The sequence below is a fragment of the Ramlibacter agri genome (assembly GCF_012927085.1).
In the GTDB taxonomy this organism is placed as follows: Bacteria; Pseudomonadota; Gammaproteobacteria; order Burkholderiales; family Burkholderiaceae_C; genus Ramlibacter; species Ramlibacter agri.
The window spans coordinates 603,317-1,064,689 of sequence record NZ_JABBFX010000003.1; the positions used below are offsets into that span (position 1 = coordinate 603,317).

The 461,373-nt window shown below is 69.0% G+C and carries 383 protein-coding genes, 1 tRNA gene and 1 pseudogene (2 of these 385 only partly in view); 263 read left to right on the plus strand and 122 right to left on the minus strand.

Annotation, left to right across the window (positions count from 1 at the left end; genetic code table 11):
• Positions 1-86, plus strand: the 3' portion of a protein-coding gene (locus HHL11_RS27385; protein ID WP_342593291.1) for an MFS transporter. 1,228 nt of this gene lie to the left of the window's left edge; only the last 86 of its 1,314 coding nucleotides appear in the window; the start codon falls outside the window, past its left edge; its stop codon occupies positions 84-86.
• A gap of 31 nt (positions 87-117) precedes the next feature.
• Here the strand turns inward: HHL11_RS27385 and HHL11_RS27390 are convergent, their stop codons facing one another.
• On the minus strand, positions 118-441 hold the full coding sequence (locus tag HHL11_RS27390) for a hypothetical protein (protein ID WP_169421777.1): 324 nt from the start codon (positions 439-441) through the stop codon (positions 118-120).
• Positions 442-565: 124 nt separating this feature from the next.
• Here HHL11_RS27390 and HHL11_RS27395 point away from each other — a divergent pair, with 124 nt between their 5' ends.
• Positions 566-907 carry a hypothetical protein gene (locus HHL11_RS27395; RefSeq protein ID WP_169421778.1) on the plus strand — a complete coding sequence of 114 codons (342 nt, stop codon included), beginning with the start codon at positions 566-568 and terminating at the stop codon, positions 905-907.
• Here the strand turns inward: HHL11_RS27395 and HHL11_RS27400 are convergent.
• Complete coding sequence (locus tag HHL11_RS27400; RefSeq protein ID WP_342593292.1) at positions 857-1,777, minus strand: sulfurtransferase; 921 nt, start codon at positions 1,775-1,777, stop codon at positions 857-859. The two genes, HHL11_RS27395 and HHL11_RS27400, sit on opposite strands and share 51 nt — an antisense overlap.
• Positions 1,756-2,697 carry a LysR substrate-binding domain-containing protein gene (locus HHL11_RS27405; RefSeq protein ID WP_169421779.1) on the minus strand — a complete coding sequence of 314 codons (942 nt, stop codon included), beginning with the start codon at positions 2,695-2,697 and terminating at the stop codon, positions 1,756-1,758. The genes HHL11_RS27400 and HHL11_RS27405 overlap by 22 nt, the downstream gene beginning before the upstream one ends.
• A gap of 93 nt (positions 2,698-2,790) precedes the next feature.
• Between HHL11_RS27405 and HHL11_RS27410 the strand changes: the two genes are divergently transcribed.
• From HHL11_RS27410 to HHL11_RS27450, 9 genes are all read left to right on the plus strand, one after another.
• Positions 2,791-3,972 carry an ABC transporter substrate-binding protein gene (locus HHL11_RS27410; RefSeq protein ID WP_169421780.1) on the plus strand — a complete coding sequence of 394 codons (1,182 nt, stop codon included), beginning with the start codon at positions 2,791-2,793 and terminating at the stop codon, positions 3,970-3,972.
• A gap of 10 nt (positions 3,973-3,982) precedes the next feature.
• Positions 3,983-5,053, plus strand: a complete 1,071-nt coding sequence (locus HHL11_RS27415; RefSeq protein ID WP_169421781.1) for an aromatic ring-hydroxylating dioxygenase subunit alpha — start codon at positions 3,983-3,985, stop codon at positions 5,051-5,053.
• Entirely contained in the window at positions 5,034-5,819 is a 786-nt protein-coding gene (locus HHL11_RS27420; RefSeq protein WP_169421782.1) for an alpha/beta fold hydrolase, read from the plus strand. Before HHL11_RS27415 ends, HHL11_RS27420 begins: the two co-directional genes overlap by 20 nt.
• Positions 5,820-5,914: 95 nt before the next feature.
• Complete coding sequence (locus HHL11_RS27425; protein WP_169421783.1) at positions 5,915-8,245, plus strand: glycoside hydrolase family 15 protein; 2,331 nt, start codon at positions 5,915-5,917, stop codon at positions 8,243-8,245.
• A 22-nt stretch (positions 8,246-8,267) separates the two neighbouring features.
• Complete coding sequence (locus HHL11_RS27430) at positions 8,268-8,855, plus strand: YdeI/OmpD-associated family protein (RefSeq protein ID WP_169421784.1); 588 nt, start codon at positions 8,268-8,270, stop codon at positions 8,853-8,855.
• Positions 8,856-8,866: 11 nt separating this feature from the next.
• Positions 8,867-10,027, plus strand: a complete 1,161-nt coding sequence (locus HHL11_RS27435; RefSeq protein WP_169421785.1) for a serine hydrolase domain-containing protein — start codon at positions 8,867-8,869, stop codon at positions 10,025-10,027.
• Positions 10,028-10,246: 219 nt separating this feature from the next.
• Positions 10,247-11,278: a methionine ABC transporter ATP-binding protein gene (locus HHL11_RS27440; RefSeq protein ID WP_169421786.1), complete on the plus strand. Its 1,032-nt coding sequence runs from the start codon at positions 10,247-10,249 to the stop codon at positions 11,276-11,278.
• Entirely contained in the window at positions 11,268-11,933 is a 666-nt protein-coding gene (locus tag HHL11_RS27445; protein WP_169421787.1) for a methionine ABC transporter permease, read from the plus strand. The genes HHL11_RS27440 and HHL11_RS27445 overlap by 11 nt, the downstream gene beginning before the upstream one ends.
• Before the next feature lie 31 nt (positions 11,934-11,964).
• Positions 11,965-12,759 carry a MetQ/NlpA family ABC transporter substrate-binding protein gene (locus HHL11_RS27450; RefSeq protein ID WP_169421788.1) on the plus strand — a complete coding sequence of 265 codons (795 nt, stop codon included), beginning with the start codon at positions 11,965-11,967 and terminating at the stop codon, positions 12,757-12,759.
• Here HHL11_RS27450 and HHL11_RS27455 read toward each other — a convergent pair.
• Positions 12,743-13,630, minus strand: coding sequence for a LysR family transcriptional regulator (locus HHL11_RS27455; RefSeq protein WP_169421789.1), 888 nt, complete (start codon positions 13,628-13,630; stop codon positions 12,743-12,745). The two genes, HHL11_RS27450 and HHL11_RS27455, sit on opposite strands and share 17 nt — an antisense overlap.
• Positions 13,631-13,709: 79 nt before the next feature.
• Here HHL11_RS27455 and HHL11_RS27460 point away from each other — a divergent pair, with 79 nt between their 5' ends.
• From HHL11_RS27460 to HHL11_RS27480, 5 genes are all read left to right on the plus strand, one after another.
• On the plus strand, positions 13,710-14,153 hold the full coding sequence (locus HHL11_RS27460; RefSeq protein WP_169422306.1) for a VOC family protein: 444 nt from the start codon (positions 13,710-13,712) through the stop codon (positions 14,151-14,153).
• Between the two features lie 142 nt (positions 14,154-14,295).
• Positions 14,296-15,255 carry a Bug family tripartite tricarboxylate transporter substrate binding protein gene (locus tag HHL11_RS27465; RefSeq protein ID WP_169421790.1) on the plus strand — a complete coding sequence of 320 codons (960 nt, stop codon included), beginning with the start codon at positions 14,296-14,298 and terminating at the stop codon, positions 15,253-15,255.
• Positions 15,256-15,275: 20 nt separating this feature from the next.
• The gene (locus tag HHL11_RS27470; RefSeq protein WP_169421791.1) at positions 15,276-15,953 is read left to right on the plus strand and encodes an RraA family protein; all 678 of its coding nucleotides are present in this window, start codon (positions 15,276-15,278) and stop codon (positions 15,951-15,953) included.
• A complete protein-coding gene (locus HHL11_RS27475; protein ID WP_169421792.1) occupies positions 15,950-16,882 on the plus strand; it encodes an NAD(P)-dependent oxidoreductase in 933 nt (310 codons plus the stop codon). Before HHL11_RS27470 ends, HHL11_RS27475 begins: the two co-directional genes overlap by 4 nt.
• Positions 16,883-16,892: 10 nt before the next feature.
• Positions 16,893-17,813, plus strand: coding sequence for an SMP-30/gluconolactonase/LRE family protein (locus tag HHL11_RS27480; protein WP_169421793.1), 921 nt, complete (start codon positions 16,893-16,895; stop codon positions 17,811-17,813).
• On the opposite strand, the gene HHL11_RS27485 is transcribed toward HHL11_RS27480, so the two are convergent.
• From HHL11_RS27485 to HHL11_RS27530, 10 genes are all read right to left on the minus strand, one after another.
• Complete coding sequence (locus HHL11_RS27485; protein WP_169421794.1) at positions 17,800-18,780, minus strand: Bug family tripartite tricarboxylate transporter substrate binding protein; 981 nt, start codon at positions 18,778-18,780, stop codon at positions 17,800-17,802. The genes HHL11_RS27480 and HHL11_RS27485 overlap by 14 nt on opposite strands.
• 107 nt (positions 18,781-18,887) lie before the next feature.
• Positions 18,888-20,612, minus strand: coding sequence for a protein kinase domain-containing protein (locus HHL11_RS27490; protein ID WP_169421795.1), 1,725 nt, complete (start codon positions 20,610-20,612; stop codon positions 18,888-18,890).
• 4 nt (positions 20,613-20,616) lie between these two features.
• Entirely contained in the window at positions 20,617-21,429 is an 813-nt protein-coding gene (locus HHL11_RS27495; RefSeq protein ID WP_169421796.1) for a formate/nitrite transporter family protein, read from the minus strand.
• Positions 21,430-21,451: 22 nt separating this feature from the next.
• Positions 21,452-21,778, minus strand: coding sequence for a nitrite reductase small subunit NirD (gene nirD / locus HHL11_RS27500; protein ID WP_169421797.1), 327 nt, complete (start codon positions 21,776-21,778; stop codon positions 21,452-21,454).
• A 12-nt stretch (positions 21,779-21,790) separates the two neighbouring features.
• Entirely contained in the window at positions 21,791-24,304 is a 2,514-nt protein-coding gene (gene nirB, locus HHL11_RS27505) for a nitrite reductase large subunit NirB (RefSeq protein ID WP_169421798.1), read from the minus strand.
• 273 nt (positions 24,305-24,577) lie between these two features.
• Entirely contained in the window at positions 24,578-25,570 is a 993-nt protein-coding gene (locus tag HHL11_RS27510; RefSeq protein ID WP_240980441.1) for a Cj0069 family protein, read from the minus strand.
• A 104-nt stretch (positions 25,571-25,674) separates the two neighbouring features.
• The gene (locus HHL11_RS27515) at positions 25,675-26,481 is read right to left on the minus strand and encodes a class I SAM-dependent methyltransferase (protein WP_205964666.1); all 807 of its coding nucleotides are present in this window, start codon (positions 26,479-26,481) and stop codon (positions 25,675-25,677) included.
• Between the two features lie 33 nt (positions 26,482-26,514).
• On the minus strand, positions 26,515-28,053 hold the full coding sequence (mctP, locus tag HHL11_RS27520) for a monocarboxylate uptake permease MctP (RefSeq protein WP_169421800.1): 1,539 nt from the start codon (positions 28,051-28,053) through the stop codon (positions 26,515-26,517).
• Complete coding sequence (locus tag HHL11_RS27525; protein ID WP_169421801.1) at positions 28,050-28,247, minus strand: DUF3311 domain-containing protein; 198 nt, start codon at positions 28,245-28,247, stop codon at positions 28,050-28,052. The genes mctP and HHL11_RS27525 overlap by 4 nt, the downstream gene beginning before the upstream one ends.
• Before the next feature lie 61 nt (positions 28,248-28,308).
• Positions 28,309-28,914: a hypothetical protein gene (locus HHL11_RS27530; RefSeq protein ID WP_169421802.1), complete on the minus strand. Its 606-nt coding sequence runs from the start codon at positions 28,912-28,914 to the stop codon at positions 28,309-28,311.
• Between the two features lie 73 nt (positions 28,915-28,987).
• On the opposite strand from HHL11_RS27530, the gene HHL11_RS27535 reads away from it, so the two are divergent.
• Positions 28,988-29,869 (plus strand): amino acid ABC transporter substrate-binding protein, encoded by an 882-nt coding sequence (locus tag HHL11_RS27535; RefSeq protein ID WP_240980442.1) that lies wholly within the window; start codon positions 28,988-28,990, stop codon positions 29,867-29,869.
• Positions 29,870-29,875: 6 nt separating this feature from the next.
• On the opposite strand, the gene HHL11_RS27540 is transcribed toward HHL11_RS27535, so the two are convergent.
• The gene (locus HHL11_RS27540; protein ID WP_169421804.1) at positions 29,876-31,042 is read right to left on the minus strand and encodes an MFS transporter; all 1,167 of its coding nucleotides are present in this window, start codon (positions 31,040-31,042) and stop codon (positions 29,876-29,878) included.
• Between the two features lie 103 nt (positions 31,043-31,145).
• Between HHL11_RS27540 and HHL11_RS27545 the strand changes: the two genes are divergently transcribed.
• The 20 genes from HHL11_RS27545 to HHL11_RS27635 all read left to right on the plus strand — a co-directional run bounded on the left by HHL11_RS27545 (position 31,146) and on the right by HHL11_RS27635 (position 54,449).
• Positions 31,146-32,474, plus strand: coding sequence for an MFS family transporter (locus HHL11_RS27545; RefSeq protein WP_169421805.1), 1,329 nt, complete (start codon positions 31,146-31,148; stop codon positions 32,472-32,474).
• 42 nt (positions 32,475-32,516) lie between these two features.
• Complete coding sequence (locus HHL11_RS27550; RefSeq protein WP_169421806.1) at positions 32,517-32,972, plus strand: DUF3237 domain-containing protein; 456 nt, start codon at positions 32,517-32,519, stop codon at positions 32,970-32,972.
• A 14-nt stretch (positions 32,973-32,986) separates the two neighbouring features.
• The gene (locus tag HHL11_RS34205; protein ID WP_205964667.1) at positions 32,987-34,210 is read left to right on the plus strand and encodes an FAD-dependent oxidoreductase; all 1,224 of its coding nucleotides are present in this window, start codon (positions 32,987-32,989) and stop codon (positions 34,208-34,210) included.
• A complete protein-coding gene (locus HHL11_RS27555) occupies positions 34,207-34,980 on the plus strand; it encodes a glucose 1-dehydrogenase (RefSeq protein WP_205964669.1) in 774 nt (257 codons plus the stop codon). The genes HHL11_RS34205 and HHL11_RS27555 overlap by 4 nt, the downstream gene beginning before the upstream one ends.
• A 4-nt stretch (positions 34,981-34,984) precedes the next feature.
• Positions 34,985-36,022 (plus strand): L-idonate 5-dehydrogenase, encoded by a 1,038-nt coding sequence (locus tag HHL11_RS27560; RefSeq protein WP_169421808.1) that lies wholly within the window; start codon positions 34,985-34,987, stop codon positions 36,020-36,022.
• 376 nt (positions 36,023-36,398) lie between these two features.
• Positions 36,399-37,139, plus strand: coding sequence for an MBL fold metallo-hydrolase (locus tag HHL11_RS27565; RefSeq protein ID WP_342593293.1), 741 nt, complete (start codon positions 36,399-36,401; stop codon positions 37,137-37,139).
• A 289-nt stretch (positions 37,140-37,428) separates the two neighbouring features.
• Positions 37,429-43,866 (plus strand): ESPR-type extended signal peptide-containing protein, encoded by a 6,438-nt coding sequence (locus HHL11_RS27570; RefSeq protein WP_169421809.1) that lies wholly within the window; start codon positions 37,429-37,431, stop codon positions 43,864-43,866.
• 166 nt (positions 43,867-44,032) lie between these two features.
• Entirely contained in the window at positions 44,033-44,548 is a 516-nt protein-coding gene (locus HHL11_RS27575) for a hypothetical protein (protein ID WP_169421810.1), read from the plus strand.
• A 2-nt stretch (positions 44,549-44,550) separates the two neighbouring features.
• Complete coding sequence (locus HHL11_RS27580; protein ID WP_169421811.1) at positions 44,551-45,903, plus strand: c-type cytochrome; 1,353 nt, start codon at positions 44,551-44,553, stop codon at positions 45,901-45,903.
• Positions 45,904-45,919: 16 nt separating this feature from the next.
• Positions 45,920-47,737: a cytochrome c oxidase subunit I gene (locus tag HHL11_RS27585; protein ID WP_169421812.1), complete on the plus strand. Its 1,818-nt coding sequence runs from the start codon at positions 45,920-45,922 to the stop codon at positions 47,735-47,737.
• Positions 47,734-48,423, plus strand: a complete 690-nt coding sequence (locus HHL11_RS27590) for a cytochrome c oxidase subunit 3 (protein WP_169421813.1) — start codon at positions 47,734-47,736, stop codon at positions 48,421-48,423. Before HHL11_RS27585 ends, HHL11_RS27590 begins: the two co-directional genes overlap by 4 nt.
• Positions 48,424-48,435: 12 nt before the next feature.
• Positions 48,436-49,143, plus strand: a complete 708-nt coding sequence (locus HHL11_RS27595) for a heme-copper oxidase subunit III family protein (protein WP_169421814.1) — start codon at positions 48,436-48,438, stop codon at positions 49,141-49,143.
• Positions 49,144-49,150: 7 nt separating this feature from the next.
• A complete protein-coding gene (locus tag HHL11_RS27600) occupies positions 49,151-49,552 on the plus strand; it encodes a cytochrome C oxidase subunit IV family protein (RefSeq protein ID WP_169421815.1) in 402 nt (133 codons plus the stop codon).
• 15 nt (positions 49,553-49,567) lie between these two features.
• Positions 49,568-50,083 carry a DUF1269 domain-containing protein gene (locus tag HHL11_RS27605; protein ID WP_169421816.1) on the plus strand — a complete coding sequence of 172 codons (516 nt, stop codon included), beginning with the start codon at positions 49,568-49,570 and terminating at the stop codon, positions 50,081-50,083.
• A gap of 120 nt (positions 50,084-50,203) precedes the next feature.
• Complete coding sequence (locus HHL11_RS27610) at positions 50,204-50,422, plus strand: hypothetical protein (protein ID WP_169421817.1); 219 nt, start codon at positions 50,204-50,206, stop codon at positions 50,420-50,422.
• 142 nt (positions 50,423-50,564) lie between these two features.
• Positions 50,565-51,260 carry a 2OG-Fe(II) oxygenase gene (locus tag HHL11_RS27615; RefSeq protein ID WP_169421818.1) on the plus strand — a complete coding sequence of 232 codons (696 nt, stop codon included), beginning with the start codon at positions 50,565-50,567 and terminating at the stop codon, positions 51,258-51,260.
• A 107-nt stretch (positions 51,261-51,367) separates the two neighbouring features.
• Positions 51,368-51,790, plus strand: a complete 423-nt coding sequence (locus tag HHL11_RS27620; RefSeq protein ID WP_342593294.1) for a tripartite tricarboxylate transporter TctB family protein — start codon at positions 51,368-51,370, stop codon at positions 51,788-51,790.
• Between the two features lie 7 nt (positions 51,791-51,797).
• On the plus strand, positions 51,798-53,327 hold the full coding sequence (locus HHL11_RS27625; protein WP_169421819.1) for a tripartite tricarboxylate transporter permease: 1,530 nt from the start codon (positions 51,798-51,800) through the stop codon (positions 53,325-53,327).
• A 148-nt stretch (positions 53,328-53,475) separates the two neighbouring features.
• Positions 53,476-54,123, plus strand: coding sequence for an AzlC family ABC transporter permease (locus tag HHL11_RS27630; protein ID WP_240980445.1), 648 nt, complete (start codon positions 53,476-53,478; stop codon positions 54,121-54,123).
• Positions 54,120-54,449: an AzlD domain-containing protein gene (locus tag HHL11_RS27635; protein WP_169421821.1), complete on the plus strand. Its 330-nt coding sequence runs from the start codon at positions 54,120-54,122 to the stop codon at positions 54,447-54,449. The genes HHL11_RS27630 and HHL11_RS27635 overlap by 4 nt, the downstream gene beginning before the upstream one ends.
• A gap of 3 nt (positions 54,450-54,452) precedes the next feature.
• Here HHL11_RS27635 and HHL11_RS27640 read toward each other — a convergent pair whose 3' ends face one another.
• The gene (locus HHL11_RS27640) at positions 54,453-55,448 is read right to left on the minus strand and encodes a tripartite tricarboxylate transporter substrate binding protein (protein WP_169421822.1); all 996 of its coding nucleotides are present in this window, start codon (positions 55,446-55,448) and stop codon (positions 54,453-54,455) included.
• 87 nt (positions 55,449-55,535) lie between these two features.
• Here HHL11_RS27640 and HHL11_RS27645 point away from each other — a divergent pair, with 87 nt between their 5' ends.
• From HHL11_RS27645 to HHL11_RS27660, 4 genes are read left to right on the plus strand one after another with little or no spacing between them, the layout of a single operon-like run.
• Complete coding sequence (locus tag HHL11_RS27645; protein ID WP_169421823.1) at positions 55,536-56,510, plus strand: Bug family tripartite tricarboxylate transporter substrate binding protein; 975 nt, start codon at positions 55,536-55,538, stop codon at positions 56,508-56,510.
• Positions 56,511-56,524: 14 nt separating this feature from the next.
• Positions 56,525-57,112 carry an amino acid synthesis family protein gene (locus HHL11_RS27650; RefSeq protein WP_169422309.1) on the plus strand — a complete coding sequence of 196 codons (588 nt, stop codon included), beginning with the start codon at positions 56,525-56,527 and terminating at the stop codon, positions 57,110-57,112.
• On the plus strand, positions 57,102-57,905 hold the full coding sequence (locus HHL11_RS27655; RefSeq protein WP_169421824.1) for an alpha/beta fold hydrolase: 804 nt from the start codon (positions 57,102-57,104) through the stop codon (positions 57,903-57,905). The genes HHL11_RS27650 and HHL11_RS27655 overlap by 11 nt, the downstream gene beginning before the upstream one ends.
• Before the next feature lie 10 nt (positions 57,906-57,915).
• Entirely contained in the window at positions 57,916-58,590 is a 675-nt protein-coding gene (locus HHL11_RS27660; RefSeq protein ID WP_169421825.1) for a GntR family transcriptional regulator, read from the plus strand.
• 4 nt (positions 58,591-58,594) lie between these two features.
• Here HHL11_RS27660 and HHL11_RS27665 read toward each other — a convergent pair whose 3' ends face one another.
• Entirely contained in the window at positions 58,595-59,275 is a 681-nt protein-coding gene (locus tag HHL11_RS27665; protein ID WP_169421826.1) for a FadR/GntR family transcriptional regulator, read from the minus strand.
• Between the two features lie 78 nt (positions 59,276-59,353).
• Between HHL11_RS27665 and HHL11_RS27670 the strand changes: the two genes are divergently transcribed.
• The 3 genes from HHL11_RS27670 to HHL11_RS27680 are packed head-to-tail and all read left to right on the plus strand — an operon-like array spanning position 59,354 to position 62,488.
• Positions 59,354-60,559, plus strand: a complete 1,206-nt coding sequence (locus HHL11_RS27670; protein WP_169421827.1) for a mandelate racemase/muconate lactonizing enzyme family protein — start codon at positions 59,354-59,356, stop codon at positions 60,557-60,559.
• Positions 60,556-61,497 carry a 2-hydroxyacid dehydrogenase gene (locus tag HHL11_RS27675; protein WP_169421828.1) on the plus strand — a complete coding sequence of 314 codons (942 nt, stop codon included), beginning with the start codon at positions 60,556-60,558 and terminating at the stop codon, positions 61,495-61,497. Before HHL11_RS27670 ends, HHL11_RS27675 begins: the two co-directional genes overlap by 4 nt.
• A gap of 19 nt (positions 61,498-61,516) precedes the next feature.
• Positions 61,517-62,488 (plus strand): Bug family tripartite tricarboxylate transporter substrate binding protein, encoded by a 972-nt coding sequence (locus HHL11_RS27680; RefSeq protein ID WP_169421829.1) that lies wholly within the window; start codon positions 61,517-61,519, stop codon positions 62,486-62,488.
• Between the two features lie 39 nt (positions 62,489-62,527).
• Here the strand turns inward: HHL11_RS27680 and HHL11_RS27685 are convergent, their stop codons facing one another.
• From HHL11_RS27685 to acnA, 7 genes are read right to left on the minus strand one after another with little or no spacing between them, the layout of a single operon-like run.
• The gene (locus tag HHL11_RS27685; protein WP_169421830.1) at positions 62,528-63,112 is read right to left on the minus strand and encodes a hydrolase; all 585 of its coding nucleotides are present in this window, start codon (positions 63,110-63,112) and stop codon (positions 62,528-62,530) included.
• 36 nt (positions 63,113-63,148) lie between these two features.
• A complete protein-coding gene (locus HHL11_RS27690; RefSeq protein WP_169421831.1) occupies positions 63,149-64,126 on the minus strand; it encodes a tripartite tricarboxylate transporter substrate binding protein in 978 nt (325 codons plus the stop codon).
• A 5-nt stretch (positions 64,127-64,131) separates the two neighbouring features.
• The gene (locus HHL11_RS27695) at positions 64,132-65,088 is read right to left on the minus strand and encodes a Bug family tripartite tricarboxylate transporter substrate binding protein (RefSeq protein WP_169421832.1); all 957 of its coding nucleotides are present in this window, start codon (positions 65,086-65,088) and stop codon (positions 64,132-64,134) included.
• Positions 65,085-65,666, minus strand: a complete 582-nt coding sequence (locus tag HHL11_RS27700; protein WP_169421833.1) for an SRPBCC domain-containing protein — start codon at positions 65,664-65,666, stop codon at positions 65,085-65,087. Before HHL11_RS27700 ends, HHL11_RS27695 begins: the two co-directional genes overlap by 4 nt.
• Positions 65,667-65,668: 2 nt before the next feature.
• Positions 65,669-67,348 carry a thiamine pyrophosphate-binding protein gene (locus HHL11_RS27705; protein ID WP_169421834.1) on the minus strand — a complete coding sequence of 560 codons (1,680 nt, stop codon included), beginning with the start codon at positions 67,346-67,348 and terminating at the stop codon, positions 65,669-65,671.
• Positions 67,345-68,325, minus strand: coding sequence for a D-2-hydroxyacid dehydrogenase family protein (locus HHL11_RS27710; protein WP_169421835.1), 981 nt, complete (start codon positions 68,323-68,325; stop codon positions 67,345-67,347). The genes HHL11_RS27705 and HHL11_RS27710 overlap by 4 nt, the downstream gene beginning before the upstream one ends.
• Positions 68,316-71,015, minus strand: coding sequence for an aconitate hydratase AcnA (gene acnA / locus HHL11_RS27715; protein WP_169421836.1), 2,700 nt, complete (start codon positions 71,013-71,015; stop codon positions 68,316-68,318). The genes HHL11_RS27710 and acnA overlap by 10 nt, the downstream gene beginning before the upstream one ends.
• A 134-nt stretch (positions 71,016-71,149) precedes the next feature.
• Between acnA and HHL11_RS27720 the strand changes: the two genes are divergently transcribed.
• The 17 genes from HHL11_RS27720 to HHL11_RS27800 are packed head-to-tail and all read left to right on the plus strand — an operon-like array spanning position 71,150 to position 86,963.
• Entirely contained in the window at positions 71,150-71,866 is a 717-nt protein-coding gene (locus HHL11_RS27720) for a GntR family transcriptional regulator (RefSeq protein ID WP_169421837.1), read from the plus strand.
• A 24-nt stretch (positions 71,867-71,890) separates the two neighbouring features.
• Positions 71,891-72,796, plus strand: a complete 906-nt coding sequence (locus HHL11_RS27725) for an isocitrate lyase/PEP mutase family protein (protein WP_169421838.1) — start codon at positions 71,891-71,893, stop codon at positions 72,794-72,796.
• Positions 72,797-72,798: 2 nt separating this feature from the next.
• Positions 72,799-73,566: an SDR family NAD(P)-dependent oxidoreductase gene (locus tag HHL11_RS27730; protein WP_169421839.1), complete on the plus strand. Its 768-nt coding sequence runs from the start codon at positions 72,799-72,801 to the stop codon at positions 73,564-73,566.
• 41 nt (positions 73,567-73,607) lie between these two features.
• Positions 73,608-75,062: an FAD-dependent tricarballylate dehydrogenase TcuA gene (tcuA, locus tag HHL11_RS27735; RefSeq protein ID WP_169421840.1), complete on the plus strand. Its 1,455-nt coding sequence runs from the start codon at positions 73,608-73,610 to the stop codon at positions 75,060-75,062.
• 14 nt (positions 75,063-75,076) lie between these two features.
• Entirely contained in the window at positions 75,077-76,045 is a 969-nt protein-coding gene (locus HHL11_RS27740) for a Bug family tripartite tricarboxylate transporter substrate binding protein (protein WP_169421841.1), read from the plus strand.
• Between the two features lie 11 nt (positions 76,046-76,056).
• Complete coding sequence (locus HHL11_RS27745; RefSeq protein WP_169422310.1) at positions 76,057-76,689, plus strand: flavin reductase family protein; 633 nt, start codon at positions 76,057-76,059, stop codon at positions 76,687-76,689.
• A gap of 12 nt (positions 76,690-76,701) precedes the next feature.
• Positions 76,702-77,679, plus strand: a complete 978-nt coding sequence (locus HHL11_RS27750; protein WP_169421842.1) for a Bug family tripartite tricarboxylate transporter substrate binding protein — start codon at positions 76,702-76,704, stop codon at positions 77,677-77,679.
• A gap of 2 nt (positions 77,680-77,681) precedes the next feature.
• A complete protein-coding gene (locus HHL11_RS27755) occupies positions 77,682-78,452 on the plus strand; it encodes an aspartate/glutamate racemase family protein (RefSeq protein WP_169421843.1) in 771 nt (256 codons plus the stop codon).
• A 9-nt stretch (positions 78,453-78,461) separates the two neighbouring features.
• On the plus strand, positions 78,462-79,424 hold the full coding sequence (locus HHL11_RS27760) for a Bug family tripartite tricarboxylate transporter substrate binding protein (RefSeq protein ID WP_169421844.1): 963 nt from the start codon (positions 78,462-78,464) through the stop codon (positions 79,422-79,424).
• A gap of 13 nt (positions 79,425-79,437) precedes the next feature.
• Positions 79,438-80,304, plus strand: a complete 867-nt coding sequence (locus HHL11_RS27765; RefSeq protein ID WP_169421845.1) for an amidohydrolase family protein — start codon at positions 79,438-79,440, stop codon at positions 80,302-80,304.
• Positions 80,301-81,350 carry a CapA family protein gene (locus HHL11_RS27770; RefSeq protein ID WP_169421846.1) on the plus strand — a complete coding sequence of 350 codons (1,050 nt, stop codon included), beginning with the start codon at positions 80,301-80,303 and terminating at the stop codon, positions 81,348-81,350. The genes HHL11_RS27765 and HHL11_RS27770 overlap by 4 nt, the downstream gene beginning before the upstream one ends.
• Before the next feature lie 15 nt (positions 81,351-81,365).
• Complete coding sequence (locus HHL11_RS27775) at positions 81,366-82,193, plus strand: aspartate/glutamate racemase family protein (RefSeq protein WP_169421847.1); 828 nt, start codon at positions 81,366-81,368, stop codon at positions 82,191-82,193.
• Positions 82,194-82,197: 4 nt separating this feature from the next.
• A complete protein-coding gene (locus HHL11_RS27780) occupies positions 82,198-83,154 on the plus strand; it encodes a Bug family tripartite tricarboxylate transporter substrate binding protein (protein ID WP_169421848.1) in 957 nt (318 codons plus the stop codon).
• Positions 83,155-83,176: 22 nt separating this feature from the next.
• A complete protein-coding gene (locus HHL11_RS27785; protein ID WP_169421849.1) occupies positions 83,177-84,586 on the plus strand; it encodes an MFS transporter in 1,410 nt (469 codons plus the stop codon).
• A 57-nt stretch (positions 84,587-84,643) separates the two neighbouring features.
• On the plus strand, positions 84,644-85,426 hold the full coding sequence (locus HHL11_RS27790; RefSeq protein WP_169421850.1) for an SDR family NAD(P)-dependent oxidoreductase: 783 nt from the start codon (positions 84,644-84,646) through the stop codon (positions 85,424-85,426).
• Positions 85,426-86,076 (plus strand): DUF4286 family protein, encoded by a 651-nt coding sequence (locus tag HHL11_RS27795; protein WP_169421851.1) that lies wholly within the window; start codon positions 85,426-85,428, stop codon positions 86,074-86,076. Before HHL11_RS27790 ends, HHL11_RS27795 begins: the two co-directional genes overlap by 1 nt.
• 26 nt (positions 86,077-86,102) lie before the next feature.
• Entirely contained in the window at positions 86,103-86,963 is an 861-nt protein-coding gene (locus tag HHL11_RS27800) for a LysR substrate-binding domain-containing protein (RefSeq protein WP_169421852.1), read from the plus strand.
• Between the two features lie 112 nt (positions 86,964-87,075).
• On the opposite strand, the gene HHL11_RS27805 is transcribed toward HHL11_RS27800, so the two are convergent.
• Positions 87,076-88,044, minus strand: coding sequence for a Bug family tripartite tricarboxylate transporter substrate binding protein (locus HHL11_RS27805; protein ID WP_169421853.1), 969 nt, complete (start codon positions 88,042-88,044; stop codon positions 87,076-87,078).
• Positions 88,045-88,238: 194 nt separating this feature from the next.
• Between HHL11_RS27805 and HHL11_RS27810 the strand changes: the two genes are divergently transcribed.
• From HHL11_RS27810 to prpF, 4 genes are read left to right on the plus strand one after another with little or no spacing between them, the layout of a single operon-like run.
• Entirely contained in the window at positions 88,239-89,210 is a 972-nt protein-coding gene (locus HHL11_RS27810; protein WP_169421854.1) for a Bug family tripartite tricarboxylate transporter substrate binding protein, read from the plus strand.
• Entirely contained in the window at positions 89,207-90,142 is a 936-nt protein-coding gene (locus tag HHL11_RS27815; protein WP_169421855.1) for a hydroxymethylglutaryl-CoA lyase, read from the plus strand. The genes HHL11_RS27810 and HHL11_RS27815 overlap by 4 nt, the downstream gene beginning before the upstream one ends.
• Complete coding sequence (locus tag HHL11_RS27820; protein WP_169421856.1) at positions 90,129-91,310, plus strand: CaiB/BaiF CoA transferase family protein; 1,182 nt, start codon at positions 90,129-90,131, stop codon at positions 91,308-91,310. The genes HHL11_RS27815 and HHL11_RS27820 overlap by 14 nt, the downstream gene beginning before the upstream one ends.
• Complete coding sequence (prpF, locus tag HHL11_RS27825; RefSeq protein ID WP_169421857.1) at positions 91,307-92,449, plus strand: 2-methylaconitate cis-trans isomerase PrpF; 1,143 nt, start codon at positions 91,307-91,309, stop codon at positions 92,447-92,449. Before HHL11_RS27820 ends, prpF begins: the two co-directional genes overlap by 4 nt.
• Positions 92,450-92,452: 3 nt before the next feature.
• Here the strand turns inward: prpF and HHL11_RS27830 are convergent, their stop codons facing one another.
• A complete protein-coding gene (locus HHL11_RS27830; RefSeq protein WP_169421858.1) occupies positions 92,453-93,349 on the minus strand; it encodes a LysR family transcriptional regulator in 897 nt (298 codons plus the stop codon).
• 96 nt (positions 93,350-93,445) lie between these two features.
• Here HHL11_RS27830 and HHL11_RS27835 point away from each other — a divergent pair, with 96 nt between their 5' ends.
• On the plus strand, positions 93,446-94,084 hold the full coding sequence (locus HHL11_RS27835) for an NAD(P)-dependent oxidoreductase (RefSeq protein ID WP_169421859.1): 639 nt from the start codon (positions 93,446-93,448) through the stop codon (positions 94,082-94,084).
• Here the strand turns inward: HHL11_RS27835 and HHL11_RS27840 are convergent.
• Positions 94,078-94,269 (minus strand): type 2 periplasmic-binding domain-containing protein, encoded by a 192-nt coding sequence (locus tag HHL11_RS27840; protein ID WP_169421860.1) that lies wholly within the window; start codon positions 94,267-94,269, stop codon positions 94,078-94,080. The genes HHL11_RS27835 and HHL11_RS27840 overlap by 7 nt on opposite strands.
• Positions 94,270-94,286: 17 nt before the next feature.
• Complete coding sequence (locus tag HHL11_RS27845) at positions 94,287-94,994, minus strand: LysR family transcriptional regulator (RefSeq protein WP_169421861.1); 708 nt, start codon at positions 94,992-94,994, stop codon at positions 94,287-94,289.
• A gap of 32 nt (positions 94,995-95,026) precedes the next feature.
• On the opposite strand from HHL11_RS27845, the gene HHL11_RS27850 reads away from it, so the two are divergent.
• The 10 genes from HHL11_RS27850 to HHL11_RS27895 all read left to right on the plus strand — a co-directional run bounded on the left by HHL11_RS27850 (position 95,027) and on the right by HHL11_RS27895 (position 104,135).
• Complete coding sequence (locus HHL11_RS27850; protein ID WP_169421862.1) at positions 95,027-95,941, plus strand: LysR family transcriptional regulator; 915 nt, start codon at positions 95,027-95,029, stop codon at positions 95,939-95,941.
• Between the two features lie 93 nt (positions 95,942-96,034).
• Positions 96,035-97,216, plus strand: a complete 1,182-nt coding sequence (locus HHL11_RS27855; protein WP_169421863.1) for a CaiB/BaiF CoA transferase family protein — start codon at positions 96,035-96,037, stop codon at positions 97,214-97,216.
• Positions 97,217-97,226: 10 nt separating this feature from the next.
• Positions 97,227-98,168 carry a hydroxymethylglutaryl-CoA lyase gene (locus tag HHL11_RS27860; RefSeq protein ID WP_169421864.1) on the plus strand — a complete coding sequence of 314 codons (942 nt, stop codon included), beginning with the start codon at positions 97,227-97,229 and terminating at the stop codon, positions 98,166-98,168.
• A 17-nt stretch (positions 98,169-98,185) separates the two neighbouring features.
• The gene (locus HHL11_RS27865) at positions 98,186-99,142 is read left to right on the plus strand and encodes a Bug family tripartite tricarboxylate transporter substrate binding protein (RefSeq protein WP_169421865.1); all 957 of its coding nucleotides are present in this window, start codon (positions 98,186-98,188) and stop codon (positions 99,140-99,142) included.
• Positions 99,143-99,215: 73 nt separating this feature from the next.
• Entirely contained in the window at positions 99,216-99,788 is a 573-nt protein-coding gene (locus HHL11_RS27870) for a carboxymuconolactone decarboxylase family protein (RefSeq protein ID WP_169421866.1), read from the plus strand.
• Positions 99,785-100,609, plus strand: coding sequence for an amidohydrolase family protein (locus HHL11_RS27875; protein ID WP_169421867.1), 825 nt, complete (start codon positions 99,785-99,787; stop codon positions 100,607-100,609). Before HHL11_RS27870 ends, HHL11_RS27875 begins: the two co-directional genes overlap by 4 nt.
• Before the next feature lie 9 nt (positions 100,610-100,618).
• The gene (locus HHL11_RS27880) at positions 100,619-101,587 is read left to right on the plus strand and encodes a phosphoglycerate dehydrogenase (protein WP_169421868.1); all 969 of its coding nucleotides are present in this window, start codon (positions 100,619-100,621) and stop codon (positions 101,585-101,587) included.
• Between the two features lie 88 nt (positions 101,588-101,675).
• Positions 101,676-102,644 (plus strand): Bug family tripartite tricarboxylate transporter substrate binding protein, encoded by a 969-nt coding sequence (locus HHL11_RS27885; RefSeq protein ID WP_169421869.1) that lies wholly within the window; start codon positions 101,676-101,678, stop codon positions 102,642-102,644.
• Between the two features lie 2 nt (positions 102,645-102,646).
• Positions 102,647-103,516, plus strand: a complete 870-nt coding sequence (locus HHL11_RS27890; RefSeq protein WP_169421870.1) for a fumarate hydratase — start codon at positions 102,647-102,649, stop codon at positions 103,514-103,516.
• Positions 103,517-103,520: 4 nt separating this feature from the next.
• Positions 103,521-104,135 carry a fumarate hydratase C-terminal domain-containing protein gene (locus HHL11_RS27895; protein ID WP_169421871.1) on the plus strand — a complete coding sequence of 205 codons (615 nt, stop codon included), beginning with the start codon at positions 103,521-103,523 and terminating at the stop codon, positions 104,133-104,135.
• A gap of 75 nt (positions 104,136-104,210) precedes the next feature.
• On the opposite strand, the gene HHL11_RS27900 is transcribed toward HHL11_RS27895, so the two are convergent.
• Genes HHL11_RS27900 through HHL11_RS27935 form a run of 8 tightly spaced genes read right to left on the minus strand, consistent with a single transcriptional unit; the run spans position 104,211 to position 111,498 of the window.
• The gene (locus HHL11_RS27900; RefSeq protein WP_240980446.1) at positions 104,211-104,828 is read right to left on the minus strand and encodes a glutathione S-transferase family protein; all 618 of its coding nucleotides are present in this window, start codon (positions 104,826-104,828) and stop codon (positions 104,211-104,213) included.
• Positions 104,828-106,057 carry a CaiB/BaiF CoA transferase family protein gene (locus tag HHL11_RS27905; RefSeq protein WP_169421872.1) on the minus strand — a complete coding sequence of 410 codons (1,230 nt, stop codon included), beginning with the start codon at positions 106,055-106,057 and terminating at the stop codon, positions 104,828-104,830. The genes HHL11_RS27900 and HHL11_RS27905 overlap by 1 nt, the downstream gene beginning before the upstream one ends.
• 2 nt (positions 106,058-106,059) lie before the next feature.
• A complete protein-coding gene (locus HHL11_RS27910; protein WP_169421873.1) occupies positions 106,060-107,043 on the minus strand; it encodes a Bug family tripartite tricarboxylate transporter substrate binding protein in 984 nt (327 codons plus the stop codon).
• Positions 107,040-107,702, minus strand: coding sequence for a flavin reductase family protein (locus tag HHL11_RS27915; RefSeq protein ID WP_169421874.1), 663 nt, complete (start codon positions 107,700-107,702; stop codon positions 107,040-107,042). The genes HHL11_RS27910 and HHL11_RS27915 overlap by 4 nt, the downstream gene beginning before the upstream one ends.
• Positions 107,702-108,478: an enoyl-CoA hydratase/isomerase family protein gene (locus tag HHL11_RS27920; RefSeq protein WP_169421875.1), complete on the minus strand. Its 777-nt coding sequence runs from the start codon at positions 108,476-108,478 to the stop codon at positions 107,702-107,704. The genes HHL11_RS27915 and HHL11_RS27920 overlap by 1 nt, the downstream gene beginning before the upstream one ends.
• Before the next feature lie 17 nt (positions 108,479-108,495).
• Positions 108,496-109,452, minus strand: a complete 957-nt coding sequence (locus HHL11_RS27925; protein ID WP_169421876.1) for a Bug family tripartite tricarboxylate transporter substrate binding protein — start codon at positions 109,450-109,452, stop codon at positions 108,496-108,498.
• Positions 109,453-109,454: 2 nt separating this feature from the next.
• Entirely contained in the window at positions 109,455-110,522 is a 1,068-nt protein-coding gene (locus HHL11_RS27930; protein WP_169421877.1) for a mandelate racemase/muconate lactonizing enzyme family protein, read from the minus strand.
• 1 nt (position 110,523) lies between these two features.
• A complete protein-coding gene (locus HHL11_RS27935) occupies positions 110,524-111,498 on the minus strand; it encodes a Bug family tripartite tricarboxylate transporter substrate binding protein (RefSeq protein ID WP_169421878.1) in 975 nt (324 codons plus the stop codon).
• A 178-nt stretch (positions 111,499-111,676) separates the two neighbouring features.
• Here HHL11_RS27935 and HHL11_RS27940 point away from each other — a divergent pair, with 178 nt between their 5' ends.
• The 8 genes from HHL11_RS27940 (at position 111,677) to HHL11_RS27975 (ending at position 119,109) form a co-directional block, all read left to right on the plus strand.
• The gene (locus tag HHL11_RS27940; RefSeq protein ID WP_240980447.1) at positions 111,677-112,657 is read left to right on the plus strand and encodes a Bug family tripartite tricarboxylate transporter substrate binding protein; all 981 of its coding nucleotides are present in this window, start codon (positions 111,677-111,679) and stop codon (positions 112,655-112,657) included.
• Entirely contained in the window at positions 112,654-113,439 is a 786-nt protein-coding gene (locus tag HHL11_RS27945) for an alpha/beta fold hydrolase (RefSeq protein ID WP_169421880.1), read from the plus strand. Before HHL11_RS27940 ends, HHL11_RS27945 begins: the two co-directional genes overlap by 4 nt.
• Positions 113,439-114,398, plus strand: coding sequence for a LysR substrate-binding domain-containing protein (locus tag HHL11_RS27950; protein ID WP_169421881.1), 960 nt, complete (start codon positions 113,439-113,441; stop codon positions 114,396-114,398). Before HHL11_RS27945 ends, HHL11_RS27950 begins: the two co-directional genes overlap by 1 nt.
• A gap of 12 nt (positions 114,399-114,410) precedes the next feature.
• Positions 114,411-116,078, plus strand: coding sequence for a tannase/feruloyl esterase family alpha/beta hydrolase (locus HHL11_RS27955; protein WP_169421882.1), 1,668 nt, complete (start codon positions 114,411-114,413; stop codon positions 116,076-116,078).
• A gap of 16 nt (positions 116,079-116,094) precedes the next feature.
• The gene (locus tag HHL11_RS27960) at positions 116,095-116,592 is read left to right on the plus strand and encodes a cupin domain-containing protein (RefSeq protein ID WP_169421883.1); all 498 of its coding nucleotides are present in this window, start codon (positions 116,095-116,097) and stop codon (positions 116,590-116,592) included.
• Between the two features lie 90 nt (positions 116,593-116,682).
• Positions 116,683-117,147, plus strand: a complete 465-nt coding sequence (locus HHL11_RS27965) for a Spy/CpxP family protein refolding chaperone (protein ID WP_169421884.1) — start codon at positions 116,683-116,685, stop codon at positions 117,145-117,147.
• Positions 117,148-117,167: 20 nt separating this feature from the next.
• Positions 117,168-117,860 (plus strand): response regulator transcription factor, encoded by a 693-nt coding sequence (locus tag HHL11_RS27970; RefSeq protein ID WP_169421885.1) that lies wholly within the window; start codon positions 117,168-117,170, stop codon positions 117,858-117,860.
• Positions 117,844-119,109: a sensor histidine kinase gene (locus HHL11_RS27975; protein ID WP_425355226.1), complete on the plus strand. Its 1,266-nt coding sequence runs from the start codon at positions 117,844-117,846 to the stop codon at positions 119,107-119,109. Before HHL11_RS27970 ends, HHL11_RS27975 begins: the two co-directional genes overlap by 17 nt.
• Before the next feature lie 3 nt (positions 119,110-119,112).
• On the opposite strand, the gene HHL11_RS27980 is transcribed toward HHL11_RS27975, so the two are convergent.
• Positions 119,113-119,652, minus strand: a complete 540-nt coding sequence (locus tag HHL11_RS27980) for a MarR family winged helix-turn-helix transcriptional regulator (RefSeq protein WP_169421887.1) — start codon at positions 119,650-119,652, stop codon at positions 119,113-119,115.
• A 156-nt stretch (positions 119,653-119,808) separates the two neighbouring features.
• Between HHL11_RS27980 and HHL11_RS27985 the strand changes: the two genes are divergently transcribed.
• From HHL11_RS27985 to HHL11_RS28005, 5 genes and pseudogenes are all read left to right on the plus strand, one after another.
• Positions 119,809-120,798, plus strand: coding sequence for a Bug family tripartite tricarboxylate transporter substrate binding protein (locus HHL11_RS27985; protein WP_169421888.1), 990 nt, complete (start codon positions 119,809-119,811; stop codon positions 120,796-120,798).
• 11 nt (positions 120,799-120,809) lie between these two features.
• Complete coding sequence (locus HHL11_RS27990) at positions 120,810-123,086, plus strand: xanthine dehydrogenase family protein molybdopterin-binding subunit (RefSeq protein WP_169421889.1); 2,277 nt, start codon at positions 120,810-120,812, stop codon at positions 123,084-123,086.
• Positions 123,079-123,948: an FAD binding domain-containing protein gene (locus tag HHL11_RS27995; RefSeq protein ID WP_169421890.1), complete on the plus strand. Its 870-nt coding sequence runs from the start codon at positions 123,079-123,081 to the stop codon at positions 123,946-123,948. Before HHL11_RS27990 ends, HHL11_RS27995 begins: the two co-directional genes overlap by 8 nt.
• Positions 123,945-124,421, plus strand: a complete 477-nt coding sequence (locus HHL11_RS28000; RefSeq protein ID WP_169421891.1) for a (2Fe-2S)-binding protein — start codon at positions 123,945-123,947, stop codon at positions 124,419-124,421. The genes HHL11_RS27995 and HHL11_RS28000 overlap by 4 nt, the downstream gene beginning before the upstream one ends.
• A pseudogene (locus HHL11_RS28005) lies at positions 124,411-124,938 on the plus strand (SRPBCC family protein); the annotation flags it as partial. The gene HHL11_RS28000 and the pseudogene HHL11_RS28005, both read left to right, overlap by 11 nt.
• A 217-nt stretch (positions 124,939-125,155) precedes the next feature.
• On the opposite strand, the gene HHL11_RS28010 reads toward HHL11_RS28005, so the two are convergent.
• Together HHL11_RS28010 and HHL11_RS28015 are read right to left on the minus strand one after the other, a co-directional pair.
• A complete protein-coding gene (locus tag HHL11_RS28010) occupies positions 125,156-125,428 on the minus strand; it encodes a YkvA family protein (protein WP_169421893.1) in 273 nt (90 codons plus the stop codon).
• 93 nt (positions 125,429-125,521) lie between these two features.
• Positions 125,522-127,672: an FUSC family protein gene (locus tag HHL11_RS28015; protein WP_169421894.1), complete on the minus strand. Its 2,151-nt coding sequence runs from the start codon at positions 127,670-127,672 to the stop codon at positions 125,522-125,524.
• A gap of 99 nt (positions 127,673-127,771) precedes the next feature.
• On the opposite strand from HHL11_RS28015, the gene HHL11_RS28020 reads away from it, so the two are divergent.
• Entirely contained in the window at positions 127,772-128,281 is a 510-nt protein-coding gene (locus HHL11_RS28020) for a hypothetical protein (protein WP_169421895.1), read from the plus strand.
• Positions 128,282-128,328: 47 nt separating this feature from the next.
• On the opposite strand, the gene HHL11_RS28025 is transcribed toward HHL11_RS28020, so the two are convergent.
• Genes HHL11_RS28025 through HHL11_RS28040 form a run of 4 tightly spaced genes read right to left on the minus strand, consistent with a single transcriptional unit; the run spans position 128,329 to position 132,537 of the window.
• Positions 128,329-128,931 carry a DUF2894 domain-containing protein gene (locus tag HHL11_RS28025; RefSeq protein WP_169421896.1) on the minus strand — a complete coding sequence of 201 codons (603 nt, stop codon included), beginning with the start codon at positions 128,929-128,931 and terminating at the stop codon, positions 128,329-128,331.
• The gene (locus HHL11_RS28030) at positions 128,928-129,575 is read right to left on the minus strand and encodes an OmpA family protein (RefSeq protein WP_169421897.1); all 648 of its coding nucleotides are present in this window, start codon (positions 129,573-129,575) and stop codon (positions 128,928-128,930) included. The genes HHL11_RS28025 and HHL11_RS28030 overlap by 4 nt, the downstream gene beginning before the upstream one ends.
• Entirely contained in the window at positions 129,575-131,902 is a 2,328-nt protein-coding gene (locus tag HHL11_RS28035; protein WP_169421898.1) for a hypothetical protein, read from the minus strand. The genes HHL11_RS28030 and HHL11_RS28035 overlap by 1 nt, the downstream gene beginning before the upstream one ends.
• Entirely contained in the window at positions 131,899-132,537 is a 639-nt protein-coding gene (locus tag HHL11_RS28040) for a DUF3348 family protein (protein WP_169421899.1), read from the minus strand. The genes HHL11_RS28035 and HHL11_RS28040 overlap by 4 nt, the downstream gene beginning before the upstream one ends.
• A gap of 282 nt (positions 132,538-132,819) precedes the next feature.
• On the opposite strand from HHL11_RS28040, the gene HHL11_RS28045 reads away from it, so the two are divergent.
• Positions 132,820-134,538 (plus strand): tannase/feruloyl esterase family alpha/beta hydrolase, encoded by a 1,719-nt coding sequence (locus tag HHL11_RS28045; protein WP_169421900.1) that lies wholly within the window; start codon positions 132,820-132,822, stop codon positions 134,536-134,538.
• 14 nt (positions 134,539-134,552) lie between these two features.
• Positions 134,553-135,101, plus strand: a complete 549-nt coding sequence (locus HHL11_RS28050; protein ID WP_169421901.1) for a DUF3237 domain-containing protein — start codon at positions 134,553-134,555, stop codon at positions 135,099-135,101.
• 6 nt (positions 135,102-135,107) lie between these two features.
• On the opposite strand, the gene HHL11_RS28055 is transcribed toward HHL11_RS28050, so the two are convergent.
• Complete coding sequence (locus tag HHL11_RS28055; protein WP_240980449.1) at positions 135,108-136,256, minus strand: patatin-like phospholipase family protein; 1,149 nt, start codon at positions 136,254-136,256, stop codon at positions 135,108-135,110.
• Positions 136,257-136,391: 135 nt separating this feature from the next.
• Between HHL11_RS28055 and HHL11_RS28060 the strand changes: the two genes are divergently transcribed.
• Positions 136,392-136,781, plus strand: a complete 390-nt coding sequence (locus HHL11_RS28060; RefSeq protein WP_169421903.1) for a hypothetical protein — start codon at positions 136,392-136,394, stop codon at positions 136,779-136,781.
• A gap of 49 nt (positions 136,782-136,830) precedes the next feature.
• Here HHL11_RS28060 and HHL11_RS28065 read toward each other — a convergent pair whose 3' ends face one another.
• On the minus strand, positions 136,831-137,787 hold the full coding sequence (locus HHL11_RS28065) for a tripartite tricarboxylate transporter substrate-binding protein (protein ID WP_169421904.1): 957 nt from the start codon (positions 137,785-137,787) through the stop codon (positions 136,831-136,833).
• 145 nt (positions 137,788-137,932) lie between these two features.
• On the opposite strand from HHL11_RS28065, the gene HHL11_RS28070 reads away from it, so the two are divergent.
• A complete protein-coding gene (locus tag HHL11_RS28070; protein WP_169421905.1) occupies positions 137,933-139,186 on the plus strand; it encodes a DUF1254 domain-containing protein in 1,254 nt (417 codons plus the stop codon).
• 2 nt (positions 139,187-139,188) lie between these two features.
• On the opposite strand, the gene HHL11_RS28075 is transcribed toward HHL11_RS28070, so the two are convergent.
• Together HHL11_RS28075 and HHL11_RS28080 are read right to left on the minus strand one after the other, a co-directional pair.
• Positions 139,189-140,406 (minus strand): CaiB/BaiF CoA transferase family protein, encoded by a 1,218-nt coding sequence (locus HHL11_RS28075; RefSeq protein ID WP_169421906.1) that lies wholly within the window; start codon positions 140,404-140,406, stop codon positions 139,189-139,191.
• Between the two features lie 70 nt (positions 140,407-140,476).
• On the minus strand, positions 140,477-141,391 hold the full coding sequence (locus tag HHL11_RS28080) for a LysR family transcriptional regulator (protein ID WP_169421907.1): 915 nt from the start codon (positions 141,389-141,391) through the stop codon (positions 140,477-140,479).
• A gap of 105 nt (positions 141,392-141,496) precedes the next feature.
• Between HHL11_RS28080 and HHL11_RS28085 the strand changes: the two genes are divergently transcribed.
• From HHL11_RS28085 to HHL11_RS28125, 9 genes are read left to right on the plus strand one after another with little or no spacing between them, the layout of a single operon-like run.
• Positions 141,497-142,588 carry an LLM class flavin-dependent oxidoreductase gene (locus tag HHL11_RS28085; RefSeq protein WP_169421908.1) on the plus strand — a complete coding sequence of 364 codons (1,092 nt, stop codon included), beginning with the start codon at positions 141,497-141,499 and terminating at the stop codon, positions 142,586-142,588.
• Positions 142,589-142,614: 26 nt separating this feature from the next.
• Positions 142,615-143,568, plus strand: a complete 954-nt coding sequence (locus HHL11_RS28090; protein WP_169421909.1) for a flavin reductase — start codon at positions 142,615-142,617, stop codon at positions 143,566-143,568.
• 22 nt (positions 143,569-143,590) lie between these two features.
• Positions 143,591-144,751: an acyl-CoA dehydrogenase family protein gene (locus tag HHL11_RS28095; RefSeq protein ID WP_169421910.1), complete on the plus strand. Its 1,161-nt coding sequence runs from the start codon at positions 143,591-143,593 to the stop codon at positions 144,749-144,751.
• A gap of 3 nt (positions 144,752-144,754) precedes the next feature.
• On the plus strand, positions 144,755-145,864 hold the full coding sequence (locus HHL11_RS28100) for an acyl-CoA dehydrogenase family protein (RefSeq protein WP_169421911.1): 1,110 nt from the start codon (positions 144,755-144,757) through the stop codon (positions 145,862-145,864).
• The gene (locus HHL11_RS28105) at positions 145,861-146,622 is read left to right on the plus strand and encodes an enoyl-CoA hydratase/isomerase family protein (protein ID WP_169421912.1); all 762 of its coding nucleotides are present in this window, start codon (positions 145,861-145,863) and stop codon (positions 146,620-146,622) included. Before HHL11_RS28100 ends, HHL11_RS28105 begins: the two co-directional genes overlap by 4 nt.
• Positions 146,623-146,624: 2 nt before the next feature.
• Entirely contained in the window at positions 146,625-148,760 is a 2,136-nt protein-coding gene (locus tag HHL11_RS28110; RefSeq protein ID WP_169421913.1) for an acetate--CoA ligase family protein, read from the plus strand.
• Positions 148,757-149,521, plus strand: coding sequence for an SDR family NAD(P)-dependent oxidoreductase (locus HHL11_RS28115; RefSeq protein ID WP_169421914.1), 765 nt, complete (start codon positions 148,757-148,759; stop codon positions 149,519-149,521). The genes HHL11_RS28110 and HHL11_RS28115 overlap by 4 nt, the downstream gene beginning before the upstream one ends.
• A 4-nt stretch (positions 149,522-149,525) precedes the next feature.
• On the plus strand, positions 149,526-149,870 hold the full coding sequence (locus HHL11_RS28120) for a VOC family protein (RefSeq protein WP_169421915.1): 345 nt from the start codon (positions 149,526-149,528) through the stop codon (positions 149,868-149,870).
• On the plus strand, positions 149,867-150,382 hold the full coding sequence (locus tag HHL11_RS28125) for a nuclear transport factor 2 family protein (RefSeq protein ID WP_169421916.1): 516 nt from the start codon (positions 149,867-149,869) through the stop codon (positions 150,380-150,382). The genes HHL11_RS28120 and HHL11_RS28125 overlap by 4 nt, the downstream gene beginning before the upstream one ends.
• Here HHL11_RS28125 and HHL11_RS28130 read toward each other — a convergent pair.
• Entirely contained in the window at positions 150,374-151,348 is a 975-nt protein-coding gene (locus HHL11_RS28130) for a tripartite tricarboxylate transporter substrate-binding protein (RefSeq protein ID WP_169421917.1), read from the minus strand. The two genes, HHL11_RS28125 and HHL11_RS28130, sit on opposite strands and share 9 nt — an antisense overlap.
• Before the next feature lie 123 nt (positions 151,349-151,471).
• Between HHL11_RS28130 and HHL11_RS28135 the strand changes: the two genes are divergently transcribed.
• Positions 151,472-152,629, plus strand: a complete 1,158-nt coding sequence (locus HHL11_RS28135; protein ID WP_169421918.1) for an acyl-CoA dehydrogenase family protein — start codon at positions 151,472-151,474, stop codon at positions 152,627-152,629.
• Between the two features lie 24 nt (positions 152,630-152,653).
• Here HHL11_RS28135 and HHL11_RS28140 read toward each other — a convergent pair whose 3' ends face one another.
• Both HHL11_RS28140 and HHL11_RS28145 read right to left on the minus strand, forming a co-directional pair.
• Positions 152,654-153,883, minus strand: a complete 1,230-nt coding sequence (locus HHL11_RS28140; RefSeq protein ID WP_169421919.1) for an acyl-CoA dehydrogenase family protein — start codon at positions 153,881-153,883, stop codon at positions 152,654-152,656.
• A gap of 54 nt (positions 153,884-153,937) precedes the next feature.
• Positions 153,938-154,870, minus strand: a complete 933-nt coding sequence (locus HHL11_RS28145; RefSeq protein ID WP_169421920.1) for a DedA family protein/thiosulfate sulfurtransferase GlpE — start codon at positions 154,868-154,870, stop codon at positions 153,938-153,940.
• Positions 154,871-155,107: 237 nt separating this feature from the next.
• Between HHL11_RS28145 and HHL11_RS28150 the strand changes: the two genes are divergently transcribed.
• Entirely contained in the window at positions 155,108-162,268 is a 7,161-nt protein-coding gene (locus HHL11_RS28150; protein WP_205964672.1) for a HAMP domain-containing protein, read from the plus strand.
• 11 nt (positions 162,269-162,279) lie between these two features.
• Positions 162,280-163,938 (plus strand): response regulator, encoded by a 1,659-nt coding sequence (locus HHL11_RS28155; protein WP_169421921.1) that lies wholly within the window; start codon positions 162,280-162,282, stop codon positions 163,936-163,938.
• Here the strand turns inward: HHL11_RS28155 and HHL11_RS28160 are convergent, their stop codons facing one another.
• Positions 163,939-164,130: a hypothetical protein gene (locus HHL11_RS28160; RefSeq protein WP_169421922.1), complete on the minus strand. Its 192-nt coding sequence runs from the start codon at positions 164,128-164,130 to the stop codon at positions 163,939-163,941. It lies immediately after the preceding gene.
• A gap of 62 nt (positions 164,131-164,192) precedes the next feature.
• Entirely contained in the window at positions 164,193-164,687 is a 495-nt protein-coding gene (locus HHL11_RS28165) for a DUF4142 domain-containing protein (RefSeq protein ID WP_169421923.1), read from the minus strand.
• A 182-nt stretch (positions 164,688-164,869) separates the two neighbouring features.
• On the opposite strand from HHL11_RS28165, the gene HHL11_RS34210 reads away from it, so the two are divergent.
• Positions 164,870-165,103: a hypothetical protein gene (locus HHL11_RS34210; protein ID WP_205964674.1), complete on the plus strand. Its 234-nt coding sequence runs from the start codon at positions 164,870-164,872 to the stop codon at positions 165,101-165,103.
• Positions 165,104-165,149: 46 nt separating this feature from the next.
• Positions 165,150-165,827 (plus strand): hypothetical protein, encoded by a 678-nt coding sequence (locus tag HHL11_RS28175; RefSeq protein ID WP_169421924.1) that lies wholly within the window; start codon positions 165,150-165,152, stop codon positions 165,825-165,827.
• Here the strand turns inward: HHL11_RS28175 and ligD are convergent.
• A complete protein-coding gene (gene ligD, locus HHL11_RS28180; protein WP_169421925.1) occupies positions 165,799-168,381 on the minus strand; it encodes a DNA ligase D in 2,583 nt (860 codons plus the stop codon). The genes HHL11_RS28175 and ligD overlap by 29 nt on opposite strands.
• A 51-nt stretch (positions 168,382-168,432) precedes the next feature.
• The gene (locus tag HHL11_RS28185; protein WP_169421926.1) at positions 168,433-169,452 is read right to left on the minus strand and encodes a ferritin-like domain-containing protein; all 1,020 of its coding nucleotides are present in this window, start codon (positions 169,450-169,452) and stop codon (positions 168,433-168,435) included.
• Between the two features lie 221 nt (positions 169,453-169,673).
• Between HHL11_RS28185 and HHL11_RS28190 the strand changes: the two genes are divergently transcribed.
• From HHL11_RS28190 to HHL11_RS28200, 3 genes are all read left to right on the plus strand, one after another.
• Positions 169,674-170,153 (plus strand): hypothetical protein, encoded by a 480-nt coding sequence (locus HHL11_RS28190; RefSeq protein ID WP_169421927.1) that lies wholly within the window; start codon positions 169,674-169,676, stop codon positions 170,151-170,153.
• Positions 170,150-171,013 (plus strand): hypothetical protein, encoded by an 864-nt coding sequence (locus tag HHL11_RS28195; RefSeq protein ID WP_169421928.1) that lies wholly within the window; start codon positions 170,150-170,152, stop codon positions 171,011-171,013. Before HHL11_RS28190 ends, HHL11_RS28195 begins: the two co-directional genes overlap by 4 nt.
• A gap of 140 nt (positions 171,014-171,153) precedes the next feature.
• Positions 171,154-171,618 (plus strand): GNAT family N-acetyltransferase, encoded by a 465-nt coding sequence (locus HHL11_RS28200; RefSeq protein WP_169421929.1) that lies wholly within the window; start codon positions 171,154-171,156, stop codon positions 171,616-171,618.
• A gap of 87 nt (positions 171,619-171,705) precedes the next feature.
• Here the strand turns inward: HHL11_RS28200 and metK are convergent, their stop codons facing one another.
• Positions 171,706-172,890 (minus strand): methionine adenosyltransferase, encoded by a 1,185-nt coding sequence (metK, locus tag HHL11_RS28205; RefSeq protein WP_169421930.1) that lies wholly within the window; start codon positions 172,888-172,890, stop codon positions 171,706-171,708.
• A 134-nt stretch (positions 172,891-173,024) separates the two neighbouring features.
• Between metK and HHL11_RS28210 the strand changes: the two genes are divergently transcribed.
• Positions 173,025-173,849, plus strand: coding sequence for a lysophospholipid acyltransferase family protein (locus tag HHL11_RS28210; protein ID WP_169421931.1), 825 nt, complete (start codon positions 173,025-173,027; stop codon positions 173,847-173,849).
• On the plus strand, positions 173,846-174,712 hold the full coding sequence (locus HHL11_RS28215) for an LpxL/LpxP family acyltransferase (RefSeq protein ID WP_169421932.1): 867 nt from the start codon (positions 173,846-173,848) through the stop codon (positions 174,710-174,712). Before HHL11_RS28210 ends, HHL11_RS28215 begins: the two co-directional genes overlap by 4 nt.
• Here HHL11_RS28215 and HHL11_RS28220 read toward each other — a convergent pair.
• A complete protein-coding gene (locus HHL11_RS28220) occupies positions 174,709-175,566 on the minus strand; it encodes an alpha/beta fold hydrolase (RefSeq protein ID WP_169422313.1) in 858 nt (285 codons plus the stop codon). The two genes, HHL11_RS28215 and HHL11_RS28220, sit on opposite strands and share 4 nt — an antisense overlap.
• The gene (gene yihA / locus HHL11_RS28225; RefSeq protein WP_169421933.1) at positions 175,563-176,252 is read right to left on the minus strand and encodes a ribosome biogenesis GTP-binding protein YihA/YsxC; all 690 of its coding nucleotides are present in this window, start codon (positions 176,250-176,252) and stop codon (positions 175,563-175,565) included. Before yihA ends, HHL11_RS28220 begins: the two co-directional genes overlap by 4 nt.
• A 71-nt stretch (positions 176,253-176,323) precedes the next feature.
• Here yihA and HHL11_RS28230 point away from each other — a divergent pair, with 71 nt between their 5' ends.
• The 5 genes from HHL11_RS28230 to HHL11_RS28250 all read left to right on the plus strand — a co-directional run bounded on the left by HHL11_RS28230 (position 176,324) and on the right by HHL11_RS28250 (position 182,299).
• Positions 176,324-177,049, plus strand: a complete 726-nt coding sequence (locus HHL11_RS28230) for a c-type cytochrome (protein WP_342593295.1) — start codon at positions 176,324-176,326, stop codon at positions 177,047-177,049.
• Between the two features lie 90 nt (positions 177,050-177,139).
• Positions 177,140-179,251: a cytochrome c biogenesis protein ResB gene (locus HHL11_RS28235; RefSeq protein WP_169421935.1), complete on the plus strand. Its 2,112-nt coding sequence runs from the start codon at positions 177,140-177,142 to the stop codon at positions 179,249-179,251.
• A complete protein-coding gene (gene ccsB / locus HHL11_RS28240) occupies positions 179,173-180,567 on the plus strand; it encodes a c-type cytochrome biogenesis protein CcsB (protein WP_425355227.1) in 1,395 nt (464 codons plus the stop codon). Before HHL11_RS28235 ends, ccsB begins: the two co-directional genes overlap by 79 nt.
• 69 nt (positions 180,568-180,636) lie before the next feature.
• Positions 180,637-181,632, plus strand: coding sequence for a protein-methionine-sulfoxide reductase catalytic subunit MsrP (gene msrP, locus HHL11_RS28245; protein ID WP_169421937.1), 996 nt, complete (start codon positions 180,637-180,639; stop codon positions 181,630-181,632).
• A 4-nt stretch (positions 181,633-181,636) separates the two neighbouring features.
• The gene (locus HHL11_RS28250; protein WP_169421938.1) at positions 181,637-182,299 is read left to right on the plus strand and encodes a ferric reductase-like transmembrane domain-containing protein; all 663 of its coding nucleotides are present in this window, start codon (positions 181,637-181,639) and stop codon (positions 182,297-182,299) included.
• Positions 182,300-182,328: 29 nt separating this feature from the next.
• Here HHL11_RS28250 and lysA read toward each other — a convergent pair whose 3' ends face one another.
• Positions 182,329-183,606: a diaminopimelate decarboxylase gene (gene lysA, locus HHL11_RS28255; RefSeq protein ID WP_169421939.1), complete on the minus strand. Its 1,278-nt coding sequence runs from the start codon at positions 183,604-183,606 to the stop codon at positions 182,329-182,331.
• The gene (gene lptM, locus HHL11_RS28260) at positions 183,603-183,782 is read right to left on the minus strand and encodes an LPS translocon maturation chaperone LptM (protein ID WP_240980451.1); all 180 of its coding nucleotides are present in this window, start codon (positions 183,780-183,782) and stop codon (positions 183,603-183,605) included. The genes lysA and lptM overlap by 4 nt, the downstream gene beginning before the upstream one ends.
• Positions 183,783-183,872: 90 nt before the next feature.
• On the opposite strand from lptM, the gene cyaY reads away from it, so the two are divergent.
• Entirely contained in the window at positions 183,873-184,202 is a 330-nt protein-coding gene (gene cyaY, locus HHL11_RS28265) for an iron donor protein CyaY (protein ID WP_169421941.1), read from the plus strand.
• Here the strand turns inward: cyaY and HHL11_RS28270 are convergent.
• The gene (locus HHL11_RS28270; protein WP_169421942.1) at positions 184,192-186,678 is read right to left on the minus strand and encodes a penicillin-binding protein 1A; all 2,487 of its coding nucleotides are present in this window, start codon (positions 186,676-186,678) and stop codon (positions 184,192-184,194) included. The genes cyaY and HHL11_RS28270 overlap by 11 nt on opposite strands.
• 265 nt (positions 186,679-186,943) lie before the next feature.
• Between HHL11_RS28270 and HHL11_RS28275 the strand changes: the two genes are divergently transcribed.
• The 45 genes from HHL11_RS28275 (at position 186,944) to tatC (ending at position 230,216) form a co-directional block, all read left to right on the plus strand.
• Entirely contained in the window at positions 186,944-188,023 is a 1,080-nt protein-coding gene (locus tag HHL11_RS28275; RefSeq protein ID WP_169421943.1) for a pilus assembly protein PilM, read from the plus strand.
• A complete protein-coding gene (locus tag HHL11_RS28280; RefSeq protein WP_169421944.1) occupies positions 188,020-188,721 on the plus strand; it encodes a PilN domain-containing protein in 702 nt (233 codons plus the stop codon). Before HHL11_RS28275 ends, HHL11_RS28280 begins: the two co-directional genes overlap by 4 nt.
• A 14-nt stretch (positions 188,722-188,735) precedes the next feature.
• Positions 188,736-189,401, plus strand: coding sequence for a type IV pilus inner membrane component PilO (locus HHL11_RS28285; RefSeq protein ID WP_169421945.1), 666 nt, complete (start codon positions 188,736-188,738; stop codon positions 189,399-189,401).
• Positions 189,398-189,940 carry a pilus assembly protein PilP gene (locus tag HHL11_RS28290; RefSeq protein ID WP_169421946.1) on the plus strand — a complete coding sequence of 181 codons (543 nt, stop codon included), beginning with the start codon at positions 189,398-189,400 and terminating at the stop codon, positions 189,938-189,940. Before HHL11_RS28285 ends, HHL11_RS28290 begins: the two co-directional genes overlap by 4 nt.
• The gene (locus tag HHL11_RS28295) at positions 189,937-192,063 is read left to right on the plus strand and encodes a type IV pilus secretin PilQ (RefSeq protein WP_169421947.1); all 2,127 of its coding nucleotides are present in this window, start codon (positions 189,937-189,939) and stop codon (positions 192,061-192,063) included. Before HHL11_RS28290 ends, HHL11_RS28295 begins: the two co-directional genes overlap by 4 nt.
• 31 nt (positions 192,064-192,094) lie before the next feature.
• Complete coding sequence (locus HHL11_RS28300; RefSeq protein ID WP_169421246.1) at positions 192,095-194,077, plus strand: Ig-like domain-containing protein; 1,983 nt, start codon at positions 192,095-192,097, stop codon at positions 194,075-194,077.
• A 17-nt stretch (positions 194,078-194,094) separates the two neighbouring features.
• Complete coding sequence (locus HHL11_RS28305; protein WP_425355228.1) at positions 194,095-194,601, plus strand: shikimate kinase; 507 nt, start codon at positions 194,095-194,097, stop codon at positions 194,599-194,601.
• A 9-nt stretch (positions 194,602-194,610) separates the two neighbouring features.
• A complete protein-coding gene (gene aroB / locus HHL11_RS28310; protein WP_169421949.1) occupies positions 194,611-195,699 on the plus strand; it encodes a 3-dehydroquinate synthase in 1,089 nt (362 codons plus the stop codon).
• Positions 195,700-195,709: 10 nt separating this feature from the next.
• The gene (locus HHL11_RS28315; RefSeq protein WP_169421950.1) at positions 195,710-196,843 is read left to right on the plus strand and encodes a deoxyguanosinetriphosphate triphosphohydrolase; all 1,134 of its coding nucleotides are present in this window, start codon (positions 195,710-195,712) and stop codon (positions 196,841-196,843) included.
• 2 nt (positions 196,844-196,845) lie between these two features.
• Positions 196,846-198,066 carry an MFS transporter gene (locus HHL11_RS28320; protein WP_169421951.1) on the plus strand — a complete coding sequence of 407 codons (1,221 nt, stop codon included), beginning with the start codon at positions 196,846-196,848 and terminating at the stop codon, positions 198,064-198,066.
• A 27-nt stretch (positions 198,067-198,093) separates the two neighbouring features.
• Complete coding sequence (locus HHL11_RS28325; protein ID WP_169421952.1) at positions 198,094-198,741, plus strand: hypothetical protein; 648 nt, start codon at positions 198,094-198,096, stop codon at positions 198,739-198,741.
• Positions 198,742-198,746: 5 nt separating this feature from the next.
• The gene (locus tag HHL11_RS28330; protein WP_169421953.1) at positions 198,747-199,289 is read left to right on the plus strand and encodes a DUF1415 domain-containing protein; all 543 of its coding nucleotides are present in this window, start codon (positions 198,747-198,749) and stop codon (positions 199,287-199,289) included.
• Complete coding sequence (locus HHL11_RS28335) at positions 199,286-200,137, plus strand: class I SAM-dependent methyltransferase (RefSeq protein ID WP_342593296.1); 852 nt, start codon at positions 199,286-199,288, stop codon at positions 200,135-200,137. The genes HHL11_RS28330 and HHL11_RS28335 overlap by 4 nt, the downstream gene beginning before the upstream one ends.
• Positions 200,138-200,169: 32 nt before the next feature.
• On the plus strand, positions 200,170-200,865 hold the full coding sequence (locus HHL11_RS28340; RefSeq protein ID WP_169421954.1) for an REP-associated tyrosine transposase: 696 nt from the start codon (positions 200,170-200,172) through the stop codon (positions 200,863-200,865).
• A 129-nt stretch (positions 200,866-200,994) separates the two neighbouring features.
• The gene (locus HHL11_RS28345; RefSeq protein ID WP_169421955.1) at positions 200,995-205,725 is read left to right on the plus strand and encodes a glutamate synthase-related protein; all 4,731 of its coding nucleotides are present in this window, start codon (positions 200,995-200,997) and stop codon (positions 205,723-205,725) included.
• A 17-nt stretch (positions 205,726-205,742) separates the two neighbouring features.
• Positions 205,743-207,209, plus strand: coding sequence for a glutamate synthase subunit beta (locus HHL11_RS28350; RefSeq protein WP_169421956.1), 1,467 nt, complete (start codon positions 205,743-205,745; stop codon positions 207,207-207,209).
• Between the two features lie 102 nt (positions 207,210-207,311).
• Positions 207,312-208,127, plus strand: coding sequence for an ABC transporter ATP-binding protein (locus tag HHL11_RS28355; protein ID WP_169421957.1), 816 nt, complete (start codon positions 207,312-207,314; stop codon positions 208,125-208,127).
• Entirely contained in the window at positions 208,124-208,906 is a 783-nt protein-coding gene (gene mlaE, locus HHL11_RS28360) for a lipid asymmetry maintenance ABC transporter permease subunit MlaE (RefSeq protein ID WP_169421958.1), read from the plus strand. The genes HHL11_RS28355 and mlaE overlap by 4 nt, the downstream gene beginning before the upstream one ends.
• Before the next feature lie 13 nt (positions 208,907-208,919).
• A complete protein-coding gene (gene mlaD, locus HHL11_RS28365) occupies positions 208,920-209,390 on the plus strand; it encodes an outer membrane lipid asymmetry maintenance protein MlaD (RefSeq protein WP_169421959.1) in 471 nt (156 codons plus the stop codon).
• Positions 209,387-210,172 carry an MlaA family lipoprotein gene (locus tag HHL11_RS28370; RefSeq protein WP_169421960.1) on the plus strand — a complete coding sequence of 262 codons (786 nt, stop codon included), beginning with the start codon at positions 209,387-209,389 and terminating at the stop codon, positions 210,170-210,172. Before mlaD ends, HHL11_RS28370 begins: the two co-directional genes overlap by 4 nt.
• A gap of 85 nt (positions 210,173-210,257) precedes the next feature.
• Entirely contained in the window at positions 210,258-210,896 is a 639-nt protein-coding gene (locus HHL11_RS28375) for an MlaC/ttg2D family ABC transporter substrate-binding protein (RefSeq protein ID WP_169421961.1), read from the plus strand.
• Between the two features lie 6 nt (positions 210,897-210,902).
• Positions 210,903-211,175: an STAS domain-containing protein gene (locus tag HHL11_RS28380; RefSeq protein ID WP_169421962.1), complete on the plus strand. Its 273-nt coding sequence runs from the start codon at positions 210,903-210,905 to the stop codon at positions 211,173-211,175.
• Between the two features lie 49 nt (positions 211,176-211,224).
• On the plus strand, positions 211,225-212,145 hold the full coding sequence (locus HHL11_RS28385; protein WP_169421963.1) for an ABC transporter ATP-binding protein: 921 nt from the start codon (positions 211,225-211,227) through the stop codon (positions 212,143-212,145).
• A complete protein-coding gene (locus HHL11_RS28390) occupies positions 212,142-212,897 on the plus strand; it encodes an ABC transporter permease (protein ID WP_169421964.1) in 756 nt (251 codons plus the stop codon). The genes HHL11_RS28385 and HHL11_RS28390 overlap by 4 nt, the downstream gene beginning before the upstream one ends.
• Positions 212,894-213,136 carry a BolA family protein gene (locus HHL11_RS28395; RefSeq protein ID WP_169421965.1) on the plus strand — a complete coding sequence of 81 codons (243 nt, stop codon included), beginning with the start codon at positions 212,894-212,896 and terminating at the stop codon, positions 213,134-213,136. Before HHL11_RS28390 ends, HHL11_RS28395 begins: the two co-directional genes overlap by 4 nt.
• A 4-nt stretch (positions 213,137-213,140) precedes the next feature.
• Positions 213,141-214,406, plus strand: a complete 1,266-nt coding sequence (murA, locus tag HHL11_RS28400; protein WP_169421966.1) for a UDP-N-acetylglucosamine 1-carboxyvinyltransferase — start codon at positions 213,141-213,143, stop codon at positions 214,404-214,406.
• Positions 214,403-215,080 carry an ATP phosphoribosyltransferase gene (gene hisG, locus HHL11_RS28405; RefSeq protein ID WP_169421967.1) on the plus strand — a complete coding sequence of 226 codons (678 nt, stop codon included), beginning with the start codon at positions 214,403-214,405 and terminating at the stop codon, positions 215,078-215,080. The genes murA and hisG overlap by 4 nt, the downstream gene beginning before the upstream one ends.
• Positions 215,077-216,396 carry a histidinol dehydrogenase gene (hisD, locus tag HHL11_RS28410; protein ID WP_169421968.1) on the plus strand — a complete coding sequence of 440 codons (1,320 nt, stop codon included), beginning with the start codon at positions 215,077-215,079 and terminating at the stop codon, positions 216,394-216,396. The genes hisG and hisD overlap by 4 nt, the downstream gene beginning before the upstream one ends.
• 150 nt (positions 216,397-216,546) lie before the next feature.
• Positions 216,547-217,626: a histidinol-phosphate transaminase gene (hisC, locus tag HHL11_RS28415; protein WP_169421969.1), complete on the plus strand. Its 1,080-nt coding sequence runs from the start codon at positions 216,547-216,549 to the stop codon at positions 217,624-217,626.
• Complete coding sequence (gene hisB / locus HHL11_RS28420) at positions 217,623-218,246, plus strand: imidazoleglycerol-phosphate dehydratase HisB (protein ID WP_169421970.1); 624 nt, start codon at positions 217,623-217,625, stop codon at positions 218,244-218,246. Before hisC ends, hisB begins: the two co-directional genes overlap by 4 nt.
• Entirely contained in the window at positions 218,243-218,893 is a 651-nt protein-coding gene (hisH, locus tag HHL11_RS28425) for an imidazole glycerol phosphate synthase subunit HisH (RefSeq protein WP_169421971.1), read from the plus strand. The genes hisB and hisH overlap by 4 nt, the downstream gene beginning before the upstream one ends.
• A gap of 51 nt (positions 218,894-218,944) precedes the next feature.
• Entirely contained in the window at positions 218,945-219,685 is a 741-nt protein-coding gene (gene hisA, locus HHL11_RS28430; protein WP_169421972.1) for a 1-(5-phosphoribosyl)-5-[(5-phosphoribosylamino)methylideneamino]imidazole-4-carboxamide isomerase, read from the plus strand.
• Positions 219,686-219,757: 72 nt separating this feature from the next.
• On the plus strand, positions 219,758-220,768 hold the full coding sequence (locus HHL11_RS28435) for an HlyD family secretion protein (protein ID WP_169421973.1): 1,011 nt from the start codon (positions 219,758-219,760) through the stop codon (positions 220,766-220,768).
• The gene (locus tag HHL11_RS28440) at positions 220,765-222,528 is read left to right on the plus strand and encodes an ATP-binding cassette domain-containing protein (RefSeq protein WP_169421974.1); all 1,764 of its coding nucleotides are present in this window, start codon (positions 220,765-220,767) and stop codon (positions 222,526-222,528) included. The genes HHL11_RS28435 and HHL11_RS28440 overlap by 4 nt, the downstream gene beginning before the upstream one ends.
• The gene (locus HHL11_RS28445; protein ID WP_169421975.1) at positions 222,528-223,652 is read left to right on the plus strand and encodes an ABC transporter permease; all 1,125 of its coding nucleotides are present in this window, start codon (positions 222,528-222,530) and stop codon (positions 223,650-223,652) included. The genes HHL11_RS28440 and HHL11_RS28445 overlap by 1 nt, the downstream gene beginning before the upstream one ends.
• A 4-nt stretch (positions 223,653-223,656) precedes the next feature.
• On the plus strand, positions 223,657-224,772 hold the full coding sequence (locus tag HHL11_RS28450; protein WP_169421976.1) for an ABC transporter permease: 1,116 nt from the start codon (positions 223,657-223,659) through the stop codon (positions 224,770-224,772).
• Positions 224,773-224,787: 15 nt separating this feature from the next.
• On the plus strand, positions 224,788-226,260 hold the full coding sequence (locus tag HHL11_RS28455) for an efflux transporter outer membrane subunit (protein ID WP_169421977.1): 1,473 nt from the start codon (positions 224,788-224,790) through the stop codon (positions 226,258-226,260).
• A 53-nt stretch (positions 226,261-226,313) separates the two neighbouring features.
• Positions 226,314-227,093 carry an imidazole glycerol phosphate synthase subunit HisF gene (gene hisF, locus HHL11_RS28460; RefSeq protein ID WP_169421978.1) on the plus strand — a complete coding sequence of 260 codons (780 nt, stop codon included), beginning with the start codon at positions 226,314-226,316 and terminating at the stop codon, positions 227,091-227,093.
• Positions 227,094-227,126: 33 nt separating this feature from the next.
• Positions 227,127-227,516, plus strand: coding sequence for a phosphoribosyl-AMP cyclohydrolase (gene hisI / locus HHL11_RS28465; RefSeq protein ID WP_169421979.1), 390 nt, complete (start codon positions 227,127-227,129; stop codon positions 227,514-227,516).
• 5 nt (positions 227,517-227,521) lie between these two features.
• Positions 227,522-227,890, plus strand: a complete 369-nt coding sequence (locus HHL11_RS28470) for a phosphoribosyl-ATP diphosphatase (protein WP_169421980.1) — start codon at positions 227,522-227,524, stop codon at positions 227,888-227,890.
• A 16-nt stretch (positions 227,891-227,906) separates the two neighbouring features.
• The gene (locus HHL11_RS28475) at positions 227,907-228,254 is read left to right on the plus strand and encodes a DUF4870 family protein (RefSeq protein WP_169421981.1); all 348 of its coding nucleotides are present in this window, start codon (positions 227,907-227,909) and stop codon (positions 228,252-228,254) included.
• Positions 228,251-228,610, plus strand: a complete 360-nt coding sequence (locus tag HHL11_RS28480; RefSeq protein WP_169421982.1) for a histidine triad nucleotide-binding protein — start codon at positions 228,251-228,253, stop codon at positions 228,608-228,610. Before HHL11_RS28475 ends, HHL11_RS28480 begins: the two co-directional genes overlap by 4 nt.
• 46 nt (positions 228,611-228,656) lie before the next feature.
• Complete coding sequence (tatA, locus tag HHL11_RS28485; RefSeq protein WP_169421983.1) at positions 228,657-228,905, plus strand: Sec-independent protein translocase subunit TatA; 249 nt, start codon at positions 228,657-228,659, stop codon at positions 228,903-228,905.
• 14 nt (positions 228,906-228,919) lie between these two features.
• Positions 228,920-229,378, plus strand: coding sequence for a Sec-independent protein translocase protein TatB (tatB, locus tag HHL11_RS28490; protein ID WP_169421984.1), 459 nt, complete (start codon positions 228,920-228,922; stop codon positions 229,376-229,378).
• 43 nt (positions 229,379-229,421) lie between these two features.
• The gene (gene tatC, locus HHL11_RS28495; protein WP_169421985.1) at positions 229,422-230,216 is read left to right on the plus strand and encodes a twin-arginine translocase subunit TatC; all 795 of its coding nucleotides are present in this window, start codon (positions 229,422-229,424) and stop codon (positions 230,214-230,216) included.
• Between the two features lie 3 nt (positions 230,217-230,219).
• Here tatC and HHL11_RS28500 read toward each other — a convergent pair whose 3' ends face one another.
• Together HHL11_RS28500 and HHL11_RS28505 are read right to left on the minus strand one after the other, a co-directional pair.
• Positions 230,220-231,398 carry a trypsin-like peptidase domain-containing protein gene (locus HHL11_RS28500; RefSeq protein WP_169421986.1) on the minus strand — a complete coding sequence of 393 codons (1,179 nt, stop codon included), beginning with the start codon at positions 231,396-231,398 and terminating at the stop codon, positions 230,220-230,222.
• Positions 231,399-231,504: 106 nt separating this feature from the next.
• Positions 231,505-232,776, minus strand: a complete 1,272-nt coding sequence (locus HHL11_RS28505; RefSeq protein WP_169421987.1) for a diguanylate cyclase domain-containing protein — start codon at positions 232,774-232,776, stop codon at positions 231,505-231,507.
• Between the two features lie 88 nt (positions 232,777-232,864).
• On the opposite strand from HHL11_RS28505, the gene HHL11_RS28510 reads away from it, so the two are divergent.
• Together HHL11_RS28510 and pdxA are read left to right on the plus strand one after the other, a co-directional pair.
• Positions 232,865-233,623, plus strand: coding sequence for a Nif3-like dinuclear metal center hexameric protein (locus HHL11_RS28510; protein ID WP_169421988.1), 759 nt, complete (start codon positions 232,865-232,867; stop codon positions 233,621-233,623).
• Positions 233,620-234,639 carry a 4-hydroxythreonine-4-phosphate dehydrogenase PdxA gene (pdxA, locus tag HHL11_RS28515; protein WP_169421989.1) on the plus strand — a complete coding sequence of 340 codons (1,020 nt, stop codon included), beginning with the start codon at positions 233,620-233,622 and terminating at the stop codon, positions 234,637-234,639. Before HHL11_RS28510 ends, pdxA begins: the two co-directional genes overlap by 4 nt.
• Here the strand turns inward: pdxA and mscL are convergent, their stop codons facing one another.
• Complete coding sequence (gene mscL / locus HHL11_RS28520; protein ID WP_169422315.1) at positions 234,640-235,080, minus strand: large conductance mechanosensitive channel protein MscL; 441 nt, start codon at positions 235,078-235,080, stop codon at positions 234,640-234,642.
• 141 nt (positions 235,081-235,221) lie between these two features.
• Here mscL and petA point away from each other — a divergent pair, with 141 nt between their 5' ends.
• From petA to HHL11_RS28550, 6 genes are all read left to right on the plus strand, one after another.
• Positions 235,222-235,818 (plus strand): ubiquinol-cytochrome c reductase iron-sulfur subunit, encoded by a 597-nt coding sequence (petA, locus tag HHL11_RS28525; protein ID WP_169421990.1) that lies wholly within the window; start codon positions 235,222-235,224, stop codon positions 235,816-235,818.
• Positions 235,819-235,829: 11 nt separating this feature from the next.
• On the plus strand, positions 235,830-237,239 hold the full coding sequence (locus HHL11_RS28530; protein ID WP_169421991.1) for a cytochrome b N-terminal domain-containing protein: 1,410 nt from the start codon (positions 235,830-235,832) through the stop codon (positions 237,237-237,239).
• Between the two features lie 20 nt (positions 237,240-237,259).
• Positions 237,260-238,018, plus strand: coding sequence for a cytochrome c1 (locus HHL11_RS28535; protein WP_169421992.1), 759 nt, complete (start codon positions 237,260-237,262; stop codon positions 238,016-238,018).
• 98 nt (positions 238,019-238,116) lie between these two features.
• Positions 238,117-238,728: a glutathione S-transferase N-terminal domain-containing protein gene (locus tag HHL11_RS28540; RefSeq protein ID WP_141509423.1), complete on the plus strand. Its 612-nt coding sequence runs from the start codon at positions 238,117-238,119 to the stop codon at positions 238,726-238,728.
• Between the two features lie 103 nt (positions 238,729-238,831).
• Positions 238,832-239,332: a ClpXP protease specificity-enhancing factor gene (locus tag HHL11_RS28545; RefSeq protein WP_169421993.1), complete on the plus strand. Its 501-nt coding sequence runs from the start codon at positions 238,832-238,834 to the stop codon at positions 239,330-239,332.
• A 94-nt stretch (positions 239,333-239,426) separates the two neighbouring features.
• Positions 239,427-239,502 (plus strand) — tRNA-Thr (locus HHL11_RS28550).
• Here HHL11_RS28550 and HHL11_RS28555 read toward each other — a convergent pair.
• Genes HHL11_RS28555 through HHL11_RS28565 form a run of 3 tightly spaced genes read right to left on the minus strand, consistent with a single transcriptional unit; the run spans position 239,503 to position 242,418 of the window.
• Positions 239,503-239,883, minus strand: a complete 381-nt coding sequence (locus tag HHL11_RS28555; RefSeq protein WP_169421994.1) for a universal stress protein — start codon at positions 239,881-239,883, stop codon at positions 239,503-239,505.
• Positions 239,880-241,502: a Na/Pi cotransporter family protein gene (locus tag HHL11_RS28560; protein ID WP_169421995.1), complete on the minus strand. Its 1,623-nt coding sequence runs from the start codon at positions 241,500-241,502 to the stop codon at positions 239,880-239,882. Before HHL11_RS28560 ends, HHL11_RS28555 begins: the two co-directional genes overlap by 4 nt.
• A gap of 28 nt (positions 241,503-241,530) precedes the next feature.
• Positions 241,531-242,418, minus strand: a complete 888-nt coding sequence (locus HHL11_RS28565; protein ID WP_169421996.1) for a universal stress protein — start codon at positions 242,416-242,418, stop codon at positions 241,531-241,533.
• 118 nt (positions 242,419-242,536) lie between these two features.
• On the opposite strand from HHL11_RS28565, the gene HHL11_RS28570 reads away from it, so the two are divergent.
• Both HHL11_RS28570 and HHL11_RS28575 read left to right on the plus strand, forming a co-directional pair.
• Complete coding sequence (locus HHL11_RS28570; RefSeq protein WP_169421997.1) at positions 242,537-243,556, plus strand: patatin-like phospholipase family protein; 1,020 nt, start codon at positions 242,537-242,539, stop codon at positions 243,554-243,556.
• Positions 243,557-243,562: 6 nt separating this feature from the next.
• Positions 243,563-245,014, plus strand: a complete 1,452-nt coding sequence (locus tag HHL11_RS28575) for a GntP family permease (protein ID WP_169421998.1) — start codon at positions 243,563-243,565, stop codon at positions 245,012-245,014.
• On the opposite strand, the gene HHL11_RS28580 is transcribed toward HHL11_RS28575, so the two are convergent.
• The 3 genes from HHL11_RS28580 to HHL11_RS28590 are packed head-to-tail and all read right to left on the minus strand — an operon-like array spanning position 245,011 to position 248,569.
• Positions 245,011-245,898, minus strand: coding sequence for a universal stress protein (locus HHL11_RS28580; RefSeq protein WP_169421999.1), 888 nt, complete (start codon positions 245,896-245,898; stop codon positions 245,011-245,013). The genes HHL11_RS28575 and HHL11_RS28580 overlap by 4 nt on opposite strands.
• A gap of 15 nt (positions 245,899-245,913) precedes the next feature.
• Positions 245,914-247,149: an arginine deiminase gene (locus HHL11_RS28585; RefSeq protein WP_169422000.1), complete on the minus strand. Its 1,236-nt coding sequence runs from the start codon at positions 247,147-247,149 to the stop codon at positions 245,914-245,916.
• A gap of 19 nt (positions 247,150-247,168) precedes the next feature.
• Positions 247,169-248,569: a basic amino acid/polyamine antiporter gene (locus tag HHL11_RS28590; protein ID WP_169422316.1), complete on the minus strand. Its 1,401-nt coding sequence runs from the start codon at positions 248,567-248,569 to the stop codon at positions 247,169-247,171.
• A 207-nt stretch (positions 248,570-248,776) separates the two neighbouring features.
• Here HHL11_RS28590 and HHL11_RS28595 point away from each other — a divergent pair, with 207 nt between their 5' ends.
• Complete coding sequence (locus HHL11_RS28595) at positions 248,777-249,184, plus strand: hypothetical protein (protein WP_169422001.1); 408 nt, start codon at positions 248,777-248,779, stop codon at positions 249,182-249,184.
• Between the two features lie 20 nt (positions 249,185-249,204).
• On the plus strand, positions 249,205-250,050 hold the full coding sequence (locus HHL11_RS28600; protein ID WP_169422002.1) for a YihY/virulence factor BrkB family protein: 846 nt from the start codon (positions 249,205-249,207) through the stop codon (positions 250,048-250,050).
• Here HHL11_RS28600 and HHL11_RS28605 read toward each other — a convergent pair.
• The 4 genes from HHL11_RS28605 to HHL11_RS28620 all read right to left on the minus strand — a co-directional run bounded on the left by HHL11_RS28605 (position 250,047) and on the right by HHL11_RS28620 (position 255,588).
• Positions 250,047-251,078: a lipoprotein N-acyltransferase Lnb domain-containing protein gene (locus HHL11_RS28605; protein ID WP_169422003.1), complete on the minus strand. Its 1,032-nt coding sequence runs from the start codon at positions 251,076-251,078 to the stop codon at positions 250,047-250,049. The genes HHL11_RS28600 and HHL11_RS28605 overlap by 4 nt on opposite strands.
• Positions 251,079-251,421: 343 nt before the next feature.
• Positions 251,422-253,095 carry an FAD-dependent oxidoreductase gene (locus tag HHL11_RS28610; RefSeq protein WP_169422004.1) on the minus strand — a complete coding sequence of 558 codons (1,674 nt, stop codon included), beginning with the start codon at positions 253,093-253,095 and terminating at the stop codon, positions 251,422-251,424.
• Positions 253,096-253,097: 2 nt separating this feature from the next.
• Positions 253,098-254,489: an FAD-containing oxidoreductase gene (locus tag HHL11_RS28615; protein ID WP_169422005.1), complete on the minus strand. Its 1,392-nt coding sequence runs from the start codon at positions 254,487-254,489 to the stop codon at positions 253,098-253,100.
• 64 nt (positions 254,490-254,553) lie between these two features.
• Positions 254,554-255,588 (minus strand): NAD(P)H-dependent flavin oxidoreductase, encoded by a 1,035-nt coding sequence (locus tag HHL11_RS28620; protein WP_169422006.1) that lies wholly within the window; start codon positions 255,586-255,588, stop codon positions 254,554-254,556.
• 93 nt (positions 255,589-255,681) lie between these two features.
• Between HHL11_RS28620 and HHL11_RS28625 the strand changes: the two genes are divergently transcribed.
• Positions 255,682-256,212: a DUF4124 domain-containing protein gene (locus tag HHL11_RS28625; RefSeq protein ID WP_169422007.1), complete on the plus strand. Its 531-nt coding sequence runs from the start codon at positions 255,682-255,684 to the stop codon at positions 256,210-256,212.
• 72 nt (positions 256,213-256,284) lie between these two features.
• Here the strand turns inward: HHL11_RS28625 and HHL11_RS28630 are convergent, their stop codons facing one another.
• Complete coding sequence (locus HHL11_RS28630; protein ID WP_169422008.1) at positions 256,285-256,593, minus strand: DciA family protein; 309 nt, start codon at positions 256,591-256,593, stop codon at positions 256,285-256,287.
• A gap of 24 nt (positions 256,594-256,617) precedes the next feature.
• Between HHL11_RS28630 and HHL11_RS28635 the strand changes: the two genes are divergently transcribed.
• From HHL11_RS28635 to cqsA, 3 genes are all read left to right on the plus strand, one after another.
• Positions 256,618-257,586: a M23 family metallopeptidase gene (locus HHL11_RS28635; protein WP_169422009.1), complete on the plus strand. Its 969-nt coding sequence runs from the start codon at positions 256,618-256,620 to the stop codon at positions 257,584-257,586.
• 189 nt (positions 257,587-257,775) lie between these two features.
• Entirely contained in the window at positions 257,776-260,529 is a 2,754-nt protein-coding gene (gene secA / locus HHL11_RS28640; protein ID WP_169422010.1) for a preprotein translocase subunit SecA, read from the plus strand.
• 153 nt (positions 260,530-260,682) lie between these two features.
• Positions 260,683-261,921, plus strand: a complete 1,239-nt coding sequence (gene cqsA, locus HHL11_RS28645; RefSeq protein WP_169422011.1) for an alpha-hydroxyketone-type quorum-sensing autoinducer synthase — start codon at positions 260,683-260,685, stop codon at positions 261,919-261,921.
• Between the two features lie 22 nt (positions 261,922-261,943).
• On the opposite strand, the gene HHL11_RS28650 is transcribed toward cqsA, so the two are convergent.
• On the minus strand, positions 261,944-262,924 hold the full coding sequence (locus HHL11_RS28650) for a DNA-binding transcriptional response regulator (protein ID WP_205964676.1): 981 nt from the start codon (positions 262,922-262,924) through the stop codon (positions 261,944-261,946).
• A 24-nt stretch (positions 262,925-262,948) separates the two neighbouring features.
• Positions 262,949-264,262, minus strand: coding sequence for a sensor histidine kinase (locus HHL11_RS28655; RefSeq protein ID WP_240980452.1), 1,314 nt, complete (start codon positions 264,260-264,262; stop codon positions 262,949-262,951).
• A 54-nt stretch (positions 264,263-264,316) separates the two neighbouring features.
• Between HHL11_RS28655 and HHL11_RS28660 the strand changes: the two genes are divergently transcribed.
• The 3 genes from HHL11_RS28660 to HHL11_RS28670 are packed head-to-tail and all read left to right on the plus strand — an operon-like array spanning position 264,317 to position 266,737.
• Entirely contained in the window at positions 264,317-264,985 is a 669-nt protein-coding gene (locus HHL11_RS28660) for a helix-turn-helix transcriptional regulator (protein ID WP_169422013.1), read from the plus strand.
• A gap of 38 nt (positions 264,986-265,023) precedes the next feature.
• Complete coding sequence (locus HHL11_RS28665; protein WP_169422014.1) at positions 265,024-265,953, plus strand: hypothetical protein; 930 nt, start codon at positions 265,024-265,026, stop codon at positions 265,951-265,953.
• 10 nt (positions 265,954-265,963) lie between these two features.
• Entirely contained in the window at positions 265,964-266,737 is a 774-nt protein-coding gene (locus tag HHL11_RS28670; protein WP_169422015.1) for a type III pantothenate kinase, read from the plus strand.
• Here HHL11_RS28670 and HHL11_RS28675 read toward each other — a convergent pair.
• Both HHL11_RS28675 and HHL11_RS28680 read right to left on the minus strand, forming a co-directional pair.
• Positions 266,734-267,834: a M14 family metallopeptidase gene (locus HHL11_RS28675; RefSeq protein WP_169422016.1), complete on the minus strand. Its 1,101-nt coding sequence runs from the start codon at positions 267,832-267,834 to the stop codon at positions 266,734-266,736. The two genes, HHL11_RS28670 and HHL11_RS28675, sit on opposite strands and share 4 nt — an antisense overlap.
• Entirely contained in the window at positions 267,831-269,027 is a 1,197-nt protein-coding gene (locus tag HHL11_RS28680; protein ID WP_169422017.1) for a M20 aminoacylase family protein, read from the minus strand. Before HHL11_RS28680 ends, HHL11_RS28675 begins: the two co-directional genes overlap by 4 nt.
• Before the next feature lie 94 nt (positions 269,028-269,121).
• Between HHL11_RS28680 and argE the strand changes: the two genes are divergently transcribed.
• Complete coding sequence (argE, locus tag HHL11_RS28685; RefSeq protein WP_169422018.1) at positions 269,122-270,291, plus strand: acetylornithine deacetylase; 1,170 nt, start codon at positions 269,122-269,124, stop codon at positions 270,289-270,291.
• Positions 270,292-270,427: 136 nt separating this feature from the next.
• On the opposite strand, the gene HHL11_RS28690 is transcribed toward argE, so the two are convergent.
• Positions 270,428-271,558 carry an ABC transporter substrate-binding protein gene (locus HHL11_RS28690; RefSeq protein WP_169422019.1) on the minus strand — a complete coding sequence of 377 codons (1,131 nt, stop codon included), beginning with the start codon at positions 271,556-271,558 and terminating at the stop codon, positions 270,428-270,430.
• Positions 271,559-271,705: 147 nt separating this feature from the next.
• On the opposite strand from HHL11_RS28690, the gene HHL11_RS28695 reads away from it, so the two are divergent.
• Entirely contained in the window at positions 271,706-273,760 is a 2,055-nt protein-coding gene (locus HHL11_RS28695) for a molybdopterin-containing oxidoreductase family protein (protein ID WP_169422020.1), read from the plus strand.
• Positions 273,761-273,777: 17 nt separating this feature from the next.
• Positions 273,778-274,860: an aminopeptidase gene (locus HHL11_RS28700; RefSeq protein ID WP_169422021.1), complete on the plus strand. Its 1,083-nt coding sequence runs from the start codon at positions 273,778-273,780 to the stop codon at positions 274,858-274,860.
• A gap of 1 nt (position 274,861) precedes the next feature.
• Here HHL11_RS28700 and HHL11_RS28705 read toward each other — a convergent pair whose 3' ends face one another.
• From HHL11_RS28705 to HHL11_RS28725, 5 genes are read right to left on the minus strand one after another with little or no spacing between them, the layout of a single operon-like run.
• Positions 274,862-275,116: an acyl-CoA-binding protein gene (locus HHL11_RS28705; RefSeq protein WP_169422022.1), complete on the minus strand. Its 255-nt coding sequence runs from the start codon at positions 275,114-275,116 to the stop codon at positions 274,862-274,864.
• Between the two features lie 44 nt (positions 275,117-275,160).
• Positions 275,161-275,628 (minus strand): hemerythrin domain-containing protein, encoded by a 468-nt coding sequence (locus HHL11_RS28710; protein ID WP_169422023.1) that lies wholly within the window; start codon positions 275,626-275,628, stop codon positions 275,161-275,163.
• A 56-nt stretch (positions 275,629-275,684) separates the two neighbouring features.
• The gene (locus HHL11_RS28715; RefSeq protein WP_169422024.1) at positions 275,685-276,458 is read right to left on the minus strand and encodes a hypothetical protein; all 774 of its coding nucleotides are present in this window, start codon (positions 276,456-276,458) and stop codon (positions 275,685-275,687) included.
• 29 nt (positions 276,459-276,487) lie between these two features.
• On the minus strand, positions 276,488-277,159 hold the full coding sequence (locus HHL11_RS28720; RefSeq protein WP_169422025.1) for a TetR/AcrR family transcriptional regulator: 672 nt from the start codon (positions 277,157-277,159) through the stop codon (positions 276,488-276,490).
• A gap of 1 nt (position 277,160) precedes the next feature.
• Positions 277,161-277,661 carry a phasin family protein gene (locus HHL11_RS28725; protein WP_169422026.1) on the minus strand — a complete coding sequence of 167 codons (501 nt, stop codon included), beginning with the start codon at positions 277,659-277,661 and terminating at the stop codon, positions 277,161-277,163.
• A gap of 114 nt (positions 277,662-277,775) precedes the next feature.
• On the opposite strand from HHL11_RS28725, the gene rfbB reads away from it, so the two are divergent.
• The 4 genes from rfbB to HHL11_RS28745 all read left to right on the plus strand — a co-directional run bounded on the left by rfbB (position 277,776) and on the right by HHL11_RS28745 (position 283,180).
• Positions 277,776-278,840 (plus strand): dTDP-glucose 4,6-dehydratase, encoded by a 1,065-nt coding sequence (gene rfbB, locus HHL11_RS28730; protein WP_169422027.1) that lies wholly within the window; start codon positions 277,776-277,778, stop codon positions 278,838-278,840.
• Between the two features lie 156 nt (positions 278,841-278,996).
• A complete protein-coding gene (locus HHL11_RS28735) occupies positions 278,997-280,988 on the plus strand; it encodes an FkbM family methyltransferase (protein WP_169422028.1) in 1,992 nt (663 codons plus the stop codon).
• Positions 280,989-281,028: 40 nt separating this feature from the next.
• Positions 281,029-281,799 carry an ABC transporter permease gene (locus HHL11_RS28740; RefSeq protein ID WP_169422029.1) on the plus strand — a complete coding sequence of 257 codons (771 nt, stop codon included), beginning with the start codon at positions 281,029-281,031 and terminating at the stop codon, positions 281,797-281,799.
• The gene (locus tag HHL11_RS28745; protein ID WP_169422030.1) at positions 281,789-283,180 is read left to right on the plus strand and encodes an ABC transporter ATP-binding protein; all 1,392 of its coding nucleotides are present in this window, start codon (positions 281,789-281,791) and stop codon (positions 283,178-283,180) included. Before HHL11_RS28740 ends, HHL11_RS28745 begins: the two co-directional genes overlap by 11 nt.
• On the opposite strand, the gene HHL11_RS28750 is transcribed toward HHL11_RS28745, so the two are convergent.
• Entirely contained in the window at positions 283,111-284,472 is a 1,362-nt protein-coding gene (locus HHL11_RS28750; protein ID WP_169422031.1) for a glycosyltransferase, read from the minus strand. The two genes, HHL11_RS28745 and HHL11_RS28750, sit on opposite strands and share 70 nt — an antisense overlap.
• Before the next feature lie 4 nt (positions 284,473-284,476).
• Positions 284,477-285,754 carry a glycosyltransferase family protein gene (locus HHL11_RS28755; RefSeq protein WP_169422032.1) on the minus strand — a complete coding sequence of 426 codons (1,278 nt, stop codon included), beginning with the start codon at positions 285,752-285,754 and terminating at the stop codon, positions 284,477-284,479.
• A gap of 482 nt (positions 285,755-286,236) precedes the next feature.
• Between HHL11_RS28755 and HHL11_RS28760 the strand changes: the two genes are divergently transcribed.
• From HHL11_RS28760 to HHL11_RS28770, 3 genes are read left to right on the plus strand one after another with little or no spacing between them, the layout of a single operon-like run.
• Complete coding sequence (locus HHL11_RS28760) at positions 286,237-287,130, plus strand: GumC domain-containing protein (RefSeq protein WP_169422033.1); 894 nt, start codon at positions 286,237-286,239, stop codon at positions 287,128-287,130.
• Positions 287,123-288,061, plus strand: coding sequence for a glycosyltransferase (locus HHL11_RS28765; protein WP_169422034.1), 939 nt, complete (start codon positions 287,123-287,125; stop codon positions 288,059-288,061). The genes HHL11_RS28760 and HHL11_RS28765 overlap by 8 nt, the downstream gene beginning before the upstream one ends.
• Entirely contained in the window at positions 288,058-289,422 is a 1,365-nt protein-coding gene (locus HHL11_RS28770) for a hypothetical protein (RefSeq protein WP_169422035.1), read from the plus strand. The genes HHL11_RS28765 and HHL11_RS28770 overlap by 4 nt, the downstream gene beginning before the upstream one ends.
• A 1-nt stretch (position 289,423) precedes the next feature.
• Here the strand turns inward: HHL11_RS28770 and HHL11_RS28775 are convergent, their stop codons facing one another.
• A complete protein-coding gene (locus HHL11_RS28775; RefSeq protein ID WP_342593297.1) occupies positions 289,424-290,548 on the minus strand; it encodes an acyltransferase in 1,125 nt (374 codons plus the stop codon).
• A gap of 25 nt (positions 290,549-290,573) precedes the next feature.
• Here HHL11_RS28775 and HHL11_RS28780 point away from each other — a divergent pair, with 25 nt between their 5' ends.
• From HHL11_RS28780 to HHL11_RS28795, 4 genes are all read left to right on the plus strand, one after another.
• Complete coding sequence (locus tag HHL11_RS28780; RefSeq protein ID WP_169422037.1) at positions 290,574-290,831, plus strand: hypothetical protein; 258 nt, start codon at positions 290,574-290,576, stop codon at positions 290,829-290,831.
• A gap of 57 nt (positions 290,832-290,888) precedes the next feature.
• The gene (locus tag HHL11_RS28785; protein WP_169422038.1) at positions 290,889-291,212 is read left to right on the plus strand and encodes a hypothetical protein; all 324 of its coding nucleotides are present in this window, start codon (positions 290,889-290,891) and stop codon (positions 291,210-291,212) included.
• A 6-nt stretch (positions 291,213-291,218) separates the two neighbouring features.
• Positions 291,219-291,464, plus strand: a complete 246-nt coding sequence (locus tag HHL11_RS28790; protein ID WP_169422039.1) for a hypothetical protein — start codon at positions 291,219-291,221, stop codon at positions 291,462-291,464.
• 167 nt (positions 291,465-291,631) lie between these two features.
• Positions 291,632-292,585: a sterol desaturase family protein gene (locus HHL11_RS28795; protein ID WP_169422040.1), complete on the plus strand. Its 954-nt coding sequence runs from the start codon at positions 291,632-291,634 to the stop codon at positions 292,583-292,585.
• A 7-nt stretch (positions 292,586-292,592) separates the two neighbouring features.
• On the opposite strand, the gene HHL11_RS28800 is transcribed toward HHL11_RS28795, so the two are convergent.
• The 11 genes from HHL11_RS28800 to HHL11_RS28850 are packed head-to-tail and all read right to left on the minus strand — an operon-like array spanning position 292,593 to position 301,724.
• Positions 292,593-294,236, minus strand: a complete 1,644-nt coding sequence (locus HHL11_RS28800) for a hypothetical protein (protein ID WP_169422041.1) — start codon at positions 294,234-294,236, stop codon at positions 292,593-292,595.
• Between the two features lie 5 nt (positions 294,237-294,241).
• A complete protein-coding gene (rffA, locus tag HHL11_RS28805; RefSeq protein ID WP_169422042.1) occupies positions 294,242-295,384 on the minus strand; it encodes a dTDP-4-amino-4,6-dideoxygalactose transaminase in 1,143 nt (380 codons plus the stop codon).
• 1 nt (position 295,385) lies between these two features.
• Positions 295,386-295,760: a DMT family transporter gene (locus HHL11_RS28810; RefSeq protein ID WP_205964678.1), complete on the minus strand. Its 375-nt coding sequence runs from the start codon at positions 295,758-295,760 to the stop codon at positions 295,386-295,388.
• 4 nt (positions 295,761-295,764) lie between these two features.
• Positions 295,765-296,667: a glycoside hydrolase family protein gene (locus HHL11_RS28815; protein ID WP_169422044.1), complete on the minus strand. Its 903-nt coding sequence runs from the start codon at positions 296,665-296,667 to the stop codon at positions 295,765-295,767.
• Positions 296,667-297,332, minus strand: coding sequence for a NeuD/PglB/VioB family sugar acetyltransferase (locus HHL11_RS28820; protein ID WP_169422045.1), 666 nt, complete (start codon positions 297,330-297,332; stop codon positions 296,667-296,669). The genes HHL11_RS28815 and HHL11_RS28820 overlap by 1 nt, the downstream gene beginning before the upstream one ends.
• Positions 297,329-297,964 (minus strand): class I SAM-dependent methyltransferase, encoded by a 636-nt coding sequence (locus HHL11_RS28825; RefSeq protein ID WP_169422046.1) that lies wholly within the window; start codon positions 297,962-297,964, stop codon positions 297,329-297,331. The genes HHL11_RS28820 and HHL11_RS28825 overlap by 4 nt, the downstream gene beginning before the upstream one ends.
• A complete protein-coding gene (locus HHL11_RS28830; RefSeq protein WP_169422047.1) occupies positions 297,945-298,874 on the minus strand; it encodes a glycosyltransferase family 2 protein in 930 nt (309 codons plus the stop codon). The genes HHL11_RS28825 and HHL11_RS28830 overlap by 20 nt, the downstream gene beginning before the upstream one ends.
• Complete coding sequence (locus HHL11_RS28835) at positions 298,871-299,563, minus strand: WbqC family protein (protein WP_169422048.1); 693 nt, start codon at positions 299,561-299,563, stop codon at positions 298,871-298,873. Before HHL11_RS28835 ends, HHL11_RS28830 begins: the two co-directional genes overlap by 4 nt.
• 26 nt (positions 299,564-299,589) lie before the next feature.
• Positions 299,590-300,597 (minus strand): acyltransferase, encoded by a 1,008-nt coding sequence (locus tag HHL11_RS28840; protein WP_169422049.1) that lies wholly within the window; start codon positions 300,595-300,597, stop codon positions 299,590-299,592.
• A gap of 26 nt (positions 300,598-300,623) precedes the next feature.
• Positions 300,624-301,349, minus strand: a complete 726-nt coding sequence (locus tag HHL11_RS28845; protein WP_169422050.1) for a hypothetical protein — start codon at positions 301,347-301,349, stop codon at positions 300,624-300,626.
• A 6-nt stretch (positions 301,350-301,355) separates the two neighbouring features.
• Complete coding sequence (locus HHL11_RS28850) at positions 301,356-301,724, minus strand: acyltransferase family protein (protein WP_169422051.1); 369 nt, start codon at positions 301,722-301,724, stop codon at positions 301,356-301,358.
• A 113-nt stretch (positions 301,725-301,837) separates the two neighbouring features.
• Between HHL11_RS28850 and HHL11_RS28855 the strand changes: the two genes are divergently transcribed.
• A complete protein-coding gene (locus HHL11_RS28855) occupies positions 301,838-303,190 on the plus strand; it encodes an MATE family efflux transporter (protein WP_169422052.1) in 1,353 nt (450 codons plus the stop codon).
• Here the strand turns inward: HHL11_RS28855 and HHL11_RS28860 are convergent.
• Complete coding sequence (locus tag HHL11_RS28860) at positions 303,159-304,892, minus strand: glycosyltransferase family 39 protein (protein ID WP_169422053.1); 1,734 nt, start codon at positions 304,890-304,892, stop codon at positions 303,159-303,161. The genes HHL11_RS28855 and HHL11_RS28860 overlap by 32 nt on opposite strands.
• Positions 304,893-304,904: 12 nt before the next feature.
• Here HHL11_RS28860 and HHL11_RS28865 point away from each other — a divergent pair, with 12 nt between their 5' ends.
• The 13 genes from HHL11_RS28865 (at position 304,905) to HHL11_RS28925 (ending at position 317,024) form a co-directional block, all read left to right on the plus strand.
• Positions 304,905-306,023, plus strand: a complete 1,119-nt coding sequence (locus HHL11_RS28865) for a glycosyltransferase (RefSeq protein ID WP_169422054.1) — start codon at positions 304,905-304,907, stop codon at positions 306,021-306,023.
• On the plus strand, positions 306,020-307,264 hold the full coding sequence (locus HHL11_RS28870) for a glycosyltransferase family 4 protein (RefSeq protein WP_169422055.1): 1,245 nt from the start codon (positions 306,020-306,022) through the stop codon (positions 307,262-307,264). Before HHL11_RS28865 ends, HHL11_RS28870 begins: the two co-directional genes overlap by 4 nt.
• Positions 307,261-308,133, plus strand: coding sequence for a dTDP-4-dehydrorhamnose reductase family protein (locus HHL11_RS28875; protein ID WP_169422056.1), 873 nt, complete (start codon positions 307,261-307,263; stop codon positions 308,131-308,133). The genes HHL11_RS28870 and HHL11_RS28875 overlap by 4 nt, the downstream gene beginning before the upstream one ends.
• 15 nt (positions 308,134-308,148) lie before the next feature.
• Positions 308,149-309,162, plus strand: a complete 1,014-nt coding sequence (locus HHL11_RS28880) for a polysaccharide biosynthesis protein (RefSeq protein WP_169422057.1) — start codon at positions 308,149-308,151, stop codon at positions 309,160-309,162.
• A complete protein-coding gene (gene wecB, locus HHL11_RS28885) occupies positions 309,146-310,282 on the plus strand; it encodes a non-hydrolyzing UDP-N-acetylglucosamine 2-epimerase (RefSeq protein WP_169422058.1) in 1,137 nt (378 codons plus the stop codon). Before HHL11_RS28880 ends, wecB begins: the two co-directional genes overlap by 17 nt.
• On the plus strand, positions 310,279-311,532 hold the full coding sequence (locus HHL11_RS28890; RefSeq protein ID WP_169422059.1) for a glycosyltransferase family 4 protein: 1,254 nt from the start codon (positions 310,279-310,281) through the stop codon (positions 311,530-311,532). Before wecB ends, HHL11_RS28890 begins: the two co-directional genes overlap by 4 nt.
• An 80-nt stretch (positions 311,533-311,612) precedes the next feature.
• The gene (argB, locus tag HHL11_RS28895) at positions 311,613-312,503 is read left to right on the plus strand and encodes an acetylglutamate kinase (protein WP_169422060.1); all 891 of its coding nucleotides are present in this window, start codon (positions 311,613-311,615) and stop codon (positions 312,501-312,503) included.
• 100 nt (positions 312,504-312,603) lie between these two features.
• Positions 312,604-313,305: a response regulator transcription factor gene (locus HHL11_RS28900; protein ID WP_169422061.1), complete on the plus strand. Its 702-nt coding sequence runs from the start codon at positions 312,604-312,606 to the stop codon at positions 313,303-313,305.
• Between the two features lie 47 nt (positions 313,306-313,352).
• On the plus strand, positions 313,353-314,711 hold the full coding sequence (locus HHL11_RS28905) for an ATP-binding protein (RefSeq protein ID WP_169422317.1): 1,359 nt from the start codon (positions 313,353-313,355) through the stop codon (positions 314,709-314,711).
• A 99-nt stretch (positions 314,712-314,810) separates the two neighbouring features.
• A complete protein-coding gene (gene slmA / locus HHL11_RS28910; RefSeq protein ID WP_169422062.1) occupies positions 314,811-315,452 on the plus strand; it encodes a nucleoid occlusion factor SlmA in 642 nt (213 codons plus the stop codon).
• A 33-nt stretch (positions 315,453-315,485) separates the two neighbouring features.
• Entirely contained in the window at positions 315,486-316,160 is a 675-nt protein-coding gene (gene pdeM / locus HHL11_RS28915; protein ID WP_169422063.1) for a ligase-associated DNA damage response endonuclease PdeM, read from the plus strand.
• A gap of 95 nt (positions 316,161-316,255) precedes the next feature.
• Positions 316,256-316,564: a hypothetical protein gene (locus tag HHL11_RS28920; RefSeq protein WP_169422064.1), complete on the plus strand. Its 309-nt coding sequence runs from the start codon at positions 316,256-316,258 to the stop codon at positions 316,562-316,564.
• Between the two features lie 130 nt (positions 316,565-316,694).
• Positions 316,695-317,024, plus strand: a complete 330-nt coding sequence (locus tag HHL11_RS28925) for a hypothetical protein (protein ID WP_169422065.1) — start codon at positions 316,695-316,697, stop codon at positions 317,022-317,024.
• Between the two features lies 1 nt (position 317,025).
• Here HHL11_RS28925 and HHL11_RS28930 read toward each other — a convergent pair whose 3' ends face one another.
• From HHL11_RS28930 to HHL11_RS28940, 3 genes are read right to left on the minus strand one after another with little or no spacing between them, the layout of a single operon-like run.
• On the minus strand, positions 317,026-318,084 hold the full coding sequence (locus HHL11_RS28930) for a malate/lactate/ureidoglycolate dehydrogenase (RefSeq protein ID WP_169422066.1): 1,059 nt from the start codon (positions 318,082-318,084) through the stop codon (positions 317,026-317,028).
• A gap of 11 nt (positions 318,085-318,095) precedes the next feature.
• A complete protein-coding gene (locus HHL11_RS28935) occupies positions 318,096-319,622 on the minus strand; it encodes a UxaA family hydrolase (RefSeq protein ID WP_169422067.1) in 1,527 nt (508 codons plus the stop codon).
• A 9-nt stretch (positions 319,623-319,631) separates the two neighbouring features.
• Positions 319,632-320,330 (minus strand): FadR/GntR family transcriptional regulator, encoded by a 699-nt coding sequence (locus HHL11_RS28940; RefSeq protein WP_169422068.1) that lies wholly within the window; start codon positions 320,328-320,330, stop codon positions 319,632-319,634.
• Between the two features lie 99 nt (positions 320,331-320,429).
• Between HHL11_RS28940 and HHL11_RS28945 the strand changes: the two genes are divergently transcribed.
• Genes HHL11_RS28945 through HHL11_RS28955 form a run of 3 tightly spaced genes read left to right on the plus strand, consistent with a single transcriptional unit; the run spans position 320,430 to position 322,793 of the window.
• Positions 320,430-321,176: an SDR family oxidoreductase gene (locus HHL11_RS28945; RefSeq protein ID WP_169422069.1), complete on the plus strand. Its 747-nt coding sequence runs from the start codon at positions 320,430-320,432 to the stop codon at positions 321,174-321,176.
• Positions 321,173-321,919, plus strand: coding sequence for an SDR family NAD(P)-dependent oxidoreductase (locus tag HHL11_RS28950; protein ID WP_169422070.1), 747 nt, complete (start codon positions 321,173-321,175; stop codon positions 321,917-321,919). The genes HHL11_RS28945 and HHL11_RS28950 overlap by 4 nt, the downstream gene beginning before the upstream one ends.
• Positions 321,920-321,944: 25 nt before the next feature.
• Positions 321,945-322,793 carry a fumarylacetoacetate hydrolase family protein gene (locus HHL11_RS28955; RefSeq protein WP_169422071.1) on the plus strand — a complete coding sequence of 283 codons (849 nt, stop codon included), beginning with the start codon at positions 321,945-321,947 and terminating at the stop codon, positions 322,791-322,793.
• Here the strand turns inward: HHL11_RS28955 and HHL11_RS28960 are convergent.
• Positions 322,790-323,593 carry an amidohydrolase family protein gene (locus tag HHL11_RS28960; protein WP_169422072.1) on the minus strand — a complete coding sequence of 268 codons (804 nt, stop codon included), beginning with the start codon at positions 323,591-323,593 and terminating at the stop codon, positions 322,790-322,792. The two genes, HHL11_RS28955 and HHL11_RS28960, sit on opposite strands and share 4 nt — an antisense overlap.
• Complete coding sequence (locus HHL11_RS28965; protein ID WP_169422073.1) at positions 323,593-324,579, minus strand: tripartite tricarboxylate transporter substrate binding protein; 987 nt, start codon at positions 324,577-324,579, stop codon at positions 323,593-323,595. Before HHL11_RS28965 ends, HHL11_RS28960 begins: the two co-directional genes overlap by 1 nt.
• Before the next feature lie 183 nt (positions 324,580-324,762).
• On the opposite strand from HHL11_RS28965, the gene HHL11_RS28970 reads away from it, so the two are divergent.
• The 21 genes from HHL11_RS28970 to HHL11_RS29070 all read left to right on the plus strand — a co-directional run bounded on the left by HHL11_RS28970 (position 324,763) and on the right by HHL11_RS29070 (position 348,708).
• Complete coding sequence (locus HHL11_RS28970; RefSeq protein ID WP_169422074.1) at positions 324,763-325,944, plus strand: ABC transporter substrate-binding protein; 1,182 nt, start codon at positions 324,763-324,765, stop codon at positions 325,942-325,944.
• Positions 325,945-326,083: 139 nt separating this feature from the next.
• Positions 326,084-326,776, plus strand: coding sequence for a TetR/AcrR family transcriptional regulator (locus HHL11_RS28975; protein WP_169422075.1), 693 nt, complete (start codon positions 326,084-326,086; stop codon positions 326,774-326,776).
• A gap of 6 nt (positions 326,777-326,782) precedes the next feature.
• Positions 326,783-328,579 carry an acyl-CoA dehydrogenase C-terminal domain-containing protein gene (locus HHL11_RS28980; RefSeq protein ID WP_169422076.1) on the plus strand — a complete coding sequence of 599 codons (1,797 nt, stop codon included), beginning with the start codon at positions 326,783-326,785 and terminating at the stop codon, positions 328,577-328,579.
• Positions 328,580-328,692: 113 nt separating this feature from the next.
• Entirely contained in the window at positions 328,693-329,082 is a 390-nt protein-coding gene (locus HHL11_RS28985; protein ID WP_342593298.1) for a DUF2147 domain-containing protein, read from the plus strand.
• Positions 329,083-329,097: 15 nt separating this feature from the next.
• Complete coding sequence (locus HHL11_RS28990; RefSeq protein WP_169422078.1) at positions 329,098-331,548, plus strand: 3-hydroxyacyl-CoA dehydrogenase/enoyl-CoA hydratase family protein; 2,451 nt, start codon at positions 329,098-329,100, stop codon at positions 331,546-331,548.
• Positions 331,549-331,559: 11 nt separating this feature from the next.
• Positions 331,560-332,768 carry an acetyl-CoA C-acyltransferase gene (locus HHL11_RS28995; RefSeq protein ID WP_169422079.1) on the plus strand — a complete coding sequence of 403 codons (1,209 nt, stop codon included), beginning with the start codon at positions 331,560-331,562 and terminating at the stop codon, positions 332,766-332,768.
• Between the two features lie 22 nt (positions 332,769-332,790).
• Entirely contained in the window at positions 332,791-333,654 is an 864-nt protein-coding gene (locus tag HHL11_RS29000) for an alpha/beta hydrolase family protein (RefSeq protein ID WP_169422080.1), read from the plus strand.
• Complete coding sequence (locus tag HHL11_RS29005) at positions 333,651-334,460, plus strand: acyl-CoA thioesterase (protein ID WP_169422081.1); 810 nt, start codon at positions 333,651-333,653, stop codon at positions 334,458-334,460. The genes HHL11_RS29000 and HHL11_RS29005 overlap by 4 nt, the downstream gene beginning before the upstream one ends.
• A gap of 4 nt (positions 334,461-334,464) precedes the next feature.
• Positions 334,465-335,196 carry an SDR family oxidoreductase gene (locus tag HHL11_RS29010; protein WP_169422082.1) on the plus strand — a complete coding sequence of 244 codons (732 nt, stop codon included), beginning with the start codon at positions 334,465-334,467 and terminating at the stop codon, positions 335,194-335,196.
• 2 nt (positions 335,197-335,198) lie between these two features.
• Positions 335,199-335,792: a 2-hydroxychromene-2-carboxylate isomerase gene (locus tag HHL11_RS29015; protein WP_169422083.1), complete on the plus strand. Its 594-nt coding sequence runs from the start codon at positions 335,199-335,201 to the stop codon at positions 335,790-335,792.
• Entirely contained in the window at positions 335,789-336,553 is a 765-nt protein-coding gene (locus HHL11_RS29020) for an enoyl-CoA hydratase (protein ID WP_169422084.1), read from the plus strand. The genes HHL11_RS29015 and HHL11_RS29020 overlap by 4 nt, the downstream gene beginning before the upstream one ends.
• Positions 336,554-336,563: 10 nt before the next feature.
• Positions 336,564-337,400, plus strand: coding sequence for an SDR family oxidoreductase (locus HHL11_RS29025; RefSeq protein ID WP_169422085.1), 837 nt, complete (start codon positions 336,564-336,566; stop codon positions 337,398-337,400).
• Between the two features lie 219 nt (positions 337,401-337,619).
• Positions 337,620-338,255 carry a response regulator transcription factor gene (locus tag HHL11_RS29030; protein ID WP_169422086.1) on the plus strand — a complete coding sequence of 212 codons (636 nt, stop codon included), beginning with the start codon at positions 337,620-337,622 and terminating at the stop codon, positions 338,253-338,255.
• Positions 338,252-339,811 (plus strand): sensor histidine kinase, encoded by a 1,560-nt coding sequence (locus HHL11_RS29035; protein WP_169422087.1) that lies wholly within the window; start codon positions 338,252-338,254, stop codon positions 339,809-339,811. The genes HHL11_RS29030 and HHL11_RS29035 overlap by 4 nt, the downstream gene beginning before the upstream one ends.
• 362 nt (positions 339,812-340,173) lie before the next feature.
• Positions 340,174-340,746: a hypothetical protein gene (locus HHL11_RS29040; RefSeq protein ID WP_169422088.1), complete on the plus strand. Its 573-nt coding sequence runs from the start codon at positions 340,174-340,176 to the stop codon at positions 340,744-340,746.
• A gap of 48 nt (positions 340,747-340,794) precedes the next feature.
• A complete protein-coding gene (locus HHL11_RS29045) occupies positions 340,795-342,096 on the plus strand; it encodes a CsgG/HfaB family protein (RefSeq protein WP_169422089.1) in 1,302 nt (433 codons plus the stop codon).
• Positions 342,097-342,140: 44 nt separating this feature from the next.
• Entirely contained in the window at positions 342,141-346,622 is a 4,482-nt protein-coding gene (locus HHL11_RS29050; RefSeq protein WP_169422090.1) for a beta strand repeat-containing protein, read from the plus strand.
• A 71-nt stretch (positions 346,623-346,693) separates the two neighbouring features.
• The gene (locus HHL11_RS29055; protein ID WP_169422091.1) at positions 346,694-347,209 is read left to right on the plus strand and encodes a hypothetical protein; all 516 of its coding nucleotides are present in this window, start codon (positions 346,694-346,696) and stop codon (positions 347,207-347,209) included.
• Between the two features lie 68 nt (positions 347,210-347,277).
• Positions 347,278-347,532 carry a hypothetical protein gene (locus HHL11_RS29060; protein WP_169422092.1) on the plus strand — a complete coding sequence of 85 codons (255 nt, stop codon included), beginning with the start codon at positions 347,278-347,280 and terminating at the stop codon, positions 347,530-347,532.
• Between the two features lie 158 nt (positions 347,533-347,690).
• Positions 347,691-348,332: a hypothetical protein gene (locus HHL11_RS29065; protein WP_169422093.1), complete on the plus strand. Its 642-nt coding sequence runs from the start codon at positions 347,691-347,693 to the stop codon at positions 348,330-348,332.
• A 22-nt stretch (positions 348,333-348,354) separates the two neighbouring features.
• Positions 348,355-348,708 (plus strand): YciI family protein, encoded by a 354-nt coding sequence (locus tag HHL11_RS29070; RefSeq protein ID WP_169422094.1) that lies wholly within the window; start codon positions 348,355-348,357, stop codon positions 348,706-348,708.
• A gap of 4 nt (positions 348,709-348,712) precedes the next feature.
• On the opposite strand, the gene HHL11_RS29075 is transcribed toward HHL11_RS29070, so the two are convergent.
• Complete coding sequence (locus tag HHL11_RS29075; protein WP_169422095.1) at positions 348,713-349,480, minus strand: tetratricopeptide repeat protein; 768 nt, start codon at positions 349,478-349,480, stop codon at positions 348,713-348,715.
• A gap of 122 nt (positions 349,481-349,602) precedes the next feature.
• Between HHL11_RS29075 and HHL11_RS29080 the strand changes: the two genes are divergently transcribed.
• The 3 genes from HHL11_RS29080 to HHL11_RS29090 are packed head-to-tail and all read left to right on the plus strand — an operon-like array spanning position 349,603 to position 351,738.
• Entirely contained in the window at positions 349,603-350,025 is a 423-nt protein-coding gene (locus HHL11_RS29080) for a YciI family protein (RefSeq protein WP_169422096.1), read from the plus strand.
• A gap of 20 nt (positions 350,026-350,045) precedes the next feature.
• Positions 350,046-350,456: a VOC family protein gene (locus tag HHL11_RS29085; protein WP_169422097.1), complete on the plus strand. Its 411-nt coding sequence runs from the start codon at positions 350,046-350,048 to the stop codon at positions 350,454-350,456.
• Positions 350,457-350,463: 7 nt separating this feature from the next.
• On the plus strand, positions 350,464-351,738 hold the full coding sequence (locus tag HHL11_RS29090; protein WP_169422098.1) for an RNA polymerase sigma factor: 1,275 nt from the start codon (positions 350,464-350,466) through the stop codon (positions 351,736-351,738).
• A 96-nt stretch (positions 351,739-351,834) separates the two neighbouring features.
• Here the strand turns inward: HHL11_RS29090 and HHL11_RS29095 are convergent, their stop codons facing one another.
• Both HHL11_RS29095 and HHL11_RS29100 read right to left on the minus strand, forming a co-directional pair.
• A complete protein-coding gene (locus HHL11_RS29095; RefSeq protein WP_169422099.1) occupies positions 351,835-353,007 on the minus strand; it encodes an MFS transporter in 1,173 nt (390 codons plus the stop codon).
• An 88-nt stretch (positions 353,008-353,095) separates the two neighbouring features.
• Positions 353,096-353,674: a DUF2889 domain-containing protein gene (locus tag HHL11_RS29100; RefSeq protein ID WP_169422100.1), complete on the minus strand. Its 579-nt coding sequence runs from the start codon at positions 353,672-353,674 to the stop codon at positions 353,096-353,098.
• Between the two features lie 86 nt (positions 353,675-353,760).
• Here HHL11_RS29100 and HHL11_RS29105 point away from each other — a divergent pair, with 86 nt between their 5' ends.
• From HHL11_RS29105 to HHL11_RS29135, 7 genes are all read left to right on the plus strand, one after another.
• On the plus strand, positions 353,761-356,319 hold the full coding sequence (locus HHL11_RS29105; RefSeq protein ID WP_169422101.1) for an excinuclease ABC subunit UvrA: 2,559 nt from the start codon (positions 353,761-353,763) through the stop codon (positions 356,317-356,319).
• A gap of 30 nt (positions 356,320-356,349) precedes the next feature.
• Positions 356,350-357,276 carry an adenylate/guanylate cyclase domain-containing protein gene (locus HHL11_RS29110; RefSeq protein WP_169422102.1) on the plus strand — a complete coding sequence of 309 codons (927 nt, stop codon included), beginning with the start codon at positions 356,350-356,352 and terminating at the stop codon, positions 357,274-357,276.
• Positions 357,277-357,390: 114 nt separating this feature from the next.
• Positions 357,391-359,007 (plus strand): acyl-CoA carboxylase subunit beta, encoded by a 1,617-nt coding sequence (locus tag HHL11_RS29115; RefSeq protein WP_169422103.1) that lies wholly within the window; start codon positions 357,391-357,393, stop codon positions 359,005-359,007.
• A gap of 15 nt (positions 359,008-359,022) precedes the next feature.
• Positions 359,023-360,204: an acyl-CoA dehydrogenase family protein gene (locus tag HHL11_RS29120; protein ID WP_169422104.1), complete on the plus strand. Its 1,182-nt coding sequence runs from the start codon at positions 359,023-359,025 to the stop codon at positions 360,202-360,204.
• A 2-nt stretch (positions 360,205-360,206) separates the two neighbouring features.
• Complete coding sequence (locus tag HHL11_RS29125) at positions 360,207-362,060, plus strand: ATP-binding protein (protein ID WP_169422318.1); 1,854 nt, start codon at positions 360,207-360,209, stop codon at positions 362,058-362,060.
• Positions 362,057-362,530, plus strand: a complete 474-nt coding sequence (locus HHL11_RS29130) for a thioesterase family protein (RefSeq protein ID WP_169422105.1) — start codon at positions 362,057-362,059, stop codon at positions 362,528-362,530. Before HHL11_RS29125 ends, HHL11_RS29130 begins: the two co-directional genes overlap by 4 nt.
• Positions 362,530-364,056 carry a carbamoyltransferase C-terminal domain-containing protein gene (locus HHL11_RS29135; protein ID WP_169422106.1) on the plus strand — a complete coding sequence of 509 codons (1,527 nt, stop codon included), beginning with the start codon at positions 362,530-362,532 and terminating at the stop codon, positions 364,054-364,056. Before HHL11_RS29130 ends, HHL11_RS29135 begins: the two co-directional genes overlap by 1 nt.
• Positions 364,057-364,066: 10 nt before the next feature.
• On the opposite strand, the gene HHL11_RS29140 is transcribed toward HHL11_RS29135, so the two are convergent.
• Positions 364,067-364,588, minus strand: coding sequence for a 2OG-Fe(II) oxygenase (locus tag HHL11_RS29140; RefSeq protein ID WP_169422107.1), 522 nt, complete (start codon positions 364,586-364,588; stop codon positions 364,067-364,069).
• Positions 364,589-364,942: 354 nt separating this feature from the next.
• On the opposite strand from HHL11_RS29140, the gene HHL11_RS29145 reads away from it, so the two are divergent.
• The 9 genes from HHL11_RS29145 to HHL11_RS29185 all read left to right on the plus strand — a co-directional run bounded on the left by HHL11_RS29145 (position 364,943) and on the right by HHL11_RS29185 (position 440,219).
• Positions 364,943-417,793 carry an LEPR-XLL domain-containing protein gene (locus tag HHL11_RS29145; protein WP_169422108.1) on the plus strand — a complete coding sequence of 17,617 codons (52,851 nt, stop codon included), beginning with the start codon at positions 364,943-364,945 and terminating at the stop codon, positions 417,791-417,793.
• Positions 417,794-417,830: 37 nt separating this feature from the next.
• Entirely contained in the window at positions 417,831-419,267 is a 1,437-nt protein-coding gene (locus HHL11_RS29150; RefSeq protein ID WP_169422109.1) for an Lcl C-terminal domain-containing protein, read from the plus strand.
• Between the two features lie 67 nt (positions 419,268-419,334).
• Complete coding sequence (locus tag HHL11_RS29155; protein WP_169422110.1) at positions 419,335-430,920, plus strand: LEPR-XLL domain-containing protein; 11,586 nt, start codon at positions 419,335-419,337, stop codon at positions 430,918-430,920.
• 111 nt (positions 430,921-431,031) lie between these two features.
• Positions 431,032-431,799: a SapC family protein gene (locus tag HHL11_RS29160; protein WP_169422111.1), complete on the plus strand. Its 768-nt coding sequence runs from the start codon at positions 431,032-431,034 to the stop codon at positions 431,797-431,799.
• A 2-nt stretch (positions 431,800-431,801) separates the two neighbouring features.
• Positions 431,802-433,373 (plus strand): TolC family protein, encoded by a 1,572-nt coding sequence (locus HHL11_RS29165; RefSeq protein WP_169422112.1) that lies wholly within the window; start codon positions 431,802-431,804, stop codon positions 433,371-433,373.
• Positions 433,373-434,209: an efflux RND transporter periplasmic adaptor subunit gene (locus tag HHL11_RS29170; RefSeq protein ID WP_169422113.1), complete on the plus strand. Its 837-nt coding sequence runs from the start codon at positions 433,373-433,375 to the stop codon at positions 434,207-434,209. Before HHL11_RS29165 ends, HHL11_RS29170 begins: the two co-directional genes overlap by 1 nt.
• The gene (locus tag HHL11_RS29175) at positions 434,206-436,077 is read left to right on the plus strand and encodes an efflux RND transporter periplasmic adaptor subunit (protein WP_169422114.1); all 1,872 of its coding nucleotides are present in this window, start codon (positions 434,206-434,208) and stop codon (positions 436,075-436,077) included. Before HHL11_RS29170 ends, HHL11_RS29175 begins: the two co-directional genes overlap by 4 nt.
• A gap of 1 nt (position 436,078) precedes the next feature.
• Positions 436,079-438,232 carry a site-2 protease family protein gene (locus HHL11_RS29180; RefSeq protein ID WP_169422115.1) on the plus strand — a complete coding sequence of 718 codons (2,154 nt, stop codon included), beginning with the start codon at positions 436,079-436,081 and terminating at the stop codon, positions 438,230-438,232.
• 4 nt (positions 438,233-438,236) lie between these two features.
• On the plus strand, positions 438,237-440,219 hold the full coding sequence (locus HHL11_RS29185) for a preprotein translocase subunit SecA (protein ID WP_169422116.1): 1,983 nt from the start codon (positions 438,237-438,239) through the stop codon (positions 440,217-440,219).
• Here HHL11_RS29185 and HHL11_RS29190 read toward each other — a convergent pair whose 3' ends face one another.
• Positions 440,220-440,912 carry a GntR family transcriptional regulator gene (locus tag HHL11_RS29190; RefSeq protein ID WP_169422117.1) on the minus strand — a complete coding sequence of 231 codons (693 nt, stop codon included), beginning with the start codon at positions 440,910-440,912 and terminating at the stop codon, positions 440,220-440,222.
• A gap of 50 nt (positions 440,913-440,962) precedes the next feature.
• The gene (locus HHL11_RS29195) at positions 440,963-442,177 is read right to left on the minus strand and encodes an NAD(P)/FAD-dependent oxidoreductase (protein ID WP_169422118.1); all 1,215 of its coding nucleotides are present in this window, start codon (positions 442,175-442,177) and stop codon (positions 440,963-440,965) included.
• A 70-nt stretch (positions 442,178-442,247) separates the two neighbouring features.
• Here HHL11_RS29195 and HHL11_RS29200 point away from each other — a divergent pair, with 70 nt between their 5' ends.
• Genes HHL11_RS29200 through HHL11_RS29225 form a run of 6 tightly spaced genes read left to right on the plus strand, consistent with a single transcriptional unit; the run spans position 442,248 to position 446,457 of the window.
• The gene (locus HHL11_RS29200; RefSeq protein ID WP_169422119.1) at positions 442,248-443,522 is read left to right on the plus strand and encodes a Rieske 2Fe-2S domain-containing protein; all 1,275 of its coding nucleotides are present in this window, start codon (positions 442,248-442,250) and stop codon (positions 443,520-443,522) included.
• Positions 443,519-443,989 (plus strand): aromatic-ring-hydroxylating dioxygenase subunit beta, encoded by a 471-nt coding sequence (locus HHL11_RS29205; protein ID WP_169422120.1) that lies wholly within the window; start codon positions 443,519-443,521, stop codon positions 443,987-443,989. Before HHL11_RS29200 ends, HHL11_RS29205 begins: the two co-directional genes overlap by 4 nt.
• A 14-nt stretch (positions 443,990-444,003) precedes the next feature.
• Positions 444,004-444,666, plus strand: coding sequence for an RraA family protein (locus HHL11_RS29210; RefSeq protein ID WP_169422121.1), 663 nt, complete (start codon positions 444,004-444,006; stop codon positions 444,664-444,666).
• A gap of 19 nt (positions 444,667-444,685) precedes the next feature.
• Positions 444,686-445,099: a RidA family protein gene (locus tag HHL11_RS29215; RefSeq protein WP_169422122.1), complete on the plus strand. Its 414-nt coding sequence runs from the start codon at positions 444,686-444,688 to the stop codon at positions 445,097-445,099.
• A gap of 24 nt (positions 445,100-445,123) precedes the next feature.
• Positions 445,124-446,131 carry a Bug family tripartite tricarboxylate transporter substrate binding protein gene (locus tag HHL11_RS29220; protein ID WP_169422123.1) on the plus strand — a complete coding sequence of 336 codons (1,008 nt, stop codon included), beginning with the start codon at positions 445,124-445,126 and terminating at the stop codon, positions 446,129-446,131.
• Positions 446,132-446,133: 2 nt separating this feature from the next.
• A complete protein-coding gene (locus HHL11_RS29225; RefSeq protein ID WP_169422124.1) occupies positions 446,134-446,457 on the plus strand; it encodes a Rieske (2Fe-2S) protein in 324 nt (107 codons plus the stop codon).
• 7 nt (positions 446,458-446,464) lie between these two features.
• Here the strand turns inward: HHL11_RS29225 and HHL11_RS29230 are convergent, their stop codons facing one another.
• Positions 446,465-447,178, minus strand: coding sequence for a GntR family transcriptional regulator (locus tag HHL11_RS29230; RefSeq protein WP_169422125.1), 714 nt, complete (start codon positions 447,176-447,178; stop codon positions 446,465-446,467).
• 209 nt (positions 447,179-447,387) lie between these two features.
• Here HHL11_RS29230 and HHL11_RS29235 point away from each other — a divergent pair, with 209 nt between their 5' ends.
• A complete protein-coding gene (locus HHL11_RS29235) occupies positions 447,388-448,923 on the plus strand; it encodes a hypothetical protein (RefSeq protein ID WP_169422126.1) in 1,536 nt (511 codons plus the stop codon).
• Positions 448,924-449,190, plus strand: a complete 267-nt coding sequence (locus HHL11_RS29240) for a hypothetical protein (RefSeq protein WP_169422127.1) — start codon at positions 448,924-448,926, stop codon at positions 449,188-449,190. It begins immediately after the preceding gene.
• Positions 449,191-449,440: 250 nt separating this feature from the next.
• Here the strand turns inward: HHL11_RS29240 and HHL11_RS29245 are convergent, their stop codons facing one another.
• Both HHL11_RS29245 and HHL11_RS29250 read right to left on the minus strand, forming a co-directional pair.
• Positions 449,441-449,788, minus strand: a complete 348-nt coding sequence (locus HHL11_RS29245; RefSeq protein WP_169422128.1) for a hypothetical protein — start codon at positions 449,786-449,788, stop codon at positions 449,441-449,443.
• On the minus strand, positions 449,785-451,359 hold the full coding sequence (locus HHL11_RS29250) for a hypothetical protein (protein ID WP_169422129.1): 1,575 nt from the start codon (positions 451,357-451,359) through the stop codon (positions 449,785-449,787). The genes HHL11_RS29245 and HHL11_RS29250 overlap by 4 nt, the downstream gene beginning before the upstream one ends.
• A gap of 70 nt (positions 451,360-451,429) precedes the next feature.
• Between HHL11_RS29250 and HHL11_RS34770 the strand changes: the two genes are divergently transcribed.
• Positions 451,430-452,506 (plus strand): tyrosine-type recombinase/integrase, encoded by a 1,077-nt coding sequence (locus HHL11_RS34770; RefSeq protein WP_169422130.1) that lies wholly within the window; start codon positions 451,430-451,432, stop codon positions 452,504-452,506.
• A 137-nt stretch (positions 452,507-452,643) separates the two neighbouring features.
• Here the strand turns inward: HHL11_RS34770 and HHL11_RS29260 are convergent, their stop codons facing one another.
• From HHL11_RS29260 to HHL11_RS29300, 9 genes are all read right to left on the minus strand, one after another.
• Entirely contained in the window at positions 452,644-454,065 is a 1,422-nt protein-coding gene (locus HHL11_RS29260) for an amidohydrolase family protein (protein ID WP_169422131.1), read from the minus strand.
• Positions 454,062-455,114: an aromatic ring-hydroxylating dioxygenase subunit alpha gene (locus HHL11_RS29265; RefSeq protein WP_169422132.1), complete on the minus strand. Its 1,053-nt coding sequence runs from the start codon at positions 455,112-455,114 to the stop codon at positions 454,062-454,064. The genes HHL11_RS29260 and HHL11_RS29265 overlap by 4 nt, the downstream gene beginning before the upstream one ends.
• A complete protein-coding gene (locus tag HHL11_RS29270; RefSeq protein WP_169422133.1) occupies positions 455,108-456,127 on the minus strand; it encodes an aromatic ring-hydroxylating dioxygenase subunit alpha in 1,020 nt (339 codons plus the stop codon). Before HHL11_RS29270 ends, HHL11_RS29265 begins: the two co-directional genes overlap by 7 nt.
• A complete protein-coding gene (locus HHL11_RS29275; RefSeq protein WP_169422134.1) occupies positions 456,127-457,077 on the minus strand; it encodes an ABC transporter substrate-binding protein in 951 nt (316 codons plus the stop codon). The genes HHL11_RS29270 and HHL11_RS29275 overlap by 1 nt, the downstream gene beginning before the upstream one ends.
• An 87-nt stretch (positions 457,078-457,164) precedes the next feature.
• Positions 457,165-457,620 carry a RidA family protein gene (locus tag HHL11_RS29280; RefSeq protein ID WP_169422135.1) on the minus strand — a complete coding sequence of 152 codons (456 nt, stop codon included), beginning with the start codon at positions 457,618-457,620 and terminating at the stop codon, positions 457,165-457,167.
• Entirely contained in the window at positions 457,617-458,969 is a 1,353-nt protein-coding gene (locus HHL11_RS29285) for an FAD-binding oxidoreductase (RefSeq protein WP_169422136.1), read from the minus strand. The genes HHL11_RS29280 and HHL11_RS29285 overlap by 4 nt, the downstream gene beginning before the upstream one ends.
• Before the next feature lie 115 nt (positions 458,970-459,084).
• On the minus strand, positions 459,085-459,867 hold the full coding sequence (locus tag HHL11_RS29290) for an ABC transporter permease (protein ID WP_169422137.1): 783 nt from the start codon (positions 459,865-459,867) through the stop codon (positions 459,085-459,087).
• Positions 459,864-460,682, minus strand: a complete 819-nt coding sequence (locus HHL11_RS29295; protein WP_169422138.1) for an ABC transporter ATP-binding protein — start codon at positions 460,680-460,682, stop codon at positions 459,864-459,866. The genes HHL11_RS29290 and HHL11_RS29295 overlap by 4 nt, the downstream gene beginning before the upstream one ends.
• Positions 460,682-461,373: the 3' portion of an ABC transporter substrate-binding protein gene (locus HHL11_RS29300; protein ID WP_169422139.1), read on the minus strand. Its footprint extends 289 nt past the window's final position; only the last 692 of its 981 coding nucleotides appear in the window; its start codon lies beyond the right edge, outside the window; its stop codon occupies positions 460,682-460,684. The genes HHL11_RS29295 and HHL11_RS29300 overlap by 1 nt, the downstream gene beginning before the upstream one ends.

The window sequence follows — 461,373 nt, forward strand, 5'->3', positions numbered from 1 at the left end:
GCGGCCTCGCGATCGCCGCAGCCGCGGCGATCGCCGGGAGCGTGGCAAGCCTGCTCAGGCATCGCGATGGGGCGGCGCAGGCGTGAGTGTCGGATACCCACGCCAGCGCCGTCGCCGTCAGCGGTGCGTCCGCTGCCAGCGGGCGTACGCGGCATCCATGCGCGCATCCCGGGCCGACGACATCCGGCTGTTGTCGGGGCCGGCCCCCATGGCCGTGGTCTGCGAATGCATGCGGCGCTGGTCCGCCGCCTGTTCCTGGCGGAACTTGTCGGCGCGCGCCATGCGATGCACGTCCTGCCGGAAGGACGAACCGATCTCGTGGGCGTCTTCCTTCACGGTGTTCCAGACGCCGTGCGTCTTGTGGGGCTGCTGCGCGTTGGTGGCGGCAAATGCGGAGCCGCAAAGCATGAAGGCCGCGGCGATGGCGAGGGTGGATTTCATCCAGGTCTCCTTGGGTCGATGAGCTTGATCAGATCGCGCGCGGCAGCGCCAGCGCGTAGGACGGCTTCGGCCTCGCTCGTCGGTCCTAAGCCGGGCTTAAGACAGGACTCTTATGGTCAGAGCGATGTCACCCATTCGCACAGCCGCCGACCGCGCCGACGACGAACGCGTCGCCCCCCATGGACTTTCGGCGCACATCCTGCCGACCTCGGCCACCATGGTCGGGGTCTGCATGACGGTGCTGTCCATCGGACACCTGTCGCCGCGTGGGGACTTGCGCGAGGTGCTCGACAAGCTGCTGGCGGCCGACGCGCTGGTGTTCCTCGTCAGCGCCTCGCTGTCCTTCCTGTCGATGCGCTCGCGCGAGTTCGGAGCCCGCTACGAGAGCCGGGCCGAAGCGGTCTTCCTCGGGGCGCTAGGAGTACTCGCGCTGGTGGCGGTCGTTCTCGCGTTCGCCATCACCTGACGCGACGCCGGCGTTGCCGGGATGCGAGCTCCATTCGAGCCAGCCGCCGTCGTAGACGCTGATGCGCTCCCAGTTCATGACCCACGCGTAGAAGAAGGCGAGCGAAGCGCGCCATCCCGTGCCGCAATAGAAGGTGACAGGCTGATCCGCGTGGATTCCGGCGGCGCTCCAGAACGCCTGGATTTCGGCTGCGGGCTTCATGGTGCCGTCAGGGCGGTGGAAGTCGCTCATGCTGTTCACGTCGCCGTCGCGTCCTGCGTGTCCCCAGCGCGCACCGGGAATCTCGCCCCTGGCGCTGATGTACTTGTAGCCCGAGATCTGTCCGGTGAATTCGCCCCTGCTGCGAATGCTCACCAAGACGCCTTCGTCGCCGTCCAGGATGCCGCGGACCCGGTCCATCCCCACCAGGTAGCCAGGCCGGGCCGGGAAATGGCTGCCGAAGTCCTTGGCACTCGGATAGCGACGCGGCGCTCCCATGGCCACCTGGAGTCCCGCACGCAACCAGGCCGCGAAGCCGCCATCGAGGAGCCGGACGTCCCGAACCCCCGCATAAAGCATCAGGTGCGCGACCCGTGCGGCGCACAACGGGTTACGGCCGTACAAAAGCACGGGCGTGTCGCAACGGATCCCATGTTCCAGCAGGACGCGCATCAGCGCCGCGTCGGGCACCTTGTTCCACAGCGGGCCGCTTTCGAAGTCGTGCGTGTCCAGGTACCCGGCGCCCGGGATGTGGCCTTGCGCAGCTTGCTGCCCGAAGTCGCTGGACACCTCGAACAAGCGCCAGTCGCGAGCGGGCGCGCCGTCGACGGCTTCGCCATCCAGCAGCGCGGCCAGCCACGGGGGCGTCATCAACTTGCGTGCGCTTTCCACTCATCGACCTCTTCGTTGAACAGACTGTAAACGAGCTCGCGCAGCCAGCGGCTTTGCGCGTCGTTGTTCACGCGCCGGTGCCAGTGCTGCTTCAGGTCGAACTTCGGGACGGGGTAGGGCGGCTTCGCCATGCGGACGCGCGCCGTCGATGCAAACCACACGCCGATCGCCAGCGGGACGGTCGCCACGAGGTCGGACGCGCTGATGATGGTGGGCAGGCTCATGAAGTGCGGCGTGTTCAGCACCACGCGCCGCCGGATGCCCTGCTTCTGCAGGTAGCGCTCGAAAACCTCCTGGCTTCGTCCCTCCGCGTTGACGACTGCGTGCCCGAGCGACATGAACTGTTTGGCCGTGAGCTTCGGCGCCTTGATCGGATGGCCCGTGCGCAGCAGGCAGACGAAGCCGTGCGAGAACAGGCGCTGCTGGAAGAAATTGTTGCCCTTCAGGTCCGGAAAGTAGCCGACGGCGAGGTCGATCTCGCCCAGCTCCAGCCCGCGCTCCAACTGCGACACGGGCAGCGTGACGCACCGCACCGTCATGCCCGGCGCTTTCGTTTGCAGGCTCGCCAGGATCTTGGGCAGGAAGACCATCTCGCCGATGTCGCTCAGCGCCAGGGTGATCTTGCGCTCGCTCGTCGAGGGATCGAAGCCCTGTGAAGCGAGGATTTCATGGTCGACGATGCCGAGCGCCGCGCGTGCGGGCGCCAGCATCGCCAGCGCGCGCGGCGTCGCCTCCATTCCACGCGCGGTGCGCACGAACAGCGGGTCGCCCAGGCTGGCCCGCAGCCGGGCCAGCGCGGAACTCACCGCAGGCTGGCTCATGCCCAGGTGACGCGCGGCGGCGCTCACGGTGCGGTGCTCCGAAAGGGCGATGACCACGGGCAGCAGGTTCAGGTCCAGCTTCGGGGCGGAGGCGGCCACTATTTGGATTCCCCATATTCAGTATCACCGGAATTCTATTTGCGGATGGACGCATGGCAAGCAGACTGCGCTCCACTACAAAGGAGACAAGGCATGAAGTTCATCACGCGACTCCGGTCGCTCGCGGCCGCTGCCGCCCTCGCCGCGGCAGGCGTCCATGCGCAGGAGGCACCGCTGAAGATCGGCATGGTCGTGCCGATGTCCGGTCCGTTCTCCAGCTATGGCAAGCAGGTCGAGAACGGCGTCAATGTCTTCCTGCGCGAGAACGGCGACTCCATCGCCGGGCGCAAGGTGCAGGTCATCTATCGCGACTGCGCGGGCCCGAACCCGGAGCTTGCACGGCGCCACGCGACCGACCTGGCGCTCAACGAGAAGGTCGACATCCTGGCCGGCATGACCTTCACGCCCGAGGCGTTTGCCGTGGCGCCGATCGCGACGCAGGCGAAGAAGCCGACCTTCATCCTGCTCGCTTCCACATCGGCGGTGTCGACGAAGTCGCCGTACTTCCTGCGCACGTCCTACACCATCCCGCAGACGGCCTACCCGATGGGCCAGTGGGCCGCGAAGAACAGGATCCGGAAGGCTTTCGTGCTCGTGGCCGACTATGCGCCCGGCCACGATGCCGAGGCGTTCTTCAAGAAGGGCTTCACCGAGAACGGCGGCCAGGTGGTCGGCGAGCTGCGGGTCGCGCCGAACAGCCGAGACTTCAGCGCCTACCTGCAACGCGTGAGCGATGCGAAGCCGGATGCAGTGTTCGTCTTCCTCCAGGCGGGCGACCCGGTCGTCGCCTTCATGAAAGGCTTCCGTGACCGGGGCCTGGACAAGAAGGGCATGAAGGTGCTGGCCACCGAAGGCTGGGCCGACGACGACACGCTGGCCGCGGTCGGCGATGCTGCGGTGGGTGCGATCTCGTCCGGCTTCTATTCGTCGGCCCATCCGAGCGCACAGAACCGCCAGTTCGTGGCGAACTACACGGAAGTGTCGGGCGGCCGCCTGCTGCCCAACTTCGTCGCCGTCGCCGCGTACGACGCGATGCGCGCCATCGCGTACGCCGTGCAGAAGCAGGGCGGCAAGGCCGACCCGGACGCCATCGTGGCGTCGCTGAAGGGTTACCGGTTCGACAGCCCACGCGGGCCGCTGGTCATCGACGCCGAGTCGCGCGACCCCGTGCACAACGTGTACATCCGGCGCGTCGAACAGGCCGGCGGCAAGCTGGTCAACACGGAGTTCGAGACCTTTCCCCTGTTCAAGGACCCGGGCAACGGCCCGCGGTGAGGAGCTGTCCATGTTCATTCGCAACAACTGGTACATCGCGGCGTGGGCCGACGAGCTGGTACAGGCACCGCTGCCACGCACCATCCTGGGCGAAGCGCTCGTCCTCTATCGCGACAAGTCCGGGGCGGTGGGCGCGCTCGAGGATCGCTGCTGCCACCGTGGCACGCCCCTGCGCTTCGGCGAAGTGGTCGACGGCGGCCTGCAATGCGGCTACCACGGCCTGGTGTTCGACTGCGCCGGCAGCTGCGTGAGCATCCCGGGGCAGGCGAAGATTCCCGCCAAGGCGCGCGTCCGCAGCTACCCGCTGGTGGAGAAGGACGGCTTCGTGTGGATCTGGATGGGCGATGCCGGCGAGGCCGATGCGTCGGCCATCCTCGACTACCCCTTCCACAACGACCGTGCGAAGTGGCCGCACAAGCACACGGTCTATCACATCGACGCCGGCTACAAGCTGATGATCGACAACCTGATGGACATGACGCACCTCGCCTATGTCCACAAGAGCACCATCGGCGGCAGCAACGCGAAGATCCACGTCGAGGCGCAGATGAAGGTCACGCCCAAGGAGACCGGCCTGCACTACCTGCGCTGGATGCTGGCTTGCGAGCCGCCGCCGACCTATCGCAAGGCGGTGCCGCAATTGCAGCAGGTAGACCGCTGGCAGGAGTTCGAGTTCATCGCGCCGAGCAGCATCGTGCAATGGAGCGGGGCGCTGAACGTCGGGATGGGCGCGCAGCAGAACCGGGACCAGCCGGGCGGCTTTTCGCTGCGCCTGTTCCACGGCCTGACGCCGGAGACCGAGAACAGCTGCCACTATTTCTGGTCCACCTGCAACGGCTATCGCCAGGACGAGCCCGAAGCCACCGAGCAGCTTTTCAACGAGATCGCGGCGGCCTTCAGCGAAGACAAGGCCATCGTGCAGGCCCAGCAGGCGATGCTGGATGCGACGGGTGAAGACCGGCTCGTCGACATCGTCTCCGACTCGGCCCGCATCCACATGCGCCGGACGCTGCACCGGCTGCAGGACCAAGAGCGCGCCATCGGCGCCGAAGCTTCCGACCATGCCACAGACCATCGTTGACGGCGCCAGGTTTCACTATCGCCTCGAAGGCGACCCTGCGCACGTACCCATCGTGCTTGTCCACCCGATCGGCGCGGACCAGGGCCTGTGGGACGCCGTGGTGCCCCTGTTGACCCCTTGGGCTTGCGTCCTGCGCTATGACCTGCGAGGCCATGGCGGCAGCGAAACGACCTCGGGCGAGTACTCGCTGCAGCTCATGTCCTCGGACCTTCTTGCGCTGACGAGCCGCGTCGGGTTCGAACGATTCTCGGCGGTCGGGGTTTCCTTGGGTGCCCTGGCGGTTCTCGACGCAGCGGCGTGCGCGCCGCACCGTGTGAGCGGCATGGCCCTGTGCAGCGCCGCCACCCGGATCGCCCCACCTCCGGGGGGCTGGGACGGGCGCGCGCACGCCGTCAGGGCGAAAGGCATGGAGCCGCTCGGGCAGCCGATGGTGGAGCGCATGTTCAGTGCGGGCTTTCGCGCGAGCCGCCATCCCGCGATCGAAACGACGCGATCGACCTTGCTGCGGACGGACCCCGAAGGCTATGCATCGGCTTGCGCCGTCCTGCGCGACGCGGATGTCGCCGCCATGCTGCCCGCCATCAGCCAGCCGGCATTGATTGTCTCTGGCGAGCAGGACGCGCTGACGCCGCCCTCCGCCGGCAAGGGCATGGCCAGCGCGATGCCGAACGCACGGCATGCCGTCTTGCCCGGTGGGCATTTCCCGCCGCTGGAATGTCCGAACGAGTTGGCAGGCTTGTTGCGGGAGGCGTTCGCGGACGCCTAGGACCAGTTGCGAGCGCGCCTGCGTGCTTGCGCCATGCACAAGCCTTCCTGATCTGCGATGCTCGCCTTATGCCAGCCACCGCTGAAGCCAAGGCCATGCAAGCCCCCGGCGCCCCCGGAATCGATCCGACCTGGACGAGCAGCGACAAGGATCTCGTCGGCTGCTCGCTCGGCTCCGGCCGCCTGTGGTTCACCACCGGCTTCGGCATCCTCAACGAGGTCTACTCTCCGCGCGTCGACCTGCCGCAGATCCGCGACCTCGGCTTCATCGTCGCCGACGGGCAGGGCTTCTGGGTCGAGGTCAAGCGGCTGGAGTCGTACCGCATCACCTTGCCGCGGCCCGGCGTGCCGGCGCTCGAGATCATCCATGCGCATCCGCGTTTCGAGCTGCGGCTGCGCATCGCGCCGGATCCCCAACGCGAGGTGCTGCTGATCGAAGTGTCCTTGCAGGGCGATGCCGGCCTGCGCCCCTATGCGCTGCTCGCGCCGCACCTGGGCGGCACGGGGCACGACAACGTCGCCGAGGTGGGCTGGCACCGGGGACGCCGCATGCTGTGGGCCGAGCAGGGCCCTTTCGGGCTGGCGCTGGCCGCAGTGGACAGCAGCCAGTGCGATGCGTGGGGGACGGCGAGCGCCGGCTACGTCGGCGCCAGCGACGGTTGGCAGGACTTCGACCGCCATGGCCGGCTCACTTGGGAATTCGACTCCGCGGGCCCCGGGAACGTGGCCTTGATCGGCGCGCTCCCGCGCTTGGCGACGCTCGCGCTCGGCTTCGCGGCCAGCCGCGAGTCCGCCGCCACGCTGGCGATTGCATCCTTGTGCCAGCCCTTCGATGCCGTCTGGGCCGCGCACGTCGGTGCCTGGCAGCAATGGCACCAGCAGGTGCAAGCGCCGCAGGGCCTGCCACCGGCGCTCGCCGATCAACTGGCGACTTCCGCGATGGTGCTGCGGGTGCACCAGGACAAGACGTTCGTGGGCGCGCTGGTCGCGAGCCTCAGCGTGCCCTGGGGCAACACCAACGACAGCCTGGGCGGCTACCACCTGGTGTGGCCGCGGGACCTGGTCGAAAGCGCCGGCGCCCTGCTGGCGCTCGGGGCCGAGCCGGAAGCCCGGGAAATCCTGCGCTACCTGGCGGCGACCCAGCTCGCCGAAGGCAACTGGTCGCAGAACCAGTGGCTGGGCGGCAAGGCGTACTGGCAGGGTTGCCAGCTCGATGAAACGGCGTTCCCGGTGCTGCTGGCCGCCGCGCTGGCCGAGCGCGATGCGCTGGACGGCATCGAGGTGGCGGCGATGATCCAGCGCGCACTGGGCTTCATCGCGCGCATCGGGCCGTCGTCCGAGCAGGACCGCTGGGAAGAGGACGCCGGGATCAACGCCTTTACCCTGGCGACGTGCATCAGCGCGCTGGTGTGCGGCGCGGCGTGGCTGGACGAGCCTGCCAGGGAGTGGGCGCTGCGGATCGCCGACGACTGGAACTCGCGCGTCGAGGAGTGGACGGCCGCGCAGGACACCGCGCTCGCGCGGGCGCATGGCGTCGCCGGCTACTACGTTCGCGTCGCACCGCCGCTGGACACCGAGGGCATGCGGCATCTCGAGCGCGTGCTGCCGATCAAGAACAAGCTGCGTGATCCCGGCTTGCCGGCCGAGGAACAAGTGGCCACCGACTTCCTGCACCTGGTTCGCATGGGTCTGCGCGACCCGGGCGATCCGCTCGTGCTCGACACCCTGAAGCTGGTCGACGCGCTGCTGCGCGTGGAGACGCCGGCCGGTCCCGCCTGGCACCGCTACGTCGGCGACGGCTATGGCGAACGCGACGACGGCAGCGCCTTCGATGGCACCGGCCGCGGGCGCGCCTGGCCGCTCCTGGGCGGGGAGCGCGGGCACTACGAACTCGCGGCGGGTCGCGACCCCCTGCCTTACCTCCAGGCCATGGCGTCCATGGTGGGACGCGGCGGGCTGATTCCCGAGCAGGTCTGGGACGAGCCGACCGCGCCGCGTCCCTGGCTGGCGCTCGGCCGGCCCACCGGTTCGGCGATGCCGCTCGTGTGGGCGCATGCGGAATTCGTCAAGCTCGCCGCGAGCCGCGCGCTGGGGCGGCCGTTCGACCGCCCCGATGCGGTCTGGCGGCGTTACGGTGGCCGCCGTCCCGCGCCGGCCGAGGCGCTGTGGTCACCGCGGGCTCCGATCGCGCAGATGCGCGCCGGCCAACGACTATGGCTGTGCCTGCCGCGGCCGGCGCGGGTCCACCAGGGCATCGACGGCTGGCAGGCGGCGAGCGAGCTCGACGCCACGGAGAACGGGCTCGGGCTGTACGTGGTCGCCCTGCCCACGAGCGGCCTGGCGGCCGGGACACGGATCGACTTCACCTTCCTCTGGCTGGATGACGGCACGTGGGAGGGGGTGGATCACCACGTCACGGTTCGCTAGCGGCGGCCACGTACACTGGGCCATGCCCATCGCAACGGCCTCGAAGCCGGAGCCGCTTCGCTTCGCGACCCAGCGCGGCTTCGAGGCTTGGCTGCGCAAGAACCACGCGGCGTCCGATGGCGTGTGGCTGCTGATTGCCAAGGCTGGCGCCGAAGAAGCGACGGTCACGTATCCGCAAGCCGTGGAGGTCGCGCTTTGCCACGGCTGGATCGACGGGCAGAAGAAAAGCCTGGACGAACAGCACTGGCTGCAGCGTTTCACGCCCAGGCGCGCGCGCAGCCTGTGGTCGAAGGCGAATCGCGAGAAGGCGGAGGCCTTGATCGAATCGGGCCGGATGCAGCCCGGTGGAATGGCGGAAATCGTCCGTGCCCAAGGCGACGGGCGCTGGGACGCGGCTTACGATGGCGCGCGGACGGCGGTCGTGCCGCCAGACCTGCAGGCGGCGCTCGACGCACGGCCCGAAGCACGGAGCTTCTTCTCGAAGCTCGATGGAGCGAACCGCTATGCCGTGCTGTGGCGGGTGCAGACGGCCAAGCGAGCGGAGACCCGTTCGAGGCGGATCGAAACGCTGGTGGAGATGCTCGCGCGGGGCGAGAAGATCCACGGCTGAAAGGGGCGGACATGCAACGGCGCCGGTTTGCTTCGATCCTTGGCGGGACTGCGATTGCATCGCTGGCCGGAGTCCCTGCGTATGCGGAGGAGGCAAACTGCGGGGTGCCAGAGGCGCGGGACGACGGCTGGCCGATCGCTTCCTCGGAAGACGCTTCCCTCATCGACCGGGCTGCCTTGTGCCGGATGGCCGACGGCCTGATGGCATCGGGCGCGAACATCCACTCGGTGCTGGTGGTACGAGCGGGCCAGCTGGTGTTCGAGCGGTATTTCACAGGCTTGGACGTAGTGCCTGGCTTCCTGTTCGGCCGGCGCGTCGCCAACATCGCCTTCGACGCCGCCACCTTGCACGACGTGATGTCGGTTTCCAAGAGCGTTGCCTCGCTCTCTATCGGCATCGCCGTCCAGCAGGGGCTTGTTCGCAGCATCGACGAACCGGTCTTCAGCTTCTTTCCCGAGTTGTCGGACTTGCGCACGCCGGAGAAAGATCGCATCTTGCTGCGGCATGCGCTCGACATGACCATGGGCCTCCAGTGGATCGAAGCCACTCCGGCCACTGGGGAGGACAACGACGAGTCCCGCATGCACGTGTCCGCCGACCAGTGCCGCTACGTGCTGGGCCTGCCCGTGGTCCAGCCAGCGGGGCAGGCATTCCACTACAACACCGGTGCGCTCGCGCTGGTGTCGGCGGTCGTTCGCAAGGCCACGGGGCGTCCCCTCGATGAATTCGCACGGGCCAACCTGTTCGAACCGCTAGTCATCTCGCCGACGCAGTGGAGGCGCGTTCGCGGAGACACGGATGCGGGCGGGGGCTTGCGCCTGCGGCCACGCGACATGGCCAAGATCGGACAACTCGTGCTCGCCGGCGGTCGCTGGAACGCGCGCCAGATCGTTTCGAGAGAGTGGGTCGAAGCCTCCACGTCCGCGAAGGTCAAGGCGAGCGACGACCAACTCTATGGATACCTGTGGTGGCTAGGCCGAGCCCGCGCGAACAAGCGTGTGGTCCCGTGGATCGGCGCACTGGGGCGCGGCGGGCAGTCCATCCGCATCGTGCCGGAGCTCGACCTGGTCGTGGTGGTGACGGCCGGCTATTACCAGGACTACAGCCCGAAGGCCTTCCAGGTGCAGTTCGGTGTTTTCCGGGACGTCCTGCGGGCAGTGCCGGACGCGTGACTTCCTCACGGCATAAGCATCCAATTTTTTATTCGTTCCCTTCCTGGCCCGGCGCTGGGACAATGCGGAGCATGAGCCCGAAGCCTTTCCCGATGCCCATGCGCCGCTGCGCGCGATGTGCCCCCTGAGCGCCCACGGCGCCCGGCTTCCCTCCCTCCATCCCTTGCGCATAGCGTCCCGCCACCGGCGGTGCGTGGCTGCGTTCGTACGAAAGAAAACATGATTCGCCTCGACGGCATCACCCAGGCCTACGGATCGCACGAGGCCTTGCGCGACGTGTCGCTGGACGTCGCCCAGGGCGAGATCTTCGGCATCATCGGCCGCAGCGGCGCCGGCAAGAGCTCGCTGGTGCGCACGATCAACCTGCTGAACCGGCCCAAGGCCGGCAAGGTCTTCGTTGGCGGCCGTGAACTCACGTCGCTCGGCGACGCCGAACTGCGCGCGGCCCGGCGCGAGATCGGCCTGGTGTTCCAGCACTTCAACCTGCTGTCCTCGCGCACGGTGGCCGGCAACGTGGCCTTGCCGCTGGAGCTGGCCGGCGTCGCGCCGGCGGAAATCCGCAGCCGCGTCGGCGAATTGCTGAACCTGGTCGGCCTGGCCGAACTGCGCGACCGCTACCCGGCGCAGATCAGCGGCGGCCAGAAGCAGCGCGTGGGCATCGCGCGTGCGCTGGCCAACCGGCCGAAGGTGCTGCTGTCCGACGAAGCGACGTCCGCACTCGACCCCGAAACCACGCGCTCCATCCTCGGCCTGTTGAAGCAGATCAACCGCGAGTTCGGCCTGACCATCGTCCTCATCACGCACCAGATGCAGGTGATCAAGCAGATCGCCGACCGTGTGGCCGTCATCGATGCCGGCCAGGTCGTGGAGCAGGGGCCCGTGCTCGATGTGTTCACCCGCCCGCAGCACGCCACCACCCGCAGCCTGATCGAGGAGATCGTGCCGCAAGCGTTGCCCGAGAGCGTGCTGGCGCGCATCCGCGCGCTGATGTCCGCGCGGCCCGCACAGGACAGCCAGCTGCTGCGCCTGGCCTTCGCCGGCACCGGCGCCGACCAGCCGCTGCTGTCGGACGTGATCCGGCAGCACGGCATCGACCTGAGCATCGTGCATGGCCAGGTCGACGAGGTGCAGGGCCAGCCTTTCGGTTCACTCGCCGTGCTCGCGCGCGGTGCCCGCCAGCAGCTCGATGCTGCGGCGGCGCAGTTGCGCGGCGCCGGCATCTTCGTCGAGGAGGTCGCCCATGTGGGATAACTTCACCCCCGCCATGCTGGAACTGTTTGCCACTTCGCTGTGGGAAACGCTGGTGATGGTGGGCATCGCCGGCCTCGCCGGTTCCGTCGTCGGCATTCCGCTGGGCGTGCTGCTGCGCCTGACGGACCGCGGCGGCGTGCTGCAGAACACCGCCGTCAACCGGGTGGTCGGCGGCATCGTCAACGCCGTGCGTTCCACGCCCTTCATCATCCTGCTGGTCGCGATCATCCCGTTCACGCGCCTCATCACGGGCTCGTCCATCGGCACGGCGGCGGCGGTCGTCCCGCTGACCTTGGCCGCGGCGCCCTTCATCGCGCGCCTGGTCGAGACCTCGCTGCGCGAAGTGGACCCTGGCCTCGTCGAAGCGGCGCAAGCCATGGGTGCGACCACCTGGCAGATCGTCTACAAGGTGCTGCTGCCCGAGGCGCTGCCCGGCATCGTCGCCGGCTTCACCATCACGCTCGTCAGCCTCACCGGCTATTCGGCGATGGCCGGCGCCATCGGCGGCGGCGGCCTGGGCGACCTGGGCATCCGCTATGGCTACCAGCGTTTCCTGCCCGAAATCATGCTGGCCGTCGTGGTGGTGCTGATCGCCTTCGTGCAGGCCGTGCAGAGCCTGGGCGACTGGGCGGTGCGCCGCCTCAGCCACCGTTGAACCTCTTTCTCTCCAAGCAAGGAAACACAAGATGAACAAGCGCACGCTTCTCCAGACCACCCTGGCCCTCGCCATTGCTGCGGCCAGCGGCGCCGTGCTGGCGCAGGACAAGCCGATCAAGATCGGCGTCACTGGCGGTCCGCACGCCCAGATCTTCGAGCAGGTGAAGAAGGTCGCCGAGCGCGAAGGCCTGAAGATCCAGCTGGTCGAATTCAGCGACTACGTGCAGCCGAACGCCGCGCTGGCCGCCGGCGACCTGGACGCCAACAGCTACCAGCACAAGCCCTACCTGGACCAGCAGGTCAAGGACCGTGGCTACAAGCTGGTGTCGGTGGGCTACAGCGTCAACTTCCCCATGGGCATCTACTCGAAGAAGGTCAAGAGCCTGAAGGAGCTGAAGGAGGGCGCCCGCGTCGGCGTGCCGAACGATCCCACCAACGGCGGCCGCGCGCTGCTGCTGCTGCAGGACGAGGGCCTGGTCAAGCTGAAGCCCGGCGCCGGCCTGAAGGCCACGCCGCTGGACATCGTCGAGAACCCGAAGAAGCTGAAGATCGTCGAACTCGATGCCGCGCAGCTGCCGCGCTCGCTGGACGACCTGGACGCGTCGGCCATCAACACCAACTTCGCCCTCTCGGCCGGCCTGAACCCGGGCAAGGACGCGATCGCCCACGAAAGCGCCAAGGGCCCTTACGTGAACATCATCGCGGTGCGCGAGCAGGACAAGGACAAGCCCTGGGTCGCCAAGCTGCTGAAGGCCTACCAGTCCGACGAGGTCCGCAAGTACATCCAGGCGGAGTTCAAGGGCTCGGTCATCCCCGGCTTCTGAGCGCCGGGGCATAGGCGGAGGCGATGACCTCCGCCAGGTCCCGCGCCGGCTTGCCCAGCGTGCGCTGCGGGCCGTGCACCAGGCCCACCTCGCGCAGGAAGGTGTGTTCGCCGAGATCGACCGCGCGCACGCCGGCCGGCCAGCGCGTCGAGCCGATGGTCTGCGGGACCAGCGAGACCCCGGCGCCTTCCGCCACCAGCGCGATCAGGGCGTCGAGCTCGTCGATCTCGCACAGGTCCTGCGCTTCGATGCGCTGCGCGCGCAGGAAGCGGTCGACCTGGCGGCCGCCGTACGAGGAGCGGTCGTAGCGCAGGAAGGGGTGCGCGGCCAGCAGGTCGCGCCAATTGCTTCCACGAACCCCTCGCGGCACCAGCAGCCGGTAGGGCTCCTTGGCCAGCGTGGTCCATTCCAGTTCGCGCTGCAGCGCGAAAGGCGGCCGGATCACCAGCGCCATCTCCACTTCGCGCGCGTCGACCGCGTCGATGAGGGCGGACGACACGCCCGGCACGATGCGCGTGCGCGTGTCCGGATGCTCGCGGTGGAAGCGCGCCAGCGCCTGCGGCAGCAGCGAGCGCTGCACGGATGCGATGGCGCCCACCGTCACGAGCGCCGCCGGCGCGGCGAGGCCGGCACGCGTGCCTATCGTGCCGTAGAGGCGGACCAGCTCCTGCGCCTGTTCCAGCACCTCGGCGCCGCGCGCGTTGAGCCGCGCGGACCGCCCGGTGCGGTCGAACAGCGCGAAGCCCAGCTCCGCTTCCAGCCGCTGCATCTGCGCGCTGACGGCAGCCTGCGTGAGGCCGATGCGGTCACCGGCCGCCGCGAAGGTGCCTTCGCGGGCGACGGCGATGAGGGTCTTCAGTTCGCGGATCATGGCTCAAACGGAATTGATGCTCACGGCAAAAAGATATTGATTTTCCTTGAGCCCGAGCGTAGCTACGATGGCGGCCATGATGCAAGCGCCGCAGACCAATCCCGCCCCTCTTTCCCCCTTCCACCTCGCCTTCCCGGTCCACGACCTCGCCGCCGCCCGCCAGTTCTACGGTGACACCCTCGGCTGCCCCGAAGGCCGCAGCTCGGACGAGTGGATCGACTTCAACTTCTACGGCCACCAGATCGTGGCGCACCTCGCCCCCAGCGAGATCCGCCCGGCGCAGCAGAACGCCGTCGACGGCCACGGCGTGCCGGTGCGCCACTTCGGCATCGTGCTGCCCCTGGCCGACTGGGAAGCGCTGGCCGAGCGGCTGAAGGCCGTGGGCACGCAATTCGTCATCGAGCCCTACGTCCGCTTCAAGGGCGAACCGGGCGAACAGGCCACCATGTTCTTCCTCGACCCCTCGGGCAACGCGATCGAGGTGAAGGCGTTCAGCGACATCAAGAGGCTGTTCGCCAAGTAGCCCTGTATCGCGCGGTGCGCAGCAGAGCTGCGCACCCTACGAGCCGGCCGTTGCACACGCCGCACCGCGGTGCACGCAGTGAAACGGCATTGTGCGGAGTGCAACGCGCATCTAAAGTCCTCCCATTCCTGGAGACAGACAGATGCAGCTTTCCCGTCGTGCGGTTCTCGCCATCGCGGCCGCCTCCCTCGCCACTTCGTCCTTTGCCGACAGCTGGCCCAGCAAGCCCATCCGCCTGATCGTGCCGTTCCCGGCCGGCGGCGGCACGGACGTCATCACGCGTGAAGTCGCCACCAAGACGGCCGGCTACAACTTCATCGTCGACAACAAGCCCGGCACCGGCGGCAACATCGGCGTCGACGCCGCCGCCAAGGCCGCGCCGGACGGCTACACGCTGGTGATGGGCCAGACCAGCAACCTGGCGATCAACCCCACGCTGTATCCGCGCCTGCCCTACGACCCGACGAAAGACCTGACGCCGGTTGCGCTGGTCGCCAGCTCGCCGCTGGTCATCGTTGCCAGCGCCAACTCGCCCTACAAGACCCTCGCCGACGTGGTGAAGGCGTCGAAGGAGCACCCGGGCAGCATCAACTTCGCCTCCGCCGGCAACGGCACCGTGGGACACCTCGCCGCCGAGTCCTTCCAGAAGGCCGCCGGCATCAAGCTCACGCACATCCCCTACAAGGGCGCCGCGCAGGGCGCGACGGACGTGATCAGCGGCCAGGTGCAGCTGTACTTCTCCACCATCCCCACGCTGATCGGCCACATCAAGAGCGGCAAGATGCGCCCGCTGGCCGTCACCGCCGCCAGGCGCGTAGACGACCTGCCGCAGGTGCCCACCGTCGCCGAGTCCGGCTACAAGGGCTTCGAGGCCGTCACGTGGTTCGGCATCGTCGGCCCGGCCAACCTGCCGAAGGACATGGTCGCCAAGCTCAACGCCGACATCAACAAGGCCCTGAAGGACCCGGAACTGAAGAAGGCGATGGACGCGCAGGGCGCGGACGTCATGGGCGGCACGCCCGAGCAGTTCTCCAGGCTGATCCGCAGCGACATCGCCCACTGGGGAACGATCGTCAAGGAATCCGGCGCCAAGATCGACTGAGCCCCCGAGGAAAGAACACCATGAGCGACATCAACCGCAATTTCGAACGCGTCTCCGCCGACCTGGTGCGCCAGGCTTCCGAGTTCCAGGCCGCCATCCTGGCCGACGTCAACGGCCGCCGCGGCGCGCTGCACGGCCGCATCGCGGCGCTGCGCCCGCGCATGAAGCTGTGCGGCCCCGCGCTGACCGTGGACGTGCGCCCCGGCGACAACCTGATGATCCACGCCGCCATCGCGCTGGCCAAGCCGGGCGACGTGCTGGTCATCGACGGCAAGTCCGACCAGACCGCCGCGCTGATGGGCACCATCATGATGACGGCCTGCAAGCAGCTGGGCCTGGCCGGTGTCGTGATCGACGGCGCCGTGCGCGACAGCCTGGAGATCGACGAGATGGACTACCCCGTCTTCGCCTTCGGCACCAACCCGAACGGCCCGACCAAGAACGTGCCGGGCCGCATCGGCCACCCGGTGTCCATCGGCGGCGTGACCGTGCGCTCCGGCGACCTGATCGTGGCCGATGCCGACGGCGTCGTCGCCCTCGAGCGCGAGCGCGTCGAAGCGCTGCTGCCGCTGGCGCGCAAGAAGGTGGAAGACGAGGCCGCCCGCATCGCCGCCATCAAGAAGGGCAACACCGCCGCTTCCTGGCTGGACGCCGCGCTGCGCACCGCCGGCGTGTTGAAGCAGGGCGAGTCGCTGTGAGCAAAGGCGCCATCGTCGTCACCGGCGCCGATCTCGCGCAGCAGGCGCTGGACCTGCTGGCGGACTTCGAAGTCTTCTACGCCGGCAAGGCGCCGACGGAAGCGGACCTGGTGGCGTTGTGCAAGCGGGTCGACCCGGTCGGCATCATCGTCCGCTATGGCCGCGTCGACGCGCCCGTGATGGACGCCGCGCCTTCGCTGCGCGTGATCTCCAAGCACGGCAGCGGCACGGACACCATAGACAAGGAAGCAGCGAAGGCGCGCGGCATCGAAGTGCGCGCGGCCGTGGGCGCCAACGCCGCGGCGGTCGCCGAGCAGGCGCTGGCGCTGCTGCTGGCCTGCGCCAAGTCCGTCGTGCAGCTGAACACGCGCATGCACGCCGGCCACTGGGACAAGCCCACGCACAAGAGCGTGGAACTGCACGGCCGCACCATCGGCCTGGTGGGCCTGGGCGCCATCGGCCAGCGCTTCGCGCGCATGTGCGACGCCATGGGCATGAAGGTGATCGGCTTCGACCCGTTCGCGCAGAGCCTGCCGGACTTCATCCGCCCGGTGGACCTGGCGACGATCTGGCGCGAGTCGGATGCGATCTCGCTGCATTGCCCGCTGGTGGCCGAGAACCGCAACATGGTGAACGCGCAGACGCTGGCCGCTTGCAAGCGCGGCGTGATGCTGGTGAACACCGCGCGCGGTGGGCTCATCGACGAAGCCGCGCTGCTGCAGGCCGTGCGCTCGGGGCAGGTCGCCGCCGCCGGCCTCGACAGCTTCGTGGTCGAGCCGATGACGGCGCCGCACGCCTTCCACGGCGAGCCCGACATCATCCTCAGCCCGCACATCGGCGGCGTGACGGGCGATGCCTACATCAACATGGGCCTGGGCGCGGCGCAGAACATCCTGGCCGTGCTTGAGGCCGCCAAGGCTGCCGTCTGACAATCGGGCCATGATCCTGCTGCAACAGCCCGAGATCCGCGAGCTGGAGCTGTTCACGTCCATGCCGGCGGAGTTCCGCCGCACGGGCGTGCGCAGCCACTGGGCCGACGTCAACCAGGGTGGCCGGCTGGCCGACTCCTTCCTCGAGGGGCCGGTGTTCGACCCGGCCGGCAACCTGTACGTGACCGACATTCCGTTCGGCCGCGTGTTCCGCATCACCCCGCAAGGCGCCTGGTCGCTGGTGGGCGAGTGGGACGGCGAACCGAACGGGATGAAGTTCCTGTCGGCGGGCGAACTGCTCGTCACCGACTACAAGAACGGCCTGGTCGTTCTCGACATGGCCAGCGGCCAGGTGCGGCCCTTCCTGGAGCGCCGCAACAGCGAGCGTTTCAAGGGCGTGAACGACCTCGTGTTCGACACGCGCGGCAACCTGTTCTTCACCGACCAGGGACAGACCGGGCTGCACGATCCCACCGGGCGCGTCTACCGGCTCGGGCCGGACGGCCGCCTGGACATGCTGCTCGCGAACGTTCCCAGCCCGAACGGCATCGTGCTGTCACCGGACGAGCGCTTCCTGTTCGTGGCCGCTACGCGCGGCAACTGCGTCTGGCGCATGCCGCTGCTGGCCGATGGCAGCGTGTCGAAGGCCGGCCAGTTCTTCACGTCCTACGGGCCCAGCGGCCCGGATGGCCTGGCCATGGACGAAGAAGGCCGCCTGCTGGTGGCCAACCCCGGCCTCGGCTACGTGTGGGTGCTGAACCGCTTCGCCGAGCCGGAGATCGTGCTGAAGGGCCCGCGCGGCGCTTCGGTCACGAACCTCGCGTTCGGCGGGCCGGATCGCAAGACGGTGTTCTGCACGGACTCGACGCACGGCAATGTGCTGATGGCCCGCGTCGGCGTCGCGGGCCAGCGTCTCGTCAGTCCAGCTTGATGTTCCCCTTGCGCACCACCTCGCCCCACTTCGCGTCTTCCTTCTTCAGGTAGTCCGCGAACTGGGCGGGCGTGGAGCCTACGGGCTGCGCGCCCATGTCGGTGAAGCGCTTCTTCACCTCTTCTTCCCGCATCACCTCGCCGACGGCCTTCTGCAGTTTCGCCGAGACGTCCGCCGGCGTGCCGGCCGGCAGGAACAGGCCGTTCCACTCGTACACCTCGTAGCCGGGAATCACCGTCTCCGCCACCGTAGGCACGCTGGGCAGGCGCGGCGAGCGCTTGGGCGAGGAGACGGCCAGCGCGCGCAACTTGCCGGCGTCGACGTGCGCCGAGGTGGCGGCCACCGTGCCGAACATGAAATCGACCTGGCCGCCCATCACGTCGGTGATGGCCGGGCCGCCGCTCTTGTAGGGCACATGCACCATGTCCAGGTTCAGCTTCTGCGCGAACAGTTCCGCCGCGAGGCGCTGCACCGTGCCGCTGCCGCCGGAAGCGAAGTTCACCTTGCCCGGCTGCGCCTTGGCCTTGGCGATCAGGTCCTTCACGTCCTTGAACGGGGAGTCACCCTTCACGACCAGCACGTTGGGCGCCAGGGAGACCAGAGACAGCGGCTGCAGCGCGTTGGCCGCGAAAGGCATGTGCGGGAACAGGTGCGGGTTGATCGAATACGGCGTGGCGTCGTACAGCATCGTGTAGCCGTCGGCGGGCGCCTTGGCCACGTAGGCCGCGCCTATGGTGCCGCTGGCGCCCGCGCGGTTGTCGACGATGACGGTGGCGCCGAGCCTGGCGCCGAGGCGCGCGGCCACCACGCGGGCCAGCGCGTCGGCCGCGCCGCCGGGCGCGTACGGCACGACGATGGTGACCGTGCGGTCCGGCCAGGCGGCGTGCGCCATCGAGGCCATGGCGAGCGCGCCCGCGGCGAGCAGCGCGCGGGTGAAGGCTTTCCGGGAAAGAGTGGGTGCGTTCATGCTTGTCTCCTGGCGATCTGGCCGGAGACTCTAGAACCTCGTTGCGATACGCACAATGGCGTTGCAATGGGCGCAACGCATTTCGCCGGCAGCAACGCGTGGCAGTCTCAGCGCGACGCCACCCGGAGGCCCAGCATCACCACCCAGCCCACGGCCAGCGCCAGCGACACCGCCTTCCAGAACGCCACCGGGTTGCGCTCCACCAGCGGCACGCGGCGGCGCGGCTGCAGGTCCGGGTCGGCCCGGTGCAGGGCATAGGCGAACTCGGCGACGTCCTGGTAGCGCTTGTGCGGCTGCGGCTGCAGCGCCTTCTGCAGCGCGGCGTCGATCCACGACGGCAGGTCCGGCCGCAGCGGCGCCAGCGGCTGGCAGCGCAGCGCCCGCTGGTCGGCGGCGCTGCGGGCCTGGGCGACGGCGGCGCCATAGGGCAGCCGGCCGCTGAGCATGTGGTAGGCGATGGCGGCCAGCGAGAACAGGTCGGACCGGGCGTCGCCGGGCCCGCCCAGGAAGTACTCGGGCGCCATGTACTGCACCGTCCCGGGCAGCGGATTCCCGTCCACCGCTTCCATTTCCGCGATGCCGGCCACGCGCACCGCGCCGAAGTCGATGATGCGCGCCGTGCCGGTGGCGTCGATCATCACGTTCTCCGGCCGCAGGTCCTGGTGCAGCATCTCCAGGCGGTGCAGCGCGCGCAGGCCGCGCGCGAGCTGGTCGACGATGGCGCGGACCGCGTCCAGGTCCGGCCGCGGATGGTCCACCATCCATTGCGCCAGCGTGCGGCCCTCCACGTATTCGAGGACGACGTACAGGAAATTGCGGCGGCGCGCGGGCGCCGGCGCCTTCAGCACGTGCGGGCTGTCCACGCGGCGCGCGGCCCATTCCTCCAGCAGGAAGCGCTCGCGGTAGGCGGGGTCGCCGCCCAGGTCGATGGAAGGCGTCTTCAGCACCACGGTCTCGCCGCTGTCCTCGTCCACCGCCAGGTAGACATGGCTGCGGTTGCTGGCGTGCAGCTCGCGCACGATGCGGAAGCCGTCGAACACCATGCGCGGCGCCAGCAGCGGCGGCAGCGGCAGCTCCGCCGCCATGCGAGCGACCTCGCTCATTTCCGGCGCCGGCAGGGCGTCGACGCGCAGCACCTGCACCGTGACGTTGTCCTCGCTGCCGCGGCGCAGCGCCTCCTCGGCGATGGCGCGGGCGGCGGCGTCCAGGTCGTCCGGGTGTCGGCGCAGCAGGTCCAGCATGGCGGCTTCCGGCACGTGGCCGTGCACGCCGTCGGTGGCCAGCAGGAAGGTGTCGCCGCGCTCCAGCGGCACGGCGCGGTAGTCGATCTCCAGCTGCGGCGCGATGCCCAGCGCGCGGCCCAGGTAGCTCTGGCCGCCGCCGGCATAGACGCGGTGGTCCTGCGTCAGCTGTTCCAGCGCCTTGCCCTGCACCTGCCAGACGCGGGCGTCGCCGACGTGGAACAGGTGCGCGGTGCGCGACTTGAGCACCAGCGCGCTGAGCGTGCACGCCCAGCCGCGGTCGCGGTCGTAGCGGCCGGCGCCGTTGCGGGTCTGCGCGAACAGCCACGAGTTGGCCGCCACCAGCACCCGCTCCACCGAGGTCTTCACCGACCAGGCTTCGGAGGTGCAGTAGTAGTCGTCGAGGAAGCTGCGCACCGCGGCGGCGCTGGCCAGGTGGCCGGCATCGCTGCTGCTGATGCCGTCGGCCAGCGCGATGGCCACGCCCTTGGCGGCGCGTTGCGGCCCGGGCGGGACGCACAGGCCGTGGAAATCCTGGTTGGCCGGCTTGCGCCCCGCGTCGGAGTACTGGCCGGCCGTGACGGCGAGCACTGGATCAGGCGGCGACGCGCTTGGGCGCCGTCTTGATGTGCGTGGCGTACAGCGTCAGGCCGGTGAAGGACAGGCCGCCCACCAGGTTGCCCAGCACGGTGGGGATCTCGTTCCAGACCAGGTAGTCCAGCCAGGTGAAGTGCGCGCCCAGCAGCAGGCCCGAGGGGAACAGGAACATGTTCACCACCGAATGCTCGAAGGCCATGTAGAAGAACAGCGTGATGGGCATCCACATGGCGATGACCTTGCCGCCCACGGTGGTGGAGACCATCGCGCCGACCACGCCGGTGGAAACCATCCAGTTGCACAGCATGCCGCGGATGAACAGCGTCAGCATGCCGGCGGCGCCCCAGTGGGCGTAGCCCAGCGTGCGGTTCTCGCCGATGACGCCGATGGCCTTGCCCACCGCGTTGGGCTCGGTGGAGAAGCCGTAGGTGGTGGTGATCGCCATCATCAGCGCGACGAGGAAGGCGCCGGCGAAGTTGCCGGCGAACACCAGGCCCCAGTTGCGCAGCACGCCCTTGACGGTGACGCCGGGGCGCTTGTCGATCAGCGCCAGCGGCGCCAGCACGAACACGCCGGTGAGCAGGTCGAAGCCCAGCAGGTACAGGATGCAGAAGCCCACCGGGAACAGCACGGCGCCCAGCAGCGGCTGGCCGGTGTTGACGTTGATGGTGACGGCGAACCAGGCGCCCAAGGTCAGGATGGCGCCGGCCATGAAGGCGCGCACCAGCGTGTCGCGGGTGGACATGAAGATCTTGGATTCGCCGGCGTCCACCATCTTGGTGACGAATTCGGAAGGCACGAGGTAGGCCACGGAAATGCTCCTGTAAGAAAAGTCAGACGGCGACGAGCACGGTGCGGTCCTCGACCTTCACCGGGTAGGCGGCGACGGAGTTCTCCGGCGCCTCCAGGCACTCGCCGCTGCGCAGGTCGAAGTGGTGCTTGTAGATGGGCGAGGCGACGACGATGCGCTCGCCCAGGCTGCCCACCAGCCCGCGCGACAGCACGCTGGCGCGCACGTTGGGGTCGACGTTGTCGATGGCGAACACGTCGTCCTCGATGTAGAAGATGGCGACCTGCCGGTCCTCCACCAGCGCGCAGACGCCGGTGTTGGGGACGATGTCGTCGACGGAGCAGACGGGCTTCCAGTTCTTCGCTTGCATGGCTTTCACTCCTCAGGCAGTTTGGATTTCGCGTTCTTGCGGCGAGGCCGGGCGGATCTGCCCGCGCTCCTTGACGAACACCACGTTGGGGTCGGGCCGGTCGGTGTTGACGAACTGGCGGAAGCGCTTGCGCGTCTCCGGGTTGTTGACGGCTTCCTTCCATTCGCAGGCGTAGGTGTCCACCACGTGCTGCATGTCGGCTTCCAGTTCCGCGGCCAGGCCCAGCTTGTCGCGCACCACCACGTCCTTCAGGTAGTCCAGCCCGCCTTCGAGGTTGTCGCGCCACACGCTGGTGCGCTGCAGGCGGTCCGCGGTGCGGATGTAGAACATCAGGAAGCGGTCGACGTACTGGATCAGTGCCTCGCGGCTCAGGTCGGAAGCGAGCAGCTCGGCGTGGCGCGGCTTCATGCCGCCGTTGCCGCACACGTAGAGGTTCCAGCCCTTCTCGGTTGCGATCACGCCGACGTCCTTGCCCTGCGCCTCGGCGCACTCGCGGGTGCAGCCGGACACGCCGAACTTGATCTTGTGCGGCGCGCGCAGGCCCTTGTAGCGGTTCTCCAGCGCGATGGCGAGGCCGACGCTGTCGTCCACGCCGTAGCGGCACCAGGTGCTGCCCACGCAGGACTTCACCGTGCGCAGCGACTTGCCGTAGGCGTGGCCGGACTCGAAGCCGGCCGCGATCAGTTCTTCCCAGATCGCGGGCAGCTGGTCGACGCGGGCGCCGAACAGGTCCACGCGCTGGCCGCCGGTGATCTTGGTGTACAGGCCGTACTTCTTGGCGACCTGCGCCACCGCCATCAGGCCGTCGGGCGTGACCTCGCCGCCGGGCATGCGCGGCACCACGGAATAGGTGCCGTCCTTCTGGATGTTGCCCAGGAAGTAGTCGTTGGAATCCTGCAGGCCGGCATGCTTGGGGTCGAGGATGAAGTCGTTGAACACCGAGGCAAAGATGCTGGCCGCCACCGGCTTGCAGACGTCGCAGCCCAGGCCCTGGCCGTGGCGCGCGAGCAGCGCGTCGAAGCTGCGGATCTTCTCCACCTTGACCAGGTGGAACAGTTCCTGGCGCGAGTAGCGGAAGTGCTCGCACAGGTGGTTGTTCACCGCCAGGCCCTGCTTCTTCATCTGGGCCTTCATGATCTGCGTGACCAGCGGCACGCAGCCTCCGCAGGCGGTGCCCGCCTTGGTGCAGGCCTTCAGCGCGCCGATGTCGGTGCAGCCGTCGCGCACGGCGCCGCACAACTGGCCCTTGGAGACGTCGTTGCAGGAGCAGATCTGCGCCGCATCCGGCAGGGCGTCGGCGCCCAGCGCCGGCTTCGCGTTGCCGTCGGCCTGCGGCAGGATCAGGAACTCGGGCGCCTCCGGCAGCGCGATGCCATTGAGCATCATCTGCAGCAGGGTGCCGTATTCGGCGGCGTCGCCCACCATCACCGCGCCCAGCAGCTTCCTGCCGCATTCGGACACGACGATCTTCTTGTAGACCTGCTTGCGCTCGTCGTTGAACTGGAAGGCGCGGCTGCCGGCGGTGGCGCCCTGCGCGTCGCCTATGCTGGCCACGTCCACACCCATCAGCTTCAGCTTGGTGCTCATGTCGGCGCCGGCGAAGCGCTGCGTGCCGCCGGCCAGCTGCTGCGCCACCACGCGAGCCATGTCGTAGCCGGGCGCGACCAGGCCGTAGACGTTGCCGTTCCAGGCGGCGCATTCGCCGATGGCGTAGATGTGTTCGTCGCTGGTGCGGCAGTGTTCGTCGACGGCGACACCGCCGCGCGGGCCGAGCGCCAGGCCGGCGCTGCGCGCCAGGTCGTCGCGCGGGCGGATGCCGGCGGAGAACACCAGCATGTCGGTCTCCAGCTGCGTGCCGTCGGCGAACTCCAGGCGGTGCCGTGCCTGTTCGCCGTCGACGATGCGCTGCGTGTTCTTGCCGGTGTGCACCTGCACGCCCAGCTCCTCGATCTTGCGGCGAAGCATGCGGCCGCCGGCCTCGTCCACCTGCAGCGCCATCAGCCGCGGCGCGAACTCCACCACGTGCGTGGCCAGGCCCAGGTCGCGCAGCGCCTTGGCGCATTCCAGCCCCAGCAGGCCGCCGCCGATGACCACTCCGGTCTTCGAGCGGGCGCCGCACTCCTGCATCGCCTCCAGGTCCTCGATGGTGCGGTAGACGAAGCAGCCGGCGCGCTCGCGCCCGGGCACCGGCGGCACGAAGGGGAAGGAGCCGGTGGCCAGCACCAGCTTGTCGTAGGGCAGCACCTCGCCGGTGCTCGCGGTCACGGTGCGGGCGACGCGGTCGATGGCGGTGGCGCGGGCGTTCAGCCGCAGCACGAAGCCGGAGCGCTCGAAAAAGCCGGGTGCGACCAGCGAGAGATCGGCCGCGCTGCGGCCGCTGAAGAACTCGGACAGGTGGACGCGGTCGTAGGCCGGGCGCGGCTCCTCGCACAGCACGGTGACCTGTGCGCCCGCCAGGGACGAGTCCTGCAGGCTTTCGAGGAATTTATGGCCGACCATGCCGTGGCCGATGACGACGATCTTCACGCGAGGGGTTCCTTGTTGCGGACGGCCGGGCGCGCACATCCCGCAGGGGACGCATCGAGCCGACCGTGAAGGCCCCCGTGCACGACGTTGTGCGAGCGGCGCACTGCAGCGTGCGCCGGGAGGCCTGGGAGATGGCACGCCCGTGGGGCGCACCGGTCAGGTTGACCTCCTAGACGCAAGCACCGTGCCAGCCCGGCGGGGCCGCCGAGGCACCGCCTTGGCGCAGGTTGGCGCGCGGCGCGCACAGCGGCAGTGCGCGAGCCGCGTGCGCTGTCAGGCGGCCAGGCGTGCGCGCACTGCTTCCACCAGCGGCGCCATCGCCGAGGGCGGGAACGGCGCGACGCTGCTGACGTTGATCTCGCACAGCACGTAGCTGCCTTCCGCTTCCCCGAGCAGGAAGTCGCAATCCCACAGCAAGGGCAGGCGCTCGCGCGGCAGGCCGACGCACGAACGCAGCAGCTCGATCCATTCGCTTTCGAGCTGGCGCCTCAAGCCCTGGAACGGCGCGAGGTTGGCGTCGTGGTACAGCCGCGGCCCCGAGGGCTCGGTGGGATGCAGCGCGTTCAGGGCCTGGTGGCCGAAGCCGGTGACGCGGTCCTCCACCAGGTAGGCGCGCACCATGCCGTCGACCAGGCGCGGCTGCCAGGCCTGGTCGATCATGTGGCCGCCGTTTTCCGGCGCGAAGTAGGCGGCGAGCTTGTCGACCAGCGCCGCGAGGTCCAGCGACTCTTCCGGGCTGCCACGCGGCGCATGACGCACGCGCAGCAAGCCCGAAGGCGCCTGCTCGACGCGCCAGATGCCGATGCCGCTGTGCCCGCGGTGCTGCTTCAGCACGCGCGGACCTTTCTGCAGGCGCGAAGGCAGTTCCGCCTGCAGCTGCGCAAGCGAGTCCACGCGCTGCACGTCGCTGCCGAAGGGCAGCTCGCGCGTCTCGAACAGCACGTCCTTCGTCCCGAGCTTTCGCACCGCTTCCGGATGCGCGCTGACGATCACACCGCGCTCGGCCAGGCGGCCCAGCATGGCGTCGAGGCGGTCGCGGCGCTTGCCGTCCTGGATCGGGTTGCACCAGGCGAGGACGACCCCGGCATCGCGCAATTGCGCTTCTACTTCCCCGGCGAAGTCGTCGTGCCAGATCGCCGGTACGGCAGGCAGGCCGGCGGCCGCGAAGGCATCGAAGAGCGGGGCGAAGCGGCTTTCGGCGGGATCCGAGCGCTCGCGCGCGGCGCGGTCTCCCGGGTAGAGCAGGGCTACAGGTGGATTGGCCAAGGTGGTGCTCCCCGGCGGGCGCGGGCCCGCCATCAGGAGCAGAACTTGGAGGCCGGGGCCTCTTGGTGCGCGGGGAGTCTGCTCTCGACCCCGCGTGCTTCATTCTAGGCCGGCTTGACGAAGCGCAGCACGAATTCGTCCTTGGGCATGGGCGGCTGCGGCGTGTTGCGGTCGCGCGGGTCGTCCGGGTTGCGCAGGAAGTCGCCGTGGCCGGCCAGCCGGAAGCCCGCGGCTTCGACTTCGCGCACGACGAAGGCTTCCTCCACGCGGTGCAGCGTGCCGGACTCGGAAATGCCGGTGCCGGCGCGGCCTGAATGGTCGGCGATCACGTAGACGCCGCCGGGCTTGAGCGCCTGGAACACCGCGCGGTTCACCGCCGCGCGGTCGACGCCCAGGTGGCCGAAGTCGTGGTAGTTGAACATCAGCGTCACCATGTCCAGCCGGCCTTGGGCTTCGGGCGGCACCGGGTCCTCGAAGGGCCGCGTCACGGGCACCAGCACCGCGGCGAGCGCGGGGTTGCGCATCCGCTCGGGCAGCGTGGGCAGGGGCGGCGGCGCCGTCGCCGGTGCCGGCGCCGCGGCGCCTTCGGGCTGCGGCGGCGGCGGCATGCGGCCCGGCGCGCGCGGCGCGTTCTGCGCGTAGACCTTGCCGTCGGGCCCGACGGCGCGGGCCAGCAACTCGCTGGTGTAGCCGCGCGCGGCGCTGAGGTCTTCGACCGCCATGCCGGGATGCACGCCCAGGAAGGCCAGCATCTCCACCGGCTTGCGGCGCACGTCGTTGGCGCGGTCTGCCGCGCTGCGGTCCGGTTCCGCGACGATGGCGGCGTAGCGCGCCGGATCAGGCGTCAAAGGCCCGCTGGCGCAGGCGGCCAGGACGAGGGCGAACAAGGCGGAGGCGGCGAAGGGGCGCATGAAGACTCCTGTCTGGACCGCCTGCATTCTGCTTCAACCGGCGTAATCCTCCGGGCTGTGGCGGTCCACCCCGTGCTGCATGCCCGCCACGCGCACCACGGTGCTGACGACGAAGGCCACCAACAGGTTGATGACCAGCGACCACACGGCGGCATAGCCGGGGACCGCCATGCCGAACAGGTGGATGGTGAAAGTGGAACTCGCGAAGTGCAGCGAAGCGGCCATCCAGGTGCCGGTGACGATGCCCGCGGCCCAACCGAGCAGCAGGCCGCGGTACTCGAGCACCCGCGTGTACAGGCCCAGCACCACCGCCGGCAAGGTCTGGATGATCCAGATGCCGCCCAGCAGCTGCAACTGGATCGCGAAGGTCAGCGGCAGGCCGAGGATGAACACCAGCGCGCCCACCTTCACGATCAGCGAGCAGTACTTGGCGACCTGCGTTTCCTCGTGGTGCGCCATGTCGCGGTTGAAGAACTCCTTGTGGATGTTGCGCGTGTACAGGTTGGCCGCCGCGATGGACATGATGGCCGCCGGCACCAGCGCGCCGATGCCGATGGCGGCGAAGGCGACGCCGACGAACCACGAGGGGAAGAAGTGCAGGAACAGCGCCGGCACCGCGAAGTTCGGGCCGAAGGCCTTGAAGTAGGGCGCGAACTCCGGCATGTCCTTCACGCCCGAGGCCAGTGCCATGTAGCCCAGCAGCGCCAGCAGCCCGAGCACCAGCGAATAGGCTGGCAACAGCGCCGTGTTGCGGCGGATGGTGTCGCCCGAGGCCGAGGCCAGCAGCGCCGTCACCGAGTGCGGATACAGGAACAGCGCCAGCGCGGAGCCCACCGCCAACGTGGCATACGCGCTGTAGCCATTGAGGCTGGTCGCATCGGGCGACTTCAGCAGCAGCTTGTCCGCCGGCACGGCGCCGAAGATGGCGCCGAAGCCGCCCAGCTGCGCCGGGATGACGATGACCGCGACGATGATCGTCAGGTAGATCAGCAGGTCCTTGACGATGGCGATCATGGCCGGCGCGCGCAGGCCCGAGGTGTACGTGTAGGCCGCCAGGATGGCGAAGGCGATGATGAGGGGAATGTCGCCGACCAAGCCGGTGGTCTGGAAGCCGAGCGCGCCGATCACCACTTCGATCCCCACCAGCTGCAGCGCGATGTAAGGCATGGTGGCCACGATCCCTGTCACCGCGATCGCGAGGCCCAACATGCGGCTGCCGTGGCGTGCGCTGACGAAGTCCGCCGCCGTCACGTGCCCATGCCGCTTGGCCACGGCCCACAGCTTCGGGAACACGACGAAGGCAAAGGGGTAGATCAGCACCGTGTAAGGCACGGCGAAGAAGCCGGTGGCGCCCGCGCCGAACACCAGCGCCGGCACGGCGACGAAGGTGTAGGCGGTGTAGAGGTCGCCGCCCAGCAGGAACCAGGTGACGATGGTGCCGAAGCGCCGGCCGCCCAGGCCCCATTCGTCCAGGTGCGCCAGGTCGCCGCGCCGCCAGTGCGCCGCGAAGAAGCCGAGGACCGTGACGAAGATGAACAGCGCCACGAACACGATGGTGGCGGTGACGTTCATGACTGGCCCCGCGTCTTGAAGTAGACGAAGCCCGTGATCACCGCGCTCACCAGCACCCACAGCAGCTGGTACCAGTAGAAGAAGGGAAAGCCCCAGAGCTGCGGGTCGATGCGGTTGTACGACGGGACCCAGACCATCGCGATCCAGGGGATCACCAGCAGCCAGAGCCAGGAGCGGGATGTCTTCTGCGCCATGTCGGATCACCTCCGGAGCCGGAGGGTAAACCCGAACGCCCGCTTTGGGGCGACGCGCTGCTCAGCCTTGTCGCCGCACCAGGGTGAGGTACTCCGACCGCGTCTGCGGCATGACCGCCCCCACCACCTGGTCGTACGAAGTCTTGTGGCGCGAGAGCATGCGCGCCGAAGCCACCAGCTTCGAGCGGCAGTACCAGTGGCAGGTGTGCTGCAACAGGAACAGTTCGGCCGAGATCGCGAAAGCGCGCTCGCGGGCCGTCGCCGAAGCGCCAGATTCGATGGCCCTGCGGATGCCGCGGGCATGGACGGCCAGCGCCTCGCGCATGTCGAAGCTGGGGAACCAGGCGGACGCGAACGGCGCCCACACCGGGAACAGGCTTACCTGCGCAATGGCGGCGTCAGCGGCGGCGAAGTCCGAGGCCAGGCGCGCGACCTGCGAGCCCAGCTCCTGCTCGTTGGCGCGCAGCACGTCCCACACCTGCTCCTGGCGGGCGGGGTCGGTTTCGCCGAGCGCGCGCAGGTAGCCCTGCGCCACGGACTCCAGGTTTCTCTCGATGCGGTGGCGGGAGAGGAAGGCGGCGAGCAGGGCGATGCGCTGGCGCTGCTGGCGCGTCTTCAGCATCCAGCAGGCTCCCAGCACGAGGACGGTAAGCAGCAAGGGGTCCATGGGAACTGTCGAGGATAGCAGTAGCATTGGCGGGCCCGGGCTTCCCGGGAACAACCAACAAAAGGAGACAAACTTGAAGTACAGGACCCTGCTGCCCCTGGCCCTGCTGGCCCTTGCCGCCACCGCGCAGGCGGAGGACACCTTGGAGAAGGTGGCGCGCACCGGAAAGATCACGCTCGCCTACCGCGAGTCCTCCATTCCCTTCAGCTACCTTGTCGGCGCGGACAAGCCCGTGGGCATGGGCGTGGACATCTCGCAGGCGGTCGTCGCCGAAGTGAAGAAGGCCCTGAACAAGCCGGCGCTGGAGGTGGACTACGTCGCCGTCACTTCCGCCAACCGCATCCCGCTGGTGCAGAACGGCACGGTGGACCTGGAGTGCGGTTCGACCACCAACAACAGCGCGCGCGCCAAGGACGTCACCTTCGCCATCAACTACTTCTACACCGGCACGCGGCTGCTGACGAAGAAGAGTTCCGGCATCAAGGGCTACGCCGACCTGGCCGGCAAGCAGGTGTCCAGCACCAGCGGCACGACCAACGTGCAGGTGCTGCGCAAGTTCGACCGCGACCACAGCCTGAACATGCAGATGGTCTACGGCAAGGACCACGCGGAGTCGATGCTGCTGGTGGAATCCGGCCGCGCCGTCGCCTTCGGCATGGACGATATCCTGCTGTACGGCCTGAAGGCCGCCGCCAAGGACCCGGGCGAGTGGGACGTGGTGGGCGAGGCGCTGCAGGTCGAGCCGTATGCCTGCATGCTGCGCAAGGACGACCCCAGGTTCAAGGCGCTGGTGGACAAGGTGATCGGCGACATGATGAAGAGCGGTGACTTCGCCAAGCTCTACGCCAAGTGGTTCACCTCGCCCATCCCGCCGAACAACAACAACCTGGGCGCGCCGATGTCCGACGAACTGAAGGGCAACCTGAAGGCCCTCAGCGACAAGCCGGCGACTTGATGTTCCCTAGCGCGGGCTGAGCACGCCCGCGCGCAGCAAGGGCCGCAGGCAGGCGAGCCCGATGACGGGCCCAGGCAGCAGCAGCCAGGCGATCCTGGCGCCTGCTGCCTCCAGGCCCGCTGTCGCCAGCGTGATCGACACGATGGTGATGGCGAAGCCGATGCTGTTCTGCAGCGCCAGCGCGCTGCCCACCAGCTGCGGCGGGCAGGCCGCCGCCGACAGGGCGGAGAACTGCGGCGAATCGGCGACCACCGCCACGCCCCACACCAGCAGCAGCACGACGGCCAGCGCCGGCGAACCCGCCCCCAACAACGGATAGAAGAAGCACATGGCGCCCGACACGGCCAGCGCCCAGGCGGCCACGCGCGCACTGCCCACGCGCTGGCTGAGCGAGCCGCCCGCGATGCAGCCCACGCTGCCGGCCGCGATCACCGCGAACGAGATCCACGACACGGAGGCTGGCTGCGCCGAAACTGCCGCCGCGACCAGGAAGGGCACGACGGTCCAGAACGCGTAAAGCTCCCACATGTGGCCGAAGTAGGCGAGGGCGGAGGCGCGGAAGGCCGGGACGCGGAAGGCTTCCCAGATCTCGCCCAGGCGCGCGTTCGTGCGGCGCGCCGGCAAGTGGGGGCCATCGCCGAGCAGCAGCACGGCGACGGCCGCGAGCACCGCGAGTACCGAAGACGCCAGCACCACCGCCTGCCAGGACCAACTGGCGCCGGCAGCCCGCACGCCGTGCGGCAAGGCCGTGCCCAGCGTGAGCATGCCGACCAGCAGGCCCAGCGTTGCGCCGGCGTTGGCGCGGCTCCAGCCGATGATCATCTTCATGCCCAGCGGGTAGATGCCGGCCAGGCAGATACCGACCAGGAAGCGCAGCACGAGGCCTTGTCCCAAGCCGCCGGCCCAGAGTGCGAAGGCCGCGTTCAACGCGGCGCCCAACGCGGCGCAGACGCCGAAGATGCTGCTGGCCGCATAGCGGTCGGCGAGGCCGGTGGTCGCGAAGGCCAGCGTGCCCGCGATGAACCCGAGCTGCGTCGACGCCGTCAGCCAGCCGAACTGCGCCGGTGACAGCGACCAGGCGCGCATCAGGTCCGCCGCCGCGCTGTTGGGGCTGAACCAGAGCGAGGTGCCGAAGAGTTCGGCCAGCACGATGAGCGGGATGGCGCGGCGCATGGCCCGCCACTGTAGTCCTCCTCGGCGCAGGAAGCCGCCGACACGCCGCGCGACGCCGAGCCTACTGGCCGCGTCGCGCCGCGGCGCAACACTGGCTGCGCCCATGTTCCGCCGCCAAGACCAGGACGACCTCGCCTCGCATCCCGAGCGGCCCCACTACACGGCCGAGGAAAAGCGCAAGCGCATCTTCGCGATCATGGCCGCGTCCTCGGGCAACCTGGTCGAGTGGTTCGACTTCTACATCTACGCCTTCGGCGCGATCTACTTCGCGTCCGCCTTCTTCCCCAAGGCGAATCCGACGGTGCAGCTGCTGAACACGGCCGGCGTGTTTGCCGCGGGCTTCCTGATGCGGCCCATCGGCGGCTGGATCTTCGGCCGCATCGGCGACCGGCGCGGCCGCCGGACGGCGCTGCTGATCTCGGTGGCCATGATGTGCGTGGGCTCGCTGATGATCGCGGCGGTGCCGACCTATGCGTCCATCGGCGCCTGGGCGCCGGTGCTGCTGCTGTGTGCGCGCCTGCTGCAAGGCCTGTCGGTGGGCGGCGAATACGGCACCACGGCCACCTACATGAGCGAGGTGGCGCTGCGCGGCCTGCGCGGCTTCCTGTCGTCCTTCCAGTACGTGACCCTGATCGGCGGCCAGCTGCTGGCCGTGCTGGTCATCGTCATCCTGCAGGCGCTGCTGGACGAGGCGCAGCTGAAGGCCTGGGGCTGGCGCATTCCCTTCGTGGTGGGCGCCGTGGCCGCGCTGGCCGCGCTGTTCCTGCGCCGCACGCTGCACGAGACCTCCACGGCGCAGACGCGCGCCGCCAAGGAGGCGGGCAGCTTCGCGGGCATCCTGCGCAACCACCGCGCGGCCTTCCTCACGGTGCTGGGCTACACGGCCGGCGGTTCGCTGATCTTCTACACCTTCACCACGTACATGCAGAAGTACCTGGTCAACTCCGCCGGCATGTCGGTGAAGACGGCCAGCGTCGTGATGACCGTCTGCCTGTTCGTCTTCATGTGCCTGCAGCCGCTGTTCGGCGCGCTGTCGGACCGCATCGGCCGCCGCAGCAACATGCTGCTGTTCGGCGCGCTCGGCACCCTGGCGACGGTGCCCATCTTCACGGCGCTGCAGCGGGTGCACAGCCCGGAAGCGGCCGGCGCGCTGATCCTGCTGGCGCTGGCCATCGTCAGCTTCTACACCTCGGTCAGCGGCATCGTGAAGGCGGAGTTGTTTCCGCCCGAGGTGCGGGCCATGGGGGTGGGCTTCGCCTATGCGATCGCGAACGCGGTGTTCGGCGGCACGGCCGAATACGTGGCGCTCTGGCTCAAGGACGCGGGCCACGAGCCGCTGTTCTACTGGTACGTCTCGGTGATGATGCTGGTCGCCTTCCTGGCCGCCCTGCGGCTGCCGCGGCGCCCGGACTACCTGCACAACGAACACTGAGGGTTTGACAGGATGGGCTGGGCTTGCATAACCTTGCGGCCCATGATCCAGACCCGACCTCTCTTCGAAATCCGCCTGCAGGTGCCCCAGATCGTCGACATCGGCGACACTCCGCTCGGCCGCCGCCGCATCGCCACCGTCACCGGCGGCGAGTTCGAGGGCGAGCGCCTGCGCGGCAGCGTGGTGGGCGCGCCCGCCGGCGACTGGCTGCTGCAGCGCAACGACGGCACGACCATCCTGGACGTGCGCCTGCTGCTGCGCACCGACGACGGCGAGCACATCTACATGTCCTATCGCGGCGTGCGACACGGCCCGGCGGACGTGATGGCACGCATGGCGGCGGGTGAAGTGGTCGATCCCAAGACCTACTATTTCCGCATCACGCCGGTGTTCGAGACCTCGGCCAGGAAGTACGACTGGCTGAACCGCATCGTGGCCGTCGGTACCGGACGGCGCGAACCGACCGGGCCGATCTACACCATCGAGGAAGTCCTTTAGCCTAGCATCGCTGCATGGAAAGCAGCGATCGCAACACCCAATGCTGCATCGCCGGCGGCGGCCCCGCCGGCCTGATGCTCGGCTACCTGCTGGCCCGCGCCGGCTTGCGCGTGACCGTGCTGGAGAAGCACGACGACTTCCTGCGGGACTTCCGCGGCGACACCATCCACCCCTCGACCTTGACGGTACTGCAGGACATCGGCCTGCTGGAGGAGTTCCTGAAGCTGCCGCACCAGGAGGTCGCGGAGCTCAGTGGCGACGTCTACGGCCAGACCGTCACCGTCGCTGATTTCCGCCACCTGCCGGCGCCGCGGCCCTTCCTGGTGCTGATCCCGCAATGGGACTTCCTGGACTTCATCGCCCGCGAGGCCCGCAAGTTTCCCGGCTTCACGCTGTGCATGGGCGCGAAGGCCGCGGGGGTCATCGAGGAGGGCGGCCGCGTCACGGGCGCGCAGGTGGAATCGCATGAGGGCAACTACGCCATCCGTGCGGACCTGGTGGTCGGCGCCGACGGCCGCCATTCGGTGATCCGGCCCGACGGCGGCCTGGAGAGCGTGGACACCGGCGCGCCGATCGACGTCCTCTGGTTCCGGCTGCCGCGCGATGCGGCCCACGACCCGGAGCGCACCGGCGGCACGATCCGGCCCGGCGCCATCCTCGTCACGCTGAATCGCGACGAGTACTGGCAATGCGCCTTTGTCATTCCCAAGGGCTCGCTGGAGCAGATGCAGCAGGAAGGCATCGCCGCCTTCCGCGTGCGCGTGGCGCGCATCGCGGACTTCCTGGCCGACGACGTGGATGCGCTGCGCAGCTGGGACGACGTGAAGCTGCTGAGCGTGCAGATCAGCCACCTGCGGCGCTGGTGGCGCGAAGGCCTGCTGTGCATCGGCGACTCGGCCCATGCGATGTCTCCGGTGGGCGGCGTGGGCATCAACCTGGCGATCCAGGACGCGGTGGCCGCCGCCAACCTGCTGGCGCAGCCGCTGCGCGAAGGCCGGCTGCGCACGCAGGACCTGGAAGCGGTGCAGCGCCGGCGCGAATGGCCGGCGCGAGTGACGCAGCGCGCGCAGGTGGCGATCCAGAACGAGGTGCTGTCGCCGGTGCTGACGAGCAGCACGGCGCCGGGCGACCTTCCGCTGCCCCTGAAGCTGCTGCAGAGGCTGCCGCTGCTGCGGCGCCTGCCGGCGCGGCTGGTGGGGATAGGCGTGCGTCCGGAACGGGTCAGGAGTCTGAATTGAAATCGATCCTCGAATCCTTCAACCTGGCCGGGCGCATCGCGCTGGTCACCGGCTCCAGCACGGGCATCGGCCTGGCGCTGGCGCGCGGGTTGGCCGCGGCCGGCGCCGAGGTGGTGCTGAACGCGCGCAACGCGGACAAGCTGCAGCAGGCGGCCAGCGCGCTGCGCGCCGAGGGCGCCAAAGTGCATGCGGTGGACTTCGACGTCACCGACAAGGCGGCGGTCACGGCCGGCATCGAGCGCATCGAGCGCGAGATCGGCCCGATCGCCATCCTGGTGAACAACGCCGGCATGCAGCGGCGAGCGCCGCTGGAGGAGTTCGCCGAATCCGACTGGCACACCTTGATGAAGACCAACGTCGACAGCGTGTTCTTCGTCGGCCAGGCCGTGGCGCGCCACATGATCCGGCGCAAGCGCGGCAAGGTCATCAACATCTGCTCGGTGCAGAGCGAGCTGGGGCGGCCCAACATCGCGCCCTACACCGCGAGCAAGGGCGCGGTGAAGATGCTGACCAAGGGCATGGCCATCGACTGGGGCCAGCACGGCATCCAGGTCAACGGCCTCGGCCCCGGCTACTTCAAGACCGAGCTGACGCAGGCGCTGGTGGACAACGCGGAGTTCAGCGCCTGGCTGGTGGGCCGCACGCCATCGCGCCGCTGGGGCGAGGTGGAAGACCTGGTGGGCGCCGCCGTGTTCCTGGCCAGCGACGCCTCCAATTTCGTCAACGGCCACATCCTCTATGTCGACGGCGGCGTGACCGCCACCCTGTGAAGCCATGAAAGCACTCGTCATCCACGCCCCCGGCGACCTGCGCATCGAGGAAGTCCCGACCCCGGAAACGGGGCCGCAGCAGCTGCGCGTGCGCGTGCGCTGCGGCGGCATCTGCGGCTCCGACCTGCACTACTTCAACCACGGCGGCTTCGGCACCGTGCGCATCCGGCAGCCGATGATCCTGGGCCACGAAGTGTCCGGCGCCATCGAGCAGGTGGGCACCGGCCTGGCCGGCTTCAGCGTCGGGCAGCGCGTGGCGATCAGCCCCAGCCGTCCCTGCACGCGCTGCCGCTTTTGCCAGCAAGGCCTGCAGAACCACTGCCTGGACATGCACTACTACGGCAGCGCGATGCGGATGCCGCACGTGCAGGGCGCGTTCCGGCAGGAGATCGTGGTCAATGCCGAACAGGCGCACCTGTTGGAGGACAGCGTCAGCGACGCCGAAGGCGCGCTGGCCGAACCGCTGTCGGTGGCGCTGCACGCGGTGCGGCGCGCCGGTCCGCTGGTGGGCAGGAACGTGCTGGTCACCGGCAGCGGGCCCATCGGCGCCCTGCTGGTGATCGCGGCTCGCCGCGCCGGCGCCACCCACATCACGGTGACCGACGTGGCCGAAGCGCCGCTGCGCAGCGCGCTGAAGGTGGGCGCGGACGAAGGCCTCAACGTGGCGCTGGATCCGGAAGCGCTGGCGCGCTACGAAGCGGACAAGGGATTCTTCGACGTGCTGTTCGAGGCCAGCGGCAACGAGCGCGCGCTGGCCGGCGCCTTCGCGGCGCTGCGGCCGCGCGGCATCATCGTCCAGGTGGGCCTGGGCGGCGGCAGCATGAACCTGCCGGTCAACACGATCGTGGCGAAGGAGTTCGACCTGCGCGGCGCCTTCCGCTTCCACGAGGAATTCGCGACGGCGGTGGCCTTGTTGAACAAGGGCCTGGTCAGCGTCAAGCCGCTGATCTCGGCATCGCTGCCTTACCGCGACGCCAGCCGCGCCTTCGCCCTGGCGGCGGACCGCTCGCAGGCCATGAAGGTCGTCCTGAACTTCGACTGAGGTGCTCCCATGCTGATGGGGGTGCCCGCCGAAACGGCGGCGGGTTGGTGGAACACGGGCTGATTGCCGTTGCGCATCGCGCACCGGGTTGCACCACGCGCAACGCCATGGCGCATGGTGCAACCCGCGCCTAAAGTGCGGCCTCCAATGAGGAGACGTACCGTGATGCATACCCGGGCGCTGCAAGGCGCCGCTTTCGTCCTGGCCACCGCACTTGCCGGCTGCGCCACTGCCCCGCCGTCGGCCAGCGAGGCCAGCGTCCAGGCCCACGTGGACCGCGCGCGCGAACTGGCAGGCAGCGACCTCGGCCAGCTCGTGCGCCTGTGCAACCCGCAGCCGGCCGAGCGCGCCAAGGGCGGCGCCGCCGCCCGCGCAGGTGTTCGACAACCTGTACTACGTCGGCGGCGACTGGGTGAGCGCCTGGGTGCTGAAGACCTCGCAAGGCCTGGTCCTGATCGACGCGCTGAACAACGAGGAAGAAGCGCACGCCCTCATCGAAGGCGGTATGGCGAAGCTCGGGCTCGATCCGCGGCAGATCAAGTACATCGTCATCACGCACGGCCATGGCGACCACTACGGCGGCGCGAGCTACCTGGCGAAGAAGTACGGCGCCCACGTGGTGGCCAGCGAGGCGGACTGGACGATGATGCACACGCACCTGGAGTTCAGCTCCGCGGTGTGGCCGCAGCCGCCCGCGCGCGACATCGCGGTGAAGGACGGCGAGCGCCTGACGCTCGGCGACACCACGCTGACGCTGTACCTGACGCCCGGCCACACGCCGGGCACGCTGTCGCCGGTGTTCGACGTGCGCAGCGGCGGCCGCACGCACCACGCGATGCTGTGGGGCGGCACCAGCTTCAACTTCGGCAAGGACTTCGGCCGGCTGCAAAGCTACGAAGCGGCGACGCAGCGCATGCGCGGCATCGCGGCGCAGATGCCCGTCGACGTGTTGGTGTCCAACCACGCGAGCTTCGACAATTCCATCGCCAGGATGAAGGCGATGCGCGCGGCCCCGGGCGCGCCCAACCCCTTCGTCACCGGTCCGGAAGTGGTGGACCGCTCGCTGCATATCATGGGCGAATGCGCCCGCGCGCAGTCGGACCGCTCCAGGCTTTAGAACGATCCGTTTCCTGCCCCACACGCACCGCCCGCTGGCTCGCCGCCACCGGGCGGTGCGGCATTTGGAGGCGTGGTTCCTAGGCGCGAGGCCTACGCCCTCGTGGTTAGGGCGAAGGTTTAGGCCATCGACTCTAGTGTGTTTTTTCGTTTCAGTTGTTAGATTCCTGTCCGTACTGCCGAGCAGTTGACCTTCGGGTCGTCCGCTCGCGTCGCTGAAACCAACCCCCTGCTGCCATCTCTTTTTCCTGCCTCAACCGCGGGATGGCCGCTTGTTGCCTGGAGTTTTTGTGAATCACGTTTTCCGAGTCGTCTGGAACGCAGCCCTGGGCTGCTGGGTCGCCGTGGCCGAAACCTGCACCGCGCACAGGAAGGCTGCCAGGAGCGGCAAGGCCGTCGCCGCGGCGCTGTCGCTGATGCTGGGTGCCGGCGTGCATGCGCAGACCGCCCTCGTCGATGGACAGGGCGGCAGCGGCTGCATGGTCGGCGTGTCCAACTGCGCGCTGCCCACCAGCAATGCAACCTACACCGACTTCCACACGCAAGGCGGCGCCGGCAGCGGCGGCGGCGCCGGCCTGGGCGGCGTGTTCTTCGTGAACTCCGGCGCCTCGCTGCAGTTGAACAACGTCTCCTTCGAGCACAACACGGTGCAGGGCGGCGACGGCGGCAGCACGCCCGACGTCACGGTCAGCGGCGCCGCGCTGCCGCTGGCGGACAAGACGGCCAGCGTCAGCTCCGTCACGGCCTTCGGCGTCGCGCCGACCATCGTCGACAACGCCGGCACCCTGATGGTGACCGGCGCCACCCTGAGCAGCAGCAACCCGCTGATCAAGGCGGGCAACGTCGTGTCCGTGGCCGGCACCGACGGCACCACGACCATCAGCACGCTTTCCGGCAACGCCGTCACCTTCGCGCAGCCGGTCGCGATCGATGCTTCGGCCATCAAGGCGGTCAGCAACGCGCAGTGGACGCCCGGCGGCAACACCGTCACCAGCACGTCCTTCGCCAGCATGGCGCCTTCGGACCTGGCGACCGGCATGACCGTCATCGGCGCCGGCATTCCGGCGGGCACCACGGTGACCAACGTCACCCGCGACGGCAGCAACAACATCCTGTCGGTGACGCTGAGCAACAGCATCGTCGTCGGCGGCCTCGGCGCCTCGCTGAAGTTCGTCAACGTCGGCAGCTTCGACGCTTCGCAATACGCCAAGCCCTCGTCGCTGCAGGCCAACCAGATCAGCCTGTCGGCGACCGGCCTGGGCATGGCCGTGGGCATGACGCTCAGCGGCGACGGCGTTCCCGCCGGCACCAAGGTCACCGCCATCGACGGCGACACGGTCACGCTGTCGAACCCGATTTCCGCGCTGTCCTTCACCGCCTCGCTGCCGGTGGGCACCGTGGGCGGCAACACGATCCAGCTGTCCGCGCCCGACAACCGCTTCACCGTGGGCACCGCCGTCAGCGGCACCGGCATCCCGCCGGGCACCGTGATCACCTACGTCGACCCGCAGACCGGCGCGCTGACCCTCAGCAACGCGCTGACCGACATCCCGAAGAACCTCAGCACGCAGAGCGTGCTGGCGCAGAACGGCGCGACGCTGACCCTGCGCAGTTCCACCGGCCTGCGCGCCGGCATGACGCTGGAAGGCGCGGGCATTCCCGCCGGCACGACCATCCTCGCGGTCAACGGCAACAGCGTCACGCTGAGCGCCGCACCGAGCGGCGCCGTCAGCGGCTTCGTCGCCAGTTCGCCCCTCAGCACCGGCGGCTCGCTGAACGGCGTCGGCGCCACCGGCACGCGTGGCGCCAACGGCAGCAACGGCCTCAACGGCGACCCGGTCGTGGTGTGGATCACCGACGGTGAAGGCCGCAAGGGCAGCAACGGCGGCAATGCCGGCAACGGCGTCAACGCCGCGGGCGGCAAGGGCGGCAACGGCGGCGCGGGCAGCGCCGGCGCGCCCTTCAACTACGACCTGACGATGCACACCATCCAGGCGACCAAGGACGCCATCGCCAACACCGCGGAAGCGGCCGGCGCGCTGGCCACCTTCCCGCCCAACGCGGTGCTGTCGGCGGCGCACATCGCGGCCGCGGCCGTGTCGTATGCCGACCTCGCGGTGGCCATCGTCAACCTCGCCGACTGGGGCGCCGAACTGTCGCTGGGCCTGGCGGGCCGCGGCGGTGACGGCAGCCAGGGCGGCAAGGGCGGCAACGGCTCCGACTTCTACGGCGGCGGCGCGGGCGGCAACGGTGGCGCCGGCGGCAAGGGCGCGCTGGGCATCACCGACGGTGGCGCGGGCGGCAACGGCGGCAATGGCGGCGCCGGCGGCTTCGGCGCCGGCGGCGGTTCCGGCGGCGCCGGTGGCGCGGGCGGCAACAGCGGCAACTCGGTCGAAGGCAGCGACGGCTCCGGCGGCGTGGCCGGCTTCGGCGGCGGCACCGGCAGCGACGGCAGCGGCCTGAACGGCGGCGGCGGCTCCGGCTACGGCGGCGCGATCTTCGTGCGCAACGGCGGCACGCTCACCATCACCGGCGACTCGCTGTTCCGCGACAACACCGTGCTGGCCGGCTCCAGCAACAACGGCGGCGCGGCCGGCCAGGCCGCGGGCTCCGACATCTTCATGATGAAGGGCTCCAACGTGTTGCTGGCCCCGGGCGCGGGCCACACCATCCGCATCGAAGGCTCGATCGCCGACGACAGCACGGCCAGCATCGGCACCGGCGCCTACGCGCCCGGCGCCGGCGCCGACCTGCGCATCGGCGGCGGCGGCCTGGTGCAGCTGGCCGGCCAGAACACCTATTCCGGCAAGACGCTGCTCGAAGGCGGCACGCTGGAAGCCGACGTCGGCACCGGCATCAACACGTCCAGCAGCGTCGTCTTCAGCGGCTCGGGCGCCATCGGCACGCTGAACACCGGTAACTCCGGCGCGCTGCTGACGACGCAGGACATCACGCAGCGTGCGGGCACGCTGCCCGGCCAGTTCGCCTGGACCGGCGCGGGCGGCTTCGCGGCCGACACCACCGGCGGCATCACCATCGACTTCGGCCGCACCGGCAACGGTTCGCGCGAGAAGCTGGTGTGGGGCAGCTCCTACCTCGCCACCAACGCGACGCTGGTCTTCGGCTCCGAGTACGGCCTGGGCTCGGTGACGTGGAAGAACGACATCGACCTGAACGGCCAGACCGGCAACATCGCCGTGTACGACAGCAAGCAGGTGGTGGACGGCCAGGAAGTGAAGGACGTCGCCACGATCACCGGCAAGCTCACCAACGGCAGCCTGCGCATCGGCAGCGCCGGCTATGACGGCACGCTGTACCTGACGGGCCAGAACTCGGTCAACGCGGTCACGGTCAACAGCGGCACCGTCAGCACGATGGGCGTGGACGCCACCGGCCACCTGCTGGCGGCCAACGGCGGCAGCGTCGCCGTCAACGGCGGCAACCTGGTGCTGGGCGATAGCGAGCGCGCCACCTCGGTCGCCGTGGCGGCCGGCGGCCAGCTGCTGTCCGCGGGCAGCCTCGCGGCCAACACCCTGGACAACAGCGGCGTGGTCTCGCTGCTGTCGGTGAACGCGCCGTCCACCATCGGCACCGTGGGCAACCATGCCAACGGCCTGCTGAACGTGGTGGGTACGACCAACGTCACGGGCAACATCACCAACGACGCCAATGCCACCGTGCTGCAGTCCGCCGACATGGCGACGGGCAGCGTCACGAACAACGGCCTCTGGAGCGTCAACGGCGCTCGCACGCTGCAGTCCACCAGCCTCACCGGCCAGGGCAACTTCGCCCTCGCGCAGGCGGCCGACCAGCTGACGGTCAAGCTCGATGGCGATTCCAGCTTCGGCGGCACCTTCACCGGCGCCGGCGTGCTGGTGAAGGACGGCAACGGCGCGCTGACGCTGACGGGCGCCAACACCCACACCGGCGGCACGCTGGTGAACGCGGGCACGCTGGACAACACCGGCGGCGGCACGCTGGCCGACACCGGCGTCGTGGCGATCAACGCAGGCGCGACCTTCCGTGCCGGCACCGCCGACACCATCGGCGACGTCGCCAACGCGGGCACCCTGGAAGTGAAGGCGGCGCAGAACGTCGCCTCGCTCAGCAACCTGCAAGGCGGCGTGGCGAAGCTGGATGCCGACCTCGTGTCCTCGGGCAACGTCGTCAACCAGGGCACGGTGGAACAGTCCGCCAACGTCCAGGCGGCCGGCGTCGACAACAGCGGCACCTGGAACGTCAACGGCCAGCGCGCGATCACGACCGGTGCCCTCTTCGGCAATGCGAATGGCCGCCTCAACCTGGCTTCGGCCAGTGATGAACTGGCGCTGACGCAGTCCGGCGACTCCGCCTTCGCGGGCCAGATCACCGGCCAGGGCGCCTTCGTCAAGAACGGCACCGGCACGCTGACCCTGTCCGGCGCCAGCGCCGGCACCGGCAAGCTGGCGGTGAACGCCGGCGCGGTCGAAGTGATCGGCAGCGTCGCCAGCCAGAACGTGCAGGTGGCGCAGGGCGCGAGCCTGGGCGTGGCGGCCAATGCGCTGTCCAACAGCGCGGCCCTCGCCAACGCCGGCACGCTCAACGTGCGTGCCGACAACACGGTGGCCACCTTCAGCAACAGCGGCACGGTCAACGGCCCGGGCAAGCTGACGGCGCAGACCTACCAGTTGAACGACGGCAGCGTCGTCAACGCCAACCTGGGCACCGGCTCGCTGACGACTTCCGGCAACGTGCTGCTGAATGGCACCAGCGACGCGCAGAACGTCAACGTGCTGGCCGACAGCACGCTGACCCTGGGCGGCGCGCAGCGCCTGGCACAGCAGGCTGCGGTGAACGTGGACGGCCGCCTGGTCCTGGGCAACGGCGACCAGACCGTGTCGACCCTGGCCGGCACCGGCAAGGTGGACATGAACGCCTATCACCTGAACGTGACCAACGGCGGCACTTTCTCCGGCACGCTGACCAGCACCAACGGCAGCTCGCTGGCCCTGGACGGCGCGGCGCTGGCCCTCACCGGCGGCAGCGCGGTGACGACCGACGCGCTGGCGCTTACCGACGGCAGCTCGATGACGCTCACCAGCGGCTCGCAGCTGAACGCCGGCGCGGCGGTGGTCGGCACCGGCTCCACGCTGAAGCTGGAAGACGGCGCGAGCCTGTCCTACGTCAGCCTGGGCGGCGGCGGCACGATAGCTGCCGCGCAGTTCGACAACGCGGCGGGCCGCAAGGTCGCGGGTTCGCTCACGATCACCGGCAACTTCACCAACTACGGCACGCTGTCGCCCGGCTACTCGCCTGGCATCGTGACGATCCTCGGCAACTACACCGAGACCGCGTCGCTGCAGCTGGAACTGGCCGGCACCACGCCGGGCACGCAGCACGACCAGGTGCGCGTCGGCGGCACGGCCACGGCCACGCCGAGCAGCGTCCTGACCTTCGCGACCTGGAACGGCGTGACGCCGCAGGCCGGCAACGTGTACCAGGTGATCGCCGACACGAACGGCGGCACCAAGCGCATCAACGGCGCCTTCGGTGACGTGGTGTTCGACGCCGACGGCCTCGCCGGCGCCGCTGCACCGCTGCACAACGCCGCGATCGTGCTGGACCTGGCCACGGGCCGCGCCATCGCCACCGGCCTGAACAACGCCGGCAGCACCTACGCGGACCTGGGCCAGACGACGGCGCAGCGCGCCGCCGCGCAGACCCTGTTGAATGCGGCGACCGCCAACGTCGGCACCAACCAGATCGACAGCGCGCAGGACCTGGGCCGCACGGCAGCCGCGGTGCTGACGACGTCGAACGGCGTGCAGAAGTTGACGCCCGAGTACTACGGTGCGATGGCCGACTACGGCTTCAGCGTCTCCAACGACGCCACGCGCCAGCTGATGAAGGGCGCCGCGACCTCGTTCGGCCAGTCGAAGCCGGTGGGCACGGCCACGCTGACCGCCGACCTGCAGGACAGCAACCTGCGGCCGGTGAGCGGCACGCACCTGGGCCGCGACGAGCTGACCCTGGGCGGCGAGTGGCAGGTCACGAACAGCACGGCGCTGGGCGGCCTGCTCTCCGTGAGCAACGGCACGCTGGGCGGCGACTACGGCAGCGGCAAGGCCAGCGGCTCCGCGCTGCGGGTCTACGGCAAGGCGGCGCTCACCGACAAGGTGACGCTGGTCGGCGGCATCGGCTACGGCAGCTACAGCTACGACCTGACCCGCAATGCGGTGACGGCGCAAGCCACGGGCAGCACGCATGGCACGGGCACCGACGCGAACATCGGCATCGCCTACGACGCTTACCGCAAGGACGGCTTCTCGGTGGCGCCGTATGCCAGCCTGGACCACGGCCGCTACAGCTTCGACGGCTTCACGGAGCAGGGCACGAGTGACCAGCGCCTGGTGCTGGATGGCTACGGCACGACGCGCACCACCGGCACCGTCGGTTCCGCGTTCAGCTGGCAGCAGAACCTGGGCGGCTACGCCACCCAGTTCACGGTGGACGCCGCGCTGCAAAGCGTGCTGCAGGAAGGCAACCGCGCCGTCAATGCCCGCCTGGGCATAGCCAACAATGTGCAGTTCCCGCTGACCTTCGAAAGCCGCAAGCGCGTGCTGCCGATCCTGGGGTTGGCCGGCAGCGTGGAACTGGGCAAGGGCTTCACCGCCAGCGCCTCGATCGACGCCGCGCTGTCCGGCAACCGCGACACCGGCGTGCGGGCGCAGGTGTCGAAGCAGTTCTGACGAACGGCTTCCGCCAAGCGAAAGGGCCACGGCGCGAGCCGTGGCCCTTTTCCCTTGGCAGCTTGCATTGACCGCGCTTAAGTTGTACAAAAACCTGCCGCTGTCTCGGCACGAGGCGAGCCAGCGGGTTTTTGCACAATTCGCCTCGCGAACCTTGGGAGGTCACATGGACACTCTCGTCGGATCGCATTCGTGGAAATGGCGGGCAGTGGACTGGACCGCCGCTGCAGTTTCCGGCCTGGCGGCCGGGGCCGTGCTGATGGTGCTGGACCTGCTGTGGTCCAGTCTCTTCAGCCCTGAGGGCCCCTGGCGAACATCGCACATGATCGCGCCGATCTTCATCGGCGACGCCACTTACCGGGCCACGGGCTACGCTTTCAGCACCGCCGTCGTCGGCGTGGCGCTGGCCGTGCACTACGTGCTGGGCATCGCGTTCGGCCTGATCATGGCGGCCATCATGGCGCAGTTCCGGGCCGACGGCAGCCCGGGCACCGCGGCTGCCGCGGGCGGCATCCTGGGCATGGCCCTCTACCTGGTGAACTTCGACCTGCTGGTCGGCCTGGGCTTCTTCCCCTGGCTGGTCGAAATGCAGGGACCCGAAACGTTTGCCGCCCACGTGTTGTTCGGGGTCGTGGCGGCGTTGCTTTACTGGAGGCTCAAGAGAACCGAGACGGAAGGCTGACCATGGCCCTTGCCGTCACCTTGATCGTGCTCGCGCTCGGGTCGGTGCTGTTCCACTTCCTGAGCCCCTGGTACTTCACACCGATCGCGTCCAACTGGCACGCGATCGACACCACGATCGCCATCACCTTCTGGGTGACCGGCTTCGTGTTCGTGGCGGTCAGCCTGTTCATGGCCTGGTCGCTCATCCAATACCGCGCTCGCCCGGGCGGCCGGGCCGCCTACCAGCCGGAGAACAAGAAGCTGGAAGGCTGGCTGCTGGTGGTGACGGCCGTCGGCGTCGCGGCCATGCTGGCGCCGGGCCTCTACGTGTGGGCGGACGTCGTGCAGGCGCCGCAGGACGCGCAGGCGGTGGAAGTGGTGGCGCAGCAATGGAACTGGGCCTACCGGCTGCCCGGCAAGGACGGCAAGCTGGGGACCGTCAACTCGCGCTACGTCACCGACGACAACCCCTTCGGCATGAACCCGGCCGACCCGAACGGCGCCGACGACGTGCTGCTGGCCACGCCCGAACTGCACGTGCCCCTGGGCAAGCCGGTCAAGCTGCTGCTGCGGTCCAAGGACGTCTTGCACGACTTCGCGGTGGCCGAGATCCGCGTCAAGATGGACATGGTCCCCGGCCTGGTCACCTACGTGTGGTTCACGCCCACCAAGGCCGGCACCTACGACATCCTGTGCGAAGAACTATGCGGCGTCGGCCACTACGCGATGCGCGGCAAGATGGTGGTGGACGAACCCGCGGCCTATTCCGCCTGGCTGGACAAGCAGCCCACCTATGCGAGCCTGCGCACCCACGTGGCCGGCGATGCCGCGGTGGGCAAGACGCTGTACGCCACCTGCGCCGCCTGCCACGGCGCCGGCGGCGAGGGCAACGTGGCGCTGAACGCGCCCAAGCTGAGCGGGCAGGGCGCCTGGTACCTGGAAAGGCAACTGCAGCACTTCAAGGCCGGCATGCGCGGCACGCAGGACAAGGACACCTTCGGCAAGATGATGGCGCCGATGGCCGCCACCTTGCCGGACGACACGGCCATCGCCAACGTGGTGGCCTACATCGCCACCCTGCCGGATACACCGGTGGCGCCGACGCTGAAGGGCGACATCGCCAGCGGCGCGCGCCAGTTCGCCACCTGCGCGGCCTGCCACGGCGCCAACGGCGCGGGCATCGCGGCGACGCATGCGCCGCGCCTGCACGGCATGAGCGACTGGTACATGGCCAGGCAGCTGAAGAATTTCCGCGATGGCGTGCGCGGCGCGCACCCGCAGGACCCCTATGGAAACCAGATGGCATTGGTCGCCGGGATGTTGAACGACGATGCCGACATCGGCAACGTCCTGGCGTACATCAACTCGCGTTGATCCGAGCGGAGGCTGCATGGCTGTCACCCACGTTGCGCACGACGAGTCGGATTTCGCACCGCCCGCGGAGGTGGCGGAAGTCCACCTCTACCACCCGAAAACCTTCATCGGCAAGTACGTCTGGAGCCAGGACGCCAAGGTCATCGCCATCCAGTACGGGTTGACGGCCATGGCGATCGGGCTGGTGGCGCTGGTGTTCTCGTGGTTGATGCGCCTGCAGCTCGGGTTTCCCAGCCACGCCGGCTTCGTGACGCCCAGCGTCTACCTGCAGCTGGTGAGCATGCACGGGATGATCATGGTGATCTACCTGCTCACCGCGCTGTTCCTGGGCGGCTTCGGCAACTACCTGATCCCGCTGATGGTGGGCGCGCGGGACATGGTGTTCCCGTACGTCAACATGGTCAGCTACTGGGTGTACCTGCTGGCGGTGCTGCTGCTGGTGGCGAGCTTCTTCGTGCCGGGCGGCCCCACCGGCGCCGGCTGGACCCTCTATCCGCCGCAGGCCATCCTGGACGGCACGCCGGGCGCGAACTGGGGCATCCTGCTGATGCTGGTCTCGCTCGGGGTGTTCGTCATCGGCTTCACCATGGGCGGCCTGAACTACGTGGTGACGGTGCTGCAGGCCCGCACCCGCGGCATGACGCTGATGCGGCTGCCGCTGACGGTGTGGGGCATCTTCACGGCGACGGTGCTGGCGCTGCTGGCCTTTCCGGCCTTGTTCGTCAGCGCCATCATGATGTTCCTGGACCAGACCTTGGGCACCAGCTTCTTCATGCCGGCGCTGGTGTCCAAGGGCCAGCAGCTGAACTACTCGGGCGGCAACCCGCTGCTGTTCCAGCACCTGTTCTGGTTCTTCGGCCACCCCGAGGTGTACATCGTGGCGCTGCCGGCCTTCGGCATCGTGTCCGACCTGGTCTCCACCCACGCGCGCAAGAACATCTTCGGCTACCGGCAGATGGTGTGGGCCATCCTGATCATCGCGGGGCTCAGCTTCATCGTGTGGGCGCACCACATGTACGTGAGCGGCATGAACCCGTACTTCGGCTTCTTCTTCGCCACCACGACCTTGCTGATCGCGATCCCGACGGCCATCAAGGTCTACAACTGGGTGCTCACGCTCTACAAGGGCAACATCCACTTCACGGTGCCGATGCTGTTCGCCATCGCGTTCATCTTCACCTTCGTCAACGGCGGCCTGTCGGGCCTGTTCCTCGGCAACGTGGTGGTGGACCTGCCGCTGTCGGACACCATGTTCGTCGTCGCGCACTTCCACATGGTGATGGGCATTGCGCCGGTGCTCGTGGTGTTCGGCGCCATCTACCACTGGTACCCCAAGATCACCGGGCGGATGCTCGATGACGGCATGGGCAAGCTGCATTTCTGGGTGACCTTCATCGGGACCTACGCCATCTTCTACCCGATGCACTACCTGGGCTTCATGGGCATCCCGCGGCGCTACTTCGCGATCGGCGGCACCAGCTTCATCCCCGAGTCGGCGCACCTGCTCAATGCCTGGATCTCGCTGGCGGCCTTCGTGGTGGGTGCCGCGCAGATGGTGTTCCTGTTCAACCTGGCCCACAGCTACTTCCGCGGCCGGCCCTCGGGGCCGAACCCCTGGGGCGCGACGACGCTGGAATGGCAGACGCCGGAGACGCCGCCCAGGCACGGCAACTTCGGCGCGGAGCTGCCGGCCGTGTACCGCTGGCCCTACGACTACGGCGTGCCGGGCGTGAAGGTCGACTACATCCCGCAGAACGTGCCGCCGTCCGAGGTGGGCGCCGAAGCCTGGGTGAAGGTGGACCAGCCGCTGGCCAACGGGGGCCTGCCGGCATGACCATCGGCCTGGTCTTCCTGTCGCTGCTGATGTTCGCCATCGTCTGGTGGCTGTTCCGGCAGAGCCTGCACGTGCAGCCCTGGGTGGCCTTGCCCGAGGGCGCGGCCGTGCCGCCCATTCCGTCGCCGGCCAAGATGGCACTGTGGATCTTCCTGTGCGTCGCCAGTTCGCTGTTCGTGCTGTTCGTCAGCTCCTACAGCATGCGCCTGGGCCTGGCCGACTGGACGCCGCTGCCGCGGCCGCGCCTGCTGCTGCTGAACACGGCCTTCCTGGCCGGCGCCAGCGTGGCGATGGAGTGGACGGTGCGCGCGGCCAAGCGCGGCGACGCCGCCCGCGTGCAAAGCGGCCTGAGCGCGAGCGGCCTGCTGACCATCGCCTTCGTCGCCGGCCAACTGGTCGTGTGGAAGCAGCTGCGTGAAGCCGGCTACTTCGTCAGCACCGACGCCGCCACCGCCTTCTTCTTCCTGTTCACCGCCATCCACGGCCTGCACGTGCTGGGCGGCCTGGTCGCCTGGGCCCGGGCCTCGCTGCGGGCCTGGCGTGGCGGCGACCCGGCGCGCACGCGGCTGGCCGTGGAGCTTTGCCGGACCTACTGGCACTACCTGCTCGCCGTGTGGGTGGTGCTTTACACGCTGCTCGTGTCCAACGACCTCGGGCTGGCGATCTGCTCGTCGGCCACCTTGTGAGGAGCCCCCGAAATGGCGAACCACACCGGAACACTCCCTGGCCGCGAAGGCTGGCAAAGCGTCGTTTCCGACGCGGCCTCGGACCAGCGCATGTTCAAGGACGTGCCCTGGGGCAAGCCGATGATGTGGATCTTCCTGCTGAGCGACACCTTCATCTTCGGCAGCTTCCTCATCTCGTACATGACGGTGCGCATGTCGACCACGCAGCCGTGGCCGAACCCGAGCGAGGTGTTCGGCCTGACGGTGTTCGGCCGCGAGGTGCCGCTGCTGCTGATCGCGATCATGACCTTCGTGCTGATCACGAGCAGTGGCACGATGGCGCTGGCCGTCAACTTCGGCTACCGCAAGGACCGGCAGAAGACCTTCGGCCTGCTGCTGGCCACCGCGGCGCTGGGCGCCACCTTCGTCAGCATGCAGGCCTTCGAGTGGACCAAGCTGATCCTGGAAGGCGTGCGGCCCTGGGGCAACCCCTGGGGCGCGCCGCAGTTCGGCTCGGCCTTCTTCATGATCACCGGCTTCCACGGCACGCACGTGACCATCGGCGTGATCTTCCTGTGCATCGTCGCGACCAAGGTGATCCGCGGCGACCTGGACCACGAGCGCCCCGGCTTCCTGACCGGGCGCAAGGGCAACTACGAGATCGTCGAGATCCTGGGCCTGTACTGGCACTTCGTGGACCTGGTCTGGGTCTTCATCTTCGCCTTCTTCTACCTCTGGTGAGGCCAGCATGGAACACGTCGAACACGCCCCCGGGCTGGCGCCCGCCAGCGAGCCGGAAGCGCACGCCAAGGGCCAGCAGCATCCGCTGGGCATCTACTTCAAGATCTGGGGCCTGCTGTTCGTGCTGAGCACGGCGTCCTACCTGGTCGACTACTTCCACGTGCAGGGCATGTTGCGCTGGACGCTCATCATCGTCTTCATGCTGCTGAAGGCCGGGCTGATCGTCGCCGTCTTCATGCACATGATGTGGGAGCGCCTGGCGCTCATGTACGCGATCATCGTCCCGCCGCTGCTGCTGGTCACGCTGGTGGCCATCGGCGCGCTGGAGGCCGATTACACCTTCCTGACGCGGGGCGCTTTCTTCTCCCCGCAGGAAAAGGCGCCGCCGCCGGTGGCCGCCAAGCATTGAAACTGGAGGTCGACCATGCATTCCCGGATCTATTGGCTGCTGCCCGACGTGGAGAGCGCGCGGGCGACGATGAACGACCTCCTGCTGGCCCGCGTCGAGTACCGCCACATGCATTTCGTGGCGCGCGAGGGCACCGACATGCGCGGCCTGCACGAAGCCAACGTGTTGCAGACATCCGACGTCGTGCGCTCGGCGGAAATGGGCCTGATCATCGGGGCCTCGGTGGGGGGCCTGCTGGGCGCCCTGGTGGCCGTGCATTACCCGATCACGGGCTACGAGCCGCAATGGGGCATCGCCGCCGGCCTGGCCGCCGGGGGCGCCGTTTTCGGCGTCTGGACGTCCACCATGATCGGCGTTTCCACGCCCAGCAAGCGCCTGCAGCGCTTCCAGAAGGAGATCGAGGACGGCAAGATCCTGCTGATGGTCGACTCCCTGATGTGGCGGGTGAAGGAGATCGAGGACCGCCTGCGGGCCCAGCACCCCGAAGCCCACCTGGAAGGCACCGAACCGGACGTGCCGGCTTTTCCCTGAAAGCCAGCGGAAAAAACATGGGACGGTGGTCGCGGGCGCTGTCAAGCCCCCCGGCCGCTCCCGTAGGTGATCTCCAGAAGTTTCGGGCATTTTCTGTCAGGGTATTGGACAATGCCGCCCATGTCGAAAAACGCAGTAGTACAGGCCCCTGAAGTCGAAGAACTGGACCTCCTGATCGAGGATGCCGCCCACCTGACCGCCAAAGAGCTGGAACAGGAGCGAAAAGCCAAGCTGGAGGAACTGAAGAAGCGCAGCTGGATGACGCACAGCGCCGAACAGCTGGCTGAACGCATTCCCGTCTCCGTCTTCGCCATGGGCAACCTCGCTACGGGTACCTGAGCCAGGGCCTTAAGCCCGATCCCTCCTTGTCTCCCGCGCACGGCGCGGGCCTGGCGTCAAGCCGGGCTCGCGCCGCGCTCATTTCCGCCCGTGGGTCCGGATCCGGCCAGCCCGCCGCGCAACGCGGCGCTACGCTGGGCCGATGACGCTGGACCTGCCCCAACTCGACGAATCTTCCCTGGACCGCGACGGCGTCGCCGTCCTGCCGCAGCTGCTTTCCGCTGAGCACTGCCGCGCGCTCGCCACCCTCTACGACGCCGCCCCCGCCGGCACCTTCCGCAGCAAGGTCGTGATGGCCCGCCACGGCTTCGGCCAGGGCGAGTACAAGTATTTCGGCTATCCCTTGCCGGACCCGCTGCCGGCGCTGCGGTCCGCGCTTTACACGCGCCTCGCCCCCATTGCCAATCGCTGGAACGCGGCCATGGGCGTCGAGACGCGCTATCCCGCCACCCACGCCGGGTACCTGGAGCGCTGCCACGCGGCTGGCCAGCTGCGCCCGACGCCGCTGCTGCTGCGCTATGGCCCCGGCGACTACAACTGCCTGCACCAGGACCTGTACGGGGAGCTCGTCTTCCCGCTGCAGGTGGTCACCTTGCTGTCCGAGCCCGGCCAGGACTTCGAGGGCGGCGAGTTCGTGCTGGTCGAGCAGCGCCCGCGCATGCAGTCGCGGCCGCTGGTGGTGCCGCTGCGCCGCGGCGATGCCGCCGTGTTCGCCGTGCACCACCGCCCCGTGCAGGGCACGCGCGGGCCCTACCGCGTGAACACCCGGCACGGCGTCAGCCGCGTGCGCGCCGGCCAGCGCAGCACTTTAGGCCTCATCTTCCACGACGCGGCCTGACCCCGGGTCAGGGGGTATTCCAAAAGATACATTTCCAGGATATAGTTTTGAGCAAATCTATCTGTGCCGCGCGGAAGGCAGTAAGACCGCGCCAAGGAGACTCACCTGTGAATGACCGTAACCTCGTCAGGGGCCTGTACCTCATGGCGGTATCGCTGGCATTTGGGCTTTCATCGCTCAAATACCAGATGGGCGACTTCAGCCGGGCCGGCCCGGGCCTGTTCCCCGCCATGGTGAGCGCCGTGCTGCTCCTCGTCGGCGTGGCGATCGTGGTCCGCTCGCGCTTCGTCAAGAAGGTCCCGATCGACCTGCACTTCAAGAACATCTCCGTGATCATCGGCAGCCTCTGCGCCTTCGCCGTGGTCTCGATGTTCGTCAACATGATCGTCGGCATCGTCGTGATGGTGTTCCTGGCGACCATCGCCGGGACCACCTACTCCTGGAAGCGCAACGTCAAGATCAGCATCGGCCTGGTCCTCATGGCCTTCTTCTTCGCCCGCGTGCTGGGCATGAACCTCCCGCTGTACTGACCTGACGATGGAAGTCTTCCACAATCTCGCGTTCGGGTTCTCGCACGCCCTGACGATCCACAACCTGATGTACTGCGCGATCGGCTGCGTGGTGGGTACGCTGGTCGGCCTGCTGCCCGGCCTGGGCCCGCTGGCGACGATCTCGATCCTGCTGCCGCTGACGTACTCCATCGACACCGGCGGCGCGCTGATCATGCTGGCCGGCATCTACTACGGCGCCCAGTACGGCGACTCGGTGTCGGCGATCACCATGAAGATCCCGCACGCGAGCTCGATCGTGGCGTGCATCGACGGCTACGCATTGACATTGAAGGGGCGGACCGGCCTGGCGCTGTTCACGGCCGGCATCTCCAGCTTCATCGGCGGCACCGTGGCCATCATCGTGCTGGCCTGGTTCGCGCCGATGCTGGGTGAAGTCGCCTTCCTGTTCGGCCCCGCGGATTACTGCGCGCTGATGCTGGTGGGCTTCGTCTGCGTGTCCTTCGTGACCACGGGCTCGCTGCTCAATGGCTTCGCCATGTGCCTGATCGGGGTGCTGCTGGGCCAGATCGGCACCGACGTGAACTCCGGCGTGCAGCGCTTTACGATGGACCTGCCTTTCCTGGCGGACGGCATCGGCATCGTGAGCATCGCGCTCGGCTGCTTCGGCATCGCTGAAATCACCAAGAACCTGGACGAAAAGAGCGAACGTTCGCCATTCAACGGCACGATCAAGCTCATGCCCTCGTGGCCCGAGTTCAAGCGCATCATCCCCAGCGCGCTGCGCGGCTCCGCCGTGGGTTCTTTCATGGGCATTCTGCCCGGCGGCGGCACGGTGATCGCGCAGTTCGCGGCCTATGCCCTGGAGCGCAAGGTCTCCAAGTACCGCCACGAGATCGGCTCCGGCGCCATTGAAGGCGTGGCCGGCTTCGCTGCCGCCGACGAAGCCGCGGCCCGCACGTCGTTCATTCCGCTGATGTCCATCGGCATCCCGGAGAACGCCGTGATGGCGCTGATGATGGCTGCGTTCATCATCAAGGGCATCCAGCCCGGCCCGAACATGATCGCGAGCCACCCGGACCTGTTCTGGGGCCTGGTCGCCTCCATGTGGATCGGCAACGTGTTCCTGGTGGTCCTGAACGTGCCGCTGGTGCGCTACTGGCTGTCGGTGTTCAAGGTGCCGTACAACGTGCTGTTCCCCTGCATCCTGTTCTTCTGCTGCATCGGCACGTATTCGGTCAACAACAACCTGGACGACATCTTCATCACCGCGGTGTTCGGCACCATCGGCTACCTGATGATGCGCCTGGACCTCGACGCCGCGCCGCTGATGCTGGGCTTCATCCTGGGCCCGATGCTGGAAGAGAACTTCCGCCGGACCCTGCTGCTGTCGCGCGGCGGCTTCGGCATCTTCGTGCAGCGCCCGATCAGCGGCTCGCTGCTCGGACTGGTCGCGCTGTTCATCGTCTGGCAGCTGGTCAGCTTCTTCATGAAGACGCGCAAGGAGCGGGCGGAGAACGCGCCGCTGGCGCAGGCCGCGCCCGAACCGGGGGCCTGAGCAACCCTGCGCCTCCCCGGCCTCCCGTCCTCGTGGACAATGGAGGTTCATACCGGGGAGGTCGATGTCTTTCGCGCACATGCGGCGCAGGGCGGTGGCAAGGATGCGCCGCCCTTTGTTCCGGGAGGGGTTCCGCACCTGCCTCCCCTTGTCCATCGGCATCTCGGCCTGGGGCGTCGTCGCCGGCGTCGCCATCGCCAAGGGTGGCATCTCGCTGCCGCTCGCCATCATGATGTCGGTGCTGGTCTCGGCCGGTTCCTCGCAGCTGGCGGCGCTGCCCCTCATTTCGTCCGACGCGCCGATGTGGGTGGTGTGGGCCACCGTGGCCTGCGTCAACCTGCGCTTCCTCGTCTACAGCTTCCAGTACCGGCCGTACTTCGCGCACCTGCCGCGCAGCCGACGCGTGGTCCTCAGCTACTTCATGGGGGACACCATCTTCGGCATCTTCCTGCGGCGCTACCCCGAGCCGAAGCGCGAGCCGGGGCAGGTGGACTTCTTCTGGGGCGCGGCCATCATCAACTGGGGCTGCTGGCAGGCGGCGGTGATCACGGGCATCCTCGCGGGCCACGCGATCCCGCAGGAGTGGGGCATCGGCTTCGCCGGCACCATGGCGCTGCTGGCGCTGACGTGCAGCCAGTTGCGCAACCGCTCCACCTGGGTGGCGGCCGGCGTGGCCGGTTGCGCGGCGGTCGCGGCCTATGCGCTGCCCTTGCGCATGAACATCGTGGTGGCTATCGCCGCGGCCGTCGCCATCGGCGTGCTGGCGCACCACGCCAGGAAGCCGGAAGCGGCATGAGCAATACCGAGATCTTCTTCACCATCCTTGGCATGGCGGCGGTGACGCAGCTTTGCCGCTGCTTCTTCCTCTTGCCGAAAGAGGACCTGCCGATGCCGCGCTGGCTGCAGGAAGGCCTGCGCTATGCGCCGATCGCGGCGCTGATGGCGGTGGTGGCGCCCGAAATCGTGATGACGCAAGGCCACCTGATCCACACCTGGCGCGACGCCCGCCTGTTCGGCGCGGCCACCGGCCTGGCCTTCTACGTCTGGCGGCAGGACCTGCTCACCACCATCGTCACGGGGACGGGGGTGATGCTGGTCCTGCGCTTCGGGCTGGGGTGGTAGCTCCTATTCCGCCTTCGCGCCCGAAATCTTCACCACGGTGCCCCACTTCTTGATCTCCGAGGCGACGAAGGCGTCGAACTCGGGGCCGGTGGTGGGGGCGGGTTCGGAGCCGCGCTCGCGGATGAACTTCGCCATGCTCTCGGAGCGCAGGATGTCGTTGACCTCGTGCTGCAGGCGCGTCACCAGCTCCGGTGGCGTGCCGCGCGGCGCCATCAGGCCCAGCCAGCCCACCGCCTCGAAGCCCGCCGTGCCCTTGACGCCCGATTCGGCGACCGTCGGCACGTTGGGCAGCTGGCCCGAGCGCTTTGCCGAGGTCACGGCCAGCGGCACCGCGCGGCCGGCCTGGATGTGCGGCAGCGCCGCCGTCACCGAGTCCACCATCAGCGGCACCTGGTTGCCAAGGAAGTCGGCCTGCGCCGGGCCACTGCCCTTGTAGGGGATGTGCGTGATGAACACGCCGGCCATGGACTTGAACAGCTCGCCTGACAGGTGCTGCGTGCCGCCGATGCCGGCGCTGGCGTAATTCAGTTCGCCCGGATGGTTGCGGGCCCGCGCGGCCAGCTGCTGCATCGACTTGATGCCGGAAGCGGGCGTGGCCAGGAAGACCAGCGGCACCTTGGCGATCAGCGAGATGCCCACCAGGTCCTTCGTGGGATCGAAGGGCACCTTGGAATACAGCGTCTGGTTCACCGCCATCGCGCTGCCCGCCACCAGCAGCGTGTAGCCATCCGGCGCGGAATGCACGACGTACTCGGTGCCGATGTTGCTGCCGGCGCCGGCGCGGTTGTCGACGATGACCGGCTGGCCGAGGCGCTTGCCCAGCTGCTCGGCCAGCGCGCGGGCAAAGATGTCCGTGGCCTGGCCGGCGGGGAAGGGCACGACGAACTTGATGGGCCGGTCGGGCCAGGCAGCGTAGGCGGGAGCGGCGAGGGCGGCGGCCAGGCCGCAGGCAATGGCGAGGCGGGCGAAGGCCCGGCGGGGAAGGGAGGTCTTGCGCATGGAAGCCGGATTGTCGCATTCCCCTGATTTGCGGTAGGCTGTATGTTGGTATACCATCATCTCAGCTACCTCAAATCGGAGACATCGATGCAAGCCCTTTCCCGCCTGGCGCGCGTGCTGGCCGCCGGCGCCCTGTTCGTCGCGGCCGCCGCCTCGGCCGCCTATCCCGAACACGCCATCACGATGGTCGTGCCCTTCGCGCCCGGCGGCAGCTCGGACAACGTGGCGCGCGCCATCGGCCCGCTGCTGGGCGAAAAGCTCGGCCAGGCCATCGCGGCCGACAACGTCGGCGGTGCCGGCGGCGTCGTCGGCACGCAGAAGGTCGTGCGCGCCGCGCCCGATGGCTACACGGTGCTGGTGGGCTCCGGCTCCGAGGTCCTGATCAACAAGGTGATCAACCCCGCGCTGCCCTACGACGGCATGAAGGACCTGGTGCCCATCGCCTTCCTGGCCACCGGGCCCATGGTGCTGGTCGGCCGGCCCAACCTGCCGGCGAACAACGTCAAGGAACTGCTGGCGCTCGCGCGCAGCAAGCCCGGCGCGCTGAGCTACGCGTCGGCCGGCAACGGCACGCCGATGAACGTGGCGGGCGAACTGCTGAAGATGCGCACCAAGATCGACATGACACACGTGCCCTATCGCGGCGCCGGCCCCGCCCTGGTCGACGTGATGGCCGGCACCGTGGACCTCGCGGTCTCCACGCTGAGCGCCGCGCAGCCGCACATCAAGTCCGGCCGCCTGAAGGCCTTTGCCGTCACCGCCGCCAAGCCGTCCGAGCTGGCGCCAGAGATCCCGGCCCTGGGCCAGGTGCCCGGTCTCGAGGGTTTCGACCTCGGCGTCTGGTTCGGCCTGTTCGTGCCGGCGAAGACGCCGCCCGCGGTGGTGCAGAAGCTGCAGGCGGCGACGCAGCAGGTGCTGGCCGACGCCGCGGTGCGCAAGCGCCTCGCGGAGCTGGGCCTGAGCGCCCATGGCGGTTCCGCCGAAGCGCTGCACCAGTACATGGAAACCGAACTCGAGAAATACCGTGCCGTGGTGAAGGCCGCGCACATCACCGTCGAATGAGCCAGGACAGCAAGATGAACCCGCAGATCCGCAAGATCGTCCACCACTACGAAGAGACCCTCATCGAGGGCGGCAAGGCCGCGGCGCAGCCGCTGAAGATGTTCGCGGTGGCGGCAGTGCTGCGCAACCCCTGGGCCGGCCGGGGCTTCGTCGAGGATCTCAAGCCCGAGATCCACGCCATTGCCCCGCAGCTGGGCGAGGAACTGACCGCGCGCATCATCGCGATGGCCGGTTCCGGCGACGCGGTCGAAGGCTACGGCAAGGCCGCCGTCGTCGGCACCGCGGGCGAGATCGAGCACGCTTCCGCGCTGATCCACACGCTGCGCTTCGGCAACCACTTCCGCCGCGCGGTGGGTGCCAAGAGCTACCTGAGCTTCACGAACGTGCGCGGTGGCCCCGGCTGCGCCATCTCGATCCCGATGATGCACAAGGGCGACGAGGGCATGCGCTCGCACTACCTCACGCTGCAGTTCGCGATCAATGACGCGCCGGCGCCCGACGAGATCGTGGTGGCGCTCGCCGCCTCCATCGGTGGCCGTCCGCACCACCGCATCGGCGACCGTTACCAGGACCTGAAGGACCTGGGCAGCAATGAAGCCTGAGGAGACCCGCACCGGCAAGGCCGGCCCGACCGCCTACACGGTGCAAGGGCGCGGCGAGCCGGTCGTGCTGGTGCACGGCGTGGGCATGGCGCGCGCCGTGTGGGCGCAGCAGGCCGAGGCGCTGGCGCGCGAGTGCCAGGTCGTGAGCTACGACATGCTGGGGCATGGCAGCAGTGATGTTCCGCCCGAGGGCGTGACCTTGGCCGACTATGCGCGCCAGCTCGAAGCGCTGCTGGACCACTTGGGCATCGCGCAGGCCAACGTCGTCGGCCACTCGATGGGCGCGCTGGTCGCCCTGGAATTCGCACTGGCTTGCCCGGAACGCACGCTGCGCGTCGCCGCGGTCAACGCGGTGTTCCAGCGCACGCCGGAACAGCGCGCCGCCGTGCAGGCACGCGCCGCCGCGCTGGGCCAGGAAGGCGCCGCCGCCACCATCGCGCCCACCCTGGAGCGCTGGTTCGGCAACCCGGTGCCGGCGCCACTGCGTGAATCCGCGGACTTGGTGGGCCGCCTGCTGCGGGAGGTGAACCCGGTGGGCTACGCGCGCACCTACGAGCTGTTCGCGTCGTCCGACCGCATCCATGAAGAGCGGCTGGCCGGCCTGGCGATGCCGGCGCTGTTCCTCACCGGCGAGCTGGATGCGAACTCCAGCCCCGCGATGTCGCAGGCGATGGCACGGCTGGCGCCACGCGCGCAAGCCGTGGTGCTGCCCCGCGCGCGCCACATGATGAACGTGACGCATCCGCTGGAGGTGAACGGCGCCTTGCGGAACTTCCTGGCCGGCAAGCAATAATCGCTGCGCCATGACCGTAGCCACCGCCCCTTCGCTCAAGATCGACCGCAGCGCCAAGACGCTGCGCGAGCTGTCGCTCGAGAAGATGCGGGCGGCCATCCTGGACGGCCATTTCAAGCCGGGCGAGCGGCTGGTGGAGCGCAGCCTGTGCGAGCAGCTCGATGTGAGCCGCTCGATCGTGCGCGAGGTGCTGCGGCACCTGGAGGCCGAGGGCCTGGTGGAGGCTATCCCGCACCAGGGGCCGGTGGTGGCGACGCTCAGCGCGGAACAGGCGGCGCAGGTCTACGAGATCCGCGCGCTGCTGGAAGGCCGGGCCGCACGCCTGTTCGCCGAGCGCGCCGATGCGGCGGCACTGAAGAACCTGGTGGCGGTCAATGCGGCGATCCAGGATGCCTTCCAGGCGGGCGACCATCCCGCCGTGGTGCTGCACACGACGGCTTTCTACGAAGCGCTGTTCGCCGGCGCCGGCCTCGGCATGGCCTGGGACATCGTGCGCTCGCTCAATGCGCGCATCAACCGCCTGCGGCTGATGACCATCGGCTCGCCCGGCCGCCAGAAGGAAGCGGCGGCGGAGATGGAGCGCATCCTGAAAGCCCTGCGCAAGCGCGACGCCCAGGCCGCGCAGGATGCGGCGGAAATGCATGTGCGGCGCGTCGCGGAGATCGCCGGCGCCCTGTTGAAGTAGGCCTTCAGCTCCCGAACAAGCGCGCCATCCCCCCGCGCAAATGGCGGTTCATCGCCTCGCGCGCGGCCTTCGGGTCGCCGGCGGCGATGGCCTCGTCGATGGCGCGATGCTCCTCGCGCACGTCGCGCGCGCGATCCCGTTTCGGCAGCGGCGACAGTTCGCGCACCAGTCGCACGGCGTAGCGGAACTGCTCCTCCAGCGCCGCCATCGTCAGCACGAAGAAGCGGTTGCCGCCCGCCTCCGCGATGGCGCGGTGGAAGGCGATGTCCTCGTCGATCGCGGGCCGGCCCTGCGCGAGCGCTGCGTCGAACAGGCGGCGCTTGGCCGTGATCGCGTGCAGCAGGTGCCGGTCCTGGCACTGCGCCGCACGCGCGGCCGTCTCGCCTTCCAGCACGCAGCGGAAATCCAGCAGCGCGCGGATGTCCGCGATGTTCTGCAGCGAGCCGAAAGTGATGTCCGACAGCGGCGGCTGCTCGCCGACGAAGTTGCCCGCGCCCTGGCGCGCATAGACGCGGCCGTCGGCGCGCAGCCGCGCCAGCGCCTGCCGCACCACCGGGCGCGAAGCGCCGCAGCGCTCGCCGAGTTCCATCTCGCTGGGAAGGCGCGTGTGCGGCTCCAGCCCTTCGCGCGCGATCAGCTCGAGGATCTGTTCGTGGACGTGGTCACTGAGGCTGGCGGCAGGCATGGCTGCCATCCTAATCCGCTTGTTTGACAAGTTGCAAACTTCGTTGACAGGTCGTCGCGCGCCTCCGAACATGGCGCCATGGCCAAAGTCACCGCCCTGCGGACCATCCGCATCGCCGAACGTCCCAACCTCATCTGGGTGGAGCTCGAAACCGAAGACGGCCGCACCGGCCTGGGTGAATCCTTCCGCGGTGCGCAGGCCGTGGAGGCCGTGCTGCACGAGACGGTCGCGCCCTGGCTGCTCGGGCGCGATGCCCGCCACATCGAAGCCGTGTCGCGCCAGCTGCTGACGCCTTACCTCGGCTTCCACAGCGCCAGCGCCGAAGTGCGCGCGGCCAGCGCGGTCGACCTCGCGCTGTGGGACCTGGCGGGCCAGCGCCAGGGCGAGCCGGTCTACGTGGCCCTGGGCGGCGGCATGCGCGAGAGCGTCCGCACCTACAACACCTGCGCCGGCTACGCGTACAACACCAGCGGCGGCGTGCGCCGCTCGATCGGCAGCGAAGCCAGCGTGGGCCCCTACGACGACCAGGTCGCCTTCATGCGCGACGCCGGCGCGCTGGCCGAGAGCCTGCTGTCCGAAGGCTATACGGCCATGAAGATCTGGCCCTTCGACGACTACGCCACGGCCACCGGCGGCCACATGATCTCGCTGGCCGACCTGAAGGCCGGCCTCGAGCCCTTCCAGAAAGTGCGGCGCGCCGTCGGCGACCGCATGGAAGTGATGTGCGAGCTGCACAGCCTGTGGAGCAGCCACGCCGCGGCGCGCATCTGCCGCGCGCTGGAAGACGTGGGCGTGTTCTGGGCCGAGGACCCGATTGCCAAGATGGACGACGCGCAGTCGCTCGCCGACCTGCGCCGCCAGACGCGCACGCCCATCTGCGGCAGCGAGACCCTGGCCGGCACCGTGCCCTTCCGCAACCTGCTGGCCGCTGACGCCGTCGACATGGTGATGCTGGACCTGGCCTGGTGCGGCGGCCTCACCGAAGGCCGCAAGATCGCTGCACTGGCGGAGTCCTATGCGAAGCCGCTGGCACCGCACGACTGCACCGGTCCCGTCACCTTGATGGCGGGCCTGCATCTCGCGCTGCATGCACCCACCGCGATCTTCCAGGAGGTGGTGCGGGCGACGCTCAGCACCTGGTACCGCGACCTCGTCACGGACCTGCCCGTCATCCGCGAAGGCATGGCGCTGGCGCCGACCGAAGCGGGCCTGGGCACGCGCCTGCAGCCGGCCGTGAAGCAGCGCGCCGACGCCACCATCCGCACCAGCGGGAAGGCACGATGAAAGTCACCGTCGCCGGCCAGCACGTGCCTTACGTGCCGCTGCTGCAGAAGCTGCTGGGCGACGCCTTCCGCGTCGAAGGCATCACTTCGTTGCCCGCCACCGGCCCCATGGAGACTGACGTCCTCGTCACGACGCGCCTGAGCGCCGACGAAGCGAGCCGGCTGCGGTGCCAGCTGCTGCAGGCACCGGGCGCGGGCATGGACGCGATCGCACTTGCTGCGATCCCGAAGGACACCCGCGTCTGCAACGTCTACGAGCACGAGATCCCGATCGCCGAGTTCGTCTGCCACGCAGTCCTGGAGCAGGCCATCTTCCAGCAACCGACGCCGCCCATGGATGCGGCGCACTGGCCGCGCGCCTACCTCGAGCGCCCCTTCCACGACGAGGCGCTCGGCAAGCGGGCCGCGATCGTCGGCTTCGGCGCCATCGGCCGCGCCACGGCGGCGCGCCTGCGCGCGCTGGGCCTGCATGTGACGGCGGTGACGCGGCGCGCGCTGCCGGAAGAGGGCGCCGACGCCGTCCACCCGGTGAGCGAGCTAGCGAGCCTGCTGCCGCAGGTTGATGTTCTCGTGCTGTGCTGCCCGCTCAACGAGCAAACCCGCGGCATGCTCGGCGAGCGCGAGCTCGCGGCGATGAAGCCGGACGCGCTGTTGATCAACGTGGGCCGCGCGCCGCTGGTGCAGGAACAGCCCTTGTTCGACGCGCTGCAGGCTGGCCGCATCGGCCGCGCCGTGCTCGACGTCTGGTACCACTATCCGGCGGCCGGCCAGCAGGAACTGGCGCCGGCCTCGCTTCCTTTCCACACGCTGCCGAATGCGCGCTGCACGCCGCACATCTCGGGCTGGACGCACGGACTCCTGGCGCGGCGCTATGCCTTCATGGCCCGCAACATCGAGCGCCTGCGCACCGGGCAGCCCCTGCAGAACGTCGTGCAATGAATCCATTCGAGGAGACAACATGAGCCTGAGCCGCCGCACCTTCCTGCAAGCCAGTTCCGCCGCGCTGGTCGCCAATCCCGCATTCGCCGCCGGCGCCTGGCCCACCAAGCCGCTGAAGATCCTGATCCCCTTCGCGCCGGGTGGCACCTCGGACGTCATCGCGCGCCTGATCAGCAAGCCGCTCGGCGAATTGCTCGGCACCACCGTCATCATCGAGAACAAGACCGGCGCCAACGGCATCATCGCGGCGCAGGCCACGGTGACGGCGACCGACGAACACACCATCATGCTCACCGACATGAGCTCGCTGGCGATCAGCCCGCTGGTGACCAAGGAGATGCCGTACAAGCAGGCGGACCTGAAGGGCGCGACCCTGCTCGCCTATTCGCCGCACCTGCTGGTGGCGAACCCTTCGGTGCAGGCCGCCAACATGAAGGAGCTGGTCGCCCTGTCGAAGACCCGGCCGATGAACGTGTCCTCCGCCGGCTCGGGCTCGGCCAACCACCTCGGCGTGGTCGACATCGCCTTGAACAGCGGCCTCAAGTGGCAGCACGTGCCCTTCCGCGGCGGCGCCGCGGCGCTGTCCGACACGATGGCCGGCAACACGCAGCTGTGCCTGAACGGCATGCTCGCCACCATGCCGATGGTGCAGAGCGGCCGGCTGAAGGTGATCGGCGTGTCCAAGCGCACGCGCACCGCGCTGCTGCCCAACGTGCCGACGATCGCGGAGCAGGGCGTGAAGGACTTCGAATCGGGCACCTACCAGGGCGTGGCCATTCCCGCTTCGATGCCCAAGGCCAACGCGGAGAAGCTGTCGGCGGCGCTGATCCAGGTGATCCGCGCGCCCGAGCTGCGTGCCCGCCTCACCGAAGCGGGCGCGGAGGTGATGACCTCCACGCCGCAGGAGACCAACGACTTCCTCGCCCGCGAAGCGAAGCGCTGGGCCGGCGTGATCCAGCGGGCCGGCACCCAGCTCGAAGGAAACGTCTAGGCTGGGTTCGGCGCGAGCCGACCCCAGCTTTCCCTGCGCTCAACCGAGCGCGGCGATCACTTCCTCGGTCGTGCGCTGGCGGCCGATGCGCGGGAAGGTGTACTTCAGCGTGTTGGCGTGCGCCTCGGCCGAGGTCGCCGTCATCGCGTCCGTCGCGAACACCTGGTCGTAGCCGCGCTCGAAGGCGTCGCGTGCGGTCGACTCGACACCCACGTTGGTGGAGATGCCGGCCAGCACGATGGTCTTGATGCCGCGGCGGCGCAGCTGCAGGTCCAGGTCGGTACCGTAGAAGGCGCCCCACTGGCGCTTCATCACGCGCAGGTCGGACGGCTGCGCGTCCAGGTCCGCGACCACCTGCGACCAGTCGGCGGGACGATTCGCCGGGGCGGGCGCGGCGGTGTCCAGCTTGGGAGCCAGCGCGTCCTTGCCGTCGGCGGAGCTGCCGACCGTGACCAGCACCACCGGCGCCTGCGCGGCGCGGAAGGCCTGGGCCAGCTTCTTCGCGTGGGCGACGACCTGGCTGCTGGGGTTGGGTTCGGTCTTCATCGCGACGATGCCGTTCTGCAGGTCGATGAGGACGAGGGCGGTGGTCTTGGGGTCCAGCTTCAGTTCAGGGGTGCTCATGGTTCTCTACTTCAGGGGGAAAAAATCGGGATGGCATCACTCGAGCTTGATGCCGCTTTGCTTGACGAAGGCCGTCCACTTCGCATTCTCCTTCTGCATCAGGGCGGCGAAGTCCTCGGGCGTCTTGCTCGTGCTGGGGTCGGCGCCCCAGGTCTTCCATTGCTCGCGCACTTCGGGCGCCTGCATCACGGTGCTGACTTCCTGGTGCAGGCGCGCCAGCACGGGCGCGGGCGTGCCGGCCGGTGCGACGACGCCGTACCAGGGGTTCACTTCGTAGCCAGGCAGCCCGCCTTCGGCGACGGCAGGAATCTGCGGCGCGGCGGCCGTGCGCTGCAGGCTCGTGACGGCGAGCGGCCGCATCTTGCCGGTGGTGGTGAGCGGCAGCGTCGTGGGCAGGCCGCCGAAAGCCAGCTGCACGCGCCCGGCCGAGACGTCGACCAATGCTTCGGTGATGCCGCGGTAAGGCACGTGCAGCATCTCGACGCCGGCCGTGTGCGCGAACAGCGCGGCGGCCAGGTGCGTCAGGCTGCCGTTGCCGGAACTGCCGTAGGAGAGCTTGCCGGGGTTCGCCTTGGCGTAGGCGATGAGTTCCGGCACGCTCTTCACCGGCAGGCTGCCGCTGACCACCAGCAGCAGCGGGAAGCTGCCGACGATGGTGACCGGCGCGAAATCCTTCAGGTTGTCCGCCGGCGTGCGGCCGCCGAAGCTGGTCGGCACGTACATCGACGAGGCGTTCACGAGCAGCGTGTAGCCGTCGGCCGGCGCGGTGGCCACGGCCTGCGCGCCGATGGTGAGGCCCGCGCCCGGCTTGTTCTCGATGACGAAGGGCTGGCCGGTGGACTGCTGCAGCTTCACGCTGAGGTAGCGCGCCAGCGTGCTCGCCGGGCCGCCGGGGCTGTAGGGCACGACGAAGCGCACGGGATGGTCCGGGTACTGCGCGCGGGCGAGCAGGGGCAGGGCGGACAGCGCGGGCGCGGCGGCGGCCGCGAGCAGGGATCTGCGCGAGAACTGCATGGGGTTCACTCCGACTCGATGTGGGCTTCCTTCACCACCTTGCCCCAGCGGGCAAGTTCGGCGGCGAGGAAGGCGTTGTAGCTTTCGGGCGTGCCGGCCATGGGCTCCACGCCACCGGCCAGCAACTGGTCCTTCAAGTCCGTCTGCGTCAGCACGCGGGTCAGCGCCGCGTGCAGCTTGTCGACGACGGGCCGCGGCGTCTTCGCCGGTGCCAGCAGTGCGTACCAGTTGCCGGCGGTGAGCGCTGGCAGGCCTTGCTCCGCCGCAGTCGGCACGTCGGGCAGCAGCGGGTTGCGCTTCTCGCTGGTGATGGCGATCGCGCGCAGCTTGCCGTCCTTCACGCGCGGGTAGAGCACCGGCAGGTCGATCGCCATCGCGTCGACCATGCCGGCCAGCAGCTCCGTCATGCCTTGCGCGACCGCCTTGTAGGGGATGTAGCGCACCTCGGCGCCGGAACTGCGCTTGAACAGCTCGAACACCACGCGGGTCGAGCCGCCGGTGCCGACGGTGGCGAAGGTCAGGCTGTCCGGCTTGGCCCTGGATGCGGCAACCAGTTCGGGCAGCGTCTTCGCCGGCACGTCCGGCTTCACGACGAACAGGATCGGCGTGGTCGCGATGGTGGAGATGCCGACGAAGCTGCTGGTCGCGTTGTAGGGCAGCTTGGGATAGGTCAGGCTGTTCAGCACCAGCGGCGTGAGGCCGGCGAGCAGCAGCGTGTAGCCGTCGGGCGCCGCCTTCGCGACGTAGTCGCTGCCGATGATGCCGTTGGCGCCGGCCTTGTTCTCCACGATCACCGGCTGGCCCAGCGCTTCGGTCAGCCTGGGCTGCAGCTGGCGCGCGAGGATGTCCCAGGCGCCGCCGGGCGCGTAGCCGACCACCAGGTGGATCGGCTTCGAAGGATAGTCCTGGGCGTGCGCGGCGCCCAGGACCGTGGCAAGCAGCAGTGCTGCCCTCAACTTCATGCCTGTCTCCTTTTGGTTCTCGTGAAGAAGCCCTTGATGACCAGCCAGAGCAGCTGTCCGGCGGACAGGGCGGCCGGGGCGGGATCGGATGGCACGACGGCGGCCGCTGCGGGGACAACTTCAGGCGCTGCACTGCTGAATTGCTCGGCAAGCTTCTTCGCGAACATCTCCATCAATGCCTGCGTCACGGCGACGCCACCCGTGCGTGCGAAGTCGGCCAGCACGCCACCGAGTTCGGCGTCGGACACCAGCGTGACGCGGCTGCCGCCCGCAGCATCAGGCGCAACCGCGTACTGCACGTGCACTTCGGCCGGTGCGGCCATGCGCATGTCCGCCGCGCCGCGCACGTCCAGCGTGCCGCGCCGCGCCGGCAGGTCGACGGCGTTGCGGATCTTGCCCTTGAAGCGGATCTTCTTGGGCCCGAAAGCCACGACCATGGAGCCGAGCCAGTTGCCTTCGGCGTCGCGGCCGTCGACGCTGGCACCCGGCATGCAGGGCACCATGCGTTCGACGTCGGCAAAGGCGGCCAATACATCCGCGGCCGCGCCGGGGACGGTGAATTCGCCTTCGAAACGCATGATCAGCGCTCCGCCGCCAGCGGCCGCAGCAGCGGTGCCTGGTTGGGCACGCCGAAATGCAGCTTGGAGTAGGGGTCGCTCACCGTGGTGGGGGAGACCTGTGCATCGACGATGAACAGGCCGCCCTTCTTCAGCCCCTGCTGGATGGCCGTGCCGACTTCGCCGACGGAGGTCGCGCGCGCGCCGTCGCCGCCGAAGGCGCGCGCGAGCGCCACGAAGTCGGCCTGCTCCCATTGGGCGTGGCTGGGGTCGAAGCCCTTCGCTTTCAGTTTGTGCACTTCGGCGCCGAAGCCGTTGTCGTTCCAGACCACGACGACCATGGACAGCTTGAAGCGCTGGATGGTGAACAGCTCCTGCAGGTTCATCAGCATGGCGCCGTCGCCTTCGATCACCACCTGCGGCCGGCCGGGATTCGCCTTCGCGATGCCGATCGCCAGCGGGATCGTCTGGCCGATGGCGCCGAACTGGTAGGAGAAACGCAGCTCCGCGCCCTCCGGCAGCGGCATGTACATGGCCGGGAAGGCCCAGAAGTGGCAGTTGCCACAGGTCACCAGGCTGTTGCGGGGCAGGGCGGCGCCGATGGCGTGCGCCAGCTGGCGCGGGTCGATGCCGTCGCTGGCCCTGGCGAATTCGTGCGGGGGCGCAGCGAGGATGGCGCGCGTGTCCTTGTCGCGAAAACCGGTCCTCGCCACCTTGCGTTCACGCAGGCGCTGCACGAGCAGGGCCACCGTCTTCTTCGCGTCGCCATGGACGTACAGGCCGGGGAAGGGCCCGATCTCCGCCTGCAGCGGATGGCTGTCGATGCGCGCCACCTCCGCTATGGGGAACAACATTCCGCCCTCGGAGGTGTAGTAGCCCAGCTCGGCGCCCACGCCCAGCACGAAGTCGGCGTCGCCCAGCAGGCGCTCGGTGGGTTCGCTGGAAAAGGCGCCGCTGATGCCGACGTCGTACTCCTCGCCGCTGAAGAAGCCCTTGGCCTGCAGCGAAGTGGCCAGCAACGCGCCGAGCTGCTCGCCCAGGGCCAGGATCTCCGGCTTCGCCTGCGCCTTCATCGCGCCGATACCGGCGACGATCACGGGCCATTCGGCGGCTTCGAGCTTCTCGATCAGCGTGTTCATCACGTCATCGGACGGCACGCCGGCTGGCAGCGGTAAATACTCAGTGGAGGGGCGGTAGTTGAAGTCCCAATCGAAGGCGCGCTCCTGCAGCGCGACGTCGATGTTCAGGACGACCGGCGTGCGCTGCACGCGCGCGATGTAGAAAGCCTCGGCCATTTCCGCCGCCAGGTTCTCCGGCGTCGTCACGTCCACGAGCCTGGCGCCGCAGGCTTCCACGAAGGGACGCGGATCCAGCCGCTGCGTGGCGTAGCGCGCGCCGCGGCGGGTCTGGCCGATGAACAGCACCAGGGCCGAGCGGTTGCGCACCGCAATGGTCAGCGAGGTCGCCACCTGCGTGAGCCCGGGCCCGTGCGTGACGGTGGCCACGCCGACCCTGCCGGTCGCGCGGTGGTAGCCATCCGCCATGGCCAGCGCCGCCTGCTCGTGGCCGGAAGACACGATGTCGACCTGGCCGTCCTTGACCAGCGTGGCCCAGAGCGACATGTTGCCGTCGCCCATCAGGCCGAACATCTGGTCGACGCCTTCGGCGATGAGGCCGGCGGCGACTGCTTCGTACACTTTCATGGCTTTGTCTCGGGAATGGTTGTTGGTTCGACCACGCGGATGGGGGTGCCGCAGAGCCAGGCCTCCAGGCATTCCACGGTGGCGGCATAGAAGGCACGCAGCGACTCCTCCACCGTGTAGCCGAGGTGCGGTGTGAGGATGGCGTTGTCGAGGCGGCGGAACGGGTGATCGGCCGGCAGCGGCTCGTGCTCGAACACGTCGAGGCCGGCACCCGCGATCAGGCGGTTTTGCAAGGCGTGCAGCAGCGCCGCTTCGTCCACGAGGCCGGCGCGCGCCGTGTTCACCAGGCAGGCGCCGGGCTTCATCAGCGCCAGCTCGCGGGCCGCGATGGTGTGGCGGCTGCGCTCGCCCAGCACCAGGTGCAGGCTCACGTAGTCGCTGCGCGCGAGCAGTTCGTCCTTGGCGGCCCAGGTCGCACCGGCGGCGGCTGCTTCTTCGGGCGTGAGGCGCGAGCTCCAGGCCAGCACCTCCATGCCGAAGGCGCGGGCGATGGGCACCATGCAGCGGCCGATGCGTCCCAGCCCGAGCAGGCCCAGGGTCTTGCCGCGCAGCACGCTGCCGGCGTGCAGCTGCCACGCGCCTTGCTTCATGCCCGCGGCAGATTGCGGAATCTTGCGTGCGAGCGACAGGATCAGGCCCCAGGCCAGCTCCGGCGTCGCATGCAGGCCCTCGCCCTTGTTGGGAGCGCGGGTGACGAGGATGCCGCGCTGGGCGGCGGCCGCCAGGTCCAGCGTGCGGTGCTCGAAGCCGGTGACCACGATCAGCTTCAGGCGCGGCAGGCGGTCGATGAGGCTCGCCGGCATGGCCATGCGTTCGCGCAGGTGGCAGACGGCGTCGAAATCGGCCAGCTCGCGCACGGCTTCTTCCTCGCCCAGGTGGCGGTCGAAGACCGTGACTTCCGCTTGCTGCTGCACGCGCGACCAGTCCGCCAGGCGCTGCGACAGCTGCAGGTAGTCGTCGAGAACGGCTATGCGCATGCGGGGGCCTTCTGCAGCAGGTCTTGCAGCACGCTTTGGGGCAACCCGCCGGCGGCTATCAGCGCGCGTTCGGCGGCGGTGCGCGTTTCGGCCTGCACCTCGAACGCGACGGTGCGGCCGTCGGCGCGCTGCGCCTGCACGCGGATGGGTGTGCCTTGCAGCACGCCTTCGCGCACGCCCTCGAAGGCGAACAGCTCCGAGCCGTCCAGCCCGAGCTGGCGCCAGCCTTCGCCCTCCTGGAAGCGCAGCGGCAGCACGCCCATGCCAATGAGGTTGGCGCGATGGATGCGCTCGTAGGATTCGGCGATGACGGCCTTCACGCCCAGCAGCGCGGAGCCTTTGGCGGCCCAGTCGCGGCTGCTGCCGGTGCCGTATTCCTTGCCGCCCAGCACGATGGTGGCCGTGCCGGCGCGGGTGTAGTCCTGCGCGGCGTCGTAGATGGTCGTGAGCTGCCTGTCCGGGAAATGCAGCGTCCAGCCGCCTTCGCGCTCGGGCACCAGCGCGTTGCGGATGCGCACGTTGGCGAAGGTGCCGCGCACCATCACCTCGAAGTTGCCGCGGCGGCCGACGTAGGTGTTGAAGTCCTTTTGCGCGACGCCGGCAGCCAGCAGGTACTGCCCGGACGGGATGTCGGCGGGGATCTCGCCGCTGGGCGAGATGTGGTCGGTGGTCAGTGAATCGCCGAAGGCGGCGAGCACGCGCGTTGCGCGCAGTGCGCCTGCCAGCTGGGTGATGCCATCGCCTTCGCCTGGCGTGCCGGCGAAGAAGGGCGGCTCGCGCAGGTATTGCGATTCCGGGTCCCAGGGATAGAGCGTGCCGGTGGCGGCGCTGCGGCACCAATCGGGGTCGACGAACTCGCTTTGCTGCGCTTGCGGCTGGTCGAAGCCGGACAGCTCGCCGGCGCGCTCGACCAGCGCCTGCAGTTCTGCCGCATCCGGCAGCAGCTCGCGCCAGAACACGTCGCGGCCCTCGGCGTCCTTCCCGATCGGATCCTGCTCGAGGTTGATGCCGATGCGGCCGGCGAGCGCATAGCCCACCACGAAGGGCGGCGCGCCGATGTAGTTGGCCCGCACGAGCTTGTGGATGCGCCCCGTGAAGTTGCGGTTGCCGGACAGGACTGCGGTGGCGACCAGTTGCCGCTGCTCGATCTCCTGCGCGATTTCGGGCGGCAGCGGACCGGACTTGCCGGCGCAGGTGGTGCAGCCGAAGCCGATCAGCTCGAAACCGAGTTGCGCGAGCGGCGCGCGCAGGCCCGCAGCTTCCAGGTAACGCACGACTGCTGGTGAGCCGGGAGCGAGCGAGGTCTTCACCCAGGACGGGACCTTCATTCCGCGGGCGACTGCATTGCGCGCCACCAGGCCCGCGGCGAACATCACCTGCGGGTTGGAGGTGTTGGTGCAGGACGTGATGGCGGCGATGACCACCGCGCCTTGCGGCAGCTTCGCCCCTGCGGGCACCGCGGCCTCCGTCGCGCCGAAGCCGCCCGATGGCATGGGCGCTTGCAGGCGCCGATCGAAGTCCGGGGCGATCGCATCCAGCGCCAAGCGGTCCTGCGGCCTTTGCGGCCCGGCCATGCTGGCCCGTGCCTCGCCGAGATCGATCTCGATCACGCGGCTGAACACCGGATCCGGGTCGCCGGCCTCGCGGAACAGGCCCACGCGGCGGCAGTAGGCCTCGACCAATTCCACCTGCGCCGGCGAGCGTCCGGTCGTGCGCAGGTAGTCCAGCGTGCGCGCATCGACGGCGAAGAAGCCGCAGGTCGCGCCGTACTCGGGCGCCATGTTCGCCAGCGTTGCGCGCTCGGGAACGCCCAGGGCGAGGGCCGCGGGGCCGAAGTATTCGACGGCGCAGTTGGCCACCTTCTCGCGCCGCAGCCTTTCAGTCACGAGCAGCGCGATGTCGGTGGTCCACACCAGCGGGGCGGGCGTGCCGACCAGCTTCACGCCCACGACTTCGGGCAGCGGGAAGGTATAGGCATGTCCGAGCAGGGCAGCCTCCGCGTCGATGCCGCCCACGCCCCAGCCCAGCACGCCGATGCCGTTGATCATCGGCGTGTGCGAGTCGCCGCCGATCACGAAATCGGGGAAGGCCCAGTCCTGCTCGGTGGCGACGACAGTCGCGATGCGCTCGAGATTGACCTGGTGGATGATGCCGCTGCCCGGCGGAAACACGCGTAGCCCGCGAAAAGCCTGCTGCGCCCAGCCGATGAAGGCATAGCGCTCCGCGTTGCGTTCGAACTCGCGGCGCATGTTCAGCTTCATCGCGTCGGCGCTGCCCCAGTTGTCCACCTGCAGCGAGTGGTCGACGACCAGGTCCACAGGTACGCGCGTGTCCACCGAGCGCGGGTCGCCGCCGGCCCGCGCGACGGCGGATCGCAGCGCCGCCAGGTCCTGCAGCACCGGCACGCCGCTGGAGTCCGGAAGGATCACGCGCGACACGTAAAGAGGCAGGTCCGCGCCCACGTTGTCCGCCGCGTGCAGCAGCAAGGCGATCTCCTCGTCGGCCACCGGCCGGCCCCGCACGCGGGAACGCAGCAGGTTTTCCAGCAGCACCCGCGTCACGTACGGCATGCGCGCCAGTTCGCCGCCGGCCGCCGCCACGAAACGCGGCAGGTCGATGGCCAGCCAGGTGCGCCCACCCGCGGAGACGGCGGTGGAGGTGGGTTGGGGAAGGGCGCGAGAAGCTGGCATGCGGCTAATGTGTTGACAGTTGAGCGGCTGAAGAAAGTCCGGCATCGGCCTTTACCTTGGGAGCGGATGATAGGAGCGCTGGAAAATTCGCGCAAGTGTTGACACTTGGATTTTTGCTGGCTACAGTCCGCCGCATGCCGACCGAACGAGAAACCGAAGCCGAGGGCAAGTCGACACCGCTTGCGGAAACCGTCCTCAGCGAACTCCTGCAACGCATCTACGACGGCCGCCTGGCCCAGGGCGTGGTCATCAACGAGGCGGCGATCGCCGAGGAATTCGGCGTCAGCCGCGGGCCGGTGCGCGAAGCCGTGCGCCGCCTGCAAGGCCTGCAGCTGATCACGCGCGAGCCCTATGTGAAGTCGCGCGTCGTCACGCTGACGCAGGACGGCGCGCAGGAATTGTTCGAGATGCGCCTTGCGCTCGAAGGCATGGCCTGCCGGCTGGCGGCCGAGCGCATGAGCGACGACGAGATCGCCGACCTGATCCGCGAGCTGGAGCAGGACCGCCAGCGCACCCTGGCGGGCAAGGCCAAGGCCAAGGGCCAGAGCGAGCCCAGGGTCTTCGACTTCCACGAGCGCATCGTGCGCGGCAGCCGCAACAGCCGGATCATCGATGCGCTCTGCGGCGACCTCTACCACCTGCTGCGCATGTACCGCCGCCAGTCCGGTGCCGTGCCCGAGCGCAAGGACCAGGCTTATGCCGAGCACTGGCAGATCGTGCGGGCCTTGCGCGCCCGCGATGGCGAGCTCGCCGAATCGTTGATGCGCTCGCACGTCGGGCGCGCGTCCGCCCACCTCTTCGACAAGCTGCCGCTCATCACCGGGACCTCCGCCGAGTCGCGCAGCGCCTGAAACCACCGCAACCAGCACCTACCGATGTCCGAAAACGCCCGCAAATACCGCGCGCTGCTGAATAGCGGCGACTTCCTTGTTTCGCCCGGGGTCTACGACGGCTACAGCGTCCGCCTCGTGGAGGCAGCGGGCTTCAAGACCGCCGCCACCAGCGGCGCCGCCGTCTCCAACACGCTGCTCGGCGAGCCCGACGCCGGCGTGATGGGCCTGAGCGAGAACGTCAACCACTGCCGCCACATCGCGCGCTCGGTCGGCATCCCCATCACGGCGGATGCGGACACGGGTTACGGCAATCCCATGAACGTGCACTACACGGTGCAGATGTTCGAGGAAGCCGGCGTTGCCGGCGTCAACATCGAGGACCAGGTCAGCCCCAAGCGCTGCGGCCACATGCCGGGCAAGGACGTGATTCCGACGGAAGAATTCCTGAAGAAGATCGAAGCCGCCTGCCTGGCCCGCCGCGACGACGCCTTCGTGATCTGCGCGCGCACGGACGCCATCGCGGTCGAAGGCATCGAAGGCGCGTGCAGGCGCGCGCGGGCCTATGCGGAAGCCGGCGCGGACATGATCTTTGCCGACGCCGTGCGCTCGGAGGATGACATTGCCGCCATCGTCGATGCCGCGCGCGTGCCCGTCACCGTCAACATGGGCTTCGGCATCCGCTCGCGCCCGACGACGCCGCTGATCCCCATCCCGCGCCTGAAGGCGCTGGGCGTGCGCCGCATCAGCCTGCCGCGCATGCTGCCGGCTGCCGCCATCTACGGCATGCGCGAAGCGCTGAAGGTGATGCAGGAAGTGGTGGCCACGGGCCAGCCCGCCGACCGGCCGGACCTGCTGGTGGGCATCGACGACATCATGGAACTCATGGGCTACGAGGCGATGCGCGAGCGCGAAGCGAAGCTGATGCGCTTCGACGTGTCGGGGAGCTGAGCATGCAGCGGCTTGCCCATCGCGTTGCCATCATCACCGGCGCGGCCGGCGGCCTGGGCCGCGCCGCGGCGAAGCGCTTCGCCCAGGAGGGCGCGACGCTTTGCCTGGCGGACCGCGTGCCGGCGGACGAGGTGCTGGAGCAGGTGAGGGCGGAGGGCGCACGCGCCATCGCCGTCGCCGCCGACGTCACCGACGCGGCCTCCGTGCAGCAGATGGTGGAGCGCACCGTCGCCGAATTCGGGACGATCGACGTGCTGGTCAACATCGCCGGCATCAGCTCGCACGGCGCCTCCGACGACATCGACCTGGAAACCTGGGAGCGCGTGCTGCGCACCAACCTCACCAGCGTCTTCCTCTGCTGCAAGGCAGTGCTGCCGGTCATGCGCGAGAAGGGCTTCGGCCGCATCGTCAGCACCAGCTCCATCCTGGGCAAGAACGGCGGCAACCCGCGCCCCTGGCTGGACCCGCTGGAGCAGAAGAAGGCCGGCAGCATCGCCTACGGCGCGTCCAAGGCCGGCATCCACGCCGTCACCTCCTACCTCGCGAAGGAGAACGCGCGCTTCGGCATCACCGTCAACTGCGTCGCCCCGGGGCCCATCGCCACGCACATGACGCGCAACTTCCCCCAGGCCTTGCGCGACCAGATCCCGCTGGGCCGCATGGGCAACCCCGAAGACGTGGCCGATGCCATGGCCTTCCTCGCGGGCGAGCAGGCTTCGTTCATCACCGGCGAGGTGGTGGACGTGAACGGCGGAGCGTGGTGCGACTGAGGTCGGCCCCGCAACCGCGAACAGAACACAGGAGACAAAGCATGCAGCAACAGCAGTACGACGTGGTCGTGATCGGGTCCGGCATCGCCGGGCTGTCCGCGGCCGTCTCGGCGCAGGAGAACGGCGCCAGGGTGTGCGTCATCGAGCGCGCGCCGGCCGAGGAAGCCGGCGGCAACACCCGCCACACCGGCGCCTACATCCGCATGAAGTCCACCGAGGAACTGTCGGACGACTTCGAGGAGCACTTCGCCGCCAACGCCGGCGGCTACCTGGAGCCCAACCTCGTGTCCGAGGCGGCGCGCGACCCGGAGAACTGGCCGCCCCTGCTGAAGGCCCTGAGCTTCGTCGACCCGAACGTCGTGTCCACGCTGGCCGAGGAAGCCACGCCGACGCTCCATTGGCTGGAAGGCCACGGCGTGCAGTTCTTCAAGCTGGACGTGCCTTTCCCGACCTCGGCGCAGCCGCGCATCGTCCCCAGCGGCGGCGGCCTCGCGCTGGTGGAAGCGCTCACCAAGTCCTTCCAGGCGAAGGGCGGCACCTTCCTGTATGAGACCGCGGCCAGCAGCCTGCTGCAGGACGACGATGGCGCGGTCGTCGGCGTGAACGCCATCGCCCGCGGCAACAAGAAGCTGCAGGTGCGCGGGGCGGCCGTGGTCGTCGCCTGCGGCGGCTTTCAGGGCAACGCCGAGATGCTGACCCGCTACCTCGGCCCCAACTCGCTGAACCTGCGCACGATGTCGGTCGGCTGCCACTACAACAAGGGCGAAGGCATCCGCATGGCCCTGGACATCGGGGCCGCGCCCTGCGGTGACTTCGGCAGCTATCACGCCTCGCCGATGGACCCGCGCTCCAAGCGCGCCGGCCCGTCCATGTACATGTATCCCTACGGCATCCTGGTGAACAAGGAAGGCCGGCGCTTCGTCGACGAGGGCCCGGGCGAGGTCGACGAAACCTATGAGCGGGTCACGCGGCGCATCTACGCGCAGGCCGGTGGCTGGGCCTGGTGCGTGCTGGATGCGAAGTTCGCCGACGTGCCGAACCAGGCCGTCGCGGTGCGCACCGAGCACCCGGCCATCGAGGCGGACAGCATCGCCCAGCTCGCGAAGAAGATCGACGTGCCGGCCGACCAGCTGGAATGCACCTTGGCCGAATACAACGCGGCCTGCGTTGAAGGCAAGTTCGACCCGAAGGGCGTCGACGGCCTCGCCACCCGCGGCGTCTACCCGGCCAAGTCCAACTGGGCGCGCCCCGTCGACAAGGGCCCGTTCAAGGCCTATCCGATCATCTCGTCGATCGTGTTCACCTTCGGCGGCCTGAAGACCGACCCGGCGGCCCGCGTGCTGAACCTGCAGGGCGACGCCATCCCCGGCCTGTATGCGGCCGGCGAAGCGCAAGGCCTCTACTACGGCAACTACACGGGCGCGACCTCGGTGCTGAAGGGCGCGGTGTTCGGGCGCATCGCCGGTCGCGATGCCGCGGCCCTGGCGAAGCAATAAAGGAGGGCGAGACCATGAAGTCCACCTTCCTGCGCACCTGCGCCGCCGCTCTCTTCGCCGTGGTTCCGCTGCTCGCCGCGGCCGACGACTTCCCCAGCAAGCCGATCAAGATGATCGTGCCCTTCTCCGCCGGCGGCTCCACGGACGTCATCGCCCGCCTGGTCGCCAAGGAGATGCAAGCCAAGCTGGGCCAGCCGGTTGTCGTCGAGAACAAGGACGGCGCCTCGGGCGCCATCGCCACCGACTTTGTGGCGAAGTCCGCGCCCGACGGCTACACCATCTGCTACTGCACCACGGGGTCCATCGCGATCCTGCCACTGATCGATGCGAAGCTGAGCTACAAGCCGGACCGCGACCTCGTCGCGGTGACGCATGCGGTGGACCAGCCCTTCGGCGTCGTCGTGCGCAGCTCGCTGGGCGTCGACAACCTGAAGGACTTCGTCGCGCTGGCCAAGGCCAACCCCGGCAAGTTCAGCTTCGGCTCGCCCGGCACCGCCACGCCCAGCCACCTGACCGGCGAGATGCTGAAGATGGCGACCGGCATGGACATCCGCCACATCCCCTATCGCGGCGACAACCCCGCGGTGGCCGACATGCTGGGCGGCCACATCGACGCCATGATGCTGTCCGGCGTCAGCGTGGCGCCGCTGGTCGAAGGCGGCAAGGTGAAGGCGCTGGCCGTGACCAGCCTCAAGCGCCTCCCCTCACTGCCCAACGTGCCGACGGTCGCGGAACTGGGCTACCCCGGCTTCCAGACCAACAACCTGCAGGCGCTGTTCGCTCCGGCGAAGACGCCCCCGGAGATCATCGCCAAGCTCAATGCGGCGGCTGTCGCCGCGCTGCATTCGCCGGAAGCCGCCGACAAGATCGCCAGCCAGGGCCTCATCATCGTCGCCGATTCGCCGGCCCATGCCGCGCAGACGATGAAGGAGGAAGCCGAGCGCTGGGCGCCGGTGGTGCACAAGCTCGACCTGAAGCGCTGAGCATGGAGCCGCTGTCCATCCGGGCCGCGTCGCTCGACGCCGAGGGCTGCTACAAGCTGCTCAGTGGCGTGGTGGTGCCGCGCCCCATCGCCTGGATCAGCACGCAATCGGAAGAAGGCGTGGTGAACCTCGCGCCCTTCAGCTGCTACACCTACGTGTGCAGCAAGCCGCCGATGGTGGGCATCAACATCGGCCGGCGCGCCGGCCAGCGCAAGGACACCAGCCGCAACATCCACCAGCGCGGCGAGTTCGTGCTGAACATCGGCGACGCGACGATGATCGAGGCGATCCATCGCAGCGCCGACGAATACGGGCCCGAGGTGAGCGAGGTGGACCTGCTGGGGCTGGAGCTCGCGCCCAGCGAGAGCATCGCCACGCCGCGCCTGGCCATGGTGCCGGCCGCCATGGAATGCCGGCTGCACAGCGTGCAGGAATTCGGCGAGACCAACGCGGAGTTCATCGTCGGCGAAGTGCTGGTCTTCCACTTCCGCCCCGGCCTCTGCGTCAACGGCAAGGTCGACACCGCCACGCTCAACCCGCTGGCCCGCCTGGGCGGACCCAACTACGCCGGCCTGGGCCCGTCGATCACGATGGCCCCGGTGTCGCGCACCCCGCAGATGGTCGTCGCCAGGGATGGCGGCTGAGAGGAGAACAACATGGATCGCAGGACTTTCCACAAGGCCCTGGGCGGCTTCGCCCTGGGCGCCGCCGCGCCGCTGGCCTTCGCCCAGGACTATCCCGTCCGGCCGATCCGGCTGGTGGTGGGCTACCCGCCCGGCGGCGCCAACGACATCATCGCCCGCCTGATGGCGCAGCACCTCAGCGAGGAACTGGGGCAGCAGGTGGTGGTCGACAACCGTGCCGGCGCCAACGGCGTGATCGGCTCGGATGCCGTGGCCAAGGCCGCACCCGACGGCTACACCTTGCTGGCAGCGGGCATGACGCCCATGGTGTTGAACCGCCTCACCTACAAGAAGCTGCCGTACAACGCGGCCAGCGACTTCGTCGGCATCAGCGAGGTGGCGAGCAGCCCCATGCTGTTCGCCGTGCGGCCTGACCTCAAGCTGCGCAGCCTCGACGACCTGGTCAAGCTGGCCAGGGACAAGCCGGGCAAGATCAACTTCGCCACCGTCGGCTCCGGCGGCTCGACCCGCGTGGTGTTCGAACTCCTGAAGCAGAGCACGGGCGTCGACCTGCGCTACGTGCCTTACAAGGGCGCCGGCGCGGCCATCACCGACATCCTGGGCGGCATCGCGGACGGCATGGCCGTCGACTTCGCGGCGCTGTACCCCTTCGTCAAGGAAGGCAAGCTCACCGCCCTCGCGATCACCAGCGACACGCGCAGCCCGCTGCTGCCGGACGTGCGCACTGTCGCGGAGCAGGGCCATCCGGAACTGACCTGCGGCAACTGGTATGCGCTGTCGGCGCCGGCGAAGACGCCGCAGCCCATCGTCGACAAGCTGCATGCCGCCGTCGCGAAGATGGTGCAGAGCCCCGAGATGAAGAAGCAGCTGCTGGCGCAGGGCTGCGAACCGAAGGCCAGCGCCTCGCCGCAGGCCTTCAACCAGTTCGCCGCCGCGGAACTCGCCCGCTGGGGCAAGGTTATCAAGACGGCCGGCATCGAGGCGGAATGAGCATGAAGATCTGGCTCCAGAGCGGCACGCCGCTCGCGCAATCCCCCATCTACAAGCCCTACTACGACTCGCTGGTGAAGCACGCGAAGCGTGTGGCGCGTGCCGACACCGTGGTGGAGTTCCCCGACCTGGGCAAGCAGTACCCGGGCGCCGCTCGCAGCCGTACGCACCTGCATTTCTTGGCGCACGAGACCATCAAGGCCGCGATCAAGGCGCAGGAAGAGGGCTACGACGTGTTCGTCACGCAGTGCCTGGACCTGGCATACGACGAGTTGCGGGAGATGGTGGACATCCCGGTCGTCTTCATGACGCAGGCGACGCTGGCTTTCTACAGCCAGCTGGCGCCCAACTTCGCCTTCCTCGTGAACAGCGAGCGCCTGCTGCATTTCTTCAACGAGATGGCCGACCGCTACAAGGTGGCCGACCGCATGGTGCCGGGCAGCTACGTCACCTTTGCGTTCACCGACTACGCGAACCTGTGGAACAGCCCGCAGCCCTTCATCGCGCAGTTCCGCGAAGTGGCGGAGCAACTGGCCGGCCGCGGCGCCACGGCCTTCATGCCGGCCGGCCTGTACCTGAGCCAGTGGCTGATCGACCAGGGCATCCGCGAAGTGAACGGCGCCATCGTCATGGACCCGCTGGCAGCGGCGATCAAGACCGCGGAAACGATGGTCGACCTGAAGCGCATCGGCGTGCAGCCTTGCCGTGCCGGCGCCTGGACGCCGCCGACGGCGGAAGTGCGCCAGTTGCTGGCCAAGGAATTCCAGGCGTAAGGAGACCGCATGCGCTTCCTGCTCCAGCTCGCGGCGCTTGCATTGGGCGCCCTCGTTGCCAACGCTCCCGCGCGAGCGGAGGCCTATCCCGACAAGCCCATCCAGCTGATTGTGCCCTTCGCCGCCGGCGGCTCGGTGGACTTCATTGCCCGCCAGCTGGCGCTGCAACTGCAGAAGGACTTTCCCAAGGGCGTGGTGGTGGTCAACCGCGCGGGAGCGTCGGCCACCATCGGCACGCGCGCCATCGCCACCGCCGCGCCGGACGGCTACACCATCGGCCTGATCAACATCGCGCACGTGTCCAACCCGGCGCTGGGGCCGGTGCCCTACGACCCCATCAAGGACTTCGCGCCCATCGCGTTGGCCACGCGCATCCCGTCCATGCTGATCGTGCACCAGTCCTTCCCGGCCAACACGGTGAAGGAACTGATAGACATGGCGAAGGCCAAGCCCGGCGCACTCAGCTACGGATCCGTGGGCCTGGGCACGTCGAACCACTTGCCGATGGAGCTGCTGCTGAACATGACGGGCGCGAAGATGCTGCACGTTCCCTACAGCAGCACCGGCGGGCTGAATGCCGACTTGCTGGGCGGCCAGGTGCCCATCGGCTTCACCACCGTGCCTACCGGCGTGGCGCGCATCAAGACCGGCAAGGTCAAGGCCCTGGGTGTCGCCAGCCCGAAGCGGCTGGCGGTGCTGCCCAACGTGCCGGCCATCGCGGAGACGGTTCCCGGCTTCGAGTTCGCGGATTGGAACGCCGTGGTGGCACCGGCGGGGACGCCCCCCGAGATCGTCGCGCGCCTGCACGAAGAGGTGATCAAGGCCATGCATGCGCCCGAGTTCCGCCAGCGCATGGACGAATTCGGCGCCGAGGTCGTCGGCAGCACGCCGCAGCAGCTGGGCGAGTTCCTGCACGCCGAACTGGCCAAGTGGGACCGCGTGATCCGCGAAGCCGGTATCACGAAGCATTGAACGGGAGGACGGATTGTTCATCGTCGACGCGCAGGTCCACGTCTGGGCCGCCAACACGCCCGAACGGCCCTGGCCGGTCTACCCGGGCAACACCGAACCCAACAAGCCGCACTATCCCGAGCCGCTGACGCCGGACAAGCTGGTGACGTGGATGGACGCGAACGGCATCGCCCGCGTCTACCTCGTGCCGCCTTCGTGGGAAGGCGAACGCAACGACGTCGTTCTGGCCGGGGCGCAGAAGCATCCGGACCGCTTCCGTGCGATCGGCCGCCTCGATGTCGATGCGCCCGATGCACGCCAGCAGGTGGAGCGTTGGATGGAGCAGCCCGGCATGGCCGCCATGCAGCTGACCTTCCACAAGCCCTACTTCGTCGCGCTGCTGGAAGAGGGCCGGGCCGACTGGCTGTGGCCGATCGCCGAGCGCAAGGGAATCCCGATCAACGTTTATTTGCAGCAGCGGCACCTGCACCTGCTGGATCGCGTCGCAGAAAGGCATCCGGGCCTGCGCTTCCTCGTCAACCATTGCGCCATGACCGGGACGAAGAAGGACGCCGATGCCTTCGAGGAATTTCCCAAGCTGCTGGCGCTGGCGAAGCGGCCCAACGTGGCGGTCAAGGCGAGCTGCCTGCAGTTCTATGTGACGGAGCAGTACCCGTTCCCGTCGCTGGTGCCCTACGTGCGCCAGCTGTACGACGCCTTCGGGCCCAAGCGCATGTTCTGGGGCACGGACCTCACGCGCCTGCCCTGCACCTGGAGCCAGGCCCTGCGCTTCTTCCTGGAGGAGATCCCCTTCCTCAGCGCGCAGGACAAGGAATGGATCATGGGCCGCGCCATCACCGAGTGGCAAGGCTGGCCCGCCGTCGCGAAGGACAAGCCATGACGCAAAAGCTGGTGCTGGCCGGTGACACCAACCTGGTCGGCGTGTTCGAGCCGGGCGTGCCTTTCGCGCGCCTCGCGGAAGAATTCCACGCCGCCGATTTCACTTTCGCCAACCTGGAGTGCTGCCTGTACGAGCCGCCGCGCGATGCCGGCGGCACGGCGACGCAGGACGGCTACTTCGCGCCGCCCGGCCCGGCCGGCGAGGCCTTGAAGCTCGCTGGCATCCAGGCCGTCGGCATCGGCAACAACGTCGTCTATGGCGACGACGCGATCCTTTCCACCGTCGCCGGGCTCGATGCGCTGGGCATCCTGCATACCGGCGCGGGACGCAATGCGGCTGCCGCGCGCGCGCCGGTGATCCTCGAGCGCAATGGGCTGCGCGTGGGTTTCCTGCAGCGCACCGCGGTCTACTGGCCCAGCAACCACGAAGCCAAGCGCGACCTCCCCGGCGTCGCGGCCATGCGCGGCAACACCGCTTACCAGCTGCCGCTGCACAAGACGCGGCCGGGCATGACGGCCTGCAACCGGCCCGGGCTGCCGCCGGTGATCGTCACCTGGATCGACCCGCCCTACCTGAAGTCCTTTCGCGAGGAAGTGGCGGCGCTGCGCGCGCAGTGCGATGTCCTCGTCGCCTCCTGCCACTGGGGCTGGAAGCAGGACGTGCTGGAGTACATGACGGAGTGGGCCCACGCGGCCATCGATGCCGGCGCGGACATCGTGCTGGGCCACGGCCCGCACTACATCCTGCCGGTAGAGGTGTACGCGGGCAAGCCCGTGTTCTACGGCCTGGGCAATTTCTCCTTCAACGTGCGCGGCGACGGCTCGAAGGCTGGCGACTGGCTGGGCACTTTTGCCCGCGTGGAACTGGAAGACAAGGCGCTGAAGCGCGCCACGCTGCAGTTCATCCGCCACGACGAACGCAACCTCACCGTGCCGCGCACGCCGGCGCAGGAAGCCGCGGGGCTGCAGGACCTGGTCGAGCGCAGCGCCGCGCTTGGCGCGCGCCTCACGCCGCGCGGCGACGAGATCGAGATCGAACTGAATTAAGGAGCAGCGACAACAATGGCCATGAAGATCTGGCACCAGAGTTTCACCACCCTGGCGCGCGTCCCCGAGTACAACGAGAAGCTGCGGGCCCACATCCGCAAGGTGGTGCGCCCCGACACCGAGGTGGTGGTGCACGGCACGCATGCCGGCACGCACGGCCACAAGAAGGGCGACGGCCCGAGCACCGACGTCGGCTACGCCTACTTCCAGGCGCTGCATTCGCACCAGTTCGCCTACGCGGCGATGCTTGCGGAAGAGGGCGGCTCCGACGGCTTCGCCATGGCCACGCTGCCGGAGCCGGGCATCCGCGAGATGCGCAGCCTGGTGTCGATTCCCGTCGTCGGCTACGGCGAGGCGTCGATGACGATGGCCTTGCACCTGGGCCAGAAGTTCGGCGTGCTCCTGTTCATCAAGGAGATGATCTCGACCATCGAGGCCAACATCCGCCGCATGGGCCTGCAGGACCGCTGCGCCGGCATCCGCTACGTCGGCTTCCCGTCAGGTGCGGTGCTGCCGACCAAGCAGGCGCCGCAGGAAGTGCTGGACATCTTCCACGAGAACGCGCGGGCCCTCATCGCCGAAGGCGCGGACGTCATCATCCCCGGCGAGGCGCCGTTGAGCCTCTTGCTGCACGGCGCCGGCATCGCGCGCGTGGACGACGTGCCGGTGATCGAGAGCGTGGCCGCGGTGCTGAAGACGGTGGAGACCTTGGTGGACATGAAGCGGCAACTGGGCACCTGGCGCTCCACGCGCGGCTACTGGCAGGCGATCCCGCCGCGCGAGCGGGTCAAGGAACTGGCCGACCTGTATGGCGTGTCCAGGCTGTTCTCCAGCCAGGAGTGAGGCCATGATCCGCGCCCTGCTGGCCGTCGCCCTGGCCCTGTCCGCCGCCGCTGCCAGCGCCGATGGCTGGCCCGAACATTCGATCAAATTGATCGTCCCTTCGGCCGCCGGCGGCAGCGTCGACCGCCTTGCGCGATCGCTCGGCGACCGCCTGTCCAAGCGGCTCGGCCAGCCCGTGGTGGTGGAGAACCGCGCCGGCGCCGGTGGCGCCATCGCCACCGAGGGCGTCGCCACCTCGAAGCCGGACGGCTACACGCTGCTGCTCGGGACCATCGCGGGCCTGGCCACCAACGTGAGCCTGGAGCACCTGCGCTACGACCCGCTCAAGGACTTCGCGCCGATCTCGCTGGTGGCCACGCAGGACTTCGTGCTGTGCGTCGGGCCGCAGGTGCCGGCCAATTCGGTCCAGGACGTGCTGGCGATGGCCCGCGCCAAGCCGCGCAGCGTCGCCTACGCCAGCGCGGGCCGGGGCACCGGCAGCCATCTTTCGGGCGAGCTGCTCGGGCAGATGGCCAAGGTGCAGCTGCTGCACGTGCCTTACAAGGGCATGTCGCAGGCGACCACCGATGTCGTCGGCGGCCAGGTGCCCATCGTCTTCTCCAGCCTCGCCAGCGCGCAGGCGCTGGTGGCGGCGAACAAGCTGAAGGCGCTGGCCGTCACCGGCCGCAAGCGCGCGCCCATGTTCCCCGGCGTGCCCACCCTCGCGGAGAGCGGCGTGAAAGGCTATGAATCCTCCACCTGGTACGGCCTGGTGGCGCCGGCGGCCACGCCCGCGCCAGTCTTGCGCAAGCTTGGGGAGGAGGTCCGTGCCATACTGAAGGATCGCGACCTGCAGAAGACGCTGGACGACGAGGGCATCGTCCTCGTGGGCAGCGACGCGCAAGGCTTCCACGACTTCATGAAACACGAGATCGACAAATGGCGTACTGTCGCCCGCTCGGCCGGCCTGAAGGCCGAGTGAGGTCTGCCAGACGGGGCGCCTGATGGACCAGCAGCTCCGCTACCGCCTGGTCCCCCTCATCGTCGCCTGTCCGCTGTTCCTGCAGAACCTGGACACCACCGTGATGGCGACGGCGCTGCCTGCCATCGCGCACTCCCTGCAGGTCCAGGTGCTGGACCTGAACCTCGCGATCACTTCCTACCTCCTGAGCCTGGCCATCTTCCTGCCGGCCAGCGCCTGGCTGGCGGAGCGCTTCGGCGCGCGGCGCGTCTTCTGCGCCGCGGTGCTGCTGTTTTCCATCGGCTCGGCGCTGTGCGGCACGGCGCAATCGCTGGGGCAGCTGGTGGTCTGGCGCCTGGTGCAAGGCATAGGCGGCGCCATGATGGTGCCGGTGGGCCGCACCATCCTGCTGAATTCCGTGCCGCCTTCGCAGATGGTGCGCGCCATGGTGTGGTTCACGATTCCAGGCGCGTTCGGGCGGCTGGCCGGGCCGCTGTTCGGCGGCGCCATCGTCACGGTGGCTTCCTGGCACTGGATCTTCCTGGTCAACATCCCCTTCGGCGTGCTCGGCGTGGCGCTGGCGCTGTGGTTCATCGACAAAGACCAGCCGACGGCGCCCAGCGGCGGCTTCGACTTCGTCGGCCTGGCGCTGCTGGCCGTGGCCTTCGGCGGCCTGTTGGGCGGGCTGGAGATGGTGGGCAAGGCGCTGCTGCCCGGGCCGGCCATCGCGGCGATGCTGGCCGCCGGCCTGTTGACACTGGGCATTTACCTGCGGCGCAAGGCGGAGCATCCGCTGCTGGATTTCGGCGTGCTGCGCTTCAAGACCTTTCGCATCTCCCTGGTCGGCGGCTTCCCGATCCGGGTGGCGATCGGCGCCGCGCCCTTCCTGCTGCCCTTGATGCTCCAGATCGGCTTCGGCCTGTCGCCCATGGAGTCGGGCCTGATCACGATGGCGACGGCGCTCGGCTCGCTCGCTACGCGCGCCGCACTGCGCCACGCCATCCACGCTGCCGGCTTCCGCATGCTGCTGATGATGTCGGCCGTGCTGGCGGCCGCCTGCTACGCCGCCTGCGCGCTGTTCACGCCGCAGACGCCGCATCCGCTGATGTTCGTGCTGCTGCTGCTGAACGGGCTGTGCACTTCGATGACCATGGTGTCGCTGAACACGCTGGGCTATTCGGACATCCCGCCGGCGCGCGCCGGCCACGCGGCCGCGATGTCGGCCATGGGGCAGCAGCTGTCGCTGGCGCTCGGCGTGGTGGCCGGCGCCAGCCTGGTGTCGCTGGCGAGCGTGCTGCACGGCGGCAGCCCGCAGCAGCTGCATGCGCGGGACTTCCCGCCGGCCTTCCTGTTCGTCGCCGTGCTGGCGCTGGCCTCCGGCTACGCCTTCCGCAAGCTGCGGCCGGAAGACGGGGCGGAGCTGCGTGAACCGAAGAAGCATCACGCCGCCTGATGCGCGGCATCAGCAGCCGTGCATGCATGCGGGCCGCTTTCGCCCGATGATGGCGCCATGAAGCCTACCCGCCTCCTCGCGAATTCCCTGGCCCCGCAGGCCGCCGGCCCCGTGGCCCTCGTCACCGGCGCGGCCGGCGCCATGGGCGCGGCCATCGCCACCCGCCTGGCGCAGGACGGCCTGCGCGTCGTGCTGGTCGACATCGAAGGCGACCAGTGCCTGGCCCTCGGCGCGCAGTTGCGCGCGCTGGTGATCGAGGCGGACCTGTCGCGGGTCGAGTCGGCCGGCGAAATCATGCAGCTGGTCGAGGCGCATGCCGGCGGCGTCGACCACGTCGTCAACAACGCGGGCCTGAACCGGCCGCAAAGCATCTTCGAGCTGAAGCCGCAGGACTGGGACGCCGTGATGGCCGTCAACCTGCGCGCGCCGGTGCTGCTGTGCCAGGCGGCGATTCCCTCGTGGGAAAAGCGCGGCGGCGGCAGCGTCGTCAACATCGGCTCGCGCGTGTGGCTGAGCGGCGCCATCCCGGCCTATACGGCGTCCAAGGCCGGCATCGTGGGCCTGACGCGCTCGATGGCGGTGGAACTGGGCAAGCTGAACGTGCGTGCGAACGCGGTCGCGCCCAGCTACGTCGACACGCCTTTCACGCGCATGAATCGTCCGGCCGAAGAGATCGAGCAGCGCCAGCAGAGGGTGATCGGGATGACGCCGCTGGGTCGCGTGGGCACCGCCGAAGACATCGCCAATGCGGTCGCCTTCCTGGTTTCGTCCAACGCCGGCTTCGTCACCGGCGAGGTGCTGCACGTCTGCGGCGGCGCGCAGCTGGCGGCGAGAAGCTGATGGCCCTGCACGGCTCAGCCTTCCTCGCGCTGTTCAACGACTTCGACCCGGCGCGGGACGAGGAATACAACGAATGGCATTCGCGCGAGCACGTGCCCGAGCGCCTCAGCGTGCCCGGCATGCTGCGCGCGCGCCGCTACGTGAACCGCGCGGACGCGCAGTTCCCCTACTTCACGCTGTACGAGATGGACTCGGCGGACGTGATGCTCTCGCAACCCTACCTGTACCTCCTGGACCATCCGACGCCGTGGTCTGCGAAGATGCGGCCGTCCTTCCGCCAGTTCCTGCGCATTCCCTGCCGCGGCATCGCGTCGGCGGGCGAAGGCCAGGCGGGCAACATCGCGGTCTTCGTGTTCGAAGGCGGTGGCGAAGCCGAGTGGGCCGCGCTGTGCGAGCGGGCTGCGAAGCTGCCCGGCATCACCGGCGTCCATGCCGGCCGGCAGGACCCGGCGCTGCGCGGGCCCGCCGTGGCCGCGGCACAGGCCTTGTCGGACACGCCGACCTATGTGTTGCTGCTGGAAGCGCAGGAGGCGCACTGGCTGGCGAAGCATCGCGCCACGGTCGAAGCGGGACTTCCGGGGTTGCGGCTCGTGAGCAGCCGTGAATACCAATTGATGCACGTCCTGACCCAAGGCCGCCCGGCGCAATAGGCCGACCGCCGCGCTAGCATCGCGGCATGCAGACCCCACGCAGCCGCACCGCCGACCTCGACCTGCTGCGCGTCTTCGACGCGCTCGTCCGCCTGGGCAGCTTCACGGCTGCGGCGAAGGCGCTGTCGCGCACGCAGTCCGCCGTCAGCATGCAGATCAAGCGGCTGGAGGAGCAGCTGGGCGCGCAGCTGGTGACGCGCGGCACGCGCCGGCTGGCGGCCACGCCCGCAGGCCTGCAGCTGCTGCCGGTGGCCCGCGAGATGCTGGCGCTGAACGAGCAGCTGTTCAGCGAGACCGACCCGCAGGAGGTGGCGGGCACCATCAGCATCGGCACCGCGGAGTACTACGGCGTGCACGTGCTGCCGGCGCTGGTGGCGGAGTTCTGCCGCAGCCATCCGCGCATCCACGTCGCCATCCACACCGGAATCGGCTGGGTGATGCGGGCGGAGCTGGGGACGCGCTTCGACATCGTGATCGGCCATGGCGCGGTCGGCGCCGCGGAGGGCACGCGCCTGCACGAGACGCGGGTGCTGTGGGCCACCGGACCGGACCCGGAGCTGCACAAGCAGCGCCCCTTGCCGCTGGCGGTGAACCCGGAAGGCGCGGTGCTGCGCCGCTGGGCCACCGCCGCCCTGGACCAGGCGGGCATCCCGTGGCGGATCGCCTATACGAGCACCAGCGCCGCGGGCCTGGAGTCCGCAGTGCGCGCGGGGCTGGCGATAGGCGCTTTCACCGAGGCGACCTTGTCGAATCGCCTGAGGGCGCTGGGGCCGGAAGACGGCATGCCGGCGCTACCCGATGCGGAGTTGTGGCTGGCCGTGGCGCCGGCCCGGCCGGCGGTGGAGTTGATGGAGGCTTTCCTGATCCACAAGCTGCGGGGGGCGTGAGAACTGCCGGACGCAAAAGACGCAAAGGTTCCGCAAAGGTCGCAAAAGAACATCTTGGATTTCTTTTGCGACCTTTGCGTACTTTCGCGACCTTTGCGTCCGGCTGTCCGTTTTAGTCCAGGCGAATGTTGTTGCGCGTGATGATGTCGCGGTACAGGGCCGAGTCGCTCTTGATGCGCGCGGCCAGGCCCTTGGCGCTGGTGTCGTCGACCTTCCAGCCTTGCAGCAGCAGCTTCTGTCGGATGTCGCGGTTGTTCAGGATCTTGTCCAGTTCCGCGCTCAGGCGCGCCTGGTTGGCGGCCGGCATGGAGGCCGGCGCCATGATGGCGTTCCACACCTCGATGTTGATGCCCTTCACGCCGATCTCGCCCAGGCTGGGCAAGGTGGGCGCCATCGGGCTGCGCTTCTCGGAGCTGACGAACAGCGCATCGAGCTTGCCGCTGTCCACCAGCGGCTGCACGGTCGAAGGCGGCAGCAGCGCCATCTGCAACTGGCCACCGAGCAGGTTGGTGATGATCTGCGGCGCGCCGGCATAAGGCACGTGCACCGGGTTGATGCCCAGCGGCCGCTTCAGCAGTTCCATGCCCAGGTGCGTGCCCGAGCCGGCGCCGGAGGAGCCGAAGTTGATCTTGTCGCCCTGTGCGCGAGCAAAGTCGATCAGCTTCTGCGGCGTCGACAGGCCCAGCGACTTGGGCGCCACCATCACCAGCGGGCCGGAGGCGACCATCGCGATCGGCGCGAAGTCCTTGGCCGGGTCGTAGCCCAGGCGGGAGTACAGGTAGGCAGAGCTGGTGAGCGGGCCGTTGCCGATGATGGCGATGGTGTGGCCGTCGGTGGCGCGGGCCAGCGCCTCGGCGCCCAGGTTGCCGCTGGCGCCCGGGCGGTTTTCCACCACCACCGTCTGGCCGAGGGCCTTGGACAGCGGCTCCGCGAGCAGGCGCGCCTGCATGTCCGGCGAAGAGCCGGCCGGGTAGCCGACGATGAAGTGGATCGGCTTCGTGGGCCAGCCCTGGGCGAAGGCCGACAGCGAGGCGAACAGGGCGGCACCGAGGATCAGGCGGCGCAGGGCGCGACGGGGCATGCGTTGTCTCCAGTTTGTGGCGCCATTCTGGGGCAAGCGCCCGGGCGTGCGTTTCGCCGTGGTGATGCGGGGTATTGCGGGGCGTGATGGAGCGAGGCATCTCCGCCGGAGAACACTCGCTTGCCCGACGGCCAACCCTCTGCCGGGACCTTGTCCCTAAAGTCGCTGGCTGCAACAGCAAGGAGACAGAACAAATGCAGTCTTTCACCCGAGCCGCGCTCGCGCTCGCATTCGCCGCCACGGCCGGCGCCTCCCTCGCGCAGTCCTACCCGTCCCGCCCGATCCGGCTGGTGGTTCCCTACACCGCCGGCGGCAGCGCCGACGTGATGGGCCGAGCCATCGGCCAGTACCTTTCCATCGCGCTGAAGCAGCCGGTGATCGTCGACAACAAGCCCGGCGCCGACGGCCTGATCGGCGCCGACGCGGTGGCGAAAGCGCCCGCCGACGGCTACACCTTGCTGTTCGGGCCGAACGCGCTGTATTCGATCTTCCCGCAGATGCACCCCAAGGCGCCGATGAACGTGCGCCGCGACCTGGAGCCGGTGGCGGGCGTGACCTCCGCGCCGATGGTGATGGCCGTGACCGCCACCTTGCCCGCGAACACGGTGCCCGAACTGATCGCCTATGCGAAGGCCAACCCGGGCAACGTGAGCTTCGGCTCCGCCGGCAACTCCTCGCTGCAGCGCATGATCGGCGAGAGCTTCGCGCTGGGGGCCGGCCTGAAGATGATCCACGTGCCCTACAAGGGCACCTCGCAAGCCGCGACCGACCTGGCTTCGGGCCAGCTGAAGGTGCTGTACGGCAGCACCACCAGCATCGACCCGCTGGTGAAGGCGGGCAAGGCGCGCATCCTGGCCGTCACGTCCAGCAAGCGCTTCCCTGTCGTAGCGGAACTGCCTTCGATCGGCGAATCGGTGAAGGCGTGGCCGGACCTCATCACCTTCCAGGGCATCTTCGCGCCCAAGGGCACGCCCAAGGAAGTCGTCGACCGCATTGCCAGGGAAGTGATCGCGGCGAGCCACACGCCGGAGTTCCAGCAGGTGCTGAAGGCCAATGCCTTCGCGGCCAAGGCGGAGGACGCAACGGCTTTCCGCGCCTCGCTGGAGCGCGATTACGAAACGATGGCCCGCGTCATCCAGGCCGCCAACATCCAGCCGGAGGAGTGAGCGTGCCGGACGTCCGTGTCATCGAAGTCGGCCTGCGCGACGGGCTGCAGATGGTCAAGGCCATCCTGCCCACGGCCAGCAAGCTCGCGTTCATAGCCGCCGCCTACGCGGCTGGCATCCGCGAAATGCAGATCGGCTCCTTCGTGCCCGCCAGCCGCATGCCGCAGTTCGCCGACACGCCGCAAGTCGTGGACTACGCGCACCGCTACGCCGGCCTGCACGGCGCGGTGATGGTGCCGAACATCAAGGGCGCGCTGGCGGCGCTGGAGGCCGGGGCGGACCAGCTGAACCTGCCGGTGTCGGCGAGTGCGGCGCATTCGCAGGCCAACGTGAAGACCACGCCCGACCTGATGATCTCGAACGTGGCCCGTGTGCGCGAGCTGCGCGACGCGCAGCCGGAAGGCCGGCGACCCAGGATCAAGGTGGGCCTGGCCACGGCTTTCGGCTGCACCTTGCAGGGCGAGGTGCCGGAAGCGGAAGTCGAGCGGCTGGCCATCGCCGCCATTGCGGCGGGCGCCGACTCGGTGTCCCTCAGCGATACGACCGGCTACGCCGATCCGGCCAAGGTGCGGCGTCTCTTCAACCGGGTGCGTGCCGCTGCGGGCGACCAAGTCGACACCGCGCACTTCCACGACACGCGCGGGCTGGGCCTGGCCAACGTGGTGGCCGCGCTCGATTGCGGCATCCGCCGCTTCGACGCTTCGCTGGCCGGACTGGGCGGCTGCCCGCACGCGCCCGGCGCGAGCGGAAACATCGTCACGGAGGACCTGGTCTTCATGCTCCAGAGCATGGGCCTGGACACCGGCATCTCCGTGGACCAACTGCTGGCCATGCGCGCGCTGCTGCGCGATGGCCTGCCGGAAGAGCCCTTGCAGGGCAGCCTGTGGAAAGCGGGCGTGACGAAGACATACAGGGAGCATGCGAATGGCTGAGGGCCCGCTGAAGGGAATCCGCGTCGTCGAACTGACGCACATGGTGATGGGGCCGACCTGCGGCATGGTGCTGTCGGACTTCGGCGCCGACGTCATCAAGGTCGAGCCGGTGGGCGGCGACAAGACGCGCACCTTGCGCGGGCTGGGTGCGGGCTTCTTCCGCACCTTCAACCGCAACAAGCGCAGCGTGGCGCTGGACATGGACAAGCCCGAAGGCATGGAGGCGCTGCACCAGCTGCTGGCCACCGCCGACGTCTTCGTCGAGAACTTCCGCCCGGGGCGCATGGGGGAGAGTGGCCTGGACTACGCGAGCCTGTCAAAACGCTACCCGCGCCTGATCTGCGTGTCGCACAAGGGCTTCCTGCCCGGGCCCTACGAGCACCGCAAGGCGCTCGACGAGGTGGTGCAGATGATGTCCGGCCTGGCCTACATGACGGGCCCGCCGGGCCGGCCGCTGCGCATGGGCGCTTCGGTCAACGACATCATGGGCGGCATCTTCGGCGCGCTGGGCGTATTTGCCGCGCTGCGCGAGCGCGAGCAGACCGGCCGCGGCCTCGAAGTGCAGAGTGGCCTGTTCGAGAACTGCGCCTTCCTGGCAGCGCAGCACATGCAGCAGTACGCGAAGACGGGCGTGGAGCCGCAGCCGATGCCGGCGCGGCACCATGCCTGGGCGGTGTACGACGTGTTCGAGGCGCGCGATGGCCAGGTCTTCATCGCTGTCGTCAGCGACGGCCAGTGGCGCAGCTTCTGCGAGTTCATCGCGCGGCCGGACCTCGGCGCGGACGACCGGCTGCAAAGCAACAACGACCGCGTGACGGCGCGGCCCTGGCTGATGCCGCAGCTGCGCGAGATCGTCGGCGCCATGGACGTGGCCGACCTGAAGCGTGAACTGGATGCGCGTGGCATCCCCTACGCGCCGATCGCGCGTCCGCAGGACCTGTTCGAGGATCCGCACCTGAAAGCCAGCGGCGCGCTGGGGCGCCTGCGCTCGGACGACGGGCAGGAGTCGCGGATTCCGCTGCTGCCGCTGACCTTCGGCGGGCGGCGGCTCGGGCAGGAGGCTCGCATCGCTGCCCTGGGCGAGCACACCGGCGAAGTGCTGGCCGAACTGGGCTACGACGGCGCGGCCATTGCGCGCCTTCAGGCCGAGGGCACGGTGCGCGCATGAAGATCCGCGCCACGTGGATGCGCGGCGGCACCAGCAAGGGCCTGTTCTTCCGTGCGCAGGACCTGCCCGCCGAGCCCGCGGCGCGTGACCGCATGCTGCTGCGCGCCATGGGCAGCCCCGACCCCTACGGCACGCAGATCGACGGCCTGGGCGGTGCGACGCCCAGCACCAGCAAGGTCGTGCTGGTGCGGCAGAGCCGGCGCGAGGACTGCGACGTCGAATACCTGTTCGGCGCCGTGTCCATCCGCGAGGCGCGCATCGACTGGAGCGGCAATTGCGGCAACCTCACGGCAGCCGTCGCGCCTTTCGCCATCGCGCAGGGCCTGCACAGGCCGGCCGCGGAGGGCACGGTGTGCGTGCGCATGTGGCAGGACAACATCGGGCAGCGGATCCTGACGCACGTGGCCGTGCGCGCGGGAGAGGTGGTGGAAGAGGGTGCTTTTGCGCTCGATGGCGTCGCCTTTCCGTCGTCCGAGATCCGCTTGGAGTTTCTCGACCCGGGCGCCGACCCCGAGAGCGGCGGCGGGCCGTTGTTCCCGACGGGGCATCTGTCGGATCTCTGGGAAGCGCCGGGCTTCGGGGTTTGTGCGATCACGCTGCTGACCGCAGGCGCGCCCACGCTGTTCGTGCGGGCGCAGGATCTCGGCCTGTCTGGCAGCGAACTGCAGTCGCAGCTGGAGGTGGCCAAGGCGGCGCGCGAAGCGCTGGTCACCCTGCGCCGCCGGGCGGCGATGCTGCTGGGGTTGGCCGCAAGCGAAGCGGAAGCGGATGCCGCGAGTCCCCACGTCCCGCGCGTCGCCTTCGTCGCACCGCCGCGGGACTACCAGGCCTCGGGTGGCAAGGCAGTTCGTGCGGACGAGACCGACCTGGCCGTGCGCATCCTGTCCCTCGGCCGGCTGCATCAGGCGATGACGGGAACGGGAGCAGTTGCGCTCGCGGTGGCAGCGGCAGTGCCTGGAACCGTCGTGGCGGAAGCTGCAGGAGGTGCGCGCGAGTCCGTGCGCTTCGGCCATCCTTCCGGCGTGCTGGAAGTCGGTGCCAGCGTGCGCCGCGGCGATTCCGGCGAATGGCAGGCGACCCGCGTCGTCATGAGCCGCAGTGCGCGGCGCCTCATGGAAGGCGAAGTCTTCGTCCCCTGAGGCTCATGCCAGCGCCGCCTGCAGGTGCTCGCGGTAGCTCTCGACAAAGGCCCGCGCGGCCCCCGACACGTGCCGGCCGGGCGGGTACACGGCGTGGATGCCGCCCTTGGGCAAGGACCAGGACGGCAGCAGGCGGACCAGCTTGCCTTCGCGCACCAGTGGCAGCACGGAAGGGTGGTCCAGCACGGAAACGCCAGCCCCTTGTTCCAGCAGCGCACGCAGCGTGGAAGTGGAGTCCACCTGCAGGCGCGAGCGCACCCGCACCGACTCCTTCTTCCCGCGTGCCGACGCGAAGGTCCAGGTGAGCGGGCTGCGCAGCAGGGTCAGGTGGATCCAGTCATGCTCGGCGAGGTCCGCCGGCCGGCGCGGCGCGGGTTTCGCTCGCAGGTAAGCCGGCGAGGCCACCACCCATTGCTCGAACTCGGCCAGCTTCGTCGCGCGCTCCGACGAATCGCGCAGGTGGCCGAGGCGGATCGCCACGTCGATGCCGCCGGCGACGAGGTCCAGCACGCGGTCGGCCGCGAACAGCTCGATGCGCAGCCCGGGATGCGCAGCTGAAAAGCGAGCCAGCGGCGCGGCCAGCGACATGGCAGCCTGTTCGACCGGCGCGGTGATGCGCAAGTGGCCGGTGAGGAGCTGGCGCGAGGACGCCGCGCCGGCCAGCGCTTCGCGGACGGTGCGCAGCGGCGCCGCCGCCGCGTCGAACAGCTGCTGCCCCGCCTGCGTCAACTGCACGCGGCGGGTGGTGCGCACGAACAGGTCGACCCCGAGTTGCGCCTCGAGTTGCCGCACGCGCAGGCTGACGGCGGACTTCGTCATGCCCAGCCGGTCCGCGGCGGCCGTGAAGCCGCCGGCTTCCGCCACCGCCGTGAACACTGCCAGGGGGTCGAGGCTGTCCATGATTGTCGAGTTTTCCGAAACAGAGCTTGCTGGAATGGCCAGTTTATCGATCCAGTGATGCCGCCCACAATTGCGGCATTCCCTCAGGAGCACTCCATGAACATCACCTTGATCGGCGCCTCCGGCTTCATCGGCACCGCGATCCGCAACGAAGCGCTGGCCCGCGGCCACCACGTGAAGGCGCTGGTGCGCAAGCCGGAGCAGGTCCCGGCCCAGGCCAAGCTGCAGGTCGAGCGCGCCGACGTGTTCGACAGCGCCGCGCTGGCGCGACAACTGGCGGGCAGCGATGCGGTGATCAGCGCCTTCAGCGGCCACAGCCACGGCGACATTCACGCCGACTACGTGCGCGGCATCGAGTCCATCGTCGCAGCCACGAAGGACGCCAAGGTGCCGCGGCTGCTGGTGGTCGGCGGCGCCGGCAGCCTGTACGCCGCACCCGGCCTGCAGGTGGTGGATGCGCCCGACTTCCCGGAACAGTGGAAGGCCTCCGCGCTGGGCGCGCGCGACGCCCTGGAGTTGCTGCGACAGAGCAAGGGCCTGGACTGGTCGATGCTGAGCCCGGCCGCCGTCATCGCGCCCGGCGAACGCACCGGCAAGTTCCGGCTCGGACGCGACGACCTGCTGGTCGACGCTTCCGGCCAGAGCCGCATCTCGCTGCAGGACTACGCGGTCGCGATGATCGACGAACTGGAAAAGGCCGCGCACCGCGGCCAGCGCTTCACGCTCGCCTACTGAGCTTCCCGCGCCGCGCCGAGCGCGCGCAGGTGTTCCAGCAAGCGGCCCGCCACTTCGGACAGCGGCTTGTCCGCATGCACGCAGACCACCACGTTGCGCGTGGCCCAGGGCTCGGCCAGCGGCACCATGCGCAGCTTGAGCGCCTGCGCGGGAATGCCCACGGCCCGGGACGACAGGATCGCCACGCCCAGGTTGGCCGCGATCAGGTGGCAAGCGCGGCCTCGTAGGTGCTGACGTGCGAGCGGTAGCGCAGCTTGCGCCCCTTGCGCGCGGCCAGGCCGGCCAGGAAGGTCTCCATCCGGCTGCCGGGCTGCAGGCCGACCAGGTCGTGCGCCATCACCTGGTCGAAGTCCACGGCGGCCTCGTTGGCCAGCGCGTGGTCGTCGCGGCACACCAGCACCAGTTCGTCGCGGCTGTACGGGTACTGCCGCACGCCGAACAGGTCCACCGTGGACAGGCACACGCCGAGGTCGGCCGCGCCTTCGCGCACACCTTGCGCCACGGCCGAACTCACGCGCTCCTGCAGGTCCACCCGCACGTTCGGGTGCTGCAGCATGAAGGCGGTGACGTCCTTGGGCAGCAGTTCGACCATCGAGGAGATGTGCGCCCAAAGCCGCACATGGCCGCGGGCGCCCTGGCCGTATTCCTCCAGTTCCGCTTCCAGCAGCGTGGTGCTTTCCAGGATGCGGCGCGCGTGCTCCAGGAAGGCCTGGCCGGCGGCGGTGGGCTTGACGCCGCGGCCGCCGCGCACCAGCAGCATGACGCCGGCTGCGCTCTCCACCTCCGCGATGCGCTTGCTGACGGCGGAAGGCGCGATCGCCTCGCGCTCGGCGGCCTTGGTGATGCTGGCTTCGTCGCACACAGCGACGAACAGCTTCAAGGTGGTGAGGTCGGGGCGCCATCCGCTCATGCGGCGGATGATGCCAGAGTACGATCGCCGCCATGCCCACCTGGAGACCCGACCTCCTTTCGCTGCGCCTGTTCGTCGCCGCCTGCGAGGAGGCCAGCATGGCGCGCGCGGCCGAGCGCGAAGCCATCGTGCCGTCGGCGATCAGCAAGCGCATCGCGGAAATGGAAGAGGCCACCGGCGTGCCGCTGCTGGTGCGCGGCGCGCGCGGCGTGCGGCCCACGCCGGCCGGCACGGCGCTGCTGCATCACGCGCAGCAGATCGTGCGCAGCGCGGAGAAGATGCAGGCCGAGATCGCCGAGTTCGCCCAGGGCGTGCGCGGCCACGTCCGGCTGCTGGCGAACATCTCCTCGATCGTGGAGTTCCTGCCGCGCGACATGAGCGCCTTCATGGTGGCGCATCCGCAGATCCGCATCGACCTGCAGGAGCGCGTCAGCGCCCAGATCGCCGAAGGCGTGCGTGAAGGCCAGGCCGAACTGGGCATCTGCCTGGCCAGCGTCGACCTGAGCGAGCTCACGGTACACCCATATGCCGTCGACCACCTGGGCGTGGTGGTGCACACCGCGCATCCGCTGGCGGCGCGCGAATCGGTGCGCTTCGAGGACACGCTGGAATTCGACTTCGTCGCGCTCAGCCCGGACAGCGCCACCACGCGCCGGTTGTCGGCGCTCGCAGCGCGGCTGGGCCGCACCATCAACCACCGCATGTACGTGAGTACTTTCGAAGCAGCCTGCCACATCATCGCGGAGAACCTGGCCATCGGCGTGCTCGCGCACGACGCGGTCAAGCCTTTCCAGCCCGCGCTGGGCCTGCAGGTGGTGCGGCTGGAGGACGACTGGGCCAGGCGCGAGATCGTGCTGGTGCACCGCGACGAGTCGCTGCTGACGCCGCCGGCCCGGGCGCTGGCGCGCCACCTGCAGGAGCGGGTGGCGGCGCGCGGCAGGCGCTAGCCGTTCTGGCCGGGCATCGCAGCGGTGCCCAACGATCAATCCACGCGCAGGCTCGCGCTCCTATTCTTGCTCCTGCATTCAGGAGACAGGCAGATGGACAGCACGGGGCCGCTCGCCGGCATCAAGGTCCTCGATTTCGGGCACATGGTGATGGGACCTTCCTGCGGGCTGGTGCTGGCCGACCTCGGTGCCGAGGTCATGCGCATCGAGCCGCCGCAGGGCGATCCCACCCGCAAGCTCAAGGGTTTCGGCCTGGGCTTCTTCACGTACTTCAATCGCAACAAGTCGAGCGCCCAACTGGACCTGAAGCAGGGCGAGGCGAGCCAGGAGGTGATGCGGCGCGCGCTCGAATGGGCGGACGTGGTCATCGAGAACTTCGCGCCGGGCGTCATGGCCAGGCTGGGCCTGGGCTACGAAGACGTGGCGAAGGTCAACGCGCGCATCGTCTACTGCTCGCTCAAGGGCTACCTGCCAGGCCCCTATCAGGACCGCCTGGCACTCGACGAGGTGGCGCAGATGATGGGCGGCATGGCCTACATGACCGGGCCCGCGGGAACGCCGCTGCGCGCCGGCGGCTCGGTCGTCGACATCACCGGCGGCGTGTTCGGCGCGGTCGGCATCCTGGCCGCCCTGCGCGAACGCGAGCGCACCGGCCGCGGCCAGCTGGTCGAAAGTTCGCTGTTCGAGTCGGCGGCCTTCTACACCGGCCAGCACATGGCCTACTTCTCCATGTCGGGCGAGACGCCGAAGCCGATGCCCACGCGCAGCCACGTCTTCACCGTCTACGACCTGTTCAAGACCGCCGACAACGACGTCTTCGTCGGCGTCACCAGCGAGCAGCAGTGGGATCGCTTCTGCCAGGAGTTCGGCTTGGCCCACCTGAAGGCGGATCCCGAACTGGCGACGCAAGCCGATCGCCTGAAGGTGCGGCCGCGCGTGATCGCCGCGGTCGCCGAGGTGTTCGCGGGCCTGTCCGCCGACGACATCGTCGAACGCTGCGCCGCCGCCAAGCTGCCCGCCGCCAAGGTGAACCGCCCCGACCAGCTGCTGGACGACCCGCACCTGAAGGCGAGTGGGCAACTGCTGCCCACCACCTTGCCGGACGGCCGCACGGCGACCTTGCCGGCGCTGCCCTTCAAGATGAACGGCCACAACCTGGGCATCCGCCAGCAGCCGCAGCCCGCGGGCCGGCAGACCCACGGCTTCCTGCGCGCGCTCGGTTATTCCGACGCCGAGATCGCAGGCCTGGCGCAGGCCCAGGTCATCCCGTCCTGAAGGAAAAGAGATGAGCGACATCCCGAAGAAGGTCCACATCCGCGAGGAAGGCCCGCGCGAAGGCTTCCAGATCGAGCCCGGCCCCATCAGCACGGCCGACAAGATCGCCTTGATCGACGCCCTCTCCGACACCGGCGTCGACCACATCCAGACCGTTTCCTTCGTCAACCCGAAGGCGGTGCCGGGCTGGGCCGATGCCGACGCAGTCGTGCGCGGCATGAAAAAGAAGGACGGCGTCGAGTACACGGCGCTGTGGTTCAACGAGCAGGGCCTGCAGCGTGCGCTGGCGCACCAGGACAAGCTGCACGTCACCGGCGCGCTGATCGGCTCGGCCTCCGACGTCTTCTGCAGGAAGAACCTGAACCGCTCGATCGCGGAACACACGGAGGTGATGCGCAAGCAGGCGGCTTCGCTGGTGGCCAACGCGGTGCCGATCCGGCGCGTGGGCGTGATGGCTGCCTTCGGCTGCAACTACTCGGGCGAGGTCAGCGTGCAGCAGGCGCTGGAGGCGGCTGAAACGGGCATGAGCATTGCCCGCGAAGCCGGCGCCCGCATCGAGGAGATCACGCTCGCCGACAGCATGGGCTGGTGCACGCCGGCGCGCACCGAGCGGCTGGTCGGCGCCTTCCGCGAGCGCTGGCCCGAGGTGGAGCTGATCCTGCACCTGCATGACACCCGCGGCATGGGCGTGGCCAGTGCGCACGCGGCGCTCAGGATGGGTGTCACCAGCTTCGACAGCACGGTGGCGGGCCTGGGCGGCTGCCCCTTCGCGGGCCGGCCCGGCGCCACCGGCAACATCGCCAGCGAGGAGCTGGTGCTGCTGTGCCACGAGATGGGCATTGAAACCGGCGTCGACCTCGAGGCGCTGATCGAAGTGGGCCGCATGGCGGAGCGCCTGGTGGGCCATCCGCTGCCCAGCACCTTGCTGCGCTCGGGCAGCTACCAGACATAAACAGGAGACGTGTGACCATGATTCGCCGAACCCTTCTCGCCTTGCTCACCGGTCTCGCGGTGGCAGGGGCAGCCTCAGCGCAAGGCAGCTGGCCCTCCAGGCCGATCCGCGTCATCGTGCCTTACCCGCCCGGCGGCCCGGTGGATTCGATCGCGCGCTTCCTCGTGCCGGGTCTGAGCAAGGAGCTCGGCCAGCCCATCGTCGTCGACAACCGGGCCGGCGCGGCCGGCCTGATCGGCGTCGCCGCCACCGTGAACGCGGAGCCGGATGGCTACACCTTCGGCATCGGCGCGCTCGGCCACTTTGCCGTGCAGCCGCACGTGGGCAAGGTGCCTTACAAGCTGGAGGACGTCAACTACGTCACCCTGATGACCCAGAGCCCGCACGTGTTCATCGTGAATCCGGCGCAGGGCTACCCGGACCTGAAGTCGGTGATCGAGGCTGCCCGCAAGGCGCCCGGCAAGCTGAATTACGGCTCGCCCGGCTCGGGCAGCAGCACCCACCTGGATGGCGAGCTGTTGCAGCAGGAAGCGAAGATCGAGATCCAGCACGTGCCCTACAAGGGCGGCCCGGCGGCCGTGACCGCGATGGTCGGCGGCGAAGTCCAGCTGCTGTCGGTGGAGGTCTCCGTCGGCATGAGCGTGCAGCAGAAGGTGCGCATCGCCGCCGTCATGGCGGACAAGCGGCTGCCGCAGCTGCCCAAGGTGCCGACCATGGTGGAACTGGGCTACCCGAACGTGGTGTCGAGCTCCATGTACGGAATGATCGCGCCGAAGAACACGCCGCGCGAAATCACCGAGAAGTTCCGCCTCGCCGTCATCCAGGCGCTGAACGCGCCCGAGGTCAAGAGCCGCCTCAATGCGCAAGGCCAGTCCGTCGTCACCGGCACCCCGGAGGAATTCCGCAAGCTGATGGAAGCCGAGTCGGCGAAGTGGGGCTCGATGATCAAGGCGCGCAACATCAAGGTCGACTGACATGCCGATCGGCGCAAGTCAGGGTTGCGCCCGCCCGGCTGCCATTGCGCCGGGCGCTGCCTATCATGGTCCCATGCCCCGTCTTCCCCTGTTCCCCACCGCTTCCATGGACCCGGCCCAGCAGGCCGTCCTGGACAAGATCCTCTCAGGCCCGCGCGGCAAGATCCAGGGCCCGCTGCGCGCAGCCCTGCACAACCCCGAGCTGGCCGACAAGTGGCAGGCGCTCGGCGCGCTGCTGCGCTACGGCACTTCGCTGCCGCCGCGTCTTTCCGAGATCGCCATTCTCGTGACCGGCCGCGCGTGCCGCTCGCCCTTCGAGTGGTATGCGCACCGCATCGAAGGCGAGAAGGCCGGCCTGGAGCCCGCCTTCCTCGCAGCGCTGCTGGCGCAAACCGAGCCGGCCGGCATGTCCGAGGACGACGCAGCCGTCTGGCGCTACTCGGTCGAACTGAACGCGCACAAGTCGGTGTCCGATGCCACCTATCGCGCGGCGCTGGCGCGCTTCGGCGAGAAGGGCGTCGTGGAACTCACCGCGCTGGTCGGCTACTACACGATGGTGGCGATGACCCTCAACTGCCACGAGATCCCGCTGCCCGAAGGCGTGGCGCCGGCTTTCGCGCTGCCGCAGCAGGAGGAACTGAAGTGACCGCCGACGCCCTGGATGCGGGCGGCTGGGACTGCCACGCCCACCTGTTCGGCCCTTACGAGCGGTTCCCGCTCGCGGCCGACCGCAGCTACACGCCGCCGGAAGCGGTGGAGCCGCAGTACCTGGCCTTGCTGCGCCGGCTCGGCCTCACCAACGGCGTGCTGGTGCATCCCAGCGCCTATGGCGACGACCACTCGCTGCTGCTCCACGCGCTGGCCGCACAGCCCGCGCTGCGCGGCGTCGTCGTGGTTCGACCCGGCAGCCCGCTGCCGCTGGCCGGCTTGCGCGAACGCGGTGTGCGCGGCGCGCGCTTCAGCCATCGCAGCGGCGCGGGCGCCAACTTTGCCGGCAGCGCGTCCTTCCAGGACCTGCAGGCGCTGGCGCCGCAGCTGGCCGATGCCGGCCTGCACGCCGAGCTCTGGACCGATTGCAAGGCGCTGCCGGAAATCGCCGACGAGCTCTTGAAACTGCCCGTGCCGGTGGTGATCGACCACATGGGCGGCTTCGACGTGAACGCCGGCGTCGATGAACCCGGCTTCCGCACCTTGCTGCGCCTGCTGGAAAGCGGGCAGGTGTGGGTGAAGCTGTGCGCCTACCGCAACCTGCTGAACGTGCCGGACTGGGAAGCCGGCCGCGCGTTCCAGCAGGCGATGGTGGCTGCCAACGCCGAACGCCTGGTGTGGGGCAGCGACTGGCCGCACCTGCGTGTGACGCCGGCCCCGGACGCCGTGCAGCTGCTCGACATGTTCATGGATTGGGCCGGCAGCGATGCCGTGGTACGGCAGGTGCTGTCCGCCAATCCGGAGCGCCTTTACAGCTAAGGATTGCAAATGGGTCTGGGAAAAGTTCTGGTCACGGCCGCTTCGGTGAAGGGCTGCGAACCCGCGCTGCGGTTGATGCGCGAAGCGGGCTGCGACGTCCACCTGGCGACGTCGCCGCAGCCGCTGGACGAGAACTGGCAGCTGGAACAGACGCGCGACGTCGCCGCCCTGGTGTTCGCGATGGAGCCGGTGTCGGCGCGGCTGCTGGAGAACGCGCAAGCGCTGAAGATCATTGCGCGACCCGGCGTCGGCTATGACACGGTCGACGTCGCCGCCGCCACCCGGCGCGGCGTGGCGGTGACCATCGCCGAAAGCACCAACCACGAGAGCGTGGCCGACTTCACGCTGGGCCTGCTGCTGATGGCGGCGCGCGGCATGCTGCCCTGCGCCAACAGCGTGCAGCAGCATGGCTGGGACCGAGTCACCGGCACTGAAGCCTGGCGCAAGACGCTGGCGATCGTCGGCCTGGGGCGAATCGGCAAGGCGGTGGTGAAGCGCGCCCAGGGTTTCGACATGCGCGTGCTGGTGGTCAGCCGCAGGCGCGACGAGGACTTTGCGCGAAGCCATGGGGTCGAGTACGTGGACCTGGACACGGCGCTGCGCGAGGCCGATTTCCTGTCGCTGCATGCTCCCTTGACGCCCGAGACGGCCAACCTGCTCGACGCCGCCGCGATCGCGAAGATGAAGCCGGGCGCCTACCTGGTCAACACCTCGCGCGGCGGGCTGGTCGACGAGGAAGCGCTTGCCGCCGCGGTGCGCAGCGGCCGGCTGGCCGGCGCGGCTGTCGACGTGCTGCGCAGCCAGGGCGCCAACAGCCCCAGCCCGCTGATCGGCGTGCCGGGGATCATCGTCACGCCGCACATGGCGACGCTGTCGCGCGAGTCCATGGAGCGGGTCGCGATGTCGGTCGCTCGCGCAGTGGTCGCGCGGCTGCGGGGCGAGCGGCCGGCCGGCCTGGTGAATCCGCAGGTGGCCTGAGAGCAAAGCAGGTATGACGCCGCGGTTCTATCGCGCCGCCGCGGCGCCGCCCAGAATGGCGCGACAAGAGAAGAACAGGAGACAAGGCATGAAGAGGCTGCTGTGCGCCTGGATGGCGCTTGCCTGCACGTGTTTCGCGACCCAGGCGGGCGCGCAGGACTTCCCCCGCCAAGCGATCAAGCTGATCGTGCCTTTCGCTGCCGGCGGACCCGCCGACACGCAGGCACGCTGGGTTGCCACGAAACTCGCCGCGGCCCTGGGCCAGCCGGTGGTGGTGGACGACCGCGGCGGCGCGGGCGGCATCGTCGGCACGCAGGCGGTCGTGAACGCGGCGCCGGACGGCTACACGCTGCTGTTCTCCTCGGTGGGCGCGATTGCCATCGCGCCTTACCTGATGTCCAAGGTGCCTTACGACCCGGCGACGGCACTGGCGCCCGTGATCCGCGTCGCGACCGCTCCCACGGTGCTCGTGACGAGCGCGAACTCGAAATACCCGGACCTCGCCGCGCTGGTGGCGGACGCCAAGGCGCGCCCCGGCAAGGTCAGCTTCGCCAGCGCCGGGCCCGGCACGACCACGCAGCTCGGCTCCGAACTGCTGAAGCGCGAAGCCGGCATAGACATGGTCCACATTCCCTACAAGGGCGCAGCGCCGGCCATCACCGACGTGATCGCCGGCACGGTGGACGTGATGTTCGCCGATGCGCCGGTGGTGCTGCCCTTCGTCAAGAGCGGCAAGCTGCGGGCGTTGACCATAGGCACGCCGAAGCGCGCGTCCGCCTTGCCCGACGTGCCGACCACCGCGGAGGCCGGGCACACGGGCGTGCTGGTCTCGACCTGGTACGGCGTGCTGGCGCCGGCGAAGACGCCGCCGGCCGTCGTCAAGCGGCTGAACACCGCGCTGAACAACATCCTGTCCTCGCCCGACGCGGTGGCCTTCTTCGGCAGCCAGTCGGTGGACATCAACGGGGGCTCGCCGGAGGAATTCGGCAGCTTCATTGCTTCGGAAGCGAAGCGCTGGACGGCGCTGGCGCGGGACGCCGGCGTCAAGATGGATTGAGCATGGGCATCAGCCAGGACACGATCAAGCAGGTCACCGCGCAGCTTTACGACCGCTCGCTGCGTGGCATCCCCAAGGACACCGAGGCCGCGCTGCGCCGGGCCGACGCGGCCGAGAGCAACGAGACCGCCCGCCACACGCTGCGCATCATGCTGCAGAGCGCGGAGGCGGCGCAGCGCGAGCAGCACTTCATCTGCTCCGACGCCGGCGTGCCGGTCTACTTCGTCAAGGTCGGCGCGCAGGCGCGCTTCGACGGCAGCGTGCGCCAGGCCATCACCGATGGCTTCGCCGAGCTGGTGGCTTCGATCCAGCCGCCGCTGTTGCCGCACGTGACGCATCCGTTGACCCTGGAGCGTGGCTACCAGGGCAAGGGCATGCCCATCGTCACCTTCGACATGGTGGACGACTGCGACTACGTCGAGATCACCTGTTCGCCCAAGGCGCTGGGCTCCGGCCGCTGGGCCGCGCTGCAGATCTTCAGCTTCCCGGACCTGAAGACGATCGAGACTTTCGTGCTGGACACGGTCATCCAGGCCGGCTCGCAGCCTTGCCCGCCGGTGGTGATCGGCGTCGGCATCGGCGGCACCTTCGACTACGCGGCGAAGATGGCCAAGGAGGCTACCCTGCGCCCGATCGGCGAGAAGCATCCGGAGAAGATCGTGGCCGACATGGAGCGGCGCCTCGTGCAGGCGGTGAACCAGACCGGCTTCGGCCCCATGGGCACCGGCGGCGACAGCACCGCGATGGCGGTACACGTGAACTACTGCGCCGGCCACGGCTTCACGCCGGTGGCGGTGGCCTTCAACTGCTGGATCAACCGGCGCACCAAGGCGCGGCTGTACAACGACGGCCGCGTCGAAACCCTGGAGTGATGCGATGGCTGTCCAGGAACACCGCCTGAACTTTCCCTTGAGCGAAGCCGACGCCCGCCGCCTGCGCGCCGGCGACCTGGTGACGCTCGATGGCGAGATCGTCGTCACGGCCGGCATGCCCACGCACGAGCGGCTGCTGCGCTGCCTGGACGGCGACGAGCCGCTGCCCATGCAGTTGCAGGAAGCCTCGGTCATGCACCTGGGGAGCTACAGCCGCGAGGCGGATGGGCGCTTCGAGGTGCTGTACATCAACCCGACGACCAGCACGCGCTTCAATCCCTTCATGCCGCGTCTCTTGCGTGGCTTCCGCTGGCACGCCGTGGGCGGCAAGGGCGGGCTGGATCGCGCCTCGGCCGAGGCCTTGCAGGAAGTGGGCGGGGTCTACCTGTCCTTCCTCGGTGGCGGCTGCACGCTGCTGTCGCATGCGATCGAGGAGGTGAGGCAGGTGGGGTGGAGCGACATGCTCACGCACTACCGGCTGGTGCGCCTGAAGGTGAAGGGGCTGGGGCCGACCACGGTCGGTATCGATGCGCAGGGCCGCAGCCTGTACGACGACGAGAAGGCGGCGGCGCAGGCGCGCCGCGCGGCGATCATTGCGCAGATGGACGCCGCGCGATAAACCTTCGTCATTCCCGCGAAGGCGGGAACCCAGGGCGCCCTGGGCCCCCGCCTGCGCGGGGTGACGAACGCGGATTCAGCCGTCGATCGGCTCCGTCGCCTGGAAAGAAGGACGCTGCATCAGCTCCGCATGCCAGGCTGCAAGGCGAGGCGTGATCGCGCGCCAGCCCAGCGCATCGAAGCGGTAGTCGATGTAACCCAGCGCGCAGCCTACCGTGATGGGGCCGATGGAGAAGGGCGCTGCGCGCAGTGCATCGGCTTCCGAATCCAGCAGCGCCAGCGAGGCGCGCACCTTCAGCTCGAAGGCATCGAGCAGGCCTTGCAGCGGCTGCGCGCGTTCGCGCTCGTTGCGCCACAGGATCAGCGCATCGAGCAGGCCGTCGCCGAAGGCGTGCCAGCGCAGCGCCTGCCAGCGGTCCTCGCCTTGCTGCGGAAACAGCTTGCCGCCGGCGAGCGAGTCGAGGTATTCGCAGATGACGACGGAGTCGAACAGCACCGTGCCGTCCGGGCGCACCAGCGTCGGGATCTTGGACAGCGGGTTGGCGGCCATGATCGTGGGATTCGGCTTCAGCATGGCCGCCACCGAGCGCACCAGCTCCAGCCGCGGCACCACGCCCAGTTCGTGGGCGCAGACCATCACCTTGCGCACGTAGGGCGACTTGGGGGACCAGTGCAGGACCAGCTTGTCGTTCATCAGATCACCTCCGCGGCGCGCAGCGCCTGAATGTCGGCCGCGCCGTAACCCAGTTCGGCCAGGATCGCGTCGCTGTGTTCGCCCAGCAGCGGCGGCGCCGAGCGGATCGGCAAGGCATCGCCATCGAAGCGCATGGGGCTCGCCACCAGCGGCACGTCCACGCCGGACGGGTGCGGCACCCGGCGCAGCATCTCGCGCGCCTTCACCTGCGGCTCTTCGAACACTTCGGCCACGCTGTTGATCGGGCCGCAGGGCACGCCGGCCTGGTCCAGCGCGGCGATCAGGTCTTCGCGCTTCCAGGCGTCGAAAGCTTCGCGCAGCAGCGCCGACAGTTCGGCGATGTTGCGCACGCGCTGCGCGTTGGTGGCGAAGCGCGCGTCGGCCGCCCATTCGCTCTTGCCGAAGACCTGGCACAGCTTGGCGAACTGGCCGTCGTTGCCGACGACCAGGATCACGTCGCCGTCGGCGCAGGCGTAGACGTCCTGCGGCTGGATGTTGGGGTGCGCGTTGCCATTGCGCCGCGGCACCTTGTCGCTCACCAGGTAGTTCATCGCCTGGTTGGCGAGCGTCGCCACCTGCACGTCCAGCATCGCGATGTCGACGTAGCCGCCCAGGCCGGTCTCGTTGCGGCGCGCCAGCGCGGCCAGCACGGAGACGGCGGTGTACATGCCGGTCATCAGGTCGACGATGGGCACGCCCACCTTCTGCGGGCCGCCGCCCGGCTTGCCGTCCTTCTCGCCCGTTACGCTCATGAGGCCGCCCATGGCCTGGATCAGGAAGTCGTAGGCGGGCTGGTCGCGGCGCGGGCCGGTCTGGCCGAAGCCGGTGACCGAGCAGTAGATGAGGCGCGGGTTGACCTTGCGCAGCGAGGCTTCGTCCAGGCCGTAGCGCGCCAGGGTGCCGGCCTTGTAGTTCTCCAGCACGATGTCGGCGCGCCTGGCCAGCTGGCGCACGATCTCCTGGCCTTCGGGCTTGTCCAGGCTCAAGGTGATGGAGCGCTTGCCGCGGTTGACGGCCAGGTAGTAGCCGGCTTCCTTGGTGTCGTTGCCGTCGGCGTCCTTCAGGAAAGGCGGGCCCCAGCTGCGGGTGTCGTCGCCGGCGCCGGGCCGTTCGACCTTGATGACTTCGGCGCCCAGGTCGGCGAGGATCTGGCCGGCCCAGGGCGCCGCCAGGATGCGGCTCAAGTCCAGGACCTTGACGTGCGAAAGCGGTCCGGGTTGCGTGTTCATGGCTATTTCTCTTCGAGGAGGCCCAGCGTGCCGAGCAGCTGGCGCATGGCGGCCTTGTCCTGCTGCACGAAGGCGGTGGTCTGCGCGGGCGACAGGTTGATCTGCTCGGCGCCCTGGCTGGCGAGCACCTTCTGCCATTCGGCGTCGCCGCTCACGTCAGCGAAGGCCTTGCGCATGGTTTCGATGATCTGCGGCGGCGTGCCCTTGGGCGCGGCCAGCGTGTACCAGGTGGCGGTGGCCGTGTTGCCGTAGCCGGCTTCGGCCAGGGTCGGCACGCCGGGCAGCAGCGGCGTGCGCTGCGCGCCGCCGTAGGCCAGGGCCTTCAGCTTGCCTTCGGCGATGAAGGGGCGCGTGGCGGCGAGGTTCAGCATGCCCAGCTGAACCTGGCCGCCCAGCACGTCTTTCAGCGCGGGCGCGGCGCCGTTGTACGGCACGTGGGTGATGCGGATCTTCGCGGCCTGCGCAAACGCTTCGGCGCCCAGGTGCGTCGCACCGCCGGTGCCGGCGGAGGCGTAGTTCAGCACGCCGGGCTCCTTGCGTGCGAGAGCGATCAGCTCCTGCAGGCTGTTGGCCGGAACCGAGGGGTTCGCTACCAGCACGTTCGGCTGGCTCGCCACCACGGCGATGAAGGCGAAATCGGCGATGCCGTCGTAGGGCACTTTCTGCATCAGCGGCGTGACCACGTGGCCCGCGGAAGTGCTGATCAGGAAGGTGTAGCCATCCGGCCTGGCGCGGGCGACGAAGCCGGTGCCGATGGTGGCGGCGCCACCCGGCTTGGCATCGACGATCACGGTCTCGTTCAGGCGCTTCGAAAGCTGCTGCGCGAGCGCGCGCGCCATCGTGTCGGCAGGACCGCCGGCGGCATAAGGATGGACCAGCGTGATGGTGCGGGCAGGCCACGCTTGCTCGGCGTGGACGGCAGGCAGCGCAGCGAGCGCAGCCAGCGCGAGCAGCGCGCGGCGCCTGGCGAGGGAAGCGAACTTCATTTTGTCTCCGGGTTCGGGGCCCAGCCTTCGCCGCCGGGCGGCTTCTGCAGCATGGGCCGATGGAAGATTTCGCCGAGGCCGGCGTAGAAAGGGCCGCCCAGGCGCGCGAGCGGGCGCAGCGCAACCGAGTCCACGCGCTTGCCGTCGTACACCTTGTCAGAAAGATGGAAGGCGACGACTTCGCCGATGTACAGGGTGTTGATGCCGCGGCCCAGGGGCACGACCTGGTCCAGGCGGCATTCCATCTGCACCGGCGAGCTGGCGATGCGCGGCGCGCGCACGTGCCTGCTCGGGAGCAGGTCTATGCCGAGCACTTCGGTTTCGCTGACCTCGGGCCCGAACTCCTGGGCGCTGCGGTGCATCACCTCCATGTCGGCTTCGGTGGCGACGTTGACCACGAACTCGCGGGTGGCCACGATGTTGCGCGCCGTGTCCTTGGTCGCGCTGGTGCCGGGCCGCTTGGCGATATTGATCGCCAGCATCGGCGGGCTGGTCGCCACGTAGTTGAAGGAGCTGAAAGGCGCGGCGTTCACGCGGCCCTGTTCGTCGATGGTGGTGATCCAGGCGATGGGCCGCGGCACCACGCAGCCCACCAGCAGGCGGTAGGCGGTTTCGGTGTCGAGGGCCTCGCCGTCGACCAGCTGGAAGTTGCCGTGCATCAGCGCCCCGTGAACACCGGCGGGCGCTTTTCGGCGAAGGCGAGTTGCGCTTCCTTGGCGTCTTCGGTCTTGGCGATCTGCGCCGTCATGTCCTGCTCGTAGCGGTAGCCGTCGCGCAGGCTCATGTCCTCGATGGTGTTCAGCGTGTGCTTGAACATGCGGGTGGCGATGGGGCTCTTGGACGCGATGCTGCGGGCGATGGACATGGCCTTCGGCATCAGTTCCTCCGCCGGCACGCAGGCTTCGACCACGCCCAGGCGATAGAGCTCTGCGCCGTCGATGCGGGTGCCGGTCAGCGCCATGAAGCGCAGGCGCGAATGGCTGAACAGGCGCATGGCGTGGCGGCCGCCACCGAGCAGGCCGACGTCCACTTCCGGCATGCCCAGCGAGGCCTTTTCGGACGCGACGAGGATGTCGCTGGAAGCGGCCATCGCCAGGCCCGAACCGAGCGCGGCGCCGTTGATGGCCACCACCACCGGCTTGGCGCATTCGCGGATGGCGTGGAAGCATTCGCGCGTGCGGCGCGAGTGGGCCGGCAGGTCGCCGGGGCCCTTGATCACGTCCTTGCGGCCCTTCAGGTCCGCGCCGGCGCAGAACACCTTGCCGGCGCCGGTGAGCACCACGGCCCGCACTTCGTCCATCTCGGAGATGCGGTCCAGGGCCAGGGTCAGTTCGTCGTTGAGCGTGCGGGTCAGGGCGTTGACCGGCGGCGCGTTGAGGGTCAACGTGGCGACGTAGTCCTCGATCTGGACTTGCAGCTGGGTCAGGTCATTCATTGGCGATGTCTCCGGAATCAATCGAGCTTGGCGCCCGACACTTCGATCACTTTCTTCCACTTGGCGGCTTCGCTGCGCACCAGTGCCTGCATCTGCGCCTGGGTGCTGCCCTGCGGCAGCACGCCGCTGGCGATCAGCTGGTCGCGCACTTCGGGCGTCTGCAGCACCGCGTTGATTTCGCGGTTGAGGCGGTCGACGATGGCTTGCGGCGTATGCGCCGGCACCGAGATGTAGTTGACCGGCGCGGCTTCGTAGCCTTTCAGCTGTTCGGCGATGGGGGGCACGCTGGGCAGCAGCGCCGAGCGCTGCGCGGTGGCCACGCCCAGGGGCCGCAGGGTGCCGGCGTCGATGTAGGGCTTGTAGACGACGATGCTGTCGATGGCCGCCTGCACCTGGCCGGACTGCAGGTCGGTCAGCGCCAGGCTGGTCCCGCGGTAAGGCACGTGCAGCAGGTCGATGCCGGCCATCTGCTTGAACAGCTCGCCGGCCAGGTGGCTGCTGGCGCCGACGCCGGCGCTGGCGAAACTGGCCTTGCCCGGATGCGCCTTCACGTAGGCAATGAATTCCTGCACGGTGCGGGCCGGCACGTCCTTGTTGACGACCAGCACGTTGGGCACCACGGCCACTTCCGACACGGGGACGAGGTCCTTCTCCGGGTCGTAAGGCAGCCTGGACATCAGGAAGGGGTTGGCCATCTGCGGGCCGGGCGTCGTGTACAGCAGCGTGTAGCCGTCCGCCGGCGCCTTGGCGACGATGTCGGCGCCCAGGGTGGCGCCGCCACCCGGCTTGTTGTCCACGACGATGGGCTGGCCCAGGCGCTTGGCCAGCGGCGCGGCCACGGCGCGGGCGACGAGGTCGGCGCCGCCGCCGGGCGTGAAGGGCACGACCAGCCGGATAGCATGGTTGGGGTAGTCCTGGGCCGCGGCGGCGAAAGCGCTGGCGGCGAGCAGGACGGAGGAAACGATCTTCTTCATCTTCAGTGCTGGTAGGTCACGCCGCAGCCGGGGCCTGCGGGCAGGCGCAGGCGGCCTTGGTGTGCGGGGAGCGGCGTGAAGGGATCATCGCGCAGGTGCAGGTGCTCCGACAGCTCGCAGGCATAGGGCAGCTTGCGCACGACGCAGGCGGTCTGCAGGCTCATGGACTGCAGCAGCGCGGGGCCGAAGGCCGCGCCCATGCGGCAACCCACTTCGCCGGCTTCGCAGATGCGCAGGGCCTGCAGGAAGCGGCGGATGCCGCCCAGGTTGGTGATCTTCAGGTTGATGACGTCGCAGGCGCGCTCGCTGACGAGGCGGAACACGTCGCGCACGCTCTGCGCGGCTTCGTCCGCCTCGATCGCGACCGGCAGCGTCTGCGTCAGAAGCGCCAGGCCGGCGAAGTCGGCGGCCGGCACCGGCTGCTCGATCAGCGCGATGTCGTAGCGCTCCATGCGCTTGAACGCCGCGATCATCTGCTTGGCGTTGTACGACTGGTTGGGGTCCAGGGTCAGCGCGACGCTTTCACCGGCGGCCGCTCGCACGGCGGCGATGCGCTGCACGTCGAGGTCGGTGTCGCCGGACAGCTTCAGCTTCAGTTGCCCGTAGCCTTCGCCGGCCAGGCGCTCGGCCAGCGCTGCCATCTCCTGCGGCGACTTGATCGGCAGGATGCGCGAGAGGGCGACCTCGTCGCGCAGCTTGCCACCCAGCAGCACGTGCACCGGCACGCCGAGGCGGCGCGCCAGCAGGTCGTGCAGGGCCATGTCGATGGCGGCCTTGACCGTGGGCTGGTAGGCCAGGGTGGCGTCGATCTCCTCCATGGTGGCGGCGAGATCGTCCAGCCCGCGCCCCACGAGGCGCTGCGACAGGAATTGCAGGCCGGCCTCGGCGCCGGCGCCGTGCGTGGAGATGGCGGGGATGGCATGGCAGTAGCCCAGGCCTTCGTTGCCATCGTCATCGCGCAGGCGCAGCACCCAGCCTTCCAGCTGGGGCACCTGCGCGCGCGCGAACTTCCACTGCGGGTCGGCCAGCGCCTGGAGGGAGGGCTGCAGCGTGGCGGAGGTGACTTTCATCTCACTCGAGGGTGATCTTGGCCTTGGCGATGATGTCCTTCCACTTCGCCGATTCAGCGTGCATCAGCTTCTGGTACTCGGCGCCGGTGGAGGTGATGGGCTGCGCGCCCTGCTGCACCATCAGCTGCTTCATGTCGGGCGAGTTCACGGCGGCCACGGCGGCGTCGTGCAGCTTGGCGGCAATGGCGGCCGGCATGGCCTTGGGCGCGATCAGGCCGTAGGTGGTTTCCATCATCACGCCGGGCAGGCCCTTTTCCTTCATCGTCGGGACGTCGGGCAGCTGCGGCGCGCGGGTGCCGGCGGCCACGGCCAGCGGCTTCACCTGGCCGGCCTTCACGAAGGGCAGGATCGGCAGCAGGTCCACCATGGCGGCCTGCACTTCGCCGGCCACCACCGCGGTCAGGGCCGGGGCAGCGCCCTTGTACGGCACGTGCAGGATGTTGACGCCGGCCTGGTCCTTGAAGATTTCCATGCCGATGTGGGGCGTGGTGCCGGGGCCGGCGGAGCTGTAGCTCAGCTTGCCGGGGTCGGCCTTGGCCTTCTTCACCAGCGTGTCCAGCGAGTCGATGCCGGACTTGGCGTTGACCACCAGCACGCTGGGGATCTTGGCGACCAGGCTCAGGTACTGGATGTCGTCCAGCGTGTAGCTGGTCTTCATCAGGTTGGGCATGCCGGCCAGCGGGCCGGGTGCGACCAGTGCGAAGGTGTAGCCGTCCGCGGGCGCCTGCACGGTGGCCGCGACGCCGATGGCGCCGCCTGCGCCGGCGCGGTTGTCCACCACCACGGGCTGGCCCAGCGTAGCGCTCATCTTGGCGGCCAGCAGGCGCCCGATGGCGTCGGTAGGGCCGCCGGCGGCGTAGGGCACGATCAGCTTGATGGGGTGCGTGGGCCAGGCGTCGGCCGCGGAGGCGGCGAACAGGGGAGCCGCCAGCGCGAGGGCGAGGCTGGCGGAAAGGATGCGGCGGGAACGTGACATGCTTCGGGGTCTCCTTGTTGTTCGAGTCTAGGACCGCCCCCGCGCGCGAGCCATGCCCGGAATGCGCAAGGCTGTTATGCAGCCGGCGTGCCGGTTCCGGCAAGGCAGCCATGCGGGCCGGCGCATAGCCGGGCGCCGGCGCACTGGGTAGAGTGCGCGCCAACAAGGAGACATGCGCATGCATTCGCGCCCCAACCGCCGCGCCGCCCTGCTGGCCGTGGCCGCCGCTACTTTCGCCCCGCTGGCCGCGCGCGCTGCCGGCTTTCCCGACAAGCCGCTGCGCATGGTCGTCCCCTTTCCCGCCGGCGGCGCCGCCGACCTGATGGCGCGCGGCCTGGCCCAGCACCTGGGCGAGGCGCTGGGCCAGCAGGTGGTCATCGACAACCGCGGCGGCGCCGGCGGCACCGTGGCGGCGGAGCTGGTCGCCCGGGCGCCGGCCGACGGCTACACGCTGTTCTTCGCCACCATGGGCACGCAGGCGATCAACCCGGCGCTCTATCCGAAGCTGCGTTACGACCCGCTGAAGGACTTCGCGCCGGTGGCGCTGACCCACATCACGCCGCGCGTGCTGGTGGTCGGCCCCTCGGTCCAGGCGCGCAGCGTGGCGGAGTTCATCGCGCTGGCCAAGGCCAAGCCGGGGCAGGTGACCTATGGCTCGGCCGGCAACGGCAGCTCCAGCCACCTGTCGGGCGCGCTGTTCGAAAGCATGGCCGGCGTGAACATGGTGCACGTGCCGTACAAGGGCAGCGCGCCGCTGCTGACGGACCTGCTGTCCGGCCGCGTCGACGCCACCTTCGACTCCTTCACCGTGTACGAGGAATACATCAAGACGGGCCGCGTGCGCGCGCTGGCGGTGACCTCGCGCACGCGCATGGCGGCGCTGCCGCAGGTGCCGACGCTGGCGGAGGCGGGGCTGACGGGCTACGAGGTGTCCAACTGGCTGGGCCTGCTGGCGCCGGCCGGCACGCCGCGCGAAGTGGTGGCCAAGCTGCACGAGGCCACCGTGCGCGCGATGGCGGACGCGCCCATGAAGCGCCAACTGACGGCCCTGGGCATCGAGCCATTGACCTCGACGCCCGAGGAGTTCGCCGCGTTGATCCGCAGCGAGATCCCCAAGTGGGCCCGCATCGTCAAGGCCTCCGGCGCGAAGGTCGAATGAGCCGGCGGCGCGAACTGCTGGCGCTGGGGGATGCGCGCATCGACGTGATCGTCGAGGGCGCGGGGCCTGCCATTGTGCTGCTGCCGTCCTCGCTGCGCGATTCGGAAGATTTCGACGCGCTCGCCGAACTGCTGGCGGCGCAAGGCTTCCAGGTGCTGCGCCCGCAGCCGCGCGGCATGGGCCGCAGCAGCGCCCCGCCGGTTGGCATGACCTTGGAGACACTTGCCGACGACGTGGCTGGCGTGATCTCGCAGATGGTCCAAGGGCCGGCGGTGGTCGTCGGACATGCCTACGGACACTGGGTGGCGCGCATCACCGACCTGCGCCATCCGCAACACGTGCGTGGCGTGGTGGTGCTGGGCGCGGCCGCGCGCCAGTTCCCTGTCGGCATGGCCGAGGCGCTGGCTGTTGCCTCCGATCCGTCCCAGCCCGAAGACGAGCGCCTCGCCGCGCTGCGCCTGTGCATGTTCGCGCCCGGCAACGACCCGCGGCCCTGGCTGCAAGGCTGGCATCCGCAGTGGCGCGCCGCTTACCGGCAGGCCGCGCAGCATCCGCCCAAGGAGCAGTGGTTCGGCCGCGGCAACGCGGCCTTGCTGGACCTGCAAGGCGCGCAGGATCCCTGGCGGCCTGCGGCTACGCGGCGCGAAGTGGCCGACGCGCTGGGCGCGAAGGTGACGGTGCAGGAGATCGCCAACGCCAGCCATGCCCTGGTGCCCGAGCAGCCGCAGGCCATCGGGGCCGCCGTGGCCGCCTGGGTGCGCGGGCTCGATAATCCGGCTTGATGCACAAGCCCAAGGCCTCCGACTTCGCACTGGACATCACGTCCGACCTCCAGAAGTGGCGCTCGTTCGTCGCCATCGGCGAGCTCGGGAGCCTGACCCGCGCGGCGCTGTTCCTGGACAGCAGCCAGTCCTTCCTGAGCCGGCAGGTGAACGCGCTGGAGCGCGAATGCGGCGCGCGCCTGTTCAACCGCACCGGCCGCGGCGTGGAGCTGTCGGAGGTGGGGCAGCGCCTGTTCCCGCAGGTGAAGCTGCTGCTGGAACAGGCCCAGGCGCTGGAGCACGACATCCGCGCCGACCTGCGCGAGCCGGTGGGCACGGTGACGCTCGGCTCGCTGCCTTCGATCGGCACCATTCTCATCGGCCGCCTGTTCACGGCGCTGCGCACGGAATACCCGGGCGTCAACCTGAAGGTGCTGGAAGGCTCCAGCGGCCAGGTGGAGGAGTGGCTGACCGACGCGCGCGTCGATATCGCCATCCTGTACCGCTACACGCCGACCCTGCCGGAGCAGGAAGAGGCGCTGGCCACCGTCGACAGCTACCTGATCGGCGCCAAGGGCGACCGCCTCACCAGCGCCGGCTCGGTCCCTTTCGCCAGCCTCGACGGCCTGCCCTTCATCCTGCCCGGCGTGCCCAATGGCCTTCGCACCGCGCTCGATGCCGGCGCCCGCCATGCGCGCATCGCGCTGACGCCGGTGATCGAAGCCGACTCGCTGCCGCTGCAGAAGCAGCTGACCGCGCAGGACGGCCTCTACACCGTGCTGCCGCTGCACGCCGTGTGGCAGGAGGTGCAGGAAGGCAAGCTGCAAGCCGCCCGCATCGTCGACCCGCACTTCCAGCGCACCGTGGCCATGGCTTTCTCGAAAGCCAAGGGTCCGTCGCGCGCCGTCACCGCCGTTTCCACCTTGGTCGTGCGCATCGTCGGTGAGATGGCGCGGCAGGGAATGTGGCTGGTGAATTGACCCGGAGATCCCTTGCGAGCCTTTTTCATCCTGGCTGCCGCCCTGGCGGCGAGCAGCGCCTTTGCCGCTCAATCGAAATTGCCCTGCGCCTCGCTTGCGGGCCGCGACATTCCGGCAAGCGCGATCGGCCTGCCGACTTCGGGCGCGACCATCACTGCGGCCGCCCTCGTTGCTGCCGCACCTGAGACCATTGGCGACAAGGCGGTCGTGCATGCGCTGCCCGAGTACTGCCGGATTCTGGGAACCATCCGGCCAGTCGATCCCGCAGCTCCGCCGATCCGCTTCCAGCTGAACGTGCCGACCGCCTGGAACGGCAAGACCATCCAGGTCGGCGGCGGTGGCCTGAACGGCAGCATCCCGGCCAACCTCGCGGCCATCACCAGCAGCAGTTCCCCCATCAGCGGCGCCTTCCCGCCCGATGCGCCTTATCCGCTCGCGAGCGGCTACGCGATGTTCGGCGGCGACTCGGGCCACCAGGAACCAGGCCTCACCGCGACCTGGGCGCTGAACGACGAAGCCTGGCTGAACTTCGCGCACGCGGCGCTGAAGAAGACGCATGACGCTGCCTTCGCCATCATCGACGCGCTGTACGGCAGCCGGCCCACCGTGAGCTACTTCATGGGCCAGTCGCAAGGCGGCCGCGAGGCGATGGAAGTGGCGCAGCGCTACCCGGACGACTACGATGGCGTGGTCGCCACCTCGCCCCTGATCGGCTATTCCGCGCACGTGATCCACAAGACCATGCTGGCGACCCTGCAGGCCGGCGCCGGCTGGATCCCGCCGGCCAAGTACGGCGCGATCCAGGGCGAGGTGATGCGCCAGTGCGATGCGCTCGATGGCCTGCAGGACGGCGTGATCGGCAACTACCTGGGCTGCGCAGCGCTGTTCGACCCGCAGAAGGTGGCGCAGCCCTATGCCGCAATCCGTTGCGCCGACGGCGCCGAGACCGGCAACGCCTGCGTGTCCAATGCGCAGATCGCGACCTTGAACCGCATGCACGCGCCGCTGCGCTTCGGTTTCGCGCTGGCCAACGGCTGGACCGAGTTCCCCGGCTACGAACTGGGACGCGAGGCCATGCCCGGCTGGCTGGCGCTGCAGCCGCAGCCTTCGCATGCGGCGCAGCCCGCGCTGGGGCAGCCCGGCGCCACGGTGAGCTACGGCATCCTGAAGGATCCGGCCTTCAACCTGGTGGACTTCGCCATCCCGCAGTTCCGCGAGCGCATCGTGGCGGCTTCGGCACTGATCGACTCCACCAACCCGGACCTCACGCGCTTCTTCGCCCGCGGCGGCAAGTTGATCATCAAGGCGCAGGGCTCCGACTATGCGTCGAACCCGCACATCGTGATGCGCTGGTACGACCAGGTGGTGGCCCGCTTCGGCCAGGGTGAAGTGGACCGGCACGTGCGCTTCTACATGCTGCCCAATGGCGACCATGGCGGCTCGGTGCGCAGCACCGCGTCCAGCGAGCCGGTGCCGCAATACGTGGACCTGGTCCGCATGGCGACGGACTGGGTGGAGCAGGGTGCCGTGCCGCCCGATGCGCCGGTGCTGCGCGCGATGGCGGCGCTGCCGCCCTATGCGGTCAGCGCGACGCGGCCGCTGTGCCGCTATCCGCTGTACCCGCGCTATGTCGGCAGCGATGCGAAGAGCGCGGACAGCTTCCGCTGTACCGCACCCTGAGGCGCACAATCGTCCCATGACCTTGACCCTCACCCTGCTGGCCACGCAGATCCGCGAAGTCCTCGCGCAGGCGGACACGCCTGCCAGCCGCGAGCGCGTTGCCGCCATCCTGGCGGCGGCGCTGGCCGACCGGGAGTTCGTCGCCGCGCAGTTCGCCACCGAGGTCGGCGCGCGCAAGCTGCTGCATGAAGACCCGCTCGGTTTCTGCATCGCGGCCCACGAATTCCCCGGCGCGAAGGTCGGCCCGCCGCACGACCATGGCCCGTCCTGGGCGATCTATGGCCAGGCCGAGGGCGAAACGCTGATGCGCGACTTCGAGCAGGTCGCGCCCGGCCAGGTGCGCGAAACGCGCCGCTACCTGATGCGCCAGGGCGACGTGCACGTGTACAACGAAGGCGATATCCACGGGCCCAGCCGCACCGCGCCGACGCGGCTGCTGCGCATCGAGGGCCGGAACCTGGCCGGCCTCCCGCGCTCTCGCTTCGAGGTGGCGGGCGACAGCCCGGCCGTCTGAGAAACAAAACGACATAAAGCGAAACCCGCCGGCGATGACCCGGCGCGGCGCGGGCGCGACGATCGAGGCTCCCTTCCCCCTGGAGCCTTCATGAAACCCTGGAAAACCGTTCTCGGCGTCATCGGCGCCGTCGTCGCGCTCGGCGCCTTCTCCGGCTGCAGTTCCTACCGCGGCGGCCACGGCGGCTGGAACGCCACGCCGGAGCAGCAGGCGAAGCACCGTGAGCACGTGGTGGAACGTGTCGCCTCGCGCCTGGACCTGAACGAGGCGCAGAAGGCGAAGCTGTCCGACTTCCTGGCCAGGATGCAGGCCGAACGCGCGGCCGCCATGGCCAGCCAGCAGAGCCCGCGCGCGCAGATGCTGGCGCTGGTCAGCGGCGACAAGTTCGACCGCGCCGGCGCGCAGGCCTGGATGTCCAAGACGGCCGCGGCGCTGGAGACGCGCAGTCCGGCGGTGATCGCCTCGCTGGCGGACTTCTACGACAGCCTGGATGCCACGCAGCAGGCCAAGGTGCGCGAGTACCTGCAGCAGCGCCGTGGCTGGCGCCGCGGCTGAGCGCAGGCCACAATCCGCGCATGCCGCGCATCCTGCTGATCGACGACGACGCCGCTTTGGGCGAGCCGCTCGCCGCCTACTTCGGGCGCTTCGAACTGCAACTGAGGCAGGCGCTGCGCCCGAGCGAGGGGCTGGCGCTGCTGCGCCGCGAGCGCTTCGACGCCGCGATCCTGGACGTGATGCTGCCGGAGCAGGACGGCTTCGCGCTGTGCCGCGCCATCCGCGCCGAGAGCGACATCCCCATCGTCATGCTCACGGCGCGCGGCGAGGTGATGGACCGGGTCGTCGGCCTCGAACTCGGCGCCGACGACTACCTGCCCAAGCCCTTCGAGCCGCGCGAGCTGGTGGCGCGCCTGCAGACCGTGCTGCGGCGGCGCGGGCCGGCCGCGGCCGGCGACGGGCGCCTGCGCTTCGAGGGCCTGCTGATCGACCCGGTGACGCGCAGCGTGCAGCGGCAGGGCGAGGCGGTGGAACTCACCAGCACCGAATTCGAGTTGCTCCTGCTGCTGGCGCGGGAGCCGGGCAAGGTGTTCGGCCGCGACGACATCCTGAACCGCCTGCGCGGGCACGAGGCCGAGCTCTACACGCGCGCGGTCGACATCCTGGTCAGCCGGCTGCGACGCAAGCTGGAGCCGCTGGCCGCCATCAAGACCTTGCGCAACGCCGGCTATGCGCTGGCGCTGCGCCCTGCCGGGAGTGCGCTCCTTGGCTGAGGCGCGCTGGCCCTCGCGCACGCATAGGCGCATCCGCCATTCGCTGCGGGCGCGGCTGGTGCTGCTGTTCCTGTTGCTGGCGCTGGGCATCACCGGCGCCTTTGTCTTCGGGATGCAGTCCGCGCTGGGCAGCGGCTGGCGCGAAGCCGTGCGGCCCTTGCTGGCGGACTACGTCGACCGCCTCGCCGCGGAAGTCGGCGACCCGCCCAGCGTGGAGCGGGCGCAGGCGCTGGTGCAGCGGCTGCCGGTGACGGTTTCGATCGCCGGGCCGCGCGTGAACTGGAGCAGCCGCCCGGATCTGCACGAAGCTCACTGGGGCGCGCGTGAATCGCTGCTCTCGCGCACCACGGCCGATGGCCACCGCGTCACCTTCGGCCTGAGCGTGCTGCCCTGGCAGGACCGGCCGCGCCGCATCGGCTGGTACACGCTGGCGACGGTGCTGCTGTTCACGTTGCTCGCTTATCACGCCGTGAGTCGCATGCTGCGGCCGCTGCGGGACATCAGCGCCGGCGCGCGGCGCTTCGGCTCGGGCGAGTTCGGCCAGCCGATTCCCTTGCGGCGGCGCGACGAACTGGGTGTGCTCGCGGCCGACGTCAATGCGATGGCTGCCAGCATCCACCAGATGCTGGAGGCGAAGCGTGCGCTGCTCCTGGCCATCAGCCACGAGCTGCGCAGCCCCTTGACGCGCGCGCGCTTGAACACCGAGCTGCTGCCCGAAGGCGGCGATCCGGGTGCGCGGCGGCAGGCACTGATGCGTGACCTGGAGGAGATGGCGACCCTGGTGAGCGACCTGCTGGAAAGCGAGCGGCTGGGGCAGGGCCACGCGGCGCTGCATCGCGAGACCACGGATCTCTGCGCCTTGCTCCAGTCGGCGGACGCCGATGTCGAATGCGATCCGGACCTCCCGCTGCTGTTGCTGGATCCCTCACGGATCAAGCTGCTGCTGCGCAACCTGCTCGATAACGCGCGGCGGCATGGCGGCGGCACTCCCCAAGTGCGTGCCACGCGTGAAGGTTCGGACGTCCTGCTGACGGTGCGCGACTTCGGCCCCGGCGTGCCCGAATCCGCGCTGGAGCAACTGGCCGAACCCTTCTTCCGCCCCGACGCCGCACGCGCGCGCGAAACCGGCGGCGTCGGCCTCGGCCTCTACCTGTGCAAGCTGGTGGCGCAGGCGCACGGCGGCAGCTTCACGCTGCGCAATGCGAAGCCGGGGTTGGAGGTGCGGGTCACGCTGCCGCTGGCAGGCTGACCCTCACTCCTCCCACGCGCTGTCCTCATCCTGCGGCCCGCACAGCGACTGCAGCCGCCGCAGTGCGCCGTAGATCACGCGGCGCTCGTCCGCCGACAGGTGGCCGATCATCTCCGCCTGCCGCTTGCGCGCGATGGGCATCACCTGGTTGTACAGCTTCAGCCCCTGCGGCGAGACGAAGCAGGTGACCTTCTTGCGCGAGCCAGCGCCCTCGCTGACGGTCTTCACCAGGCCGCGCTCCTGCATGCTGCGCAGCATGCGACTGAGCTGGCCCTTGTCGGTGGCGGCGGCCACCACCAGGCGCGAGAAGGGGATTTCGCGCGCATGGGCCAGCACCGACAGGATGCGCCACTCCGCCATCGACAGGCCGAACTCCCTGGCGTAAGGCAGGGTGACGTGCCGCTTCAGCGCGTTGCCGGTGTTCACCACCAGCGTGGTGAGGAAGTCCGGCACTTCGAGCCCGTGCCCGTCCGCGGCCAGCTTGTCCCAGGGGGAGGGCTGCTTCAGCGAATCGGCGCGGGTCTTGGGTGCGGAGGCTTTCATGGACGGCCGAATTGTTCCACAGCCGAAACAGGCCCTCGACACGTCCCACCGGCGGAACAAAGCCAAGCCCGGTGCGGGGGATTTATGTTGATTTCTCAACAGAAAAGTTAGGATGCGCCGGCGCGACTTTCAAACCATTCATTGATCGGAGACAACATGCGCATGACTCGACGCGTTCTCGCCACCTCTGCCCTGGCCCTGGCGGCCGCCTTCAGCGGCGTGCACGCCCTGGCCGCCGACGCGGCCTGGCCCACCCGGCAGATTTCCATCATCGTGTCCTACCCGCCGGGCAGCGACACGGACGCGGTCGCGCGCATGCTGGGCGAGAAGCTGTCGCAGCGTTTGAACCAGCCGGTGATCATCGACAACAAGCCCGGTGCGGGCGGCACCATCGGCAACACCTTCGTGGGCCGCGCGGCGCCGGACGGCTACACGCTGCTGTTCACGCCCAATCCCTTCACCACCGCGCCGATGGTGATGCGCCTGCCGGCCGCGTCCAGCTACGACGTGCTGAACGGCTTCGAGCCCATCATCCAGGTCGGCACGCAGCCGCTGGTGCTGGTGGCCAACCCGGGCGCCGGCGTGAAGTCGGTGCCGGAGATGATCGCCGCCGCCAGGTCCGGCAAGCAGCTCACCTACGCGAGCCCGGGCGCCGGTTCGCCGATGCACATCCTGGGCGAGTGGCTCAACCACGATGCCGGCGTGAAGATCCAGCACGTGCCCTACAAGGGCGTGGCGCCCTCGGTCAACGACGTCGTCGCCGGCCACGTCAACACCGCCTGGGTCACGCTGGGCGTGGTCGCTCCCTATGTCGCCGCCAACAAGCTGATCCCGATCGCCATCGGCGATGCCAAGCGCTCTTCGCTGGCGCCCAACGTGCCCACGCTCGCGGAGCAGGGCTACAAGGACGTCGTGGTCGGCGCCTGGAACGGCTTCTTCGCGCCCAAGGGCACGTCGCCGGAAGTGGTGCGCATGCTCAACACGCACCTGAACGCGATCCTGAAGCAGCCCGACGTGGTGGCCAAGCTGGCGACCTTCGGCACACTGCCGGTCGGGGGCTCGCCCGAGGTGCTGAAGGAAACCAATGCCACCGAATACAAGGTGATGGGCAAGGTGATCCGCGACCTGGGCATCTCGGCGGACTGAAAGAGAGCGTCATGAGCACGTCCACGCTGGGCACGTCGGTGCCCCAGGTCACGGCCCGCGCCAAGGTGCTCGGGCGGGCCCAGTATGCCGGCGACATCCAGATCCCCGGCATGCTGCACGGCAAGGTGCTGCGCAGCCCGTACCCGCATGCGCGCATCGTCAGCATCGACACCAGCGCGGCGCTGGCGCTGCCCGGTGTGAAGGCGGTACTCACCGGCGCCGACGGCCCCCGCGTCTGCTGGGGCACGCACCACAAGGAGCGCCGCATCCTGGCCGAAGGCGTGGTGCGCTTCGCCGGCGAGGAGGTCGCTGCGGTTGCCGCGGTGACCGAGGAGATCGCGCGCGACGCGCTCGACCTGATCCAGGTGGAGTACGAGGAACTGCCCGCCCTGCTGACCACCGAGCAGGCGCTGGCTGACGGCGCGCCCGGTATCCATCCGGGCCGCGACAACGTCTCGCACGAGATCCGCTTCGCGCGCGGCGATGTCGACGCCGCCTTCGCGCAGGCGCACCTCGTGCACGAGCAGGCCTACAGCACCCATGCACAGTACCCCGGCTACATGGAGCCGATGGCGACGGTGGCGCGCATGGACCCGGATGGGCGCCTGCAGGTCTGGACTTCCACCCAGTCGGCCTTCCTGGCGCGGGCGCGCATCGCGTCCGTGCTGGAACTGCCGGTGTCGCAGGTGCGCGTGATCCAGGCCACCACCGGCGGCGGCTTCGGCGGCAAGATCATCGAGGACGCCAACAACCTCATCGCCAGCCTGCTGGCGCTGCGCACGGGGCAGCCCGTGCGGCTGGTGAACAACCGGCTGGAAGATTTCGTCGCGGCCTGCACCAGCGTGCCGGAGCGCATCACGCTCAAGCTGGGCATGGACCGCCAGGGCCGCATCGTCGCCAAGGACGTGCGCATCCTCGCCGACTGCGGCGCCTACAGCGGGCTGTCGGCGGAGGTGATGCACGTCAGCGCCATGCGCAGCGACAACATGCACCGGCTGCAGCACGTGCGCTCGCACGCCACGCTGGTCTACACGTACACGCCGCCGCACGGCGCCTTCCGCGGCTTCGGCGGCACGCAGATGCTGTTCGCATTGAACAGCCACATCGACACGATGGCGCGCAAGCTGGACCTGGACCCGCTGGAGGTGCATCGCATCAACGCCATCGAGCGCGGCGAGACTTCGGTGCACGGCTGGCAGGTCGGCAGCACGGGGCTGCAGGAATGCCTGTCGCAATGCACCGACGCGATCGGCTGGAAGGCCAAGCGCGGCAAGCCGGGCCACGGCAGCAAGCGGCGCGGCGTCGGCATCGCCGCCGCCATGCACGTGAGCGGCAACCGCACCATCGGCGACTGGGACGGTTCCACCGTCGTCGTCAAGCTCAATGAAGACGGCCGCGCCTTCGTGCATTGCGCCGAGGCCGACATGGGCCAGGGCGCGATGACCATGCTGGCGCAGCTGGTGGCGCACGAACTCACGCTGCCGCTGGAGCACGTGCACGTGGTGCAGCCGGATACCGACAGCGCGCCTTTCGCCATCGGCTCGCTGGCTTCGCGCGTGACCATCGTGGCCGGCAATGCCGCCCTCGTGGCGGCGCGGGCTGCGCGCGACAAGCTGGTGGCGCAGGCCGCGCGGCTGCTGGAAGTCGCCGAATCGGAGCTCGAACTCGCCGACGGCGCGGTGCGCGTGCGCGCCGAACCGAAGCGCAAGCGCGGCATCGCCGAACTGGCCCGCACCCACATCTGGCGCCATGGCGGCGAAGCCATCCAGGTCAGCGGCACCTGGGACGCGAAGACGACGATGTTCGACAAGCAGAACCTGATGGGCAACATCGCGCCTGCCTATTCCTTCGCGGCGCAGGCCGTCGAAGTGGAAGTGGACACCGAGACCGGCCAGGTGACGCTGGTGGACAGCTTCGTTTCCGATGACTGCGGCAAGGCCCTGAACCCGCAAGCCGTGCACGGCCAGAGCAACGGCGCGGCCGCCCAGGCCATCGGCTGGACGCTCTACGAGCACTTGCAGCTGGAAGACGGCCGCATCGCCAACGGCAACTTCGCCGACTACACCATGCCCACGCCGGACGCGTTGCCCATGCTGCGCAGCGGCATCGTCGAATCGAACGACCCCAACGGCCCTTACGGTGCCAAGGGCGCGAGCGAGACGGCCATCCTGCCCGGTCCCGCGGCCATCGCCAACGCGGTGTTCGACGCCGTGGGCGTGCGCATCACCGACCTGCCGATCACGCCCGAGAAGGTGTTGGCCGCGTTGCGGGAGAAGCACCATGCGTGATTTCGACTTCCTGCAGCCCGCCAGCGTGGCGGAAGCCAGCCGCATGCTGGCCGGCCTGGGCGACGAAGCCCGGGTGATGGCCGGCGGCACGGCCTTGCTGCTGGCGCTGCGCCAGCGCATGGTGGCGCCTTCGCACGTCATCTCGGTCGCGAAGATCGAAGCCCTGCGCGGCATCGCCTTCGACGCGAAGGACGGCCTGCGCATCGGCGCGCTGGTGAAGCACGCGGAACTGGCGCGCTCGCCGCTCGTGCAGCAGCACTATCCGGTGCTGGCCGCGATGGCGGCGCAGGTCGCCAACCCGCAGGTGCGCAACCAGGGCACCCTGGGCGGCAACCTTTGCTACGCCGACCCGGCGACGGACCCGCCCGGCTGCCTGCTGGCGCACGGGGCTTGCGTGGTGCTGGGCAGCGCGCGCGGAGAGCGGGTGTTGCCGTTGGAGGAATTCCTGGTCGACTACTACACCACGGCGCTCGAGCCCGACGAACTGGTCGTCGAAGTGCGCGTGCCGCCGCCGGCGAGCGACGCCAGCGGCGCCTACACGCGCCACCTGCGCACGGCGGCGGAACATCGGCCGCTCGCGAGCGTGGCGCTGCTGGCGCGGCGTGATGGCGCCCTGTGCCGCGAGGCGCGGCTGGTGGTCGGCGCCTCGGTCGTCGTGCCGCGGCGCCTGGAGCGCGCGGAGGAATTCCTGCGCGGCAAGACCATCACGCTGGACGTCGCTGCCGCAGCGGCGGACATCGTGGCGGAAGACATCGCAGCGATCTCGGATGCCCGCGGCACCGAAGACTATCGCCGTGCCATGGTGCGCGTCGTGGCCCGGCGCACCATCGCCAACCTGTTCGGGCTGGAGGAAACAGCATGAGCAAACACACCATCGCGCTCGTCGTGAACGGCGAGCGGCAAGAGGCGGAGGTGCCGGCCCGGCGCCTGCTCGCCGACTTCCTGCGCGACGACCTGCACCTGACCGGCACCAAGCGCGGTTGCGAGACCGGCACCTGCGGCGCCTGCTCGGTGCTGGTCGACGGCGAGGTCGTCAAGTCCTGCCTGGCGCTCGCGGTGCACGCCGACGGCTGCCAGGTGACGACGGTCGAAGGCCTGGCGCATGGCGGCGAGCTGCACCCGTTGCAGGAAAGTTTCATGCGCTGCGGCGGCCTGCAATGCGGCTACTGCACGCCCGGCTTTCTGATGGCCTCGTGCGCGCTGCTGGCCAGGAACCCCTGTCCCACCGAACACGAGGTGCGGGCGGGATTGAACGGCAACCTGTGCCGGTGCACGGGCTACAGCCAGATCGTGGAATCGGTGCTGGACGCCGCGGAGAAGATGCATGGAAATTGAGAAGACTTTGCGGGTGGCCGCGCCACCGGAACAGGTTTGGGCGCTGCTGCTGGACCCGGACGTGATGGGCGGCTGCGTGCCGGGCATGCAGTCGATCGAGGTGATCAGCCCCACCGAGTACAAGGCCCTGATGGCGGTGAAGATCGCCTTCGTCAGCGCCAGGTTCAAGCTGAAGACGACGATCGTGGAACAGCGCGAGCCCTCCTACCTGCGCTGCGAAGGCACGGGCGAGGACAGCTCGGTGGCGAGCTCGCTCAAGCAGCAGAGCGAGATCTTCCTGGCCCCGCAGCCGGACGGCGGCAGCGAGTTGCGCCTGAAGGTGAAGGTGGACGTGCTGGGGCGCCTGGGCAACTTCGGCCTGAGCGCGATGAAGACCAAGGCCGACCGGCTGTGGGAGGAATTCGGGCAGAACCTGGTGCGCCGCGTCGAGGGCCCGGCGCCGGCGGCTGCGGCCGACGAGGCGGCCGAAGGCGAGGCGCCGGCCCAGGATGCCGGCTGGTGGCAACGCCTGCGCGGCGGCTCGCGCTAGGGATTTACTTGGGGGAAACCCACCTTGCCGTGCAGGTCAGGGGCTGGTCAGGGGTTCGGAGTGACACTGCCTTCGCGCACATAAGCCACATGGGTGAAGGCATCGCCCCAACTCACGCGGTGGACTGCGCGATCTCCTTGCACGGCCCCCTTCTTCGGGAGCCTTTCCACCGGCCGCCTTGTGCGGCCGGTTTTTTCTTGGGGGATCAGCGGCGCTGGGCGGCCGTCGCCGCCGCGATTTCGGGCGGCAGGTGCTTCAGGAGGAAGCGGATCGCCAGCGGCACCAGCACGATGTCATCGAGCTGGCCGAAGAAGGGGATGAAGTCCGGGATCAGGTCGATCGGCGAGACCACGTACAGCGCGACCAGCGCCGTGCCGAGCTTGAGCCAGCCCGGGGCCGCCGGGTGGCGCAGCGCGAACCAGAGCTGGCGGGCGTCGCCGCGCAGCAGCGTCCAGAGCAGGACCAGGCGTTTCCACATGGCTGGTGTCCCCATCGGCGGTCCCCCACGGGACCTTGCGCAATCCACATGATGCCTGCCGGGCGCATTGCAAGCGAGCGCCCCGTGCAGGATTTACGCAGTCACGGTGCGGGCACGCGTCCGCGCCGCGTCGGCCTGCAGGTCGCGCGCCAGGTCCGCCGCCAGGCGCAGCCGCCGCAGCAGGAAAGGGCTCAGGTCGTGCTCCGAGGCATCCGGCAGGTCCAGCATGGCCGGCGGGTCCTGGTGCGCGGGCAGGGTCCCGGGCGGCGGCGTGTTGCCGCCCGTCAGCGCGCCGGCGATCGTCCGCGCGGCCTGGTCCAGCGGCCCCTGCAGCTGCGCGACGTTCAGCCGGTCGCGCCGCTGCAGCAGCATGGTCTTGATGGCGGTCAGCTGCGCGAGCAGCTGGTAGCTGTGGGCCAGCATGCGCTCCAGCGCCCGCAGCGGCGGGCGCACAGCGCGCGGCTCGGACAGCGAGCGCTGGATGGCCTGCACCAGCGCCGACAGGCTGTCGTAGGCTTCGCGCCGCGCGAGCCGCCAGGCCAGCTCCGAATCGGCGCCCGGCGCTTCCTCTTGTGCGAGCGCCAGCGACAGCTGTGCGTGCTTGGCCTGCGCCGCCAGCGTGCGCGCCACCAGCGCGCCCACCTGCGTGCGCTCCCAGGACGGCAGCACGTAGCTGAAGACCCAGGCGATGGTGGCGCCGATCAGCGTGTCCAGCACCCGCTCGGCCACCTCGAACACAGCGGAGGCTCCGGGGTTCAGCAGGTGCGCCTGCACCAGCGCCAGCACCGTGGCCGCCACCGCCGTCACCACGTAGCGCTGCAAGGCAAAAGCGTGGGCGATGCCCTGGAAGACGGCCACCAGCACCACCAGCGCGGCGGCCGGCAGGCGGGCATAAAGCAGGCCGCCGGCCAGTACGCAACCGAGCAGGGTGCCGGCGACGCGGCTGTTGCGCCGCTCCAGCGTCTGCGCCAGGCTGCCGCGCAGCACCACCACGATCGTCAGCAGGATCCAGTACTCGTGCGAACCCCAGGGCAGCAGGATGCCGACCACGAGGCCGGTGGCGATGGCCAGGGCGGCGCGGATGGCGTGCCGCAGCGGCGGCGCGTCCCAGCGCCACAGGGTCAGGAAGGGGCGCCAGCTCCACTTGGTGGGGCTCACGAACAGCTGCCAGGCGGTGCGCACCACGTCCACGTCCGGCTCGCGCTCGCCGCGCGCCAGGGCAACCAGGCGCAGGACCTCGTCGTGCACGTAGCCGACCCGGCGCGACAGGGCGCCCGCCAGCACCTGCACCGGCGGCGCGTGCATGTCGGCGTCGCTGGGGCCGGGGGCGAGCGCGGTCTCCGCCGCGAGCAAGGGCCGCGCATGCGAAAAGGCCGTCGGCGTGCGGCCCAGCAGCATGGCGTCGCCCAGCTCCTCCAGGTCGCCGGCCAGCGCCTGCAGTTCCACGCCCAGCACCCGCAGCAGTTCCTGCTGCCCGGGGTCGGCCCGCACCGCGTCGAGGTCGAGCGCGCAGGCGACCAGGTGGTCGCGCATGTCCAGCAGCTGGATCAGCATGCCGGCCAGCTGCAGCCGGCGCGGGGTGGTCGGCGCTTCCAGCAGGATGTTGCGGGCGGTCTGCAGCTGGTCGGCCAGCGCGGCCTGCTGCTTCATCAGCCGGCCGACCAGCGCGGTGCGCTGCTGGGTTTCGGCCGCCATCGTGAAGTGCAGCCCCTGCGTGCGCATCAGCGTCGCGACCGTGTGCAGCGAGTCGACCACCGACAGCACGCGGTAACGCTGGTTCAGCAGCGAATTGGCCAGCGTGCCCCAGACCGTATAGATGGCCGCGCCGAGGAAGAAGGCGAAGGTCTGGTGCTCCGCCTCGCGCAGGCTGGTCCAGGGCGGGGCGGCCAGCGCGAAGATCATCGCGAACATCACCGACACAGAAATCGGCAGCCCGCGCTTGCCCCAGGCGGCGCCCAGGAAGGCCAGGAAGGTCGCGCCGACCACCAGCACGGCCAGTTCGGGCTGCGAATGGCGCAGCATGCCGGTGGCGAAGAACAGCGGCGTGCCGATCAGCACGGCCGGCAGGAAGTGGGTGAACTTGCCCTTGCGGGGCGCCGGCTGGTCCGGCGGGGCGACCACGATGGCGCCCACCGAAGCCGCCGCACCGGCTGCCGGGCCCAGCAGCAGGTGGATGAGCGTGGAGATGAGCAGCAGGCCCAGCGCGGAGACCATGCCGTTGGCCATCCACGAGCTGAGGCCCATGCGCAACGCTTTGCGGAGGTGTTCTTGGTTCAAGGCGTCGTTGTTCTCGGGGCCTGCGCGGCCGCGGCAAGCATAATCATGCCGCGCAAAGCACCCCCCATGTTGAAGAGCAACCTGTTCCTGATCGTATTCCTGGCCGGCGGCCTGTGGCTCGTCTATGCCGGTGGCATGCCCTGGTGGCTGTGGGCCGTGATGACCCTGGTCGTGGTGATCGTCCGCTACGCCTCGCTGCTGGACCCCTTCACCGAGCGGCTGACCGTCTCCGACGAGGGCGTGACCCGCGAGCACGGCTCCCGGCGCCACCAGGCGCTGAAGGAGTCGGTGCGCTGGGCCGACCTGACGCAAGTGGACGTCCTGGCCCACGAGGCCGGCCCCCGCCGCCGCTACATGCTGTTCCTGCTGTTCGGCAGCAACGAGGAAGGCGTGGCCGTGTCCGAGCCGCTGGCCGACCAGCACCAACTGCTGGCGCAGCTGCGGCAGCGGCTGCCTGGCTTCAGCGAGGAGCAGCTGGCGCAGGCCAAGGCTGCCACGGGCAAGGCGAAGTTCACGCTGTGGGCGAAGGATGCGCCGCCGGTGGCGACCGACGCCGGCGCCGGCCCCGCGGCTTAAACCCGCTTGCGGCGGCGAACATCGAGGCGCAGTGAACGCGCCCGGCGTCAGCGCCGCCGCGCGTGCGCCTTCTTCGCCGGCTTGGCCTTGGCCTTCTCGCGCGGCAAGGCTTCCCGCGCCTTCTCGATGAACTGCAGCGCCTCCACGTGCGCCACGAACTGCCGCAGGTAGTCCGGCGACAGCTCGCGCATCAGCGCCAGCGTGTTCAGCACCAGCGCGTGTGAATTGAGCGGGCCGGCGTTCGCCGGCTTGCGGGCGACCGCTTCCTCCAAGCGCTCCAGGGTGTGCTGCCGGTCCCAGGACTGGCGGAAGCGCCGCACGCTGGCCAGTTCGTCCGGCGAGGGCGTCGCCTCGCCATGGCGCGCCACCGCGGCAGCGCGGATGTGCGCGTTCAGCTGCGCGAGCGGCGTCAGGGGCGGTTCGGCCCTGCGACGCGAGACGGGCGCGGGCGGCGGCACGGCCGCGACACGCTGCGCATAGTCGGCCAGCGCGTTTTCCAGCCGGCTGCGCAGCACCGCCTGCACGGCCTCGCGCTGCTCCGGCACCCGCGCCGCCAGCGCCTCCAGGAAGCGGAAGCGCGCGGGATCGACCCGCCAGCCGCCGTTGCGGCGCCAGGCTTCGATCTGCTCCTGCGGCGCGGCGTCGCTCATTTGCTCCTGGCGGCTTCGGCTTGGGGCGAGGAGCGCGGCACCGGCGCCATTTCCACGCGCCGGTTGCGCGCGCGCCCGCCCTCGCTGGCGTTGGACGCCACCGGCTGCTCGGCGCCGAAGGCCGCGGCGAACACCTGCGACGAAGGCACGCCTTCATCGATCAGCGCGCGCGTCACGGTCAGCGCGCGCTGCGCGGACAGCTCCAGGTTGTCGCTGAAGCGGCGGTTGCTGTCGCCGATCGGGCGGTCGTCGGTGAAGCCGCTGACCATCAGCATCTCATTGCGCTCGCCCAGGTAGGCGCGCAGCGGATGCACCAGGCTTTTCAACAGCTGCCGGCCTTCGGGGCGCAACTGGTCGGAGTTGACCGGGAACAGCACGTTGCCGCTGATGCCGATGCGGCCGTTGCTGACGGTCACGCGGCCCGAGGCGAGCGGGATGGCCAGCGCCTTCTCCAGCGCGATGCGCCGCTGCTCCTCGATGCGGGCCTTCTCGGCCTCGGCCTTCAGGCTCGTGGCCAGGTCCATCTGCACCAGCAGCACGCCCATCAGCACCAGCACGAAGGCGCCGAGCAGGCCGGTCATCAGGTCGCCGAAGACGGCCCAGACCGGCGCGACGTCGGCGTCGCCTTCCTCGGCGGCCAGCATCAGGCCTCTCCCTCGACGGTCGCTGCCGTGCGCAACTGGCGCAGGTTGTCGACCAGGCCCTGCTGCGAGGCGATGCTCAGGTCGATGACCTCGCGCGCCTGCGCCACGTAGTAGGCGAGCTGTTCGTCGCTGCGGGCGGTGGAGCGTTGCAGCGAGGCTTCGATGCGTTGCAGCGTCTCGACCAGCTTGTCGTTGCCGGCCTGGAACTGTTGCACGCCGGCGCCGAAGGCTTCGCCCAGGCTGGCCAGTTCGACGGCGCCCGCGGCGAGCTGGGTCGAGGCTTCGGCGGCCTGGCCGGTCTGCGCATCCAGCGTCGCGGCGAAGCGTTCGCCGGCTTGCTCCAATACCGTGGATGCGGAGGCGAGCAGGGCGTCGATGGCGTGGCGCTGCTCGCCGGTGGCTTCCTGCACCACTTGCAGCAGGCCGGCCAGGCGCTCCAGCAGCGCGGTGCGTTCGTCCAGCGCGGCGTTGTCGCGTTCCGTCAGGCGCTGCATCTCGGTGCGCAGCTGCGTGATGACGCCGGCCGCGGCCTCCGGCACTTCGGAGGCGGTCTGCAGCAGGCGGGTGATCGGCGCTTCCAGCGCCGCGCCCAAGGTGGCGAGGTGCTGTGCGACGGCGGCTTCGAGGGTGGCGAGGCGCTGGACGGCGGCGTCGCCGCGGCGGGCTTCGTCCTCGCGCAGGTCGGCGAGCTGCTCGCGCAGCTGGCCGCTGACCTGCTCCATGCGCTCGCCATGTTCGGCCAGCCAGCGGGTTTCGCCTTCGCGGCGCGTGCGGGCCAGGGTTTCGGCTTCCTGCAGCACGGCTTCGAGGCGGGCCGTGACGGGTTGCAGCGCGGCGGTCCAGTGGCCGGACGCGGCTTCGGTGCTCGCGCCGAACTGCTGCGACAAGGCATCGACCTGCTCGCGCGCGATGGCGCCGAGACGGTCCTGCAGCTCGCGCGTGCCGGTGAGCATCTGCTCCTGGGTGGCGCGGGCGGTGTCCTGCAACTGCTGTTGCGTGTCGCGGGCGGCGGCCTGGACTTGCTCGCGGGTTTCCTTGGCGGCGGCCTGGAGTTGGGCGTGGGTCTCGCTTGCCGAGGCTTGCACCTGCGCGTTGGTTTCGTCGGCGACGGCCTGCATCCGGGCACTCGTCTCGCGCGCAGCGGCTTGCAGGTGTTCGAACGTCTCGCGCGCGAGGGAATCCTGTTGACCGAGAGTCTCGCGCGCAGCGTCTTGCAGTCGCTGGTGGGTTTCCCTGGAGACGGTTTTCAGATGTTCCTGCGATTCGCGGGAGGCCAGCTGCAACTGCTCGTTCGTTGCACGAGAGCCGGCGAGCAGTTGCTCGTTCGTCTCGCGCGCGCCGGCCGCCAGCTGTTCCTGAGTCTGGCGGGCCGCATCCTGCAGCTGCTCGTGCAACTGGCGCGACCCATCGCGAAGTTCATCGTGCAGCCGCCGCGACTCGCCGACCACCTGCGCCATCGCGCTTTCCATCACCGGCGCGATCGCTTCGCTCGCCGCCTTCGCGCTGCTCGCCAGGTTGTCCTGCAGCGAAGCGCCGACGCGATCGGCCAGGCCCGCATAGGCGCCGGTCACCTCGCGCTGCAGCGCGGAGTGGCGCTCCAGCAGCTGCGCGTCGAGTTGCTCGCCGCGCTTTTCCATGCGCGCCATCATCGCGTCCAGCGTTTCCACCAGCTGCGGCAGCACCTGCAGCGCGCGGAAGCTCTCCTGCCGCTGGTGCACCAGCGAGAATGGCCGCAGCACGCCGGCGATGTGGCCATCGAGCAGGCGCGCGACCTCCAGGCGCTCGCGCCGGGCGATGGTCGACATCAGGCCCAGCATGGCGGACGCCGCGACGCCGGCCACCGAGGTGCCGAAGGACAGGCCCAGGCCCTTGATCGGCTCGGCCAGCGCGGCGCGGATCGCCTGCAGGTCGGTAGAACCTTCCAGCGCGAACACCGCGCCCTTGAAGGTGACCACCATGCCCAGGAAGGTGCCCAGCATGCCCAGCATGACGAGCAAGCCGACGAGATAAGGCGTGAGTGCGGGGCCGGGCAGGGCGGCGCGCTCGCCTTCGATGCGCAGGCGCACGGCGTTGCGCAGGTTCGCCGGCACCTGGGCCAGCCATTCGCCCAGGTCGGCGGGCGCCGCGGCCAGCTTGTCGAGTGAGCTGCGCAGTGATTGCGTCGTCGCGCGGAAGCGCTGCAGCTCGTACGCGCCGAGCAGGTAGGCCCCGGCGATGACCGCGGTCACCAGCAGCGGGATCCAGCTGCCGCCGACGAAGCCGAGGGCGATCCAGGCCACCAGCGCCAGGCCGATGGCGAAAGCCGCCACAAAGGAAAACTTGCTCATGTTCCGGTTTCCGATTCGTTCTTGAGCGCCTCGACCAGGCCCGCGACGGGCGCGAGGCGCAGCTCCAGTTCGGCCAGCAACGCCTGGCGCCACTCGTCCGCGAAGCGATCCAGTTCGCCCGCCTGTTTCAGCTGGCGATGGCGCTGCTCCAGCAGCGCCGGCAGTGTGGGCAGCAGGGCCTGGGTGCGCATGGCCAGCACTTCCTGCAGCGTCGCGTCCAGCGCCGCCAGCTGGCGCAAGCGCAGCGAGGCGGTGCCGAGGGCCTCGCGCGCGTGTTCGCGCAGCGGGCCGATCAGCAGGTCCATCTGGCGCTGCAGATCCACGTGCCGCTCGCGCCAGGGCGCGTAGCCTGCGTCCGGCTCGGCATCTTGCAGCGGGTCCCTGGCGATCGCGCGGGCCAGCACGGCGCGGGCCTGCGCCAGGTCGTCGGCCAGCCTGGGCGGCTTGCGCGCCCCGCGGGGCGCGGCGGTGGCGGCGCGGATGGCTTGCTGCGCCTGCTGCAGGCGGATCGCGTCGAAGGCGTTCAGCCACAGGCCCAGCCGCTCGGCGAAGTCCATCCCGGGCGCCTCCGGTTCGGCGGGCGCCCAGCCGCCATAGAGGCGAACCAGCGGGGAACTGCCGAATGAGCTGCGCAAGAAGACTTTCCTTTGCACCGGGGGTGCAAGCCATGGATCCGAAGGGGGTGGGGGCGGCGGAGCGCCAGGCGCCGGCCGTTCTCAGGCCGCTACGCGCCCCGTATTAGAAACGATCTGGCAGCCCGGCCGCCGCCCCCGGCGACGAGGGGTGTGTGTATTTTTTACTTCCTGAAGCAAATCAGCAGCCCATCACCTCGGGAATATCCCGAGTGTGACCGCCCATTTAGTTCATTACCTTAACTAATTGGGCGCCAAGGCTGGCGCTTCGAAGGACTTTCCCCGATGACATCCCTGCGTGGACCGGCGGCGCCGGCCCTGGCCGCCCTTTTGTTGCTTGCCGGCTGCGCGTCCGTGGCGCCGGCTCCCCATCCTGCCCAACCCGGCGTGGCCACGGCCTCCTGCGAGGCGCTGGCACAGCAATTCAGCTGGCCCGGCCTGCACATCCTGTCCACGCAGCGCGTGGCCGCCGGCACGCTCAAGCTGCCCGGCATCGCCGAAGCGATGCCCGAGCACTGCGTGGTGACCGCGCGCCTGAACGAGCGCAAGGGCCCCGTCGACGGCAAGGACTACGCCATCGGCTTCGAGATGCGCCTGCCCACGCAATGGAACGGCCGCTTCTTCTACCAGGCCAACGGCGGGCTGGACGGCTTCGTCACGCCGGCCTACGGCAACATCCTGGGCGGCGGCCCGCGCACCAACGGGCTGCAGAAGGGCTTCGCGGTCCTCAGCTCCGACGCCGGCCACGCCTTCGAGCGCAGCAACCCGGTGATCGGCGCCGCCACCTTCGGCGTCGATCCGCAGGCCCGCCTGGACTACGGCTACAACGCGGTGGCGCAGCTGACGCCGATGGCGCGCGGGCTCATCGCGCACTACTACGGCCGCCCGGCCGACCGCGCCTACCTGGTGGGCAGCTCCAACGGCGGCCGCCACGGCATGGTGGCGGCGGCGCGCGACACCGGCGGCTACGACGGCATCGCCGTCACCACGCCGGGCTACAACCTGCCGCTGGCGGCGGTCACGCAGGCCTGGGACGCGCAGCAGTTCGCGACCGTCGCCCGCGCGAAGAAGGGCAGCGTGCCCGACCTCGAGACCAGCTTCACGCCTGCGGAATCGCAGGTGCTGTCCGATGCGATCCTGCAGCGCTGCGATGCGCTCGACGGCGCGCGCGACGGCCTGGTGGGCGACCTCGCCGCCTGCCAGCGCGCCTTCGATCCGCAGCGCGACATCGCCTCCTGCGCCGGCGACAGCGGCGAGCATTGCCTGTCGCCGGCGCGCAAGCAGGTGCTGGCCAAGGTGTTCGCCGGCCCCGGCCTCTACGCCGGCATGCCCTGGGACCCGGGCGTGCGCGGGCGCAACTGGCGCGAGTGGAAGTTCGTCAACAGCATCGGCCCGCGCGACGCCATCGCGCTCGCCTTCGTGTTCGTCACGCCGCCATCGTCGCCGCAGGTCGTGAGCGGCGCCGGCAGCACCGTGCCCGACTTCGCGCTGAACTTCAGCCTGGAGCGCGACGCGCCCAAGGTCTACGCCAAGGACGCCACCTACACGCAAAGCGCGATGGAGTTCATGACGCCGCCGGCGCCGACCTCGATGAACAGCTTCGTCGCGCGCGGCGGCAAGATCCTGGTGGCACACGGCGCCGCCGACCCGGTGTTCTCCGTGCTCGATTCGATCAAGTGGTACGAAGGCTTCGTGCGCGAGCACGGCGCGGCGCAGGACAGCGCGCGCCTGTTCGTCGTGCCGGGCATGAACCATTCCAACAGCGGCCCGGCGGCCGACCAGTTCGACCTGGTCGATGCCGTCGTCGCCTGGGTGGAGCAGGGCGTCACGCCGCAACAAGTCGTGGCCAGCGTGCGCGGCCCCGGCTCCAACGCTCCCAACCCCGAAGTGCCGGCCGGCTGGTCGGCGAACCGCACGCGCCTGCTGTGCCCCTGGCCGCAGGTGGCGCGCTACCGCGGCACCGGCGACGCCGAGAGCGCCGCCAGCTTCCAGTGCGCCCCGTGAGCGAGAGAGAGACCATGAGCCAACCCACCCGCCGCAAGCTGCTGCTGGGCGGCCTTGCCGCCAGTGCCGGCGCCGCCGCCTTCGCGCAGCCCGCGCTGCCGCAGACGCCGACCACCAACACGATCCCGATGGTGCTGCCACGGACCGAGTTCGTGTACGAGGCCATCTGCGACCTCGAGCCTTCGCTGCAGCTGGGGCAGTCGCCGTTCGGCGAGCGCTTCATGGTGCCCATCGTCGGCGGCAGCTTCGAGGGCCCGGGCTTGCACGGGCGCGTGCTGCCCGGCGGCGCCGACCGCCAGCTGCTGCGGCGCGACGGCGCCAAGGCGCTCGACGCCGTGTACGAATTGCAGACGCACGACGGCGCCATCATCTCGGTGCGCAACCGCGTGCTGACGCGGCCGCAGAAGGACCCGTCGCGGCCGCGCTATGCCTTCTCCACGCTGGAGATCATCGCGCCGGACGGCCCTTATGGCTGGCTCAACGACTATGTGTACGTCGGCACGCTGGACAGCCTGCGGCCGGCGCGGCAGGCGGTGGCGATCCGCGTCTATCGGGTCGTGTAGACGCGTTCAGCGCGCCGCGAGGCGCAGGTCCCGCACCTCCCGCCGCCGGTGCTGCCCGTTCGCCGGGTCGGCCACCAGGTCGAACACGCGCACGCCACCCGGGTTGGGCGGCCGCTGCAGCCACTGCGGGTGGCGCAGCGTGTGCTGCATGTCGGCGCGGCCGCTGGCCCAGTGCTCCTCCATCGAGCGGCGCGAGAACTCGTAGTCCTTGGCCTGCGTCTCGGGGTGCTTGCTGCGGTAGATCAGGTGCACCACGTCCAGGCTGGCGCACTGCCGCAAGCCTGCGAGCGCCTGCGCATCCGGGTCGTCGCGCAGCTGCGGCGGCAGCTTGGCCAGCAGGCGTTGCGCCGCCTTGGCGATGGCCTGCAGCTGCAGCTCCTGCGTCGTCACCTGGCGCGTGCGGCTGGAGTAGCGGATGTCCTTGTCGCGCCCGGCCACTTCGGCAATGGTGGCGGGCAAGGTCCCGCGCGCGGGGAACAGGTCCACCTGGAACACCACCGGGTCGCTCTCGTCCGGCTGGTCCAGCACGTACTGCAGCGGCGTGTTGGACACCAGGCCGCCGTCCCAGTAGCACTCGCCGTCGATCTCCACCGGCGGGAAGCCGGGCGGCAGCGCGCCGCTGGCGAGGATGTGGCGCACGTCGAGCCGCTGCGAGGCGGTGTCGAAATAGGCGAAGTTGCCGCTGCGCACGTTCACCGCGCCCACGGCGAGCCGCACCTCGCCCGAATTCAGGCGGTCGAAGTCCACCAGCCGCTGCAGCGTCTCGCGCAGCGGCTCCGTGTCGTAGAAGCTCAGGGCGGCCGGCGTGCCGCGCAGCTCGAACAACGGCGGCGGCACGCGCGGCGTGAAGAAGCCGGGCACGCCGAACACCAGGGCCTGCGTGGCGCTGAAGTCGTTCAACTGCTCGATGCTGGCGAGCGGCGGCGTGTAGCCGGGCCCGGAGGTGACCAGCTCCCAGAACTCGCGCAAGCGCGCCACGCGGTGCTCCGGCGCGTTGCCCGCGATCAGCGCCGCGTTGATGGCGCCGATGGAGATGCCCGCGATCCATGAGGGCGCCTGGCCCGCGTGCTCCAGCGCTTCGTACACGCCGGCCTGGTAGGCCCCCAGGGCGCCGCCGCCCTGCAACACGAGGACCGCTTGGCTTTGCTGCTTCATGCACTGCATTGTCTCTGGCGCGCCACAAGCGTGAGGCCCGGACGGCGGGAATCCCCCAGAATCGGTTGCAGTCTTGCGCGCAAGCGTTCTAAAAACAGGGACGGCGGAAGCAAGCCGCTGTCAGAGGAGGGATCGATGTTGAAGTTTGCTGCCCTGGCAGGCCTGCTGGCCGGCCTCTGCGGTGCTGCCCATTCCACGACGTGCTACACGGTCTATGGCGCAGACAACAAGGTGATGTACAGCAGCGTGAAGACGCCGGTCGACCTGACCGAGGCGATCGGCGATACGGTCCCGGCGCGCTTCGGCCCCGGCGCCTCGATGGTGGCGGGCGATACCCCCCAGTTCTGCCCCGAACTCGCCCTGAAGCAGCCGGTGGCCGCAAAAGCAGCTGCGGCGAACCCGCTGGCCTTCGCGGAGGAGTTCCGGGCGCGCGACGCCACCGGCGGCGCGCAGGCGCAGGCGAAGGTCACGGGCACCCAGGTCGTCCTGCGGCGGGGCTACGTCTACAAGATTCCGCGGCCCTAGCGAGCGAAGTTGCCGGCCCGTGAAGGGCTGGCACCCCGCCGCTGAAGCTTCAGTGCGCGACCTTCGGCAGGTTCAGGCTCTGGAGCACCGGAACCCAGCGCTCGGCTTCCTGCTTGATGAACTTCGACAGTTCCTCGGGCGTGCCGCCGCGCGGCTCCATGCCGATGCCGCGCGCCTTCTCGACGAAGGCCGGATCGGCGATCACCAGGTTCACGGCCTTGTTCAACTTGTCGATCTCCGCCTTCGGCGTGCCGGCCGGCACCGACAGGGAGTACCAAAGCGTCGCTTCCATGTCGAAGCCCAGCTCCTTGAAGGTGGGCGCGTCCGGCACCTGCGGCAGGCGCTTCGCGTCCATCACGCCCAGCACGCGCATCTTGCCGGCCTTGATGAAGGGCAGCGGGCCGGTGATGGAGGTGCCGTCGATGTCGATGTTGCCGGACAGCAGGGCCTGCAGCGCCGGCGAGTCGCCGTTGAACGGGATGTGGGTGGTGCTGAAGCCTTCCTTCTTTTCGAAGGCCATCGGCGCCAGGTTGGTCAGGATGGCGGCGCCGGGTGAACCGCGGTTGATCTTGCCGGGGTTCTTCTTCGCGTACTCCACCATCTCCTTGATGTTCTTGTACGGCAGGTCGGGGCGGCCGACGATGATGGCCGGCTGGTAGGCGATCTGCGTGACCGGCGCGAAGTCCTTCTGCGGGTCGTAGGGCAGCTTCTCGTACAGCACGCTGTTGTTGGCCAGGGTGCCCAGCGAGGAGACCAGCAGGGTCTGGCCATCGGGTTTGGAGCGGGCCACGTAGTCGGCGGCGATGATGCCGCTGGCGCCCGGCTTGTTCTCGATGATGACGTTCAGGCCGTGCTTGTTCAGCTCCTGCGCGAGCAGGCGGCAGTACTGGTCGGTGCCGCCGCCGGCGGCGAAGGGCACGACGATGCGCGTGACCTGCTGGGCCAGCGCCGAACCCATGGCGCAGGCCCCGATCAGCAGGCCCGTGAGAATGTTCCGGTAATTCACTTTGTCTCCTTGGCTAGCCGGTCCGTGTCCGGACTCGTCCCGGCCAGTCTAGTTCTCGCGTGCGCGCGGGCGCCTGCAGCAACTGCAAAGATGCTTTCCGCGTCCTGCACGGCCGCGTCCCGCCCGCGCCTCCACCATGCGCCGCATGGAAGCGCAACCCTCCTCCGTCCAGGCCCGCTGGGCCCTGCAGGCCGCGGTGCCGGCCGTGGTCGCCGGCTACCCGCTGCTGGAAGCCCTGCAGACCTGTCGCCGCCAGGCGATGTCGGCGCAACCGGGGCACGGGCGCGCGCCCTTCAACCACATCGCGCACAGCACGCGTACCTGGACGGACCGGGACCGGGACTTCAACACGCCGACGGTGGACCTCCTGTACAGCAATGCCTGGATCGACCTGCGCGCCGGGCCGGTGCTGCTGGACATCCCGCCGCGCAGCCGCTTCTTCGTGGTCGAACTGCTGGATGCGTGGACCCACAACTTCCTGAACCTCGGCACGCGCAACGTGCCGGCGGAAGGCGCGCGCTATGCGCTGCTGGCGCCGGGCATGGACGACGCGGCCGCGCCCGCCGGGACGCTGCCAGTGCGTTGTCCGACGGCGCTGGTGTGGCTGCTGGGGCGGGTCATCGTCGATGGCGAGGCGGATCTCCCTGCGGCTCGCAAGGTGCAGGAGAACTTTCGGTTGGCCGGCGCGGCTGGCCATGCGCCGTTCGCGTCGCTGGCGCAGTGGCAGGACACGGGCGACACGGCGTTGGACTTCTACGCCAACCTGTCCCGCGCCCTCGCCGACTTCCCGCCGCTGGCGGGGCAGGGCGCGCCCTTCGAGCTGGTCGATTTCTCCCGCATGCGCGGCTCCGCGCTGGAGGGGTTGCGCCTCGCCCATCGCGAAGGGCTGGCGCTGATCGAAGGGCATACGCACGCGGCGTCGAAGGCGCCGTGGCGCTTCTCGACGCGACTGGGACGCTTCGGCCGCGACTACATGCTGCGCGCCGCGACGGCGATGAAGGGCATAGGCGCGCTGGCGGCCGATGAGGCGATCTATGCGCCGGCCGACTACGACCAGCAGGGTGAACTGCTGGATGGAAGCAGGTCGTATCGCATCCGCTTTGACGATGGCGGCGACCTGCCGGCCGATGCCTTCTGGTCGATCACGCTCTATGGCGAGGACCGCTTCCTCGCGCCTTCACCGAATGGCCGCCATGCGCTGGGCAGCCGCAGCGGGATGGTGAAGGAGGCGGATGGATCGCTGGTTCTCCATGTGGCGCACGTGAAGCCTGCGGACGCGCCGGAGTCGAACTGGCTGCCGGCGCCGGAAGGCGTGTTCTACCTGATCCTGCGGATGTATCACCCGCAGCGGCGCCTGCTGGAAGGCAAGTACGCCTTCCCGCCCGTGGAGCGGGTTTAAGCTCACGCCGGCGCGAGCGCCTTCACCACGCCCGCCTCGCACAGGGCCGCGATTTCGTCTTCGCCATAGCCGGCCTCGCGCAAGACTTCCTCGGTATGCGCTCCCAGCGCCGGCGCGGCGCGGGTCGGGCGGCGCGGCGTGTCGACCATTTCGAAGGGCAGGCCGAAGCCCGCGTGGCCCGGCGTGCCGCCTTCGCCTGGCGCCACGTCCACGACCATGCCGCTGGCGCGGAAGTCCTCGCTGGCCCGCGCCTCGGCGTAGCTGCGCACGACGGCGACCACGATGCCCTTGCGCGTGAGCAGGTCCACGCATTCGGCGGTGGAGAGCAGCGACAGCTTCGCGCCGACGGCCGCCTTCATCGCAGGCCGGTTGGCCACGCGCAATTCGTTGGTGGCCAGCAGCGGATCCTTCGCCAGCTCCGGCGCGCCGATCGCCTCGCACAGCCGCGTCCAGTGCGCCTGCACGTAAGCCGAGACGACCACCGTGCCGTCGCGCGTGCGGAACAGGTCCGCCGCCGGCGCGCACATCGGCTGGCCGTTGCCGGAGCGCTGGGGCTCCACGCCGCGCACCAGGTAGTCGCTCCAGTTCGGCTGCTGCAGGTGCAGCGCCACTTCCAGCAGCGACACGCGGATCGTCTCGCCGGCGCCGGTGCGCACGCGCCGGAACAGCGCCGCCAGGATCGCCTGCGCCGCCACCTGCGTGCTGGCCACGTCGACGATGGTCGCGCCCACGCGCTGCGGCTCGCCGTCGGCCTCGCCGGTGACGGACATCAGCCCGCTCTCGGCCTGCGCCGCGATGTCGTAGCCGGGCCGGTCGCGCGAAGGCGAACTCGCCGGGAAGCCGGCCAGCGACACGTGGATCAGGCCCGGATGCTCGGCCCGCAACTGGTCCGCGCCCAGGCCCAGCGCCTCGACGGCACCCGGGCGCAGGTTCTGCACCAGCACGTCGGCGCGCGCGATCAGCCGGCGCGCCACCGCGATGCCATGCGGCTTGCGCAGGTCCAGCGCGATCGACTTCTTGTCGCGGTTGTAGGCGCGCAGCATGGCGTGGCCGAAGTGGCCGGTGGTGCGGCCCGCATCGCCTTCCAGCGATTCGATCTTCAGCACCTCGGCGCCCAGGTCGCCCAGCGCCATGGCAGTGCCAGGACCGGCGATGTAGTTGCCCAGTTCGACGACGCGGATGCCCTCAAGGGGCGGCGGCAATGCGGTCTTGGTCTCCATGCGGCGCACTCTAGGAGCCGCGCCCCGGCTCGGAGCGGCAGGAACTGCAAAGGAGCTTTGCAGCCGTGGCTCAGCCGCCTTCGCCGTTCTCCCGCAAGGCCTCGGCGACGAAATCGACGAAGGCCCGCACCTTCAGGGGCAGCTGCCGGTTCTGCCGGAACACCGCGAAGATGCCGTTGGAGAACTGCCGCACGGCAAAGCGATATTGCGGCAGCAGCCGCACCAGGGTGCCGTCGCGGAGGTCGCCGCGCACCGTGGGCTCCGACAGCAGCGCGATGCCCATGCCGCCGATCGCGGCCAGGCGCAGCAGTTCGCCGTTGTTGGCGCTCATCACGCCCTGGATCGCCAGTTCCTGCCGCTCGCCCTGTTCGTCGATGTACTTCCAGGTGGTCGCCTCCCGCTCACGCCGGTAGGTGAGGCAGCGCACCTGCGGCAGGTCGTTGGGGTGCTTGATGCGCGGATGCGCCTTCATGAAGGCCGGGCTGGCCACCAGCACCTCGTCGCTGGACAGCAGGCGCTTGATGACGAAGCCGGAATCGGTGGACTCGCCGGTGCGGATGTCGACGTCGAAGTCGTGCTCGACCAGGTTCACCGGGTGTTCCGACAGCTCGATCTCGACCTGGATGTCGGGGTACTGCTGCTGGAACTTTGGCAGTAACGGCGCCAGCACCCGCAGGCCCAGGTGCGTGCGCGAGTGCACGCGCAGCCGCCCTTCCGGCCGCTGGCGCGAGCTGCGGGCGGCCTGCTCGGCCTCGGCCATGGCTTCCAGCACGGCCTCGGCCCGCTCCAGGAAGGCCTGGCCGGCCTCGGTGACCTTCAGGTTGCGGCTGGTCCGGTCGACCAGCTGCACGCCCAGCTCCTCCTCCAGCGCGCTGATGCGGCGCGAGATGGTCGCCGGCGACAGGCTCAGGCTGCGGGCGGCGGCCGACAGGCTGCCCTTGCGCTGGGTCGTGACGAAGATGCGCAGGCTGTCGAGCGCCTTCATTTCGAAAGACGCAAAGAAGCTGTGCGCGGGATGGCGTTCACGGAGGCGTGTCCGTTCCTACCATTCGCCCAACGCAAACGTGCCAACACACAAGGAGCCCAGGCCATGGATTTCGGAATCTTCATTCTGATGCAGCAGCGCAACAAGCATAAGACGTCGTACCAGATCCTGAAGGACGCGGTCGAACAGACGCGCGTGGCGGACGAACTGGGCTTCGGTGCCGCCTGGTACGCCGAGCACCACTTCTCCAATTACGGGATGTGCTCGTCGCCCCTGACGATGATCGCCCACTGCGCCGCCGTCACCAAGAAGATCCGGCTCGGAACCGGCATTGTCGTCGCTCCGCTGTACACCCCCGCCCGCCTGATCGCCGACGTCGCCATGGTGGACCAGCTTTCGGACGGCCGCCTGAACCTGGGCATCGGCTCCGGCTACCAGCAGTTCGAGTTCGAGCGCTTCGGCGTCTCCCTGGCCGAAGCCAAGGACCGCACGCTGGAAATCATCGACATGCTGGAACTGGGCCTGAAGGAAAAGAAGTTCAGCTACGACGGCAAGTATTACCAGCAGCCGGTCAGCGCCATCAGCCAGCGCGCCGTGCAGCAGCCCATGCCCCCGATGTGGGTCACCAGCATCGACCCCACCTTCATCGCCCGCGCGGTGCGCGGCGACCACCACGTGTTCGTTTCCGGCGGCGACGGCGGCCTGGAAAAGCTGGCTTCCACCCGCGCCCTGATCGACAAGGTGGCGCTCGGCGAAGGCAAGGACCCGGCCAAGGTGCCGGTGGGCCTGCTGCGCGCCGCCTACGCCAGCAACAACAAGGCGGAAGTGGACGCCTACCTGGACTGCTCGCGCTACCAGCGCCGCATCGCCGTCAGCCTGAAGCGCCGCACCGCGCAGATCGCCGACGACTACCAGGTGGAAGAGGGCCTCGTCGAGGGCGAGCCCAGCATCGAGGAGTCGCGCGCCCTGCTGCCGGTGGGCAGCATCGACACCGTGATCGAGCGCGTGGTCAAGGAGATCCGCACGCTGCGCCCGGTGCACTACTGCTTCCAGACCCAGATGGGCGACTTCGACCAGCCGACCATGCTGAAGCAGCTGGAGACCTGGGCCAAGATCATCATCCCGACGGTGCAGCAGGAAATCCGCAACGACGCGCCCTACCGCGCGGAAGCCCAGCGCGAGCTGGCCGCCGCCTGAGGCCGGAAGCGAGCCGAGGAGCAGCCATGACCGCTGTCGCCGAACGGGTGTCCCCCGCGATCGAACCCACGCTGTTCCGCCAGCTCCTGGGCTGCTTCCCCACCGGCGTGGCCGTCATCACGACGCGCGACGCCGCCGGCAAGCCCGCGGGCCTGACCTGCAACTCCTTCAGCTCGGTGTCGCTGGAGCCGCCGCTGGTGCTGTTCAGCCTGCGCAAGGCGAGCAAGCTGCTGGAGACCTTCCGCGCCGCCGAGGGCTTTGCCATCAACATCCTGTCGGAGAAGCAGGACGCGCTTTCGGGCCGTTTCGCCTCCAGCAGGATCGAGGACAAGTTCGAAGGCGTGGCCTGGCGCTCCGGCGGGCTGCAGCTGCCGGTGATCGACGAGTGCCTGGCCAGCTTCGAGTGCCTCACCTTCGCCTGCCACGAGGCCGGCGACCACTACGTCTTCATCGGCGAAGTGAAGCACATGGACGGCGGCGGCAGCGACCACGCCCTGGTGTTCTACAAGGGCGCCTACATGATGCTGGCCGAGTCGCTGCGCAAGCTGGTGGTGCAGGGCAAGCTGGGCGACGCCGACATCGACGAGGCCTACCGCAACCTGTACGGCACCTTGCTGCGCCTGGCCTGTTCGCGCGCCACCGAAGCAGAGCTGGACGCGGTGGAAACCTCCGTAGCTGCCATCGAACAGCATCCCGACGAAGCGCCGCTGGCCGAGCGCATCGCTTCCGCCAGCGGCTTCTTCGGCGCCATCGCTGTCGCCGGCCACAACGCGGCCCTGCAGCTGATGGCCCAGACCATGACCACCGTGCTGCGCGAGCGCATGACGCACGTGCTGTCGGTGCGCCCGCGGCCGGACCTGTTCCCGCTGCGCCGCAAGATCGTTGCCTCGCTGCGCCAGCGCGATGCCGAAGGCGCCGCTGCCGCACTCGACGCGCTGATCACCCAGCTGAGAACAATGGATTCGTCATCCCGGGCCTGACCCGGGATCCACAGGAGACAAGATGTCGATCGACTACGCCGCCTTCCGCCGTGAACTGGAAGAGTTCGCGCGCAAGGCCTGCCCGCCCGAGATCCGCGCTGTCGTGGCCGCGGGCCAGAAGGTGACCAAGCGCGAATACCAGGCCTGGCAGAAGATCTGCAATGCCAAAGGCTGGGGCGCTCCGAGCTGGCCCAAGGAAGCGGGCGGCACGGGCTGGGACATCAAGCAGCGCCTGATCTTCGAAGAAGTGATGGCCGAAAGCGATTGCCCGCCGCTGTACCACCATGGACTGGGCCACATCGGCCCGGTCATCATCCGCTTCGGCACGACTGAGCAGAAGGCGCGCCTGTTGCCCCGCATCCTGGACGGCAGCGACTGGTATTGCCAGGGCTACTCCGAGCCGGGCTCGGGTTCCGACCTGGCTTCGCTGCAGACCAGCGCCCGCCGCGAAGGCGACGAGTACGTCATCAACGGCCAGAAGATCTGGACCTCGCACGCGCATGAAGCCAACATGATCTACATGCTGGTGCGCACGTCCAAGGAGCCGAAGAAGCAGGACGGCATCTCGCTGCTGGTCGTGCCGATGGACACCCAGGGCATCACGGTGCGCCCGATCAAGAGCATCGACGGCTGGCACCACCTGAACGAAGTGTTCTTCGACGAGGTGCGCGTGCGCGCCGACAACCTGCTGGGCGAGGAAGGCAAGGGCTGGACCTGCGCCAAGTACCTGCTGGAACGCGAGCGCCTGCCGCCGGCCAACGTCGCCCGCCTGGAGCTGGTGCGCCGCCAGGTGACGCGCCTGGTGGACGAAGCCGCGGCCGCCGCCGGCGCCCGCCGCGACTTCAGCACCCTGCGCCACAAGTTGCTGCTGTGCGAAGCCGACGTGAAGGGCGCGCGCGTGCTGATGGCCAACGCCACTGACGACATGATCCACCAGCGCCCGCTGGGCGTGCAGCCTTCCGTGATCAAGATGATCTGCGGCGAATGCGCGCAGCGCCTGACCACCATCGCGCTGGACGCGGTGGGCCCGCAGGCCGCGCAGCGCTTCCTGGCCGATGCCGGCGAGGACGTCGCCGAAGCCACCTGGATCCAGAACTACATGTTCACGCGGTCCCGCACCATCGCGGGCGGCACGGCCGAAGTGCAGCGCAACGTGGTCGCCAACGAACTGTTCGGAGCCTGAGCCATGGCCACTTTCGATTCCCTCTTTCCCGGCATGCTGCTCGACTCCGCGAGCCGTTTTGCCCAGGACCACGTGTCCACCGAAGTGACCGGCGATCCGGTCCGCGAACTGGGCTGGACCGCCACCATCGTGCCGGAAGAAGCCGGCGGCGTCGGCGCTTCGCTGGCCGATCTCGCTTCCATCGTCGAAGGCGTGGCCAGCTACGGCCTGCACCTGCCGGTGGTGGAGGCCTGCGGCGTCGTGCCCGTGCTGCTGCAGGCCGCCGCGCCCGACGTCGCCAAGCGCTGGCTGGAAGCCGTGGCCGAAGGCAGCGCGCAGATCGCGCCGCTCACCGCGCTGTCCGCCTCGCTGGACGAGGCCACCGTGCAAGCGAAGCACCTGGACATCGGCTTCGAGCTCGATGGCGAGGTGCTGGGCGCCGACGCTTCGCTGCCCGCCTCGCACTACCTGGTGCCGGCGCAGCTGGAGGGCGACCTGGCGCTGTTCCTGGTCGACGCCGAGCGCATCGGTGCGCCGGCCGCGAGCTACCGCACCATGGAAGGCGCCCGCGGCGCTGACTTGAAGCTGGCGAAGCTCAGCGTGCCCGAAGGCGCCTGCATCGCCCGCGGTGCCGCTGCCCGCGACTCGCTCGTGGCCGCCGACAACGTCGCGCTGCTGCTGAATGGCGCCGACACCGTGGCGGCCTTGTCCGCGCTGATCCAGCACACGCTCGCCTTCCTGAAGGAGCGCAAGCAGTTCGGCGTGCAGCTGTCCACCTTCCAGGTGCTGCGCCACCGCTGCGCCGAGATGTACCTGAAGTACATGGGCGCCAAGGGCCTGGTGATCCACTGCTTCCACGAACACGAGGCGGGCGCGGCCGACCTGCGCCGCACCCTTCGCCTGGCCAAGGTCTCGCTGGCCGAGGCGGCCCGCTTCTGCGCCGAAGCCGCGATCCAGTCGCACGGCGGCATGGGCATGAGCGAAGAGGTGCTGGCCACCCGCCTGGCGCAGCGCCTGCTCGGTTCCGAATTCCGCTACGGCGACCGCCTGGCGCATGTCGCGCGGCTGCTGGCGCCGCAAGCCACGGCCGCCGAAGGCCGCAATGTTTCCAACCTCACCGGGAGTGCACGATGAGCGTCAGCCTCGAAGTTTCCGATTACGTCGCCGTCGTCCGCCTGGACAAGCCGCCCGTCAACGCGCTGGACCGCGCCACGAGGATGCGCCTGATCGAGGTGTTCGACGAAGTGTCCGAGCGCAGCGACATCCGCGTTGCCGTCCTCACCGGCACCGGCAAGTATTTCTGCTCCGGCGCCGACCTGAAGGATCGCCCGAATCCCGAGAAGGCGGGCGACTTCCTCGCGCACAACCGCTGGACCCGCGAGACCGGCAACGCGATCAAGGAGTGCTCCAAGCCCGTCATCGCCGCCGTCAACGGCCCGGCGCTGGGCGCGGGCTTCGGCTTGATGGCCGCCTGCGACATCTTCCTGGCTGCGGAGGACGCGACTTTCGCCATGCCCGAGATCAACGTCGGCCTCGCCGGCGGCGTGTCGATGCTGCGCACTTTCTTCGGCCGCTCCTTCACGCGCCGGATGTTCTTCACCGGCATGAAGGTGTCGGCGGCGGAACTGTATCGCCGCGGCGTGCTGGACGAAGTGGTGCCGGCAGATCAACTGCTGCCCGCCGCGATGGAGATCGCGAAGGAAATCGCGTCCAAGGCGCCGCTGGCCGTGTCGTACGCCAAGCAGGCCGCCAACATGATGGACCTGATGCCGCAGCGTGACGGCTACCGCTTCGAGCAGAACTTCACCATGGCGCTGGCGAAGACCGAGGACGCGCAGGAAGCGCGCAAGGCCTTCCTGGAAAAGCGCAAGCCGGTCTACCAGGGGCGCTAGGAATGACGCAGGTGGAAGTGGGCCGGGGCCTCGAAGCCCTGTTCAAGCCGCGTTCGATCGCGATCGTCGGCGCGTCCGAGGACGTCACCAAGATCGGCGGGCGGCCGCTGCAGTTCCTGCAGAAGTTCGGCTATGCCGGCAAGATCTACCCGATCAACCGCAAGGCCGGCACGGTGCAATCGCTGCCTGCGTTCGCGAGCGTCACCGAACTGCCGGAAGCGCCGGAGCTGGCCGTGGTGGCCGTGCCGCCGGACAGCGTGCTCGACGCGGTGAAGGAATGCGCGGGCCGCGGCGTGCGCGCCGCCGTCATCCTGACTGCCGGCTTCTCCGAGATGGGCGAGAAGGGCAGTGCGCTGCAGGCCGAGATCGGCGCAGTGGCCAGGTCCACCGGCATGCGCATCGTCGGCCCCAACTGCCTGGGCGCTGTCGGCGTGCCGGACAAGGCCATCGCGACCTTCTCGGTGGCGCTGGAGTCGGGCCTGCCCGCCGCCGGCCACGTGGGCATCGTCTCGCAGAGCGGCAACCTGGGCAGCTACACGATGCGGCTGGCGTCGGAGCGCGGCATCGGCATCAGCCGGCTGCTGACCACCGGCAACGAATGCGACGTGGACATCTCCGATGCCATCGCCTCGCTGGCGCTGGATGCGGGCACCTCCGTCATCCTGTGCTGCATGGAGACCTGTCGCAACGCGGCGAAGCTGCAGCAGGCGATGGAGCTGGCGCGCGAAGCCGGCAAGCCGCTGGTGGTACTGAAGGTGGGCGTGTCCGAAGCGGGCAGTGCCGCGGCCGCGTCGCACACCGGCGCACTGGCGGGCTCCGATGCGGTGTTCGACACCGTGCTGCGCAATGGCGGCGCGATCCGCGTGCCCAGCATCGAGCAGTTGCTGGAAGTGGGCCACGCGCTATCCGTGGTCGGTCCCGCGCGCATGCCCAAGGCCAACACGGTCGCCGTGCTGACCGCATCCGGTGGTTTCGGTGTGCTGCTGGCGGACGCCGCCAGCGCGCAAGGCCTGGCGCTGCCCAAGCTGAAGCAGGAGACGCAGGATCGCGTCACCGCGGTCGTGCCCTTCGCCTCGCCTTCGAACCCGGTCGACATGACCGCGCAGGTGTCGAGCCGCCCGGAAGTTCTCGCCAAGGTGCTGAACGCCGTCGCCGAAGACAGCACCTGCGCAGCGCTGATCCTGCAATCGGCCAACGCCTTCCATCTGCCGCGGCTGCGCGACGTGTTCCTGGCCGCGCTGGAGCAGGTACGCAAGGACCATCCGAACCGCCTGATCATTCTCTGCTGCCGCGCGCCGGACGACGTGCGCGCCAGGCTCAATGCGATGGGTTATCCGACCGTCGAAGGCATCGATGCTGCTTGCTCAACGCTGGCGGCGCTGGTCCGTTTCGGTTCCCGCTCCGCTCCCTCCCCCACTGGGGGAGGGCTGGGGAGGGGGCACGAGCGCGAAGCCCTTTCGCACGATGCGTTTGCGACGGAGGCGAGCGCCAAGGCCGCCCTCGCCGCCGCCGGCCTCCCCATTCTCAAGGAAACCATTGCCACCTCCCGCGACGCCGCCCTCGCCGCCGCCCGCGACATCGGCTTCCCGCTGGTCCTGAAGATCGTCTCCCCCGACATCGCCCACAAGACCGAAGTCGGCGGCGTGGTCGTCGGCGTGCGCTCCGAAGCGCAGCTGCGCGAGGAATACGACGCGCTGCTGTCCCGCGTGCAGCAGAAGGCGCCCAAGGCGCGCATCAGCGGCGTGCTGGTCGCGCAGATGGCGCAAGGCGGCACCGAGCTGATCCTGGGCAGCAAGAAGGACCCGGTGTTCGGCCCGGTCATCATGGTGGGCCTGGGCGGCATCTTCGCCGAGGTCTTCCGCGACGTCGCGCTGCAAGTGGCGCCGGTGTCCGAGGCGCAGGCGCTGGACATGCTGCGTTCGCTGAAATCCTTCCCGCTGCTGGATGGCGCGCGCGGCCGGCCCAAGGCCGACGTCGCCGCCGCCGCCAAGGCGGTCGCCGCGCTCTCGCGCTTCGCCGCCCGGCATGCCGAAGACGTCGCCGAGATCGACGTCAACCCGCTCGTCGTGCTGGACGCAGGCCAGGGCGCTTTCGCGCTCGACGCCCTGCTGGTTCCCGAACAGAAAGGTTTGCAATGAATCCGTCCCTCGAAGGCCGCGTTGCCTTCATCAGCGGCGCCGGCCACGGCATCGGCAAGGCCACTGCGCTCGCGATGGCGAAGCTCGGCGCCATCGTCGGCATCAACGACCTGAAGCAGGAGTTCGTCGACGAGGCTGTCGCGGCAGTGCAGGCCGCAGGTGGCAAGGCCATCCCGTTGCCGCAGGACGTCTCGACGCGTGAAGGCATGCGCGAGGCCGTGCTGCGCCTGGCGCGCGATGCCGGCCGATTGGACATCATGGTCAACAACGCCGCCTGGGTGCGCTACCAGCCGCTGGCGGAAGTGACGCCCGAAGTGGTGGACCGCATGGTGGAGATCGGCTTCAAGTCGGTGATCTGGGGCATGCAGGCCGCGGCCGAAGCGATGGACCCGGAGCGCGGTGGTTCCATCATCAACGTGGCCTCGATCGCGGCGATCAGGTCACCGCAGCGCTCGGTGGTCTACAGCGGCATCAAGGCCGGCGTGGTCGGCATGACCCGCGCCGCCGCCGCCGACCTGGGCGCGCGCAACATCCGCGTGAACGCGGTGGCTCCCGGCGCGGTGCCGACCGAAGGCACGATGAAGCATCGCAACGCGGACCTCGACGCCAGGCGCGTCGCCCGCACGCCGCTGGGCCGCCTGGGCACGGTGGAAGACATCGCCGACGCGATCTGCTTCCTGGCCGGCGATGGCGCGCGCTTCCTCAACGCCGACGTGCTGCACCTCGATGGCGGCGCCTCGCAGACGCAACTGAACAACTGAAGCCATGGAAGTCAAGCGGCTGCAGAACGTCTACCTGGTGGCGCAGCGCCCAGGCGAGTTGAACGCTTTCTACGAGTCGGCGCTGGGCCTGAAGCTGAAGTTCCGCGACGGCGATCGCTGGATCCAGTACGGCGCCGGCATGGCGCTGGCCTGCCCGGAAGAGGCGGCGCCTGCTACTTCCGGCGCGGTATTGGTCTTCGAGGTCGACGAGTTCGACAGCGCAAAGGAGCGCATCACCGCCGCCGGCGGTGCGGTGCTGGCCGAGCGCGACATGGGTTCGCATGGCGCGGTGCTGTCCTTGCGCGACCCCGAGGGCAACATCGTCCAGCTGTTCAAGCGCGCGGCATGACGGTCGACGAGCTGCTCGATCGCGAGGCGATCCGCGACTGCATGTACCGCTACTGCCGCGGCATCGACCGCGCGGACGAGGCGGCGCTGCGCTCGGCCTACTGGGAAGACGCGAGCGATTGCCACGGCGCCTACACGGGCAGCGCCGCGGGCTTCATCGAGCAGGCGCTGGCGAAGCTGCGCACGGGTGGCCGCCGCGTGCACCAGGTGAGCAACATCCTGATCGAGCTGCACGGCGACGTGGCGGCGGTGGAGAGCTGCTTCCTCGCCTTCCAGTCCACGGCTGCGGCGCCGACCAAGGCGACGCTGCTGTGCGGCCGCTACGTCGACCGCTTCGAGAAGCGCCAGGGCGAGTGGCGCGTTGCCGCGCGTACCGTGGTCTACGACTGGATCGAAGAGCGCGAGCGGCCGGAGCTGGCGCAGGACAATTCGACATTGTTCGGCGTGCGGCAGCCGACGGGGAAGGTGGCGCCCGACGACGCCATCTACGGCCTTCGGCGCGGGCTACTCTGACTTCACCTTGATGTTCCCGCGGCGGGCCACTTCGGCCCAGCTGCGGGCATCGCGCTTCACCATCTCGCCGAATTCCTCGGCGCTCTTCTGCGGGAAATCCGTGAAGCCCATGCGCGGCCACTTGTCCTGCAGCTCCGGCAGGGCGAGCTCGCGCCGCACTTCGGTGTTGAGCTTCTGCACGATCGCCGGCGCCAGCTTGCCCGGCGCGAACAGGCCGTACCAGGACGCGAGTTCGAAGGGCACGCCCTGCTCGGTCATCGTCTTCACTTCGGGGAAGTCGCGGTGCCGCGTCGGCCCGCTGATGGCGATGGGGTGCACCACGCCTTTCTCGATCAGCGGCTTGGCCGTGGCGGGCTGCAGGAAGGCGCAGTCCAGCCGGCCCGCGCCGAGGTCGGTCACGGCATTGCCCATCGTGCGATAGGGCACGTGCGTCATGTGCTGACCGGTCTTTTGCAGCAGCGCTTCCATGCTCAGGTGGCCGCCGGAGCCCACGCCCCAGGAGCCGTAGCTGAGCGGCTGGTCCTTGTGCGCCTGGAGGTAGGCGACGAACTCGCCCAGGTCGCGCGCGGGGACGCGCGTCGGCACGACCAGGATGTTGCCGCCGGAGCCGATCTGCGCGATGGGCGTGAAGTCGCGGACGCCGTCGTACTTGAGGTTGTCGTAGATGGCCGGGTTCACGACCTGTGCCGCCGTGAAGGTCAGCAGCAGCGTGTAGCCGTCGGCCGGTTGGCGCACCGCGTACTCGGTGCCGAGGATGCCGTTGGCGCCGGGGCGGTTCTCCACGATGAAGGGCTGGCCGAAGGCCTTGGCGAAGCCTTCCGCCAGCACGCGGGCGGTGTAGTCGCCCGGCGCGCCGGGGCCGCCGTTGACGACGATCTTCACCGGCCGGTTGGGCCAATCGGCCTGGGCGAAGGCCCGCCAGGGCAGGGCCAGTCCGGTGGCGAGCAGCAGTTGTCGGCGTTGCACGGTCGTCTCCTTGTTGCCGGCCGACTGTAGGAGCGGCCGCATGCGGCAGGCCATGCATTTGCGAAAAGATGCTTTGCATGGGCGGATGCGCCGCCCGCGCGCGTGGGCCGCCACACTGCGGCCATGATCCGTAACCCTGCCCAGTTCCAGGCCCTGCTGGCCGAAGTGCGCCAGTTCGTCCGTGGCAAATGCCTGCCCATCGAGGAGCAGGTGGACCGCGAGGACCTCATTCCCGAAGCGGTGGTGCAGCGCATGCGCGAGCTGGGCCTGTTCGGCCACAGCATCCCCGCCGAATACGGCGGCGCGGGCCTGACAACCGAGGAACTGGCGCTCGTCAACATCGAGGTGTCGCAGGTGGCTACCACCTTCCGCGCGCGCTTCGGCGGCAACACCGGCATCGCGTCGGAGTCGCTGGTGGTCGACGGCCTGCCGGCGCAGAAGGAGAACTACCTGCCGCGGCTGGCGAGCGGCGCCGTCACCGGCTGCTTCGCGCTGACCGAGCCCGAGGCCGGCTCCGATGCAACGGCGCAGAAGACGACTGCGGTGCGCGATGGCGCCGCCTACGTCCTGAACGGCAAGAAGTGCTTCATCACGAATGCACCGATCGCCGACCTGTTCACCGTGTTCGCCCGGACCGATCCGCAAGCCAAGGGCGGCAGCGGCATCACGGCCTTCCTGGTGGAGCGCGGCGCGCCCGGCCTGTCGACGTCGGCGCCTTATCGCAAGATGGGCCAGGCCGGCTCGCCGGTGGGCGAGGTGATCCTGGAGAACGTGCGGGTGCCGGCTTCAGCGATCGTCGGCGGCGTCGAGGGCCAGGGCTTCCGCACGGCCATGAAGACGCTGAACAAGCAGCGCATCAACCTGGCGGCGCTGTGCGTCGGCCCGGCGGTGCGGCTGGTGGAAGAGATGGTCAAGCACGCCCGCAACCGCAAGCAGTTCGGGCAGCCCATTGGCGACTTCCAGCTGGTGCAGCAATTGATCGCCGAGAGCAACACCGAAGTGCATGCGGCGCGCGCGCTGGTGCTGGAGACGGCGCGCAAGCGCGACGACGGCATCGACGTGACGATGGAAGCGTCGATGTGCAAGCTGTTCGCCTCGGAAATGTGCGGCCGCGTCGCCGACCGCGCGGTGCAGGTCTTCGGGGGCAGCGGCTACCTGGCTGGCAACGTGGCGGAACGCTTCTACCGCGATGTGCGGCTGTTCCGCCTGTACGAAGGCACGAGCCAGATCCATTTGGTGAACATCGCCAAGCGGACGATGGCGGGGGGCGTGGAACGCTGAGAGATTCAACGCCCCGCCACAAACCTACCGGCGAGCGGCCGCCCGCTTCCCCAGTTCCAGCTTCGCGATCGCGTTGCGGTGCACTTCGTCAGGGCCGTCCACCAGGCGCACCGTGCGCTGGTGCGCATAGGCTTCGGCCAGCCAGAAGTCCTGGCTGACGCCGCCGCCGCCGTGGGCCTGGATGGCCCAGTCGACCACCTTGCAGGACATGTTGGGCGCGACCACCTTGATCATCGCGATCTCGGCGCGCGCCTGCTTGTTGCCCACGGTGTCCATCTTCCAGGCCGCGTTCAGCGTCAGCAGGCGCGCCTGGTCGATCATGCAGCGCGACTCGGCGATGCGCTCGTGCCAGACGGACTGCTCCGCCAGCGGCTTGCCGAAGGCGATGCGGGACTGCAGGCGGTCGCACATCATCTCCAGCGCGCGCTCCGCCGCGCCGATGGAACGCATGCAGTGGTGGATGCGGCCCGGGCCCAGGCGGCCTTGCGCGATCTCGAAGCCGCGGCCTTCGCCCAGCAGGATGTTGGAGACCGGCACGCGCACGTCCTCCAGCAGCACTTCCATGTGGCCGTGCGGCGCGTCGTCGTAGCCGAACACCGACAGGTGGCGCAGCACGGTGACGCCCTTCGTGTCGCGCGGCACCAGCACCATCGACTGCTGCGCATGGCGCGGACCTTCCGGGTCGGTCTTGCCCATCACGATGAAGATCTGGCAGTGCGGGCTGCCGGCGCCGGACGAGAACCACTTGCGGCCGTTGATGACGTATTCGTCACCGTCGCGGCGGATCGAGCACTGGATGTTGGTGGCGTCGGAAGAGGCCACCTGCGGCTCGGTCATCAGGAAGGCGGAGCGGATCTCGCCGGCCAGCAGCGGCTGCAGCCATTGCTCCTTGTGGGCCTCGGTGCCGTAGCGCTCGATGGTCTCCATGTTGCCGGTGTCGGGCGCCGAGCAGTTGAACACCTCGCCGGACCACACGACGCGGCCCATCACCTCGCACAGCGGCGCGTAGTCCAGGTTGGACAGCCCGCCCTGGCCCTTGTACGGGTGCGGCAGGAACATGTTCCACAGGCCGGCCGCGCGCGCCTTGGGCTTCAGCTCCTCGATGAGGGGCACGATCTGCCAGGGGTCGCCCTGGCGGCGGAACTCCGCCATCTCGCGGTGGTAGCGCTCCTCGTTCGGGTAGATGTGCTGGTCGAAGAACTGGCGCAGGCGCTGCAGCAGGTCCTGGGCGCGCGGGGACGGGTCGGCAAACATGGGCTCTCCTGGTGGGGCTGCGGGGATTGGAACTTGAATGCGGGCCAGCGCCAATCACGCAAGCGACAGGGCCGGCTCCGCCGCCCACCAGGCCTCCAGCCCCCCGGCCAGCGGCCGGGCCCGCTGCACGCCCTTGCCCGCCAGCAGCACTGCAGCGCGCGCGGCCGAAGCCTCGTTGGGACAGTTGCAATAGAGCACGATCTCGCGATCCTGGGGCAGTTCCGGGGCCAGGGCCTCGATCGCGTTCAGTTCGACGGCCCGCGCGCCCGGGATCCGCCGCGGGTCGGCCTGCGTGCTGCCGCGGGCGCGCACGTCGATCACCACCGGCGCGCGCCCGTCCTGCATCAGGCTGCGCAGCTCCTGCACCGTGATGCGCGGTATCGCCACTTCGCGCCGGAAACGGCGCCGGCGCCACCAGCGCCGCGCCAGCAAGGCCACCACCACCAGCACCACCGCCGCACCTGCGATCACGCCGCCCTCGGCGAGCAGGGCCAGCACCTGGCCCACCTGTGCGCTGAACAGCATGCCCAGGCCCAGGAATGCCAAAGTCCACACCGCGCCGGCGAACAGGCCGAACAGCAGGAAGCGTGACCAGGGCATCGCCAGTGCGCCGGCCATCGGCGCGGCTACCACCGAGACGCCCGGCACGAACTTGGCGGCCACCAGCGAATGGCCGCCCCATTTGAGGATCAGCGACTCGCTCTGGCTCACGCAGGAGTCGGGCGACATCGAGATGCGGCACAAGACGCGCAGCACCCGGTGGCCCCAGCGCCGGCCGCTCCAGAACCAGACGGCGTCGCCGGCCAGGTTGGCGGCCAGCGACACGGCGATGCAGGCCCAGGCCGAGAGCTGGTCCATCCGGGCCAGGGCGCCGGCCACCACCAGCAGGGGCGCAGCCGGCACCGGCGCGCCGATGCGCGCGGCCAGGGTCACGCCGAACACCACGGCCAGCCCGTGGCGGGTGAGGAGGGCGACCAGTTCTTCCATGTGAGGACCTTGGCAATGCCTGAGTGTGGACGAATCCACATCGCCCGTCCGGCAACGCGACTAATTACCAGCTGTAGCTCTGCGCTGGCACGCGTGTCGGCGCTGTCCTACCCGCACTTCAGAAATTCACGCGGACACTACGCGACCGTAGTAGCAGTTTCAAACATTCGCTTCACGCGGCCCTCGCTCGCGCCACGGCGGCAGCCGCAGTGAAGTCCTCCTCTTCGGAGACGTTCCATGGACCAGGTCATCGCGCCCGCCGGCAAGAAGAAATCCGCGAAATCCCCGGCCCGGGGGGCAGCGCGCCAGCCGGCCGCTGCCGCCACCATTCCACCGATCCAGACCCTGGGCAACGAGGCCCTCGACGCCCGCTCGCGCCAGCTGCTTGCCGCCCTCACTTCCTTCGCCAGCGGCGACTTCAGCGCGCGCCTGCCGACCGACTGGGCCGGCGTGGACGCGCGCGTCGCCGAAGCCTTCAACCGCAGCATCGCCAACGCCGACCGCATCACGCATGAAGCGGCGCGCGTCAGCAGCACCGTGGGCCGCGAAGGGCGGCTGGCGGAACGGATCTCCGCGCCGGGCGCCATCGGCAGCTGGGCGGCGCAGGTCGATTCGCTCAACACCTTGATCGACGACCTGGTGCGGCCGACGACCGACATCGCCCGCACCATCGGCGCCGTCGCCAAGGGCGACCTCGCGCAGCCGATGGAGCTGCAGGTGGATGGCCGGCCGCTGAAGGGCGAGTTCCTGCGCTCCGCCAAGCTGGTCAACACCATGATCGACCAGCTCTCGGTGTTTACTTCCGAAGTAACCCGGGTGGCGCGCGAAGTGGGCACCGAAGGCAAGCTGGGTGGCCAGGCCAAGGTGAAGGGCGTGTCGGGCGTCTGGAAGGACCTGACCGACTCGGTGAACCAGATGGCCGGCAACCTCACCGCGCAGGTGCGGAACATCGCCGAAGTGACCATCGCGGTGGCCAACGGCGACCTGTCGAAGAAGATCACCGTGGACGTGCGCGGCGAAATCCTGCAGCTGAAGGAAGCCACCAACACCATGGTGGACCAGCTGCGCTCCTTCGCTTCTGAAGTGACCCGCGTGGCGCGCGAGGTGGGCACCGACGGCCGCCTCGGCGGCCAGGCCGTGGTGCCAGGCGTGGCCGGCACCTGGAAGGACCTGACCGACTCGGTCAACTCCATGGCCAACAACCTCACCTCGCAGGTGCGGAACATCGCCACGGTGACGACGGCCGTGGCGCGGGGTGATTTGTCGCGGAAGATCACCGTGGACGTGAAGGGCGAGATCCTGGAGCTGAAGGAAACCATCAACACGATGGTGGACCAGTTGAACGGCTTCGCGTCCGAAGTGACCCGTGTGGCGCGCGAAGTGGGTACCGAAGGCAAGCTCGGTGGGCAGGCGCAGGTGCCCGGCATTGCCGGCACCTGGAAGGACCTGACGGACTCCGTGAACTCGATGGCGTCCAACCTCACCGGCCAGGTGCGGAACATCGCCGGCGTCGCGACCGCCATCGCCAAGGGCGACCTCTCGCGCAAGATCACGGTGGAAGTGAAGGGCGAGATCCTGGCCCTGAAGGAAACCATCAACACGATGGTGGACCAGTTGAACGGCTTCGCGTCCGAAGTGACGCGGGTGGCGCGCGAAGTGGGCACCGAAGGCAAGCTCGGTGGCCAGGCGCAGGTGCCAGGCGTGGCGGGCACCTGGAAGGACCTGACCGACAACGTGAACTTCATGGCGTCCAACCTCACCGGCCAGGTGCGGAACATCGCCGAAGTGACGACGGCCGTGGCCAACGGCGACCTCTCCAAGAAGATCACGGTGGACGTGCGCGGCGAGGTGCTGGAGTTGAAGAACACCATCAACACGATGGTGGACCAGCTGAACGCCTTCGCCTCCGAGGTGTCGCGGGTGGCGCGCGAAGTGGGTACCGAAGGCAAGCTGGGTGGCCAGGCGCAGGTGCCAGGTGTCGCCGGCACCTGGAAGGACCTGACCGACAACGTCAACTCGATGGCGTCCAACCTGACGAACCAGGTGCGGAACATCGCGGAAGTGACGACCGCCGTGGCGCGGGGTGACCTCTCGAAGAAGATCACCGTGGACGTCCGCGGCGAAATCCTCGAACTGAAGAACACCATCAACACGATGGTGGACCAGCTGAACGGCTTCGCCGGCGAAGTGTCGCGGGTGGCGCGGGAAGTGGGTACCGAAGGCAAGCTGGGTGGCCAGGCGCAGGTGCCAGGCGTGGCGGGGACGTGGAAGGACCTCACGGACAACGTGAACTCCATGGCCAACAACCTGACGGCGCAGGTCCGCAACATCGCGGACGTGGCGACGGCGGTGGCCAACGGCGACCTGTCGAAGAAGATCACGGTGGACGTGAAGGGCGAGATTCTCGAGCTGAAGAACACGCTCAACACCATGGTGGACCAGTTGAACGGTTTCGCCTCCGAAGTGACCCGCGTGGCGCGCGAAGTGGGTACCGAGGGCAAGCTGGGCGGCCAGGCGGTCGTGCGCGGGGTGGCAGGCACCTGGAAGGACCTGACCGACAACGTCAACTCGATGGCGAACAACCTCACCGGCCAGGTGCGGAACATCGCGGAAGTGACGACGGCCGTGGCGCGGGGGGATTTGTCGCGGAAGATCACCGTGGAAGTGAAGGGCGAAATCCTGGAGCTGAAGAACACCATCAACACGATGGTGGACCAGCTGAACGGCTTCGCCTCCGAAGTGACCCGGGTGGCCCGTGAAGTGGGGACCGAAGGCAAGCTCGGTGGCCAGGCCCAGGTACCCGGTGTCGCCGGCACCTGGAAGGACCTGACCGACAACGTGAACTTCATGGCGAGCAACCTCACCGACCAGGTGCGGAACATCGCCGACGTCGCCACCGCCATCGCGCGTGGCGACCTTTCCAAGAAGATCACGGTGGACGTGCGCGGCGAGATCCTGCAACTGAAGGAAACCATCAACACCATGGTGGACCAGCTGAACTCGTTTGCCGGCGAGGTGTCGCGCGTGGCGCGCGAAGTGGGCACCGAAGGCAAGCTGGGCGGCCAGGCCGCGGTGGAAGGCGTGGCGGGCACCTGGAAGGACCTGACCGACAACGTCAACTCGATGGCGTCCAACCTGACGAACCAGGTGCGGAACATCGCGGAAGTGACGATCGCCGTGGCCAACGGCGACCTCTCCAAGAAGATCACGGTGGACGTGCGCGGTGAAATTCTCGAACTGAAGGAAACCATCAACACGATGGTGGACCAGCTGAACGCGTTTGCCGCCGAAGTGTCGCGGGTGGCGCGCGAGGTGGGGACCGAAGGCAAGCTGGGCGGCCAGGCCCAGGTGCCGGGTGTCGCCGGCACGTGGAAGGACCTCACGGACAACGTGAACTCCATGGCCAACAACCTCACCGGCCAGGTGCGGAACATCGCGGACGTGGCCACCGCCATCGCGCGGGGCGACCTGGGCCGCAAGATCACGGTGGACGTGAAGGGCGAAATCCTCCAGCTGAAGGAAACCATCAACACGATGGTGGACCAGCTCTCCGCCTTCGCTTCCGAAGTGACGCGGGTCGCGCGCGAGGTGGGTTCCGAAGGCAAGCTGGGCGGCCAGGCCACGGTGCCTGGCGTCGCCGGCACCTGGAAGGACCTGACCGACAACGTCAACTCGATGGCTTCGAACCTGACGAACCAGGTGCGGAACATCGCGGAAGTGACGATCGCCGTGGCCAACGGCGACCTGTCCAAGAAGATCACCGTGGACGTGCGCGGCGAAATCCTCCAGCTGAAGGAAACCATCAACACGATGGTGGAACAGCTGCGAAGCTTCGCCTCCGAGGTGACGCGCGTGGCGCGCGAAGTGGGGACCGAAGGGCGCCTGGGCGTGCAGGCCGTGGTGCCGGGCGTGGCCGGCACCTGGAAGGACCTGACCGACTCGGTGAACACCATGGGCGCGAACCTCACCTCGCAGGTGCGCAACATCGCCGAGGTGACGACGGCCGTGGCGCGCGGCGACCTGAACCGCAAGATCACGGTGGACGTGAAGGGCGAGATCCTGGAGCTGAAGAACACCATCAACACGATGGTCGACCAGCTCAACTCCTTCGCCGGCGAAGTGACCCGGGTGGCGCGTGAAGTGGGGACAGAAGGCAAGCTCGGCGGCCAGGCCCAGGTGGGCGGCGTCGGCGGCACCTGGAAGGACCTGACCGACAACGTGAACTTCATGGCGTCCAACCTCACCGAGCAGGTGCGAGGCATCGTGAAGGTGGTGACCGCCGTGGCCAACGGCAACCTGACCCAGCGGCTGACGGTGCAGGCCAAGGGCGAGGTGGCGGCGCTGGCCGACACCATCAACGGCATGACCGACACGCTGGCGACCTTCGCCGACCAAGTGACCAACGTGGCGCGCGAAGTGGGCGTGGACGGGCGCCTGGGCGGCCAGGCCAACGTGCCGGGCGCCTCGGGCACCTGGAAGGACCTCACGGGCAACGTGAACCTGCTGGCGGCCAACCTGACGACGCAGGTGCGAGCGATCGCCGAAGTGGCGACCGCGGTGACCAAGGGCGACCTGACGCGTTCGATCCAGGTGGATGCCAAGGGCGAGGTGTCCGAGCTCAAGGACAACATCAACACCATGATCTCCAACCTGCGGGAGACCACGGAAAGCAACCGGGAGCAGGACTGGCTGAAGACCAACCTGGCGCGCTTCACCGGCATGCTGCAAGGCCAGCGCGACCTGAACGCGGTGGGCAAGACGCTGCTGTCCGAGCTGGCGCCGCTGGTCAACGCGCACCAGGGCAGCATCTACCACGGCAACATCGCCGAGAACGCCGGCGAGCTGATGATGCTCGCCACCTACGCCCAGACCGGCAGCGTGGCCTTGTCCAGCACGATCAAGCTGGGCGAAGGCCTGGTTGGCGAATGCGCGCTGCAGAACCGCCGCATCCTGCTGACCGACGTGCCGGCGGAATACGTGAAGATCTCCTCCAGCCTGGGCGAGTCGGCGAAGCTGTCCGTCGTCGTGCTGCCGGTGCGGTACGAGAACCAGACCAAGGCGGTGATCGAGCTGGCTTCGCTGCAGCCCTTCACGACGGTGAACCTGAACTTCCTGGACCAGCTGGCCCTGGGCATCGGCGCGGTGTTCAACACCATCGAGGCGACGATGCGCACCGAAGGCCTGCTGAAGCAGTCGCAGCAGCTGACGGTGGAACTGCAGGCCCGCCAGACCGAGCTGCAGCAGACCAACGAGGAGCTGCAGAACAAGGCCCGCCTGCTCGCCGAGCAGAACGCCGAAGTGGAGCGCAAGAACTCCGAAGTGGAACAGGCGCGCCGCGCGCTGGAGGAAAAGGCGTCCGAACTGGCGCTCACCTCCAAGTACAAGTCGGAGTTCCTGGCCAACATGTCGCACGAGCTGCGCACGCCGCTCAACTCGATCCTGATCCTGTCGCAGCAGCTGGCGGAGAACGCCGCCGGCAACCTGACGGGCAAGCAGGTGGAGTTCTCGCGCAACATCAACTCCAGCGGCTCCGACCTGCTGAACCTGATCAACGACATCCTGGACCTGTCGAAGATCGAGTCGGGCACGGTGACGGTGGACATCGAGGAGATCACCTTCTCCGGCCTGCGCGAAAGCCTGGACCGCAACTTCCGCCACGTCGCCGAGCAGAAAAACCTGCCGTTCCGCCTGCGCTTCAGCGAGGACCTGCCGCGCACGATGGACAGCGACCCGAAGCGCCTGCAGCAGATCCTGAAGAACCTGCTGTCCAACGCGGTGAAGTTCACCGGGCAGGGCCACGTGGAAGTGCACGTGAAGCTGGCGCAAGCCGGCTGGAGCGTCGACCACCCGGTGCTGTCGCAAACCCAGCACGTGGTGGCCTTCGCGGTGGAGGACACCGGCATCGGCGTGCCGGTGGAGAAGCAGCGCCTGATCTTCGAAGCCTTCCAGCAGGCTGACGCAGGCACCTCGCGCAAGTACGGCGGCACCGGCCTCGGCCTCGCAATTTCCCGCGAGCTGGCCTTCCTGCTGGGCGGCGAGATCAAGCTGTCGTCCGTGCCGGGCCAGGGCAGCACCTTCACGCTGTACCTGCCGCTGCACTATGTCGGCTCCGACCAGGCCACCGTGAGCGTGCGCAAGTCCAAGTCGGAAGAGACGACCGTGATCACGCTGCCGGTGGCGCGCGAGGAGCTCGTGCCCGATGACCGCGAGACCATCCAGCCCGGCGACCCCGTGCTGCTGGTGATCGAGGACGACCCGCACTACGCCCGCATCCTGCTGGGGCTGGCGCGCGACAAGGGCTTCAAGGGCCTGGTCGCGAACAAGGGCGCCGTCGGCCTGTCGCTGGCGCGCCAGTACCTGCCGACCGCCATTTCGCTGGACATCTTCCTGCCCGACATGCTGGGCTGGACGGTGCTGAACCAGGTGAAGCTCGACCCGGCGCTGCGCCACATCCCGGTGCAGATCGTGACCCTGGAGGAAGAGCGGCAGCACGGCCTGGCGCACGGCGCCTTCAACTACCTGCTGAAGGGGCCGACGACCGAGGGCCTCGAAGCGGCCTTCGACCGCCTGAAGGAATTCACCCAGCCGCGCACCAAGCGCCTGCTGGTGGTGGAGGACAACGACGTCGAACGCGAAGCCGTGGTGGAGCTGCTGGGCTACGACGACATCGACATCGCCACCGCCGGCAGCGGCGACGCCGCGCTGGCAGCCATGCGCAAGCAGTCCTTCGACTGCGTGGTGCTGGACCTGCGCCTGCCCGACATGACCGGCTTCGAGCTGCTGGAGACCATGCGCACCGAGCCGCAGCTGGCTGCAGTGCCGGTGGTGGTGTTCACCGGCAAGGACCTGAGCGACGAGGAGCACGGCCAGCTGCACACCATGGCCAAGAGCATCGTGCTGAAGGACGTGCAGTCGCCCGAGCGCCTGCTGGACGAAACCGCGCTGTTCCTGCACCGCGTCGTCACGCACCTGCCGCCGCACAAGCAGGAAATGCTGGACAAGCTGCACAACTCCTCGGAGGTGCTGCAGGGCCGCAAGGTGCTGGTGGTGGACGACGACGCCCGCAACATCTTCGCGCTGACCTCGCTGCTGGAGAACCACGAGGTCCAGGTGATCAGCGCCACCAACGGCCGCCAGGCCATCGAGATGCTGAAGGAAACCTCCGGCATCGACATGGTGCTGATGGACATCATGATGCCGGAGATGGACGGCTACGAGACCATGCGCGAGATCCGCAAGGACACCGCCTTCCGCACCCTGCCGATCCTGGCGCTCACGGCCAAGGCCATGAAGGGCGACCGCGAGAAATGCCTGGAAGCGGGAGCCAGCGACTACATCTCCAAGCCCGTCAACACCGACCAGCTGCTGTCGCTGATGCGGGTCTGGCTGTTCCGCTGAAGAGCGTGCCCATGAGCCAGAAGGTCAACATCCTGATCGTCGACGACGAGCCCCGCAACCTGCAGGTGCTCGAGTCGATCCTGGACGACCCGGGCTACCGCCTGGTGCGGGCGACTTCCGGCGACGAGGCCTTGCTGTCGCTGGTGACCGACGAGTTCGCGCTGCTGATCCTGGACGTGCAGATGCCGCGCATGAGCGGCTTCGAGCTGGCGCAGTTGATCAAGGAGCGCCGCAAGACCGCGCGCGTTCCGATCATCTTCCTCACCGCCTACTACAACAGCGACCAGCACGTGCAGGAAGGCTACGGCACCGGCGCCGTGGACTACATGCACAAGCCGGTGAACGCAGCGGTGCTGCGCAGCAAGGTGGCCGTGTTCGCCGAACTGCATCGCAAGGGCGTGGAGCTGGAGCGGGCCAACCGCCTGCTGCTGGCTGAGGTGGCGGAGCGCCGCCGCGCCGAGGGCCGGCTGCAGGAACTGAACGACTCGCTGGACCAGCGCGTCACCGAGCGCACGGCCGAACTGCGTGCGAGCGAGTCGCGCCTGCTCGAGGTGAACCGGCGCAAGGACGAATTCCTGGCGACGCTCGCGCACGAACTGCGCAACCCGCTGGCGCCGGTGCGCAATGCGGTGCACTTCCTCAAGCTCAAGGGCAGCGGCGGCACCGAAGTGCAGTGGGCTTCCGACGTGATCGAACGCCAGGTGCACCTGATGGGCCGCCTGATCGGCGACCTGATGGACGTGAGCCGCATCAACCAGGGCCGCATCGAGCTGAAGCGCGCGCTGGTGCCGCTGGACGAAGTGCTGGCCGACGCGCTGGAAACGGTGCAGCCGCAGATGGATGGCGCCGGCCACAAGCTCACCGTGGTGCAGCCGCCCGCGCATCTGCTGGTGGACGGCGATCGCGCGCGCCTGTCGCAGATCTTCATCAACCTGCTGGCCAACGCGTCGAAGTACACGGATCCGGGCGGCCAGATCGAGCTGCGCGTGGTGAAGGAAGGCGGCGAGGTGCTCGTCACCGTGGCCGACAGCGGCATCGGCGTCGAGCCCCACCGGCTGGAGAGCGTGTTCGAGATGTTCTCGCAGGAAGAGCCCGCGCTGTCGCGGTCGCGCGGCGGCCTGGGCATCGGCCTGTCGCTCACGCGCAAGCTGGTGCAGATGCACGGCGGCAGCGTGCGCGCGCGCAGCGAAGGCGCGGGCCGGGGCAGCGAGTTCGTGGTGCAGCTGCCCCTGGCCGAGACGCTGCCTCATTCCGGCGATCGCTACGAAGCGCAGCCGCCGGCCGCCACGGTGGGCGGTGGCCTGCGCATCCTGGTGGCCGACGACAACGTCGATGCCGCCGAGTCGCTGGCCACGCTGCTGGACCTGATGGGCCACACGGTGCGGCGCGTGGAGGACGGCGAGGCGGCGGTGCAGGCCGTGGCGGAGTTCGCGCCCGACATCGGCCTGCTGGACATCGGCATGCCCAAGGTGGACGGCTTCGAAGCCTGCCGCCGCATCCGGGCCTTGCCGGCGGGCCGCGCGCCCATGCTGGTGGCCATCACCGGCTGGGGCCAGCCGCACGACATCGAGCGTTCGCGCCAGGCGGGCTTCGACCACCACCTGGTCAAGCCGGTCGATATCGATGCGCTGGTGAAGCTGGTCGACACCCGCGCGGTGTCGAGGACGTAACTAGAACCGGAACTGCAGCTCGTCCGACCCGCGCGGAACCTCGCCGTAGGCTTCCCTGGCGCGGCGGATGCGCTCGAGGTCCTGCAGCAGCGTTTCCAGCGCGGACTGCGCACCGACACCGCTGCGGCCTCGGGGAACGCGGTATTCCGGCGGTTTCACTTCGGGGTCGAGGTAGACGATGCGCCCCGGCATGGCGCGACATGGTACCGAGTCGTCCCGCCCCTTGTCCAGAGCGCGTTCCCGCAAGCAGGGACTTACTTGCCCTTGACGTCCTTTTCCAGGCCTTCCGCGGTCTGCAGGTGGGCCTGCAGCGTAGGCAATGTCTTCGTGGCCCAGGCCTTCACGTCGGGGTCCTTGGCGTCCTTGCTCGCCTTCTCGAACTCCTTGATGTCCTTCTTGTGGTCCTTCACGCTGTCCTTCACGAAGTCCTTCTCGAAGTGCTTCGACTTGTTCAGCTTGTCGACCTTCTTCTGTTCGTCCCTGGGCAGGGAGCTTGGCAGCGTCACGCCCTTGCTGGAGGCCAGGGCCTTCAGTTCGTCGTTGGCCGCCGAGTGGTCCTTGACGAGCGTCGAGCCGAAAGCCTTGACGCTGGCGTCCTGCGCCTTGCCTTCGACCATCTTGCCGACCTCCACTTCGGCCATGTTGCCGCCGGCGGCCTTCTCCATGAATTTCTGGTCGGCCTTGTCGACGGCGGCGAAGGCCAGGCCGGTGGCGGTGAACAGGGCGAGCGCGATGAAGGTTTTCTGCATGGAATGACTCCCGGGTAGACAGGCCGAAAGTATCGAAGAGCCTGCGACGCGCCCGCGTAGGACGGCTCGCGCCCGCGCGCAAGCGCTTTCCTGCGCCGAGCCGGAACGTTGGCCCGGCCATTTGCATCCAACGGCCCAGGCAGCCCCGCGGAGAGGGAGGGCGCTGCCGTGTGGAGGTGCCCATGAGGCCTCATCTCACGTTGGCCGTGCTGTTCCAGGCGGCCCTGGCTGCCTGCGGCGGCGGTGGCGGTGATCCGGGCGAATGCCTGCCCTGCAACAACGCCAGCAACCAGGCGCCTGCGCCGGCTCCCGGCAATGCCGCGACGCCAGCGCCGGCACCGGCGAGCACGCCGGCGCCCACTCCAGCGCCAGCGCCGCTGCCGATGACAGTGACGAACCCGACGCAGGGCTACTAGCAGCGAGCGCCGTTGACAGCGACGCTGGCGCTGTTACCCTCGACGCATGCTTGCTTCCGAACCGGACCGGCTCGAGGCGGCGCTGCCTTCCCGCGAGGCCGAGGCCGCGCGCTACGCGCTGCTGCGGCGGCTGGCGCCTTCGATGCGCCACCACCTCGTCGTCAACCTCCAGCCCATTGGCATGATCTACGAAGTCATGGATCGCCGGCTGCGCGCGGCGCAGCCGGACCTGGGCCACGTGCAGGAAAGCGCCGCCAAGATCAACAGCTTCGCCCGCGCGGCGCTGGCTTCCTGCATCGACGTGGTGGGCTGGCTCGCGCCCGACGACACCGCCAGCGTGGCGGTGGACGAATGCGCGCGCGAATGCGCCAGCCTGCTGGCCACCAGCCTCAGCTTCCGCGGCTTCGCGCTGCGCAACGAGGTCGGCGCGGTGGCGCGCAAGGTGCGGCGCTCTTCGCTGCGCGTGCTGCTGACCGGCTCGCTGGTCCATGCCTCCGACCACCTGAAGCCGCCCATGCAGATGGTGCTGGCGGGGCAGGAGGAGGACGGCGGCGTCTTGCTGAAGGTGTCGACGCGACCGAGCGAAGGCGACAAGGGCTTCGCCGGCGAACCGAACTACCGCCCGCTCACGTGGGGCGACCTGCAGGCGCTGGCGGCGGCAGAGGGCGCGGTGGTGCGGAAGGAAGGCGAGGTCCTCACCTTCCGCTTGCCTTGGGCGGAGTGAAGCCCAGCTTCTTCATCGCGGCCGCGAGCGCCGTGCGGCTCTTCTCGTAGTCGGCCCAGGGCGCGTTGCCGTCGGCCAGCCGCTCGTGCACGGTCAGGACCGTCCAGTGCGCGCCGCCCTTGAGCGACTTCAGTTCGTCCCAGCGCGCCGGCACCGAAATGCCCAGCCCCGGGCGGGCGCGCGCCGACCAGGCGCACACCGTGGTCGCGCCGTAGCCGTTGCGGAGATAGTCGATGAAGATGCGGCCGACGCGGTTGCTGGCGCCGCTCTTGGCGACGAAGCGGTCCGGCAGCGTGCGCGCGAGGTGGTCCACCACCGCCTTGGAAAAGTCCTTCACCGTGTCCCAGTCGAACTGCTTCTTCAGCGGCACGACCAGGTGCAGTCCCTTGCCGCCGCTGGTCTTGAGGAACACGGGCAGCGCCAGTTCCTGCAACAGCGTGCGGACCAGCATGGCGGCTTCCTGGATCTGCGCCCAGCTGACGCCTTCGCCGGGGTCGATGTCGAAGGTCATGCGATCGGGCCTGGCGATGGCAGGCACCGTGCCGTTCCAGGTGTGGACTTCCACCACGTTCATCTGCGCGGCGGACAGCAGGCCTTCGGCGGCCTGCATCTTCACCATCGGCGGATGGCCCGGGAAGATGGCGGGATCGAGCTGTACCACGCCGGCCATCTTGTAGCGGTCCAGGTGCTTCTGGAAGAACAGCTGGCCCTCGATGCCGTCGGGCGCGCGCACCATGGCCATGGGGCGGTCCTTCAGGTGCGGCATCATCAGCGGCGCCACCAGTGCGTAGTAGCGCACCAGCGCGATCTTGGTGGTGCCGGTCTGCGGGTCGACGATCCGATCCGGGTTGCTGATGCGCAGGTTGGCGGGCAGGGTGACGCTGGCGGTTTCCTGGGCGGCCGTCTTCTGCGCCGGGGCCTTGCGGGGCGCTTTTGCCGGCTTGTCAGGAGGCGCTTCGTGCAGCACCGGCTCCTCGCCCACGTCGTCCGCGGGCTTGTCGGTCCGCAGGCCGTGAAACACGGAGTGCCGCACCTTGCCGTCGCGCGTCCACTCGCCGAACGACACTTCGCAGACCAGTTCGGGGCGCACCCAGTGCGCCCCGCGCGGCAGGCCGGCACCGGCATCGAACGGGGATTTCCCCGCCGCCCGTCCATCGAGTTTCTGGCGCAGCTCGCGCAGCGTCTTCTCGTTGAAGCCCGTGCCGACGTTGCCCGCGTAGCGCAGCGTGCCGTCCTGCTCGTGCACGCCGAGCAGCAGCGAACCGATGCCGGTGCGCGCGCCCTGCGGGTCGGTCCAGCCGCCGATGACGAACTCCTGCCGCCGCGAGCACTTGAGCTTGATCCAGTCGCTGGAGCGCCGGCCCACGTAGGCCGAGTCGCGGCGCTTGCCGATGACGCCTTCCAGCCCGAGGCGGCAGGCGGAATCGAGTAGTTCCTTCGCCGGCACGTCGAACACCGCGCTGAAGCGCACGTTGGCGTGCGGCTTGCGTTCGACGATGCGCTGCAGCACCTCGCGCCGCTGCACCAGCGGCACGTCGCGCAGGTCGTGGCCGGCGCAGAAGGGCAGGTCGAACAGGTAGTAGGCGATCTTTTCGGTGCGCGTGCTGTCGAAGGCGCTTTGCAGCGCCTGGAAATCCGACGGCGTGTCGCGCCCCGGCATGATGATCTCGCCGTCATACCAGCCGTCCGGCAACTCCATGGCCTGCAGCGCCTTCACCAGCGCGGGCAGGCGCGCGGTCCAGTCGTTGCCGTTGCGGGTGACCAGCTGGATGCCGCCGGCCTCCGCGCGCGCGAGCATGCGGTAGCCGTCGAACTTGACCTCGAAGATCCAGTCGCCCGCGTCCCGTGGCGCCTGGTCCACCAGCACGGCGAGTTCGGGTTGCAGCTTGGCGGGCAAGGCCGCTTTCCGCGCGCCCGTTGGCGGGCCGTCGCGCGGCGCTTGCGGCGCGGGCGCGGATGCCGCGGCCAGGCCGGGCAGGTTGACGGGGGGCGGCCGGTCGGCCAGGTCCTGCACGCTATCGGGCATCTCGTCGACCAGGCTGAATTCGCTGGCGGGGCGGGCGAAGGGATCGCGCTCCTTGATCAGGAGCCACGGGTCCTCGCGGCCGTTGCCGCGGCCCTTCATGCGCACCAGCGTCCAGTGGCCATGCATCTTGTGGCCGCGCATCTCGAACTTGAGCTTGCCGTCCCGGTAACCCTGGTGCGGGTCTTCCAGCGGGATCCAGCTGCCCTTGTCCCAGATGATCACCTTGCCGGCGCCGTAGTTGCCGGCGGGGATCTGGCCTTCGAAGCGGTTGTACGCGATGGGATGGTCCTCGGTGGGCATCGCCATGCGCTTGTCGTTGGGGTCGTAGCTGGGGCCCTTGGGCACGGCCCAGCTTTTCATCGTGCCTTCCAGCTCCAGCCGGAAGTCGTAGTGCAGCCGCGTGGCCCAGTGCTTCTGGATCACGAAGCTGCGCGCGCCCTCGTTCGCTTCGCCGCCCTCCGCCGGCTCCGGCGTGGCTTCGAAGTTGCGCTTCTGGCGATAGCGGGCAAGGGCGCTTTTGTCTGCCATCAGTGAACGGGCCGGGGCCATGAGGGCCCCGGCCTCGTCATTCTGCTACGGTCAGCTGGCCGCGCGGAACTGGTCGCGCAGCATCTTCACCTGGTCGTGGTTGCGCATCACGCCCTGGTACTGGCGGTCGACCACGCTGCGCACGTTGGCCGGCATGTCCTTCTGCAGGGCCTTCATGTAGCGCGACTTGGCGTTGTCCTCGCCGCGCTCGGCCTCTTCCAGCACCGCCTTGTCGTCGTAGGTGGTCAGCTTGGACTTGATGGACACCCAGCCGCGGTGCATGGCGCCCATGGCGCTGCCGCCGTCCTCGGGCGAGCCGCCGCTCTGGCGGATCAGGTCGTTCAGCTCCTGGGCGCCGCGGCGGCAGTCGTCCGCGCGCTGCAGGAAGGTGGACTTCAGGTCCTGGCGCTTGGCCTGGTCGGCGCATTCGCGGAAGCCGTACTCGCCGTCCTTGCAGCATTCGACCAGGTCCTTCAGCAGGTCGATGACGTCGCCGCGGTCGCCGTCGCCGTTGCCGGCGGTCTGCATCGCGCCGACCGCGCCGGCCACGCCGGTGGACGCGGCGGCGCCGGTGCCGCGGCCCGCTTCGTAGCTGCGGTACTGGTCGTCGGCGCGGGACCACGCGGCCTGCGAAGCGGGGCTGGCCCGCTGCCAGTCCAGCGAGGACTGGTCGCGGTTCGCTTCCCATTCGTCGGCCAGGCGCGGCTCGACGCTGGTCCACGGGTCTTCGTAGCGCTCGCGGCCCGAGAGGCCCAGGCGGTAGGCCGGGCCGTAGTCGTCATAGGTGCGGCCGGCCTCGTAGTAGGGCTCCTTGCTGTAGTTGTCGCGCCAGAAGGCTTCTTCCGCGGTGGGGTTCACGGCTTCGCCCGCAGCCTTGCCGGCGAGGCCGCCGACCACGGCGCCGACCACGCCGCCCACGGCGGCGCCGACGGGGCCGCCGATGGCGCCCGCAGCCGCGCCGGCCACGGCGCCGCCGGCGGCGCCGAGACCCGTGCCGATCGGGTGCGCGCCCGGTTCGCCGGTGATGGGATCCTGGTTCAGGTCGCGGTCTTCACGTTCTTCAGCAGCCATGTAGGTACTCCTTTGTCTGGTGTGGGGTGTGCGATTGCTCCCATGTTGGGCCGACGGCGCGCGCGACTCGTCGGAAGGGCACCCCGAGCGCGTGTAGGAATCGGCGGGCCGCGCCGGTTATGGGCGGCAGCATGGCTGAGCGCACCGACTCGGACACGCTGCACCGTCCTACACCCCGGCCGAAGCCGCTTCAGGCACTCTGGCCAACGGGTGAAGCCCCTATGAAATATTCATTGCGCAAGACTCCTTCCCATCTGCTCCTCGCGTACAAGTACGGGGAATCCAACGGCAGCCTGCTCGGACGCAATCTCGTGCTGGACGCCGAAGGGAACCTCCTGACCCTGGAGATCGACCTCTCGGCCAACCTGCTGGCGCGCAACAAGAGCTCGCCGTGGTACCTGGACGCGGTGGCGCTCTCGACCGACTACCACAAGCTCAAGTCGCTGCAGTGCCCGGACAACCTGGTGCGCACGCGGCTGATCCGCGCGTGGGAGGGCATCGCGGAGCCGAGGATGCGCATGCGGCTGATCCTGGCCCCGCGCGGCCGCTACCTCTACGAAGTGGCGCCGCATTCGCTGTTCATGGGCGGCATCCAGCTGGACGTCCAGGCCTTCCTGGAAGAAGAGTCGGAAACCGCCGCTCCCGCCGACGCCCCGGTGCCCGAGGCCGAGGAAACCGATCCCCACAGGAAACACGCATGACCCGCAAGTCCCCCATCCGCTGGCTGGCCGCCCTGGGCGCCGCCTGCCTGCTCGCCTTGCCCGCGATGCAGGCCCAAGCCGACGCCGGCAGCCTGAAGGCGCGCTATGGCGAACTGCACGACGAGCTGAGCCACAACGCCTATGGCCGGCAGATGTACATCGATTCGAAGGAAGGTTCGAACGCGCTGCAGGGCGATGTCTATGCCGTGGTGGACCACCCGTTCGACCAGGTGAAGGGCGCGCTGCAGGACCCGAACGCCTGGTGCGACATCATGCTGCTGCCCTTCAACACCAAGTACTGCCATGCGAGCGGCAGCAACCTGGCGGTGCGCATCGGCCGCAAGTACAACCAGCCGGTGGAGCAGGCCTATCGCATCGACTTCAGCTTCCAGCCGGTGGCCGCGAGCAGCGATTACCTGGAGACCCGCCTGAACGCGGCCTCCGGGCCGGTGGGCACGCGCGACTACCGCATCAACCTGGAAGCCGTGCCGCTGGACAACGGCAAGACCTTCATGCACATGAGCTATGCCTACGGCTACGGCGGCGCGAGCAAGATGGCGATGAGCCTGTACCTGAACACCGCCGGCGCCGACAAGGTGGGCTTCAGCCAGAGCAACGGGCAGTACACGGGCGGCGTGCGAGGCGCGATCGAGCGCAATGCCATGCGCTACTACCTGGCCATCGACTCCTACCTGGACACCATGAGCGCGCCCGAGGCGCAGCGGGTGGACAAGCGCATCAACGCGTGGTTCTCGGCCGCCGAACGCTACCCGCGGCAACTGCACGAGATGGACCGCGGGACCTACGTGACGATGAAGCGGGCGGAGTACGACCGGCAGCAGACGGCGGCGTTGAACTGACGTTGCATGGCGCCGCCACGGGCGGCGCACGCGACGTCATCCCGGCGGACACTCGTCATCCCCGCGGAGGCGGGGACCCGGGGCGTCCAGGAATGCGGCCTGCGGGCCGCTTTTTCCTTGTCGGTGTATCGTCCGGCTTCATGCACCTCCGCCTCGACGACCTCCGCGGCCCCGAGATTCGCGCCCTGCTCGAAGAGCACCTGCGCAACATGCGCGAGATCTCGCCGCCCGAGAGCGTGCACGCGCTGGACCTCGACGCGCTGCGGCGTCCGGGCATCAGCTTCTGGACGGCCTGGTCCGGCGCCGACCTGCTGGGTTGCGGCGCGCTGAAGGAGCTGGACGCCACGCACGGCGAGGTCAAGTCCATGCGGACCGCGATGGCCCATCGCAACAAGGGCGTGGCCCGCGCGATCCTGGAACGTGTCATGCAGGAAGCGCGTGCGCGTTCCTATGGACGCTTGAGCCTGGAGACCGGATCGCAGGTGGAGTTCCAGCCGGCGCGGCGCCTGTACGAAAGCTTCGGCTTCACCTACTGCCCGCCTTTCGGCGACTACCAGGAAGACCCGCACAGTGTGTTCATGACGCGTTCGATCGGCCGCGCATGACGGGTTTCCACCGCGCCAAAAGAAAAGCGGCCCGCAGGCCGCTTTCCCGAATGCCCTGGGCCCCCGCCTGCGCGGGGGTGACGAGGGTTACTTCAGGCCCGCCGCCGCGCGCAGCGCGGCGGCCTTGTCCGTGCGCTCCCACGAGAACTCCGGCTCCTCGCGGCCGAAGTGGCCGTAGGCGGCGGTCTTTTCGTAGATGGGGCGCAGCAGGTCCAGCATCTGGATGATGCCCTTCGGACGCAGGTCGAAGTGGTCGTGGATCAGCGAGGCGATCTGGTCGTCGGGGATGACGCCCGTGCCTTCGGTGTAGACGGTCACGTTCATCGGCTTGGCCACGCCAATGGCGTACGCCACCTGGATCTGGCACTGGCGCGCCAGGCCGGCGGCCACCACGTTCTTGGCGACGTAGCGCGCGGCGTAGGCAGCCGAGCGGTCCACCTTGGACGGGTCCTTGCCCGAGAACGCGCCGCCACCGTGCGGGCAGGCGCCGCCGTAGGTGTCGACGATGATCTTGCGGCCGGTCAGGCCGCAATCGCCCTGCGGGCCGCCGATGACGAAGCGGCCGGTCGGGTTGATCAGGTAGCGGGTTTCCTTCAGCCACTCCTTGGGCAGGACCGGCTTGATGATTTCCTCGATGATGGCCTCGTTGAAGCTGGCCTTCATCTTGGTGGGCGTCTCGCTCTGGTCGGGCGCGTGCTGCGTGGACAGCACCACCGTGTCGATGCTGTGCGGCTTGCCGTCGACATAGCGCATCGTCACCTGGGACTTGGCGTCCGGGCGCAGGAAGGGCAGGCGGCCGTCCTTGCGCAACTGCGCCTGGCGCTCCACCAGGCGGTGGGCGTAGTAGATCGGCGCGGGCATCAGCACCGGCGTCTCGTCGCAGGCGTAGCCGAACATCAGGCCCTGGTCGCCGGCGCCGGTGTTCAGGTGGTCGTCGGACGCGTGGTCCACGCCCTGGGCGATGTCGTTGGACTGCTTGTCGTAGCAGACCATCACCGCGCAGCCCTTGTAGTCGATGCCGTAATCGGTGTTGTCGTAGCCGATGCGCTTGATCGTGTCGCGCGCGACCTGGATGTAGTCGACGTGGGCGTTGGTGGTGATCTCGCCGGCCAGGACGACCAGGCCGGTGTTGGTCAGCGTCTCGGCGGCCACGCGGCTGCGCGGATCCTGCTTGAAGATCGCGTCCAGGATCGCGTCGGAGATCTGGTCCGCCACCTTGTCGGGGTGGCCTTCGGACACGGATTCGGACGTGAAGAGGAAGTCGTTCGCCATTTGAATAAACTCCGTTGTTGCTACAGAAGGCGCGTTGCCTTGTGCCGGAGCTTGGGGCGAACGCTTTAGCAGCTTTGTTTAACGTCGCCCTGCAAGTAGTTCAATAACTCGGCGACGTCCCGATTCTAACTCGCGTGAAAAGACTCTTCCACCTGCTGGCCCTCTGGCCGCTGCCCCTGCTGCACCTCCTGGGAGCCTTCCTGGGCTGGGTGGCTTTCCTGGGCTCGCCGACCTACCGGCGGCGCTTCCTGGCCAACGCGGCGCAGGCGGGCTACGCCTTCCGGCAGGTCCGCCGCGCCGTCGGCGAAGCCGGCCGGCTGGTCGCCGAGGCGCCCCGGCTGTGGTTCGGCGCCCCGGTGCCGGTGCAATGGAAGGGCGACGAACTGATCGAGGCCGCCCGTGCAAGTGGTCGCGGCCTCGTGTTCCTGACGCCACACCTGGGCTGCTTCGAGGTGACGGCGCAGGCCTATGCGCAGCGCTTCGGGCCCATGACGGTGCTGTACCGGCCGGCCCGCAAGGCCTGGCTGCGCGACCTGATCGACCGTTCCCGGGCCCGGCCCAACCTGGAAACCGCGCCCACCACCCTGGCCGGCGTGCGCCAGATGCTGCGGGCGCTGAAGTCCGGCCGCGCCGTCGGCCTGCTGCCGGACCAGGTGCCTCCGAACGGGCTGGGCGTCTGGGCGCCGTTCTTCGGCAAGCCGGCCTACACCATGACCCTGCCGGCGCGGCTGGTCCAGCAGACCGGCGCCATCCTGCTTCTCAGCTGGGGCGAGCGCCTGCGGGGCGGCCGTGGCTACCGCGTGCACGTGCTGCCCTGGCAGGGCGCGCTGGGCGAGGGACCGGACCAGGCCGCGGGCGCCGTGAACCAGCAGATGGAGACGCTGGTGCGCGAGGCGCCCACGCAGTACCTGTGGGGCTATGCGCGCTACAAGACGCCGCGCCAGGAGCTCGCGCCATGATGAGCCGCCTGGGCATCCTGTTTCTACGCACGATGGCGCTGCTGCCGCTGCGCTGGGTGCGCGCGCTCGGCACCGCGCTGGGCCTGCTGCTGTACGTGCTGGTGTTCCCGCGCCGGCGCGTGGTGGACGTCAACTTCCGGCTGTGCTTCCCGCAGTGGAGCGCTGCGGAGCGCCGCCGCGCCACCCGCGAGGTGTTCATCCACGTCGTGCAGTCCTTCCTGGACCGCGGCTGGCTCTGGCACTCCGAGCCCGAGGTCGTGCAGCGCCGGCTGAAGGTGACCGGCGCGGTCGCCGACCTGGCGGGCAACGAGCCCACCATCGTCTTCCTGCCGCACTTCGTGGGGCTGGACGCCGCCGTGACCGCGCTCACGCAGCAGGTGCAGCGCCGTTTCCTGGGCATCTACACCCAGCAGAGCAACAAGATCGTCGATGAATGGGTGTTCAAGGGCCGGCACCGCTTCGGCGATGCGCGCGGCATGAGCCGCTCCGAAGGCGTGCGCGACCTGATCGCGGCGATGCGCGCGGGGCACATCATGATCCTGCTGCCGGACATGAACTTCGGGGCGGAGGAGTCGATCTGGGTGCCGTTCTACGGCGTGCCGGCGGCGACCTTGCCTTCGCTCTCGCGCTTTGCGCGCCTGGGCCGGGCCAAGGTGGTCCCGGTGGTGCCCCAGCTCACGCCGGAAGGCTACGAGGTGCGGGTGCTGGACGCCTGGACGAACTTCCCCAGCGGGAACCTCGAGGCCGATACGGCGCGGATGAACGAGCAGCTGGAGCACTACATCGACGAGATGCCGTCGCAGTACTACTGGGTGCACAAGCGTTTCAAGAGCCGGCCGCCGGGGGAGCCGGGCGTTTATTAGCGCGCAAGGAATGCCTCGAGCCGTTGGGCGACGAAAGCCGGCCGCTCGTGGATGATCCAGTGCGTCGCGCCCGGCACCTTCTCCAGGGTGAGGCGCGAGACGTATTCGTCCAGGCCCTCGACCAGCTCCGGCCCCAGGGCGATGTCGTCCATCGCCCACAGCACCAGCGTCGGGATGTCCACCGTCAGCATCTCGCGCGGCAAGGTCACGGCGTCGGCGCTGCCAGGCCGCAGCGGCGAGGCGCGGTAGTAGTTGCAGCCGCCTTCGAGGCTTGCGTCCCACACCTCGATGTAGCGGCGCCTCAGGTCCTCCGTCATCCACGCAGGATGCTCGAAGAATCCCAGCAAGCGCCGATAGCCGTCCTCGCGCAGCAAGGCCTCCGCGTCCGGCCGGACCAGGAAGTTCATGTACGCGCTGGCCTGCTGCTGCCGGGTGTTGCGTTGCAGCTCGCGCAGGAAGGTGCCGGGGTGGGGTGAATTGACGATCGCCAGGCGGCGCGCCAGTTGCGGCAGCTGGTTGGCGACACCCCAGGCCACCGCGCCGCCCCAGTCGTGCGCCACCAGGCATTCCAGCTCGCCGCCTTCGGTGGCGATGAGCGCCGCGATGTCCTGCACCAGGAATTTCGCCCGGTAATCCTTGGCGTCCGCCGGTCGCGACGACTGCTCGAAGCCGCGCAGGTTCGGCGCCACGCAGCGATAGCCGCGCGCGGCGAAGTGCTGCAGCAGTTCGTCCCAGACGAAGGCCGCCTCGGGAAAACCGTGCAGGAACATGAGCACTGGCTGCCCCCGCTCCCCCGCTGCGCGGCAACTGAGGTTGATGCCGTGGGGGAGGGGCTGCAGCCAGGTCTCGATCATGGGGATGCCGGTTCGGGGTGGGTCCACTGCCAGAGCAGGAGGGAAGTCTCCTCCAGCCCCTGGCGCTTCAGGGCCGAGAACAGTTTGACTTCGCCGCCGGCGGTCTGCAGTCGCGCGATGGACAGCGCCTTGTTGGCTTCTGCGCGATTCAGCTTGTCAGCCTTGGTGAGCAGCACCAGCAGCTTCAGGCCCGCCTCCAGGCGCGGGCGGATCACCTCCAGCAGGATGTCGTCCAGCTCGGTGATGCCGTGGCGCGGATCCACCAGCATCACGACGCCTGCGAGGTTTTCGCGGGTGACGAGGTAGTTGGCCATCACCTGCTGCCAGCGGATCTTGTCTGCCTTGGGCACGGCGGCGTAGCCGTACCCGGGCAGGTCGGCCAGCACGGCGTCGGTCTCGCCCTGCTTGCCCAGGGCGAACAGGTTGATGGCCTGCGTGCGGCCGGGCGTCTTGGAGGCAAAGGCCAGCCGCTTCTGCTGCGTCAACCTGTTGATACAGGTGGACTTGCCGGCATTGGAGCGGCCGACGAAAGCGATCTCCGGCACCTCGTGGGGTGGCAGGTGTTCCAGGCGTGGCGCGGTCGTCAGGAAACGGGCCGTGTGCAGCCAGCCCATGGCTTGGACGGCGGTCACCGCGGGGGCGGCAGGGGCAGGGGTGGGCGCGTCGGGCCGCGTGGGGGAGGTCATCAGGTGCAATGGGGGGTCAGCGCAGCATTGTAGAATCCTCGGGTTTTGCGCCAATAACGAGCCCATCCAAAGTGACCAAGACGCCCGTCTCCCTGTTGCTGGCCGCCGTGCTGGCTGTGTCCTCGCTCAGTACCCTGGCCCAGCAACCCGCCGCTGAGGCCGCGAGCGCGCAGCCCGCGCCCGCTGCGGCCCCGGCCGCCGCGCCGGCAGCGGCAGCGGCAGCGGCGTCCGCTGCGGCTCCGCAGGCGCCGACCAAGGTCGACGCCGCCGCCGGCGAGGCGAAGTTCACTGCGGCCACGTGCGTGGCCTGCCATGGCGCAGGCGGCAATTCGGGCATCCCGGCCAACCCCAAGCTGTCGCAGCAGCACCCGGAATACATCGTCAAGCAGTTGCAGGAGTTCAAGAGCGGGAAGCGCGTGAACGCCATCATGCAGCCGATGGCGGCGCAGCTGACCGACGCCGACATGAAGAACATCGCGGCGTACGTGACGAGCCAGAAGGCCAAGCCCGGCTTCGCCAAGAACAGGGACCTCGTGATGACCGGCGAGCGGATCTTCCGCGGCGGCATCGCCAACCGCCAGGTCGCCGCCTGTGCGGGCTGCCACAGCCCCGACGGCGCCGGCATCCCCGCCCAGTACCCGCGCCTGGCCGGCCAGCACGCCGACTACGTGGCCGCCCAGCTGAAGGCCTTCCGCGACGGCACGCGCGCCAACAGCCCGCAGATGCAGGCCATCGCCTTCAGGATGAACGACCGCGAGATCGCGGCCGTGGCGGACTACATCGCCGGCTTGCGCTAGCTCAAGCCCCTGTTGAACTAAAGCACGTCCAATGAGACCAAGAAGGGCGGGTGCCTCCCCGGAGCACCCGCCTTTTTGCATCAGGACCCCATGAACGCTTCCCTTCCCCTCCAGAGCGACGAGCGCGGCAGCCCGCGCGCGCGCGCGCTGCTGGAGCTGCTGTCGTCCATGCGGTTCGCCATCACGCTGCTGGCGGTCATCTGCATCGCCATGGTGATCGGCACGGTGCTGAAGCAGCAGGAGCCGGTGGGCAACTACGTCAACCAGTTCGGTCCCTTCTGGGCCCAGCTGTTCCTGGCGATCCGCCTCAACGCGGTCTATGGCTCCTGGTGGTTCCTGCTGATCCTGGCTTTCCTCGTCGTGAGCACCTCGCTGTGCATTGCGCGCAACACGCCCAAGATTTTTCAGGACCTGCGCACCCTCAAGGAAAGCATCCGCGAACAGAGCCTGCTGGCCTTCCACCACCGCGCCGAAGGCGCCTTGCCGCAGGGCCCGGAGCAGGCCGCGCGCGAGATCGGCGCGGCGCTGGCCAAGTCCGGCTGGAAGGTGCGGCTGCAGCAGCGCGGCGAATCCGGCTGGATGGTCGCGGCCAAGACCGGCAGCTTCAACAAGATCGGCTACCTGTGCGCGCACAGCGCCATCGTGCTGGCCTGCCTGGGCGGCCTGCTCGATGGCGACTTGGTGGTGCGCGCGCAGATGCTCCTGCGCGGCAAGACGCCCTACACGGGCGGCGGCATGGTGTCGGACGTGCCGGAGCAGCACCGGTTGCCCAGCACCAACCCCACCTTCCGCGGCAACCTGCTGGTGTCCGAAGGCACGCAGTCGTCCACCGCCATCCTGAACCAGAGCGACGGCATCGTGCTGCAGGAACTGCCCTTCAGCATCGAGCTGAAGAAGTTCATCGTGGATTTCTACTCCACGGGCATGCCCAAGCTGTTCGCCAGCGACATCGTCATCCACGACCGCGAGACGGGCGAAGCCATTCCGGCGCGGGTGGAGGTGAATCATCCCGCGCACTGGCGCGGCGTCGACATCTTCCAATCGAGCTTCGACGACGGTGGCTCCGCCGTCACCCTGAAGGCCGTGCCCCTGGACGGCAGCGGCAAGACCTTCACGGTGCAAGGCACCATCGGCAACAGCACCGAACTGGCCAAGGGCCAGCAGGTCGGCGCCGAGAAGATGACGCTGGAGTACACCGGCCTGCGTGTCTTCAACGTGGAGAACTTGTCGGGCCCGGGCGAAGGCACGGACCCGCGCAAGGTGGACCTGAAGTCCTCGCTGGACGCGCGCCTGGGCGCGGCCAACAAGACCGCGACCAGGAAGAACCTGCGCAACGTCGGCCCCAGCATCAACTACAAGCTGCGCGACGCCTCCGGCCAGGCCCGCGAGTACCACAACTACATGCTGCCCATGGACCTGGGCGACGGCGTGCCGGTGTTCGTGCTGGGCGTGCGTGACAGCGCAGACGCGGGCTTCCGCTACCTGCGCGTGCCGGCCGACGGACAGGGCACGATGGACGATTTCTTCCGCCTGCGCGGCGCGCTGAACGACGCCAAGCTGCGCGAGGCGGCGGTGCAGTCCTATGCCAAGCAGGCCACCGATCCCGCGAAGGCGCAGCTGCGCGAGCAGCTGGCCGCCTCCACCGGCCGCGCGCTGGCGCTGTTTGCCGGCGCCGAAACCGGCCCGGGCAGGGCCGCCGGCGGGTTGCAGGCCGTGTCCGAGTTCCTGGAATCCAACGTCGCCGAAACCGAGCGCGCCCGCGCCGGCGAAGTGCTGGTGCGCATCCTGAACGGCGCGCTGTTCGAGCTGGAGCAGCAGGCTCGCGCCCGCGACGGCCTGGCGCCGTTGTCACGCGACGACAAGACGCAGGCCTTCATGACGCAGGCCGTGCTGGCGCTGAGCGACGTGTTCGCCTATCCGGCGCCGGTCGCCTTCGAGCTGCAGGATTTCAAGCAGGTGCAGGCCAGCGTGTTCCAGGTGACGCGTTCGCCCGGCCACCTCATCGTCTATGCCGCCTTCGCCCTGCTGATCCTGGGCGTTTTCGCGATGCTGTACGTTCGGGAGCGCCGCCTCTGGGTGTGGCTGGCCCCATCGGGCACCGGTTCGCAGGCGCGCATGGCACTATCGAGCAATCGCAAGCTGCTGGAAGTCGATCGGGAGTTCGACCGGCTGAAGGAGCGCATCCTGGGGATCAAACCATGAATACAGCCACCCAGACCATCACGCTGCACGAGAGCTTTCTTTCGCGGCGCAGCCCGTTCGACTGGCTGTTCGCGCTGGCCGTCGTGGCCGGCGGCGCCTTCGCCTTCTCCCGCTACGGGCAGGCGATGGACGTGTACGAAAAAGGCATCCTGTTCGGCGCGGTGCCGGCCGCCATCTGGGTGGGCTGGTTCTGGCGGCCGCTGCGGCTGCTGATGGCCGTGGTGGCCGTGTTCGCGCTGCTGGGGATCAACGCCTACCAGGGCGACCTGGGGCGCGCGGACAGCGTGTTCTGGCTGAAGTACTTCCTCTCCAGCCAGTCGGCCATCCTCTGGATGAGCGTGCTGTTCGTCATGAGCACGGTCTTCTACTGGATCGGCATGTTCGCCCGCACCCAGTCGGCCGCCATGGAAGCCATAGGCTCGCGCCTGGCCTGGGCCGCCGTCTCGATGGCGCTCATCGGCACCATGGTGCGCTGGTACGAGAGCTACCTGGTGGGCGCCGACGTCGGCCACATCCCGGTGAGCAACCTCTACGAGGTGTTCGTCCTGTTCTGCTGGCTCACGACCACCTTCTACCTGTACTTCGAAGAGCAGTACGGCACGCGCGTGCTGGGCGCCTTCGTGATGCTGGTGGTGACCGCCGCCGTCGGCTTCCTCATGTGGTACTCGGTGGCGCGCGAGGCGCACGAGATCCAGCCGCTGGTGCCGGCCCTCAAGAGCTGGTGGATGAAGCTGCACGTGCCGGCCAACTTCATCGGCTACGGCACCTTCTCGCTGTCGGCGATGGTGGCCTTCGCCTACCTGATCAAGCAGCAGGCCACCGAGACGCGCCTGTACAAGCTGGCGCCGCTGTGGGTGCTGGGCGTGCTGCTGTGCGTGCTGCCCGTGGTCTTCCGCCAGTCGGTGCAGGGCAGCAGCCTGTACTGGACGGCCTACTTCGGCGTCTCGGCGCTGATCGTCGCTGGCATCCTGGCCACCCGCAAGCGCATTGCCGAACGGCTGCCGGCGCTGGAGGTGCTGGACGACGTGATGTACAAGTCCATCGCCGTCGGCTTCGCCTTCTTCACCATCGCCACCGTGCTGGGCGCCCTCTGGGCCGCCGAAGCCTGGGGCGGCTACTGGAGCTGGGACCCGAAGGAGACCTGGGCCCTGATCGTCTGGCTCAACTACGCCGCCTGGCTGCACATGCGCCTGATGAAGGGCCTGCGCGGCACGGTGTCGGCCTGGTGGGCGCTGGTCGGGCTGGCCGTGACGACATTCGCCTTCCTGGGCGTGAACATGTTCCTGTCCGGGCTGCATAGTTACGGGGAACTGTGATTTCGCTGTAACCGATAGCGCTCCGGCTTCGTACTACGTGGGACACGCAAGCATTTCGAAGGAGATTCCATGCTGATCCGAACCGGCCGCGACGGCTACGAGCACCCGATCGCCAGCGAGATCACCTCGCGCGCGGTCTACGAAGAGCGCCGCCGCATGCTGCAATGGCTGGCCATGGGCGGCGCCGGCGTCGCGCTGGCGTCCTGGGCCGGGCGCCAGGCCCTCGCCCAGGCGCCGCGCCCCGGCAAGCTGGCGCCGCTGAACGCGGTGAAGTCCACGGTGGCCGGCGCGGCCACCATGGAGAAGGTGACCGAGTACAAGGACGCCACCAGCTACAACAACTACTACGAGTTCGGCACCGACAAGGCCGACCCGGCGCAGAACGCGCACACGCTCAAGACCTCGCCTTGGACGGTGGAAGTCGACGGCCTGGTGAAGAAGCCGGGCAAGTACGGCATCGAGGACCTCGTGAAGCTGAGCGCGCAGGAAGAGCGCATCTACCGCCTGCGCTGCGTCGAAGGCTGGTCGATGGTGATCCCCTGGGTGGGCTATTCGCTGGCCAACCTGATCAACAAGGTCGAGCCCCTGGGCAACGCGAAGTACGTCGAGTTCCTCACGCTCGCCGACCCCAAGACCATGCCCTTCGTCGGCTCGCGCGTGCTGGACTGGCCCTACGCGGAAGGCCTGCGCATGGACGAGGCGATGCATCCACTGACGCTGCTCACCTTCGGCATGTACGGCGAAGTGCTGCCGAACCAGAACGGGGCGCCGGTGCGCGTGGTGGTGCCGTGGAAATATGGCTTCAAGAGCGCCAAGAGCATCGTGAAGATCCGCTTCGTCGAGAAGCAGCCGGGAACCGCCTGGAACAAGGCCGCTTCCAACGAGTACGGCTTCTACTCGAACGTGAACCCCAACGTGGACCATCCGCGCTGGTCGCAGGCCACCGAGCGCCGCATCGGCGAGGACGGCCTGTTCGCGAAGAAGCGCAAGACCCTGATGTTCAACGGCTACGAGGCCCAGGTGGGCCAGCTGTATGCCGGGATGGACCTGAAGAAGAACTACTGAAGCCGTGCAAACCGCCACCCGCGCGCTGCTGCATCCGGCAGCCAAGCCCCTGGTGTTCGTGCTGTCGCTGCTGCCCTTCTGCTGGCTGCTCTATGGCGCGATCACGAATCAGCTGGGCGCCAACCCGGCGGAACACCTGATCCGCTCCACGGGCGACTGGACGCTGCGCTTCCTGTGCCTGACCTTGGCGGTCACGCCGGTGCGGACCATGGCGAAGCTGCCGGCGCTGCTGCGCTTCCGGCGCATGCTGGGGCTGTTCACGTACTTCTACGTGGTGCTGCATTTCCTCAGCTACAGCGGCTTCGACCAGGCGTTCGACTTCGGCGAGATCGCGAAGGACATCGCCAAGCGGCCCTTCATCCTGGTCGGCTTCGCCGCCTTCGTGCTGCTGACGCCGCTGGCGGCGACCTCGTTCAACCGCGCGATCAAGGCGCTGGGCGCGAAGCGCTGGCAGGCGCTGCACCGGCTGGTCTACGTGATCGCGGGCCTGGGCATCCTGCACTTCTTCTGGATGCGGGCGGGCAAGCACAACTTCGCCGAGGTGGCGGTGTATGCAGCGATCCTGGCGGTGCTGCTTGGCTGGCGGGTGGTGAACTGGCTTCGGTCAACCAAGCGCGTGGTGCGCGGCGGAGCTGCGCACCCTACGCCCGTCCGCTCCCGCTCGTAAGGTGCGCCAGCTTCGCTGCGCACCAGGCACTACGGCAGCAGCTTTTCCTTGCGCATCTGGTCCGCGACGTCCTCCCGCTCGCGGATCATGTGCACCTGGCTGCCATCGACCAGCAATTCTGCCGGCCGGCCGCGCGCGTTGTAGTTGCTGGCCATGCTCATGCAATAGGCGCCGGCAGACAGCACGGCCAGGAACTCGCCCGGCTCGACCGACAGCTTGCGGTCGCGGCCGATCCAGTCGCCGCTCTCGCACACCGGCCCGACCACGTCGAAAGTCGCCGGCTTCACTTCATTGCGCGCCAGCGGCACGATGGCATGGAAGGCCTCGTACATGGCGGGCCGCGGCAGGTCGTTCATCGCCGCGTCGACGATGCAGAAGTTCTTCTGCTCGCCCGGCTTCAGGTACAGCACTTCGGTGACGCACAGGCCGGCGTTGCCCACCAGCGAACGCCCCGGTTCGATCATCAGTTCGCGGTCGCCGTAGCCGCGGGCGTCGAGCTTGGCCAGCAGCTGCTGCCACAGCGCGTCGGCTGCGGGCGGCTGTTCGCCGGTGTAGTTGATGCCCAGGCCGCCGCCGAAGTCGATGTGGTGCAGGCGGATGCCGGCGCGCTCGACGCTGTCCACCAGGTCCAGGATGCGGTCCATCGCATCGAGGTAGGGCGACATGAAGGTGATCTGCGAGCCGATGTGGCAGTCGATGCCCACCACCTGCAGCCCGGGCAGCTGCGCCGCGCGCTGGTAGGCGAGCAGGGCATCCTTGTGCGCGATGCCGAACTTGTTGCCCTTGAGGCCCGTGGAGATGTACGGGTGCGTCTTGGGGTCGACATCGGGGTTCACGCGCAGGCTGACCGGCGCGCGCTTGCCCATTTCGACGGCCACGGCGCTCAGCACCTCGAGTTCGGCTTCGCTTTCCACGTTGAAGCAGCGGATGCCGACTTCCAGGGCGCGCCGCATCTCGCGCCGGGTCTTGCCGACGCCGGAGAAGATGATCTCGCCCGCCGGGACGCCGGCGGCCAGCACGCGCTCCAGCTCGCCGCCCGACACGATGTCGAAGCCGCAGCCGGCGCGCGCGAACAGCTGCAGGATGGCCAGCGAGGAGTTCGCCTTCATCGCGTAGCAGACCTTCGCCTTGCGGCCGGCGAAGCCGCGCTGGTAGGCCGCGAGCGCCGCCAGCATGGAAGCCTTGGAATAGACGAACAGCGGCGTGCCGTGCTCGCGCGCGAGGTCGGCCAGGCGCACGTCTTCCACGTAGAGTTCGTCGCCACGGTAATGGACCTGTGGCTGGCCGGGAAGGACCGTCGCGCTCATGGCTGCACCCCCGGCACGGCCTTGCCCGACTCCGGCACGGCCGAAGCGGCCGGCCGGGGCGTGGTGACCGCCGTGGACGGCGCCGGCGTGATGATCTCGCCCAGCGTGGTGCGGCCGGCGGCCGCTTCGCCCTGGGGCAGGTAGAGTGGGCCCTTCTGGCCGCAGGCGCCCAGCAACGCGACCCCGGCCGCGGCGAGGACAAGGCGGCGCGCGGGGGCGCTGACTAGAATTTGGAAAAGACGAAACCCTGGCATCTGGAAATTGTAATGACCGACCTCGAGTACCTCGACCACGCCGAAGCCCTTCTTGCCCGCGTCGAGGCCTGCTGTGACTCCATCAACGAAAAAACCGACGCCGACGTCGACAACCAGCGCGTCGGCGGGATGGTCACGCTGACCTTCGCCGACCGCACCCAGATCATCATCAACCTGCAGAAACCGCTGCAGGAGGTCTGGATGGCCGCCAGGGCGGGCGGCTTCCACTACAAGTTCAACGGCCAGGAGTGGCGCGACAGCAAGGGGACCGGCGAATTCTGGTCCGACCTGGCGCGCTACGCCAGCCAGCAGGCCGGCGAGCCGCTGGCCTTCAGTTCCTGAACAGGTCCAGGATACTGCGCTTCTCGTCCGGCGCCGGCTGACGCGGCGCCGGCGGCTGGCCGTCGGAATTGGCCATGCTGCGGTCCGTGGACGGCGAGCCGGGCGAGGCCTCGCCCGAGGGGCCGGCCGGCGCCTGGGGCGCCGGCGCGCCATTGCCGCCACCGGGGTCGCCGCCAGTCAGGCCCAGGCTGGAGACGCCCTTGCCGGGTGCGTACTCGTCGTAGTACCACTCGCCGCCGACGTTGATGACGCCTTCGGGCGCGGATGGCTCCATGACCGGCACCCCCTTGAGCGCCGTGCGCATGAAGTCGATCCAGATCGGCACGCTCAGGCTGCCGCCCGTTTCGCGGTCGCCCAGCGAGCGGGGGTTGTCGTAGCCGACCCACACGATCGCGGTCAGCGTGGGCTGGAAGCCGTTGAACCAGCTGTCGATGGAGTCGTTGGTGGTGCCGGTCTTGCCGTACAGGTCCGGGCGCCCCAGTTCCTTCTGCGTGCGGGCGGCGGTGCCGATGCGGGCCACTTCCTGCAGCAGGCGGTCCATGATGAAGGCGTTGCGGGCGTCGATGGCGCGCATCGCCTCGTTGGGCAGCGGCGGCTGGCTTTCCACCAGCACCTTGCCCTTGGCGTCCGTCACGCGGGTGATCAGCCAGGGATTGACGCGGTAGCCGCCGTTGGCGAACACCGAGTAGGCCAGCGCCTGCTGCATCGGCGTGACCGAGCCGGCGCCCAGCGCCATGGTCAGGTAGGGCGGGTGCTTGTCGGCGTCGAAGCCGAAGCGCGTGATCCAGTCCTGCGCGTTCTGCGTGCCCACGGCCTGCAGGATGCGGATCGAGATCATGTTCTTCGACTTGGCGAGGCCGGTGTGCAGCGGCATCGGGCCTTCGAACTTGCCGTCGTAGTTCTTCGGCTCCCAGGGCTGGCCGCCGGTGACGCCGGCGTCGAAGAACAGCGGCGCGTCGTTGATGATGGTCGAAGGCGTGAAGCCCTTTTCCAGCGCCGCGGAGTAGATGAAGGGCTTGAAGCCGGAACCGGGCTGGCGCCACGCCTGGGTGACGTGGTTGAACTTGTTCTTGTTGAAGTCGAAGCCGCCCACCAGCGCGTGCACGGCGCCGTCGCGCGGGTCGAGGGCGACAAAGGCGCCTTCCACCTCGGGCAGCTGGGTGATTTCCCAGGCGTCCTTGGGCGTCTTCATCACGCGGATGACGGCGCCGCGGCGGATCTTGATCTTGGGCGTGGCCTTGTCCGACAGGCCGGAGCGGGCGGCTTCCAGGCCGGCGCCGACGATCTCCACCTTGTCGCCGTTGGCGCGCACCGCGGTGATCTTCTTCGGGTTGACGTCCAGCACCACGGCCGCCAGCACATCGCCGTTGTCCGGGTGGTCGGACAGGGCGTCGTCCACCGCGTCGTCCAGCTCCTTGGGGTCGTTGGGCAGGTCGACGAAGCGCTCCGGACCGCGGTAGATCTGGCGCTTCTCGTAGTTCATGATCCCGGCGCGCAGGGACTTGTACGCGGCTTCCTGCTCGCTGGCCTTGACCGTGGTGTAGACGTTCAGGCCGCGGGTGTAGGTCTCGTCGCCGTACTGGGCGTAGACCAGCTGGCGCACCATTTCGGCAACGTACTCGGCGCGGATGGCGGTGGTCTGCGTGCCGGTGCGCACGTGCAGTTCCTGCTTCTTGGCTTCGTCGGCCTGCTGGGCCGTGATGAAACCGTTTTCTTCCATCCGTTCGATGATGTACAGCTGGCGGGCGCGGGCGCGGGCCGGGTTGGACACCGGGTTGTAGGCCGAAGGGGCCTTGGGCAGGCCGGCCAGCATGGCCGCTTCGGCGATGGTGATGTCCTTCAGCGGCTTGCCGAAGTAGATCTCGCAGGCGGCCGCGAACCCGTAGGCGCGGTTGCCCAGGAAGATCTGGTTCATGTAGATCTCGAGGATCTGGTCCTTCGTCAGCAGGTGTTCCAGCTTGAAGGTGAGCAGCACCTCGTACAGCTTGCGGGTGTACGTCTTCTCCGTGGACAGGTAGACGTTGCGGGCCACCTGCATGGTGATGGTGGAGGCACCCTGGGCCTTCACGCGCCCCAGATTGGCGATGGCGGCGCGCACCATGCCCTTGTAGTCGACGCCGGAGTGCTCGTAGAAGCGGGCGTCCTCGATGGCGAGCACCGCGTGCTTCATGACCGCGGGAATCTCGCCGATCGGCGTCATGTTGCGCCTTTCCTCGCCGAACTCGCCCAGGAGCACGTTGTCGCTGGAAAAGATGCGCAGGGGCAGCTTGGGCCGGTAGTCGGCCAGGTCGCCGATGTCCGGCAGGTTGGGGTAGGCCACGGCCAGGGCCACGGCGCCGACGATGACGGCGGACGCGACCACGGCAAAAGCCAGGCCGAAGACCCAGGCGAAGAACTTGAGGATGAAACGCTGCCAGCCGGGCCGGCGGGGGGAGGAGCCGGGGCTGGGAGTTTCGGAAGACGGATCGGAAGGCATAGAACTCCAGCGGGGGGCGTCCCGGGTCGCCCATTATAAAAACGCCCTCATCCGACCCCGCGGACGCTGGACAGTTCCGCTGCCGGCGCCTTGCGCCGCCGGCTTAAGCCGGGCAGTGGGGCCATCCCTCCGCGTCGTTTCCTGACAACGTGCGCAGGGGGCTGAAGCCGGAATTTCCTTTATCGGACAAGGATGTTACTGCTAGCATTCAAGTGGAATCTTAAGTTTGTTACGCCTTGAAATACGGGCGTTTCGGGAGAAGAGTTTGACCTCACTCGGCTCAATGTTCAGCCGGCAGGCCGCCCCGCTGATCGGCCTGGACATCAGTTCCTCCAGCGTGAAGCTGGTCGAGCTCGGGCGCGCCAGGGACGGCACCTATGTGCTGGAACGCTGCGCTATCGAGCCCTTGGAACGCGGCTGGATCAATGACGGCAACGTGGAAAAGTTCGACGAAGTGGCCGAAGCCATGCGCCGCGTGGTCAAGAAAAGCGGGACCCGCACCCGCAACGTGGCCATGGCCCTGCCGGCGTCGGCCGTCATCACCAAGAAGATCATCCTGCCCGGGGGCCTGCGCGACGAAGAGCTCGAAGTGCAGGTCGAGACGGAAGCCAACCAGTACATTCCGTTCTCGCTGGACGAAGTGAGCCTGGACTTCTGCGTGGTCGGGCCCAGCCCCACGTCGCAAGGCGACGTGGAGGTGCTGATCGCCGCCTCGCGCAAGGAAAAGGTGCAGGACCGCCAGGGCCTGGCCGAGGCCGCCGGCCTGAAGCCGGTGATCATCGACGTCGAATCCTATGCCTCCCGGCTGGCCGCCGGCCGCCTGATCCAGGGCCTGCCCAATGGCGGGCTGGACCAGATGGTGGCGCTGTTCGAGGTGGGTGCGTCCACCACCAGCATGCAGGTGATCCGCAACGACGAGGTCCTGTACGACCGCGACCAGGCTTTCGGCGGCGCCCAGCTCACGCAGCTGATCGTGCGCCAGTACGGCTTCTCGCCGGAAGAAGCCGAGACCAAGAAGCGCAGCGGCGAACTGCCGGAAGACTACGAGATGGGCGTGCTGAAGCCCTTCGTGGACAGCATGGCGCAGGAAGTCGCCCGCGCGCTGCAGTTCTTCTTCACCAGCACGCCGCACAACCGCGTCGACCACATCATGGTGGCCGGCGGCTCCGCCGCGCTGCCGGGCCTCGGCGAAGCCATCACCGCCCAGACTTCCTTCGCCTGCGACCTGGCCGACCCGTTCTCGGGCATGCAGATCGGTGACGGCGTGCGGGAGAAGAAGGTGCGCCGCGAGGCGCCCTCGTACCTGACGTCCTGTGGCCTGGCCATGCGGAGGTTCATGCAGTGATCCTCATCAACCTTCTGCCGCACCGAGAGGCGGCCCGCAAGAAACGGCGCGAGGGCTTCTACGCGGCCCTCGGCGGCGCGGCGTTCGCCGGCGGCCTGATCGCCGGCGCCATCTTCCTCTGGTTCGCCGCCCAGATCAGCAACCAGCAGGAGCGCAACCAGCTGCTGGCGTCCGAGATCAAGAAGCTCGAATCCCAGATCAAGGACATCGCCAGCCTGCAGGAAGAAATCGCCGCCCTGCGCGCGCGCCAGCAGGCGGTGGAAGACCTGCAGGCCGATCGCAACGTGCCGGTCTACCTGCTCAATGAACTGGTGCGGCAGCTGCCCGACGGCGTCTACCTCACCAGCATGAAGCAGACCAACGACGTCGTGGCGCTGACCGGGATCGCCCAGTCGAACGAGCGGGTGTCGGAGCTGCTGCGCAACCTCGGTTCCGCCAGCCCCTACATCACCAAGCCGGAGCTGATCGAGATCGTGGCCACCAACGTGCAGCTCAGCCCGAAGGACTCGCGCCGCGTGTCCAACTTCAGCATGCGCGTGAAGCTGCTGAAGGCGAGCGAGGCCGCGAAGGCCGCGTCCGCGGCCGCCGCCGCAGCGGCTTCCGCCGCCGGCACGGCTCCCGCCACCCTGGCGCCCGCGGCGGCCGTGCCCGCCAGCGGAGCGGTCGCAACCGCGGCTCCTGCCTCGGCCAAGAAGTGATGAAGGACTGACCCATGGCAACTGCCGCCCGCAAGTTCGACATGGCCGCGCTGCAGGAGAAGCTCACCTCCCAGTTCCGCGGACTGAACCCGAACGATCCCTCCGTCTGGCCCATCGTCCCCAAGACGCTGCTCTGCCTGGCCGTGACCATCGCCATCGTCGTGGCGCTCTGGTTCCTCTGGCTCACCACCTCCGCCGAGGAACTGCAGGCCGAGGAGGCGAAGGAGATCGGCCTGCGCGAGGACTACAAGAAGAAGCTCACGCAGGCGGTCAACCTCGACGCCCTGCGCAAGCAGCGTGAACAGGTCCAGCAATACGTGACGCAGCTGGAAAAGCAGCTCCCGAGCAAGGCCGAAATGGACGCCCTGTTGTCCGACATCAACCAGGCGGGCCTCGGCCGCAGCCTGAACTTCGACCTGTTCCGTCCCGGCAGCGTGAGCGTGCGCGAGTACTACGCGGAACTGCCCATCGCCGTGAAGGTGACCGGGCGCTACCACGACATCGGCTCCTTCGCGTCCGACATCGCCCACCTCTCGCGCATCGTGACGCTGAACAACCTGCAGATCGCCCCCGCCGCCGAAGGCAAGCTGTCGCTGGAAGCGACGGCCAAGACCTTCCGCTACCTCGACCAGGACGAGGTCTCGGCGCAGCGCAAGTCCTCGCCGAAGGGCAAGAAATGAGCCGCGTCCTCTTGTTGTCCCTGGCCGCCGCCGCCGCCCTGAGCGCCTGCGGGTCGAGCGACCAGGACGAGATCCAGCAGTGGATGCGCGAACAGCGCGCCGCCACCAAGCCCAGCGTGCAGCCCATTCCCGAGCCGAAGAAATTCGTGCCGCAGGACTACACGCAGGAAAGCGGCACCGATCCCTTCAGCAACGTGAAGCTCACGCAGGCGCTGAAGAAGGATTCGCAGCAGAGCAACTCGGCCAGCGCCGCGCTCGTCGCGCCGGAGCTGAACCGGCGCAAGGAACCGCTGGAAAGCTTCCCGCTGGACACGATGGCCATGGTCGGCAGCCTGGTGAAACAGGGCCAGCCGGTGGCGCTGGTGAAGGTCGACAACCTGCTGTACCAAGTGCACCCGGGCAACTACCTGGGGCAGAACTACGGTCGCATCACGAAGGTGACCGAAACGGAGGTCCTGTTGCGCGAACTCGTGCAGGACGCCGCTGGCGAATGGGTGGAAAGGACCGCGTCGCTGCAACTGCAGGAGAAGGCAAAATGATGATCACAAAACAATGGAGCTGGCGCGGTCTCGCCGCCGCCGCCGCGGTTTTTGCAGGGAGCTGGGCCAACCCGGTCTTTGCCGCACCAGCGGTGGAGAACATCTCGGGGACGATCCAGAACGGCGCCGAGGTGGTTCGCATCGATTTCAGCGAGCCACTGGCCGCCGCGCCCACGGGCTTCGCCATCCAGGCGCCGGCGCGCATCGCGCTGGACGTGCCGGGCGCGACCAACGCCATGGGCCGCAATTCCGTGGAAGTGAACGTCGGCAACCTGCGCTCGGTGAACGTGGTGCAGGCCAACGACCGTGCGCGCCTGGTGCTGAACCTCAAGTCGCCGACCAACTACCGCACCCAGCTGGATGGCAAGACGCTGTACGTGCTGCTGGACGCGGTGGCGGCAACCGCCGCCGCGACGCCGGGGCCGGGAGCGCAGGCCTTCGCAGAAAGCCGCAACCGCGAGACCCAGCCGATCAAGGACCTGGATTTCCGCCGCGGTCCCGACGGCTCCGGCCGCGTGATCGTCGACCTGCCCAGCAGCCAGGTGGGCGTGGACATCCGCCAGCAGGGCCAGCAACTGGTCGTCGAATTCCTGAAGTCGACGCTGCCTGAAGGCCTGCGCCGGCGGATGGACGTGACCGACTTCGGCACGCCGATCCAGACCGTCAGCACGGTGCAGGCGGGCGACCGCGTGCGCATGGTGATCGAGCCGCGCGGCGCCTGGGAACACAGCGCCTACCAGTCCGACAACCAGTTCGTGGTGGAAGTGCGCCAGCAGAAGGTCGACCCGGGCAAGCTGACGCAGGGCCCCGGCTACAGCGGCGAGAAGCTGTCGCTGAACTTCCAGAACATCGAAGTGCGCTCGCTGCTGCAGGTGATCGCCGACTTCACGAACTTCAACATCGTGACGTCCGACTCCGTGACCGGTGGCGTGACGCTGCGCCTGAAGGACGTGCCCTGGGACCAGGCGCTGGACATCATCCTGCAGGCCAAGGGCCTGGGCATGCGCCGCACCGGCAACGTGCTGTGGATCGCGCCGAAGGACGAGATCGCCGCCAAGGAAAAGCTGGAGCTCGAGTCGCAGGCCGCGATCCAGACCCTGGAGCCGCTGCGCACGCAGGCCTTCCAGCTGAATTACACGAAGGCCGCCGACGTGGCCGCGCAGCTGACCGGCAGCGGCGCCGCGCGCATCCTGAGCAGCCGCGGCAGCACGATCGCCGAGCCGCGCACCAACCAGCTGTTCGTGACCGACGTGCCGAGCAAGCTGGAGCAGGTGCAGGCCCTGATCACCCGCGTCGACATCGCGGTGCCGCAGGTGCTGATCGAGGCGCGCATCGTCGAAGCCTCCGACACCTTCGGCCGCTCGCTGGGCGTGCGCCTGGGTGGCTCCGACCTGCGCGGCGTGCGCGGCGGCGACGCCGGCTATTCGCTGAACGGCGGCAACCGCGTCGCGCTGGGCGGCACCTATGACGCCGTGTCCGGCACCACCGGCGAGTCGTCCACGCAGCTGACGACCACCAACACCACGTTCGTCAACCTGCCGGCCCTCGGCCAGGGCGGCTACAACCCGGCGAGCTTCGCGGTGTCGATCTTCAACTCCGCGGCCAACCGCTTCCTGAACCTGGAGCTGACCGCGATGGAAGCCGACGGCAAGGGCAAGCTGGTGTCCAGCCCGCGCGTGATCACCGCCGACAAGACCAAGGCGCTGATCGAGCAGGGCACGGAATTCCCGTACCAGCAGGCCACGTCCAGCGGCGCGACCTCGGTGGCCTTCCGCCGCGCCACGCTGAAGCTGGAAGTGACGCCGCAGATCACGCCTGAGGGCAACATCATCCTGGACCTGGACATCAACAAGGACAGCCGCGGCGAGACGACGGCGGCCGGCATTGCCATCGACACCAAGCACATCAAGACCCAGGTGCTGGTGGAAAATGGCGGCACGGTCGTCATCGGCGGCATCTTCGAACTGACGGAGAGCGATAGCGAGTCCCGCGTGCCGTTCCTGGGCGACCTGCCGGTGCTCGGCAACGCGTTCAAGACCAAGACCCGGAACACGAGCAAGCAGGAAATGCTGGTGTTCATCACGCCGAAGATGGTGGCTGACCGGTCGGCGATCGGGCGTTAATCAAAGTGCAGTTCTGGAGGGATAGTTCGAAATGAATCGGTTCATCAAATTGTTGGGAGGCGTGCTGCTGGCTGCCACCCTGGCCGCCTGCGGCGGCGGGGGCGGGAGTGCGGGGAGCACCGGCACGGGCGGTAGTACGGGCGGAAGCACCGGCGGAAGTACGGGCGGCGGCACCACCACGACGGACAACGGTTCGATCAGCGTTGCCATCTTCAGTGCGGCCAGTGCGCAAGTCAGCGCGATCGACAGTGCCGGTGGCTACGTCGCCCGCGCAACCGTCAAGGATTCCTCGGGTGCGGCAGTTGCGAACAAGCTCGTGACCTTCGCTCTCACCGATTCGTCCATTGCCACGATCAGCCCGTCTACGGCGCTGACCAACTCGTCGGGCGTCGCACAGGTTGCGATCGCTCCGACTTCCATCTCGTCGATCGGCGCCGCGTCCCTGAGCGCCAGCGCCACTGTCGGAACCGCCAACCTGACGGCTTCGGCCGATTTCGGCGTCTCGGCGTCCAACCTCACCCTGAGCGCGCTGGCCGTGGGGCAGACCAGCCTGCCGTCCGGCGGCAATACGTCCGCCCAGGTCACGGCCATGGTGAATGGCCAGCCTGCCACCACGCCGGTGAACGTGACGTTCACTGCCTCCTGCGGGCGCATCAATTCCCAGAGCGGAAGCGTCAGCGTCACCACCAACGGCAGTGGTTCGGCCTCGGTCACCTATACGGCCGTGCAGGATGATGGCAGTCTTTGCAGCGGTTCCGTGACCCTCACGGCGGCCGCCGCTGGTGCAAGTTCCCAATTCACGACCATCACGGTGGCTGCGGCTGCCGCCAATGCGATCACGTTCGTGTCTGCTGTCCCGCAACAGATCTTCGTTTCCGGTTCGGGCGCGCTGGAGCAGTCGGTGGCCAAGTTCAAAGTGCTGTCCGGCACGGCTCCCCTCGCGAACCAGACAGTCACTTTCAGCCTTACCGTCAACCCCGGTGGCGTCGGCCTGAACTCCGCGGGCTCCACCGCAAACGTTCAGGGCACGACTGACGCTAGCGGCCTGGTCAGCGTATCGGTGTTCTCCGGCACCATTCCCGGGCCGGTGAAAGTGCGGGCCACGCTGGTCTCGGATCCGACCGTGTTTGCCGAAACGCAGAACCTGACTGTTTCTTCCGGCCCGCCGTCGCAGCGCTTCATGAGCGTCTCGGTCGGGACCTTCAACATCGAAGGCCAGAACATCGACGGCACCTCGACGACGATCACGGCGCGGATCGCGGATAGGCAAGGCAACCCGGTGGAGAATGGTACGGTGATCAACTTCACCGCCGAGGGCGGACAGGTGGCGTCCAGCTGCGCGACCACGCAAGTGGCAGGCATCTCGTCCTGCTCGGTCAATTACATCAGCCAGAATCCCCGTCCGGCCAATGGACGCGTCTCGGTCCTTGCCTATACCAACGGCACGAAGGACTACGTCGACGTGAATGGCAACAACCGATATGACGCGGGCGTGGACACGCTGGTCGACATCGGCGACGCCTATCGCGATGACAACGAGGACAAGGCGTTCAATGCCGGCGAATTCGTCATCCCTCGTGGCGGCGCCGTGGCGTGCGCGGGAACGGGCGAACCCTTCCCGTCCCAGGCCAACACCTGTGACGGCCAGCTCGCGACGACCGTCCGCCAGCAGGTCGTGATCCTGAACTCCTCCACTTCCGCGTCTTACAAGAACATCGTCGTCGCGGCTGACAAGAGCAGCCTGAGCTTCAGGCTGACGAGCGATTACAACCAGAACCTGCCGATGCCCGCGGGCACGAGCGTGACGGCAGCTGCCTCGGGTGGTGCCTGCGCGGTGGGTGCCCCGAAGGGCACGCCGGTCGCGAATGTTCCTCCTGGCACCGACCCGAACGGGGACCTCTCAACGCTGGTGACGGTGTCCCTGAGCGGTTGCGTCTCTGGCAACAAGGTGCAGGTGGACGTGAAATCGCCCAGTGGACTCACCACGTCCTTCCCTGATTTCGTCCTTCCTTGAATGTTGTTCTGATCGGCATGCCCGGCAGTGGCAAGTCCACTGTCGGGCGGCAACTCGCAAGGCGGCTCCGGCTGCCTTTTTTTGATTCCGACCACGTGCTCGAGGAGCGCCTGGGCTGCAGCATCCGCGACTACTTCGAGCGCGAGGGCGAAGCCGCCTTCCGCGACATGGAGCAGCAGGTGCTGGCCGACCTGGCGCAGGGACCGGCCTGCGTGCTGGCCACCGGCGGCGGCTCGGTGCTGCGCGAGGCCAATCGCCTCGCGTTGCGCGCGGGCGGCCAGGTCATCTACCTGCGCTCCACGCCCGAGGATCTTTTCCGGCGCGTCCGCCACGACCTGCAGCGGCCGCTGCTGCAGGTGGACGACCCCCTGGGCAAGCTGCGTTCGCTGTTCGCCGAGCGCGACCCGCTGTACCGCGAGACCGCGCATTTCAGCGTGGAGACCGGGCGGCCTTCGGTGCCGACGCTGGTGAACATGATCGTCATGCAGCTCGAGCTGGCCGGGACGCTTCCGCCACCGGCTTAAACTCGGGGCATGCCCGCCCCCCAGACCGTCCGCATCTCCCTCGGCGAGCGCAGCTACGACATCGCCATCGGCGGCGGCCTGCTGGCCGACCCCGCCTGCTGGCGGGGGCTGCCCGCGGCGAGCGCCGCGCTTGTCGTCAGCAACACCACCGTGGCGCCGCTCTATGCGGCAAGGCTGCGTGCCGCGCTGGCGCCGCACTACAAGCAGGTCCATGAAGTGGTGCTCCCCGATGGCGAGGAGCACAAGGACTGGCCGACGCTCAACCTCATCTTCGACCAGCTGCTCGCCAAGGGCTGCGACCGCAAGACCGTGCTGTTCGCGCTGGGCGGCGGCGTGGTGGGCGACATGACCGGCTTTGCCGCTGCCAGCTACATGCGCGGCGTGCCTTTCGTGCAGGTGCCGACCACCTTGCTGGCGCAGGTCGATTCCTCGGTGGGCGGCAAGACCGCCATCAACCACCCGCAGGGCAAGAACATGATCGGCGCCTTCTACCAGCCGGCGCGGGTGCTGTGCGACCTGGACACCTTGAAGACGCTGCCGCCGCGCGAGCTGAGCGCGGGGCTGGCGGAGGTGATCAAGTACGGGCCGATCCACGACCTGGCATTCCTGGACTGGATCGAGGCGAACATCGACGCGCTGCTGGCACGCGAGCCGGCGGCGCTGGCGCACGTGGTCAAGCGCAGCTGCGAGATCAAGGCCGAAGTCGTGGGCCAGGACGAACGCGAATCGGGCCTGCGCGCCATCCTGAATTTCGGCCACACCTTCGGCCACGCCATCGAAGCGGGCCTGGGCTACGGCGAATGGCTGCACGGCGAGGCCGTCGGCTGCGGCATGGTGATGGCGCTGCAGCTGTCGCTGCGCCTGGGCCTGGTGGACGAAGCCTTCGCGCAGCGCGTGACGGCGCTCATTGCCAGGGCCAAGTTGCCCACCGCCGGCCCCGCGCTGGGCGCCGAGCGCTACCTCGAACTGATGCGCGTCGACAAGAAAGCGGAAGGCGGCGAGATCCGCTTCGTCGTGATCGACGGCCCCGGGCGTGCCGCCGTGCGTCCCGCGCCCGACGCGGTCGTGCGCCAGGTGCTGGCCGACTGCACGCGCTGAACCCGCCGCCATGAGCCTGGCCGCCTACGCCTGCGATCCCGCGCGCACGCGCGGGCGGCGGCACTGGGAGCCGTCCGCGCCCACCCGCACCGAGTACCAGCGCGACCGCGACCGCATCGTCCACTCCACGGCCTTCCGGCGGCTCGTCTACAAGACGCAGGTCTTCCTCAATCACGAGGGCGACCTGTTCCGCACCCGGCTGACGCACTCGATCGAGGTGGCGCAGCTTGCGCGCTCCATCGCGCGGCCGCTGGGGCTGAACGAGGACCTGGTGGAAGCGATCGCGCTGGCGCACGACCTGGGCCACACGCCCTTCGGCCATGCCGGCCAGGACGCGCTGAACGAATGCATGCAGGGGCAGGGCGGCTTCGAGCACAACCTGCAGAGCCTGCGCGTGGTCGACGCTCTGGAAGAACGCTATCCCGCCTTCGACGGCCTCAACCTCTGCTTCGAGACGCGCGAAGGCGTGCTGAAGCACTGCTCGCGCGCCAACGCCGAAAAGCTGGAGCAGGCCGAGCCGGGCGGCGTGGCGCGCCGCTTCATCGACCGCACGCAGCCCAGCCTGGAGGCGCAGCTGTGCAACCTGGCCGACGAGATCGCCTACAACGCGCACGACATCGACGACGGCGTGCGCTCGGGCCTGATCACGCTGGAGCAGGTGCGAGTAGTGCCGCTGTTCGACCGCTACTGCGGCGAGGCGCTCGCCGAGTACCCGCAACTGCAAGGCCGGCGCCTGCTGTACGAAGGCATCCGCCGCATGCTGAGCGCGATGGTCTACGACGTGATCGACTGCACCCGCGCCGCCTTGCAAACCGCGCAGCCGGCCAGCGCCGAGGCCGCGCGCCACGGGCCGCCGCTGGTGGCTTTCAGCGCCGCGATGCGCGAAGCCTCCGGAGCGCTGAAGAAGTTCCTGTTTCGCGACCTGTACCGCCACCCGCGCGTGGTGGAGACCACCTCTCAGGCCCAGCAAGTGGTGCGCGAGCTGTTCGAGCGCTACTTGGAGGCGCCCGCGGAGATGCAGGCCGGCTTCGCCGCGCGGGGCGACACGCCGCGCGCCGTGGCCGACTACATCGCCGGCATGACGGACCGCTACGCGCTGCGCGAGCACGAGCGGCTCACGGGCCGGCGCCTGCTGGCGGCCTGACGATGGGGAGGTTGCATCCCGCCAGCGTCGTGGTGCTGGCCGGCATCGGCGCGGCCCTGCACGTGGGCAAGCTGCCACCGGCGGTGCCGGTGCTGCGCGACTCGTTGCACATCACGCTGGTGCAGGCCGGCTTCCTGCTGTCGCTGGTGCAGCTGGCTGGCATGACGCTGGGCCTGGCGATGGGGGCCGCCGCCGACGCACTGGGGCCGCGTCGCACCATGGTGCTGGGCCTCGTGATCCTGTCGGCTGCGAGCGCCCTCGGCGGCACGGCCACGACGCCGGCAGCGCTGCTCGCGCTGCGCGCGTGCGAGGGCGTCGGTTTCCTGCTGGCCAGCTTGCCGGGCCCCAGCCTCATCCGCCGGCTGGTGGAGCCGCAGCGGCTGGCCGGCATGCTGGGCATGTGGGGCACCTACATGCCTTTCGGCACCGGGCTGGCCTTGCTGCTGGGACCGGCGGTGATGGCGCTGGCCGGCTGGCCTGCGTGGTGGTGGCTGTGTGGCGCGGCTTCGCTGGGCATGGCGCTCTGGCTTTGGCTGGCGCTGCCCGCATCGTGCGACGAGCGCATGGCTGCGGCGACGGCGGCGCGCGGCGGCAACCGCATCGTGCGCACGCTGACCGCGCGCGGGCCCTGGCTCGCCGCGGCGACCTTCGCCGCCTATTCGGCGCAATGGCTGGCCGTGATCGGCTTCCTGCCCACGATCTATGCGCAAGCCGGCCTGCCCGGCGCGTATGCGGCGGTGGCAACGGCGCTCGCGGCCACCATCAACATGGCGGGCAACATCGCGTCGGGCCGCCTGCTGCAGCGCGGCGTGCCCGCGCCGGTGCTGCTGTATTGCGGCCTGGGCGCGATGGCGATCGGCGCCATCCTGGCCTTCGCGCCCTGGACGCATTCGACTGCGCTCGACGCGCTGCTGGTGCGTTACGCCGGGGTGCTCATGTTCTCGGCGGTCGGCGGGCTGGTCCCGGGCACGCTGTTCTCGGTGGGCGTGCGGCTGGCGCCTGATGAAAGCACGGTGTCCAGCACGGTCGGCTGGATGCTGCAGTGGTCCTCGATCGGCCAGTTCTGCGGACCGCCGATCGCAGCCTGGGTGGCCGCGCAAACCGGTGGCTGGGAGCGTACCTGGTGGGTGACGGTTGCCTTCGCCGGCGTCGGCATGCTGCTGGCTTCGGTGATCGGCGGGAGCTTGCGGCAGCGGGGCCATCTGCGCACGGCGGCCCCGTAGAATGCTCCGGTAACAGAACGCGACGTGATGAGCTTCCTCAACCAGCTGAAGACCCAGGCGAAGGCGCTGCAGACGCAGCGCACCGAAGAGGACTCGGTGTTCGAGGAGCGCGTCAACGCGACCGAGAAGGCCTGCCGCACCATCCTGCCGTACTTCCAGGACCTGGCGCGGCAGTTGAGCGTGATCGAGCCGCCGTCGCCCGCCTTCAGCCTCGACGGCAAGACGCCGTGGCCGGCGATGAAGCTGGTGGATTTCCGCGTCGATGCGCGCCGCAAGCGCGTGAAGGACCAGGAAGTCATCGACTACGTCGGCATGGGCTGGCGCGTCGTGCCGCAGCACGGCAAGCCGGGGCAGGACACGGTCAGCGTCAACTTCCCGATCGAGATGCAGCGCGTGGAGTCGCGCCTGATGATGGGGCCCGTGAAGCACGAGCGCCACGAGGTGCGGCATCCGGAGAAGAGCGTGCTGCTGGAAGTGCGCTATACCTACTTCACCGAAACACGCGGCTCCGTCACTGCGACAGCGGACCACGAGACCGGCCAGGTGCACTTCCGCCTGCTCAACACCGACGGCTTCGAAGTGCTCAACGCGCCGTGGCCGGCCGCGCGCATCAACCAGGAAATGCTGGACGAACTGGCCAAGCGCATCGTCGGCCAGCCGAGCCGCTTCACCTGAACGCCATGGACCACAGCGAAAACGCCATCGCCGACACCCGGCGCTGGCTGGAGCGGGCCGTCATCGGGCTGAACCTGTGCCCGTTCGCGAAGGCCGTGCTGGTGAAGGAGCAGGTGCATTTCGCCGCCGCCGCCGCCGAGGACCCGCTGGAAGATTTCGAGCGCGAGCTGGACGCCTTGCTGGCCTTGACAGCGCAAGAGCGCGACACGACCTTGCTTGTGCTCCCGCAAGGTTGCGAGGACTTCTACGACTTCATCGGCCTGGTCGCGCGCGCCGAGCGCGTGGTGCGCAAGCGCAAGCTGGAAGGCGTGGTGCAGGTGGCGAGCTTCCATCCGCGCTTCACCTTTGCCGGCGTCGAGGAAGACGACATCACCAACCACACCAACCGCGCGCCCTGGCCGACCCTGCACCTGCTGCGCGAGGAGAGCATGGACCGCGCGGTGGCGGCCTTCCCCGACGCCGCCTCGATCTACGAAACCAACATGGAAACGATGCGGCGCCTGGGCCCCGAAGGCTGGGAAGCGCTCGACGTGGGAGCCAAGCCGTGAAGCGGCCACCGGAAGAAGAACTGGGCCTGCAGCCCGGGCAGTCGCTGGAACTTCTGAAGGAACTGCACATCCTGACGCGCGAAGGGCGCATCAACCAGGATTCGCGGCGCAAGCTGAAGCAGGTGCACCACCTGGTGCAGTTCATCGAGAAGCTGCTGCAGGAGGTGCCGGCGGAAGAGGGCCATCCCACGCTGGCCGACCATGGGGCCGGCAAGTCCTACCTGGGCTTCATCCTCTACGACCTGTTCTTCCGGCCGCTGGGCCGGGGTCACATCTACGGCATCGAGACGCGGCAGGAACTGGTGGAGCGTTCGCGCGCGCTGGCGCGGCGGCTCGGCTTCGCCCGCATGTCCTTCCTGAACATCGCGGCGGCGGACGCAGCGCAGGCCGCGGAAATGCCGGAGCAGGTCGACGTGGTCACGGCGCTGCATGCCTGCGACACGGCCACCGACGACGCGATCGCCTTCGCGCTGCAGAAGCAGGCGCGCTTCCTCGTGCTGGTGCCTTGTTGCCAGGCGGAAGTGGCCAGCGTGCTGCGCGAGACCAAGGCGCTGGCGCTGGCGCGCACGCCGCTGTCGGAGCTGTGGCGGCATCCGATCCACACGCGCGAGCTGGGCTCGCAGATCACCAACGTGCTGCGCTGCCTGTACCTGGAGGCCATGGGCTACCAGGTCACCGTCACCGAACTGGTGGGCTGGGAGCACAGCATGAAGAACGAGCTGATCCTGGCGCGCCGCACCGGGCAGCGCAAGCGCGCCGCCGCGGAGCGGCTGCGGGCGATCCTGGCCGAATTCGGGATCCAGGCGCTGGAAGAGCGCCGCTTCCCCGGCCTGCCGGCGCATCCATAATCGGGGTCGGATTCCAATTTCATGCCGTACGCATGGCGCGCCTACCCCGGCTGACCGTCCCCGGCCAGCCCCACCACATCATCCAGCGCGGTAACAACCGCCAGGCCATCTTCGAAACGCGGGCCGACTACGAGCTGCTGCTGGAACTGCTGGACGAGAACGCCCGCAAGCAGCACGTCGCGCTCCATGCGTACGTGCTGATGTCCAACCATTTCCACCTGCTGGCGACGCCGGAGACGGCGGAAGGCATTCCGCAGATGATGCAGGCCGTCGGGCGCCGGTACGTGCGCACTTACAACAACCGGCACCAGCGCACGGGCACGCTCTGGGAAGGGCGCTATCGCTCCACCTTGATCCAGGCCGATCGCTACCTGCTGGCCTGCATGGCGTATATCGACCTGAACCCGGTGCGGGCCGGGATGGTGAGCGACCCGGCGCAGTACCCCTGGTCCAGCCATCAGCACTACATCGGGCTGAAGGCGGACAAGCTGGTCACGCCGCACCCCCTGTACTGGGACCTGGGCAACACGCCCTTTGCCCGCGACCAAGCCTACGCCGATATGGTGCGCGCCGGGATAGCGCAGGAACAGCAGCAGGCGCTGACGGATTCGGCGCTGCGCGGCTGGGCGCTGGGCGAACCGGACTATGTGGCCGACCTCCAGCGGCGCACCGAAAGGCGCGTTACGCGCGCCCAGGCGGGGAGGCCGGTGACCCGAAAGAGTGCTTGATCTGTCCCTAATTTAGTAAAGGGCAGTTCAGCGGGCCAGATAATTGGAATCTGACCCCAATTATTTTGCTTGCAACGAAGTGCTGCAGTGCAGTACCCTCGGGTTTTCCCCGTACTCCTGAGGTGCGCCATGACGACGGCTGCAGAAATCGCCCATTTGCAAGAACAAGGTCTCTACGCTGGGGCCAATGAACATGACGCCTGCGGCGTCGGCTTCGTGGCCCATATCAAGGGCGAGAAGAGCCACAACATCGTCACCCAGGCGCTGAAGATCCTGGAGAACCTGGACCACCGGGGCGCGGTGGGCGCGGACAAGCTCATGGGCGACGGCGCAGGCATCCTGCTGCAGATCCCCGACGCGCTGTACCGCGAGGAGATGGCCAAGCAGGGCGTGGAACTGCCGCCGGTGGGCGAGTACGGCGTCGGCATGATCTTCCTGCCCAAGGAACACGCTTCCCGCCTGGCTTGCGAGCAGGAGATGGAGCGCGCCATCAAGGCCGAAGGCCAGGTGCTGCTGGGATGGCGCGAAGTGCCGGTGGACCGCGACATGCCCATGTCGCCCGCCGTGCGCGCCAAGGAGCCGATCCTGAAGCAGGTCTTCGTGGGCCGCGGCACCGACGTCATCGTGCAGGACGCGCTGGAGCGCAAGCTGTACGTGATCCGCAAGACGGCCAGCGCCGCCATCCAGAACCTGAAGCTGAAGCACTCCAAGGAATACTACGTTCCTTCGTTCTCCAGCCGCACCGTCATCTACAAGGGCCTGCTGCTGGCCGACCAGGTGGGCGTGTACTACAAGGACCTGCAGGACCCGCGCTGCGTGTCCGCCCTGGGCCTGGTGCACCAGCGTTTCTCCACCAACACCTTCCCCGAGTGGCCGCTGGCCCACCCGTACCGCTACGTCGCCCACAACGGCGAGATCAACACGGTCAAGGGCAACTACAACTGGATGCGCGCCCGCGAAGGCGTGATGTCCTCGCCGGTGCTGTCCGCCGACCTGAAGAAGCTGTACCCCATCAGCTTCGCGGACCAGTCCGACACCGCCACCTTCGACAACTGCCTCGAGCTGCTGACGATGGCGGGCTACCCGCTGGCCCAGGCCGTGATGATGATGATCCCGGAGCCCTGGGAACAGCACACGCTGATGGACGAGCGCCGCAAGGCCTTCTACGAGTACCACGCCTCCATGATGGAGCCCTGGGACGGCCCGGCCTCCATCGTGTTCACCGACGGCCGCCAGATCGGCGCCACGCTGGACCGCAACGGCCTGCGTCCCTCGCGCTACTGCGTGACCGACGACGACCTGGTCATCATGGGTTCCGAATCCGGCGTGCTGCCGGTGCCCGAGAACCGCATCGTGCGCAAGTGGCGCCTGCAGCCCGGCAAGATGTTCCTGATCGACCTGGAGCAGGGCCGCATGATCGACGACGAGGAGGTCAAGGCCTCGCTCGCCAACGCCAAGCCCTACAAGCAGTGGATCGAGAACCTGCGCATCAAGCTGGATGACCTGTCGGAAACCTCGGGCAACGCCCCGACCAGCAGCGTCGAACTGCTGGACCGCCAGCAGGCCTTCGGCTACACGCAGGAAGACATCAAGTTCCTGATGTCGCCCATGGCGCAGGCCGGCGAAGAGGGCATCGGCTCCATGGGCAACGACAGCCCGCTGGCCGTGCTGTCCGACAAGAACAAGCCGCTGTTCAACTACTTCAAGCAGCTGTTCGCCCAGGTCACGAATCCTCCGATCGACCCGATCCGCGAAGCGATCGTGATGTCGCTGGTGTCCTTCATCGGCCCGAAGCCGAACCTGCTGGATATCAACCAGGTCAACCCGCCGATGCGGCTGGAAGTGAGCCAGCCCATCCTCGACTTCGCCGACATGCAGAAGCTGCGCGAAGTGGAGAAGCACACGCACGGCAAGTTCCGCAGCTACACGCTGGACATCACCTACCCGCTCGCCTGGGGCAAGGAAGGCGTCGAAGCGAAGCTGGCTTCGCTGAACGCCGAAGCCGTGGATGCCATCAAGAGCGGCCACAACATCCTGATCATCAGCGACCGCGCCGTCAGCGCGGAGCAGATCGCCATTCCGGCGCTGCTGGCGCTGTCGTCCATCCACCAGCACCTGGTGCGTGAAGGCCTGCGCACGACCGCTGGCCTGGTGGTCGAGACTGGCTCCGCCCGCGAAGTGCACCACTTCGGCGTGCTGGCCGGCTACGGCGCCGAAGCCGTGCACCCCTACCTGGCGATGGAGACGCTGGTCTCGATCCACCAGGACCTGCCGGGCGACCTGAACCCCGACAAGGCCATCTACAACTACATCAAGGCGATCGGCAAGGGCCTGTCGAAGATCATGTCCAAGATGGGCGTGTCGACGTACATGTCCTACTGCGGCGCGCAGCTGTTCGAAGCCATCGGCCTGAACAGCGACACGATCGAGAAGTATTTCACCGGCACCGCCAGCCGCGTGGAAGGCATCGGCGTGTTCGAGATCGCCGAAGAGGCGATCCGCTGCCACCGCGCGGCCTTCGGTGACGACCCCGTGCTGGCCGGCATGCTGGACGCTGGCGGCGAATACGCCTGGCGCACCCGCGGCGAAGAGCACATGTGGACGCCCGACGCCATCGCCAAGCTGCAGCACAGCGCGCGCGCCAACAACTGGAACACGTACAAGGAGTACGCCCAGATCATCAACGACCAGAGCCGCCGCCACATGACGCTGCGCGGCCTGTTCGAGTTCAAGTTCGACCCGTCCAAGGCGATCTCCATCGACGAGGTCGAGTCGGCGAAGGACATCGTCAAGCGCTTCGCCACCGGCGCCATGTCGCTGGGCTCCATCTCCACGGAAGCCCACGCCACGCTGGCCCTGGCCATGAACCGCATCGGCGGCAAGAGCAACACCGGCGAAGGCGGCGAGGACCAGAACCGCTACCGCCAGGAGCTGAAGGGCATCCCGATCAAGACCGGCCAGTCCATGTCCGACATCATCGGCAAGGACGTGGTGGAAGTGGACATCCCGCTGCAGGATGGCGACTCGCTGCGCTCGAAGATCAAGCAGGTCGCTTCTGGCCGGTTCGGCGTGACGGCGGAATACCTGGTGTCCGCCGACCAGATCCAGATCAAGATGGCGCAGGGCGCCAAGCCCGGCGAAGGCGGCCAGCTGCCTGGCGGCAAGGTGTCCAAGTACATCGGCAAGCTGCGCCACAGCGTGCCGGGCGTGGGACTCATCTCGCCCCCGCCGCACCACGACATCTACTCGATCGAGGACCTGGCGCAGCTCATTCACGACCTGAAGAACGTCGCGCCGCATTCGTCGATCTCGGTGAAGCTCGTGTCCGAAGTGGGCGTGGGCACCATCGCCGCGGGCGTGGCCAAATGCAAGTCCGACCACGTGGTCATCGCCGGCCATGACGGCGGCACGGGCGCCTCGCCCTGGTCGTCGATCAAGCACGCCGGCTCGCCCTGGGAAATCGGCCTGGCCGAGACCCAGCAGACCCTGGTGCTGAACCGCCTGCGCGGCCGGATCCGCGTGCAGGCCGACGGCCAGATGAAGACCGGCCGCGACGTCATCATCGGCGCGCTGCTGGGCGCCGACGAATTCGGCTTCGCCACCGCGCCGCTGGTGGTCGAGGGCTGCATCATGATGCGCAAGTGCCACCTGAACACCTGCCCGGTGGGCGTGGCCACGCAGGACCCGGTGCTGCGCAAGAAGTTCTCCGGCAAGCCCGAGCACGTCGTCAACTACTTCTTCTTCGTCGCCGAGGAAGTGCGCCAGATCATGGCGCAGCTGGGCCTGCGCAAGTTCGACGAGCTGATCGGCCGCGCCGACCTGCTGGACATGAAAAAGGGCATCGCCCACTGGAAAGCCAGGGGCCTGGACTTCAGCCGCCTGTTCGCGCAACCGAAGGTGCCGGCCGACGTCGCCCGCTTCCATGTCGACGCGCAGGACCACAAGCTGGAGAAGGCGCTCGACAAGGTGCTGATCGAGAAGTCGCGCGCCGCCATCGAGCGCGGCGAGCGCGTGCAGTTCATCGAAGTGGCCCGCAACGTCAACCGCTCGGTGGGCGCCATGCTCTCCGGCGAACTGACCAGGCACCATCCGGACGGCCTGCCGGACGACACGCTGCGCATCCAGCTGGAAGGCACGGGCGGCCAGAGCTTCGGCGCCTTCCTGGCCCGCGGCATCACGCTGTACCTGATCGGCGACGCCAACGACTACACCGGCAAGGGCCTGTCCGGCGGCCGCGTGATCGTGCGTCCTTCGATCGACTTCCGCGGCGAAGCCACGAAGAACATCATCATCGGCAACACCGCGCTGTACGGCGCGACCACTGGTGAAGCCTTCTTCTCCGGCGTGGCCGGCGAGCGCTTCGCGGTGCGCCTCTCCGGCGCCACCGCGGTGGTGGAAGGCACCGGCGACCACGGCTGCGAATACATGACCGGCGGCACCGTGCTGGTGCTGGGCAAGACCGGCCGCAACTTCGCGGCGGGCATGTCCGGCGGCATCGCTTACGTGTACGACGAGGACGGCCAGTTCGCCAGCCGCGCCAACACCGCCATGGTGTCGCTGGAACGCGTGGGCAGCACCGCGGAGCAGCAGGCCGGCGCCGGCCGCACCCGCCTGCACCGTGACCAGACCGACGAGGCGCTGATCCGCAAGCTGCTCGAGGACCACAACCGCTGGACCGGCAGCCGCCGCGCCCGCGAACTGCTGGACGACTGGGCCAACGCGCGCCAGAAGTTCATCAAGGTGTTCCCGAACGAGTACAAGCGCGCGCTCGCCGAGATGTACGAACGTGAAGTCGAACTGGCGTCCACGGGCAACAACGCCCACGTCGCCATGAAGCATGAGCCGGCCCCGGCCAAGTAAGAGGAAGAGGAAGCAACATGGGTAAGGTCACCGGCTTCATGGAATTCGAGCGCGTCGAGGAGGGCTACAAGCCCGTCCCCGAGCGCGTGAAGCACTACAAGGAATTCGTCGTCGGCCTGACGAACGAGCAGGCCAAGGTGCAGGGCGCGCGCTGCATGGATTGCGGCACGCCCTTCTGCAACAGCGGCTGCCCGGTCAACAACGTCATCCCGGACTTCAACGACCTCGTGTACCGCCAGGACTGGCAGAACGCCTGGGCGGTGCTGGATTCCACCAACAACTTCCCCGAGTTCACCGGCCGCATCTGCCCCGCCCCGTGCGAGGCCGCCTGCACGCTGAACGTCAACGACGAAGCGGTGGGCATCAAGTCGCTGGAACACGCCATCATCGACCGCGCCTGGGAGCACGGCTGGGTGGCGGCGCGTCCCGCCCGCATCAAGACCGGCAAGAAGGTCGCCGTGGTGGGCTCCGGCCCGGCCGGCATGGCGGCGGCGCAGCAGCTGGCCCGCGTCGGCCACGACGTGACGCTGTTCGAGAAGAACGACCGCATCGGCGGCCTGCTGCGCTACGGCATCCCCGACTTCAAGATGGAGAAGTCGCACATCGACCGCCGCGTCAAGCAGATGGAAGCCGAAGGCGTGACCATGCGCACCGGCGTGATGGTCGGCGAGCTGCCCAAGGGCTCCAAGGTCACCAACTGGGCCAAGGAAACCATTTCAGCCAAGCAACTGCAGCAGGACTTTGACGCCGTGGTGCTGACGGGTGGCGCGGAGCAGTCGCGCGACCTGCCGGTTCCCGGCCGTGACCTGGACGGCATCCACTTCGCCATGGAGTTCCTGCCGCAGCAGAACAAGGTGAACGCCGGCGACAAGGTCAAGGGCCAGCTGCGCGCCGACGGCAAGCACGTCATCGTCATCGGCGGCGGCGACACCGGCAGCGACTGCGTGGGCACCAGCAACCGCCACGGCGCCGCCAGCGTCACCCAGTTCGAGCTGATGGCCATGCCGCCTGAGCAGGAGAACAAGGAACTGACCTGGCCCTACTGGCCGTACAAGCTGCGCACCTCCTCTTCGCACGAAGAGGGCTGCGACCGCGAGTTCGCCATCGCCACCAAGGAGTTCATCGGCGAAAAGGGCAAGGTCACGGGCCTGAAGACCGTGCAGGTCGAGTTCAAGGACGGCAAGTTCGTCGAAGTCGCAGGTACTGAAAAAGAGTACAAGGCGGACCTCGTGCTGCTGGCCATGGGCTTCGTGAGCCCGGTCGCCACCATCCTGGAGGGCTTCGGCGTCGACAAGGACGCCCGCGGCAACGCCAAGGCGACGACCGATTTCACCGGCGGCTATGCCACGAACGTTCCCAAGGTGTTCGCCGCCGGCGACATCCGCCGCGGTCAATCGCTGGTGGTATGGGCGATCCGCGAAGGCCGACAGGCGGCACGTTCCGTGGACGAATTCCTCATGGGATTCAGTGACTTGCCGCGCTGACGCCACACTCCTCAGCCTGTCCTAAGGCTGAGGACTGCCCCAGGCCCTATCATCCGGGGTTTCCAGATTCAGGCCGGCTCGCCCGGCCGCCACACCCCCCGGATGACCCCTCCCGACACCAGCACGCTGGTCGACTGCCGCCACCTGAGCTTCGGCTACGGGGAGCGGCGCATCCTGGAAGACGTGAGTTTCACCGTACCGCGCGGCAAGGTGACGGCCCTCATGGGTGCGTCCGGCGGCGGCAAGACCACGGTGCTGCGCCTGATCGGCGGCCAGGTCCGCCCGCAACGCGGCGAACTGCTGTTCGACGGCCAGGACGTCGGCGCGATGGATCGCGACGGTTTGTTCAAGATCCGCCGGCGCATGGGCATGCTGTTCCAGTTCGGCGCGCTGTTCACCGACCTCTCCGTCTACGACAACGTCGCCTTCCCGCTGCGTGAGCACTCGGGCCTGCCGGAAAACCTGATCCGCGACATCGTGCTGATGAAGCTCAATGCGGTGGGCCTGCGCGGCGCCCGCGACCTGATGCCCAGCGAGATCTCCGGCGGCATGGCGCGCCGCGTGGCGCTGGCGCGCGCGATCGCGCTGGATCCCGAGCTCGTGATGTACGACGAACCCTTCGCCGGCCTCGACCCGATTTCGCTGGGAACGGCGGCGCAGTTGATTCGCCGCCTGAACGACACGCTGGGCATCACCAGCATCATCGTTTCGCACGACCTGGAAGAGACCTTCCACATCGCCGACCAGGTGATCGTGCTGGCCAATGGCCGCATCGCCGCGCAGGGCACGCCGGCCGAAGTGCGCGCGAGCAACGACCCGCTGGTGCACCAGTTCGTCAATGCGCTGCCCGAAGGCCCGGTGCATTTCCATTACCCTGGCCCGGACGTGGCGACTGACTTCAGTGGGGGGCTCCAATGAGCTGGTACAAGCCCGCCGACGTCGGCTTCGCGGTGCGCGGCAAGCTGCACGACTACGGCTACAGCGCCCGCCTGCTCGGGCGCCTGCTGGCGCTGGGCGGCCGCACGCTGGCCCGTGGCCGGCTGGTGCGCGACCAGGTCCATTTCCTCGGCAACTATTCGCTCGCCATCATCGGCGTGTCGGGCCTGTTCGTCGGCTTCGTGCTGGCGCTGCAGGGCTACTACACGCTGCAGCGCTATGGCTCGGCCGAAGCGCTGGGATTGCTGGTCGCCTTGAGCCTGGTGCGCGAACTGGGTCCGGTGGTGACGGCGCTGCTCTTTGCAGGACGCGCGGGCACTTCGCTGACGGCGGAGATCGGCCTCATGAAAGCGGGCGAACAGCTTTCCGCCATGGAGATGATGGCGGTCGACCCGGTGCAGCGCATCCTGGCGCCGCGCTTCTGGGGCGGCGTGATCACTATGCCCTTGCTGGCCGCGGTCTTCAGCGCGGTCGGCATCATCGGCGGCTGGCTGGTCGGCGTGGTGCTGATCGGCGTGGACCCCGGCGCCTTCTGGAGCCAGATGCAAGGCGGGGTGGACGTGTTCAAGGACGTCGGCAACGGCGTCATCAAGAGCCTCGTGTTCGGCGTCGCGGTGACCTTCATCGCGGTGCTGCAAGGTTACGAAGCATTGGCCACACCCGAAGGCGTGGCGCGCGCGACGACGCGCACGGTCGTGATGTCCTCGCTCGCGGTGCTGGGCCTGGACTTCATGCTCACGGCCCTGATGTTCAGCATTTAGGAGAGTAGACACCATGGAACGCAACAAGAACGATGCCTGGGTGGGCCTCTTCGTCCTCATTGGCGCCGCGGCGCTCATCTTCCTCGCGCTGCAAGCGGCGAACCTTCTGTCGCTGAACTTCTCGCCGACCTACAAGGTGAGCGCCCGTTTCGACAACATCGGCGGGCTCAAGCCCAAGGCCGCGGTCAAGAGCGCCGGCGTGGTCGTGGGCCGGGTGGAGCAGATCAGCTTCGACGACAAGAGCTTCCAGGCCCGGGTCGACATGGCCATGGACAAGCGCTACCAGTTCCCCAGGGACAGCTCGCTGAAGATCCTGACCAGCGGCCTCCTGGGTGAGCAATATGTGGGAATCGAGGCGGGCGCTGACGAAAAGGCCCTCGCCGCAGGCGATACCATTACGACAACCCAATCCGCCGTGGTCCTGGAAAACCTGATCGGCCAGTTCCTCTACAACAAGGCGGCGGAGGGGCCCGCCAAGAAATGAGAACCACAGTCCGCGCGCTCGCCCTCGCCGCTGCCCTGCTTGCCCTGGGCGGCTGCGCCACCGTCCGTACCCCCAGCCCCGAAGATCCGTGGGAGGGGATGAACCGCGCCACCACCCAGTTCAACGAGGGCGTGGACGCGGTCGTGCTGAAACCCGCAGCCACGGCGTACCAGAAATTCATTCCGGCGCCGGTGCGCACCGGCGTCTCCAACTTCTTCGGCAACATCGGCGACGCCTGGTCCTTCGTGAACAGCGCCCTGCAGTTCAAGATGCGCGACGCCGCTGACAACTTTGCACGGGTTCAGCTGAATACCGTGTGGGGCGTGTTCGGCATCTTCGACGTGGCGAGCGACGCCAACATCGAGCGCCATCGCGAGGACTTCGGCCAGACCCTGGGCAGATGGGGCGTGGGTTCCGGCCCGTACCTGGTGCTGCCTATCCTTGGCCCGTCCACCCTGCGCGACACGGTGGCGCTGCCGGTGGACTGGAAGGGGGACCTCACCTACATGATCCGTCCCATTTCCGCGCGTAACATCACGTATGGCGTGCGTGCGGTGAACACGCGCGCCACGCTGCTGCGGGCCAGCAGCGTGCTGGATGAAGCGGCGCTGGACAAGTACAGCTTCACCCGTGACGCCTTCCTGCAGCGCCGCCGCGCCCAGATCTACGAGCCGGACGATCCGCGCCGGGAAGTCCCGCCGCCGCTGCCGGACGAGAGCAAGTCGCCGGCGACGACCGTGCCCAACCCCGAAGGACAACCGCCAGCCCAGCCGGCGCGTTGAAAGCTTGCATGCTGTTGCAGTGCCGACACAAGCGCCGGGAAACCCGGCAGTGTCTGGACATTCCAACAGGTTCGAAAGGAAAGAAATGAACCGACGTACCCTGGGCCGCCTCGCGGCCGCCTTCCTGGCCCTGTCGCTGGGCGTGCTGCCGCTGGCGCGCGCCGCCGACGAAGGCCCCGACGTGCTGATCAAGCGCCTGTCGGACGACGTGCTGGGCCAGTTGAAGAACGACAAGGCGGTGCAGTCCGGCAACATCCAGGCCGTGTCCGCCATCGTGGACGCGAAGATCATGCCGCACGTGAACTTCCAGCGCATGACGGCCTCCGCCGTCGGCCCGGCCTGGCGCCAGGCCACGCCGGACCAGCAGGCCCGCCTGCAGGCGGAGTTCAAGACGCTGCTGCTGCGCACCTACGCCGGCGCGCTGACGCAGGTGGCGGACGAGACCATCAACGTCAAGCCGCTGCGCGCCCAGCCCACGGACACCGACGTCGTGGTGCGCACCGAAGTGCGTGGCCGCGGCGACCCGATCCAGCTCGATTACCGGCTGGAGAAGACCGACGGCGGCTGGAAGATCTACAACCTGAACGTGCTGGGCGTGTGGCTGGTGGAAACCTACCGCAGCCAGTTCGCGCAGGAAGTCAATGCCCGCGGCATCGACGGCCTGATCGCTTCGCTGGAACAGCGCAACAAGGCCAACGCCGCCGGCGTCGCCAAGAAGGGCTGAGCCAGCGTGCTGGTCCTCCCGGCTGAACTGACGCACGCGCAGGCGGCCGCCTGCGCCCGCATGCTGTCGCAGGCGCTGCGCTCGCAGCCGGGCCCCACCGCGGTGGCCGACGCCTCCGCGCTGCAGCACTTCGATTCTTCCGCGCTGGCCGTGCTGCTCGATTGCCGGCGCGACGCGCTGGCGCTGGGCAAGGGCTTCGCTGTCAGCGGCCTGGCGCCCAAGCTGCGCGAACTGGCCTCGTTGTACGGCGTCGGCGAACTGCTGCCAGCCGCGCCATAACGTGCGCCCGGCGGGGAATCGAGGCGCCCGGTAAAATGCCGGGTTCCCCATGCCCGCCATCTCCTTCCAGAGCGTCTCCAAGACCTACAGTACCTCCCGCGGCAGTTTCCAGGCCCTGGACGGCGTCTCCTTCGATATCGAGGAAGGCGAGTTCTTCGGCTTGCTGGGGCCCAACGGCGCAGGCAAGACCACCCTGATCAGCATCCTCGCCGGCCTGGTGCGCGCCAGTGCAGGCAAGGTGCTGGTGCGCGGCCACGACGTGCAGGCCGACTACGCGCAGGCGCGCCGCCAGCTCGGGGTCGTGCCGCAGGAACTGGTGTTCGACCCCTTCTTCACCGTGCGGGAAGCACTGCGCATCCAGTCCGGCTATTTCGGCGTGAAGAACAACGACGCCTGGATCGACGAACTGCTCACGAGCCTCGGCCTCGCCGACAAGGCCAACAGCAACATGCGCCAGCTGTCCGGCGGCATGAAGCGCCGCGTGCTGGTCGCGCAGGCGCTGGTGCATCGTCCGCCCGTGATCGTGCTGGACGAGCCTACCGCCGGCGTGGACGTGGAGCTGCGCCAGACCCTGTGGCAGTTCATCGCCCGCCTCAACAAGGAAGGCCACGCGGTGCTGCTCACCACGCACTACCTCGAAGAGGCGGAAGCCCTGTGCAGCCGCATCGCCATGCTCAAGACCGGCCGCGTCGTGGCGCTGGAACGTACCAGCGACCTGCTGAAGGCGGCTTCCAGCAACGTGTTGCGCTTCAAGGTCGATGGCCCGCTGCCGCCTGCCTTCGAAGGCAAGGCGCGCGTCACCGGCCGCATCGTGCAGCTGCCCGCGCATGACGCCCACGAGATCGAGAACTACCTGGCCGTGATCCGCCAGGCCGGACTGCGGGTGGAGGACGTCGAGATCCGCAAGGCGGACCTGGAAGACGTGTTCCTCGACGTCATGTCCGAGAAGGGCCAGGAGGCCGTGGCATGACCGGCTGGCAAACCCTCCTGTACAAGGAAAGCCTGCGCTTCTGGAAGGTCGGTTTCCAGACCGTCGCCGCGCCGGTGCTGACGGCATTGCTGTACCTGCTGATCTTCGGCCACGTGCTGTCCGACCGCGTGAAGGTCTACGACAGCATCAACTACACCGCCTTCCTGGTGCCGGGCCTGGTGATGATGAGCGTGCTGCAGAACGCCTTCGCCAACAGCTCCTCCTCGCTGATCCAGAGCAAGATCATGGGCAACCTGGTCTTCGTGCTGCTGACGCCGCTGTCGCACTGGAGCTGGTTCATCGCCTACGTCGGCTCGTCGATCGCGCGCGGCCTGTGCGTGGGCTTCGGCGTGCTGCTGGTGACCGTGTGGTTCACGCACCTGAGTTTCGCCGCGCCGCTGTGGATCCTGGTGTTCGCGCTGCTGGGCGCCGGCCTCATGGGCGCGCTGGGGCTCATCGCGGGCCTGTGGGCCGAGAAGTTCGACCAGATGGCGGCCTTCCAGAACTTCATCATCATGCCGATGACCTTCCTGTCCGGCGTGTTCTATTCCATCCACTCGCTGCCGCCGGTGTGGCAGCGCGTCAGCCACCTCAACCCGTTCTTCTACATGATCGACGGCTTCCGCTACGGCTTCTTCGGCGTCAGCGACGTCTCGCCGTGGATGAGCCTGGGCATCGTGGGCAGCGCCATGCTGGTGGTCGGCGCGATCGCCGTGCACCTGCTTCGCATCGGCTACAAAATCCGTTCATGACCGCCGAAGAACTGAAATCCATCATCGCCTCCAGCCTCGCCTGCGACCACCTCGAGGTGGAAGGCGACGGCCGCCACTGGCAGGCGCTGATCGTGTCAGCGGAGTTCGCCGGCTTGCGTCCGGTCCAGCGCCACCAGCGCGTGTACAAGACCCTGGGTGCGAGAATGCACACCGACGAGGTGCATGCCTTGTCGATGAAGACATTCACGCCCGCCGAATGGGCCACCCAATCTCACTGACGCGATGGACAAGCTCTTGATCCGCGGCGGCCGGCCGCTAACCGGCGAAGTGCGCATTTCCGGCGCCAAGAACGCGGCGCTGCCCGAACTGTGCGCCGCGCTGCTGACCGCGGAACCGGTGACCCTGCAGAACATTCCGCGCCTGCAGGACGTCGCGACCATGCTCAAGCTGATCCGCAACATGGGCGCGACGGCGGACTTCAGCAACGACGGCACCGTGGTGCTGAAGTCGCACGAGCTGCATTTCCCGGAAGCGCCCTACGAGATGGTGAAGACCATGCGCGCCTCCGTGCTGGCGCTGGGCCCGCTGCTGGCGCGCTTCGGCGAAGCCACGGTGTCGCTGCCCGGCGGCTGCGCCATCGGCGCGCGGCCCGTCGACCAGCACATCAAGGGCCTGCAGAAGATGGGCGCCGAGATCGTCATCGAGCACGGCTACATGATCGCGCGCCTGCCCAAGGGCTGGACGCGGCTGAAGGGCGCGAGCATCCGGACCGACATGATCACGGTGACCGGCACCGAGAACTTCATGATGGCCGCGGCGCTGGCCGAAGGCGAGACCATCCTCGAGAACCCGGCGCGCGAACCCGAGATCACCGACCTCGGCGAGATGCTGATTGCCATGGGTGCCCAGGTCGAAGGCCACGGCACCGACCGCATCCGCATCCAGGGCGTCGAAAAGCTGCATGGCGCGACGCACCGCGTGGTGAGCGACCGCATCGAGTGCGGCACCTTCCTGTGCGCGGTGGCGGCCACCGGCGGCGACGTGTTCGTGCGCGACGGCCGGGTCGAACACCTGGATGTCGTCATCGACCTGCTGCGCGCCGCCGGCGCGGAGATCCAGGCGGTGGAGGGCGGCATCCGCGTCAAGTCGCAGGGCCGGCTGGCCGCCCAGAGCTTCAAGACCACCGAATATCCCGGCTTCCCCACCGACATGCAGGCGCAGTTCATGGCGCTCAACTGCGTCTCCGAGGGTGACGCCAAGGTCTCCGAGACCATCTTCGAGAACCGCTTCATGCACGTCAGCGAGCTGATGCGCATGGGCGCGCACATCAGCGTCGACGGCCGCACGGCCGTCACCCACGGCGTGGAGCGCCTGTCGGGCGCCACCGTCATGGCGACCGACCTGCGTGCCTCCGCCAGCCTGGTCATCGCCGGCCTCGTGGCCGAAGGCGACACGCTGGTCGACCGCATCTACCACCTGGACCGCGGCTACGAGCAGATGGAAGCCAAGCTGCGCGCGCTGGGCGCCGACATCGAGCGGGTGAAATGAACCAGATCACGCTGGCCCTGTCCAAGGGCCGCATCTTCGACGAGACCTTGCCGCTGCTCGCCGCCGCCGGCATCGAGGTGCTCGACGACCCGGAAAAATCGCGCAAGCTGATCCTGGCCACCAACGACCCGGGCCTGCGGGTGGTGCTGGTGCGCGCGACCGACGTGCCGACCTACGTGCAGTACGGCGGCGCCGACCTCGGCGTGACCGGCCTGGACACTCTGATCGAACACGGCAAGGAATCGGGAGGCGCCGCCAGCGGCGCTGGCCTGTACCAGCCGCTGGACCTGCAGATCGCCAAGTGCCGCGTCAGCGTCGCCGTGCGCGCCGACTTCGACTACGCCTCCGCCGTGCGCCAGGGCTCGCGCCTGAAGGTCGCCACCAAGTACGTCAGCATCGCGCGCGACTTCTTCGCCGCCAAGGGCGTGCACGTCGACCTGATCAAGCTGTATGGCTCCATGGAGCTCGCGCCCCTCACGGGCCTGGCCGACGCCATCGTGGACCTGGTGTCCACCGGCGGCACGCTCAAGGCCAACAACCTCGTGGAAGTCGAGCGCATCATGGACATCAGCTCGCGGCTGGTAGTGAACCAGGCCGCGCTGAAGCTGAAACAGGACCCCATCCGCCGCCTCATCGACGTGTTCGCCAAGACCGTCGCCCAGAAAACGAAATGACCTTCTCCGCCCGACCCCTGCGCCTCGCCACCACCGACAGCGGCTTCGACGCCGCGCTGGCGGCGCGCCTGCATTGGTCGGCGGACACCGACGCCGGCATCGAGCAGGCGGTGGCGGACATCCTGCGCGCCGTGCAGCAGCGTGGCGACGCCGCGGTGCTGGAATACACCAACCGCTTCGACGCCACGCAGGCCAAGTCGCTGGCGGAGCTGGAACTCCAGCCGGCCGAACTGAGGGCGGCCTTCGAGTCGCTGCCCGCGAAGCAGCGCGACGCGCTGCAGGCCGCCGCCGACCGCGTGCGCGTCTACCACGAGGCGCAGAAGAAGGCCTCCGGCGAGAGCTGGAGCTACCGCGACGCCGACGGCACCTTGCTGGGGCAGAAGGTCACGCCGCTGGACCGCGTGGGCATCTACGTGCCGGGCGGCAAGGCGGCCTATCCGTCTTCCGTGCTGATGAACGCCATCCCGGCCCAGGTGGCCGGCGTGGGCGAGATCATCATGGTGGTGCCGACGCCCCGTGGCGAAAAGAACCCGCTGGTGCTGGCCGCCGCCCACGTGGCCGGCGTGACCCGCGCGTTCACCATCGGCGGCGCGCAAGCCGTCGGCGCGCTGGCCTATGGCACCGAGACCGTGCCGCGCGTGGACAAGGTCACCGGCCCGGGCAACGCCTATGTCGCCAGCGCCAAGCGCCGCGTGTTCGGCCAGGTCGGCATCGACATGATCGCCGGCCCCAGCGAGATCCTGGTGTTGGCCGACGGCAGCACGCCGGCCGACTGGGTGGCGATGGACCTGTTCTCGCAGGCCGAGCACGACGAACTGGCGCAAAGCATCCTGCTGTGCCCCGACGCCGCCTACATCGAACAGGTGCAGGTGGCGATCGATCGCATGCTTAACGAGATGCCGCGCGCGGAGATCATCGCGAAGTCGCTGAACGGCCGCGGCGCGCTGATCCACACGCGCACGCTGGAAGAGGCCTGCGAGATCAGCAACCGCATCGCGCCGGAGCACCTGGAAATCGCCAGCCGCGACCCGCAGAAGTGGGAACCGCTGCTGCGCCATGCCGGCGCCATCTTCCTGGGCGCCTTCACCAGCGAATCGCTGGGCGACTACTGCGCCGGCCCCAACCACGTGCTGCCCACCAGCACCACGGCGCGCTTCTCCAGCCCGCTGGGCGTGTACGACTTCCAGAAGCGCAGCAGCCTGATCGAGGTGAGCGAAGCCGGCGCCCAGAAGCTGGGCGCGATCGCCGCCGAACTGGCCTACGGCGAAGGCCTGCAAGCCCACGCCCGCGCGGCGGAGTTGCGGCTGAAGCCCTGAAGCCCTGAAATCCAAGACGGACTACCGGACGCAAAAGTCGCAAAGGTCCGCAAAAGAACGCAAAAGGGAAAGGCCTGATAATCAAGGTCTCCCTTTTGCGACCTTTGCGTACTTTCGCGACTTTTGCGTCCGGAAGTCCGTTTTCCATCCATGAGCGCCAGACTCGATCAAATCATCGCCACCCGCATCCGCCAGGACGTGCAGAGCATGCACGCCTATGCCGTGCAGGACTCCAGGGGCATGATCAAGCTGGATGCCATGGAGAACCCGCACCGGCTGCCGGCGCAGTTGCGCAAGGAGCTGGGCGAGCGCCTCGCCGAGGTGGCGATCAACCGCTACCCGGGCGACCGCGTCGGCGACCTGAAGCAGGCGCTGGCGAAGCACGCGAAGCTTCCGGCCGGCTGCGACCTGATGCTGGGCAACGGCTCGGACGAACTGATCTCCCTGCTGGCCATGGCCTGCGACGTGCCCGGCGCGACCATCCTGGCGCCGGTGCCCGGCTTCGTCATGTACGCGATGAGCGCACAGCTTCAGGGCCTGAAGTTCGTGCCGGTGGACCTGACGCCCGATTTCGAGCTCGATGAGAAGGCGATGCTGGACGCGATCGCGCTGCACCAGCCCGCCATCGTCTACCTGGCCTACCCGAACAACCCCACGGCCAACCTCTGGAACGACGCCATCATCGAGAAGATCGTGCTGGCCGCGCCCGGCCTGGTGGTGATCGACGAGGCCTACCTGCCCTTTTCCAGCAAGTCCTACCTGGACCGCCTGGCCAGGCACGAACACGTGCTGCTGATGCGCACCCTGTCCAAGTTCGGCCTGGCCGGCGTCCGCATCGGCTACATGATGGGCCGCCGGGAGCTGATCGCGCAGGTCGACAAGGTGCGGCCGCCCTACAACATCAGCGTGCTGAATTCCGAGGCTGCGCTGTTCGCGCTGGAGCACGAGGACGTGTTCGCGCAGCAGGCCGCCGACCTGCGGGCCCAGCGCGCCCGCGTCCAGGACACGCTGGCGACCTTGCCCGGCGCGCAGAGCTGGCCCAGCGACGCCAACATGATCCTGGTGCGCGTGCCGGACCCGGCCCGCACTTTCGAGGGCATGAAGGCCCGCGGCGTCCTGGTCAAGAACGTTTCTAAAATGCACCCATTGCTGGCCGGCTGCCTGCGCCTCACCGTCGGAACGGCGGAGGAGAACACGCAGATGCTGTCCGCGCTCCAGGCCTCCCTATGAACGACGCACCGCCGAAAGACATTGGAAGTCACCTCCGACAAGCGGAGGTGACCCGCAATACCGCGGAAACCCAGATCACCGTCCGTGTCGACCTCGATGGCACGGGCCAGGCGAAGCTTGCCACCGGCATCGGCTTCTTCGACCACATGCTGGACCAGATCGCCCGCCACGGGCTGATCGACCTGGACATCCTCGCCAAGGGCGACCTGCACATCGACGGCCACCACACGGTGGAAGACGTGGGCATCACGCTGGGCCAGGCCGTCTACCAGGCGGTGGGCGACAAGAAGGGCATCCGCCGCTACGGCCACGCCTACGTGCCGCTGGACGAGGCGCTGTCGCGCGTCGTCATCGATTTCTCCGGCCGGCCGGGCCTGGTCATGAACGTGCCCTTCAAGAGCGGCATGATCGGCACCTTCGACACCCAGCTGGCGCACGAGTTCTTCCAGGGCTTCGTCAACCACGCCTTCGTCACCTTGCACATCGACAACCTGAAGGGTGAGAACGCCCACCACCAGTGCGAGACGGTCTTCAAGGCCTTCGCCCGGGCGCTGCGTTCGGCGCTGGAACTCGACCCGCGTTCCGCCGGCACGATCCCGTCGACGAAGGGCTCGCTTTGAGCAATCGTGTGGTCGCCGTCGTCGACTACGGCATGGGCAACCTGCGCTCGGTCTCCCAGGCCGTGATGCACGTCGCCCAGGGCAGCGGCCTCGAAGCCGTCGTCACGTCCGACCCGGACGTGGTGCGGCGCGCCGAGCGCGTCGTGCTGCCGGGGCAGGGCGCCATGCCGGACTGCATGCGCGAGCTGCGCGATTCCGGCCTGCAGGATTCCGTGCTGGAAGCCGCCGCCAGCAAGCCGCTGTTCGGCGTCTGCGTCGGCATGCAGATGGTGCTGGATCGCAGCGAGGAAGGCCCGACCGAGGGTTTGGGGCTGATCCGCGGCGAGGTCGTGCGCTTCCAGCTGGAAGGCCAGCTGCAGCCCGATGGCAGCCGCTACAAGGTGCCGCAAATGGGCTGGAACCGCGTCTGGCAGGCCCAGCCGCACGCCATGTGGGCGGGCGTCGCGGACGGCAGCTACTTCTACTTCGTCCACAGCTTTTACGCGCGGCCGTCGGACCCCCGCCACAGCGTCGGGGAATCCGAGTACGGCGCCCGCTTTACCGCGGCGGTCGCTCGCGATAATATTTTTGCGACCCAGTTCCACCCCGAAAAAAGTGCCGACCAGGGCCTCATGCTCTATCGCAACTTCCTGCACTGGACGCCTTGATGTTCCCCCGAGGTTCCAAGCGTCCGGACCCTCCGCCCCTTACTCCCCGCCATGCTGCTGATTCCCGCCATTGACCTGAAAGACGGCCACTGTGTACGCCTGAAACAAGGCGACATGGACCAGGCAACCACCTTCAGCGAGGACCCCGCCGCCATGGCGAAGTCCTGGCTGGACAAGGGCGCGCGCCGCCTGCACCTGGTGGACCTCAATGGCGCGTTCGCGGGCAAGCCGCAGAACTTCGCCGCCATCAAGTCCATCCTGAAGGCCGTGGGCAACGAGATCCCGGTGCAGCTGGGTGGTGGCATCCGCGACCTGGACACCATCGAGAAGTACATCGATGGCGGCCTGCGCTACGTGATCATCGGCACCGCCGCCGTCAAGAACCCCGGCTTCCTCAAGGACGCCTGCACGGCCTTCGGCGGCCACATCATCGTGGGCCTGGACGCCAAGGACGGCAAGGTCGCCACCGACGGCTGGAGCAAGCTCACCGGCCACGAGGTGGTGGACCTGGCGCGCAAGTTCGAGGACTGGGGCGTCGAATCCATCGTCTACACCGACATCGGCCGCGACGGCATGCTCACCGGCATCAACATCGACGCCACGGTGAAGCTGGCGCAGTCGCTGTCCATCCCCGTCATCGCCTCCGGCGGCCTGGGCTCGATGAAGGACATCGAGGCCCTGTGCGCGGTGGAGGACGAAGGCATCGAAGGCGTGATCTGCGGCCGCGCCATCTACTCCGGCGACCTCGACTTCGCCAAGGCGCAAGCGCGCGCCGACGAACTGGGCTCCTGATTCGGGGCAGGGGGCGCCGGCCCCCGAAGGTGGACAATCGCGCGCACCAGCCCTTCCTGGGAGCCGTCCGCGATGAAGAAGAAGACCGTTGCCGCCATCGTCGTCGTCCTGGCCGTCGTCGCCCTTGGGGCGCTGGCCTGGTGGTGGCATGCGCGCCAGCGGCCGGCCGCTGACGAACTGGTCCTGTACGGCAACGTCGACATCCGGCAGGTTTCCCTGGCCTTCGAAGGCAGCGGCCGCGTCGCCGCGCTGCGCGCCGAGGAAGGCGACGCGGTCAAGGCGGGCGCCGTGCTCGCCGTGCTCGACACGAGCACGCTCGCACTCCAGGCCGAACAGGCCCAGGCCCAGATCGAAGTACAGCGCCAGAACCTGCTGCGGCTGCGCAATGGCGCCCGGCCCCAGGAGCTGGCGCAGGCGCGCAGCCGCGTGACCGAGGCGCAGGCCGACGCCGCGCGGGCCGGGCGCGAACTGGCCCGCTTGCAGGACATCGCCAGCACCACGCAGGGCCGCGGCGTCAGCCCGCAGGACCTGGACCGGGCCCGCACCAGCGTGCAGGTCGCCCAGGCCCGCCTGCAGGAGCAGAACGAAGCCCTGCGCCTGACCCAGCTGGGGCCGCGCAGCGAGGAAGTCTCGGGCGCGGCGGCGCAGCTGAAGGCCTCCCAGGCGCAACTGGCGCTGCTGCAGCACCAGATCGGGCAAGGCGAACTGCGCGCGCCGGTCGACGCCGTGGTGCGCTCGCGCCTGCTGGAGCCGGGCGACATGGCGACGCCGCAGCGGCCGGTCTTCGCGCTCGCGCTGACGCAGCCCAAGTGGGTCCGGGTGTTCGTCAGCGAAACGGAGCTGGGCAAGGTCCGGCCGGGCCAGGCGGCGCGCGTGTTCACCGACAGCCAGCCCGCGCAGCCGCTGGCCGGCCGCGTCGGCTTCATCTCCTCGGTGGCGGAGTTCACGCCCAAGTCGGTGCAGACCGAGGAGCTGCGCACCAGCCTGGTCTACGAGGTGCGCGTGCTGGTGGAAGACGGCGCCAATGCCCTGCGCCTCGGCCAGCCGGCCACCGTGCGCATCGCCCTGCGTGCGGCGCAATGAAAGGCGCCGGCAGCATCGTCGTCGCGCAGGACCTGCGCAAGACCTTTGCCCGGCCCGGCGGCCCCGCGCAAGTGGCCATAGCCGGCGTCTCCCTGCAGGTGCGAGCCGGCGAACTGACCGCGCTGGTCGGCCCGGACGGCGCCGGCAAGACCTCGCTGCTGCGCATGATGGCCGGCCTGCTGCGCATCGAGGAAGGTTCGCTGCAGGTCCTGGGCCTCGACGTCGCCACCGAGGCGCAGGCCGTGCAGGACCGCATCAGCTACATGCCGCAGCGCTTCGGCCTGTACGAGGACCTGAGCGTGCAGGAGAACCTGGACCTGTACGCCGACCTGCACGGCGTGCCGAAGCAGGAGCGGCGCGCGCGCTTCGCCCGCCTGCTCGAGATGATGGACATGGCGCGCTTCACCCAGCGACCCGCCGGCAAGCTCTCGGGCGGCATGAAGCAGAAGCTGGGGCTGGCCTGCACGCTGGTGCGCTCGCCCGACCTGCTGCTGCTGGACGAGCCCAGCGTCGGCGTCGATCCGCTGTCGCGGCGCGACCTCTGGCAGATCGTGCAGCAGCTGGTGGACGAGGAGCACCTCAGCGTGGTCGTGAGCACCGCCTACATGGACGAAGCGGAGCGCTGCGCGCAGGTGTTCGTGCTGCAGCAGGGCCGCATCCTCGCCCAGGGCGCGCCGCAGGCCTTGCGCGAGCGCGCGCAGGGCCTGACCTTCACGGTGGCGCCGCCGCCCGGCATGCCGCCGCGCGACCTGCAGGCGCGGCTGATGGATGCGCCCGGCGAGATCATCGACGCCGTGCCCAAGGGCGGCGAAGTGCGCTTCATCCGCCGTCCGCAGGCCGACGAGGCGCGCCTGGACACGCTGATGCCCCACGCTGTCCGGCGCGCGCGCCCCGAGGAACTGGAGGACGCGCTGATGATGCTGCTGCGGGAAAGGCAGGAGCCGGCGGCCGCCACCCTGCCGCAGGCGGTCGCCGCCGCGCCGGCCCCGGGCTCCGCCCGCGAGGCGCCCGTGATCCTCGTGTGCGACCTGGTCCGCAAGTTCGGCGATTTCACGGCGGTGGCGAGCACCTCGTTCGACGTCGCCCGCGGCGAGATCTTCGGCCTGCTGGGGCCCAATGGCGCCGGCAAGACGACCACCTTCCGCATGCTGTGCGGGCTGCTGCCGGCCACCAGCGGCCACCTGGAAGTGGCGGGCCTGAACCTGCGCACGGCGCGCGCCCAGGCGCGCGGGCGCATCGGCTACGTGGCGCAGAAGTTCGCGCTGTACGCCAGCCTCAGCGTGCGCGAGAACCTGGAATTCTTCGGCGGCGCCTACGGACTGCGGGGCCAGGCCCTGCGGCGGCGCATCGAGGACACGCTGGCGCAGTTCGAGCTGGCGCCGGAAGCGACCAGCGGCGAGCTGCCGCTGGGCTACAAGCAGCGCCTGGCGATGGCGACCGGCCTGCTGCACCAGCCCGAGATCCTGTTCCTCGACGAGCCCACCAGCGGCATCGACCCGCTCGCCCGGCGCGCCTTCTGGCGCACGATCACCGCGCTGGCCCAGGCCGGCGTGACCGTGGTGGTCACCACCCACTTCATGGAGGAGGCGGAGTACTGCGACCGCATCGCGATCCAGGACGCGGGCCAGGTGCTGGCGCTGGGCACGCCGCGCCAGGTGCGCGAGCAGGCCGGCGCCGGCCATGGGGCCGACATGAACAGCGCCTTCATCGCGATCGTCGAACAGGGCCGCGCGCAGGCGGCCGGAAAGGCCGGTGCCTGATGGCGGCGGGTTTCCTGAGCCGCTTCGCCGCGCTGCTGCGCAAGGAGGTGCGCCAGCTGCTGCGCGACCGCAGCAACCTGGCCGTGGGCCTGCTGCTGCCCGGCGTGCTGATCCTGCTGTTCGGCTATGGCCTGTCCTTCGACGTCAAGAACGCGCCGGTCGCGGTGGTGCTGGAGGACCGCTCGCCGACGGCGCGCGACGTCGTCTCGGGCCTGCAGGGTTCGGCCTACCTCGCGCCCAACTGGGTCGCCAGCATGGCGCAGGCCGAGCGCCTGATGCTGCGCGGCGAAGTGGTCGCCATCGTGCGCGTGCCGGCGGACTTCTCGCGGCAGCTCGCCGGCGGCAAGGGCCGCATCCAGGTGATCCTGAATGGCGTCGACTCCAACACGGCCAGCGCCGTCAGCGGCTACATCAGCGGCGCGCTGGCCACCTGGGGCCAGCGCCAGGCCGACCGCGCCGGCGGCGCGCAGCCCGCCGGTGGCGTCCAGGTGGAACAGCGGATGTGGTTCAACGAGACCGGCGACAGCACCTGGTATTTCGTGCCGGGCCTGGTGGTCCTCATCATGACCTTGATGGGCGCCTTCCTCACCTCGATGCTGATCGCGCGCGAATGGGAGCGCGGCACGCTGGAAGCCCTGTTCGTCACCCCGGTGCGGCCGCTGGAGCTGGTGCTGGCCAAGCTGCTGCCTTATTTCGCCGTGGGCGCGATCGACCTCGCGCTGTGCCTGCTGGCGGCGAAATACCTGTTCCACGTGCCCATGCGCGGCTCGCTGTGGCTCGTCGTCGCCTCCTCGCTGCTGTACCTGCTGGTGTCGCTGGCCTTGGGGCTGTTCATCTCGGGCGCGACCCGCAACCAGTTCCAGGCGAGCCAGGTGGCCCTGCTGGTGAGCTTCATGCCGGCGATGATGCTGTCCGGCTTCGTGTTCGACCTGCGCAACGTGCCGCTGGTGATCCAGGGCGTCAGCCGCCTGCTGCCGGCCACGCACTTCATGGGCCTGATCAAGACCTTGTTCCTCGCGGGCGACAACTGGGGCATGGTGCTGCGCTCCTGCCTCGTGCTGGCCCTGTACGCGCTGCTGCTGGTGCTGGCCACGCGCCGCACGCTGCGCAAGAAGCTGGACTGAGCCCATGCAGGACTTCATCGCCGCCCTCGCGCAGATCGCCGCGCTGTGCCGCAAGGAACTACTGGCGCTGTTCAAGGAGCCGGCCAGCCGCGCGATCCTGATCGCGCCGGCGCTGGTGCAGTCGCTGCTGTTCGGCTACGGCGCGACCTTCGACCTCACGCACGTTCCCTATGCGGTCCTGGACCAGAGCCGCGGCGCGGCCGCGACCGAATTGCTGGCGCGCCTGGACGGCACCGGCGTGTTCCAGCGCGAAGCCACGCTGGCGACGCCGCGCCAGATCGCCGAAGCCATCGACGACGGGACCGTGCTGCTGGCGCTGAGCATTCCGGCCGATTTCGACGCCCGGCTGGCCTCCGGGCAGGCGGCGCCGCTGCAGGTGATCCTCGATGGCCGCAATTCGTCCACGGCGGGCCTGGCCGCCGCCTACGTCGGCTCCGTGGTCGGCTCCTTCAACCAGGCCCGCGGCGGCGCGGCGTCCGCCATCACGCTGGACACGCGCTCCTGGTTCAACCCCAACCTGGAGTCGCGCTGGAACCTGATGCCGGCCCTGATCGCGGCCCTGAGCATGCTGCAGACGCTGCTGGTCGCGGCGCTGTCGGTGGCGCGCGAACGCGAGCAGGGCACTTTCGACCAGCTGCTGGTGACGCCGCTCACGCCGATGCAGATCCTGGTGGGCAAGGCCTTGCCGGCGATCGCGGTGGGGCTGGTGCAGTCCACCATCATCTTCCTGATCATCCGGTTCTGGTTCCAGATCCCGCTGGTCGGCTCGCCCTGGCTGTTGTACCTGGGGCTCTTCACCTTCACCGGCGCCGCCGTGGGCATCGGCTTGTCCATCTCCGCGCTGTCGCTGAACATGCAGCAGGCGATGCTCTATGCCTTCCTGCTGATCATGCCGCTGATGCTGCTCTCGGGCCTGCTCACGCCGGTGCGCAACATGCCGCCGATCCTGCAGGTCGTGACCTATGCCAACCCGCTGCGCTTCGGCATGGACATCGTGCGGCGCGTGTACCTGGAAGGGGCGGGGCTGGCGGACATCGCCTTCGATTTCGTGCCCCTGCTGGGCGTGGCGGCGATCACGCTGCCGCTGGCCGCCTGGCTGTTCCGCAACCGTCTTGCCTGAGCCGGAGTCGCTGCCATGACCAAGCTGCTTCGCCCCTGCCTGCTGGCCCTTGCCGTCGCGGGCTGCACCACCGTCGGTCCCGATTTCGTCCCGCCGCCGGCGGCGGCGCCGGACGACTGGACGTCCTGGCGCAGCGCGGATCCGAGCCTGGCGGCGCCGGTGGGCCAGGCCCTGCCGGCGGACTGGTGGCGCGCCTTCGAGGACCCGGTGCTCGACCAGCTGGAGCAGCGCGCCTTCGCCGCCAACCCGGACCTGCGCACGGCCGCCCTGCATTTCGCCCAGGCCCGCGTGCAGCGCGGCGTGACCGAGGCCCAGTCCGGGCCGCAGGTGAACCTGAGCGCCGCGGTGTCGCGGCAGCGCCAGAGCGAGAACGCGGCCGGCTCGCGCCTGCTGCGGGCCATCGCCGGCGACAACGCGCAGCCGCTGATCGAGTTCATCAGCGAGCCCTTCACCCTGTACCAGGCCGGCTTCGACGCGTCCTGGGAGCCGGACCTGTGGGGCCGGGTGCGCCGTTCGCTGGAAGCGGCAGATGCCGACATCGAGCGCCAGGCCGCCCTGCTGGACCTGGCCCGGCTCTCCGTGGCCAGCGAGGTGGCGCAGAACTACTTCGAGCTGCGCACCACGCAGCGGCAGATCCGGCTGGCGCGCGCAGACGTCGCCGCCCTGCAGGAGCGCGTCGGCCTGCTGCAGGCGCGCGTGCGGGCCGGCGTGGTGGACCAGCTGGACCTGGAACGCCAGCGCGCCGAGCTGGAAGGCCTGCAGGCGCAGGTGCCGCCCCTGCTGGCGCAGGAAGGCGCCAGCGCCAATCGCATCGCCTTGCTGCTGGGAGAGCACCCGGGCGCCTTGCGCGCGGAGCTGCAGCCGCCGGCGCAGGACACGCGTGCCGCCTTGCCGGACCTGGGGGCAGGCCTGCCTGCGGAAGTCGCCCGCCGCCGGCCCGACATCCGGGCCGCCGAAGCGCGCCTGCACAACGCCACCGCGAGCATCGGCGTCGCCCAGGCCGACCTGTATCCCAGTATCCGCATCGGCGCCCATGCCGGCCTGGAGTCCTATCTGGGCGGCGCCTTCACGGACTGGGCCAGCCGCACCTGGTCGATCGCGCCCAGCCTGGACCTGCCGCTGTTCGACCGCGGCCGGCGCCGCGGCGTGGTGCAGCTGCGGGAGCTGCAGCAGCAGGAGGCAGCCATTGCCTGGCAGCGCACGGTGCTGCAGGCCTGGCAGGAGATCGACGACGCCCTGAGCGGCTATGCCGCAGAGCGCCAACAGGAGCAGGGACTGGCGGCGCGTGCGCGCAGCGCCCGGCAGGCCTGGGAGCTGGTGCAGGCGCGCTATGACGCCGGCGCGGTCGATTTCACGGCCGTCCTCGACGCCCAGCGCGGCTGGCTGCAGGCGCGGCGCGACCTGGTCGCCAGCCAGGGCCGCCTCGGGACGCGCTTCGTCGCCGTGAACAAGGCGGTCGGCAACGTGCCGCCGGCGTCGCGCGAGTGAGCGGGACGCCGGGTGCCGGACAGGGCGCCCCAGGCTTTCTTACAATCGAAGCCATGCTGGCCAAACGCATCATTCCCTGCCTGGACGTCACCGGCGGCCGGGTCGTCAAGGGCGTCAACTTCGTGGAGCTGCGCGATGCCGGCGACCCGGTGGAGATCGCCGCGCGCTACAACGAGCAGGGCGCCGACGAACTGACCTTCCTGGACATCACCGCCACCAGCGACGGGCGCGACCTGATCCTGCCGATCATCGAGGCCGTCGCCTCGCAAGTCTTCATCCCGCTGACGGTGGGCGGTGGCGTGCGCACGGTGGAAGACGTGCGGCGGCTGCTGAACGCTGGCGCCGACAAGACCAGCTTCAACTCCGCGGCCATCGCCAACCCGGACGTCATCGACGCTGCCTCCGCCAAGTACGGCGCCCAGTGCATCGTCGTGGCGATCGACGCCAAGCGGCGCAGCGCCGAGGACGCCGCCACCCGGGGCCCGGGCTGGGACGTCTACAGCCACGGCGGCCGCAAGAACACGGGCCTGGACGCGGTAGCCTGGGCCACCGAAATGGCGAAGCGCGGCGCCGGCGAGATCCTGCTCACCAGCATGGACCGCGACGGCACCAAGTCCGGCTTCGACCTCGAGCTGACCCGCGCGGTCAGCGACGCCGTGCCGGTGCCGGTGATCGCGTCGGGCGGCGTCGGCAACCTCGACCACCTGGCCGATGGCATCCAGAAGGGCGGCGCGGACGCCGTGCTGGCGGCCAGCATCTTCCACTACGGCGAATACACGGTCGGCCAGGCGAAGTCGCGGATGGCCGAGCGGGGGATTCCGGTCCGGCTCTGAGGGCCCGCCCCGGCGTTCGGGGACAATACGGCCATGGACTGGTTATCCGAAGTGAAATGGGACGAGCACGGCCTCGTCCCCGTCATCGCCCAGGAGGCGGCGACGGGCGACGTGCTGATGTTCGCGTGGATGAACCGCGAGGCGCTGCAGCGCACCGCGGAGACGGGCCGGGCCGTGTATTTCAGCCGCTCGCGCCGCAAGCTGTGGGCCAAGGGCGAGGAAAGCGGCCACGTGCAGCAGGTGCACGAAGTCCGCCTGGACTGTGACAACGACGTGGTGCTGCTGAAGGTGACGCAGCTCGGGCACGACCCGTCCATTGCCTGCCACACCGGCCGCCACAGCTGCTTCTTCCAGCTGTACAAGGATGGCGCCTGGCAATCCGTCGAGCCGGTCTTGAAAGACCCGGCAAGCATCTACAAGTGAGCGCCATGTCTTCTGTCGATTCCCTGGCCCGCCTGGCCGACGTCATCGAGAGCCGCAAGCCGGCGAACGGCGGCGACCCCGGGAAGAGCTACGTCGCACGCCTGCTGCACAAGGGCCCGGATGCCTTCCTCAAGAAGATCGGCGAGGAGGCGACCGAGGTCGTGATGGCGGCCAAGGACGCCGACCACGGCGGCGACGCCGGCAAGATCGTCAACGAAGTCGCCGACCTCTGGTTCCACAGCATGATCGCGCTGGCGCACTACGGCCTGAAGCCGGCCGACGTCATCGCCGAACTGGAGCGCCGCGAGGGCCTGAGCGGCCTCGAGGAAAAGGCGCTGCGCAAGGCCAGCGCGCGCGAGCGCGGCGCCGAGTAAACCGAAGGAGCGGACCATGGCGGACGGCTACACCGGCGTGAACACTTCCAGCGACCGCAGCGTCATGCACCTGCTGTACGGTTTGCACACGGTGGCGCCTTTCACCCTGTGGTCGCTGTCGGTTGTGGCGCTGATCGTCAACTACATCCGCCGCGCCGACGAGACGGATGCCTTCACCGTGGCCCACCACAGCTACATGATCCGCACCTTCTGGTGGGCGATCCTGTGGCTGGTGCTGACGGTGCCGCTGTGGTTCCTGTTCGTCGTCCCGGGCTACATCGCCTGGGTCATCATCGGCTGCTGGTACCTGTATCGCTGCATCCGGGGCTGGTTGCGCTTCAACGACAATCGTCTCCCACCATGAGCCACGATCCGAACTGCATCTTCTGCAAGATCGCCGAGGGGCAGATCCCCTCGAAGAAGGTCTACGAGGACGAGGACATCCTCGCCTTCCACGACATCCACCCCTGGGCGCCCGTGCATTTCCTGCTGGTGCCCAAAAAGCACATCGTCTCCATGGCCCACGTGACCGAGGCCGATGCCCCGCTGCTGGGGAAGATGATGGCCCTGGTGCCGAAACTGGCGGCCCAGGAAGGCTGCCGGCCCTACCCGGAAGGCGGCTTCCGCGTCGTCGCCAACACCGGCGCCGACGGCGGCCAGGAAGTGGCGCACCTACATTTTCACGTGATAGGCGGTCCGCGTCCGTGGCTCAAGGGTTGAACCAACTCAGCCCGACTAGAATCTACAGGTTGTGAAGGAGTAATCCATGGGTTCGTTTTCCATTTGGCACTGGATGATCGTTCTGCTGATCGTGGTGCTGGTTTTCGGCACCAAGAAGCTGAAGAACATCGGCCAGGACCTCGGCGGCGCCGTCAAGGGCTTCAAGGACGGCATGAAGGAAGGTGGCTCGGCCCCCGAGACGCCCGTGCCCCCGGCCAACCAGGTCACCGCTGCGCAGGGTCCGTCGGCCGCCGACAAGACCACGATCGACGTCGAAGCGCGCAACAAGTCCTGAGACCCGATTAGCTCGTGATCGATCTCGGCCTGTCCAAGATGGCGCTGATCGGCGCCGTGGCCCTCATCGTCATCGGGCCGGAAAAGCTGCCGCGCGTCGCCCGCACGGTGGGCACGCTGCTGGGCAAGGCGCAGCGCTACGTCAACGAAGTCAAGGCGGAAGTGAACCGCTCGATGGAGCTGGACGAGCTGCGCAAGATGAAGGAGACGGTGGAAAGCGCCGCCCGCGACGTCGAGTCGTCGGTGCAGACCGCCGCCACCGACTTCGAAAAGCAGTGGCAGGACGCCACCTCCACGGCCTCTTCCAGCCTGTCCGATACGCCCGCGTACCCCGAGTACAAGCATCCCAAGAAGAAGTGGCGCCTGAAGCAGGGCGCCGTGCCGAACTGGTACAAGGCCCGCAACGGCGTGCGGACCCGGGCGCTGTCCGGTTCCGCCCGTGTGGCAAAGTACCGGCCGCACAAGTTCAACTGATACAGGCCGCATTTCCGGCCGGCGGCGCCGGCGGCCCAGCCCTATGTCCACCACACCCCACGATCCGGAAGACGAGCTGGCCGGCACCGAACAGCCCTTCGTCGCGCACCTCGTCGAGCTGCGCGACCGGCTGATCAAGGCCCTCATCGCCGTCGCCATCGTGGCCGCCGTGCTGGCCTTCTGGCCGGGGCCGTCGCGCCTGTACGACTTCCTGGCCGCGCCATTGGTCGCCTACCTGCCCAAGGGCGCGACCCTGATCGCCACTTCGGTGATCTCGCCCTTCGTGGTGCCGCTGAAGATCCTGCTGATGGCGGCCTTCCTGATCGCCTTGCCGGTGGTGCTGTACCAGGTCTGGGCCTTCGTCGCGCCCGGCCTGTACTCGCACGAGAAGAAGATGGTGCTGCCGCTGGTGATCTCCAGCACGGTGCTGTTCTTCGCCGGGGTGGCGTTCTGCTACTTCTTCGTCTTCGGCCAGGTGTTCCGCTTCATCCAGAGCTTCGCGCCCAAGAGCATCACGGCGGCGCCGGACATCGAGGAGTACCTGAGCTTCGTGCTGGGCATGTTCCTCGCCTTCGGCCTCGCCTTCGAGGTGCCGGTGGCGGTGGTGCTGCTGGTGCGCATGGGCATCGTCACGGCGGCGCAGCTGCGCGCCTGGCGCGGCTACTTCTGGGTGCTGGCCGCCGTCGGCACGGCCATGGTCACGCCGCCGGACGCCGGCTCCATGATCATCCTGCTGTGCGTGGTCGGCGGCCTGTACGAGGTCGGCATCGTCGCGGCGCAGGCTTTCGTGAAGCACACGAAGGCGCCGGACGACGAGGCCGAAGCGGCCAAGTCCTGAGGCTCAGCGCGGCATCTGCTGCGGGCCCTGCGGCTGCTGCGGTTGGGGTTTCGGTTTCGGCCGCTTCCCCGGCGTCACCGTCACGTCCACGCTCTCCTCACGCCGCTGCAGCTTGAACGGGGTCGCGTTGCCCGGCTTCAGGGCCGCGACCGTGGACAGCAGTTCGGAGACATTGGCGACGTCTTTGCCGCCGACCGCCGTGACCACGTCGCCGGGCCGCACGCCGGCCTGGGCGGCCGGGCCGTTCTGCAGCACGCCGGTGATCAGCACGCCCTTCTTCGCCTTCACGCCGAAGGTTTCCATCAGCTCCGGCGACAGGTCGGCCGGCTCGACGCCGATCCAGCCGCGCGTGACCACGCCGTCCTTGACGATGCCTTCCAGCACCAGCTTGGCCGTCGACACCGGGATGGCGAAGCCGATGCCCATGCTGCCGCCCGAGCGCGAGTAGATGGCGGTGTTGATCCCCATCAGGTTGCCGTTCACGTCCACCAGGGCGCCGCCGGAGTTGCCCGGGTTGATCGCCGCGTCGGTCTGGATGAAGTTCTCGAAGGTGTTGATGCCCAGCTGGTTGCGCCCCAGCGCGCTGACGATGCCGCTGGTCACCGTCTGGCCGACGCCGAAGGGGTTGCCGATGGCCAGCACCTGGTCGCCGACCTGCAGCGCATCGGAGTTGCCCAGCGTGATCACCGGCAGCCGGTCGAGGTTGACCTTGAGGATCGCGAGGTCGGTCTCGGGGTCGGTGCCGATGATCCGGGCGCGCGCCTTGCGGCTGTCGTTGAGCGCCACCTCGATCTCGGTCGCGCCCTCCACCACGTGGTTGTTGGTAAGGATGATGCCTTCGGCGCTGATGATCACGCCGCTGCCCAGGCCGGTCTGCGGCACCGCGCCCTGGTCGCCGAAGAAGAAGCGGAACCAGGGATCGTTGGACGAGGGCCGGTCCGGCGCCTTGCTGGTGTTGATGCTCACCACGGCCTGCGACGCCTTCTGCGCTGCCTGCCGGAAGCTGCCCAGCGGGATGGCCGTCGGCGCCGAAGGCGGCGCTTCCACCAGCGCGACACCGGTACTGGCCGTGGCCACGGGCGGCCGCCGGCTCAGCCATTCCGGCTTCAGCGTGGCCACCACGAACCAGGCCGCAAGCAGGATGGTGACGACTTGGGAAAAGAGCAGCCAGAGGCGTCGCATCGGCAAGGAAGGGTTCGTGGCGGGGGAAAGCCCGAGTGTAGACCGCCCCCGCGGGCACAGGGGCGCAAGCTCAGCGCCAAGAAGGGCGAAGCAGGGCGAAGGCGCGCTAGGAGCCGAGCGAAGCCAGGGCCTGCGGACGCGAGCGCGCCCAGCCGCGGCGCGGCGCCAGGGTCGCGCACTCCACGGCCACGACGCTCTCGGTGGCCGGGTCCAGCATCGCCGCGCGCGAGCGCATGCCGCGCGCCGCCGTCGCCAGCGCCTGCGCGGCATGCAGCACGTCCTCGGCCTCCAGCGGCCCCGGCGGCAGGTGGACGACGCCGACCCCGATGTCGGCCCAGACGCGCATCGGCACGCCGCCCAGCCCGGTCACCTCGATCGGGTGCCGCAAGCTGGTGGCGACGCGCAGGCCCACGGTGCGCAGCCAGGGCATTGAGGGAATGGTCTCGACCAGCGCCACGAAGCAGCGGTCCCAGTAGCGGCCCACCGGGTTCACCACGCCCAGCTGGCGCTGGATGCGGGCGGCCAGCGTGACCCACATCTCGTTGACGCCGGCGGCACCCACGTGCGTGGCGATCCGCTCGACGTCGAACACCATCACCGCCAGCAGGGCGCCGTCGCGCCCGGTGCGCTGGCGCCGCTGCAGGGCCTGCACCAGGCGCAGCACCAGCGAGCGGCCGTTCTCCAGCCGCGTGACCGGGTCCAGCGCCGCGACCCGCGCGCTTTGCTGGCGCGCCTGCCAGGCGTGGCGGTCGCGCCGCCACAGCACCACGCCGGTGAGCGCGTTGCTCAGGGCCACGCAGGCGGCCAGCGCCGCCTGCAGGCCCAGGCGGGCCGGCAGCAGGTGCATGGCCAGTGCGTAGAGGCCGGCGATGGCGGGCAGCGTGAGCAGGCAGCCGAGCGCCATGGCCAGCGCCATGTGGTCGCCCATGCGCCAGCCACGCAGGGTCAGCCACAGGGTGAGCCCGCTCCCGAGCAGCGAGATGGCGGCCGCGGCCGGCAGCTGCTGCGCGCGCGGCACCAGCAGCAGGACGGCCACGCCGGCCAGCGGCAGCGCCAGGGCGGAGACGCGCAGGCCCAGCGCCATCAGCCGGTCGCGTTGCGCCGCGCGCAGCCAGCCGTGGATCCAGAAGTTGGACAGGCCCACGCACAGCGGCCCGGCCAGCACCTGCAGTGCGTGCAACCGCGCCGGGCTGACGGGATGCGCCTGTGGCAGTACGCCACTGAGCACCAGCACCAGCAGGAACACGCTGGAGTGGTAGCTGAGGGCCCGCAGCCGCGACAGGCTGGGCCGCGCCGCGACGTCTGCCAGCCGCGCGCCGGCGACCGCGGCGATGGTTCCCAAGGCCATGCTCCACACCACCAGTGCCAGCGCGTCCATGTGCTCACCCTCCGCGGTCCTGCAGTCTAGGCGGCGGGCGGGCGCGCCGCCCGTAGGAGAATGAGGCCTGATCCTGTGACGAGATGCCATGACCCATCGGCAAGACCTGCTGCAAGCCTTCGATGAATTGCTGGAGCCGCACCGCTTCAAGGACTACGGCCCCAACGGCCTGCAGGTGGAGGGCCGCGACGAGGTGCGGCGCATCGTCTCGGGCGTCACCGCCAGCCGTGCCCTGATCGAGCGCGCTGTCGACGCCAGGGCCGATGCGATCTTCGTGCACCACGGCCTGTTCTGGCGCGGCCAGGACGGCCGCGTCACCGGCTGGATGAAGCAGCGCCTGGCGCTGCTGCTCGCGCACGACATCAGCCTGTTCGCCTACCACCTGCCTCTGGACGCGCATCCTGCGCTGGGCAACAACGCGCAGCTCGGGGACCGGCTGGGGCTGCTGGCGAGCTCCCGCTTCGGCGACCAGGACCTGGGCTTCCTCGGCGCCCGCAGTGATGGCGGCCGCTTCGACGATGCGAGCGCGCTGGCGGATCACGTGCAGCAGGCCCTGGGCCGCAGCGTCACCTGCGTCGAAGGCGCGGCCGGCACCATCACGCGCATCGCCTGGTGCACCGGCGGCGCCCAGTCGTATTTCGAGGCGGCGATCGCCGCCGGCGCGCAGGCCTTTGTCACCGGCGAGATCTCCGAGCCGCAGGCGCACTACGCGCGCGAATGCGGCGTGGCCTTCATCGCCTGCGGCCACCACGCCAGCGAGCGTTATGGCGCGCCCGCGGTCGCGGGCCATGTCGCGCAGCAGCTCGGGATCGAGCACGAATTCATCGAAGTTCCGAACCCCGCATGAAACCGCAACCCCTTGCCATCACCATGGGCGACCCGGCCGGCATCGGCCCGGAAATCGTTGCCAAGGCTTTTTGCGAAGCGCCGGAGCTGGCGCGCGGCTGCTTCGTGGCCGGCGACCTGGCCTGCATGCGGCGCGGCGCGGGCTGGGCCGCGGGGCTGGGCATCGCGTTGCCGGTCGCCGTGATCGCCGATGCGCAGGAGGCCTTGCAGGTGCCGCCCAATTGCATCCCGCTGCTGCAGGTGGGTGAGCCGGGCGAGCCGCCCGCCATCGGCCAGGTCAGCCCGCAGGCCGGTCGCCGGGCTGCGGACGCGGTGCTGTGGGCCACGCGCGCCGCGCTGCGTGGCGAGGTCGCCGCCGTCGTCACCGCGCCCTTGAACAAGGAGGCGCTCTCCGCCGCCGGCCTGCCTTATCCCGGCCACACCGAGCTGCTGCAGGCCGAGGCCGCCGCCCACGCGGGTGTGCCGCTGGCGCAGATGCCGGTGCGCATGATGCTGGCCAACGACGAACTGCGCACGGTGCTCGTGAGCATCCACGTGTCCCTGCGCGAAGCGCTCGATGCGGTGACCTTCGATCGGGTGCTGCAGACGCTGCGCATCACCGATGCTTCGCTGCGGGCCGTGCTGGCGCGCCGGCCGCGCATCGCGGTCGCCGGCCTGAATCCGCATGCGGGCGAGGGCGGCCTGTTCGGCCGCGAGGAGATCGAAGTGATCGCGCCCGCGATCGCGCAGGCGCGCGGCGAGGGGGCGGACGTGCAGGGCCCGTTCGCGCCGGACACCGTGTTCATGCGCGCGCGCCGTGGCGAATTCGACGCAGTGGTGGCCATGTACCACGACCAGGGCTTGATCCCGGTCAAATATCTGGGCGTCGAGAAGGGCGTGAACGTGACCCTGGGCCTGCCGCTGGTGCGCACGAGCCCGGACCACGGCACGGCCTTCGACATCGCGGGGACGGGCCAGGCGGATGCCTCGAGCCTGCTCGAGGCGATCCGCATGGCGCGGTCGCTCGCCGGGGCCTGATCAGGCCTTCTTCAGTTCGTCGCGGATCTCGCGCAGCAGCAGGATGTCTTCCGGCGGCGGCGCCGGTTCGGCCGCCGGCGCCGGCGTGGGCTCCTGCTGGTGCAGGCGCCGCAGCCGGTTGATCTGCTGCACCAGCAGGAAGATCACGAAGGCGAGGATCAGGAAATTCACGGCCACCGTGACGAACTGGCCCCACGCCAGCACCGGCACGCCGGCCTTGCGCAGCGCGTCCAGCGTCATCGGCGTGCCGGGCGGCGCTTCGTGCAGCGCGATGAAGTGGCTGGAGAAGTCCAGCCGGCCGATGATCGCGCCGATCGTGGGCATGACGATGTCGTTCACCAGCGAGTCGACGATCTTGCCGAAGGCACCGCCGATGATGACGCCGACAGCGAGGTCGACGACGTTGCCCTTGATGGCGAACTCGCGGAATTCGTTGAGCATCTTCTTCATGGGGCTGTCCGTCAGGTTGTTGTTGGGAGGAGAACGCAAGTATGCGGTACACCCGCACCCGTTGAAGTCGCTGGAAACGACCCGCTACAATCGCCGGTTGACCCTCAACAAACCAAGAGCATCGAGGTCTGAATGAGCAATTCCACGGTGGACGCCAGCAAACGGACGTGGTTGATCGCGTCAAGTTGTGCTGGTGCAGTGGGCGCGGGTTTCGTCGCCGTCCCCTTCGTCAGCAGCTTCCAGCCTTCCGAGCGCGCCAAGGCCGCCGGCGCCCCGGTGGAAGCGGATATCTCGGCGCTCGAGCCGGGGCAGAAAATGACCGTGGAATGGCGCGGCAAGCCGGTGTGGATCCTGAAGCGGACCCCCGAGATGATCGCCTCGCTGAAGCACACCGACGGCGAGGTCGCCGACCCGAACTCCAAGCGCACCGCCTACCCGATCCCGGAGTACGCGAAGAACGAGACGCGCTCCATCAAGCCCGAAGTGCTGGTGGTGGTGGGCATCTGCACGCACCTGGGTTGCTCCCCCGGCGACAAGTTCACCCCCGGCCCGCAGCCTTCGCTGCCGGACGACTGGCAAGGCGGCTTCCTGTGCCCCTGCCACGGTTCCACCTTCGACCTGGCCGGCCGCGTGTTCAAGAACAAGCCCGCGCCGGACAACCTGGAAGTGCCGCCGCACATGTACCTGTCGGACACGCGCCTCCTGATCGGCGATGACAAGAAGGCCTGAGGAGGACGTGCGTGGCTGAATTCAAGGAAATCTCCCCGAATGCCAGCGCCGGCGCCAAGCTGGATAACTGGCTGCACAACCGGTTCCCGTTCGCGTACCAGTTCTATTCGGACCACATGTCCGACTACTACGCGCCGAAGAACTTCAACTTCTGGTACTTCTTCGGCTCGCTGGCGCTGCTGGTGCTGGTGATCCAGATCGTCACCGGCATCTTCCTGGTGATGCACTACAAGCCGGACGCGCAGCTCGCCTTCGCCTCCGTCGAATACATCATGCGGGACGTGCCCTGGGGCTGGCTGATCCGCTACATGCACTCCACCGGCGCCTCGGCCTTCTTCATCGTGGTCTACCTCCACATGTTCAAGGGCCTGATCTACGGTGGCTATCGCAAGCCGCGCGAGCTGGTGTGGATCTTCGGCTGCTGCATCTTCCTGATGCTGATGGCCGAGGCCTTCTTCGGCTACCTGCTGCCCTGGGGCCAGATGTCCTACTGGGGCGCCCAGGTGATCGTGAACCTGTTCTCCGCCATCCCCTTCATCGGCCCGGACCTGGCGCTGATGATCCGCGGCGACTACGTGGTGTCCGACGCCACCCTGAACCGCTTCTTCAGCTTCCACGTGATCGCGATCCCGCTGGTGTTGATCGGCCTCATCGCCGCGCACATCCTGGCGCTGCACGACGTCGGCTCCAACAACCCGGACGGCGTGGACATCAAGGGCCCGGACGCGCCCAAGGACGCCCGCGGCAAGCCCCTGGACGGCATCCCCTTCCATCCCTTCTACACGGTGCACGACATGGTCGGCGTCGCCGTGTTCCTGATGGTGTTCAGCGCGATCATCTTCTTCGCGCCTGAAATGGGCGGGTACTTCCTGGAGTACAACAACTTCATCCCGGCCGACTCGCTGAAGACGCCGCTGCACATCGCGCCGGTCTGGTACTTCACGCCGTTCTACTCGATGCTGCGCGCCACCACCGACGTGATGGTCGACGTGTTCTGCATCATCGCGGCGCTGGCCGCGCTGGTGAACGCGTGGAAGGGCAAGTCCGCGGCGCTCAAGGTCGCGGGCGTCGTCGCCGCGGTCGTGGCCATCGCCCTGCTCAAGACCTTCGACGCCAAGTTCTGGGGCGTGGTGGTGATGGGCGGCTCCGTCCTGATCTTCTTCTTCCTGCCCTGGCTGGACAAGAGCCCCGTGCGCTCCATCCGCTACCGTCCGGGCTGGCACAAATACGTCTACGGCGTGTTCGTGGTGTTCTTCTTCGTGCTCGGCTACCTCGGCATCCAGCCGCCGTCGGCCGGCGGCACCATCGTCGCCCAGATCGGCACCGTCTACTACTTCGGCTTCTTCCTGCTGATGCCGTTCTGGAGCCGCCTCGGCGAATTCAAGCCCGTCCCGGACCGCATCCGGTTCGTGGCGCACTGAAGACGGAGCGACGACAAGCAATGAAGAAACTGATCCTCCTCGCGCTGCTCGCCCTGGGCCTGGGCGGCCCGGCCCTGGCCGAAGAAGGCGGTGCCGTCCACTGGGACAAGGCTCCCAGCCGCACCAACGACCTGCCGGCCCTGCAGAACGGCGCCAAGCTGTTCGTCAACTACTGCCTCAGCTGCCACTCGGCCGCCTACATGCGCTTCAACCGCCTGCAGGACATCGGCATCAGCGAGCAGCAGATCAAGGACAACCTGCTGTTCACCACCGACAAGGTGGGCGAGACCATGAAGGCGGCGATCGACCCCAAGGACGCCAAGGACTGGTTCGGCGCCAACCCGCCCGACCTGACCCTGATCGCCCGCTCGCGCGCCGGCCATGGCGGCAGCGGGGCCGACTACCTGTACACCTACATGCGCACGTTCTACCGGGACCCCGAGCGGCCCACCGGCTGGAACAACCTGGTGTTCCCCAACGTCGGCATGCCGCACGTGCTGTGGGAACTGCAGGGCGTGCGCGAACCGGTGTTCGAGACCGTCAAGGAGCACGGCTACGAGCTGAAGGTCCTCAAGGGCTGGAACCAGGTGAGCCCGGGCACCATGACGCCCCTGCAGTACGACCAGGCGATCGGCGACCTCGTCGGCTACCTGCAGTGGATGGGCGAGCCCGCCCAGAACCACCGCGTCCGCGTCGGCGCCTGGGTGCTGATCTTCCTGGCATTCCTGACGGTCATTGTGTGGCGCCTGAACGCGGCTTTCTGGAAAGACGTAAAGTAACGGGTTAATCGCGGCCTGGTGCGCCCAGGCCGCGCCGGCTACAGATCCAGAGTGGGTGCCACGCACCCACTCTTTTTGGTTTTTAAAGGACTTCCACCATGATGGTGCTCTACTCGGGAACCACCTGCCCGTTCTCCCACCGCTGCCGCTTCGTCCTGTTCGAGAAGGGCATGGACTTCGAGATCCGCGACGTCGACCTGTACAACAAGCCGGAAGACATCAACGTGATGAACCCGTACGGCCAGGTGCCCATCCTGGTCGAGCGCGACCTCATCCTGTACGAGTCGAACATCATCAACGAGTACATCGACGAGCGCTTCCCGCACCCGCAGCTGATGCCCGGCGACCCGGTCGACCGCGCCCGCGTGCGCCTGTTCCTGCTGAACTTCGAGAAGGAACTGTTCGTCCACGTGTCGACGCTCGAGTCGCGCGCCGCCAAGAGCAACGAAAAGGCGCTGGAAAAGGCCCGCGCCCACATCCGCGACCGCCTGACGCAGCTGGCCCCGGTGTTCCTGAAGAACAAGTACATGCTGGGCGAGAACTTCTCCATGCTGGACGTCGCCATCGCCCCGCTGCTGTGGCGCCTGGACTACTACGGCATCGAGCTGTCCAAGAACGCCGCTCCCCTGCTGAAGTACGCCGAACGCATCTTCTCGCGCCCCGCCTACATCGAAGCACTGACGCCGTCCGAAAAGGTGATGCGGAAATAATGGCCCCCACGCTTGCCGCCCTCGGCTCCGGCGCTGCCCCCGAGGGGGCCGTCGCCGACTTGGGGCGGCCCGGCGTCGGCGAAGCTGTATGCTTGCGCTGTAGATGAACGCGCTCGAATCGACTTCCACCCGCCCGTACCTGATCCGGGCGCTTTACGAATGGTGCACGGACAACGGCTTCACGCCGTATGTCGCAGTGCTGGTGGACGAATCCGTGCAGGTGCCGCGCGAGTACGTGAAGAACGGCGAGATCGTGCTGAACATCAGCTACGACGCGACCAGTTCGCTGAAGCTCGGCAACGACTTCATCGAGTTCAAGGCGCGCTTCGCCGGTAGCGCCCGCGAGATCATGGTTCCGGTGAACCGCGTGATCGCCATCTACGCCCGCGAGAACGGCCAGGGCATGGCCTTCCCGGTGCCGGTGCCCTCCACCGGCGAGCCGGAAAGCCGGCCTTCGCCGCTGTCCAGCGTGCCCGCCGCCCCGGCCGAAAGCCCGGAGAACCGCGTGGTGCAACTGGTCACGCCCGAAGCAGGCACTCCCCCGGATTCCGAACCGCCGAAGCCGCCGAGCGGCCCGCGGCCGGCGCTGAAGCGGGTCAAATAGCCGTCATTGCGGCCCTGAGCCGCAATCCATCGTCGCGCGGCGCCACGCCGCCACGGATGCCGGGCCAAGCCCGGCATGACAAAATGTTTTCCTTGCCGGTTTAGCTCAGTTGGTAGAGCAACCGCCTTGTAAGCGGTAGGTCGTCCGTTCGATTCGGACAACCGGCACCATCACTTCACCAGCAGCACCGGCACCGTCGACGTGCTGACGATGGCCTGCGCGACGCTGCCCATGAAAACGCTCTTGAGCGCCCCGAGGCCACGCGTGCCCATGACGATGATCTCGGCCTTCTCCTTCTTCGCCAGCTTGACGATCTCGATGGCGGGATCGCCGGCCAGCGCCACGCCGCGGCGCGCGATCTTCTCCCGCTTCAGCTGGCGCTCCACCGGGTCCAGCACCGCGCGCGCCTCTTCCTCGTAGTCGGGTCCCTTGGGCTGCACGTTCGCGGCGACGATCTCCACGCCGCGCCCGTGCACCCATTCCTGCTTCACGAGGAAGGCTACGGCCTTCTTGCAGTACTTGCTGCCGTCGGTGGCCAGGACGATCTTCAAGCGGCTTCTCCGGTGGCGGCTTGGGGATCGGCGAGCTGGGCCGCGCATTTCCGCGCGCGGCGCGCCAGCAGTTCGAGGCGCCGGATGCCTTCGACGCGCGCGATCGCCTCGTCCGGCTTCAGCTGGCCGTTGGCGGCGGATGCCAGCGTTGCCCGGCGGTGGCCCCGCTCCATGTCGCGCAGCGATCGCCAGCAATCATCGAGCCGCGCCAGCGCCGTCCTGGCGGCGTTGCCGTCCGTGGACTCGCCGGGCAGGACGCCGACTTCGTGGCCCACCGTGGCCGCGTGGCGCATCGCCTCCTGGCACAAGGCCGCAGCACGCGCTTCGTCGGAGCCGGCGGGCAGCGCCGTGGCTTCGCCCTTTTCGCCGGCCGCCTCGATCAGGCGGGAGGCTTCGTCCAGCGCCAGCAGCGTGCGCGTGAGCCGGTCCTGTTCCTCTTCCGATTCCGGCGGGCCGCTGGCTTCGGAGACGAACTCGCGCGCCTGCTGCAAGGCGTCCGCCGCGGCCGCGGACCCGGTGCTTTCCTTGCCCGCGGCAATCGAAGTGCAGACCGCCTCGAGCGCGCGCGCGACGGTCCGCCGCACGGCCTCCTCGGTCGCGATCGGCGTGAGCAGCGCTGCCGGGTCCAGGCAACGCGTCAGGTGCGAGCGCTTCTCCGGCAGCAGGCGTTCGACCAGGCGCGTGAAGCGGTCGATCAGCGGCAGCAGCACCGCGACGCCGACCACGTTGTAGGCCGTGTGATAGGCGGCCAGCAGGGTCACGCCGTCGACGGTCTGCGAAGCGCGCGCCAGCAGCGGATAGGTGAAGGGAAACAGCAGCAGCGCGATGGCCGCCGCGATCAGCTTGAACAGGATGTAGGCCAGCGCCAGGCGCTTGGCGGTGCTGCTCGCGCCGATGGCCGCCAGCGCGGAGCTGGTGGCCGTGCCGATGTTCTGCCCGATGATCAGCGCACAGGCCTGGTCCAGGCCCACGGCGCCCGCGAAATGCGCAGAGAGGGTGACGGCGATGGCCGCGGTCGAGGACTGCATCACCGCCGTCATCGCCAGGCCCAGCGCAACGAGCGACAGCACGCCCCACAGGCTGGCCCACCAGGCCGCGCCCGCGTCGTACACGGCCGGGAAGTCGGACGGCTGCAGGCTTTCGGCGAGGCTGCCCATGCCTTGCTGCAGCGTGGTCAGCCCGTACAGCACGAGCGCGAAGCCAGCGAGCGCTGCGCCGGCAGCGGACACGCGCCCGCGTCCCAGCAGCTTGACGAGCGCGCCGCCGAAGATCATCGGCAACGCAGCTGCGGTGAGCGAGACGCGCACGCCGATCAAGGCGATCAGCCAGCCGGTCCCCGTCGTGCCGACGTTCGCACCGAACACCAGCGCCAGCCCCTGGCGAAACGTCAGCAGGCCGGCGCTGACGAGGCCGATGGTCGTCATGGTCGTCGCGCTCGACGACTGCACGATCAGGGTGACGAAGGCGCCCCAGAAGGCGCCCGACAAGGGCGTGGCGGCCGCCTTGCGCAGGGTCGTGCGCAGCCCCGAGCCGGCCAGGTCCTTCAGGCCCTCGGTCATGATGCTCATGCCGAGGAGGAACAGGCCGACGCCGCCGAGAACGGTGATGGTCGTTTGCATGCGGTGCCGGCGTCGCTGCCCCGGGGCCTCAAGGCAGCACGAGGACGTCGGCTTCGGCGTCGGCGAGCAGCCGGCGCGTGACGCTGCCCAGCAGCATGTCCTCCACGCGGTTCTGCCCTTGCCGGCCGGCCACGACCAGGTCGCAGTCCATCTCGTCTTCCTGCTCGAGGATGCGCTGCGCGGCGGAACCATGCACCAGCACGGTCGCGGTCGCGGCGGGTGGCAGTCCCGCGCTCACGGCCAGGCTGGCCATCCGGTCCTCCGCTTCTGCGCGCGCCCGCCGCCGGTATTCCCCGATGTATTGCGGTTCGACACCGGCCATCCACAGCTTGCCTTCGAAGGGCGCTTCGTAGGCATGCATCAGGACGAACAGCGCACCGGGCGCCACCATGCGCGCCAGGTGCAGCGAAGGCAGCGATGCGGCGGAGAAGTCCACCGGAACCAGCACGCGGCGGTAGTCGGTGACCGGCATGCGCTTGACCACCAGCTGCGGGCGGTCGATGCGGCTGACCAGGCGCGCGGCCGTCGAACCCAGCACCATGCGCCGCAGCGTGCTGCTGCCGCGCGCGCCCAGCACCAGCAGGTCGGCATCGACCTGCGCGGCCGTCTCTTCGATGCCGGCCAGCAGCGCCTTGTCGACCACGTGCGTGGCGACGCCGACGCCATAGCGGCCGCGCACCATGCCCGCAAGTGCGGTCAGGGGCAACTCGGTCTCCTGCCGCACGCGCTCGACCAGGTCCGCCGGCACGTCGCCCAGCAGGCGCTGCAGCTCGTCCAGGCGCGACAGTGCATCGGTCACGTGCACCACGTCGAGCCGCGCGCCGGCAGCGCGTGCCACCAGCGCCGCGCGCTCGACCGCATGCCGCGCGGGAGCGGAAAGGTCGGTCGCAGCCAGCAGCCGCTTCAGTGGAGTCATTGCAGCTCCTCCCTGGGTGAAGGCCTAGTCTCGGCCGTCCACCCGCGGGTGTCAAAGCCCCAAAACCCCGGGGACTTGGGTTGCTATGAACCGGAGCGTGCCGTTAGATTGCAGCCGCATGAAACGCGATCCGGTTTCGGTCGACCTCGGGCTGCAGGGTGGTGGCGCGCACGGCGCCTTCACCTGGGGCGTGCTGGACCGCCTGCTCGAGGAGTCCTGGCTCACCTTCGACGGCGTGTCCGGCACCTCGGCCGGTGCGATGAACGCGGTCGTCATGGCCGATGGACTCGCCGCTGGCGGGCCGCCGCAGGCGCGCGCGGCGCTGGAGCAGTTCTGGAAGCGCACCTCCGATGCGGCGCTGCTGAGCCCGCTGCGCCGCGGGCCGCTCGAACTGCTCACCGGCCGCTGGACGCTCGACTACTCGCCGATCTTCAACGCGCTCGACATGGCGGCGCGCGTGTTCTCGCCCTACGACGTGAACCCGCTGGGGGCCAACCCGCTGCGTGGCATCCTGGCCGACAGCGTCGATTTCGAGCGGCTGGTGCGCGCGCCGCTGAAGATCTTCGTCACCGCGACCAACGTGCGCACGGGCCGCGGCCGCGTGTTCCGCAACGCCGACATCACGCCCGACGTGCTGCTGGCCTCGGCCTGCCTGCCCACGCTGTTCCAGGCCGTGGAAATCGACGGCGATCCGTACTGGGACGGCGGCTATTCCGGCAACCCCACGATGACGCCGCTGATCCGCGAGTGTTCGTCCTCGGACACGATCCTGGTGCAGATCAACCCGATCGAGCGGCCCGGCGCGCCGCGCAGCGCACGCGAGATCCACAACCGCCTCAACGAGGTCACTTTCAACGCCGTGCTGATGAAGGAACTGCGCGCTGCGGCGCTGCTGCGCAAGGCGGCCGACCCGGGCTCGGGCGAGGGCCGGCTGTGGGCAAACATGCGCGTGCACCGCATCGCCAGCGATGCGATGAACGATCTCGGCTACTCGTCGAAGCTGCTCGCCGAGTGGCCGTTCTTCCAGAAGCTGCGCGACGAGGGCCGCAAGGCGGCGGAAGACTTCGTCGCTGCGCACGGCAAGGACCTCGGCCGGCGCTCGACGCTGGACCTCGACCAGTTCCTGGACGGCATCTGAAGCGGCATGGGACTCGTCGGCATCCTGCTCGCACTGGCCGTCCTCGTCTGGCTTTCGTTCCGGGGCTGGAGCGTGCTCGTGCTGGCGCCGTTTGCCGCGCTGCTGGCCGCGCTTCTGTCCGGCGAGCCGCTGCTCGCCCACTGGACGCAGACCTTCATGGGCGCCGCCGCGGGCTTCCTCGCGCAGTTCTTCCCGCTGTTCCTGCTGGGCGCCCTGTTCGGCAAGCTGATGGAGGACTCGGGTTCGGTGACGGCCATCGCGGACTTCATGACCGAGAAGCTCGGGCCGCGGCGCGCGGTGCTGGCGGTGGTGCTGGCCGGCGCGCTGGTCACGTACGGCGGCGTCAGCCTGTTCGTCGCCTTCTTCGTGATCGGGCCGATGGCGCAGGCGCTGTTCCGCGCGGCCGACGTCCCGGGCCGCCTGATGCCGGGCGCGATCATCCTCGGCACCTCCACCTTCACGATGTCCGCCTTGCCCGGCACGCCCTCGATCCAGAACGCGATCCCGATGCCCTTCTTCGGCACGACGCCGTTTGCGGCGCCGGGGCTGGGCATCGTCGCGGCGGCGATCATGCTCGGCTTCGGCCTGTGGTGGCTCGCGCGTGCCGAAGCCGCGGCACGCCGCAAGGGCGAGGGCTTCGGCGAGCCGACGGTCGCGGCCGATGCGGCGGCGGAAGACCCGCTGGTGCGTGAACGCGCGACGACCGCGGCCGCTTTCGACCCGCGCGAGATGCGCAGCGGCCGGCGCGGCACCGGCCGGCCCCGCATCGTGTCGGCAACGCTGCCGCTGGCCGCCGTGGTGCTGGTGAACCTGACGATGTCGCTGGTGGTCCTGCCGCGGCTGGACACGGCTTTCCTGGCGACCGATGCATGGGGCGGCATCGCGTTGTCGCAGGTGAGCGGCGTGTGGTCGGTCATCGTTGCGCTCACCGCGGCCATTCTGCTCCTCGTGGCGCTCCATTGGCGCCGCCTGCCGAACCTGCGTGAGTCGGTCGACGCCGGCGCGAACGCCTCGGCGCTGCCGGTGCTGAGCGTCTCCAGCCTGGTCGGCTTCGGTGCCGTCGTCGCGGCGCTGCCGGCCTTCACGCTGGTGCGCGACTGGGTGCTGTCCATCGAGGGCGGCCCGCTGGTTTCGCTGGCGGTGGCGATCAACGTGCTGGCAGCGCTGACCGGCTCGGCCTCGGGCGGCATGACGATCGCGCTCGGTGCGCTGGGCGACACCTACATGCAGCTGGCCGCGCAACTCGGCATCGACCCCGGGCTGATGCACCGCGTCGCGGTGATCGGCGCCGGCACGCTCGACACCTTGCCGCACAACGGCGCCGTGGTCACGCTGCTGGCGGTGTGCGGGGCCACGCACCGCAAGAGCTACTTCGACATCTTCATGGCCGGCGTCGTGGGGCCGGTGCTGGCACTGGTCGCGGTGATCGCGCTCGGTTCGGCCTTCGGTTCCTTCTAGGGCAGCACGAGGACGTCACCGTCGGACTCCGCCAGCACCCGGCGGCTGACGCTGCCCAGGAGCATGTCGCCCAGGCGGGTCTGGCCCTGCCGGCCCATCACGACGAGGTCGCAGTCGTCTTCGTCTTCCTGCTGCAGGATGCGATGCGGCGCGGCGCCGTGCGCGAACACGGATGTGGCGGCGTCGGGCGGCAGGCCGGCGTCCGCGATCAAGGCACCCATCCGGGCCTGCGATTCCTCCCAGGCACGCTGGCGGTATTCCTCGATGTACTGAGGGTCGACCCCGGCGTAATACAGCTGGCCCTCGAAGGGCGCTTCGTAGACGTGCAGCAGCACCAGCTTCGCCGCTGGCGCCACCGCGCGGGCCAGCTGCACGGAGGGCAGCGAGGCGGCGGAGAAATCCACCGGCACCAGCACGCGCTGGTAGTCGGCGGCGGGCATGCGCTTGACCACCAGCAGCGGCCGGGTGGAGCGGCTGATCAGCCGCGCCGCCGTCGAACCCAGCACGACGTGGCGCAACGTGCTGCTGCCCCGCGCGCCGAAGACCAGCAGGTCGGCGCCGGTCGCCGCCGCCGTGTCCTCGATGCCGGCCAGCAGCCCGCCCTCGACGACGTGCGTGGTCGCCGTGATGCCGTGCCGGTCCCGCAAGGAGCCCGCAAGCGCTTCGACCAGCATCTGCGTCTGTTCACGCACCCGCTGCTCGACGTCCGCCGGCAGGCTGGCCACCAGCCGGCGCAGTTCGTCGACGCCGGAGAAGGCCGCCGCCACGTGCACCAGGTCGAGCCGGGCGCCGACGGCACGCGCCACCAGCGCCGCGCGTTCCACTGCATGCCGGGCCGGGGCGGAAAGGTCCGTCGCGGCCAGCAGCCGCCGCAAAGCCGTCATCGACTTCTCCTGCCTTCAGTAGTCGACGGCGTCGCGCGTGATCGGGCAGGTCATGCAATGGCCGCCGCCGCGCCCGCGCCCGAGCTCCGCGCCGACGATGGTGATCACCTCGATGCCTTCCTTGCGCAGCAAGGTGTTGGTGTAGGTGTTGCGGTCGTAGGCATAGACCACGCCGGGCGAGGCGCACACCAGGTTGGCGCCGCTGTCCCATTGCGTGCGTTCGCGCTGGTAGTCGCTGCCGCCGGCTTCCACCACGCGCAGCTTCTTGAGCCCCAGAGCCTCCGCCACCACGTCGACGAAGGCCTTCTTTTCGACCTGCAGCTCCACGCCGCTCGGGTGGTCGCTCGGGCGGTAGGAGAAGGTGCGCGTCTTTTCCAGGAAGTCGGGCGCGATCAGCACGCAGTCGCGGTCGGCGAAGGTGAACACGGTGTCCAGGTGCATCGCCGCACGGATCTTCGGCATGGCCGCCACGATCACGCGTTCAGCCGCGCCCTGCTTGAACAGGGTTGCCGCCAGCTGGCTGATGGCCTGGCGCGAGGTGCGTTCGCTCATGCCGATCAGCACGTTCTTGCGGCCGATCGGCATGACGTCGCCGCCTTCCAGCGTGGCCAGCCCGTGGTCCTGCAACGGGTCGCCCCACCAGACGTTCACCTTGTTGGCGAAGTCCGGATGGAAACGATAGATCGCCGTGGTGAGGACCGTTTCCTCGTGTCGCGCCGGCCAGTACAGCGGGTTGAGCGTCACGCCGCCGTAGATCCAGCAGGTGGTGTCGCGCGTGTAGAGCGTATTGGGCAGCGGCGGCAGCAGGTACTCGGTGGAGCCCGCCGCTTCGCGCACCGCTTTCAGCGCGGGGCCGCCATGCGCTTCCGGGAAGTCGTAGATCGACATGCCGCCGATCAGCGTCTCGGCCAGCTTGCGGTTGTCCAGGCCTTCGAGGTAGGCGCGCAGCTCCTCGATGAAGCCCAGGCCGACCTGGTTGGGCACCATGTGCTGGTCGAGGATCCAGCGCTTGCCCTCCGGCACGGCCACCGTCTCCGCCAGCAGGTTGTGCATTTCCAGCACCTCGATGCCGCGGTCGCGCATCTTGGACACGAAGTCGAAGTGGTCCCGCCTGGCGTTCTCGACCCACAGCACGTCGTCGAACAGCAGCTGGTCGCAGTTGCTCGGCGTGAGGCGCGAATGGGCCAGGCCCGGCGCGCACACCATCACCTGCCGCAGCTGGCCCACTTCCGAATGAACACCAAACGTCATGGCTTGCTCCTTGGGTCGGTCAAAGCTGAATCCACCCCGTCACCAGGCCGTGCAGGCCGGCCAGGGCGCCGGCCACCAGGACCGCGAGGATGAGCCAGTCGGTCGGCCTGAAGACCGCTTCGCCGCGCTCGCGGCGGGCCCACAGGTACAGCAGGGTGCCGGGGGCGTAGAGCACGGCCGACAACACGATGTAGCGCACGCCGCCGGCCCACATCATGAAGAGCGTGTAGACCAGCGCGACCGCCGCGATGGCGATGTCCCGGCCGCGCTCCGCGGGCCGCAGCTCGTAGGTCTCGCCGCGCCGCGCGATCATGAAGCCGTAGGCGGCCACCAGTGCGTACGGAATCAGGTTCACCGAGCTGGTCAGGTTCAGCATCAGCGCGAAGGCATCGTTGGACCAGTAGGTGCTGATCACGAGCAGCTGCACGATGATGTTGGTGGCCCACAGCGCGGCGACCGGCACCTTGTTCCGGTTCTCGCGCGCGAACAGCGCCGGCATGTCCTTCGAGCGTGCCGCGGCGAAGCCGACTTCCGCGCAGATCAGTGACCAGGCGAGATAGGCGCCCAGCACCGAGATGATCAAGCCGGCGCTGACGAACACCGAGCCCCACGGGCCCACCACGGATTCCAGCACCTGCGCCATGGAGGGCTGGCGCATGCCGGCGATGTCGGCGCGCGGCAGCACGGCGTAAGGCAGCAGCGTGACTAACACCATCAGCGCCGTCACGCCGACGAAGCCGGTGATGGTGGCCACGCCGACGTCCGAACGCTCGCGCGCATAGCGCGAATAGACGCTGGCGCCTTCGATGCCGATGAACACGAACACCGTCACCAGCATGGTCGAGCGTACCTGCGCGAGGATGCCGCCGGTGAGGTCCGTGCCATACAGGTTGGCGCGGAACAGGTCCATGCGGAAGCCGACGACCAGCAGCACGATGAACACCAGGATCGGAATGATCTTGGCCACCGTCACGACGGTGTTGATGAAGGCCGCCTGCTGCACGCCGCGCAGGATGAGGATGTGGAACAGCCAGATGCTGACCGAGGCCAGCAGGATCGCCACCACCGTGTTGCCGTCGCCAAACACCGGGAAGAAGATGCCGAGCGTCGACTTGATCAGCACCCAGTAGGACACGTTGCCGATGCAGCTTCCCATCCAGTAGCCGAAGGCCGACAGGAAACCCGGGTAGTCGCCGAAGCCGGCCTTGGCATAGGCGAAGACGCCGGCGTCGAGGTGCGGCTTGCGCTCCGCGAGCACCTGGAACACGCGCGCCAGCATGTACATGCCGGTGCCCGCGATGGCCCACGCGATGACCGCGCCGATCGGCCCGGTCGCGCTGGCGAAGGTGCGTGGCAGGGAGAAGATGCCGGCGCCGACCATGCTGCCGACGACCATGGCCATCAGCTGCGGCCGCGACATGCGGACCGTCTGCTCGCCGGAGCTGGCCTGCTCTGGCGACTGCGACAGGACCGTGCCTTCTGCCGCGCTGCTGGTGTTTGCGCTCATGCGTCCTCCTGGGCCGGTGCCGGCCCCGCCGAGTGAGCGGGCAGGATAGGCCGGCACGCGAGCCCATGTCCAGAACGCGGAGATTGCGGTGGGCACGGTTCAGGTGGAAGATGCGCCGCCATGGCTTCCAGCAAGCAGCTCGTGCGCTACTTCAGTGCGACAGCGTCATGGATCGAGCGATTCCTGGCCGTCGTGACCCTCGTCGCGGTGCTGGTGTTCGCGTGGCGCAGCGCGCAGGTACTCGTCGTCATGGACTGGCAAGCCGCCGACACCTTCTACGAGCTGGTCTTCCGCGTGCTGCAGGTGGTGATCGGCGTGGAGCTCGCGCGCACGCTGGTCACGCACGACCTGCGCGCCATCCTCGAGCTGCTGGCTTTCGTCATCGCGCGCAAGATGCTCAAGCCCGACCTGGACGTGCTGGACATCCTCTGGAGCGTGCTGGCCTTCGTGGCGCTGCTGGCCGCGGGCCACTATTGGCCCTCCGGGACCTCGCCGGCCGACGGCGAGGAGACGGGGCGCTCGAGTTGACCCAGCCGCCCCCGGGTTTTATGCAACTCCTGCGCTCCACATGGCAGGAGTACGAGCGCGACTACGCGCGCTACTACGCAGCGGCGATGGTGTTCTATGCGCTCATCGCCCTGGTGCCATTGCTCTTGCTGCTGCTCGCGGGCCTCGGTTTCCTGCTGCGGCATTCCGACCTCGTGGCCGAGAGCGCGCGGCAGTTCCTGCAGGCGGTGGAGACCGGCTTCGGACCGCACCTGCGCGACACCGTCGAGCGCCTGTCGGAGCAGCTGCAGCAAGGCTCGGTCGTCGCCACCGCCATCAGCCTGGTCGGCCTGCTGGTGACCGGCTCCAAGCTGTTCCACCACCTGCGGATGATGTTCCGCGCGATCTGGAAGCACGAGTCGCCGCTCGCATCGGGCCCGATCATCACCATGGTGTGGCAGACCTTCCTGGAAAAGTCCAAGGCTTTCCTGGTGCTGCTGGCGAGCGGCCTGCTGCTGCTGCTGGCCTTCGTGCTCGATGGCGTGATGCATTGGGTGGCCGCGCGTACCAGCAGCGTGCCCTGGTTCGGCGAACCGGTGGCGACGGTGCTGGCCGTCGTGGTGCTGCTGGTGCTGGCGCCCCTGACCTTCGCGCTGCTGTTCCGCTACCTGCCGCCGGTGCGGCTGGCGTGGCGGCACGTGCGGCTGGCCGCGGCGATCTGCGGCGGCGCCTGGCTGATCGGCTTCGAGCTCTTCGCGCAATACGGCGCGCGCTTCGGCACGCAGTTCGGCGCCTACGGCGCGCTCGGCGGCGTGCTGGTGGCGATGCTGTGGATGAACGTCATCGCCCAGGTGATGTTCTTCGGCGCGGTGCTCTGCAAGGTCATCTCGCAACGCGACGGCGGCTAAGGGTTCGGGGCCAGGTCGCGCCGGATGCGCCGCGAGTAATCGGCCGCATCTTCGCCAGGCTGCACTTCTTCGCGCACCCGTGCGTGGGCGCGCAATTCGCGGAAGGGCAGGGCGGAGCCCAGGATGCCGGTGGCAAAGAGGTAGCGGTCCACCCAGCCGTTCAGGTAGTGCCGGATGTCGAAGCCCGAGGCCCAGCCGATCGAACGCGCATAGCGCAGCACGTTGAGCGTGCAGTTGCTTTTCAGCAGCGAATACCACTCCGGGTGGTCGGCGAGTTCGTTGATCCGCTGCGTGTAGACGAGGAACAGCCGCCGCACCCCTTCGGCGTCGGCCCGGATCGGGTACAGGAACACCGCCTCGCCGCGCTGCTTCACCCGCGAGCCGACCAGGTCGCGTTCCTCGCCGACGACGTAGATCAGCTCGAACTGCTTGAACATCGAAGCGATCGGGTTGTAACCTTCGTCGTATTCGGGCCGGGCCTCGATGGAGATCGACAGCGGTTCGGCGTTGTCGAAATTGAAGCTGAGGAAGGTGTGGGCCACCGGGCCGTCGTCCGTCCCCCAGTAGGAGATCAGCAAGTCCACCGACGCGAGGTGCGAAAGCTGGACCTCGCGCTCCAGGTAGCGCACGGTGAAGTCGTCCCGCGTCGCGCCGAAGCTGAAGTCGCGCACGCCAGCGATGCGCACGCGGTCACCGGAGACGAAGGCGCGCGGTGTCACCGCGACGTCCGGCCGCCAGGTGCGCGTGTTCGACGGCGGAATCGAGATCTCCCAGATGACGACGGCCAGGAACAGCACGGCGAAGGCCAGGCGCGGCCCGCGGCGGCGGGCGAGCCGCAGCGACCAGAAGCTGAAACCGGCAAATGCCACCGCCAGCGCAATCCGGGCCCAGGGCCAGGGCAGGTTGGAGTAGTAGATGGCGAGCGTCGCCCACAGCGCGCAGGCGAAAGCGACGAGGAACAGCAGGACGCGCCAGAGGCCGCGGAAGATGGAAGCGACGCGGCTGCGCGGTCGGGGCTGCGGCGTCATCGGCAGGTCTCCTCCATGCGGATGGCCCATTCTAGGAGTGAGGCTGGCTTGCCGCGCCACGCATCCCTCGTTCCGCGTCCGGGTATCCCTGGCTGCGGCCGGTTGCGCTGCGGCGGCCTTTCGCGCCAAATGGCGGCCGAAGTTCCAACCTGGACGGAGGAGTTTCCATGCCAATCGGATTGCCCGTGTTCACGCTGGTCCACGTCGCGTCGCCTTCTACGTGAAGCGGCTTGCGGGCCGCTGGCGCGAGGTCTTCGTGATCGGCTCGGTGCTTGCGCTGTACCTGAACGTGTTCGTGCTGCTCGCGCAGCGAGATACCGATCGGCGCGGCCCCTTCTTCAGCCTAGCGCGCGGCGCGTCCCGCCAGGTAGCCGTGGATCTGCGCCACCACGGCGGCGCCTTCGCCGATGCCGGCGCCGACGCGCTTGACCGAGCCGGCGCGCACGTCGCCGATCGCGAACACGCCCGGCACGCTGGTCTGCAGCGGCAGGGCGCGGTCCTGCCCCGTGCGCACGAAACCCTTGTCGTCGAGCGCGACCTTGCAATCCTGCAGCCAGTCGGTGCTGGGATCGGCGCCGAGGAAGAGGAACACGTGGCGCACGCGCCGCGTGTCCGCGCTGCGCGGCTCGTGGCAACGCCAGGTCACTTCGGTCACGCCCGATTCGCGGCTGCCCGCGAGACCCGAGATCTCGGAGCGCGTCCGCAGCTCGATGTTCGGAGTGGCGGTGATCCGCTCGATGAGGTAGCTCGACATGCTGGCCGCGAGCGCCGGCCCGCGCACCAGCATCCACACCTTGCTGGCGTGGCCCGCCAGGAAGACGGCGGCTTGACCGGCGGAATTGCCGCCACCCACGACCACCACTTCCTCGCCGGCGCACATCTTCGCCTCGACCGGCGAAGCCCAGTACCAGACGCCGCGGCCTTCCATCTGCTGCAGGTTGCCGCATTCCGGGCGCCGGTAGCGCGCGCCGGACGCGATGACGACGGTGCGGGCCCGCGCCGTGCGGCCGTCGCCCAGTTGCAGCAGCATCGGTTCGCCGCGCTCCGACGGCTCGCAATCGAAACCCGTCACGCGCTCCGGGATCAGCATGCGCGCGCCGAACTTCAGCGCCTGCGTGTAGGCCCGGCCGGCGAGGGCCTGGCCCGAGATGCCGGTCGGGAAGCCCAGGTAGTTCTCGATGCGCGCGCTGGCGCCGGCCTGGCCTCCGAAGGCGCGCGAGTCGACGACCACCACCGACAGCCCTTCGGAGCTCGCGTACACCGCCGTCGCCAGGCCCGCGGGGCCGGCGCCCGCGATCGCGACGTCGTACACCGCGTCGATCGCGCCGGTGTCCAGCATGCCGATGCAGCGCGCCAGTTCGGTTTCGGACGGGTTGCGCAGCACGTTGCCGTCGGTGCAGACCACCAGCGGCAGTTGCTGCGGCTCGGGCGCGTAGCGGCTGATGAAGGCCTGCGCGTCGCTGTCCGAGGCCGGGTCGAGCAGGTGGTAGGGAACGCCGTTGCGCGCGAGGAAGTTCCGCAGCCGCGCGACGTCGTGCAGTTCGGCCGAGCCGATCAGCACCGGGCCGCCGGCCCCGGATTCGATCAAGGCCACGCGGCGCAGGATCAGGGCGCGCATCAGCTTCTCGCCGAGTGCCGCTTCGGCGATCAGCACCGCATGCAGGCGCTCGCTGGAAAACTCCAGCGTCTGCGTTTCCCCGACCGCCCTGCCGTCGATGAGCGAAGGCCGCGCCGAGAGCTGGCCCAGTTCGGCGGAGAAGCTGCCGGACCGGTGCTCCACCACCGGGAAATCCTGGCCATGGCTGTCGCGTCCGACGATGCGGATCGCGCCCGAGAGCACCAGGTAGGCGCCCGCGCTCACCTTGCCGGTGCGGTAGACCTGCTCGCCATCCGCGAAACGCCGCGGCTTGCCGAAGCGGTGCAGGTGCGCGATTTCATCCGCGGCCAGGATGGGAAACATCTGCGCGTGCCGCGCTTCGAGGGTCGCGGGCTGCGGCCCGGGCTCCAACGTGGGCATGATTACTCCAGGGGCTTGAGCTCGCCCAGGACGGTGGGCAGGAGCTCGCTGACGGTCGGATGGATCTGCACCGATCGCTGCAGCACGCTGATCGGCGCCTTGGCATACATCAGCGTGCTCAGGGCGGCGATCGCTTCGTCGGCCTCGACTCCGAGCAGCGTCGCGCCGACCAGCTGCTTCGATTCGGCGTCGACCAGCACGCGCAGGAAGCCGTACTCCTCGCCTTTCTCCACCGCGCGGCTGACGCGCCGCATCGGGCGCTCGCCGATCAATGTGGGCCGCTTGCTGTCCTTTGCCTGCTGCACGCTGAGGCCCACGCGCGCCAGTGGCGGATCGGTGAACAGCGCATAGGTGAGGATGCGGTCGCTGACGCGCCGCCGGTTCTGGTTGGCGAGGCCATCCAGCAGGTTGGCGGCGACGATCTCGTAGTCGTTCCAGGTGGTGTGGGTGAAGGCGCCGCGGCCGTTGCATTCGCCCAGCGCCCAGATCCCGGGCACCGAAGTTTCGAGGAAGTCGTTCACCTCGATGAAGCCGCGCGCGTCGGTCTTCACGCCCGCCGTGTCGAGGCCCAGGTCGTCGGTGTTGGGCCGGCGGCCGGTGGCGACCAGCACGTGCGAGCACAGCGCCTCGGGCTCGTCGTCGCCGCAGCGCGCCCGTGCGCGGATTTGCTGGCCCTCCATCCGGAAGGCCATGCATTCGCTGCCCACCCGCAGGTCGACGCCTTCGCCGGCCAGCAGGTCATGCACGGCCTGCGAGACGTCCGGGTCCTCGCGCGAGATCACGCGCGCGGCGCGCTCGAACACCGTCACCTGCGCGCCGAAGCGGCGGAACATCTGCGCGAACTCGAGCCCGACGTAGCTGCCGCCCACCACCAGCAGGTGCTCGGGCAATTCCTTCAAGGCCAGCAGCGAGGAATTGGTGAGCAGGGGCACGTCGGCTATGCCCTGCATGGGCGCGATGGCCGCGCGGCCGCCTACGTCCAGGAAGATGCGATCGCTTTCCAGTTCGCGCTGGCCCACGCGCACGCGCTGGGGCCCGTCCAGGCGCGCGTGGCCGTGGACGACGGTGGTGTCCTTGAGGCCGCGGACCCAGCACTCCACGTTGGCCGCGGAGCTGCCGGCGATGCGGTCCTTGCGCGCCATCACGGAGGGGAAGTCCACGCTGACCGGCCCGCCGATGGTGATGCCGAAATCGGCCGCCCGCCTGGCCTGGTGCGCGACGCGCGCGCTGGCGACCAGCGCCTTGGTCGGCGTGCAGCCGGTATTGACGCAGGTGCCCCCGAACAGGTGGCGCTCCACCAGGGCCACGTGCCAGCCGGCGCCCGACAGGCGCGCGGCCAGGGCCGGGCCGGCCTGGCCCGCACCGATGATGATGGCGTCGAAGTGCTCCGGCATGGTGGACTCCTTGCGCGGGTGGAAACGATGGTACGGCGGCGGCCGTCCCCGTGGGGAAGGCCGATCAGCGGCCGGCGAGAGCGCGCGTCAGCTGCGCGGCCGGGATCTCCTGGCAGCCGCTGCGGTTCTGGCCCGACCACAGCGGCGAGAAGTCGCCGGAGCCGCGCTTTTCCGCCGCGGCGCGCAAGGGCGCGAGCGCCGGCGTGGCGCGCGGGAAAGGTGGTGCCTTCGGGCTCAGCGGGCCGAGTTCGCGGATGACGCGGTTGACGATGCCGCGCGCTGGCCGGCCGGTGAACACGTTGGTGACGGCCGTGGCCGGCGCGAGCGTGTTCTTCAGCGCGGCGCGATGCACGCTGCTGGTGGTGGCTTCCGGGCACAGCAGGTAGGCCGTGCCGACCTGCGCGCCGGCGGCGCCAAGCGCGCGCGCCGCGGCGACGCCCGCCGCATCGGCGATGCCGCCGGCGGCGATCACCGGCACGCGCACCGCGCGCACCACCTGCGGCACCAGTGCGAAGGTCCCGAGCTGGGCGCCGAGATCGTCGCCAAGGAAGATGCCGCGATGGCCGCCGGCCTCCCAGCCTTGCGCCACGATCGCATCGACGCCGCGTTCTGCCAGCCATACGGCTTCCTGCACGGTGGTCGCGCAGGCGAGCACCTTCGCGCCCCAGGCGCGCACGCGCTGCAGCAGCTCCGGCGCAGGCAGGCCGAAATGGAAGCTGACCACCGGCGGCCGCAGCGCTTCCAGCACCTCCGCGGCGGCGGCGTTGAACGGCGTGCGCCCGGGGCCGGAGGCGGTGGGGCCCTCCGGGATCTCCAGCTCACGGTAATACGGTTGCAGCGCCTCGCGCCAGGCCGCATCCACCGCCGCGTCGGGCGCGGCTTCCGTGTGGGTGAAGAAGTTGACGTTGAAGGGGCGGTCCGTCGCGGCGCGGATCGCGGCGATCTCGCTGCGGATCGCGTCCGGGCCCAGCATGGCGCAGGGCAGGGAGCCCAGGCCGCCGGCGCCGGACACGGCTGCGGCCAGCGCGCTCCCTTGCACGCCCGCCATGGGCGCCTGGATGATGGGCAATTCGATGCCGAGCAGGTTCTCGAGGCTCATGAACTTCTCCTTCAGGGGCGGCCGACACTGTAGCAAGCGGGGGCATCCGCTGTCCGGCCCCGCGCATCCCTACACTGCCGCCAAGGAGGTGTCATGCACTACTTCCTCGGGGCCGTCCTGTTCCTGTCGCTCGTTTCGGCGAACGCCCAGGTGTTCCGCTGCACTTCGCCCGGCGGCAAGGTCGAGTACTCGGACGCGCCCTGCGCGCCGGGCAGCAAGGACGCCCACCAGGTCGCGCCCAAGGCGACGGTCGACCCGGCCGCCCTCCAGCAGGAAAACCAGCGGCTACGGATGCAGGTGCTCGAAGAGGAGAACCGCCGGCTGAAATCGGAAGTGGCCGCGGCCCGCAACGCCGCTGCGGCCCCTGCGCCGGCCGGCCCTGTCGTCGGGCGGACCGCCGCCGACATCCAGGCCGACCGCGCCGACTCCTTTGCCTGCCGCCAGGCAAAGCGCGACTACGAATTCGCGCTCAGTTCGATCGGCGGGCGCAGCACGGTGCCGGCGGCCAAGGCCGCCATGTACAGCGCCTGCGGACTGCAGCCGCCCAGCGAAACCACCGTCGAAGTCCGCGACCGCCGCTCCAGCACCTGCGTGCGCGTGGGCGGCATCTTCCAGTGCCACTGACGCGGCCAGAACGGAGAGTTACCTGTGTAGCCGGACGACCGGGCGGGCCGGCTGGACGGACGGCGCCCGCGCTTACTTTCCGCCACTTCCCACCTTGAGGCGGATTGCGCTAACCTGCCACCCTCGGCTGTTGAGCTTGGCCTGCAGGACAGGCAGCAATTGACGGAGCTTCGCAGCCGCGGCGTTGCCTTCGACCAGAAGACACCAGGTGGTCCCCTCGATGGGACCGGGACGGACCAGGGCACGCAGGGGGGCAGGAATCAGGGGCTGGATGGCCTGGAGGCGTTCGCCGGACTCGCGCGCAAGCTGCGTGAGCCGGGCGAGGGTCGGCGATTCCTGGGCAGCCACGTGCGCGGATACCGGTGCGTGGCGGCGATTCATGCGTCGTTGAGGAGGAAAAGAAAAATGCATTTCATTATCACGGATGCCTCCCTGGCCCGGAGCCGGGCGATCCACCTGAGCGGCACCAAGCTGGTGCTGGCGCTCGTGGGCCTGTCGCTGGTGATGATGCTGTTGGCCGCCGGCCTGTACCACTACGTGTTCCTCAAGGGCGCGCGCGAGCGCTGGCCGGTGGTGGGCGCGCTGGTGCGCCTGGTCGTGGCGGACGAATTCGAGCAGCGCGACCGCTTCATGCGCGAGAACCTGGACGCCATGGCGCGCCGCCTGGGCGACATGCAGGCGAAGATGCTGCAGCTGGAAGCCCTGCGCGACCGCGTCTCGGGCCTGGCCGGCATCAACCCGAACGACCTCAAGGTGGCCGGCTCCGGCCGCGGCGGCGCCCTGGTGGAAGGCCACGCGATGTCGATGCAGGAACTGCAGAAGACGCTGGACGACCTCGAGAAACTGACCGGCGAGCACCAGGACCTGTTGACGGTGATGGAGTCGCGCCTGATCGACCAGCGCCTCAAGACCATGATGCTGCCCACCCAGCACCCGGTGAACGGGCCCCTGGGTTCGCCCTTCGGCTGGCGCATCGACCCCTTCAACGGCCACTCCGCCCTGCACACCGGCCTGGATTTCCAGGCGGTCGTGGGCACCCCCATCCAGGCCGCCGCCGGCGGCGTGGTGGTGGCGGCCGAAGTGCACCACGAATACGGCAACATGATCGAGATCGACCACGGCAACAACCTGATCACCCGCTACGCCCATGCCTCGAAGCTGCTGGTGAAGAAGGGCGACCTGGTCCGGCGCGGCCAGAACATCGCCCTGGTCGGCACCACCGGCCGCTCCACCGGCCCGCACCTGCATTTCGAGGTGCTGGTCCAGGGCGTGCCGCAGGACCCGATGAAGTTCCTGAACGCCGGCCGCAACGCCGCGCCGGCGGCCGTTGCCGCCCTGGCGACCGACGTGGCCGCGCCCCGCGCCGTCCACTGATTTGTCCGACTGGAACGTAGGCGGGCGCCGCTTCCGCGGACCCGTCCTGCCCACCTTTCCCCTGCACAGGTAAAATCCCTGGCTTCGCCACCCTTGCGTTCTGCCTGGGCGGCGCCAACTGGATCCTGCTGAACACAACAAGAGGATTGCCCTGACCCGGCCCTTCGCGGCTGCGGCGGAACCGCGTTCATGGCCACCAACTTCCTGACCAAAATCTTCGGCTCCCGTAACGACCGGCTGCTCAAGCAGTACCGCAAAGTCGTGGAGCAAATCAACGGCCTCGAGGCCGGGACGGAAAAGCTGTCCGACGAGCAGCTGCAGGCAAAGACGCAGGAATTCCGCGCCCGCCTTGCAGAGGGCGAGACGCTGGACCAACTGCTGCCCGAGGCCTTCGCCGTCGTGCGTGAAGGCTCCAAGCGCGTCATGAAGATGCGCCACTTCGACGTGCAGCTGATGGGCGGCCTCGCGCTGCACCAGGGCAAGATCGCCGAAATGCGCACCGGCGAGGGCAAGACCCTCACCGCCACGCTGCCCGTGTACCTGAACGCCCTCTCGGGCAAGGGGGTGCACGTCGTGACGGTCAACGATTACCTGGCCAATCGCGACGCCCAGTGGATGGGCCGGCTGTACAACTTCCTGGGCCTGTCGGTGGGCATCAACCTGCCGCAGATGCCGCGCGAGGAGAAGCAGGCCGCCTACCGTGCCGACATCACCTACGGCACCAACAACGAGTACGGCTTCGACTACCTGCGCGACAACATGGTGTACGAGGTCGCGGACCGCGTGCAGCGCGTCCTGAACTATGCGATCGTCGACGAAGTGGACTCGATCCTGATCGACGAAGCGCGCACGCCGCTGATCATCAGCGGCCAGGCCGAAGACCACACGGATCTGTATCAGGCGATCAAGAAGGTCGTGCCGCTGCTGGTCAAGCAGGAAGGCGAAGCCGACCCGCGCACCGGCGAAGGCGTCACCAAGCCGGGCGACTTCACGGTGGACGAGAAGGCCCACCAGGTCTTCCTGACCGAAGCCGGCCACGAGAAGGCCGAACGCGTGCTGTTCAACCTGGGGCTGATCCCCGAGGGCGCCACGCTGTACGACCCGGCGAACATCTCGCTGATGCACCACCTGAACGCGGCGCTGCGTGCGCAGCACCTGTACCACCGCGACCAGCATTACGTGGTGCAGGACGGCGAGGTCATCATCGTCGACGAATTCACCGGCCGCCTGATGGCGGGCCGGCGCTGGAGCGACGGCCTGCACCAGGCCGTGGAAGCCAAGGAAGGCGCGCAGATCCAGCCCGAGAACCAGACGCTGGCCTCGATCACCTTCCAGAACTACTTCCGCCTGTACGGCAAGCTGTCCGGCATGACCGGCACGGCCGACACCGAAGCCTACGAATTCCAGGAGATCTACGGCCTGGAGACGGTGGTGATCCCGCCCAACCGCATCAGCAAGCGCGACGACCAGCTCGATCGCGTCTACAAGACGGGGCGCGAGAAGTACGAAGCGGCCATCAAGGACATCCGCGAGTGCTACGACCGCGGCCAGCCGGTGCTGGTGGGCACGACCTCGATCGAGAACTCCGAAATCATCTCGGACCTGCTGAAGGCGGCGAACCTGGAGCACCAGGTGCTCAACGCCAAGCAGCACGCCCGCGAAGCCGACATCGTGGCGCAGGCCGGCCGGTCGAAGATGATCACCATCGCCACCAACATGGCCGGCCGCGGCACGGACATCGTGCTGGGCGGCAACGTGGAGAAGGCCGTCGAGGCGGTGGAAGCCGACGAGTCGCTGGACGAAGCCACCAAGCAGGCCCGCGCCGCCGAACTGCGCGCGCAGTGGCAGGTGGACCACGACCACGTGGTCAAGCAGGGCGGCCTGCGCATCATCGCCACCGAGCGGCACGAAAGCCGCCGCATCGACAACCAGCTGCGCGGCCGCTCGGGCCGCCAGGGCGACCCCGGCTCCTCGCGCTTCTACCTGTCGCTGGACGACCCGCTGATGCGCATCTTCGCGGGCGACCGCGTGCGCGCCATCATGGAGCGCCTGAAGATGCCCGATGGCGAGGCCATCGAAGCCGGCATCGTCACCCGCTCCATCGAGAGCGCGCAGCGCAAGGTTGAAGGCCGCAACTTCGACATCCGCAAGCAGCTGCTGGAATACGACGACGTCGCCAACGACCAGCGCAAGGTGATCTACCAGCAGCGCAACGACATCCTCGACGCCAAGGACCTCGGCGCCCAGATCGCGGCGCTGCGCGAAGGCTGCTTCACCGACATCGTCCACCAGTACGTGCCGCCGGAGTCGGTGGAGGAGCAGTGGGACCTGCCGGCCCTGGAGACGACGTTGCGCGACGACTGGGGCATCGAGCTCGGGCTGAAGAAGGAAGTGGAATCCTCTTCCTCCATCACCGACGAGGACCTCGCCGAGCGCGTGATCGCCGCGGCGCACGCCGCCTTCAAGGCGAAGGTGGACCTGGTCGGCGAGGAGAACTTCACCCAGTTCGAGCGCATGGTGCTGCTGCAAAGCATCGACTCGCACTGGCGCGAGCATCTGGCCGCGCTGGACTACCTGCGCCAGGGCATCCACCTGCGCGGCTACGCGCAGAAGCAGCCCAAGCAGGAATACAAGCGCGAGGCCTTCGAGCTGTTCGGGCAGATGCTCGATGCGGTGAAGAACGAGGTCTCCAAGATCCTGATGACGGTGAAGATCCAGTCCGCCGAGCAGCTGGAGACGGCTGCCGAGGACATGGAAGAACGCGCCGAGAACATCGCCAACGTCACCTACACCGCTCCCACCGAGACCGGCGAGGTGCAGAGCGTGGTCGACGAGACCACCGCCGCGGTGGCCGTCGCCGACCTGCCGCGGGTGGGCCGCAACGACCCCTGCCCCTGCGGCAGCGGCAAGAAGTACAAGGCCTGCCACGGCCGCCTGACCTGATGGCCGGTAGCACCCGGCCGATTGTCGGTCGGGTGCAGGCGCGCTGACACAATCGGTAAGTCTCTGTAACTACCCTGTCAGCTCTGACAGGGGTTGCAACGGCTGGCGTTGCTTTGGCAACTCCAATGGACCCTTCGAACAGAAGAGCAGTCCATGGAAGTCCTCACGCGCCCCACCAGCGGTACCCCTCAAACGAAGGTCGAACCCGGCCTGTCCGCGCACCTGCGCCGGCGCATCGCCACCACTTTCCAGTCCCGCTGGGAAAACGAGTGGGGCAAGCGCTTCGTCACCCACGGCAGCGAGCCCGGCCCCAACGCCGTCCGCCTGGATGGCAACGACTACCTCTCGGTCACCGGCCACGCCGCGATCGTGCAGGCGCAGCTGGACGCCTTGCGGCGCAACCGCGATTTCATCGTGCAGTCGGGCGTGTTCCAGCTCGATGGCAGCCCCAGTTCGCGCTTCGAGGGCGCGCTGGCGGACTTCGTCGGCAAGGAAAGCGCGCTGCTGTGCCAGTCCGGCTACACCGCCAACCTGGGGCTGATCCAGGTGGTCGCGGACCCGGAGACGCCCTGTTACGTCGACAGCCTGGCCCACATGTCGCTGTGGGAAGGCGTGCGGTCGGCTGGCGCGCCGGCGGTGTCCTTCCGCCATAACGACCCCGAGCACCTCGATCGCATGATCCGCCGCGACGGCCGGCCGGGCCTGGTGATCGTCGACTCCGTCTACAGCACCACCGGTGCGCTCTGCCCGCTGGAACGGATCGTGGAAGTGGCGGAGCGCCACGGCTGCATGGTCCTGGTCGACGAATCGCATTCACTCGGCACGCATGGCCCCGAGGGCCGTGGCCTGTGTGCGGAGCTGGGGCTCACGCATCGCGTCCACTTCATCACGGCCAGCCTGGCCAAGGCCTTTGCCGGCCGCGCGGGCTTCTTCACGCTGCCGGACGAACTGCGGCCCTACCTCATGTGCCACAGCTATCCGAGCATCTTCAGCTCCTGCCTGCTGCCGCACGAACTGGCGGGCCTGGCGGCGACGCTGGAAGTGGTGCGCGCCAGCGACGCGGAGCGCGCGCGGCTGCGCGCCAACACGCTGCGCATGCGGCGGGCCTTGGAGGACGCGGGCTACCCCATCGCGCACGGCAGCGAGCAGATCATCGGCCTGGAAGCCGGGCCCGAGGCGGACACCTTGGCACTGCGCGATCGCATGGAGGAGCGCGGCGTGTTCGGTGCCGTGTTCTGCGCACCGGCGACCAGCCGCAACCGCTCGATGCTGCGGCTGACGCTCAATGCGTCATTGACCGACGCGGAGATGCAGCACGTGGAGTCCGTGGCGCGCGAACTGGCGCCGGTGGTGAAGCCGTGGGAGTGGGCGATCGCGCGGCGGTTGAAGTAGGGGGTGCAGCTTGCTGCGCACCCTACTCCTGAACGTGGCGTTTGGGCTGGCGTGACAGCCAGCGGCTGTAGCTGTTGTTCGGGTCCGGCCCGCTCGGGGCCTCCACCGGGAACAGCGCGCCGAGCAGGGCGCCGGCGCCTTCACCGACCGGGAAGCTGGGGACCAGCGAGACCGGTTGCGACGAGGACAGCGCGGTCCGCAGCTCCATGTCGGCCAGCTTCTGGCCGCTGCGGATTTCTTCCACCGCGGCCGGCGGCACGCCCGCTGCTTCGGCCACTTCCGCCAGCGTGCGCAGGCCTTCGCGCGTTTCCAGCTGCAGCCAGCTGATCTTGCCGTTGGCGTCCATGCCCAGCACGCCGAAGGGCTCGCCGATGGCGACGTGCTCCACGAAATGCTTGGCGCAGAAGGCCGACAGCCAGTCGCCCACGCCGGGCGTGCGCAGCAGCGCGTTCTGCTCCGGCTTCAAGGTGACGCGCCAGGTCTGCGCATGGCGTGCGTGCGACGTGAACAGCAGGCGCTCGACGGCCTCGATGAGGCGGCGCGAGATGTCCGGCGTCTGCTTGGGGATGAACTGGTCGATGAGCCCGCGGTTGAAGGCCCGCACCGCCACCTGCTCGTCGGCCTGGCCGGTGAGGAGCACGCGCGCGCCGGGCCAGTCGCCGAGTTCGGCCAGTGCCTGCAGGCCGTCCATGCCAGGCATGGAGAAGTCGACCACGCACACGCGCGAGAGCATGTAGCGCTCGGTGTACTTGGACCAGTAGCCCAGGATCTGCGGGATCAGCGGCTTGCCCTCGCGCCAGTGCTCAATGAGCTGCTGCTGGTTCCAGGCGTCCGCCTCCCAGAACGGCGGCTCCTGCAGCAGGTAGGCGATGCAGTCCGCCGGCCGCAGGAACAGCTTGAGGTGCCAGTGCCGGGGCAGCACCAGGGCGAGCATCTCCAGGTAGTCCGGATCGTCGTCCAGGAACACCACGGTGCCGGGGCGGTGGAAGAGAGGGAAGGTCATGGGCGGGGCGCAGGGCTCATTGTGCTACGCCAGCGGTAGTTCGACCGTGAACATCGCGCCCTTGTGTGGGGCGGATTTCACGCGAATGGAGCCGCTGGCTGCCTGCACCACGCGTTGGCAGAAGGCCAGCCCCAGGCCGTGGCCGGTGCCGCGGTCCGTGGAAAAGAAGGGCTGGAAGATGTTTGCCTGCAGGTCTGCGTCCATGCCGACGCCATTGTCGGTGAAGACGATGCGCCCCCGGTTGGACTGGGCGCCGACCTCGATCAGCAGGTCGCCGGGGCGGATGGCAGTGGAGGCCGCCGCCAGCGAGCGCAGCGCATTCTTCACCAGGTTGGCGATCACCTGCTGGAACAGCGAGCGCGAGCCGCGGAAGCGGAAGTCGGAGTGCACGCGCACCACCACGCTCTCGCGCTCGCGGCTGCTGCGGAAGGGATAGTCCGCCAGCGCGTCGTGCACCAGGTCCGACGCGCCGACCAGCTCCGTGTGGATCGGCAGGCGCATCAGCCGCGCGTTGGTGATCTGCATGTCGATCTGGTGGTTCATGTTGCGCACCAGGCCGGTGAGGCGCTGCGACAGCATCTCGACCCGCGCCGCGTCCATCTCGTCGCGCGTCTCGTTGCGCAGCGCCTCGCCGATCAACTGCATGGTGGCCAGCGGCGTGCGCAGTTCGTGCGCCATGATGCCCATCGTCCCCAGCGTGTAAGTGAGCTGCTCGCGCCGCAGGTTGGACGAGGACAGGCCCAGCACGATGCCCATGAACCAGCAGAAGGACAGCACGATCGCGTTGGTGAGGGCGAGCTCGAGCGGGATGGCGGGCGAGTCCGGGAACAGGACGTTGAACATCGCCCAGGCCACCGCCAGCGCGCTGAAGCTGCCCACGGTGGCCAGCCGCCAGTCCGTGAGGTGGTAGTAGATCAGCACCGCCGCCCCCAGGCTGGCCAGCCAGACCGCGTTGCCGCCGTTGCAGAAATACATCCACGAGAAAAACCAGGGCAGGGTGATCCAGAAGATGAGCGAGAAAGTCGCCGCGGCCAGCCGGCTGGGCGGCCGGGCAGTGATGCCCGGGATGACCAGCAGGCTCAGGCCGAAGGCCGACATCAGCAGGCGCAGCACCAGGTTCTCGTAAGGCTGGGGCAGCCATTCCGTCCAGATCAGCCAGAACAGCGGGTGGCCCATGAGCGTCGAGATGCCCAGGGCGCGGATGCGCCAGGTCGAGGGATGCAGGATCGGCTCGACCAGCGACCGCTTGAACTCCGTGGAAACCCAGGACCGCACCCGCTGGAGGCCGGCCCGGTACAGCGCGCGGGGCGAAGCGGGAAGGGTGGGGGGCCGGCGCAAGTCCTCTCTCATCGGTATCGGTGATATTGTCACAGGCCGGCAACTGCGAGTGGTATGGGGATCCCTGTTAACTTTGACAGCGTCAGCCTCGATGGCGTCCTCAGCGACTGGGTGGCTGCGCTGCGCGAATTTTCAGTCGAGGCCGTGGTCATCCTCGGCCCCGATCCCTTTGGCGGCAACGAGGACCGACAGGTGGTCGCCGTGCACCCCCCGGTGGTCGCGGAGGCCGCCAATGCGCTGGCCGAGAGCCGTGACTTCGGCGCCCGCTGGCGCGACTCCGACGCGCCCCTGGTGGCCTGGCAGACCATCGCGCGCTCCGACCCGATGCATTCCAGCCGCTGGCGGATGTTGTGGCTGGCCCACGGTTACCAGACCCTGGTGCGGGTGGAGTTCTCGCTGCCGGCCGGCCGCGCCTTCGAATGCTTCATGTTCAGCCCGCGCGAGCTGACCGACCGCGCGGACGCTGCGGCGATGGCCTGGTCGGCCCTGAACATCTGGCCGCTCGTGAAGCGCTCCATCGCCCAGGCCCGGTCCACCCTGAGCCGGCGCGAGCGCGAATGCCTGGAGCTGGCTTTCGAAGGCCTGACGGCACGCGAGAGTTCACAGCGCCTGCAGTGCAGCGAGCGCACGGTGAACTACCACATCGCCAATGCGATGAACAAGCTGAGGGTGGACAACAAGATGGCCGCGATCCAGCGCGCCTGCTTCCTCGGCGCGATTTAGGCTTTGCCCTGCTCGACGGCGTCGTTACCATTGCGGCCATGGAAGACGACGACCGCACCGCCTCCCTCATGACGCCGGCCAGGCTGGCGCAGTTGCAGGAAAGGCCCAAGCAGGCCGCCAGTCCGGCGGCCTGGCTCGACCAGCTGGCCACCGACGCCGGCAGTGGCCACGTGCGGCGCCTGCTGGACCTGCGCAAGACGCTGGAAGCCCAGGTGCGCGAGCGCGGCTACGCCGGCGTCCGGCAGGCGCTGGAAGCGCTGGAGGTCCAGGTCAGCCAGCTCGATTTCTCGCTCCTGGAACGCAAGGGCTGGCTGGCGCGCGCCACCGGCAAGGGCAAGCAGGAAGCGGCGGGCTTCGTGGCCCAGGCCGGGCGCATCCAGCGGGCCGGCGAGGACCTGCAGGACGAGGCCAAGGCGCTGGCCAAGCGGCTGCAGGCGCAGGCCGGCGCCGGCGACCGCGTGCTGCTGGAGTTCGACGTCGAGACCAAGGCGATCGAGAAGATCGTCGAGCAGGGCGCCCGCTGGCTGCAGGACATGCGCAACCAGCTCAAGGTTCGCGAGGCCGCCGGCGGCGACGCGGCGGCGCTGAAGGCCATGCAGGAAGACTCGGCCCGCTGCGAGCTGCTGGTGGGGCGCCTGAAGGTGCTGCGCGGCGCCACTTCGGCGGCTCACCAGGCCGCCGAACGCTGCCGCGCGGCCGGCGACGACCGGGCGGCCCTGCTGGAGCGCCTGCAGCAGCTGCTGCAGGACGAATGCACCGCCTGGCAACAGGCCGCGGGGCCCATCACCGAAGCGGCGCGTGCCGGCGGCGTCGCTGGCGCGGACGTGGAGGCCGCGCAGCGCGCCGGGGTGGATCTGCAGTCTGCCTTGCGGCAGGCGGTGGAGGATTGCGACCAGCTGGCGTCGTGCGAAGAGGCTCTGGCCGGCGAGATCGCAGCCGTGCAGGAGCCGCTGCAGGCCGCGGCCTGAGGCCGCCGCCATGAGCTTCCTCGCCATCGACATCGGCAACACGCGCCTGAAGTGGGCGCTGTACCCGCAGGCCGAGCCCGGCGCGCAGGCGCTGGCCCACGGGGCGGAGTTCCTGGAGAACGTCGACAAGCTCGCCGACGGGCCCTGGGCCGACCTGCCCAAGCCGGACTTCATGCTGGGTTGCTGCGTGGCCGGCGACCAGGTGCGGCGCCGCGCCGAGGAGCAGATGGAGGAGTTGTGGGACGTGCCGGCCGCCTGGGTGGTGGCCAGCAGCCAGGAAGCCGGCGTCTCCAACGGCTACGACCACCCCACGCGCCTGGGCGCGGACCGCTGGGTGGCCATGATCGGCGCGCGCCACCGCATGCTGGCCGAGGGGCCGGCGCGGCCGCTGGTGGTGGTCCTGATCGGGACGGCGGTGACGGTGGAAGCGGTCGATGCGCAAGGCCGCTTCCTGGGCGGCTTCATCCTGCCGGGGCACGGCATCATGCTGCGCGCGCTGGAAAGCGGCACCGCCGGCCTGCACGTGCCGACCGGCGAAGTGCGCGAATTCCCGACCAACACCAGCGACGCGCTCACCAGTGGCGGCACCTTCGCCATCGCCGGCGCGATCGAGCGCATGGTGCAGCACGTGCGCCGCCATTGCGGCGCCGAGCCGGCGCGCATCATGACCGGCGGCGCCGGCTGGAAGATGGCCCCGCACATGGGGCTGGACTTCGAACTGGTGGAAAGCCTGGTGTTCGACGGGCTGCTGGTGATCGCGCAGGAGCGGCGCCGCTCGCCCTAGGGCGCCAAGCCGTCGACGGCCTGCACCAGCGCCTCGCGGCCCTGCGCGAGGATCTGCTCGCGCCACAGGTCGGTGTCCGTGTAGAACGAGTCGAAGACCCGCTTGCGCACGGCGTCGGCCAGCGCCTGCGGCGCGTCGGAGTGCCGGCGCAGCCATTGCTCGCCGCGCAGCGCCTGCAGGCCTTCCAGCACCGGCACGGTGCCGTATTCCATCGCCAGGCCCGTGTATTCGGCCTGCGGGCACTCGTCGTAGAAGGCGTTGAACATCAGCCCCGTGAGGAAGGGCGAGGTCGACGAGCCGTCGTAGATCGAGGTCACCGGCGTGCGGCCGCCGCCGTCCCACCAGGCCCGCGCGCGCTCCAGCGTGGCTGCATCATCGCGCGCCGCGAAGATGCGTTCACCGACGCCGGTGGGCCCCAGGCCCGTGTGGATGTCGATCCAGGCGATCTGCGCCGCGTGGCGGCCGTGTGCCCGCAGCACTTCGCGGAAAGTGCGGTTGCTCCAGGTGGGCGCCTGGCCGCCGAAGAACAGGCCGTTGCTGAACTCGTACTGGCCGCCGCTCACGGCCGCCTGGTAGCGCTTGGGGCCGCCGTTGGCAATGTAGGCCTGGATGCCGGCGGTGTTCTCCGCGGTCGGCGGCCATTGCTCCGGGATCAGCAGGTCGTGCAGCTCGCGGTAGCCGGCGTTCACCGGCAGGGGCTGGCCGAAGTCGTGGAAATTGCGATTGAGGTCGACGTTCTCCTGCGTCGCCCGGCCGAAGTACGAGAAGCCGAAGGGATTGAGCGCGTGCACGTACAGCACGGCCACGCCAGCCTCCTGCGCGCGCCGGCGGAACTCCTCGTCGCGCAGCGCCGCCACCTGCACGCCGCTGCCGCAGAACCCTTCGACGCCATGGCAGGCGCTGGTCAGCACCAGCAGCTTGGCCGCATCGGGATGGCCGTCGCGGGCCACGTCCATCGCCAGCTGCTCGCCCTGCAGCCCGGGCTCGGGGCAGGGCTTGGACTCCACCGCCAGGCCGGCGGCGTCGGCGGCTTGCAGGAACTTCTGGCGAGCCTCGGCGTAAGTGGGGGCGAAGCAGTCGTTGGCTGCCGCGCTCATGCTTTTTCTTTCGCCAGCCAGGCTTCGGCCAGGCGCACCCAGTAGGTCGCGCCCAGCGGGATCAGGTCGTCGTTGAAGTCGTAGCTGGGGTTGTGCAGCATGCAGGGGCCGGCGCCGTGGCCCATCTCGCGATGGCGGCCGTCGCCGTTGGAGATGAAGCAATAGGCGCCCGGCTTGGCCTGCAGCATGAAGGCGAAGTCTTCCGCGCCCATGGTGGGTTCCTGGTCCAGCACGTTCTGCGGGCCGACGACGGATTCCATCACCTGGCGGGCGAACTCCGCTTTGGCCTTCGAGTTGATCGTCGGCGGGTAGTTGCGGTGGAACGCGAACTCCACCTTGCAGTCGTGCGCCGCGCCCACGTGCTCGGCGATCTGCTGCATGCGCTTCTCGATCAGGTCCTGCACAGCGACGGAGAAGGTGCGCACGGTGCCTTGCAGCTCGCAGCTGTCGGGGATGACGTTGGTGGCTTCGCCGGCGTGGATCATCGTCACCGAGATCACGGCGGCTTCGATCGGCTTGGTGTTGCGGCTGACGATGGTCTGGAAGGCCTGCACCATCTGGCAGGCCACCGGCACCGGGTCGACGCCCAGGTGCGGCATGGCGCCGTGGCCGCCCTTGCCGCGGATGACGATCTTGAATTCGGCGGTGGACGCCATCACCGGCCCGGGGCTGACGGCGAACTGGCCGACCTGGCCGCCCGGCCAGTTGTGCATGCCGAACACGGCTTCCATGGGGAACTGCTCGAACAGGCCGTCGCGGATCATCTCGCGAGCGCCGCCGCCGCCTTCCTCGGCTGGCTGGAAGATCAGGTAGACGGTGCCGTCGAAATTGCGGTTCTTCGCGAAATGCTGCGCCGCGGCCAGCAGCATGGCGACGTGGCCGTCGTGGCCGCACGCGTGCATCTTGCCGGTGTGCTGGCTGGCGTGGGCGAAGGTGTTGAACTCCTGCATGGGCAGGGCGTCCATGTCGGCGCGCAGGCCCACGGCGCGCGTGGACGTGCCGTTCTTCAGGATGCCGACCACGCCGGTCTTGCCCAGGCCCCGGTGCACCGGGATGCCCCATTCGGCGAGCTTGGCGGCGATGACGTCGGCGGTGCGCACCTCTTCGAAGCACAGTTCGGGGTGGGCATGGATGTCGCGGCGCACGGCGGCGATGGACGCGGCCTGCGTGACGATGGAGTCGAGGAGCTGCATGGCAGGACGGGGTTCGTTGGTACTGCTTGGGACCGGCCAGTCTACCCGCACCCTAGGGAAGCTGCCTATCCGGGATATCCGCCAAAATGGCTGGATGGCCCAACCCGTCCTCTCGCCGCGCGCGCTGGAACTCGCCCAGGCGCTGGTGCGCTTCAACACCGTCAGCGCCAATTCCAACCTCGAACTGATCCACTTCATCCGCGACGAACTGGCGCGGATGGGCGTGAAGAGCCGGCTGAGCTTCAACGCGGAGAAGACCAAGGCCAACCTGTTCGCGACGCTGGGCGAGGGCAAGCCGGCCGGCTTGATCCTTTCGGGCCATACCGACACGGTGCCCTGGGATGGCCAGGCCTGGACCGTCGACCCGCTGGGCGCGGTGGTGAAGGACGGGCGCCTGTACGGCCGCGGCTCGGCGGACATGAAAAGCTTCATCGCGCTGGCCGTGGCCCATGCCGAAGCCTTCCTGGACAGCCCGGCGCCCTTCGCCATCCACTATGCCTTCAGCTACGAGGAGGAGATCGGCTGCTTCGGCGTGCGCGAACTGATCGCCGACATGCGCGATGCCGGGATCCAGCCGCTGGCCTGCATCGTGGGCGAGCCCACCAGCATGGTGCCGGCCATCGCGCACAAGGGCGTGTACCGCTACCGCTGCTGCGTGCGCGGCAAGGAAGCGCATTCCTCGCTGACGCCGATGTCGGTGAATGCGATCGAGATGGCGGCCCGCGTGGTCGGCCGGGTTCGTGACATGGCGGACGGCTTCGAGCGCGAAGAGCCGCGCTACGCCGGCTTCGACGTGCCGTTCTCCACGGCCAGCGTCGGCCAGTTCCACGGCGGCATCGCCGACAACGTGGTGCCGCGCGACGCCGAGTTCCGCTATGAATTCCGCGACCTGCCCACCGCCGATGCGCGCGCGATGCAGGAGCAGGTGGTGGCCTATGCCCGCTCGCTGGAGCCGGCGATGAAGAAGGTGGCGCCGGGCACGGGCTTCTCCTTCGACACCATCTGCGAGATCCCCAGCTTCCTGGGCTCGGCGCAGGACGACGTGACGCGGCTGGCCATGCGCTTGGCGGGCGAGCCGCAGACCACCAACGTGGCCTTCGGCACCGAAGCCGGCCTCTTCAAGCAGGCCGGTATCCGCACCGTGGTCTGCGGCCCGGGCAGCATCAACCAGGCCCACCAGCCCGACGAATACGTGAGCCTGGAGCAGCTGGCGCGCTGCGAGGCTTTCATGCAAGGGCTGGCGGGGATCCGCTCGCTGGACTGACAAGAACTGCCGAACTTCCGGGACGCAAAAGACGCAAAAGCGACGCAAAGGACGCAAAAGAAACCTTCGATGGATGTTCTTTTGCGTCCTTTGCGAACCTTCGCGCCCTTTGCGTCCGGAAGTCCTGTCTCCAGACTCAGGTCCGCACGCGCCCGTCCGCCGTCAGCATCGACAGTTCCACGAAGCTCGATGCGACGTGGTCGGTGCTGGAGAAGCTGGTGCTGAAGCCGCCGTAGTCGCGGCTGCCGAGTGCTTCCAGGCCGGCCACGAGGCCTTCGCGCGTGGGCTTGGCGGGGCCGTGCTTCAGGCCGTCGACCAGCAGGCGTGCGGCCAGCCAGCCTTCCATGCTGGAGAAGTTGGCCTGGTGCGGGCCGCCGGCCTTCTTCACGGCTTCGGCGAATTCGCGCGTGATCGGCCGCGCCGGGTTGTAGGGTGAGGGCACGACCTGCGACACCACCACGCCGGCGGCGTCCTTGCCCAGTTCGTCGGCCAGCGCCTGCGTGCCGACGAAGGACACGTTGTAGAAGGTGCCGCCGTAGCCGGCGGCGCGCGCGGCGCGGATGAAGGCGGCGCAGGACTTGTACGCGCTGATTTGCACGATGGCGTCCGGCGCGGCGGCCAGCAGCGCCTTCACCGCCGGCGCCACGTTGACGCTGTTGCGCGCCACGGTGGCGCGCGCCACCGGCTGCAGCTTGTGCGCGGCCAGCGCCAGTTCCATGCCGTCGAGGCCGGCCTTGCCGTAGGCGTCGTCCTGGTAGAACACGCCGATCTTCTGCAGGCCCACGTTGGTGAGCTGCTTGACGATCAGCGCGGTCTCGTCGTTGTAGGAGGCGCGCAGGTGGAACACGAGGCGGTTGAAGGGATCGCGCAGCGACATGGCGCCGGTGAAGGGCGCGATGAAGGGCGCTTTCGCCGCCGTGGCCAGCGGCAGCGCCGCCAGCGAGGTCGGCGTGCCGATGTAACCGAACAGGGCGATCGGGTCCTGGGCCAGCAGCTTGCGCGTGTTGTCGGCGCAGCGGTCCGGTTCGTAGCCGTCGTCCAGGTGCACCAGTTCCACCGGCATCTTGTGCACGCCGCCCTGGGCATTGACCTGGTCCAGGTACAGCTGGGCGCCCTGGTTGAACTGGATGCCCAGCTGGGCGGCGGGGCCGCTGAAGGGCGCGGACTGGGCGAGCAGGATGCGATCGGGCTGGGCGCGCAGCACGGGCGCGGCCAGCAGGGCCGCGGCGCCGGCCGCGCCACGGGTGAAGTTACGGCGGGTGAGCATCGCCCGGATTGTTCCGATCGGCTCTTACGCTTCCCTGTCGCCTCTCGTACCCATGAGAAATTCATCGCATGTGGTGTGGGGTTCTTGCCGAATCGGGGCGCAGCCGCCGGTCCGGACGCGGGCCCGCTACCATGGCAGGCAGCCACCATGGACCTCCAGACTCCCACCTCCGCCACGCACCAGGTGCGCGGCGCCTGCCCGCACGACTGTCCCGACACCTGCGCCTTGCTGACCACGGTGCAGGAGGGCCGCGCCATCAAGGTCCAGGGCAACCCGGAGCACGGGCCTACGGGCGGCGTGCTGTGCGCCAAGGTCTCGCACTACGCCGAGCGCACCAACCATCCGGAGCGGCTGCTGCAGCCGCTCAGGCGCGCCGGGCCCAAGGGCAGCGGCCGCTTCGAGCCGGTGAGCTGGGACGAGGCGCTGGACGCGATCGCGGCACGCCTGTCCGCCATCGCTGCGCGCGACCCGCAGGCCATCCTCCCGTACAGCTACTGCGGCACCATGGGCCTGGTGCAGGGCGAGGCCATGGCGATGCGCTTCTTCCACCAGCTGGGCGCGTCGTTCCTCGATCGCACCATCTGTGCCTCGGCCGGCGCCGAAGCGCTGGTGCAGACCTTGGGCGGCAAGGTCGGCATGCGGGTGGAGTATTTCAACGAGGCGAAGCTGATCCTGATCTGGGGCAGCAACTCCATCGCCAGCAACCTGCACTTCTGGCGGCTGGCGCAGGAAGCCAAGCGCAACGGCGCCAAGCTCGTCTGCATCGACCCGCGCCGCAGCGAGACGGCGGAAAAGTGCCACGAGCACATCCAGCTGCTGCCCGGCACCGATGCGGCGCTGGCGCTGGCCATCATGCACGAGCTGGTCGTCCACGACTGGCTGGACCACGACTACCTCGCGCAGCACACGCTGGGCTGGGAAGGCCTGCGTGAACGCGCGCTGCGCTGGACGCCGGAGCGCGCGGCGCAGGTGTGCGGCGTGCCGGCGGAACAGATCCGCCAGCTGGCACGCGACTACGGCACGGCGCAGCCGGCGGCGATCCGCCTCAACTACGGCATGCAGCGCGTGCGCGGTGGCGGCAACGCAGTGCGCGCCGTCGCCTGCCTGCCGGCGCTGACCGGCGCCTGGCGCCAGCGTGCCGGCGGCGTGCTGCTTTCCAGCTCGGGCTGGTACCCGACCGACCGCGCTGCGCTGCAGCGGCCCGACCTGCTGGCCGGGCGCACGCCGCGCACCATCAACATGGTGCAGATCGGCGACGACCTGCTGCGCCCCGCATCGCCCGCTTTCGGCCCGGCGATCGAGGCCGTGGTCGTCTACAACAGCAACCCGCTGGCGGTGGCGCCGGAGTCGGGCAAGGTGGCGCAGGGCTTCGCCCGCGAGGACCTGTTCACCGTGGTGCTGGAACAGTTCGCCACCGACACGGTGGACTACGCCGACTATGTGCTGCCGGCGACGACGCAGCTGGAACACTGGGACATCCACACGGCTTACGGCCACACCGATGTCCTCCTGAACCGGCCGGCGATCGCGCCGCTGGGGCAGGCGCGTCCCAACACCGAGGTGTTCCGCGAGCTCGCCCGCCGCATGGGCTTCACGGACCCGTGCTTCGCCGACAGCGACGAGGCGATGTGCCGCGCGGCCTTCGGTGAGCGCGTCGATTTCAAGGCGCTGATGGAGCGCGGCTTCGCCTCGCTGCCGGTGCCCGAGGCGCCGTTCGCGCAAGGCGGCTTCCCCACCGCCAGCGGTCGCTGTGAATTTTTCAGCGCCCGGCTCGCGCGCCAGGGCCTCGACGGCCTGCCGGACCACGTGCCGAACTACGAGGTGCCGGGCAGCTCCGCCCGCTATCCGCTGGCGATGATTTCGCCGCCGGCGCGGAACTTCCTCAACTCCAGTTTCGTCAATGTGAAGAGCCTTCGCGACATCGAAGGCGAACCCTTGCTGGAACTCCACCCCGACGACGCCGCCGCGCGCGGCATCGCCGACGGCGGCATCGTGCGCGTGTTCAACGACCGCGGCGAATACGTCTGCAAGGCCCGTGTGTCCGGCCGCGCCCGGCCCGGCGTCGTCAACGGCCTGGGCATCTGGTGGCGCAAGCTGGGCCTGGCCGGCACCAACGTGAACCAGCTCACCAGCCAGCGGCTGACCGACCTGGGCCGCGCGCCGGTGTTCTATGACTGCCTGGTCGAAGTCGCGCGCGCGTGAGGAAGAAGACGCTGTTCATGGCATCCGCAGGAGTGGTGGCGGTGGTACTGGCGGGCAGCCTGTGCCTCGGTGGTTGCAGCAACATGGGCTACTACTGGCAGTCCGTCAGCGGCCATTTGAAACTGATGGACGCGGCGGAGCCGGTGAAGGACCTGCTGCATGACGACAAGCTCTCCGGACGCCTGCGCACGCGGCTGGAGCTGTCGCAGCAAATCCGCGACTACGCGTCCTCCGAACTGAAGCTGCCGGACAACCCCAGCTACCGGCGCTACGCGGACCTGCACCGCAGCGCCGCGGTGTGGAACGTGACGGCCGCTCCCGCCTATTCGCTGGAAATGAAGACCTGGTGCTTCCCCGTGACCGGCTGCGTCGGCTACCGCGGCTACTACGACGAAGGCGCGGCCCGCAAGGAAGCGGCTGGCCTGGCGGGCGAGGGCTACGAAGTCAACGTCTACCCGGTCACGGCCTATTCGACGCTGGGCTGGATGAACTGGGCCGGCGGCGACCCACTGCTCAACACCTTCCTCGGCTACCCCGAGGGCGAGCTGGCGCGCGTGGTGTTCCACGAGCTCGCGCACCAGGTTGTCTACGCCAAGAACGACACCACCTTCAACGAATCGTTCGCGGTGTCGGTGGAGCGCATCGGCGGCAACCTGTGGCTGCAGGCGCATGCCACGCAGGCCGCGCGCGACGAATACGCCGCCTTCGATGCGCGCCGGCGCCAGTTCCGCGACCTGAGCCGCACCACGCGCGAACGCCTGAAGGCGGTGTACGACACGCCCGGGCAGAGCACGGAGCAGAAGGAAGCCGGCAAGCAGCGCGTGATGGCGCAGTTCCGCGCGGAGTACGAGCAGCTGCGCGCCACCTGGCCGGGCGACCCGGCGCGCTTCCGCGGCTATGACCGCTGGGTGCGCGAGGCGAACAACGCCTTCTTCGGATCGCAGGCCGCGTACGACGACCTGGTGCCCGGTTTCGAGGCGCTGTTCGAGCGCAGCGGGCGGGACTGGAGCCGCTTCTACGAAGCGGCAAAGGAGCTCGCGAAGCTGCCGAAGGAGGAGCGCCACGAGCGGCTGAAGGCCATGGCGCCCGCCTCGGCTTGAATTACGACAGCGACGTGATCAGGGCGATGTACTGCTGCTTCGCGTCGTCGCTGCTGGTACCCTTGAACCCGTTCCACGCATCCCACTTCGCGCGGCCCACGAGGTCGCCGAAGCCGGGCTTCTTCTCGGCGACGTCGCCCGCCGTGGCCTGCTTGTACAGGCCGTAGATCTTCAGCAGCGTGGTGTTGTCGGGGCGCTCCGCCAGCTTGCGCGAGTTGGCGATGGCGGCTTCGAAATCGGCGTTCAGGTCGGCCATGGGACGGCGGCTCCAGGAAAAGGGAAACCGCGTATCTTAAGTGTTCACTCTTCGGCGGAATTGATCGGCATCTCGCCGAGCCGGAAGGTGGCGAACTCCTCCTCGTAGGCCTTGGCCAGCGAGTTCTTCTCGCCCTCGGACAGCACCTTGCCGGCCAGCTGGAAGATCGCGTGCTCCTCGTCGTCCAGGTGGTGGAAGACCTTGTCGCGCAGCTTGCGGAAGTGCGGCAGCCAGCCCGGCGACGACGGCTCGATCTTGTTCAACTGGTCCACCAGTTCGTCCATCTCGTGGTGTTCCGCCATGCCGTGGCGGGCCTGCGCCATGGTGGAATCGAACGCGATGAGCGGCGAATAGAAGCAGCGTTCCTCCGCCGCGGCGTGCGCGGCCAGTTCGTGCTTCAGCTCGCGAAAGAGCTCGTTGCGGCGCGGGGTGTCGCCTTCGGTGTCGAGGAGTTGGGTCGCGAGGCCCCGCTGGGTGTCGTGGCTCAGGCGCAGCGCTTCGAAGATGTTCATGAGGCGCGATTCTTCCGCGCCCGTCCCGGCGGCCGTGTAGGCCGGTGGCTGGTCCGTCAGTCCTGCAATTCCTCGCGCGCGAGTTCGACGTCCAGCCATTCCTTGGCGTCGACCGGCGTGATGGCGGCGGCCTGCTGGTACAGGCGCGTCGCTTCCTTCAGGCGCCGCTCGCCTTCCAGCATGACGAGCCCGTTAGCGTATTCGATCAGGACGATGGGCGACGCGGGACTCAGCTTCAGCGCCTGCTCGAACAGGGTCAGGCCGGTTTCCTTGCGCGCACCGTAGGTCATGCCGCCGATCAGCGAGCCGACCTTGTCGATCACCTCGGCGTGGAAGGCGGCCAGCGCCGCGTGAGCATAGGCGTGGCGCGGCTGCAGTTCGATGGTCCGCTCCAGCGAGTCCTTGACCTTGCTGCCCAGGCCCTGGGCCAGCGCCTTGGCGACGCTGATGCCCTGGCTGTAGCGGCCCAGCGCATAGGCCTGCCAGTACCAGGCGTTGGCGTTCTGCGGGTCGGCCTTCAACTGCGCGTCGCCGCGCTGCGCGACCTCCTGGAACAGGTCGAGCCGGGTCTTTTCGCGCTTCTCGAGGTAGTTCGCGTGGATGCAGGTGGCCTTGTTGGCCACCGTGATGCCGGCGCCGCCGGCCCGCACACCGGATTCGGCTGCCTGCTGGAACTCGCCGTTGTGGAAGAACACCCAGGCTTCCAGCACCGCCGGGTCGGCGGGCAGCGGCTCGGCATCGCTCGCGTGCAGGCGCTCCCAGAGGCGCCGCACGCCCGCGGCGTCGAACCGGAATTCGCCCGGGCGCGGAAACGCCGCCCACTTGGCCATCGCTTGCCTCCTTGTGTCGCTCCCTGGCGTCAGCCGGCGTCCTCCCGTTCGCCGGCGTACGCGCCGGCGAGCCGCAGCAAGTGCGCGCGCTGCGCCGGTTCCAGATAGGGTACCAGCAGATGGAGCACGTGGTGCGCGCCGCGCAGCAGCGCCTGCTGCGCGCCCTCCGGTTCCAGCGCGCGCCGCGGCTCGCGCACGTATTCATAGCTCAGCCAGTAGGTCAGCACCACCACCATGCTGGTGGCGGTGGCTTGCCGTTCGCGCGGGGCGATCTGCACGGCGCCGGACGTGCCCATGCCGGCCAGCAGCGCGTCGATGGCGACCCGCTTGTCTTCCAGCAAGGCCTGGAAGCAGGTCTCGAGCTGCCGGTTGCGGGACAGCAGGTCATTGAGGTCGCGGTACAGGAAGCGGTACTGCCACAGCAGCTCGAACAGCGTGTGCAGGAAGAACCAGGCGTCCTCGACGTCGCGCACGCCGCCGGCGGCCTGCAGCAGTTCGCGCAGGGCCGCCTCGTAGTCCGCGACCAGGGCGTTGACCAGCTCGTCCTTCGAGCGGTAGTGGTAGTGCAGGTTGCCCGCGCTGATGCCCAGCTCGGCCGCGATCGCGGTGGCCGGGACATTGGGTTCGCCGAAACGGTTGAAGAGGGCGAGCGAGGCTTCGAGGATGCGTTCGGCGGTGCGGCGCGGGGCCTTGCGCGCCACCTCAGGCCGCGGGCTTGCGCACGCGCTTGCGAGGGGCCTTGGCCGCCGGCGCGGCGCTGCGTCCTGCGGTGCGGGTGCCGCGGCGCGCTCCGCTCAGGGCGGCCAGCTGGCGCTCCAGTTCATCCACGCGCGCCTGCAGCGCCGCCATCTCGCCGTGGGCCGGCACGCCCAGGTTCTGCAGGGCCCGGCGCACCCGCTGCTCGAAGATGCCTTCCAGCTTGTCCCACTGGCCCGCGGCCTGGCTGGACAGGTCCTTGGCCATGTTCGCCATCCGGCTGCTGGCCTCGGTCAGCTTCTCCTCGGTGGCGGCCTGGGTCTTGCGCTGCAGGCCCACGCCTTCCTTCACCAGCGCCTCGAACACCTTGCCGCCCTCCTGTTGCGCCTTGGAGAAGGCGCCGAGGCCGGCCAGCCAGATCTGCTGCGCCGACTCCTTGACGACGTCGGCGAACTGCGCCGAGGACATGCCCGCGCCCGGGTCCTTGCTGTCGCTCTTCGTGGCCATGCGCTTCTCCTGTGCTGGGATGCGGGCAATGTACCCCCGAACGGGGGTTCTGCGCGACAGTGGGTCGATGCCATAATTTCACGGATCAGTGCGGCTGCAGCTGCGGGGTAGTAAATGATCTTGGTTACCGGCGGCGCCGGATTCATCGGTTCGAACTTCGTTCTGGACTGGCTCGCCGGTTCAGGCGAGGGCCTCGTCAACCTGGACAAGCTCACCTACGCCGGCAACCGCGAAAACCTGCGTTCCGTCGAAAAGCATCCCGGGTACGTGTTCGTGCACGGCGACATCGGCGACCAGGGCCTGGTGGAGCAGCTGCTTGCGCGCCACCAGCCGCGTGCGGTGCTCAACTTCGCGGCCGAATCGCACGTCGACCGCTCCATCCACAGCCCCGGCGGCTTCATCGAGACCAACGTCGTCGGCAGCTTCCGGTTGCTGGAAGCCGTGCGCGGTTACTGCGATTCGCTGCCCGCCGCGCAGCGCGAAGCGTTCCGCTTCCTGCACGTGTCGACCGACGAGGTCTATGGTTCGCTCGCGCCGGACGCGCCCGCGTTCACCGAGGACCACAAGTACGAGCCGAACAGCCCGTACTCGGCCAGCAAGGCGGCCAGCGACCACCTGGTGCGGGCGTATTGCCACACCTACGGGCTGCCGGTGCTCACCACCAACTGCTCCAACAACTACGGCCCCTATCACTTCCCCGAGAAGCTGATCCCGCTGATGATCGTCAACGCGCTGGCCGGCAAGCCGCTGCCGGTGTACGGCGACGGCCAGCAGGTGCGCGACTGGCTGTACGTGGGCGACCATTGCAGCGCGATCCGGCGCGTGCTGGAGGCGGGCCGCGTGGGCGAGACCTATAACGTGGGCGGCTGGAACGAGAAGCCCAACCTGGAGATCGTGCGCACCATCTGCGCGCTGCTGGACGAACTGCGCCCGAAGGCGGGCGGCGGCAGCCATGCCGAACAGGTCACTTTCGTGAAAGACCGTCCCGGCCACGACCGCCGCTATGCCATCGACGCGCGCAAGATCGAGCGCGAGCTGGGCTGGCGGCCGGCCGAGTCTTTCGAGACCGGAATCCGCAAGACGGTGCGCTGGTACCTGGAGAACCCGGACTGGGTCGCGCGGGTGCAGAGCGGCGCCTACCGCCAGTGGATCGCGGCGCAGTACGAGCAGGCGGCATGATTTCAGGTTTCGGTCCGCCGGTGTCTTGACGTTTGCCTGATCTTCACGCTTGTAACCGCCCACATCCGTCGGGCTGCAGGTGCGTATGCGAGAATTCACCTATTGGAGGGAGCTGCCGTAGATGGCACGGGATGCTTCCGGATTACGGGATTTGAATTGGGACATCTTGTCGAAAAATACACGGCTGCCTACTTCCTGAAGAAGGACGAGAACGGGTCCGTGCTTCCTTATGGCGTTGAAGGCATCGAAGCCTTCGAGCAGGGGGAGCTGCGCGAGCATGACCGCGCGATTCTTGAGCACGTGGATTTCCGTGGCGCGAGCGTCCTGGAATTTGGCTTCGGTCGCGGGGAGTCGATCAAATACGCGTGGGAGCGCGGCGCGGCGGCCTACGTTGGAGTCGATTTCTCGGAGTCCGCCTGCCGAATCGCCGGCGGGTTCCTGCAGAAGTTCAAGGTCGAGGGCCCGCGCATTGTGTGCTCGGACGCGCTCGAATTCCTGCGCCAGCATGTCGCCCAGGGCGAAGCGGCCCAGAAGTTCGACGTGGTGATGATGCTGGACTTCGTCGAGCACGTGCCACGCAGCGAGCTGGCCGAGGTGCTGCGACTGTTGGGCGACTGCCTGAAGGAAACGTCAGTGGTGGCGGTGAACACGCCGGACTTCCTGTTCGACAACGACGTCATCTCGGAAGGCCTGAACGAGCAGGGCTGCGACTCCTCGGATTTCATCGATGAGACGCGCGGCATGCACTGCAACCGGTACACGCTGGACAGCCTGCGCCGGTTCTTCCTGGCCCTGGGCTATGCCGCCGTTGGCCGCGGCCACTACTTCGTGCCTGCCACGCCGGAAGACCAGAACCCGTTCGGCGGCGTGCGCAGCTACGCTGGCGACTGGCAGGCCGCGCAGGCGCGCGGTTGCAAGCTGATGGGCAACTTCCCACGAGAGTCCTTCGAGGTGACTTACGAGGTGCAGGAAAAGCCGGAGCTGCACACGTTCCTGGACGGGAATCTGGCGGGGCTGTCCATCTACGTCACGCGTAGCTACCTGGAGTACTACGGCGGCGGCAACTACGACGACTTCCTGTCCGGGTTCATCGCCCGCCACGACCTCGCCGGCAAGACCGTGTTCGATCTCGGCGGCTTCGTCGGCGTGAATAGCATGCAGTTCGCCCGGCTAGTGGGACCGAATGGCCGCGTCTGCGCGTTCGAGCCCAACCCGATCAATGCCGACCGGCTGCGGCAGAATCTGTCGGAGAACGGCGAGCTCGAATCGCGCGTGCGCGTCTATCCCTTTGCGCTGTCCAACGAACAGGGCACGGTCCGCTTCAACGTGCATCGCAACGTCGATGCCGGCGTCAGCAGCGCCTCCTACATGCAGGGCGCGCACACAACCCTGTCCGAAGGCACGCTGGCAGGCCTCGGCTTCACCGAGGTCGACGTCCGCTCCTGCACGCTGGACGAGTTCGTGCGCCGCACGGGTTTTGTGCCTGGCCTAGTGAAGATGGACATTGAGGGATCGGAACACCTGGCCCTGCTCGGGGCCATGGCCACGATGAAGGACGCGAGTCCGGCCGTGATGGTGGAGTTGCACTCCATCTATTGCGCGGTCATGGTGCTGAACGCCCTGGAAGGCCTGGGCTACGTCTGCGAGCTCCTGCATGTGGAGGAGGACGGCCGCTGCTACATCGGCGCCGCACCTCGCGCGAAGGCCGCCGAGGCCCGCCGGAGCGAGCAGGACGTTGAGGTGCTTCAGGCAACAGTGTACCGACACGAGCTGGAACGCGTCCGCCTGCGCATCGAGGCCCAGGCGCGGCAGCAGGAACAGCGCGAAGGGCAGCACGCGCAGGAGCGCGCCCGCCTGCAGGCGGAGATCGCCGGGCTCCGCGTCCAGCAGGACTCGAATTCGAGCGAACGCAACGTCGAACGGTCCCAGACCGAATCCGAGCGGCAGGCGGAGCGTGCCGCTTGGCAAGCCGCGCTGGAGGACCGCACGGCGCAGTGCAACGCGCAGATCGCCCAGCTCGAAACGCGCCTGCGGGAGCAGGAGGTCGCCGCCGGTGCGTTGGCGGCCGACCTCGAGCGCATCCGCAGTTCCCCGCTGATCCGGGTGGGCCGCAAAGTGCGCAGGGTCTTCCTCCTGGGCACCCGCTGACGCGGCCGGTCGCGCGAACATTCCCGTATCCGAAGCAGTCATGGGCACCAACCTGCGCATTTTCTGGAGCTTGGTCGTCGCCGACCTGAAGCGCCGCTACACCGGCACCTACCTTGGCTGGGTGTGGGCACTGGCCGCGCCGCTGGCGACGATCGGCGTGCTGCTGTTCGTCTTCCGCTACGGGTTCCGCTCGGGACCCATCGACGGCGTGGACTTTACGGTGTGGCTGGTGGTCGGCTTGGTCCCCTGGTTTTTCGTGAACGACGGGCTCATCGCCGGCTCCAACGCCATCGCCGAATACAGCTTCCTCGTGCGCAAGATGCACTTCTCTACGGAGATGTTGCCCATCGCGCGCATCTGCTCGTCAGGTTGCGTGCATCTGGCGCTGTTGGCGTTCACCTTCCTGCTGCTGGTCGCGCACGGGCGCACGCCCAACGTTTACTGGCTGCAACTACCGTACTACATCGCCTGCCTGTTCCTGCTGGTGCTGGGTGCGGGGGTGCTGTTTTCCGTGGTGCAGGTGTTCGTCAAAGATTTCCAGCAGGTCATCATCATGCTGATGCAGGTGCTGTTCTGGGCCACGCCGGTGGTGTGGGAGGCGAAGATCCTGCCGCCCCAGTTCAAGCCGCTGCTGCTGCTGAACCCAGTGCACTACATCGTGCAGGGCTATCGTGACACCTTCCTCGACGGAGTCTGGTTCTTCCACAAGCCGCATGAGACGCTCTGGTTCTGGGTCGGCACGATGGTGCTCTTCACGGGCGGCATGAGCCTGTTCAGCCGCATGAAACACGAATTCGCCGATGTCCTCTGACCGCACGCAACCCGTCATCCGCGTCAGCGGCGTCACCAAGGCCTACCGCCTGTACAACAGCAAGGCGGACCGGGCGGCGGAACTGTTCCTGCCCTTCGGCAGGAAGCGCCACCACCTTCACTACGCGCTGCGTGACTTCAGCTTCGAAGTCGCGAAGGGTGAGAGCATCGGCATCATTGGCCGCAACGGCTCAGGCAAGTCCACGCTGCTGAAGATCATCGCCGGCGTGCTCACAGCCACCAGCGGCGAGGTGTCGCTGCACGGGCGGGTGGCGTCGCTCCTCGAACTTGGCGCGGGCTTCAACCCCGAGATGACCGGCCGCGAGAACGTCTACTTCCAGGGCGCGCTTCTGGGATTGGGCAGCCGCGAGATGGAGAAGCGCGTCGCGGAGATCCTCGAATTTGCCGACATCGGCGAATTCATCGAGCAGCCGGTGAAGACTTATTCCAGCGGCATGTTCGTGCGGCTCGCCTTTGCTGTGTCCATCCACGTCGACCCGGAAGTGCTGATCGTCGACGAGGCGCTGGCCGTGGGCGACGTTCGCTTCCAGAAGAAGTGCGTCGACTGGATGAAGCGCTTCCAGCAGCGCGGCGGAACCATCCTGTTCGTCAGCCATGACATCTTCACGGTCAAGGCCTTCTGCAACCGCTTGGTGCTGATCGACGAGGGCAAGCTCGAAGCCATCGGCGACCCGGACACGGTGGCCAACCGCTACTACCAGATCATGTTCCCCAAGGCTTCGCCCAGCACCACGGCGGCGGGCGACGAGGTCCAGGAGATCAGGCAGGAACTGGCCGAGATGCCGGAACTCCAGGACGAAGACGACGGCCACTGGTTCGAGCCGGACATGAGCGACGGCCAACGCCAATGGGGTGGCGGCGCGGCCTCGATAGCCCGCCTGCGGGTCGGGGGCGTGCGCGCCCCCAACTTATTCGCCTGGCAGGACTCCATTCTGTTCGATGTGGTGGTGCGCTGGAACCGGGGAGAGGTGCGACGGCTCTGCGCGGAATACCACGTGCAGCCCAGGCTGCTGGTGGGCTTCCGGCTGGAGAACACCAAAGGCTTCGTCCTCACCAATTTCACCAACGCGACGCAGGCCGACAACGGTTTCGACCTACTGGCCTCGGGTGTGTCCGAGTGCCGGGTCCGCTGCCGCATCGCCCCGCTGAAACTGGCGGCCGGCAACTACTTCTTTACGCCTGGCTTGGCGGTAGGCACCGTCGACCACCTGCACCCGGTCATGGAGTACACGAACCTGGTGCACCTGCACTGCGACACGTCGCGGCAGGTGCTGGGCCAGATGCAACTCGATTACGAGATCGCGTTCTCGGCTACGGCGGCTGGAGCCGAGGCCGGAGCGGCCATCGCGACCGCGTCCTGAGGGCCGGTGGCCGGCGTCGCCGGCGCCGGCTCGAAAATCTCCCGGTAGTAGCCCTTGGCCTTCTCTCGCAGCATGCGCTCGTCGAGGCGCTGCTCCACGGTGACCCAATTCAGGGTGGCCGCCCCGTCGACGAGCGCGTCGTCCTGCAGCGCGAGCTTCAGGCATTCGGCGATCATGTTCGGGTCGTCTTGAGGGATCTCCATGCCGGTCACCCCGTGCGTTATCCATTCGGTGCAGCACGAGGTGTTGGTCTGGATAGGGAACGCGCCCATGGCCATCGCTTCCAGCAGCGAGGTGCTGATCGCATCGGAGGCACTGACGCCGAGGTAGATGCGGGCGCGGCTGAACATGCGCAACATATAGTCGTGCGGCACATGGTGCAGCATGCGGACGTCGATCTTCAGCCACTCGCGCAGTTCGTCCACCCGCCCGTGGATCTCCGGCGATGCCGCATAGACGATGACCTGGTAGCCCTTGAGCAGTTCGGCGCAGCGCTCGATGGCCTCCAGGGCCACCATGGCGCGGCCGGCGAAGTGCTGGTAGCCCTTCACCATGATCAGCTTGCGCTTCGATGGCTGGTGCGCGCTGCGTACCCGGGCCGCCGCTTCGATGTTGAAGCCGCCGGTGTTGGGCATCACCGGTAGGACGGGCGCGGTCAGCCCGAGTTCGCGCGCCATGCCCACGTCGCGCTCACACTCGCAGGAGTAGTAGTCAACGCTGCACAGCAGGCGCGAGAGTTGCCGCCGGTGCTCTTCGATCTCGCGATAGAAGTAGATGTCGCTGCCCCAGTTGGTCGCAAGCCACTTTGGAAAGTTTCCTGCACCCAGGATGTCCCGTGCTGCGAGTACGAGGTACCCGCAATGCTGGAATTCGAGCGAATGGATCAGGTCCGGCTGAAGCTTTTGCACCAATCGCGCCAAGACGCGCGGTCCGTAGATCTGGGGCGCCGTCTGGTCCGATTCACCCAGGCGCTCGCGCTTGGCATTCAGGTAGGGCAGCCATCGACCCAGAATCGGGACTGGATAGACGTAACCTACATTCCCCACAGCGGGTGCCGGCGTGATTGTGCGCCCGAGCAGCCGCTTCACCGCGTTTTTCAGACCCTGCTTCAGCGCGCGGCGCGGTGCCGCGACACGGAAGGGTTGGTGGACCGTGACGCCGTACAACTCCGGATGGGGCGGCAGATGGTTGACGGGGAAGAGGTGAATGTCATATCCGGCGTCGGACAGCTGGCGAATCCAGCGCACGGTGTGTGTGCTCATCTGCATCGCCACGAAGAGGATTTTCTTCAACTCGTTAACTCTCACGGATGATGTCGGAAAACTGGCGAGCAACATACTCCCCGCTCAGAGTCCGGCGGAACGACTCGTTCCACCATGGCCGTCCAGTGCCGACGAGCACGTGGTCGATTGCCCCTTCGAGTGCGCGTTCGATGCCGGCGATGTCCCGGGGGGCAGCGTACCAAGCTCCGAGCTCCCGCATGGTCTCTTCCGAAGCGCCTGGTGGGACCACGCCCACAATCGGGGCCCCGGCCCCGATGTAGTCCGACACCTTGCTCGCGAGGAACAGGTTGCGGCGCACGTCCGCCTCGATTAGTAACAAAATATCCGCGTCATGCATCAGCCGGAGCGATTCCATATAGCCAACAGTGCCGACTGTGCGGATGGTGCCCTGTGGAAGAGCCTGCGCGGCGGCGGTCTGCAGCATCTCGGGCGGCACGAGGCCGACGATTTCCACGACAAGTTGACCACGCAGTTCCGGGCGGCGCGCAAACACATTCCCCAGTGCCGCGAATACTGGCTCCGGCGACCTGCGCCCATAGAGCACGCCAACGTACCGCATGACGATTTGCGCGTCGCTCGTCTTTGGCCGGGCCGGGTAGAGCTCGCTATGGAACACATGCGGCAGCACGCCGGTCTTGGCGCGCAGGCCCTGGCGATTACCGCGGAACATCAACTCCAGCGAATACGGCGAACTGTGCACGATCCAGTCGGCTGCGGCCACCGTTTCCGGCTCGTGCCAGATGTTCCATAGCTTGCACAGCCGATTGATTTCCAACGGGTTACCCGCCCAAGGATCACTGAACTGTGCGATCCAGCGAATGTTGCGCCGGTGCTTCTTCACCCGGGCCATGGCGGCGTTGACTGAATGGAACGGCGACCACGTCATGACCGCGTCGTACCGGGTCAAGTCTAGGTCCATGAGGTGCTCATACGTGGGTTGATGCAACACCGCCATGAGATCGGGTACTCGCTGCAGGACATTGAAGCGTTGCTGTAGCCGACCCCGCAGGCCGCCAGGCGGGTCGAGGCGGGTCACGGAGGCAAACGTACTTTGAGCCAGCGGCAGCAAGCTGTCGTCCAAGGGAAGCTCCTTACAGAAGGAGCTGGCAGTGACGACGTCCACCTCGTATCCGAGCCGCGCCAGCGATGCCATCGGTTTGAAGACCGCCGGCATCATCTGCACTTGCATCGGCGGGAACGCATAGCTGAGCAGCAGGATGCGCCCTTGCCGCAATGAGCAATGCGTGCTTTCGTTTCCGACGTTGGATTCCGTCGCTGTTGAAATGTACATCTGCAATCTAGGCCGACGCCCCGTCTCTCCACGGTGAGCCGGGATCGCTCATGCTGTATTGAAAATTGCCACCGGATGCGCCACTGACAACGTACGAAATGTCAAGGCGCGCCTTCGCAAATTGCAATTGTGCCATCGGCAGCGTTACGTCTTGAGAACGTGTCGACTTTGGGTCCACGTGGACGGCCGTCGCGCATTCTCGGTATGCGTAGGACCTGGGGCCGCGGCGCCCAACCAAGCCAGCCTGGAGCGCGCTAGAGCTGCGTCGAGGCAGTCGCGTAGCGCGCCGACCTGCTCGAGGACCGCGCGCTCTCCAGCATCCTGTCGAACCCCTGTTCAAGAGAGTCCACGACCAGGACCTGCTGCGTCTGCGACAGGAAGACTGTGTCGGAAAGGGGGGCTACATCTTGTTGCGCACTGCTTAAGCCTCTGCTTGACGTGGCGTCCGCGCTGCGCGCGGGCCTTAGAATTTCCCTGCTCCGATGCAAAAGTCGATTCACCCCCCTGAAAGCGCCGGCCCGACCGAGTCCAGCCTGTTCGACCTGCTCTTGATCTGCGTGCGGCACTTGCGCATGCTGGTGCTCCTGCCGCTGGCGGTGGGCGCGGCGGTGTACGCTCTTGCCCATTTCCTGCCCCGGACCTATTCCAGCGTCGCCATTGTCCAACTGCCCAACAACTCCAAGATGACGCCGCGGCAAGTTGCCGCCTTGCTCACGTCGGCGGTTGTGCTGGACCCAGTGGTCGGGCAACTCAAGTTGGCGACCAGCAGCAACACCAACCTCGACCGCGCGCGCGCAGTGCTGGCCGAGCGGCTCCGAGCGGGCGTAGGGCGTGATCAGTTGGTCCGGCTGGAGGTCCTGGGGCCGACGCCGGAGAGCGCTCAGGCGACTGCGCAGGCCATCCTGGACTCCTGGCTCAAGAGCACCGTACCCAGCGACCGCGAACAGGCGGATCTGAAACGCCGGCTGGAGGTTGCCAGCGAGGGTTTCCGCAACACCCAGCAGGCGCTGCACAGCCTCACGGTGGAAAGCCCAAACATGGCGGCGAAGCGGGAGAGCGGCACAATTCTGGTCGCGCTCGGCGAACTGGCTGGCCGGTACCTGGAGCAGATGCTGATCATTCCGATTGAGCTGCAGGGCGTGCCGCGCGAATCGGTCCGCCAAGCGCCGACCTTGCCGACGGAACCGATCCGGCCGCGCAAGGGCCTGCTCGCCATCACGGCCGCCGTGGTGACAGCTGCGGCGATCGTGTTGGTGCTGGCGCTGCTGCACCTGTTGGACCTCGCCCATCGCATCCCCGCTCGCGCCGACAAGCTGCGCCGCCTGCGGGCAGCCCTGCGCGCGAGCGGCACGAAGAAGGATGCGGCCCATGCCTGAAGCGGCCGTGCTGTCGCTGGTCACCCCGGCCTACAACCAGGGCCAGTACCTGGCGGAGACGATAGAGAGCGTGCTGGCGCAGGACCAACTCGGCATCGACTACCTGGTGCTCGATGACGGCTCCAGCGATTCGACGCTGCAGGTGCTGCAGGACTACACTGACCGCGTGGCCTGGGAGCACCAGCCCAACATGGGTCAGGTGCGCACCCTGAACAAGGGCTGGGGCCGCGCGAACGGCAAGTACCTGGCCTACCTCAGTTCCGACGACATCCTCTACCCGGGCGCCGTGCGCAAGCTGGTGGAGGTGCTGGAGGCTGATCCCACCATCGCCTGCGTGTTTCCCGACTGCGACCTGATCGATGAGGAGTCGCGGGTCATCAAACGCAGCGTCTGCCGCCCCTTCAACCTGGACCAGCTAGTGGTCGACCAAGAGTGCTACATCGCTGTCGGCGCCATCTTCCGTCGCTCCGCCTTCGAGGCGGTGGGCGGCTGGAAGCCCGAGCTGCGCCTGGCCCCAGACCGCGAGTTCTGGATGCGCCTGGCCTCGCAAGGCAGCATCCACTTTCACCGTGAGTCGCTGGCCGGCTACCGTATGCACCCGAAGTCGATCTCTTATAAGGACGTCAGCGAGGAAACTTCGCGCGAGTACATCCGTGTGCTGGACGACTACTTCGCCCAGCCCGGCGTCCCGCCGCGGATTGCCGCGCGCAAGGAGGAGGCCTATGGCAAGGCCACGTTGGTCCTGGCGCGCAACCGCTTTCGCTCCGGAGACCTGAAGCGCGGTTTCGCGCTGTATGCCGAAGCTTGCCGCCTGCATCCGCCGCTGCGCAGCGCCACTGTCAAGCTGCGCCTGCTGCGCAACGTGGTGAGCAAGCCCGCGCGCGTGGCCCTGTCGGCCGTGCGTTCCGTACTCAAACCGGCCCGGGCGTGAAGGACATCGCCTGGGTGCGGTGGCGCTGGCTGCTGCCGTTGCTGTTCTTCCAGGCCTACCTGGGCCTCACGGTGCTCCTGTTCTTCGCGGGGCCCTGGCCGTGGGAGCCGAACGACCCGTGGGAACTCTTCGCCTACCTCGTGGCGTCGCAGGCGGTCATCGCCGTCGGCTACGTGGCCTCCTGGCCGCGGGTGGGCGCCCTGGCCGAATCGCCGACCGATGCCGACTGGGTCGACGAACGCGCGGTGGGCTTTGTCCGCATCGCGATCATCACTACGCTGGTGATTCTGGTGCCGACCTCGCTGTCGCGCACGGGGCACCTGTTGCCGAACGCGGTCGAAGGCGTGCTTAACGCCGGCGCCGTCTACAACGCGAACATCGCGCGGCTGGAGAAAGGCAACCCCTTCGTCGTCGTCGAGTACCTGCGCATGCTGGTGTCGCCGCTGCTGGTGGGGCTGCTCCCTCTGACCGTGGTGTACTGGTCCCGCCTGTCCTGCAAGCTGAAGCTAGGGGCCTTGCTGGGCATCTTCTTCCACCTGTCGCTGTACCTCGCCACCGGCACCAACAAGGGCATCGCCGATTTCGCGGTCACGCTGCCCTGGCTGATCTTGCTGGGCGTGTCCATCGGCACCCTGCGCCTGCCGGTGTCAGGCCGCACCATCGCGCTGGCGCTGGGCGCGCTGTTCGTCGCCTTCCTGGCCTTCTTCGGCGCCGGCCAGACGCAGCGCGAAGGTGGCGTGGGCGAGGAGGGCGTGTTCAACACCGGCTTCTCTATCATCGAGGCCGACCGCTCGGACAAGAGCCTGTCTTCGCGCATGGGCGAGTCGCAGCGCATTGTCTATGAGTCGCTCGCGCGCTACGTGGGCCAGGGCTACTACGCGCTGTCGATGACCATGGACATCCCGCATGCCAGCACGCTGGGCTTCGGCAACTCGATGTTCCTGGCGCGTAATGCGGACGCGATCTTCGGCACGGACTATTTCACCGCCGGTTCCCTGCCGGGGCTGCTGGAGGAGCAGACCGGCTGGAGCATGCAGGGCCTCTGGCATTCGATCTATCCCTGGCTGGCCTCGGACTTCGGCTTTGCCGGGGCCCTGGTGGCCCTGGGCTTGTTCGCCTATTTGCTGGGGCGCAGCTGGGGCTCGGCCTTGCTACATGGCGGGCACTGGCCAGTCATCATGGTCTATCTGCTGCTGGTGCTGTTCTTCTACATACCGGCCAACAACCAGATCCTCCAGACGGCGGAGACCTGCGTCGCTTTCTTCATCGCCCTGGGGGGCTGGATATTCACCTCGCTGTCGCGCATCAATGCGGCGCAGGTGGATGATGGCGAGGCCGACGGAAGCAGTGAGCCGGCATAGGTCAGAACACGCGCCGCAACGGCGGCGCCAGTCGCAGCGTCCCGATCACCACAAAACACACGGCGAAGGCGGCAATGGCGTAGGCGAGCGGGTTCAGCCAGGCGTTGCCTGCCAGCGGGTTCCAGCCGAAGCGCTGGAGCACCGGCCCGATCACGATCACGTGCAGGCCGTAGATGCCCAGGGTGCAGTCGGCCAACACGGCCAGCCAGCGCGAAGGCGTGCCTTCGCGCAGCGACATCGCCACCGTGAACAGGCCCCAGGCCGCGAGCACGACGAAGGGCGAGAAATAGACCATGAAGAACTCGCAGGGCGAGCCGAACTGCCTGGCGAGCCACCAGTTGCCGGCGATGGTGGCGAGCGAGCCGCCCAGGAAGGCGGCCCAGCCCGCGCGTGCCGAGGCCGGCCGGTCGGCGGCGATGGCGCCCAGCACCACGTAGCCCATGTAGCCGCCGAAGAAGGTGAGGTGGTAGACGTCGTTCAAGCGCGGGAAGCCGATGTAGCCTCCGCAGTGGCGGTTGAACAGGATGTTCTGCGCGGTGGGGACCACGGACGCCACCAGGAACCACGTGAGCGCGAACAGAATGCGGTCCCGCCGGCTGCTGTGGATGTAGAACTTGCGCATGATCGGTAGCGCCGCATAGATGCCCACCAGCGCGTAGAAGTACCAGAGGTGGAACATGGTCGGCCCCTGCAGGATTGCCAGCGGCCAGTTGGCCGGGCCGCCGCCGTTGTGCCAGAGCCACCACAGGTAGAACAGCGACCAGACCAGCAGCGGCGGCAGGATGCGCAGCACCCGCTTGCGGAAGAAGGGCCCCAGCGGCTCGTCGCGCGCCAGCATCGTGGCACCCGCGATCATGAAGAATAGCGGGACGCACGAACGAGTTAGCGAGTTTAAGACGTTCCCGGCCCACCATCCTGCCCCCGGCTTGACGAACAGTTCGGCCGACACGTGCAACTGGATAACCATGTAGCACGCGATTACCCGCAGTGCGCTGATCCTGCGATCCATTCCTGAAATCTCCCCCGCGAAAGCGCGCCAGGCGCGCATGTTAGAGTCCGCTCCCCGCGAACCACCCCGGCCTTGCCCCGCGCTCCGGGACATCGGCAGCAACATCATCGGAACCATCCTTCCTTAGCTGGCGGCGGTGCCGATGTTGGTGGGTAAGCTCGGCATGGGCGGCTTCGGCGTCTTCTCGATGCAGGTGGCCGCCATGTTCTTTTTCGGGCTGTCGGATTTTGGCATCTCGCGGGCCATCGCCCTGCTCGCATTCGACCGCGGCTACATAGGAGGCGACGGCTGGCGGCGGCCGTATGCCGCGGGCATGCGCTACAGCCTGATGATATCGACGGCGGTGTTGGTCGCCGGCCCGCTGGCCGGCCTCGCTCTGTGGCACCGTCTTTCGGGCTAGGCCGATCCCGGCGACCTCGCGCTGTCCTCCGCGCTCACCTTCGGCAGCAGCGCCTTCATGCTGGTGTCGCAGCCTCCGCGCGCGGTGCTGGAAGCGCACCGGCGCTTCTTCCTCGGACGACGTCTTCTACCCCGGCGCGCTTCGGAAGCTCCGTGGAGATCCGGCACGACAGCACGCTGGGCGTGGGCCATTCGATGTTCCTGGCGCGGAACGCCCGATGCCATCTTCAGTACCGATTTCTTCACGTCGGATTCGCTGCGGGGCCTGCTCGAGGACCAGACCGGCTGGAGCATGCAGGGCCTCTGGGATTCGATCTATCCCTGGCCGGCCTCGGACTTCGGGTTCACCGGCGCGCTGGTGGCGGTGGGCCTGTTCGCCTAGCCGCTGGTGCGCAGCTGGGGCTCCGCGCTGCTGCACGGCGGCCACTGGCCGGTGGTCATGGCCTACCTGCTGTTCGTGCTGTTCTTCTACATCCCGGCCAACAACCAGGTATTCCAGGCCGCCGAAAGCTGCGTCGCGTTCTTCATCACTCTGGGTGGCTGGCTGTTCACTTCGCCCTCGCGCATGGACAAGTCGCATGGTCCGGAAGACGAAGGTCAAGCCGAGGAGGAAGGCGACACCGCGCCGTCCTGACGACGCTACAATTCGCTACTCGACGGGCGGAAGGTGTAAGACGTCGCCCTTGCCGACGTGCAAGCCGGCGTACTGCGTAAAGGCGGTGCGTCGGCTTTTTCATGGGCCCCTCGCGCCGGACCCCGGCGGTATCATCTGTCACGCTTCTGTAACCGCCAGGACCACCAATGCATTTGCTAGTTCAGAAAGTGTTGGCCTCGCTGCAGAACATCGGCCCGCACATCCTGCTGAGCCTCGCCGCCCTGGTCCTCATCCTGCTCGCGGAAATCGTGTTCCTCGGGTATCGCCGGTCGTCCGTGCACCATCTCGCGCACGCGGACGCTTCGGGCCGCCGCGACCTGCTGTCCTTCGTGCTGGACGTGACGGGCGTGCTGCGCATCCTGGGCCACGTCGTGACGCTGGGCCTGGCCTACCTGATCGGCATCTTCGTCAATCGCGCACTCAACCTGAACCTGACCGCGGCGCTCCCCAACCCGGTCATCCAGGTCGCCTTCTGGATCTTCGTCAAGAGTTTCCTCGACTACTGGATGCACCGCTTCATGCACAAGGTGCCGATGCTGTGGGCGATCCACAAGTACCACCATTCGGCGGCGGAATTCCACGTGGTCACCGCGCATCGCGAAAGCATCCTGGTCGCGCCCTGGTCCTCGCTGTACTTCGCGCTGCCGCTGGGCATCATCGGCACGCCCACGTCCGTCTTCATCGCGGTGGCCTTCCTGATCGAGGCCCACGCGCTGCTGGTGCACTCGCAGTTCAAGTTCAGCTGGGGCCGCCTGGGCGACCTGGTGCTGATCTCGCCGCAGGCGCATCGCGTGCACCACTCGCTCGACCAGCGCCACTGGGGCCGCAACTACGGTTTCATGTTCTCGTTCTGGGACCACGTGTTCGGCACCTACTACGGCGACGAACTCCCTGCCGAAATCAATATCGGCGTGGTCGGCACGCCCTACAACGAGGTCAGCTGGGTCCGCGAGATGGCCTACAGCATCAAGGCCTGCGGCGCCGAGTTCATGAACGTGATGCACGGCCGCCCGTCCGACATGGCCTCGGAGACCAGCCCCACGGCGCAGGGCCTGCAGGCGGCCCTGGCGGAAGAACAGGAACTGAAGGTCTCGCCCTAGCGGGTTCCTAGAGAGCGTCGCCGCGCGGCGCCGGCGGCGGGCAACGCACGATCCGCAAGGCGCCCCAAGGGTACAGGTGCACCATCTCGGCGCCGAGCTTCCCGCCGAAGTGCTCGCGGCAATGCACGCTCATGCGGTCCAGGGCCCAATCCGACGCCAGCATCAGCACGCCATCCGGCCCGCGCAACCGGGTCATCATGTCCCGGCCCGTCCGGGCCTCGGCGCAGGCCACCGAGAAGGGCGCAAGCGTGAAGGCGCCGAGGGCATAGATGCGGGCGGGGAGGCGCTCCTGGTGGCGCACCAACGGGGCATAGATCCATTCGAACGGAAAGTTGGAGCCCCAGACGACGACGGTGTCCGCCGGGAATTTCTGGATCTCGCGCCGCCAGACCGCGGTCTGCGGCGCCTCGTCCTGCGCCAGGTCCACCAGCGGCCAGGTGTGGAAGACCGCCGCCAGCGCCAGCAAACCCGCCACCATAGAGCTGGACCAGCGCCAGGTTGGCGGGGGCTCGGGACGCCAGGCCGCCCGCAGCAGCGGCGCGAACAGCAGGGCGGCGACCAGGGGATCGTAGATCCGCAGCTGGCTCGGGCGGCCCAGGAATCCGACCAGCGCCAGTCCGGCGATGCAGAAGCCCCAGGCGAGCAGCACGCGCCGGGAGGGCAGCAGCAGCGTCGCCAGCGCGGCGCAGGCCAGCGCCCAGACGAGCCTTGGGTCCGCCAGCGACGCGACGCCCAGCCACGCGTTGCCCAGGTCGGTTTCGGTATCCCGCGCCTCGCCGAGGTCGGCCAGCACGGCACGCAGGCGCGTGGGGTCCACCAGCGCCGGATCGGCGAAGAACCAGGAGCCGACCATCTCCACGTCGTTGACCGAGAAGCCGTGGCGCGCCAGCAGGTCCGGCCGCGCCACCAGCCGCTGGGCCTGGCCGAAGTCGGTGAAAGCGGCCCGCGGCGGATTCAGTTCGTTGAACGGCCGCCACGCCTCCTGGCTGTAGGCGGTGTAGTTCATCCAGGCGGCCAGCGCGATGGCCGAAGCCAGGGCCGCGGCCGCCAGTCGGGCCTGGCGCTCGCGCGCCAGCAGGGCCCAGGGCAGCACCGGCGCGAGCACCGCCGCGACGACCAGGAATTCGTCGCGGCGCACCAGGAAGGAAGCGAAGGCCAGCAGGGCTGCGAGCCAGGGCAGCAAGGACGCACGGCGCTGCGGATAAAGCGCCAGGCAGCACGCGCTGGCTACCATCAGCAGCCCCGAAGTCACCGTGAACTGCGGGAACCACAGCGCGCGCAGCAGCAGCAGCGCGAAGACACCCGCCGCCCCGATCACGCCCAGGCCGCATCGGAAAGCCGCCCACATCAGCACGGCTCCTGCCAGCACGAGTGCGGCATAGCCCGCGATGGTGTAGCCCAGCACGCCGTCCACGGAACCGATCGCCTGTGCGAGGTGACCCCAGAGCACGTTGGAGAAAACGATCTCCGGCGACGCAGTCGCGGCGATGCCGTAGCCATGCGCCACCATGGCCATGCCGACGTCGTCGTTGCTTTCCCAGCGCGGCTCGACCAGCGCGCAGGCCAGCACGGTGAAGGCGGCAGCGGCGAGCAGGCACGCCAGGCCCAGGAGCGGCGCCGGCCAGCGGCGCGCGAAGATCCGCCGCATCACGCGGCCTAGGCCAGCGCTTGCCGCAGCGCCCCGGCAACGCGCTCCAGCTGTGAATCGTCCAGGCCGATCCACAGCGGCAGCCGCAGCAGCTGGGCCGAGAGCTGGTCCGTCACAGGCAGCTCGCCGACGGCGCGGCCGAAGCGGCGGCCGGCCGGCGCGCTGTGCAGCGGCACGTAGTGGAACACCGCACCGATGCCGGCCGACTTCAGCTTCTCCAGCACGGGCTGGCGCTCGATGGACGGGTCCAGCAGCACGTAGTACATGTGCGCGTTGTGGGCGCAGCCCTCGGGAACGATCGGGCGGCGCAGCAGGCCGCGCGCCTCCAGCGGCGCCAGCAGCGCGTGGTACTTGTCCCAGAGCGCCAGCCGCTGTTCGGTGATGCGCTGCGCCTCCTGCAACTGCGCCCACAGGAAAGCGGCGGTGATCTCGCCCGGCAGGAAGGACGAGCCGACGTCCTGCCAGGTGTACTTGTCCACCTGGCCGCGGAAGAAGCGGCTGCGGTCCGTGCCCTTTTCGCGGATGATCTCGGCCCGTTCGGCCAGCGCGGGGTCGTTCACCAGCAGCGCGCCGCCTTCGCCCGAGATCACGTTCTTGGTCTCGTGGAAGCTGAAGGCGCCCAGCTCGCCGATGGCGCCCAGCGCACGGCCCTTGTAGCTGGACATCACGCCCTGGGCGGCGTCCTCCACCACCTGCAGCCCGTGCCGCTTCGCGATGGCGAGGATGGTGTCCATCTCGCAGGAGACCCCCGCGTAGTGCACGACCGCGATGGCGCGGGTGCGCGGCGTGATGGCCTCTTCGATCTTCGCCTCGTCGATGTTGAGCGTGTCGGGCCGGATGTCCACGAACACCGGCACGCCGCCGCGCAGCACGAAGGCGTTGGCCGTGGAGACGAAGGTGTACGAGGGCATGATCACCTCGTCGCCCGGCTCGATGTCCAGCAGCAGCGCGCACATCTCCAGCGCCGCCGTGCAGGAATGCGTCAGCAGGGCCTTGCTGGCGCCGGTGGCCTGCTCGAGCCAGCCGTGGCAGCGCTTGGTAAAGGGGCCGTCGCCCGCGAGCATGTGGCCGGCGTTCGCCTCGGTGATGTACTCGAGTTCGCGGCCGGTCATGTACGGACGGTTGAAGGGAATGCGGTTGTCCACGGACATGTCAGCTCCTCGCGATCACGACGATGCCAAGCACCACCAGCGCGGTGCCGCCCAGCTTGGTGGCGTTCATGCCTTCGCCGAACAGCAGCACGCCGGCGGCTGGGACCAGGATGAAGTTCAGGCCGATGAAGGGATAGGCGTAGCTGATCTCGAACTTCGTCATCGCCATCATCCAGGCCACGCCCGAGAGGAAGGTGGCGGCGAGGCCCGAGATCACCCAGGGATTGAGCAGCAGGGAGACGATGAAGCCGACCTTGCTGGCAAATTCCGGCGGCAGCGGGCCGGCGGCGGAAACCTGCCAGCGCATCACCAGCTGGCTGTACACGGCGAACAGCACCGTGGCGAGGATGTAGAGGTGATCGAATGCGCGGCCCACGGGCTCACTCCAGGATTGCAAGGCCGAAGCCGGTTTTTCCATATCCGTTGCCGTTGTACAGCATGTAGCGCTGGCCGCCGTGGTCGAACACGAAGGGGTACTCGATCATCTCGCTGTCCCAGCCGGAGGGGGAGACGTCGATGCCGGCCTGCGCGTCGAGGCGGCACCAGCGCTGGCCGTCTGCCGATTCAGCATAGCCGATGCGATAGGCGTCGCCGCGGTACGAGTACCACATGCGCCAGCGGTCCGCGTCGCGCAGCACCGAAGGGCGCGAGATCGCGTACTCGCCGTCGTGCGCGTAGTCGATCGCCACCAGGCCATGGCGCTCCCAGTGCACGCCGTCCGCCGACTCGGCGTACTTGATGTGGTAGCGGTGCTCAGGGCGGCCGTCGCGCTGCTGCCAGCCGGTGCAGGACAGGTACCAAATGCGCCAGCGCTCGCCGTCCGGCAGCACGCAGCAGCTCGCGACGAAATGCGGCTCGTGCAGCGAGCGGTCCAGCATCGGGCCGGGCGCGAAGCGCCGGAACGGCTCGCCGGCGCCGGCGACCGCGAGGCCGACGGAATTGCGGAAGGGCACCGTGACGCCCAGGTTCCAGCCGATGTAGTAAAGGTGGCGGCGCCCGCCGTGCGTGGTGAGCCAGGTGGCCATCGCGCCGCTGTCGTCGAAGGTGCCCAGCTCGCCGGGCGCCAGCACTGGCTCCCGGCCCAGCTCCAGCACCTGCTGCGGGCGCCGGATGTCGATGACCAGCGAGCCCGTGAAGCTGCGGTTGGCGGCATCACGCGAGCTGAAATAGACGCGGAACAGGTCGCCGCCCAGCGGCTCGGCGATCGGCACCGCGGCATGCGTGCGCATCCAGTCGACTTCGCCCGCGGGACAGTAGACCTGTCCCAGCTTCCGCCAGCGCATCAGATCTTCCTCAGGCGGCTGCTCGGGACGCGCGAACGTTCGGTGCCCGCGCCGATGTACACGCCTTCTGCCGGCGCATCTTCCAGCAGCAGCGTCGCGGCGCCGAGCACGCAGCGGTCGCCCACGGTGACGTGGTCGCGCAAGGTGGCGTTCACGCCGATGAAGCACTGCTCCCCGATGCGCACGCCGCCGGACACCACCACGTGCGAGGCGATGAAGGTGTGGTCGCCGATCGCGGAATGGTGGCCGATGTGGTTGCCGCTCCAGAGCGTCACGTTGTCGCCGATGCGCGCGAAAGGCTGCACCGTGTTGTCTTCGAGGATGAAGCAGTTCGCGCCGATGGCGCCCTCGTTGAGCACCGTGGCCCGCGAGCTGACGTAGCTGGCGAGCTCGTAGCCCATTGCCCGCGCCGCCAGGAACTTCTCCTTGCGCACCGCATTGAGCTTCGCATAGCTCACGGCCACGAACAGGGCGTGCTGGCCGGGCGGGAACCGCGTCGCGACTTCCTCGAAAGGCACGACCGGCTTGCCGCAGAAGCTGGGCTCCTTCAGGAAACCCTGGTCCACGGTGAAGGCCACGACCTCGTAGCCGGAGTCGGTGCGGAAGTAGAACTCGGCCAGCTGCGCGATGTCGCCGGCGCCGAAGATGACCAGGGGCTTCTTCACTGCTGCTTCCTCACGAGGATGGTGAATTCGTACAGGCCGTAGTCGTGCAGCAGGGCGACCTGCCGCGAGTAGCGCCGCTTGCACAGGTCGAACAGCCGGCACGGGTCGGCGTAGTACAGGTCCGGTCGCATGCGGTCGGCGTCGGAGTAGGAGGTCAGGCAGTTGAAGGCGAAGCCGCGGCGGCTGGTGCGGTCCAGCACGTCCAGCGTCGTTTCCAGGTAGGCCTGCCATTCGGCGTCGCCACGCCCGAGGCGCACGTTGAAGATGCCGCTGGCCACGCCGTAGTCGGCCAACTGGTCGGGTTCGGAGGCGGCGAGAAAGCGGGCCTGGGACTGGCCGGCATGGCGCTCGCGCGCCGCCACTGCCATTTCCTCCGCCACGTCGACGCCGAGGTAGGAGAAGGCGGGGTAGCGGGTTTGCAGGAACTCGAACAGGGCGCCGTAGCCGCAGCCCAGGTCGGTCAGCGAGAACGGCTCGCCGGGCGCGATGACGCGCGCCAGCTGCTCGAAGCGCAGCACCTGGCCGCCCTCGTCCTTCCAGTCGACGCCTTGCGCGGTCTGGCCGTGCTGCGCGAGGCGGCCCGCGTAGTAGCTCGCCACCTCCTGCAGCAGTTCAGCGGGCTTGTCTTGCATGCACTTTCCTCACGATGGTGTAGGGGCGGCGCTTGGTCTCGGAGAAGATCTTCGACAGGTAGATGCCCACCACCCCGATGAACGAAATGACCAGGCCGCCCAGCAGCCAGATCGAGGCCATCACCGAAGTCCAGCCGACCAGCGGCTTGGAGAAGAACATCCAGCGTCCGACCAGGTAGCAGGTGTAGGCGAAGGCGAGCGCCGAGATCGACAGGCCGATGTAGAAGATGCTCACCAGCGGAGCGTTGCTGAAGGAGGTGACCGAGTTCACCAGCAGCGACATCTTGCGCCGGAACGTGTAGGTGGTCTCGCTGGTGGCGTGCTTGTGCACCGTGTGCGGCCGCTGGTCGAAACCCGTGATGTGCCACAGGCCCGCCATGAACACTTCGCGCTCGTCGTGCAGCAGCAGGGCATCGACGTAGCGGCGCGTCATGAGCCGCGCCGTCACGATGTTGCCCGGCAGCGCCAGCCCCGTCAGCCAGCGCACGAGGACGTAGAACCAGGCGCCGGTCCAGCGCTCGAACCAGTTGCCCTTGCGCTGCTCCTGCACGCCGTACACCACGTCGCAGCCTTCGGTTTCCAGCAGGCGGGTGAAGGACAGCAGGTATTCCGGTTCCTCCTCGAGGTCGCTGTCAATCAGGAACACGCGCTCGCCCTTCGCATGCGCGAGCCCGGTCATCATGGCCTTGTGGTGGCCGAAGTTGCGCGAGAGGTCGACCACGACCACGTGGTCGTCGGCCTCCATCAGCGCCAGCGCCCGCTCCAGGCTGTCGTCCGGCGAACCGTCGTTGACGAGGACGATTTCGTAGTCGTCTCCGGCCACCCGGCGGGCGGCGTCGCCGGCGCGCCGGTGGAATTCCGCCACATAGGGCGCGGACTGGTAGAGCGTCGCGACGATCGACAGCTTCATGCGACGTACCTCATGGAGCGCGGCGCGTTGCGCCCGCAGTTGAACAGCAGGTCCAGCACCGTCACGCCGTGGGCGAAGCCGCCCCACAGCTGCGGGTACTCGGGGTAGCCCGCGTAGTCGAACCAGGTGAGCTGGATACCCAGGTCCTCGAACACCCGCGGCTCGATGTAGTCGCGCGCCGCGGGTCCGGAAACGTATTCGGTGCCGCCGGCCTGCCGGCACAGGTCGGCCAACTTTTCGGTCTTGCCGTCCGCGAGCTGGTATTGCGAGGAATCGGACAGCACGGTGCGGATGCCCAGGTAGGCGCAGACCGCCTCCAGCAGCCGCCGGTTCAGCGCCGAGAGCAGCGTGAAGCGCTCCTGCAGGAAGATCGGCTCCAGCCAGCCGGCGATCTCGCCGAAGTGCGGGGCACGCCGGTAGTTCTGCGCCAGCGCCTTCCAGTGGTCGGCCGCCCAGTCCTCGCCGTCTATCTCGGTCTCGTAGATGGTCTGGTGGTACTTGCCCTTCACCCGCACCGGCACCGTGAGCCACTGCAGGCCCTGCGGCGTCTTGATCTGGTTGCGGTTGCGCCAGTCGCGGCGGGTGTACTGCATGTCGTCGTACAGGATGAATTCATCCACCGACGCGATCATGTCGAAATAGCCCTTCCAGGGAATGTAGTTGGATTGGACGATCGCTACCCGTTTCATCGGGGCGTATTGTCCTCTACGGCCCTTCAGAACAGCCGCCGCAGCGGCGGCAGCAGTCGCAGCGTGTAAATGACAACGAAACAGACTGCGAACGCCGCCACGGAGTAGGCGACCGGGTTGATCCACGGATTGCCCCACTGCGCGCTCCAGCCGAAGCGCTGGAGCACCGGCCCGATCACGATCACGTGCAGGCCGTAGATGCCCAGGGTGCAGTCGGCCAACACGGCCAGCCAGCGTGAAGGCGTGCCTTCGCGCAGCGACATCGCCACCGTGAACAGGCCCCAGGCCGCGAGCACGACGAAGGGCGAGAAATAGACCATGAAGAACTCGCAGGGCGAGCCGAACTGCCTGGCGAGCCACCAGTTGCCGGCGATGGTGGCGAGCGAGCCGCCCAGGAAGGCGGCCCAGCCCGCGCGTGCCGAGGCCGGCCGGTCGGCGGCGATGGCGCCCAGCACCACGTACCCCATGTAGCCGCCGAAGAAGGTGAGGTGGTAGACGTCGTTCAGGCGCGGGAAGCCGATGTAGCCTTCGCAGTGGCGGTTGAAGAGGAGGTTCTGCGCGGTGGGGACCACCGAAGCCACGAGGAACCAGGCCACCGCGAACAGCAGCCGGTCTCGCGGGCTGCTGTGGATGTAGAACTTGCGCAGGACCGGGAGTGCCGCGTAGACGCCCACCAGCGCGTAGAAATACCAGAGGTGGAACATGGCCGGCCCCTGCAGGATCGCCAGCGGCCAGTTGGCCGGGCCGCCGCCGTTGTGCCAGAGCCACCACAGGTAGAACAGCGACCAGACCAGCAGCGGCGGCAGGATGCGCAGCACCCGCTTGCGGAAGAAGGGACCCAGCGGCTCGTCTCGCCCCAGCATCGTGGCCCCGGCGATCATGAAGAACAGCGGGACGCAGGAACGCGTCAGCGAGTCGAACACGTTGCCGGCCCACCAGCCGGTGCCCGGCTTGACGAACAGTTCGGCCGACACGTGCAGCAGGATGACCATGAAGCATGCGGCCACCCGCAGCGCGCTGATCCTTCGATCCATTCCCAACGTCTGTCCCTTTCGCTACTTCATGCGGTCTTCGCGTCCCCGATCGGGCGCGCGGAAGCTTCATCGGCGCCCAGGGCGGCCGCGGACCGCGCGGGGGCCTTGCCGAGCCCGAGCCACGCCGGCGTGTACGCTTCCAGCAAGCGCCCGACGAGCAGGGCGCTGGCGCACAGTGCGACGAAGGCGTACATCGTCACGCCCAGCGAGTGGATCAACTGCAGCTTGAGTCCGAAGACCAGCAGCAACTGCGACAGCACCAGCTTCGTGAAGTCCTCCGTCCCGCAGAGGACCAGGGTCCGCCGCCCCACTTCGCACACGACCGGAATCTCCTCGAGGGCGCGCGCCGCGCCGATATTGGCCACGATCGGCACGGCGACCATCGCCACGCCGAGCCCGACGCTGGCGAGATTGTGCATGGGTCCCGGCCGGATGGGGTCCAGCAGCGAGAGCAGGGCGCCGCCGCCGTTGAAGTAGAGCCACAGGCTGCCGATCGTGGCCAGCACGCCGGCAACGGCGAAACCCGCGGATGGCACCGCGCGGCGCAGCAGCGGGAAGCTGGCGTGGCCCAGGGCATACCAGAACACGTAGTACAGCGCGCTGTCGGCATTGAGGAACAGCGAGGGTTGCGCCACCGCGTCGTAGTTCAGCAGGCCCATCTTGGCGACCAGCAGGCAGGCGATGCCGAAAGCCAGGCCGGACAGCGGGCTGCGGGTGGCGCGCAGCACCAGTCCGTGGGCGGTCGCGGTCACGAACAGTCAGGGAAGGAACCACAGCGAGCCGGCCGGGATGTGGTTGCGGATCCCCTGCGCGAACGCCTGCAGCGAGTCCTCCAGCCTGGGCCACGGCCAGTCGTAGAACAGGGTCAGCGTGGCGGCATAGAGCAGCGCGAGGAACACGTAGGGCACGAGCAGGCGGCGCGCCAGGCGCACGATCATGCCGGTGAAGGCCTCGTCCCGCGGGCTGGCGAAGAAGCCCGCCACGAAGTAGAACAGCGGGACGTGGGAGATGAACACGAAGGGATAGAGCTTGCCTGCCGACCCGCCGAAGTGGCCGATATAGACCGCCCGCATGGCCAGGAAATGCGTGGCGTCGACCCAGGCCAGCCGCTCGTCCGTCCACCTCATTTGCCTCTCCTCGCAGCCCCTCTCCGGGGGCGAACCAGCTTAGCGCCGGCCCCCTGGGGCCTGGAGACAGCGTGTTAGAGTCCGCTCCCCCCAGCATCACCGCAGCCTTGCCCATGCTCCGGAACATCGGCAGCAACATCATCGGAACCATCCTGCCCTCGCTCGCGGCGCTCGCGGCGGTGCCGATGCTGGTGGGCAAGCTCGGCATGGGCGGCTTCGGCGTCTTCTCGATGCAGGTCGCCGCGCTGTTCTTCTTCGGCCTCTCGGATTTCGGCATCTCGCGGGCCATCGTGTTGCTCGCCTTCGACCGCGGCTTCACCGGCGATGCGGGCTGGCGGCGGCCTTATGCCATCGGCATGCGCTACAGCGTGATGATTTCGACGGCGGTGCTGCTGGCCGGCCCGGTGGCCGGCCTGGTGCTGTGGCACTGGCATCCGGGCCAGGCCGATCCCTCCGACCTCGCGTGGTCTTCGGCGCTCACGTTCGCCAGTGCCGCCTTCATGTTGGTGTCGCAACCCCCGCGCGCGGTGCTGGAGGCGCACCAGCGTTTCTTCGTCGCGAACCTGATTCGCGGTCCGGCCGCCGCGGCGATCTTCCTGGCGCCACTGGCCGCCTTCGCCTTCCATGTCAGCCTGACCTCGGCGGCCATCGCGATCCTGGCCACGCGCATCATTGCCGCCGGGGGCTACTTCCTGGCCTGCCGCGGCGTCGGCGCGGCACAGCCGGCTCCGGCCGAAGTGCTGCCGGCGCAGGAGCTGCCCGCGCTGCGGCGCGCCTTCCTGCACAAGGCGATCTGGCTGGGGCTGACCAACATCTTCTCGATGCTGCTGGCCTACGTGGACCGGTTCGTGCTGGCGGCACTGGCGTCGGCCGCCGCGGTCGGCCGCTATGCGATCGCGCAGGAAGTGGTGACCAAGCTCTGGATCGCTTCGGGGGCCGCCATCTCCGCGGGGACGCCGCGGCTGGCGTCGCATCGCGGCGAGGCCGACACCCAGGCGTTGCAGGTGACCGCGCGCCAGTTGATCCGGGTGATGTGGGTGCTCGGGGTGGCGCCGGCGGCGGTGCTCATCGCCTTCGGCGAGCCGCTGCTGCGCCTGTGGCTGCGGGGCAGCTTCGACCCCGGCTCGGTGCTGCCGCTGCAGGTGATGGCGCTGGGCGTCGGCGTGAACAACCTGACCCAGGTGAATTTCGCGCTGCTGCAGGTGCACGGCGGGGAGAGGCGCGGCGCGTGGCTGCAGGTGTTCCACCTGGCCTTCATGGCCGCGGCGCTGGCGCTGCTGGTGCCCCGCTATGGCGTGCCGGGCGCCGCCTTCGCTTTCAGCGCCCGGCTGCTGGCCGACGCCATGCTGGTGCGCTGGCTGCTGCGCGGCACGTCGCCGGAAGCGGCGCGGGCCGGGGTCGGCATGCCCGCGCAGCTGGCCTGCGCCGCGGGGCTCACTGCGCTGCTGCTTGCGACCCGCTGGTAAGCGGCGCAACGCGCCGCCGCAAGGTGGCGAAACCCAGGTCCGCCACCGGCGCGAAGGCCGGTCCGCGCAGCAGCGGCAGGAGCGGGTCGCCCGAGGCTTCCGTCTGTTTCATCAGCAGCAGCACGGTAGGTTCGTTGCCCGTGCGGCGCCAGTATTCGAGGGTCGGCTCGCGGCCGGCGGTGGCCGACGCGGGCGGCAGCCACGCGGAATTGACGCCGGGACGCACGCCCGCCAGCAGGTAGCCGGCCGCCCAGTCGTTGAAGACGAGGACTCGGTCGTCCGGCCGGATCAGGGGCCGCAGCTGCTGTTCGAACTTCTGTAGCAGTTCCAGGCGCTCCGGGTGGGTGTAGAGCCCCTGGTAAGGGCCGGCGGGGACGCGCTCGGTCAACTGCCAGCGCCGCACCGGGTCACCGTAGTAGTCCTGGTAGCCGCCCTGCAGGAAGGGGACCAGCAGCAAGAGTGCGATGCCGACCGCCAGCCAATCGCCGCGCGGCGCCGGGATCGGCGCGTTGACCACGGCCAGTTGCATGAAAAGCAGGGTGGCGACGGCCGCGGGGAACAGGCCGATACAGGCATTCGTGGCGCCGTTGCTACTCGACCATGCCGTCACCAGGCCGGCAATGAAGGAAGGCAGCCACACGAAATACAGCAAGCGGCGGGCGGCGGCCTGCTCGCGCACCAGCGGATAAACGAAGGGTCCGAGGAGGGCGAACGCGCTGATCTCGAACAGCGCGTCGGTTCCATTGGGCTTGTACCACCAGGCAAACAGCAGCAGCGGCAACAGCAGCAGCGCGAAGCGCAGCGCCCGCGGCCGGAACAGGTGCCAGGCGAGCAGGGCGGCCATGGCCGCCAGCAGCCAGGACACGTGCGGCACGCCGTCCCAGAAGGTCGTGACGACCAGGCGCAACTTCTCCACCCCCCCCGAATGGGCAGGGAAGCCCATGAGGTAGTTCACGACAGCCCGGGTGGCGTCGTAGCCTGCGCGCAACATCAACCAGGCCGGCACGAGGGCCGCGAGCAGCCCGCCAGCCAGGTAGGCGGCCAGCAAATGCCAGCGCCTACTCCTTTCTTCCGCCAGCAGCAGCACGACTGGAAACACCAGAGCCACGGGCGCGAGGGTGGGATAGACTAAAATTGCAAGCCCAAGCGCCAGCCCGGCGAGCGCCCATGCGGCCCGCCGTTCTCCGCGCATGGCCATGAAGCAGCTGACCGTGAGGAAGCCGCTGCCCATGGTGTTGTAGCTAATGCTGTGGATGTTGAAAGGGACGAATAGCAAGCACAGTGCCCCTGCCAGCAAGGCATGGCGCCAGTGCAGTGCCCGCCGGGCGGCGAGGAAGACGACCCATCCGACCAGGGCGGTAAAGACCAGGTGCAAATGACGGACGTACAGGACAATTCCGTCCGTCGCGCCCGCGATCCACACATACAGTCGAACCAACGGGAGAATCAGGATGCCCGCGAACTGTGCGAGGTTCTGCTCGTCGCGGATCGGAACGTCTCCGAGCGCGAACCGGTAGGGCAGTGCAACGTAGAACGATTCGTCGGTCAGGTCCACGCCGAGGAACAGGCGCATCCATGAAAGCAGCAGGATGGCCCCGACCGCCATGATGGCGGCGGCCGACACCAGGTTCACCGACCAGGCCTTGCTGCGATGGGCGTTCGCTGCGCCCGCTGTCTCGTCAACAGAATAAGTGTCTTGCATCAAACAGGGATTATGAAGAACGCGGTTGAGGCCTTGCCCCAGTCCGCCATCCAGGCCGCCAGCCGCGGCGAGGGCCGGGTGTTCCTGAGTGCCTTCGGCGTGCACCTGGGCGGCGGCCTCGTGCTGCTGCAGGCCCTGGTGCAGGGCCTGGGCGGCTCGCTGCAGGACGCGCTGATGGACACGCGCACCCGCGGCAGCCTGCCGCTGCCCGAAGCCGCCCGTGTCACCTGGATCCGACGCAGCCTGCTGGCCCGCTGCCTGCGGCTGCAGCAGCAGGCCCAGCGTGTGGGGCCGAACGACGTCCTCTTCTGCTTCAACAGCCTGCCGCCGCTGCTGAAGCCGGCCGGCCGCGTCATCAACTACGTGCACGCGCCCTACATCGTGGGCGACGGCCGGCAGGTGCGCTATCCCCGCATCGCGTCGATCAAGCAGTCGCTGGAGCGCCTGTGGTTCCGTGCCGGCGTGCGCAACTGCGACGAAGTCTGGGTGCAGACCCCCACCATGGCGCGTGCCATGAGTGCGGCCTACCCGGGCGTCAACGTGCAGGTGGTGCCGCTGGTGGACGACGAACTGGCCGCCGCCGTGGCCCAGGCCGCCGCCACCGAACCGGCTCGCGCCGTGCATCCCGACTACGCGGCGCACGGCTTCTTCTATCCCGCCGACGGCGTGAGCCAGAAGAACCATCCCGTGCTGCTGCAGGCCTGGGCCGCGCTGGCGGACCAGGGCCTGTTCCCCAAGCTGTACCTGACCCTGAGGCCGGCGGAACTGGAAGCCGCCGTGCGCGCCAGCGGCGCGAGCCCCGCGCAACTGGCCGCCGTGGAGAACCTGGGCCGCATGCCGCGCGCCGAAGTGCTGCAGCGCCTGCAAGCGAGCTCCGCGCTGATCTTCCCCTCGCGCGCCGAGACCTTCGGGCTGCCGATGGTGGAAGCGCGCGCGCTGGGCGTGCCGGTGCTGGCGTCCGAACGCGACTTCGTGCGCGACGTCTGCACCCCGGCCCAGACCTTCGACCCGGCCTCGGCGGCCTCGATCGCGGGCGCCGTGCGGCGCTTCGTCGAGGGCGCGCAGGCGCCGGAAGCCACCTACTACACGGCCGCGGACATGGTCCGCCGCCTCCTGGAACGCGCCGCATGAAAGTCCTGATCCTCAGCCAGCACTTCTGGCCGGAGGCCTTCCGGATCAACGAACTCGCGCAGAACCTGCGCGACGACGGCTGCGAAGTCACCATCCTCACCGGCCAGCCCAACTACCCGTCGGGCCAGGTCTACGAGGGCTACCGCGCCGGCGGCATCTGCCGCGAGGAATTCGACGGCATGCCGGTGTACCGCGTGCCGCTGGTGCCGCGCGGCAACGGCCACATCGTGAGCCTGGGGCTCAACTACTTCTCCTTCGTCTTCTCCGCCGCCATCTTCGGCCTGTGGCAGCTGCGCGGGCAGAAGTTCGACGTGATCTTCGTCTACGGCACCTCGCCGATCCTGCAAGCCATCTCCGCCGTGGTGCTGCGCTGGGTCAAGCGCTCCCGGCTGGTGGTGTGGGTGCAGGACCTGTGGCCCGAGAGCCTGCAGGCCGCCGGCTTCATCGACAACCAGAAGGTGCTGGGCGCGGTGGGCCTGGTGGTCAAGTGGATCTACCGCCGCTGCGACCTGCTGCTGGTGCAGTCGCAGGCTTTCGTGGACGCGGTAAGGCCCATGGCCGGCCGCACGCCGGTGGAGTACTACCCGAACCCCGGCGAGAAGGTGTTCCAGCAGGCCATCCCGCCTGGCACCGTGCCGCAGCTGCAGCTGCCCGAAGGCTTCAACGTGGTGTTCGCCGGCAACCTGGGCGTGGTGCAGGCGCTGGACTCGATCCTTGACGCTGCCGAGCAGCTGCTGCCTTATCCCGACGTGCGCTTCGTCCTGGTCGGCAGCGGCCGCCGCGGCGAGTGGCTGCGGGAGCAGGTGGAGCAGCGCGGCCTGACCAACGTGCTGCTGCCCGGGCGCTTCCCGCCCGAGGCGATGCCGCCCATCCTGGAGCAGGCCTCGGCGCTGCTGGTCACGCTGACCCGCAGCCCGATCATGAGCCTGACCGTTCCGAGCAAGGTGCAGGCCTACCTGGCCGCCGGCCGCCCCGTGCTGGCCGCGCTGGACGGTGAAGGCGCCCGCGTGGTCGAAGAGGCCCGTGCCGGCTTCGCCTGCCCGGCCGAGGACGCGGACGCGCTGGCCGCCGCGGTGCTGCGCCTGCGCGCGCTGCCGGCGCCGGAGCGCGAGGCCATGGGCCGCGCCGCCCGCCAGTTCTACCAGCAGAATTTCGAACCGACGACATTGGCGCGCAAGCTGACGGACCGTTTCCGCAGCCTGCAGCCGAAAAGACAAGCAATGACAGGGAACAACGCATGACCGCCTCCTCTCCGACGCGCGTGCTGGTACTCGGCGCCTCCGGGATGCTGGGCAACGCCGTGCTGCGCCTGCTGGCCGACAGCCCCGGCTTCGCCGTGGCCGGCACGGTGCGCTCGCCGGGTGCGCAGCGCCTGCTGCCGGCGCCGCTGCGCGACAAGCTGGTGACGGGCATCGACATCGAGAACGCCGACAGCCTGGCGCGCGCCTTCGCCGAAGCCAGGCCCGACGTCGTGGTCAACTGCATCGGCGTGGTGAAGCAGCTGGCCGAAGCGGACGATCCGCTGACCGCCGTGCCCATCAATTCGCTGCTGCCGCACCGGCTGGCGCGGCTGGCTGCGGTGGCGGGCGCGCGTCTGGTGCACGTCAGCACCGACTGCGTATTCTCGGGATCCCGCGGCATGTACACCGAAGCCGACTTCCCGGACGCCAACGACCTGTACGGCCGCAGCAAGTACCTGGGCGAAGTGGACTACCCGAACGCGGTGACCCTGCGCACGTCCATCATCGGCCACGAACTGGCCAGCGCGCACGGCCTGGTGGGCTGGTTCCTGGCGCAGCAAGCCGGCGTCAAGGGCTACCGCCGCGCGATCTTCTCCGGCCTGCCGACGGTGGAACTGGCGCGCGTGATCCGCGACCACGTCATCCCCGACCGCGAGCTGCACGGCCTGTGGCACGTCTCCGCCGCGCCGATCGACAAGTACGCATTGCTGAAGCTGGTGGGCGAGGCCTACGGCCGCGACACCGCGATCGCTCCCGACGACCGCCTCGTCATCGATCGCTCGCTTGATTCGAGCCGCTTCCGCGAGCGCACCGGCTGGCAGCCGCCGGCCTGGCCGGACCTGGTGCGCCGCATGCGCGACTTCGGCTGAAAAGAAACGCCCAACATGTTCAAAGACAAGACCCTCATGATCACCGGCGGCACCGGCTCCTTCGGGAACGCCGTGCTGCAACGCTTCATCCATTCCGACTTCGCCGAGATCCGCGTCTTCAGCCGGGACGAGAAGAAACAGGAAGACATGCGCCTCGCGCTGCGCAGCGACAAGGTGAAGTTCTACATCGGCGACGTGCGCAACTACGACTCCGTGGACGACGCCATGCGCGGCGTGGACTACGTGTTCCACGCGGCGGCGCTGAAGCAGGTGCCGTCCTGCGAGTTCTACCCGATGGAGGCCGTGCGCACCAACGTGGTCGGCGCCGAGAACGTGATGCGCGCCGCCATCGCCAACGGCGTCAAGCGCTGCGTGGTGCTGTCCACCGACAAGGCGGTGTACCCGATCAACGCCATGGGCATGTCCAAGGCGATGATGGAAAAGGTGATGGTCGCCAAGTCGCGCCTGTCCGACTCCGAGCACACCGTGCTGTGCGCCACGCGCTACGGCAACGTGATGGCCTCGCGCGGCTCCGTCATCCCGCTGTTCCTGGACCAGATCCAGCAGGGCAAGGCGCTCACCATCACCGACCCGTCGATGACGCGCTTCCTGATGTCGCTGGAAGAGTCGGTGGACCTGGTGCTCTACGCCTTCCAGCACGCCCGCCCCGGCGACATCTTCGTGCAGAAGGCCCCGGCCTCCACGGTGGGCGACCTGGCGCAGGCGCTGAAGGAACTGCTGAAGAAGCCCGGGCACGAGGTGAAGGTGATCGGCACCCGCCACGGCGAGAAGCTGTACGAGTCGCTGGTCTCGCGCGAGGAGATGGCCCGCGCCGAGGACCTGGGCGGCTACTACCGCATCCCGGCCGACTCGCGCGACCTCAACTACAACAAATACTTCGTCGAGGGCGAGCCCGAGATCGCGCAGATCGACGACTACACCTCGCACAACACCCGCCGCCTGAACGTGGCGCAGGTGAAGGATGTCCTGATGTCCCTGGAGCTCATTCGCGATGCAGTCCGCCCCTAAGCTCAAGGTCATGACCATCGTCGGCACGCGCCCGGAGATCATCCGGCTGTCGCGCGTGATCGACCGCTTCGACCGCTATTGCGAGCACACGCTGGTCCACACCGGCCAGAACTACGACTACGAGCTCAACGAAGTCTTCTTCTCCGACCTCGGCATTCGCAAGCCGGACGTGTTCCTCGAGGCCGCGGGCGCCAACGCCGCCGAGACCATCGCCAAGGTGATCATGGCGGCCGACCAGGCCATCGAACGCTTCCAGCCGGAAGCGCTGATGATCCTGGGCGACACCAACAGCTGCCTGGCCGCCATCGCCGCCAAGCGCCGCAAGGTGCCGATCTTCCACATGGAAGCCGGCAACCGGTGCTTCGACTTCCGCGTGCCGGAGGAGATCAATCGGCGCATCGTCGACCACACCTCCGACATCAACCTCACCTACAGCGAGATCGCGCGCGAGTACCTGCTGCGCGAGGGCCTGCCGCCCGACCAGGTGATCAAGACCGGCAGCCCGATGCGCGAGGTGATCGAGCATTACCGCGCCGGCATCGAGGCGTCCGACGTGCTGAAGCGCCTGGATCTGCGCGAAGGCGGCTACTTCGTCGTCAGCTCCCACCGGGAAGAGAACGTCGATTCGCCCGAGCGCCTGCGCATGCTGTTCGACGTGCTGAACGCCGTGGCCGAACGCTACGAGATGCCGGTGATCGTCTCCACGCACCCGCGCACCCGCAAGCGCATGGACGCGCTGGGCCTGGAAGCGAACCAGCGCGTGCAGTTCCACAAGCCCTTCGGCTTCCTGGACTACGTGGCCCTGCAGACGCGCGCCCGCGCCGTGCTGTCCGACAGCGGCACGATCACGGAAGAATCGTCCATCCTCAACTTCCCCGCGCTGAACCTGCGCGAGGTGCACGAGCGGCCCGAAGGCTTCGAGGAAGCCAGCGTGATGCTGGTGGGCCTGGAAGTCGAGCGCGTGCTGCAGGGCCTGGACGTGCTGGCCGACCAGCCGCGCGGCAACGAGCGCCTGCTGCGCCTGGTGGACGACTACGCGCCGGCCAACGTGTCCGACAAGGTGCTGCGCATCGTCCTCAGCTACACCGGCTTCGTGAACCGGAAGGTCTGGCGCAAATGATCTTCCTGGCCGCAGTGAGCCTGGTGGTGGCGTTCCTGTTCGCCATCGTCTTCATCCGCAGCGCCCGCGATCATGCGAAGCGCTACGACGCCAGCAAGGTGCAGCGCTTCCACTCGGGCGACGTGCCGCGCGTGGGCGGCGTCGCCATCCTGCTGGGCTTGCTCGCGGGCTGGCTGATGGGCGCGCTGTCCTCGGCCTACGGCGACAAGGTCAACGCCCTGGTCGGCGTCGGCACGGCGGTCACCTGGATGCTGGTGGTGCTGCCGGCGGCGCTGGGCGGCGCCTGGGAAGACATGACGCAGCGCGTCTCGGTCGAACTGCGCTTCGGCATGACCGGCCTGAGCGCCGCGCTGGCCTGCTGGCTGATGGGCGTCAGCCTGAACCGCCTGGGCCTGCCTTTCGTCGACGGCTGGCTCGCCGCCGTGCCCTGGCTGGGCTTGCTGCTGGCCTTCGTCGCCATGGTCGGCATGACGCATGCCTTCAACCTGATCGATGGCTACAACGGCCTGGCGGGGACGGTGGCGCTGCTGATCTCGCTGGCGCTGGCCCACGTGGCGCTGCAGAACGGTGACCGGCAGCTGGCCGCCTTCATGATCTGCATGGTCGGCGCCACCGGCGGCTTCCTGTTCTGGAACTACCCGCGCGGCTCCATCTTCGCCGGCGACGGCGGCGCCTACCTGTGGGGCCTGGTCGTCGCCATCGGCTCCATCACGCTGGTGCAGCGGCACGAGCAGGTCTCGCCCTGGTTCCCGATGCTGCTGTGCATCTACCCGGTGTGGGAGACGCTGTTCTCGATCTACCGCAAGGTCGCCCGCGGCGGTTCGCCGGGCGTGGCCGACGCGCTGCACTTCCACCAGCTGATCTACCGCCGCATCGTGCGCAACGTGTTCGACGAGGACGAGGCGCGCCGCATCCTGAGCCGCAACAACCGCACCTCGCCCTACCTGTGGGGCTTCACCCTGATGTCGGTGGCGCCCGCGGTGCTGTTCTGGTCGTACACGCCGGCGCTGGTGTTCTTCTGCCTGGTGTTCGTGACGTCCTACGTGTCGGCCTACCTGATGATCGTGCGCTTCAAGGTGCCACGCTGGGTGCGCGCCGCCCCGCGCCGCGCCCAGCGCCGCCGCCGCATCGATCCGAACCTGGGCACGTCGACGCTCGGCGGCCGCGACAAGGCTGCCCGGATCGAGCCGCGCCCCCAGGCTTCGCGCGAAGAACTCGACCAGCCGCAGTCCGACCGCCAGGAACTCTAGGGTCTCCGCCAGGCTCGGCGGGAGCCGGGCCGGCGCTTGCGGCACAATTTGCGCCAAGCCCCCTCCCGCTCCCTCCCTCCATGAACGACGTCACCCACATCGCTCCCCGCGACAAGGCCGAAATCCTCGCCCAGGCCCTGCCGTACATCCGCAAGTTCCATGGCAAGACCATGGTGATCAAGTACGGCGGCAACGCCATGACCGACCCCGAGCTGCAGGCCGACTTCGCCGAGGACGTGGTACTGCTGAAGCTGGTGGGCATCAACCCGGTGGTGGTGCACGGCGGCGGCCCGCAGATCGAGACGGCGCTGAACCGCCTGGGCAAGAAGGGCCAGTTCATCCAGGGCATGCGCGTCACCGACGCCGAGACCATGGAGGTGGTCGAGTGGGTGCTGGCCGGCGAGGTGCAGCAGGACATCGTCGGCTTCATCCACAAGGCCGGCGGCCAGGCCGTGGGCCTGACCGGCCGTGACGGCGGCATGATCCGCGCCCGCAAGCTGAAGATGGTCGACAGCAAGGACCCCAGCATCGAGCACGACGTCGGCCAGGTGGGCGACATCGTGGAGATCAACACGGGCGTGCTGAGCGCGCTGCTGGAAGACAACTTCATTCCCGTCGTCAGCCCGATCGGCTTCGGCGACGAGAACGAGAGCTACAACATCAACGCCGACGTGGTGGCGAGCAAGCTGGCCGAGACCTTGAAGGCCGAGAAGCTGGTGCTGCTGACCAACACGCCCGGCGTGCTGGACAAGGCCGGCCAGTTGCTGACCGACCTGAGCGCCAGGGAAATCGATGCGCTGTTCGCCGACGGCACGATCAGCGGCGGCATGCTGCCCAAGATCAGCGGCGCGCTCGACGCCGCCAAGGCCGGCGTGAACGCCGTGCACATCATCGACGGCCGCGTGCCGCATGCGATGCTGCTGGAGATCCTGACCGACCAGGCCTACGGCACGATGATCCGGGCAAGATGAGGCCCACCCCCGAAGCGCCTGCGGCGCCTCCCCCTCAAGGGGGCGCCCCCAGCGGCCCGGCAAAGCCGGCTCCGCGGGGGCACTGGAAAGAGCGAATCACATGCGTTTGTTGTTAGTCGAAGACGACGTGATGGTCGCCAGCGGCATCAAGCTGGGGCTGTCCAATGCCGGGTACGCGGTGGACTGGGTCGGCAGCGGGGAACGCGCCGAGGAAGTGCTGCGCAACGAGGTGTTCGACGCGGCCATCATCGACATCGGGCTGCCGCACATGGACGGCCTGGAGCTCACGCGCCGCCTGCGCCGCCCCGAGATGGCGAGCCAGCACCTGCCGGTGCTGATCCTCACCGCGCGCGACGCGCTGCACGACCGCGTGCAGGGCCTCGACCTGGGCGCGGACGACTACATGATCAAGCCCTTCGAGCTGCCGGAGCTGCTGGCGCGCCTGCGCGCGCTGCTGCGGCGCTCGCAGGCCGCGACCTCTGCGGTGCTGAGCTTCGGGCCGATCGAGCTGGACACGGCCAACCGCCGCGCCAGCGCGCAGCGCAATGGCACGTCGGTGGCCATCGAGCTGGGCCCGCGCGAGTGGACCGTGATGGAGTACCTCCTGATCAACGCGCCCAAGCCGGCCAGCAAGGACAAGCTGCTGCAGGCGCTGACGGGCTGGGACAAGGAGATCACGCCCAACGCGGTGGAGGTCTACATCTCGCGCCTGCGCGGCAAGCTGGAGCCTTACGGCGTGGCGCTGCGCTCCATCCGCGGCTTCGGCTACCGCCTGGAGCTGCGCGCCGCCGAAACGCAGTGAGGCTGGCGCTGCGTCCGGGCGGCGGGCGCAACCCGGCCCAGCGCGCCATGATGGCCGGCCTGCGCCGGCGCCTGCTGGTGATGCTGATCGCGCCGCTGGTGTTGCTGGCGATCATCAATGCCTGGTTCGACTACCGCTCCGCCGCCAACGTGGCGAGCCAGCAGGACGAGCGCCTGCTGGCCCTGCTGCCGCTGGTGGCCGACTCGGTCATCGGCGAAGGCGAGCCGCCGCTGCTGCTGCTGGCCCCGCAGGTCGACGAATTCCTGAAGGACGGCCACGGCTTCACCGCCTATGCGGTGGTGGATGCCGACGGCAAGCTGCTGCTGGGCGCGCCCTGGCTGGCCGACCTGCCGCCCTCCGGGCTGGAGCCGGAGTTCCACAGCGAGGAGCATGGCGGCGCCACCTGGCGCATCGTGCGCCAGCGCCAGCCCACCGTGCTGGGCGAGGTGGCCATCGCGGTGGCCGACGGCTCCGACCCGCGCCAGCAGTGGCTGCGCGCCGTGCTGCTGAAGGTGCTGCTGCCCAACCTGGTGTTGATCGCGATCGCTGCCTTTGCCGTGGGCTGGGCAGTGGAGCGCGCGCTGAAGCCGCTGCTGGCCTTGCGGGACGCGGTGGAGCGGCGCTCGCCGCGCGACCTGAGCGCGCTGGACGAAACCGCGGCGCCGGGCGAAGTGCGGCCGCTGGTGCTGTCGCTCAATCGCCTGTTCGGCCTGGTGAACGCGCAGGCCGAGAGCCAGCGCCGCTTCGTCGCCGACGCGGCGCACCAGCTGCGCACGCCGCTGGCGGGCCTGCAGGCGCAGGTGGAAGCCTGGGCCCAGGCTGCGGACCCGGCGCAGGAGACGCTGGCGCTGCCTACCGAGCAGGTGCACAAGCTGCGCAGCGCCACCCGGCGCACGACGCAGCTGGCCAACCAGCTGCTGGCGCTATCGCGGGCCGACGCGCGCGGCATGCATTCGCAGCCCGAACAGCGGGTGGACCTGAAGTCGCTGTGCGAGGACATCCTGCAGGCGCACCTGGACGCAGCCGAGTCCCGCCGCATCGACCTCGGCCTCGACGCCGAGCCGGCGCAGGTGATGGGCCATGCCTGGCTGCTGCGCGAGCTGCTGTCCAACCTCGTGGACAACGCCGTCAAGTACACGGACGAGGGCGGCGCGGTCACCATCCGCTGCGGCGAGCGCTTCGGCACGCCTTTCCTGGAGGTGGAAGACGACGGCCCCGGCGTGGCCGCCGAGGAAGTGCCGCGCATCCTCGAGCGCTTCTACCGGGTCCAGGGCACGCAGGGCGAGGGCAACGGCCTGGGCCTGGCGATCGCCGAGGAAATCGCGCGGGTCCACGACAGCCACCTGATGATCCAGCCCGGAAGCGGCGGAAAGGGGCTGAAAGTCACGCTTCCGCTGCCCGCCTGAGGGGAGAGAGCAACAGGCGGCAGCCCGCGGGCGACGCCCGGGGGAACCCGTACTGTCGGGTATGCGAGAATGATCTCGACACAGCTGTTGCCGACTTTCATGTCTCACGCCGAGCTCGATACCCCCGAACCCACCCCCGGCCAGGAAGCGCCGGCGGCTGCCGCGGCGCGCAAGCGCCCGAAGCCGGGTGAGCGTCGGGTGCAGATCCTGCAGGCGCTGGCGACCATGCTGGAACAGCCTGGCGCCGAGCGCATCACCACCGCGGCCCTGGCCGCCCGCCTGGAAGTGAGCGAAGCGGCGCTGTACCGCCATTTCGCCAGCAAGGCGCAGATGTTCGAAGGCCTCATCGAGTTCATCGAGCAGAGCGTCTTCACGCTGATCAACCAGATCGGCGAGCGCGAGCCCGAGAGCCAGGCCCAGGCCGCGCGCATCGTGGCGATGCTGGTGCAGTTCGCCGAGAAGAACCCGGGCATGACACGCGTGATGGTCGGCGACGCGCTGGTGTACGAGAACGAGCGCCTGCAGCAGCGCATGAACCAGTTCTTCGACAAGGTGGAAGCCTCGCTGCGCCAGTGCCTGCGCGCTTCGTCCGAGTCCAGCCCTGCGCCTACCGTCGACGCGCAGGTGCGCGCCTCCGTGCTCACGGCCTTCATCGTCGGGCGGCTGCAGCGCTTCGCGCGCTCGGGCTTCAAGCGGATGCCGTCCGAGCATCTCGACGCTGCGCTCTCGCGCATGCTTTGAATGACAGAGTGACCGGTTGCCGGTCATGGCGTCATGTTGCAAATCCAGATTGCGGGCGAGGATGCGCAACTGCATCCCACCGGCGCCCTCTGCCTTCCCGCCCACGCCACGCTGCTGGTCGCTGACGCCCATTTCGGCAAGGCGGTGAGCTTTCGCAAGCTCGGCGTGCCGGTGCCGCGCGGCACCACCAGCGGCACGCTGACGAAGCTCGACGAGGCCCTGGCCGCCACCGGCGCGCAACATGTCGTCTTCCTCGGCGACTTCCTGCATTCCGCGCACGCGCACGCGGCCGGCACCTTGGCGGCGCTGCACGACTGGCGTGACGCGCATGCCAGCCTGCAGCTCACGCTGGTGCGCGGCAACCACGACCAGCGCGCGGGTGACCCGCCCGCCAGCCTCGGCTGCGAGGTCGTCGACGAGCCGCTGAGGCTGGGTCCGTTCGCGCTGTGCCATCACCCGCGGCCCGTGGCGCAGGCCTACGTGCTGGCCGGCCACTGGCATCCCTGCGTCAGCGTGGCGGGCCGCGCCTTCGAACGGTTGCGCCTGCCCTGTTTCTGGCTGGGCCAGGAAGTGGGCGTGCTGCCGGCCTTCGGCAGCTTCACCGGCATGCATCCCATCCAGCTGCGCGCCGGCGATCGCCTCTTCGCCATCGCCGGCGACGTGGTGCGGGCGCTGCCCCAGGTTCAGGCCGGGTCGGACCCGCGCTGACAACGTCCGTCTAACTCCTCCGGCGCGCCAGCCTCTGCGGCTCGCCTGCAATCGGGACAGGAACACCAGGTTCCCCATCCCGACAAGGAGTCCCCATGAAGATGAAACATGCAGCCGGGGCGCTGGCCATCGCCGCCGCTTTCGCCGCTCCCGCTTTTGCCGACCAGGCGGTCGTCGCCGCCAGCGGCCCCGTCGTCACTTCCGGCACCGGCGTCGTCGTGACGCCCGGCGCGCCGCTGGTGGCGGTGCAGACCGTGCCGGTGCCCGGCGCCGTCGTCGCCGAGATCGACTCGCACACCACGGTCGACGGCAATCGCAAGACGACCGTCACGCGCTACTGGAACAACGTGCCTCCGGACGTGAAGCGCGACGACGACTTCCGCCGCTGGCAGATGCTGAAGTAAGGCGGACGGCGGCGTTACTTGTGTCGCAAGCCGCAAGTTTCCGCCGCTCCTACAAGCGGCATCAATGGTGGCTGGCGAACGGGCCGGCCAGCTGCGCTCGAATGAGGCCCTTCCCTATCAAGGAGTGCTCATGAACCGCAAACATGCAGTCCTGGCGCTGGCCGCCGTTGCGCTGTCCTCCGCCGCGTTGGCGGACACGGACCTGTCCGTGCTGGGCGCCGGCACGGCCACGATGCCCGACGCCACCGTCGCCATCAGTCCCGCGCCCGCCGACGTCATGGTCGTGCCGGTCGTTCCCTCGGTCAACGGCATGATGGTTGCCGACGCGGGCAGCTACACCACGGTCAGCACGACGCCGGCCGGGGCCAAGGCCACGACGGTCTATCACCGCTACTGGCTCGGCGTGCCTCCCGGCGCGGAACACCGCGCGGACTTCCAGCGCTGGATGCAGCTGAAGTAGGTCAGGCTACGCGGGCGCCGACCTTCGCGCCGGCCGCGACGATCTCGGCCCAGGTCGTGTCGTCGACGGCGATGCCCTCGCGCTCGCGTTGCGATCGCGCGGCGCGCTCCGGTTCGCCCGCGATCAGCACACCCGTGCTGCCGGGCGCGTTCGGGCTCTGGCGCAGCCAGTCGACGAAGCCCAGCGCTTCGCGCGTGAAAGTTTCTTGCGTGCCGAGCTTGCGCGGGTCCACCACCACGGTGAACATGCCGTTCAGCACGGTGCGCGCATGGTCGGCCGGGCGGTGCCAGGTGCCGCCGCCGGTGAGCGCGCCACCGAGCAGCTCGCAGGCCACGGCCATGCCATAGCCCTTGTGTTCGCCGAAGGCGAGCAGGGCGCCGAACATGCCGCCCGGTTGCGGCACGACCACCACGCCGGGGTCGGTGGTGGGCTGGCCGTTCTGGTCGATCAGGTAGCCCGGCTCGACCCGGCGTCCCTCGTTGTAGGCGACGCGCATCTTGCCCTGCGCCACGCGGCTGGTCGCGAAATCCAGCACGAAGGGCTCGCGGCCCGCGAGCGGAATGCCGCAGCAGAACGGGTTGGTGCCGTAGCGGCCATCGCCGCCGCCATAAGGCGCGACCGTGGGCTTGGACAGCACGTTGACGAAGTGCAGCGACACCAGGCCGCGCGCCACCGCCATCTCGGCGAAGTGGCCGATGCGCCCCAGGTGGTGCGAATTGGCCAGCACCATCACGCAGCTGCCGCTGTCCTGCGCACGCTCCATGGCGAGCGCCATCGCCTGCTCACCCACGACCTGTCCGTAGCCGCGCTGGCCGTCGATGGCCAGCAGGCTGGGCGTGTCCACCTTCACCGCGATGCCGGTGTTGGGCTTCAGCCCGCCTTCGAGCACGGCGTCGACGTAGCGCGGCACCATGCCGACGCCGTGCGAGTCGTGGCCGCTCAGGTTGGCGAGCACCAGGTTGTCGGCGACGGTCTGCGCTTCGTCCTTCTTGCTGCCGGCGGCCGTGATGATTTCGGCGACGGTGCGGCGCAGGCGCGCGGCTTCGAATGTCTTGCTCACTCTCGTTCTCCTTACATCACCGCGCCCACTTGCCAGGGCACGAACTCGTTCTGGCCATAGCCGTGTCTTTCGCTCTTGCTCCACTCGCCGGAGGCGGTGGCCAGCACCAGGCGGAAGATGCGCTCGCCCATGTCCTGGATGGAGGCCTGGCCGTCGATGATCTCGCCGCAGTTGATGTCCATGTCCTCCTCCTGCCGCTGCCACAGCGCCGTATTGGTGGCGATCTTCAGCGAAGGCGAAGGCGCGCAGCCGTAGGCCGAGCCGCGGCCGGTGGTGAAGCAGATCATGTTGGCGCCGCCCGCCACCTGGCCGGTGGCGCTGACGGGGTCGTAGCCGGGCGTGTCCATGTAGACGAAGCCGTGCGCATCGACCGGCTCGGCGTATTCGTAGACCGCCTGCAGGTTCGACGTGCCGCCCTTGGCCACGGCGCCCAGTGATTTCTCGAGGATCGTCGTGAGGCCGCCGGCCTTGTTGCCGGGCGAGGGGTTGTTGTTCATCTCGCCTTCGTTGACCTTCGTGTAGTGCTCCCACCAGCGGATGCGCTGCACCAGTTTCTCGCCTACTTCGCGCCGCACGGCGCGGCGCGTCAGCAGGTGCTCGGCGCCGTAGATCTCCGGCGTCTCGGACAGAATGGCCGTGCCGCCGTGCGCCACCAGCAGGTCCACCGCCGCGCCCAGCGCCGGGTTGGCGCTGATGCCGGAATAGCCATCGGAGCCGCCGCACTGCAAGCCGATCGTGATGTGCCTGGCGCTGCAAGGCTCGCGCTTCACGCGGTTCGCGGCCGGCAGCATCTCCTTCACCAGCGCGATGCCCTTCTCCACGGTCTTGCGCGTGCCGCCCGTGTCCTGGATGTTGAACACGCGCAAGGTTTCGCCTTCGCGCAGGCTGCTGTGCGCGAGCCAGGCGTTGATCTGGTTGGCCTCGCAGCCCAGGCCCACCACCAGCACGCCGGCGAAGTTGGCATGCGTCGCGTAGCCGGCCAGCGTGCGCTCCAGCAGCTTCATGCCGGCGCCTTCGCTGTCCATGCCGCAGCCGGTGCCGTGCGTGAGCGCCACCACGCCGTCGACGTTGGGGAAGTCCGCCAGCGCGTCCGGATTCGTCAGGCGCGAGAACTGGTCGGCGATGGCGCGTGCCGCGGTCGCCGAGCAATTCACGCTGGACAGGATGCCGATGTAGTTGCGGGTGGCCACGCGGCCATCGGGCCGCTTGATGCCCATGAAGGTGGCTTCGCGCAATGCGGGCTGCGCCTTGACGTCGGCACCGAAGGCGTAGTCGCGCTCGAAGGCGCCGCCGTCGGGTCCCATCCACAGGTTGTGCGTGTGCACGTGCTCGCCCGGCGCGATGGGCTTGCTGGCGAAGCCGATGATCTGGTTGTAGCGCCGCACCGGCGCGCCGGCGGCGAGAGCGCGCATGGCCACCTTGTGGCCGGGCGGGACCAGGCCCTTGACGGCGACGCCTTCGACGACGCTGCCGCCCACCAGCTGCGAGCGGGCGATGACGACGTCGTCTTGGGGATGCAGGCGGATGAAGGGATTCATGTTCGTTCCTCAGGTTTGCTTGGCCCGCTTCCAGCTGGCGCTGTAGCGGGCGGTGGCTTTCTTCAGGTGCTGCTGCATCGCTGCGCGCGCTGCCTCGGTGTCGCGGGCGCGGATGGCATCGAGCACGGCACCGTGCTCGCCCAGCGCCGCCCGCCAGGAAGCGGGCGTGTCGAAATGGTCGCCCAGGCGCGAGAACAGCGGGCCGTGGCGGGCGCCCCAGTAGCCGCGCACGGTATCCGCCAGCACCTCGTTGCCGCAGGCGGCGGCGATGGCCTGGTGGAAGGCTTCGTCGCCTTCCTGCGGTGACGCTTCCATCTGGTCCAGCGCGGCGGCGATGCCCGCTACCTGCGCCTTCTTCGCATTGCGTGCGGCGAGGGCGGCGACTTCGCCTTCGACCAGCTCGCGCGCCTGCATCACCTGCAGCGGCCCCCATTCGGCCTGGCCGTTGGCGGGACTGCGCGCGGGCGCGCGGGCGGCGGATTGCTGCACGTAGATGCCGGAGCCGGTGCGCACCTCCACCCAGCCTTCCACCTCCAGCGCGATCAGCGCCTCGCGCACCGAAGGCCGGCTGACGCCGAGCTGGCGCGCCAGGTCGCGCTCGGCCGGCAGCCGGGCGCCGGCGCCGAACTCGCCGCCCGCGATCAGGCCGCGCAGCTGGTCCGCGATCTGGCGGTACAGGCGGCTGGATTCGACGGCTTGCAGCGGCATAGGGTTCGGCCCGAGATTGGCCAAGTGGTCAGGCCACTTATCATCGCCCCCAGCGTGGTGCCGCGCATCCGGCACAACCCGAAGGGCAGGAGGACTCCCATGCGACTGAAGGGCAAGACGGCACTGGTCACGGCGGCCGGCCAGGGCATCGGCCGCGCGAGCGCGCTGGCGCTCGCGGCCGAAGGCGCCGAGGTCTGGGCCACCGACGTCAACCCGCGGCTGCTCGATAGCTACGAGGGCGTGGCCGGCGTGCGCTGCGTGCAGCTGGACGTGCTGGACAAGCCGTCCATCGCGCGCGTGATCCAGTCCATGCCGAAGCTGGACGTCCTGTTCAATTGCGCCGGCTTCGTCCACAACGGCACGGTGCTGCAGGCGACCGACGAGGAGTGGAACTTCGCGCTGAACCTGAACGTGCGGGCGCAGTTCTGGGCGATCCAGGCGGCGCTGCCGCGGATGCTGCAGAACGACGACGGCCAGGGCCGCGGCAGCATCATCAACATGGCCAGCGTGTGCAGCAGCATCAAGGGCCTGCCCAACCGCTTCATCTACGGCACCACCAAGGCGGCGGTCATCGGCCTCACCAAGAGCGTGGCGGCCGACTACGTGGCGCATGGCATCCGCTGCAATGCGATCTGCCCGGGCACGGTCGACACGCCTTCGCTGGCGGACCGCATCAACGCCAATGCGGACCCCGTCGCCGCGCGCCAGGCCTTCGTCGCGCGCCAGCCGATGGGGCGGCTCGCGCGGGCCGAGGAGATCGCGCCGCTGGTGGTGTTCCTCGCCAGCGACGAATCGGTGTTCGTCACCGGCCAGGCCTACGCCGCCGACGGCGGCATCACGATATGAACCGGCTCGACTTCGAGGGCCGCCACGCGGTCGTCACCGGCGGCGCCGCCGGGCTCGGCTTCGCCGTTGCGCAGCGCCTGCTGGCCTCGGGCGGCAGCGTGACGCTGTGGGACCGCGACCTCGCGGCCGGCCGCCATGCCACCGAGCGCCTGGGCGCGGGCAGCGCCTTCGTGCAGGTGGACGTGGCCAACGAGGACTCGGTGCGCGAGGCGCTCGAGTCGACGCTGCGGCGCTCGCACCGCATCGATGCGCTGGTGAACAGCGCCGGCATCACCGGGCCCAACATGAAGGTGTGGGACTATCCGGTGGAAGCCTGGCGGGAGGTGCTGGAAGTCAACCTCACCGGCGTCTTCCTCTGCTGCCGCGCGGTGGTGCCGGCGATGCGCAAGGAGGACTACGGGCGCATCGTCAACATCGCCTCGGTGGCCGGCAAGGAAGGCAACCCGAACGCCAGCGCCTACAGTGCCAGCAAGGCGGCGCTGATCGCGCTGACCAAGTCGCTGGGCAAGGAGCTGGCCGACGGCGGCGTGCGCGTGAACTGCGTGACGCCGGCGGCCGTGAAGACGGCCATCTTCGACCAGATGTCCGAGGAGCACATCGCATTCATGCTGGCCAAGATCCCGCTGGGGCGCTTCGGCTTGCCGGAGGAAATCGCGGCGCTGGTCGCCTGGCTCTGTACGGAAGAATGCTCGTTCTCCACGGGCGCGGTGTTCGACCTCTCGGGCGGCCGCGCGACCTACTGACAACTCACCCAAGGAAAACAAGGAAATGAAACTCGTCCGCTACGGCGCCCCCGGCAAGGAAAAGCCAGGCCTGATCGATGAAGACGGCCGCGTGCGCGACCTGAGCGGCGTCGTGCCCGACCTCGGCCCGCAGCAACTGGGGCAGGTGGGCCTGGCGCGCATCCGCAAGGCCAACCCGGCCAAGCTGCCGCTGGTGCGTGGCACGCCGCGTTTCGGCTGCCCGGTGAACAACGTCGGCAAGTTCGTCGCCATCGGCCTGAACTTCGCGGACCATGCCGCCGAATCGGGCGTGGCTATCCCCAAGGAGCCGGTGGTGTTCATGAAGGCCACCAGTTGCATCCAGGGCCCGAATGATCCGGTGATGCTGCCGCGCGGCTCGGTCAAGACCGACTGGGAAGTGGAGCTGGGCGTGGTGATCGGCACCACGGCGCGCTACGTGCCGATGAACAAGGCGCTGGCGCACGTGGCTGGCTACGCGATTGTCAACGACGTGAGCGAGCGCGAGTTCCAGCTGGAGCGCGGCCCGCAATGGGACAAGGGCAAGGGCTGCGACACCTTCGGCCCGATCGGCCCCTGGCTGGTGACGGCCGACGAGATCGCCAACGTGCAGCGCCTGGATATGTGGCTCGACGTCAACGGCCAGCGCATGCAGACCGGCAACACGCGCACGATGATCTTCGGCGTGGCGAAGCTGGTGAGCTATGTCAGCCACTTCATGACCTTGCAGCCGGGCGACGTCATCACCACCGGCACGCCGCCCGGCGTGGGCCTGGGCATGAAGCCGCCGAAATACCTGAAGAAGGGCGACGTGATGACGCTGGGGATCCAGGGCCTGGGCGAGCAGCGGCAGCTGGTGGTGCCGTTCAAGGCCTAGTCGTACAAGCGGCAGCCGGCGGCGCGCACCCGCGCCGCCGCGTCTTCCCCCAGCACCCGGATCACCGGCCACAGCAGCGTGTCGTACGCCGGCAGCGCGTTCGGCGCGAAGCTGGTGTGCGGCCAGTCCGAGCCCCACACCATGTGTTCGCCGAACAGCGTCGCCGCGCGGCGGATCAGCGGATGCAGCGCGCCATAGGGCCGCTCGGCCTGCAGCCGGTACCAGCCTGAAAGCTTGATCCACGCCCCGGCTTGCGCGAGCTGCGCCAGCGCGGTCCAGGCGCGATCGTCCGCGGAAGAGGGCGTCAACCCCGCGAGGTGATCGAGCACGAACACCAAGCCGCACTCCGCCTGCAATTGCGCCAACAGCGGCAGTTCGCCCGCCGCCACGTACCACTGCACATGCCAGCCGCGCTCGCGCAACAAAGGTGCGAGCTGCATCAGGAGACGCTTCGCATCCTCGCGCGCACTGCCCACCGGCGACACGAGGTTGAAGCGCACGCCACGCACCCCCGCTGCGTGCGTCGCATCCAGCTGCGCCGCGTCTTCGTCGCCCGCAAGCACGACGACTCCCCGATGCCGCCCCGGCGACTGCCGCAACGCGGACAGCAGCAGCGCGTTGTCGGTCCCGTACACGCTCGGCTGCACCAGCACGAGATGGCCGCAACCGTTGGCGGCCGCGAGCGCCTCGATCTCCGCGAGCGGACGCGCCACCGGCCGGTAATGCGCGCCCGCAGCGGGCGCGCTGGCGTCGAACACGTGGACGTGGCAGTCCCAGCCTGCCGGAACGGGCGCGGCCATCAGCCTGCGCTGATCTTGCGTTCGCGCACGACGCGCGCCCACAGCGCCTGCTGCGCCCGCAGGAATTCGGCCGCCTTCGCCTCGCCGCCCTCGAAGACCTCGCCGCTCAGGCTGCGCACGCGGCCCAGCACTTCCGGTTCGGCCATCGCCTTGCGGATGGCGGCGGCCAGCTTCGCGCGGATGGCCGGCGGCGTGCCGGCGGGCGCCAGCACCGGGTTCCACTCCAGCACTTCGTAGCCGGGCACGCCCGCTTCCTCCATCGTCGGCACGTCGGGCAGGGCACGGGCGCGCCGCACGCTGGTGACGCCCAGCGGCCGCAGCTTGCCGGCCTGGATATGCCCCAAGGAGGACGCGACGTTGGCGAAGAACAGCGGCACCTGGCCGCCCATCACGTCGTTCAGCGCGGGGCCGCCGCCCTTGTACGGCACGTGCACGAGGTTGACCTTCGCCTTCTCTTCGAACAGCGCGCCCGCCAGGTGCTGGGCCGATCCATTGCCCGAGGATGCATAGGCGATCTGGTTGGGCCTGGCTTTCGCGAGGCGCACGACGTCCTGCACCGTCTTCGCTTCGTACGAAGGCGTGCAGACCAGCACGTTGGGGAAGAGGGCGAGGACCGCGAGCGGCGCGAATGCAGTGTTGGTGTCGTAGGGCAGCTTGGCGAACAGCGAGGGATTGACCGCGAACGAGGACGCATCCAGCAGCAGCTGGCTGCCGTCCGGCGTGGCGCGCGCCACCATGCCGGCGGCGATCTGTCCGCTGCCGCCCGGCCGGTTGTCCACCACCACGGTCTGGCCCAGCGCGTGCGCCATGGGCTGCGCGATCAGGCGCGCCATCAGGTCGGCGCCGCCGCCGGCGGGGTAGGAACAGATCAAGGTGACGGTGCGGCCGCCGGCCACCTGGTCCTGCGCGTGGGCCAGCATGGGCGCGGCCAGCGCGGCGCCGGCGGCTCGCAGCAGCGTGCGGCGGGTGGGTGAAGTCGTTTGCATGTTGTCTCCTCCTCCTGACGGCGTAGTGGACGGCGTCCGCCGCGGCCCAGGATGCGGGGAAACCCGCGGCAAGCTGCCGCCGCGGGTTGCGGCGGCCGAAAATATGAATTCCAGGCCAGGCCTTTACGCGCAGCGCGCCGCGACCTAGAGTCGCGGGCGTTTCAACCGGGGACCGAGTCGAACATGAATACCAGGAAATTGCTGGCCCACGCCGTCGCGGCAAGCCTTGCGGCAGCGTCGGCCCTGGCCGCCACGCCCGCAGCAGCGGCGGACCCGATCAAGGTCGGCCTCATCCTGCCCGTCACGGGCCCGTTCGCTTACATGGGCCGCCAGGTCGGCGCCGGCGTGCAGTTGTACCTGGCGGAGCATGGCGACACCGTCGCCGGCCGCAAGGTGGAGATCGTGCTGAAGGACGACGCCGGCGTGCCGGACAACACGCGGCGGCTGGCGCAGGAGCTGGTGATCAACGACAAGGTCGCGGTGCTGGCCGGCTTCGGCCTGACGCCGCAGGCCTTTGCGGTCGCGCCGATCGCGACGCAGAGCAAGACGCCGATGGTCGTGATGCAGGCGGCGACGTCCTCGGTCACCGAGAAGTCCCCCTACATCGTGCGCACCAGCATGACCTTGCCGCAGGTGACTTTCCCGGTCGCCGACTGGGCGGCCGCCAACAAGGTCAAGAAGGTGGTGTCGCTGGTGTCCGACTTCGCGCCGGGCGTCGATGCCGAGAACACCTTCCGGGACCGCTTCACGGCGAAAGGCGGGCAGGTCATCGAGGCGCTGCGCATGCCGGTGATCACCAACGACTTCTCGCCTTACCTGCAGCGGGCGCGCGACGCCAACCCGGACGCGCTGTTCGTGTTCCTGCCGGCCGGCGATTCGGCGGCCCTCTTCATGAAGCAGTTCGCCGAGCGCGGCATGGGCAAGGCCGGGATCAAGCTGCTGGGCCCCGGCGACATCGTGGACGACGACGTGCTCGGGCAGATGGGCGACGTCGCGCTGGGCACGATCTCGTCGCACCACTATTCCGCCGCGCATCCTTCGGCGCTGAACAAGCAGTTCGTCGAGGGCATCGCCAAGGCCAACAAGGGCATGCGTCCCAGCTTCATGGCCGTGGGCGGCTACGACGGCATGCGCGTCATCATGGAAGGCCTGAAGGCCACCAGCGGCGCCGGCGGCGAGGCCCTGGTCAACGCGATGAAGGGCCAGCAGTTCGAAAGCCCGCGCGGCCCGGTGCAGATCGACCCGCAGACGCGCGACATCGTCCAGAACGTCTACATCCGCAAGGTCGAACGCGTGGACGGCAAGCTCTACAACGTGGAGCTGGAGACCGAGAAGGCGGTGAAGGACCCGGGCAAGGCCAGGTAGGTCCGCCCGGCTGCCCGGCAGCACGCCAACCATGGCCCGCCTCTGGCGGGCCGTTTTCTTTGGGGCCCCCTTCCCAATCCGCGGGGACTTGGTGCAAAATAGAACGACCGTTCGTTTTATTTTCTCCAAGGCCCTCCCCATGTCCGTCACCGAACTCGCGCTGAAGCCGGCCCGTGCGCGCCCGGGCAAGGCCTTGCAGAAAGGCCAGCAGACCAAGGCCGCGATCGTCGACGCGGCCCTCGGCCTGGCCACCCAGATCGGCCTGGAAGGGCTGTCCATCGGCGCGCTGGCCGAAGTGACGCAAATGAGCAAGTCGGGCGTGTTCGCCCATTTCGGCTCGCGCGAGGAACTGCAGATCTCGGTGATCCGCGAGTACCACAACCGCTTCGAGCAGGAAGTGTTCTACCCCGCGATGCAGGCCGAACGCGGCCTGCCGCGCCTGCGCTCCATGTTCGCCCAGTGGATGAAGCGCACCTCGGTGGAAATCGACTCCGGCTGCATCTACATCAGCGGCGCCGTCGAATTCGACGACCGCCCCGGCCCCGTGCGCGACGCACTGGCTTCGTCGGTGCAGACCTGGCACTCGGCGATGACGCGCGCCATCACCCAGGCCAAGGAAGCCGGCCACCTGGACGCCGATGTCGATGAAGAACAGATGCTGTTCGAGATCCACGGCCTGATCCTCGCGCTGCACTACGAAGCCCGCTTCCTCAAGACTCCCGGTTCCATCGCCCGCGCCAACGCGGGCTTCGAGCACATCCTCCAACGCAACGGCGCCGCGCCCGCCCTTGCTTCCCGCCCCCGATCCACCCGTTCCGCCCGCAAGGAGTAAAGAAACATGCCCAGCTACACCCCGCCCCTGCGCGACATGCAGTTCGTGCTGCACGAAGTTGTCAAGGTCACCGACGAACTGAAGGCCTGCCCCAAGCACGCCGACGTCGATGTCGACACCGTCAACGCGGTGCTGGAAGAAGCCGGCAAGTTCGCCGCCGAGGTGCTGCAGCCGCTGAACATCCAGGGCGACACCATCGGCTGCAAGCTGGACCAGGAAACGCACGCGGTCACCACGCCGCCCGGCTTCAAGCAAGCCTATGCCAAGTTCATCGAAGGCGGCTGGCCGGCGCTGAGCTGCGACCCCGAGTTCGGCGGCCAGGGCCTGCCCTTCGCGCTGAACCAGTGCCTGTACGAGATGCTCAATAGCGCCAACCAGGCCTGGACGATGTACCCCGGCCTGTCGCATGGCGCTTACGAAGCGCTGCATGCGCACGGCACGCCGGAGCAGCAGAAGATGTTCCTGCCCAAGCTGGTGAGCGGCGAGTGGACCGGCACGATGTGCCTGACCGAAGCCCATTGCGGCACCGACCTGGGCCTGCTGCGCACCAAGGCCGAACCGCAGGCGGACGGCACCTACAGGATCACCGGCAACAAGATCTTCATCAGCGCCGGCGAGCACGACATGGCGGACAACATCGTCCACCTGGTGCTGGCCCGCCTGCCGGACGCGCCGCAAGGCAGCAAGGGCATCTCGCTGTTCCTGGTGCCCAAGTTCCATGTCAACGCCGATGGTTCGCTGGGCAAGCGCAACGACATCTTTTGCGCCGGCCTGGAGCACAAGATGGGCATCCACGGCAACGCCACCGCGCAGCTGGTGCTGGACGGCGCCGTCGGCACGCTGGTGGGCCAGCCGAACAAGGGCCTGCCCGCGATGTTCGTGATGATGAACGCCGCCCGCCTGGGCGTGGGCAACCAGTCGCTGGGCCTGACCGAAGTGGCGTACCAGAACGCGCTGGCCTACGCCAAGGACCGCATCCAGATGCGGTCCCTCAGCGGCCCGAAAGCCAAGGACAAGCCGGCCGACCCGATCATCGTGCACCCCGACGTGCGCAAGATGCTGCTGACCGCCAAGGCCTATGCCGAAGGCGGCCGCGCGCTGGCCGTGTACTGCACGATGCTCCTGGACAAGGAGCTGTACCACCCCGACGAGAAGGTGCGCAAGGACAGCGAGGAACTGGTCGCGCTGCTGACGCCCGTCGTCAAGGCCTTCCTCACCGACAACGGCCACACCGCCACCAACGCCTGCATGCAGGTGTTCGGCGGCCACGGCTACATCAAGGAATGGGGGATGGAGCAGTTCGTGCGCGACAACCGCATCAACATGATCTACGAAGGCACCAACACGGTCCAATCCCTGGACCTGCTGGGGCGCAAGATCCTCGCGAACAACGGCGCCAGCCTGAAGAAGTTCGGCAAGCTGGTGGCGCAGCTGGTGGAGGAAGAGGGCGTCAACGAGAAGATGGCGGAGTTCATCAACCCCATTGCCTACCTCGGCGACCAGATGACCAAGTTCACCACCGAGATCGGCTTCAAGGCCTTCCAGAACCCCGACGAAGTGGGCGGCGCCGCGGTGGACTACCTGCGCGTGCTGGGCCACCTGGTGTTCGGCTACTTCTGGGCCCGCATGGCGCAAGTGGCGCTGCGCGAGATCGACGCCGGCAACCAGGACCCGTTCTACCTGGGCAAGCTGCAGACGGCGCGCTTCTACTTCGCGCGCCTGTTCCCCGAGACGGCGTCGCTGATGCGCACGGCGCGCGCCGGCGTGGCTTCGCTGCTCGACACCGACGCGGCACTGGCATGAACATGGCCCACCCCCGAAGCGCCTTCGGCGCCTCCCCCTCAAGGGGGCGCCACCAGTGGCCCGGCAAAGCCGGTTCCACGGTGGCCCGCGCATGCGTCATCTGCTTGCTTGCCGTGACGGGCTCCGCCTTCGCCCAGTCCAGCCCCGTGGGCCTGTGGCGCAACATCGACGACAAGACGGGCGAGGCGAAGGCCGAGATCCGCATCACCGACAACGGCGGCAAGCTCACCGGCAAGATCGAGAAGACGCTGAAGAAGGACGCCAAGCCCACCTGCGACGAATGCAAGGACGAGCGCAAGGGCCAGCCGATGGCGGGCCTGGAGATCATCCGCGGCGTGAGCAAGGGCACGGGTGAGGATTGGGAAGGCGGCAAGATCCTCGACCCCGAGAACGGCAAGGAATACACGGTGCGCTTGACGCCCGTCGAGGGCGGCCAGAAGCTGCAGGTGCGCGGCTACCTGGGGCCGTTCTACCGCACGCAGGTCTGGGTGCGGGTGCAATAAGCGCGGAGAGGACACATGTACAAGGAACACGAAGCCAACGCCGCCGTGGCCGCGAAGGCGCCCAAGGCGAGCCGCTTCCAGGTGAAGAAGGTCGCGGTGCTGGGCGCCGGCGTGATGGGCGCGCAGATCGCCGCCCACCTGGTCAACGTCAAGGTGCCGGTGGTGCTGTTCGACCTGGCCGCCAAGGAAGGGCCGAAGAACGGCATCGTCCTCAAGGCCGTCGAGAACCTGAAGAAGTTCAAGCCCTCGCCGTTGGGCGTGCCCGAGGACGCCGCGCTGATCCAGGCGGCGAACTACGAGGAGAACCTGGCGCTGCTGGGCGAATGCGACCTGGTGATCGAGGCGATCGCCGAGCGCATGGACTGGAAGCTCGATCTGTACAAGAAGATCGCGCCGCACGTGGCGAAGCACGCCATCGTCGCTTCCAACACCTCCGGCCTGTCGATCACCAGGCTGTCCGAGGCGCTGCCCGAGTCCATCAAGCCGCGCTTCTGCGGCATCCACTTCTTCAACCCGCCGCGGTACATGTACCTGGTGGAGTTGATCGCCACGCCGACGACGCAGCCGGAGATCCTGGACCACCTCGAGACCTTCGTCACCTCCGGGCTGGGCAAGGGCGTGGTGCGCGCCAAGGACACGCCGAACTTCATCGCCAACCGCGTCGGCATCGCCGGCATGCTGGCGACGATGCGCGAGGTGGAGCGCTATGGCCTCAGCTTCGACGTCGTCGACGACCTCACCGGCAAGAAGCTGGGCCGCGCATCGTCGGGCACCTTCCGCACGGCGGACGTGGTGGGCCTGGACACGATGGCGCACGTCATCAAGACGCTGCAGGACACGCTGAACGCGGACACCGACCCGTTCTACGGCAGCTTCGGCACGCCGGAAGTGTTGAAGACGCTGCTGGAGATGGGCAACCTGGGCCAGAAGGCCAAGGCGGGCTTCTACAAGAAGGTCGGCCGCGACGTGCTGCGCTTCGACCTGGCGAGCAAGCAGTACGTGCCGGGCGGCCAGAAGGCCGACGAGGTCTACGGTCGCATGCTGAAGAAGCCGGCGGCCGAGCGCCTGAAACTGCTGCGCAATGCGACCGGCCCGCAAGGCCAGTTCCTGTGGGCGATCCTGCGCAACAGCTTCCACTATGCGGCCGTGCACCTGGCGTCCATCGCCGAGACCGCGCGCGACGTCGACCAGGCCATGCGCTGGGGCTTCGGCATGAAGCAGGGCCCCTTCGAGCTGTGGCAAGAGGCGGGTTGGCTGCAGGTGGCGCAGTGGATCCAGGAAGATATCGCCGCGGGCAAGACGCTGTCGAATGCGCCGTTGCCGGACTGGGTCTTCAAGGGCCCCGTCGCCGAAGCGGGCGGCGTGCACACCGAGCAGGGTTCGTGGAATCCGAGCGCGAGCCGGTTCGAGCCGCGCCGCGTGCTGCCGGTGTATCAACGGCAGCTGTTCCCCGAACTGCTGCTGGGCGAAGCCGGTCCGCGCTTCCAGAGCGCGGGCACGACCTTGCACGAGGACAAGAACATCCGGCTGTGGACCCTGGACGATGAAGTCCTGATCGCCAGCCTGAAGACCAAGATGCACGTCATCAGCCCCGAGGTCTGCGAAGGGCTGCAGCAGGCGGTGGAGACGGCGGAGAAGGAGTTCCAGGGGCTGGTGATCTGGTCGGGCGATGAGCCCTTCAGCGCCGGCGCCGACCTCGAGTCCACGCTGCCAGCCTTCATCGCCGTGGGAGTGGCCGCGATCGAAGACGCGGAAGGTTTCATGCAGCAGACCATGCTGCGCCTGCGTTATGCGAGCGTGCCGGTGGTGTCCGCGATCCGCGGGCTGGCGCTGGGCGGCGGCTGCGAACTGGGGCTGTATTCGGCCAAGCGCGTCGCGCACATGGAAAGCTACATCGGCCTGGTCGAAGTGGGCGTGGGCCTGGTGCCGGGCGCCGGCGGCCTGACCTACATCGCGCGCCGCGCGGCGGAGAACGCCGCGACGAGCACCGACAAGGACCTGCTGAAGTTCGTCACCGAAGGCTTCACGGCCGCGGCGATGGCCAAGGTGGGCACCAGCGCGCTGGAGTCGCGCAAGCTGGGTTACCTGCTGGAGAGCGACATCGTCGTCCCGAACAAGGACGAACTGCTGTACGTGGCCGTGCAACAGGCCAAGTCCATGGCGGACTCGGGCTGGCGCGCGCCGCTGAAGCGGATGTTCCCGGTCGGTGGCCGCAGCGCCAAGGCGACGATCCAGGGCCAGCTGGTGAACATGCGCGACGGCGGCTTCATCAGCCGCCACGACTTCCACATCGCCTCGCTGATCGCCGGCGTGGTGACCGGCGGCGACGTCGACGCGAACACGATGGTCACCGAGGAATACCTGATGACCCTGGAACGCCGCGCCTTCTGCGAACTGGTGCAGCACCCGAAGACGCAGGAGCGGATCCTGGGGATGCTGAGCACGGGGAAGCCCGTTCGGAATTGAGGATTGATTCGATGAGCAAACAGATCCAGGACGCCTACATCGTCGCCGCGACCCGTACGCCTATCGGCCGGTCGCACAAGGGTTTTTTCCGCAATACGCGGCCCGATGACCTGCTGGCCACCGTGCTGAAGGCGGCCATGGCGCAGGTGCCGGGGCTGGACCCGCATGCGGTGGAAGACATCATCTGCGGCTGCGCCATTCCCGAAGGCCCGCAAGGCCTGAACGTGGCGCGCATCGGCGCCGTGCTCGCCGGCCTGCCCAAGAGCGTGGGCGGCATCACCGTCAACCGCTTCTGCGCCTCCGGCCTGGCCGCCGTGCAGATGGCCGCCGACCGAATCCGCGTCGGTGAAGCCGACGTGATGATCGCCGCCGGCACCGAGAGCATGAGCATGGTGCCGATGATGGGCAACACGCCTTCGCTGTCGCCCACCATCTTCTCCGACCCGGACGACATCGAAAGCTACGGCATCGCCTACGGCATGGGCCTCACCGCCGAAAAGGTGGCGCAGCAGTGGAAGGTGAGCCGCGAAGCGCAGGACCAGTTCGCTTACCAGTCGCACATGAAGGCCGTGGCCGCCATGCAGGCCGGCGAGTTCGCCCGCGAGATCACCGAAGTGGCGGTGGACGAGCGCAGCCTCGACCTGGAATCGGCCGACGTGAGCATCGCCACCCGCAAGGTGAACCTGGACGAAGGCGCGCGCCCCGACACCACCGTCGAAGCGCTGGCCAAGCTGCGCCCCGTGTTCGCCGCGCGCGGCAGCGTCACCGCCGGCAACAGCTCGCAGACTTCCGACGGCGCTGGCGCGCTGATCCTCGCCAGCGAGGCCGCCGTCAAGCGCTTCGGCCTGCAGCCGCTGGCGCGCTTCGTCAGCTACGCCAGCCGCGGCGTGCCGCCGCACATCATGGGCATCGGCCCGATCGAGGCGATCCCGGCGGCGCTGAAGTCGGCGGGCCTGAAGCACCAGGACATCGACTGGATCGAACTGAACGAAGCCTTCGCCGCGCAGTCGCTGGCCGTGATCAACACGCTGGGCCTGGACCCCAGCAAGGTCAACCCCATGGGCGGCGCCATCGCGCTGGGCCACCCGCTGGGCGCGACCGGGGCGATCCGCTCGGCGACGGTGGTGCATGCGCTGCAACGCAAGAACCTGAAGTACGGCATGGTCACGATGTGCGTGGGCATGGGGCAGGGCGCGGCCGGGATCTTCGAGCGCGTCTGACCTTCTTCCAGCAGGAGGACGGATGGAGAAAGTGACGCTTCTCGCCGCCGACGGCGTCCCGCTGGCGGCGCGCATCTACGAAGCCCAGGCGCCGCTGCACGGCAACGTCGTCATCGGCGGCGCCATGGGCGTGCGGCAGGACTACTACGCGCGCTTCGCGCAGTGGCTCGCGCGCCAGGGCTGGCGCGTCCTCACCTTCGACTACCGCGGCAGCGGCGACTCAGCGCCGCCCAGCCTGCGCGGCTACCAGGCCGACCTGTTCGACTGGACGCGCGACTACGAAGCGGCCATCGACGATGCGCATGCCGCGCACCCCGACCTGCCGCTCTACCTGCTCGGCCACAGCCTCGGCGCGCAACTGCCCGGGCTGCTCGCGAACCAGGGCAAGGTGGACGGGCTGCTGTCCATCGCGGCGGGCAGCGGCTACTGGCGCGAGAACGCGCCGCAACTGAAGCGCGTGGTGCCCTGGTTCTGGTTCGTGCTGGTGCCGCTGGCCACCCGACTCTTCGGCTATTTCCCCGGCCGCATGCTGCGCAAGGTGGGCGACCTGCCCACGGGCGTGGTGCTGCAGTGGCGCCGGTGGTGCCTGGACCCGCAGTACAGCGTCGGCGCCGAAGGCGAACTGGCGCGACTGGCCTATGCCCGCGCTCGTTTCCCCGTGTTCGCGCTGTCCATCGACGACGACGAGCTGATGACGCTGCGCGGCACGCACAGCCTGCTGGCCCTCTACGAAAACGCGCCGCGTCAGGTGCAGCGCATCGCGCCGGCCGACCTGGCCGTGCGCCGCATCGGCCACTTCGGCCCCTTCCGCAGCGAGCACGAGACCAGGCTCTGGCCCCGCATGGCCGGCTGGCTGCAAGACCTCGGAGCCCCCGCAACAGCATGAGCGAAGCACCGCACCCTTTCGACACCGCGATCGCGCTGCAAGCCGAAGGCGGCGCCTTCCACGGCAGCACCAGCCCCGCCTACGCCAACATGATCGGCCCCTACGGCGGCATCACGGCGGCCCAGGCGCTCGCGGCCATCCTGCAGCACCCGGACCGGCTGGGCGAGCCCATCGCCTTCACCATCAACTTCGCCGCGGCGCTGGCCGACGGCGCTTTCGAGATCCGGCCGCGCGCCGCCCGCACCAACCGCTCGACGCAGCACTGGACGCTGGAGATCGTGCAAGGCGACGGCGTGGTCGCCACCGCCACCGCCGTAACGGCGACGCGCCGCGAGACCTGGAGCGGCCACGAAGCCGAGATGCCCGAGGTGCCGCGCCCGCTGGACGTGCCGCGCACCCCGCGCCGCGGCGTCGAATGGCTGAACCGCTACGACATGCGCTTCCTCGCCGGCTTCATCCCGCGCGACTGGAAAGGGCAGGAGACGGACGACAGCCTGACGCGGCTGTGGGTGCGCGACGATCCGCCGCGTCCGCTGGACTTCGCTTCGCTCACCGCCGCCGCCGACGTCTTCTTCCCGCGCGTGTGGCTGCGCCGCGCCACCTTCACGCCCATCGGCACCGTGTCGATGAGCGTCTATTTCCACGCCACCTCCGAGCAGCTGCAGGCCACCGGCGACGGCTGGCTGCTGGTGCAGGCCAAGGGCCAGGGCTTCGGTGGCGGCTATTTCGACCACAGCGGGCAGCTGTGGAACGAGGCGGGCGAACTGCTCGCCACCACGCACCAGGTCGTCTACTTCAAGGAGTAAGGACATGCCCGATCGGAACCCGGTTGCGGTGGTGATAGGCGCGGGCGACGCCACCGGCGGCGCCATCGCGCGCCGCTTCGCCCGCGGCGGCTACTCCGTCTGCGCCACGCGCCGCAACGCCGACAAGCTGCAGCCCTTGCTGGAACAGATCCGCGCCGACGGCGGCCAGGCCCATGGCTTCGGCTCCGACGCGCGCGAAGAGGATGAAGTCGTCGCGCTGTTCCGGAAGATCGAGGACGAGATCGGGCCCATCGAGGTCTTCGTCTTCAACATCGGCGCCAACGTTCCGACCAGCATCCTCGAAGAGACGGCGCGCAAGTACTACAAGGTCTGGGAGATGGCCTGCTTCGCCGGCTTCCTGACGGCGCGCGAAGCAGCGAAGCGCATGGTCACGCGCGGCAAGGGCACCATCCTCTTCACCGGCGCGACGGCGTCGCTGCGCGGCGGCGCCAACTTCGCGGCCTTCGCCGGCGCCAAGCACGCCTTGCGCGCGCTGGCGCAAAGCATGGCGCGCGAGCTGGGCCCGCGCGGCATCCACGTGGCGCATGTCGTCATCGACGGCGCCATCGACACGGCCTTCATCCGGGACAACTTCCCGGAGCGCTATGCACTGAAGGAAAAAGAAGGCATCCTCCAGCCCGAACACATCGCCGACAGCTACTGGATGCTGCACAGCCAGCCGCGCGATGCCTGGACCCACGAACTCGACTTGCGCCCCTGGATGGAGAAATTCTGATCATGGCTTCGAAGACCGTGGAGTTCTGGTTCGACCTCGGCAGCCCCGCCGCCTACCTGGCGTGGACGCAACTGCCGGCGCTGGCACGCGAAACCGGCAGCGCCGTGGTGCATCGCCCCTTCCTGCTGGGCGGCGTGTTCCAGGCCACGGGCAACCGTTCGCCGGCGGAAGTCCCCGCCAAGGGCCGCTACATGATGGACGACCTGCGCCGCTTCGCTCGCCGCTACGGCGTCCCCTTCGACTCCAACCCGCACTTCCCGATCAACACGCTGACCTTGATGCGCGGTGCGCTGGGCCTGCAGATGCGCGAGCCCGATCGCATGCCGGCCTACGTCGATGCGATCTATCGCGCCATCTGGGTGGAGGGCCGCAACATGGGCGAGCCCGCCGTCGTCGGCCGCGTGCTGCAGGAAGCCGGCTTCGACCCGCAGCGCTTGCTGGCGCTGGCGGGCGACCCGGAAGTGAAGGAGCAGCTGAAGGCGGTGACGCAGGACGCGGTACAACGCGGGGTATTCGGCGCGCCGACCTTCTTCGTCGGCGAGCAGATGTTCTGGGGCCAGGACCGGCTCGATTTCGTCAAGGAAGCATTGCAATGAGCGACATCCGTGTCCACGCCGAAGCCGGCGTGATGACCATCACCTTCAACCGCGCGGAGCGCAAGAATTCCATCACGGCTGCCATGTACGGCATGCTGGCCGACGCGCTCGCCGCCGCGCAGGCCGATGCCAACGTGCGCGTGGTGGTGCTGCAAGGCAGCGAGACCATCTTCTCGGCCGGCAACGACATCAACGATTTCCTGAACAACCCGCCGGCGGGCGCGGAGTCGCCGGTGTCCCGCTTCCTGCGCGGCATCGCCACCTTCCCGAAGCCGCTGCTGGCCTGCGTCTGCGGGCCCGCGGTGGGCATCGGCACCACGATGCTGTTCCACTGCGACCTGGTCTACGCCGGCGACAACGCGGCGTTCTCCATGCCCTTCGTGAACCTCGGCCTGTGTCCGGAAGCGGCGTCCAGCCTGCTGGTGCCGCAGATGCTGGGCTACCACCGCGCGGCCGAAGCGCTGCTGCTCGGGGAACCCTTCATGGCCGAGGCCGCCCTCGAAGTGGGCCTGGTCAACCGCGTGCTGCCGCCCACCGAAGCGCACGGCTATGCGCAGGCGCAGGCGAGGAAGCTGGCGGCCAAGCCGCTGTCGGCGCTGATCGAGACCAAGCGCCTGATGAAGGCCGGCAAGCAGGAAGCCGTGCTGGCCCGCATGGACGAAGAAGGCGCGGTCTTCGGCCGCATGCTGCGCGAACCCGCCGCGCGCGAGGCCTTCACGGCCTTCATGGAAAAGCGGCGTCCCGATTTCAGCAAGGTCTGAGGAGCGCCCGATGAACCTGCACGGCAAGACCCTCTTCATCACCGGTGCCTCCCGCGGCATCGGCCTGGCCATCGCGACGCGCGCGGCGCGCGATGGCGCCAACGTCGTGATCGCGGCCAAGACTTCGGATCCCAATCCCAAGCTGCCCGGCACCATCCACAGCGCGGCGGAGGAAATCCGCGCCGCCGGCGGCCAGGCGCTGCCGCTGCAGGTGGACATCCGCGAGGAGGGGCAGGTGCTCGCCGCCGTGAAGCAGGCCGTGGAAGCCTTCGGCGGCATCGACATCCTGGTCAACAACGCCAGCGCGATCAGCCTCACCGGCACCGAGCAGACGCCGATCAAGCGCTACGACCTGATGAACCAGATCAACGCGCGCGGCACCTTCCTGTGCACGCAGGCCTGCCTGCCGGAGCTGAAGAAGTCGGCCGCGGCCGGCCGCAACCCGCACGTGCTGACCATGTCGCCGCCGCTGTCGATGAAGACCAGGTGGTTCGCGCCGCACACGGCCTACACGATGGCCAAGTACGGCATGAGCATGTGCACCCTGGGCCATGCCGGCGAGTTCCGCCAGTACGGCATCGCCGTCAACAGCCTGTGGCCGCGCACCGCCATTGCCACCGCCGCCTTGCAGATGATCCCCGGCGTCGACCTCGCGCGCTGCCGCAAGCCGGAGATCCTGGCCGACGCGGCTTACTTCATCCTCACGTCCGACGCGAAGGACGTCGCCAACAGCGGCAACTTCTTCATCGACGACGAACTGCTGGGGCGCCACGGCGTGACGGACCTGGAGCGCTACTCCGTGACGCCGGGCACGCGGGATTTCATTCCCGATTTCTTCGTGGACTGACCAGGCCTTGCCGGCGGGCCCGGCAGGGTAGGCCGCCTGGCTTACGCAGTTGCCATCTCGCTGGTATTAGTCAATTTGCCTAGGCATGCGGGGGCCCGGCAGGCGCCGCAGTAAATATTCCGCGCCGCGCCCATGTTGCCCTTCGTTTGCGTGCGGCGAGGCCGGCCGCGCGCAAACCGCATGGGACACTCTCGCCCCCTTCGAAGCCGGAACACAGGATTGCCCACCGCTGCCTTGCGGGTCGTGCTTGCCGACGACCACGACCTCGTCCGCTCGGCCCTCCAGGCCTTGCTCCTCTCCATTCCCGGCGTCCAGGTCACCGGCGAAGCGCGTGACGGCATCGAGCTGCTCGCGCTGCTCGAATCCGCGCCGGCCGACCTGGTGCTCACCGACATCTCGATGCCCCGCATGGACGGCATCGAGGCGACGGCGCAGATCCGCGCGCGCTTCCCGGGCGTGAAGGTGCTCGCCGTGTCCATGTACGACAGCGCGGACTTCGTCCAGCGCGCCGTGGGCGCCGGCGCCTGCGGCTACCTGATGAAGCAGGCGAGTCCCGCGGAGCTCGCCGAAGCGCTGCGTTCGATCGTGGCGACCGGCAGCTACTTCAGCGCCCCGGTGGCGCGACTGCTGATGCAGCCTACCGAGCGCGCGGCCGACGACGACCTGACCGGCCGCCAGCTCGAAGTGCTGAAGTGCATCGCCGGCGGCCTGTCGGCCAAGGAGATCGCCTTCCGCCTCGGCCTGAGCCGCAAGACGGTGGACGTGCACCGTGCCCGCATCATGGACCGCCTGCAGGTGAGCGACGTCGCCAGCCTGACGCGCTACGCCCTGCGCCAGGGGCTGATCGCGCAATGAGCGCCGGGCCGGCCAGCCGCGAGGGCGCCTGCGATGGCGAGGTCGAGGAACTGCTGGACAGCATCCGGCGCGCCAAGGGCCGCCTGCGCGAACTGCTGGTCGAACGCGAAACGCAGCTGCGCATGGCGGCGCGCCTGGCCTCGGTGGGCGCGTGGCGGGTGGTGCTGGCGCCCCTGCGCTTCCTGCCTTCGGCGGAATGGCTGCGCCTGCTGGCGCAGGGCACGGATGGCGCCGTCTCGCTGACCGGCGCGCTGCGCCTGTTCCCGCGGCCGGCGCGGCGTACGCTGCTCGCGCACGTGCGCGACGGACTGCGCGGCCACGCCGGCTTCGATCTCGTGGTGCCTGCCCGCACCCTCGCCGGCGAGCGCATCCACCTGCGCCTGATCGCCGAGCCCGAGTTCGACGCTACGGGTGCGCTGGCGGCGCTGCATGGCGCCTGCCAGGACGTCACCGAACAGGTGGCGCGGGAGCGCGAGGCCACCGGCCTGGCGCTGCGGCTCGCCAACACCGTGGAGAGCATCACCGACGGCCTGCTGAGCCTGGACCGCGACTGGCGCGTCACTTACGTCAACGCGGCGGCCGAACGCATCCTGCGCTGCCGCCGTGAACCGATGGCGGGCCAGGTGCTGTGGCAGGTGTTTCCCCACGCGGTGGGCGGCGTCTTCCACCATGAGTGCGAGCAGGCGCTGGCGGAGAACCGGCCGCGCGTGTTCCAGTCCTTCCTGGAAGGGCTCGGCATCTGGCTGGAAGTGCGCGCCTATCCGACGGGGCAGGGGCTGGCGGTCTACTTCACCGACGTCACGCAGCAGCGGCTGCTGCAGGAGGAACTGGCGCGCCACCAGCGCGGCCTGGAGCAGCTGGTGCAGGAGCGAACGCAGGAACTGCGCAACGCCAACGATGAACTCGCCGCCTTCACCATGGCCGTCGCGCACGACCTGCGGGCGCCGCTCGCGGCCATCGAAGGCTTCAGCCGCGCATTGCAGGAGCGGCTGCCGGCGCACGACGACCGGGCGCAGCACTATGCCGATCGGACCGCTGCGGGGGTGGAACGCATGGGCGACATGATCGACGCGCTGCTGGCGCTTTCCCGCGTGGGGCAGACGCCGCTGGAGCGGCGCCCCATCGACTTGAGCGCGCTGGCCGCGGAGGTGGTGGAACAGCTGCGCGCGGCCGACCCGCTGCGGCAGATCAAGGTGGAGATCACGCCGGGCCTGCAGGCCAGCGCCGACCCGCGCCTGCTGCGCACCGTGCTGGAGAACCTGCTGGGCAACGCCTGGAAATTCACCCGGCGGACGGCCGGCGCGCGAATCAGGTTCGGGCTGGCCGGCGACGGCGCCTTCTGCGTCGCCGACAACGGCGCGGGCTTCGATCTCGCCTATGCGCACAAGCTGTTCACGCCATTCCAGCGCTTCCATGCGCAGGAGGACTTCCCGGGCACCGGCGTCGGGCTGGCCGCCGTGCGCCGGGTGATCCAGCGCCACGGCGGCACGATCAGCGCGGAGTCGGCGGCGGGAGAGGGCGCCACGTTCCATTTCACGCTGGCGCCGGCGGGCTGAGCGCCGGCAACGCCGCGAGACTCTGCACAGAAGCTTACGATTTTCTGCGCCGAAACTGGTAGGCATTCTCTCTGTCCAACCCGCAAATTGGCGTGCCAGAAAGTATTCACGCCGCTGGCGGGAGGCTGCAGCAATTTCAAACTTTGAATCAAAGTTGTAGGGCGTTTCCCGACGAACTAGTCGGCATGCCTGACAGGGATAAGCGATGTTCCTATGGTGGTTACCTATTAGGAAATCGGCTCCAAACCCCTGGCTCAATCTACCTACCGATTCAGGTTTGAAAGAAGTTGTAATTCAGTCCATGGATTCGTTGCAAAGATGAACGCAGCGAAACGAGAAAACAGCTCACCACGGACGGAACCATGCAACCCTTCCTCGTAAAAACGGCCGCTGCCTGCCTGGCAGCCCTGCTGCTTGCCGCCCTGCCGGCCCGCGCCAACAACATCGGCGAAAACAGCTCCTGGTCTTTCGAGACGACCCAGGAAAAGTCGGCCCGCCAGACCAACCTCGACCTCTCCGAGCGCAAGAAGGGTGGGTACTACGACTCCTTCCAGACGTACACCACCAACAACACCTACATCCAGAACCAGACCAACTGCAGCCTGTCGGCGTCCTCGGTCGGCAACTCGGGCAGCAACGGCCTGTCTTCGTACACCTCCTCGCCCTCGGTGAGCGGCAGCGCCAGCACCTCGGCCGGTTCCACCGCCAACGGCGCGACCAACAGCACCCTGGGCGCGACCGGCCTCACCAGCACCCAGAGCAACAGCGGCAGCCTCTATTCGGGCGTCGGCTCCTCGATCACCAGCGGCACCACCGGCAGCGTCGCGGCCGGCGGCGGCACCTCGAGCCAGGTGCTCAATTCGCAACAGACCAGCTCCGGCGTCCTCACCGCCGGCGTCAGCGGCAGCACTGCCTGCGCCGGCGTCCGCTACTAAGCCTCTCCGCGGCGCAGCGCGCCGCCTCCCTCTTCTCCAAGGATTCCCGTGATCAAGACCTTCAGCACGTCCACCGTGCTGTTGGGGGCCCTGCTCGCCCTCGGCGGCTGCAGCACGCTCCCTTCACAGCAGTTTGCCCCCGACGAAGCCCCCGTCGTCGTCGGCCCGGCGCCCCGCGCCAACGTGACCTCCATCGAGCCGTCCCTGGCCTGCCTGGCCGAGACGCTGCGCAGCTGGCACGCGCCCGTGCTGGGCGTGGCCGTCGGCGACGTCAAGGACTACACCGGCAAGTTCAGCCAGACCGAAGGCAGCGAGATCACCCAGGGCGGCGCCCTGATGGTGTACTCCGCGCTCGGCAAGCTGGGCGAGACCGTGCGGGTGCACGAGCGCTTCGACACGCGCATCGCCGAACTGGAACTGGCCTACACCGACCGCCGCCAGCTGGGCGACGGCCAGCGCCATGACATCGAGCAGGGCAAGCCCGCCGTGCCGTGGCTGCCGTACTTCGGCGGCTCCATCCTCAAGTCCGACTACTACATCGTCGGCGGCATCACCGAGCTGAACTACAACATCGCCTCCGGCGGCATCGAGGCCGACATCGCCGGCTACAACGCCAAGGCCCGCACCTACAGCATGAACGTGGGCGTGGACCTGCGCATCGTCGACACCCGCACGCTGGCGGTGGTCAAGACGGTGAGCCTGCAGAAGCACGTGATCGGCGAGGAAGTCGGCGCCGGCATCTACCGCTTCTTCGGTTCGCGCCTGGTCGACCTCAACGCCGGTTCCAAGAAGCAGGAGCCGCTGCAGCTGGGCGTGCGCGCCACGCTGGAGCAGGGCGTCATCGAGCTGGTCGCCGCCGTCACCAAGGTCGACGCGTCGCCCTGCACCGGCGCGCAGCCGGCTCCGGCCCCCGCACCCGCCAAGCCGCGCGCCGCCGCGAACACCGTGCCCGCCGCGGCAGCGCCCGCGCCGCAAGGCACGCAAAGCGGCCTTGCCCCGCAGAACGCGACCGGCGCCGACGCCGCCGGCCAGCAGCTCGTGGCCTTCGACATCAACAGCAGCACCATCGCGCCGCGGGCGCAGGGCGTGCTGGACGCGCTGGCGCAGGAAGCCGGCGCCGGCCGCAACCTCACCGTGCAACTGCTGGCGCGCGACACCGAACAACTGCCGCCGCAACAGCTGGCCGACCTGATCGAGCAGCGCGTGCGCGCCGTCAGCGACGCGCTGGCCGCCAAGGGCGTGACCCCCGGGCGCATCCGCGTGAGCTGGCGCGCCACCCGCATCGACGCCAGCGTGCCGCGCATCGGCGCCGGCTACGTGGCGGTCGCCACCGTCGTCATCGGCTCTTGAGCCGTCCCATCCACCCCTCGCAGATTCCCCCTCGAAAGCAACAAGTGAAGAAGAAGTCCGTCCAATTCCGCCGCACGATCCTGGCCACGGCCTGCGTGCTGGCCGCCGGTGCCGCTTCCGCCCAGGTGTCCTACCCCTGGGGCCCGTCCGGCACGTACAACCTGTCGTTCGGCGCCGCCTCCTCGCAGCAGCTGAGCCTGCGTGACTACATCCTCGCCATCACGGCGCCGCAGGAGAACCCGGAATCGGTTTCCGCGCTGATCCAGGCCGCGTCGGCCGGCGGCACCTTCCAGGGCGGTTCCGCGAACGGCGTCACCGTCGGCGGCAACAGCATCGCCGCCAAGGCGACCGGCAGCGACAACTCCTCCAGCGCCGACCTCGCCCTGCTGCGCAGCGGCGCCGAAGGCCAGGACGGCATCGGCATCGCCACCTCGCAAGTGCGCGGCAACAACTCCTACCCCTACGGCTACGGCACGCAGACCGAAGCCCGTGTCGACGGCTCGCACATCGGCGTCGACAGCTACGGCATGACGCCCGCCAGCGTCGCCATCGAAGGCAACGCCGTTTCCGCCGCCGCGGTCCTGAACCAGTCCGCGTCCATCGCCTCCGGCGTGGTCCCGGCCGGCTACGGCGCATCGCAAGCCGTCGCCTCGATTTCCTCCTACTCCGTGGAGCCGTCCATCGGCGCCGCCGCCCAGGCCTCGACCAGCAACGACGGCATCATCGCCAGCACCGCCGGCTCGGTGAACGTGGCCACCTACCAGTCGGCGCAGCAGGCCGGCGTGAACGCCGGCTCCGGCGCCAGCGTCCGCTACACCGACGTCGCCCTGCAACTGGGCGGCGGCGGCACGGCCGAACAGGGCCTGAGCCTGAAGGACAACAGCATCTCCGCCGGCTACGCGGCCAACAGCGCCAGCAACGCCGTGCAGGCCACCGGCGGTTCCACCTTCGCCACGAGCGCCATGGTCACCAACGTGCAGGCCAACGGTGAAGGCCGCTACCTGCCCATCCCGGTGGGCGACGAGCCCCTGGTGCCCGTCACCCCCGGGCCGCTGAGCTTCGCCGCCTACGGCGCCGAAGTGCCGAACGCCACCGCACAGGTGGAAAGCAGCCGCATCACCGCCGACCTCGGCGGCTACGACGAAGCCGGCCCGACTGCGCTGGCAGCCGCCCTGCGCCTTACTGGCAACTCCATCTCCGCCACCTCCACCGGCAACGCCGCCGGCGCCCGCCTGGCCGACGGCACCGTGCAGGCCGGCAACAGCATCGTGCTGGACGCCTCCACCGTGGGCCGCAGCGGCTACGACTCCGGTTACCTCGGTGCCGGCGCGCAGCTGCACACCGACGGCAGCTACTCCGACGCCAGCCTCTACGCCGACCTCGGCCTGCTGAACACCCAGGCCAACAGCTCCACCACCCTGGCTTCCCGCGTCTACGGCAGCGGCGTCGCCGCCAACGTGGATCGCCTGCTGTCGCAGGCCGCGGTCGCCATCAGCGGCAACAGCCTGAAGGCCGACGCCACCGGCAACCTGGCCGGCAACCTGGTCGACGTGAAGGCCACCGACTTCGGCGCCACCGTCGCCGCGGCCAACGTGCAGAGCAACGACGACACGTCGATCTCCGCCTCGCAGGAAGAATCGCAGGTCACCGTGCAAGGCGGCGGCAGCGGCCGCAAGGTCACGGTCGGCGGTTCGACCACCCTGGCCAACAACACCATCGCGGCCACCGCGGCCGGCAACATCGCCGCCACCAGCGTGTCCGTGCAGGCCACCCGCCTGCAGTCCGTGGACTCCGAGTCCGGCAGCGCGATGGCCATCGCGCAGACCTGGGAAGGCACTTACGCCGGCGCCCGCGGCGGCGTCACGGCCAGCAACCTGCAGTCCAACACGGGCTCCAAGCAATCCATCGACGCCTCCATCTACGGTGGCGTCGTCGGTGCCGACCTGACCGGCAGCTACTACGGTGAAACCGCCGGCCGTCCCCGCCTCGACAGCGCCACCATCGCGCTGACCGGCAACACCATCGTCGCGCAAGCCACCGGCAACGGCGCCGCCACCGGCGTCAGCCTGGCCGGCACCGACGGCCTGGTCCACGCGGCAGTCGCCAACGCGCAGTCCAACGACGTGCGCATCTCCGCCACCGCCATGGAAACGGGCGTGTTCGCGCAGACCGGCCCGGCCGCCGGCAGCACCATCACCGTGCAGGGCAACGCCGTCGGCGCCGCCGCCACGGCGAACCAGGCGAGCAACACGTTGTCCGCGCAGTTCGCCAACATGGACGTGTCGTCCTCGCCCTACTACTACGGCGACTCCATCGACGGCCCGGGCTTCTACGGCAACCGTGCCGTGCAGGCCATCGGCAGCGCCCAGCGCAACAGCGCCGACGTGACCGCCAGCAACACCAGCGAGTCCGGCTTCGCCACCGCCACGGTGACGGGCGCGCGCGGCATCATCGGCAGCAACGTCACGGTGCAGGGCAACCAGGCCACGGCCACGGCCGCCGGCAACCAGGTGCGCAACGCCATCGCCATCGATGCCGGCTCCATGGGCCGCCAGTACGGCAGCGGCGCTTCCATCGCCGACATCAGCAGCACGCAGGACAACTACGGCTCCACGCAGTCGGTGCTGGCGGGCTACGGCCAGCAGCTGTCGATCGGCGCCCACGTGCAGGGCGCGATGGACAGCGCCAACGTCGCCGTCACGGGCAACACCGCGCTCGCCACGGCCACCGCCAACGACGCCAGCAACAAGCTGGCGGTCACCGGCGGCAGCCTGGGCCAGTCCAGCGGCTATGCGATGTACGGCATGCCGTACTCCAACGCCACCGACTTCAACCTGGCGAACCAGCAGAGCACCGACGGCCCGGTGCAGGCGCAGGCCAGCGATGTCCGCATCGCCATCGAGCGCGCCGGCAACCGCAACGACTACGTCGGCGGCTCCACGCTGGCCGTCAACGGCAACACCATCGCCGCGGAAGCCCGTGCCAACAGCGCCGTGAACGCGGCCTCGCTCACCGGCTTCACCACGCTGGCCAGCAGCGCCGCGGTGTCGAACAGCCAGTACGGCGAATCCAGCGTCGATGCCCGCGTCGATGGCGCCCAGCTGCGCATCCGCAGCGTGGACAGCTCCGTCGAGAGCTCGCAGCTGGCGATGAAGGACAACACGGTGAAGTCCCTGGCCGTGGGCGCATCGGCGACCAACAGCCTCGACGTGCAGGCCACCGCGCTGCAAGGCACCGCGCCGGTGTACTACCCGGACGTCGTGTCGGTGATCGCTCCGCTGGCCATGGAGTCCACGCCCGCCGGCTACGCCGTCGTCAACAACCAGTCCCAGTGGGGCTCGGTGTCGGCGCGAACCGAAGCGTCGGTGCGCATGAACCTCTCGGGCTCCGGCCTGGAAGGCGGCACGGCGACCGTGTCGGGCAACGCGATCTCCGCCGTGGCGCAGGCCACCAGCGCCAGCAACACGCTGAACCTGGCCGGTACCACCATCGGCAGCATCGGCGGCACCGTGAACAACAGCCAGTTCACCTCGGCCGACGTCTCCGCGGAGCAGGCTTCGCAGCCCCAGGCCGGCGGCAGCTTCGTGGTGCAGGCGGGCGGCGTCTACGCCGCGCCGCTGACGGTGAGCAACAACAGCGTGCTGGCGTCCGCCGGCCAGAACGAGGCCTTCAACAGCGCCAGCGCCAGCGGCGCCACCGTGGCCGGCCAGTTCAGCGTGCTGAACTCGCAGCAGGGCCAGGGCTCCGTCTCGGCGCATGCCGACACGGGCCTGGTGGGTGTCTCCGCCAGCGCGGCCTCCGGCAGCAGCCTCGCGGTGACCGGCAACACGGTTGCAGCGAAGGCAGCGTTCAACACGGCGACCAACAACCTGGCTGTCGAAGCCAGCGCCGCCAACGCGGCCGGCGGCTCGGTGAGCAACGTGCAGACGACGAACTCCGGCAACGGCACGGCCTCGGTCGGCAGCTATGAAGGCCGCGGCACGATCGTCGGCGTGAGCCAGGGCCTGAACGGCTACAGCCAGGGTGTCGCCCTCAACGGCGGCACGGCCAGCGTGAACGGCAATGCCATCAGCGCCGACGCCTCCGGCAACACCGCGGCCAACGCGCTGAGCGTGGCGGCCCCGGCGGCCACCGGCTACAGCTACGGCCCGGCGTGGTCGGTGCTGAACACGCAGGCCAACGCGGCTGCGCTGAACGCCACCGTCACCTATGGCGGCCTGTTCCTGAACGGCGCTTCGCTGCAAGGCAGCTCCGCGGCGGTCACCGGCAACACGGTGGCGGCCACGGCCAGCGGCAACACGGCCAGCAACTCCCTGAGCCTGGCGGGCACGCAGTCCGGCTACGGCCAGGGCGCGGCGATCAGCAACGTGCAGACCAACAGCGCCTCGATCAGCGCCATGGTCCGCGGCGCGATGGTGGGCGTGGGCGCCGGCCTGGCCGGCGGCGGCAGCACGGTGGTGACCGGCAACAGCATCTCGGCGCAAGCCGTGGGCAACACCGCGGTCAACAAGCTCGTCGCCAAGTAAGGCGCGTTGCGTGAGGGGGCCGGACGCCTGCAGGCGGGCCGGCCCTTTTTTTTCATTCGAAGGAGAACCCCATGGCCCTGGCCTCCACCCCGGCGCTGCTCGAGGCCCTTGCCATCCGCGTGCGGCGCTGCCTGCCGCTCGCGGTCTGGCAGGAAGTGTTCGAACGGCAGCGAGGCTGCAATGTCCTGTTCGAGGAGCATCACCTGACGCTGCTGCATGCGGACCCCGAGGATCCCGTCACCGGCCCCGAAGCCGCGCTGCTGCAGCAAGGGCTGCGCGCGCTGGCCACCAGCTATCACGGCAAATCAGATTACAGCGCTGCCCCCAGCTCGCTGACCTTGTTCCGCCATCCGCAGCGCGCGTTGCGGATGGCGACCGCCTTGCGCCAGCGCGTGCAGGACATGCGCTTTCGCGTCGGCATCCACACCGCGCCCTGCCACCTGGGCATCTTCGAAGCCCAGGACCGCCACTGGGTCGTCGTGCTCGGGCCGGAACGCGAGCGCGCGGCCTCGCTGGCCTGGAACGCCGCGGCCGGCGCCATGGCGGTCTGCCCCGCGAGCCGCCGCGCGCTGGGCGCGCCCGCCTGAAGCCGGCACTGCTGCTTGCAATCGGCCCATGCCGCTCGGTTACGCTCGCAGGCTCATCAGGAGTACCGATGGATTTTCTGAGCACCCTGCATACCGACGTGAAGCTGTTGCTCGTCGGCGGGGCACTGGCATTGCTGGCGGGCCTGTTCAGCGGCACCAAGAAGAACGAGCACCGCTACATGGCCGTCTTCGTCGCCCTGATGGTGATCGCCGGCGTGCGCTTCCACCAGCACAGCGCCCAGGACGATGCCGATCGCAGCGCCAGCACGGATGCGGCGGTCAACCAGATGAAGAGCGGCGGCCTGCGCTCCGCGCGCCGCTGACTCCGGCGGCTTCAGCGCCGGCGCGGGCCGCGAGCTCGTGTATGCGAAAGGGCTAGGCAAATCACGGAGGCACGCCACGCGAACTCCCTAGCTTGCGCGAATTGAAAGCGGTTGTAATCCGATGCATCAATTCGTTGCCAAGCTCCTGGAGTCCGAACGTGCAGCCTGATCCCGTGAGTCCCCAACTGGAAGAACTTTCCGCCCGCGTCCTGCGGTTCCTGCCGCGCAGCTTGTGGCACGAACTCTTCGTGGAAGGCAATGGAGACGGCGTGCGCTTCGAGGACTGCACCTTGACGCTGTTGTTCGCGCAGGCTTCGCGGCCGGTGCCGGAGCAGGCGGCGGCCCTGCTGCAGCGCGAGATGCGCTGGCTGGCGGGCAGCCACCAGGGCAAGGCCGACCCGAGCGCGGGCCCGGACCACCTCGTCATGTTCAAGAATCCGAAGGCGGCGTTGCGGATGGCCTTGGCCCTGCAGAACAGCGAACAGAACGTGCAGTTCAAGGTCGGCATCCATACCGGCCGCTGCACGCTGGCGCTGTTCGAGGCCGAAGGGCGCCAATGGGCGCTGGCCCTCGGCCCTGAGCGCGACGAAGCCATCGCCGTGTCCGCCAAGGCGGTGGCCGGCACGGTGATCATCTCGGGCGGCACGTGCAAGGCGCTGGGCGATGCGCTGGACGAGGAAGTGGGCGGCGCGCTCGTGTCCGAGGAGTTCGAGGGCGCGGAGCTGGTGCAGGCCACGGTCATCCTGCCGCCGAAGCCGACGGCTTTCCAGAGCAGCTTCGCCGGTCTCGGGCTGACGTAAAGCCGGTGCGTATGATGAGGACATGTCCTACATGCTCCTCATCCACGAACCCATCGGCCAGCGGGCCACGCGCACGCGCGCCGAAGGCGAAGCGGTGTACGCGCGCATGGGGCAATTTGCGGAAGGCCTGAAGCAGCGCGACCTGCTGCTGGCCGTCGAATCGCTGCAGAACGTCGACAAGGGCACGCGCGTACAGGTGCGCGCCGGCAAGGCGCAACTGCTGGACGGCCCGTTCGCCGAAGCCAAGGAAATGGTCGGCGGCTTCTTCCTCCTGAATTGCAGGACGCGCGAAGAGGCGCTGGCCATCGCGCGCGAATGTCCCGCCGCCGAATGGGCGAGCGTCGAAGTCCGCGAATCCGGTCCCTGCTACCTCTGAAGCCTCACTGCGCCGGCGGCTGCTGCTGGCGCACGCGGGCGATGTACTGCAGCTCGCCCGCCGCGCGCGGGTCGCGCGGATCCACTTCCAGGCATTGCCGGTACAGCTTCTCGGCTTCGTCCAGCTGCCTGCGTTCGACCAGCACGTAGGCCTGCGAACGCAGGGCGCGCGTCAGCTCCTGGTTGCGCACTTCGGGCGGCGAGAACTCGCGCGCCGCCTGCTCGGCGCGGGTGAAGGACTGCATGGCGGCGTCCATGTCGTGCAGCACCAGCTGGACCTGGCCCAGCTCGGTCAGGACCATGGCATTGAGCGGCGCCAGTTCCACCGCCGCGGTCTCCGCGGCCAGCGCTTCGTTGGGACGCCCCAGGTCCAGCAGGGCATAGGCCTTCAGGTGGTAGGCATTGGCCCAGTTGCTGGAATAGACGCCGGCGCTGCCCGGCGCCTGGGCCTGGTTGCTGGCCACCTTCATGGTGTAGGCCAGCGTCTCCGGCGTCGAGCGCGCCGAGAACACGAAAGTCTTCGCGCCGCGGTAGCTCGCTTCGTAGGCGGCGATCACCTTGTCCAGCTCGGGCAGGGCCTGCTGCGGGCGGCCCGCCTTCAGCAGGCCGGCGCCCGCGACCAGGTTGCGGGACTGCTCCAGGTCCAGGCCGTCGGTCGCGGCGGGCCGCGCCTGGGGCCAGGCCGCGGACACGGCCAGCAGCAGCGGGAGCACCAGCAGGCGGGCAAGGCGCATCACTTCCTCCTTGATGAAACTGCCGCGATGCTGGCTCATGCGCGGCGGGCTGTCATCCGGCCTAGGGTTTGTCCGGAGCGCTCGCCTGTCGATTTCGCCTCGACTCGTTCGTCGTGCCAGCAAGAGCCGCGGATCGCCGCTTAGTCCACCAGGAGAGAACCATGCGCTTCATGATCATCGTCAAGGCCACCGCGGACAGCGAAGCCGGACGCTTCCCGCCCAATCCCGAGCCGCTGTTCGCCGCCATGGCGGCCTACCACGAGGAGCTGGCCAAGGCCGGCGCGCTGCTCGATGCCTCCGGCCTGCAACCGAGCAGCACGGGCTGGCGCGTCCAATACGATGGCGGCAAGCGGAGCATCGTCGACGGGCCCTTCACCGAATCCAAGGAACTCATCGCCGGCTACACGCTGATCCAGGCGCGCAGCCGCGAGGAAGCCATGGAATGGACGCGCCGCTACCCCAACCCGGTGGGCGAGGGCGTGCAGTGCCACATCGAGGTGCGCCAGCTCTACGAACTGGAAGATTTCGAAGGCAAGATCCAGCCCCAGACCGCGGACCGCTTCCGCGACATGGGCATGCAGTAAGAAGGAAAGGACAAGAAACGATGGCCCGCAAGATTTTCGTCAACTTGGCCGTAAAGGACATGAAGCGCTCGCAAGCCTTCTTCCGCGCGCTCGGCTTCGACTTCAACCCGCAGTTCACCAACGAGCAGGGCGCCTGCATGGTGGTGTCCGAGGACATCTTCGTGATGCTGCTGGTGGAGCCCTTCTTCGCCACCTTCATCAAGAAGCCCATCTCCGACGCGAAGAAGGCCACCGAAGTGCTGGTCTGCCTGTCGTGCGACAGCCGCGAGGAAGTGGACGCGCTCGTGAAGAAGGCGCTGGCCGCAGGCGGCACCGCGCCCAACGCGCCGCAGGACCACGGCTTCATGTACGGCCACGGCTTCGAGGACCTCGACGGCCACGTCTGGGAGCTGGTGTGGATGGATCCCAAGGCCGCGCCGCCGCAGGCTTGACCGCCCGATGCATTCGGCCACCCACCAGGCGATCGCCGCCGTCTGGCGCATCGAGTCCGCGAAGATCGTCGCCGCGGTGGCGCGCATGGTGCGCGACATCGGCGTGGCGGAGGAACTGGCCCAGGACGCCCTGGTGGCCGCGCTGGAACACTGGCCCACGGAGGGCATCCCGGACAAGCCCGGAGCCTGGCTGATGACGACCGCGAAGCGCCGCGCGCTGGACCAGATCCGCCGCAACAAGCTGCACGGCGAGAAGCTGGAGGAGCTGGGGCTGGACCTGGAGGCGCAGGAGGCGCTGGTGGTGCCGGACTTCGTCGACGCGCTCGACGCGGCGCGGCAGGACGACATCGGCGACGACCTGCTGCGGCTGATCTTCACCGCCTGCCATCCGGTGCTGTCGCCGGATGCGCGGGCGGCGCTGACCTTGAAGCTGCTGGGCGGCCTGACGACGCACGAGATCGCCCGCGCCTACCTGGTGCCGGAGCCGACGATCGCGCAGCGCATCGTGCGCGCGAAGCGCACGCTGTCCGAAGCGAAGGTGCCCTACGAAGTGCCGCGCGGCGCCGAACTGCAGCCGCGCCTGGCCTCCGTGCTGGAGGTGATCTACCTCGTCTTCAACGAAGGCTATACCGCCACCGCCGGCGCCGACTGGATGCGGCCGGCGCTGGCGCAGGAAGCGCTGCGGCTGGCGCGCATGCTGGCGGAGCTGGCCGCGGGCGAAGCGGAGACGCACGGCCTGGCGGCGCTGCTGGAACTGCAAGCCTCGCGCATGAACGCGCGCACGGACCGCGAGGGCCGGCCCATCCTGCTGCAGGACCAGGACCGCGCGCGCTGGGACCACCTGCTGATCCGCCGCGGCCTGGCCGCGTTGGCACAGGCGGAAGCGCTGGGCGGCGGCATCTACACCTTGCAGGCGGCCATCGCGGCCTGCCATGCACGCGCGCCGACGGCTGCCGACACCGACTGGGCGCGCATCGCGGCGATCTATTTCGAGCTGGCGCGCATCGTGCCGTCGCCGGTGGTGGAACTCAATCGCGCCGTCGCCGTCGGCATGGCGCAGGGGCCGGCCGCGGGCCTGGAGATCATCGACCGCCTGCGCGCGGACAAGGCCTTGCGCAACTACCAGTGGCTGCCCAGCGTGCGCGGCGACCTGCTTTCGAAATTGGGTCGGCACGCCGAGGCGCGGGAAGAGTTCTTGCGGGCGGCGGAGCTGGCGGGGAACGAGCGGGAGCGGGAACTGCTGCTGGCGCGGGCGGACGCATCCCTGCGCGGGACCCTGTAGGGTGCGCAGCTCTGCTGCGCACCGCGCGACACGGCCGCATGGTCACAGGTGCGCAGCGGAGCTGCGCACCCTACGAGTCCCGGTCCCGTCCGCGAATCACCCGTGCCGCATCGACGCGATCGGGAAGCGCAACTCCCCGATCGCCCACACGAGCAGCGCCCCCACCGCCATCGCCGCCCCGATCGCACACGCGCCCGCCCACCCGTACTGCGCATACGCCGGCCCGGTCAGCGCCGAGCCCACGGCGCCGCCGGAGAAATACATCGACATGTAGACGGTCGTCAGGCGGCTGCGCGCCTTCGCGTCCAGCCGGTAGACCTCGCTCTGGTTCGAGATGTGCGCGCCCTGCAGCCCCAGGTCCAGCAGCACCACGCCGGCGATCAGCGCGACGAGCGAATGCGTGCCCAGGAACAGCAGCGCCCAGCTCGCCACCACCAGCAGCACGAAGACGCCCGTGGACACGCGCGCCCAGCCCCAGTCGGCCAGCCGCCCGGCGAAGCGCGCGCTCATCGCGCCGATGGCGCCCACCAGCGCCACCGCGCCGATAGCCGCTTCGCCGGCGTGCCAGCTCTCGCGCAGCATGAAGGCCATCGCGGTCCAGAAGGCCGCGAAGGCGCCGAACAGCAGGCCGCCGATCAAGCCGCGCCGGCGCAGCACCGGTTCGTCCAGGAACAGGTGCACGATGGTCTTCAGCAGCGCGGGATAGCTGCCCTTCGCGGTGGGCTCCACGCGCGGCAGGCGGCGCTGGCACAGCCAGCAGAAGCCCGCCATCAGCACCGCGGCCAGCAGGTACACGGCGCGCCAGCCGGCGACTTCGGCGATCAGGCCGGCGGCAAAGCGGGCCAGCAGGATGCCGATCAACAGGCCGCTCATCACGGTGCTGACGACGCGGCCGCGCGTCGCATCGGGCGCCATGTGCGCCGCCAGCGGCACCAGGATCTGCGCCGCCACCGTCGTCGACCCCAGCAGCACCGAGACGCCGAGCAGCGCGTGGAAGCCGGGCGCCAGGCCCATCGCGGCCAGGAACACCGTCGACAGCGCGGTGCAGGTGACGAGGAGCCGGCGCCGCTCCAGCAGGTCGCCAAGCGGCACCACGAACAGCAGGCCGCAGATGTAGCCCAGCTGGGCGAAGGTCACCAGCAGCGCCGCCTGCGTGCTGGTGAGGCCGAAAGCCTGCGCGAAGAGCGCGAGCAGCGGCTGGGCAAAATAGTTGCTTGCCACGCACAGGCCCGCGCCGGCCGCCATCAGGCGGACCAGGCCGGGAGTCAATGGATTCTGTTCGGGAGTCGGATGCATCGGGAACGGGTGGGCCTGCAGGTCGCCTGGCCTGCAGGCATGTCTGGCGAAGAGGGAAAGATCAGTCCGCCTTGGGCTGGCGGTAGAACTGCGGCGCCACGCGCTGCACCACCGGCCCGTCGAAGCGCCAGGACATGCACTGTCCCATGTAGAACGGCGGCTGGTCGCTGCCGGCGCCGCGCGGGCCGGCGCTGCCTTTTTCCATCTCCCGATAGTGCGGGATCATCTGGAAGGCCGCGGTCGCCGCGTTGAACACCAGCTCGCGGATGTGGGTGCAACCAGCGACGCCGCCGATGGCGCCGTCGATCTTCTTGCGCCAACCCGGGCCCATGGTCAGGCCGACCAGCTTGCGCAGGGGTTCGCTGGACGCCTCGTGGCACTCGCCCCAGGGCACCTTGGCCATCGCGGCCTGCGCGTCGCGGATCGTGAAGCCGTCGTCGACGGTCAGGCGCACGCGAATCAGGTGGATCGGTTCGCCCGGTGGCAGCACGCCGCGCTCGTTCAGCGTGATCTCGATGGCCTTGGTGTCGGACAGTTCGCAGTCGATGTCCCACAGCCCGTCGTCGCGCAGGAACCCTTCGAACTGGATGCGGCGGGTATGGATGGGGCGGCGCGGGGCCGCCGCGGGAAGCTCGGTCATCCCCGCATCTTAGGCCGCGGCTCCTACAGCTGTTTCGGAGGCCGCCGACGGCCCTGCCGCGCGCATGCCTCTACAGTTGCGGCAGCATGGGAAAAGAACGACCGACGAACGGCGCGCCGGCGCAGCAGCCGCCCGCGCGTGAGCGTGGTTTCGTGCGGGTGCGCGGCGCCCGCGAGCACAACCTGAAGGACGTCGACGTCGAGATCCCGCGCGAGGCGCTGGTGGTCTTCAGCGGCGTGTCGGGCTCGGGCAAGTCCTCGCTGGCCTTCGGCACCATCTACGCGGAGGCGCAGCGCCGCTACCTGGAATCGGTGTCGCCGTACGCGCGCCGCCTGATCGCGCAGGCGGGCGTGCCCGAGGTGGACGCCATCGAAGGCCTGCCGCCCGCGGTGGCCTTGCAGCAGCAGCGCGGCGTGGCCAGCGTGCGGTCCTCGGTGGGCAGCGTGACGACCTTGTCCAGCCTGCTGCGCATGCTGTATTCGCGCGCCGGGCATTACCCGCCGGGCCAGGCGATGCTGTACGCGGAGGACTTCTCGCCCAACACGCCCCAGGGCGCTTGCCCGCGCTGCCACGGCCAGGGCCGCATCTACGGCGCCACCGAAGCGTCGATGGTGCCGGACGATTCGCTCAGCATCCGCGAGCGCGCCATCGCGGCCTGGCCCCCGGCCTGGCACGGGCAGAACCTGCGCGACATCCTGGTGACGCTGGGCTACGACGTCGACAAGCCCTGGCGTTCGCTGCCGAAGAAGGACCGCGACTGGATCCTCTTCACCGACGAAGCGCCGAGCGTGCCCGTGTATCCCGGCTTCACGCCCAAGGAGACGAGGCAGGCGCTGCGGGCGAAGACCGAGCCCGCCTACATGGGCACCTTCACCAGCGCGCGCAACTACGTGATGCACACCTTCGCCACCAGCCAGAGCGCGATGATGCGCAAGCGCGTGGCGCAGTACATGGTCAGCACCGACTGCCCGGCGTGCCAGGGCAAGCGGCTGAAGCCGGAAGCGCTGGCCGTCACCTTCGCCGGCCGCGACATCGGCGAACTGGCGCACCTGCCGATCGAGCAGGTCGCGCAGGTGCTGCAGCCCGCCGCCGAAGGCAAGTTGCGTGAAGCGATGTCGCAGGAGAAGCGGCTGGCCGCGCAGCGCCTGGCGCACGACGCGCTGGCGCGCCTGCGGACCCTGCAGGAGCTGGGCCTGGGCTATCTCTCGATGGATCGCGGCACGCCGACCCTGTCGCCGGGCGAGCTGCAGCGCCTGCGGTTGGCCACGCAGCTCGGCTCGCAGCTGTTCGGCGTGATCTACGTGCTGGACGAACCCTCGGCCGGCCTGCATCCGGCCGACGGCGAAGCGCTGCTGGCGGCGCTGCAGCGGCTGAAATCGGCCGGCAATTCGGTCTACGTCGTCGAACACGACCTGTCCCTGATGCGAGCGGCGGACTGGCTGGTGGACGTGGGCCCGGAAGCTGGCGAACGCGGCGGCCGCGTCCTGTACAGCGGCCCGCCGGCCGGACTGGAACAGGTGGGCGAATCGCAGACGCGGCGCCACCTGTTCGGCGAAGTGGCTTTGCCCGAACGCGAACTGCGCTCGCCGCGTGGCTCGCTGCGGCTGGAAGGCATCACCCGCAACAACCTGCAGGGCCTGGACGTGGCAATCCCGGTCGGCTGTCTCACGGCCGTGACCGGCGTCTCCGGTTCCGGCAAGTCCACGCTGGTGAGCCGCGCGCTGCTGGAGTTGGTGGCGCAGCACCTGGGCAGCGAGCTGCCGGGCGAAGAGGAAGAGGCCGACGAGACCGTGGAACCCGATGCCAGCGACGGCAACTGGTCGGGGCGGCTGGCCGGCGACACGGGCGCGATCCGCCGGCTGGTGCAGGTGGACCAGAAGCCGATCGGCCGCACGCCGCGTTCCAACCTCGCCACCTACACCGGCCTGTTCGACGGCGTGCGCAAGCTGTTCGCCGCCACGCCGGCCGCGCGCAAGCGCCGCTACGACCCGGGCCGCTTCTCCTTCAACGTGCCCAAGGGCCGCTGCCCCAAGTGCGAGGGCGAAGGCTTCGTATCGGTGGAGCTGCTGTTCATGCCCAGCGTGTATGCGCCTTGCCCGGAATGCCATGGCGCGCGCTACAACCCGCAGACGCTGGAAGTGCGCTGGCAGGACAGGAACATCGCGGAAGTGCTGGGCATGACGGTGGAGGAGGCTGCGGCCTTCTTCGTGGACGAACCCGCGCTGCAGCGGCCGCTGCGCACCTTGCTGGACATCGGCCTGGGCTACCTGCGCCTGGGGCAACCGGCCACCGAGCTGTCCGGCGGCGAGGCGCAGCGCATCAAGCTCGCCACCGAGCTGCAGCGCACGCATCGCGGCGACACACTGTACGTGCTGGACGAGCCCACCACCGGCCTGCACGCGGCGGATGCCGACCGCTTGCTGGCGCAATTGCAGCGTTTGGCCGACGAAGGCAACACGGTGGTCGTCGTCGAGCACGAGATGCGCGTGGTGGCGCAGGCCGACTGGGTGATCGACATGGGGCCGGGCGCCGGCGGGCAGGGCGGGCGGGTCGTCGTTGCGGGCACGCCGCAGTCCGTGGCGCGCAACCGCGCCAGCCGCACGGCGCCCTACCTGGCGGCCTGCCTGCGCAGCCATTCGCGCTAAACTGGCCCGGCATAACAAGGCTCGGGAGCGATGACGGCCAAGACCACGGTGATGTTCGCGGACCTGACCGGCAGCACGTCGGTGTTCGAGGCCCTCGGCAACGAGGCCGCGACGCAGGCCATCACCGGCCTCACGCAGTGGATCGCGCAGGTGGTGACCGACCACGACGGCCGCGTCATCAAGATGCTGGGCGATGGCGTGCTTGGCCTGTTCCCCGATCCCGCCAGCGCCGTCCTCGCCGTCGTCGAAATGCAGCGCGAACATGCGCGCCGCGTCAGCGACGGCGGCGCCGCCGGCCGCATGCAGCTGCAGGTGGGCCTGGATTGCGGCGACATCGTCGAAGTGGATGGCGACTGCTACGGCGATGCGGTGAACGTGGCCGCGCGCCTGTCGGACCTGTCGGGCGCGCGCCAGATCTGGGCGACCGAGGAGGTCGTGCGGCAAGCGGGCACGCCGCCGCCGGGCGCGCGCTTCCACGCGCTGGGGCCGGTGGCGATCCGCGGCAAGGCGCAGGTGCGCAACCTGTTCCGCATCGAGTGGCAGGAGGACACCTCCACCGACATGATGACGCTGCCGGCCTTCGACCCCCGCAGCGGCATGATGGCCCGGCCGGCACCGGCGGGGCGCATCGAGCTGCGCTACCTGGACCAGGCGCAGGGCTTCAGCACGGCGGACCTGCCGATCCACATCGGCCGTTCGCGCGAAGCCGAATTCATCGTGATGGACCCGCGCGTGTCGCGGCTGCACGTGCGCATCGAATGGCGCAACAACAGCTTCGTGGCGGTGGACCTGAGCAGCTACGGCAGCTGCGTGCAGTTCCAGGGCGCGGACGCGGTGGTGCGCCTGCGGCGCGACGAATGCGTGCTGCATGGCGCGGGCGAGATCGCGCTGGGGCCGGAGCTGGGGGACTTCACCTTGCCGGCGGTGCAGTTCGAGCTGGTGCTGGGCAGCCGTTAGGCAAAGCCCGTACGCTCCCCGCATCCGACGCGATGCCGCCACGGGCGTCGTGTCCGTGCTTGTCGCACTTCGTTACCTCTGCTATGGTCCCGGCCCAATGGCACTGCAGGCGGAATGAACTTCGTTTCCAGCTGGAACCCGCAATCCGCCCCCGCGCAGCAGCGCGCCGAGGCGATGCGCGAGCGCGTCTCGCAACTGCGCGCGCTGGAGCAGCGCGCGGCCGGCAAATCCGCCGAAGCGCGCGCGGTGTTCGAAAAGCGTGGCCAGCTGCTGCCGCGCGAACGCGTCGCGCTGCTGCTCGACTCGGGCGCGCCCTTCCTCCCGCTCGCTGCGCTGGCGGGCTACCTGCAGGACAGCAAGGATGCGGCGGCCTCCGTGCCCGGCGGCGGCGTCATCGCCGGCATCGGCTTCGTCAGCGGCGTGCGCTGCATGGTGGTGGCCAGCGATTCCGGCATCGACGCCGGCGCCATCCAGCCCATGGGCCTGGACAAGATCCTGCGCGCGCAGGAACTGGCGCTGCAGAACAAGCTGCCCTTCCTGCACCTGGTGGAAAGCGCCGGCGCCAACCTGATGCGCTACCGGGTGGAAGGCTTCATCCACGGCGGCGCGCTGTTCCGCAACCTCGCGCGCCTGTCGGCGGCGGGCCTGCCGGTGGTCACCGTGCAGCATGGCTCGGGCACGGCCGGCGGCGCCTACATGCCGGGGCTGAGCGACATCGTCATCCTGGTGCGCGGGCGCTCGCGCGCCTTCCTGGCCGGCCCGCCGCTGCTGCTGGCGGCGACGGGCGAAGTGGCGACGGAGGAGGAGCTGGGCGGGGCGGAGATGCATGCGGCGGTCACGGGCTTGGGCGAGTTCCTGGCCGAGGATGATCGCGAAGCTCTCGGACTGGCTCGCCAACTCGTCGCGTCATTCCGGCGCAAGCCGCAATCCAAGGCATGGATGGCGGGTCAAGCCCGCAATGACAAGGAGACGGCCGAGGATTTGCTCTCGCTGATGCCGGCGAACCTGCGGGAACCGGTCGACATGCGCGAGGTCATGGTCCGCCTCGTCGACGACGAGCTCCTCGAGTTCAAGGCAGCGTACGGCTCGGCGACGGTCTGCGCCCAAGGCAGCATAGCCGGCCACGCCGTCGGCATCATCAGCAACAACGGCCCCATCGACGTTGCCGGCGCCAACAAGGCCACGCACTTCATCCAGTGGATGTGCCAGCTGGGCCACCCCATCGTCTACCTGCAGAACACCACCGGCTACATGGTGGGCAAGGACAGCGAGCAGGGCGGCATGATCAAGCATGGCAGCAAGATGATCCAGGCCGTGACCAACGCCACGGTGCCGCAGCTCACCATCCAGTGCGGCGCCTCCTTCGGCGCCGGCAACTACGGCATGTGCGGGCGCGGCTACGCGCCGCGCTTCCTTTTCAGCTGGCCCAGCGCGAAGACCGCGGTGATGGGCGGCGAGCAGGCGGCGCGCACCATGCAGATCGTCAGCGAAGCCGCACTGGCGCGCAAAGGCATCCAACCTGACCCCGCGCGATCGCAGGCCCAGTTCGACCAGATCGTCGCCATGTTCGAAGCGCAGGCTGACGCGTTCTACACGTCCGGCCTGCTGCTGGACGACGGCGTCATCGACCCCCGCGACACCCGCGCCGTGCTGGCCTTCTGCCTGGATACCATTGCGGAAGCGGATGCCACGACCCTGCGGCCCCTGCAGTTCGGCGTCGCGCGCATGTAAGCCAAGGAGACCGCCATGCAGTACACGCATGAACACCTCGAGCTGCAGAAGACGCTGAAGCGCTTCATCGCCGAGGAGATCAACCCGCACGTGGACGAATGGGAGGCGGCGGAGATCTTTCCCGCCCACCAGGTCTTCAAGCGCCTGGGCCAGCTCGGGCTGCTGGGCCTGACCAAGCCGGAAGAATACGGCGGCGCCGCCCTCGACTACTCGTACTCGATGGCGATGGCCGAAGCGCTGGGCGACATCGAGTGCGGCGGCGTGCCGATGGCGATCGGCGTGCAAACCGACATGGCCACGCCGGCGCTGGCGCGCTTCGGCAGCGACGAGCTGCGGCGCGAGTTCCTGGCGCCGGCGATCGCCGGCGACATGGTGGCCTGTGTCGGCGTCAGCGAGCCGGCGGCCGGCAGCGACGTGTCCGGCATCAAGAGCCGCGCGCGCAAGGACGGCGACGACTACGTCATCACCGGCCAGAAGATGTGGATCACCAACAGCCTGCAGGCCGACTGGATGTGCATGCTGGTGAACACGGGCGAAGGCCCCGTGCACCGAAACAAGAGCCTGGTGATCGTGCCGATGCGCGACGACAAGGGCAACTTGCGGCCCGGCATCGAGGTGGCGCGCAAGATCCGCAAGATCGGCATGATGAGCAGCGACACCGGGCTGATCTACTTCGACGAGGTGCGCGTGCCGCAGCGTTACCGCATCGGCGAGGAAGGCCAGGGCTTCATCTACCAGATGCAGCAGTTCCAGGAGGAGCGCCTGTGGGCCGCCGCGAACTGCCTGCTGTCGCTGTCCAACTGCATCCACTGGACCGTCGAATGGGCGCAGGAGCGCAAGCTGTTCGGCGCCACGCTGGCCGACCAGCAATGGGTGCAGTTCAAGCTGGCCGAACTGCAGACCGAGGTGGAGGCGCTGCGCGCGCTGACCTATCGCGCCTGCGACCTCTACGTGCAGGGGCAGGACGTGCTGCAGCTCGCGTCGATGGCCAAGCTGAAGGCCGGGCGCCTGAACCGCCTGGTGCCGGACACCTGCCTGCAGTTCTGGGGCGGCATGGGCTACACCTGGGAGAACAAGGTGGCGCGCATGTTCCGCGACGGCCGGCTCGCTTCCATCGGCGGCGGCGCCGACGAAGTGATGCTGGGCATCCTGGCCAAGACCATGGGCGTGGCCAAGCGTCCGCCCGCGCAGGGATGAAGATCCGCCGCCTGCTGATTGCGAATCGCGGCGAGATCGCCCGCCGCGTCCTCCGCACCGCGCATCGCCTGGACATCGCGACGGTCGCCGTGTATTCGGAGCCGGACGCGCAGGCGCTGCACGTGCGCGAAGCCGGGCGCGCCCATGCGCTGGGCGGCCAGGCTTCGTCGGACAGCTACCTGCGCATCGACAAGCTGGTGGCGGCGGCGCTGGTCACCGGTTGCGACGCAGTGCATCCGGGCTATGGTTTCCTCAGCGAGAACCCCGATTTCGCGCAGGCGGTGGAAGACGCCGGCCTCACCTGGGTCGGGCCGCCGGTGGGCGCGATGCGCGCGCTGGGCAGCAAGTCGCGCGCGAAGGAACTGGCGCAGGCGCGCGGCGTCCCGGTGTTGCCTGGCTACTGGGGCGAGGACCAGTCCGAGGCCCGGCTGCTGCTGGAGGCCGAAGGCATCGGCTTTCCGCTGATGGTGAAGGCCGCGGCCGGCGGCGGCGGCCGCGGCATGCGGCTCGTGCACGCCGCCGCGGAACTGCCGCAGGCCTTGCGCAGCGCGCGCTCGGAAGCGCAGGCCGCCTTCGGTTCCGGCGAGCTGCTGCTGGAACGCGCGCTGCTCGCGCCGCGCCACGTGGAGATCCAGGTGTTCTGCGATCGCCATGGCGGCGGCGTCCACCTGGGCGAGCGCGACTGCTCGGTGCAGCGGCGCCACCAGAAGATCATCGAGGAAAGCCCCAGCCCCGCGGTGGGCGAGGCGCTGCGCGAGCGCATGGGCGCGTGCGCGGTGGAACTGGCGCAGGCCGCGGGCTACGAAGGCGCGGGCACGGTCGAATTCCTGGTGGACAGCGACCAGTTCTACCTGATGGAGATGAACACGCGGCTGCAGGTGGAGCACCCGGTCACCGAGATGCTCACCGGCTTCGACCTGGTCGAATGGCAGCTGCGCATCGCCGGTGGCGAACGCCTGCTGCTGCGCCAGGGCGACCTGGAGCCGCAAGGGCATGCCATCGAGGTGCGGCTGTGCGCGGAGGACGACCACTTCCATCCGCAGCCCGGGACGGTGCGCCGCTTCCTGCCGCCGCCGCTGCATGGCGAGCGGCTGCGCTTCGACCATGCGATCCACGAAGGCCTGCAGGTCACGCCCTGGTACGACTCGCTGCTGGGCAAGCTGGTCGTCCATGCCGATACGCGCGAGCAGGCGATCGAGCGGCTGGCGGACGCCCTGGACGACTTGCAGCTGCTGGGCCTGCCCACCAATCGCCGGCTGCTCGCGGCCTGCCTGCGGCACCCGGTGTTCCAGGCGGGCGAGGCGCTGATTCCCTTCCTGGCCGAACATGGCGACGAAATCCGCCGCCAGCTGGAAGAAGAGGAGTTCGTGCTGGCGCCCGAAGCGGCCTTCTCCGCGCTGCTGCCGCAAGGCTCGGCGCCGGCGCTGGCCAGCCCCTTCGAGCGGCCGCTGCGCGTGCGCCATCGCGGCGTGGTGCTCGACGTGCCGCTGCGCGAAGCCGAAGGCGTGAGCCCCGCGCAGGCCGTCGTCGTGGCGCTGCCGCAGGGCGGCTGGCACGTGCAGGTGGGGTCGGTGGACCTGTTCATCGAGGATGCGTCCTTCGCGCCGCCGGCCGGCGCAGGTGCGGGCACGGGCGCGAGCGAATTGCGTGCGCCCTTCAACGGCAAGGTGATCGAGGTGCGGGCCGAAGCCGGCCGCGCGGTGAAGAAGGGGGAGACGCTGTTGGTGATCGAATCGATGAAGCTGGAGCACGCCGTGGCCGCGCCGCGCGATGCGCTGGTGCGGGCGGTGCACGTGGAGGCGGGGCAGCAGGTGGCGCCCGCGCGCGTGCTGCTCATTTTCGAGGCTGCGCCATGAAGGCCGTGCCGGAAGAATTCGAGGATGAGTTCATCCGCGGGCTCAAGGAGATCTTCGAGCACCGGATCCTGTTCAACCAGGTGCTGGGGCTGCAGATCGAGAGCCTGCGGCCGGAGAAAGTGGTGGGCCGCATCGCCATGAAGAACGAGCTGGTCGGCCACTACCTCCACAACCGCCTGCATGGCGGCGTGATCAGCGCCGGCCTGGACGCCATGGGCGGGCTGGCGGTGATGGCCGCGATCGGCGCGCGCCATATGGACGAATCGCCCGAGCAGCGCCTGCACCGCTTCGGCAAGCTGGGCACCATCGACCTGCGCATCGACTACCTGCGGCCCGGCATCGGCGAACACTTCCAGCTCGAAGCCGAGGTCCTGCGCCTGGGTTCGCGCGTGGCGAGCACCCGCATGGAGTTCCGCGGTGCCGAAGGCAAGCTGCTGGCGACGGGGGCGGGGGCGTACATCATCTCGTGATGAAACTCCTCGCCGTCGCCCTCCCGCACCACGACGCCAACTTCGCGTACTTCGACGGGCAGGCGATTCGCTACATCAAGCTGGAGCGCCTCCAGCAGGAGAAGCGATTCCACTTCGGATCGTTGGCCGACTGGAAGCCCGCAGCTGAGGAGTTGTGGGGAATCGACTGCGAAGCCATCGACGACTTCGTCTTCAGCTTCGATCCGGCTTCGCTGCCGCCCGCGCTACGCGGGCAAGTCCCACCCGAAGCGATGATGCGACTCATGTCGGGCGCGTCCGAGGCCGAGCCGCTCGCGCCCGCTGTCTGCGAATACCTGGGCGTGCCGCGCGGCTGGCTGGTCAGCCATCACTGGCTGCATGCGCTCAGCACCTGGATGCTGGAGCCGCGGCTGGCCGACGTGCGCATCGTCATCGATGGCGTCGGCGATGGCCGCGCCTGGAGCGTCTACCGGGGCGACCGGCCGGTGGCGATCGGCGACATCCGGCGCGGGTCCATCGGCTGGGGGATGCGAGAAGCAGGAAAATTGCTCGGGATCCGCGCCGGCCACTACAACGACATCGCCGGCAAGCTGATGGGCCTGCAGGCCCACGGGCGGGTGGACGCGGCCTTCCTGCAGCGGCTGCGCGCTTTCGGCATCGGCGACCTGCGCGAGCTGTGGTCGCCGCAGCATTGGGAGGCGCACCGCGGCGACCCGCTGGTGGCGCGTCTCGCGCTGCTCGATTGGGCGGCGACCGTGCATGCCCGCACCGGCGAGCTGCTGGTGGAATTCTTCCGCCAGCACGCGCAGCTGGACGACGTGGTCTCCTATTCCGGCGGCGTCGCCCAGAACGTGCTGTGGAACGCGATGCTGAAGCAGGCCTTCCCGCAGCTCGTGATTCCGCCGCATGCCTCCGACGAAGGCCTGGCGCTGGGCGGCATCGAATGGCTGCGGCGGCGCCACGGCCTGCCGCCGCTCGAGTGGCCCGGTTTTCCCTTTGCGCAGTCCGACACCGGCGTGGAGCCGCCTACGGGCCGCACCATCAACGTCGCGGCGCAGGTGCTGGCGCAGGGCGGGCTGGTGGGCTGGTACCAGGGACAGGGCGAGGTGGGGCCGCGCGCGCTGGGCAACCGCTCGATCCTGATGGATCCGCGCCTGCCGCAGGGCCATGCACTCCTGAACCGGATGAAGCAGCGCGAGCCCTACCGGCCTTTCGGCGCCTCGGTGCTGGCGGAACACCACGAACGCTATTTCGACGGCGTGCCGGACGCCTTCATGCTGCAGGCCTCGCGCGTGCGCGGCGCGGGGCTGCCGGCCATCACGCACGTCGATGGCAGTTCGCGGGTGCAGTCGGTGGGCCCGGAGCAGGGCGCTTTCCAGGCGCTGCTGGCGCGCTTCCAGCAGCTCACGGGCTGCCCGGTGCTGGCCAACACCAGCCTCAACGTGGCAGGGCGGCCGATCGCGGCGTCACCGGAAGATGCGCTGGAGCTGTTCCGCGGCAGCCCGCTGCAGGCGCTCGTTGTAGGTGATCAGGCTTACTTGAAATGACGCGGGGCCCTTACGGGGCGGCCGGTATCCGCAGCATGTTCACGTTCAACACCAAACGAAAGTCCGCATCCGTGCACGATGCCCCGGTGTGTCGCAAGGACGCATCGAAAAGCACCAGCCGGTTGGCGACGCTGGGCACGCGGGTGCCGTCCTCGAACACCGTATAGCCGTTGTTGGTGTTGAGATACAGGATGGCCGTGGTGGCGCCCGGGTGGCGCGTGTCCACGTGCATTCCGTACTCGATGTGGCTGTCCTGGCGGGGCGTGAGGTTCAGCTTGGCCTTGATCAAGGCCTGCGGCTGCAGCCGCGCCAGCACCGGGTCCAGCAACGGCAGGCAGGGCGAACGGTGGGAGAAGCCCGGCTTCTCCAGGTAGAAACCGTGAACGAATTGGCGGTTGTGTGACGCGGGCAACGCACGACCCGCAAGGATCTCGCTCGCTTCCCAGGGGAAGGAGCCGGCCAGCACCGCGGTCACCAGCGTCTTCAGCTGGAGCGGCTGCAGGAATTCGTCCACCACCTCCATGAGGGGCAACAGTATCGCCCAGGCGCAAGGGGGCGCCGCACTCTTTGTCCCAGGAAACGGAACGATGTCCGCAGTGCGCTGGAAATGCGCGTCAAGGGTGCGACTACCCTCTTTCAAGCGTAACAAAGCGCAGCTATAGTCGCCGCTCGCAAGAGTAGGAGGGGACCGCGCCATCGCGTCGGTTGTTGTCCCTTTCACTCACGCAACCGACGCACCCCCAATGACAAGAACGAACGGGCCCCCCGTCCGCGCTGCTCGCCCCCTGTCCGTCGCCCACGCGCGTGCGTTCGCACGCGTGTGGGCGCTCGCATGCGCGCGCCGCCGTTCCCCCTTGTCCCTCTCTCGCCTCACAAGGTCCTGCCCATGAAAGCAAGAAAAACCAGCATTGCCACCCGCCTGCGCGAAGCCTTCCGGCTCGAGCCGCTGGAGCCACGCGTCCTGCTCTCGGCGGACCCGGTGCTGGGCGCGGCCCAGGCAGTGCTCGCTCCGCAGACGAGCGAGGACCAACTTGCGCAGGAGGCCTACTCCAGCGCGATGGCGCAGCAGACCACGCAGGCATCCAGCGCGGTGGTGGCGCAGATCCTGCGGCAGACCAGCAGCTCGCGCGGCATGACGGAGTTCGCGGTGGACAGCGCGACCTTCGACATCGCGAGCGTGCAGGACCAGCTGGGGATGCTGGAGGGGGCGTTCGACGTGCAGGCCGGCCAGACGATGGGGGGCACCGGCACGGTCATGATGGACCTGTACAACGACGGCAACATCTCGCCCGGCCACTCGCCCGGCAAGATCGACGTCGCCGGCAACTACACGCAGGCCGCCGGCAGCACGCTGACCATCCAGCTGGGAGGCACGGACCCCGGCACCGGCTACGACCAGTTGAACGTCAGCGGCCAGGCCACCCTGGACGGCACGCTGTCGCTGGAGCTGTGGAACGGCTACAAGCCCACCGACGGCGAGACCTTCGACATCCTCACCTTCGGCTCCGCCATCGGCAAGTTCGATGTGGGCGCCGGCTTCATCCAGGAAGACGCCGGGCTGTGGTTCTCGATCGACCAGCTGTCCAACGGCCTGCGCCTGACCGCGCACGAGATCGACCCCACCCTCGGCTACCTGCTGCAGGCGCTGCCCGACGCGACGAACGACGCGATGGGCCAGTGGCTGAACCACGACTACTTCGCCGACGTCACGCCGCAGACCTTCACCGGCGCCATCAGCCTGGGCAACCAGCTGACCGTGGACGGCACCTTCACCTTCGGCTTCGATTCGGGCGAGACGCTCACCGACCCCAACACCGGCGGCGCCGTCGAGGCGGACTTCTGGAAGCTGAGCATCTCCAATGCCACCGGCAGCCTGGGCCTGGACCTGAGCGACCCGTCGGCGCTGGGCATCTCGCTGTCGGACGTCGACCTGGGCCTGCTGTACGTCATGCCCACGTCCGCCAGCGCCACGCATGGCTGGCTGATGGCCGAAGGCTCCATCGGCGGCGCGTCCGCGGTTCTGGGCGGCCTGTCGCTGCATGACAACGGCACGCCGCTGGATTTCAACCTCAGCTGGGTCACCGGCGACGCGGCGACGCAGACGCTGGACCTGTCGGGCCAGCCGGTCGACGTCGGCGGCGGCCACGTGTTCGACGCCGATGGCTCCAAGGGCGAGTACCTGCTGCTCTCCGGCGGCTTCAGCGGCAGCCTGGACAGCATGGCGTTGTCCGCCACCATCGGCATCTCCATCGACAACAACGCCTTCGAGATGGCCGCGAGCGACGTGTCCGCCACGGTCTCCGGCGGCGGCATGTCGGTGGGCATCACCGACGGCGAATTCGGCCTGGTCGCCAGCGACGCCGGCGTCTCACTGGAAGCGCGCGGCGCGGCCAGCTTCGCCACCAGCGGCTTCAGCATGGGCGCGCAGGCGGTGCGCATCGCCTACAACAGCACCAGCGACGACGTCAGCGGGCGCGAGCTGAGCTTCGCCGGCGACTACAGCTACACCTTCGGCGACCTGCCGGCGGGCCCGGGCTCGCTGGCCGTGTCGGCCGTCGGCGTCACGGCCACCGTGGGCGACGGCGTCACGCTGAGCGGCGACTTCGCCTTCCAGCGCAGCGGCACTGGCGACAGCATGGCCGTCATCGGCCAGCACGTCGATGCCAAGGTCGCCGCCGGCGACTTCACGCTGGGCGTGAGCGACGGCGACCTGGCGCTGCTGGTGCGCACCGACGGCGTCGCCCTCGAGGCGAGCGGCGGCCTGGCCGCCAGCCTGGGCGACCAGGTGAGCCTGTCCGCGACCCAGGTGGACCTGCGCTTCAACGAGACGACCACGGACCTGGCCGGCACGGCGATGAACGCCGGGTCCCTCAGCCACACCTTCTCCAGCAGCATGAAGGCCGGCGCGCACGACCTGGCGCTGACCGGCGCCGATGTCGCCATCGGCGACTTCGTGCATGCGAGCGGCAGCCTGGCCGTGCACTGGGGCGACGAGACCACGCTGGACCTCGCCGGCGGCGGCACCGTGGACGTGAAGCAGCTCTTGATCGGCGGCACCGGCCTCACGGGCCAGGTGGGCCTGAACGGCGGCACGTCCGACTTCATCGGCTTCGACGCCAACGACGTGCAGCTGGCGCTGGGCCTCTTCAGCGACGCCGCCAACGACGCGCGCGGCTGGCAGGCCGTCAAGGTGCACACCGGCGCGGTGTCCTTCGAAGGCATCGACGGCGTGACGATGAAGGCCAACGACCTGGACGTCGTCGGCAACTTCAAGAGCAATCCGCTCGACCCGGTGATCGACTTCGCCGCCAGCCCGGTGCTGGTGGCCACCGGCGCAACCACTTCGCTGACGCTGGACATGGCCGGCGCGCGCGGCGCGCTGCTGGAAGCCTCGGGCACGGTGAACGTGTCGCTGTTCGGCTTCTTCCAGGTGTCCGGCGGCTTCGCCTTCCAGCGCAGCACCGAGTCGCTGACGCTCGCCGATGGCGAAGTGGTCGACGCGCAGCTGTTCACCCTGGGCGCGGCCAATGCCGACGCCTTCGCGGGCACCGGTGGCGACCGCGCCGACCGCGTGGGCCTGGACCTGCACCACGTGGACTTCGGCCTGGCGCTGGCCAGCGACCAGGCGGATCCTTCGCGCAGCTGGACCAGCCTGAGCGCCAAGGTCGGCAGCATCGCCGTCGTCGGCGTCGAAGGCCTCACGCTTTCGTCCTCCGACCTGATGGTCGCCGTCAACAGCAGCAGCATCGGCGCCCCGGTGGTGGACTACGCCGCTTCGCCGCTGCTGGTGTCCACCGGCCCCGGCACCAGCGTCAAGCTGGACATGGACGGCAAGCGCGGCCAGCTGCTGGAAGCGCGCGGCACGCTGGACGTCGATGCGTTCGGCTTCTTCCAGGCTTCGGGCAGCTTCGCGCTGACCAAGTCCAGCGAGAACGTCAAGCTGGATAACGGCGACGCCGTTGCCGTGGACACGCTGACCCTCGGCGCGGAAGGCGTGGACGCCTTCGTCGGCATTGACGGCGGCACGCCCGATGCCGTGGGCTTCGAACTGAATGACGTGGGCTTCGCGCTGGCGCTGATGCGCGAGCAGCTGCCCGCGGCCAGCCCCTCGGTGGCGCGCCAGTGGAGCGCGCTGCAGGCGAGCGCCGGCAAGGCTGCGCTGGACGGCGTGAGCGGCATCACCGCCACGGCTTCCAACGTGTCGGTCCGCATCAACAATGCCGACACCGCCGGCCACGTGGTCGATTTCGCGGCGACGCCGCTGGACGTGGCCACCGGCCCCGGCCTCGCCGTCACCTTCGACATGGACGGCGCCGCAGGCGCCACGCTGGCGGCGTCCGGCAACTTCGACCTGGATGTCGATGGCTTCTTCCAGGCCTCCGGCAGCCTCGCCATCGAGCGCCGCCAGGACAAGCTGACCCTGGCCGACGACCCGGCCACCACCGCCGTCGACGAATCCGCGACGCCGGTCGACGTGGACCTGCTGACCATCGGCGGCGCGGGCCTGAACGCCTTTGTCGGCGTCAACGGCGGCACGGCCTCGGCCCTGGGCCTGGCCATTGGCGACGTCGACTTCGCGCTGGTGCTGGCCAAGGAAAGCGCCGGCACCCGCAGCTGGAACACGCTGCAGGCCAGCGCCGGTTCCGTGGCGCTGGTCGGCATCTCCGGCCTCACCTTGTCCGGCAGCGACCTGGCCGTGCAGGTGAACGAAGCCGCCGCCGACGGCAGCGTCGTCGACTACGCCAAGCACAACCTGCCGGTCGCCACCGGCACCAGCAGCAGCCTGACGCTGGACATGGACGGCAGCGTTGGCGCGGTGCGCCGCGCCTCCGGCCACCTGGCCGTCGATATGTTCGGCTTCCTGCAGGCCGAAGGCGGCTTCGCGCTGGAAAGCCGCAGCACCACCGTGACCCTGGCCGACGGCAGCTCGGTCGCCGTCGACCTGCTGACCATCGGCGCCGATGGCGTCGACGCCTTTGCCGGCATCAACGGCGGCACGGCCGATGCCATGGGCTTCGCGCTGAACGACGTCAACGTGGCCCTGGCGCTGATGCGCCAGCACGGTGGCACGCGCACCTGGACTTCCGCCTACGCGCAGGCCGGTTCCGCCGGCCTGGTGGGCGTGGACGGCGTCACCGTCACCGGCGAATCGCTGGAAGTGCTGGTCAACCAGGCCGGCACGGTGGGCGACAAGGTCGTCGACCTGTCGGCCGCGCCGCTGACCGTGGCCAGCGGCCCGGACAGCAGCATCCAGCTCGATACCGACGGCAGCCTCGGCGCGCTGCTGCGCGCCTCCGGCCACCTGAAGCTGGACCTGTTCGGCTTCGTGCAGATGGAAGGCGACCTCTCCTTCGAGAAGTCCGCCCGCAACGTCACCCTGGCCGACGCGGCCCACACCACCGTGGCGGTGGACATGCTGGCCATGTCGGCCAGCAACCTGGATGCCTTCGTCGGCGTCAACGGCGGCAGCGACGACGCCATGGGCCTGGCGCTGCAACACGTGAACGTGGCGCTGGCGCTGCTGACCGCGCAGGACAACGCCGCGCGCACGTGGGTGAGCCTGCAGGCCAGCGCCACCAGCGCCGGCCTGGTGGGCCTGGACGCGGTCACGCTGAGCGCCAGCAACCTCGAGGTCTACGTCAACCAGGCCAAGCTGGCCGGCGACGATGTCGTCGACTACGCGGCCGGCGCGACCTCGCTGACCCTGGGCGGCCTCAAGCTGGACATGGACGGCGCGCAAGGCGACCTGCTGCGCGCCACCGGCGACCTGGAGATCGGCGTCGCCGACTACTTCCACGTGCAGGGCAGCTTCGGCATCGAAAGCCGCACCACCGACGTGACGCTGTCGGACGGCACCGCGACCCGCGTGCGCCTGCTGTCGATCGGCGCGCACAACGTCAACGCCTTCGCCGGCATCAACGGCGGCACCACCGACGCCCTGGGCCTGTCGCTGGGCAGCGTGGACTTCGCGCTGGCGCTGATGTCCGACGTCGCCAACCCGGCGCTGCACTACACCAGCCTGCAGGCTTCGGCCGGCCTGGCCAGCTTCATCGGCGTCGACGGCCTCACCGTCAAGGCCGACACGCTGTCGGTGCAGATCAACCGCGGCGTGCAGATCGCCGCGCAGGCGGCGCAGCACCTCACCGAGAACACGCAGCTGCACCTCACCGTCGGCGGCAGCGCCGGCACCCTGCATTTCACCCAAGGCGGCAACAGCGCCGACGTGGTGGTGGCGCCCGGCGAGACCAACGCGCAGGTGCTGACCGGCCTGCTGGGCGCCCTCGAATCGCTGGTGGGCGCCGGCAACGTCCTCGTCTCCGGCACCCGCGTCGGCGGCTACGACATCGTCTTCACCGGCGCGCTGAGCGGCCAGGACGTGAGCGGCCTGGCGGTGAACCTGCTGGCCCCGGATGCCACCGCAGCCGTCACCACCACCACCGATGCGGTGGCGGGTGTCAACGAGCTGAAGCAGATCACGCTGGAGCGCCAGCGTGGCGCGGTGCCGGACGTCACGACCAGCGTGACCCAGCTGGCCGCGATGGCCCTGGGCATCAACGAGATCAAGGGCATCGTCTTCACCACGCCCTACAGCACCTCGGGCAACTTCCAGATCTCGCTGGGCGCGCTGACGCAGACGGTGCGCTACGTCCAGAACGACGTCGACAACAACAAGGCGCGCCTGCGCACCGCTTTCGCCGCCCTGCTGGGCGTGGCCGAGAGCAACATCGACGTCACGTTCGACGGCACCTACAGCGCCGGCCACCTGTACAAGATCGAGTTCCGCGGCACGACGGCGCAACGGAACATCGGCGACATCACGATCACCGAGAGCCTGAAGGGCGCCATCCTGCCCTACACGCTGCAGGAAGGCTCGCAGCCGCAGGGCGAGACGCAGCGCGTCACCGTCGACGCGGGCACGGCCACCGGCACCTTCAAGCTGAGCCTGAACTACCTGACCTTCGGCACCTTCACCACGGGCGACATCGCCTTCGGTGCCGACGCCGCCACCGTCCAGGCGGCGCTGCTGGCGGCCAGCAACGGCACGCTGCAGCTCTCCAGCCAGGGCGCCGTCACCGTTACCAAGAACGGCAACAACTACGACGTCGCTTTCGGCGGCGGCTTCTCCGGCCGCGACCTGAAGAACCTGCAGGTGGCGCTGGCCGTGGACAGCACCGCGCCCAGCGGCAGCTTCACCGTCGAATACGACGGCCACACCAGCACCGCCATCGCCTACAGCAGCGACTCGGCGACGATGGCTGCCAACATCCAGGCGGCGCTGGAAGGCCTGGCCGGTATCGGCGCCGGCAACGTGCTTGTCACGTACGACGCCGCTGCTTCCGACACGCTGCACGCGAGCTTCAGCGTCTCCTTCCAGGGCGCGCTGGCGAACCAGGACGTCGCCGACTTCACGACGCACTTCGCCGGCCTGACCAACGCCACGGCCACGCCTTACGAGATCACCAAGGGCCACGCCGCCGTCGCCGAGCAACAGACGCTCGCCATCACGACGTCCGCGCCGGCAGCCACCTTCACCCTCACTTTCGGCGGCCACACCACGGCCTCCATCAGCACCGGCGCCACGGCTGCCGACGTGCAGGCCGCGCTGGACGCCGCCTTCACCGACGTCGAACTGGTCTCCTTCAGCGGCAAGCAGCTGACGGTGCGTTTCGGCGGCGCGCTGGCCGGCGCCAACGTCGCCCTGATGACGGCGACGGTTGCCACCACCGCCGGTACCGCCACGCTGGACGTCGTCACGCACGGCTCCACGACCGACATCGCGGCCACGCCGGCGCACAGCGTCGTCGTCGATTACGCGGCCGGCAAGACGGCGCTGACCGTGCCCACGGGCACCGGCAGCAGCTTTGACTTCAGCATGGACGGCGCCAAGGGGGCGCTGACGCGCGTCAGCGGCCACCTGGTCATCGACGCCTTCGGCTTCTTCCAGCTGGATGGCAACTTCGCCCTCGACAGCGGCTACGGCAGCGTGACCCTGGCCAGCGGCGCCGTCGTCGACGCGCAGGTGCTGACCCTCGGCGGCGACAACATCAGTGCCTTCGTCGGCGTCGGCGGCGGCAAGGCCGACCGCGTGGGCCTGGACCTCACCGGCGTGGACTTCGCGCTGGCGCTGATCGGCGACCGCAACGACACGGCCCGCAGCTGGATGAGCCTGCAGGCCAGCGCCGACACCATCGCCACGGTGGGCCTGGGCGAGCTGGAACTCTCGGCCGACACGCTGTCGGTCACCATCAACCGCGCCTCCGCCAAGGACGGCTCGGTCATCGACTACAAGCAGCAGAACCTGGAAGTCGCCACCGGCGCCACCACCAGCGTGACGCTGGACATGGACGGCAAGCGCGGCGACCTGCTGGAAGCCAGCGGCAACCTGCACATTGACGCCTACGGCTTCTTCCAGGCCGACGGCGGCTTCGCCATCGGCAAGCGCAGCGAGACGGTGAAGCTGGGCGACGGCAGCGACGTGGACGTCGACCTGCTGACCATCGGCGCTTCCAACGTCAACGCCTTCGCCGGCGTTGACGGTGGCACGACGAACCAGATCGGCCTGAAGCTGGAGAACGTGAGCTTCGCGCTGGCCATGATGCGCGAGCACACCGACCCGCTCGCCACCGCCACCGCGCGCTCCTGGACCGCGCTGCATGCGCAGGCCGGCAGCGCCAGCTTCGTCGGCGTCAACGGCCTCACCGTCACCGTGTCCTCGGTCGACGTCGAGATCAACCAGCCGGACGTGAACGGCAAGGTCGTCGACCTGGCCGCGGCTCCGGTCGATGTGGCGGTCGGCCCGGGCCAGAGCGAGAGCCTGGACTTCGCCGCTGCCGACGGCGCGCTGCTGCGCGCGAGGGGCGCCTTCGAGATCGACGCCTTCGGCTTCTTCCAGGCCTCGGGCAACCTGGCGCTGGAAAAGCGCACGAGCTCGGTCGCGATCGCCGACAACCCGCTGACGACGACAGTCGATGAAGCGGCCACCGTCAACGTGGACCTGCTGACCCTGGGCGGCTCCGGCCTCAACGCCTTCGTCGGCGTGGGCGGCGGCACCGCCGACGCGATGGGCCTGCAGATCGGCGGCGTGGACTTCGCGCTGGTCATGGCCAGCGAAGCCGGCCTGGCCGCGGGCGTGACGCCGCGCAGCTGGAACAGCCTGGAGGCCACGGCGCAGTCCGTGGCGCTGGTCGGCATCGAAGGCGTGACCATCGCCGCCGACACGCTGTCCGTGCAGGTGAACCGGTCCGCCATCGACGGCACGGTCATCGACTACGCGACGCAGGGCCTCGCCGTGAAGACCGGCCCCAGCGACACGCTGGCGCTGGACATGGACGGCAGCGAAGGCGCCGTGATGCGCGCCTCCGGCCACCTGACGCTCGACGTGCTGGGCTTCTTCCAGGCCGATGGCAACTTCGCCATCGAGAAGAAGACCACGACCCTGACGCTGGCCGACGCCGGCGCGACCCAGGTCAACGTGGACCTGCTGGCCATCGGCGCTTCCGGCGTCGACGCCTTCGCCGGCGTCAACGGCGGCACCGCCGATGCGATCGGCCTGGCGCTGAACGACGTCGACGTCGCCCTGGCGCTGATGCAGGAACACGGCGCCGCCACGCCGCGCAGCTGGACCGGCCTGAAGGCCAGCGCCGGCTCCGCCGCGCTGGTCGGCATAGCCGGCCTGACGCTCTCCGGCGAGAGCCTGCAGGTCGAAGTGAACAGCGCTTCCGACCCGGCCGGCCCGGTGATCGACTTCGCGAAGCAGAATCTCGACATCGCGACCGGCCCCGACAGCCACACCACGCTGGACGCCGACGGCTCGCTGGGTTCGCTGCTGCGCGCTTCCGGCCACCTGAAGCTCGATGTGTTCGGCTTCGTGCAAGCCGAGGGCGACCTGGCGCTGGAGAAGTCCTCCGGCCAGGTGACGCTGGGTGACGGCAGCACGGTGCAGGCCAACCTGCTGACCATCGGCGCCGACAACCTGAGCGCCTTCGCCGGCGTCAACGGCGGCACCGACGACGCCATGGGCCTGCAGCTCGATGACGTCGACCTCGGCCTGGCGCTGATCAGCGACAAGAACGATCCGACCCGCAGCTGGACGGCCCTGTCGGCGCATGCCGGCAGCGTCGCGCTGGTGGGCATCCCCAGCGTGACGGTGCAGGCCGATACCCTGGACGTGATCGTGAACCAGGCTGCCGCCGATGCGAGCCTGGTGGACTTCAGCGCCGCACCGATGAACATCGCCACCGGCGGCGACCCGGTCAAGCTGGACATGAAGGCCAGCGACGGCGAGCTGCTGCGCGCCACCGGCCACCTGAAAGTGGACGTGGCTGGCTTCTTTGCCGTCGACGGCAACTTCGGCGTCGAGAAGCGCACGACCGACGTCACGCTGTCCGATGGGAGCACGGCGCACGTCAACCTGCTCTCGATCGGCGCCGACAACGTCGACGCCTTTGCCGGCGTCAATGGCAACACCAGCGACGCGCTGGGCCTGAGCCTGGGCCACGTCGACTTCGCCATCGCGCTGATGGCGGACACGGCGAACCCGGCGAACAAGTACACCAGCGTGCAGGCCTCCGCCGGCCTGGCGGAGTTCGTCGGCGTCGACGGGCTGGTGATCTCGTCCAACGACATCAAGGTCAACATCAACCGCGGCGTGCAGGTGGCGGCGGTGCCGGCTTCCAGCACCACCACCAACACGCTGCTGCACCTGGACCTGGCGGCCACCGCCGGCAACCTGCACCTGGCCCAGGGCACGGACAGCGCCGACGTGGCGCTGAGCCCGACGCTGTCCAACGCGCAGTTCATCGCCAACCTGACCTCTGCGCTGGAGTCGCTGGACGGCGTGGGCGCGGGCAACGTGCGCGTGAGCGGCACGCGCCTCTCGGGCTACACCATCGAATTCATCGGCACGCTGGCCGGCACGGACGTCGCCGGCATCGCGGCGACCGTGGGCGCGGCGAGCGCCAGCACCTCCGTCACGACCACGCAGAACTCCTCTGCGGGCGTGAATGAAGTCAAGCAGATCACCCTCGAGAAGGAGCGCGGCGACGTCCCGAACGTGGACACCAGCGTCACGCAGCTGATCGCGGCGGCCGTGGGCGTCAACGAACTGAAGGCCATCGTCTTCAGCTCGCCGTACGTCACCTCGGGCACCTACCAGATCTCGCTGGCCGGTGGCGGCACCCAGACGGTGCGCTTCACCCAGAACGACATCGAGAACAACAAGACGAACATCCGCAACGCGCTGAACGCGCTGTTCGGGGTGTCGTCGGGCATCACGGTCGCCTTCGACAGCACTTACACCGGCGTCGGCCACCGCTACACCATCGCCTTCGGCGGCACGCTGGCGCAGCAGGACATTGCCGACATCAGCATCACCGAGAGCCTGTCGGGCGACATCACGCCGGTGAACCTGAAGCAGGGCTCGGCGGCCACCGGTGAGACGCAGCGCGTCACCATCGCCGCGGGCACGGCCAGCGGCACCTTCAAGCTGAGCCTGAACTACCTGACGCTGGGCACCTTCACGACGGCGGACATCGCCATCGGCGCCACGGCGGCGCAGGTGCAGGCGGCGCTGCTGGCCGCCACGAACGGCACGCAGACTCTCTCCAGCCAGGGCACGATCGCCGTCACCAAGACGGGCGACAGCTACGACGTGGCTTTCGGCGGCGGCTTTGCCGGCCGCGACCTGAAGAACCTGCAGGTCGCGCTGAACGTGAACGCCAACGCGCCGAGCGGCAGCTTCACGGTGGAATACGACGGCCACACGAGTGCCGCCATCGCCTACAGCGCCGACCACGCCGTCATGGCCGCCAACATCCAGGCGGCGCTGGCAGCGCTGGCCGGCATCGGCGCCGGCAACGTCACGGTGAGCTTCAATGCCACCGCGTCCGACAGCACGCACGACAGCTACAAGATTACTTTCGGCGGTGCGCTGGCGCAGCAGGACGTCGCGGACTTCACGACGCACTTCGCGGGCTTGGTCAACGCCACGGCCACGCCTTACGAGATCACCAAGGGCCACGCGGCCGTCGCCGAGCAGCAGACCGTTGCCATCACGAGCACGGCCACGCAAGCGAACTTCACGCTCACTTTCAACGGCCACACCACCGCCGCCATCAGCACCACGGCTACGGCCGACGACGTGCAGGCCGCGCTCACCGCGGCTTTCGGCGCCGACGTGCAGGTCGTCTCCTTCAGCGGCAAGCGCCTGACCGTGGAATTCGCCGGCGCGCTGGCGGGCACCGACGTCGCCCTGATGACGGCTGCCGCAACGACCACGGCGGGCAGCGCCACGCTGGCCGTCACGCAGCACGGCGCCACCGAGAACATCGCCGCCACCGCCGCCCATGCGGTGGTGGTGGACTACGCCACCGGCAAGACCAGCCTGAGCGTCGCCACCGGTCCGGCTACGACCTTCACGTTCACCATGGACGGCAGCCGCGGCGACATCACCGAAGCCAGCGGCCACCTCACCCTCGACGCCTTCGGCTTCTTCCAGCTGGATGGCTTCTTCGCCTTCGAGAGCAGCTACGGCAGCGTGACCCTGGCGAGCGGCCAGGTGGTGGACGCGCAGCTGCTGACGCTGGGCGGCAGCGGCATCTCCGCCTTCGCCGGTGTCGGCGGCGGCAGCGCCGACGCCGTGGGCCTGCAACTGGGCGACGTCGACTTCGGCCTGGCCCTGGTCAGCGACCGCAACGACACCGCCCGCAGCTGGATGAGCCTGCAGGCGAACGCGGGCAACGTGGACTTCGTCGGCATCGACGGCCTGGAGATCAGCGCCACCGAGCTGAACGTCAACATCAACAGGGCGGCGGCGGACGGCTCCGTCATCGACTACGCGCAGCAGAACCTGGAAGTCGCGGCCGGCGGCGGCAACACTGTCACCCTGGGCATGGACGGCCAGCGCGGCGACCTGCTGGAAGCCAGCGGCAACCTGAAGATCGACGCGTTCGGCTTCTTCCAGGTGCAGGGCGGCTTTGCCCTGACCAAGGGCACGGACCACGTCACGCTCAGCGACGGCAGCCAGGTCGACGTCGACGCGCTGACCATCGGCGCCTCCAAGGTCAGCGCCTTCGCCGGCATCAACGGCGGCACGGCCAATGCGATGGGCCTGCAGCTGACCGACACGAACTTCGCGCTGGCGATGCTGCGCGAACACCTGGGCACCGGCGTCACCACGCCGGCCCGCAGCTGGATGGGCCTGCGCGCCACCGCCGGTTCGGTCGCCTTCACCGGCGTGGCCGGCGTCACGATCCAGGCCACCGACCTCGAAGTGGTGGTCAACCAGCCGAACGCGCCCGGCGGCACGGTGGTCGACTTCGGCGCGGCCCCGCTCAATGTCAAGACCGGTCCCGGCCAGTCCATGGACCTGGACATGGACAGCGCCGACGGCGCGCTGCTGCGCGCCACCACGCACGCCACGCTGGACGTCCTGGGCTTCTTCCAGGTCGACGGCGACTTCGCCTTCGAGAGCAAGACCGCGCAGGTGACGCTGGCCGACAACCCGGCCACGACGACCGTCGACGAATCCGCGACGCCGGTCAACGTCGACCTGCTGACGGTCGGCGCGAGCAACCTCGATGCCTTCGCCGGTGTCGGCGGCGGCACCGACAGCGCGCTGGGCCTGCAACTGGCCGGCGTCGAATTCGGCCTGGCGCTCATGAGCGACCACGCCACGCCGACCCGCAAGTGGACCGCGCTGCAGGCCAGCGCCGCTTCCGCCGGCTTCATCGGCGTCGACGGCCTCACCATCGGCGGCGAGAACCTCGCCGTGCAGGTGAACCAGGCCGCCAGCGACGGCAGCCTGGTCGACTTCGCCGCGCGCACGCTGGACGTGCCCACCGGCACCTCCAGCGCGATGACGCTGGACATGGACGGCAGCCTGGGCGCGCTGGTGCGCGCCAGCGGCCACCTGAACCTGGACATCTTCGGCTTCTTCCAGGCCGAGGGCGACTTCGCCGTCGAGAAGAAGACGGCGCAGGTCACGCTGGCCGATGCCGCGCACAGCGTCGTCGACGTCGACCTGCTGACGGTGGGTGCGAGCAACCTCGACGCCTTCGCCGGCATCCACGGCGGCACCGACAACGCGCTGGGCCTGGCCCTGAACGACGTCGACTTCGGCCTGGCGCTGATGCACGAACACGTGGCCGCGGGCGCGCCCGCCGGCCGCAACTGGACCAGCCTGAAGGCGGAAGCCGGCAGCGTCGCCTTCGTCGGCATCGACGGGATCGGTGTTTCCGCCACCGACCTGTTCGTCGAGATCAACCAGGCCGGCACGGCCCTCACGCCCGTGGTGGACCTCGCGGCCGCGCCGCTGCAGGTGGCCACGGGCGGAACGCCCATGGACCTGGACATGGCCGGCTCGCGCGGCGCGCTGCTGCGCGCCGGCGGCACGCTGGACCTGGACGTGTTCGGCTTCGTGCAGGCGCACGGCGACTTCGCCTTCGAGAAGTCGTCGACGCAGGTCACGCTGTCCGACGCCACCGAAGTGCAGGTGGACCTGCTCACGCTGGGCGCACACGACACCAGCCTGTTCGCCGGCGTCAACGGCGGCACCGCGGACGCGCTGGGCCTGAGCCTGACGCACGTGGACTTCGGCCTGGCGATGCTGAGCGACCAGGCCAACCCCACCCGCAAGTGGACGGCCCTGCAAGCCGACGTGGGCGGCGCCTCCTTCGTCGGTATCGACCAGTTCACGCTGGCCGCCACCGGCCTCAAGGTGCAGGTGAACCAGGCGGCCGCCGACGGCACCGTCGTCGACTTCCTGGCCGAGCCGCTGGCCGTGAGCACCAGTGCCACGACCACGATGGACCTGAAGATGGACGGCAGCCAGGGCGCGCTGCTGCGCGCCACGGGCCACCTGGACATCGGCGTGGCCGGCTTCTTCAGCGTGTCCGGCGACTTCGGCCTGGAAAAGCGCACCCAGCTGGTGACGCTGTCCGACGGCACCGAAGTCCAGGTCAACCTGCTGTCCATCGGCGGGCATGACATCGACGCCTTCGCCGGCATCAACGGCGGCACCAGCGACGCGCTGGGCCTGAGCCTGGGCCAGGTGGACTTCGCGGTCGCGCTCATGAGCGACGTCAACGTCCCGGCCCACAAGTACACCAGCGTGCAGGCCACGGCCGGCCTCGCCACCTTCCTGGGCGTGGACGACCTGACGGTGGAAGCGCGCGACATCGCGGTCAACATCAACCGCGGCGTGCAGGTCGCGGCCACGCCGGCCACCGACGTCACCACCAACACCAAGCTGCAGCTGGACGTCGCCAGCGCGGCGGGCTCGGTCCAGTTCACCAAGGGCGCGAGCACGGCCACGGCGAACGTCAGCGCTTCGCTCTCCAACGCGCAGGTGCTGGCCAACCTCAAAGCCGCCATCGGCCAGCTGGCCGGCGTGGGCGCGGCCAACGTGCTGGTCACCGGCAACCGCGTCACGGGTTACACGATCGAGTTCGTCGGCACGCTGGCCGGCACGGACGTGGCCGGCATTGCGGCCGCCGTCGGCACCGCCAGCGCCAGCGGCACGGTGACGACGACGCAGAACGCGTCGGCGGGCGTCGACGAGGTCAAGCAGATCACCATCGAGAAGGAGCGTGGCGACGTCCCGAACGTGGACACCAGCGTCACGCAGCTGATCGCGGCGGCGGTGGGCGTCAACGAACTGAAGGCCATCGTCTTCAGCTCGCCCTACGTCACCTCGGGCACCTACCAGATCTCGCTGGCCGGTGGCGGCACCCAGACGGTGCGCTTCACCCAGAACGACATCGAGAACAACAAGACGAACATCCGCAACGCGCTGAACGCGCTGTTCGGGGTGTCGTCGGGCATCACGGTCGCCTTCGACAGCACTTACACCGGCGTCGGCCACCGCTACACGATCGCCTTCGGTGGCACGCTGGCGCAGCAGGACATTGCCGACATCAGCATCACCGAGAGCCTGTCGGGCGACATCACGCCGGTGAACCTGAAGCAGGGTTCGGCGGCCACCGGTGAGACGCAGCGCGTCACCATCGCCGCGGGCACGGCCAGCGGCACCTTCAAGCTGAGCCTGAACTACCTGACGCTGGGCACCTTCACGACGGCGGACATCGCCATCGGCGCCACGGCGGCGCAGGTGCAGGCGGCGCTGCTGGCAGCCACGAACGGCAGCCAGACTCTCTCCAGCCAGGGCACGATCGCCGTCACCAAGACGGGCGACAGCTACGACGTGGCTTTCGGCGGCGGCTTCGCCGGCCGCGACCTGAAGAACCTGCAGGTCGCGCTGAACGTGAACGCCAACGCGCCGAGCGGCAGCTTCACGGTGGAATACGACGGCCACACGAGTGCCGCGATCGCCTACAGCGCCGACCACGCCGTCATGGCCGCCAATATCCAGGCGGCGCTGGCAGCGATGGCCGGCATCGGCGCCGGCAACGTCACGGTGAGCTTCAATGCCACCGCGTCCGACAGCACGCACGACAGCTACAAGATCACTTTCGGCGGTGCGCTGGCGCAGCAGGACGTCGCGGACTTCACGACGCACTTCGCCGGCCTGGTCAACGCGACGGCCACGCCTTACGAGATCACCAAGGGCCACGCGGCCGTCGCCGAGCAGCAGCAGGTGGCGATCACCACCACCGCGCGCGAAGCGAGCTACACGCTCTCCTTCACCTACGCCGGCCACACCTACACCACCGGCGCGATCTCCATCACCGGCACGCAGGCCGAAGCCCAGGCCGCGCTGGACGCCGCCTTCGCCGGCCTCACCGGCGCCGACGTGCAGATCACGTCCTTCGCCGGCAAGCGCATGACGGTCAGCTTCGGCGGCAGCCTGGCGGGCGTCAACGTGCCGACGATGACGGTCAACGTGACGGCCGATGCCGGCACGGCGGACCTGCAGGTCAAGCAGCACGGCGCCACCGTGCACCACGATGCCGTCGGCGCCCACCAGGTGGTCGTCGACTACAGCGCCGGCAAGACGGCGCTGACCGTCGCCACCGGCAGCAGCAGCGACTTCACGTTCGACCTGGACGGCTCCCGCGGCGCGCTGCTGGAAGCCTCCGGCCACCTGAAGATCGACGTCTTCGGCTTCGTCCAGATCGAATCCGACTTCGCGGTGCAGAAGGACACGCGCACCGTCACGCTGGCCGACACCGGCCACAGCGTGGTGACGGTCGACGTGCTGACCATCGGCGCCTCGCACGCCCATGCCTTCGCCGGCATCAACGGCGGCACCGACAGCGAAGTCGGCTTCGACATCACCGACGGCAACTTCGCCCTGGCGCTGATCAGCGACCAGGCCAACCCGGCCCGCACCTGGACCGCGCTGAAGGCCGACGTGGCCAGCGCCGGCCTGGTGGGCTTCGACTTCCTCACCATCCACGCCGCCGACATCGCGGTGCAGGTGACGCGCGCCGGCCGCGTCGGCGACCCGGTCATCGACTATGGCGCGATGCCCATCACCGTCGCCACCGGCGGCGGCACCTCGGTGGACATCGACTTCGCGGGCAACCGCGGCGCACTGACGGCCGTCTCGATCGGCCGCGCGACGCTGGCCATCTCCGACTACATCTACGTCAGCGGCGGCTTCTACTTCGAGCAGGGCGCCGGCCAGACGGTGGACGTGGTGACCGGCCTGCCGGACAACCTGTCCACGCTGCCGCCCAGCCTGCAGGCGGGCCTGGCCAAGGTGGCCGGCCTGTCGGCGGACCACAGCCACATCGCCAACCTCGCCGTCGACACGATGCTGCTGAGCGGCTCGGACATCGACATCTTCGTCGGCCTGGGCCCGTACTTCATCGACGTCAACGGCAACGGCCTGTTCGACCCGGGCGAGTCGCTGAACCCCGACGCCTTCGGCATCACGCTGAACGACATCGACTTCGGCATGGCGATGTTCAGCGCCACCGCCGCGGCCGACCCGAACCACGTGATCCCCAAGTTCACCGCGCTGCAGGTGAAGTGGGACAGCGGCCTCAACATCGACTGGGACTTCTTCAAGTTCCAGGCCGACCACATCGAGGTCAACGCCAACATGGGCGGCGCCTGGGCCGGCGCGACGCAGCTGGCCAAGCCCTACGTCGACTTCCAGTCCAGCTTCGGCCCCACCGGCCTGGCGATCCCGGCCGGTACCAGCTCCATCAACCTGGACTTCGACACCCAGATGCTGGGCGTGTCCATCGGCCACGCACTGCTGAACGTCGGCGACTTCTTCCAGATCGAAGGCAGCTTCGCGTTCACCAAGTCCACGGCCGTGCCCGTGGACGTGGCGACGGGCCTGTCGACCTCCGCGCCGCTCGGCTCGCCGGCCGCGTCGAAACTGACGCAGCTGCGCAGCGTCGCCGCCGGCTACCTGTCGGCCGACGGCACGATGCTGGACGACCTGCCGATGGACGTCATCAGCTTCGGCGCCAAGGACGTCAGCATCAAGGTCGGCGACACCAGCGACCCGCTGTTCTCGCTGGACGACATCGACATCGGCTTCGCGATCTTCCGCGCCAGCACGAACCTCTCGTTCGCCGCGCAGATCCCGCGCATGTACGCCATGAAGGCGCACTGGGCGAACCCGCTGGATGTCGACTGGGGCTTCATGCAGCTCCAGGTGCAGGACCTGGACTTCAACCTGAACAAGGGCGCCGTGTGGTCCGGCACCACCGTCGCCCCGCACGTGGACTTCGTCTCCAGCTTCGGCGCGGACGGCTACCAGGTGCAGACCGGCGCCGACCCGATAGGCCTGGACTTCGCGCGCGCCACCATCGGCGTGTCGGTCGGCCACGCGCTGATCCGCATCGACGATTTCATCTACATCGAGGGCGGTTTCGCCCTGGAGAAGAGCGACTCGGTCCAGCTGGATATCAAGACCGGCCTGGGCGCGAGCGCCTCGCTCGCCGACAAGGCGATGCTGACGTCCAAGTTCGGCCCGCTCACCGACTACACGACGCTCAACGACTACGCGATGAACGCGGTGACGATCGGCCTGTCCGACGTCAAGCTGTTCATCGGCGCCGGCCCCTACTTCCGCGACGGGCAGGACCCCGACCCGGATGCCGTCGGCCTGGTGATCGACAACCTCGACCTGGGCCTGGCACTCTTCACCGACCCGACCGGCAAGGTTCCGAAGCTCTACGCGCTGGAAGCCACGAGTGACCTCGTGGGCTTCGTGGGCCTGGACTTCCTGACGCTGGAAGCGCGCGGTGCCGAAGTGCATGCCAACGGCGGCAGCGCCTGGGGCGGCAGCACCATCAAGCCCTACGTCGACTTCGTCTCCAGCTTCGGCGCGGGCGGCCTGCAGGTGGCCACCGGCAACCTGCCGGTCACGCTGGCCTTCACCAGCAGCGTCATCGGCGCCACGGTGACCGAAGCCACGCTGCAGATCGACGAATTCGTCTACGTGCACGGCGCCTTCTCCTTCGAGAAGGGCGCGAAGCAACAGGTCTCCGTGGACACGGGCGTCACGCTGACCAGCGGCGCCAGCCTGGCCGGCACCATGGCGGTGCTGGAAGCCACTTCGGGCGTGACCGTCGCCTCCGACTGGTCGAAGATCAGCGGCCTGGAGGTCGAGACCTTCACCTTCGGCATGAGCGACGTCGACGTGTTCGTCGGCTACGGCGTGCCGGACTTCAACTCCACGACGGCCATCAAGGACCAGAGCAACGTGTTCGGCCTGGTGCTGGACCACGTGGACCTCGGCCTGGCCGTGATGACGCCCACGCTGAAGACGGTGAAGCTGCCGCGCTTCACCGCGCTCAGCGCCTCCGCGCACCAGTTCCTGGTGGCGGGCGGCGGCGACGACTTCCAGCTGGAAGGCAACGACATCGCCGTCAACGTCAACTGGAGCACCGGCTGGCAGGGCGTGCCCAACGCCACCCCGGTCGTGAACTTCAAGGACAGCTTCGGCCCGTCCGGCCTGGCCATCCAGACCGGCGGCACGCCGGTGGCGCTGACCTTCACCGAAGGCGTGATCGAGGCGCGCGTCACCGACGCCGTGCTGGCGGTCTCGCAGTTCGTCTACCTGAGCGGCGACTTCGCCTTCCGCCGCGGCGCGTCCGCGGAGCTCACCGTCAACGGCCCGCTGGGCACCAGGTTCGAGAACGTCAAGGCGTCCAGCGTGGAGTTCGGCGGCAACGACGTCGAGGCCTTCGTCGGCGTCGGCGGCCCGTACCGCAAGAAGGACGCGAGCGGCAACTGGGTGATCAACCCCGACGCCGTGGGCCTGGTGGTGCAGGACTTCGACTTCGGCCTGGCGATCTTCCAGCCGGTGTACGACATCACCAACCCGCTGATCCCGCAGGGCACCAAGTTCACGGCGCTGAAGGCGCACGGCGAGAACGTCGGCTTCGTCGGCTTCGGCGACGTCATCGACCTGCAGCTCGATGACATCAGCGTCGGCATCAACCACAGCAGCCAGGCCGGCATCAGCGTCGACTTCAAGGACGCCGCGCACCCGGACGGCTACCAGGTGGAAACCGGCGGCACGCCGGTCTACCTGGACTTCGACAACGAAATCATCCAGGCCTCCGTCGGCCACGCCACCGCCAAGATCGCCGGCCTGGTGGAACTGGAAGGCAGCTTCGCCTTCGAACGCCGCTACCTGCCCAGCGTCAGCTACAACCTGCTCGGCATCGAAGCCAGCATGCCGGGCGAAGCGCTGGTGATCGTGGGCCTGGACGTCAACGCGTTCGCCGGCATCCACATCGGCGACCACAAGGTCGGCCTGGAGATCGACAACCTCGACTTCGCACTGGCCCTGGTGACGCCGGCGGTCGCGCCCGGCGTCAACGTCGACGCCATCCGCTTCTTCACCCTGGAGGCCACCGCGGACTACGCGGGCCTCGTGGGCACCGACCCCTTCCTCACGCTCGACGCGCACGACGTCGTGCTGGAGCTGAACGCGGGCATCATCGACAGCTACCCGCTGCCGATCAACATCGACTGGAGCACGCAGCCGGACGGCGGCCTGACGATTCCCGTGGGCACCTCGGGCATGAGCTACACGTTCGACCAGAGCGACGCCATGCTGCGGGTCGGCATGCAGGCCGACATCGGCATCTTCGACCTGTTCACGCTGTCGCTGCCGGCCTTCGACTTCACCTTCGTGATGCCGGACATCCCGGGCCTGCCGGACCTGAGCCTGAGCCTGCCGGACCTGAGCACCGGCCTGCCCGGACTGCCGACGCTGAACCTGCCTTCGTTCAACGTCTCCAGCTTCCTGCCGCGCCTGAGCCTCAAGTCGCTGGGCGACATCCCCGACATCGACTTCCCGGGCCTGGACTTCCTGAAGGGCGCGCTGGACTTCGCGAAGAACCTGGACCTGTCCATCGGCTTCGACGCGAACTTCAACCTGTCGCTGCTCGGCTCCATCGAGCTGCCGAACCTGACGCTGGACCTGGGCGACTTCGTCTACCTGAACGGCAACTTCAAGCTCAGTTTCGGCCAGAGCTTCACCGGCACCATGTACACCGGCCTGCCGTCGGACCTGTCGGCGGTGGAGAACCTGCTCGGGTCCACGGGGCAGACCATGGTCGACGCGCTCAAGTCGGCAGCCGGCGTGTCGAGCGACTTCTCGCGCATCGACAACGTCCGCTTCTCGGGCATGACCTTCGGCGCTTCCGACGTCGACGTGTTCGTCGGCACCGGCGGCCCGGACTTCAGCAAGCCGCTGCAGGACCAGAGCGACCTGTTCGGCTTCGGCATGCAGAACCTGGACATCGCGCTGTCGGTGTTCCAGGCGCAGGGCTCGCTGGCCGACGCCATCCACGCCGAGAAGTTCTTCTCGCTGAAGGCGCACGCCGACAGCCTGGGCACTTACGGCATGGGCGACATCCTGAAGATGCAGGCCCAGGACATCACGATCGAGGTCAACTCCGGCGGCAAGGCGGCCGGCGGCCTGATGCGCGCGACCGCGGACTTCGCCTCCAGCTTCACCGGCGACGCCACCCACCCGGCGGGCCTGAAGGTGGAAACCGGCGGCGACCCGGTCTACCTGGACTTCAGCGGCAACGAACTCATTGGCATCGACATCGGCATGGCGGACATCGCCGTGGCCGACTTCCTGTTCCTGCGCGGCTCGCTGGCCTTCCGCAAGGGCGAGGTCTACGACGTCAAGGTCAACCTGGGCGGCCTGGAGCCGCTGGTGAACAGCCTCAACGAAGGCGCCAACATCAGCATCCCCGACCCGCTGTCCATGCAGGTCACGGCGCTGACCTTGGCCGGCGCGAACCTGAGCGGCTTCGCCGGTGTCGGCGGCCCCTACCGCTACGGCGAGGACGCCGACCACGACGGCTACCTGGACCAGATCAACCAGGGCGCCGTGGGCCTGGTCATCGACCACGTCAACTTCGGCCTGGCGATCATGACGCCGACGCTCGCCACGGCGATCCCGGGCATGGAGCAGTACGCGCCGAAGTTCATCACCGCCAAGGCCTCGGTCGGCACCGCCGCCCTGGTGGGCGTCGACCCCAACCTGCTGACGGTGCAGGCGCAGGACGTCGAGGTGAACATCAACACCTTCTACGTCCCGGCGCTGGGCGCCGTGGGCAACGGCATCCTGCAGCTGTTCGGGCCGCCCTCGATCGACTACAAGGCGAGCTTCACCGAGGACACCAACGGCAACGGCGTGCTGGACGCCGACGAGGACAAGAACCACAACGGCATCATCGACACCGGCCTGGAGATCCCGGCCGGCGGCAACAACAGCATCCTGGTCGACTTCGACCAGGAGATCGTGCAGGCCAAGGTCGGCTACGCGCAGATCAACCTGGCCGGCTTCGTGCAGCTGTCCGCCTCGATGGCCTTCACCAAGAAGGGCTCCGAGCACGTCACGCTGTCGGACGGCACCGAGACCACCGTCACCACGCTGGCCATCGGCATCAACGACGCCTTCGGCTTCGTCGGCGTGGGCGGCTACTGGCAGGACAGCAACCACGACGGCCGCATCACCAGCGCCGACACGCCGGACACCAGCGCAGTCGGCCTCGCGATCCAGGACCTGGACGTCGGCATCATCGTCGCCAAGGAGCTGGTGATCAGCGCCGAGGGCGTGGACGTGGGCGTGTACCTGGCCGCCAAGGCCTCGGTCACCAAGGTCGGCCTCGTCGGCGTGCCCGACGTCACCCTCCAGGCCGACAACATGGACCTGGAGATCAACACCGGCCTGCGCTTCTCGCTGGGTGTCGGCCAGTTCACCACCGACGCCAGCGGCGCGGTCAGCTACGACAGCAACCTGTCGGTCAGCGCGTCCTTCACGACGATCGACTTCTCCAAGAGCACCTGGACGAAGCCGAGCGCGCCGGACGTGCAGCAGCCCGGCTACGCCATTCCCACCGGCAACCCCGAGGTGCCGGTGGTGCTGGACTACAGCGGCCAGTTCCTGCGCATCCGAGGCGCGGTGGAACTGGATGTCTTCGACATCGTCACGATGACGGGCGTCCTGGACTTCACCGCCGACGAACACACGGGCATCACCGCCTTCGCCGACGTGCAGGTCACGATCGGCGCCGCCGGCCTGGGCCTCACCTCGCATGCGACCGGCCTGCTGGCCATCCGCGACGGCGTCGCGATGCGCATGGAGCTGGACACCGGCGTCGACCTGGGCGACTTCGCCAAGCTGGACGCGCACCTGGACCTGACGCTGAACAGCTTCGGCCAGGAAGTGACCTACGACGTGCCCGCGGAATTCCGCGACAAGGTGGGCTTCGACACCTACACGATCCCGGCCACGCCGCCCGGCAAGCCGGACTGGACCGGCATGTACGTGGCGCTGGTGGGCAACGGCCACCTCCAGCTGCTGGACGACGCGCTGGACCTGAAGGGCGACTTCAGCATCATCGTGTCGCAAAGCGGCCTGGAGCTGGGCGCCACGGCCACGCTGGACCTGCCGGTGTTCGAACCGCTGTCGGTGACCGGCACGCTGGGCATCGTCGCCGGCGGCGTCTACGGCTCGCTGCAGGTGGGCAACCCCTCCGACAGCGGCGGCTCGCTGCTGATCGACGCCGGCCTGTTCGAGGTGCGCGGCGGCTTCCTGCTGCAGATCAACACCACCAGCAGCGCGCAACAGGTGCGCTCGCTGGAGCTGGACGCCGACGGCGAGCCGACCGGCAACACCAAGCTGGTGACGCTGGCCGGCCACAGCCTGCACATGGCCGGCAGCGCCGGCATCGCGGTGGGACCGGTGTCGCTGAAGGGGTCGATGGACATCGACATCAGCGAGCAGGGCCTGCAGGCCAGCATCGGCATGATCCTGGACCTGGACGTGCTGGGCTCGGTGAAGGTGAACGGCGCCATCACGATCCTCGACACCCCGACCGAGGGCGCGGTGTTCGCGATGAAGGTCGCGACCTCGGTGAACCTGGGCGTGGGGGTGCTGGGCATCTCCGCCGGCGCCACGCTGGAGATCAACACCAGCCAGGAGCAGGAATACGCGGGCGTCGCCGCCAACACGCTGTTCAAGCTGTCGCTGGACGGCAAGATCCACGTGCTGGCCTTCGACGTCGACTTCGCCGGCAGCATGAGCGTCGTCGACGACGTGTTCGAGCTGCGCATCGACCACGCCGGCCTCGACTTCTTCGGCGTGTTCCAGGTGGACGTCAGCGGCTACGTCCGCAGCGATGGCCACTTCAGCATCACCGGCTCGGCCCACCTGGGCATCGACATGGGCCCGCTGCAGCTGAATGCGGGCATGTCGCTGACCATCTCCGACCACCTGCTGGCCGCGACGGTCTACGGCTCGCTGGACATCCACATCGACCTGGGCCTGTTCAGCATCGACGAGACCCTGGCCGGCTTCAGCGGCACGATCGAGCTCACGCCGGTCAGCGCCTACCTGTCGGCGCGCGTCACCATCGTCGGCATCTCGGTGTCGGGCTCCTACCTCTGGAGCTGGGGCGCCCCGCCGGTCATCTCGCACCAGGTCGGCGACACCCTGTACCTGAACATGGGCGACACCTCGGGCCGCTACGGCAGCGGGGACCTGTACGACGACACGGTCAACGAGTCGTACACCATCAACAAGGAAGGCGACCAGATCGTCGTGCGGGCGCTGGGGCAGAAGCTGTCCTACGACGCCAGCACCGTCAAGCACATCGTCGCCAACGGCGGCAGCGGCAACGACTCGATCATGGTCTCGCCGGGCGTCGACGCCATCCTCGACTTCGACGGCGGCGACGGCAACGACAACTTCGTCATCGGCGGCGGCCTGGCGGGCTCCGTCATCCACGGCGGCAAGGGCAAGGACACCATCACCGGCGGCGGCGTCAGCGGCATCAGCTACTACGGCGACGAGGGCGACGACAAGTTCGTGGGCGGCCAGGGCGATGAATACATCGACATGGGCAGCGGCACGAACACCATCTTCGCGGCCGGCGGCAACGACACGATCCGCATCGACCAGGGCACCAACACGGTCGACGCCGGCGACGGCGACGACACGCTCCTGGTCGGCACGGTCGGCATCCTGAACCTCACGGCCGGCGCGGGCAACGACCGCGTCGTTCTGGACACGGTGACCTCCACGGCGGCCGACACGCTGACGCTGGGCGCGCACCAGCTGGTCTACGGCGCCCGCACGATCAACTTCGACGACAGCCTGGACCGCGTCGAGTTCAAGGACCTGGGCGCGACGACCAAGGTGGTCTCGCTGGCGAACCAGGACTGGGGCAGCACCGACCTGGTGATCAACGCGGCCGGCGTGCTGAACGTCAACGCCGCGCGCTTCAATGCGGCCAACGCCATGCTGTCGATCACGGCGGCAGGCATCAGCGGCACGCTGAACACGCAGCTGGCCGAACTGTCGGTGCTGAACACCGGCACCGGCGCCAACGCCAACATCACGGTGCGCGAAGCCGACAGCCTGGTGCTGGTCGGCAGCGGCCTGAACACGAGCAACGGCGCCATCGACGTGCAGCTGGCGGCGCGCGAGTCGCTGCTGACGCTGTCGCAGGGCGTGATCTCCACCAACGCGAGCGGCGGCGCGATCAGCATCGTCGCCGACGACGTGGACTTCGCCTCCGGCGCCGACCAGGTGCGCGGCACCGGCGTGCTGACCCTGCACGCGAAGAGCGCCCTCCAGAACTACCGCATCGGCGGCGCGGCGCAGTCCGACTTCGGCCGCGACTACTCCACGGCCGGCCAGACCGGCTACTTCGAACTGTCGATGACCGACCTGTCGGCGCTGCAGGACGGCTTCAGCCAGATCAACATCGGCAGCAGCGGCGGCAACACCGTCGTGTGGATCGGCGACGTGCAGGACGAGACGGTGGGCAGCTTCCTGATGTCCGCCCGCCTGCGCGACCCGGCCACCTTCTACGCCGACGACTACAAGATCGTGGGCGAGATCGAGTCCACGCAGTCCCTGTCCTTCCAGGGCCGGACGATGGAAGTGCAGAAGCAGAACGTGGCCGACCCGATGGGCACGCCGCGTTCGGGCATCTACGCGCCCGACGTGCACATCAACCTGAGCGAGCAGCTGCTCGTCTCCGGCTGGATCCGCGCGGCCAACCTGGTGAGCATCAGCGTGCTGGGCTCCACCGGCGCGCACGCGCTGGTCAGCTACGGCGCCGAGGTCAACAGCTTCACCGCCGACCCGGGCAGCCAGATCTACACCGAAGCCGCGGGCAGCCGCGTCGAGGTGACGACCTCCGCGTCCATCATGAGCGGCACGGCGATCTTCGCCGCGGGCGCGGGCTCGCGCGTGAGCATGAACGCCGGCACCGGCCTGACCTTGACGCAGGGCGCCACGGTCTCGGTGGAAGGCGACAACGCCAGCGTCGACCTCGAGTCGCACGGCTACATGCACCTGAACTCGGGCAGCGCCGTGCTGGCCGGCGCGAAGTTCAACTACGTCGGCTCCACGCCGGTGCCAGTCGCCACCGGCACGGGCGCGACGCTGACCCTGCGCACCGACGGCGAGATGACGCTGGACGGCTCCATCACCGCCAATGGCGACCTGGTGCTGGATGCAGGCCAGACGGTCAATGACCGCGCCGACTACTTCGACACCATCACCGGCAAGACGCTGTCCGAGACCACGGACCCGGCGGCGATCGCGGCGCTGATCACCGCGCTGAACGCGGGCACGGTCACCGCCGACCTGCAGGCGCTGCTGGCGGCCGGCAACGTGACGATGGGCGCGGGCACCGGCGTGAGCTCGCTGGCCAACTACCTGCCCTTCAACAACCTGTCCGACAGCGCCAAGGCGCTGGTGGCGCAGGCCCTGGGCTACACCGTCTACACCGGCGGCGGCTTCTACAACGCCGACGCCAGCGGTGCCCACTTCGTGACCACGCTGGCCGAGGGCGTGCAGGACACCGGCTACACCCGCTACGACGGCACGATCTATGTGAAGGTCGACGCCGCGGGGGGCCGCCAGGTGCTGACCGGCTTCGTGCAGGGCACCAAGCCGGACTACAGCAACAGCCTGGTCGACTGGGCGAAGTACGGCGCCACGGCGCCGTCCGATCCCAATGCCACCTTCGAGCAGCTCACCTGGCTGCAGAAGCTGGCCGTGGCGCATTCGCTCGGCTACGAGTCGCAGTTCAACCCGGCCGACATCGACTGGGCGTCCTATGGCGTCGCGGCTCCGTCCGCCACCGCCAGCTACGACGAACTGAGCGCCGACCAGAAGTCCGCCGCCAACCAGGCGCTGGGCTACGACGTCGGCAGCGGCATCCGCTTCTACAACTACAACGCGCCGCTGGGCAAGAAGCTGGTCACCACGTTCCAGCAAGGCTCGGTGGTCGACTACAACAACGCCGATATCTATTGGGGCAACGCCGGCACGCCGGCGGCCGGCGCCTCCTTCGCCAGCCTCACGGATGCGCAGAAGCAGGTGGTGGCCTCCGCGCTGGGCTACACGGCCTACAGCGGCACGAACTACGTCAAGCTGGATGCGGCCGCTGGCCTGCAGGTGGTGCAGAAGCTGGCGACCGGGCCTGCGCAGTTCTCGATCGAAGGCATCGACTGGGGCGGCATCGCCGCGCCGGCCGCCAACGCCACTTTCGAACAGCTCACGCCGGCGCAGCGCGCCGTGGTGGCGAAGAAGCTGGGCTACGCGATCGTCGACCAGCAGATGTTCTACAACCCGAACGCCGCCGCGGGCCAGCAGTTGCTGACCATGCCGGTCGAGGGCACGACCTACAAGAACGCCGACATCGACTGGGTGGGCGCGGGCCTCAAGGACCCGGGCACCGGCACCACCTTCGACAAGCTGTCGGTGCAGCAGCAGGAGCTGGTGCTGCAGAAGACCGGCTACCGCCGCTTCGACGGCGTCGTCTACCACGACGCCGAGGCCTCCGACCCGGCCCGCGCCTACGTGCTGACCTTCAAGGAAGGCACCGACTACACCAACGCCGGCATCGAGTGGAGCAGCGTCGCCATCCCGGCGGCGGGCACCGCCTTCGCCGACATGACGCCGGAACAGCAGTTCCGCATCAAGGACCAGACCGGCTGGACCGAGTACGACGGCACCGTGTACTACAAGGCCGGCGCCGGCGCCAAGGAGCTGATGACCAGCTTCGTCGAGGGCGTCGACTACCGCAACGCCGACATGAGCTGGGGCAGCTCCGGCAGCGAAGTGGCGGGCAACCGCTGGGTGCTGGACGACGGCACGCAGAAGGTCGTGGTCGTCGCTGCCGACGAGAACGGCGACGGCACGCCCGACGCGCTGCGCGTCACCGAGGCGCACCCGCTGCTGGGCCAGCGCGGCTTCGGCTTCCTGCTGACCGGCACGATCACCAACCTGGCCGACAACCACGACCTGGTGGTGGCGAGCGCGGACGACGTCATCATCCGCGGCAACATCAACCTGCTGGGCGCCAACTCCGACCTGAGCCTGCAGTCCGACAAGTGGGTCTACCTGGAGACCGCGGCCAACGTCCACGGCAACATCGACATCCGCGGCGGCGTGTCCGCCACCGGCGTCAACCTGGGCGGCGCCAACGCGGAAGGCGTCAGCGTCTACATCCACGCGACCTCCACGCTGAACAGCCTGCAGGCCGGCAGCTCCATCAATGTGATGGGCGGCAAGGACGTCATCATCGAAGGCCGCGTGGTGGCCGGCGGCACGATCGGCGCCACCGGCGTCACCTGGCTGGGCCAGGGCGACTCCACCATCAGCGTCACGGCGGGCGAGCGCATCGTCGCCGACGGCGGCCTGGCGGCTGCCAAGAGCATCACGGTGCGCACGACCAACGCGCCGGGCTCCAACGACGACGGCTACGGCGTCATCGTCGCCAGCGCCGGCGGCCTGATCGTCGGCGGCCACACCTCCGACGGTTCCGGCGGCAGCGTGGTGGTCGATGCGGTCGGCAAGGTGCAGATCGTCGGCAACGTCACCTCCGGCGGCGATGTCGTCCAGGTGTTCGACAACGGCCTGCTGCAGTCCGAGACCGTCAACTGGTCCGACGAATCCGGCACCGTGCTCCTCAGCTCCGGCGGCCAGCTGTACCTGGGCGGCCTGGCGCCGACCGCGTCCGGCGGCGCCGTCGAGATCGGCAGCACCATCCGCGCCAAGACCCGCGTCGACCTGGTGGGCGGCGCGAGCCCCGACCACGTCGGCGTCAAGATGCCGGGCGGCGCCCGCGTCACGGTGGCCGACCCGAACGGCGTCATCACCATCACGTCCGAGGACGATGCCGACCTCCAGGGCATCGTCGTGGCGGGCGGCGAAATCGTCGACTACTACGACACCACCGGCCACTACCTGGGCAGCCTGCGCAACACCTTCGGCGGCGAGTCGGTCATCAAGATCGACGTCGAGGGCCAGGTGCGCCTGGGCCACGACCTGATGGCCGGCAAGACCATCGACGTGCGCGGCGGCGTCGGCACCGGCACGCCGACGGCGGCGAACCCGTGGGCCGACCAGGGCATCGTGGTGGGCGGCAACGTCCACTTCACGACCTGGAGCGAGTTCAGCTCCATCACGCTGTCTGCGGGCGGCGACATGAGCATCCTGGCCCCGGCCTGGACGCAGGAACTCACCGGCGACCGCTTCGCCGAATTCGCCGACGGCCACCTGAGCGCCGACACCAGCTTCGAGCTGACGGTGGACACCGGAACGCAGGTGCTGCGCGGCATCGTCACGGTGACGGCCGCCAGCACGGTGGGCAACAACGGCGTGGGCGACCTGCGCGACGACCTGCAGGCCGCCATCGCGAACGCCACCTTCACGGTGGTGTCCTCGCCGGCGACGCCGGCCGACGTGGGCACCACGCGCACCGGCCTGCCGCTGATGGACTCGGACGCCGATGGCATCGGCGACACCGACGCCGTCACCGTGCGCCTGAACGACAGCCGCCTGATGCTGACCGGCAACTACGCGATGGGCATCGCGGCGGTGGCCGGCGGCAACGCCGAGCGCCTGGGCTTCACGCAGATCGCGGCCAGCGCCGCGACCGGCGGCGCCACGCAATCCGCCCGCGGCTACGCCATCGACGCCTCCCAGCGCGGCTCGGTGGTGAATCTGGGCAAGGCCGACGCGCCCGCCGGCGAGATCACCATCTCCGGCTGGGTCCGTGCCTACAGCGGCATCAACATGTACGCGGGCACCGCGGCCAACGGCGACCAGAAGCTGAACCTGACGGCGACCGGCGTGCTGGAGACCTTGTCCGGCGGCATGTTCCTGAACCCGGCCGGCGACGCCGTGCTGGAAGGCGACCTGATCGCCCGCGGCCGCGGCAGCGACATCATCATCAATGCCACCAACACGATCGAACTGCGCGGCAGCCTGACGGCGCAGCGCGACATCATCGTCACCGCCGGCACCGACGTGCACACCGGCGAGGTGAGCATCCATACCTACGGCACCGGCCGCCTGAACACCACCGACGCGCACGGCCGGATCATCCTGACCGGCCTGAACGACGTGGTGATCGACAGCCAGATCGGCACCGAGAACCCCGACCTGGGCCTGCTGCAGATCGGCTCCACCGCCGGCAAGCTGACCCTGGCCGCCAACGGCTGGCTGGAAACCGGCGCGCTGATGGCGCTGTCCGGCCAGAGCGTGGACCTGGGCGGCACCATCCGCAGCCATTCCGCCACGGCCGCCAGCTACGACTACGAAGTCAGCGTGACCAGCACCGGCGACGTGGACATCCACGGGAGCCTGGAGCTGGCCGGTTCGCTGCAGGTGCAGGCCGGCGACGACATCGCCATCCACGGCACCACGCTGCTGGTGCAGGGCGCGGGCCAGAAGCTGGCGCTGATCGCGGGCGACTCCATCGCCATCGGCAGCACGCTGGGCTACAGCGGCGGCGCGGTGGTCGAAGCCGCGGCCGAACTGGACGTCACCGCGGGCGGCCGCTTCGCCGTCGGCGCCGACGGCCAGCTGTTCGCCTCGGGCGACGACAGCAACATCGTGATCCGCGCCGACAGCATGGTGCTGGCGGGCGGCATCCGCGCGGGTGCGCAGCTGGTGGACCCGGCGGGCAGCGCCTTCACGTGGACCGGCAAGCGCTCCGGCATCGACATCCGCACCACCAGCTCGGTGGTGCTGGGCGACGGCGCCGACGCCGGCAACCTGGCGGCTACCGGCCGCCTGTCCATCCAGGCCGGCATCGACAGCGCGGGCCTGGGCTTCGCGATGTCGCGCGCCAGCTCGGTGCGCGTGGACGCCACCGGCGCCTTCGGCGGCACGGCGGCCTGGAGCGAAGCCGACGCCGGCATGGACGGCGCCATCGACCTGCGGGCCGAAGGCGACGTGCAACTGCGCGGCAACGTGGAAGCGGCCGACGCCGGCTCCACCATCAGCGTGCTGTCACGCTCGCAGGTCTGGATCGACGGCCTGGTGAGCGCCGACAAGGCGATCAGCGTCACCGGCGGCACCGACGACAGCCGCATCGGCGTGCTGGTCGACCTGCTGGTGCCGAACGTGTCCGGCGGCACGCTGGACACCAACGTGGGCGGCACCATCACGATCGTCTCCACCGACAGCATCCTGGTGCAAGGCGTGGTCGGCCAGGCCGACCCGAACGAGCCGCTCGGCGCGCTGGGCGACACCTCGCTGGGCCAGGGCAAGGTCGGCTCGCTGGTGATGCGTTCCACCGGCGGCGACATCACGCTGCAGCGGAACATCCACGTGCTGGACAACGTGGAGATCTACTCGGGCAACATCTACGCGCGCACCGACGCGCGGGTGTGGGCCACGGGCACCGGCTCCCAGATCTACCTGGCGGCACGCAACAGCCTGGTGGTGCAGGGCACCTACGACCCGGCGACCGACCAGGCCGATGCGGCCATCGTCAAGGCCGACGGCCTGGTGCACCTGGTGGGCGCCGACGTCACCATCGACGGCATCGTCGGCGCGTTCAGCGCCACCAGCGGCCACATCCTGGTGAACGCCGGCCGCACGCTGACGGTGGACGGCGCCGGCTTCCTGAAGTCCGGCAACGCGATCGACATGAACGTCGGCGTCGACATGAGCTGGACGCGGGCCCGCATGGAACAGGCCATCGTGCGCGAACAGCTGCAGGGCGGCACGATGGTCATCCGCGGCCAGGGCACGCTGCAGGCGACGGGCACCATCGGCCTGCGCTCGGGTGGCAGCGTGACTGTGGACGCCGATGCGTCCGTGAAGGGCACGCGCACGACCACCACGACCACCTACACCACCGAAGCCGACATCGTCGACGTGGTGACGGGCTACCGGCAGGAAGCCACCGGCACCGTGCAGGTGCCGGAGGTCACGCACACGACCACGGACATCACCGAACAGGTCGGCACCGAGCTGGTGAAGGTCGGCTCGAAGTACACGACGATGGACGTGACGCTGGAGCAGATCGGGTACTACAACCCGAACGCTCCGGCCGGCCAGCAGTACCGCGAGTACTTCATCGAGGGCATCGACTACCTCAACACCTCGATCGACTGGGACAACGCCGGCACCGGCGGCGCGGTCGTCCACGCCGACAAGGTCACGACCAGCGACTACACGAAGGCGGAATACCGGACCTTCAGCCAGCTCAGCGCGGCCCAGAAGCAGGCCGTGCTGAACGCGCTGGGCTACATGCCGCTGTACCAGTTCTCGTACAGCAACTACGTCGTGCACACGACGATCAACGGCGTCACCACCGACGACGCGACGCAGAAGCCGACCTGGGACACGACGACCAACGACCAGAAGGTCTACTTCGTCGACGTCGCCGGCTGGCGCGACAAGTACATCAAGATGCCCAGCGGCGCGCAGGTGGACATCCTGCGGGTGGTCTCGCAGGGCCAGGCGCAATACCTGGTGAACGACGCCTCGGCCGACGGCACCAACACCGGCGGCAGCTGGTCGACGCTGACCGGCGTCACCGACTACAGCACGATCGACTGGGCCGCCGCCGGCGTGACGGCGCCGACGACGGGCGCCACGCTGGCCGACCTGAGCGCCGACCAGCGCGCCGTGGTCGCGGCACTGCAGGGCGTCACGGCGGTCGGCGAATGGGTGGGCAGCTACCAGGACAGCGCCCTCACCAAGTACACGCAGATCGCGTCCAGCTACACCGGCACCGGCCCGGACGGCAGCTTCGCGCTGCTGGAAGACGGCTCCGCGACCTGGCAGGTGGACTACACCGCGTTCAGCGGCCGCCGCACCTTCGACATCGCCGGCCGCTCCGACAACGGCACGCTGGTGCGCGACCCGAACTGGTACTGGCAGCGCACGGGTGACCAGACCCAGGTGGACTATGGCTACCTGTACGCGGCGTACAAGACCTACGCCGGGATGCAGAACTTCGCCAACACGACCGGCCAGGCCAGCGACAGCACCAACCTGCTGCGCAGCTGGGCGACCTTCCAGGACGCGCTGCTGCACGACACCACCTCGGTGACGACGCTCAGCTCCAGCGTCCGCCAGAACGTGGTCGCCTACATGTACAAGTACTGGGGCGCCTGGCAGCAGCTCACCGGCCACTGGGTCGACAACGACGACGGCAGCGGCTGGCCCGACTACGGCGAGGAAGAGGACGTGCCCGAGTGGTTCGCCGCCACCGTGTACGAGAAGTACAGCAGCGCCGTGCTCAGCTCCAACGGGATGGTGTGGAGCTTCAACACGCCCGGCTCGCCGCAGGTCGAGGACAACTTCAAGATCGGCGTGCTCAACGAAGTGGGCGGCGCCGAGGATGCCTACGACTCCTGGGTGGCGGGCTTCCCGCTCTGGACCTCGGGCAACTACAACTACTGGAAGGGCGTCTACCAGCAGATCGTGGCCGAGAACGATTACCGCTCCGGCAGCGAAGCCAACGGCGGCGGCGGTGACGACCTGTACATCTGGGCCAACGGCCGCCAGGAGCTGACCGGCTACGGCTACGAGGACCGCACCGACTACTCCAACCAGTGGCTGTCGGGCGTCCACAACGTGTACGACACGCGCATCAAGCTGTCGTACCAGGAGGTCTCGCAGGACCAGGCCATCTACGACTACCGGCCGATCTACCAGACCACGACCAAGGACGTCATCACCGTCAACATGAAGGACGTGACGGTCTGGTCCAGCGTGCCGATCATCGAGCAGCAGACCGTGCTGCGCACGGTGGCGACGACGACCAGCACCTCCGAGACTTCGGTGCCCGGCTACGACGGCGAATCGGTCTTCGGCAACAACGTCCACATCGAGGCGGCGGGCGCCACCAACATCAGCGGCCGCATCAAGGCCAACGGCGACCTGTCGGTCGACAGCGGCACGACGCTGCAGCTGCAGGGCCTGCGGAGCAACGACGACGGCAGCCTGATGCGCACCACCCTGACGGCGGGCGACAGCATCGAGCTGCACGCCGGCAAGAACCTGGTGCTGGCGGACAACGCCATCGTGCAGGCGACCGGCGCGGCCGGCACCGTCAGCCTGACGTCGGACATCGACATGACGCTGGGCGGCCAGACGAGCGCCTCCGGCGCCGTCACGGTGGCCGCGATGCGCAACGTCGCGCTGTCCGGCAGCATCAGCGGCGGCACGCTCAGCATCGCCGCCGGCGCGGGCACGACCCAGGACGGCAGCATCACCGGCGACGCCGAGACGGTGCTGAAGGCCACCAGCGGCGACCTGTCGCTGGCGGCCGGCGACCTGGGCGGCAACATCACGCTGACCTCGTCGCACCTGAGCGCGGACAACGCCACCCACACCGCCAGCGTCAAGCTGTCGGCCAAGGGCGGCGCCATCGTGCAGACGCAGGATGCCGACACCGGCCGCGGCAGCGGCCTGATCGAAGCGCACGCCGTCCAGGCGCGCGCCGACACCGCCATCACGCTGAACACGCAGGTCGCTTCGGCCGACCTGCAGCTGGGCGAGGCGGGCAACATCGAGCTCACCAACTACGGTGACCTGGACCTCGCCAACGTCGTCGCCGCCAACGGCGCGATCGACGTGCGCAACACGGGCAACCTGCTCGCGACCCTGGTCAAGACCCTGGGCGCCAGCGACCGCAACGACGTGCTGCTGGTGACCGTGCAGGGCGCGGTGACCCTGGTGGACGTGAAGACCGGCGACCGCGGCGACGTGGAAGTCCGCTCGGCCAGCAGCGTGACGCAGTCCGGCGGCACCATCCATGCCGACGAACTGACGGTGCTGGCAGCCGGCATGGTCGGCCTGATCAACACCGACGTGAACACGCTGACCTTGCGGACCACCGCCGCGGGCAGCGTCGCGATGTCGCAGAACACCTCGCGCCGCCTGCTGGTGAAGGACGTGACGGTGGCCGACGGCTCCTTCACGCTGGACACCGACGGCATCGTCGAACTGGCGTCGGTGGTGCTGGCGTCCAACCGCGACGAGAACAACATCGAGGTCAGCGCCCAGGGCGACATCCTGGTGCGCTACGCCTCCGCCGGCATCTACCTGGACACCGGCGCCAGCCAGCCGACCGTGGCCGCCAAGACCACGATCACGCAGGCCGCCGACGCAGCGACCAGCAGGCCGCAAGTGACGCTGGTGCAGTTCCACGACCACGTGCCGGCGGCGGGCTATGCCTACGCCGTCAACGTGGACGGCACGCTCTTCAGCGTCGCCGTCGGCACCGGCGCCGGCGAGGTGGCCGCGGACTGGAACGTGATCCTGGACGCGCTGAAGACGAAGATCGAATCCAGCGGCGTGTTCACCGTCAGCTTCGACGCCGCCGCCCGCCAGCTGACGCTGACCGGCCGCGACAGCGTGGTCCGCGGCATCGCGGGCCAGGTGACGCTGCCGAACGTGAGTTCGTCGGGCGACATCAAGCTGACGTCCACCACCGGCCGCATCACCGAGAGCTTCCCGGACGACGCCGTCGACCTGGTGGCCGACCGCCTGGTGCTCGATGCCGCCCTCGGCATCGACGGCCTGGAGATCGCGGCCAACAGCCTGGACGCCATCACCGCCAGCGGCGACATCGTGCTGTCCGAGCGCGACGGCCTGTACGAGAAGTCGCAGGGCCTGGACGTCGTCCGCGCCCAGACCACCAAGGTCGCCGGCGGCACCAGCCAGGTCAACATCACCACCGTCAACGAGCTGCGCGTGGGCGACAACGCCCACCCGGCGGCGGTGGGCGCGGTGCGCGCCAACACCATCCGCTTCACCAGCACGGCCAACAGCGTCAGCGTGGCCACGCCGGTCGGCCGGACGGACACCAATCCGGTGGATTCGCTGGACTACGACAGCGGCGTCGCCTTCGTGGCGCACGACGTGGTCTCGCTGTACCGCTTCTTCAACGCGCCGGTCCTGATGGAGTACCGCGCGGGCGGCTACTTCCTGTTCGACGACGCCAGCCGCCTGTTCCCGGGCGACATGGCGTCCGAGACCCTGATCATCGAGTCGGGCGGCACGCTGAGCCTGAACGGCAACCTGCAGGCCAGCAAGGACCTGGAGCTGATCGCGGGCGAAGACCTGATCCTGACCGGCACCGTGAAGGCGCTGCCCAGCGACGCCGACGGCCTGATCGACAACCTGGTGCTGGTGGCCAAGGGCCTGCACAAGGTGCAGAAGGCGATCGACCTCACCGGCGACCACGACACGAACGACACCGTCAGCGAAGCCGGCATCTACGTCGACTACAACCACGACGGCGACACCAACGACATCCTGGACGAGGTCAAGGACAACGTCGACTACAACGGCGACGGCAAGATCGAGGGCATCGTCACCGAGATGGTGCGCGCGCCGATCGACCTGAACGGCGACGGCGACACCAACGACGTGATCTCCGAGAACGCCGTGCTGGTGGACAGCGGCTTCCTGAACGTCCAGGTCGACGGGCTGCCGGCGGCGGAGTTCCAGCTGCGGGCGTCCAAGGACATCTACGTCGCGCTCAAGACCGACCTGGCGCTGACCGGCTTCGTCGGCGGCGTCAACGGCTACGAATCGGCCCGCAGCGTCACCTTCAACATCACCGGCAAGCTCACGGTGACCAGCGGCATCGTGTCCGCCGATTCGGAAGCGGGCAACGCCGCCGCCGCAGCGGCGCAGGCGCTGACCCCGCTGCTGCCCTCGGACGTGATCGCGGCGAACACCCTGCCGGGCCGCGTGACGATCAACGCCACCTCGATCAGCAGCGACGGCGCCTCGGTCTTCATCGCCTACGACCTGGTGGTGAACGCCACCAACGCGGTGCAGCTGAACACGCTGGTGGACCACATCAGCGTCGACTCCACCGACACCGGCGACATCTACGTCAACGAGGCCGACGGCCTGGTCGTCGACCACGTGCTGGCGAACAACGGCACCATCAAGGTCTCCGCGGGCGGCAGCACCTGGGTGCGCGACATCCGCAACGTCGCGGACAACAAGGACATCACGGTCCTGGCCGCGGGCGACCTGTGGGTGGACAGCATCGAGAGCGGCACCGCGGTCGGCGCGGAGAAGACCGGCGGCACCGTCACGGTCGACGCCAGCGGCGTCATCCGCGAATGGGCCGGCCTGGTGCGCACGGCGTCCGGCAACATCACCGGCACGGCGCTGGACCAGAGCTCGCCCGACCTGTACGGCTGGATGGTCGTCGTCAACGGCGTCACTTCGAATGCCGATGAAAACAGTGCGATCGACCCGGTCGGCCCGCTGTTCCTGGCCAACCCGACGATCGCCGGCACCGGCTACGAGCTGGAAGTGCGCTACAGCGCGCCGGCCGGCACCGGCCTGGTGACGGGCGCGACCACGGTGACCCAGAACACGGTGTCCTCGCAGGGCGGCCAGCTGCGCCCGGTCAGCAGCACCACGGTGACCGCGGCAGGCACCTCGGTGAAGCAGATCGACGTGCTGACCTTCGGCGAGTTCGCGCTGGCTGCCGGCACGAGCATCTCGGTGCAGGTCAACACCACCACCTACGTGGTGGCGGTCGGCGACAAGGTCAACAACGTCACGGTGACGGCGACCTGGGCCTCCATCCTCGCCGCGCTGGACTACAAGATCACGCAGGGCAACGTGGTGGTGGTGGACGTGGACAGCAATGCCCACAGCCTGACCTTCACGGCGGTGGCGGCGAACACGGCCTTCACCCTGTCCAACGTGCTGGTGCAGGCGGTGTCCACCGGCACGCTGTTCGGCGCGGTCGACTCCGATGGCACCGCGCCCACGCAGTCCGCGGGCGCCGACGCCACCCAGGTGTCGGATATCTCCTTCCGCAACGGCGCGCTGAGCGACAGCGCCAGCTACGAAGTGGTGGTCAACGGCCACGTGTACACGGCGCGCAGCGGCGACAACGAGACGCTGACGCTGGACGTCAACGGCAAGCAGATCACGGTCGATGCCTACACCTGGCAGGCGGTGACGGGCGCGGCGATCAACGCGGCCGACACGAGCGACCCGAGCCTGCCGCGGACGATCTCGATCAACTCCGCGCCCACGGCCGGCACCAAGTACGTCCTGACCATCAACGGCACCCAGGTCAGCAGCTACACGGCGGCCAGCGGCGACAGCGCCGCGACCCTGGCGAACAAGCTGCAGGCCGGCATCTCCGGCTACGCGTCGTCCCTGAGCGGCAGCACGATCACCGTCACCAGCGGCGCCGGCGACGTCGACATCACGCTGAACGGCGGCATCTCCACCATCAGCGCCAAGGACGTCCCGGACGTCAACTACGACCGCACCATCGACCTGTCCGGCGTGACGCTGCGGGCCAACGCGGAATACGTGGTGACGATCGGCACGACCGACTACAAGGTCACGACCGGCCCGTCCCTCGGCAGCTACACGCTGGCGGACCTGGCGGACGACCTGGCGGCCAAGATCAACGGCTCCACCTACACCGCCAGCGCGAGCGGCAACTCCACCACCATCACCATCAGCACCGGTGCGGGCACGGCGAGCATCAGCTTCGCCAAGTCGCAGTACCAGCAGCGGCTGGCGAGCGTGGCGCAGGTGGTCGTCAGCGGCACCGCTGACGGCAAGAGCACGATCGCGCTGGCGGGGCTGGCGCCGACCACCAACGCGATCTACACGATCCGGATCGGCAACAACACCTTCAGCACCGGCCCGGTGGCCGCGGGCACCAGCCTGGCGACCATTGCCGGCAACCTGAAGACGCAGCTCACCAACGGCGGCTACACCGTCGACCTGCGCGCCACCACGGTGGCTTCGGGCAGCTGGTCCAGCCTGCTGGGCGAGCTGGCCGGCCGCATCCAGGCGGGCGAGACCGTCTCCGGCACCGCCGGCATCACGGCCACGGCCGACGGCAGCACCGCTTCGCTGAAGCTGACCGAGCAGTACATCAACACGGTGTTCACCGTGGACAAGGTTGCGGTGCGGGCCGACAGCGCCGTGCTGGCCAACGGCAGCACGCCGCTGGTCTATGCGGCCACCGGCGTCCAGCAGCAAAGCGAGATCCGTTTCGCGAACGCGCTGCCGTCCAACGTGGCCTACACGATCGTCGTCAACGGCCACGCGTACAGCGTGACGCGCGACACGACCAGCTGGTCGGCGATCCTCAGCGACTTCCAGACGCAGATCCAGAAGGGCGAGAGCATCACGGTCACCGTGGATGCCGCCAACCAGCGCCTGGTGCTGACGGCGAACGCCAACAACACGCCGTTCACGGTGAGCCTGGTGACGCGTTCGTCGACGGCCACCGAGGTGGTGGAGGCGGTCGCTTCCACCGCGGCGACGTCCGGTACGGCGGCCGTGGACAAGGTCACCTTCCTGCCGTCCACCGTGGCGCAGGGCTACACCTACACGGTCACGGTCAACGGCACGGACTACCGCGTGACCGCCGGCAATGCGAACCTGCAGAACGGCACCGTCGACGCCACCTGGACCGGCGTGCTGGCCGGCCTGGCCAGCGCGATCAACACCGGCCTCGTGGACCAGGACGCGGACCGCACGCTGACGATCGGCTTCGATCCCGCGAACCACAGCACCTACACGCTGGTGGTGGCCGGCCGGACCTACCAGGTCACCAGCGGCGGCAGCTCGTACACCAGCGCCGACCTGGCGCTGGCGCTGAAGACCAAGATGGGCACCGACTTCGGCGTCCAGGTGAGCGGCTCCACGCTGACCTTCACGACCGGCGCGGGCGGCGCGGACATCTCGCTGACCGGCTCCGGCGCCAACGCGGTGGCCAGCGCCAAGGCGACGCCGCAGTCCAGCGTCACCGCCACCTACGACACGTCCAACCAGACGCTGACGATCACCAACAAGGCCAACGGCACGGCGCAGACGGTGTCGGCCAAGGTCAAGACCACCGGCCCGGACGTCGCCAGCGACGGCGCCACGCCCACCACGCGCGCCGGCCAGAAGCGCGCGCAGATCTCCAACGTGGTGCTGGCCGACCAGACGCCGGAGAGCGGCAGCGTCTACACGGTGACGATCGGCGGCGTGGACTACAGCGTCAAGGTGGGCCAGAACGGCGTCACCGCGACCTTGGACTCCGTGCTGACGGGCCTCGCCAAGGCGGTCAACGACGCCGGCATCGGCATCACCGCGACCCAGGACGCGACGACCCGCACGTTGACGCTGACGGCCAACGTGAAGAACACGCCGTTCACCGTCAACGGCGTCACGGTGCAGTACAACCGCACCAGCGACGTCCCCGACGTCAGCCAGATCGACCACGCGCGCCTGCCCGGCGCCACCGCCACGCAGGTGCAGGAGTTGGGCTTCCCCAATGGCGCGGACGATTCCACGCCGCAGCTGAACGTCAGCTACACGGTGCTGGTCAACACGAGCTCGTACACGATCAAGGTCACGACCCCGGGCGAGACCTGGGCGACCCTGCTCGGCGCCTTCAAGTCGCGGATCGACGCCGACGGCGTGGTGACGGCGACGGTGGACGCGGCCAACCACAAGCTGGTGCTGACGGCCGATGCCGCCAACACCCGCTTCTCGGCCAGCGGCTCGGCCAACGACGAGAGCGGCGACTTCCAGCTGCACATGCCCGGCGACTACGTGCTGATCCTGCAGCAGCGCGCGACCGGCAACTTCTACCTCGACGCCGCCGGCAACCTGACGGTGGTGAACCTGCCGACGGCCGCCGACGAGTCCATCACGCTGAAGGCCGGCGCGGGCAAGGACCTGGTGGTCGTGAGCCCGCTGAACGTCGGCACCAACGGCAGCGTGACCATCGAGGCGGGCGCCGCCATCACGCTGGGCGGCACGGTCACGGCCGGCCACCTGACGGTGACGGCCGGCAAGGACCTGACGATCACCTCGAAGGTCGGCAGCCTGGTCGTGCACATGACCAGCAACGGCAACCTGACGGTGTTCCAGACCGGCGACCTGACGATCGAGTCGATCGACATGAAGGGCGGCAACATCACCGTCATCGCCGACGGCAACATCCAGATCGGCGCCATCACCGGCACCGCCGGCGACGTCACGATCCAGTCGAAGACCGGCAGCATCAGCATCGACGAACTCGATAGCGCCGCCCACGTGAGCCTGCAGGCCGCCCACGGCGTGACGGCCACGCTGGAGGCCGATGTGCTGGACGTGGTCGCCAACGGCGACGTGGTGATCCACGAGCACGACGGCTTCATCCTGGAGCGCATGGACACTGGCGGCGGCGCCGTGACCATCACGACGGGCGACGCGGTCGGCACGCAGGCGGCAGTGGCCAACGCCACGCTGCAGGTCGACGCCGCGATCGTCGCCAGCTTCGGCAGCGCGGTGTCGCTGCAGGCTTCCGGTGACATCCTCCTGAACCAGGCCATCACCAGCGCCAGCGGCAGCATCAGCATCGATGCCGGCGCGGCGCTGACCCTGGGCGAAGCGGCCGACCTGAGCTCGGTCAGCGGCGACATCACGCTGAAGGCCCGCACCGGCGCGATGACGATGACCGGCGACACCTTCGTCGAGGCCGGCATCGGCCAGGTCACGCTGACCGCGGGTGGCGACATCACGCTGGGCAAGCTGCGCAGCGAACACGTGAACGGCACGGTCAGCATCACCAGCGGCGGCTGGATCCACGGCACCGGTGGCGAGACGGACATCGTCGCGGCCACCAGCACGCTGCAGGTCCAGGCCGTCGACGGCATCGGCACCGTGGCCAGCCCGATCGAGACCCAGGTCGCGCACCTGTCCGCCAGCAACAGCGGCACCGGCGACATCGTGCTGCAGGACACCGACAGCCTGGTGGTCGACGGCGTGAGCCAGCAGGGCGCGGGCGAAGTGAGCCTCTCCACCATCAAGGGCGCGATCCAGCTGGCCGACGGCGGCACCGGCATCACGGCCACCACCGGCAACGTCACGGTCTACGCGGCCGGCACGGGCAGCAGCCTGGCGCTGTACGAGGACATCCGCACCACCGGCGGCAGCGTGGCGCTGACGGCCGAAGACGGCGACCTCACGCTCGCAGCGGGCGTGCGCGTGGCCGGCAACGGCAACGTCACGCTGACGGTGCCCAAGGGCGGCGTCTACGTAGCCCCGGCGGCCTCCGGCTGGCTGCAGTCGGGCGGCAGCTTCGACGCCGAAGTGGACTGGGCGATGCGCCTGGGCTACTTCACGATGGACCAGGCCACCGGCAAGATCGTGGTCTCGGGCGTGCCGAGCTACCTGCAGGCTTCGCACCTGTACAACGGCACGGTGCTGCGCCAGGCGGGCGGGGCCTTCCTGCAGACCACCGGCGGCAACCTGGCCATCCTGGCGCGCGACGCCATCGGCCACAACGTCGACAACTTCCTGTACAGCCCGCTGGCGATCGTGGTCGATGCCAAGCAGCTGCGCGTCTCCAGCAGCGAGCGGCAGGAAGTAGCCATCCTGGCCACCGGCTCCATCGCGGTGCAGGGCGACAGCGGCACCAGCGGCTCGCGCGGCGGCACCACGCAGGTGGGCAGCCTGTCGGGCAACCAGGTCATCACCAACCCGGTGGACGCGAGCGGCAACGACATCTCGGTGCGCGCCAACGACCTCGACATCCAGGAGACCGTGCGCAGCGCCGGCGGCGTGCTGAACCTGGCCACCCTCAACCCGGGCGCGACCATCGTGCTGGGCAACGGCGTGACCAACGACGGCACGATGATGATCCTGGACAACCAGGACCTGTCGCACCTGCAGGACGGCTTCCGCGAGATCGTCGTGGGCAGCGACACCACCAGCGGCCACGTGATGATCGGCGGCGCCGGCAGCACGGACACGGTCACGCTGCAGGACACGCTGCACATCGAGACCCCGCTGCTGGGCGGCCACGTCTACTTCAACAGCGACCTCGTGCTGACCGGCAGCTCCTCGCTGATCGTCGAAGGCTCGGGCAACACGACTTCGCTGGCCTCCGACATCACCGTCGGCGACGACATCGACCTGATCGACTCGGTGCTGGTCACCGGCAACCGCGTACTGACGGCCGGTACCGACGGCACCGGCAACATGCAGATCGGCGGGATCGCGTCGCACTTCCTGGACGGCGACGGCCTGGCCGGCGCCGACAACCTGACCCTGCTGGCCCCGGGCAACATCAGCATCGAGGGCGACATCGGCGCCCAGGACGCGCTGGACAGCCTGACCATCGCCGGCGTCAGCGTCGCCGGCAGCACCAACCTGCCGGACAACGTCACCTTCCACGGCTCGGTCAACCTCGACGGCGACCTGCGCATCAACGCCTCCGGCGTCGTGGTGTTCGAAGACCAGGTGACGCTGCACTTCGGCGGCAGCCTGGTCATCAACGGCGCGACCCAGGTCGTGTTCAAGAAGGGCCTGGTCCTGGACGGCGTCAACGCGCTGGGCCAGGCCGGCGACATCTTCCTGGAAGGCGACGAGATCGACTTCCAGGGCGGCAGCGGCTCGGTCGCGGGGCAGGGCGTGCTGACGCTGCGCCCGACGACGGTGGGCGAGGCGATCGAGGTGGCCACGCCGCCGAACTCGCAGACCACCGCCACGCTGAACCTCGAGAACTCGGACCTGCAAGCGCTGGCCGACGGCTTCAGCAAGATCGTGATCGGCCACCAGGACGGCACCCATGCGGCCGCCCTGGCCGGCGTGGTGCGCATCGGCGCGATCAACGCGGCGCAGCAGCCCACCATCCGCACGGCGCTGGAGGTCTACGGCGGCAGCATCACGGTGGAGGACTACGCCAACCCGAACTACACCTTCCGGGTGGCGGGCGACCTGAAGCTGGATGCGGTCAACGACATCACCCTGCGCAACGAGGTCGAGGCGCGCGACGCCTCCGGCCTGCAGGACGTGGTGCTGTACGCCTCGCAGGGCGCCATCACCCAGGCCAACGTCTCTGGCGACGGCCTCATCGGGGAAGCGCTGCGCGCCGACCACGTGGACGCGCACGCGGCCACCGGCATCTCGCTGCTGTACACCGAGCTGAACACGGTCAGCGCCGACAACAGCGGCGGCGGCTCCAACGCCATCGTGATCCACGAGACGGCCACGGGCGGCGACCTCACGGTGCTGTCGGTGGTGCAGACCAACGCGGGCGGCGCCGGCAGCATCGAGCTCGCCACGGCCGCCGGCACCCTGACGGTGGCCGGCACCGGCGTGTCCAACCTGGGCCACGGCACGATCGCCCTCAACGCCAGCGGCGGCGGCATCGTGGTGCAGCAGGCCGTGACGGCGGCCACCGGCTCGATCGCGCTGAACGCGACCGGCCAGGTGTCCAGCACCCTCACCGGCACGCTGACGGCCACCGCGGCTTCCCGGATCGACGTCGCTTCCAGCGGCGCCGACCTGCAGCTGGCGGGCGACATCGTCTCCGGCGGCGGCCTGGTCAACCTGTCCGCGGCCGGCGCCATCGTCATGGCCGACGGCATGCTGGCCAGCTCGGTGAATCCGCTGAACGACACCGGCGCCGTCATCCTGGCGGCGGGCGGCAACGCCACCATCTCGCGCATCGTCGCCGACGGCGCCATCCAGATCACGGCCGGCACCGCCGGCGTGGGCGGCATCCTCGACGGCCTCACCGGCAACGGCTTCAACCTGGACGGCGACACGGCGACGGTCAGCCTGACCGCCGCCAGCGGCGTCGGTACCGCGTCGGCCCACCTGCAGACCCGCATCGCGGCCCTGGCCGCGCGCGTGCTCACCAGCGGCGGCCTGTACGTCGACGAAGCGACCGACCTGCGCGTGGCCGGCGGCGCCAGCTACGCGATCGACCTGGGCGGCAGCGACGGCTCCATGAGCCTCAGCACCGCCAACGGCGAACTGCGCATCGTCGACGGCCTGCGCTCCACCGGCCTCATCGGCAACCTGCTGCTGCGCTCCGGCGAAACCAGCGAGGCGACCTCCGCCAACCTGGTGATCGCGGGCGACGTGCTGTCCAACTGGGGCAGCGTGACCCTGGCCTCGGCCGACGATCTCGTGCTGGACGACGGCGTGGCCGCCTCCGGCGTCGACGTCAGCACCGTGGCGCCGGGCAAGACGCTGGACCTGCAGGCCGACGGCGCCATCACGATGGAAGCCGCGGCCACGCTGGCCACCGGCAACAGCAACATGCGGCTGCAGGCGGGTGGCGACATCACCCTGGGCGTGCTGGGCGCGGGCACCGCCAGCGTCAGCATCACTTCCGGCGGCGCGATCAAGGACGCCCAGGACGACGACCTGCTCGCCGTCCCGACGATCAACGTCACCGCCGCCAAGCTGCGCATGCAAGCCGTTACCGGCATCGGCACCGCCGGCCGCGTGATCGAGACCAACGTCGACACGCTGGCGGCCAGCGCCACCGGCAACGGCGCCGGCACCTTCGTGTGGGAGCTGAACTCCGCCACGATCGGCACGGTGGACCCGGTGACGGTCAACCACGTCGGCACCGACGGCACGACCAGCCCGCTGGCCGATGCCGCGGCGCTGTCCGGCTTCTCCGCCGGCATCAACGGCATCGCCAGCTTCAGCACCGGCAGCAACCTGGTCATCGCCGAGCCCTTCGTGGTGCCGGGCGGCGGCTCGCTGCTGCTGCAGTCGCGCGGCACGGTGGACGTCAACGCCATCGTCAGCACCGGCTACGGCAGCATCACGCTGATCGGCGTGGGCGACGTGCGCTTCGGCGCCGGCGGCGCGCTGACCAGCACCGGCGGCACGGTGGACGTGCAGTCCACCACCGGCGCAGTGACGATGGCCGGCGCTGCCACGCTGCAGACCAACGGCGGCAACATCCGCGTGCAGGCGGCCGGCGACGTCACGCTGGGCCTGCTGGATGCGCGCACCGACGCCGACCGCCTGGCCGGCACCCTCACCGGCCAGGCCGGCTGGGGCTCGGCCAGCGTCGTGGCGGGCGGTTCCATCCTCGACGTCGCCGGCGAAACCGCCACCGACGTCTACGCCAACCAGCTGCGCCTGCAGGCCGGCGGCACCATCGGCACGAGCACCGACCACCTGGAGACCGAAGTCGCCGCGCTGAGCGCGACGCTCGGCGCCGGCGGCCTGTTCGTCGACGAAGCCAGCAGCCTGCACTTCGGTGCGACGAGCGCCATCACGGTCAACCGCGTCGGCGCCGACGGCGTCAGCCTGGGCAGCAAGACCGACGCGGCGCAGAGCGGCGTGACCACCGCCGGCGCGATCGCGCTGACGGCGGGCGGCGACCTGGCGCTGGACGCCAGCGCGACCAGCACCGGCGCGGGCAGCACCATCACGCTGCTGGCGCAGGGCGGCATCGCCATGGCCGACGGCGCGGTGATCACCAGCAGCAACGGCGCGGTCACCCTGACGGCGACCACCGGCGACATCGCAGTGGAAGAAGTCAACGCGGGCACGGCCAACGTGACGATCACGGCCGGCGGCGCCATCACCGATGGCGACACCGATCTCGACATCACCGGCGCCGGCGTGCAGCTGACCGCCGGCAACGGCATCGGCGCCGCGGGCGACGCGCTGGAAGTCACGGCGACCACGCTGGGCGCGGACGCCGGCAGCGGCGGCCTGTTCCTCAGCGAAAGCGACGGCGTCCTGCTGGGCGGCCTGGCCGCGGGCGGCGACCTGGCGTTCTCCACCGGCGGCGCGCTCACGGTGCTGGGCACGGTCAGTGCAGGCGGTTCCGCTTCGCTGCAAGCCAGCGGCGACCTCACGCTGCAGGCTGCGCTGGGCGCCGGCGGCTCTGCCGCGCTGCAAGCCAGCGGCGCGGTCTCGGTGCAGGCGGGCGTCACGGCCGGCACCGGCATCGCCGTAGCCGGCGCGAGCGTCGCGCAGGCAGCGGCTGGCGACTTCGTCACCGCGCTGGGCGGCATCACGGTCGACGCCAGCACCGGCGGCATCACCATGGCCGACGGCGCGATCGCGCAGACCAACGGCGGTTCCATCGCCTACACGGCGGCCGGCGCCATCACCGTGGGCGTGCTCGACGCGCGCACGGCAACCGACCGCACTGGCGGCACGCTGACCGGCCAGGCCGGCTGGGGCAACGTCACGGTTACCAGCAGCGCGGGCAGCATCGCCGACAGCGCGGCCGAGACCGGCGTCGACCTGTATGCGAACCAGCTGACCTTGAACAGCGCGCAAGGCATAGTCCTGCTGCAGACGGAAGCGGCCACGCTGGCCGCCACCGGCGGCACGGGCGGCGTGTCGATCAGCGAAGCGACGGACCTGCAAGTGACGGCGAGCGGCGCAGGCGCCATCGTCATCACGACCGATGCGGGCAGCCTCACGGTGCAGGGCGGCGGTGTGCAGGCCGGCGGCGGCGTCACGCTGTCCGCGGGCGGCGCGAGCAGCGACCTGGCGGTGGGCGGCGCGGTCACGGCCGGCGGAACGGTGGCCCTCACGGCCGGCCGCGATGCCACGCTGGACGCGAGCGTCACCAGCAGCGGCAGCGGCAGCAGCATCACGGTGAGGGCGCAGCGCGACCTGACCATGGCCGACGGCACGCAGGTGGCGAGCACTCAAGGCGCCATCACGCTGACGGCGACGACGGGCAACCTGGCGCTCGAATACGTGGACGCGGGCACGGCGAACGTGACCCTCACGGCCGGCGGCGCCATCCTCGATGGCGACACCGACCTCGACGTCGTCGGCGGCGGCGTGCAGCTGACCGCGGGCAACGGCATCGGCGCCGCGGGCGACGCGCTGGAAGTCACGGCGACCACGCTGGGCGCCGACGCCGGCAGCGGCGGCCTGTTCCTGAGCGAAACCGACGGCGTCACGCTGGGCGGCCTGGCCGCGGGCGGCGACCTGGTGTTCAGCACCGGTGGCGCCCTCGTGGTGCAGGGCTCGGTCGGCGCAGGCGGTTCCGCCACGCTGGCGGCAGCCGGCGCGATCACGCTCACGGCGGCGGTCGACGCGGGTGGCGCGGCCACGCTGCAGGCCGGCGGCGCGGTCTCCGCGCAGGCCGGCGTCACGGCGGGCAACGGCATCGCGGTCAGCGGCACGGCGATCACGCAAACGGCGGCGGGCGACTTCGTCACCATCGGCGGCGCGATCACGGTCACGGCCAGTACCGGCGCGATCCAGATGGACGACGGCGCCGTGGCCCAAGCCGACGGCGGCAGCATCGTCTACACCGCCACCGGCGCGATCACCGTGGGCCTGCTCGATGCACGCACAGCGGCCGACCGCAGCGCCGGCACCCTTACCGGCCAGGCCGGCTGGGGCTCCGTCAACATCGTGGCGGGCGGCTCGATCCTGGACAACACCGGCGAGACCGCCGCGGACGTCTATGCCAACGAACTGAACCTGCAAGCCGACGGCAGCGTCGGCGCCACGGGCCAGGCGCTGGAGACCGAAGCGAGCGTGCTGAGCGCGAGCGCGGCGACCGGCTTCTTCGTCCAGGACGAAAGCAGCCTGACGGTCGGCGCGACCAGCATCGGCGGCGCGCAGCAGGGCCTCGGCGTCACCAGCGGCGACACGCTGCTGGTGACCGGCGGCTCGCTGACCACCGCGGCCGGCACCGGTGCCATCACCGTCGGCGGCACGCTGGGCCTGCAGGCCGGCGGCAGCATCAAGCTGCAGTCGGCGGCGAGCGCCGGCGGCACGGTCACCGTGGACGCCAGCACCGGCATCACGCAGTCCGCGAACGTCACGACGACCGCGGGCAGCATCGGCGTCCACACCACCACCGGCGACATCGCCATGGCGGCCGGCACGCTGGCGCAGACCGACGCGGGCGCGATCAGCTACCAGGCAGGCGGCAGCGTCACGCTGGGCGTGCTGGATGCGCGCAGCGCCGCCGACCGCACGGGCGGCACGCTCACCGGCCAGGCCGGCTGGGGCGCGGTCTCCGTCGATGCGGGCGGCGCGATCGCCACGCAGGCGGGCGACACGGGGACCGACATCGACAGCGCGGCCCTGGTGCTGCGCGCCGGTGGCGACATCGGCGCCAGCGCCGACCCGCTGGTGATCGAATCGACCAGCGTCGACGTGCACGCGGGCGGCGCGGTCTACCTGCGCGACGCCACGGCCCTCGTGGTCACCACCGCCACGAGCCAGGGCGACCTGCAGCTGGCGGTGGGCGGCGCGGTCACGCAGGCCGGCGACATCGCCAGCAACGGCGGCGACGTCACGCTGTCGGCGGGCGGCGACTGGACCCAGGCCACCGATGCCGGCATCGCCAGCAGCGGCGGCGACGTCAGCCTGGCGGCCACCGGCACGCTGACGCTGGAGACAATCGACGCGGGCAGCGGCAACGTCACCCTGGACTTGGGCGGTGCCCTGGTCGATGGCGATGCGGCCGGCGATACCGAAGTCGACATCACCGGCGGCGCGCTGACCTTGACGGTGGGCGGCGACGCCGGCACCGGCGCCAACGCCATCGAGACCTCGGTCGCCAGCATCAGCGGCACGGCGGCCAACCTGGTCGTGCAGGAAACCGACGGCGTCACCTTGGGCACGGTCACCGCGGGCAACGTGGTGGTCGACGCGGGCGGCAGCATCGCGGTGACGGACGCCGTGACGGCGAGCACCGGCGACCTGCAACTCGCTTCCGGCGGCGACATCACTGTCGGCGCGGCCGGCTCGGCCACCGCGACCACGGGCGACGTCACCGTCGATGCCGCCGGCGCGATCACGATGGACGCGAACGCCACGGCCACGGCCGGCGGCACGCTGCAACTCGATGCGACCGGCGACATCACCCTGAGCGGCCTGACGGCGACCACGGTCACCGTCACCACGACGGGCGGCGCGATCATCGACGCGGGCGACGTCCACGTCGACATCAGCGCGGGCAGCGTCTCGCTGCAGGCGCAGGGCGACATCGGCGGCGGCTCGGCGATCGAGCTCGCGGTCGACAGCGCCAGCGCGAATTCGCAGCAAGGCGGCGTGCAGCTGGCCGACACCGGCGACCTCACGGTCACCGGCATCGCGAGCGGTAGCAACGGCAACATCACGCTGAACGTCGGCAACAACGTCACGCTGGATGGCGGGATCACGACGGCCGGCAACGTCACCCTGGCGGCGGGCGGCACGGTCAGCGACAACGGCGACGCGGCGGTGGACATCGCCGGCGCCACGGTCAGCGTGACGGCCGGCGGCGCAGTGGGTTCGACCACCGATGCCATCGAAACCTCCGCCACCACGCTGACGGTCGCGGCCGGCAGCGGCGGCATCGTCATCGCCGAAACCGACGCGGTCACGGTCGGCGGCCTCACGGTCACCGGCACCGGCGCTATCCTCGTTACTGCGGGCGGCAGCATGGCCGTCACCGGCCCGGCCACCACCGGCGGCGGCGACGTCAACCTGCAATCCGGCGGCGACCTGTCGCTGCAAGGCACGACCAGCACCGGCAACGGCAACCTGAGCGTCAGCGCCGCGGGCAACCTGGACCTGGGCGCGGGCGCGCAGCTGTCGTCCACCGGCACCGTGGACCTGCAAGCGACGGCGGGGTCGCTGACGATGGACGCGGCCAGCACCGTGACGGCGCCTGGCGACGTCACGCTGACGGCCAACGGCAACGTAGCTGTGGGCACCATCACCAGCGGCGGCGACGCCAGCGTGACGGCCCTCACCGGCAGCATCACCGATGCCGGCGTGAACGGCACCAACATCAGCGCCAACGGCCTGCAGCTCGTCGCCGGCAACGGCGTCGGCACCAGCGGTACCCCGCTGGAGCTGGCGGTCGACACGCTGGCGGCCAGCGCCGGCGCGGGCGGCGTGCACCTGGTGGAGCAGGACGACGTCACCGTCACCAGCCTGCAGACCACCGGCGGCGGCGCCATCGAGCTGGCCACCGTGGACGGCTCGATCACGCTCACCGGCAGCGGCGTCAACGCCCAAGGCCCGGGCAACATCAGCCTCACGGTCGGCGGCACGGGCAGCGACGTCATCGTCGGCGCCAACGTCAGTACCGGCGGCGGCAACGTCACCGTGCTGGCCGACGACAGCGTGACCTTCCCGAATCCGTCGGACATCACGACCACCGGCACGGGCACCATCCACGTCACCGCCACCAACGGCGACGTCACGATGGACCCGGGCAGCGTGCTGGCCAGCGGCAGCGGCGCCATCGCCGTGCTCGCCGGCAACGACGTGGTGCCGGGCGCGTTGCAGACCACCGGCCCGGCGACCATCGACGCCATCAACGGCCGCGTGCTGATCACGGGCGACATCGACCGGGCGGGCCAGGACATCCTGATCCGCGCCAACGACGTCGCCATCGAAGGCTGGCTGCGCAGCGCCGGCGCCACGCTGACGATCACGCCGCGCACCAACGTGCCGATCCTGATCGGCGGCCCGGCGCCCACCACGCCGGCCCTGCACCTGGGCTACGACGAGCTGGCCTACCTGGCCGACGGCTTCGCCAAGATCGTCATCGGCAGCACTTTCGCCGGCCAGGAGATCCGCCTGGATGGCGCCACGCAGCCGTTGGTCTTCAAGGACCCGCTGGTGCTGCAGGCGACCGGCGCCGGCGGCAACATCCGCCTGGAAGGCGCGCTCTCCGGCGACAGCCTGCAGGTCATGGACAGCGGCGCGGCCACGAGCTTCGTGGACGCCACCGTGACCATGCAGCACGGCGTGCAGATGGACGACCAGCTGGTGCTCAGTGGCGCGACCAGCATCACGGGCAATACGAGCGGTACGGGCGGCGACTTGGTGTTCGCGCAGCCGGTCACCGGCAACGGCGGCACCGGCGACACGCTGCAGCTGGATGCGAACGGCGGCAACGTCCGCTTCGCGGCCGGCGCGACCGACCTCGACGGTCTGCAGGTCAGCGACGCCCACGACGTCAGCTTCGGCGGCCCGCTGACGCTGGACGGCGACCTCGTCATCCACGCCACCGGCACGGTCACCTTCGCCGGCCCGGTCACGCTGCGCAACGGCGCGAACCTCGTCATAGCCGGTGGCGGCCAGGTGGTGTTCCAGGGTGCGGTCGACACCGGCACCGGCGACGTCACCATCAACGCCAGCAGCTTCGCGGCCAACGGCGGCGTCGGCAGCTTCCACGGCAGCGGCGACTTCGCGGTGGCCAGCAGCAACGGCCAGATCGTCATCGGTGACGGCGCGGCGGCTTCCGGCTCCATGCAGCTCACGAGCAGCACGCTGCAGGCGCTGGCCGGCTACGGCGCAGTGAACATCGGCGCGGCGGGCGCCGGCCAGGTGCTGGTGTCCGGCAACGCGGACTTCGGCAGCGCGCCGGAAACGGTGAAGGTGCAGGGCGCCGGCATCCTGGTGCAGGCCGGGTCCAACGTCACCCTGGGTGGCGGCAGCTTCACCCTGGACGGCAGCAGCGCCGTGGCGATCGCGGGCAACCTCGCGGCGCGCGCCATGACCACGATCGCGGTCACCAGCGACACCGGTGCCATCGTCATGGCGGCCGGCAGCACGATCGCCAGCAACGGCGGCAACGTCGACCTGGTCGCCGGCAACGGCGTCGCGGTCGGCCGCGTCGATGCGCGCGGCGCCAACGGCGCCAGCGGCCTGGTCTCCATCGACCCGGGCGCCGGCGCCACCACCGACGCCAACGCCGATGCGCAGGCCGACGTCTTCGCGCGGGCCGTCACGGTCCACGCCGACGGCGGGGCCAGCACGGCCGGCGACGCGATCGAGGTGGCCAGCAACATGGTCTACATCGAGCCGGGCGCCGGTGGCGTCGTGCTGCGCGAATCGGGCACCGACGGCCGCGTGTACTACAGCGTGCTGCGTGGCAGCGAGCTGCGCACGCAGCTGGTCACCGTGGGCCCCTCGGCCCGCGTGACCAGCGACCCGCAGTCGATGATTGACAATGGCGACTACGCGAAGCTGCAGCAGTCGCTGGTTTCCAGCTCGAACCGGGCCTCGGCCCTGCAGTCGGCGCTGGCGCTGAACGTGGCCGGCAGCCTCGGCTCGGTGAACACCGGCGTGCAGGATTACCTGTCTGCGCCGGTGCAAGCCAGCAGCCAGCCGATCCTGCTCGATCTCGGCACCAACAATGGCCTGGTCTCCGACCAGAGCTATGGCTTGTCGGCCTGGGTGGTGGGATCGCCGGGCTCGCAGCCGCTGGCCGATGGCGGCGCCTCCGGCGTGCCGGCCTTCGACTACTGGACCGAATCGCTCGAAATCTGATTGACGAATGATGCTTAACAGGCAAGGGAATCACTTCATGTCCATTTCCAAGATCAAGAAGGCCGTGGCGCTGGTGGCGCTGGCCGTGCTCGCCTCCTGCGGCGGCGGCGGCGGGGGCGGCGGCACGACCGAGGCGCGCGTGACCGGCGTTGCGGACGCCCAGGTGCTGGAGGGCGACACCGGCACCAGCACCCTGCGCTTCGTGGTCTCGCTGGACAAGGCGGTCGGCAGCGGCGTGCACCTCACCTGGTCCACCGTCACCACCTACAAGGGCGGCACCGGCGCGGCCACCGGCGGCGCGACCTGCGGCGCCGGCGTGGACTACATCTCGGTCAGCAACCGCGACCTGCTGATCGCCGCGGGCAACACCTCGGCGGAGATCCAGGTCACCGTCTGCGGCGACACCACCTTCGAGCCGAACGAGACTCTGGCCGTCAAGTGGAGCACCGTGGACAACTCCGGCACGGCGCTCGGCACCATCGTCAACGACGACGCCGGCGGCCTGAACGGCACCGGCGTGGCCGGCTCCTACGGCCGCGACAGCAACCCGCTGACCAACGACGGCACCGACGGCCGCCTGGGCTTTTCCTTCGCCCAGGTCGCGAGCGGCGCCTGCACCCGCGACAAGGTCACCGGCCTGCTGTGGGAAAACAAGGCCGGCACCGGCACGCACAGCCCGTCCGGCACGTACACCTACGCCAACCTGGCAGCCTTCGTGGCCGCGGTGAACGCGGAGAACCTGTGCGGCTTCAACGACTGGCGCCTGCCGACGCCGGAAGAACTGGCTTCGCTGGTGGACAACGGCTCCGGCGGCGTCCCGGCCATCGACAGCACGTTCTTCCCGAACTCGCAGCCCTCGCCGTACTGGACGTCCACCACCACCCAGGACGGTCTGGGGACCAACGCCTGGTTCGTCGACTTCCTGACCGGCGCCGTGTCCTGGGATAACAAGACGAATGCCAAGGCCGCCCGCCTGGTGAGCAACGGCGGTTCCACCGCACCGGCGCCGCTGCCCACCAGCTGCACCGACAGCACGCGCTTCACCAACAACGGCGACGGCACCATCAGCGACAAGCGCACCGGCCTGATGTGGAAGCAGTGCGCCGAAGGCCTGTCAGGCACCTCGTGCACCACCGGCGCGGGCGGCAGCTTCGACTGGAACGCCGCCCTGGCGCGCCCCGCTGCCACCAACGCCGACGCCAACGGTTCCGGCCTGGGCTACGCCGACTGGCGCCTGCCGACCCGCGCGGAGCTGTCGTCCATCACCGAGCGCGAGCAGTGCTTCAACCCCGCGGCGAACCAGGCGACCTTCGCCAACGCGGAGCCGCTCGGCTTCTGGACGTCCACGCCCTACGCCTACAACACCAGCCTGGCCTGGGCCGTCGACTTCATGGAAGGCGAGGTCGGCCCGGCGCTGAAGACCGGCTCCGGCAGTTCGTCCAAGCGCGTGCGCCTGGTGCGCGCCGGCCAGTAAACACACGGAACAGGCCCTCGAACCACAACAAGCGCCGGGCCGCCCCCCGGCGCCGCAAAGAGAACGCATGAAACCCGTCCAACCTCCCTTCAAGCGCGCGCTGCGCGACCTGTTCCGCGTCGAGCCGCTGGAAGCGCGCGTGCTGCTGTCGGCCGACCCCGTGCTGGGGGCCGTGGCCGTCGCGCTGAAGCCTGCCGACCAGGACCCGGCCGCCGCCGTGGCCCAGGCCTACGCGGCGCCGGCCGACGTGAACGTGGCCACGACGCCGGGCGCCACCGTGCTGGTCGCGGACAACGCGCAGCAGCCGGCGGATGCCACCAGCCAGTGGCTGCTGGTGGATACGGCGCAGCTCGCGGACGCCAACGGGCGGGTGGTGGTGGGCGGGCCGGACAGCAATGCAGTGATCCACGTGGGCACCTCGCAGGTGGGCGACCTGGTGCTGATGAACCCGCAGGCGGGCGGCGAGGTGTACCTGGACGGGGCACTGCAGCTCACGGGCAGCCTGATGATCCTGGGCTCGGGCCACACGACCACGGTCTCGGCCGACATCAGCGATGCCAACGACGTCACCATCGCCGACTCGGTGAAGATCAACGGCAATCGCACGATCGAGGCCGGCACCGACGGCACCGGCTTCGTCCAGTTGGGTAACAACACGGCGAGCACCATCAACGGCGACGGCGTCGGCGCGGCGGATTCGCTGGTGGTGCACGCGGCGGACAACGTGCGCTTCACCGGGCCGGTGGGCGGCACTGACCCGCTGACCAGCCTCACCATCGACGGCGTCAACGTGGGCGGCACGCCGAACCTGCCGAACAACGTCAACTTCGACCGCGACGTCACCGTCAACGGCGACCTGGTCATCAACGCCACCGGCACCGTGACCTTCACCGGCATGGTGACCCTCAACAACGGCGGCAGCCTGCGCATCACCGGCGCCAGCAGCGTCGTGTTCCAGAGCGGCCTGGTGCTGGTGAAGGACACGACGACCGGGCGCGTCGGCAACATCTTCATCGAAGGCAACGAGATCGACTTCGTCGGCGGTTCGGAGTCGGTCAAGGGCGACGGCATGCTGACCCTGAGGCCGTCCAACGTGGGCTACGGCATCGACGTCGGCACCATCCCGAACTCCGCCTCGCAGCCGGCCAACACCACGCTGAACCTGGACAGCGCCGACCTCAAGGCGTTGGCCGACGGCTTCAGCAAGATCGTGATCGGCCAGCAGGACGGGCTGCACGCGAACGTCGCGGCCGGCAACGTGCGCATCGGCGCCGAATCGCAGAACGTGCTGCTGCGCGACCCCGTGGAGGTGTACGGCGGCACCATCGCCGTCACCGACATGCAGCCTTCCGACTACCAGCTCTCGGTGGACGGCAGCATCACGCTCGATGCCTACGGTGACATCACCATCGCCAACCGGATGGAAGCCAACCTGGGCGGCAGCACGCTGACCGACGTCACGCTGTACTCCGCCACCGGCAAGGTCGCGCAGGTCAACGACCTCGGCGACAACGTCGGCGCCGAGCCGCTGCGCGCGGGCGCGCTGACAGTGCACGCGGCCGGCGGCATCTCGCTGCCCTACACCGAGATCACTTCGGTGAGCGCCACCAACACGGCCTCGGGCGACCTGAGCATCACCGAGACGGCCACCGGCGCCGACGTCATCGTCACGCTCCTGAGCCAGCAGGCGGCCAGTGGCGGCATCGCGCTGAACACGACGGCCGGCAGCATCACCGTCAACGGCGGCATCACCAACGCCGGCAGCGGCCTGACGCAGCTGGGCGCCGCCGGCAGCGGCAAGAACATCACGGTCAACCAGGACATCCACTCGGCCTCCGGCACCATCCAGCTGACGGCGGCCGGCGCGATCACCACCAACGACGACGCCGGCAGCGTGACGCACGGCGTGATCGCCACCGACGGCGCGGGCAACGTGCAGCTGGTGGCCAGCAGCGGCGCCATCCAGCAGGGCGCGGACATCCTCTCCGCCGGCGGCCTGGTCAGCCTGGACGCCTTCACCACCGTCACCATGAGCGACGGCGTCAAGGCGCAGTCGCTGGGCCTCGGCGCCGGCTCCGTGTCGCTGAAAGCGCGCGGCGGCAACGTCACGGTCAGCATCGTCAACGCCGACGGCACGATCAGCATCGCCGCGGCGGCCGCCATCATCGACGGCCTGACCGGCAGCAACCCCAACCTGGACGGCGAGACCGCTGCCGTGCTGCTGGCCGCGGCCAGCGGCATCGGCACCGGCAGCACGCCGCTGCAGACGCGCGTCAACGCGCTGGCGGCCACCAACACCACCACCGGCGGCGTCTTCATCCGCGAAGCCACGGCGCTGCGCATCTCCGGCGGCGCGGGCAGCTATGCGGTGGACGCCGGCGGCAGCGACGGCAGCGTGTCCATCACCACCATCGACGGCGCCATCACCATCGAGAAGGGCGTGCGCAGCACCGGCACCGTCGGCAACATGCTGGTGCAGACCAGCGAAGCCGCGGAAGCCACGGTGGCCGACCTCAAGATCCGCGCCGACGTGACGACCGCGCACGGCAGCATGAGCCTGCTGTCGGCGGACTCGATCAACGTGGACGACCTCGTGGCCGCCACGGCGCCGACGATCTCGGTCACCGGCAGCGGCCAGACGCTGGACGTGTCGGCCGATGCGGCCATCACGACCGAAGGCAACGCGCGCTTCGCCACCGCCGGCGGCGCGCTGCGCCTGTACGCCGACGCCGGCGACGTCAGCCTGGGCGTGGCGGATGCCGGCGCCGGCAACGTCAGCATTTCGGCCATGCACGGCGGCCGCATCCTCGACGCGCAGGCCGATGATGGCAACGCCACCCCGTCGGCCAACGTCATCGCCGGCAGCGTGCGCCTGCAGGGCGACGCGGGCATCGGCCTGGCCGGCGCCTTGTTCGACACCCAGGTCGCGACGCTGGCCGCGAAGGTGACGACCGGATCGGTGTTCCTGGCCGAGCGCGACGCGCTTTCCGTGGGCGACGTGGCCGCGCTGAGCGTTAACCGCATCACCGCGCAGGCGACGCTGGGCGCCCCGGTCAGTGATACCTCACTGTCTGGCATCGGCGGCAACGCCGGCGTGGTGCTGCAGGCGGGCGGCAATCTCGCCATCGACCGCGCCGTCGGCGCCGGCGGCAACCTGCTGCTCTCTTCCGGCGGCACGCTGGCCGTGAACGCAATTGCCAGCACCAGCGCCGGCAACCTGAGCGCGCTGGCGAACGGCACCCTGACGGTGGCCGCCACGGGCGTGCTCGATGCGACCGCCGGCGTGGACATCGAGTCCACCACCGGCGCGGTGAACATGGTCGATGGTGCGGTGGCGCGCAGCAATGCCGCCACCATTCGCGTCAAGGCGGCCACCGGCGTCACCGTGGGCCTGCTGGACGCGCGCTCCAGCAGCGACCGCGCGGGCGGCACGACCAACGACTTCGCGACCTGGGGCGCGGTGAGCGTCGTCGCGGGCGGCAACATTGCCGACAACACCGGCGAGACCGCGACCGACATCTACGGCTACACCGTGCGCCTGCAAGCGGGCGGCGGCATCGGCGCGAGCGGCGAGCAGCTGGAAACCGAAGCCGGGCAGATGAGCGCCAAGGCCGGCGCGGCCGGCCTGTTCCTGGCGGACGCCACCGGCCTGGAAGTGCTGGCGCAGGGCGACATCGGCGTGGCGCGTGTCGGCCTCGACGGCGTGGCCGCCATCGGGCCGGTGGACGCCGCGCAGAGCGGCCTCGCCAGCGGCGGCGTGCTCGCGGTCGTGGCGCAGGGCGGCCCTCTGGTCGTGGACACCGGCACCGCGGTGACGGCGGCGGGCAACGTTCTGCTGACCGCCTTGACCAGCGACGTCGCGCTGTCCTCGGACGTGAGCAGCGGCGGCAACATCAGCATCGAGTCGGCGCGCGACCTCCTGGTCGCCGGCAACATCGCGGCCACCGCCGCCGGCAAGACCGTCGACCTGTCCGCCACGCGCACGCTGTCGCAGGCGCAGGGCACCACGATCTCCAGCAACAACGGCAACGTCTCCCTGGACGCCGGCGGCGCCGTGACCATCGAGACCCTCAACGCCGGCACCGGCGGCGTGTTCGTGAGCGGTCTCACCATTGCCGACGGCGACGCGGCCGGCGACACCGAAGTGGACATCATCGGGGGCGCCGCGCAGCTGAAGGGCAGCAACGGCATCGGCGCGGCCGGCGCCGCGCTCGAGACGCAGGTGACGACGCTCAGCGCGATCGGCAACGGCGTGTTCCTGACCGAGAGCGACGGCGTCACGGTCGACCGTGTGCAGGTGGACGTGAACCGCGTGGACGCCAACGGCGGCGTGGCCGCCGCGGGCCATGCGGCGCAGGAAGACGTGTCCGGCACGACGGTGGTGCTGGCCACGCTGGCCGGTGACCTGACCTTGAACGCCGGCACGGCCGCTACGGATGCCGTCTACGGCGGCCCGGGCAACGTGCGGCTGGAAGCGGTCGCGGGCCACGTGGTCGCGAACGGCAACATCACGTCCAGCAACGGCAGCCTCAGCGTGCTGGGCGCGAGCGGCGTTGCCTTCCAGGGCACGGCGGGCATCGTCGCCTATTCCGGCACGGTGGACATCGCGGCCAGCAACGGCGCGATCACCATGGCCGATGGCACGGGCGTGCTCACCGATGGCGGCGCGATCCGCCTGCAGGCGTCCGGCGACATCACCGTGGCGAACCTCAACGCGACGGCCACGGGCAGCGTGAGCGTCAATGCGGGCGGCAACATCGCCGACAACACCGGCAACACCAACATCGACATCCTGGCCGGCGTGCTGCGCTTGCAGGCGGGCGGCGGCATCGGCGCCGCCGACAACGCGCTGGAGACCTGGGTCGGGCAGCTGAGCGCCAGCGCCGGCGCGGCCGGCATGTTCCTGCTGGAGTCCGATGCGGTGCTGGTCACCCAGACCGCCGCGATCAGCGTCAACCGCGTCGGCCTGGACGGCACCACGTTGACGGCGCAGGCCGATGGCGTGCAGGCCGGCCTGGCGAGCGGCGGCGCCGTCTCGCTGCAGACCACCAACGGCACGCTGACGACCGACGCGCAGGGCGCGGTGTCGGCGGGCGGCAACCTCTACCTGGGTGCGGGCGGAAGCAGTTCGGACCTCGTCACGGGGGCTGCCGTCAGCAGCAGCGGCGGCAGCCTGTCGCTGGCCGCCGGGCGCGATGCGCTCCTGGGCGGCAGCGTTTCCGCCACCGCTGCGGGCAGCAGCGTCGAAGTCAAGGCCGCGCGCGACGTCCTGCAGGCGCAGGGCACGGCCATCACCACCAGCAACGGCGGCATCGTCGTCACCGGCGGCAGCCTGGCCACCAACGGCATCGCCGGCACGGTGACGCTGGAAACGCTGAACGCGGGCACGGCCGGCGTGCAGGTCGGCGCGCAATCCATCGTGGACGGCGACGCCGCCGGCGACACCGAGGTGGACATCGTCGCCGGCAGCGCCGCGCTGTTCGCCGGCGCCGGCATCGGCGCCGCGGGCGCTGCGCTGGAGACCGCCGTCGGCACGCTGAAGGTGGGCGCCGTCGGCGACGTGTTCGTCACCGAGAGCGACGCCGTGGTGATCGACGCCGTCAGCGTCTCCTACCAGCGTGTCGACGCCAGCGGCGCGACCACCAACGTGACCACCGGCAGCCTGGCCGGCCTGTCGGGCGCCAACCTGGTGCTGCGCACCCTGGCCGGCAGCATCACCAGCGCCGCGGGCGTGGCGGTCGCGGCAACGGGCAACCTGCTGCTGCAGGCCGGCGGCTCGACTTCCGACATCGCGCTGGCCGGCAGCGCCAGCGCCGGCGGGGCCATGAGCCTGATCGCCGGGCGCGACGCCACGGTGAAGTCCACCGTGACGACCACCGGCGGCAGCATCGACATCCAGTCCGGCGGCCGCATCGACGCCCAGCAGGGCAGCGCCATCGCGAGCGGCAACGGCAACGTGCAGCTGCTGGCGCTCTCCGGCAGCGTCACGCTGGAACTCGTGAACGCCGGCACGGGCACCGTGCGCATCAGCGGCAGCAGCATCATCGACGGCGACACCACCACGGGCGAGACCGAGGTGGACATCGTCGCCGACAAGCTGCTGCTGACGGCCACGTCCTCCGCCGGCACCGGCGTCAATCCGCTGGAGACCACGGTCAACACGCTGAGCGTCAGCGCCGGCAGCACCGTGGGCATCGTCGAGAGCGACGGCCTGGTGCTGGACACCGTCACCGCCAGCGTCAACCGCGTGGCCGTCGACGGCACGACGGCGGCCACGACGCCGGTGACGCAAGGCAACGTGGGCGGCTCGACGGTCACCCTCCGCACGCTGGCCGGCTCGCTGTCGGCGACGGCCGCGGGCGGCAAGGTCACGGCGACCGGCAACCTGCTGCTGAAGGCGGGCGGCGCCACCAGCGACATGACGTTGGGCGCGGCCGTCAGCACCACCACCGGCAACATCAGCCTGGACGCCGGCCGCGACATGAGCCTGGCGGCGGCGCTGTCCACGGCCGGCGCCGGCAAGACCATCGACCTGCTGGCCGGCGGCGCGCTGACCCAGCAGCAGGGCAGCACGCTGACCACCACCAACGGCCACGCTTCGCTGGTGGCCGGCGGCGTGCTCACCATCGAAACGATCTCGGTCGGCATCGGCCGCGTGAACATCAGCGGCAGCAGCATCGTCGACGGCGACGCGGCGGGCGACACCGAGGTCGACATCCTGGCGGCCGGCGTGCGCGCCACGGCCACCGCGGGCGGCATCGGCAGTTCCGGCAATGCGCTGGAGACCACGATCAGCACGCTGAGCGCGGTGGCAACCGGCGATGTGTTCATCACCGAAACCGATGCGCTGGATCTCGCCGTGGTCTCGGCCACGGTCAACCGCGTGGGCAACAACGGCGCCGATGCGGTGGTGACTTCGGGCGGGCAGAACAACGTCAGTGGCGCCACCGTGGTCGTGCGGACCCTGGGCGGCAACCTGACGAACCAGGCCACCGGCGTGGTGAGCGCGACCGGCAACCTGCTGTTGTCGGCGGGTGGCGCGGCGTCGGACCTGAACCTCGCGGCGGCGGTCAGCAGCAGCGGCGGCGACGTGAGCCTGGCGGCGGGCGAGGACATCATCCTCGGCGCCAACGTCACGAGCACGGCGCCCGGCAAGTCCATCGACCTGGTGGCGGGACGCAACTTCACGCAAGCGCAGGGCACCACGCTGCAGACGAACGCCGGCAACATCGGCCTGCAGGCGGGCGGCGTCGCGACGCTGGAAACCTTCAACGCGTTCTCGGGCTACGTGCGCATCCAGGCCGGCAGTGTGGTGGACGGCGACACGACGGCGAACGAGAGCGAAGTGGACGTGTCCGCCTTCGGCCTGCAGCTGGTGACGACGGGCGCAGTCGGCGCGTCCGCCAATGCGCTGGAGACCACCGTGCAGACGCTGGCGGCGTCCGCCGGCGGCAACCTGTTCCTCGCCAACACCGGGGCGCTGAACATTTCGGCGCTGGCCATCGACACGCAGCGCGTGGGGACGGACGGCGTTTCGACCAGCACGACCAACGCCGCCACCAGCGGGCTGTCGACGGCGACGGCCGTGGTGCAGTCCGGCGGCATCCTGGAAAGCATCGCGTCCGCGGCGATCAACGCCAGCGGCAACCTGCTGCTGAAGACGCTGGACGGGGCCGACATGAACCTGCAGGGCAGCGTCAGCGCCTCCGGCGACCTGACGCTGGACTCCGGCCGTGACCTGCTGCTGGGGGGCGCCGTCGCCACGACGGGCGCCGGCCGCACCCTGGTTCTGCTGGCGAATCGCGCCTTCACCCAGGCCCAGGGCAGCAGCGCCAGCAGCAGCGACGGCACGATCGTCGTCTCGGCGGTCCTCGAGGCCACGGTGGAAAGCCTGGCCGCCGGCACGGGCACGGTTCGCATCAACGCCAGCCGCGTCATCGACGGCGATGCCGACGGCGACAACGAGGTCGACGTCACGGCGGGCGCGCTGGGCATCGTGGCCAGCAACGGCGCCATCGGCACTGCCGCCAACGCGCTGGAGACTGCCGTGGGCAGCATCGCCCTGGGCGCGGCACAGGGTGACGTCTTCGTCACCGAAAGCGACGCACTGACGGTGGACACCGTGGGCGGCACGGCACAGCGGGTGGGCAGCGACGGCGCGAGCCAGGCGCTGGCCCTCGCCAGCCTGGCCGGTTTGAACGGGAACCAGGTGGTGGTGCGGACCCTGGCGGGCTCGCTCGCCACCACCGCCGGCGGCGGCCTCGTCATGGCGGGCAGCAACCTCCTGCTGTCCGCAGGCGGCGCCGGCTCCGACCTGTCGCTCGGTGCCGCAGTTGCGAGCACGGGCGGCGACATTAGCCTGCTGGCCGGCCGGGACCTGCTGTTGAACGCCAGCGTGTCCACCACGGGCTCGGGCAACACCATCGACCTGAGCGCGCAGCGCAACCTGGCGCAAGCGCAAGGGACCGCCGTCACCAGCACCGACGGCAATATCGCAGTCGAGGCCGTGACCGGCGACGCCACCCTGGAGACGGTGTCCGCCGGGATGGGCAGCGTGTGGGTGAGCGCCGTCGACATCGTCGACGGCGACACGGCAGGCGACAGCGAGGCGGACCTCAGCGGCTCGGTCATCCTGCTGACGGCCACGGGCGCCATCGGCGCCGCGGGCAATGCGCTGGAGACCAGCGCTGCTTCGCTGAACGCGCACGCGGGCGGCGACGTCTTCCTGGCCGAAGCCGATGCCTTGGTCGTCGACAACGCCATCGCGTCCGATGTCCACCGGGTGCAGGCGACGGGCGCGTCCGCTTCCAACATGCATTTCGGCAGCGACGGCCTGTCCGGCGCGAATGTCGTCTTGACCACCGGCAATGGCGCGCTGACGACGTTCGGAGCCGTGACGGCCAACGGCAAGCTGCTGCTGCAAGCCGGCGGCCCGGCCGGCGACCTGACGATCCGAAGCGGCGCCACCGCCGGCGGCGCGCTGAGCCTGGAGGCCGGGCGCGACCTGGTGCTCGCCTCCAGCGTCGGCAGCACGGGCAGCACGGTCGATCTCCAGGCCCAGGGGGCCCTGACGGCCAACGAAGGCACGGCCATCACGGCCAACGCCAACGTGCTGCTCCAGGCGGGTGGCGACGTCACCATCGACACGGTGAACGCGGGCATCGGCAAGGTGCGCGTCGTCGCAGCCAACCTGGTCGACGGCGACAGCGGCGCCGGCGAGACCGAAGTGGACATCATCGCGGACCAGTTGCTGGTCAGCGCCACCGGCGCCGTGGGCTCCGCGTCCAATCCGCTGGAGACCCGTGTGGCAACGCTGGCGGCGCAGGCCGGCGGCCTGGTGAACATCGCCGAAGCGGATTCGCTGCTGGTGGGCCCGGCCAGCTTCGGCGGCGTGAGCCGCGTCAACGCCGACGGCAGCCTCACGGTGTGGGGCCCGGCTTCGCAAGGCAACGTCATCGCCGGCGGCGCGCTCACGCTCACCGTGGCTGGCACCCTGGACCTCGCGGCCAACGCCAGCCTGCAAGCCGCCGGCAACCTCGTCGCCACGGCCGACGGCAACGTCACCATGGCTGCCGGTTCGTCCATGCAGGCCACCGGCCCGTCCACCATCGACCTCACGTCGAACACCGGCACGGTGATGATGGACCCGAACACGAGCTCGCTGGCCACCGGCTCGGGCGACATCCACGTCACCGCCGAAGGCGACATCCAGCCCGGCGCCGTCATCACGCAGGGCAAGGCCTACCTGAATTCGCTCAATGGCCGCGTGCTGATCCGCGGCGACCTGCAGCGCAATGGCGAGGACGTCGACCTGTTCGGCAACGACCTGGTCATCGAGGTACCGGTCTCCAGCCCGGGCGGCACGCTGCGCATCGGCCCGCTGAACCCCGGCACGGACATCGTCATCGGCGACACCGTGCCCACCGGCGCGGCGCTGCAGGTGGACACCGGCGAGCTGGCGCTGCTGCAGGACGGCTTCGCGCAGATCGTCATCGGCAGCAGCCTGGACCACACCGCGATCCTGCTGGATGGCGCGACCTCGCCGCTGGTGTTCCATGACCCGCTGGTGCTGACGGCCACCGGCGCCGGCGGCACGGTGAAGCTGCAAGGCAGCGTGACGGGCGACTCGCTCACCATCGCCGACGCCGGCGACCACACCACGCTGGCGACGGCCACCGTTGCCATGCAGGGCAGCGTGCTGGTGCAGGACCAGCTGACCGTCGACGGCCCGAACACCATCACGGGCAGCGGCTCGCTGCACTTCACGCAGGCCGTCACCGGCGCGGGCGGCGCGGCCGACACGCTGGCGCTCGATGCTGGCGGCGGCAGCGTGGCGATGGACCAGCCTGTCACCAACCTCGACGGCCTGAGCATCAGCAACGCCAGCGACGTCCACTTCGGCGCCGCCGTCACGCTGAGCGGCGACCTGGTGATCGACGCCACCGGCACCGTCACCTTCGACGGCCCGCTGACGCTGACCAACGGCGCGCGCCTCATCGTGCGCGGCGGCGGCCAGGTGGTGTTCAACGACAGCGCCGACCTCGGCTCGGGCGACGCCCTGCTGCAGGTGTCCGGCATCCACGCCACCGGCGGCACCGGCAGCCTGCGCGGCACCGGCGCGCTGCAGGTGCAGGGCGCCACGGCCACGCAGGCGATCCACGTCGGCGCCGGCACGGCCGCGGCGGGCGAGCTGGTGGTGGGCAACGACGTGCTGGGCGCAGTCGGCGCGGGCTTCACGGCCCTCCACATCGGCACCGGCACGGCCGCCCTCACGCTGGGCGATGCCGACCTGTCCGCCACCGGCGCGCCGGTGGAACTGCAAGGCAGCAGCATCGCGATGGTCGCCACCGGCGCCGGCGTGCGCCTGGGCACCAGCTTGGCGCTGCATGCCACGGGCGACATCACGGCGGCCGGCCAGCTGCAGGCCACCACCGCGGCCAACGTCACGCTGACCAGCGACACGGGCGCCATCACCATGGCGGCGGGCAGCAAGCTGGCCAGCCAGGGCGGGCACATCGCGCTGACCGGCGCCGGCAACCTGGCCGTCGCTGGCCTCGATGCGCGTTCGTCCACCGGCACCGGCACCGTGTCCCTGAGCAGCGCCACCGGCGCCATCACCGACGCCGATGCCGATTCGGCCATCAACGTCTACGCCCAGGGCGTCGACTTCCATGGCCGCGGCACCCAGGCGGGCAGCGCCCAGGTGCTCGAGGTCGCGGCGGCAGTTGTGCGCGTCGACCCGGCCGGCGGCATCGTCCTGCGCGACTCCGGCACCGACGGCCGCGTCTACTACAACGTGCTGCACGGGTCCGACCTGGAGCAGGCGCTGGTGGCCGTGGGCGCCTCGCAGCGGGTCACCACGGACCCGGATGCCTTCGTGGCCGGCGGCGGCCTGCAACAGCTGGCGGCGGCCAGCACCGGAGTGCGGACCAACTCCCTGGCAACGGCGCTCAGCCTGTCGCTGGGCAGCTACAGCGCTCCGTCCGGGAATACCCAGGTGCAGAGCTACCTGGCGAGCACGGGCACGACCGCCGACGCCGGCCTCACGCTCTCCCAGCGGCTGCAGGCGGAAAGCGAGCTGTCGTTTGCCAGCGGCCAGCCGGCCGGCGACGCCACCGGGGTGGACTACTGGACCGAGTCGCTCAGCGTGTGATTTTTCCTCGAAGACGGGACGCCCGTGTGCGTCCCGTCTTACGTTCTGTAGCAGTGCTGGACTACACTCGTCGCTTCCCCAGTCTGACAACCACCAAGCGGAGATCTACCTGTGTTCCAGAAAGTCGTCCCGGTCAATAAAGAACGCCACGCCTCGAAGAAGATCAAGGAGGTCTCCGGCTTCGGTTTCGCGTCCAATTTCCACATCGCCTACGTGACGATGCAGGAGTTCGCCCGCGCCGCCTCGATCTTCCCGATCGTGTTCCTGGAAGACAAGGACAAGGACGAATTCCGTCCGGTGGTCCTGCTGGGCCTGAACGCCGGCGAGAACCTGTTCGTGGGCAAGGACGGCAAGTGGCAGGCTTCGTACGTGCCGGCCATCATCCGCCGCTACCCCTTCGCGCTGACTGCCGCCGGCAACGACGGCCAGTACGTGGTGTGCATCGACGAGGAAAGCCCGCTGGTCTCCGACACCGAAGGCGCGCCGCTGTTCAACGAAAAGGGCGAGCCCACCCAGGTCATCGAGAACGTCAAGCGCTACCTGGCCGAGCTGCAGCAGATGGACGGGTTCACCCGCGAGTTCTGCAAGTTCCTGCAGGCCAACAACATGTTCACCCCGCTGAACATGCGCGTGCGTGAAGCCAGCCGCGTGAAGAACATCTCCGGCTGCTACGTCATCAACGAAGAGCGCCTGAACAACCTGTCGGACGAGAAGTTCCTCGAGTTCCGCGCCAAGCGCTACCTGCCGGCCGTGTACTCGCACCTGATCTCGCTGGCCCAGACCGAGCGCCTGGTCAAGCTGCACGAAGACGCGCAGCCGGCCGCTGCCGCCGCGGAAGCCGCCAAGGCTCCCGCCAAGAAATCCGCGGCCAAGCAGTAAGCGTGAAGCCCGTCCTGCTCGCGCTGTCTCTGGCGGCGGGGCTGGCGGCGCTCGCGCCCGCGGCGGCGCAAGGGCTGCAGCCGCCGCGCACCATCGCCGGTCTGGAGACCCAGCCGCCCCCGCTGCTGCACGGTGACGTGCCGATCCTGCCGCGCCAGCTTGCCCAGCTGGTGGCGGCGCGCAACCCCGAAATCCGCTACAGCCGCCTCGGCGTGGAGGTGGCTGCGTACCTGAGCTCCGCCGAAGCCTCGCTGTACGAGACCGTCCTCTACGGCTCCGCCGTGGGCGACGACGTCGACCGCCAGCGCACGATCGAGGAGCGCGTTTCCAGCGCCGCCTCGCTGTCGGTGCTGAACGAGCGCTCGCAAAGCTACGAAGCGGGCCTGAAGCAGCGCCTGCCCACCGCCGGCGAGATGTCGCTGGCCTACAAGGTGGTCCGGCGCAGCAACAACATCATCGCCAGCTCCACCAACAACCTGCAGGACACCGAGTGGACCAGCGGGCTGGTGGTGACGCTGAAGCAGCCGCTGCTGCGCAACGCCGGCCGCGGCGTGCTGGAAACCGACCGCCGCGTCGCCGAACTGGAACGCGAAGTGCAGTGGGCGCAGTTCCGCCAGCAGGTGCTGAAGTCCACCGCCGACGCGCTGAACCTCTATTGGCAGCTGCAGCGCGCGCAGGAGGCCCGCCGCCTGCGCGACGAGTCGATGAACAACGTGCAGAAGATGGCGCAGGACGTCGACGCGCGCATCGAGGCCGGCCGCACGCCGCCGGCCGCGCGGCTGGAAGTGCAGTCCATCCTGGCCGGCCGCGAGGCGGAGCTGCTGCGCGCCGACCTCGCCGAGCATGAGGCCGAAGCCAAGGTGCTGACCGCGCTGGGCATCCCGTCCACCGGCCCGGCCCTGCACCTGAAGGCCACCGACACGCCGCTGCCGCCCAATGCGCAGCCCGAGCCGCTGGACGAGGCGCTGCAGCGCGCGCTGGACCAGTGGCCGCCGTACCGCGTGTCGCAGCTGCGCCTGGAGCAGGGCCGCCTGCGCCTGGCCTTTGCCGACAACCAGCGGCAGCCGCAGCTGGATTTCAGCGCCACCTACAACGCCACCGGCCTCGCCTACGACCGCATCGAGGCCAAGAAGCTCGCCACCCGCGACCAGTACCCGGAGTGGACCTTGGGCCTCAACTTCGAAATGCCGCTGGGGGGCAACGGCAAGGCCGGCGGCCAGTACCAGGCGCAGGCCGTGCGCGTGCAGCAGAACCTGCTGGAGCTGGAAGCGATCCGCACCTCGCTGTCGAACGACCTGTCGCAGCGGCGCGAAGACCTGGTGTCGGCGCTGCGCCAGGTGGCGCAGGCGCAGAAGGACGTCGACCTGCGCAAGCAGGTGGAAGACAACGAGCGCGACCGCTACCGCCTGGGCGTGGGCCTGCTGCGCAACTGGCTGGACCGCGAGAACGAAACCTACGAGGCGCGCCAGCGCCTGTCCGATGCCGTGATGCGCGCCCAGTCGGCGCGGGTGGCGTGGCAGTTCGCGCAGGGCAGCCTGCTGGACGAGTACGACATCGCCTTGAGGAGCGAATGATGAGGCTGACTACCGCCCTGTGCGCGCTGGCATTGCTGGCGCCAGTGGCCGCGAGCGCCGCGGACTACCCCGGCCTGGTGCAGCCGCTGCACGACGTGACCCTCAGCTCCGGCGTCGGCGGCATCGTCGCCAGCCGCCGCGTGCACCCGGGCAGCAAGGTCGGCGCCGGCCAGGTGCTGATGGTGCTGGACGACCGCCTGCAGTCCGTGGAGGCGCAGCGCCGCCGCGTGATCCAGGAGGACAACAGCGAGCTGAAGGCCACCGTGGACCGCGTGCGCATCGCCAAGGGCCTGTACGACGACGCGCAGAAGGTCTACGACAAGACCGGCTCCATCAGCCGCGACGAACTCGCGCGGCTGGAAGCCGACTACCTGTCGGCGCAGGGCCGGCTGGAGCAGCTGCAGGCGCAGAAGCAGCGCGAGAAGCTGGAGCAGCAGGGCGCCGAGCAGGAAAAGCAGATGCGCCAGCTGGTCGCGCCGGTGTCCGGCGTGGTGACCAAGGTGGACATCGAGCCCGGCGAGTGGGCCAAGCCCGGCGAGGCGCTGATCCGCCTGGTCGACGCCAGCACGCTCGTCTTCAAGACCAACATCCCGATGGCCGCCGTGGGCGGCGTCAGGCAGGGCGGCGTGCTGCCGGTGCTGGTGGAAGGCGACGGCGCGCGCGTGGCGCAGGTGCCGGCCCGCATCACCTTCGTCTCGCCGGTGGCCGACGCGGCCAGCGGCCTGGTGGAGGTGCGTGCCTCCATCGCCAACCCGGGCGGCAAGCTGCGCGCCGGCAGCAAGGCGGTGCTGCGGCTTGGCGCCCCCGTGCCCACCGCCGCCGAAGGCAAGCTATGAAGCGCGACGAGCTCGCTCCCGCCCCCCAGCAGCACGACGCCCGCTCGCTGCTGCTGGCGCTGCACGAACTGCGCAAGGCGCCGGTCGATGCCGGCTACTGGGCGAGCTTCTGCCCGCTGGTGGCTGCCTTGTGCCGCGCCCGCGCTGCCGTCGCCGTGCAGCGCCAAGGCGAGGACACGTGGTCCGTGCTGGGGCAGGGCGGCACGCAGACGGCCTGGCTGGCTGCGGCCTGGCCGCAGATGGTGGCCGACGTCGCGCCGCGCGCGGGCAGCAACGGTTTCGCCTACACGCCGGCCGTCGATGACGCGGGCGAAGCGCGCCTGTTCGCGGCCGTGCGCATCCTGGGCGCCGGCGAGGCGCTGCTGCTGCTGGACATCGCCCAGCAGGAGCGCGGCATGCTCAACGAACTGCTGATGCGCGCGATGCTGGTGGCCGACGTGGCCGCGCGTCCGTCCGTGCAACTGCCCGTGGCCACGGCTGGCGCCCTGGCGCCGACGCGCACCGTCGACCGCGGCCTGATCGACCTGCTGGACCTCGTCTCGCAAGTGATGCAGACGCCCAGCTTCGAGCTCGCGACGCTGAAACTCGCCAACGGCCTGGCCGCGCATTTCGGCCTGGTGCTGTGCACCCTGGGCTGGGAAAAGGGCAGCGGCATGCACGCGGTGGCGGTGAGCCACCTGGAGCGCTTCGAGCGCAAGAGCGAGAACATCCGCCTGATCGAGGCGGCGCTGGACGAGGCGGCCGCCGAGGAAATGGCGCTGAGCCATCCGCCCGCCGAAGGCCTGCCCGCCGGTGGCCCGGCCCATGCGGCGCTGTGCGACAACCTGGGTTACGCGCAGGTCTGCACCCTGCCGCAGCGCGACCAGCAAGGCAACGTGCAATCGGTGCTGCTGCTGGCGTGGCCGCAGGCGCAGCCGCGGCTGCCGGAGTTCGGCGGCCTGCTGCTGGCGCTGGAAATGCTGCAGCCCTGGCTGGCCGACCTGCACCAGCGCGATCGCTGGTGGGGCCGCCGCCTGGCCGGCTGGGCGCAGGACCATATCGAGCACTACGCCGGCCCGGGCCATCCGTGGATCAAGGCGGGCGCCGCCGCGGTGACGCTGGTGGCGCTGTACGGCATCTTCGGCACCTGGGACTACCGGGTCGAGGCCACGGCGCAACTCACGACCGATGCCACGCGCATGGTGAGCGCGCAGTTCGATGGCCGCGTCGAGGACGTCAAGGCCACGGCCGGCGACCTGGTCAAGGAAGGCACCGTGCTGGCCGTGCTGGACACGCGTGACCTGCGGCAACAGGAAGTGGAAGCGATGGCCGAATGCCAGCGCTACGAGGCCGAGGCTTCGCGCCACCGCGCCGACGACAACCTGGCCGACATGGAAGTGGCGCTGGCCCGCCTGGCGCAGGCCCAGGCCCGCCTGGCCCGCCTGCGGGACTACATCGCCCATGCCACCAACGTCGCGCCGTTCGACGGCGTGGTGGTGGAAGGCGAGCGCAAGGACCTGCTGGGCCTGCCGGTGAAGAAGGGCGACCACCTGTTCCGCATCGCGCAGGTGCAGGGCCTGTACGTGATGCTGCACGTGCCCGAGCGCGACATCCGCGACATCAAGCCGGGCGCGAAGGGCGAACTGTCGCTGCTGGCGCGGCCCGACCAGAAGATTCCCTTCGAGCTGAATGCGCTGATCCCGGTGGCCCAGGTGAAGGGCCAGGAAGGCAACCAGTTCATGCTGACAGGCAAGCTGCTGGAGCAGCCCGAAGGCTGGTGGCGACCCGGCATGACCGGCGCCGGCCGCGTCGAAGTAGGCCCGCGCAACGTGGCCTGGGTGGCGACGCACCGGCTGGTCGACGCCATCCGCATGAAGTTCTGGTGGTAGCGTGGCCGGCTCCGTCTTCAGCGACTCCTGGTTCCGCGTCGCCACCATGCGGGTGGCGCTGCTGCCCACGGTGCGCGTGCAGCGGCAGCGCTTTCGCGGCCGCGACTGGTACGTGCTGGAGGACAGCTACACCCAGCGCTTCTTCCGCCTGACGCCCGAGGCCTGGGCCTTCGTCAGCCGGCTGACGCCGGAGAAGACCGTCGAGGAAACCTGGAACGAGTTCCTGGAGACCCACCCCCAGGAAGCGCCGGGCCAGGACGCGGTGATCCAGCTGCTGTCGCAGCTGCACGTGTCCAACCTGCTGTACTTCCGCCACCAGCCGGACAACGACGCGATCGTCGAGCGCGTGAAGCGCACGCGCCAGCGCGAATTGGCCGGCAAGGCGATGTCCTTCCTGTTCTTCCGGGTGCCGCTGCTGGACCCGAACGCCTGGCTGGACCGCATCTCGCCCTTCATCCGCTTCATCACCGGCCCGTGGATGGCCGCGGTGTGGCTGGCGGTCGTCGGCATGGGCTGCGTGACGGCTTTCGAGCACCGCCAGGCGCTGCTGGATAAATCGCAAGGCCTGCTGGCGCTGGACAACCTGCCCTGGCTGTACGTGTGCCTGGCGCTGCTGAAGCTGCTGCACGAGATGGGGCACGCCTTCGTCACCAAGCGCTATGGCGGCGAGGTGCGCACCTTCGGCCTGATGTTCCTGCTGTTCACGCCGCTGCCCTACGTGGACGCGACGGCGAGCTGGGCGTTCCGCAATTCCTGGCACCGCGTCTACGTGGGCGCGGCCGGCATGCTGGTGGAGTTCTTCCTGGCGGCCATCGGCGCGATGGTGTGGGCCAGCACCGGCGCGGGGCTGGTGAACAGCATCGCCTTCAACGTGATGGTCATCGGCTCGGTTTCGAGCGTGATCTTCAACGGCAACCCGCTGCTTCGCTTCGACGCGTACTACATGCTCAGTGACGCGATCGAGATCCCGAATCTGTACCAGAAGGCGCAGAAGCAGTGGCTGTACTTCGGCGACCGCTACGTGCTGGGGACGCCCAACCTCGATTCGCCGGCACATGACGAGCGCGAGTGGCATTGGCTGACGGCCTACGGTGCCTTGAGTTTCTGCTACCTGATGGTGGTGACGGTCGGCATCTCGCTGTTCCTGCTGGACCAGTGGTTCATCCTGGGCGTGATCGCGCTGACCATCACGCTGGCGACCAAGCTGGCGATCCCCGCCTGGAAGCTGCTGCAGCACCTGATGGGGCCGGCCGTCTCCCGCAACCGCAGGCGCGCCTGGCAGGGCGTGCTGTCGGTGCTGGTGGTCGTGGTGGTGCTGGGTGGCTGGATGCCGCTGCCTTACTCGGTGCGGGCGCAGGGCATCCTGCAGGCCGACGAATCGGTGACCGTCTATGCGCCGATCGAAGGCGCGCTGGTGCACGCCGTGGCGAAGAACGGCCAGCTGGTGCGCGCCGGTGACGTGGTGGCGGAGCTGCGCAACCCGGACCTGGACCAGGACATCGAGGTCAGCAAGCAGGCGCTGCGCGAAGTGGAGGCGCTGTTCCGCCAGGCCATGTTCAAGGCGCCGGCGCAGCTGCCCACCCTGCAGCAGCAGCAGCAGGCCGCACTGCGGCGGCTGGTGGAACTGGAAGCCAAGCGCGCGCAGCTGACGGTGCGCAGCCCCGCCGCCGGCGAGTGGGTGGCGCCGGCGCTGCACGAGAACGAAGGCACCTGGCTGCAGCGTGGCCAGCCGCTGGGCGAGACGGTGCAGCGGCGCGGCTTCCGCTTCATCGCGGTGGTGCCGCAGGAACAGGCCAACGAGCTGTTCGCGCAGCATCCGAAGGAAGCGTCGGTGAAGCTCAATGGCCAGGCCGACGCTTCGATAGCCGTGACCTCGCTGCAGATCATTCCCTACCAGCAGCAGAAGCTGCAGTCGGCCGCGCTGGGCTGGCTGGGCGGCGGCGAGATCGCCGTCAAGACCGACGACCGCAGCGGCAACACCGCCGCCGAATCCTTCTTCGCGCTGTACGTGGGCCTGCCCAAGCAGCTGCCGGCGCAGGTCGTGCCGCTGGAAGGCATGTCGGGGCAGGTGCGCATGGAGCTGCCGGGCGAGCCGCTGTTCTGGCAAGGCCGCCGCGCGCTGATGCAGTTGATGCAGAAGCGCTACGGCCTCTGATTCCATGGAACGCTCTTCGGCCGCTGCGCCCCCGTGGTTCGCCCCGCGCGACCCCGCGCGGCCGCGCGGGTCGCTGGGCTGGCGGCTGAATCGGCTGGCGCGCCACCTGGCGCGGCGCGACCGCGTGGCGATGGAACGCGAAGTGCGCGCGGCGCAGGAAGCCTTCCCCGCACTTGCCGAACTGGAAGAGGGCGCTTTCCGCGCGCATGTGGCGCAGGTGCGGCGCGCGTATCGCCTGAAGCGTGCGCAGCGCACGCCGGGCCAACCCGAGCTGACTTCCGCGCTGGCCACGGTGGCCGCCGCCACCAAGCGCACTCTGGGCATGACGCCGTCCTTCCCGCAGTTTTTGGCGGCGCTGGCGATGGCCGATGGCTACGCGGTGCAGCTGGCGCCCGGCGAGGGCAAGACGCTGGCGGTGGCCATGGCTGCCGTGCTGCAGGCCTGGGACGGCCGGCCCTGCCACGTGGTGACCGCCAACGAATACCTGGCGGCGCGCGACGTCGAACTGATGCGGCCGCTGTACGACCTGTGCGGCTGCAGCGCTGCCTCCGTCAAGCAGGAGATGCAGCGCGAGGAATCCGCCGCCGCTTATGGCTGCGACATCGCCTACGCCACCGCGCCACAGCTGCTGGCCGACTTCCTGCGCGACCAGCTGCTGCTGGGCGGCGCCCAGACGCCGGTGCAGCGCCGCCTGTGGCGCCTGAACGGCGGCGGCGCCGCGATGCAGCCGGTGATGCGCGGCGTCTATGCAGCAATCATCGACGAAGCCGACGGCGTGCTGATCGACGAGGCCACCACGCCGCTGATCATCGCTTCGCCCCAGAGCAACCCGCTGATGGTGAAGGCGACCCACGAGGCGCGCGCGCTCGTGGACGCGATGGAACGCGACGTGCACTACACCGTGCACCAGGGCTCGCACCACGACGTGCGCCTGACGCCCGAGGGCGAGCAGTGGCTGGCGGGCGTGGCGCACCGGTTGCCGGAGTTCTGGCAGCAGGAAGACCGGCGCGAGAACCTCCTGAGCATGGCGCTGCTGGCGCGTGACGTGTTCGAGCGCGACCGGCACTACGTGGTGCAGGAAGGCCGCGTGGTGATCGTCGACGAAAACACCGGGCGCCTGATGCCGGACCGCTCATGGAGCCATGGCATCCACCAGGCGATCGAGGCGCGCGAATCGCTGGAGCTGACCGACCCGTCGCAGACGGCAGCGCGCATGACCTTCCAGGATTTCTTCCGGCGCTATCACGTGCTTTCCGGTGCGAGCGGGACCTTGCAAGGCATTGGCCACGAGCTGTGGTCGACCTACGGCCTCCTGACCTTGCGCCTCGCGCCGCGCGTGCCGAGCCGGCTGCGCACCGGCGAGCGGCACGTCTATCCGTCGCGCGACGACAAGCTGGATGCGATCGTGGCCGAGGCTTCCCGCATCCATCGCGAGGGTTTGCCGGTGCTGGTGGGCACGCGGCGCATCCTGGACAGCGAAGCGATCGCCGAGCGCCTGCTGGCCGCGGGCGTGGACTGCAAGGTGCTGAACGCGAAGAAGCACGCCGAAGAAGCGGAGATCGTCGCGCACGCGGGCGGTCCCGACTGCGTGACCGTCGCCACCAACATGGCCGGCCGCGGCACCGACATCCTGCTGGCCGCGGGCGTGGCCGATGCCGGTGGCCTGCAGGTCCTGAGCTTCGAGGCCCACGAATCGGCGCGGGTGGACTGGCAGCTGTTCGGCCGCTCGGGCCGCCAGGGCGCGCCGGGGCGGGCGCAGGCTTTCATCGGTTTGGGCGACGAGCTGTTCGAGCGCCATCTGCCCGCCGTCGTCCTGCCCTTCCTGTGGCTCGCCGCGGGCGTGCCTGCGTCGCGCACGCGCCTCGCGCCGGCGCTGGTCTGGGCAGCGCAATGGCGCGCCCAGCGCCGCTCCTGGTCCGCGCGCAAGACGCTGGCGGAGCGGGAGGCGCAGGTGATGCAGCAGTTGTCGTTTTCGCGGATCGGCTGATCAGGCCTTCGCCTGCTCGCGTTCCTGCAAGCGGCGCAGGCCTTCGACCAGCCGGTCGCGCGTGTGGTGGCAGTGCGCGGCGCTCAGCGCGCCGGCCGCATCCTCGTCGCCGGCTTCGAGCGCCGCGACGATCCGGCGGTGCTCGTCCTCGGCAACGGCTTCGACGCCGGTCATCGCGCTTTCCATGCGGATGTAGGGCTCGACCACGTTGCGCAGCTGCACCGCCGTCTTGATCACGTGCGCCGCGTGGCTCGCTTCGACCATGGCGTCGTGGAAGCGGCGGTTCAGGCCGCACCATTGGTCGTAGTAGCCCGCGGCCTGGGGCGCGAGCCGCTCCATCGCGCCCGCGATCTCCTTCACGCGCCCGATGTCCGCCTCCGTGCGGTTGCGCGCCGCGAGGCGGGCGGCGTGCTCCTCGACGATCGCCCGCAGGTCGAAGATCTCGACGATCTCCTCGATCTCGAAGGAGGCGACGGCGTAGCCCCGGCGCGGGCGCAGCACCAGCAGGCCCTCGCGCTCCAGCCGCGAGAAGGCCTCGCGCAGCGGGATCTTGCTCACGCCCAGCCGGGCGGCGATCTCGTCCTGCCGCATCGGCGTGCCGGGCGCGATGCGGCCCGACAGGACCTGCTCGCGCACTTGCGTGTAGACCGATTCGACGATGGACTGGGGCTTGAGGGTGCGGACGGTGTTCAAGGCGGGAAGAGGCACGACGAGCCTGGGTGTGATCATACGGACCGGATCTCTCAGGCGGCCCAGCGCTGCCAGACGGCGGCGGGGTCGGCGAGCGCCGCCGCATCCAGCGGCACGCCCTGGTCCATGAGGCGGCGCGCCGCGCCGATGTCGCGCGCGGCATTGAAGGCGATGGCGCCGCGCAGCACCCGGCCGGCGCCGAGGAAGAAGTGCGTTTCCTCGCCGCGTGCCCCTTTGCGCACCACGACGTCCGCGGCGGCAGGGGTGGAGCCGAGGCACTGGAGGTTGAGCCCGTACTGGTCGGACCAGAACCAGGGCCACGCGGCGTGCTCGCTGCGCGCGCCGGCGGCGCTCGCGCCCGCGCAACGGGCCTGCTGTTCGGCGACCTGCCACGACTCGAGCCGCAGGCCTGCGCTTTCGCCCCGCACGGGATGGCGCGTCACTTCGCCTGCGGCCCAGATGCGCGCGTCGGAAGTCTGTCCCGCCGCATCGACGAGGATGCCGTTGTCCACGGCGAGTCCTGCGGCGGCGGCGAGCTCCACGTTCGGCAGCACGCCGATGCCGGCCACCACCACGTCCGCCTCGATGCGGCCGCGATCGGTGTCGAGGCTGGCGGCGCCTCCGGCCGCGGGGAGGATGGCAGCCAGCTGCGCGCCGAACAGGAAGCGCACGCCATTCGCGCGGTGCAAATCTTCCAGCCGCTGCGCGCACGCGGGCGGCAGCGCGCGGCCCGCGACGCGCGCGTCGCGCTCGATCACGGTCACTTCGAGCCCGCGCTGCCGCGCGACGGCTGCCACCTCGAGCCCGATGAAGCCGGCGCCGAGCACCGCGATGCTGCGCGCCGCTCCCAGCCGGGCCGCGATGGCCGCGGCGTCCTCGCGCGTGCGCAGGTACATGGCGATGCCTTGCGGATCCACGGCGGCCGGCAGGCGCCGCGGCCGTGAGCCCGTGGCCAGGACCAGCCGGTCGTAGGCCAGGACGCTGCCATCGGCGAGTTCCACGCTGCATGCGTCGCGGCGGACCTTCGTGACCGCGGCGCCGGGCCGCACTTCGATGCCTAGCTGCTCGCAGCTTTGCGCCGTGGCCAGCGCCGCGCCGGCCGCTTGCGGATCCAGCAGCGCGTCCTTGGACAGCGGCGGCCGCTCGTAGGGAAGGTGCGGCTCTTCCCCGGCGATCACGATGCGCAGGGCGGGATCGGCGGCGCGCGCGGCCTGGGCGGCGCGCCAACCGGCGTGGCCGCCGCCGGCGACGACAAGAAGCGGAGTCATGGAAAACCTCTTGACCGAAGAAACGTAAACAGTATACTTTCTTCAAACGCAACCGCACAGGCCCTCATCCATGAACCCTGCTTGCCCTGAAATCAGTGCGGACATCTGGCCGCGCAAGGACTACTCCCGGATCCCCTACCGGCTGTACCACGACCCGCAGCTGTACCAGCTGGAACAGGAGCGCGTCTTCCGCGGGCCGGTCTGGTCGGCCCTGGGCTTCGAGGCCGAAGTGCCGAATCCGGGCGACTACAAGGTCACGCAGGTGGGCGACACGCCGGTGGTCGTCGCGCGCAACCAGCAGGGCGAGATCCACGCCTTCGTGAACCGCTGCGCGCACCGCGGCGCGGAGGTGGTGCGCTACCCGCGCGGCAATGCCAGCGACTTCACCTGCATCTACCACGCCTGGAATTACGACCTGCAGGGCAACCTCACCGGCGTGCCGTTCCGCCGCGGCGCCAAGGGCAAGGGCGGCATGCCGGCCGACTTCGACATAGCCCAGCACGCGCTGACGAAGATGCGCGTGGCCACCTGGAGGGGCCTGGTGTTCGGCACCTTCTCCAACGACGTGCCTTCCCTCGAGGAGTACCTGGGCCCGCTGATGCTGGACCACGTCGGCGAACTGCTGTCGCGGCCGATCCGCATCCTGGGCTACCAGCGCCAGCGCGTGGCCGCCAACTGGAAGCTGTACCACGAGAACATTCGCGACGCCTACCACGGCAGCCTGCTGCACGAGTTCAACCGCACCTTTGGCATGAGCCGGCTCACGCAGGTAGCCGGCGGCCACATGGACGCGCACCACCGGCACAGCATCCTGTTCCAGTTCTCCGGCTCCGACAGCGACGAGGAGGCCCGCGCCGCCTACGCGGGCGAGGGCGTGCAGCGCAGCGAATACATGACGCTGAACGACTACGGCATCACGCGCCACGTGCGGGAGAACCCGCGCGGCATCAGCACCCGCATCGTCTCGGTGTTCCCGAACGTCTTCTTCCACCAGATCTACAACACGCTCGCCATGCGCCAGCTCCGCACGCACGGCCCGAACGAGTTCGAGCTGGTGTGGACGCTGTTCGGCTACGAGGACGACAGCGCGGAGATGACGCAGCACCGCATCAACCAGGCCAACATGGTCGGCCCGGCCGGCCTGATCTCGATGGAGGACGGCGAGGCGCTGGAAATGGTGCAGCGCTCCACCGCGCCGGACCAGCAGAAGTCCGGCGTCGTCGAGATGGGCGGCGTCGGCCCCATCACCAACCTCGACACCCGGGCGCAGGAAGTGACCATCCGCGGCTTCTGGGCCTACTACAGCCAACTGATGGGCCTGGAGCCCAAGGGAGCCGTGCGATGAACGAGATGGAACTGCAGTTCGCGGTCAACCGCTTCGTGCAGAAGGGCGCGATGCTCCTCGACCGGGATCGCCTCGAGGAATGGGCCGACGCCTTCGACGCCGGTGCGAAGTACGTGGTGCTGCCGCGGGACAACAAGGAGCTGGGCTACGGCATCGGGCTGATGCACTGCGCCAGCAAGGCCGCGCTGCAGGACCGCATCTCGGTGCTGCGGCACGCCAACAAGTTCAACCCACACTGGGACCGCCACATCCTGGGCGGCACCGACGTGGTGGCGCGCGAGGGCGACACCGTCGTCGCGCACACCAGCTTCATGGTGGTGCAGACCACGCTGAACGGCGTGTCGGAGCTCTATTGCGCCGGCTGCTACGAAGACCGCATCCGGCTCGGCGAACGCCTGAGCCTGGCCGACCGCGTGGTGGTGCTCGACACCTTCTCGGTCAAGAACTGCATGGCGACCCCACTTTGAACGCGAGGAACAACATGGCCTATCTCCGCAAGCTTCCCAACTTCCGCAAACTGAGCAAGGAGCGCATCGAGGCGTGGAAGAAGATCGCCACCGCCAGTGCGTCCGACATGATGAACCGCGGCGGCGCGATGAGCGGCGCCATCAAGCCCGTCACCTCCGCCACCGCCATCTGCGGGCAGGCGCGCACGATCCAGTGCATCATGGCCGACAACAGCATCCTGCACTTCGCCTCGTCCACGGCGGAACCGGGGCAGGTGCTGGTGGCCGACGCCTGCGGCATCATCGACGTGGCCGTCTGGGGCGGCCTGACGACGCTCGAGGCCTACCGCCGCGGCCTCGCCGGGCTGATCGTCGACGGCGCGGTGCGAGACGTGCGTGAATCGCGCGCGGTGCCTTTCCCGATCTTCTGCCGGGGCACGGTGCCGCAGGGCCCGCACAAGGCCTTCGGCGGCGTGATGGACGTGCCCATTTCCTGCGGCGGCCGCGCCGTGAGCCCCGGCGACCTGATCCTCGCCGACGAGGACGGCGTGGTCGTGGTGCCGCTGGACCGCGAGGAGGAGATCTTCCACAAGGCCGTGGCCTTCCGCCGCGACGAGGAGAGCTGGCTCAAGCAGCTGGACACGGACAAGCCCTTCTACCAGGTGCTGAACATCCCCACGCCCGACATCATCGAGTGATCCCATCGAAAGGCAAGCCATGACCCAGGCCGTCGAATACATCAATCCCCCGGGCCTGCCGCCGGTGCAAGGCATGTACTCCCAGCTGGGCGCCATCGCCAGCGGGGCGCGCACCTACCACGTGGCGGGCCAGCTGGCCGTGGCCGACGACGGCAGCGTGGCCGGCGTCGGCGACTTCGCGGCGCAGTTCCACCGCGTGTTCCAGAACCTCGTCGGCACGCTCGAAGCCGCGGGCGGCAAGCCCACCTCGATCGCGAAGATGACGACCTACCTGGTGCACTCGCAGGACATCCCCACCTTCATGAAGCTGCGCGCGGCGCTGTTTCCCAAGCTGTTCCCCAACGGCGTCTACCCTCCCAACACGCTGATCGTCATCGACCGGCTCGTGAAGGAGGACTTCCTGCTCGAGGTCGAGGCGGTCGCCGCGTTCTGAGGCGCACACTCCAAGGAGTTCATGATGAAGAAGAGCCACGCTGTCCCCAAGCTGTCCCGCCGCTTCTTCGGGACTCTGCTGCTCGCGGCCGCGTCCGCGTCACTGGCGGCGGTCCAGCCCGCCGGTGCCGCCGACGCCTGGCCCAGCAAGCCCATCACCATCGTCTGCGCCTTCCCGCCGGGGAATGCCTCCGACTTGATCGCGCGCGTCCTCGGCGAGCAACTGTCCGCCCGCCTGCACACGCCGGTGCTGGTGGACAACCGGCCCGGCGCCTCCGGCATCATCGCCGCCAGCGCGGTGCAGAAGGCGGTGCCCGACGGCCACACGCTGCTGATGACGTCGACGTCGTTCATCATCAACAAGTCGGTGCTGCTGAAGGTGCCGTATGACGCGGACCGCGACTTCACGCCGGTGAGCCTGGTCAATGCCATTCCCGCGGTGCTGATCGTGGACAAGTCCTCGCCCGCGAACGACTTCAAGGAGCTGCTGGCGCAGATCCGCCAGCGCCCGGGCAAGCTGAGCTACGGCCATCCTGGCGCGGGAACCATCCAGAACCTGTCGATGAAGCTGCTGCTGCAGCACGTCGACGCCAACGTGCTGGAAGTTCCCTACAAGGGCAGCATGCAGGCGGTGACGGACATCAACGGCGGCTCGCTGGACATGATGTTCGAGGCCGCCAACTCCGTCTACACGCTGGTGCAGAGCGGCCGTGTGCGGGCGCTGGCGACGACCTCGCCGACCCGCTATTCGATGCTGCCTGAGGTGCCGACCCTGCGCGAGCTGGGCATCGACGAGACGGTGGTCGGCTTCACCGCACTGATGGCGCCGGCCGGCACGCCGCCGGAGATCACCGCCCGCCTGAACAAGATGGTCGAAGACATCATGAAGATGCCGGCGACGCAGGCGCGCGAGAAGACCATGGGGCTGGAGAACTTCCCGCCCATGAGCACCGCCGAAGTCGGCACCTGGATGAAGCAGGAGGCGAGCCGCTGGGAAAACGTGGCCCGCGTCGCCAACATCCCGAAGGAATGAGCATGGCGCAATTGAAAGTGGCGGCCAGCCAGTCGCTGGCCGAGGGCGAGCCCGTCTCCGTCACCGTGCAGGGGCAACCGATCATGCTCGTGCGCTGGGAGGGCAAGCCCTATGCGCTGGGCGACATCTGCACGCACCAGTACGCGCTGCTGTCGGACGGCTTCTTCGCCGACGGCTGCATCGAATGCCCGCTGCACCAGGCCACTTTCGACGTGCGCACCGGGGTCCCGCAATGCGGCCCGGCGACGGTGCCGGCGCGGCGCTTCGAGGTGTCCGAAGCGGACGGCGAGGTCTTCCTCGAATTCGAGCGCGAGTCCGTGGCCTAGGGTTTCCCTAGCGGGCCGCGGAGGCGGCCAGCTGCGTGGGCGATTGCTTGCGGAAGCGCGCGAGCAGGCGGTCGCGCGAGTGCTGCGAGTGCTCGCGCGTGAGCGCGACGAACTTCTTCTCGTCGCCGTCGACGAAGGCCTGCGCCAGTTCCGCGTGCTCGTCCTGCGCCAGGTTCAAGGCGCCGGTGAGCCTCAGCTCGGCGCGCACGTAGATCTCGATGATGCCGCGCGCGGTCTCCACGGCCCGCATGTGGTGCGGCATGCCGGCCGGGTCCAGCATCGCCCGGTGGAAGTTGGCATTGAGCTCGAACCAGTCCGCGAGCGCCTCGCTGTCGGTGCGCTGCGCGCTGGTCTGGTGCATCTGTTCCACCAGCTGGCGCACCTTGGCGATGTCGTCCGGGGTCCGGCGCTTGATGGCGCGGGCGGCAATGTCCGTTTCGAGCTTGATGCGCAGGTCGAACACTTCGCGGATCTGCTCCGGGTCCAGTTCGGCCACCGCATAGCCCTTGCGCGGCTGCAGCACCACCAGGCCTTCGGCTTCCAGCCGCGGCAGCGCCTCGCGCAGCGGGCCGCGGCTGACGCCCATCTTGGCGGCCACTTCTTCCTGCCGCAGCATCTGGCCGGGCGCGAACACGCCATTGAGGATCGCGTTGCGCAATTCCCTGTAGACCAGCTCAGGCAGCGACAGCGCCGCGGCTTCGACGAGGGACGGGGACGGCATGCGGCAAATGATATCGGATTGGTGCGTGCATGCACCAATCCTCACTGCGAACTGCGCGCAGGCCGCTGGTACGTCGTCATGCCGGTCTTGATCCGGCATCCCCATGTGCCTGTCACGAGTGGGCCCTGCCGAGATTTGGCCCCGGACCGGGCCTCTCCCGTGCATTCAACGCAGCGTTCGCGGAGTCCGCAGAGAAGAGGAATGCATTTGTGCGTTCGGGAGCTTTTTCGCCGAACGCATTTGGCAACGCCTTAGGGGAATCTCTTGCAACCAACTCAAGCGCGATTGGCAACGCACTGGGGGAGTCCATTGCAGGCGTATCGAATGGCGCGCCTGCCGCGCGAGGAGACGCGCTGGGTGACTTCATCGATAAGAACATGCCGGCCTGGGAGCAGCGGCAGGCGAACTATGACGGAATCGTCAACGCCTTCAGTCAAAGCGGATTGAACGACGGCGCGCCAGGGGTGCAAGTCGCGGATGCGAGGAGCGTTCTGCAGTTGAGCGCTCCAAGGGGCTCCGACGATGATGATAGTTACTATGGGAACATCATCGATGCCTTGCAGGCTCGTGATGCCGCGAGAAACGCCTCGGGTGCGAATTTCCGCGCTGGAGAAGCAAGAGCCACGGCCGCGCTGTACGCGAGTGGGGCGGGCGATGTGCGCGACGTGTCGCCGGTCTTCTCCGATGCAGAAATTGACGCTATGCGCCAATCCAATCTCGCGCGAAATCAGTCGCTCGCGGCGGAGACGGAGGCAGCACTTGGTGTATCCGCATATGAATCAGGCATCTATTCGCCCGACCCTGGCTCGATTGACTATTACCGTCAGCGCGATGGACATGTTGTTGTCCAAATCACGGGAACCGCCGCCTCTGTGGAAGAGGAGTCGGCGCCCATGCAGATCTACAGAGGCATGAATGAAAGGCTGAACGCCCTCGTAGAAGATGCGCAGGACCAGTACGTGCAGAATGGTGCCGGCCGGGGCGGGTGGAACTACGCATTCAACGCCGCTGGGTACGTGGCGAGTGAGTTCTTTCCCCGTAGCGTCGGACAAGCCGCATTCGAGGCGGTTGGGGGCCCCATATTGGGGCGGGTAATTGGAGCCGGCGTCGCACAGCTCAACAAGTTGCCGGTTCTGGGAAGTACACTGCCTCAGCTGGCACGAAGTCTCAGGTCGTCAATAGGTCGGTCAGAGCTTCCTGTCGGAACGGCCGCTCGCCCAACCGTGCAGTGGGCACCGAACCCGGACGGAGTTGTAAGGACGCCGGAAGAAATGATGGCCTTGGCGCGGCAAGCGGGAGTGACGTTCCCAGAAGACGTGCAGGTCTTCTGGGTGAAGCCAAGCCAGCTACACAACGTCGAAGGCGCGCAGGCTGAGTACTCTACTTTGCAGGCAAATCTCGGCGAAGGAAGAATTGGAAACGCGGGAAACTTGGGTCCCAACGATTTGGTGACCTGGGAAAGCTTCAGGAACAGGGCCGGTGCCGTGCCTGTGCGAATCAGTACCGACCTGCTCGGGAGCGACGAAGCGGCGATTGCGCATTTGGCCCACGAGTCGCACGAACTGAACGGGCTATACAACAGCCTTGAGGTTGAAGGCAACCTGATGACTTACCGCGACCTAAATCGAGCCGTGCGGCCCGTTGCGAATGGGGCCGGGACACGCTTAGGCGGCGTTCCGAACAACCTACACGAGAACGCTTGGACGTATGCTGACCAAGTGATCCTGAGATGGCGAGGAAAATAGATGCGAAAACGCGACTGGCAGGCTGAAATGGCCGACTTCTTGCCACTGTACGAGGCCGGCGCCTATACCACTGACGAATTTTTTTGGTTCGCCCTTCCTTTCTTCGAGGGCGACGCAAGCGACAGAGAGGTGTGGAATGCGCTGCCGCAGGCAGTTAAGGACCGCTTCCGTGTGCAAATGGAGAAGGAAGTTGAAGCGGAAGACGACGCCACCCGTGCCGCTCTGCTGGAAAGACTGGCGGCAGTCAGGGGTGTTGCTGGGCGCTAGTTGGGCTCTCGGCGATTAGTGACGAGGCCGGCCGCTAGGCTCCGAGCTGGGGGCGGAGTCGGAGCCAGGCGGATTGGCGAGTGTGTGCGTTGGACTCCTGACTACCTCCGTTCAGGTCGGCCTAACAGAGGGTCATCGCTGTAGTTCCGGACACGCCGACGCATCGGCAGATGCAGTCGCATCTGCCGACGCATTTCCTCAAATTTCACGGCTCGCGCACGTACACGGCTCGCCGACGATGATCCAAGCGCTAACGCACCTGGGGAACTCCCGGCTGAGGATTCCAGTCATCGTGACTCTTATTGCTAAGAATGAGGCCAAACGTGAGATGGATGGCATCAACGATTTCCATTACCCGTCGCTCATGGCGAGAGTTGGGCGCCTCGTTCTCCAGGATCTCCATGGCTTGATAAATCAGCGCCAAGTATCTCTTCGAAACCGTTTCGCCACCCTTTAGCAATCTTGTCAATTCGCGTGCCCAACGCTCTGCTTCGGCGAACGCGTTCTCCCGAATCTCCTTTGCCTCCTGCACACCGTTGACAACGTCGAAGATATGACGGCCGTACGCTGTTGCGGCGTTGTCGATTTCGATGGTCATTGCGAACCCCTGCGTTGATTCGAATAGGTCGAACTCCCCACCGACAGGCCATAGGTTATGTTTCGGTACGCCGGAACCTGACTTGCCGGACTAAAGGGCGTATAGATGGCCTTCGAAGAAACACTCTGGAAGATTGATACTTCCTGAGCCCAAATCGAACGGTGATAGAGCATAGTTGACTGAGGGTCGATTGGATTGTAGATGTTGCTTCGAGGTTGGGTTGGCCAGACTTCAACCTTGGCATTCGGAACCTTCTTCAAATTGATCGCAACGATGCCATTGCCGCTATCGTAGCCATTGGGGCCGACAACGACCTCATAGTCGCGCGTCGTGCCAATCCATGGGTCATTTCTCAGTGCCCCACCTCTTGTGCCAAGTTTGTAGTTGGCCACATGGTCCTCTGCGGTCCAAATGCCATTCGGATTCTTGGCGGTCAGGCCCGCTCCCTCCTCCAAGGCTGTGGCGTCGACCGGCGTAAGGCCTCGGAACACTGTGTTGGCGAGCACACGTTCCTCCGCGAGGCGCAAGCCTTGACCGACGGTGGCTACTCCTCCAGCGAAGGGGATGATCTGATCGACGGCGCTGGCTAAAGTTGACGAACCAGTCGTCGACTCCACCACTTGGTAAGTTGCTGTCGAATCGCTGCCGTAACCCAAAGCGCGCCTTAGGCCCGTGCCGATGCTGTCACCGCCGTGGAAGGCGAGCGGCACACCCAGCGTGGCGCCCAGACCGGTGGAGCTCAGTGTGATTGCGCCTGCCACCTCGAATCCACCACTGATCATCTGAACCGAACCTTGCACCTCGTTAGAACCGCGGAGGTAGTACTTGGTTGCGCCCCACGCCATGTCAAGTTTGTCGCCGAACGATATATCGCTATTCGCAATTGCGCCCACAGAGGCCCAATAGCCTTGATCGGGCTTTATCGAACCCGTCCGCATACCCGTGCCGGCGGCCGCTAAGGGTGCCAAGTCTTCGCTTCTAACGGCGGACTGCGGAACGGGAAAAGTCTCCGCGGCCGTACTCCACACTTCACCGCCCTGGAAGTTGGATCCCACCACGTAAGGCACTGTGGGCGCAAGTGAGACACTACTGCTGCCGCCCGTGTCGCCGATCGCGCCCTCGATTGGGGGTTCTGCGGTTATCGTGACCGGAGTCAGCCATGCGTCTCCATTTCCATCGAAGTAGCCGGTTCCGTGCCCGGGGCTGGATGGAGCAGTTCGCTGGACTAGATCGGTGGCGGCAGTTGGCGCGAGTGGATTCGTAGCCGACAGGGAAGATCCTCCGAGGCTATATCCTTGGCCTGCGGCAATACGCACGCCCGGCGAGCGATCGACGGATGTGCGCCCGAAAACGTCAACGACTCTGTCGTAAGTCTCTTGGCGCTGCTCCCACGCTGGCAGATTTTTTTCAATAAAGTCGCCGAGCGGGTCGTCGCTGCGTGAACTGCGAGCGATGCTTTCCCCCAGAGCGTTGCCAAATGCATCGGGTCGCTCACCAAATGCATTCAGCGCACGGACCGATCCGCTGGCCGCGCGACTCCACCGTGCAGTCCGTTTCGATTTCCTCGCCATCCAAGCGTACGTTGAATGTCGCGATCAGCGACGATTCGGCCGCTCGGTCGCGCCTCTCGTAGGAGTGATCATGGAACAGACTTCCTATAGCCTTCTGCATCGCGCCCCTCAGGCGGGGGCGTCGTCGGGGCAGGGCGACGTGCCTTGCACCATCGCCATCGACGACGCGATCCAGCGCTATCTGACCTTCCGCGCGATGAAGGGCGGTACTGTGCAGAGCCTTTGCGACCTGAGGCGCTACTTGAACGATTTCGCCAAGTGGGCCGTGCTGCTACATGTTGAAGATCTGGCCGGCCTGAACCCCGACCTTCTCAAGAAGTACCAGTGTTTCCTCTTCGAGTACCGGAAGCGTGACGGCCAGCCGCTCGCCACAGCCAGCAAACTTGCCAAGCTCGTTCCCTTGCGTGGCTGGTTGCGATGGCTGACGACGCTGGGAGTCGCCGCGAACCTGGTGGACGCCATCGAACTGCCCGCCGCCGATCAGGCGTTGCCGCGGCGTTTGCTCTCGGCCGCGGAGATCGAGGCAGTCATGGCGATGCCGCGGACAGACACGCCGCTCGGGCTGCGCGATCGTGCGATGCTCGAGTTGCTGTACGCCACCGGAATCAGGCGCATGGAGATCGGCCAGTTGGACATCAACGACGTCGACCTGAGCCGCGCCATTCTCTGCGTGCGAAACGGGAAGGGGCGCAAGGACAGGCGCATTCCGATGGGGCCACGCGCGCAGCACTGGCTGGTGACGTATCTGGAACAAGGTCGGCCAGCCTTGTCGGGGGCCTCGAGCTCGCTGGCACTCTTTCCGGGCCGGGAGGGACCACGCCTCAACATCAACTGGCTGTCCACGGTGATCTCAGGTTACGTGCGTCGCTCGGGTGTGGGTCGGGCTGGTGCGTGCCACTTGTTCCGGCATTCGATGGCGACCCTGATGCTCGATGGCGGCGCCGATATCCGGTACATCCAGGCGATGCTGGGGCATGCGCAGTTGTCGACGACGCAGATCTACACGCACGTGTCGACGGCGCGGCTGGAGCAGGTTTACCTGGCGACGCATCCCGGAGCGAAGGGGTATGGTGCAGGTGGGAGCGTTGAGGGTGTGCGCGTGGAAAGCCGCGAACAGGAGGACGAGCTTTCGGTGTGGGTTGCGTAGAGGCCGCAGGTGCGCGGCGTTTGGGGGCGTCCTCGCGCGGTGCGCAGCGAGCTGCGCACCCTACGAGATGCATCGCGGAGCGGAAGCAGTAGCGAGCAGCCGCCAGAGCGAATCCTGGACCCGCCCATGAGCGCGATTCAACCCACCCGCGAGAGCAAAGCCTTCACCGCTGCCCGGCTCTGCGCGCCCAGCTCCGCCACATCCAGGTTCGGCACGCGCCCATCGCGCACTACTTCCTTGCCGCCGACGAACAGGTAGCGCAGGTCCGCCGTGCCGCCGCTGGCCACCGGCCCGATCGCCGGATCGTGCAGGCCGAAGTAGCGCGGGTCGCGGTCGAGGCCGAAGATGGAGAAGTCCGCGGCCTGGCCGACCTCCAGCGTGCCGATGGCAGAGAGGCCCAGGACTTCGGCGCCACCTGCCGTGCCCCAGCGCACCACATCCTCCACGGTCGTCGAAGCCGCATCGCCTTCGCCCTTGCCGCCGCGGTAGTGCGCGACGGCCTCGTAGCCGCCCCGCGCACGCGCCATCAGCCATGCCGCATGCGTCTCCGACAGCATGTCCGCCGCCTCGTTGGACGCCGCGCCATCGACACCGATGGAGATCCGCGCCCCCGCTGCTTCCAGTGCGCGCACCGGCGCGATGCCGCTACCGAGGCGCCCATTGCTCTGCGGGCAATGCGCGATGCCAGTCCGCGTGCGCCCCAGCAAGGCGATCTCGTCCTCGTCCAGCTTCACCAGGTGCGCGAACCAGACATCCGGCCCCACCCAGTCGATGGTCTGGCAGAACTCGATGGGCTTCATCCGGTGCTTCTCCCACACTGTGTCGTGGTAGTGCACGGTCTCGGACAGGTGCGAATGCAGCATCAGCCCCAGCTCGCGCGCCACCTTCGCCGTCTCGCGCATTTCCTCGGGACGCATCGAGTGCGGCGGCGTCGTGGGCGCCATCACGACGCGCTGCGTCGCATCCGGCGACGGGTCGTGATAGAGCTTGGCCAGCCGGCGCATGTCGGCGAGATAGCCCTCCAGCGTCTCCGGGCGCGAGCCCGGTGCCGTGTCCTTGGTCTCCAGCCGCGTCAGCGTGCCGCCACCGCGGCACAGCACGAAGCGGATGCCCAGCTTCGCCGCTTCCTCGAACAGGATGGACGAACTGTCGTACGGCATGTCCGGGTAGTAGTGGTAGTTGTGGTCGGCCACCGTGCCGCAACCGGAAAGCACCAGCTCCAGCAGGCCGACGCGCGCGGCCAGCCGGAACTCGTGCTCGTTCATCAGCGGCCGCAGGCGCATCGGCGTGGCGGTCAGCCACGGCGTCAAGGTCGAATTCAGGCCCTGCGGATCGCCTTTCAGCAGCGACTGGAACAGGTGGTGGTGCGTGTTCACCCAGGACGGGTAGACCACGCAGCCGCTGGCATCGATCGTCCGCTCGCCCGGCTCGGGAGTGAGCGAACCGATGGCGGCGATCCTGCCATCGCGCACCCGCAGGTCGCTGCCGGCCGAACGCGCCTGCGCGCCCTTCAACCCGGTGAGGATGGCCGTGGCGTTGCGAATCAGCAGGCTGGTCATGCAGGCACCTTCTTGATGTTGATCACGTTGCCGCGATGCACTTCCTCTTCACCATGCGCGCGCAGCAGGTCCAGCAACTGCTTGCGGATCACGAGGCCGGGCTTGTCCGAGGCCATGTGGAATTCGACCTTGCGCGTGGTGTCGATGCACGCGTCGGGGTCCGTGGCTTCCAGGATGTCGCGGTCTTCGAGGGTGATGGCCTTGTCCCAGGCGATCAGTTCCTCGGTGCTGCACTGCTCCTCGGTGTCATTGCGGTACAGCCACTGCACCAGCATCATGCGGTCGTCGTCGATGGGCGTCGCGCAGTTGTAGATGATGTGGGCCCGGCCGCTGGCGGGGTAGGTGCAGCCGAAGCGCCGGCTGAAGGGCAGGTAGTAGCGGTTGACGAGGTGCCGGTGCGTGACCGGCTCGTCGGTGCCCGTGATGCGATAGCTCTCCTGCGGGTTCTTGATCGGCACCAGCGTCTCCGCCTCGAAGCCATAGTCGGTTTCGCGGAATTCGTAGGGCGCCGGTTTGGGCTGGTCGATCAGCCCGAAGTTCGCCTTGTGCACGAAGGAGAAGTGCGAGTTGTCGAAGGAGTTCTCCATCATGCGCAGCGGCGCCGTCTTCCATTCTTCGTAGAACTGGAAGATGCGGCGGTAGCCGGGCCGGCCGTCCTCGGGGAAATCGGGGATGGGCCGGATCGGGTCTTCCAGCGCCACCCACACGTAGCCGTACTTCTCCTGCGCGCGGTACGCCGGCACGCGGGCGTTGGGCGGGATGGGCGCTTCGGCCTGCTGCTGCGGGATCTTCACGCAGGCGCCGGTGCAGTCGTAGGTCCAGCCGTGGTAGCCGCAGGTGAGGTTGCCGTTCTCGACGAAACCTTTCGACAGCTTGGCGGTGCGGTGGCAGCAGCGGTCGGCGACGGCCGCGGGCGTGCCGTCGGCCTGCTTCCACAGCACGATGTCCTCGCCCATGAGGCGGAAGGGCTTGGGGCCTTCGTCCAGGAAGGACATGGGCATCAGCGCGTACCAGAAGCGGCGCAGGACTTTCTGTTGGGTGGTCAGCATGCTTCGTGTTCTCCGTGTTCTCCGTGTTCTTGCAGCAGCGCCAGCAGGCGCTTGCGCATCAGCAGGCCGGGGCGGTCCGAGGCCATGCTCTGTTCCTCCCGGCGGCTCACGTCCACCGGCGCGTTGGGGTCGACGCCGCGGTCCAGGATGTCCTTGTCCTCGGCGACCACGCGCATGTCCCAGTCGTTCAGCAGGGCCGCGGGGCAGTCCTGCTCGCTGTCATTGCGGTACAGCCACTGGATCAACTGGATGCGGCCATCGTCGATGGGCGTGGCGCAGGTGTAGATCGTGTGGCGGATGCCGCTCGGGTAGGCCAGCCCCAGCTTGCGCAGGAAGGGCAGGTGCCACTGGTTGGAGAAGCTGCGCGTCGTCACCGGGTCGGTGGTGCCGGTGATGCGGTGCGACTCCGGCGGGTTGTTGATCTCCAGCAGCACGCGCGCCTCGAAGCCGTAGGCGGTCTCGTCCAGCGCGAAGTGCTTCGGCTTCGGCTGGTCGCCCTGGCCGAAGGTGCCGGCGTGGACGAAGGCGAAGTGCGCGGTGTCGAAGGAGTTTTCCATCAGCCGCAAGGCGCCGGTGTTCCAGGTCTCGTCGAACTGGTGGATGCGGCGGTGGCCCTGCGCTTCCTCCTCGGTTTCCAGCAGCGGCATCAGCGGGTCGTCCAGCGCCACCCAGGCGTAGCCGAAGCGCTCGGCGCAGTGGTAAGCCGGCACGCGGGCGCCGGGCGGGATGGCCTGCGTGTCCTGCTGCGGGATCTTCACGCAGGCGCCGCTGCAGTCGTACTGCCAGCCGTGGTAGCCGCAGGCGATGTGGTCGCCTTGTACGAAGCCTTTCGACAGCTTCGCGGTGCGGTGGCAGCAGCGGTCTTTCACCGCGGCAGGCTGGCCGTCGGTCTTCTTCCACAGCACGATGTCTTCGCCCAGCAGGGTGAAGGGCTGCGGGCCGGCAGCCAGCTTGGACATCGGCATGACGGCGTACCAGAAGCGCCGCAGCACGGGTTGCTTCGTGACCAGCATCAGTGCGCCTTCAGGAAGTCCAGCGTGTAGGCTTGTTGCCAGTTGGCGTTGGGTTTCAACAGGCCGCTGGACACCATCAGCTCGTAGGTCTGCTTCCAGCGCGCGTCGGTCATCACGCCCGGGCCCTGCCTGGCGGCGTCGCCGCCGTCGAAGAAGTGCAGGGCGTTCATCTGCTTGACGCCGAAGGCGAGCGTGTCGTCGTCCATCTTCGGGTTGTCCTGCTTGATCAGGGCATTGCCCGGCGCCGGGTTGGCCAGGTAGCTCTTCCAGCCTTCCAGCGTGGCCTTGACGAAGCGCTGCACCAGTTCCGGCTTCTCCTTCACCGTCTTCTGCATCGCGACGATGGTGTTGCCGTAGGGCGGGTAGCCGTCGTCGGCGAACAGGAAGAAGTTGACCTTCTGGCCTTCCTTCTGCGCAGTGAAGGGCTCGGAGCCGGGGAAGCCCTGCTGCGCCACCTTGGGGTCGGCGAAGAAGGGCTGCAGGTTGAAGGTGTAGGGGCGGGTCTGTTCCGGCTTCAGCTTGTACTTGGCGGACAGCCAGGGCCACCAGCTGGTGTAGCCGCTCGAGGCGACCAGGATTGTCTTGTCCTTCAGGTCGGCGAGCCTGGTGACGTCGGCGTGCGTCATCATGCCTTGCGGATCCTTCTGGAACACCGCGGCCACCGTGACGGAGGGAATGCCTTGCTCCAGGCCGGACAGCACCTGGAAGTCCTTGCCCATGACGAAGTCGGCCTGGCCGGCGGCCAGCACCTGCATCAGGTTGACCTGGGGGCCGCCCATCTTGATGGCGACGTCGAGCCCGTACTTCTTGTAGATGCCGGTGGCCACGGCCTGGTAGTAGCCGCCGTGTTCGGCCTGGGCGTACCAGCTGGTGAGGAAAGTGACCTTGTCGTCGGCGTGCGCCAGCAAGGTGGCCGCCGCGAGGGCGATGGCAGTGAGTGCAGATTTCATGGTGATTCTCCGGTTGGGAAAGCATTTGGAAAATCAGAGCAATGACCCGCGGCTTGCGCCGTTGCCTGCTTCTACTCTGCGCGGAACTCAGGGGAGGTGGATCGTCGCCTCCACCTCGATGACTGCTGCGTCTCCAGGCATGAACCGTGCCACCTCCACCACCGTGCTGGCCGGCGGCTGGGTGGGGTAGAACAGGCCGCGGACGCGGTTGTAGAAGGGGTAATGGCGCAGGTCGCGGAAGTACTGCGCCAGCTTGATCGCCTGCTCCATGTCCGCACCGTGTTCGCGCGCGATGGTGCGGATGCGGTCCAGCACGAACCAGCTCTGGGCGACGATGGGCGCTTCGTAGATGTCCACCGTCATCTGGCCCGTGTCGTAGCCCAGTGTCTTCAACTGCTCGCGGGCGTGCGCGGGCAGTTCCTCGTAAGAAGAGACCACGGCCTTGCGCGCCGGGTCCACGGCCACCACGCCGCTGACGAACAGGAAGTCTCCTGCGCGCCTGGCCGCGGCGTAGTTGGCCATGGGTGTGCCCATTGCGCTCATTGCCACGCCCGGGTCTTGCCGGGGTTCAACAGCTTCAACGGATCGAAGCGCCGCTTCACTTCGGAGACAGCAGGCGACAGCTCGCCGCCCGCCTTGCCGTCCTCGACGATGAACACGTGCGGATCGTTGATGCGGACACCGTTGTCGCGGTAGGTCTGCATGATTTCCTGCAAGCGCTCCTCGGTCGAGAACTTCACGATCTGCAGCGCCGTGCAGGTCAGTTGGCCGTCCAGGCCGCGGATCCACTCGGCGTGCATTTGCACCTCGGGCGACAGCAGCTTTTCCATGTGCCGCACCTGCTGCAAATGCTGGCCCGGCACGAAAGCGCTTTGCAGGTAGGTGATGGTCTTGTCCACCTTGAAGGCCGCCAGCGTGGTGTGGTTCCACGTGTATTCCAGCAGGGTGCGGCCGGTGCGGGCGATTTCCTCGGCGTTCTTCGAGTACGTGACCTCGCCACGCCACTGCGCCGCCAGTTCGCGCACCGCCGCTTCGCTGGAGGGCGCAATGGCCAGGATGATCGCGTGGCAGCCGGGCGGCAGGTGCTCGCCATGGCCCCTGAGGTAGGCCGGGATCGGATCCGCCAGCAAAGCTACTTCACGCTTGACGATGCCGGGCCCACCGGCCACCGCATTGCCGAACTCCAGTGCGTCGTCGAAGGACGAGAACACGACGAAGTGCTCCTGCCAGTCATAGGCAGGCGCCAGCGCCAGTTCCACTTCCAGCACCAGGCCGTTGGTGCCCCACAGGTGGTGCATCAGCAGCGCTTCCGGGCCGCGCAGTTCCACCACCTGCGGTTCTTCCTCGATGGTGAGGGCCTTGATGCCCAGCACGTTGCCGCGCGCCGCGAGCGGTCCGTAGTTGATGGAGCCGATGCCACCGAAGCCGCCGCCGAACAGGCCGCCCAGCGTGGCGCTGCGGTAGGTGGAGGGCATGCAGCGCAGTTCCATGCCGCAAGCCGCGCGCGTCTCGCGCTCCAGGTCGAACAGGCGGATTCCGGCCTGCGCCCGCGCCGCGCCGCCGCGCGCCCACAGGAACTGGTTGTAGCCGCTCATGTCCACCAGCACGCCGCCTTGCAGCGGCACGGACTGGCCGTAGTTGCCGGTGCCGCTGCCGCGGATGGTGATGGGCAGGCGCAGCTTCGCGCACAGCGCCACCAGCTGCTTGACCTCGTCTTCGTTGCGCGGGCGGACGACGGCGTCGGCGGCCTTGCCGGCCAGTTGCCGCTTCAGCACCGGGCTGAACCAGGAGAAGTCCTGCGACAGGCGGGCGATGCGGGCGGAGTCGGTCACCCAGTCCAGGTCGGGCAGGGCGATCTGCAGTTGTTCGATGGAGGAAACAGGTGCGTTCATGGTGCTTCAGGTCGGCCGGGCTTGTTCGCGGGCCACCGCGGAACCGGCTTTGCCGGGCCGCTGGTGGCGCCCCCTTGAGGGGGAAGCGCCGAAGGCGCTTCGGGGGTGGGCCATATCAATCACGGGAGAGCTCGCTTGCGTGCCAGGAGCCGAGGGCGATCTTCGACAGCCACGCCATCAGCACGAACAGGCCGACGCCGGTGAGCGAAATCAGCAGCAGGGCCGCGAACATGCGCGGGATGTTCAGCTGGTAGCCGGCAAAGAGGATCTGGTAGGCCAGGCCGGTGCTGGTGCCGCCGGTGCCGGCCACGAACTCCGCCACCACGGCGCCGATCAGCGCCAGGCCGCTGGAGATGCGCAGCCCGCCGAAGAAGTAGGGCAGCGCGCTCGGGATCCGCAGGCGCAGCAGGGTCTGCGCGCGGCTGGCCCGGTTCATGGCGAAGTAGCTTTGCAGGTCAGGGTCGATGCTGCGCAGCCCCAAGGTGGTGTTGCTGATGATGGGGAACAGCGCCACCAGGGTCGCGCAGATCACCAGCGAGGCCGTCGGGTTCTTGACCCAGATGATGATCAGCGGCGCCACCGCCACGATGGGCGTTACCTGCAGCAGCACGGCGTAGGGGAACAGCGCGGTCTCCACCTGCCGGCTCTGCACGAACAGGAAGGAGACCAGCACGCCCACCACCACCGCGGTCAGGAAGGACAGCAGCGTGATCTTCAGCGTGAACAGCAGCGACAGGCCCAGCGGCTGCCAGTCGGTCACCAGCGTCTGCAGCATCAGGATGGGCGAGGGCACCAGGTAGGGCGGCAGCTTGAAGCCGGTGACGAGGCCCTGCCAGACCGTCAGCAGGATGACGGCGACGATGGCCGGATAGAGCACCTTGGCGGTATGCGGCTTCATGACAGCGCCTCCTCGTCGTTCTCCTGGCTGGCGCGCAGCAGGCTGTCCTGCAAATGCTTGGCGTACTGCGCGAAGCGCGGCGTCACCATGAAGTCCGGCGTGCGCGGGTAGGGCTCGTCGATGGTCACCTGCTCCACGATGCGTCCCGGCCGCGCGGCCATCATCACCACCTTGTTCGACAGGTACACCGCCTCGTGGATCGAGTGCGTCACGAAGATCACCGTCAGCTTCTTGCTGCGCCACAGCTCCAGCAGGTCGCTATCGAGCTTGTGGCGGGTGATCTCGTCCAGCGCGCCGAAGGGCTCGTCCATCAGCAGCAGCTGCGGCTGCACCACCAGGCTGCGGGCGATGGACACCCGCATCTGCATGCCGCCCGACAGGTTGCGCGGCAAGGCCTTGGCGAACTTCGCCAGGCCCACCAGCGCCAGCGCGTCGGCGACGCGCGGCGCCGCTTCGGCGCGCGGCACGCCGGCCAGGTCCAGCGGCAGCCGCACGTTGCTTTCCACGCTGGCCCAGGGCATCAGCGTGGGCGCCTGGAAGACGAAAGCCATCTTCTTGCCGGCTTCCTCCAGTTGCGCCACGGGCTTGCGCCACAGCAGCAGGCGGCCGTCGGTGGGCTCCAGCAGGCCGGCCACCATCTTCAGCAAGGTGCTCTTGCCGCAGCCCGAGGGACCGAGCAGCGTGATGAACTCGCCTTCCTGGATGGCCAGGTCCACCGGCTGCAGGGCGACGGTGCCATTGGGGTAGGTCTTGTGCGCCGACAGAACCTCCACCGCGGGTGGAGATTCGACCAGCACGGAAGGGGGTTCGCGCATCACGGCAGCACCTTGGCGTCGCGGGCAAAGGAGAAGTCGTAGGCGTCGGCGGTCGACACCTTGCCCGGCTCGATCAGCTTGTTATCGAGCAGGAACTTGAAGTTGGCGGCGACGCGCTTGTCGTCCATCGTGCCGAGGCCCGCCTTGGCGGCTTCGCCGCTGCTGACGATGCCCATCTCCTTGAGCTTCTGCACGCTGTACGCGAGCTGCTCGTCGGTCATGTTCGGGTTGTCCTTCTTGATCAGCGCGTTGGCGGGCGCCGGGTCGGCCAGGTAGCTCTTCCAGCCTTCCATCGTCGCCTTCACGAAGGAAGCGACGGCGGCCTTGCGCTGCTTCACCGTGGTGTCCATGCAGGTGATGGTGGTGGCGTAGGAGGTCCAGCCCTGGTCGGCGAACAGGTGCGCCTTCGCCTTGACGCCGGCCTTCTGGATGGCGAAGGGCTCGCTCGTGAGGTAGCCCTGCTGCACGGCGTTCTTGTCCGCCACGAAGGGCTGGATGTTGAAGGTGTAGGGGCGCGTCTGGGCGTCGGTGAAACCGTACTTCTGCTTCAGCCACAGCCAGTAGCCGCGCTGCGCGGTCGGCGCGATGAGGATGGTCTTGTCCTTCATCTGCTCGAAGCCGGCGACGTCGTCGTGCGAGATCAGGACCTGCGGGTCCTTCTGGAACACCGCGGCGACGGTGGTGACGGGCA

Excerpts from the sequence above, each read along its gene's own strand:
- HHL11_RS27390 (WP_169421777.1), bottom strand. The coding sequence starts at position 441 with ATGAAATCCACCCTCGCCATCGCCGCGGCCTTCATGCTTTGCGGCTCC.
- HHL11_RS27395 (WP_169421778.1), top strand. The coding sequence starts at position 566 with ATGTCACCCATTCGCACAGCCGCCGACCGCGCCGACGACGAACGCGTC.
- HHL11_RS27410 (WP_169421780.1), top strand. The coding sequence starts at position 2,791 with ATGAAGTTCATCACGCGACTCCGGTCGCTCGCGGCCGCTGCCGCCCTC.
- HHL11_RS27415 (WP_169421781.1), top strand. The coding sequence starts at position 3,983 with ATGTTCATTCGCAACAACTGGTACATCGCGGCGTGGGCCGACGAGCTG.
- HHL11_RS27420 (WP_169421782.1), top strand. The coding sequence starts at position 5,034 with ATGCCACAGACCATCGTTGACGGCGCCAGGTTTCACTATCGCCTCGAA.
- HHL11_RS27425 (WP_169421783.1), top strand. The coding sequence starts at position 5,915 with ATGCAAGCCCCCGGCGCCCCCGGAATCGATCCGACCTGGACGAGCAGC.
- HHL11_RS27430 (WP_169421784.1), top strand. The coding sequence starts at position 8,268 with ATGCCCATCGCAACGGCCTCGAAGCCGGAGCCGCTTCGCTTCGCGACC.
- HHL11_RS27435 (WP_169421785.1), top strand. The coding sequence starts at position 8,867 with ATGCAACGGCGCCGGTTTGCTTCGATCCTTGGCGGGACTGCGATTGCA.
- HHL11_RS27440 (WP_169421786.1), top strand. The coding sequence starts at position 10,247 with ATGATTCGCCTCGACGGCATCACCCAGGCCTACGGATCGCACGAGGCC.
- HHL11_RS27445 (WP_169421787.1), top strand. The coding sequence starts at position 11,268 with ATGTGGGATAACTTCACCCCCGCCATGCTGGAACTGTTTGCCACTTCG.
- HHL11_RS27450 (WP_169421788.1), top strand. The coding sequence starts at position 11,965 with ATGAACAAGCGCACGCTTCTCCAGACCACCCTGGCCCTCGCCATTGCT.
- HHL11_RS27455 (WP_169421789.1), bottom strand. The coding sequence starts at position 13,630 with ATGATCCGCGAACTGAAGACCCTCATCGCCGTCGCCCGCGAAGGCACC.
- HHL11_RS27460 (WP_169422306.1), top strand. The coding sequence starts at position 13,710 with ATGCAAGCGCCGCAGACCAATCCCGCCCCTCTTTCCCCCTTCCACCTC.
- HHL11_RS27465 (WP_169421790.1), top strand. The coding sequence starts at position 14,296 with ATGCAGCTTTCCCGTCGTGCGGTTCTCGCCATCGCGGCCGCCTCCCTC.
- HHL11_RS27470 (WP_169421791.1), top strand. The coding sequence starts at position 15,276 with ATGAGCGACATCAACCGCAATTTCGAACGCGTCTCCGCCGACCTGGTG.
- HHL11_RS27480 (WP_169421793.1), top strand. The coding sequence starts at position 16,893 with ATGATCCTGCTGCAACAGCCCGAGATCCGCGAGCTGGAGCTGTTCACG.
- HHL11_RS27485 (WP_169421794.1), bottom strand. The coding sequence starts at position 18,780 with ATGAACGCACCCACTCTTTCCCGGAAAGCCTTCACCCGCGCGCTGCTC.
- nirD (WP_169421797.1), bottom strand. The coding sequence starts at position 21,778 with ATGCAAGCGAAGAACTGGAAGCCCGTCTGCTCCGTCGACGACATCGTC.
- HHL11_RS27515 (WP_205964666.1), bottom strand. The coding sequence starts at position 26,481 with ATGCGCCCCTTCGCCGCCTCCGCCTTGTTCGCCCTCGTCCTGGCCGCC.
- mctP (WP_169421800.1), bottom strand. The coding sequence starts at position 28,053 with ATGAACGTCACCGCCACCATCGTGTTCGTGGCGCTGTTCATCTTCGTC.
- HHL11_RS27525 (WP_169421801.1), bottom strand. The coding sequence starts at position 28,247 with ATGGCGCAGAAGACATCCCGCTCCTGGCTCTGGCTGCTGGTGATCCCC.
- HHL11_RS27530 (WP_169421802.1), bottom strand. The coding sequence starts at position 28,914 with ATGGACCCCTTGCTGCTTACCGTCCTCGTGCTGGGAGCCTGCTGGATG.
- HHL11_RS27540 (WP_169421804.1), bottom strand. The coding sequence starts at position 31,042 with ATGCGCCGCGCCATCCCGCTCATCGTGCTGGCCGAACTCTTCGGCACC.
- HHL11_RS27545 (WP_169421805.1), top strand. The coding sequence starts at position 31,146 with ATGTTCCGCCGCCAAGACCAGGACGACCTCGCCTCGCATCCCGAGCGG.
- HHL11_RS27550 (WP_169421806.1), top strand. The coding sequence starts at position 32,517 with ATGATCCAGACCCGACCTCTCTTCGAAATCCGCCTGCAGGTGCCCCAG.
- HHL11_RS34205 (WP_205964667.1), top strand. The coding sequence starts at position 32,987 with ATGGAAAGCAGCGATCGCAACACCCAATGCTGCATCGCCGGCGGCGGC.
- HHL11_RS27560 (WP_169421808.1), top strand. The coding sequence starts at position 34,985 with ATGAAAGCACTCGTCATCCACGCCCCCGGCGACCTGCGCATCGAGGAA.
- HHL11_RS27575 (WP_169421810.1), top strand. The coding sequence starts at position 44,033 with ATGGACACTCTCGTCGGATCGCATTCGTGGAAATGGCGGGCAGTGGAC.
- HHL11_RS27580 (WP_169421811.1), top strand. The coding sequence starts at position 44,551 with ATGGCCCTTGCCGTCACCTTGATCGTGCTCGCGCTCGGGTCGGTGCTG.
- HHL11_RS27585 (WP_169421812.1), top strand. The coding sequence starts at position 45,920 with ATGGCTGTCACCCACGTTGCGCACGACGAGTCGGATTTCGCACCGCCC.
- HHL11_RS27590 (WP_169421813.1), top strand. The coding sequence starts at position 47,734 with ATGACCATCGGCCTGGTCTTCCTGTCGCTGCTGATGTTCGCCATCGTC.
- HHL11_RS27595 (WP_169421814.1), top strand. The coding sequence starts at position 48,436 with ATGGCGAACCACACCGGAACACTCCCTGGCCGCGAAGGCTGGCAAAGC.
- HHL11_RS27600 (WP_169421815.1), top strand. The coding sequence starts at position 49,151 with ATGGAACACGTCGAACACGCCCCCGGGCTGGCGCCCGCCAGCGAGCCG.
- HHL11_RS27605 (WP_169421816.1), top strand. The coding sequence starts at position 49,568 with ATGCATTCCCGGATCTATTGGCTGCTGCCCGACGTGGAGAGCGCGCGG.
- HHL11_RS27610 (WP_169421817.1), top strand. The coding sequence starts at position 50,204 with ATGTCGAAAAACGCAGTAGTACAGGCCCCTGAAGTCGAAGAACTGGAC.
- HHL11_RS27615 (WP_169421818.1), top strand. The coding sequence starts at position 50,565 with ATGACGCTGGACCTGCCCCAACTCGACGAATCTTCCCTGGACCGCGAC.
- HHL11_RS27625 (WP_169421819.1), top strand. The coding sequence starts at position 51,798 with ATGGAAGTCTTCCACAATCTCGCGTTCGGGTTCTCGCACGCCCTGACG.
- HHL11_RS27635 (WP_169421821.1), top strand. The coding sequence starts at position 54,120 with ATGAGCAATACCGAGATCTTCTTCACCATCCTTGGCATGGCGGCGGTG.
- HHL11_RS27640 (WP_169421822.1), bottom strand. The coding sequence starts at position 55,448 with ATGCGCAAGACCTCCCTTCCCCGCCGGGCCTTCGCCCGCCTCGCCATT.
- HHL11_RS27645 (WP_169421823.1), top strand. The coding sequence starts at position 55,536 with ATGCAAGCCCTTTCCCGCCTGGCGCGCGTGCTGGCCGCCGGCGCCCTG.
- HHL11_RS27650 (WP_169422309.1), top strand. The coding sequence starts at position 56,525 with ATGAACCCGCAGATCCGCAAGATCGTCCACCACTACGAAGAGACCCTC.
- HHL11_RS27655 (WP_169421824.1), top strand. The coding sequence starts at position 57,102 with ATGAAGCCTGAGGAGACCCGCACCGGCAAGGCCGGCCCGACCGCCTAC.
- HHL11_RS27660 (WP_169421825.1), top strand. The coding sequence starts at position 57,916 with ATGACCGTAGCCACCGCCCCTTCGCTCAAGATCGACCGCAGCGCCAAG.
- HHL11_RS27665 (WP_169421826.1), bottom strand. The coding sequence starts at position 59,275 with ATGCCTGCCGCCAGCCTCAGTGACCACGTCCACGAACAGATCCTCGAG.
- HHL11_RS27670 (WP_169421827.1), top strand. The coding sequence starts at position 59,354 with ATGGCCAAAGTCACCGCCCTGCGGACCATCCGCATCGCCGAACGTCCC.
- HHL11_RS27675 (WP_169421828.1), top strand. The coding sequence starts at position 60,556 with ATGAAAGTCACCGTCGCCGGCCAGCACGTGCCTTACGTGCCGCTGCTG.
- HHL11_RS27680 (WP_169421829.1), top strand. The coding sequence starts at position 61,517 with ATGAGCCTGAGCCGCCGCACCTTCCTGCAAGCCAGTTCCGCCGCGCTG.
- HHL11_RS27685 (WP_169421830.1), bottom strand. The coding sequence starts at position 63,112 with ATGAGCACCCCTGAACTGAAGCTGGACCCCAAGACCACCGCCCTCGTC.
- HHL11_RS27690 (WP_169421831.1), bottom strand. The coding sequence starts at position 64,126 with ATGCAGTTCTCGCGCAGATCCCTGCTCGCGGCCGCCGCCGCGCCCGCG.
- HHL11_RS27695 (WP_169421832.1), bottom strand. The coding sequence starts at position 65,088 with ATGAAGTTGAGGGCAGCACTGCTGCTTGCCACGGTCCTGGGCGCCGCG.
- HHL11_RS27700 (WP_169421833.1), bottom strand. The coding sequence starts at position 65,666 with ATGCGTTTCGAAGGCGAATTCACCGTCCCCGGCGCGGCCGCGGATGTA.
- HHL11_RS27705 (WP_169421834.1), bottom strand. The coding sequence starts at position 67,348 with ATGAAAGTGTACGAAGCAGTCGCCGCCGGCCTCATCGCCGAAGGCGTC.
- HHL11_RS27710 (WP_169421835.1), bottom strand. The coding sequence starts at position 68,325 with ATGCGCATAGCCGTTCTCGACGACTACCTGCAGCTGTCGCAGCGCCTG.
- acnA (WP_169421836.1), bottom strand. The coding sequence starts at position 71,015 with ATGCCAGCTTCTCGCGCCCTTCCCCAACCCACCTCCACCGCCGTCTCC.
- HHL11_RS27720 (WP_169421837.1), top strand. The coding sequence starts at position 71,150 with ATGCCGACCGAACGAGAAACCGAAGCCGAGGGCAAGTCGACACCGCTT.
- HHL11_RS27725 (WP_169421838.1), top strand. The coding sequence starts at position 71,891 with ATGTCCGAAAACGCCCGCAAATACCGCGCGCTGCTGAATAGCGGCGAC.
- HHL11_RS27730 (WP_169421839.1), top strand. The coding sequence starts at position 72,799 with ATGCAGCGGCTTGCCCATCGCGTTGCCATCATCACCGGCGCGGCCGGC.
- tcuA (WP_169421840.1), top strand. The coding sequence starts at position 73,608 with ATGCAGCAACAGCAGTACGACGTGGTCGTGATCGGGTCCGGCATCGCC.
- HHL11_RS27740 (WP_169421841.1), top strand. The coding sequence starts at position 75,077 with ATGAAGTCCACCTTCCTGCGCACCTGCGCCGCCGCTCTCTTCGCCGTG.
- HHL11_RS27750 (WP_169421842.1), top strand. The coding sequence starts at position 76,702 with ATGGATCGCAGGACTTTCCACAAGGCCCTGGGCGGCTTCGCCCTGGGC.
- HHL11_RS27755 (WP_169421843.1), top strand. The coding sequence starts at position 77,682 with ATGAAGATCTGGCTCCAGAGCGGCACGCCGCTCGCGCAATCCCCCATC.
- HHL11_RS27760 (WP_169421844.1), top strand. The coding sequence starts at position 78,462 with ATGCGCTTCCTGCTCCAGCTCGCGGCGCTTGCATTGGGCGCCCTCGTT.
- HHL11_RS27770 (WP_169421846.1), top strand. The coding sequence starts at position 80,301 with ATGACGCAAAAGCTGGTGCTGGCCGGTGACACCAACCTGGTCGGCGTG.
- HHL11_RS27775 (WP_169421847.1), top strand. The coding sequence starts at position 81,366 with ATGGCCATGAAGATCTGGCACCAGAGTTTCACCACCCTGGCGCGCGTC.
- HHL11_RS27780 (WP_169421848.1), top strand. The coding sequence starts at position 82,198 with ATGATCCGCGCCCTGCTGGCCGTCGCCCTGGCCCTGTCCGCCGCCGCT.
- HHL11_RS27785 (WP_169421849.1), top strand. The coding sequence starts at position 83,177 with ATGGACCAGCAGCTCCGCTACCGCCTGGTCCCCCTCATCGTCGCCTGT.
- HHL11_RS27790 (WP_169421850.1), top strand. The coding sequence starts at position 84,644 with ATGAAGCCTACCCGCCTCCTCGCGAATTCCCTGGCCCCGCAGGCCGCC.
- HHL11_RS27795 (WP_169421851.1), top strand. The coding sequence starts at position 85,426 with ATGGCCCTGCACGGCTCAGCCTTCCTCGCGCTGTTCAACGACTTCGAC.
- HHL11_RS27800 (WP_169421852.1), top strand. The coding sequence starts at position 86,103 with ATGCAGACCCCACGCAGCCGCACCGCCGACCTCGACCTGCTGCGCGTC.
- HHL11_RS27805 (WP_169421853.1), bottom strand. The coding sequence starts at position 88,044 with ATGCCCCGTCGCGCCCTGCGCCGCCTGATCCTCGGTGCCGCCCTGTTC.
- HHL11_RS27810 (WP_169421854.1), top strand. The coding sequence starts at position 88,239 with ATGCAGTCTTTCACCCGAGCCGCGCTCGCGCTCGCATTCGCCGCCACG.
- HHL11_RS27820 (WP_169421856.1), top strand. The coding sequence starts at position 90,129 with ATGCGAATGGCTGAGGGCCCGCTGAAGGGAATCCGCGTCGTCGAACTG.
- prpF (WP_169421857.1), top strand. The coding sequence starts at position 91,307 with ATGAAGATCCGCGCCACGTGGATGCGCGGCGGCACCAGCAAGGGCCTG.
- HHL11_RS27830 (WP_169421858.1), bottom strand. The coding sequence starts at position 93,349 with ATGGACAGCCTCGACCCCCTGGCAGTGTTCACGGCGGTGGCGGAAGCC.
- HHL11_RS27835 (WP_169421859.1), top strand. The coding sequence starts at position 93,446 with ATGAACATCACCTTGATCGGCGCCTCCGGCTTCATCGGCACCGCGATC.
- HHL11_RS27845 (WP_169421861.1), bottom strand. The coding sequence starts at position 94,994 with ATGAGCGGATGGCGCCCCGACCTCACCACCTTGAAGCTGTTCGTCGCT.
- HHL11_RS27850 (WP_169421862.1), top strand. The coding sequence starts at position 95,027 with ATGCCCACCTGGAGACCCGACCTCCTTTCGCTGCGCCTGTTCGTCGCC.
- HHL11_RS27855 (WP_169421863.1), top strand. The coding sequence starts at position 96,035 with ATGGACAGCACGGGGCCGCTCGCCGGCATCAAGGTCCTCGATTTCGGG.
- HHL11_RS27860 (WP_169421864.1), top strand. The coding sequence starts at position 97,227 with ATGAGCGACATCCCGAAGAAGGTCCACATCCGCGAGGAAGGCCCGCGC.
- HHL11_RS27865 (WP_169421865.1), top strand. The coding sequence starts at position 98,186 with ATGATTCGCCGAACCCTTCTCGCCTTGCTCACCGGTCTCGCGGTGGCA.
- HHL11_RS27870 (WP_169421866.1), top strand. The coding sequence starts at position 99,216 with ATGCCCCGTCTTCCCCTGTTCCCCACCGCTTCCATGGACCCGGCCCAG.
- HHL11_RS27880 (WP_169421868.1), top strand. The coding sequence starts at position 100,619 with ATGGGTCTGGGAAAAGTTCTGGTCACGGCCGCTTCGGTGAAGGGCTGC.
- HHL11_RS27885 (WP_169421869.1), top strand. The coding sequence starts at position 101,676 with ATGAAGAGGCTGCTGTGCGCCTGGATGGCGCTTGCCTGCACGTGTTTC.
- HHL11_RS27890 (WP_169421870.1), top strand. The coding sequence starts at position 102,647 with ATGGGCATCAGCCAGGACACGATCAAGCAGGTCACCGCGCAGCTTTAC.
- HHL11_RS27895 (WP_169421871.1), top strand. The coding sequence starts at position 103,521 with ATGGCTGTCCAGGAACACCGCCTGAACTTTCCCTTGAGCGAAGCCGAC.
- HHL11_RS27900 (WP_240980446.1), bottom strand. The coding sequence starts at position 104,828 with ATGAACGACAAGCTGGTCCTGCACTGGTCCCCCAAGTCGCCCTACGTG.
- HHL11_RS27905 (WP_169421872.1), bottom strand. The coding sequence starts at position 106,057 with ATGAACACGCAACCCGGACCGCTTTCGCACGTCAAGGTCCTGGACTTG.
- HHL11_RS27910 (WP_169421873.1), bottom strand. The coding sequence starts at position 107,043 with ATGAAGTTCGCTTCCCTCGCCAGGCGCCGCGCGCTGCTCGCGCTGGCT.
- HHL11_RS27915 (WP_169421874.1), bottom strand. The coding sequence starts at position 107,702 with ATGCACGGCAACTTCCAGCTGGTCGACGGCGAGGCCCTCGACACCGAA.
- HHL11_RS27920 (WP_169421875.1), bottom strand. The coding sequence starts at position 108,478 with ATGAATGACCTGACCCAGCTGCAAGTCCAGATCGAGGACTACGTCGCC.
- HHL11_RS27925 (WP_169421876.1), bottom strand. The coding sequence starts at position 109,452 with ATGAAGAAGATCGTTTCCTCCGTCCTGCTCGCCGCCAGCGCTTTCGCC.
- HHL11_RS27930 (WP_169421877.1), bottom strand. The coding sequence starts at position 110,522 with ATGAAAGTCACCTCCGCCACGCTGCAGCCCTCCCTCCAGGCGCTGGCC.
- HHL11_RS27935 (WP_169421878.1), bottom strand. The coding sequence starts at position 111,498 with ATGTCACGTTCCCGCCGCATCCTTTCCGCCAGCCTCGCCCTCGCGCTG.
- HHL11_RS27940 (WP_240980447.1), top strand. The coding sequence starts at position 111,677 with ATGCATTCGCGCCCCAACCGCCGCGCCGCCCTGCTGGCCGTGGCCGCC.
- HHL11_RS27945 (WP_169421880.1), top strand. The coding sequence starts at position 112,654 with ATGAGCCGGCGGCGCGAACTGCTGGCGCTGGGGGATGCGCGCATCGAC.
- HHL11_RS27950 (WP_169421881.1), top strand. The coding sequence starts at position 113,439 with ATGCACAAGCCCAAGGCCTCCGACTTCGCACTGGACATCACGTCCGAC.
- HHL11_RS27960 (WP_169421883.1), top strand. The coding sequence starts at position 116,095 with ATGACCTTGACCCTCACCCTGCTGGCCACGCAGATCCGCGAAGTCCTC.
- HHL11_RS27965 (WP_169421884.1), top strand. The coding sequence starts at position 116,683 with ATGAAACCCTGGAAAACCGTTCTCGGCGTCATCGGCGCCGTCGTCGCG.
- HHL11_RS27970 (WP_169421885.1), top strand. The coding sequence starts at position 117,168 with ATGCCGCGCATCCTGCTGATCGACGACGACGCCGCTTTGGGCGAGCCG.
- HHL11_RS27980 (WP_169421887.1), bottom strand. The coding sequence starts at position 119,652 with ATGAAAGCCTCCGCACCCAAGACCCGCGCCGATTCGCTGAAGCAGCCC.
- HHL11_RS27985 (WP_169421888.1), top strand. The coding sequence starts at position 119,809 with ATGCGCATGACTCGACGCGTTCTCGCCACCTCTGCCCTGGCCCTGGCG.
- HHL11_RS27990 (WP_169421889.1), top strand. The coding sequence starts at position 120,810 with ATGAGCACGTCCACGCTGGGCACGTCGGTGCCCCAGGTCACGGCCCGC.
- HHL11_RS27995 (WP_169421890.1), top strand. The coding sequence starts at position 123,079 with ATGCGTGATTTCGACTTCCTGCAGCCCGCCAGCGTGGCGGAAGCCAGC.
- HHL11_RS28000 (WP_169421891.1), top strand. The coding sequence starts at position 123,945 with ATGAGCAAACACACCATCGCGCTCGTCGTGAACGGCGAGCGGCAAGAG.
- HHL11_RS28010 (WP_169421893.1), bottom strand. The coding sequence starts at position 125,428 with ATGTGGAAACGCCTGGTCCTGCTCTGGACGCTGCTGCGCGGCGACGCC.
- HHL11_RS28015 (WP_169421894.1), bottom strand. The coding sequence starts at position 127,672 with ATGGGCCTCAGCTCGTGGATGGCCAACGGCATGGTCTCCGCGCTGGGC.
- HHL11_RS28020 (WP_169421895.1), top strand. The coding sequence starts at position 127,772 with ATGTTGAAGAGCAACCTGTTCCTGATCGTATTCCTGGCCGGCGGCCTG.
- HHL11_RS28025 (WP_169421896.1), bottom strand. The coding sequence starts at position 128,931 with ATGAGCGACGCCGCGCCGCAGGAGCAGATCGAAGCCTGGCGCCGCAAC.
- HHL11_RS28030 (WP_169421897.1), bottom strand. The coding sequence starts at position 129,575 with ATGCTGGCCGCCGAGGAAGGCGACGCCGACGTCGCGCCGGTCTGGGCC.
- HHL11_RS28035 (WP_169421898.1), bottom strand. The coding sequence starts at position 131,902 with ATGAGCAAGTTTTCCTTTGTGGCGGCTTTCGCCATCGGCCTGGCGCTG.
- HHL11_RS28045 (WP_169421900.1), top strand. The coding sequence starts at position 132,820 with ATGACATCCCTGCGTGGACCGGCGGCGCCGGCCCTGGCCGCCCTTTTG.
- HHL11_RS28050 (WP_169421901.1), top strand. The coding sequence starts at position 134,553 with ATGAGCCAACCCACCCGCCGCAAGCTGCTGCTGGGCGGCCTTGCCGCC.
- HHL11_RS28055 (WP_240980449.1), bottom strand. The coding sequence starts at position 136,256 with ATGAAGCAGCAAAGCCAAGCGGTCCTCGTGTTGCAGGGCGGCGGCGCC.
- HHL11_RS28060 (WP_169421903.1), top strand. The coding sequence starts at position 136,392 with ATGTTGAAGTTTGCTGCCCTGGCAGGCCTGCTGGCCGGCCTCTGCGGT.
- HHL11_RS28070 (WP_169421905.1), top strand. The coding sequence starts at position 137,933 with ATGGAAGCGCAACCCTCCTCCGTCCAGGCCCGCTGGGCCCTGCAGGCC.
- HHL11_RS28075 (WP_169421906.1), bottom strand. The coding sequence starts at position 140,406 with ATGGAGACCAAGACCGCATTGCCGCCGCCCCTTGAGGGCATCCGCGTC.
- HHL11_RS28080 (WP_169421907.1), bottom strand. The coding sequence starts at position 141,391 with ATGAAGGCGCTCGACAGCCTGCGCATCTTCGTCACGACCCAGCGCAAG.
- HHL11_RS28085 (WP_169421908.1), top strand. The coding sequence starts at position 141,497 with ATGGATTTCGGAATCTTCATTCTGATGCAGCAGCGCAACAAGCATAAG.
- HHL11_RS28090 (WP_169421909.1), top strand. The coding sequence starts at position 142,615 with ATGACCGCTGTCGCCGAACGGGTGTCCCCCGCGATCGAACCCACGCTG.
- HHL11_RS28095 (WP_169421910.1), top strand. The coding sequence starts at position 143,591 with ATGTCGATCGACTACGCCGCCTTCCGCCGTGAACTGGAAGAGTTCGCG.
- HHL11_RS28100 (WP_169421911.1), top strand. The coding sequence starts at position 144,755 with ATGGCCACTTTCGATTCCCTCTTTCCCGGCATGCTGCTCGACTCCGCG.
- HHL11_RS28105 (WP_169421912.1), top strand. The coding sequence starts at position 145,861 with ATGAGCGTCAGCCTCGAAGTTTCCGATTACGTCGCCGTCGTCCGCCTG.
- HHL11_RS28110 (WP_169421913.1), top strand. The coding sequence starts at position 146,625 with ATGACGCAGGTGGAAGTGGGCCGGGGCCTCGAAGCCCTGTTCAAGCCG.
- HHL11_RS28115 (WP_169421914.1), top strand. The coding sequence starts at position 148,757 with ATGAATCCGTCCCTCGAAGGCCGCGTTGCCTTCATCAGCGGCGCCGGC.
- HHL11_RS28120 (WP_169421915.1), top strand. The coding sequence starts at position 149,526 with ATGGAAGTCAAGCGGCTGCAGAACGTCTACCTGGTGGCGCAGCGCCCA.
- HHL11_RS28125 (WP_169421916.1), top strand. The coding sequence starts at position 149,867 with ATGACGGTCGACGAGCTGCTCGATCGCGAGGCGATCCGCGACTGCATG.
- HHL11_RS28135 (WP_169421918.1), top strand. The coding sequence starts at position 151,472 with ATGATCCGTAACCCTGCCCAGTTCCAGGCCCTGCTGGCCGAAGTGCGC.
- HHL11_RS28140 (WP_169421919.1), bottom strand. The coding sequence starts at position 153,883 with ATGTTTGCCGACCCGTCCCCGCGCGCCCAGGACCTGCTGCAGCGCCTG.
- HHL11_RS28145 (WP_169421920.1), bottom strand. The coding sequence starts at position 154,870 with ATGGAAGAACTGGTCGCCCTCCTCACCCGCCACGGGCTGGCCGTGGTG.
- HHL11_RS28150 (WP_205964672.1), top strand. The coding sequence starts at position 155,108 with ATGGACCAGGTCATCGCGCCCGCCGGCAAGAAGAAATCCGCGAAATCC.
- HHL11_RS28155 (WP_169421921.1), top strand. The coding sequence starts at position 162,280 with ATGAGCCAGAAGGTCAACATCCTGATCGTCGACGACGAGCCCCGCAAC.
- HHL11_RS28160 (WP_169421922.1), bottom strand. The coding sequence starts at position 164,130 with ATGCCGGGGCGCATCGTCTACCTCGACCCCGAAGTGAAACCGCCGGAA.
- HHL11_RS28165 (WP_169421923.1), bottom strand. The coding sequence starts at position 164,687 with ATGCAGAAAACCTTCATCGCGCTCGCCCTGTTCACCGCCACCGGCCTG.
- HHL11_RS34210 (WP_205964674.1), top strand. The coding sequence starts at position 164,870 with ATGAGGCCTCATCTCACGTTGGCCGTGCTGTTCCAGGCGGCCCTGGCT.
- HHL11_RS28175 (WP_169421924.1), top strand. The coding sequence starts at position 165,150 with ATGCTTGCTTCCGAACCGGACCGGCTCGAGGCGGCGCTGCCTTCCCGC.
- ligD (WP_169421925.1), bottom strand. The coding sequence starts at position 168,381 with ATGGCAGACAAAAGCGCCCTTGCCCGCTATCGCCAGAAGCGCAACTTC.
- HHL11_RS28185 (WP_169421926.1), bottom strand. The coding sequence starts at position 169,452 with ATGGCTGCTGAAGAACGTGAAGACCGCGACCTGAACCAGGATCCCATC.
- HHL11_RS28190 (WP_169421927.1), top strand. The coding sequence starts at position 169,674 with ATGAAATATTCATTGCGCAAGACTCCTTCCCATCTGCTCCTCGCGTAC.
- HHL11_RS28195 (WP_169421928.1), top strand. The coding sequence starts at position 170,150 with ATGACCCGCAAGTCCCCCATCCGCTGGCTGGCCGCCCTGGGCGCCGCC.
- HHL11_RS28200 (WP_169421929.1), top strand. The coding sequence starts at position 171,154 with ATGCACCTCCGCCTCGACGACCTCCGCGGCCCCGAGATTCGCGCCCTG.
- metK (WP_169421930.1), bottom strand. The coding sequence starts at position 172,890 with ATGGCGAACGACTTCCTCTTCACGTCCGAATCCGTGTCCGAAGGCCAC.
- HHL11_RS28215 (WP_169421932.1), top strand. The coding sequence starts at position 173,846 with ATGATGAGCCGCCTGGGCATCCTGTTTCTACGCACGATGGCGCTGCTG.
- HHL11_RS28220 (WP_169422313.1), bottom strand. The coding sequence starts at position 175,566 with ATGATCGAGACCTGGCTGCAGCCCCTCCCCCACGGCATCAACCTCAGT.
- yihA (WP_169421933.1), bottom strand. The coding sequence starts at position 176,252 with ATGACCTCCCCCACGCGGCCCGACGCGCCCACCCCTGCCCCTGCCGCC.
- HHL11_RS28235 (WP_169421935.1), top strand. The coding sequence starts at position 177,140 with ATGAACGCTTCCCTTCCCCTCCAGAGCGACGAGCGCGGCAGCCCGCGC.
- msrP (WP_169421937.1), top strand. The coding sequence starts at position 180,637 with ATGCTGATCCGAACCGGCCGCGACGGCTACGAGCACCCGATCGCCAGC.
- lysA (WP_169421939.1), bottom strand. The coding sequence starts at position 183,606 with ATGAGCGCGACGGTCCTTCCCGGCCAGCCACAGGTCCATTACCGTGGC.
- cyaY (WP_169421941.1), top strand. The coding sequence starts at position 183,873 with ATGACCGACCTCGAGTACCTCGACCACGCCGAAGCCCTTCTTGCCCGC.
- HHL11_RS28270 (WP_169421942.1), bottom strand. The coding sequence starts at position 186,678 with ATGCCTTCCGATCCGTCTTCCGAAACTCCCAGCCCCGGCTCCTCCCCC.
- HHL11_RS28285 (WP_169421945.1), top strand. The coding sequence starts at position 188,736 with ATGGCAACTGCCGCCCGCAAGTTCGACATGGCCGCGCTGCAGGAGAAG.
- HHL11_RS28290 (WP_169421946.1), top strand. The coding sequence starts at position 189,398 with ATGAGCCGCGTCCTCTTGTTGTCCCTGGCCGCCGCCGCCGCCCTGAGC.
- HHL11_RS28295 (WP_169421947.1), top strand. The coding sequence starts at position 189,937 with ATGATGATCACAAAACAATGGAGCTGGCGCGGTCTCGCCGCCGCCGCC.
- HHL11_RS28300 (WP_169421246.1), top strand. The coding sequence starts at position 192,095 with ATGAATCGGTTCATCAAATTGTTGGGAGGCGTGCTGCTGGCTGCCACC.
- HHL11_RS28305 (WP_425355228.1), top strand. The coding sequence starts at position 194,095 with ATGCCCGGCAGTGGCAAGTCCACTGTCGGGCGGCAACTCGCAAGGCGG.
- aroB (WP_169421949.1), top strand. The coding sequence starts at position 194,611 with ATGCCCGCCCCCCAGACCGTCCGCATCTCCCTCGGCGAGCGCAGCTAC.
- HHL11_RS28315 (WP_169421950.1), top strand. The coding sequence starts at position 195,710 with ATGAGCCTGGCCGCCTACGCCTGCGATCCCGCGCGCACGCGCGGGCGG.
- HHL11_RS28320 (WP_169421951.1), top strand. The coding sequence starts at position 196,846 with ATGGGGAGGTTGCATCCCGCCAGCGTCGTGGTGCTGGCCGGCATCGGC.
- HHL11_RS28325 (WP_169421952.1), top strand. The coding sequence starts at position 198,094 with ATGAGCTTCCTCAACCAGCTGAAGACCCAGGCGAAGGCGCTGCAGACG.
- HHL11_RS28330 (WP_169421953.1), top strand. The coding sequence starts at position 198,747 with ATGGACCACAGCGAAAACGCCATCGCCGACACCCGGCGCTGGCTGGAG.
- HHL11_RS28340 (WP_169421954.1), top strand. The coding sequence starts at position 200,170 with ATGGCGCGCCTACCCCGGCTGACCGTCCCCGGCCAGCCCCACCACATC.
- HHL11_RS28345 (WP_169421955.1), top strand. The coding sequence starts at position 200,995 with ATGACGACGGCTGCAGAAATCGCCCATTTGCAAGAACAAGGTCTCTAC.
- HHL11_RS28350 (WP_169421956.1), top strand. The coding sequence starts at position 205,743 with ATGGGTAAGGTCACCGGCTTCATGGAATTCGAGCGCGTCGAGGAGGGC.
- HHL11_RS28355 (WP_169421957.1), top strand. The coding sequence starts at position 207,312 with ATGACCCCTCCCGACACCAGCACGCTGGTCGACTGCCGCCACCTGAGC.
- mlaE (WP_169421958.1), top strand. The coding sequence starts at position 208,124 with ATGAGCTGGTACAAGCCCGCCGACGTCGGCTTCGCGGTGCGCGGCAAG.
- mlaD (WP_169421959.1), top strand. The coding sequence starts at position 208,920 with ATGGAACGCAACAAGAACGATGCCTGGGTGGGCCTCTTCGTCCTCATT.
- HHL11_RS28370 (WP_169421960.1), top strand. The coding sequence starts at position 209,387 with ATGAGAACCACAGTCCGCGCGCTCGCCCTCGCCGCTGCCCTGCTTGCC.
- HHL11_RS28375 (WP_169421961.1), top strand. The coding sequence starts at position 210,258 with ATGAACCGACGTACCCTGGGCCGCCTCGCGGCCGCCTTCCTGGCCCTG.
- HHL11_RS28385 (WP_169421963.1), top strand. The coding sequence starts at position 211,225 with ATGCCCGCCATCTCCTTCCAGAGCGTCTCCAAGACCTACAGTACCTCC.
- HHL11_RS28390 (WP_169421964.1), top strand. The coding sequence starts at position 212,142 with ATGACCGGCTGGCAAACCCTCCTGTACAAGGAAAGCCTGCGCTTCTGG.
- HHL11_RS28395 (WP_169421965.1), top strand. The coding sequence starts at position 212,894 with ATGACCGCCGAAGAACTGAAATCCATCATCGCCTCCAGCCTCGCCTGC.
- murA (WP_169421966.1), top strand. The coding sequence starts at position 213,141 with ATGGACAAGCTCTTGATCCGCGGCGGCCGGCCGCTAACCGGCGAAGTG.
- hisG (WP_169421967.1), top strand. The coding sequence starts at position 214,403 with ATGAACCAGATCACGCTGGCCCTGTCCAAGGGCCGCATCTTCGACGAG.
- hisD (WP_169421968.1), top strand. The coding sequence starts at position 215,077 with ATGACCTTCTCCGCCCGACCCCTGCGCCTCGCCACCACCGACAGCGGC.
- hisC (WP_169421969.1), top strand. The coding sequence starts at position 216,547 with ATGAGCGCCAGACTCGATCAAATCATCGCCACCCGCATCCGCCAGGAC.
- hisB (WP_169421970.1), top strand. The coding sequence starts at position 217,623 with ATGAACGACGCACCGCCGAAAGACATTGGAAGTCACCTCCGACAAGCG.
- hisA (WP_169421972.1), top strand. The coding sequence starts at position 218,945 with ATGCTGCTGATTCCCGCCATTGACCTGAAAGACGGCCACTGTGTACGC.
- HHL11_RS28435 (WP_169421973.1), top strand. The coding sequence starts at position 219,758 with ATGAAGAAGAAGACCGTTGCCGCCATCGTCGTCGTCCTGGCCGTCGTC.
- HHL11_RS28440 (WP_169421974.1), top strand. The coding sequence starts at position 220,765 with ATGAAAGGCGCCGGCAGCATCGTCGTCGCGCAGGACCTGCGCAAGACC.
- HHL11_RS28445 (WP_169421975.1), top strand. The coding sequence starts at position 222,528 with ATGGCGGCGGGTTTCCTGAGCCGCTTCGCCGCGCTGCTGCGCAAGGAG.
- HHL11_RS28450 (WP_169421976.1), top strand. The coding sequence starts at position 223,657 with ATGCAGGACTTCATCGCCGCCCTCGCGCAGATCGCCGCGCTGTGCCGC.
- HHL11_RS28455 (WP_169421977.1), top strand. The coding sequence starts at position 224,788 with ATGACCAAGCTGCTTCGCCCCTGCCTGCTGGCCCTTGCCGTCGCGGGC.
- hisF (WP_169421978.1), top strand. The coding sequence starts at position 226,314 with ATGCTGGCCAAACGCATCATTCCCTGCCTGGACGTCACCGGCGGCCGG.
- hisI (WP_169421979.1), top strand. The coding sequence starts at position 227,127 with ATGGACTGGTTATCCGAAGTGAAATGGGACGAGCACGGCCTCGTCCCC.
- HHL11_RS28470 (WP_169421980.1), top strand. The coding sequence starts at position 227,522 with ATGTCTTCTGTCGATTCCCTGGCCCGCCTGGCCGACGTCATCGAGAGC.
- HHL11_RS28475 (WP_169421981.1), top strand. The coding sequence starts at position 227,907 with ATGGCGGACGGCTACACCGGCGTGAACACTTCCAGCGACCGCAGCGTC.
- HHL11_RS28480 (WP_169421982.1), top strand. The coding sequence starts at position 228,251 with ATGAGCCACGATCCGAACTGCATCTTCTGCAAGATCGCCGAGGGGCAG.
- tatA (WP_169421983.1), top strand. The coding sequence starts at position 228,657 with ATGGGTTCGTTTTCCATTTGGCACTGGATGATCGTTCTGCTGATCGTG.
- tatC (WP_169421985.1), top strand. The coding sequence starts at position 229,422 with ATGTCCACCACACCCCACGATCCGGAAGACGAGCTGGCCGGCACCGAA.
- HHL11_RS28500 (WP_169421986.1), bottom strand. The coding sequence starts at position 231,398 with ATGCGACGCCTCTGGCTGCTCTTTTCCCAAGTCGTCACCATCCTGCTT.
- HHL11_RS28505 (WP_169421987.1), bottom strand. The coding sequence starts at position 232,776 with ATGGACGCGCTGGCACTGGTGGTGTGGAGCATGGCCTTGGGAACCATC.
- HHL11_RS28510 (WP_169421988.1), top strand. The coding sequence starts at position 232,865 with ATGACCCATCGGCAAGACCTGCTGCAAGCCTTCGATGAATTGCTGGAG.
- pdxA (WP_169421989.1), top strand. The coding sequence starts at position 233,620 with ATGAAACCGCAACCCCTTGCCATCACCATGGGCGACCCGGCCGGCATC.
- mscL (WP_169422315.1), bottom strand. The coding sequence starts at position 235,080 with ATGCTCAACGAATTCCGCGAGTTCGCCATCAAGGGCAACGTCGTCGAC.
- petA (WP_169421990.1), top strand. The coding sequence starts at position 235,222 with ATGAGCAATTCCACGGTGGACGCCAGCAAACGGACGTGGTTGATCGCG.
- HHL11_RS28535 (WP_169421992.1), top strand. The coding sequence starts at position 237,260 with ATGAAGAAACTGATCCTCCTCGCGCTGCTCGCCCTGGGCCTGGGCGGC.
- HHL11_RS28540 (WP_141509423.1), top strand. The coding sequence starts at position 238,117 with ATGATGGTGCTCTACTCGGGAACCACCTGCCCGTTCTCCCACCGCTGC.
- HHL11_RS28545 (WP_169421993.1), top strand. The coding sequence starts at position 238,832 with ATGAACGCGCTCGAATCGACTTCCACCCGCCCGTACCTGATCCGGGCG.
- HHL11_RS28560 (WP_169421995.1), bottom strand. The coding sequence starts at position 241,502 with ATGCAAACGACCATCACCGTTCTCGGCGGCGTCGGCCTGTTCCTCCTC.
- HHL11_RS28565 (WP_169421996.1), bottom strand. The coding sequence starts at position 242,418 with ATGACTCCACTGAAGCGGCTGCTGGCTGCGACCGACCTTTCCGCTCCC.
- HHL11_RS28570 (WP_169421997.1), top strand. The coding sequence starts at position 242,537 with ATGAAACGCGATCCGGTTTCGGTCGACCTCGGGCTGCAGGGTGGTGGC.
- HHL11_RS28575 (WP_169421998.1), top strand. The coding sequence starts at position 243,563 with ATGGGACTCGTCGGCATCCTGCTCGCACTGGCCGTCCTCGTCTGGCTT.
- HHL11_RS28580 (WP_169421999.1), bottom strand. The coding sequence starts at position 245,898 with ATGACGGCTTTGCGGCGGCTGCTGGCCGCGACGGACCTTTCCGCCCCG.
- HHL11_RS28585 (WP_169422000.1), bottom strand. The coding sequence starts at position 247,149 with ATGACGTTTGGTGTTCATTCGGAAGTGGGCCAGCTGCGGCAGGTGATG.
- HHL11_RS28590 (WP_169422316.1), bottom strand. The coding sequence starts at position 248,569 with ATGTCGCGGCCGCAGCTGATGGCCATGGTCGTCGGCAGCATGGTCGGC.
- HHL11_RS28595 (WP_169422001.1), top strand. The coding sequence starts at position 248,777 with ATGGCTTCCAGCAAGCAGCTCGTGCGCTACTTCAGTGCGACAGCGTCA.
- HHL11_RS28600 (WP_169422002.1), top strand. The coding sequence starts at position 249,205 with ATGCAACTCCTGCGCTCCACATGGCAGGAGTACGAGCGCGACTACGCG.
- HHL11_RS28605 (WP_169422003.1), bottom strand. The coding sequence starts at position 251,078 with ATGACGCCGCAGCCCCGACCGCGCAGCCGCGTCGCTTCCATCTTCCGC.
- HHL11_RS28610 (WP_169422004.1), bottom strand. The coding sequence starts at position 253,095 with ATGCCCACGTTGGAGCCCGGGCCGCAGCCCGCGACCCTCGAAGCGCGG.
- HHL11_RS28615 (WP_169422005.1), bottom strand. The coding sequence starts at position 254,489 with ATGCCGGAGCACTTCGACGCCATCATCATCGGTGCGGGCCAGGCCGGC.
- HHL11_RS28620 (WP_169422006.1), bottom strand. The coding sequence starts at position 255,588 with ATGAGCCTCGAGAACCTGCTCGGCATCGAATTGCCCATCATCCAGGCG.
- HHL11_RS28625 (WP_169422007.1), top strand. The coding sequence starts at position 255,682 with ATGCACTACTTCCTCGGGGCCGTCCTGTTCCTGTCGCTCGTTTCGGCG.
- HHL11_RS28630 (WP_169422008.1), bottom strand. The coding sequence starts at position 256,593 with ATGAATCGCCGCCACGCACCGGTATCCGCGCACGTGGCTGCCCAGGAA.
- HHL11_RS28635 (WP_169422009.1), top strand. The coding sequence starts at position 256,618 with ATGCATTTCATTATCACGGATGCCTCCCTGGCCCGGAGCCGGGCGATC.
- secA (WP_169422010.1), top strand. The coding sequence starts at position 257,776 with ATGGCCACCAACTTCCTGACCAAAATCTTCGGCTCCCGTAACGACCGG.
- cqsA (WP_169422011.1), top strand. The coding sequence starts at position 260,683 with ATGGAAGTCCTCACGCGCCCCACCAGCGGTACCCCTCAAACGAAGGTC.
- HHL11_RS28650 (WP_205964676.1), bottom strand. The coding sequence starts at position 262,924 with ATGACCTTCCCTCTCTTCCACCGCCCCGGCACCGTGGTGTTCCTGGAC.
- HHL11_RS28660 (WP_169422013.1), top strand. The coding sequence starts at position 264,317 with ATGGGGATCCCTGTTAACTTTGACAGCGTCAGCCTCGATGGCGTCCTC.
- HHL11_RS28665 (WP_169422014.1), top strand. The coding sequence starts at position 265,024 with ATGGAAGACGACGACCGCACCGCCTCCCTCATGACGCCGGCCAGGCTG.
- HHL11_RS28670 (WP_169422015.1), top strand. The coding sequence starts at position 265,964 with ATGAGCTTCCTCGCCATCGACATCGGCAACACGCGCCTGAAGTGGGCG.
- HHL11_RS28675 (WP_169422016.1), bottom strand. The coding sequence starts at position 267,834 with ATGAGCGCGGCAGCCAACGACTGCTTCGCCCCCACTTACGCCGAGGCT.
- HHL11_RS28680 (WP_169422017.1), bottom strand. The coding sequence starts at position 269,027 with ATGCAGCTCCTCGACTCCATCGTCACGCAGGCCGCGTCCATCGCCGCC.
- argE (WP_169422018.1), top strand. The coding sequence starts at position 269,122 with ATGGCCCAACCCGTCCTCTCGCCGCGCGCGCTGGAACTCGCCCAGGCG.
- HHL11_RS28690 (WP_169422019.1), bottom strand. The coding sequence starts at position 271,558 with ATGCTCACCCGCCGTAACTTCACCCGTGGCGCGGCCGGCGCCGCGGCC.
- HHL11_RS28695 (WP_169422020.1), top strand. The coding sequence starts at position 271,706 with ATGGACCTCCAGACTCCCACCTCCGCCACGCACCAGGTGCGCGGCGCC.
- HHL11_RS28700 (WP_169422021.1), top strand. The coding sequence starts at position 273,778 with ATGGCATCCGCAGGAGTGGTGGCGGTGGTACTGGCGGGCAGCCTGTGC.
- HHL11_RS28705 (WP_169422022.1), bottom strand. The coding sequence starts at position 275,116 with ATGGCCGACCTGAACGCCGATTTCGAAGCCGCCATCGCCAACTCGCGC.
- HHL11_RS28710 (WP_169422023.1), bottom strand. The coding sequence starts at position 275,628 with ATGAACATCTTCGAAGCGCTGCGCCTGAGCCACGACACCCAGCGGGGC.
- HHL11_RS28715 (WP_169422024.1), bottom strand. The coding sequence starts at position 276,458 with ATGGCCAAGTGGGCGGCGTTTCCGCGCCCGGGCGAATTCCGGTTCGAC.
- HHL11_RS28725 (WP_169422026.1), bottom strand. The coding sequence starts at position 277,661 with ATGGCCACGAAGAGCGACAGCAAGGACCCGGGCGCGGGCATGTCCTCG.
- rfbB (WP_169422027.1), top strand. The coding sequence starts at position 277,776 with ATGATCTTGGTTACCGGCGGCGCCGGATTCATCGGTTCGAACTTCGTT.
- HHL11_RS28740 (WP_169422029.1), top strand. The coding sequence starts at position 281,029 with ATGGGCACCAACCTGCGCATTTTCTGGAGCTTGGTCGTCGCCGACCTG.
- HHL11_RS28745 (WP_169422030.1), top strand. The coding sequence starts at position 281,789 with ATGTCCTCTGACCGCACGCAACCCGTCATCCGCGTCAGCGGCGTCACC.
- HHL11_RS28755 (WP_169422032.1), bottom strand. The coding sequence starts at position 285,754 with ATGTACATTTCAACAGCGACGGAATCCAACGTCGGAAACGAAAGCACG.
- HHL11_RS28760 (WP_169422033.1), top strand. The coding sequence starts at position 286,237 with ATGCAAAAGTCGATTCACCCCCCTGAAAGCGCCGGCCCGACCGAGTCC.
- HHL11_RS28765 (WP_169422034.1), top strand. The coding sequence starts at position 287,123 with ATGCCTGAAGCGGCCGTGCTGTCGCTGGTCACCCCGGCCTACAACCAG.
- HHL11_RS28775 (WP_342593297.1), bottom strand. The coding sequence starts at position 290,548 with ATGGTTCCGATGATGTTGCTGCCGATGTCCCGGAGCGCGGGGCAAGGC.
- HHL11_RS28780 (WP_169422037.1), top strand. The coding sequence starts at position 290,574 with ATGTTGGTGGGTAAGCTCGGCATGGGCGGCTTCGGCGTCTTCTCGATG.
- HHL11_RS28785 (WP_169422038.1), top strand. The coding sequence starts at position 290,889 with ATGCTGGTGTCGCAGCCTCCGCGCGCGGTGCTGGAAGCGCACCGGCGC.
- HHL11_RS28795 (WP_169422040.1), top strand. The coding sequence starts at position 291,632 with ATGCATTTGCTAGTTCAGAAAGTGTTGGCCTCGCTGCAGAACATCGGC.
- rffA (WP_169422042.1), bottom strand. The coding sequence starts at position 295,384 with ATGTCCGTGGACAACCGCATTCCCTTCAACCGTCCGTACATGACCGGC.
- HHL11_RS28815 (WP_169422044.1), bottom strand. The coding sequence starts at position 296,667 with ATGCGCTGGCGGAAGCTGGGACAGGTCTACTGTCCCGCGGGCGAAGTC.
- HHL11_RS28825 (WP_169422046.1), bottom strand. The coding sequence starts at position 297,964 with ATGCAAGACAAGCCCGCTGAACTGCTGCAGGAGGTGGCGAGCTACTAC.
- HHL11_RS28830 (WP_169422047.1), bottom strand. The coding sequence starts at position 298,874 with ATGAAGCTGTCGATCGTCGCGACGCTCTACCAGTCCGCGCCCTATGTG.
- HHL11_RS28835 (WP_169422048.1), bottom strand. The coding sequence starts at position 299,563 with ATGAAACGGGTAGCGATCGTCCAATCCAACTACATTCCCTGGAAGGGC.
- HHL11_RS28840 (WP_169422049.1), bottom strand. The coding sequence starts at position 300,597 with ATGGATCGAAGGATCAGCGCGCTGCGGGTGGCCGCATGCTTCATGGTC.
- HHL11_RS28850 (WP_169422051.1), bottom strand. The coding sequence starts at position 301,724 with ATGAGGTGGACGGACGAGCGGCTGGCCTGGGTCGACGCCACGCATTTC.
- HHL11_RS28855 (WP_169422052.1), top strand. The coding sequence starts at position 301,838 with ATGCTCCGGAACATCGGCAGCAACATCATCGGAACCATCCTGCCCTCG.
- HHL11_RS28860 (WP_169422053.1), bottom strand. The coding sequence starts at position 304,892 with ATGCAAGACACTTATTCTGTTGACGAGACAGCGGGCGCAGCGAACGCC.
- HHL11_RS28865 (WP_169422054.1), top strand. The coding sequence starts at position 304,905 with ATGAAGAACGCGGTTGAGGCCTTGCCCCAGTCCGCCATCCAGGCCGCC.
- HHL11_RS28870 (WP_169422055.1), top strand. The coding sequence starts at position 306,020 with ATGAAAGTCCTGATCCTCAGCCAGCACTTCTGGCCGGAGGCCTTCCGG.
- HHL11_RS28875 (WP_169422056.1), top strand. The coding sequence starts at position 307,261 with ATGACCGCCTCCTCTCCGACGCGCGTGCTGGTACTCGGCGCCTCCGGG.
- HHL11_RS28880 (WP_169422057.1), top strand. The coding sequence starts at position 308,149 with ATGTTCAAAGACAAGACCCTCATGATCACCGGCGGCACCGGCTCCTTC.
- wecB (WP_169422058.1), top strand. The coding sequence starts at position 309,146 with ATGCAGTCCGCCCCTAAGCTCAAGGTCATGACCATCGTCGGCACGCGC.
- HHL11_RS28890 (WP_169422059.1), top strand. The coding sequence starts at position 310,279 with ATGATCTTCCTGGCCGCAGTGAGCCTGGTGGTGGCGTTCCTGTTCGCC.
- argB (WP_169422060.1), top strand. The coding sequence starts at position 311,613 with ATGAACGACGTCACCCACATCGCTCCCCGCGACAAGGCCGAAATCCTC.
- HHL11_RS28900 (WP_169422061.1), top strand. The coding sequence starts at position 312,604 with ATGCGTTTGTTGTTAGTCGAAGACGACGTGATGGTCGCCAGCGGCATC.
- HHL11_RS28905 (WP_169422317.1), top strand. The coding sequence starts at position 313,353 with ATGATGGCCGGCCTGCGCCGGCGCCTGCTGGTGATGCTGATCGCGCCG.
- slmA (WP_169422062.1), top strand. The coding sequence starts at position 314,811 with ATGTCTCACGCCGAGCTCGATACCCCCGAACCCACCCCCGGCCAGGAA.
- pdeM (WP_169422063.1), top strand. The coding sequence starts at position 315,486 with ATGTTGCAAATCCAGATTGCGGGCGAGGATGCGCAACTGCATCCCACC.
- HHL11_RS28920 (WP_169422064.1), top strand. The coding sequence starts at position 316,256 with ATGAAGATGAAACATGCAGCCGGGGCGCTGGCCATCGCCGCCGCTTTC.
- HHL11_RS28925 (WP_169422065.1), top strand. The coding sequence starts at position 316,695 with ATGAACCGCAAACATGCAGTCCTGGCGCTGGCCGCCGTTGCGCTGTCC.
- HHL11_RS28935 (WP_169422067.1), bottom strand. The coding sequence starts at position 319,622 with ATGAATCCCTTCATCCGCCTGCATCCCCAAGACGACGTCGTCATCGCC.
- HHL11_RS28940 (WP_169422068.1), bottom strand. The coding sequence starts at position 320,330 with ATGCCGCTGCAAGCCGTCGAATCCAGCCGCCTGTACCGCCAGATCGCG.
- HHL11_RS28945 (WP_169422069.1), top strand. The coding sequence starts at position 320,430 with ATGCGACTGAAGGGCAAGACGGCACTGGTCACGGCGGCCGGCCAGGGC.
- HHL11_RS28950 (WP_169422070.1), top strand. The coding sequence starts at position 321,173 with ATGAACCGGCTCGACTTCGAGGGCCGCCACGCGGTCGTCACCGGCGGC.
- HHL11_RS28955 (WP_169422071.1), top strand. The coding sequence starts at position 321,945 with ATGAAACTCGTCCGCTACGGCGCCCCCGGCAAGGAAAAGCCAGGCCTG.
- HHL11_RS28960 (WP_169422072.1), bottom strand. The coding sequence starts at position 323,593 with ATGGCCGCGCCCGTTCCGGCAGGCTGGGACTGCCACGTCCACGTGTTC.
- HHL11_RS28965 (WP_169422073.1), bottom strand. The coding sequence starts at position 324,579 with ATGCAAACGACTTCACCCACCCGCCGCACGCTGCTGCGAGCCGCCGGC.
- HHL11_RS28970 (WP_169422074.1), top strand. The coding sequence starts at position 324,763 with ATGAATACCAGGAAATTGCTGGCCCACGCCGTCGCGGCAAGCCTTGCG.
- HHL11_RS28975 (WP_169422075.1), top strand. The coding sequence starts at position 326,084 with ATGTCCGTCACCGAACTCGCGCTGAAGCCGGCCCGTGCGCGCCCGGGC.
- HHL11_RS28980 (WP_169422076.1), top strand. The coding sequence starts at position 326,783 with ATGCCCAGCTACACCCCGCCCCTGCGCGACATGCAGTTCGTGCTGCAC.
- HHL11_RS28990 (WP_169422078.1), top strand. The coding sequence starts at position 329,098 with ATGTACAAGGAACACGAAGCCAACGCCGCCGTGGCCGCGAAGGCGCCC.
- HHL11_RS28995 (WP_169422079.1), top strand. The coding sequence starts at position 331,560 with ATGAGCAAACAGATCCAGGACGCCTACATCGTCGCCGCGACCCGTACG.
- HHL11_RS29000 (WP_169422080.1), top strand. The coding sequence starts at position 332,791 with ATGGAGAAAGTGACGCTTCTCGCCGCCGACGGCGTCCCGCTGGCGGCG.
- HHL11_RS29005 (WP_169422081.1), top strand. The coding sequence starts at position 333,651 with ATGAGCGAAGCACCGCACCCTTTCGACACCGCGATCGCGCTGCAAGCC.
- HHL11_RS29010 (WP_169422082.1), top strand. The coding sequence starts at position 334,465 with ATGCCCGATCGGAACCCGGTTGCGGTGGTGATAGGCGCGGGCGACGCC.
- HHL11_RS29015 (WP_169422083.1), top strand. The coding sequence starts at position 335,199 with ATGGCTTCGAAGACCGTGGAGTTCTGGTTCGACCTCGGCAGCCCCGCC.
- HHL11_RS29020 (WP_169422084.1), top strand. The coding sequence starts at position 335,789 with ATGAGCGACATCCGTGTCCACGCCGAAGCCGGCGTGATGACCATCACC.
- HHL11_RS29025 (WP_169422085.1), top strand. The coding sequence starts at position 336,564 with ATGAACCTGCACGGCAAGACCCTCTTCATCACCGGTGCCTCCCGCGGC.
- HHL11_RS29035 (WP_169422087.1), top strand. The coding sequence starts at position 338,252 with ATGAGCGCCGGGCCGGCCAGCCGCGAGGGCGCCTGCGATGGCGAGGTC.
- HHL11_RS29040 (WP_169422088.1), top strand. The coding sequence starts at position 340,174 with ATGCAACCCTTCCTCGTAAAAACGGCCGCTGCCTGCCTGGCAGCCCTG.
- HHL11_RS29055 (WP_169422091.1), top strand. The coding sequence starts at position 346,694 with ATGGCCCTGGCCTCCACCCCGGCGCTGCTCGAGGCCCTTGCCATCCGC.
- HHL11_RS29060 (WP_169422092.1), top strand. The coding sequence starts at position 347,278 with ATGGATTTTCTGAGCACCCTGCATACCGACGTGAAGCTGTTGCTCGTC.
- HHL11_RS29070 (WP_169422094.1), top strand. The coding sequence starts at position 348,355 with ATGTCCTACATGCTCCTCATCCACGAACCCATCGGCCAGCGGGCCACG.
- HHL11_RS29075 (WP_169422095.1), bottom strand. The coding sequence starts at position 349,480 with ATGAGCCAGCATCGCGGCAGTTTCATCAAGGAGGAAGTGATGCGCCTT.
- HHL11_RS29080 (WP_169422096.1), top strand. The coding sequence starts at position 349,603 with ATGCGCTTCATGATCATCGTCAAGGCCACCGCGGACAGCGAAGCCGGA.
- HHL11_RS29085 (WP_169422097.1), top strand. The coding sequence starts at position 350,046 with ATGGCCCGCAAGATTTTCGTCAACTTGGCCGTAAAGGACATGAAGCGC.
- HHL11_RS29090 (WP_169422098.1), top strand. The coding sequence starts at position 350,464 with ATGCATTCGGCCACCCACCAGGCGATCGCCGCCGTCTGGCGCATCGAG.
- HHL11_RS29100 (WP_169422100.1), bottom strand. The coding sequence starts at position 353,674 with ATGACCGAGCTTCCCGCGGCGGCCCCGCGCCGCCCCATCCATACCCGC.
- HHL11_RS29105 (WP_169422101.1), top strand. The coding sequence starts at position 353,761 with ATGGGAAAAGAACGACCGACGAACGGCGCGCCGGCGCAGCAGCCGCCC.
- HHL11_RS29110 (WP_169422102.1), top strand. The coding sequence starts at position 356,350 with ATGACGGCCAAGACCACGGTGATGTTCGCGGACCTGACCGGCAGCACG.
- HHL11_RS29115 (WP_169422103.1), top strand. The coding sequence starts at position 357,391 with ATGAACTTCGTTTCCAGCTGGAACCCGCAATCCGCCCCCGCGCAGCAG.
- HHL11_RS29120 (WP_169422104.1), top strand. The coding sequence starts at position 359,023 with ATGCAGTACACGCATGAACACCTCGAGCTGCAGAAGACGCTGAAGCGC.
- HHL11_RS29130 (WP_169422105.1), top strand. The coding sequence starts at position 362,057 with ATGAAGGCCGTGCCGGAAGAATTCGAGGATGAGTTCATCCGCGGGCTC.
- HHL11_RS29135 (WP_169422106.1), top strand. The coding sequence starts at position 362,530 with ATGAAACTCCTCGCCGTCGCCCTCCCGCACCACGACGCCAACTTCGCG.
- HHL11_RS29145 (WP_169422108.1), top strand. The coding sequence starts at position 364,943 with ATGAAAGCAAGAAAAACCAGCATTGCCACCCGCCTGCGCGAAGCCTTC.
- HHL11_RS29150 (WP_169422109.1), top strand. The coding sequence starts at position 417,831 with ATGTCCATTTCCAAGATCAAGAAGGCCGTGGCGCTGGTGGCGCTGGCC.
- HHL11_RS29155 (WP_169422110.1), top strand. The coding sequence starts at position 419,335 with ATGAAACCCGTCCAACCTCCCTTCAAGCGCGCGCTGCGCGACCTGTTC.
- HHL11_RS29170 (WP_169422113.1), top strand. The coding sequence starts at position 433,373 with ATGAGGCTGACTACCGCCCTGTGCGCGCTGGCATTGCTGGCGCCAGTG.
- HHL11_RS29175 (WP_169422114.1), top strand. The coding sequence starts at position 434,206 with ATGAAGCGCGACGAGCTCGCTCCCGCCCCCCAGCAGCACGACGCCCGC.
- HHL11_RS29185 (WP_169422116.1), top strand. The coding sequence starts at position 438,237 with ATGGAACGCTCTTCGGCCGCTGCGCCCCCGTGGTTCGCCCCGCGCGAC.
- HHL11_RS29195 (WP_169422118.1), bottom strand. The coding sequence starts at position 442,177 with ATGACTCCGCTTCTTGTCGTCGCCGGCGGCGGCCACGCCGGTTGGCGC.
- HHL11_RS29200 (WP_169422119.1), top strand. The coding sequence starts at position 442,248 with ATGAACCCTGCTTGCCCTGAAATCAGTGCGGACATCTGGCCGCGCAAG.
- HHL11_RS29205 (WP_169422120.1), top strand. The coding sequence starts at position 443,519 with ATGAACGAGATGGAACTGCAGTTCGCGGTCAACCGCTTCGTGCAGAAG.
- HHL11_RS29210 (WP_169422121.1), top strand. The coding sequence starts at position 444,004 with ATGGCCTATCTCCGCAAGCTTCCCAACTTCCGCAAACTGAGCAAGGAG.
- HHL11_RS29215 (WP_169422122.1), top strand. The coding sequence starts at position 444,686 with ATGACCCAGGCCGTCGAATACATCAATCCCCCGGGCCTGCCGCCGGTG.
- HHL11_RS29220 (WP_169422123.1), top strand. The coding sequence starts at position 445,124 with ATGAAGAAGAGCCACGCTGTCCCCAAGCTGTCCCGCCGCTTCTTCGGG.
- HHL11_RS29225 (WP_169422124.1), top strand. The coding sequence starts at position 446,134 with ATGGCGCAATTGAAAGTGGCGGCCAGCCAGTCGCTGGCCGAGGGCGAG.
- HHL11_RS29230 (WP_169422125.1), bottom strand. The coding sequence starts at position 447,178 with ATGCCGTCCCCGTCCCTCGTCGAAGCCGCGGCGCTGTCGCTGCCTGAG.
- HHL11_RS29240 (WP_169422127.1), top strand. The coding sequence starts at position 448,924 with ATGCGAAAACGCGACTGGCAGGCTGAAATGGCCGACTTCTTGCCACTG.
- HHL11_RS29245 (WP_169422128.1), bottom strand. The coding sequence starts at position 449,788 with ATGACCATCGAAATCGACAACGCCGCAACAGCGTACGGCCGTCATATC.
- HHL11_RS29250 (WP_169422129.1), bottom strand. The coding sequence starts at position 451,359 with ATGGCGAGGAAATCGAAACGGACTGCACGGTGGAGTCGCGCGGCCAGC.
- HHL11_RS34770 (WP_169422130.1), top strand. The coding sequence starts at position 451,430 with ATGGAACAGACTTCCTATAGCCTTCTGCATCGCGCCCCTCAGGCGGGG.
- HHL11_RS29260 (WP_169422131.1), bottom strand. The coding sequence starts at position 454,065 with ATGACCAGCCTGCTGATTCGCAACGCCACGGCCATCCTCACCGGGTTG.
- HHL11_RS29265 (WP_169422132.1), bottom strand. The coding sequence starts at position 455,114 with ATGCTGACCACCCAACAGAAAGTCCTGCGCCGCTTCTGGTACGCGCTG.
- HHL11_RS29270 (WP_169422133.1), bottom strand. The coding sequence starts at position 456,127 with ATGCTGGTCACGAAGCAACCCGTGCTGCGGCGCTTCTGGTACGCCGTC.
- HHL11_RS29275 (WP_169422134.1), bottom strand. The coding sequence starts at position 457,077 with ATGAAATCTGCACTCACTGCCATCGCCCTCGCGGCGGCCACCTTGCTG.
- HHL11_RS29280 (WP_169422135.1), bottom strand. The coding sequence starts at position 457,620 with ATGAGCGCAATGGGCACACCCATGGCCAACTACGCCGCGGCCAGGCGC.
- HHL11_RS29285 (WP_169422136.1), bottom strand. The coding sequence starts at position 458,969 with ATGAACGCACCTGTTTCCTCCATCGAACAACTGCAGATCGCCCTGCCC.
- HHL11_RS29290 (WP_169422137.1), bottom strand. The coding sequence starts at position 459,867 with ATGAAGCCGCATACCGCCAAGGTGCTCTATCCGGCCATCGTCGCCGTC.
- HHL11_RS29295 (WP_169422138.1), bottom strand. The coding sequence starts at position 460,682 with ATGCGCGAACCCCCTTCCGTGCTGGTCGAATCTCCACCCGCGGTGGAG.